The sequence below is a fragment of the Nocardia sp. Tas62D01 genome (genome assembly GCF_055232035.1).
The window spans coordinates 6,109,742-6,571,114 of record NZ_JBUYUZ010000001.1 but is presented as its reverse complement, the minus strand read 5'-3'; the positions used below and the strand labels follow the sequence as shown (position 1 = coordinate 6,571,114).

General features: G+C 65.2%; 403 protein-coding genes, 3 rRNA genes and 31 pseudogenes (2 of these 437 only partly in view). 201 read left to right on the top strand and 236 right to left on the bottom strand.

The features are described 5' to 3' along the window. Positions 1–18,813: the 5' portion of a non-ribosomal peptide synthetase gene (locus ACV7NQ_RS31270; protein WP_463362870.1), read on the bottom strand. It extends 1,503 nt beyond the left edge of the window; the window shows 18,813 of its 20,316 coding nt (coding positions 1–18,813); the start codon lies at positions 18,811–18,813; its stop codon lies beyond the left edge, outside the window. 657 nt (positions 18,814–19,470) lie between these two features. Between ACV7NQ_RS31270 and ACV7NQ_RS31265 the strand changes: the two are divergent. Beyond that, positions 19,471–20,815 (top strand): annotated as a pseudogene (locus tag ACV7NQ_RS31265) (IS110 family RNA-guided transposase). A 247-nt stretch (positions 20,816–21,062) separates the two neighbouring features. On the opposite strand, the gene ACV7NQ_RS31260 reads toward ACV7NQ_RS31265, so the two are convergent. From ACV7NQ_RS31260 to ACV7NQ_RS31225, 8 genes and pseudogenes are all read right to left on the bottom strand, one after another. Continuing rightward, the gene (locus ACV7NQ_RS31260; protein ID WP_463365886.1) at positions 21,063–21,461 is read right to left on the bottom strand and encodes a tyrosine-type recombinase/integrase; all 399 of its coding nucleotides are present in this window, start codon (positions 21,459–21,461) and stop codon (positions 21,063–21,065) included. Between the two features lie 11 nt (positions 21,462–21,472). Continuing rightward, positions 21,473–22,051 (bottom strand): tyrosine-type recombinase/integrase, encoded by a 579-nt coding sequence (locus ACV7NQ_RS31255; protein WP_463362869.1) that lies wholly within the window; start codon positions 22,049–22,051, stop codon positions 21,473–21,475. Continuing rightward, positions 22,048–22,974: a tyrosine-type recombinase/integrase gene (locus ACV7NQ_RS31250; protein ID WP_463362868.1), complete on the bottom strand. Its 927-nt coding sequence runs from the start codon at positions 22,972–22,974 to the stop codon at positions 22,048–22,050. Before ACV7NQ_RS31250 ends, ACV7NQ_RS31255 begins: the two co-directional genes overlap by 4 nt. Continuing rightward, complete coding sequence (locus ACV7NQ_RS31245) at positions 22,971–24,281, bottom strand: tyrosine-type recombinase/integrase (RefSeq protein WP_463362867.1); 1,311 nt, start codon at positions 24,279–24,281, stop codon at positions 22,971–22,973. The genes ACV7NQ_RS31250 and ACV7NQ_RS31245 overlap by 4 nt, the downstream gene beginning before the upstream one ends. Before the next feature lie 562 nt (positions 24,282–24,843). Further along, positions 24,844–25,272 (bottom strand): annotated as a pseudogene (locus ACV7NQ_RS31240) (group II intron maturase-specific domain-containing protein); the annotation flags it as partial. Positions 25,273–25,507: 235 nt separating this feature from the next. After that, entirely contained in the window at positions 25,508–25,966 is a 459-nt protein-coding gene (locus ACV7NQ_RS31235) for a DUF6262 family protein (RefSeq protein ID WP_463362866.1), read from the bottom strand. Next, on the bottom strand, positions 25,956–27,461 hold the full coding sequence (locus tag ACV7NQ_RS31230) for a tyrosine-type recombinase/integrase (RefSeq protein WP_463362865.1): 1,506 nt from the start codon (positions 27,459–27,461) through the stop codon (positions 25,956–25,958). Before ACV7NQ_RS31230 ends, ACV7NQ_RS31235 begins: the two co-directional genes overlap by 11 nt. Then, positions 27,458–28,563 (bottom strand): annotated as a pseudogene (locus ACV7NQ_RS31225) (site-specific integrase). Before ACV7NQ_RS31225 ends, ACV7NQ_RS31230 begins: the two are co-directional and overlap by 4 nt. Positions 28,564–28,786: 223 nt before the next feature. On the opposite strand from ACV7NQ_RS31225, the gene ACV7NQ_RS31220 reads away from it, so the two are divergent. After that, positions 28,787–29,011, top strand: coding sequence for an ASCH domain-containing protein (locus ACV7NQ_RS31220; RefSeq protein ID WP_463362864.1), 225 nt, complete (start codon positions 28,787–28,789; stop codon positions 29,009–29,011). A 170-nt stretch (positions 29,012–29,181) separates the two neighbouring features. Here the strand turns inward: ACV7NQ_RS31220 and ACV7NQ_RS31215 are convergent, their stop codons facing one another. Together ACV7NQ_RS31215 and ACV7NQ_RS31210 are read right to left on the bottom strand one after the other, a co-directional pair. Next, positions 29,182–29,328, bottom strand: a complete 147-nt coding sequence (locus tag ACV7NQ_RS31215) for a hypothetical protein (protein ID WP_463362863.1) — start codon at positions 29,326–29,328, stop codon at positions 29,182–29,184. Positions 29,329–29,358: 30 nt separating this feature from the next. Next, entirely contained in the window at positions 29,359–30,150 is a 792-nt protein-coding gene (locus tag ACV7NQ_RS31210; protein ID WP_463362862.1) for a YoaK family protein, read from the bottom strand. Positions 30,151–30,347: 197 nt separating this feature from the next. On the opposite strand from ACV7NQ_RS31210, the gene ACV7NQ_RS31205 reads away from it, so the two are divergent. The 4 genes from ACV7NQ_RS31205 to ACV7NQ_RS31190 all read left to right on the top strand — a co-directional run bounded on the left by ACV7NQ_RS31205 (position 30,348) and on the right by ACV7NQ_RS31190 (position 33,578). Beyond that, positions 30,348–31,241 (top strand): LysR family transcriptional regulator, encoded by an 894-nt coding sequence (locus tag ACV7NQ_RS31205; RefSeq protein WP_463362861.1) that lies wholly within the window; start codon positions 30,348–30,350, stop codon positions 31,239–31,241. A gap of 338 nt (positions 31,242–31,579) precedes the next feature. Continuing rightward, the gene (locus ACV7NQ_RS31200; RefSeq protein ID WP_463365473.1) at positions 31,580–32,809 is read left to right on the top strand and encodes an IS110 family RNA-guided transposase; all 1,230 of its coding nucleotides are present in this window, start codon (positions 31,580–31,582) and stop codon (positions 32,807–32,809) included. Between the two features lie 111 nt (positions 32,810–32,920). Further along, entirely contained in the window at positions 32,921–33,184 is a 264-nt protein-coding gene (locus ACV7NQ_RS31195; RefSeq protein WP_463362860.1) for a hypothetical protein, read from the top strand. 4 nt (positions 33,185–33,188) lie between these two features. Continuing rightward, the gene (locus ACV7NQ_RS31190; RefSeq protein ID WP_463362859.1) at positions 33,189–33,578 is read left to right on the top strand and encodes a hypothetical protein; all 390 of its coding nucleotides are present in this window, start codon (positions 33,189–33,191) and stop codon (positions 33,576–33,578) included. Between the two features lie 479 nt (positions 33,579–34,057). Here ACV7NQ_RS31190 and ACV7NQ_RS31185 read toward each other — a convergent pair whose 3' ends face one another. Further along, complete coding sequence (locus ACV7NQ_RS31185; protein ID WP_463362858.1) at positions 34,058–35,017, bottom strand: serine/threonine-protein kinase; 960 nt, start codon at positions 35,015–35,017, stop codon at positions 34,058–34,060. 302 nt (positions 35,018–35,319) lie between these two features. On the opposite strand from ACV7NQ_RS31185, the gene ACV7NQ_RS31180 reads away from it, so the two are divergent. Both ACV7NQ_RS31180 and ACV7NQ_RS31175 read left to right on the top strand, forming a co-directional pair. Next, positions 35,320–35,703 (top strand): recombinase family protein, encoded by a 384-nt coding sequence (locus ACV7NQ_RS31180; protein WP_463362857.1) that lies wholly within the window; start codon positions 35,320–35,322, stop codon positions 35,701–35,703. Beyond that, positions 35,591–35,944, top strand: coding sequence for a helix-turn-helix domain-containing protein (locus tag ACV7NQ_RS31175; protein ID WP_463362856.1), 354 nt, complete (start codon positions 35,591–35,593; stop codon positions 35,942–35,944). The genes ACV7NQ_RS31180 and ACV7NQ_RS31175 overlap by 113 nt, the downstream gene beginning before the upstream one ends. Here ACV7NQ_RS31175 and ACV7NQ_RS31170 read toward each other — a convergent pair. The 5 genes from ACV7NQ_RS31170 to ACV7NQ_RS31150 all read right to left on the bottom strand — a co-directional run bounded on the left by ACV7NQ_RS31170 (position 35,889) and on the right by ACV7NQ_RS31150 (position 39,995). Next, positions 35,889–36,572, bottom strand: coding sequence for a DUF1275 family protein (locus ACV7NQ_RS31170; RefSeq protein ID WP_463365885.1), 684 nt, complete (start codon positions 36,570–36,572; stop codon positions 35,889–35,891). The two genes, ACV7NQ_RS31175 and ACV7NQ_RS31170, sit on opposite strands and share 56 nt — an antisense overlap. Before the next feature lie 324 nt (positions 36,573–36,896). Continuing rightward, entirely contained in the window at positions 36,897–37,871 is a 975-nt protein-coding gene (locus tag ACV7NQ_RS31165) for an NmrA/HSCARG family protein (protein WP_463362855.1), read from the bottom strand. A gap of 1,017 nt (positions 37,872–38,888) precedes the next feature. Beyond that, positions 38,889–39,371 carry a YflT domain-containing protein gene (locus tag ACV7NQ_RS31160; protein ID WP_463362854.1) on the bottom strand — a complete coding sequence of 161 codons (483 nt, stop codon included), beginning with the start codon at positions 39,369–39,371 and terminating at the stop codon, positions 38,889–38,891. A gap of 97 nt (positions 39,372–39,468) precedes the next feature. Then, on the bottom strand, positions 39,469–39,741 hold the full coding sequence (locus ACV7NQ_RS31155; RefSeq protein WP_463362853.1) for a PucR family transcriptional regulator: 273 nt from the start codon (positions 39,739–39,741) through the stop codon (positions 39,469–39,471). Positions 39,742–39,812: 71 nt separating this feature from the next. Then, positions 39,813–39,995: a hypothetical protein gene (locus ACV7NQ_RS31150; protein WP_463362852.1), complete on the bottom strand. Its 183-nt coding sequence runs from the start codon at positions 39,993–39,995 to the stop codon at positions 39,813–39,815. A 74-nt stretch (positions 39,996–40,069) separates the two neighbouring features. On the opposite strand from ACV7NQ_RS31150, the pseudogene ACV7NQ_RS31145 reads away from it, so the two are divergent. Then, positions 40,070–40,690, top strand: a pseudogene (locus ACV7NQ_RS31145) (transposase); the annotation flags it as partial. A 123-nt stretch (positions 40,691–40,813) separates the two neighbouring features. Here ACV7NQ_RS31145 and ACV7NQ_RS31140 read toward each other — a convergent pair. The 4 genes from ACV7NQ_RS31140 to ACV7NQ_RS31125 all read right to left on the bottom strand — a co-directional run bounded on the left by ACV7NQ_RS31140 (position 40,814) and on the right by ACV7NQ_RS31125 (position 46,112). After that, complete coding sequence (locus ACV7NQ_RS31140; RefSeq protein WP_463362851.1) at positions 40,814–41,362, bottom strand: DUF3455 domain-containing protein; 549 nt, start codon at positions 41,360–41,362, stop codon at positions 40,814–40,816. 373 nt (positions 41,363–41,735) lie between these two features. Next, positions 41,736–42,731 carry an alpha/beta hydrolase gene (locus ACV7NQ_RS31135; RefSeq protein WP_463362850.1) on the bottom strand — a complete coding sequence of 332 codons (996 nt, stop codon included), beginning with the start codon at positions 42,729–42,731 and terminating at the stop codon, positions 41,736–41,738. 852 nt (positions 42,732–43,583) lie between these two features. Continuing rightward, positions 43,584–44,777: a DUF1501 domain-containing protein gene (locus ACV7NQ_RS31130; protein ID WP_463362849.1), complete on the bottom strand. Its 1,194-nt coding sequence runs from the start codon at positions 44,775–44,777 to the stop codon at positions 43,584–43,586. A gap of 18 nt (positions 44,778–44,795) precedes the next feature. Then, positions 44,796–46,112, bottom strand: a complete 1,317-nt coding sequence (locus ACV7NQ_RS31125) for a DUF1800 domain-containing protein (RefSeq protein ID WP_463362848.1) — start codon at positions 46,110–46,112, stop codon at positions 44,796–44,798. 82 nt (positions 46,113–46,194) lie between these two features. On the opposite strand from ACV7NQ_RS31125, the gene ACV7NQ_RS31120 reads away from it, so the two are divergent. The 3 genes from ACV7NQ_RS31120 (at position 46,195) to ACV7NQ_RS31110 (ending at position 48,625) form a co-directional block, all read left to right on the top strand. After that, entirely contained in the window at positions 46,195–46,878 is a 684-nt protein-coding gene (locus ACV7NQ_RS31120; RefSeq protein WP_463362847.1) for a response regulator transcription factor, read from the top strand. A gap of 17 nt (positions 46,879–46,895) precedes the next feature. Then, positions 46,896–48,218: a sensor histidine kinase gene (locus tag ACV7NQ_RS31115; protein ID WP_463362846.1), complete on the top strand. Its 1,323-nt coding sequence runs from the start codon at positions 46,896–46,898 to the stop codon at positions 48,216–48,218. A gap of 83 nt (positions 48,219–48,301) precedes the next feature. Continuing rightward, positions 48,302–48,625 carry a hemophore-related protein gene (locus ACV7NQ_RS31110; RefSeq protein ID WP_463362845.1) on the top strand — a complete coding sequence of 108 codons (324 nt, stop codon included), beginning with the start codon at positions 48,302–48,304 and terminating at the stop codon, positions 48,623–48,625. Positions 48,626–48,867: 242 nt separating this feature from the next. Here the strand turns inward: ACV7NQ_RS31110 and ACV7NQ_RS31105 are convergent. From ACV7NQ_RS31105 to ACV7NQ_RS31030, 16 genes and pseudogenes are all read right to left on the bottom strand, one after another. Beyond that, a pseudogene (locus tag ACV7NQ_RS31105) lies at positions 48,868–48,951 on the bottom strand (multicopper oxidase domain-containing protein); the annotation flags it as partial. A gap of 2 nt (positions 48,952–48,953) precedes the next feature. After that, positions 48,954–49,904, bottom strand: a complete 951-nt coding sequence (locus ACV7NQ_RS31100; protein ID WP_463365884.1) for a LysR family transcriptional regulator — start codon at positions 49,902–49,904, stop codon at positions 48,954–48,956. Between the two features lie 72 nt (positions 49,905–49,976). Beyond that, a complete protein-coding gene (locus ACV7NQ_RS31095; protein WP_463362844.1) occupies positions 49,977–51,224 on the bottom strand; it encodes an IS110 family RNA-guided transposase in 1,248 nt (415 codons plus the stop codon). Between the two features lie 161 nt (positions 51,225–51,385). After that, positions 51,386–52,815: pseudogene (locus ACV7NQ_RS31090) on the bottom strand (IS110 family RNA-guided transposase). A 256-nt stretch (positions 52,816–53,071) separates the two neighbouring features. Beyond that, positions 53,072–53,491, bottom strand: a complete 420-nt coding sequence (locus ACV7NQ_RS31085; RefSeq protein WP_463362843.1) for a hypothetical protein — start codon at positions 53,489–53,491, stop codon at positions 53,072–53,074. Between the two features lie 23 nt (positions 53,492–53,514). After that, positions 53,515–54,954, bottom strand: coding sequence for an NF041680 family putative transposase (locus ACV7NQ_RS31080; protein ID WP_463358523.1), 1,440 nt, complete (start codon positions 54,952–54,954; stop codon positions 53,515–53,517). A 173-nt stretch (positions 54,955–55,127) separates the two neighbouring features. Next, entirely contained in the window at positions 55,128–55,610 is a 483-nt protein-coding gene (locus ACV7NQ_RS31075; protein ID WP_463362842.1) for a transposase family protein, read from the bottom strand. Positions 55,611–55,783: 173 nt separating this feature from the next. Next, positions 55,784–57,112: a (Fe-S)-binding protein gene (locus ACV7NQ_RS31070; protein ID WP_463362841.1), complete on the bottom strand. Its 1,329-nt coding sequence runs from the start codon at positions 57,110–57,112 to the stop codon at positions 55,784–55,786. Then, positions 57,109–58,356, bottom strand: coding sequence for an FAD-binding oxidoreductase (locus ACV7NQ_RS31065; RefSeq protein ID WP_463362840.1), 1,248 nt, complete (start codon positions 58,354–58,356; stop codon positions 57,109–57,111). Before ACV7NQ_RS31065 ends, ACV7NQ_RS31070 begins: the two co-directional genes overlap by 4 nt. A gap of 2 nt (positions 58,357–58,358) precedes the next feature. Beyond that, the gene (locus ACV7NQ_RS31060) at positions 58,359–59,810 is read right to left on the bottom strand and encodes an FAD-linked oxidase C-terminal domain-containing protein (RefSeq protein WP_463362839.1); all 1,452 of its coding nucleotides are present in this window, start codon (positions 59,808–59,810) and stop codon (positions 58,359–58,361) included. A 329-nt stretch (positions 59,811–60,139) separates the two neighbouring features. Beyond that, positions 60,140–60,844, bottom strand: coding sequence for a GntR family transcriptional regulator (locus ACV7NQ_RS31055; RefSeq protein WP_463362838.1), 705 nt, complete (start codon positions 60,842–60,844; stop codon positions 60,140–60,142). Between the two features lie 123 nt (positions 60,845–60,967). Then, complete coding sequence (locus tag ACV7NQ_RS31050) at positions 60,968–61,300, bottom strand: DUF202 domain-containing protein (RefSeq protein WP_463362837.1); 333 nt, start codon at positions 61,298–61,300, stop codon at positions 60,968–60,970. Next, positions 61,297–61,686 carry a YidH family protein gene (locus ACV7NQ_RS31045; protein ID WP_463362836.1) on the bottom strand — a complete coding sequence of 130 codons (390 nt, stop codon included), beginning with the start codon at positions 61,684–61,686 and terminating at the stop codon, positions 61,297–61,299. Before ACV7NQ_RS31045 ends, ACV7NQ_RS31050 begins: the two co-directional genes overlap by 4 nt. 89 nt (positions 61,687–61,775) lie before the next feature. Next, entirely contained in the window at positions 61,776–63,047 is a 1,272-nt protein-coding gene (locus ACV7NQ_RS31040) for an SLC13 family permease (protein ID WP_463362835.1), read from the bottom strand. 386 nt (positions 63,048–63,433) lie between these two features. Further along, positions 63,434–63,847 (bottom strand): aconitase X swivel domain-containing protein, encoded by a 414-nt coding sequence (locus ACV7NQ_RS31035; protein WP_429414339.1) that lies wholly within the window; start codon positions 63,845–63,847, stop codon positions 63,434–63,436. After that, complete coding sequence (locus tag ACV7NQ_RS31030) at positions 63,844–65,091, bottom strand: aconitase X (RefSeq protein ID WP_463362834.1); 1,248 nt, start codon at positions 65,089–65,091, stop codon at positions 63,844–63,846. The genes ACV7NQ_RS31035 and ACV7NQ_RS31030 overlap by 4 nt, the downstream gene beginning before the upstream one ends. 76 nt (positions 65,092–65,167) lie before the next feature. On the opposite strand from ACV7NQ_RS31030, the gene ACV7NQ_RS31025 reads away from it, so the two are divergent. The 3 genes and pseudogenes from ACV7NQ_RS31025 to ACV7NQ_RS31015 form a co-directional block, all read left to right on the top strand. After that, positions 65,168–65,968 (top strand): GntR family transcriptional regulator, encoded by an 801-nt coding sequence (locus tag ACV7NQ_RS31025; RefSeq protein ID WP_463362833.1) that lies wholly within the window; start codon positions 65,168–65,170, stop codon positions 65,966–65,968. A 62-nt stretch (positions 65,969–66,030) separates the two neighbouring features. Then, positions 66,031–66,924, top strand: a complete 894-nt coding sequence (locus ACV7NQ_RS31020) for an IS982 family transposase (protein ID WP_463362832.1) — start codon at positions 66,031–66,033, stop codon at positions 66,922–66,924. A 274-nt stretch (positions 66,925–67,198) separates the two neighbouring features. Further along, positions 67,199–67,702, top strand: a pseudogene (locus tag ACV7NQ_RS31015) (TSUP family transporter); the annotation flags it as partial. A gap of 95 nt (positions 67,703–67,797) precedes the next feature. Here ACV7NQ_RS31015 and ACV7NQ_RS31010 read toward each other — a convergent pair. After that, positions 67,798–68,538 carry an SDR family oxidoreductase gene (locus ACV7NQ_RS31010; RefSeq protein ID WP_463362831.1) on the bottom strand — a complete coding sequence of 247 codons (741 nt, stop codon included), beginning with the start codon at positions 68,536–68,538 and terminating at the stop codon, positions 67,798–67,800. Positions 68,539–68,765: 227 nt separating this feature from the next. Between ACV7NQ_RS31010 and ACV7NQ_RS31005 the strand changes: the two genes are divergently transcribed. Next, entirely contained in the window at positions 68,766–69,605 is an 840-nt protein-coding gene (locus ACV7NQ_RS31005; RefSeq protein ID WP_463362830.1) for a tetratricopeptide repeat protein, read from the top strand. 362 nt (positions 69,606–69,967) lie between these two features. On the opposite strand, the gene ACV7NQ_RS31000 is transcribed toward ACV7NQ_RS31005, so the two are convergent. The 9 genes from ACV7NQ_RS31000 to ACV7NQ_RS30960 all read right to left on the bottom strand — a co-directional run bounded on the left by ACV7NQ_RS31000 (position 69,968) and on the right by ACV7NQ_RS30960 (position 80,227). Further along, positions 69,968–71,305, bottom strand: coding sequence for an amidase (locus ACV7NQ_RS31000; protein ID WP_463362829.1), 1,338 nt, complete (start codon positions 71,303–71,305; stop codon positions 69,968–69,970). 5 nt (positions 71,306–71,310) lie between these two features. After that, complete coding sequence (locus ACV7NQ_RS30995; RefSeq protein ID WP_463362828.1) at positions 71,311–72,459, bottom strand: tartrate dehydrogenase; 1,149 nt, start codon at positions 72,457–72,459, stop codon at positions 71,311–71,313. Between the two features lie 114 nt (positions 72,460–72,573). Beyond that, a complete protein-coding gene (locus ACV7NQ_RS30990) occupies positions 72,574–73,887 on the bottom strand; it encodes an MmgE/PrpD family protein (RefSeq protein ID WP_463365883.1) in 1,314 nt (437 codons plus the stop codon). Between the two features lie 86 nt (positions 73,888–73,973). Continuing rightward, positions 73,974–74,810 (bottom strand): tripartite tricarboxylate transporter substrate binding protein, encoded by an 837-nt coding sequence (locus ACV7NQ_RS30985; RefSeq protein WP_463362827.1) that lies wholly within the window; start codon positions 74,808–74,810, stop codon positions 73,974–73,976. Positions 74,811–74,997: 187 nt separating this feature from the next. After that, a complete protein-coding gene (locus ACV7NQ_RS30980; RefSeq protein WP_463362826.1) occupies positions 74,998–76,536 on the bottom strand; it encodes a tripartite tricarboxylate transporter permease in 1,539 nt (512 codons plus the stop codon). Between the two features lie 12 nt (positions 76,537–76,548). Further along, entirely contained in the window at positions 76,549–76,995 is a 447-nt protein-coding gene (locus ACV7NQ_RS30975) for a tripartite tricarboxylate transporter TctB family protein (protein WP_463362825.1), read from the bottom strand. Beyond that, the gene (locus ACV7NQ_RS30970) at positions 76,992–77,735 is read right to left on the bottom strand and encodes a maleate cis-trans isomerase family protein (RefSeq protein WP_463362824.1); all 744 of its coding nucleotides are present in this window, start codon (positions 77,733–77,735) and stop codon (positions 76,992–76,994) included. The genes ACV7NQ_RS30975 and ACV7NQ_RS30970 overlap by 4 nt, the downstream gene beginning before the upstream one ends. Before the next feature lie 17 nt (positions 77,736–77,752). After that, positions 77,753–79,324 (bottom strand): amidase family protein, encoded by a 1,572-nt coding sequence (locus ACV7NQ_RS30965; protein ID WP_463362823.1) that lies wholly within the window; start codon positions 79,322–79,324, stop codon positions 77,753–77,755. A gap of 18 nt (positions 79,325–79,342) precedes the next feature. Then, a complete protein-coding gene (locus ACV7NQ_RS30960) occupies positions 79,343–80,227 on the bottom strand; it encodes a polysaccharide deacetylase family protein (RefSeq protein WP_463362822.1) in 885 nt (294 codons plus the stop codon). 326 nt (positions 80,228–80,553) lie between these two features. On the opposite strand from ACV7NQ_RS30960, the gene ACV7NQ_RS30955 reads away from it, so the two are divergent. Then, on the top strand, positions 80,554–81,249 hold the full coding sequence (locus ACV7NQ_RS30955) for a GntR family transcriptional regulator (protein WP_463362821.1): 696 nt from the start codon (positions 80,554–80,556) through the stop codon (positions 81,247–81,249). 215 nt (positions 81,250–81,464) lie between these two features. On the opposite strand, the pseudogene ACV7NQ_RS30950 reads toward ACV7NQ_RS30955, so the two are convergent. The 3 genes and pseudogenes from ACV7NQ_RS30950 to ACV7NQ_RS30940 form a co-directional block, all read right to left on the bottom strand. Then, positions 81,465–81,635: pseudogene (locus ACV7NQ_RS30950) on the bottom strand (IS701 family transposase); the annotation flags it as partial. 303 nt (positions 81,636–81,938) lie between these two features. Continuing rightward, positions 81,939–82,121: a LysE family transporter gene (locus tag ACV7NQ_RS30945; RefSeq protein ID WP_463362820.1), complete on the bottom strand. Its 183-nt coding sequence runs from the start codon at positions 82,119–82,121 to the stop codon at positions 81,939–81,941. A 304-nt stretch (positions 82,122–82,425) separates the two neighbouring features. Next, on the bottom strand, positions 82,426–83,061 hold the full coding sequence (locus ACV7NQ_RS30940) for a DJ-1/PfpI family protein (RefSeq protein WP_463362819.1): 636 nt from the start codon (positions 83,059–83,061) through the stop codon (positions 82,426–82,428). Between the two features lie 35 nt (positions 83,062–83,096). Between ACV7NQ_RS30940 and ACV7NQ_RS30935 the strand changes: the two genes are divergently transcribed. After that, on the top strand, positions 83,097–84,485 hold the full coding sequence (locus ACV7NQ_RS30935; protein WP_463362818.1) for an aminotransferase-like domain-containing protein: 1,389 nt from the start codon (positions 83,097–83,099) through the stop codon (positions 84,483–84,485). A gap of 246 nt (positions 84,486–84,731) precedes the next feature. Here the strand turns inward: ACV7NQ_RS30935 and ACV7NQ_RS30930 are convergent, their stop codons facing one another. From ACV7NQ_RS30930 to ACV7NQ_RS30920, 3 genes are all read right to left on the bottom strand, one after another. Further along, positions 84,732–87,131 carry a CaiB/BaiF CoA transferase family protein gene (locus ACV7NQ_RS30930; protein WP_463362817.1) on the bottom strand — a complete coding sequence of 800 codons (2,400 nt, stop codon included), beginning with the start codon at positions 87,129–87,131 and terminating at the stop codon, positions 84,732–84,734. A gap of 45 nt (positions 87,132–87,176) precedes the next feature. Then, a complete protein-coding gene (locus tag ACV7NQ_RS30925) occupies positions 87,177–88,628 on the bottom strand; it encodes an aldehyde dehydrogenase (RefSeq protein WP_463362816.1) in 1,452 nt (483 codons plus the stop codon). Positions 88,629–88,753: 125 nt separating this feature from the next. Beyond that, positions 88,754–90,232 carry an acetyl-CoA acetyltransferase gene (locus tag ACV7NQ_RS30920; RefSeq protein WP_463362815.1) on the bottom strand — a complete coding sequence of 493 codons (1,479 nt, stop codon included), beginning with the start codon at positions 90,230–90,232 and terminating at the stop codon, positions 88,754–88,756. Between the two features lie 313 nt (positions 90,233–90,545). Here ACV7NQ_RS30920 and ACV7NQ_RS30915 point away from each other — a divergent pair, with 313 nt between their 5' ends. Further along, positions 90,546–91,751, top strand: a complete 1,206-nt coding sequence (locus ACV7NQ_RS30915; RefSeq protein ID WP_463362814.1) for an acyl-CoA dehydrogenase family protein — start codon at positions 90,546–90,548, stop codon at positions 91,749–91,751. Further along, positions 91,748–92,773, top strand: coding sequence for a phosphotransferase family protein (locus ACV7NQ_RS30910; protein ID WP_463362813.1), 1,026 nt, complete (start codon positions 91,748–91,750; stop codon positions 92,771–92,773). Before ACV7NQ_RS30915 ends, ACV7NQ_RS30910 begins: the two co-directional genes overlap by 4 nt. A gap of 69 nt (positions 92,774–92,842) precedes the next feature. Here the strand turns inward: ACV7NQ_RS30910 and ACV7NQ_RS30905 are convergent. The 3 genes and pseudogenes from ACV7NQ_RS30905 to ACV7NQ_RS30895 all read right to left on the bottom strand — a co-directional run. Continuing rightward, positions 92,843–93,057: pseudogene (locus tag ACV7NQ_RS30905) on the bottom strand (ferredoxin); the annotation flags it as partial. A 184-nt stretch (positions 93,058–93,241) separates the two neighbouring features. Further along, positions 93,242–94,255: an NAD(P)-dependent alcohol dehydrogenase gene (locus ACV7NQ_RS30900; RefSeq protein ID WP_463365882.1), complete on the bottom strand. Its 1,014-nt coding sequence runs from the start codon at positions 94,253–94,255 to the stop codon at positions 93,242–93,244. Between the two features lie 594 nt (positions 94,256–94,849). Next, a complete protein-coding gene (locus tag ACV7NQ_RS30895; RefSeq protein ID WP_463362812.1) occupies positions 94,850–95,470 on the bottom strand; it encodes a TetR/AcrR family transcriptional regulator in 621 nt (206 codons plus the stop codon). A gap of 143 nt (positions 95,471–95,613) precedes the next feature. Here ACV7NQ_RS30895 and ACV7NQ_RS30890 point away from each other — a divergent pair, with 143 nt between their 5' ends. From ACV7NQ_RS30890 to ACV7NQ_RS30845, 10 genes are all read left to right on the top strand, one after another. After that, on the top strand, positions 95,614–97,095 hold the full coding sequence (locus ACV7NQ_RS30890; RefSeq protein WP_463362811.1) for an aldehyde dehydrogenase family protein: 1,482 nt from the start codon (positions 95,614–95,616) through the stop codon (positions 97,093–97,095). A gap of 34 nt (positions 97,096–97,129) precedes the next feature. Further along, a complete protein-coding gene (locus tag ACV7NQ_RS30885; RefSeq protein ID WP_463362810.1) occupies positions 97,130–98,368 on the top strand; it encodes an acyl-CoA dehydrogenase family protein in 1,239 nt (412 codons plus the stop codon). A 10-nt stretch (positions 98,369–98,378) separates the two neighbouring features. Continuing rightward, positions 98,379–99,170: an enoyl-CoA hydratase/isomerase family protein gene (locus ACV7NQ_RS30880; RefSeq protein WP_463362809.1), complete on the top strand. Its 792-nt coding sequence runs from the start codon at positions 98,379–98,381 to the stop codon at positions 99,168–99,170. 127 nt (positions 99,171–99,297) lie between these two features. Continuing rightward, positions 99,298–100,827, top strand: coding sequence for a class I adenylate-forming enzyme family protein (locus tag ACV7NQ_RS30875; protein ID WP_463362808.1), 1,530 nt, complete (start codon positions 99,298–99,300; stop codon positions 100,825–100,827). A gap of 145 nt (positions 100,828–100,972) precedes the next feature. Beyond that, a complete protein-coding gene (locus tag ACV7NQ_RS30870; protein WP_463365881.1) occupies positions 100,973–101,968 on the top strand; it encodes a phosphotransferase family protein in 996 nt (331 codons plus the stop codon). A 1-nt stretch (position 101,969) separates the two neighbouring features. Continuing rightward, on the top strand, positions 101,970–102,728 hold the full coding sequence (locus ACV7NQ_RS30865; RefSeq protein ID WP_463362807.1) for an SDR family NAD(P)-dependent oxidoreductase: 759 nt from the start codon (positions 101,970–101,972) through the stop codon (positions 102,726–102,728). 59 nt (positions 102,729–102,787) lie between these two features. After that, on the top strand, positions 102,788–103,954 hold the full coding sequence (locus ACV7NQ_RS30860; protein WP_463362806.1) for an aromatic ring-hydroxylating oxygenase subunit alpha: 1,167 nt from the start codon (positions 102,788–102,790) through the stop codon (positions 103,952–103,954). A gap of 12 nt (positions 103,955–103,966) precedes the next feature. Next, positions 103,967–104,164 carry a ferredoxin gene (locus tag ACV7NQ_RS30855; protein ID WP_463362805.1) on the top strand — a complete coding sequence of 66 codons (198 nt, stop codon included), beginning with the start codon at positions 103,967–103,969 and terminating at the stop codon, positions 104,162–104,164. A gap of 34 nt (positions 104,165–104,198) precedes the next feature. Next, a complete protein-coding gene (locus ACV7NQ_RS30850; protein ID WP_463362804.1) occupies positions 104,199–105,395 on the top strand; it encodes an NAD(P)/FAD-dependent oxidoreductase in 1,197 nt (398 codons plus the stop codon). Between the two features lie 52 nt (positions 105,396–105,447). Then, on the top strand, positions 105,448–106,119 hold the full coding sequence (locus tag ACV7NQ_RS30845; protein ID WP_463362803.1) for an O-methyltransferase: 672 nt from the start codon (positions 105,448–105,450) through the stop codon (positions 106,117–106,119). A gap of 91 nt (positions 106,120–106,210) precedes the next feature. Here the strand turns inward: ACV7NQ_RS30845 and ACV7NQ_RS30840 are convergent, their stop codons facing one another. The 4 genes from ACV7NQ_RS30840 to ACV7NQ_RS30825 all read right to left on the bottom strand — a co-directional run bounded on the left by ACV7NQ_RS30840 (position 106,211) and on the right by ACV7NQ_RS30825 (position 110,757). Next, the gene (locus ACV7NQ_RS30840; protein WP_463362802.1) at positions 106,211–106,858 is read right to left on the bottom strand and encodes a TetR/AcrR family transcriptional regulator; all 648 of its coding nucleotides are present in this window, start codon (positions 106,856–106,858) and stop codon (positions 106,211–106,213) included. Positions 106,859–106,982: 124 nt separating this feature from the next. Then, positions 106,983–108,008 carry an ABC transporter permease gene (locus tag ACV7NQ_RS30835; RefSeq protein WP_463362801.1) on the bottom strand — a complete coding sequence of 342 codons (1,026 nt, stop codon included), beginning with the start codon at positions 108,006–108,008 and terminating at the stop codon, positions 106,983–106,985. Between the two features lie 38 nt (positions 108,009–108,046). Further along, entirely contained in the window at positions 108,047–109,591 is a 1,545-nt protein-coding gene (locus ACV7NQ_RS30830) for a sugar ABC transporter ATP-binding protein (protein WP_463362800.1), read from the bottom strand. Further along, the gene (locus ACV7NQ_RS30825) at positions 109,588–110,757 is read right to left on the bottom strand and encodes a sugar ABC transporter substrate-binding protein (protein WP_463362799.1); all 1,170 of its coding nucleotides are present in this window, start codon (positions 110,755–110,757) and stop codon (positions 109,588–109,590) included. Before ACV7NQ_RS30825 ends, ACV7NQ_RS30830 begins: the two co-directional genes overlap by 4 nt. A gap of 224 nt (positions 110,758–110,981) precedes the next feature. Between ACV7NQ_RS30825 and ACV7NQ_RS30820 the strand changes: the two genes are divergently transcribed. The 4 genes from ACV7NQ_RS30820 to ACV7NQ_RS30805 all read left to right on the top strand — a co-directional run bounded on the left by ACV7NQ_RS30820 (position 110,982) and on the right by ACV7NQ_RS30805 (position 114,966). Further along, positions 110,982–112,196, top strand: coding sequence for a cytochrome P450 (locus ACV7NQ_RS30820; RefSeq protein WP_463362798.1), 1,215 nt, complete (start codon positions 110,982–110,984; stop codon positions 112,194–112,196). Next, a complete protein-coding gene (locus ACV7NQ_RS30815; protein WP_463362797.1) occupies positions 112,196–112,390 on the top strand; it encodes a ferredoxin in 195 nt (64 codons plus the stop codon). Before ACV7NQ_RS30820 ends, ACV7NQ_RS30815 begins: the two co-directional genes overlap by 1 nt. 109 nt (positions 112,391–112,499) lie before the next feature. Further along, positions 112,500–113,333, top strand: coding sequence for a mycofactocin-coupled SDR family oxidoreductase (locus ACV7NQ_RS30810; protein WP_463362796.1), 834 nt, complete (start codon positions 112,500–112,502; stop codon positions 113,331–113,333). Between the two features lie 538 nt (positions 113,334–113,871). Beyond that, positions 113,872–114,966: a CaiB/BaiF CoA transferase family protein gene (locus ACV7NQ_RS30805; protein WP_463362795.1), complete on the top strand. Its 1,095-nt coding sequence runs from the start codon at positions 113,872–113,874 to the stop codon at positions 114,964–114,966. A gap of 231 nt (positions 114,967–115,197) precedes the next feature. Here the strand turns inward: ACV7NQ_RS30805 and ACV7NQ_RS30800 are convergent, their stop codons facing one another. Together ACV7NQ_RS30800 and ACV7NQ_RS30795 are read right to left on the bottom strand one after the other, a co-directional pair. Next, the gene (locus ACV7NQ_RS30800; protein ID WP_463358528.1) at positions 115,198–116,034 is read right to left on the bottom strand and encodes a transposase family protein; all 837 of its coding nucleotides are present in this window, start codon (positions 116,032–116,034) and stop codon (positions 115,198–115,200) included. A gap of 234 nt (positions 116,035–116,268) precedes the next feature. Next, positions 116,269–117,033, bottom strand: a complete 765-nt coding sequence (locus tag ACV7NQ_RS30795; RefSeq protein ID WP_463362794.1) for a crotonase/enoyl-CoA hydratase family protein — start codon at positions 117,031–117,033, stop codon at positions 116,269–116,271. Positions 117,034–117,346: 313 nt separating this feature from the next. Here ACV7NQ_RS30795 and ACV7NQ_RS30790 point away from each other — a divergent pair, with 313 nt between their 5' ends. The 5 genes from ACV7NQ_RS30790 to ACV7NQ_RS30770 all read left to right on the top strand — a co-directional run bounded on the left by ACV7NQ_RS30790 (position 117,347) and on the right by ACV7NQ_RS30770 (position 122,308). Further along, the gene (locus tag ACV7NQ_RS30790; RefSeq protein ID WP_463362793.1) at positions 117,347–118,576 is read left to right on the top strand and encodes an ISAs1 family transposase; all 1,230 of its coding nucleotides are present in this window, start codon (positions 117,347–117,349) and stop codon (positions 118,574–118,576) included. Between the two features lie 547 nt (positions 118,577–119,123). After that, positions 119,124–120,305: a thiolase family protein gene (locus tag ACV7NQ_RS30785; RefSeq protein ID WP_463362792.1), complete on the top strand. Its 1,182-nt coding sequence runs from the start codon at positions 119,124–119,126 to the stop codon at positions 120,303–120,305. Between the two features lie 95 nt (positions 120,306–120,400). Continuing rightward, positions 120,401–121,162, top strand: coding sequence for a 3-hydroxyacyl-CoA dehydrogenase (locus ACV7NQ_RS30780; RefSeq protein WP_463362791.1), 762 nt, complete (start codon positions 120,401–120,403; stop codon positions 121,160–121,162). 46 nt (positions 121,163–121,208) lie between these two features. Further along, on the top strand, positions 121,209–121,829 hold the full coding sequence (locus tag ACV7NQ_RS30775; protein ID WP_463362790.1) for a TetR/AcrR family transcriptional regulator: 621 nt from the start codon (positions 121,209–121,211) through the stop codon (positions 121,827–121,829). Between the two features lie 164 nt (positions 121,830–121,993). Next, positions 121,994–122,308 (top strand): hypothetical protein, encoded by a 315-nt coding sequence (locus tag ACV7NQ_RS30770; protein WP_463362789.1) that lies wholly within the window; start codon positions 121,994–121,996, stop codon positions 122,306–122,308. Positions 122,309–122,648: 340 nt separating this feature from the next. Here ACV7NQ_RS30770 and ACV7NQ_RS30765 read toward each other — a convergent pair whose 3' ends face one another. The 3 genes from ACV7NQ_RS30765 to ACV7NQ_RS30755 form a co-directional block, all read right to left on the bottom strand. Continuing rightward, the gene (locus ACV7NQ_RS30765; RefSeq protein WP_463362788.1) at positions 122,649–123,935 is read right to left on the bottom strand and encodes an IS4 family transposase; all 1,287 of its coding nucleotides are present in this window, start codon (positions 123,933–123,935) and stop codon (positions 122,649–122,651) included. Between the two features lie 403 nt (positions 123,936–124,338). Continuing rightward, a complete protein-coding gene (locus ACV7NQ_RS30760; RefSeq protein WP_463362787.1) occupies positions 124,339–124,896 on the bottom strand; it encodes a hypothetical protein in 558 nt (185 codons plus the stop codon). Then, complete coding sequence (locus ACV7NQ_RS30755) at positions 124,856–125,311, bottom strand: transposase (RefSeq protein WP_463362786.1); 456 nt, start codon at positions 125,309–125,311, stop codon at positions 124,856–124,858. Before ACV7NQ_RS30755 ends, ACV7NQ_RS30760 begins: the two co-directional genes overlap by 41 nt. Positions 125,312–125,407: 96 nt before the next feature. On the opposite strand from ACV7NQ_RS30755, the gene ACV7NQ_RS30750 reads away from it, so the two are divergent. Further along, the gene (locus ACV7NQ_RS30750; protein ID WP_463362785.1) at positions 125,408–125,692 is read left to right on the top strand and encodes a hypothetical protein; all 285 of its coding nucleotides are present in this window, start codon (positions 125,408–125,410) and stop codon (positions 125,690–125,692) included. 354 nt (positions 125,693–126,046) lie between these two features. On the opposite strand, the gene ACV7NQ_RS30745 is transcribed toward ACV7NQ_RS30750, so the two are convergent. Beyond that, a complete protein-coding gene (locus ACV7NQ_RS30745; protein ID WP_463362784.1) occupies positions 126,047–127,534 on the bottom strand; it encodes an AAA family ATPase in 1,488 nt (495 codons plus the stop codon). 407 nt (positions 127,535–127,941) lie between these two features. Here ACV7NQ_RS30745 and ACV7NQ_RS30740 point away from each other — a divergent pair, with 407 nt between their 5' ends. After that, positions 127,942–128,430: a recombinase family protein gene (locus ACV7NQ_RS30740; protein ID WP_463365880.1), complete on the top strand. Its 489-nt coding sequence runs from the start codon at positions 127,942–127,944 to the stop codon at positions 128,428–128,430. Here ACV7NQ_RS30740 and ACV7NQ_RS30735 read toward each other — a convergent pair. The 3 genes from ACV7NQ_RS30735 to ACV7NQ_RS30725 all read right to left on the bottom strand — a co-directional run bounded on the left by ACV7NQ_RS30735 (position 128,417) and on the right by ACV7NQ_RS30725 (position 130,276). Next, complete coding sequence (locus tag ACV7NQ_RS30735) at positions 128,417–129,562, bottom strand: LLM class flavin-dependent oxidoreductase (protein WP_463362783.1); 1,146 nt, start codon at positions 129,560–129,562, stop codon at positions 128,417–128,419. The two genes, ACV7NQ_RS30740 and ACV7NQ_RS30735, sit on opposite strands and share 14 nt — an antisense overlap. 298 nt (positions 129,563–129,860) lie before the next feature. Further along, complete coding sequence (locus tag ACV7NQ_RS30730; protein WP_463362782.1) at positions 129,861–129,983, bottom strand: hypothetical protein; 123 nt, start codon at positions 129,981–129,983, stop codon at positions 129,861–129,863. Between the two features lie 137 nt (positions 129,984–130,120). Then, entirely contained in the window at positions 130,121–130,276 is a 156-nt protein-coding gene (locus ACV7NQ_RS30725; RefSeq protein WP_463362781.1) for a hypothetical protein, read from the bottom strand. A 194-nt stretch (positions 130,277–130,470) separates the two neighbouring features. Here ACV7NQ_RS30725 and ACV7NQ_RS30720 point away from each other — a divergent pair, with 194 nt between their 5' ends. Beyond that, the gene (locus ACV7NQ_RS30720; RefSeq protein ID WP_463362780.1) at positions 130,471–130,596 is read left to right on the top strand and encodes a hypothetical protein; all 126 of its coding nucleotides are present in this window, start codon (positions 130,471–130,473) and stop codon (positions 130,594–130,596) included. Between the two features lie 316 nt (positions 130,597–130,912). Continuing rightward, positions 130,913–131,797 (top strand): NAD(P)-dependent oxidoreductase, encoded by an 885-nt coding sequence (locus ACV7NQ_RS30715; RefSeq protein ID WP_463362779.1) that lies wholly within the window; start codon positions 130,913–130,915, stop codon positions 131,795–131,797. 736 nt (positions 131,798–132,533) lie between these two features. Here ACV7NQ_RS30715 and ACV7NQ_RS30710 read toward each other — a convergent pair. Then, on the bottom strand, positions 132,534–132,722 hold the full coding sequence (locus ACV7NQ_RS30710) for a hypothetical protein (protein WP_463362778.1): 189 nt from the start codon (positions 132,720–132,722) through the stop codon (positions 132,534–132,536). Positions 132,723–132,988: 266 nt separating this feature from the next. Here ACV7NQ_RS30710 and ACV7NQ_RS30705 point away from each other — a divergent pair, with 266 nt between their 5' ends. Next, positions 132,989–133,171 (top strand): hypothetical protein, encoded by a 183-nt coding sequence (locus ACV7NQ_RS30705; RefSeq protein WP_463362777.1) that lies wholly within the window; start codon positions 132,989–132,991, stop codon positions 133,169–133,171. Between the two features lie 62 nt (positions 133,172–133,233). Here the strand turns inward: ACV7NQ_RS30705 and ACV7NQ_RS30700 are convergent, their stop codons facing one another. The 6 genes and pseudogenes from ACV7NQ_RS30700 to ACV7NQ_RS30675 all read right to left on the bottom strand — a co-directional run bounded on the left by ACV7NQ_RS30700 (position 133,234) and on the right by ACV7NQ_RS30675 (position 141,477). Then, a complete protein-coding gene (locus tag ACV7NQ_RS30700; protein WP_463362776.1) occupies positions 133,234–133,716 on the bottom strand; it encodes a Dps family protein in 483 nt (160 codons plus the stop codon). Between the two features lie 479 nt (positions 133,717–134,195). Continuing rightward, positions 134,196–136,389 (bottom strand): annotated as a pseudogene (locus ACV7NQ_RS30695) (AMP-binding protein); the annotation flags it as partial. A 516-nt stretch (positions 136,390–136,905) separates the two neighbouring features. Beyond that, positions 136,906–137,769 (bottom strand): alpha/beta fold hydrolase, encoded by an 864-nt coding sequence (locus ACV7NQ_RS30690; RefSeq protein WP_463362775.1) that lies wholly within the window; start codon positions 137,767–137,769, stop codon positions 136,906–136,908. Positions 137,770–138,603: 834 nt separating this feature from the next. Continuing rightward, positions 138,604–139,542 (bottom strand): annotated as a pseudogene (locus tag ACV7NQ_RS30685) (cupin domain-containing protein); the annotation flags it as partial. A 69-nt stretch (positions 139,543–139,611) separates the two neighbouring features. Beyond that, the gene (tnpC, locus tag ACV7NQ_RS30680) at positions 139,612–141,102 is read right to left on the bottom strand and encodes an IS66 family transposase (protein WP_463365536.1); all 1,491 of its coding nucleotides are present in this window, start codon (positions 141,100–141,102) and stop codon (positions 139,612–139,614) included. Positions 141,103–141,216: 114 nt separating this feature from the next. Beyond that, positions 141,217–141,477: a hypothetical protein gene (locus tag ACV7NQ_RS30675; RefSeq protein ID WP_463362774.1), complete on the bottom strand. Its 261-nt coding sequence runs from the start codon at positions 141,475–141,477 to the stop codon at positions 141,217–141,219. Positions 141,478–142,229: 752 nt separating this feature from the next. On the opposite strand from ACV7NQ_RS30675, the gene ACV7NQ_RS30670 reads away from it, so the two are divergent. Then, positions 142,230–142,559, top strand: coding sequence for a hypothetical protein (locus ACV7NQ_RS30670; protein WP_463362773.1), 330 nt, complete (start codon positions 142,230–142,232; stop codon positions 142,557–142,559). Positions 142,560–142,702: 143 nt separating this feature from the next. Here ACV7NQ_RS30670 and ACV7NQ_RS30665 read toward each other — a convergent pair whose 3' ends face one another. Together ACV7NQ_RS30665 and ACV7NQ_RS30660 are read right to left on the bottom strand one after the other, a co-directional pair. Beyond that, on the bottom strand, positions 142,703–143,566 hold the full coding sequence (locus ACV7NQ_RS30665; RefSeq protein WP_463362772.1) for a COG4705 family protein: 864 nt from the start codon (positions 143,564–143,566) through the stop codon (positions 142,703–142,705). Between the two features lie 113 nt (positions 143,567–143,679). Further along, positions 143,680–144,049, bottom strand: a pseudogene (locus tag ACV7NQ_RS30660) (winged helix-turn-helix domain-containing protein); the annotation flags it as partial. A gap of 27 nt (positions 144,050–144,076) precedes the next feature. Between ACV7NQ_RS30660 and ACV7NQ_RS30655 the strand changes: the two are divergent. Then, positions 144,077–144,154 (top strand): annotated as a pseudogene (locus tag ACV7NQ_RS30655) (chemical-damaging agent resistance protein C); the annotation flags it as partial. Positions 144,155–144,307: 153 nt separating this feature from the next. Here ACV7NQ_RS30655 and ACV7NQ_RS30650 read toward each other — a convergent pair. The 5 genes from ACV7NQ_RS30650 to ACV7NQ_RS30630 form a co-directional block, all read right to left on the bottom strand. Then, positions 144,308–144,634 (bottom strand): DUF4190 domain-containing protein, encoded by a 327-nt coding sequence (locus tag ACV7NQ_RS30650; protein ID WP_463362771.1) that lies wholly within the window; start codon positions 144,632–144,634, stop codon positions 144,308–144,310. Positions 144,635–145,121: 487 nt separating this feature from the next. Further along, positions 145,122–147,686: an Hsp70 family protein gene (locus ACV7NQ_RS30645; protein WP_463362770.1), complete on the bottom strand. Its 2,565-nt coding sequence runs from the start codon at positions 147,684–147,686 to the stop codon at positions 145,122–145,124. A 14-nt stretch (positions 147,687–147,700) separates the two neighbouring features. Beyond that, a complete protein-coding gene (locus tag ACV7NQ_RS30640; protein ID WP_463362769.1) occupies positions 147,701–148,168 on the bottom strand; it encodes a hypothetical protein in 468 nt (155 codons plus the stop codon). Positions 148,169–148,187: 19 nt separating this feature from the next. Then, on the bottom strand, positions 148,188–150,638 hold the full coding sequence (locus ACV7NQ_RS30635) for a hypothetical protein (RefSeq protein ID WP_463362768.1): 2,451 nt from the start codon (positions 150,636–150,638) through the stop codon (positions 148,188–148,190). A 976-nt stretch (positions 150,639–151,614) separates the two neighbouring features. Beyond that, the gene (locus tag ACV7NQ_RS30630) at positions 151,615–152,229 is read right to left on the bottom strand and encodes a TetR/AcrR family transcriptional regulator (RefSeq protein ID WP_463362767.1); all 615 of its coding nucleotides are present in this window, start codon (positions 152,227–152,229) and stop codon (positions 151,615–151,617) included. A gap of 193 nt (positions 152,230–152,422) precedes the next feature. On the opposite strand from ACV7NQ_RS30630, the gene ACV7NQ_RS30625 reads away from it, so the two are divergent. From ACV7NQ_RS30625 to ACV7NQ_RS30600, 6 genes are all read left to right on the top strand, one after another. Beyond that, the gene (locus ACV7NQ_RS30625) at positions 152,423–153,178 is read left to right on the top strand and encodes an oxygenase MpaB family protein (protein WP_463362766.1); all 756 of its coding nucleotides are present in this window, start codon (positions 152,423–152,425) and stop codon (positions 153,176–153,178) included. A gap of 205 nt (positions 153,179–153,383) precedes the next feature. Further along, positions 153,384–154,856 (top strand): IS21 family transposase, encoded by a 1,473-nt coding sequence (gene istA / locus ACV7NQ_RS30620; RefSeq protein ID WP_463365817.1) that lies wholly within the window; start codon positions 153,384–153,386, stop codon positions 154,854–154,856. After that, complete coding sequence (locus ACV7NQ_RS30615) at positions 154,853–155,614, top strand: ATP-binding protein (RefSeq protein WP_463361311.1); 762 nt, start codon at positions 154,853–154,855, stop codon at positions 155,612–155,614. Before istA ends, ACV7NQ_RS30615 begins: the two co-directional genes overlap by 4 nt. Positions 155,615–155,751: 137 nt before the next feature. After that, positions 155,752–156,873 (top strand): tyrosine-type recombinase/integrase, encoded by a 1,122-nt coding sequence (locus ACV7NQ_RS30610; protein ID WP_463358548.1) that lies wholly within the window; start codon positions 155,752–155,754, stop codon positions 156,871–156,873. Continuing rightward, entirely contained in the window at positions 156,870–157,199 is a 330-nt protein-coding gene (locus ACV7NQ_RS30605) for a helix-turn-helix domain-containing protein (RefSeq protein ID WP_463358547.1), read from the top strand. The genes ACV7NQ_RS30610 and ACV7NQ_RS30605 overlap by 4 nt, the downstream gene beginning before the upstream one ends. A gap of 189 nt (positions 157,200–157,388) precedes the next feature. Beyond that, on the top strand, positions 157,389–158,855 hold the full coding sequence (locus ACV7NQ_RS30600) for a hypothetical protein (protein WP_463361385.1): 1,467 nt from the start codon (positions 157,389–157,391) through the stop codon (positions 158,853–158,855). A 241-nt stretch (positions 158,856–159,096) separates the two neighbouring features. On the opposite strand, the gene ACV7NQ_RS30595 is transcribed toward ACV7NQ_RS30600, so the two are convergent. Next, positions 159,097–159,324 (bottom strand): hypothetical protein, encoded by a 228-nt coding sequence (locus ACV7NQ_RS30595; RefSeq protein ID WP_463358545.1) that lies wholly within the window; start codon positions 159,322–159,324, stop codon positions 159,097–159,099. A 149-nt stretch (positions 159,325–159,473) separates the two neighbouring features. Between ACV7NQ_RS30595 and ACV7NQ_RS30590 the strand changes: the two genes are divergently transcribed. Then, the gene (locus ACV7NQ_RS30590; RefSeq protein ID WP_463362765.1) at positions 159,474–159,863 is read left to right on the top strand and encodes a squalene/phytoene synthase family protein; all 390 of its coding nucleotides are present in this window, start codon (positions 159,474–159,476) and stop codon (positions 159,861–159,863) included. 806 nt (positions 159,864–160,669) lie between these two features. On the opposite strand, the gene ACV7NQ_RS30585 is transcribed toward ACV7NQ_RS30590, so the two are convergent. From ACV7NQ_RS30585 to ACV7NQ_RS30565, 5 genes are read right to left on the bottom strand one after another with little or no spacing between them, the layout of a single operon-like run. Continuing rightward, positions 160,670–161,281 (bottom strand): alkaline phosphatase family protein, encoded by a 612-nt coding sequence (locus ACV7NQ_RS30585; protein ID WP_463362764.1) that lies wholly within the window; start codon positions 161,279–161,281, stop codon positions 160,670–160,672. 18 nt (positions 161,282–161,299) lie between these two features. Further along, entirely contained in the window at positions 161,300–161,470 is a 171-nt protein-coding gene (locus tag ACV7NQ_RS30580; RefSeq protein ID WP_463362763.1) for a hypothetical protein, read from the bottom strand. Positions 161,471–161,503: 33 nt separating this feature from the next. Further along, a complete protein-coding gene (locus ACV7NQ_RS30575) occupies positions 161,504–161,755 on the bottom strand; it encodes an alkaline phosphatase family protein (RefSeq protein WP_463362762.1) in 252 nt (83 codons plus the stop codon). A 36-nt stretch (positions 161,756–161,791) separates the two neighbouring features. Further along, positions 161,792–163,603, bottom strand: a complete 1,812-nt coding sequence (locus ACV7NQ_RS30570; RefSeq protein WP_463362761.1) for an ABC transporter permease — start codon at positions 163,601–163,603, stop codon at positions 161,792–161,794. 7 nt (positions 163,604–163,610) lie between these two features. Then, positions 163,611–164,621 carry an ABC transporter substrate-binding protein gene (locus ACV7NQ_RS30565; RefSeq protein WP_463362760.1) on the bottom strand — a complete coding sequence of 337 codons (1,011 nt, stop codon included), beginning with the start codon at positions 164,619–164,621 and terminating at the stop codon, positions 163,611–163,613. 223 nt (positions 164,622–164,844) lie between these two features. Between ACV7NQ_RS30565 and ACV7NQ_RS30560 the strand changes: the two genes are divergently transcribed. From ACV7NQ_RS30560 to ACV7NQ_RS30545, 4 genes are all read left to right on the top strand, one after another. Next, positions 164,845–165,555, top strand: a complete 711-nt coding sequence (locus ACV7NQ_RS30560) for a GntR family transcriptional regulator (RefSeq protein WP_463362759.1) — start codon at positions 164,845–164,847, stop codon at positions 165,553–165,555. 221 nt (positions 165,556–165,776) lie between these two features. Further along, positions 165,777–166,919 carry an ABC transporter ATP-binding protein gene (locus ACV7NQ_RS30555; RefSeq protein WP_463362758.1) on the top strand — a complete coding sequence of 381 codons (1,143 nt, stop codon included), beginning with the start codon at positions 165,777–165,779 and terminating at the stop codon, positions 166,917–166,919. 46 nt (positions 166,920–166,965) lie between these two features. Continuing rightward, positions 166,966–167,733 carry a COG4280 domain-containing protein gene (locus ACV7NQ_RS30550; RefSeq protein WP_463362757.1) on the top strand — a complete coding sequence of 256 codons (768 nt, stop codon included), beginning with the start codon at positions 166,966–166,968 and terminating at the stop codon, positions 167,731–167,733. Next, positions 167,733–167,933, top strand: a complete 201-nt coding sequence (locus tag ACV7NQ_RS30545) for a hypothetical protein (protein WP_463365879.1) — start codon at positions 167,733–167,735, stop codon at positions 167,931–167,933. Before ACV7NQ_RS30550 ends, ACV7NQ_RS30545 begins: the two co-directional genes overlap by 1 nt. Positions 167,934–167,963: 30 nt before the next feature. Here ACV7NQ_RS30545 and ACV7NQ_RS30540 read toward each other — a convergent pair whose 3' ends face one another. Together ACV7NQ_RS30540 and ACV7NQ_RS30535 are read right to left on the bottom strand one after the other, a co-directional pair. Continuing rightward, the gene (locus ACV7NQ_RS30540; protein WP_463362756.1) at positions 167,964–168,542 is read right to left on the bottom strand and encodes a Chromate resistance protein ChrB; all 579 of its coding nucleotides are present in this window, start codon (positions 168,540–168,542) and stop codon (positions 167,964–167,966) included. A 379-nt stretch (positions 168,543–168,921) separates the two neighbouring features. Continuing rightward, positions 168,922–169,152 (bottom strand): TolB family protein, encoded by a 231-nt coding sequence (locus tag ACV7NQ_RS30535; protein WP_463362755.1) that lies wholly within the window; start codon positions 169,150–169,152, stop codon positions 168,922–168,924. Between the two features lie 598 nt (positions 169,153–169,750). Between ACV7NQ_RS30535 and ACV7NQ_RS30530 the strand changes: the two genes are divergently transcribed. Next, positions 169,751–170,659: a class I SAM-dependent methyltransferase gene (locus ACV7NQ_RS30530; RefSeq protein ID WP_463365878.1), complete on the top strand. Its 909-nt coding sequence runs from the start codon at positions 169,751–169,753 to the stop codon at positions 170,657–170,659. A gap of 232 nt (positions 170,660–170,891) precedes the next feature. On the opposite strand, the gene ACV7NQ_RS30525 is transcribed toward ACV7NQ_RS30530, so the two are convergent. Together ACV7NQ_RS30525 and ACV7NQ_RS30520 are read right to left on the bottom strand one after the other, a co-directional pair. Further along, positions 170,892–171,557, bottom strand: a complete 666-nt coding sequence (locus ACV7NQ_RS30525; protein WP_463362754.1) for a hypothetical protein — start codon at positions 171,555–171,557, stop codon at positions 170,892–170,894. A 593-nt stretch (positions 171,558–172,150) separates the two neighbouring features. Beyond that, positions 172,151–172,990 (bottom strand): LLM class F420-dependent oxidoreductase, encoded by an 840-nt coding sequence (locus ACV7NQ_RS30520; protein ID WP_463362753.1) that lies wholly within the window; start codon positions 172,988–172,990, stop codon positions 172,151–172,153. 109 nt (positions 172,991–173,099) lie between these two features. Between ACV7NQ_RS30520 and ACV7NQ_RS30515 the strand changes: the two genes are divergently transcribed. The 6 genes from ACV7NQ_RS30515 (at position 173,100) to ACV7NQ_RS30490 (ending at position 178,008) form a co-directional block, all read left to right on the top strand. Beyond that, positions 173,100–173,240 carry a hypothetical protein gene (locus ACV7NQ_RS30515; protein ID WP_463362752.1) on the top strand — a complete coding sequence of 47 codons (141 nt, stop codon included), beginning with the start codon at positions 173,100–173,102 and terminating at the stop codon, positions 173,238–173,240. A gap of 157 nt (positions 173,241–173,397) precedes the next feature. Continuing rightward, complete coding sequence (locus tag ACV7NQ_RS30510) at positions 173,398–173,550, top strand: hypothetical protein (RefSeq protein WP_463362751.1); 153 nt, start codon at positions 173,398–173,400, stop codon at positions 173,548–173,550. A gap of 729 nt (positions 173,551–174,279) precedes the next feature. After that, the gene (locus tag ACV7NQ_RS30505; protein ID WP_463362750.1) at positions 174,280–176,466 is read left to right on the top strand and encodes an MMPL family transporter; all 2,187 of its coding nucleotides are present in this window, start codon (positions 174,280–174,282) and stop codon (positions 176,464–176,466) included. A 76-nt stretch (positions 176,467–176,542) separates the two neighbouring features. After that, a complete protein-coding gene (locus ACV7NQ_RS30500) occupies positions 176,543–176,743 on the top strand; it encodes an acyl-CoA dehydrogenase family protein (RefSeq protein WP_463362749.1) in 201 nt (66 codons plus the stop codon). Positions 176,744–177,094: 351 nt separating this feature from the next. Continuing rightward, complete coding sequence (locus tag ACV7NQ_RS30495; protein WP_463362748.1) at positions 177,095–177,781, top strand: TetR/AcrR family transcriptional regulator; 687 nt, start codon at positions 177,095–177,097, stop codon at positions 177,779–177,781. A 95-nt stretch (positions 177,782–177,876) separates the two neighbouring features. Next, a complete protein-coding gene (locus ACV7NQ_RS30490) occupies positions 177,877–178,008 on the top strand; it encodes a hypothetical protein (protein WP_463362747.1) in 132 nt (43 codons plus the stop codon). A gap of 90 nt (positions 178,009–178,098) precedes the next feature. Here the strand turns inward: ACV7NQ_RS30490 and ACV7NQ_RS30485 are convergent, their stop codons facing one another. Beyond that, complete coding sequence (locus ACV7NQ_RS30485) at positions 178,099–178,473, bottom strand: DoxX family protein (protein ID WP_463362746.1); 375 nt, start codon at positions 178,471–178,473, stop codon at positions 178,099–178,101. Positions 178,474–178,713: 240 nt separating this feature from the next. Between ACV7NQ_RS30485 and ACV7NQ_RS30480 the strand changes: the two genes are divergently transcribed. From ACV7NQ_RS30480 to ACV7NQ_RS30465, 4 genes and pseudogenes are all read left to right on the top strand, one after another. Next, positions 178,714–179,205 (top strand): MarR family winged helix-turn-helix transcriptional regulator, encoded by a 492-nt coding sequence (locus tag ACV7NQ_RS30480; protein WP_463362745.1) that lies wholly within the window; start codon positions 178,714–178,716, stop codon positions 179,203–179,205. 490 nt (positions 179,206–179,695) lie between these two features. Next, positions 179,696–180,616, top strand: a pseudogene (locus ACV7NQ_RS30475) (oxygenase MpaB family protein); the annotation flags it as partial. 105 nt (positions 180,617–180,721) lie between these two features. Next, on the top strand, positions 180,722–182,098 hold the full coding sequence (locus tag ACV7NQ_RS30470; RefSeq protein ID WP_463365877.1) for a cytochrome P450: 1,377 nt from the start codon (positions 180,722–180,724) through the stop codon (positions 182,096–182,098). Beyond that, positions 182,095–182,268, top strand: a pseudogene (locus tag ACV7NQ_RS30465) (hypothetical protein); the annotation flags it as partial. The gene ACV7NQ_RS30470 and the pseudogene ACV7NQ_RS30465, both read left to right, overlap by 4 nt. Before the next feature lie 351 nt (positions 182,269–182,619). On the opposite strand, the gene ACV7NQ_RS30460 reads toward ACV7NQ_RS30465, so the two are convergent. Genes ACV7NQ_RS30460 through ACV7NQ_RS30445 form a run of 4 tightly spaced genes read right to left on the bottom strand, consistent with a single transcriptional unit; the run spans position 182,620 to position 188,079 of the window. Further along, the gene (locus ACV7NQ_RS30460) at positions 182,620–183,945 is read right to left on the bottom strand and encodes a pyridoxal-phosphate dependent enzyme (RefSeq protein ID WP_463362744.1); all 1,326 of its coding nucleotides are present in this window, start codon (positions 183,943–183,945) and stop codon (positions 182,620–182,622) included. Beyond that, on the bottom strand, positions 183,945–185,513 hold the full coding sequence (locus ACV7NQ_RS30455; protein ID WP_463362743.1) for a type III PLP-dependent enzyme domain-containing protein: 1,569 nt from the start codon (positions 185,511–185,513) through the stop codon (positions 183,945–183,947). Before ACV7NQ_RS30455 ends, ACV7NQ_RS30460 begins: the two co-directional genes overlap by 1 nt. After that, entirely contained in the window at positions 185,510–186,796 is a 1,287-nt protein-coding gene (locus ACV7NQ_RS30450; RefSeq protein ID WP_463362742.1) for a heavy-metal-associated domain-containing protein, read from the bottom strand. Before ACV7NQ_RS30450 ends, ACV7NQ_RS30455 begins: the two co-directional genes overlap by 4 nt. After that, positions 186,793–188,079: an aminotransferase class V-fold PLP-dependent enzyme gene (locus ACV7NQ_RS30445; RefSeq protein WP_463362741.1), complete on the bottom strand. Its 1,287-nt coding sequence runs from the start codon at positions 188,077–188,079 to the stop codon at positions 186,793–186,795. The genes ACV7NQ_RS30450 and ACV7NQ_RS30445 overlap by 4 nt, the downstream gene beginning before the upstream one ends. Positions 188,080–188,759: 680 nt before the next feature. Between ACV7NQ_RS30445 and ACV7NQ_RS30440 the strand changes: the two genes are divergently transcribed. Together ACV7NQ_RS30440 and phoU are read left to right on the top strand one after the other, a co-directional pair. Beyond that, entirely contained in the window at positions 188,760–188,996 is a 237-nt protein-coding gene (locus tag ACV7NQ_RS30440) for a hypothetical protein (RefSeq protein WP_463362740.1), read from the top strand. A gap of 334 nt (positions 188,997–189,330) precedes the next feature. Then, the gene (gene phoU, locus ACV7NQ_RS30435; RefSeq protein WP_463362739.1) at positions 189,331–190,005 is read left to right on the top strand and encodes a phosphate signaling complex protein PhoU; all 675 of its coding nucleotides are present in this window, start codon (positions 189,331–189,333) and stop codon (positions 190,003–190,005) included. 414 nt (positions 190,006–190,419) lie between these two features. Here phoU and ACV7NQ_RS30430 read toward each other — a convergent pair whose 3' ends face one another. The 3 genes from ACV7NQ_RS30430 to ACV7NQ_RS30420 form a co-directional block, all read right to left on the bottom strand. Continuing rightward, positions 190,420–191,076: a DUF1775 domain-containing protein gene (locus tag ACV7NQ_RS30430; RefSeq protein ID WP_463362738.1), complete on the bottom strand. Its 657-nt coding sequence runs from the start codon at positions 191,074–191,076 to the stop codon at positions 190,420–190,422. Positions 191,077–191,279: 203 nt separating this feature from the next. Further along, the gene (locus ACV7NQ_RS30425) at positions 191,280–191,420 is read right to left on the bottom strand and encodes a hypothetical protein (RefSeq protein ID WP_463362737.1); all 141 of its coding nucleotides are present in this window, start codon (positions 191,418–191,420) and stop codon (positions 191,280–191,282) included. Between the two features lie 334 nt (positions 191,421–191,754). After that, positions 191,755–191,940: a hypothetical protein gene (locus ACV7NQ_RS30420; protein WP_463362736.1), complete on the bottom strand. Its 186-nt coding sequence runs from the start codon at positions 191,938–191,940 to the stop codon at positions 191,755–191,757. A gap of 329 nt (positions 191,941–192,269) precedes the next feature. Here ACV7NQ_RS30420 and ACV7NQ_RS30415 point away from each other — a divergent pair, with 329 nt between their 5' ends. The 4 genes from ACV7NQ_RS30415 (at position 192,270) to ACV7NQ_RS30400 (ending at position 197,353) form a co-directional block, all read left to right on the top strand. Beyond that, the gene (locus tag ACV7NQ_RS30415) at positions 192,270–193,661 is read left to right on the top strand and encodes a PepSY-associated TM helix domain-containing protein (RefSeq protein WP_463362735.1); all 1,392 of its coding nucleotides are present in this window, start codon (positions 192,270–192,272) and stop codon (positions 193,659–193,661) included. Then, positions 193,658–194,263: a DUF5134 domain-containing protein gene (locus ACV7NQ_RS30410; protein ID WP_463362734.1), complete on the top strand. Its 606-nt coding sequence runs from the start codon at positions 193,658–193,660 to the stop codon at positions 194,261–194,263. Before ACV7NQ_RS30415 ends, ACV7NQ_RS30410 begins: the two co-directional genes overlap by 4 nt. A gap of 672 nt (positions 194,264–194,935) precedes the next feature. Continuing rightward, positions 194,936–195,352, top strand: coding sequence for a hypothetical protein (locus ACV7NQ_RS30405; RefSeq protein WP_463362733.1), 417 nt, complete (start codon positions 194,936–194,938; stop codon positions 195,350–195,352). Positions 195,353–195,355: 3 nt separating this feature from the next. Next, complete coding sequence (locus ACV7NQ_RS30400; protein ID WP_463362732.1) at positions 195,356–197,353, top strand: cytochrome c oxidase assembly protein; 1,998 nt, start codon at positions 195,356–195,358, stop codon at positions 197,351–197,353. On the opposite strand, the gene ACV7NQ_RS30395 is transcribed toward ACV7NQ_RS30400, so the two are convergent. Both ACV7NQ_RS30395 and ACV7NQ_RS30390 read right to left on the bottom strand, forming a co-directional pair. Then, positions 197,350–199,599 (bottom strand): heavy metal translocating P-type ATPase, encoded by a 2,250-nt coding sequence (locus tag ACV7NQ_RS30395; RefSeq protein WP_463362731.1) that lies wholly within the window; start codon positions 199,597–199,599, stop codon positions 197,350–197,352. The two genes, ACV7NQ_RS30400 and ACV7NQ_RS30395, sit on opposite strands and share 4 nt — an antisense overlap. A gap of 121 nt (positions 199,600–199,720) precedes the next feature. Then, positions 199,721–200,266 (bottom strand): sigma-70 family RNA polymerase sigma factor, encoded by a 546-nt coding sequence (locus tag ACV7NQ_RS30390; protein ID WP_463362730.1) that lies wholly within the window; start codon positions 200,264–200,266, stop codon positions 199,721–199,723. Between the two features lie 90 nt (positions 200,267–200,356). On the opposite strand from ACV7NQ_RS30390, the gene ACV7NQ_RS30385 reads away from it, so the two are divergent. Then, positions 200,357–201,082, top strand: coding sequence for a zf-HC2 domain-containing protein (locus ACV7NQ_RS30385; RefSeq protein WP_463362729.1), 726 nt, complete (start codon positions 200,357–200,359; stop codon positions 201,080–201,082). A 340-nt stretch (positions 201,083–201,422) separates the two neighbouring features. Here ACV7NQ_RS30385 and ACV7NQ_RS30380 read toward each other — a convergent pair whose 3' ends face one another. Beyond that, on the bottom strand, positions 201,423–202,118 hold the full coding sequence (locus ACV7NQ_RS30380) for a GbsR/MarR family transcriptional regulator (RefSeq protein WP_463362728.1): 696 nt from the start codon (positions 202,116–202,118) through the stop codon (positions 201,423–201,425). Positions 202,119–202,343: 225 nt separating this feature from the next. On the opposite strand from ACV7NQ_RS30380, the gene ACV7NQ_RS30375 reads away from it, so the two are divergent. The 3 genes from ACV7NQ_RS30375 to ACV7NQ_RS30365 all read left to right on the top strand — a co-directional run bounded on the left by ACV7NQ_RS30375 (position 202,344) and on the right by ACV7NQ_RS30365 (position 205,143). After that, positions 202,344–203,549 carry a cytochrome P450 gene (locus ACV7NQ_RS30375; RefSeq protein WP_463362727.1) on the top strand — a complete coding sequence of 402 codons (1,206 nt, stop codon included), beginning with the start codon at positions 202,344–202,346 and terminating at the stop codon, positions 203,547–203,549. A 190-nt stretch (positions 203,550–203,739) separates the two neighbouring features. Beyond that, positions 203,740–204,048 carry a hypothetical protein gene (locus ACV7NQ_RS30370; RefSeq protein WP_463362726.1) on the top strand — a complete coding sequence of 103 codons (309 nt, stop codon included), beginning with the start codon at positions 203,740–203,742 and terminating at the stop codon, positions 204,046–204,048. A gap of 9 nt (positions 204,049–204,057) precedes the next feature. Next, entirely contained in the window at positions 204,058–205,143 is a 1,086-nt protein-coding gene (locus ACV7NQ_RS30365) for an NAD-dependent epimerase/dehydratase family protein (protein ID WP_463362725.1), read from the top strand. A gap of 555 nt (positions 205,144–205,698) precedes the next feature. Here ACV7NQ_RS30365 and ACV7NQ_RS30360 read toward each other — a convergent pair. Next, positions 205,699–205,863 (bottom strand): hypothetical protein, encoded by a 165-nt coding sequence (locus ACV7NQ_RS30360; protein ID WP_463362724.1) that lies wholly within the window; start codon positions 205,861–205,863, stop codon positions 205,699–205,701. 63 nt (positions 205,864–205,926) lie between these two features. Between ACV7NQ_RS30360 and ACV7NQ_RS30355 the strand changes: the two genes are divergently transcribed. The 7 genes from ACV7NQ_RS30355 to ACV7NQ_RS30325 all read left to right on the top strand — a co-directional run bounded on the left by ACV7NQ_RS30355 (position 205,927) and on the right by ACV7NQ_RS30325 (position 212,975). Further along, positions 205,927–206,718, top strand: coding sequence for an IclR family transcriptional regulator (locus ACV7NQ_RS30355; protein ID WP_463362723.1), 792 nt, complete (start codon positions 205,927–205,929; stop codon positions 206,716–206,718). Next, positions 206,715–208,073 (top strand): acyclic terpene utilization AtuA family protein, encoded by a 1,359-nt coding sequence (locus ACV7NQ_RS30350; protein WP_463362722.1) that lies wholly within the window; start codon positions 206,715–206,717, stop codon positions 208,071–208,073. The genes ACV7NQ_RS30355 and ACV7NQ_RS30350 overlap by 4 nt, the downstream gene beginning before the upstream one ends. An 11-nt stretch (positions 208,074–208,084) precedes the next feature. Then, the gene (locus tag ACV7NQ_RS30345; protein WP_463362721.1) at positions 208,085–208,393 is read left to right on the top strand and encodes a DUF4387 domain-containing protein; all 309 of its coding nucleotides are present in this window, start codon (positions 208,085–208,087) and stop codon (positions 208,391–208,393) included. A gap of 100 nt (positions 208,394–208,493) precedes the next feature. Beyond that, positions 208,494–209,090, top strand: a complete 597-nt coding sequence (locus tag ACV7NQ_RS30340) for an HD domain-containing protein (RefSeq protein ID WP_463362720.1) — start codon at positions 208,494–208,496, stop codon at positions 209,088–209,090. Beyond that, positions 209,087–210,001: an isocitrate lyase/PEP mutase family protein gene (locus tag ACV7NQ_RS30335; RefSeq protein ID WP_463362719.1), complete on the top strand. Its 915-nt coding sequence runs from the start codon at positions 209,087–209,089 to the stop codon at positions 209,999–210,001. Before ACV7NQ_RS30340 ends, ACV7NQ_RS30335 begins: the two co-directional genes overlap by 4 nt. A 92-nt stretch (positions 210,002–210,093) precedes the next feature. After that, entirely contained in the window at positions 210,094–211,485 is a 1,392-nt protein-coding gene (locus tag ACV7NQ_RS30330) for an MFS transporter (protein ID WP_463362718.1), read from the top strand. Positions 211,486–211,910: 425 nt separating this feature from the next. Next, the gene (locus tag ACV7NQ_RS30325; RefSeq protein ID WP_463362717.1) at positions 211,911–212,975 is read left to right on the top strand and encodes an alpha/beta hydrolase; all 1,065 of its coding nucleotides are present in this window, start codon (positions 211,911–211,913) and stop codon (positions 212,973–212,975) included. Positions 212,976–213,025: 50 nt separating this feature from the next. Here the strand turns inward: ACV7NQ_RS30325 and ACV7NQ_RS30320 are convergent, their stop codons facing one another. The 4 genes from ACV7NQ_RS30320 to ACV7NQ_RS30305 form a co-directional block, all read right to left on the bottom strand. Beyond that, complete coding sequence (locus ACV7NQ_RS30320; RefSeq protein ID WP_463362716.1) at positions 213,026–213,268, bottom strand: hypothetical protein; 243 nt, start codon at positions 213,266–213,268, stop codon at positions 213,026–213,028. 689 nt (positions 213,269–213,957) lie between these two features. After that, entirely contained in the window at positions 213,958–214,494 is a 537-nt protein-coding gene (locus ACV7NQ_RS30315) for a hypothetical protein (protein ID WP_463362715.1), read from the bottom strand. A gap of 215 nt (positions 214,495–214,709) precedes the next feature. Continuing rightward, entirely contained in the window at positions 214,710–215,027 is a 318-nt protein-coding gene (gene fdxA / locus ACV7NQ_RS30310; RefSeq protein ID WP_463365876.1) for a ferredoxin, read from the bottom strand. Positions 215,028–215,514: 487 nt separating this feature from the next. Continuing rightward, the gene (locus tag ACV7NQ_RS30305; RefSeq protein WP_463362714.1) at positions 215,515–216,045 is read right to left on the bottom strand and encodes a TetR/AcrR family transcriptional regulator; all 531 of its coding nucleotides are present in this window, start codon (positions 216,043–216,045) and stop codon (positions 215,515–215,517) included. 447 nt (positions 216,046–216,492) lie between these two features. Here ACV7NQ_RS30305 and ACV7NQ_RS30300 point away from each other — a divergent pair, with 447 nt between their 5' ends. Next, on the top strand, positions 216,493–218,055 hold the full coding sequence (locus tag ACV7NQ_RS30300) for a phytoene desaturase family protein (protein WP_463362713.1): 1,563 nt from the start codon (positions 216,493–216,495) through the stop codon (positions 218,053–218,055). A gap of 102 nt (positions 218,056–218,157) precedes the next feature. Further along, on the top strand, positions 218,158–218,538 hold the full coding sequence (locus tag ACV7NQ_RS30295) for a Tn3 family transposase (protein ID WP_463362712.1): 381 nt from the start codon (positions 218,158–218,160) through the stop codon (positions 218,536–218,538). Positions 218,539–218,550: 12 nt separating this feature from the next. On the opposite strand, the gene ACV7NQ_RS30290 is transcribed toward ACV7NQ_RS30295, so the two are convergent. Continuing rightward, complete coding sequence (locus ACV7NQ_RS30290; RefSeq protein ID WP_463362711.1) at positions 218,551–219,849, bottom strand: hypothetical protein; 1,299 nt, start codon at positions 219,847–219,849, stop codon at positions 218,551–218,553. A 374-nt stretch (positions 219,850–220,223) separates the two neighbouring features. Between ACV7NQ_RS30290 and ACV7NQ_RS30285 the strand changes: the two genes are divergently transcribed. The 5 genes from ACV7NQ_RS30285 (at position 220,224) to ACV7NQ_RS30265 (ending at position 223,439) form a co-directional block, all read left to right on the top strand. Continuing rightward, positions 220,224–220,388, top strand: coding sequence for a hypothetical protein (locus ACV7NQ_RS30285; RefSeq protein WP_463362710.1), 165 nt, complete (start codon positions 220,224–220,226; stop codon positions 220,386–220,388). A gap of 39 nt (positions 220,389–220,427) precedes the next feature. Further along, entirely contained in the window at positions 220,428–220,805 is a 378-nt protein-coding gene (locus ACV7NQ_RS30280; protein WP_463365875.1) for a TOTE conflict system archaeo-eukaryotic primase domain-containing protein, read from the top strand. Between the two features lie 102 nt (positions 220,806–220,907). Continuing rightward, positions 220,908–221,903: an Acg family FMN-binding oxidoreductase gene (locus ACV7NQ_RS30275; protein ID WP_463362709.1), complete on the top strand. Its 996-nt coding sequence runs from the start codon at positions 220,908–220,910 to the stop codon at positions 221,901–221,903. 34 nt (positions 221,904–221,937) lie between these two features. Then, on the top strand, positions 221,938–222,435 hold the full coding sequence (locus tag ACV7NQ_RS30270; protein WP_463362708.1) for a hypothetical protein: 498 nt from the start codon (positions 221,938–221,940) through the stop codon (positions 222,433–222,435). Beyond that, positions 222,432–223,439, top strand: a complete 1,008-nt coding sequence (locus tag ACV7NQ_RS30265; RefSeq protein WP_463362707.1) for an Acg family FMN-binding oxidoreductase — start codon at positions 222,432–222,434, stop codon at positions 223,437–223,439. The genes ACV7NQ_RS30270 and ACV7NQ_RS30265 overlap by 4 nt, the downstream gene beginning before the upstream one ends. Positions 223,440–223,870: 431 nt before the next feature. Here ACV7NQ_RS30265 and ACV7NQ_RS30260 read toward each other — a convergent pair whose 3' ends face one another. After that, positions 223,871–225,220, bottom strand: coding sequence for a wax ester/triacylglycerol synthase family O-acyltransferase (locus ACV7NQ_RS30260; RefSeq protein ID WP_463362706.1), 1,350 nt, complete (start codon positions 225,218–225,220; stop codon positions 223,871–223,873). A gap of 225 nt (positions 225,221–225,445) precedes the next feature. On the opposite strand from ACV7NQ_RS30260, the gene ACV7NQ_RS30255 reads away from it, so the two are divergent. Further along, positions 225,446–226,444 (top strand): Acg family FMN-binding oxidoreductase, encoded by a 999-nt coding sequence (locus ACV7NQ_RS30255; protein ID WP_463362705.1) that lies wholly within the window; start codon positions 225,446–225,448, stop codon positions 226,442–226,444. Positions 226,445–226,480: 36 nt separating this feature from the next. Here the strand turns inward: ACV7NQ_RS30255 and ACV7NQ_RS30250 are convergent, their stop codons facing one another. Then, positions 226,481–228,811, bottom strand: a complete 2,331-nt coding sequence (locus tag ACV7NQ_RS30250; protein WP_463362704.1) for a heavy metal translocating P-type ATPase — start codon at positions 228,809–228,811, stop codon at positions 226,481–226,483. A 557-nt stretch (positions 228,812–229,368) separates the two neighbouring features. Here ACV7NQ_RS30250 and ACV7NQ_RS30245 point away from each other — a divergent pair. Then, a complete protein-coding gene (locus ACV7NQ_RS30245; RefSeq protein ID WP_463362703.1) occupies positions 229,369–229,821 on the top strand; it encodes a CBS domain-containing protein in 453 nt (150 codons plus the stop codon). A gap of 174 nt (positions 229,822–229,995) precedes the next feature. Here the strand turns inward: ACV7NQ_RS30245 and ACV7NQ_RS30240 are convergent, their stop codons facing one another. Beyond that, positions 229,996–230,322: a SulP family inorganic anion transporter gene (locus ACV7NQ_RS30240; protein WP_463362702.1), complete on the bottom strand. Its 327-nt coding sequence runs from the start codon at positions 230,320–230,322 to the stop codon at positions 229,996–229,998. A gap of 269 nt (positions 230,323–230,591) precedes the next feature. Between ACV7NQ_RS30240 and ACV7NQ_RS30235 the strand changes: the two genes are divergently transcribed. Beyond that, a complete protein-coding gene (locus ACV7NQ_RS30235; protein WP_463362701.1) occupies positions 230,592–230,768 on the top strand; it encodes a hypothetical protein in 177 nt (58 codons plus the stop codon). Between the two features lie 212 nt (positions 230,769–230,980). Here ACV7NQ_RS30235 and ACV7NQ_RS30230 read toward each other — a convergent pair whose 3' ends face one another. The 3 genes from ACV7NQ_RS30230 to ACV7NQ_RS30220 form a co-directional block, all read right to left on the bottom strand. Then, a complete protein-coding gene (locus ACV7NQ_RS30230) occupies positions 230,981–231,265 on the bottom strand; it encodes a hypothetical protein (protein WP_463362700.1) in 285 nt (94 codons plus the stop codon). 63 nt (positions 231,266–231,328) lie between these two features. Further along, positions 231,329–232,318: an Acg family FMN-binding oxidoreductase gene (locus ACV7NQ_RS30225; protein ID WP_463362699.1), complete on the bottom strand. Its 990-nt coding sequence runs from the start codon at positions 232,316–232,318 to the stop codon at positions 231,329–231,331. 89 nt (positions 232,319–232,407) lie between these two features. After that, entirely contained in the window at positions 232,408–232,806 is a 399-nt protein-coding gene (locus ACV7NQ_RS30220) for a hypothetical protein (protein WP_463362698.1), read from the bottom strand. Positions 232,807–233,542: 736 nt separating this feature from the next. Between ACV7NQ_RS30220 and ACV7NQ_RS30215 the strand changes: the two genes are divergently transcribed. The 6 genes from ACV7NQ_RS30215 to ACV7NQ_RS30190 are packed head-to-tail and all read left to right on the top strand — an operon-like array spanning position 233,543 to position 238,488. Further along, on the top strand, positions 233,543–234,670 hold the full coding sequence (locus ACV7NQ_RS30215) for a 4Fe-4S dicluster domain-containing protein (protein ID WP_463362697.1): 1,128 nt from the start codon (positions 233,543–233,545) through the stop codon (positions 234,668–234,670). Beyond that, positions 234,663–235,133 (top strand): Crp/Fnr family transcriptional regulator, encoded by a 471-nt coding sequence (locus tag ACV7NQ_RS30210; RefSeq protein ID WP_463362696.1) that lies wholly within the window; start codon positions 234,663–234,665, stop codon positions 235,131–235,133. The genes ACV7NQ_RS30215 and ACV7NQ_RS30210 overlap by 8 nt, the downstream gene beginning before the upstream one ends. Beyond that, entirely contained in the window at positions 235,130–235,954 is an 825-nt protein-coding gene (locus ACV7NQ_RS30205; RefSeq protein ID WP_463362695.1) for an FAD/NAD(P)-binding protein, read from the top strand. The genes ACV7NQ_RS30210 and ACV7NQ_RS30205 overlap by 4 nt, the downstream gene beginning before the upstream one ends. Beyond that, the gene (locus ACV7NQ_RS30200) at positions 235,954–236,730 is read left to right on the top strand and encodes an NADH-quinone oxidoreductase subunit B family protein (RefSeq protein WP_463362694.1); all 777 of its coding nucleotides are present in this window, start codon (positions 235,954–235,956) and stop codon (positions 236,728–236,730) included. The genes ACV7NQ_RS30205 and ACV7NQ_RS30200 overlap by 1 nt, the downstream gene beginning before the upstream one ends. Continuing rightward, positions 236,714–238,006 carry a Ni/Fe hydrogenase subunit alpha gene (locus ACV7NQ_RS30195; RefSeq protein WP_463362693.1) on the top strand — a complete coding sequence of 431 codons (1,293 nt, stop codon included), beginning with the start codon at positions 236,714–236,716 and terminating at the stop codon, positions 238,004–238,006. Before ACV7NQ_RS30200 ends, ACV7NQ_RS30195 begins: the two co-directional genes overlap by 17 nt. Next, positions 238,003–238,488, top strand: coding sequence for a hydrogenase maturation protease (locus ACV7NQ_RS30190; protein ID WP_463362692.1), 486 nt, complete (start codon positions 238,003–238,005; stop codon positions 238,486–238,488). The genes ACV7NQ_RS30195 and ACV7NQ_RS30190 overlap by 4 nt, the downstream gene beginning before the upstream one ends. Positions 238,489–238,713: 225 nt before the next feature. Here the strand turns inward: ACV7NQ_RS30190 and ppsA are convergent, their stop codons facing one another. Further along, the gene (ppsA, locus tag ACV7NQ_RS30185; protein WP_463362691.1) at positions 238,714–241,044 is read right to left on the bottom strand and encodes a phosphoenolpyruvate synthase; all 2,331 of its coding nucleotides are present in this window, start codon (positions 241,042–241,044) and stop codon (positions 238,714–238,716) included. Between the two features lie 660 nt (positions 241,045–241,704). Between ppsA and ACV7NQ_RS30180 the strand changes: the two genes are divergently transcribed. The 9 genes from ACV7NQ_RS30180 to ACV7NQ_RS30140 are packed head-to-tail and all read left to right on the top strand — an operon-like array spanning position 241,705 to position 249,486. Then, complete coding sequence (locus tag ACV7NQ_RS30180; RefSeq protein ID WP_463362690.1) at positions 241,705–242,169, top strand: hypothetical protein; 465 nt, start codon at positions 241,705–241,707, stop codon at positions 242,167–242,169. Further along, on the top strand, positions 242,166–243,089 hold the full coding sequence (locus tag ACV7NQ_RS30175; protein ID WP_463362689.1) for a hypothetical protein: 924 nt from the start codon (positions 242,166–242,168) through the stop codon (positions 243,087–243,089). Before ACV7NQ_RS30180 ends, ACV7NQ_RS30175 begins: the two co-directional genes overlap by 4 nt. Then, positions 243,076–244,461 carry a V-type ATPase 116kDa subunit family protein gene (locus ACV7NQ_RS30170; RefSeq protein WP_463362688.1) on the top strand — a complete coding sequence of 462 codons (1,386 nt, stop codon included), beginning with the start codon at positions 243,076–243,078 and terminating at the stop codon, positions 244,459–244,461. Before ACV7NQ_RS30175 ends, ACV7NQ_RS30170 begins: the two co-directional genes overlap by 14 nt. Beyond that, entirely contained in the window at positions 244,455–244,877 is a 423-nt protein-coding gene (locus ACV7NQ_RS30165) for an ATP synthase subunit C (protein ID WP_463362687.1), read from the top strand. The genes ACV7NQ_RS30170 and ACV7NQ_RS30165 overlap by 7 nt, the downstream gene beginning before the upstream one ends. A 1-nt stretch (position 244,878) precedes the next feature. Then, positions 244,879–245,097, top strand: a complete 219-nt coding sequence (locus tag ACV7NQ_RS30160; protein WP_463362686.1) for a hypothetical protein — start codon at positions 244,879–244,881, stop codon at positions 245,095–245,097. Next, positions 245,094–245,621 (top strand): hypothetical protein, encoded by a 528-nt coding sequence (locus ACV7NQ_RS30155; RefSeq protein ID WP_463362685.1) that lies wholly within the window; start codon positions 245,094–245,096, stop codon positions 245,619–245,621. The genes ACV7NQ_RS30160 and ACV7NQ_RS30155 overlap by 4 nt, the downstream gene beginning before the upstream one ends. After that, complete coding sequence (locus tag ACV7NQ_RS30150; RefSeq protein WP_463362684.1) at positions 245,618–247,450, top strand: V-type ATP synthase subunit A; 1,833 nt, start codon at positions 245,618–245,620, stop codon at positions 247,448–247,450. Before ACV7NQ_RS30155 ends, ACV7NQ_RS30150 begins: the two co-directional genes overlap by 4 nt. Further along, positions 247,447–248,853, top strand: a complete 1,407-nt coding sequence (locus ACV7NQ_RS30145) for a V-type ATP synthase subunit B (protein ID WP_463362683.1) — start codon at positions 247,447–247,449, stop codon at positions 248,851–248,853. The genes ACV7NQ_RS30150 and ACV7NQ_RS30145 overlap by 4 nt, the downstream gene beginning before the upstream one ends. 3 nt (positions 248,854–248,856) lie before the next feature. Next, positions 248,857–249,486 (top strand): V-type ATP synthase subunit D, encoded by a 630-nt coding sequence (locus ACV7NQ_RS30140; RefSeq protein WP_463362682.1) that lies wholly within the window; start codon positions 248,857–248,859, stop codon positions 249,484–249,486. Here the strand turns inward: ACV7NQ_RS30140 and ACV7NQ_RS30135 are convergent. From ACV7NQ_RS30135 to ACV7NQ_RS30095, 9 genes and pseudogenes are all read right to left on the bottom strand, one after another. After that, entirely contained in the window at positions 249,437–249,880 is a 444-nt protein-coding gene (locus ACV7NQ_RS30135; RefSeq protein ID WP_463362681.1) for a VOC family protein, read from the bottom strand. The genes ACV7NQ_RS30140 and ACV7NQ_RS30135 overlap by 50 nt on opposite strands. Before the next feature lie 245 nt (positions 249,881–250,125). Next, positions 250,126–251,214, bottom strand: a complete 1,089-nt coding sequence (locus ACV7NQ_RS30130) for a 1-phosphofructokinase family hexose kinase (RefSeq protein ID WP_463362680.1) — start codon at positions 251,212–251,214, stop codon at positions 250,126–250,128. Positions 251,215–251,499: 285 nt separating this feature from the next. Continuing rightward, on the bottom strand, positions 251,500–252,402 hold the full coding sequence (locus ACV7NQ_RS30125) for a universal stress protein (RefSeq protein WP_463362679.1): 903 nt from the start codon (positions 252,400–252,402) through the stop codon (positions 251,500–251,502). Positions 252,403–252,468: 66 nt separating this feature from the next. Further along, on the bottom strand, positions 252,469–252,744 hold the full coding sequence (locus tag ACV7NQ_RS30120; RefSeq protein WP_463362678.1) for a nitroreductase family protein: 276 nt from the start codon (positions 252,742–252,744) through the stop codon (positions 252,469–252,471). Beyond that, on the bottom strand, positions 252,738–253,430 hold the full coding sequence (locus ACV7NQ_RS30115; protein WP_463362677.1) for a hypothetical protein: 693 nt from the start codon (positions 253,428–253,430) through the stop codon (positions 252,738–252,740). Before ACV7NQ_RS30115 ends, ACV7NQ_RS30120 begins: the two co-directional genes overlap by 7 nt. Before the next feature lie 307 nt (positions 253,431–253,737). Then, on the bottom strand, positions 253,738–254,640 hold the full coding sequence (locus ACV7NQ_RS30110; protein ID WP_463362676.1) for a universal stress protein: 903 nt from the start codon (positions 254,638–254,640) through the stop codon (positions 253,738–253,740). A gap of 22 nt (positions 254,641–254,662) precedes the next feature. Then, positions 254,663–254,959 (bottom strand): hypothetical protein, encoded by a 297-nt coding sequence (locus tag ACV7NQ_RS30105; protein WP_463362675.1) that lies wholly within the window; start codon positions 254,957–254,959, stop codon positions 254,663–254,665. Continuing rightward, on the bottom strand, positions 254,956–255,558 hold the full coding sequence (locus ACV7NQ_RS30100) for an Rv1733c family protein (RefSeq protein WP_463362674.1): 603 nt from the start codon (positions 255,556–255,558) through the stop codon (positions 254,956–254,958). Before ACV7NQ_RS30100 ends, ACV7NQ_RS30105 begins: the two co-directional genes overlap by 4 nt. 78 nt (positions 255,559–255,636) lie before the next feature. Continuing rightward, positions 255,637–256,235: pseudogene (locus ACV7NQ_RS30095) on the bottom strand (STAS domain-containing protein); the annotation flags it as partial. A gap of 101 nt (positions 256,236–256,336) precedes the next feature. On the opposite strand from ACV7NQ_RS30095, the gene ACV7NQ_RS30090 reads away from it, so the two are divergent. The 10 genes from ACV7NQ_RS30090 to ACV7NQ_RS30045 all read left to right on the top strand — a co-directional run bounded on the left by ACV7NQ_RS30090 (position 256,337) and on the right by ACV7NQ_RS30045 (position 265,046). After that, positions 256,337–256,648 (top strand): hypothetical protein, encoded by a 312-nt coding sequence (locus tag ACV7NQ_RS30090; protein ID WP_463362673.1) that lies wholly within the window; start codon positions 256,337–256,339, stop codon positions 256,646–256,648. 133 nt (positions 256,649–256,781) lie between these two features. Further along, entirely contained in the window at positions 256,782–257,309 is a 528-nt protein-coding gene (locus ACV7NQ_RS30085) for a flavodoxin family protein (protein ID WP_463362672.1), read from the top strand. Between the two features lie 5 nt (positions 257,310–257,314). Next, positions 257,315–258,187: a DUF302 domain-containing protein gene (locus ACV7NQ_RS30080; protein ID WP_463362671.1), complete on the top strand. Its 873-nt coding sequence runs from the start codon at positions 257,315–257,317 to the stop codon at positions 258,185–258,187. Between the two features lie 378 nt (positions 258,188–258,565). Then, positions 258,566–259,327, top strand: a complete 762-nt coding sequence (locus ACV7NQ_RS30075) for an SDR family NAD(P)-dependent oxidoreductase (protein ID WP_463362670.1) — start codon at positions 258,566–258,568, stop codon at positions 259,325–259,327. Continuing rightward, positions 259,324–260,883, top strand: a complete 1,560-nt coding sequence (locus ACV7NQ_RS30070; protein WP_463362669.1) for a bifunctional aminoglycoside phosphotransferase/ATP-binding protein — start codon at positions 259,324–259,326, stop codon at positions 260,881–260,883. Before ACV7NQ_RS30075 ends, ACV7NQ_RS30070 begins: the two co-directional genes overlap by 4 nt. A gap of 31 nt (positions 260,884–260,914) precedes the next feature. Beyond that, entirely contained in the window at positions 260,915–261,562 is a 648-nt protein-coding gene (locus tag ACV7NQ_RS30065) for a response regulator (RefSeq protein WP_463362668.1), read from the top strand. Between the two features lie 75 nt (positions 261,563–261,637). Then, complete coding sequence (locus ACV7NQ_RS30060; protein WP_463362667.1) at positions 261,638–263,383, top strand: GAF domain-containing sensor histidine kinase; 1,746 nt, start codon at positions 261,638–261,640, stop codon at positions 263,381–263,383. Between the two features lie 102 nt (positions 263,384–263,485). Further along, a complete protein-coding gene (locus ACV7NQ_RS30055) occupies positions 263,486–263,629 on the top strand; it encodes a hypothetical protein (protein WP_463362666.1) in 144 nt (47 codons plus the stop codon). A gap of 7 nt (positions 263,630–263,636) precedes the next feature. Continuing rightward, positions 263,637–263,813, top strand: a complete 177-nt coding sequence (locus tag ACV7NQ_RS30050) for a hypothetical protein (RefSeq protein ID WP_463362665.1) — start codon at positions 263,637–263,639, stop codon at positions 263,811–263,813. 600 nt (positions 263,814–264,413) lie between these two features. After that, positions 264,414–265,046, top strand: coding sequence for a CBS domain-containing protein (locus ACV7NQ_RS30045; RefSeq protein WP_463362664.1), 633 nt, complete (start codon positions 264,414–264,416; stop codon positions 265,044–265,046). Between the two features lie 372 nt (positions 265,047–265,418). Here the strand turns inward: ACV7NQ_RS30045 and otsB are convergent, their stop codons facing one another. Continuing rightward, positions 265,419–269,480, bottom strand: a complete 4,062-nt coding sequence (gene otsB / locus ACV7NQ_RS30040) for a trehalose-phosphatase (protein WP_463362663.1) — start codon at positions 269,478–269,480, stop codon at positions 265,419–265,421. Between the two features lie 312 nt (positions 269,481–269,792). Here otsB and ACV7NQ_RS30035 point away from each other — a divergent pair. Then, positions 269,793–270,180: pseudogene (locus ACV7NQ_RS30035) on the top strand (acyl-CoA dehydrogenase family protein); the annotation flags it as partial. Between the two features lie 42 nt (positions 270,181–270,222). Here ACV7NQ_RS30035 and ACV7NQ_RS30030 read toward each other — a convergent pair. Continuing rightward, positions 270,223–270,543, bottom strand: coding sequence for a GYD domain-containing protein (locus ACV7NQ_RS30030; protein WP_463362662.1), 321 nt, complete (start codon positions 270,541–270,543; stop codon positions 270,223–270,225). Positions 270,544–271,666: 1,123 nt separating this feature from the next. Between ACV7NQ_RS30030 and ACV7NQ_RS30025 the strand changes: the two genes are divergently transcribed. Then, entirely contained in the window at positions 271,667–272,098 is a 432-nt protein-coding gene (locus ACV7NQ_RS30025; RefSeq protein ID WP_463362661.1) for an SgcJ/EcaC family oxidoreductase, read from the top strand. Positions 272,099–272,159: 61 nt separating this feature from the next. Here ACV7NQ_RS30025 and ACV7NQ_RS30020 read toward each other — a convergent pair whose 3' ends face one another. Beyond that, a complete protein-coding gene (locus ACV7NQ_RS30020; RefSeq protein WP_463366123.1) occupies positions 272,160–273,053 on the bottom strand; it encodes a hypothetical protein in 894 nt (297 codons plus the stop codon). A 230-nt stretch (positions 273,054–273,283) separates the two neighbouring features. Beyond that, a complete protein-coding gene (locus ACV7NQ_RS30015) occupies positions 273,284–274,306 on the bottom strand; it encodes a DUF6492 family protein (RefSeq protein WP_463362660.1) in 1,023 nt (340 codons plus the stop codon). Positions 274,307–274,914: 608 nt separating this feature from the next. Between ACV7NQ_RS30015 and ACV7NQ_RS30010 the strand changes: the two genes are divergently transcribed. Beyond that, positions 274,915–275,298 (top strand): VOC family protein, encoded by a 384-nt coding sequence (locus ACV7NQ_RS30010; RefSeq protein ID WP_463362659.1) that lies wholly within the window; start codon positions 274,915–274,917, stop codon positions 275,296–275,298. A gap of 608 nt (positions 275,299–275,906) precedes the next feature. Continuing rightward, positions 275,907–276,809, top strand: coding sequence for a hypothetical protein (locus tag ACV7NQ_RS30005; RefSeq protein ID WP_463362658.1), 903 nt, complete (start codon positions 275,907–275,909; stop codon positions 276,807–276,809). Positions 276,810–276,813: 4 nt separating this feature from the next. On the opposite strand, the gene ACV7NQ_RS30000 is transcribed toward ACV7NQ_RS30005, so the two are convergent. Beyond that, the gene (locus ACV7NQ_RS30000) at positions 276,814–278,043 is read right to left on the bottom strand and encodes an IS110 family RNA-guided transposase (protein WP_463365473.1); all 1,230 of its coding nucleotides are present in this window, start codon (positions 278,041–278,043) and stop codon (positions 276,814–276,816) included. Between the two features lie 386 nt (positions 278,044–278,429). Here ACV7NQ_RS30000 and ACV7NQ_RS29995 point away from each other — a divergent pair, with 386 nt between their 5' ends. The 3 genes and pseudogenes from ACV7NQ_RS29995 to ACV7NQ_RS29985 all read left to right on the top strand — a co-directional run. Beyond that, positions 278,430–279,365 carry a hypothetical protein gene (locus ACV7NQ_RS29995; RefSeq protein WP_463362657.1) on the top strand — a complete coding sequence of 312 codons (936 nt, stop codon included), beginning with the start codon at positions 278,430–278,432 and terminating at the stop codon, positions 279,363–279,365. Positions 279,366–279,876: 511 nt separating this feature from the next. Further along, on the top strand, positions 279,877–281,193 hold the full coding sequence (locus ACV7NQ_RS29990) for an IS256 family transposase (protein WP_463358454.1): 1,317 nt from the start codon (positions 279,877–279,879) through the stop codon (positions 281,191–281,193). Positions 281,194–281,228: 35 nt separating this feature from the next. Then, positions 281,229–281,429, top strand: a pseudogene (locus ACV7NQ_RS29985) (transposase); the annotation flags it as partial. A gap of 137 nt (positions 281,430–281,566) precedes the next feature. On the opposite strand, the gene ACV7NQ_RS29980 reads toward ACV7NQ_RS29985, so the two are convergent. Further along, on the bottom strand, positions 281,567–283,138 hold the full coding sequence (locus tag ACV7NQ_RS29980) for an MDR family MFS transporter (RefSeq protein ID WP_463362656.1): 1,572 nt from the start codon (positions 283,136–283,138) through the stop codon (positions 281,567–281,569). Between the two features lie 73 nt (positions 283,139–283,211). Between ACV7NQ_RS29980 and ACV7NQ_RS29975 the strand changes: the two genes are divergently transcribed. Next, a complete protein-coding gene (locus tag ACV7NQ_RS29975; RefSeq protein WP_463362655.1) occupies positions 283,212–283,832 on the top strand; it encodes a TetR/AcrR family transcriptional regulator in 621 nt (206 codons plus the stop codon). Between the two features lie 37 nt (positions 283,833–283,869). Here the strand turns inward: ACV7NQ_RS29975 and ACV7NQ_RS29970 are convergent, their stop codons facing one another. The 3 genes and pseudogenes from ACV7NQ_RS29970 to ACV7NQ_RS29960 form a co-directional block, all read right to left on the bottom strand. Beyond that, the gene (locus ACV7NQ_RS29970; protein ID WP_463362654.1) at positions 283,870–284,220 is read right to left on the bottom strand and encodes a DoxX family protein; all 351 of its coding nucleotides are present in this window, start codon (positions 284,218–284,220) and stop codon (positions 283,870–283,872) included. A 340-nt stretch (positions 284,221–284,560) separates the two neighbouring features. After that, positions 284,561–285,193 (bottom strand): NAD(P)-dependent oxidoreductase, encoded by a 633-nt coding sequence (locus ACV7NQ_RS29965; RefSeq protein ID WP_463362653.1) that lies wholly within the window; start codon positions 285,191–285,193, stop codon positions 284,561–284,563. 58 nt (positions 285,194–285,251) lie between these two features. Next, positions 285,252–285,558, bottom strand: a pseudogene (locus ACV7NQ_RS29960) (DoxX family protein). A gap of 186 nt (positions 285,559–285,744) precedes the next feature. Here ACV7NQ_RS29960 and ACV7NQ_RS29955 point away from each other — a divergent pair. Beyond that, complete coding sequence (locus ACV7NQ_RS29955; protein WP_463362652.1) at positions 285,745–286,377, top strand: TetR/AcrR family transcriptional regulator; 633 nt, start codon at positions 285,745–285,747, stop codon at positions 286,375–286,377. 404 nt (positions 286,378–286,781) lie between these two features. Here the strand turns inward: ACV7NQ_RS29955 and ACV7NQ_RS29950 are convergent, their stop codons facing one another. Further along, positions 286,782–287,654, bottom strand: a complete 873-nt coding sequence (locus tag ACV7NQ_RS29950; protein ID WP_463362651.1) for a DUF4241 domain-containing protein — start codon at positions 287,652–287,654, stop codon at positions 286,782–286,784. A 94-nt stretch (positions 287,655–287,748) separates the two neighbouring features. Here ACV7NQ_RS29950 and ACV7NQ_RS29945 point away from each other — a divergent pair. After that, a pseudogene (locus ACV7NQ_RS29945) lies at positions 287,749–287,987 on the top strand (ISKra4 family transposase); the annotation flags it as partial. Positions 287,988–288,031: 44 nt separating this feature from the next. Here the strand turns inward: ACV7NQ_RS29945 and ACV7NQ_RS29940 are convergent. Together ACV7NQ_RS29940 and ACV7NQ_RS29935 are read right to left on the bottom strand one after the other, a co-directional pair. Next, a pseudogene (locus ACV7NQ_RS29940) lies at positions 288,032–288,271 on the bottom strand (transposase); the annotation flags it as partial. 634 nt (positions 288,272–288,905) lie between these two features. After that, positions 288,906–289,559, bottom strand: coding sequence for a LysE family translocator (locus ACV7NQ_RS29935; protein ID WP_463362650.1), 654 nt, complete (start codon positions 289,557–289,559; stop codon positions 288,906–288,908). A gap of 726 nt (positions 289,560–290,285) precedes the next feature. On the opposite strand from ACV7NQ_RS29935, the gene ACV7NQ_RS29930 reads away from it, so the two are divergent. Both ACV7NQ_RS29930 and ACV7NQ_RS29925 read left to right on the top strand, forming a co-directional pair. Next, positions 290,286–290,642 carry a hypothetical protein gene (locus ACV7NQ_RS29930; RefSeq protein WP_463362649.1) on the top strand — a complete coding sequence of 119 codons (357 nt, stop codon included), beginning with the start codon at positions 290,286–290,288 and terminating at the stop codon, positions 290,640–290,642. A 436-nt stretch (positions 290,643–291,078) separates the two neighbouring features. Continuing rightward, positions 291,079–292,602 carry an FAD-binding oxidoreductase gene (locus ACV7NQ_RS29925; protein WP_463362648.1) on the top strand — a complete coding sequence of 508 codons (1,524 nt, stop codon included), beginning with the start codon at positions 291,079–291,081 and terminating at the stop codon, positions 292,600–292,602. A 224-nt stretch (positions 292,603–292,826) separates the two neighbouring features. Here ACV7NQ_RS29925 and ACV7NQ_RS29920 read toward each other — a convergent pair whose 3' ends face one another. Together ACV7NQ_RS29920 and ACV7NQ_RS29915 are read right to left on the bottom strand one after the other, a co-directional pair. Beyond that, entirely contained in the window at positions 292,827–293,600 is a 774-nt protein-coding gene (locus ACV7NQ_RS29920) for a transposase (protein ID WP_463362647.1), read from the bottom strand. 120 nt (positions 293,601–293,720) lie between these two features. Continuing rightward, positions 293,721–294,371, bottom strand: coding sequence for a transglycosylase SLT domain-containing protein (locus ACV7NQ_RS29915; RefSeq protein ID WP_463362646.1), 651 nt, complete (start codon positions 294,369–294,371; stop codon positions 293,721–293,723). 1,081 nt (positions 294,372–295,452) lie between these two features. Between ACV7NQ_RS29915 and ACV7NQ_RS29910 the strand changes: the two genes are divergently transcribed. Continuing rightward, a complete protein-coding gene (locus ACV7NQ_RS29910) occupies positions 295,453–295,701 on the top strand; it encodes a hypothetical protein (protein ID WP_463362645.1) in 249 nt (82 codons plus the stop codon). Positions 295,702–295,844: 143 nt separating this feature from the next. Here the strand turns inward: ACV7NQ_RS29910 and ACV7NQ_RS29905 are convergent, their stop codons facing one another. Continuing rightward, positions 295,845–296,432 (bottom strand): IS3 family transposase, encoded by a 588-nt coding sequence (locus tag ACV7NQ_RS29905; RefSeq protein WP_463362644.1) that lies wholly within the window; start codon positions 296,430–296,432, stop codon positions 295,845–295,847. A 241-nt stretch (positions 296,433–296,673) separates the two neighbouring features. On the opposite strand from ACV7NQ_RS29905, the gene ACV7NQ_RS29900 reads away from it, so the two are divergent. Next, positions 296,674–297,168 (top strand): YbaB/EbfC family nucleoid-associated protein, encoded by a 495-nt coding sequence (locus tag ACV7NQ_RS29900; RefSeq protein WP_463362643.1) that lies wholly within the window; start codon positions 296,674–296,676, stop codon positions 297,166–297,168. A gap of 40 nt (positions 297,169–297,208) precedes the next feature. On the opposite strand, the gene ACV7NQ_RS29895 is transcribed toward ACV7NQ_RS29900, so the two are convergent. Then, a complete protein-coding gene (locus tag ACV7NQ_RS29895) occupies positions 297,209–297,433 on the bottom strand; it encodes a DUF4926 domain-containing protein (RefSeq protein WP_463358941.1) in 225 nt (74 codons plus the stop codon). A gap of 7 nt (positions 297,434–297,440) precedes the next feature. Next, positions 297,441–297,581 (bottom strand): hypothetical protein, encoded by a 141-nt coding sequence (locus ACV7NQ_RS29890; RefSeq protein ID WP_463362642.1) that lies wholly within the window; start codon positions 297,579–297,581, stop codon positions 297,441–297,443. Between the two features lie 221 nt (positions 297,582–297,802). Here ACV7NQ_RS29890 and ACV7NQ_RS29885 point away from each other — a divergent pair. Beyond that, a pseudogene (locus tag ACV7NQ_RS29885) lies at positions 297,803–297,982 on the top strand (GTP-binding protein); the annotation flags it as partial. Between the two features lie 139 nt (positions 297,983–298,121). Here ACV7NQ_RS29885 and ACV7NQ_RS29880 read toward each other — a convergent pair. Further along, a complete protein-coding gene (locus ACV7NQ_RS29880) occupies positions 298,122–298,787 on the bottom strand; it encodes a transposase (protein WP_463362641.1) in 666 nt (221 codons plus the stop codon). Positions 298,788–298,981: 194 nt separating this feature from the next. After that, positions 298,982–299,293, bottom strand: a complete 312-nt coding sequence (locus ACV7NQ_RS29875; protein WP_463362640.1) for a DUF1330 domain-containing protein — start codon at positions 299,291–299,293, stop codon at positions 298,982–298,984. A 41-nt stretch (positions 299,294–299,334) separates the two neighbouring features. Here ACV7NQ_RS29875 and ACV7NQ_RS29870 point away from each other — a divergent pair, with 41 nt between their 5' ends. Continuing rightward, entirely contained in the window at positions 299,335–299,883 is a 549-nt protein-coding gene (locus tag ACV7NQ_RS29870; protein WP_463362639.1) for a MarR family winged helix-turn-helix transcriptional regulator, read from the top strand. A gap of 30 nt (positions 299,884–299,913) precedes the next feature. Here ACV7NQ_RS29870 and ACV7NQ_RS29865 read toward each other — a convergent pair whose 3' ends face one another. The 7 genes from ACV7NQ_RS29865 to ACV7NQ_RS29835 all read right to left on the bottom strand — a co-directional run bounded on the left by ACV7NQ_RS29865 (position 299,914) and on the right by ACV7NQ_RS29835 (position 306,462). After that, the gene (locus tag ACV7NQ_RS29865; RefSeq protein ID WP_463362638.1) at positions 299,914–300,810 is read right to left on the bottom strand and encodes an ISL3 family transposase; all 897 of its coding nucleotides are present in this window, start codon (positions 300,808–300,810) and stop codon (positions 299,914–299,916) included. 225 nt (positions 300,811–301,035) lie between these two features. Beyond that, on the bottom strand, positions 301,036–303,051 hold the full coding sequence (locus ACV7NQ_RS29860; RefSeq protein WP_463362637.1) for a hypothetical protein: 2,016 nt from the start codon (positions 303,049–303,051) through the stop codon (positions 301,036–301,038). Further along, entirely contained in the window at positions 303,048–303,377 is a 330-nt protein-coding gene (locus ACV7NQ_RS29855) for a helix-turn-helix domain-containing protein (RefSeq protein WP_463362636.1), read from the bottom strand. Before ACV7NQ_RS29855 ends, ACV7NQ_RS29860 begins: the two co-directional genes overlap by 4 nt. Then, positions 303,377–303,760, bottom strand: a complete 384-nt coding sequence (locus ACV7NQ_RS29850; RefSeq protein WP_463362635.1) for a tyrosine-type recombinase/integrase — start codon at positions 303,758–303,760, stop codon at positions 303,377–303,379. Before ACV7NQ_RS29850 ends, ACV7NQ_RS29855 begins: the two co-directional genes overlap by 1 nt. After that, complete coding sequence (locus tag ACV7NQ_RS29845; protein ID WP_463362634.1) at positions 303,733–304,497, bottom strand: hypothetical protein; 765 nt, start codon at positions 304,495–304,497, stop codon at positions 303,733–303,735. The genes ACV7NQ_RS29850 and ACV7NQ_RS29845 overlap by 28 nt, the downstream gene beginning before the upstream one ends. 124 nt (positions 304,498–304,621) lie before the next feature. After that, the gene (locus ACV7NQ_RS29840) at positions 304,622–305,299 is read right to left on the bottom strand and encodes an ISL3 family transposase (RefSeq protein ID WP_463362633.1); all 678 of its coding nucleotides are present in this window, start codon (positions 305,297–305,299) and stop codon (positions 304,622–304,624) included. 236 nt (positions 305,300–305,535) lie between these two features. Continuing rightward, the gene (locus ACV7NQ_RS29835) at positions 305,536–306,462 is read right to left on the bottom strand and encodes an SDR family NAD(P)-dependent oxidoreductase (RefSeq protein WP_463362632.1); all 927 of its coding nucleotides are present in this window, start codon (positions 306,460–306,462) and stop codon (positions 305,536–305,538) included. A 131-nt stretch (positions 306,463–306,593) separates the two neighbouring features. Between ACV7NQ_RS29835 and ACV7NQ_RS29830 the strand changes: the two genes are divergently transcribed. The 5 genes from ACV7NQ_RS29830 to ACV7NQ_RS29810 all read left to right on the top strand — a co-directional run bounded on the left by ACV7NQ_RS29830 (position 306,594) and on the right by ACV7NQ_RS29810 (position 311,012). After that, positions 306,594–307,166 carry a TetR/AcrR family transcriptional regulator gene (locus ACV7NQ_RS29830; RefSeq protein ID WP_463362631.1) on the top strand — a complete coding sequence of 191 codons (573 nt, stop codon included), beginning with the start codon at positions 306,594–306,596 and terminating at the stop codon, positions 307,164–307,166. An 897-nt stretch (positions 307,167–308,063) separates the two neighbouring features. Further along, positions 308,064–309,023, top strand: coding sequence for a hypothetical protein (locus ACV7NQ_RS29825; protein WP_463362630.1), 960 nt, complete (start codon positions 308,064–308,066; stop codon positions 309,021–309,023). A gap of 125 nt (positions 309,024–309,148) precedes the next feature. Beyond that, positions 309,149–309,472, top strand: coding sequence for a D-arabinono-1,4-lactone oxidase (locus ACV7NQ_RS29820; protein WP_463365874.1), 324 nt, complete (start codon positions 309,149–309,151; stop codon positions 309,470–309,472). A 466-nt stretch (positions 309,473–309,938) separates the two neighbouring features. Then, entirely contained in the window at positions 309,939–310,094 is a 156-nt protein-coding gene (locus ACV7NQ_RS29815; RefSeq protein ID WP_463362629.1) for a hypothetical protein, read from the top strand. A 6-nt stretch (positions 310,095–310,100) separates the two neighbouring features. After that, complete coding sequence (locus tag ACV7NQ_RS29810; protein WP_463362628.1) at positions 310,101–311,012, top strand: hypothetical protein; 912 nt, start codon at positions 310,101–310,103, stop codon at positions 311,010–311,012. Between the two features lie 279 nt (positions 311,013–311,291). On the opposite strand, the gene ACV7NQ_RS29805 is transcribed toward ACV7NQ_RS29810, so the two are convergent. Both ACV7NQ_RS29805 and ACV7NQ_RS29800 read right to left on the bottom strand, forming a co-directional pair. After that, on the bottom strand, positions 311,292–311,471 hold the full coding sequence (locus ACV7NQ_RS29805) for a chitin binding peritrophin-A domain-containing protein (RefSeq protein ID WP_463362627.1): 180 nt from the start codon (positions 311,469–311,471) through the stop codon (positions 311,292–311,294). A gap of 444 nt (positions 311,472–311,915) precedes the next feature. Beyond that, a complete protein-coding gene (locus tag ACV7NQ_RS29800; protein ID WP_463362626.1) occupies positions 311,916–312,335 on the bottom strand; it encodes a DUF2000 family protein in 420 nt (139 codons plus the stop codon). 50 nt (positions 312,336–312,385) lie between these two features. Between ACV7NQ_RS29800 and ACV7NQ_RS29795 the strand changes: the two genes are divergently transcribed. The 4 genes from ACV7NQ_RS29795 (at position 312,386) to ACV7NQ_RS29780 (ending at position 317,951) form a co-directional block, all read left to right on the top strand. Further along, complete coding sequence (locus tag ACV7NQ_RS29795; RefSeq protein ID WP_463362625.1) at positions 312,386–313,222, top strand: AraC family transcriptional regulator; 837 nt, start codon at positions 312,386–312,388, stop codon at positions 313,220–313,222. A 692-nt stretch (positions 313,223–313,914) separates the two neighbouring features. Further along, a complete protein-coding gene (locus ACV7NQ_RS29790) occupies positions 313,915–314,880 on the top strand; it encodes a DUF1152 domain-containing protein (RefSeq protein WP_463362624.1) in 966 nt (321 codons plus the stop codon). An 840-nt stretch (positions 314,881–315,720) separates the two neighbouring features. Beyond that, entirely contained in the window at positions 315,721–317,793 is a 2,073-nt protein-coding gene (locus ACV7NQ_RS29785; RefSeq protein WP_463362623.1) for a recombinase family protein, read from the top strand. Between the two features lie 5 nt (positions 317,794–317,798). Continuing rightward, positions 317,799–317,951, top strand: coding sequence for a hypothetical protein (locus tag ACV7NQ_RS29780; protein ID WP_463362622.1), 153 nt, complete (start codon positions 317,799–317,801; stop codon positions 317,949–317,951). Between the two features lie 659 nt (positions 317,952–318,610). On the opposite strand, the gene ACV7NQ_RS29775 is transcribed toward ACV7NQ_RS29780, so the two are convergent. Then, on the bottom strand, positions 318,611–319,183 hold the full coding sequence (locus tag ACV7NQ_RS29775; RefSeq protein WP_463362621.1) for a TetR/AcrR family transcriptional regulator: 573 nt from the start codon (positions 319,181–319,183) through the stop codon (positions 318,611–318,613). Between the two features lie 85 nt (positions 319,184–319,268). On the opposite strand from ACV7NQ_RS29775, the gene ACV7NQ_RS29770 reads away from it, so the two are divergent. Then, positions 319,269–320,150: an SDR family oxidoreductase gene (locus tag ACV7NQ_RS29770; RefSeq protein ID WP_463362620.1), complete on the top strand. Its 882-nt coding sequence runs from the start codon at positions 319,269–319,271 to the stop codon at positions 320,148–320,150. A gap of 516 nt (positions 320,151–320,666) precedes the next feature. On the opposite strand, the gene ACV7NQ_RS29765 is transcribed toward ACV7NQ_RS29770, so the two are convergent. Then, positions 320,667–321,653 (bottom strand): AsnC family transcriptional regulator, encoded by a 987-nt coding sequence (locus tag ACV7NQ_RS29765; RefSeq protein ID WP_463362619.1) that lies wholly within the window; start codon positions 321,651–321,653, stop codon positions 320,667–320,669. A 164-nt stretch (positions 321,654–321,817) separates the two neighbouring features. On the opposite strand from ACV7NQ_RS29765, the gene ACV7NQ_RS29760 reads away from it, so the two are divergent. Next, a complete protein-coding gene (locus ACV7NQ_RS29760; RefSeq protein WP_463362618.1) occupies positions 321,818–323,389 on the top strand; it encodes a cytochrome P450 in 1,572 nt (523 codons plus the stop codon). A gap of 1,117 nt (positions 323,390–324,506) precedes the next feature. On the opposite strand, the gene ACV7NQ_RS29755 is transcribed toward ACV7NQ_RS29760, so the two are convergent. From ACV7NQ_RS29755 to ACV7NQ_RS29745, 3 genes are all read right to left on the bottom strand, one after another. Continuing rightward, on the bottom strand, positions 324,507–324,839 hold the full coding sequence (locus ACV7NQ_RS29755) for a DDE-type integrase/transposase/recombinase (RefSeq protein WP_463362617.1): 333 nt from the start codon (positions 324,837–324,839) through the stop codon (positions 324,507–324,509). A gap of 82 nt (positions 324,840–324,921) precedes the next feature. Then, entirely contained in the window at positions 324,922–327,153 is a 2,232-nt protein-coding gene (katG, locus tag ACV7NQ_RS29750) for a catalase/peroxidase HPI (protein WP_463362616.1), read from the bottom strand. A gap of 37 nt (positions 327,154–327,190) precedes the next feature. After that, entirely contained in the window at positions 327,191–327,607 is a 417-nt protein-coding gene (locus ACV7NQ_RS29745; RefSeq protein ID WP_463365873.1) for a Fur family transcriptional regulator, read from the bottom strand. Positions 327,608–327,861: 254 nt separating this feature from the next. On the opposite strand from ACV7NQ_RS29745, the gene ACV7NQ_RS29740 reads away from it, so the two are divergent. After that, positions 327,862–328,119 carry a hypothetical protein gene (locus tag ACV7NQ_RS29740; RefSeq protein WP_463362615.1) on the top strand — a complete coding sequence of 86 codons (258 nt, stop codon included), beginning with the start codon at positions 327,862–327,864 and terminating at the stop codon, positions 328,117–328,119. Between the two features lie 408 nt (positions 328,120–328,527). Here ACV7NQ_RS29740 and ACV7NQ_RS29735 read toward each other — a convergent pair whose 3' ends face one another. Continuing rightward, positions 328,528–328,701, bottom strand: a complete 174-nt coding sequence (locus ACV7NQ_RS29735) for a hypothetical protein (protein WP_463362614.1) — start codon at positions 328,699–328,701, stop codon at positions 328,528–328,530. A gap of 878 nt (positions 328,702–329,579) precedes the next feature. On the opposite strand from ACV7NQ_RS29735, the gene ACV7NQ_RS29730 reads away from it, so the two are divergent. Further along, positions 329,580–330,278, top strand: coding sequence for a response regulator transcription factor (locus ACV7NQ_RS29730; RefSeq protein ID WP_463362613.1), 699 nt, complete (start codon positions 329,580–329,582; stop codon positions 330,276–330,278). Positions 330,279–330,409: 131 nt separating this feature from the next. Continuing rightward, positions 330,410–330,909: pseudogene (locus ACV7NQ_RS29725) on the top strand (aminotransferase class I/II-fold pyridoxal phosphate-dependent enzyme); the annotation flags it as partial. A 139-nt stretch (positions 330,910–331,048) separates the two neighbouring features. On the opposite strand, the pseudogene ACV7NQ_RS29720 reads toward ACV7NQ_RS29725, so the two are convergent. From ACV7NQ_RS29720 to ACV7NQ_RS29675, 10 genes and pseudogenes are all read right to left on the bottom strand, one after another. Then, a pseudogene (locus ACV7NQ_RS29720) lies at positions 331,049–331,162 on the bottom strand (IS5/IS1182 family transposase); the annotation flags it as partial. Between the two features lie 15 nt (positions 331,163–331,177). Then, on the bottom strand, positions 331,178–332,272 hold the full coding sequence (locus ACV7NQ_RS29715) for a zinc-binding dehydrogenase (protein WP_463362612.1): 1,095 nt from the start codon (positions 332,270–332,272) through the stop codon (positions 331,178–331,180). A 261-nt stretch (positions 332,273–332,533) separates the two neighbouring features. Next, a complete protein-coding gene (locus ACV7NQ_RS29710; protein ID WP_463365872.1) occupies positions 332,534–332,920 on the bottom strand; it encodes a GNAT family N-acetyltransferase in 387 nt (128 codons plus the stop codon). Continuing rightward, positions 332,917–334,233: an IS256 family transposase gene (locus tag ACV7NQ_RS29705; RefSeq protein ID WP_463358454.1), complete on the bottom strand. Its 1,317-nt coding sequence runs from the start codon at positions 334,231–334,233 to the stop codon at positions 332,917–332,919. The genes ACV7NQ_RS29710 and ACV7NQ_RS29705 overlap by 4 nt, the downstream gene beginning before the upstream one ends. A gap of 126 nt (positions 334,234–334,359) precedes the next feature. Then, positions 334,360–334,575, bottom strand: coding sequence for a hypothetical protein (locus ACV7NQ_RS29700; RefSeq protein WP_463362611.1), 216 nt, complete (start codon positions 334,573–334,575; stop codon positions 334,360–334,362). Positions 334,576–334,770: 195 nt separating this feature from the next. Next, positions 334,771–335,244, bottom strand: a complete 474-nt coding sequence (locus ACV7NQ_RS29695; RefSeq protein WP_463362610.1) for a DUF4231 domain-containing protein — start codon at positions 335,242–335,244, stop codon at positions 334,771–334,773. Positions 335,245–335,866: 622 nt separating this feature from the next. After that, positions 335,867–335,983 (bottom strand): 5S ribosomal RNA (rrf, locus tag ACV7NQ_RS29690). Between the two features lie 114 nt (positions 335,984–336,097). Then, positions 336,098–339,231: ribosomal RNA gene (locus ACV7NQ_RS29685) — 23S ribosomal RNA — on the bottom strand. 333 nt (positions 339,232–339,564) lie between these two features. Then, a 16S ribosomal RNA gene (locus ACV7NQ_RS29680) occupies positions 339,565–341,083 on the bottom strand. The 16S, 23S and 5S rRNA genes sit together here, the layout of an rRNA operon. 1,159 nt (positions 341,084–342,242) lie before the next feature. Continuing rightward, entirely contained in the window at positions 342,243–343,301 is a 1,059-nt protein-coding gene (locus ACV7NQ_RS29675; RefSeq protein ID WP_463362609.1) for an AraC family transcriptional regulator, read from the bottom strand. 35 nt (positions 343,302–343,336) lie between these two features. Here ACV7NQ_RS29675 and ACV7NQ_RS29670 point away from each other — a divergent pair, with 35 nt between their 5' ends. Together ACV7NQ_RS29670 and ACV7NQ_RS29665 are read left to right on the top strand one after the other, a co-directional pair. Further along, complete coding sequence (locus ACV7NQ_RS29670; RefSeq protein WP_463362608.1) at positions 343,337–343,768, top strand: hypothetical protein; 432 nt, start codon at positions 343,337–343,339, stop codon at positions 343,766–343,768. A 325-nt stretch (positions 343,769–344,093) separates the two neighbouring features. Then, a pseudogene (locus ACV7NQ_RS29665) lies at positions 344,094–344,485 on the top strand (VOC family protein). Positions 344,486–344,553: 68 nt separating this feature from the next. Here ACV7NQ_RS29665 and ACV7NQ_RS29660 read toward each other — a convergent pair. Continuing rightward, a complete protein-coding gene (locus ACV7NQ_RS29660; protein WP_463362607.1) occupies positions 344,554–345,177 on the bottom strand; it encodes a histone deacetylase in 624 nt (207 codons plus the stop codon). A gap of 139 nt (positions 345,178–345,316) precedes the next feature. Then, complete coding sequence (locus ACV7NQ_RS29655) at positions 345,317–345,457, bottom strand: hypothetical protein (protein ID WP_463362606.1); 141 nt, start codon at positions 345,455–345,457, stop codon at positions 345,317–345,319. A 76-nt stretch (positions 345,458–345,533) separates the two neighbouring features. Between ACV7NQ_RS29655 and ACV7NQ_RS29650 the strand changes: the two genes are divergently transcribed. Further along, positions 345,534–346,007, top strand: a complete 474-nt coding sequence (locus ACV7NQ_RS29650; RefSeq protein ID WP_463362605.1) for a hypothetical protein — start codon at positions 345,534–345,536, stop codon at positions 346,005–346,007. 325 nt (positions 346,008–346,332) lie between these two features. On the opposite strand, the gene ACV7NQ_RS29645 is transcribed toward ACV7NQ_RS29650, so the two are convergent. From ACV7NQ_RS29645 to ACV7NQ_RS29620, 6 genes and pseudogenes are all read right to left on the bottom strand, one after another. Beyond that, on the bottom strand, positions 346,333–347,070 hold the full coding sequence (locus ACV7NQ_RS29645) for a sulfite exporter TauE/SafE family protein (RefSeq protein ID WP_463362604.1): 738 nt from the start codon (positions 347,068–347,070) through the stop codon (positions 346,333–346,335). A gap of 16 nt (positions 347,071–347,086) precedes the next feature. Next, a pseudogene (locus ACV7NQ_RS29640) lies at positions 347,087–347,633 on the bottom strand (NAD(P)H-dependent flavin oxidoreductase); the annotation flags it as partial. Positions 347,634–347,756: 123 nt separating this feature from the next. Then, positions 347,757–348,905: an acyl-CoA dehydrogenase family protein gene (locus ACV7NQ_RS29635; protein ID WP_463362603.1), complete on the bottom strand. Its 1,149-nt coding sequence runs from the start codon at positions 348,903–348,905 to the stop codon at positions 347,757–347,759. Positions 348,906–348,972: 67 nt separating this feature from the next. Further along, on the bottom strand, positions 348,973–350,160 hold the full coding sequence (locus tag ACV7NQ_RS29630; RefSeq protein ID WP_463362602.1) for a CaiB/BaiF CoA transferase family protein: 1,188 nt from the start codon (positions 350,158–350,160) through the stop codon (positions 348,973–348,975). Positions 350,161–350,208: 48 nt separating this feature from the next. Next, the gene (locus ACV7NQ_RS29625; protein ID WP_463362601.1) at positions 350,209–351,003 is read right to left on the bottom strand and encodes an enoyl-CoA hydratase/isomerase family protein; all 795 of its coding nucleotides are present in this window, start codon (positions 351,001–351,003) and stop codon (positions 350,209–350,211) included. 164 nt (positions 351,004–351,167) lie between these two features. Continuing rightward, on the bottom strand, positions 351,168–352,229 hold the full coding sequence (locus tag ACV7NQ_RS29620; protein WP_463362600.1) for a LysR family transcriptional regulator: 1,062 nt from the start codon (positions 352,227–352,229) through the stop codon (positions 351,168–351,170). Positions 352,230–352,422: 193 nt separating this feature from the next. Here ACV7NQ_RS29620 and ACV7NQ_RS29615 point away from each other — a divergent pair, with 193 nt between their 5' ends. The 18 genes and pseudogenes from ACV7NQ_RS29615 to ACV7NQ_RS29530 all read left to right on the top strand — a co-directional run. Next, on the top strand, positions 352,423–353,844 hold the full coding sequence (locus tag ACV7NQ_RS29615) for an MFS transporter (protein WP_463362599.1): 1,422 nt from the start codon (positions 352,423–352,425) through the stop codon (positions 353,842–353,844). Between the two features lie 466 nt (positions 353,845–354,310). After that, on the top strand, positions 354,311–354,871 hold the full coding sequence (locus ACV7NQ_RS29610) for a hypothetical protein (protein ID WP_463362598.1): 561 nt from the start codon (positions 354,311–354,313) through the stop codon (positions 354,869–354,871). Positions 354,872–354,962: 91 nt separating this feature from the next. Continuing rightward, positions 354,963–356,177 (top strand): CaiB/BaiF CoA transferase family protein, encoded by a 1,215-nt coding sequence (locus ACV7NQ_RS29605; RefSeq protein ID WP_463362597.1) that lies wholly within the window; start codon positions 354,963–354,965, stop codon positions 356,175–356,177. Next, positions 356,174–357,385, top strand: a complete 1,212-nt coding sequence (locus tag ACV7NQ_RS29600; protein WP_463362596.1) for an acyl-CoA dehydrogenase family protein — start codon at positions 356,174–356,176, stop codon at positions 357,383–357,385. Before ACV7NQ_RS29605 ends, ACV7NQ_RS29600 begins: the two co-directional genes overlap by 4 nt. A 16-nt stretch (positions 357,386–357,401) precedes the next feature. After that, positions 357,402–358,418: a LysR family transcriptional regulator gene (locus ACV7NQ_RS29595; protein ID WP_463362595.1), complete on the top strand. Its 1,017-nt coding sequence runs from the start codon at positions 357,402–357,404 to the stop codon at positions 358,416–358,418. Between the two features lie 4 nt (positions 358,419–358,422). Next, complete coding sequence (locus ACV7NQ_RS29590; protein ID WP_463362594.1) at positions 358,423–358,752, top strand: YidH family protein; 330 nt, start codon at positions 358,423–358,425, stop codon at positions 358,750–358,752. After that, complete coding sequence (locus ACV7NQ_RS29585) at positions 358,749–359,069, top strand: DUF202 domain-containing protein (protein ID WP_463362593.1); 321 nt, start codon at positions 358,749–358,751, stop codon at positions 359,067–359,069. The genes ACV7NQ_RS29590 and ACV7NQ_RS29585 overlap by 4 nt, the downstream gene beginning before the upstream one ends. A gap of 348 nt (positions 359,070–359,417) precedes the next feature. Then, the gene (locus ACV7NQ_RS29580; protein ID WP_463362592.1) at positions 359,418–360,242 is read left to right on the top strand and encodes a TetR family transcriptional regulator; all 825 of its coding nucleotides are present in this window, start codon (positions 359,418–359,420) and stop codon (positions 360,240–360,242) included. Positions 360,243–360,518: 276 nt separating this feature from the next. Next, positions 360,519–361,622, top strand: a complete 1,104-nt coding sequence (locus tag ACV7NQ_RS29575) for an acyl-CoA dehydrogenase family protein (RefSeq protein WP_463362591.1) — start codon at positions 360,519–360,521, stop codon at positions 361,620–361,622. Between the two features lie 4 nt (positions 361,623–361,626). Beyond that, positions 361,627–362,829 carry an acyl-CoA dehydrogenase family protein gene (locus tag ACV7NQ_RS29570; protein ID WP_463362590.1) on the top strand — a complete coding sequence of 401 codons (1,203 nt, stop codon included), beginning with the start codon at positions 361,627–361,629 and terminating at the stop codon, positions 362,827–362,829. 132 nt (positions 362,830–362,961) lie between these two features. Then, entirely contained in the window at positions 362,962–363,285 is a 324-nt protein-coding gene (locus tag ACV7NQ_RS29565) for a transposase (RefSeq protein ID WP_463361686.1), read from the top strand. Next, complete coding sequence (locus tag ACV7NQ_RS29560) at positions 363,285–363,779, top strand: IS3 family transposase (RefSeq protein ID WP_463359981.1); 495 nt, start codon at positions 363,285–363,287, stop codon at positions 363,777–363,779. Before ACV7NQ_RS29565 ends, ACV7NQ_RS29560 begins: the two co-directional genes overlap by 1 nt. 101 nt (positions 363,780–363,880) lie before the next feature. Beyond that, positions 363,881–364,945, top strand: coding sequence for a tyrosine-type recombinase/integrase (locus ACV7NQ_RS29555; RefSeq protein WP_463361685.1), 1,065 nt, complete (start codon positions 363,881–363,883; stop codon positions 364,943–364,945). After that, positions 364,942–367,272: a tyrosine-type recombinase/integrase gene (locus ACV7NQ_RS29550; protein WP_463359983.1), complete on the top strand. Its 2,331-nt coding sequence runs from the start codon at positions 364,942–364,944 to the stop codon at positions 367,270–367,272. Before ACV7NQ_RS29555 ends, ACV7NQ_RS29550 begins: the two co-directional genes overlap by 4 nt. Positions 367,273–367,293: 21 nt before the next feature. Beyond that, positions 367,294–367,740: pseudogene (locus ACV7NQ_RS29545) on the top strand (transposase); the annotation flags it as partial. Between the two features lie 33 nt (positions 367,741–367,773). Next, positions 367,774–367,968, top strand: coding sequence for an SDR family NAD(P)-dependent oxidoreductase (locus ACV7NQ_RS29540; RefSeq protein WP_463365871.1), 195 nt, complete (start codon positions 367,774–367,776; stop codon positions 367,966–367,968). 60 nt (positions 367,969–368,028) lie between these two features. Then, positions 368,029–369,303, top strand: a complete 1,275-nt coding sequence (locus ACV7NQ_RS29535; protein ID WP_463365544.1) for an IS4 family transposase — start codon at positions 368,029–368,031, stop codon at positions 369,301–369,303. Positions 369,304–369,592: 289 nt separating this feature from the next. Further along, positions 369,593–369,832, top strand: a pseudogene (locus tag ACV7NQ_RS29530) (aconitate hydratase); the annotation flags it as partial. 18 nt (positions 369,833–369,850) lie between these two features. On the opposite strand, the gene ACV7NQ_RS29525 reads toward ACV7NQ_RS29530, so the two are convergent. The 7 genes from ACV7NQ_RS29525 to ACV7NQ_RS29495 all read right to left on the bottom strand — a co-directional run bounded on the left by ACV7NQ_RS29525 (position 369,851) and on the right by ACV7NQ_RS29495 (position 376,664). Beyond that, a complete protein-coding gene (locus ACV7NQ_RS29525; RefSeq protein WP_463366122.1) occupies positions 369,851–370,069 on the bottom strand; it encodes a hypothetical protein in 219 nt (72 codons plus the stop codon). Next, entirely contained in the window at positions 370,066–370,695 is a 630-nt protein-coding gene (locus ACV7NQ_RS29520) for an Imm21 family immunity protein (protein ID WP_463365870.1), read from the bottom strand. The genes ACV7NQ_RS29525 and ACV7NQ_RS29520 overlap by 4 nt, the downstream gene beginning before the upstream one ends. Positions 370,696–370,878: 183 nt before the next feature. Then, the gene (locus ACV7NQ_RS29515) at positions 370,879–371,820 is read right to left on the bottom strand and encodes a beta/alpha barrel domain-containing protein (protein ID WP_463362589.1); all 942 of its coding nucleotides are present in this window, start codon (positions 371,818–371,820) and stop codon (positions 370,879–370,881) included. Beyond that, positions 371,817–373,091, bottom strand: coding sequence for a CaiB/BaiF CoA transferase family protein (locus tag ACV7NQ_RS29510; RefSeq protein ID WP_463362588.1), 1,275 nt, complete (start codon positions 373,089–373,091; stop codon positions 371,817–371,819). The genes ACV7NQ_RS29515 and ACV7NQ_RS29510 overlap by 4 nt, the downstream gene beginning before the upstream one ends. 119 nt (positions 373,092–373,210) lie before the next feature. Next, complete coding sequence (locus ACV7NQ_RS29505; RefSeq protein ID WP_463362587.1) at positions 373,211–373,597, bottom strand: RidA family protein; 387 nt, start codon at positions 373,595–373,597, stop codon at positions 373,211–373,213. A gap of 156 nt (positions 373,598–373,753) precedes the next feature. Then, positions 373,754–375,715 carry an oxidoreductase gene (locus ACV7NQ_RS29500; RefSeq protein WP_463362586.1) on the bottom strand — a complete coding sequence of 654 codons (1,962 nt, stop codon included), beginning with the start codon at positions 375,713–375,715 and terminating at the stop codon, positions 373,754–373,756. Between the two features lie 37 nt (positions 375,716–375,752). Continuing rightward, positions 375,753–376,664, bottom strand: coding sequence for an LLM class F420-dependent oxidoreductase (locus tag ACV7NQ_RS29495; RefSeq protein ID WP_463362585.1), 912 nt, complete (start codon positions 376,662–376,664; stop codon positions 375,753–375,755). 542 nt (positions 376,665–377,206) lie between these two features. On the opposite strand from ACV7NQ_RS29495, the gene ACV7NQ_RS29490 reads away from it, so the two are divergent. From ACV7NQ_RS29490 to ACV7NQ_RS29455, 8 genes and pseudogenes are all read left to right on the top strand, one after another. After that, positions 377,207–377,356 carry a hypothetical protein gene (locus tag ACV7NQ_RS29490; protein ID WP_463362584.1) on the top strand — a complete coding sequence of 50 codons (150 nt, stop codon included), beginning with the start codon at positions 377,207–377,209 and terminating at the stop codon, positions 377,354–377,356. Next, a complete protein-coding gene (locus ACV7NQ_RS29485; protein WP_463362583.1) occupies positions 377,353–377,679 on the top strand; it encodes a type II toxin-antitoxin system PemK/MazF family toxin in 327 nt (108 codons plus the stop codon). The genes ACV7NQ_RS29490 and ACV7NQ_RS29485 overlap by 4 nt, the downstream gene beginning before the upstream one ends. Positions 377,680–378,406: 727 nt before the next feature. Beyond that, entirely contained in the window at positions 378,407–379,624 is a 1,218-nt protein-coding gene (locus tag ACV7NQ_RS29480; protein ID WP_463362582.1) for a cytochrome P450, read from the top strand. Positions 379,625–379,668: 44 nt separating this feature from the next. After that, positions 379,669–380,466 carry an SDR family NAD(P)-dependent oxidoreductase gene (locus tag ACV7NQ_RS29475; RefSeq protein WP_463362581.1) on the top strand — a complete coding sequence of 266 codons (798 nt, stop codon included), beginning with the start codon at positions 379,669–379,671 and terminating at the stop codon, positions 380,464–380,466. A 388-nt stretch (positions 380,467–380,854) separates the two neighbouring features. Further along, positions 380,855–381,304, top strand: coding sequence for an SRPBCC family protein (locus ACV7NQ_RS29470; RefSeq protein ID WP_463362580.1), 450 nt, complete (start codon positions 380,855–380,857; stop codon positions 381,302–381,304). Between the two features lie 26 nt (positions 381,305–381,330). After that, a complete protein-coding gene (locus ACV7NQ_RS29465; protein WP_463362579.1) occupies positions 381,331–381,798 on the top strand; it encodes a nuclear transport factor 2 family protein in 468 nt (155 codons plus the stop codon). A gap of 331 nt (positions 381,799–382,129) precedes the next feature. Then, entirely contained in the window at positions 382,130–383,299 is a 1,170-nt protein-coding gene (locus ACV7NQ_RS29460) for a CaiB/BaiF CoA transferase family protein (RefSeq protein WP_463362578.1), read from the top strand. A gap of 82 nt (positions 383,300–383,381) precedes the next feature. Then, positions 383,382–383,519: pseudogene (locus tag ACV7NQ_RS29455) on the top strand (ATP-binding protein); the annotation flags it as partial. Between the two features lie 289 nt (positions 383,520–383,808). On the opposite strand, the gene ACV7NQ_RS29450 reads toward ACV7NQ_RS29455, so the two are convergent. Beyond that, a complete protein-coding gene (locus ACV7NQ_RS29450; RefSeq protein WP_463362577.1) occupies positions 383,809–384,003 on the bottom strand; it encodes a ferredoxin in 195 nt (64 codons plus the stop codon). Positions 384,004–384,176: 173 nt separating this feature from the next. Between ACV7NQ_RS29450 and ACV7NQ_RS29445 the strand changes: the two genes are divergently transcribed. Beyond that, positions 384,177–384,314 (top strand): hypothetical protein, encoded by a 138-nt coding sequence (locus ACV7NQ_RS29445; RefSeq protein WP_463362576.1) that lies wholly within the window; start codon positions 384,177–384,179, stop codon positions 384,312–384,314. 127 nt (positions 384,315–384,441) lie between these two features. Here the strand turns inward: ACV7NQ_RS29445 and ACV7NQ_RS29440 are convergent, their stop codons facing one another. The 5 genes from ACV7NQ_RS29440 to ACV7NQ_RS29420 form a co-directional block, all read right to left on the bottom strand. After that, positions 384,442–385,281: an MBL fold metallo-hydrolase gene (locus ACV7NQ_RS29440; RefSeq protein ID WP_463362575.1), complete on the bottom strand. Its 840-nt coding sequence runs from the start codon at positions 385,279–385,281 to the stop codon at positions 384,442–384,444. Positions 385,282–385,595: 314 nt separating this feature from the next. Next, the gene (locus tag ACV7NQ_RS29435) at positions 385,596–386,705 is read right to left on the bottom strand and encodes an NDMA-dependent alcohol dehydrogenase (RefSeq protein WP_463362574.1); all 1,110 of its coding nucleotides are present in this window, start codon (positions 386,703–386,705) and stop codon (positions 385,596–385,598) included. Beyond that, positions 386,695–387,057: a cytochrome P450 gene (locus ACV7NQ_RS29430; protein WP_463365869.1), complete on the bottom strand. Its 363-nt coding sequence runs from the start codon at positions 387,055–387,057 to the stop codon at positions 386,695–386,697. The genes ACV7NQ_RS29435 and ACV7NQ_RS29430 overlap by 11 nt, the downstream gene beginning before the upstream one ends. 48 nt (positions 387,058–387,105) lie before the next feature. Continuing rightward, positions 387,106–388,506: an aldehyde dehydrogenase family protein gene (locus ACV7NQ_RS29425; RefSeq protein WP_463362573.1), complete on the bottom strand. Its 1,401-nt coding sequence runs from the start codon at positions 388,504–388,506 to the stop codon at positions 387,106–387,108. A 256-nt stretch (positions 388,507–388,762) separates the two neighbouring features. Beyond that, a complete protein-coding gene (locus tag ACV7NQ_RS29420) occupies positions 388,763–388,948 on the bottom strand; it encodes a hypothetical protein (RefSeq protein ID WP_463362572.1) in 186 nt (61 codons plus the stop codon). Positions 388,949–389,047: 99 nt separating this feature from the next. Between ACV7NQ_RS29420 and ACV7NQ_RS29415 the strand changes: the two genes are divergently transcribed. After that, on the top strand, positions 389,048–390,505 hold the full coding sequence (locus ACV7NQ_RS29415) for a phosphotransferase family protein (RefSeq protein WP_463362571.1): 1,458 nt from the start codon (positions 389,048–389,050) through the stop codon (positions 390,503–390,505). A 282-nt stretch (positions 390,506–390,787) separates the two neighbouring features. Here ACV7NQ_RS29415 and ACV7NQ_RS29410 read toward each other — a convergent pair whose 3' ends face one another. Continuing rightward, the gene (locus ACV7NQ_RS29410) at positions 390,788–391,378 is read right to left on the bottom strand and encodes a VOC family protein (protein WP_463362570.1); all 591 of its coding nucleotides are present in this window, start codon (positions 391,376–391,378) and stop codon (positions 390,788–390,790) included. Positions 391,379–391,431: 53 nt separating this feature from the next. Next, positions 391,432–392,337 (bottom strand): acyl-CoA thioesterase, encoded by a 906-nt coding sequence (locus ACV7NQ_RS29405; RefSeq protein WP_463362569.1) that lies wholly within the window; start codon positions 392,335–392,337, stop codon positions 391,432–391,434. A 394-nt stretch (positions 392,338–392,731) separates the two neighbouring features. Between ACV7NQ_RS29405 and ACV7NQ_RS29400 the strand changes: the two genes are divergently transcribed. Next, positions 392,732–394,264 carry an AMP-binding protein gene (locus tag ACV7NQ_RS29400; RefSeq protein WP_463362568.1) on the top strand — a complete coding sequence of 511 codons (1,533 nt, stop codon included), beginning with the start codon at positions 392,732–392,734 and terminating at the stop codon, positions 394,262–394,264. A 568-nt stretch (positions 394,265–394,832) separates the two neighbouring features. Next, positions 394,833–395,549, top strand: a complete 717-nt coding sequence (locus ACV7NQ_RS29395) for a 3,4-dihydroxy-2-butanone-4-phosphate synthase (RefSeq protein WP_463365868.1) — start codon at positions 394,833–394,835, stop codon at positions 395,547–395,549. 526 nt (positions 395,550–396,075) lie between these two features. On the opposite strand, the gene ACV7NQ_RS29390 is transcribed toward ACV7NQ_RS29395, so the two are convergent. From ACV7NQ_RS29390 to ACV7NQ_RS29365, 6 genes are all read right to left on the bottom strand, one after another. Then, on the bottom strand, positions 396,076–397,209 hold the full coding sequence (locus tag ACV7NQ_RS29390) for an alpha/beta hydrolase (protein WP_463362567.1): 1,134 nt from the start codon (positions 397,207–397,209) through the stop codon (positions 396,076–396,078). A 93-nt stretch (positions 397,210–397,302) separates the two neighbouring features. Next, positions 397,303–398,853, bottom strand: coding sequence for a class I adenylate-forming enzyme family protein (locus tag ACV7NQ_RS29385; protein ID WP_463362566.1), 1,551 nt, complete (start codon positions 398,851–398,853; stop codon positions 397,303–397,305). Positions 398,854–399,016: 163 nt separating this feature from the next. Then, positions 399,017–399,958: an acyl-CoA thioesterase gene (locus ACV7NQ_RS29380; RefSeq protein ID WP_463362565.1), complete on the bottom strand. Its 942-nt coding sequence runs from the start codon at positions 399,956–399,958 to the stop codon at positions 399,017–399,019. Positions 399,959–400,038: 80 nt separating this feature from the next. Then, on the bottom strand, positions 400,039–400,284 hold the full coding sequence (locus tag ACV7NQ_RS29375; RefSeq protein ID WP_463362564.1) for a hypothetical protein: 246 nt from the start codon (positions 400,282–400,284) through the stop codon (positions 400,039–400,041). 74 nt (positions 400,285–400,358) lie between these two features. Then, the gene (locus tag ACV7NQ_RS29370; protein ID WP_463362563.1) at positions 400,359–401,462 is read right to left on the bottom strand and encodes a CaiB/BaiF CoA transferase family protein; all 1,104 of its coding nucleotides are present in this window, start codon (positions 401,460–401,462) and stop codon (positions 400,359–400,361) included. A gap of 450 nt (positions 401,463–401,912) precedes the next feature. After that, positions 401,913–402,947 (bottom strand): LLM class flavin-dependent oxidoreductase, encoded by a 1,035-nt coding sequence (locus ACV7NQ_RS29365; RefSeq protein ID WP_463362562.1) that lies wholly within the window; start codon positions 402,945–402,947, stop codon positions 401,913–401,915. A 924-nt stretch (positions 402,948–403,871) separates the two neighbouring features. On the opposite strand from ACV7NQ_RS29365, the gene ACV7NQ_RS29360 reads away from it, so the two are divergent. Continuing rightward, on the top strand, positions 403,872–404,612 hold the full coding sequence (locus ACV7NQ_RS29360) for an enoyl-CoA hydratase-related protein (RefSeq protein ID WP_463362561.1): 741 nt from the start codon (positions 403,872–403,874) through the stop codon (positions 404,610–404,612). Beyond that, the gene (locus tag ACV7NQ_RS29355; RefSeq protein WP_463362560.1) at positions 404,612–406,660 is read left to right on the top strand and encodes an oxidoreductase; all 2,049 of its coding nucleotides are present in this window, start codon (positions 404,612–404,614) and stop codon (positions 406,658–406,660) included. Before ACV7NQ_RS29360 ends, ACV7NQ_RS29355 begins: the two co-directional genes overlap by 1 nt. 435 nt (positions 406,661–407,095) lie before the next feature. Here ACV7NQ_RS29355 and ACV7NQ_RS29350 read toward each other — a convergent pair whose 3' ends face one another. From ACV7NQ_RS29350 to ACV7NQ_RS29315, 8 genes are all read right to left on the bottom strand, one after another. After that, entirely contained in the window at positions 407,096–407,482 is a 387-nt protein-coding gene (locus ACV7NQ_RS29350) for a hypothetical protein (RefSeq protein ID WP_463362559.1), read from the bottom strand. Between the two features lie 218 nt (positions 407,483–407,700). Continuing rightward, the gene (locus tag ACV7NQ_RS29345) at positions 407,701–408,459 is read right to left on the bottom strand and encodes an enoyl-CoA hydratase-related protein (protein ID WP_463362558.1); all 759 of its coding nucleotides are present in this window, start codon (positions 408,457–408,459) and stop codon (positions 407,701–407,703) included. Between the two features lie 59 nt (positions 408,460–408,518). Beyond that, a complete protein-coding gene (locus tag ACV7NQ_RS29340; protein ID WP_463362557.1) occupies positions 408,519–410,201 on the bottom strand; it encodes an FAD-dependent oxidoreductase in 1,683 nt (560 codons plus the stop codon). Positions 410,202–410,426: 225 nt separating this feature from the next. Further along, positions 410,427–411,986, bottom strand: coding sequence for a flavin reductase (locus ACV7NQ_RS29335; RefSeq protein ID WP_463362556.1), 1,560 nt, complete (start codon positions 411,984–411,986; stop codon positions 410,427–410,429). Positions 411,987–412,009: 23 nt separating this feature from the next. Then, a complete protein-coding gene (locus tag ACV7NQ_RS29330) occupies positions 412,010–412,774 on the bottom strand; it encodes an SDR family NAD(P)-dependent oxidoreductase (protein WP_463362555.1) in 765 nt (254 codons plus the stop codon). 164 nt (positions 412,775–412,938) lie between these two features. Beyond that, a complete protein-coding gene (locus ACV7NQ_RS29325; protein ID WP_463362554.1) occupies positions 412,939–414,966 on the bottom strand; it encodes an oxidoreductase in 2,028 nt (675 codons plus the stop codon). Between the two features lie 161 nt (positions 414,967–415,127). Further along, positions 415,128–415,898 (bottom strand): SDR family NAD(P)-dependent oxidoreductase, encoded by a 771-nt coding sequence (locus ACV7NQ_RS29320; protein ID WP_463362553.1) that lies wholly within the window; start codon positions 415,896–415,898, stop codon positions 415,128–415,130. Continuing rightward, the gene (locus tag ACV7NQ_RS29315) at positions 415,892–416,200 is read right to left on the bottom strand and encodes a hypothetical protein (RefSeq protein ID WP_463362552.1); all 309 of its coding nucleotides are present in this window, start codon (positions 416,198–416,200) and stop codon (positions 415,892–415,894) included. The genes ACV7NQ_RS29320 and ACV7NQ_RS29315 overlap by 7 nt, the downstream gene beginning before the upstream one ends. Positions 416,201–416,620: 420 nt before the next feature. Here ACV7NQ_RS29315 and ACV7NQ_RS29310 point away from each other — a divergent pair, with 420 nt between their 5' ends. From ACV7NQ_RS29310 to ACV7NQ_RS29300, 3 genes and pseudogenes are all read left to right on the top strand, one after another. Next, a complete protein-coding gene (locus tag ACV7NQ_RS29310; protein WP_463365867.1) occupies positions 416,621–417,739 on the top strand; it encodes an NDMA-dependent alcohol dehydrogenase in 1,119 nt (372 codons plus the stop codon). Positions 417,740–417,772: 33 nt separating this feature from the next. Beyond that, positions 417,773–418,138: a hypothetical protein gene (locus ACV7NQ_RS29305; protein WP_463362551.1), complete on the top strand. Its 366-nt coding sequence runs from the start codon at positions 417,773–417,775 to the stop codon at positions 418,136–418,138. A 497-nt stretch (positions 418,139–418,635) separates the two neighbouring features. Continuing rightward, positions 418,636–418,814, top strand: a pseudogene (locus tag ACV7NQ_RS29300) (IS3 family transposase); the annotation flags it as partial. A 343-nt stretch (positions 418,815–419,157) separates the two neighbouring features. Here ACV7NQ_RS29300 and ACV7NQ_RS29295 read toward each other — a convergent pair. Continuing rightward, the gene (locus ACV7NQ_RS29295; protein ID WP_463362550.1) at positions 419,158–420,219 is read right to left on the bottom strand and encodes an NADP-dependent oxidoreductase; all 1,062 of its coding nucleotides are present in this window, start codon (positions 420,217–420,219) and stop codon (positions 419,158–419,160) included. A gap of 599 nt (positions 420,220–420,818) precedes the next feature. Here ACV7NQ_RS29295 and ACV7NQ_RS29290 point away from each other — a divergent pair. Together ACV7NQ_RS29290 and ACV7NQ_RS29285 are read left to right on the top strand one after the other, a co-directional pair. Then, the gene (locus ACV7NQ_RS29290; protein WP_463362549.1) at positions 420,819–422,021 is read left to right on the top strand and encodes an alpha/beta hydrolase family protein; all 1,203 of its coding nucleotides are present in this window, start codon (positions 420,819–420,821) and stop codon (positions 422,019–422,021) included. A 627-nt stretch (positions 422,022–422,648) separates the two neighbouring features. Next, positions 422,649–423,737 (top strand): alpha/beta hydrolase, encoded by a 1,089-nt coding sequence (locus ACV7NQ_RS29285; RefSeq protein WP_463362548.1) that lies wholly within the window; start codon positions 422,649–422,651, stop codon positions 423,735–423,737. A gap of 274 nt (positions 423,738–424,011) precedes the next feature. On the opposite strand, the gene ACV7NQ_RS29280 is transcribed toward ACV7NQ_RS29285, so the two are convergent. The 3 genes from ACV7NQ_RS29280 to ACV7NQ_RS29270 are packed head-to-tail and all read right to left on the bottom strand — an operon-like array spanning position 424,012 to position 426,669. Further along, positions 424,012–424,800 carry an FAD:protein FMN transferase gene (locus tag ACV7NQ_RS29280; protein ID WP_463362547.1) on the bottom strand — a complete coding sequence of 263 codons (789 nt, stop codon included), beginning with the start codon at positions 424,798–424,800 and terminating at the stop codon, positions 424,012–424,014. After that, positions 424,797–425,240: an FMN-binding protein gene (locus ACV7NQ_RS29275; protein ID WP_463362546.1), complete on the bottom strand. Its 444-nt coding sequence runs from the start codon at positions 425,238–425,240 to the stop codon at positions 424,797–424,799. The genes ACV7NQ_RS29280 and ACV7NQ_RS29275 overlap by 4 nt, the downstream gene beginning before the upstream one ends. 28 nt (positions 425,241–425,268) lie before the next feature. Beyond that, complete coding sequence (locus ACV7NQ_RS29270) at positions 425,269–426,669, bottom strand: ferredoxin reductase family protein (RefSeq protein ID WP_463362545.1); 1,401 nt, start codon at positions 426,667–426,669, stop codon at positions 425,269–425,271. A gap of 233 nt (positions 426,670–426,902) precedes the next feature. On the opposite strand from ACV7NQ_RS29270, the gene ACV7NQ_RS29265 reads away from it, so the two are divergent. Next, positions 426,903–427,244 carry a GntR family transcriptional regulator gene (locus ACV7NQ_RS29265; RefSeq protein ID WP_463362544.1) on the top strand — a complete coding sequence of 114 codons (342 nt, stop codon included), beginning with the start codon at positions 426,903–426,905 and terminating at the stop codon, positions 427,242–427,244. Further along, positions 427,223–427,606, top strand: a complete 384-nt coding sequence (locus ACV7NQ_RS29260) for an FCD domain-containing protein (RefSeq protein ID WP_463362543.1) — start codon at positions 427,223–427,225, stop codon at positions 427,604–427,606. Before ACV7NQ_RS29265 ends, ACV7NQ_RS29260 begins: the two co-directional genes overlap by 22 nt. Positions 427,607–427,624: 18 nt before the next feature. Here the strand turns inward: ACV7NQ_RS29260 and ACV7NQ_RS29255 are convergent, their stop codons facing one another. Then, positions 427,625–429,124 (bottom strand): WS/DGAT/MGAT family O-acyltransferase, encoded by a 1,500-nt coding sequence (locus ACV7NQ_RS29255; protein WP_463362542.1) that lies wholly within the window; start codon positions 429,122–429,124, stop codon positions 427,625–427,627. A 379-nt stretch (positions 429,125–429,503) separates the two neighbouring features. Between ACV7NQ_RS29255 and mftA the strand changes: the two genes are divergently transcribed. After that, positions 429,504–429,617 (top strand): mycofactocin precursor MftA, encoded by a 114-nt coding sequence (gene mftA, locus ACV7NQ_RS29250; protein ID WP_463362541.1) that lies wholly within the window; start codon positions 429,504–429,506, stop codon positions 429,615–429,617. A 159-nt stretch (positions 429,618–429,776) separates the two neighbouring features. Beyond that, positions 429,777–431,102, top strand: coding sequence for a mycofactocin biosynthesis glycosyltransferase MftF (mftF, locus tag ACV7NQ_RS29245; protein ID WP_463362540.1), 1,326 nt, complete (start codon positions 429,777–429,779; stop codon positions 431,100–431,102). Positions 431,103–431,406: 304 nt separating this feature from the next. Here mftF and ACV7NQ_RS29240 read toward each other — a convergent pair whose 3' ends face one another. From ACV7NQ_RS29240 to ACV7NQ_RS29210, 7 genes and pseudogenes are all read right to left on the bottom strand, one after another. After that, positions 431,407–432,552 (bottom strand): acyl-CoA dehydrogenase family protein, encoded by a 1,146-nt coding sequence (locus tag ACV7NQ_RS29240; protein WP_463362539.1) that lies wholly within the window; start codon positions 432,550–432,552, stop codon positions 431,407–431,409. Positions 432,553–432,720: 168 nt separating this feature from the next. Continuing rightward, positions 432,721–433,740: an alpha/beta hydrolase gene (locus ACV7NQ_RS29235; protein ID WP_463365866.1), complete on the bottom strand. Its 1,020-nt coding sequence runs from the start codon at positions 433,738–433,740 to the stop codon at positions 432,721–432,723. A gap of 285 nt (positions 433,741–434,025) precedes the next feature. Further along, positions 434,026–435,438: pseudogene (hflX, locus tag ACV7NQ_RS29230) on the bottom strand (GTPase HflX); the annotation flags it as partial. A gap of 210 nt (positions 435,439–435,648) precedes the next feature. Continuing rightward, positions 435,649–436,530 carry a diaminopimelate epimerase gene (dapF, locus tag ACV7NQ_RS29225; RefSeq protein ID WP_463365865.1) on the bottom strand — a complete coding sequence of 294 codons (882 nt, stop codon included), beginning with the start codon at positions 436,528–436,530 and terminating at the stop codon, positions 435,649–435,651. 58 nt (positions 436,531–436,588) lie between these two features. Then, positions 436,589–437,428, bottom strand: coding sequence for a TrmH family RNA methyltransferase (locus tag ACV7NQ_RS29220; RefSeq protein ID WP_463362538.1), 840 nt, complete (start codon positions 437,426–437,428; stop codon positions 436,589–436,591). Beyond that, positions 437,425–438,354 (bottom strand): tRNA (adenosine(37)-N6)-dimethylallyltransferase MiaA, encoded by a 930-nt coding sequence (gene miaA / locus ACV7NQ_RS29215; RefSeq protein ID WP_463362537.1) that lies wholly within the window; start codon positions 438,352–438,354, stop codon positions 437,425–437,427. The genes ACV7NQ_RS29220 and miaA overlap by 4 nt, the downstream gene beginning before the upstream one ends. Then, positions 438,351–439,130 carry a class III extradiol ring-cleavage dioxygenase family protein gene (locus ACV7NQ_RS29210; protein WP_463362536.1) on the bottom strand — a complete coding sequence of 260 codons (780 nt, stop codon included), beginning with the start codon at positions 439,128–439,130 and terminating at the stop codon, positions 438,351–438,353. The genes miaA and ACV7NQ_RS29210 overlap by 4 nt, the downstream gene beginning before the upstream one ends. Before the next feature lie 278 nt (positions 439,131–439,408). Here ACV7NQ_RS29210 and ACV7NQ_RS29205 point away from each other — a divergent pair, with 278 nt between their 5' ends. After that, positions 439,409–440,800: a DUF349 domain-containing protein gene (locus ACV7NQ_RS29205; protein ID WP_463362535.1), complete on the top strand. Its 1,392-nt coding sequence runs from the start codon at positions 439,409–439,411 to the stop codon at positions 440,798–440,800. 77 nt (positions 440,801–440,877) lie between these two features. On the opposite strand, the gene ACV7NQ_RS29200 is transcribed toward ACV7NQ_RS29205, so the two are convergent. The 3 genes from ACV7NQ_RS29200 to ACV7NQ_RS29190 form a co-directional block, all read right to left on the bottom strand. After that, positions 440,878–441,474: an Rv2732c family membrane protein gene (locus ACV7NQ_RS29200; protein ID WP_463365864.1), complete on the bottom strand. Its 597-nt coding sequence runs from the start codon at positions 441,472–441,474 to the stop codon at positions 440,878–440,880. 350 nt (positions 441,475–441,824) lie between these two features. Continuing rightward, positions 441,825–443,360, bottom strand: coding sequence for a tRNA (N6-isopentenyl adenosine(37)-C2)-methylthiotransferase MiaB (gene miaB / locus ACV7NQ_RS29195; RefSeq protein WP_463362534.1), 1,536 nt, complete (start codon positions 443,358–443,360; stop codon positions 441,825–441,827). Positions 443,361–443,435: 75 nt separating this feature from the next. After that, positions 443,436–444,431 (bottom strand): GlxA family transcriptional regulator, encoded by a 996-nt coding sequence (locus tag ACV7NQ_RS29190; protein ID WP_463362533.1) that lies wholly within the window; start codon positions 444,429–444,431, stop codon positions 443,436–443,438. A 118-nt stretch (positions 444,432–444,549) separates the two neighbouring features. Here ACV7NQ_RS29190 and ACV7NQ_RS29185 point away from each other — a divergent pair, with 118 nt between their 5' ends. The 5 genes from ACV7NQ_RS29185 (at position 444,550) to ACV7NQ_RS29165 (ending at position 448,969) form a co-directional block, all read left to right on the top strand. After that, positions 444,550–445,188 (top strand): HD domain-containing protein, encoded by a 639-nt coding sequence (locus ACV7NQ_RS29185; protein WP_463365863.1) that lies wholly within the window; start codon positions 444,550–444,552, stop codon positions 445,186–445,188. A 502-nt stretch (positions 445,189–445,690) separates the two neighbouring features. Next, on the top strand, positions 445,691–446,419 hold the full coding sequence (locus ACV7NQ_RS29180; RefSeq protein WP_463365862.1) for an amino acid ABC transporter ATP-binding protein: 729 nt from the start codon (positions 445,691–445,693) through the stop codon (positions 446,417–446,419). Positions 446,420–446,468: 49 nt separating this feature from the next. After that, entirely contained in the window at positions 446,469–447,305 is an 837-nt protein-coding gene (locus ACV7NQ_RS29175; protein WP_463362532.1) for a glutamate ABC transporter substrate-binding protein, read from the top strand. Positions 447,306–447,395: 90 nt separating this feature from the next. Next, the gene (locus tag ACV7NQ_RS29170; protein ID WP_463362531.1) at positions 447,396–448,076 is read left to right on the top strand and encodes an amino acid ABC transporter permease; all 681 of its coding nucleotides are present in this window, start codon (positions 447,396–447,398) and stop codon (positions 448,074–448,076) included. After that, positions 448,073–448,969: an amino acid ABC transporter permease gene (locus ACV7NQ_RS29165; protein ID WP_463362530.1), complete on the top strand. Its 897-nt coding sequence runs from the start codon at positions 448,073–448,075 to the stop codon at positions 448,967–448,969. Before ACV7NQ_RS29170 ends, ACV7NQ_RS29165 begins: the two co-directional genes overlap by 4 nt. Before the next feature lie 254 nt (positions 448,970–449,223). Here ACV7NQ_RS29165 and ACV7NQ_RS29160 read toward each other — a convergent pair whose 3' ends face one another. The 7 genes from ACV7NQ_RS29160 to ACV7NQ_RS29130 all read right to left on the bottom strand — a co-directional run bounded on the left by ACV7NQ_RS29160 (position 449,224) and on the right by ACV7NQ_RS29130 (position 455,807). Next, complete coding sequence (locus tag ACV7NQ_RS29160) at positions 449,224–449,838, bottom strand: phosphatase PAP2 family protein (protein ID WP_463362529.1); 615 nt, start codon at positions 449,836–449,838, stop codon at positions 449,224–449,226. Positions 449,839–449,860: 22 nt separating this feature from the next. After that, positions 449,861–451,060 carry an MFS transporter gene (locus tag ACV7NQ_RS29155; RefSeq protein ID WP_463362528.1) on the bottom strand — a complete coding sequence of 400 codons (1,200 nt, stop codon included), beginning with the start codon at positions 451,058–451,060 and terminating at the stop codon, positions 449,861–449,863. Next, entirely contained in the window at positions 451,057–451,635 is a 579-nt protein-coding gene (locus tag ACV7NQ_RS29150; protein ID WP_463362527.1) for a Chromate resistance protein ChrB, read from the bottom strand. The genes ACV7NQ_RS29155 and ACV7NQ_RS29150 overlap by 4 nt, the downstream gene beginning before the upstream one ends. A 160-nt stretch (positions 451,636–451,795) precedes the next feature. After that, positions 451,796–452,380, bottom strand: a complete 585-nt coding sequence (recX, locus tag ACV7NQ_RS29145; protein ID WP_463362526.1) for a recombination regulator RecX — start codon at positions 452,378–452,380, stop codon at positions 451,796–451,798. A gap of 280 nt (positions 452,381–452,660) precedes the next feature. Then, positions 452,661–453,707 carry a recombinase RecA gene (recA, locus tag ACV7NQ_RS29140; RefSeq protein WP_463362525.1) on the bottom strand — a complete coding sequence of 349 codons (1,047 nt, stop codon included), beginning with the start codon at positions 453,705–453,707 and terminating at the stop codon, positions 452,661–452,663. Between the two features lie 452 nt (positions 453,708–454,159). Then, the gene (locus ACV7NQ_RS29135; protein WP_463365861.1) at positions 454,160–454,354 is read right to left on the bottom strand and encodes a DUF3046 domain-containing protein; all 195 of its coding nucleotides are present in this window, start codon (positions 454,352–454,354) and stop codon (positions 454,160–454,162) included. A 289-nt stretch (positions 454,355–454,643) separates the two neighbouring features. Next, positions 454,644–455,807 (bottom strand): glycosyltransferase, encoded by a 1,164-nt coding sequence (locus tag ACV7NQ_RS29130; protein WP_463362524.1) that lies wholly within the window; start codon positions 455,805–455,807, stop codon positions 454,644–454,646. Between the two features lie 172 nt (positions 455,808–455,979). On the opposite strand from ACV7NQ_RS29130, the gene ACV7NQ_RS29125 reads away from it, so the two are divergent. Next, positions 455,980–456,537, top strand: a complete 558-nt coding sequence (locus ACV7NQ_RS29125) for an HD domain-containing protein (protein WP_463362523.1) — start codon at positions 455,980–455,982, stop codon at positions 456,535–456,537. 69 nt (positions 456,538–456,606) lie between these two features. Here ACV7NQ_RS29125 and ACV7NQ_RS29120 read toward each other — a convergent pair whose 3' ends face one another. The 7 genes from ACV7NQ_RS29120 to pgsA form a co-directional block, all read right to left on the bottom strand. Then, positions 456,607–457,317: a PIG-L deacetylase family protein gene (locus tag ACV7NQ_RS29120; protein WP_463362522.1), complete on the bottom strand. Its 711-nt coding sequence runs from the start codon at positions 457,315–457,317 to the stop codon at positions 456,607–456,609. Positions 457,318–457,453: 136 nt separating this feature from the next. Then, positions 457,454–457,627, bottom strand: a complete 174-nt coding sequence (locus ACV7NQ_RS29115) for a hypothetical protein (RefSeq protein WP_463362521.1) — start codon at positions 457,625–457,627, stop codon at positions 457,454–457,456. Positions 457,628–457,929: 302 nt separating this feature from the next. Then, a complete protein-coding gene (gene pspM / locus ACV7NQ_RS29110; RefSeq protein WP_463362520.1) occupies positions 457,930–458,856 on the bottom strand; it encodes a phage shock envelope stress response protein PspM in 927 nt (308 codons plus the stop codon). 131 nt (positions 458,857–458,987) lie between these two features. Continuing rightward, positions 458,988–459,812 carry a PspA/IM30 family protein gene (locus tag ACV7NQ_RS29105; RefSeq protein ID WP_463362519.1) on the bottom strand — a complete coding sequence of 275 codons (825 nt, stop codon included), beginning with the start codon at positions 459,810–459,812 and terminating at the stop codon, positions 458,988–458,990. A 198-nt stretch (positions 459,813–460,010) separates the two neighbouring features. Beyond that, complete coding sequence (locus ACV7NQ_RS29100; RefSeq protein ID WP_463362518.1) at positions 460,011–460,472, bottom strand: helix-turn-helix domain-containing protein; 462 nt, start codon at positions 460,470–460,472, stop codon at positions 460,011–460,013. 116 nt (positions 460,473–460,588) lie between these two features. Then, positions 460,589–461,080, bottom strand: a complete 492-nt coding sequence (locus tag ACV7NQ_RS29095; protein WP_463362517.1) for a CinA family protein — start codon at positions 461,078–461,080, stop codon at positions 460,589–460,591. A 27-nt stretch (positions 461,081–461,107) separates the two neighbouring features. Then, positions 461,108–461,373, bottom strand: partial view of a CDP-diacylglycerol--glycerol-3-phosphate 3-phosphatidyltransferase gene (pgsA, locus tag ACV7NQ_RS29090; protein WP_463362516.1) — the 3' portion only. The gene runs 394 nt beyond the window's last position; only the last 266 of its 660 coding nucleotides appear in the window; its start codon lies off the right edge, out of view; it ends in the stop codon at positions 461,108–461,110.

The window sequence follows — 461,373 nt, the reverse complement described above, 5'->3', positions numbered from 1 at the left end:
CAACGCCGGCGCACCGAGGTAGCCGCGCGCCAATTGCACACCGGCAACGTACAGTTCGCCGGTCGCGCCGACCGGCACCTGCCGCAGCTGGCGGTCGAGCACGAATACCCGGGTGTTGGCCGCCGGGGCACCGATCGGCACCGCGCCGCGGATTTCGCCACGGCGGGTCGGAGACGACGGAGTGGGAGCCGGCACCGCGGCGGCGGTCACCACGGTTGCCTCGGCGGGGCCATACCAGTTGTACAGCTCGCCGGACAGCCGTTCGCCGAACGCGGCCGCGGTGGTGGCGGCCAGCGCCTCACCCGCTGCAAAAACCCGGCGCGGCACGGCATTCGGGAGCTGCTCCAGTTCCAGATATGCGTCCAGCATCGACGGCACGAAGTGCACCGTGCCGACGGACTCCTTCTCGATCACCTCGGCCAGGTACCGCGGATCACGGTGCCCGTCCGGTTCGGCGACCACGATACGAGCGCCGGTCTGCAACGGCCAGAACAACTCCCACGTCGAGATGTCGAAGGTGATCGGGGTCTTGTGCAGCACCACATCGCCGGTGGTGTGCGGGTATTCGCGCTGGGCCCAGCGGAACTGGTTCACCATCTGCCGGTGCGTGATCATCACGCCCTTCGGGCGTCCGGTGGAGCCCGAGGTGTAGATGACGTAGGCGGTGTTGTCCGGCCGTGTTTCCGAATCACCCGGACGCGACTCCCTCGGCTCGGAGATCCACTCCGCAGCGGTCGCGATATTCGCCTCCGGCGCTGTGAACCCGATATTCGCCCCTCGCGAAGCGGCTTCGAGCTGCTCGATATCGAGAACCGTTGCCGCGGTGCCGGTTTCGAACCCGTCCTTGACCGTGGTGAGCACGCACAGCGGCGCCGAACCGGTGAGCACGTAGTCGTTGCGTTCCACCGGATGATCCGGGTCGACCGGCACATAGGCCGCGCCGGTTTCCAGCACCGCGTAGATCGCTACTACCAGCTCCAGCGAACGCCGCGTCGCCACCGCGATCCGGGTCTCCGGGCCGGCACCGCGCCGGACAAGTTCTCCGGCAAGGTGACTCGCGCGCGACCGGAGCTCTGCATAGGTCAGCGTCTCGTCGCCGAACGTTACCGCGGGCGCGTCGGGAGTGCGCCCGCACTGGGCGTGGAACAACGAGACCAGTGTCGCGTCGTCCACGAATTCCGGTGCCGTGGTGTCGTTCACCGCGTCCAGCGCCGCCTGCTCGGCATCGAGCAGCAGGTTGGTCGCCGCCAGCGTGTGCTGCGGACCGGCGACGAATTCGCCGATCAGCATCCGCATCCGGTCGGTGACAGCCTGTGCGGCCGCACCGTCTACGGTGTTGCGCTGGTAGATCACCTTCACCGTCAGCTGTGCGGTCAGTTCCACCAGCACCGTCAGCGGGTAGTGGCTGAAGTTGACGCTCTGCAGACCCGTGATGGCCATGCCATCGATCGAACTCGCCTGCTGCTGCAGCCCTTCGGTGTCGATCGGATAGGACTCGTACGCCAGCAGCGAATCAAACAGTCCGTCCACACCCAGGGCGTGCTGGATATCGGCCAGCCCCAGGTAGTGCCGGTCCAGCAGAGCTGCCTGCTCGGACTGCAAGCGGCCCAGCAATTCTCGCACGGTCCATCGCGGATCGAACTGAACGCGAACGGGGATGGTGTTCACGAACAGACCGATCATGTCGTCGATGCCGTCGAGCTGCGGCGGCCGACCAGACACCGCGGCGCCGAACACCACATCATCGCGATCGGTTCCGGCCGCGATCACCAGGCCCCAGGCCGCCTGCACCACCGTGTTGACGGTGACGCCGGCCTCGGCGGCGAAGGCCGCCAGCGCCGAGGTCTGCTGCGGCGACAGGTCGAACGCCAGCGTCTCGACACCCGGCTCCGGTGCCGCGGGCCGCGCCAGCGCGGGCGCGAGCGGGGTCGCCTCCAGCCCGTCGAGCGCCTTCGCCCACGCCCGCAGCGCCGCATCGCGATCCTGACGCGACAGCCACGCCAGGTAGTCGCGGTACGGCCGCACCCGCGGCAGCAGCGACGAATCACCGTGCGTCGCATACAGGACCAGCAGATCCTTCATCAGCAACGGCATGGACCAGCCGTCGAGCAGGATGTGGTGGGTGGTCAGCACCAGGTGGGTGCGTCCGGACTCGGTGCGGTACACCGCGAATCGCACCAGCGGCGCCACCGCCGGATCGAACCGATGCCGCAGATCGGCTTCGAGAATCGCCGGCAGCTCGGCATCGTGCGCATCGTCCACGATCTGCCATGGCACCTCGACGGCGTCCACCACCTGTTGTACGGGGGTGCCGTCGGCGGTGGCGACGAAGGCGGTCCGCAGGTTCGCGTGCCGATCCACAACCGCCTGCGCGGCGCGGCGCAGCCGGTCGATATCGGCATCGCCGGACAGCTCCACCGCGAACTGCATGATGTAGTCGTCCACTGGGGACACTTCGGCGAGGAACAGCAGTCCCGCCTGCAGCGGCGATAGCGGCAGCACATCGGACAGACCCGGCCGCGTCTGCTGCCAGGTGTCCAGCTCGGCCTGGGTGACCTGCACCAGCGGCACATCCGACGGGGTGAGCCCGCCGGCCGCCGGATCCTGGGTGTGGCGGGCGAGCGCGGTGAGTGCCGACACCCATTCGTCGGCCAGCTCGCGGACGTCCGCTTCGCCGATGATCTCGGCGGCGTAGGCGAACGACACATCCATCTGCGGACCCGCGGCGGTCTCGTTGACGATCGCGTTGATGTCGATCACCGCGGGCGTCGGCATCGCCGGATCCTGTTCGCCCGCAACGGCTCCCAGATCGACGGTCGGCAGCCAGCCCAAATCGGCCAGGCCCTCGGGCACTCCACCTGCCGAGACGCGGCCGAGATAGTTGAAGCTGATCTGCCCGAGGTCACCGGTGAGTTCGCCGGCAGTGGCCGCATTGAGGTAGCGCAGCATGCCGTAACCGATGCCCTTGTCCGGCACCGCAAGCAACTGCTCCTTCACCGACTTCAGGACCGCCGCAGCCGCTTTGCCGCCGACCAGGGCTGCCTCGGTGTCGATGCCGGACAGATCCAGGGCCACCGGGTAGATGCTGGTGAACCAGCCGATGGTACGGGTCAGGTCGGCGCCGGGCACGGTGCCCTCCTCGCGGCCGTGGCCCTCGAGCTTCACCCGGGTGGCGGGTGCGTCGATGCCGCGTCGCGCCCGCCAGGTGCGCACCGCCACTGCGAGTGCGGCCAGCAGACCGTCGTTGACACCGCCGCGGTACAGCGCCGGAACCTTGATCAGGACAGCGTCGGTGACCTCGGCCGGCACCTGGATGCCGATCTGCCCGCGCGTCACATAGGTGTCCACCGCGGCATCCAGGGCGCGGGTACCGAGCAACGGATCCGGCGTGGCCATCACCTGCTGCCAGTAGCCGACCTCGCCGGTACGGTCCGCTGCCGTGGCCGCCGCGTCCAGGCCGTATGCCCAGCGCCGGAACGAGGTGCCGACGGCGGGCAGCGTGACCCCCTGCCCCGCCGCTCGCTGCGCCGAAGCCACCGCGAGGTCCGGGATCAGGATGCGCCACGACACACCGTCGATGACGAAGTGATGGGCCGCGACGGTGACAGCGTCGCGTGCATCGGGGCGACGCAGCCAAGTGAAGGCGAGCATCTTGCCTGCGGCCGGATCCAGCGTCGCGAGCGCGGAATCCATCGCCGCGTTGGCGATCCGGTTCAGCTCCGTCTCGTCGACACCGGTCGGCACGTCGACCTCGGAGATCAGCGTGTTCACGTCCACGCCACCGAGCGGCAGCGCCTCGAAATGCCACTGCCCGTCGACGTGCCGCACTCGCGAGCGCAGCACATCGTGGTGGTCGAGGACGGCGGCGATGGTGGCGACCAGTCCGGCGCGATCGATTCCGTCCGGCAGGCCCAGCACCATGCTCTGCGAGAAGCGGTTGTAGACACCCTCTTCGAGATATGCGGCAAGCACCGGCGTCAGCGGGATCTCGCCGACGCCGCCGCCGGGCAGTTCGGCCAGCTCGATCGGCGTGGCTTCACCCGCCATGACCGCGACCCGGGCAAGCCCGGCAACGGTCTTCTGCTCGAACACATCTCGCGGAGTGAACACGATGCCCGCGGCCTTGGCCCGCGACACCAGCTGGATCGACATGATGCTGTCGCCGCCGACGCCGAAGAACGAATCGTCCACGCCGATCTGCTCCAGGCCGAGAACCTGGGCGAACAGCTTCGCGAGGCGGGCCTCGGTGTCACTGATCGGCGCACGCGACACCGTCGTGGCGAAGGTAGGCGCGGGCAGTGCGCGGCGGTCGAGTTTTCCATTGGCGGTCAACGGAATCGCGTCCACCACGACGAATGCCGACGGGACCATGTACTCGGGCAGTAGTTGCGCCGCGCCCGCGCGCCAGCGGTCGGCTGTGTGAGATCCCGCCCTACTCCCGCCCGAGTTGCCTTCGGCGGGTTGCGCATTCGCATCCACCGCCACCACGTAGGCGGTGATCCGCGGATCACGAGGCCGGTCCTCGCGCACGATCACCGCGGCGTGGGCGACACCGGGTTGCGCCAGCACGGCGGCCTCGATCTCGCCCAGTTCGATGCGGAAGCCGCGCACCTTCACCTGCTCGTCGGCGCGACCCAAGTACTCCAGGTCGCCGGCCGCGTTCCACCGGGCGAGGTCACCGGAGCGGTAGAGCCGGGAACCGGGCTCGCCGAACGGATTCGCCACGAACCGGCCGGAGGTAAGCGCCGGTTGCCCGAGGTAACCGCGAGCCAATTGGGCTCCGGCCACATAGATTTCACCGCGGACACCGACCGGCACCGGGCGCAGGCGCGCGTCGAGCACATAGGTGCGCAGGCCGGGAACCGCCCGACCGATCACACTGCCGTTGGCGGCCCCGGCCGCCGCAGCGTCCAGGGCCCGGTAGGTGACGTGCACCGTGGTCTCGGTGATGCCGTACATGTTCACCAGGCGAGGCATGGCCTCGTCGTGGCGGGCGTACCAGTCGGCGAGGCGGCGCAGTTCGAGCGCCTCACCGCCGTAGACGATGTAGCGCAGCGACAGCGGTTGGTCCGAGCCTGCGACCCGATCCGCTTCTGCCAGTTGGTAGAACGCCGATGGCGTCTGGTTGAGCACCGTAACCCGTTCGCGGCGCAGCAGTTCCAGGAACTGCTCCGGCGACCGCGACGTGTAGTAGTCGACAACCACCAGGGTGCTGCCGTAGAGCAGCGGGCCCCACAGCTCCCACACCGAGAAGTCGAAGGCATAGGAGTGGAACATCGTCCACACATCGGATTCGTCGAATCCGAACTGCGCCTGGGTGTTCGCGAACAGCTTCACCACCGTGCGGTGCGGAATCTGCACGCCCTTCGGACGTCCGGTCGAACCCGAGGTGTAGATGACGTAGGCGATGTTGTCCGGAGTCAGCACACTGCTGCGGTCGGCGTCGGTGACCGGCCCGGCAGCCGCACCGGACAGATCCAGTCGATCCAGCTCCAGCACCGGCAGCGCATCCGGCAGCTCGATCTCGCGATCGAAGATGGTGATCGCGCAGACCGGGCGAGCGTCGGCGAGCATGTACGCGATGCGGTCGGCCGGGTAGGTCGGATCCACCGGCAGGTAGCCCGCACCGGCCCGCACCGTCGCCAGCAGCGCGACCACGAGCTCCAGCGACCGGGGCAACGCCACCGCCACCAGGGTCTCCGGACCAGCGCCGGCCTCGATCAGCTTGCGCGCCAACCGGTTCGCGCGCTCGTCCAGCTCCCGGTAGGTGAGCCGATCCTGCCCGGACACCACAGCGGTGCGGTCGCTGTGCTCGCGTGCCGTGGCATCCAACAGCTCGACCAGGGTGGCCACCCGTCCGGTGTCCGGACCGGCCGTGGTCCACGCCCCGAGTACATCCGCGCGTTCGTCGTCGGTCACCAGATCGATATCGCCGATCGGGGCGCTCGGGTCGGCGACGACGGCACCCAGGATCCGCCGGTAGCGGTCGGCGAAGGTGTGGACCGTCGACTCGTCGAAAAGGTCGCTTGCGTAGGTGAACCGGCCCATCAGGCCTATCGAGCCGTCCACCGCGGGTGCCTCGAACAGGGTCACCGACAGGTCGAACTTCTCGATGGCGGCATCGAAATCGACCAGGCTCGCCCGCAATCCGGGCAGCTCGAACGATCCCGAGGGCAGGTTCTGGAATGCCAGCGACACCTGGAACAGCGGCGACCGCATCGTCGAGCGTTCCGGGGCCAGCACATCCACCAGGCGCTCGAACGGAACATCGGCGTGCGCGAAGGCGGACAGGTCGGTTTCCCGTTGCTGGGCAAGCAGATCCAGGAACGACGCACCAGGTGCGACCGTACTGCGCAGCACCACGGTGTTGACGAACATACCGATCAGGTCGTCCAGTGATGCGTCGCCGCGACCGGCGACCGGGGTGCCGATCGCCACATCGTCGCTGCCGGACATGCGGGCCAGCAGCACCGCCAGCGCCGCGTGCACAACCATGAACAGTGTCGCGTTCTCGCCGCGCGCGAGCTCAGCCAGACCCTGCCGGATCTCCGGATCGATCACGAAATCGACTGCGCCGCCGCGGAAGCTCGGCGCGGTCCGCCGCGGCCGATCGGCCGGCAGCGTCGACTCCTCCGGCAACCCGGACAGTGTCCGCCGCCAATAACCGATCTGCTGCGCCGCGAGCGACTCCGGAACGGCCTCGTCGCCGAGCATCTCGCGCTGCCAGAGGGCATAATCGGCGTACTGCACCGGCAGTGGCGCCCAGCCCGGCGTGGCGCTCTGGGTACGCGAGGCATAGGCCGCCATGACGTCACGGGTGAGCGGGCCCATCGACCAGCCGTCACCGGCGATGTGATGCACCACGAACACCACGACCCATTCGTCGGAGCCGGACGTGACGGCGATCCGGAACAGCGCCACCCGCAGCGGCACCTCGTTGGCGACATCGAAGCCGGTGGTGACGATCTCGATGATCCGGTCCGCCAGATCGGATTCGGCCACGTTCATCGGCAGCAGCTGCGGAGTCGCCTGCGTGGCAGGCTCGACCACCTGGACCGGGCCCTGCGGCGTCTGTGGGTAGAAGGTCCGCAGAATCTCGTGCCGCGCAACCACATCCGCGATCGCACGGCGCAGCGCGGGCACATCCAGCGCACCGGTGAGCCGGACCGCGATCGGAATGTTGTACGCCGCCGAGTCGGTGTCGAACTGGTTGAGGAACCACATCCGCTGCTGCGCCGGCGACAGCGGCAGCTGCTCCGTGGTCTCGCCTGCCGGCGAAGTTCCCTGCACCGCGCGAGATCGGGCGGCGAGTGCCGGTCGGGCCGCCTCGCCGGTGTGCGCTTCGACCCGCACTGCCAGACCTTCCACCATCGATGCCTCGAACAGCAGTCGCACCGGCACCTGGATATCCAGCGCAGCGCCCAGCCGGGCGGCCACCCGGGTCGCGCTGAGCGAGTTTCCGCCCAGGGCGAAGAAGTCGTCGTCCAGGCCGACTCGCTCGACGCCGAGCACGTCGGCGAACACCCCGGCGACGGCCTGTTCGGTCGTGGTGACCGGCGCCCGGAACTCGGTGGTCTCGAAGACCGGTGCAGGCAGGGCCTTCCGATCCAGCTTGCCGGAGGTGTTCAACGGGAACGCGTCCAGCACCATCACCGTCGCGGGCACCGTGTACGGCGGCAGCACCTCGGTGAGCGCCGCACGCAGTTGAGCTGTGTCGGGTGAATATCCCGGTGCGGCAACGACATAGCCCACCAGCTGATCACCGGTCGGCCCCGCCGCGACCACCGCGGCGGCCTGACTGACCGGCGGCTGCGCCAGCAGCGCCGTCTCGATCTCGCCGAGCTCGATGCGCTGGCCGCGGAACTTCACCTGGAAGTCGATGCGGCCCAGGTAATCCAGGACCGGCTCGCCCCTCTCGGCGCAACCCCACACCACCAGGTCGCCGGTGCGGTACATCCGCGCGCCCGGCGTGCCGAACGGATTGGCCACGAACCGATCCGCCGTCAGGTCCGGGCGGCGCAGGTATCCGCGGGCCAGTTGGTCACCGGCCAGGTACAGCTCACCGACGACGCCCTCGGGCACCGGCCGCAACCGCGAATCCAGCACGTACACCTGGGTGTTCCATTGCGGGACACCGATCGGCACCGGGTCCGTCCCAGAGGCGGCCGGCCAGTAGGTGACCGACACCGCCGCCTCGGTCGGTCCGTACAGGTTGTGCAGCCCAGCATCCGACACCTCGGCGAAGCCCGTCACCGTCTCGGGTGCCAGCGCCTCACCGATGACGAACACGTGCCGCAGTGCGGCCAGCAGTTCGGCGCGTGCGTGCGCGGCGAACACCGTCAGCATCGACGGCACGAAGTCGGTGACCGTGACACGCTGCGCCGCAATGGTTTGCGCGACGTACTCCGGGTCGCGATGACCGTCGGGGGTCGCCACCACCAGGGTGGCGCCGGCTCGCAGCGGCATGAAGAAGCCCCACAGCGACACGTCGAACGTGGTCGCCGTCTTCTGCAGGTACACGTCCTCGGCGCCAAGCGGGTATTCGGCGAGCATCCACGCTATCTGGTTGTGGATCGCGCCGTGCGAGATCGCCACACCCTTCGGGCGGCCGGTCGAACCGGACGTGAAGATCACGTATGCGGTGTTGTGCGGGCGCAGCGGCACCCCGCGTTCGGCCTCGGTGACAGGCTCTGCGCCGTAGGCAGACACATCGACCGTGTCGATCTCGATGGCGGGAACCTCACCCGGCACCACGAAACCGTCACGCGCCGTGGTCAATACACATACCGGCTGCGCCACGTCCAGCACATAGCCGATGCGCTCGGCCGGGTGATCCGGATCCAGCGGCACGTACGCACCGCCCGCCGTCAGCACGGCGTACATGCCGGCAACGAGGTCGACGGACCGGCGAATCGCCAAGCCCACTAACGACTCCGGCCCCATTCCCTGCGCGATCAACAGTCGCGCCAAGCGGTTCACCCGGGCATCGAACTCGGCGTAGGTCAGCCGCTCGCCCTCGTACACGACGGCACACGAATCCGGATGCGCCGCCACGGCACGCCGGTATCCGTCCAGCAGCAGTTCCGGTGCCACCGGGTGCGCGGTGTCGTTTCGGCTGTGCAGCAGTACATCCTGCTCGGCGGCGGCCAGCAGCTCCACATCACCGATCGCGATCTCCGGGTCACCGGCGACCGCGTCGAGCAAGCGCACGAACCGCTCGGCGAACCCGGCGACCGTCGATTCATCGAACAGGTCGGCTGCATACGTGAACAGGGCGGGCATCGCTTTGGCCTCGTCGACCGGCGAAACCGTCAGCTGCAGATCAAATTTCGCGACAGCGCCGTCGAATCCGACTTCCTCGACCCCGATTCCGGGCAGGGCCAGCCGGGCCCGGTCCATGTTCTGGAAGAACAGTGCGACCTGGAACAGCGGGTGATGCGACTGCGCGCGAACCGGATCGAGCACCTCCACCAGCCGTTCGAACGGCAGCTCCGCGTGCGAGAACGCCGCCAGATCCGATTCCCGGGTCCGGTCCAGCAGCTCCGCGAAACTGTCGCCCGGTTCGACAACCGTCCGCAGCACCAGGGTGTTCACGAACATGCCGACGAGGTCGTCCAATTCGACCTCGCCACGGCCGGCGACCGGAGAGCCGATCGCCACATCGCCGCTGCCCGACAGTCGCGCCAGCAGCGCGGCGAACGCGGCATGCACGACCATGAACATCGAGGCGTTGCGCTCGCGCGCCAATCGTGCCAGTCCGGTGTGGGTGGTGGCCGGGATATCGAACGACAGCATCCGCCCGACACCCGAGGCGGTCTGGGGCCGCAGCCGGTCGGCAGGCAGGTCGATCCGCTCCGGCACACCCGCCAGCTCCGACTTCCAGAACCCGATCTGCTCCGCAGCCAACGACTCCGGATCGGACTCCTCACCCAGCAGCTCCCGCTGCCACAACGCGTAATCCGCATATTGCACCGGCAACGGCGCCCAACCCGGCGCGGCGCCGGAGACGTTGGCCAGGTACGCGGTCATCAGGTCGCGCACCAAGGGCGCCACCGACGCACCGTCGGCCGCAATGTGGTGCACCACAACCGCAATGACATGAACGGAGTCCGAGGCAGTGCTGGATGGTCGCTCCGCAGGCTCCGCGACTGCGAGCACCGCGATCCGCAGTGGCACCTCGGCAGCCACATCAAAACCACGCAAAGCGAATTCGGTGACCCATCCAGCCACTTCGGCTTCCGGTACCGAGACCACGTTCAGTTGCGGCACCGTCGAGGACGGCAGCACCGACTGGTACCCGACACCGTCGATCGCCGGGTAGACCGTCCGCAGCACCTCGTGCCGCGCAACGACAGCGGCGACAGCGGCCCGCAGTGCGGCAATATCGAGCGCTCCGGTCAGCCGGACCGCAAACGGAATGTTGTTCGCCGGCGAGGCCGTGTCGAACTGGTTGAGGAACCACATCCGCTGCTGCGCCAGCGACAACGGCACTCGCTCGGGACGCGGACCCGCGACCAGCGCCGGACGATGCGCCGACGACGACTGCGATTCCAGCCGGGCCGCGAGGGTTGCCACCGTCGGCGCCTCGAAGACCACCTTGACCGGCACCCGGGCATCCAATGCGGCGCCCAGACGCGCAGTGACGCGAATTGCGTTGAGCGAGTTGCCACCCAGGGCGAAGAAATCGTCGTCGCGACCGATCCGCTCGATACCGAGTACATCGCCGAACGCCCCCGCCACCAGTTCTTCGATCGGCGTGGCGGGCGCGGTGAACGTCCTGGTTTCGAAAACCGGTGCCGGCAGGGCCTTTCGATTCAGCTTGCCGGAGATGTTCAGGGGGAAGGCGTCGAGCACCATCACCGTCGAGGGCACCATGTACGGCGGCAGCACCTCGGCCACCGCATCGCGTAGTCGTGCCGGATCCGGCGCCTGCCCGGGCGCGGGAACGACGTAGCCGACCAGCTGATCACCGATGGGACCCGTCGCGACCACCGCGACAGCCTGGCTGACCGCCGGCTGCGCCAGCAGCGCCGTCTCGATCTCGCCGAACTCGATGCGCTGGCCGCGGAACTTCACCTGGAAGTCGATGCGGCCCAGGTAGACAATCGCCGACGCGTCGGCGTCGGTGCGCCGCCACACCACCAGGTCACCGGTGCGGTACATACGGGCGCCGGGCACTCCGAAGGGGTTGGCCACAAACCGATCCGATGTCAGTTCCGGCCGCCGCAGGTAGCCACGGGCCAGCTGGTCACCGGCCAGATACAGCTCGCCGGCCACGCCCTCGGGCACCGGCCGCAGGCGCGAATCCAGGACATACACCTGGGTGTTGGCTTCCGGCACACCGATCGGCACGTATCCGGCGACGCCGTCGTCGGCGGTCCAGTGGGTGACCGTGACCGCGGCCTCGGTCGGGCCGTACAGGTTGTGCACTCCCGCCGTCGACAGCGCCGCGAACGCGCTCACCGTCTCGGGCGGCAGCGCCTCGCCGGCCACGAACAGGTGCCGCAGCGACGTCAGCTGCTCGGCACGGGCGTGCGCGGTCATCACCGTCAGCATCGAGGGCACGAAGTCCGTGACCGTGATCCGCTGTGCCGCAATAGTTTCGGCGAGGTACTCGGGGTCGCGGTGACCATCCGGGGTCGCCACAACCAGCGTCGCGCCGACGCGCAGTGGCATGAAGTAGCCCCACAGTGAGACGTCGAACGTGGTCGCGGTCTTCTGCAGGTACACGTCGCCGGCGGTGAACCCATACTGGTCCAGCATCCACGTGATCTGGTTGTGAATCGCACCGTGCGACACCGCGACACCCTTCGGACGGCCGGTGGAACCAGACGTGAAGAGCACATAGGCGGTGTTGTGCGGACGCAGCGGTGCCAGGCGTTCGGCCTCGCGCACCGGCTCGGCACCGAATCCCGACAGATCGACGGTATCGATCTCGACCACGGCCGCGCCCTCTGGCGCGACGAAACCGTCACGCGCGGTGGTCAATACGCACAACGGCTGCGCCACATCGAGCACATAACCGATGCGCCCCACCGGGTGATCCGGATCCAGCGGAACATAGGCGCCACCCGCGGCGAGCACCGCGTAGATGCCCACCACCAGATCGACGGACCGGCCAATCGCCACTCCCACAGCCGATTCCGGTCCCGCACCCTGCGCGATCAGCAGTCGCGCCAAGCGGTTCACCCGGGCATCGAACTCGGCGTAGGTCAGCCGCTCGCCCTCGTACACGACGGCGACAGCATCCGGATGCGCCGCGACCGCACGCCGGTATCCGTCCAGCAGCAGTTCCGGCGACACCTCGTAGGACGTCGAATTCCGGCCCGCCAGCAGCAGTTTCCGCTCGGCCGGAGCCAGCAGTTCGACATCACCGACCGCGACCTCCGGATCGCGGGTCACCGCATCGAGCAGCCGCACGAACCGCTCCGCGAACCCGGCGACTGTGGCTTCCTCGAACAGATCCAGCGCGTAGGTGAACGCGACCGGTACCGCCTCGGTCTCCTCGACCGGCGAAACCGCCAGCTGCAGATCGAATTTCGCGAACACACCGTCGAACTCGACCTCGTCGACGATCAGGCCCGGCAACTCGAGCCGCGCCCGGTCCATGTTCTGGAACACCAGCGCGACCTGGAACAGCGGATGATGCGAGGGCGCCCGGACCGGGTCGAGCACCTCGACGAGCCGCTCGAACGGCAGCTCCGCATGCGAGAACGCCGCCAGATCCGATTCGCGGACCCGATCGAGCAGATCGGTGAACTGCGCCCCCGGTTCCACCGCGGTCCGCAGCACCAGAGTGTTCACGAACATGCCGACCAGGTCGTCCAGCGCGGCCTCGCCACGACCCGCGATCGGAGAACCGATCGCCACGTCACCGCTACCCGATAGCCGCGACACCAGCGCCGCGAACGCGGCATGCACGACCATGAACTCCGAGGCCTCGTGTTCGCGCGCCAGTTCCACGATCGCCCGGTGCGTCTGCGCCGGGATGCTGAACGTGTAGAGCCCGGCCGCGCCGGTAGCGGTCTGCGGGCGAGGCCGATCGGCGGGCAGATCGATCCGCTCCGGCAGGCCGGCCAGCTCCGACTTCCAGAAGCCGATCTGCTCCGCAGCCAACGACTCCGGATCGGACTCGGCACCCAGCAGCTCCCGCTGCCACAGCGTGTAATCCGCGTACTGCACCGGCAAGGGCACCCAATTCGGCGCGGCGCCTTCACTTTCGGCGACATACGCCATCATCAGATCGCGCACCAGCGGCGCCACCGACGCACCGTCACCGGCGATGTGGTGCACCACAACGGCAACCACATGCACGTCGCCGGAAACCTCTAGCACCGCGATCCGCAACGGCACCTCGACGGACACATCGAAACCACGCACAGCGAATTCGGTGACCCACCCGGCGACGGCATCCTCGGCGATCGGCACCACCGGCAGCTCCGGCACCGCCGTCGCCGGCAGCACCGACTGATAGCCCACGCCATCCACGGCCGGATACACCGTACGCAGCGATTCGTGCCGTTCCACCACATCAGCGACGGCGCGCCGCAGTGCCGCGACATCCAGCGCCCCGGTCAACCTCACCGCGAACGGGATGTTGTTGACCGGCGAGGCCGTATCGAACTGGTTGAGGAACCACATCCGCTGCTGCGCCAGCGACAGCGGCACCCGCTCCGGACGCGGCCGGGCGGTCAGCTCCGGACGGCCGCCACTCGCCGCCGCTGTCTCCGCACGCGCGGCCAACTCGGCAACCGACGGCGCTTCGAACAGATCCCGCACGCCCAGCGTGGCGTCGAGCGCGGCGTTGACCCGCGCGATGACCCGAGTCGCGACGAGCGAATTACCGCCCAGCGCAAAGAAATCATCGCCCAAGCCGACCCGCTCGGCACCGAGCACATCGGCGAACACGCCCGCGACGGCCTCTTCCACCGGGTTGGTCGGCGCCCGGAACTCCCGCTCGGTGAACACCCGCGGGGCGGGCAGCGCCCTGCGGTCGAGCTTGCCGTTCGGGGTGAGCGGCAGCACGTCGAGCACCACGATCGCGTCGGGAACCATGTAGCCGGTGAGGAATTCGGCCACGGCACCGCGCAGCGCCACCGGATCCAGCTCCGAACCCGTCTCCGCGACGACGTAACCCACCAGCCGGTCGCCGACGTGCTCGTCGGCGCGCACCAGGACCACGGCCTGGCTCACGCCCAGGCAGCGCAGCAGCGCCGACTCGATCTCGCCGAGCTCGATGCGGAAACCGCGCAGCTGCACCTGCTGGTCGCTGCGGCCGGCGTATTCGAGGTTTACCCGCCCGCCGAAACCGGCCCAGCGGCCGATGTCGCCGGTGCGATACATGCGAGAACCGGGCGCGCCGAACGGATTCGCGACGAACCGGGTCGCGGCGAGCCCGGGCCTGCCCAGGTAACCGCGGGACAGCTGCGCGCCCGCGACGTACATCTCCCCCGCCACCCCGACCGGCGCCGGATGCAGCCGGTCGTCGAGCACATAGGTCTCCAGACCCGGCAGCGCCCGGCCGATGATGCTAGCTGCGTTGTCGGCCAGCCCCTCGTCCAGAGCCAGGAACGACACGTGCACCGTGGTCTCGGTGATGCCGTACATGTTGACCAAGTGCGGCGCGTTGTCACCCACACCATCCTGCCCCCGACCACCATGGCGGTCGTACCACCGCTCCAGCTGGCGCAGATCCAGCGCCTCACCGCCGAATACGACGTAGCGCAGCGCAAACTTGCGATCGTCCGCCTCATGCGCGGCGCGGTCGGCCTCGACCAGCTGGTAGAACGCCGACGGCGTCTGGTTGAGCACCGTCACCTGTTCGCGAATCAGCAACTCGCGGAACTGTTCCGGTGATCGCGAGGTCAGGTAGTCGACGACCACCACGGCACCGCCGTTGGCGAGCGCACACCACAGTTCCCACACCGAGAAGTCGAAGGCGAACGAGTGGAACAGCGTCCACACATCGGCCTCGTCGAAGTCGAACAGCAGCTGCGTATTCGCGAACAGCTCCACCACATTCCGGTGCGCCACCCCGACGCCCTTGGGCACACCGGTGGAGCCCGAGGTGTAGATGACGTAGGCGAGATGGTCGGCACGCAGCGGTGCGACGCGATCGGCGTCGGTGACCGGTGCATCGTCGAACGACTCCGCCTCGTCGAGCAGGAGGACGGGAATATCGCCGACGGGCAGCGCATCCCGCTCACCGGCGGTGGTGAGGACACAGGTCGGTGCGGCGTCGGAGAGCATGAACTCCAGACGCTGTGCCGGATACGTGGTGTCGATCGGCAGGTAGCCGGCGCCTGTGGTGAGCACCGCGAGCAGCGCCACCGGCAACTCCTCGCTCCGCGCAACCGCCACGGCCACCAGCGATTCCGGTCCGGCCCCCTGTGCGATCAGCGCCCGTGCCACCCGGTTGGCGCGCCGCTGCAGCTCTCCGAAGGTGAGCGTGGTGTCGCCGAAGCGGATCGCGACCGCGTCCGGGCGCCGCCGCGCCTGCGCGGCAATCAGATCGACGAGGGTGACGTCCGGAACGTGCGCCCCGGCCGTATTCCATTCGTGCAGTACGAGTTCGCGCTCGCCCGGGGCGAGCACGTCGATATCGCCGATCACCGTGTCGGAGTCGGCGGCCACCGCGGCCAGAATGCGGTGGAACCGGTCGGCGTAGTCCTGCACGGTCGACGCATCGAACAGGTCGGTGGCATAGGTGAAGGCGGCGGCCAGGCCCTGCGGCGTACCGTCCGGATCGATCCGCTCCAGCAGCGCGAGCTGCAGATCGAATTTGGCCAGTGGCACAGCCAGATCCACACCCGACACCCCCAGCCCGGGCAGTTCGAGGTGGCTCGGCGCCATGTTCTGGAAGGTCAGCATTACCTGGAACAGCGGATGCCGCGCCGCCGACCGCACCGGGTCCAGCAGTTCCACCAGTCGCTCGAACGGCACATCGGCATGTCCGAATGCCGCGATGTCGCTGGGGCGCACCTCGCGCAGCAACTCGTCGAAGGTGGCGCCCGGATCGACCTCGGTGCGCAACACCAGGGTGTTGACGAACATGCCGATCAGGTCGTCTAGCGCGGCCTCACCACGGCCGGCGATCGGGGTGCCGATAGCGATGTCACGGGTGCCGGACAGCCTGGCCAGCAGCGTCGCCAGCACGGCGTGTACCACCATGAACACCGTCGAATTGTGGCTGTGCGCCAGCCGGCGCAGCGCCGCATGCACATCGGCGCCGATCTCGAACTCGATGGTGGCGCCACGGTTGGATGCCACCGCGGACCGCGGCCGATCGGCGGGCAGATCTAATTGCTCCGGCAACGCGACCAGTTCGTCGCGCCAGAACGCGATCTGCTGGGACAGCACCGATTCCGGATCGTCCTCGGTGCCGAGGCTGTCGCGCTGCCACAGCGCGTAATCGGCGTACTGCACCTCCAGCGGCGCCCATTCCGGCTGTCCGCCGCGGATGCGGTCCAGATAGGCGGCCATCAGATCGCGGGTCAGCGGGCCCATCGAGAAACCATCGCCGGCAATGTGATGGACCACGCACACCAGTACGTGATCGGTTTCGCTCAACTGCAGCAGTCGCACCCGGATCGGTGGCGCCGCCAGCACGTCGAATCCGGTGATCGCCGCCTCCGCGACGAGTCCGGGCACCTCCGCCTCGGTGGTCGCGATCACCGGAAGCCCCGGCACCGCACGGGCATCCGAGACCGGCAGCACCAGCTGATAGCCCTCGCCGTCGAACTCCGGGTATACGGTGCGCAGCACCTCGTGGCGCTCCACCAGATTCCGCACGGCGGCGCGCAGCACGTCCACATCGAGCTTGCCGGACAGCCGCACCGCTACCGGAATGTTGTTGACACCGCTGGCCGTATCGAACCGGTTGAGGAACCACATCCGCTGCTGCGCATACGACAGCGGAATCCGCTCGGGCCGCGGCATCGGCCGCAAGGTCTGCCCCATGGCCGGACCGGTATGCTGCTCAACCCGTTGCGCGAGCGCCGCGACCGTGGTCGCCTCGAACAGCAACTGCACCGGCACCCGCACGTCGAGCGCGGACCCGATGCGGGCGGCGGCCTGAGCGGCGAGCAGCGAGTTGCCGCCGAGTTCGAAGAAATCGTCGTCGGCACCCACGCGGCCCGGATTGTCACCATCACCGGGCACCAGCAGCGCCGCGAACACGTCGGCGACGATCTCCTCCACCGGCGTCGATGGTGCGCGGAACTCCTTGGCCTCGAAGACCGGTTCGGGCAGCGCGGCCCGGTCGAGCTTGCCGATCGGGGTCAGCGGGATCTTGTCCAGCACGATGATCGACGAAGGAATCATGTACGCGGGCAACGACTCCCCGATGAAGTCGGCGAGCACGCCGGTATCCACGGTCGTTCCCGAGGTCGGCAACACGTACGACACCAACATGGTCGTGCCGTTCGGCGGCCGCTTACCCAGCGTCACAGCGAAGTCGATATCGCAGTGGCGGCTCAGCGCGTCATCGATCTCGCCGAGCTCGACACGGAAGCCACGGACCTTCACCTGGAAGTCGGAGCGCCCGAGGATCTCGATGCCCCCGCCCTCGGCGTCCAGGCGCCGCGCCAGGTCACCGGTCCGGTACAGCCGCGACCCCGCAGTACCGCCGTCGCCGAACGGGTTGGCCACGAACCGCGCCGCGGTCAGGCCGGGCCGGTTCAGGTAGCCCTGTGCCAGCGCCGGACCGCCCAGATACAGTTCGCCGGTAACCCCGTCGGGTACCGGGCGCAGCCGTGAATCCAGCACGAACAGACCGAATCCGGGAATGGCGTTGCCTATGGTGACGGTTTCACCGGGCGTCAGCGGCGTACTGCTGGCCGCGAGGACGGTGGCCTCGGTCGGGCCGTATCCGTTGAGCAGGGCGCGCCCGTCCCGGGCCCAGCGGGTCACCAGGTCGGGGCCGAACCTGTCGCCCGCGACCACCACGGCCTGCAGATCGTCCAGCCCCGAGGAATCGACGGACTCCAGCGCGCCGGGCGTGATCAGCATGTGCGTGACCCGCTCGCGGCGCAGCAGATCAGCGAGTTCGAACCCGCCGAACACCGTCGGCGGCGCCACCACCAGGGTCGAGCCCGTGGCGAAGGCAACCAGATACTCCAGCACCGATACGTCGAAGTTCGGGGAGCAGATATGCATCACCCGGGAGATGTCGGTGACGCCGTAGCGCTCCCGTTCCGACGCCACCATCGCGCCCAGGCCCGAATGCGTGACCACGACACCCTTGGGGCGCCCGGTCGAGCCGGAGGTGAAGATGACGTAGGCGGGATGCTGCTCGGTGAGCGTCCGCACCCGGTCGGCATAGGAGATCGGATGTGCGGCCCGCGCCTCGATCCGCGCCTGGTGCACCGAATCGTCGAGCTCGATCCAATAGACGGAGGTGCCAAGCGCCGAGCGATACGCCGAGGTGGTCAGGCCGAGGACCACCCCGGAATCGGCGAGCATGTACTCGATCCGCTCCGGCGGGTAGGTCGGGTCGACCGGCACGTAAGCGGCACCGGCCTTCGCGATCGCCCATACCGACAGCAGCGAATCGACGGAGCGCCGAATGCCGATGGCCACCACGTCGCCGGGACCCACCCCCCGCTCGATCAGCTCCCGCGCCAGGCGCGAAGATGCCTCGTCGAGCTCGCGATAGGTGAGTTCGCGCTGATCGTCGGGTTCACCCGTCGGGTTGAACCGGATCGCCACCGAATCGGCCGCGGATTCCACAGCGGCCGTGAGTAGCTGCCCGAAGAAGGGGCCACCCGACCTTCGACGACGGCTTCCACGAGCGGAACGGCGGGCAGTATCCATTCGAGTGCATTCACCTCTCGCGTCCAGCGGGTCCGCACAGCCCAAGCATGGTGGGCTTGCCCAACAGTCGAGATTGTGTCGTCGGGAGGTCCGGCGCGGTCCGAGCAATCATATAGGGGGCGCGCAGGGCGGCGATGACCGCTCGAGCGCACCTTCTACTCATCGGTGCGAGGGTGCCCGGATCAGGCCACCGATCATTGCGCCAGAGCCACCTCAACTTGGCCATTGACACGCGTTCCGGGGGGGCTCGTGTTTGTCTGTTGGGTGTGATGTCGAAGTTGGTTCGGGGTCGACGACAAGAATTATTGGGCACCAATACTTTCGACACGTTTTACGACACTGCACAGGTTTGGGTGACCCGGAGCTACCGCTGGTCGGGTAGCGGGAGTCCATCGCTGAACCCCCGCCCCCTCAGTCATCCTGCCCCGGGGGACGCCGCGAGGCGTGAAAATGGGTGTCGGTCGCCTGCCGACGCCGAACGGTTCCTGGGTTTAGAGCCCGTCCCTCAGTCTGGTGTCGGGGCCTCGACCTGGAAGGGTCGCGCACTGTTGCCTCGAGCACGCCGGTCGGATTTTCGGTTTCTTCGACCGCGGCCCCCGGGTGGCCTCTCGATGGTGTCGACTGCTGGAGGTAGCGAGGGTGAGGAAGAAGAAACCGGTGGCGGCGACCGCGGAAGTGATCGTAGACGCCGATCATGAGCTGGTCCTGCGGCGGGTGTGCGGGATCGACGTGGGCAAGGCGTTGGCGTCGGTGTGTGTCTGGGTTCCGCCGGCTGATGGCGGTAAGCGCCGGTCGAGTGAGGTCCGGGAGGTGCCCGCGACGATGAACGCCGTGATGGAGCTGTCGGAGTCGTTGGTGGCGAAGGGGATTGAGAAGGTCACCCTCGAATCCACGGGCGATTATTGGCGGATCTGGTTTTATCTGCTGGAGGCGGCGGGGTTGTCGGTGCAGTTGGTCAACGCCCGCGACGTGAAGAACGTGCCGGGCCGGCCGAAGACCGACAAGCTAGATTCGGTGTGCCTGGCGAAACTCACCGAACGTGGCATGCTGCGCCCCAGTTTCGTACCACCGCCGGCGATCCGGGAGTTGCGGGACTACACCCGGATGCGGGCCGATCTCGTGCACGACCGGACCCGGTACTGGCAGCGGCTGGAGAAGCTGCTCGAGGACGCGTTGATCAAGATCTCGTCGGTGGCGTCGTCGTTGAACACTATGTCGTGCCGCGACATGATCGAAGCGCTGATCGCGGGTGAACGCGACCCATACAAGCTCGCGGGTCTGGCGCGATCGACGATGCGGCTCAAGCACGACGCCCTGGTGGAGGCCCTCATGGGGCGCTTCGACGCCCATCATGGCGAGTTGGCGCGGATGCTGCTCGACCAGATCGACGCGTTGAGCGCCCAGATCGACACGATCACCGCCCGGGTCGAGAAACTGTTGAGCGAGATCGACATCGAGTTTACCGAGAACGACGACCCGGACGGCCCCAAGACACAGGCCACCGCGACGCTGCTGGCTGCGCGGCTGGACGAAATCACCGGCATCGGGCCGCTCAACGCCCAGATCATCCTCGCCGAAATCGGGGTGGACATGAGCGTGTTCCTCACCGCCGGCCATCTCGCGTCGTGGGCGAAACTTCTCGCCCACGACCGTGCAGTCCGGTGCAAAACACCACGGCGGCAGAACCGGCAAGGGCAACCCGTATCTGAAGGCCGCGCTCGGCGACGCCGCCGCCGCGGCCGCCCGCACCAACACCTTCCTCGGCGAGAAATACCGGCGGATCGTCAAACGCCGAGGCAAAGGCAAGGCCCTGGTCGCGGTGGCGCGGTCGATCCTGGTCATCGTCTGGCATCTGGTCGCCGATCCCGGCCTCCGATTCAACGACCTCGGGCCCGGCTACCACGCGAGCCGCATCGACACCGGCCGCAAAGTCCGCAACCTGTCCGCCCAACTCGCCGCGCTGGGATACACCGTCACCCTGGAGGCCACCAGCGCCGCGTGAACGAACGGCCCACAACTGAACAGTTCAAAGACCACCCGACGGCTCGCTTCGCATCGCCGGGCGGCTTCGCCGTGTCTGGTCACCATTGGGTCATTTACCGGTCAGAACCGGCCATGCGAGATTTCCCGTCTATGCCGAGTTCGGCATAGCGGGGAATATCCCGAGCCCCGGATTATGCCGAGTGGACCGTAGCTGCTCGGCATAGTCGCAGGTCACTGTGATGGTGGTGGTCGCGGGCTCGGCATATTCAGAGTGCTTCGAGGAAGGCGAGCAGGGTGTCGTTGGGCCGATAGCGTCCGGGTGGTGTTGAGGGCGGGGCGATCCGGGCGAGAGCTTTCTCCTTCAGGGCAAGGTCGGCGTGCAGGTAGATCTGGGTGGTCTCGACGCTTTCGTGACCGAGCCAGAGCGCGATGACGGAGGTGTCGACGCCGCTGTGGAGCAGCTGCATGGCAGCGGTGTGGCGCAGGGTGTGGGGTGTGACATGTTTGACGTGCAGTGATGGGCATTGCTGGGCCGCGGTGGCGGTGTGTTTGGTCAGCAGCGAGGCGACCGCGTCGGTGCTCAGGGGGTGCCCGCGGCGGGTGGGGAAGACGGGATCGGTGGGACCACAGTCGTTTTCGTGAAGCCAGTTGGTGAGTGCGGTGATGGTGTGGCTGGTCAGGGGTGTGGCGCGTTCTTTGCGTCCTTGCCGTGGCAGCGGACGTGAGCGCCGCCGCCGAGGTGAAGATCGGTGCGGACGAGTCGGGTTATTTCCGAGACCCGTATGCCGGTCTGGACCGCCAGCGTGAGCAGGGCCTGGTCTCGCCGGCCGAACCAGGTGTCGGTGCCGGGAGCTGCCAGCAGCGCGTCGATCTCGTCTCGGGCCAGGTAGCAGACGATTTTCTGGTCGTGGCGTTTGGCGGGGATGGCCAGCACTCGCTGGATCTGTTCGGCATGTTCGGGATGCTGCAGTGCGGCGTAGCGGAACAGGGAGTGGATGGCGGTGAGCCGGGCGTTGCGGGTGGAGATGCTGTTGCCGCGTTCGGTTTCCAGGTGCGTGAGGAACGCGGCGACCAGGGGCGCGTCGATGTCAGCGACGTCGAGCACCGATGGCTGTTTGCCGGTGTGGTCGCGGGCGAAGACAAGCAGCAGCCGCAGGGTATCGCGGTAGGCGGTGATGGTGTGCGGGCTGGCGTCACGTTGAACCGTCAGCCGGTGAGTGAAGAACGCTTCGAGGGTGGGTGCCAGGGCGGTCATGGCCGTTGTCCTCGATGCTGTTGGAGCCATTGCCCGGCCACCGCCAGCAGCTCCGGGGTGGCCTGCAGATACCAGTAGGTCGACGACGGTCCGACGTGACCGAGGTAGGCCGACAGCGACGGCATCCGGGCGGCGACGTCCGCGTCGTCGCGATACCAGTCGATCAACGTTGCGACGGTGAAGCTGTGCCGCAGGTCGTGGACGCGGGGCAGTGCCCCGTTGTGGGGCGCCAGCCCGGCCGCGGCGACGATGCGGGCGAACATCGCATTAGCCCGGCGGGTGGTGATCCGCCCGGCACGGCTGGACACGAAGAAGCACCGCGCTGCCGGACGCGGACACAAGCGTCGACGCACCTGCGTGTAATCGCGCAGTGCCGCAACGGTTGTGGCGTGCACCGGGATGCGCCGCTGCTTGCGATACTTGGTCTGGCGGATCGTGATCACCGCAGCGTCGAGATCGACATCATCGATGTCCAACCCCACGGCTTCGCCCACCCGCATGCCGGTCACGGCCAGCAGCCCGAACAACGTGTAGTAGGTCGCCGCGCTCAACAGCCGGGGCCGCCTAGCCGCCGCGTCCAGAAGGGCAGTGATGTCGTCGGCCGACATCACATACGGTGTCGGGCGCCGGCGCCGATAGGCCAGCAGATCACGCGGCGGCACCGGCACCGCCGGGTCGATACCGTGCAGCCAGCGCAGGAAACCACGCACGACGGTCAGCCGCTGTTTCCAGCGAAACGGTTGAACCCCTTGGGGTCCGGTGGCCCAATCCAATGCAGCCTCAACGGTCGGCATGGACGCGCCGGTGCGTTCGAGATGAGTGATGAACGCCGGCAGCAGACGGGCGTGGTCGTCGAGTTTGAACCCCAGCCCCCGCCGGATCCGCAGGTATTCATCGACGCGGGCATGCAGTTCGGGACTCATTTCCGGCTCCCAGGCCATGAGCGGGCGACCACTCGCAACGCGGTCATGTCCTCACGGGCGTAGAGCATGGTGGTGGCCGTGTTCCGGTGCCGAAGCACCTGCCCGATTTCCAGCAGCGGTGCGCCGGCGGCACGCATCTCGGTGGCCGCCGTGTGACGCAACCGATGCGCGCCGACAACCGGTAACCCGGCGCGGGTGCAGGCGCGGGCCACGATCTGGCTGACACCGCTGGGCGACAACGGCTCCCACGGCGCCAGCGAGCCCAGGAACAGGCTGCGGGAGCCACCGCCTCGTCTGCCGTCACGGCAGTAATCGGCGATCGCTTCGCCGACATCGACCGGCACCGGCAGCGCTTCACGCCGGTTACCCTTGCCCGTTACCATCAATTCCCCGGCGCGCCAGCGAATATCGTCCACGGTCAGGCCGGCCACTTCCGACCGCCGCAAACCCAGCCTTGCAAGTACCTCGAGGACGGCGTAGTCCCGCAGCCCGACGCGGGTTCGCCGATCACAACAGGAGAGCATCCCGGCGACATGGTCGGCGGGCACGGCACGCACCACACCCTGATCACGCCAGCTCGGCGCGACCGGGACCGCGTCCACCAGCAGGGCGGACGTATGCGCGTGGAGATACAGGAATCTCAGCAACGCCCGCAATCCGGTGGTCACCGTGTTCAACGATCCCCTGTTGCGCCGGGAAGCCTCACCCAGCACGAAAGCGTTCACCGACCCACCCGACAGGAACGCCGGATCACCCGGCTCCCAATGACATTCGCCCAGGAACCGCTCGGCGACCTTGCGGTAGTTACCGACAGTCGACGCCGCCAACCCGCGCTCGGCGACCAGATAGGCAACGAACTGCTCGATCACCAGGTCCCGCCCACCACAAAGGCGCTGCACCGGCTCCGCCGCAGGCACGACACCGACGCCGCGCAAATGATCGAGCAGCGGCTGCATCCCCTTCACCGTCAACGTCCGGTCGACCCAACTACGGTCCATACGAACCTCCAGGAATCGCTCGACCTGCGGCATCACCAATTCCTCAGGCGGCAAACCGATCTCGGCCAGCCAACTGCTCAGGTGAGCCATCCGCAGCAGGTGCTCAGCACACGACCGCTCCGAATACCCCAGCTCGAGCAGGTCCGTACGGAACCCCGCGACATACACCTGCAGCGGCCCCGACACACCCACCCGCCACGGTGACGGCCTGTTCATGATCCACGCCTCCTTCACCGGGACACCCTGTTCCGGTGAAACCAGCATCAACCCGATCAGCCGACCGGAATATGCCGAACCGCGACCCAGCATTCAGGCCATCACCAGCAGGAATGATCATCCACTCGGCATAATCCGGGGCTCGGGATATTCCCCGCAACCGGCTCAAGCAGGCCGCTGGGGCGTGCTGGCTTTGCCGAAACTGTTTGTGCCCGTGCTGGTATCGGCTGGTTGTCGACGCTGGCAATGGGCGTGTATGAGGCGGTAGTACTCGTTCGGCTGACCGTTCGTTCCGGCGACGATGAGTTGACGTTTTATCGCCGTGCGGATCGTGGTGAACCATTGTTCCCACTGGCTGGGGGATTGTGGTTCGTGGTCGGCGAACAGCAGGTAGTCCCGCGCAGAGAGGGCATCGTCCGTGCTGCGCCTTGATGCGGAGCATGGTGGACGGTGCCAGCGGTGGGGGTTGCCGCTTGCGGCGCCGTTCGGTCCAGTACTGGACCAGAGCCGGGTCGTCCGGAGATGCCCAGCCGGTGACCATCACGTGCCGAACGATCTTTGTCCAGGCGAACCGATGGAGATAGACGCCGCTGATGCGGTCGCCGAACACCCACCGATCTTTCCTGGATTTGTCGAATCGACCGTAATACCGGGAGGCAATCCACCGCTGCGACTTCAGCGGATGGCGACGCAGCGCCCACCGATATGTGAGTGGCCATAGGTGGTTGTCCAGCTTGGCGAAAGCCTCACTGGCCACGACCGGCCGGTGATAAGCGGTCCAACCCCGGATGATCGGGTTGAGCCGCCTAGCGATGTCCGCCGGACCGGCCCCGCGCAGGGACCGCATCTCGACGGTCAGTCGCCGCTGCATCTTGGTGCTCGACTCCTTGCTCGGTTTGATGAGCAGCTTGCCGCCGCGCTGCGTGTGATAGCGGCGGACGTTGTATCCCAGGAAGTCGAAGCCGTCCGAGGCGTGAACGATACGTGTCTTTGCCTCGTTGAACGTCAAACCCCTTGGGGCAAACCACTGTTCGAGCCGTTGCCGGATCTGTTCCGCCTGCTCTCGACTGTGACACATAGCCACGAAATCATCTGCTTATTTCGCATGACCGCGGAGCGTATCGGTAACCCCCGACAGGTTGACGCTGCCGCGTACACGGCAATCTTTACGCTCCGCTCCCGCGGAAACATCCTGCCGTGCAATGTGTCTCGTGAACGATCGTTATCTAGAGCCTTCTGCGGTCGTGGACTGCTGACCTGGCTCTGTTCGTCGGAGACGGTGTCTCCGACGAACAGATGCCAGGCGTGAAGAGGGTTGGTCAGCAGGGCCTGATCGTTATGGAAGTGCGATGTCGGCTGCGGGTCGGTGGGGGCGCGGTGGCTTCCGGGACGGGGCGAATGCCCGCATGCCGTAGTTGCCCAAGAGCCTGGGCGAGTTGTCGGCGTAGCCGCTGGTTGTCCTCGGCCAGTTCCCGGTTGCGGGCGTTGGCGACTTCCAGGCGGCGGATTAGCGAGGAATCGCTGCTGCGGTGATGCGCTGGCACCGATGTGGCCGGTGCGCGGCGATTCAGCTCACGAAGGCGTTGGACTTCGGTTCGGATATCGGGCTGGGAGTAGAGCCAGGACCGTGACACCTCGGCTGCGGCGGCAACGGTCTGAAACGTCACGGCCGCTCCAGCGGCGTCGAGTTCACGGATGGCTCGGATCGCCTTGCTGCGGGCCAGTTCGTGCCGGTGGCGGGCGGCGGCGAGAAGGTGACGGGTGTTGTCAGCTCGCATTCGGCGTTCCCTGCGCTGCTGGGTCGGGTTCAGTTTCAAGCGTGGTGATGATGTTGGTCAGGTTGCCCAGCACCTGCCGGTTCATCTCGGCGAGGCGCTGTTGACCGCGCGCCTCGGCCGATGAGATCAGCTCGATGACCTGCTGCTGTTGGTGCCGGTGCTGGGGAAGGAACTCGGCGGTCGTGACGAACATCGGACACGTCAAACAAGCGTTGGCGTGCGGACAGGTCTTCACCAGCGGCAATGAGCAATATCCGTTGGGAAGAGCCTGGGTTGCTCGTCCGACGCGTTGTTTGGCCCAGGCCGCTTCGGCGAGTGGGCCGTCGGGGTCGAGAGTGACTGTCTCGCCGGTGATTCCGACCTTGCGGGCGGCTTCCCAGTGCCGGCGGATGGTGGTGTCGGACAGCCGCGCATAGCGGGCGGTCATCATGTGGGAGTCGTGATCGAGGATCCGCCGGACAACCTCTTGCGGAACGTCACGGTTGATCAGCTGCGTCCCCAGGGTGTGCCGCCATTGGTGGGGCGTGATCCGAATTCGCTGACCGTGCTCGTCTTGAATGGCGCAGCTGGCCAGCCAGCGCTGCAGGGCGCGGCGGTATGCCGACCCGTCCATCGGCAGTCGGCCGTCGGGGTTGTTCCGAGGTTTCGGGAACAACCTCGAAACGCCCTGCGGCCATTGGGTTTTCAACTGTTGCAGGTGTCCGGTGATGGACTGCTCCAGTTCGTCGTCGATCGGCACCAGCGCTTCACGGCGCATCTTGTGGTTGAAATACCGCAGGTAGGGTGCGCCGTCGCTGCCGCGGACCACGCAGTCGACGGTCAGTCCGAGTGCGTCGATGACCCGGAGTCCGCAGCGCATGAGGATCAGGGTCACCAGCCGATAGGCGGGGATGTTCCAGCGGTCGAGGTTGTCGGGGCGCTCCAGCTGCGCCATGACATGGTCGCTGAGCGCGCGGGGCAGCCATTCACCTTCTTTGGGATAGTCCTCGGGGAAGAACATGGCGTTGACCGGGAGTGTTGTGTCCCAGCCGTGTTGACGGATCGCGGTCAGGAACTGATTGAGCTGACCGATCAGGTGCCGGTGCATGACGCGCCCGCCGCAGGTCGCGTGCAGAAAGGCCAGATAGCGCTCGAGAAGGGGCCGGTCGACATCGGCCAAGCAGTCGACCGGAGTCGGTTGCGAGGCGAGGAACACGGCGAATTGCGTGACAGCGTTGGTTCCCAATGCTGCTGTCGCTGCGGTCTTCCCAGTCGATATTCGCCACCGAGCCCAGCGCTTGGCCAGCTCTTTCAGCCAGGGCTGGGGAATCACGTCGAAATGGAGGTAAGACTGGTGGCTGGGTTGGCGGCGGGCTCCGAGGCGACGCAGATCCCAGATATCGCGGCTGTATTCATCCACCCAGGGGTCATCGTGCTGGCGGCCGGTACCGGCCAGCGGGGTTCGCCGTGCCCCGCTGGCCACGGTGATGCTGGTGACCTCGGCGACGGGATTCACAGCTTCACCTCGTTTCCGGTGAACCAGCCAGCCTGTTCCAGAACTCGCCGAGCGTCTTCGATGGTGAGGTGCCCGTAAACGGTCGAGGTGACGGTCAGATCAGCGTGACCGAGGATCTTGGAGACGACCTCGATCGGCACTCCGTCGCGCAGCATCCGGGTGGCAGCGGTGTGTCGACACCAATGCGGATCGAAGTCGATGCCGGTCCGCCGGCGCAGTCGACGAACCAGGTCGTAGACCGCTGGATACGACCAAGGGTGTCCGTGCGGTGCGGCCCAGAGGTTGACGAACACATAGTCCGAGTCCAGGTCTCCATATTCGGTGTGCAGGTAGTCGGCGTAGAGGCGGATCAGCTCGGCGCTGACCGGAATGGACCGTCGCCGTTGCGATTTGGTTCGTGCGCCGTTGTCGTTGTCTCGCGGCACCACCACGACCTCCCGTTCGGCGGCGGCCAGTCCTCATGGCGCAGGCCGAGAGCTTCACCGACCCGCATGCCGGTCTCGTGCAGCAGGGCAAACAGGAACCGGTCCCGCAACCGGTCACACGCGTCGAGAATCGCCTGAATCTCGTTGACGGTCAGCACCCGTGGAAGCTTCCGCGGAGCCTTCAGTGCGATCGCCCGCCGTGCGTGCGGCTCGCCTTTGGTGATGTGGTGCAGAAACGGCTTCCAGCCGGTTCCGCGCCGCCCGCCCGGTTGCCACGTCACCATCAATTCGCCCAGGTCCACACCGTTTCGGGCGGCGTGCTGGTAGAAAGCGCTCACCGCCGACAGCTTCCTGTTCACTGTCGATTCCGCGCAGTGATGCTCCACCGACGGCAGCACGGCCACCGCCCCGTCCCGGGCCAGTGGCGGGCGACGCAGCCAGGACACGAATTCCGCGACGTCCTCCAGATGGACCGCCTGCCAGTCCAGCTCACGTCGACCGAGGAAGACGAACCAGTCCTTCAGATCATGCGCATACGCCTTGACGGTGTTCGGCGATCGCTCGATATCGGCCAAATACGCCAGATACCGCTCGACCGGAGCCACCGGCCCGTCGTCGCCGAGGACCGTCCACGACTCACGCCGCGAGATCGGGGACAGCACACGCACCACATGCATCGCTCCTCCAAAGCAATCCGCGAGATGGACGAGCTGTAGGTAACCACGTCCACCACACGAATCCAGGGAGCCGAGACCCTCGTGCTCAACACCAACGACACAGCCCTGAAGGCTCTAGATAACGATCGTTTTTGTCCCATCGCACCGCGCGGTCAGCGGGCTATGAGCGGATGACCTGAGGCGCAGTGGATCTCTGTGCCGCAAGGTCATGGGCCGCCGGGCCGTGGACCCGCTGGTACGCATCGTCGACGTCGAAGTCCTCGACGTCCGTCGTGAACGCCTGAACGCCATCACCCCCGACGAGGTCCAGGCCGAGGGCTTCCCGGACATGACACCGGAGAAGTTCGTGGAGTTCTTCTGCAGAACCCACAAAGGCTGCACACCCGAGGCCACCGTCACCCGAATCAGGTCGCGGTACCTCGATGTGCCGGACGCTTCGCAGTCCTGAACCTGTCGCACCATAAACCGCCTCACCTCGCCGGGGGGCGGTGCGCGGTGGCAGCTTCGCGCCTGCCCGCTTCCGAGAGTCTTTCGTGAAGCCTCCAAGCCCTGGGCTACCACGTAACCCTCGACCGCGTCGGCTGACTCCAACTACCCGCCACGAGAGGAATCTTCGCGTCAGAGGTTGGCGAGGGTGGATAGGATCTCCTCAGCCGACGGGGGCGCCGTCGGCGGAGCGGCATGGGCGGTGGTGATGCCGACGCCGATCGTGCCCGCCGCGAGCGCCGCGGTGAAGGCTGCGATGATCTTGTTCCGTTTGTTCATCGGTGGTGCCTTTTCTTGGGTTCTCAGCCGCTATGGCGCTGACGGTTCCCACCGTGCTCGCAGATTGCGGGTCCGAGGTGTGGTGCTGGTCGAGACGTCTGCCCGCGTTACGGCGTCGGTTCCCGACGTTCCCGAGGCCGGCGACCGCCCGGTCGCGAAGGCGCCGGAGACCAGCGCGACCAAGACCGCGGCGAGGGCGACGACTGACGTGGCCGACTCCTGGAGCAGGGTTGCTCCGACCGCGGCGCCGCCGAGCATCGCAGCGACCGAGCCGAGCCGGCGGTGGGCCTTCGCCCCGGACCCCCCGCCGAGGGCACTGTCGGCGGTCAGCCCGGTGAGGGTCAACGTCAGCACGGACGTGTTGAGGTCGCGTACACCGAAGTGGCGGACCGTGCTGTTCTGGAGCCCGGCCGCCAGAGCGAGCAATGCGATGGATGCGTACGCGCCGCGCCCGCCGGGTGTGGCCTGCCCACCGCCGGTGAGCAGTGCGACGAGGGCGAGTATGACCGCTTCGGCGGCCAGGGCCGCGACCAGCCAGCGGCGCGGCCGGCGGGACAGGTGGGCGGCGATACGACCGCCGGTGAGCGATCCCAGGACGAACCCGGCGAGGGCGGTGGCCGAGGCGGCCACCGCCGCGGCCACCTCCGGATGGGCGCCCGGTCGCAGGCCGGCGCCGAGAAAGATGACGTTGCCGGTCATAAAGGCGACGAAGACGTGTCCGAGTTGGAGATAGCTGAAGGTGTCGATGAGTCCGGTCACCGCGGTCAGCACCAGCATCGCGGCCACCGTCGGGCGGCTGTTGAGGGGGGAGGAGACGGCCATGGCGGCTTTCTTTTTGACGGGCCGGGGGTGGAGGGGCGGGGCAGCGGTCGAGGCCGGGGCGAGGCGGCGGGCCACCTGCTCCGCCTACGCCCCGTCGGATGGCGTCTCAAGCGTCCGCCACGCCTCCTCATCATGTCCAACGATCACAAGTGCTGGACCTCATCGATTTTATCGATGACGCGCCCTAGACTCCGGCCATGGAGATCCGCGAACTCGAGTACTTCCTCGCCTGCTGCGAGACCGGGAGCTTCACCGCCGCGGCCCGCAAGGCGCACATCGTGCAGTCCGCGATGTCCAGCGCGATCGCCCGGCTGGAGCGGGACTTGGGCGTACCGCTGTTCGACCGCTCGGTCACGCCCGTCGCCCTGACCGAGCACGGGGACGCCCTCCGTACCGCCGCCCAGCGCGTGCTGAACGCCGTACGGAGCGCGCGGGACGAAGTCCACGCCGCCTCGGGCCGGGTACGGGGGACGGTCGTGCTCGGCAGTACGTTCAGCACAGGACCGCTCGACCTCGCCACGGTGCTTACCGACCTACGGACCCGCCATCCGGAGGTCGTTGTCCAGCTCCGCCAGTCATCGGCCGGCTCCACGGGTAACCTGCGGGCGATCCTGGACGGTTCGCTGGACATCGCGCTGACGGCCAGCAGCGAGCGGCAGCCCGACGGGATCATGTTCAGGCCGCTGATCGAGGAACCGCTGGTGTTCACCTGCCGCGCGGACCACCCACTGGCCGGACGTGCCACGATCACGCTGCCCGACCTGTCGGCCGAGCCGATCCTGCGTTTCCCACCGGGCTGGGGAATGCGGGACACCGTGGACCGGGTGCTCGGCCCGGCGCAGTCAGCGACCGAAGTCGCCGACTACGGGCTGATGACCAAGCTCGTCGGCGCCGGCTTCGGCACGACTCTGCTGCCCGCCTCGGTGGCGACCGGCGGCGACGGCCTGCTCGTGATCCCTCTCGACGCACCGGGTCTGACATGGCAACTGTCCGTGGCCGTCAGCGCCCGCCGCCGCCCCACGGCGGCCACCGAAGCTCTCCTCGACGCCCTCACCGCCACGGCGAACAATGCCGCTGGCTCCCGTACCTAGACCTGGCACGAGAAGCAAGACCTCAACCGCAACCACCAACACCGCTACCAGGACAACCTCATACCCACAGCCTGAACAACAGCACCCTAATGAGATGTAGCGGGTCGGTCGATCGGGCAGACTCGCTACTGGTAGCGGCTGGTAGGTGAGCACTGATTGGCCCCGGACTTCGAGTCCTGCTTTGAGATCGTGCCCCTGCCGGTCGGCCGGGAGAAATGGATCGCTGATGGGATGTCGTGCCTGCCGCATGACGGCGTGAGCACCGATTCATTAGGTCGCCGACGTTCTCCCGCACGCTGCCGGATTTGGTGTCCGACAACGATGAAGAGGGAACAGCTGTGCTGCTGGTCGGTGATGACTGGGCCGAGGACCACCACGATGTCGAGCTGATGGATGAGGCCGGGAAACGGCTGGCCAAGGCTCGATTACCGGAAGGGATCGCCGGGATCACCCGGCTGCACGCCATGATCGGTGAACACCTCGGCGACGACGCCGATGCCGCGCAGGTACGGATCGGGATCGAAACCGATCGTGGCCCGTGGGTCGCGGCGTTGATCGCGGCCGGCTACACGGTGTACGCGGTGAACCCGTTGCAGGCGGCCCGGTTCCGGGAACGCCGCAGCGTTTCGGGTGCGAAGAGCGATGCCGCCGACGCGCATACCCTTGCCGACATGGTCCGTACCGACGCGCACCAGTTGCGTCCGGTCGCCGGGGACAGTCCCGCCGCAGAAGCGGTGAAAGTTGTTGCGCGAGCACATAAAACGTTGATCTGGGAACGCACCCGCCACACGCAGCGGTTACGGTACGCGTTGCGGGAGTACTTCCCCGCCGCTTTGGAAGCGTTCGACGACCTCGACGCTCCCGACGCCCTGGAGCTGCTCGGCAAGGCACCCGACCCGGCCGCCGCGGCGCGGTTGTCGCTCAACCAGATCCGGGCCGCGCTGAAGCGGGCCGGCCGCCGCGGCGACCTCGACGCTAGAGCCGCCCGTATCCAGGCAATCCTGCGCAGCGAGCAGCTGGGCCGCAACCAGGTCATCGCGGCGGCCTACGCGGCAGGGACCCGCGCCGCGGTCGCGGTCCTGGCCACCCTCGACGAGCAGGTGAAAGTCCTGCAAGGGGAGGTCGAGGCCCATTTTGGCCGGCACCCGGCCGCTGAGATCATCTTGTCCCAGCCAGGACTGGGCAAGATCCTCGGCGCCCGGGTGCTCGCCGAGTTCGGGGACGACCCCACCCGCTACGCCAGCGCCAAGGCCCGCAAGAACTATGCCGCGACCAGCCCCATCACCCGCGCCTCGGGGAAAATGAAGGTCGTCGCGGCCCGGTTCGTGCACCAGGACCGGCTCGTCGACGCGCTGATGGCCCAAGCATTCAGTGCGCTCAACGTATCGCCGGGAGCCCGCGCCTACTACGACAAGCAACGCGCCCGCGGCCTAGCCCACCGTGCCGCCCTGCGTCAGGTCGCCAACCGGCTCGTGGGCATCCTCCACGGCTGCCTCAAATCCGGAACCCTCTACAACGAGACCACCGCCTGGACACACCACACCCAAGATCAACAAGCCGCAGCTTGACAAGCTAAGCCCTGGGATGTCTCAAAAGATGGCGGCGGTGGCGGTGGTCGGCGATTGTGGGGCGAGTACAGCTCAGCTCTCGGCGGCGCCGGATCTGGCGGCGTCCGGGCAGTGGCGCGAGCTGACGCGCTGGCCGGGTCCTATCTGACGGTGGCCCGGGTGGGCCGCACCGTCACCGTGCTAGGGGACTTGGCCGGACTGCACCCGCTCTACTATCGCCACGGCGCCGGACAGGTCGTGTGGTCCACGTCCGCAACCGCCCTGGCCGCCGCTGGCGGTGATGGCCCTGATCCGGAGAAGGTCGCCGCTGCGATGGTCATAAAGCTGGCAAGCGACACATTCGCGGCCCTGAGCGCGGCCTCTGCTTCAGACTGAAGTGTTGGCGCTGGAGTTGGAGGCTATCGCGTCGGAGCTGAGCGAGGTCGGTGTGCCGGAGGAAGTCAAGGCCGCAGCGCGGACAGTGATCAGCAATTACTGTACGACTTCAGTGGCGCCCCTGTTCACCGGCGCGAACAAACTCTTCGCCCAGATCCACCGCATCATGAAGATCAACGAACTCCACACCATCACCGCCGACGTCGTCGAAACCGCCCGCAGCACCCTCGTCATCGGCGCCACCGCGAAAACACCGCCACATAACGCTGCGAGTCAGAGCTTCCGCACACACGCGTCTCGGGCGGAGCGGTGTCGGAGAAACGATCGATCCTCGACACTCACGGCAGGTGAACAGGATCGGTGGTCAGACGCCCGTCGAGCGACGAACGCGTAACCGACTGCAGCACACAACCTGCAAAGGAAGCACAACGCCACTGAGCAAGGGAGGGCCCGGAGTTGGCCAAGACCGTCTTCAGACTTCGAGCTCGACAACGGAGACCATGACCTCCTGGCGACTGCTCGTCGTCGGTGGCAGCTACCGGGATACAGGAGCGAATTGATGCTGACCGCGAGGACCTTGGCCGAGGCGCAGACCTACCTGAGCCTGATGGCCGCGGCCGATGACGCGCCCGAGGCGGCCCAGCCCGGCCCACCCGAGACCTCACTGACCGAAGGCGAGGAAGCGTGGACGGTCCACTCGGAGCTCGCTGACATCGCGGTGCCGTACTTGTCCGAGCACGCCAGCCGGAACATGGGCGTCATGTTCGGCCTCGGCGTTTCTCAGCTCGTCGACGCCGGCCACTGGATCCTGGTGGCCAGCACGTATGCGCGCCGCGCAATCGACGCGGACCTGGCCTACACCGGCCAGCCTGGTCAGGACCGCACCAAGGTGGACGCCTCCCCTTCTTTCCGTCTGAATGTGGCATTCAGCAGATGCGATCGGGTGAATGCCACTTTCAGACGGTTCAGTAAGGGGGCGAGAGGGCGGGGATCGATATCGTGGAGTGCCTCGGTGAGCAGGCGGATGGGTTCGGTGCACGAGTCGTAGCGGGCACTGGGGTCTTTTGCGAGCGACCGTTGCAGGATCGCGTCGACCTCGGGCGGGATCCAGTGTTGGCGCTCGGAGACCTCGGAGGGTGGGTCATGCAGTTGGGCCTGTGCGGTGGCCATGAGGTTCGCGCGGGGGAACGGCGGGCGGCCGGTGAGCAACTCGATGGCCGAGCAGGCCAGCGCATACTGGTCCGTCGCCGGGGACACCGTGCCCGCCTGAAGCAGTTCCGGCGCGGCATACGGTACCGACACGACGACGAAACCGTTGGTGGCCAGGGGCGGTTCGGGCCGGTGCAGCCACCGGGCCGAATCGAAGTCCGAGATTTTCACAGTCGCGGGCTCGTCCGCGCCGACCAACACATTCGCCGGTTTCACGTCGAGATGGACCACACCGTTGGCGTGCGCGAAATCCAATCCTGCTGCGACATGAATCAGCACGTGAAGCACCCGCTGCAGATCCGGGTGCTGGTGCGGCATCCGCACCAACGTCAACGCCGTCGCGCCTGCCACGTACTCGTGTGCCGACCACAGCCTGCCGTCGGTTTCACCGTGCGTGTACATCCGCACGATGTTGGGGTGCCGCAGCGCGGACAGGATGTCGAACTCGTGCACAAATCGCGCACGCGCCTCGGGTGACCGGCTGTCGTCCGGCCCCAGAATCTTCAGTGACACAGGCCGCGACTGTTCCGGATCCTCGGCCAGATACACCTCGCTGCTGCCGCCATGACCCAGCCGGGCCTTCACAACGAATCCCGCAAACTGGTTACCTGGCTCGAGTGCCACCGCCTCACCATAACGCGCCGGCGTCCGCCTGCATGCCGGGGTTTGCCCAATCTCATACACTCCGGCCATGGCCAGCAAGACGCGCTCCCTCGACATCCCGGATCCGCTCGTGCTCGACGGCAACGCACGCGACCCGATCGGCGGCGGTGGTGCCCTGGTCGGCTACGGCCGGTCGACCATCGGCCAGCTGCTCGACCGCCAGACCCATGCGCTCAATGAAGCAGGATGCCAGAAGATCTTCACCGACAAGAAGTCCGGCAAGGGACACAGAGCGCGAAGAGTTCTGGAAGTGCCTGGAGTACATGCGATCTGGCGACACCCTGGCGGTGCCGTCGCTGGACCGGCTCGGCCGGTCCCTGCAAGACCTGATCTCGATCGTGTCCGGACTTCGGAAGCGCGGCATAGGATTCCGATCCCTGCATGAAGCGATCGACACCACCACCCTCGGCGGGCGCCTGGTCTTCCACGTGTTCGCTGCCCTCGCCGAGTTCATCCGTGAGCTCATCGTGCAGGGCACCAACGAGGGCCTGGCCGTTGCCCGCGCGCGGGCAACGCCTCGGCCGGCCACCAGCCATGACCGCCGAGCAGATCCGCCAGGCCCGCGCCATCCTCGCCCAACCGGAGGAAACGGTGTCCTCGGTTGCCCGGCTGCTCGGTGTCTCGCGCAGCACGATCTACAAAAATGATTTCGTCCGCGACCGTCACCGACATCGCAGCGCTGCCCGACGTGATCCCGACGACGATGCAGGTCCATCCGATGCGGTTCGAGCATGCGGTTGCCAGACCAGTCGAAGGGCTGTCTGCAGAGGGATGAGCGGGGAAGGGCGGCTCCACTCGGGGGGAGCGCCCGTAATACCAGCACCGTTGCTCGTCATTCCGTCGACAACGGTCCGTACAAGTAGGCATGCAAGCGCGCGAAACCGGTGACCAATGCAGAGACGACCGTCGCTACCACCAGCATCATCGGGCCACCCAGCCAGCTACCGATGACTCCGCCGATCGCGGCGCCTCCGGCGAATCCTGCGTAGAGGAGTGCGTAGCCGAGCCAGTCGGCGGCGCTCCCGCCGCTGATGTGCCGAGCGATCCCCTGTCCCAGCTTGACCATGGTTCCGGTCACGTAGCTCAACGGCACCGAAACCTCGCCGTTCTTCACGAACGACGTATTCAAAGCACCTATTCCGAACGCAACCATCAGGATCGGGCCCAGGTGAACCTCCTGGGTGTCCCATCCGGTGAGGACGATATCGGTCGCAGCTGCCACGGCCAGGCTAACCGTGGTGAGCACGGTGACATCATGCGGGTGATTGGTCCAGAAATACTTGCGGCACAGCGATGCTACGACGACTCCAGCCAGGAAGGCCGCCAACAGCAAGGTTGCCGCCAGCGCGGTCGCAGTGTCGTTCGCGAAGTGGCTCAGCACCGCGCGCTCGGTGTTCCCAGTCATGAACGTGACGAAGTAGCCAGAGGTATGCAAGAACGCCGCTGCCCCGACAAGACCGGCCAAGGCAGCCAGCACCCACGACAGTCGCGCCTCGTGGTCGACAATCCGGCGCATACTGCTCGTCTGTGCTGTCAAGGTTCGACGACCTCTACGATCGGCTCCTGAAAGCTTCGGGCGTGCGGACTATAGCGAAACATTCGCTGTATCCCGATTCAGCCGCGCCGTGATCGTTTCTTACGCTGTCTCGACTCCAAGCCGACGGCTACGTTCCCAGTAGAACGACGGCGGCGATCAGGGCGGGACATCTTGTGCATCATGAGCATGTCGCTGCTGGCTACTCGTCAGTCTTCGCCCCAGTAACTCATCATTGACCTCCACGATTCGCGCCGCGCACGGCGCGAATCGTGCCGGAATCAGTTCGGTGAGTTGGGAGGGCATTCAGTCGAGCGGGATCTCGTTCTTGTGCTGGGTTAGCCAGCTGTCGAGGGTTTGGAGTTCGGGGTTGAGTTCGCGCACCAGGTCGAGGTTGCGTACTCCGGTGAAGTATTCGGACGCATCGGAATAGAACTGGAACATGTTGGCGAATTCCAGGACGGCGGGCTGCCCTGCCGCCCGCATCGCGTCGGTGGTGAGCGGTCGGTACACGACCTTCTCGCCCAGCGCCGCGCTGAACGTCGCGGCGAGTTCCTCTCCGGTGGCGTGGGTGCCTGCGATGCTGACGGTCTTGCCGATGAATTCATCACCGCGACGAAAGACACCGAGCGCGGTCTTCCCGATGTCCTCGGACGCGATGAGCGCCAGCTTCTTGTCGGCCATCGGGAGGGAAAGGACCAGCTCGCCGTTGTCGTTACGGTGAGGGCCTTGCCCTTGGAGGAACGCCTCGTAGTAGAAGGTGGTCTGCAGGAATGTGGTCGGCACTCCGAGCTCGGTGAAGAACGCGTTCGCTTCACCCTTGGCGTCGAAATGCGGGACCTTGTAGCTGCCCAGTGCGTTCGGGACGTCAATGCCCAGGCGCTCGAAGTGCGGCCGGGTGTCCTCGAGGGTGGACCACACTACGTGCTGTAGTTGGGCGTGCTTGGCGGCCCTGGCCGCTGCGGCGGCCTGGTCGAGTTCCATCTGGGCGCGGGTGCGGGCCTTTTCCTGTTCCGGTGTCCGCTGCACCCAGAAGTTGGTGACCACATAGGCGCCGTAGGCGCCGTCGAAGGCCTTGCGCAGGCTGGTCTCGTCATCGAGGTCAGCCTCGATGAGCTCAACCCCTTGCGAGGCGAGGTCACGCGCCCGGTCCGAGTCGGCGTTCGTGGTTAGAGCGCGCGCGGTGAAAGGACCCTCCGGGTCGGCGACGATGGCCCTGACCAGGCCGCCGCCCTGCGAGCCGGTCGCGCCTACTACCGCAATGATTTTCTTGTCGATCATCATCTACTCCTCGGTTTGATGGGTAGTTGCTTCGACGAATCGCAGTCCTGGTCTCGCCTAGGCCAGCAGGTCTGGGGGTCGCGACGCCGCCCCGCAGGTTCGGTGCGGGGCGCTTTCTGTGCCGTTGCCCGCTCTGGGAGTTGGGAGCCTTCTTCTGCGCGGTGCTTGTGTGCTCGAGCGCTCCCGGGCCGTGCGAACTTGGGGCGCCTTCCCGGGAACCGATGATCCGGCCCAGCAGATCGGTCAGGTGGGTGTCGAACTGCTGTGGTGGCCAGCCCCGGATCCAGGAGGTGGTGGACTTCGGGGCCATCCAGGGCGAAGACGAGGTCGGTGGCTTCCTCCCGGCTACCGCCACTTCGACATCTCGCACTTCTTCCTTCTCGACCCCCGCGACCAAGCATTCCACCGGGCCACCTTGCTGTGAAGGTGTCATGGTTACGTTAGTTCCTGACCACCTTGCCGCAGGGCGACAAGAAGATCCTGCGCCCCTACGTCAGCTGGCACACCACGCCGAGGCTGCGGACGAAGGCCATCCAAGTACGGATGACAGTCCACATTGGGGCGAACACCCGCACACACCTGCGCGGACTCTCCCACTTCCTGGCAACCTCCCGCGACACCACAACTAGATGCCACCCGGCAGCAGACGGTCGAGACATATCTCGTCGAATTCCCAAAGGCGGTCCGTCATCTCCCGCAGTTCTTCGGCTGGGCCCGCGACCGGGGAATGTGGGTAATCAACAGTCGATGAGTTCCTGAGTTCTCCTACTCTCTCGGTCTCCCCGCTTCCTGCCTGGACCAGGCGCTATCACCGTTCCCCCACGCTGTCACCCAACCTCATTCCGGCCGATTGGGTTGCGGCTGTGCTGACAGATCTTCACTGACGTGGCACTACGGGTGTCCGCCGTAGGCGTCTTCCAGCACATGCGCGGATAGGTGCGCCGACGCAGCTTCACACCGTCAACTCATGGGTGACCGCAGATTTGACGTATCGGGTCGTGAAATGGACATTCCCATTCATCGGGGTCTGTGGGGCAGTGACTGCAGGAGTTCGCGGGCCCGTTCGGCGTGTTCGGGGCTGACGGCGAGCTCGTAGTGTTCGGCGACGATCTGGCTGGCGGATATGAAATCCCTGCGTCTGCCGGTCACGGCGTAGGAAACGAGGCCGAACACTGCCCCGGCTATCGCGCCGGCGACGACCGCCCAGATGATGATGGCCAACCAGGACGCGGTGTTGGTGGCGAACAGCGACAACAGCAGGCCGATCAGCAGGCCGATCCACGCGCCGGTTGCGGCTCCGTAACCGGTTGCCCGCCAATAATCGAGGCGGCCGAGGACGTTTTCCACGCTGCGGAGCCCGACACCGACGATGGTTGTCTGTTCTACCGGAAATTCCTGGTCGGAGAGGTAGTCGACGGCGCGCTCGGCGTCCTCGTACAGCTCATAGGTAGCTACCGGGACTCGTGACTGTACCTCGGACCTTTTGCTGGTCTTCGTCATGCTTGTCTCCTTCACTGTGATCGAGGTAGATACGGCGAGGCGGGAGGATGTCGACAGCGTTGTCGGCAATCCCGTGCCAATGCGCCGCGACTGCGAGTTACCCGCTGTCACCGAGCCCATGCAGGCAGACGGTGCGTGGGTCACGAACCCACCGACGCCATGGGTGCGTGGCGCACCACGGAGATGAATTGCCAGGCGGGCGGGTGGCGGCTTGGAGGTTGAAACGGGTGGTGACATCGCGCAGGTCGTAGCCGGTGATCTCACGGATACGGCCGAGGCAGTAGCGCAGAGTGTCGCGGTGGATGTGTAGGGCGGCGGCGGATTCGTCGTAGTTGCCGCCGCATTCGAGATATCGGCTCGAGGTGTACACCAGATCGTGATCGGCGTGACGAGTAGCGACCCGACCGCGCCGGGCACACTGCTCAGGATTAAGACCCGGCCTCACTGGCCGTCGGGCACCTCGATGCTGCCGTCGCTGTCGAGTGCATGGATCTGCGCGTCGAGGTCGGGTCGCGCGTGCTGCAGATAGCGCAGGTATTGCCCGTCGACGATGCGATAGCTCGCGAGTGCGCGGCAGCAGCCGAGTGAGGGCACCGCTTCGGCGGCGAGGCGCAGGATGTCCAAGTCCCGGTGTCGGCGAAGAGCACCGTCGAGATCACGCACAGGGCGTGCAGCGCCGGTAGCTGGGCGCGGGCAATTGGCGGCGCCGGTTGGCGGGCTCGGATCGGCCGAACCGGATCTTCGACTCGGTGCGTGCCGTCGTTTCCGAAACCGTTGTGCTGCAAGGTAAGTCGCGATGCGCATTGGATTCGGTGGTGCTCGACGATGCGGTCGACCGACCCCGAGGCACGGCACGTGCACAAGACCGTTCACCACCGCCGCGACGGTTACAAGGCTCACCTAGCCGTGGAACCCGACACCGGAATCTTCACCGCCGGTGTCCGCGCCAAAGCTTCCGGGGACGACAACCACGAAGCCGTCATCGGGCTGCGGCTGCTCGACAGTGACGACGGTGCGCGAGAAGTGCTGGGCGACAGCGCGTACGGCACCGGTAACTTGCGCGCCGAACTCGCCGCACATGGCCACATCGCCATTATCAAGCCGGCACCGCTGCGTCCAGCCGTCGAAAACGGTTTCACCCTCGACGATTTCATCATCGACGAAGCGGCTGGCACAGCGACCTGCCCGAACGGCATCATCCGCCGCATCACCGCAACCCGTGCTGTCACCTTCGGCAAAGCCTGCGCCAACTGCCCGGGCAATGCACCACCAGCAAAAACGGCCGCGTTCTGCATCTGCACCCGCATGCCGCACGCCGCCTCCCATAAGGCCGCTCATGCTCATCGCCTATGTGTAGCGGAAGTGTGCAATGGCGGGCCGCGCCGCGATGTCCAGCACGCACCCGCTAGTTGGCCGACCCGCCCGTATTGGTCGGCGACCGGTCAGCCTGCAGACCAGAACCGATATAGCGCGGAGTACTGGATCGAGCGCTGCGCCCCGTCGGTGCACGATCCGGACGGCGCCACACCGCCATGGGTCTGCAAACGCTGAACGTAGGTCACAGTGGCGAAGGTGCCCTGTCCTTGATGCTCATTCGCCTTCAGCAATAGCTCCGGTATGGCGCCGTCGCGGGCGAGCGTGGCCACCGATGCCGCACCGACCTCGCTGCCATCGATGGTGGACACCCAGATCGGTCCCTTGAAGTGCAGACCGACCGGCTTGGCGTTCTCGCTCAACGTCGCGGCGGGCTCCAGCAACGACCACGCGCCCTTGGAGCACTGATAGATTTGCACGCCCGAACCATCGAGGGTCGAGGTGAGCGCATTGCCCGCAGGAACCCGCAGCGGTGCCGACACCGCGGACTCGTCCACCGCCTGATGCGCGACCGATGTCGTCTGCGGCGTCCCTGATCGGACCGCCGACGAGCATGCGGCCACCGCCGTCGCGGCTGTGATCGACGCGACCGCCAGCACCAACATCCTGCGATTCATGTGTGATCTCCCATCTCGGCGCAGTACGAGCAGGATACGGCCGTCATGCGCGAGGTGGTTCACCGCTGTGACACACCACACGCGGCTTCGTCGGTGGGATAGCTGCGCCGGGCGACGGCAATTTTGGTCGGCGCGCCGTCGCGCGATACGGACCACGCGGACCACGAGTCCGGCGATGGTGGCGGGGTTAGTCGGCGGAGGCATGAGATCCTCCTCGAATACCCGGACACCATCGACGACGCCGACACCGCCGTACACACCGGTCTCGAACGCATCGGCACCAGCTACGACCTGTGCCGCAGCTCCTCGACCGACCACGACTGCCCCTGTGAACCTCACCCAGAAACCGAAACCTCTTTAGTGACAGGTTGCGTCAGTGCGCGCCGAGCGCATCGAGGATCATCGGACGCGCCGTCGCGAGCGCTTGCTGCCAGTAGGGCCAGGTGTGCGTCCCGTTGACGATGTCGACGCGAGCGGCAATTCCGAACGCCGCGATTCGATCACCGAACATCTGGGCGGCAGCCATCGTCATCGCCTCGAGGCCCATCCCGTTCACCGTGTTGCCGATCCCATACGGCAGGTCGAGCGGACCAGGCAGGCCATTGCCCGTCGAGACGTATATCGGCAGTCCGCGCAGCAATTCTGCCTGCACAGTGGCATCGTTGCGGCTCCAGGCTGGGTCCCCAGCCGGACCCCACATGTCGTCCACATTGAAGTTACCCTCGTCCCACATGGCAGCGCGCATCGCTTCGCTCCAGAGCGGAAACGCCGGGTGCACGAATCCTGAAAAGGATCCGGCGAACTTGAACTGGTCGCGATGGTGGCCGGCCAGCATCAGGGCGGCGTTGCCCCCCATGGAGGCCCCGACGATGGCGTTGTTGGTTCGCGACACCCCGTACCGTTCCAGGAAGGCAGGCAGTTCCTGGGTGAGGAAGGTCTCCCATTTGTACGTCGTCGCCTGACGGTTGGTACTACTCGGTCGGTACCAGTCGGTGTAGAAGCTCGAGCGACCACCAACCGGGAACACCAACGTGACATTGTCGCCTGCGAACTGGCGCAGCGCGTCGGTATCGGTCGTCCACTGACTGTGGTCGGCCGGCGCACGGAGACCGTCGAGCACGTAGAGGGCCGCGCTCCCGCCGCGGGCCGCCCACTGCACCTGGACTTTGATCGGCCCCATGCTGGACGGCACGAAGAGCTCCTCGTAACCGCCTACCGGTGCGCGCAATATCGGTGCGTGGATCGGTGCGGCGGTAGCCACCGCCGCACCGATCGACGACACCAGCACAGCTGTTGCTATGACAGCGCCAGTCTTCCTCAGCCAACCACGAATTACCCACTGGTCCCCAGATCGCGCTGCCGCGTCCACCCCGCATACCTCCTACCTTCTTCCCCGGTCAGTGACCGAGGAGACCCGAATGTGGCTGCGCTCAGGCCAAGTCGCTTCCTGTGCGCTTGCGGCCCCGCCGCGCCCGGGATCAGAAAGACCATCATAGATTGTGCCGCAATCGCTCTCGAGCCGATCGATCTGGCGGATCGGAAACAGATGGTAGTGGTGGCCGATCACGACTCGAAAGTGTTGGCTCGTAAGATGTTCCGATGCCGCGCCTGGGATCTCGGGGCCGCATTGGACTGGGCCGCCAGCGGGCGGTCGCCGCAGGTTTCACCCGGGGTGACGGCGGCGTGTGAGCCGACCGGGCATCGGTGGCGGGTGCTGGGTCAGCTGGCATCCGATCGGGGGATGGCATTCGGCCATACAAGCGATCACGAGACGATCGCCGAGGAACGTCAGTCGGTGGTCGGTGCCCTGGTCCGGCGCATGTGCTCGGTCTCTCCCACCCGTGAAATCTCCCTGTCGCACATCTCGATCCTCAAACGCCTCGACCGCGAAGGCCGGCAACCGTCGCCGACCTCGCCCGAGCCGACAAGATTCGCCACCAATCGATTGCCACCGCCGTCGCCGCCCTCGTCGACCGCGGCCTTTCGCCGCACCGCCGACGAGCACGACCTACGCCGCAAGCTGCTCGTGATCACCGACGAAGGCCGCCAACTGCTCACCGAACGCCGTGCGGCCGGCTACGAACATCTAGCCGATCTGATCACCGATCGCATGAACAACGCTGAGCAAAAACACCTTTCGAAATCACTGACGCTGCTGCGCCGACTGATCGACTGCACTACCGGAGGTCCATTGATTCGCGGCGCACGGGCAAAGGCGCACTCAGGCAATCAATCCCAAGTCGTGGCGGCCGGTGCCGACAGCGGGACCGGGGTCGGCCGCGACGACTCGGTGCATCAACTCCGAATAGACGTCGCGAAAGTCGACTGTGGTTTTCAGGTCGCCGTTGTCGAGGTCGGTGAGGCTGGGCTCGTCGCCGTAGAAACCGCCCTTGACCGGTGCCCCGGCGACGAACACCGGTCCGGCGGTGCCGTGGTCGGTGCCCTGGGAGGCGTTGGCGGCGACGCGGCGGCCGAATTCGCTGTAGGCCATGAGAACTACGTCGCGGCCGCGAGGATGCCCTGCCATATCTGTCAGGAACGCCGATACCGCCTCGTCGAATCGACCGAGCAATTGCTGCTGGGTTCGGCGTTCGTCGGCGTGTGTGTCGAAGCCGTCCAGGCTGACCGAATAGACCCGCGTGGGCACTCCCGCCTTGATGCACTTTCCGACGAGTTCGAGCTGGGCGGTCAGCGGATTGCCGCCGGGCTTGGCCGGATTCCGGCCGATCGAGGAAAACGTCTGTGTCACAGTCTGTTCAGCGTGATAGCCCGCGCAGACGAGCGCCTGGGCAGGACTGTCGTGCGGGTCGGTGGCGGCAAGTCCGCTCAGCGCCGTGGACAATTCGGGCGACAGTGGCGCCGAGGTGGGATCCAGTGCTGACGCCGTGTGCTTCGCCCCCATCGCCAGTTGGGGCAGCACCGGGCCGATATTGACGGCGCGCACCGGATCGTCACCGGTCGCGTCGAGCCAGCGGCCGATCCATCCCGTATTGACCGGGCTGTCCGGAGCAGCCGTCTGCCAGATATCCATCGACCGGAAGTGACTGTGATCCGGGTGCGGGTAACCGACCCCGCGGACGATCGCGAGGTTGCGTTTGCTCCACAAGTCTGCGAATCCCTTCATCGCCGGATTCAGTCCGAGTTGTCCGTCGAGGTGCAGCACCTCCCCCGGCTGGTACGACAACTCCGGTCTCGCATCGTGATAAGCGTTGTCGGCGTAGGGAATCACGGTGTTGATGCCGTCGTTACCGCCGTACATCGTCAACAGGACCAGAATTCCGGCGCCCTGCGGCAGCGACGAGGTGGCCGCTCGTTGATGTAGTTCGTCCCAGGTGAACAACGAGCCCCCGGCCAGACCGAGCGCACCGAGTACGCTGCTGCCGACGAGAAGCTGTCTGCGACTGAATTGAGCCATGGTTCGGTGACTTTCGGGTCAGCTGGTCAGGTACTCGGGAGTGTTCAACGCGATCGCGGTCAGCCTGGCGGGATCGTCGCGCACCGACGCGAGCACGGCAGCACTTCGGGCCGACCACGCGCCGATGCCGAGCTGGTATCCGACCGCGTCGAGGCGATCGCCCGGCGCGGCGGCCGAAATCCGGCCCAGATCCGCCTTTTTTACGAGACCGGACGCCGCCGTGAGCCGAAGCTGTGCGGCGGCCGTCGACATCCACGCCTGACCGTGCGGCCAGCCGCCGACGGACGGCGGGTAGAACGGCAACTGTCCGAGGTTGCGCAGCACACCCGTCAGTTTCCCGACATCGGCGTCGTTGTCCATGGGCACCGCCAGCGCGCGAACCGCGCCGATCAACCATTCGACCGGGCCATGTACGACAGTGTCACGTGCGGTGGCGAATTCGTCGTCGGTGAGGATCGCGGCCACCATGCGCGCGGCATCGCGGTTCGGTCCGTAGGCCGCCGCGGCACGGTCGATCGCCGGTTGCGAGGGTGCCGCGTCGGAGCCGAGCTGCTGCCACATCCGCCCGGCCACATAGCGTGCCGATTCGGGGCGGCCGAGCACGATATCGCAGAATTCACGGGCGCCGAGCGAACCCGTCACGCCGAGTACGGTTTTCGTGCCGGGATCGTGCCGTTTGAGATTCAGTGTGGTGGCGCCGTTTCCGTCGATCGTCCACCCCGTCAGGGCACGCGCGCCTTCGCGCACATCGGTCTCGGTGTATCCGCTGCCGTGACCGAGTGCGAATAGCTCCATGAACTCGCGAGCCAGGTTCTCATTGGGCGCCTTCGCCGAATTGCTGGTGCCGTCGAGCCATTTGAGCATGGCCGCGTCGGTGAGCATGGCGTAGGCCAGCGTGCCGAAGTCACCGGTGCCGAGGGTGCGCAGTTTCTGGTTCTGCGCGGCCAGGGCGGCGGCATCGCGGACCTTGGCCGCCGACGTCGCGAAGTGGTTGTGCCACAACATGGCCAGCTTCTCGTGGATCGGCTGGTGTACCGCGACCATCCGCCGCAGCCACCACGCGGTCAAGGTGGCGAGTTGATCGCTTCGTTCGGCGTTGTACCGGCGACGGACGTCGAGCGACGCGTTCTTCCCCGGGGCGGCATGCGTGGTGAACACCGGTAGCGGAGTCGCCCGCGCTCCGGGATCCGCGTCCGGGTCGGCGGTCAACGCCGAACGCAGATAGTCGGCCGGCTGCTGCGCTTGCACGGCGTCGATCTCGGCCCCGGTCGCACCGAAGCCGGCGCGGCGAAGCATGCGCGCGGTGTGCATCCACTGCGCCGATTGCGTGCCCATGATCCGAGTATCCGGCCGTGCCCGCCGTTGCCAGCTCGTTCACCGCCAGCTTTCAGGCAACCTTCAGCCGAGAGGCGGAACAATGACACATGTGCAGCCGGGACGAATACTTGTCATCGAGGACGCCGAGGCCATCAGAGCCGCGGTCGAATCGGGGCTGACCGCGGCCGGACACCACGTGTTCAGCCGGGAGCACGGTCAGCAGCTGGAGCGCGATCTCGCGCAGTTCCGGCCGGATGTGGTCGTGCTCGACATCATGCTGCCCGGCCGCGACGGATTCACCCTGCTGGAGGCCATGCGCGCGAGATCCGTCGCGGGCGTGGTCATCCTGACCGCCCGGGACGGTATCGAGGACCGGTTGCGCGGTCTGCGGGCAGGCTCGGACGACTACCTGGTCAAACCGTTCGACCTGGCCGAACTGGTGGCCCGGGTCGAGGCGCTGCTGCGGCGGATGGGCCGGCTGCAGCACAAGACCACGATCGGCGATCTCGTCATCGACGTGGAATCCGGCGTTGTGCAACGCGGCAGCGAGACCATCGCACTGACCGCCACCGAATTCAAGGTCCTCGCCTATCTCGCCGCGCACCGCGACCGCCTCGTCACCAAAACCCAAATCCTCACCGCCATATGGGGATACGACGACTATGACCCGAACCTGGTCGAGGTGTATATCAGCGCGGTCCGACGCAAGCTGGAGGGACACGGACCACGTTTACTGCACACCGTCCGTGGCCTCGGCTACACCCTGCGGGTCGGCGACCAGTGAACTCGCGCCGGTGGACGATGAAGACCGTGTCGCTGCGGCGGCGCGTCACGTTCACCGCGGCGGTGGTACTCGGTGCGGTGCTGATCATCGTCTCGCTGGTGGTGCACGGATTGTTCGCGGTGGCGGTGAATCGCAGCCAGAACGCGGTGCTTGCCGACCGCGTTCAGCTGGCACACCAACTCGCCAAGCAGGGCACCTCGCCCACCGACCTGATGACCCGGATCGACGCGCGATCGGTGCGGGCGCGGCTCGTCCTCGCCGATGGCCGCACCTTCGGCAGCCTGACCGCGCAGCGCGAGGAACAACCCACGGTAAAGACCAAGCACGTCCTGCTCAACGGCCAGGGCGACCTGAACCACGCGCGACTGACCCTGCAACTCGACACCAAGCTGTTGGCGGGTGCCCAGTCGAAGCTGGTGTGGGTGCTCGCGGGCACCACCGCCGCGGCACTTCTCGTGATCGTCATCGGGTTGCCATTCGGTGTCCGGCGCGCCCTGGCGCCACTGGATTCGATGACGCTGCTGGCTCGCGAGATCGCGCGCGGACGGCGCGGCCGAAGGTTGTCGCCGTCCCGAACCGATACCGAACTCGGCCGCACCGCAATGGCTTTCGATGAAATGGTGGACGCACTCGAGGGCGCCGAGGCACGGGCGCAGGCCTCCGAGGAACAGATCCGCACTTTCGTCGCCGATGCGGCGCACGAGTTACGCACCCCGATCACCGGGATCCGCGCGATCGCCCAAGCAGTCATCCAGCAGCCTCCCGACGCCGATCCCGATACCCGTCAGCAGATGCATCTGCTGCTGGTCCGAGAGGCCCAGCGCGCCGGTCGGCTGGTCGACGATCTCGTCGACTTGGCGCGCATCGACGCCGGACTGCAGCTGGATCACACCCCCACCGATCTGTACGACCTCGCCGACGCGCAGCTGAACCGAATGCGGTTGCTGCATTCCGATATCGAGTTCGAGCTCACCGGCGATCACGTAGTCGCGGCCGTCGCCCCGGAACGGATCAACCAAGTCCTGCTGAACCTGCTCGAGAACGCATGCCACGCCATGCCGGGCAACGGCGCGGTCACCGCACGGGTGGCCGTCACCGGAATGCTGGCCGAGGTGACCGTCAGTGACACCGGCCCGGGGGTGCCGCCCGCCGAACGCGAGCGGATCTTCGACCGGCTGGTGCGCCTCGACCAGGCGCGCGATCGCCGTGCGGACGGCTCTGGCCTCGGTCTTGCCATCGCCCGCGGCATCGCCAGAGCCCATGGCGGCGACCTGATCTGCGCCGATCCTCCGGCCGGACGGCCCGGTGCCGTTTTCCAGCTGCGGCTGAAGATCGCCTGAAGATAGTGACCCGAATAGGGCGCGGTTCAGATTGTGTCGGCAGATTCGGTGGGGACATATCCGTCCGATCACTGGAGTAAGCAATGAAGCGCAGCCTCGTCGCAGCCACCCTGACCGCCCTCGCCGGCCTGGCCATCGCCCTGCCCGCGACCGCCTCCGCCGACCCGGGCCCGCAATGCAACCCCCAGGCCGCGGCCCAGGCGAAGGCGGACAGCGCACCGAAGGTCGCGGCATTCCTGGCGAGCCACCCGGACTTCGCCGCCGAGGTGGCGAAGGTGAAGGCCCTGCCCAAGGATCAGCGCAAGGCGGAGCGGACGTCCTACCGCCAGGCGCACCCGCAGGACGCACAGGACTTCAAGACCGCCCGTGCGGCCATTCACGACTACCGCCAGGCTTGCCACAAGTAGCCATCGAGCTCGGCCACTCGCATCCAGCGACGGGTGTCAATTCAACATCCTGTTCGGCCGACTCCCGGTGACACCCGTCGGCGCAGCACGTAGGCGGCTATTGGTTGAACGAGCACAACGCACCCGGCTTCGACACACCTGACCGCGACACCAGCCACGACGCACATCGCGAACTCGGCTGCCTGACATCGACCCCACGACCGGCGGTGCCCCAGCTCGGCAGACCGCCGGTGCCAGTGGTGTCAGCGGATGTAGGACGGCACCGTCATCATTCCGGCTTCGCCGTGATAGGCGTTGTGGCAATGCATCATCCACTGGCCGGGATGCTTCAGTGTCTGCTGTGGGCGCTCGGCTCAGAGAGTGCCGCGTGACGCAGGTGTTCGGCAAGCGCCGCGGCGGCGGTCGACGAAGTCTTGGCCTTTGCGCCCCAGGCCAGCAAATGGTGGCGGCGTGACCAGGGATCCTGTAGGTCACACACGTCGAGTAGTTGGTCGGGGTCGATAGCGCGACGCGGCACGACGGCGAGCCCGACGCCGGCGGCCGCGAGGGCGACGAGGATGTTGAGGTCGGCGACGCTGGTGCGGTATCGCACTACCGGAGCATGCGGACCGAGATTCTTCTCGATCCAGCGTCGCAGCGAGGAGTCGGCGTCGAGCCCAACGAGAGGGTGCTCGGCGACCTCGCTGTAGGTCAGCGCGGTTCGCCCAGCGAGAATCCCGCCGGCTTGGCCGACCACAACGAGAGAGTCGTCGCCGAGGGGTTCCATGTCGAGGCCGCAGTCGCGGGCCTCGTCGTCGAGAACGACCCCGAGGTCTGCCTTGCCGTCGGCGAGCATCCGCACGGTCTGCGGGGTGCGGCTTTCGGAAACAGTGACGTCAATGTCTGGGTGCGCACGGAGGAACGAGACCAGGGCTTGCGGTACGAGTCGATGCCTCGCAGAGCCGCCGCCCAGCAGGGTCAGTGGAGCAGTTGGGGACCGGGTATAGCTCGCGACGGCGCCTTCGAGCCGCGCGGTCTGGGCGAGAACCTCGCCTGCGTGGCGGGCCAGTGTCGTCCCCGCTGGGGTGGGTCGCACTCCCCGCCGACCGCGGATCAGCAGTGCCACGCCGGCGTGGTGCTCGAGCGAGCGCACCCTGGCGCTCGCCGAAGGCAGGCTCAGGTGCATCCGGCGAGCGCCCGCCGTGATAGAACCCTCCGCCACGATGTCAAGGAAGAGCCGCAGGTCCTCTGACCCGAAAATAAACCCATGGTGAGTGGCTGTGGGCGGGTGAGCGGGCACGTGACAGTTCCCGGCGATGCGTAGCGAGCCGGGATGGGTCGTCACGTTTGGTGTGGTTGCAGGTCTTATTGATTAGGCGGCTTGGATGGGGTCGAAACGGACGGCGTATCCGAGGGCGTTGGCTTGGCGCACGATGCGTCGCATGGCGCGTTCGGGATCCAGGCGCGCGAAGTAGTCGCCGCCGAGATCCTGGTAGTCGACGTCGTCGGTGAGCATGTGCCAGACCGCTGCCAGGGTCGAGTGTTGCAGGGCGACAAGGGCTTTCTGCTTGCCTATTCGTGGCGCGAGCCGACGGTATTTCGCGCCGAGATAGGTGCCGTCGCGGGTGCGGGCGGCGGCCAGTGCCGCGGTGCCCAACGCACCGGTCAGCCACCGGTCGCCGTGGCGGGTTTTGCCCGATCGGCGTTTGCCGGCGGATTCGTGGTGTCCGGGGCATACCCCAGCCCATGAGGCGAGGTGTCCGGCGGTGGGGAATCGGCTCATGTCGGCGCCGGTCTCGGCGATGATGACCTCGGCCACCCTCCGACCGACTCCGGGGATGGTCACCAACTGGTCAATCGTGCGGGAGAAAGGGCGCATCTGCTCCTCGATCCGTGTCGAGAGTTCCTCGATCGTCGCAGACAACTGATCGATTCGTTCCAGATGCAGCCGGCACAGGAAGGCGTGGTGTTCACCGAAGTTGCCGGTCAACGCCTCGACCAGTTGTGGGATCTTCGGGCGCATCCGCGCTTTGGCCATGTCGGCCAGCACCTGTGCGTCCTGCTCGCCGGCGATCAACGCGGCCAGCATCTGGCGGCCGGAGCGGCCCAGGATGTCGGTGGCCACGCTGGACAGTTTGATCCCGGCGTCCTCCAACTCCTTCTCCAGCCGCTGCGCCTCCCGGGTGCGTTCGGCCGTCAGCGTGGTCCGGTAGCGGGTCAGATCCCTCAGGTGCCGGATCGGTTCGGGTGGCACGAACGAGGCCCGCAACAGGCCACACTCACCCATCTGACACAGCCACGCCGCATCGGAGACGTCGGTTTTGCGGCCGGGCAGACCCTTGGCGTGGGAGGCGTTGACCAGGATCACGTTCAAACAGTCCTCCAGCAAGTAGAACGCCGCCCGCCAGTAATCCCCGGTCGCTTCCATCACCACCAGGGTCACCTCCTGCTCGACCAGCCAGTCCCGCAACTCCAGCAGGGCGTTGGTGGTCGTGGCGAACATGCGGATCTCCTGGTTGCGCGAGCGCTTACGTTTGCTCACGCTCGGTGTCCGCACGCACGCCTTGAGATCCTTCTTGCCGATGTCCAACGCGGCGCACCGCTCATGCAACAACTCCACGAACATTCCTCCGGAAACCGTGTCCTGCCAGGGGCGTCCGCCCGGAGGAGCCACAGGGATCTGAAGACTCTGATCCGCGTGCTCATGGCAACAATCGACAACTCCTGTCGGTGGCTCCCGAACCGCCATGCTGACCGACGAACTCGAGGCATCAAGGAAAATTACGGGGTTCCGGGACGAACGCGCACCCATTTTCCCGCCTCCACGGCGGGCCAGCGAAGCGGCCCGGGATGCTGACCGGAAAATAACCAAGGTGACCGGGCACGCGACAGCACCCGGCGGTTAGCTGTCGGCGGAGCCGACATGGTTGTTGTTGCTGGTCGTGCTAGGCGGCTGGGGTGAGGGTGACGGTGTAGCCGAGGGCTTCGAGCTGGCGGATGTGGTTGCGTTTCTTGGTGTTCGGGTTGTGGCGACTGAAATGATCGGCGCGGAGGTCGTGGAATCGGGTGTCGGGGTTGTGTAGCAGGTGCCAGATGATGACGAGGATGGAGCGGCCGGTAGCGACGATGGCGCGTTTTTTTGCCTCGTCGTCTGGCGATGCGCCGGTAGCGTTCGCCGAGGAAGGTTTTGGTGTGCCCGGCGACGACGGCGGCTTCGCCGAGGATGCGGGCGAGGTAGCGGTTGCCGTGTCCAGTCGAGCCGTTGCCTTTGGGTCTGCCCGCGGAGGTGCTGATGCCGGGAGAGAATTTCGCCCACGAGCACAGGTGCCCTGGGGTGGGGAATCTGGACATGTCCACGCCGATCTCGGCGGTGATGATGGCTGCGGCGACGGGCCCGATGCCGGGGATCTCATCCAGGCGCGCCGCCGCCGCTTCGAAAGGGGCCAAATGTGCCTCGATTTCGGCGTCGAGGGCGGCGATGTCGGCGTCGATACCGTCGATCCGGTCCAGCATCTTGGCCAGCAGGAACCGGTGGTGGTTGTCGAAGTGCCCGTTGAACGCCTCCTCGAGCCGGTCGATCTTGGTACGCATCCTCGACTTCGCCATCTGCGCCAGCACTTTCGGGTTGCGTTCACCGGCGATCAACGCGGCCATCATCGCCCGCCCCGACACCCCGAAAATGTCGGACGCGACGACCGAAAGTTTGATGCAGGCGTCTTCGAGGAGCTTCTCGACCCGGTTCTTTTCCGCGGTCCGCGCACCGACGAGATCGATGCGGTAGCGGGTCAGGTCCCGTAACCGTCGGATCGGCCACGGCGGAACGAAACTGGAGCGCAGCATTTGCCGTTCGGCGACCTTGCACAACCAGACCGCGTCGAGCACATCGGTTTCGGTCGGCCTGGTAGATGTTTGACGTCGCGGGCGTTGACCAGCCACGGATCCAAACCGTGCGCCTCGAACAGGTAGAACACCGGCTTCCAGTAATCGGATGTCACTTCCATCACCACCCGCTCGACACCCAACTCGACCAGCCGATTGGATAACTCGATCAACGACCGGGTCATCGTCGAATGCGTGGACACCTCCTGCAACCGTTTACTCGCGCTGTCTTGCGCGGGAACCCGCACACAGCACACCAATTCGGCCTTGCCGATATCCAGGGCAGCGACCCTGACGATGATCTGTTCCTCGTCATGGGATTCGGCCAGCATCTCCCACCACCTCCTTCAACACGCCACCCGACAGGTTCTGGGTGGTCGCCCCGTGGGATCACAACGAAGGAACAGAATCTAATCCTCGTGCTCAACGAAACGGCAACAATGAAGGGCCCACAGCATGATCCCAACGCCCGGCTAAACGACGGCCTCGAAGGACCATAGGGATAACGGCGTCGCGAGGCGACCACCACACCATTTTCAGCCCGGAACGGGCGTCCCACCAGGGACAAATTGGCTAGACGAGTGATTCCTAATGGTCGTAGGCGATGAGGGATCGTTTGACGGGTGCGCTGATGGTTGTGTTGTGCCAGATCACGGCGGCCAGGGCGAGTAGTCGCTGGGCGACTCGGGCGTAGAGTCCGGCGTCGGTGCGGGCGCCGTGGGCTTCCAGGGAGAGCTGTCCTTTGCAGGTGTCGTAGACCGACTCGATGAGTTGGCGGATGCCGCCGAGGTTGCCGATTCGGCGGGGTTCACCCTTTCGGTCGGGGCGCACGAACTTCACGTCCTCGAGTGCTGCGAGACGTTGAAATTCCTTGCCCGAGACGCCTTTGTCACCGATCAGGACACAGCGCCGAGGCAGCATCGCCCGGTCGCGGGCATGCCCGATCAACTCGATCGCGACCTCTCGTTCACCGATCTTGGGGTCGGCCAGGCACCAGGCCACCGGCATCCCCTCAGCTTGATTTTTAACCTCTAACTGGCAGCCGTGGTGGTCTTACCGACCGCCTGGTGTGGTGCGCGTCGGATGTTTTTTGCGCCGGGCGGGCGTCCGGGACCCGGCCGTGAGGGTTTCGGCGCGCGGGCCGGAAGAGCGGTTGTCGGGCGGAGGTGGCGAAATCCCCTGCGGACGCGGGCTGGGGTGAGGCGGCTGGGGCTGGTTGGTTTTCTCTCCCAGGGGTGGCGGAGGTCTTCGGTGAGTCCTCGGGCGAGGCGGAGTTGGGTGTGTGCGGCGATGATGAGCCAGGTCCAGCGGTCGGCGGCGGCGGAGTCGCGGATACGCGGCTTGGTCCACCCGAGGGTCTGTTTCAGGAACCGGAAGGTGTGCTCGATATCGAAGCGCCGCAGGAAGGTTCGCCAGATTCGGTCGATAATGGCGGGGTCGGCGATGTCGGGTTGCGAACACCATAGCCACAGTGGTTTCGGGTTGCGGTCGCCGGGTAGCCGGTCCACCCGAAGCCCGATGACGACGCCCTCGATGATCGGCAGTTCCCCGTCGTGGTAGGCCCAGGATCCTCGGCGGGCGAGTTTGGGGTGCAGACGGTTCCATGCCGTCGCACGCACGGCGCCGTAGCGGTCGGTGTCGGTGGTGGTGACGACAGCGGGCTCGGGATGGGTCCCGGTGTCGGACAACGCGAAGTCGGGGCCGTGCTTGGCGGGACGGCCCCTCTTGCCCGCACGGGGTTCGGCGGGGAAGGCCAGGACGCGGTCGGAGCGTATTCGCCCGATCAGGACCACGGGCAGATCCGCGAGCTCGTATGCCAGGCATGTGATGTCGTAGCCCGCATCGAACACGATCTTGATGTGCGGGTCGCCGGGAACATGGAGGTCGGCGGCTTGCAGGCGTTGCACGACTTCCCGGATCTGGGCGGCGGTGACCTCGGTCGCGTCGTCGTCGGGGTGCAGCCGTATCGCGTCGAGGATCGTGGTCCAAGAGGTCCGGCCGGGCTCCAGCGCGGCGACGTAGGAGAACAGCCAGCCCGGGATCATCTGCGCTTGCCCCCTGCCACGGCCATAGACATGGCAGAACGATCGATCGGGGCTGGTCGCCGCGTCGGGACGCAGCCACGGACTGGCATCGACGGCCAGCATGATCGCACCTTCGTCGTCTCGCCCGACCGTGGTCGTGGCGGTGATCGCGCGCCGGAGCCGGGCGATGTCGATACTTCCGGCGTTCAGACCGTCGTAGAGGGCGCCGTGGCCGCGTCGATATTCCCCGGTCAGACACAGTCCGACCAGCGTGGTGACCGGTCCGTCGTCGCACAGCACCGCGTCGGTGAGTTCGAACAGCGCGTCGGCGCGCGCGGTCAGGCTTTCATAGAACGAATTGCGGAACGCGGCAAGCGATTCCGGTCCCGACGGGCGCGCCGACTCGACCGGACGAAATACTTCGGGCACACTGACAGGCACGGCCACCACAACTTCTCATCAGGCTCTTTAGCGGGAACCCGACGATGATGATGCGGTGGCCGCTCCATGTCACGGCGACACGCCGAAATTCGTCCCTAAATCAACACGGCAGCAACACGTTTCGATGATCGAACCGCTCCAACACCGACCCGGACGGTCGGCGGGCAGTGACCCGGAGGTTAAAAATCAAGCTCAGCGGTGGTGATCAGATAAAGCTTCACCCCCCAGTACCACCGCGACAGCGCCGCGCAGTACCCGTAGTTGGCGAACCCGGCCAGCTCGGACCGTTTACGGGTAGGCACCGAAGTCCCGCACGGGACCGGTGTGGCGTCCAGGAACCGGAATTCGTCGGTCTCGGTCGACACCAGTGCCGCCAACCGGTCGACGGTGTCGGTGATCAGCGGCCCCGCGGCGTTGATGCGCTTGTTGTAGCCGGGCTGGTTGGGCAGGTACCCGAACATCGCACCCAGCCTGCCACGGCAGAACCGCAGCCAGTGATGCTGGGATGGAAAGCCCAGCAGGACTTGGGCAACCGCCAGGCAGATCAACTCGGCGTCGGTCAACTTCTTCGGCCGGCCAGGCCGTCGCAGGCGCGCCCCGATCACGTGATCATCAACGAAAACGTAGAGTGCGGTCAGGAGGGTATCGAGGTCTGTCTTCACAAACTGACACCGATACCCTCCGCCGCGTCAAAACTCGAGTCGAGGCGACTCAGGGTTAGGAATCACTCGTCTACTAGACGGCGTCGAAGCCGGCGGCACGCGCGGCGGCGGGGGGCGTTCCAGTATGGGCAACTCGGTGAAGATGATCGAGCAGTTGACGAGGTAGCGGATGGTCACGCTGTTTCTTCCTTCAGCAGGTCGACACCCCTGATGGAGGCGTCGAGCAGTTGGATCGGATGGACGACGGGCACGCCGGCGTCGAGGAACCGGCGAATCTGCAGAAGGCAGCCGGCGTTGGCGGTGGCGACGACGTCCGGTTGGACGGCTTGGAGATTCGCTGCTTTCCGCTTGCCGAGTTCTTCGGCCTTCTCCGGCTGCACCATGTTGTAGATGCCGGCCGAGCCGCAGCAGAGGTCGGCCTCGGCGATGTCGGACACCTCGAGCCCGGGGATCGCCCGGAGGATCTCGCGGGGCTGGCTGCGGATGCCCTGTGCATTGGCCAGGTGGCATGCGTCGTGGTAGGCGACCTTGGTCACGATGGGATTGCGCGGTGCCTGCTGCGGCAGCTCGGCGACCAGCTCGTTCACATCCCGGACCCGGGCAGCGAACGCCTTGGCGCGCTCGGCGTATTCTGGGTCGTCGCGGAGCAGTTCGCCGTACTCCTTGAGCGTCGAGCCACAGCCGGCGACGTTCGCGACAACGACGTCGAGGTCATAACGCTCGAAGAGGTCGATCGTCTCCCGCGCCCGCGCCAAGCCGTCTTCCTCCTGGCCCGCGTGGACCGAAAGCGCGCCGCAGCATTGGCGCTCCTGCGGCACGTACACGTCGCAGCCCTCGGCGGCGAGCACGCGGACGGTCGCCGCGTTGACGTCACCGAAGAAGACTCGGTTGGCGCAGCCGGCCAGCAGGCCCACACGCAGGCTGGACTTGCCGGCCGAAGGCGTGAACGGGGCGGTGCGGGTGAAGAGCTTCCGCACGGTGGTCTTGGGCAGCAGCGCCTCCATCGCGCGCAGCCGGGGTGGCAACGCGGCGATCACACCGAGCTGGTGCAGCAGTGCGCGGATGCCGAGGCGCTGATAGGCGATCCCACCCAGCGCGGCGAGCCGAAGCCGGCGTGGGTACGGGAACACCATGAAGATCAGCTTGCGGAACAGCTTGTCGGCGAACGTGCGGGGCACGTGCCGCTCGACCTGAGGCCGCACAGCCTCGATCAATTTGTTGTACTGCACGCCGGAGGGACAGGTGGTGACGCAGGCCAGGCAGCCCAGGCATGAGTCGATCCGGTTCCCGAACGCCTCGTCCAGGCTCACCTCGCCACGGGCGGCGAGGTCCATCAGGTAGATACGGCCGCGGGGAGATTCCATCTCTTCGCCGGTAACCGCGTAGGTGGGACAGGTCGGCAGACAGAAGCCGCAATGCACGCAGTCATCGAGCAGCTCACGTCGGGGAGGGTGGTGCTCGTCGAACGAGCCTGAGGTACCGGCATCTGCGATCTCGGTCATGACGTCTTCTTCTCTCGAGGTCCGGGGGTGGTGAGCCAGGGTGCGAAGCGCCCGTTGCCAAAGCGCCCCTGCGGGTCGAACTGCTGCTTGACCGCACGCATCAGCGGGGCAGTGGGCGGCGGGGCAACCCAAGACGAGGTGTCCGGGCCGAGCCCGTCCCGCCGATGCACGGTGCACGCGGCACCGACCACGGGGCCCAGCGCTCCGAGCACCTGGTCATGTGCTCCCCGATCGCCTCCGCGCAGCCGCACCGTGTGCACGCCGGCAGCGATCGTGCTGCTCAGAGCGACGTCGACCTTCGACTCCGCGGCGACGGCCGCGATCAGGCCGACCAGCCTGGGCCCTTCCGACGGAAGCGAGCCGATCCGCAGCACGGTGTCGCCATCGGTGCCGTCGGCCACAGCTGCGACCGACCGCCAAGCGGCGTCCGCCGCGTCGGCCTCGAGCGTCCGCGCGCGGCCGTCGGCGAGCGCGGTAGCGGCTGCGACACGCTCGGTCACACCGTCAGGAGTGCCTTCCAACCGGACCAGCATTCGGCCACCGGCGTCATCGTCGTGCACCCACTCCAGGGCCGCGGCATCCAGCGCCGATCCGATGATCCGCCCAGCGGAGGCGAAAGCCTCCTCGGCGGTGCCCGGGACCTCGACGGTCGCCTCGGTACGGGGATACGGATGCAGGCGCAGGACGACCTCGGCGACGACACCGAGCGTCCCGAACGACCCGTGGAAGAGCTTGGCCAGGTCGTAGCCGGCGACGTTCTTGATGACATGCCCGCCGGACCGCGCGACGGTACCGTCCGCGAGCACCACGGTCACGCCGATGACCAGGTCGCGCAGGATTCCGAAGCACTGGCGGGAGGGCCCCCCGTCAGCCGTGGCGAGCAGCCCTCCGAGGGTCGCGCCCCGGGCGACGCGCGCGGCGTCGAAGGCCACTCGTTGTCCGCTCTTCGACAGCTCTTCCTGGACGACGGCGAGCGGTGTCCCGGCACGGACCGCCATCGTCATGTCGGCGGGGTTGTAGACGAGCACGCCCGACAGCCCGGTGACATCGACCGACGCGTCCGCCGGCTCGGGGCGTCCGCCCCAGTCGGCCGCGGTGCCATTGGCGGCGATCAACAGCCTGGGGTGTGTGCGAGCCGTGTCGGCGAGGGCCGTGTGCAGCTCGTCGAGTGAAGTCGGGCGAAGCGTCATTCCGGGTGTCGCGTTCAGCGAACCAGCGCCCGCCCCGATTGGGGTCGCCTGCACAGTCACATCCGTTCGATCAGACCCGCGGATTCAAGCGGGTGCGGGTGGTGTGGCCCGGGGCGTTCGCCGCACAACCGTGGTGTGGGCAGGAGCTTTCCGGGATTGCAAATACCGGCCGGGTCATAGGCGGTTCGCAGCAGCGCCATCGTGGCCAGATCGGACTCGGTGAACTGGCGCGGCATGGAGCACGCCTTGTCCATGCCGATCCCGTGCTCGCCGGACAGCGACCCGCCGAGGTCGACGCACAGCTCGGCGATCGACGTCGACAGGTGCTCCGCCCGCTCGTGCTCGCCGTTGGCCTCGCTGTAGAGAACCAGCGGATGCAGGTTCCCGTCCCCGGCGTGGAACACGTTCGCGACCCGCAGGCCCGCCTCGTCGGCAAGGGTGCCGATCCGGGTCAGCGCCTCGGCCAGCCGGGTTCGCGGGACCACGCCGTCCTGGACGAAGTAGTTCGGGCTGATCCGGCCGACGGCGGCGAACGCCGCCTTCCGGCCCTTCCATATCTTGGCCCGCTCGTCGGCGGAGGCCGCCAGATTCAGGGCGGTGGTGCCATTGTCGCGGCACAACTTCTGCACCTCTTCGAGATGGACCGCGACCTCGTCGGCCGGGCCGTCGAGCTCGACGATCAGCGCCGCTACGGCTCCGAGCGTGTAGCCCGCGCTCACCGCCTCCTCGACGGCCTCGATGGCCAAGGTGTCCATCATCTCCACCGCCGCCGGGATAATGCCCGCTGCGATGATGGCGGTGACGGTGTCACCGGCCTGCTCGACCGACGGGAAGTCGGCGACCAGGGTCTGCACCGATGCCGGACGGGGCAGCAGCTTGACCGTGATCCGGGTGACCACGCCAAGGGTGCCCTCGGAGCCGATGAACGCTCCGAGCAGGTCGTAACCCGGCTGGTGCGGCGAGTCTCCGCCGAGCGTGGTGATCGACCCATCGGGCAGTACCACCTCGATCTCGTGGATGTGGTGCACCGTGAACCCGTACTTCAGGCAGTGCGCGCCCCCGGAGTTCTCGGCGACGTTGCCACCGATCGTGCAGACCTGCTGGCTCGACGGATCCGGCGCGAAGTAGAGGCCGTGCGGTGCCGCGGCTCGAGTGATGTCGAGGTTGGTGACCCCGGGCTCGACGATCGCCCGCCGGTTCACCGGGTCGACCTCGATGATCGACCTCAATCGCTGCAACGAGATCACGATTCCATCAGCGACCGGAAGGGCACCACCGGACAGGCCGGTTCCGGCCCCTCTCGCGACGAACGGCACCCCCTCCCGAGCGCAGATCCGCACTGCCGCCGCGACAGCCGCCGCGTCGCGCGGCAACAAAACCAGAGAGGGAATGACCCGGTAACCCGTCAGCCCGTCACATTCGTAGGTGCGAAGCTCTAGGGGGTCGTCCACCACGCCGTCGGCTCCCACTGCCTTGATGAACTCAGTACGTAGCCGCAAGGGCGTCATCGCCCACCTCCTCGGTCGTCGACCGCCTTGGTCAACTGAATACAACTCAGATACTGAACCATATACAACTGAGATACAACTCATCAGCCATCGGCACCTTAGCTCGAAGGTCCCGGCTCGGTCAAGACCGGCCAGCGACCCTTCTCATCGAGCTCGGTGTCGCGTGAGCTGGCAGCGGTGGACTACGCGGGCTGAAGGCCGAGTCGCTGGCCGAGGCGGGCCAGTGCTGGCCACCCATCCCGCCACCCCTCAGGACGCAGCGCGGTCGATGCCGTCACACAGCTGCGCCACCTGCGCCGCCGCCGTGCTGCGGGCCGCCGTCAGGCACGTCAGGGTACCGAGGGCCAGGTGACGGAAGTGACCGACTCCGGCGCGAGCCCCAAGGCCAGCACCGTGCCGGTCAAGTGGGCACGCATGGCGGTAACGGTCCGGACGGCATCGCCGTCACGCACCGCTTCGGCGATGCTCGCGTGTTCGCTGAGAATTGTCTCGATTCGCCGAGGATCACGGAGAGCCGACTCGCCGATCATGCGTAGCTGCCGGTCCCGGAGCGACGCGTAGACACCTCCGAGGATGGAGTTGTCGGCGTTGTCGAGGAAGATCGTGTGAAACGCCCTGTCCGCGTCGAGGAACTCCGGCAGTTCGGATTCGGCACCGGCCCGTCGCTGCCGCTCGATCTCGGCGGCGAGGGCGTCGGCTATCGCACCGCAGGATCCAGGGCCGCGGCGGATGATCTTCTCGACAGCGAACTGCTCTAGAACCAGCCGAGCCTCAATCACCGCCCGGACTTCCTCCGGCGAGACAGGGATCACCAGAGCCCCGCGCTGGGGGTAGAGCCGTAACAGTCCCTCGGCCTCGAGCCTGAGAAAGGCCTCACGTACCGGCGTCCGGGACATCCCCAGAGCTTCGGCGACCTCGCCCTCGCTGATCAGGTCTCCACCGCGGAAGGCTCCGGTCAGAACCCGGCCCTTGACGAAGTCGAGCGCTCTCGCCTTGGCTCCGCTCCGAGCGCTCGCGGTCGCCTTAGCCGCCACGACGACCTCCGCTTCACTCCCAAAGGTATGCAAGTTGTCATCCTGACCGTACACGGCGGCACCTGCCCGACAGGGACGAGCACCACGTGAGAGGACGTCTCAACGCTTCATAGTGAGGAGCCATCAAACCGGCAGGGCGACGGCCGTCGCGAGGATCAAGACGAGTATTGCGACTCCGATCCCCTGGATGTGGCGACGTGCGGTGATGACCGCGGGCAGCGGTCGTTGGCGCAACGTTCGTTGCCGCCGCCTACCGACGGCATACGTAACCAGGGCGACGACGACGGCCATCAGGGCGGGCAGCAGCCGTAGCGGCCCGGTGAACGGGTACAGGTCCCGGAGAAGAAGCAGAACACCGTTCGCGAGCACAGCGAACGACGTGCGGCTCCACGCCAGCGACGTGCGTTCAGCCTGCAGGCCGTCGTCCGGGGGCTTACGCGGGATCCGTTCGCTCACCCCGACACCGCGCCGCTCATCACCAACGCGAACCCGAGCACCGAGACAAGTAGCAGCCCGGCCGCGAGCAACACCGGCATCCGATGCCGGGGCAACGGCAGGCCTCGCCGCATGGCGGCGTCGACCTTTCCCCACCGGTACAGCCCGGCCCCGGTCGTGAAGATGGCGAGCGCGACCAGTACGCCTCCGACGAGATGCCGTGCGACGGGAGCGAACAGCTCCGGCACGACGTGCACGATGACGACCGCGGCGGCCAACAGGGCAAGCGATGTCCGCAGCCACGCCAAGAAGGTGCGCTCGTTGGCCAGCGTGAAGCGGTAGTCGGGCTCGAACTCCTCGACAGCGGTGTCCGGCTCGTCGCCGGTCGTCCTTCGGTCATTTGCCATGCGGCGCTTCCTCGTAGTGGGCTGGAGGACGGGCGGACCAGATCGAGCTCTCGTCCACCAGCCCAGACAGCGATGCCTGACCGCCAGGTTCACCCGGAGGCGACGAAGGGGATGGTCCAGCCGATCAGTGGGATGACTACTGCTACGCCGAACGACCACACCAGCAGCTGCCGGAACAGCCGCGGTTGTACGGCCTCGGGGCTGCTGACCAGCACGAGGCCGCCGCAGAGGTGGTACGGACTGGTGCTGATCGTCACGATCGCCCAGCACACCGCGCACAGGATGAGCAGCAATCCCGCATTGGTCGCGCCGTGTGTGACCTGCAGCGCTACCGGGATCACGATGCCCAGGACAGCGACCGACGATGACTCGAAGGACGCGAAGAGTGAACCGACGAAAGCCAGCGCCAGGATGGTGAGGCTCAGACTGTTGATGCCCTGGAGGTGATGCGCGATGGCGTCGAACGTGCCGAGCTTCTCGAGCAGCCCGACGTAGAGCAGGACGCCGCTGACGATCAGCACCACCGACCAGGGCAGGTCACGGATGATCTCCCTCTCGGCCGGCCGGAACACCAGCTGCAGGATCAGCCCGACGACGAATGCCGTCAGCCCGACGTCGACGGGGAGCACCAGGACCGCACCGGCAAAGACGACGAGCCCGACTAGCGAACCGATCTGGGAGCGCGTGAAGCTGCCCCCCTGCTCGGATGAGGCGGGCGGTCCCTCTGACGGCCCCAGCTCAGTCGTGGTTTTGCGCCGCATCAGGCCAACGCCGCCGAAGATGATGAATGCGGCTACCGCCACCAGCAGATTGAGACCGAATTCGATGACGAACAGTCCAATCGAGGACTCCGAACGGCCGGCATGGGTAACGAGAGTGCCGACCAGCTGACCCCAGACACTGATCGGCGAGAAACCGCCGGCCAGAGCGCCCATAGTGGTCACAACGCCCATCAACATCAAATTGATGTCACGCAGCAGGGCGGTACGAATGGCGATGGGGATGACAATTGCGAGCGCAGCCGTCGGAAGGGCTCCGATCCCGCTGAGCAGCGCAGCGACCGCGAACATAATCCACGGCAGGAGCCAGTCCCGCCTCCCGGTGGCGCGTTCGGCGATGCCGATCAGTCGGTCGATGGCACCGTTTCGCAGAACATGCCCGAACAGATACGTGACTCCGACAATGAGGATCACCAGGCTGCCGGGGAAATATTTGAAGTATGTCCCGACAGGAACACCTGCCACCGTGGCGAGAATAAAGCCGGCCGGAATGGTCACCAGACCAACATTGATATGCCGCCAGATCGCGAGGGCGAAAGCAGCGATAAGAAGGACGAGGGAGAATACTTGGAGTAGCGACATCTTTGTCCCTAATTATTTAATTAATTATTTAATTATCCAGTCGTGATTTCCCGATGTAAGCGCTGCATCCTTTCCTCGATGGAGAGGACAGGTCGGGCAGATCGCGGAGCTAGTGGCCACCGAGGATCAACGACGGACGCACGGCAGTGACTGCCAGGCCCTGCTGACCGAGGCCGCGGTGTTGTGAGTCAGCCAGGCGTCCGGGTGAGAGGGGCGCAGACATCGACAGCTGGGAGCTGTCGACCGACCACGTTGACGAACAGACTTTGACGACGTCGTCAGTCGGCACTGCCCAGATGCCATTGACCCGAACGCATGGCCCACAACGACATCCACCACGGCACTCGACCGCCAGGTCCCCCGAGCGGGCCGAGTTCGGGCGCCTGCTAGTTCCGAAGGATGGTGACCTCGTGGGCCGCTGGATCGAGCCGGATCGTGTCACCGTGTGACACGTTGTCGAAGAACGCAGGGTCGACGCCAGCAGCGATCGTGAGGCCGGCGGTGACCGCGCCTTGAACCATGACCGGGTTCGTCGCGCCGAAGAGCATCCCACGCGGCCCGACACCGAGACCGCGCATGGCCAAAAAGGCCCAGCCCGCCGCGACTCCGCCCTGCACCCCGCGCGCGATCAAGATCTTGCCCTTGACCGACTCTCCGCGCAGCGGGTGGTCCTCGCGGGAGATCACGCCGGTGGTTCGATCGAGGTCGTAGCGAGCACTGAACGGCACCGGACTGACGACGGCCGGGGCCTCGACGAGCGGGCCGGTCGCCTGCGCGACGTGGAAGACCAGATCACTCATCGCCCGGCCACCTTTCCGGTCAGTGCGGCGTCGATACATTCGTCGGTGCGACGCAAAGCCGGTCGATAGCCATGGGCCCGGATGATGTTCACCAGCTTGGCCGAATTGGTGGCCAGACTGCGCCAGCCGAAGTGCTCGCGCTGCGCCGCCGGGTCCATCACGTACCAGCAGGTTCCGCGCAGCACGATGCCGCCGGCCGCGACGATGGCGTCCAGGTGCCCCTCCTCGCGCAAGGCCTCGCAGGTCAAGCTGTTGGTCGTGATGATCAGACGGACGGAGTCGGCAACCTTGCGTCCCTCGAGTCGCTCGGCGATCCGCTTCATCTCGAAGAAGGACAGCTGTGGCGCGGTGAACACCACCAGATCGACATCGCCACCGTCGGCGAGGTCCCGGGCGAACACGGCGTCGATGTCGTCCTGCGTCACCTCGAACTCGTCGATCAGTTCGCGGCCACTGTTGGCCTCGGCGAAGGTCGAGGCCTCCGGAGTGGTGCCTACGATGTGGTACATCGCCATCGAGCCGAAGCTGGCCAGGCTCGCGCCGAAGTGCTTGAGCTCGTCGGACACCGGTCCTTCCCGGTTCACGAGCTCCACGGCCGGAACATTCCAATAGCCGCGGCACCGCTCGCCGATGACAGCGCCGAGCGCGCCCCAGTCCGCCAGGTCAGGGAGCGCGGCGGTGACCCGCACGCGGACGTTGGCCCGCCGGTGAACGTCCAGGTGGAACCCGTACTCCGGGGTACGCCCGGTCAAGGCCGCCGCGAGACCGGCCGCGCCAGACTCGTAGTTCGTGCGGGCACCCAGCACCGAGTTCGCGTATGCGACCGTGCCAGTGTCACCCCACGCCACGTGCTCACCCAGCCTCGGCTGGTACACGCTCTGGTAGCCGATGCAGGTGTTCACCGTGGATACCCCGAGGCGCCGCAGCAAAACCCGAGTCTCCTTCTCCCCGTCGACCAACTCGGGAGACTGGGCGAACAGGTGCGCCTGCTCGAAGTCGACCGACTGCGCGTTGCGCGTGGTAGGCACCGTGACCGTGACCTCGGCCGAGGCCAACCGCTGCAGATAGTTGGTGCCTGCCTGACCGAACACCTCACGGTCACCCATGAAGTGGGCGTTGGTGATCTCCACAAACCGCTCTGCGCCGAAGAACTCTCCGACACTGACCTGCTCACGCAGGATGTCGGCGAGCGCGTCACCGTGACGGCCATCCAACATGTCGCGTTCCAACGAAGTTAGCTGCATTACCCCTCCACATTGACTGGTATGCTGATATCCGAGAGACTAACATACAATAGGATACAAGTCGAGGGTGGGTTTGATGTCAATCAAGGACAATTCTGGCCTGACCGGGGGTAGCGCGAGCATACATAAGCAACTGGCCGAGCGGTTGCGCGCGCAGGTGTCGCAGATGACACCGGACAGCCAGATGCCGACCGAGAAAGAGCTGGTCAACCGCTACGGGGTCAGCCGGACGACGGTGCGCCGGGCACTGAGCGGGCTCGTCGAGGAGGGACTACTGGTAAGCCGGCAGGGGGCCGGGACATTCGTGGCACCTCGGCGCATCGTGCACCCGCTGGACCAGCTCAGGCCGTTCATTTCGATCTTCGCCAGCGTCGGGAAGCATCCTGAAGGACAGATACTGCGCTTCGAATGGGTTAGCGAACCGCCACAAATGACTCACCCAGTGGACGGAGCGCTGATGATACGGCGGCTCTATACGATCGACGGGGCGCCTCAAGCCGTAGCGGACATCGCAGTGCCCGATCCGTTCGGTCAGCGGATCTCCCGCGCCGACATCACGGAACACCCCATCTACCAGGTGCTCCAGGACAACTTGGGGCTAGCTCTCAGCTATGCACGAATAACGCTGACCAGTCAAAGTGCGCCGGAAGACCTGGCGCACCCGCTGGGCGTCGCAACCGGGCACCCGCTGCTGGTCATGCAACGAGAAACGATGGATGCGGACGACCGGCTTCTGGAGCACGCCACGTACTACCTGCTACCCGATCGGTTCGAACTTCGACTCACCGTAGAAGCCACGGAACTCGAGAAGGTCTCGTACTCCTTCAGCCGACCGGGCCCAGAGTTAGTAATGCGTAACCCCGGCCTAGACGAGTGATTCCTAACCCTGAGTCGCCTCGACTCGAGTTTTGACGCGGCGGAGGGTATCGGTGTCAGTTTGTGAAGACAGACCTCGATACCCTCCTGACCGCACTCTACGTTTTCGTTGATGATCACGTGATCGGGGCGCGCCTGCGACGGCCTGGCCGGCCGAAGAAGTTGACCGACGCCGAGTTGATCTGCCTGGCGGTTGCCCAAGTCCTGCTGGGCTTTCCATCCCAGCATCACTGGCTGCGGTTCTGCCGTGGCAGGCTGGGTGCGATGTTCGGGTACCTGCCCAACCAGCCCGGCTACAACAAGCGCATCAACGCCGCGGGGCCGCTGATCACCGACACCGTCGACCGGTTGGCGGCACTGGTGTCGACCGAGACCGACGAATTCCGGTTCCTGGACGCCACACCGGTCCCGTGCGGGACTTCGGTGCCTACCCGTAAACGGTCCGAGCTGGCCGGGTTCGCCAACTACGGGTACTGCGCGGCGCTGTCGCGGTGGTACTGGGGGGTGAAGCTTTATCTGATCACCACCGCTGAGGGGATGCCGGTGGCCTGGTGCCTGGCCGACCCCAAGATCGGTGAACGAGAGGTCGCGATCGAGTTGATCGGGCATGCCCGCGACCGGGCGATGCTGCCTCGGCGCTGTGTCCTGATCGGTGACAAAGGCGTCTCGGGCAAGGAATTTCAACGTCTCGCAGCACTCGAGGACGTGAAGTTCGTGCGCCCCGACCGAAAGGGTGAACCCCGCCGAATCGGCAACCTCGGCGGCATCCGCCAACTCATCGAGTCGGTCTACGACACCTGCAAAGGACAGCTCTCCCTGGAAGCCCACGGCGCCCGCACCGACGCCGGACTCTACGCCCGAGTCGCCCAGCGACTACTCGCCCTGGCCGCCGTGATCTGGCACAACACAACCATCAGCGCACCCGTCAAACGATCCCTCATCGCCTACGACCATTAGGAATCACTCGGATTAGGTCATAACGCACCGCATCAGCCTATGGCGCAGCCTGATGCCGAGTACGCCGATCACGCATTGTGGGCCCACGGGCCACGGGTGATGCTCGGCAGGTGTCCGAGATGTTGGTTGTCCTGCTGGCCGGTACTGCCGCCGGAGCGTTGAACGCCATCGGTGGTGGGGGCACGTTCGTGGCGCTGCCCGCTCTGGTGGCAGACACCGCGGTCGGGGCGACGTCTACGACGGCGCTGACAGCGATCAGTGTGGCGGCGGACTCGGTGCCGGCCTGCTGCTGGCGCTGCCGGCAGTCTCGTTCAACGCCGCGGTGCCGTGGCTGCTCGCTTCCGCCACGGTGATCCTCGCCTTCGGGCGCCGCGTCTCCCGCGCGTTGAGCACCGCGATGGGCCGCTCAGTCGGCATGAGCTCCCGAACTGTCCTGACCGCCCAGCTCCTCCTCGCCGTGTACGGCGGATACTTCGGCGGCGCCGTAGGCATCATGATGCTGGCCCTGTGGAGCATCGGCCTCGGCCTAGACACCGCGGTCGGCAACCCGATGCGGATCGCCCAGCTCGCGGCCATCAATCTCAGCGCCAGCGCGGTGTTCCTCATCGCTTCAGACGCACCGGGCGCTCCGCTTCTCCTCATCACCATGCTGGCCGGTGCGATAGCCGGAGGCTTCGCCGGTGCCCACCTCGCACGCAGGCTCCCCGCTGGACTTATGCGGAACATCGTCCTGACCACCGCCGTGGCCATGACCGTCCTTTACTTCCTACACAGCTGACCTCACAACCGACGAGTCCCTCGAAATCGACGGCCATGAAGGCCAAGACGGCGATCGCGGCATTTGCCTGAAGCGGGGACCGGTCGTCCCCCGGTTCAGTGGGCCTGCTGGATCCAGTCCTGATAATGCGTGGGTGCCAGGTGTGCGTCCGGTCCTGCGATGAGTACGTCGCCGGTGACGGCTGCGAACATGCCGGCCTTGTCATCGGTGATGACGGTCCGGGCGTCGTGCTGCGCGGCCAGGGTGACCCTGCCGAGTTCGTCGAGGCGAAAGACGTCCGGGCCGGCGATGCTACGGATGCCTCCCAGCGGCGGGTTGGTGGAGACATCGACGACCGCGTCGACGATGTCCGCGACGGCGATTGGCTGGAGTGGGGTGGGGGGAAGGCGGACGGTGCTGTCGTCTGAGGTCCAGGACAGGATCGCGTCCACGAACTCGAAGAACTGGGTGGCGCGCACGATGGAGTACGGCGTGGGCCCCTGCCGGAGCAGCTCTTCCTGGAGGGTCTTGGCCCGGTAGTAGTCCAGCTGGGGCACCTGGTCCACTCCGACGATCGAGAGGATCACCTGATGCCGGACGCCTGCCCTCTCTCCCGCGGCCAGCAGGTTGTTCATGGAGGTGCGGAAGAAGTCCAGGGATGCCTCGTCGAAGGTCGGCGAGTTCGCCAGGTTGATCACGACCTCGGCGCCCTCCAGTGCTTGGTCCAGGCCCTTCCCCGTGATCAGGTCGACGCCGGTGGAAGGTGCCGCGGGGACGGCCTCGTGTCCGGCGGCGGTCAGCTTCCGGACCACCCGCGAACCGATCAGTCCGGTACCGCCGATGACTGCGAGCTTCATGGTTCTCACCTTTCACGGCGCGCACCGGGCACGTCTGGGCTTCTTCGAGGACGCATTCTCAACTCGGATACTTCTTGTCTGAGACAAGTAATCGGATGGCATTCATCCGAGTCAACCGGACACGCGAAGCAAGGGCATAACGATGAAGCACCTCGAACTCTGATGCTCTACTACGTCCCGGCCGCACACGGATAGTCGCGACCCTGCGGGCCGAGGCCCGTGACCGGTTGCGCCGCGGCGCTGGTGAATTCCAGCGCGACACCCGCCGACTGCTGGAACGCGCGAGCACCATCGACCTGGCCTCCACCAGCGACGACCCCTACGAGCAGGCCGCCGCCCGCGCCTATCCCGGCCAGAACCTCGGTGTCCACGGGCTGGCCGAGATCCTGGCCGGGGCACCCGAGCTCCTGAAACAATACGACGATGCGCGCGCCGCCGATCCGTTGCGGCACATGGTGATCCAGGTGGTCACCGACTGGGCTCGGGTCGGACGAGGCGACCCGATACCCGAACCGACACTCGCCGAGTTCGCGGTAGCAGCACTGCGGGCGGCACGATCAGAAATCGACACCACCCCCAAGCAGGTGCGCGACGCTATCACCGCCGCCCGTACACCACCACAGGGGTTAGGGCGAGTAGCGGCGCTGCTCGACGAACAGACCCGCGGCTATCGCCCGTTCGACTACCTCGCCGCCGCCGACGACGGACAAGACAACCGGAAACCACGCCCCATACCGAACGCGTTCTGGCACAAAGCGATCCACAACGCCGACCCCGACACCCTTCTGGCGGTCGGGGTCAGCGCCTACCAACGCGACAACGCACCCGAAGCAGCCTCGATATTCCGCAAAGCCGCCGCCACCGACAACCCCGAGGCGATGTTCAGCCTCGGTGTCCTGCTCGCCGAGCGTGGTGAGACCGGCGAGGCGGAGTCCTGGTACCGCAAAGCCACCGACGGCGGCCACACCAAGGCGATGACCAACCTCGGTAACCTGCTCGTCGAGCGTGGTAAGACCGGCGAGGCGGAGTCCTGGTACCGCAAAGCTGGCGAGGGTGACAAGTCGTGAGCGCTTTCTCGCCACCACCGCGATTGCAGACCAGGATCCAATGATGAATCGCTCTGGTCCCCGACCGCTAGGCCGACTCCAATATCAGATAGATAGATGCGCATGTGTCAGGCGAAGGCGAGTTGTCCGGCGTCGCGACGCAGGTGCACACCCGTCTCCCCCCGAGACACAGGAGACGGGTGTGCAGGCGAACCCCCTTCACCCCCGCCCGAAACCCCTTCACCCCCTGACTCGATCACCTCGGTCACACCCGGCGAAAAACACTGATACGCAGGACAATCCACATCCACAAATGGGAATTGCAACCTCCCGGTAAGTGCTGGGAGAGTCGGGGTGATGCGCCGGGCGTCGCCGCGCGGCGCTCACGGCGCCGGGATCTCGGCGTACCGGGTATGCCAATCGGTGGCCTCCTGGTAGGCGGTCGCGATCTGGAAGAGGACGGCCTCATCGAAACGCGCCGCGCTGATCGCGATGCCGACGGGGTTCCCGCTGCGTGGGTGGAAGCCGATCGGCAGACTGAGCGTCGGGCCTTCGTGCAGGGCCCAGGGGTAGGTGATCCGGCCCAGCGCCGCGGTCTGTGCGCGGGAGTCGAGGCTGTCCACCAGCGGCACGTCGACCGGCACGACCGGGCTGACGATGACGTCCACGTCGCCGAAGATCGCGGAGAGCCTCCGCCGGTACCGCGTGCGGAACTCCAGCGACCGGGCGAGCTCCACGGCCGGGACGTCGAGTCCGGCAGAGAGCCTGCCCCGCACGTCGACCGAGAAGTCCTCAGGGCTGCGCAGCAGCCGGTCCTGGTGGTACGCCGCCCCCTCGCACTGGGCAATGCGGGTCCAGTGCTCGGCCGCGTCGGCGGCGCCGAAGTCGGGGACACCCAGCGTCCGCGTGCCCTGGTCGGCGAGCCAACCGAGGAACGTCTCGACGACCTCACCGACGCCGTCGTCGAGCTCGTCGAAGAAGAAGTCGCGGGCCACGCCTACCCCGAGGCTGTCAAGCGGCTTCCCGATCGCCGACGTCGCCGGTGCGCCTGTGCTGGCGACCGAGAACGGATCCTCCGCGTCGAAGCCGACGAGCGCCTCGGTCAGGTGGGCGGCATCGAGGGCCCGCCGGGCCATCGGTCCGACGGTGTCCTGGGTGTATGCGCCGGGGACGATGCCCTTGATCGAGATCGTACCGACGCTTGGCCGCAGCCCGACGACGCCGTTGAGAGCGGACGGGACGCGGACCGACGCGCCGGTGTCGGTGCCTAGGGCGAGGTCGCAGTACCCGGCGGCGATCGCCGCGCCGGGTCCACCGCTCGAGCCGCCCGGGATGCGGTCGAGGTCCCACGGGTTGCGGCAGGAACCGTAGGTGGCGTTCTGGGTGGTCATACCCCAGGCCAGCTCGGCCATGTTCAGCTTGGCGTGTACGACCGCGCCCTGACGGCGCAGGAGCCGGATGACGGTGGCGTCGGACCTCGGCACGTTCCCAGCGAGGAACGAAGCGCCCGCGGTTGTCGGTACGCCCGCGACGTCGATGTTGTCCTTGAGGCCGATGAGAACTCCGTCGAGCGGGCCCAGGGGCATCCCGGCGTCTCGGCGGCGGTCGCTGGCCTCCGCGTCGCGCCGGGACTCGTCGATCCATCTGATGACGGCGTGGACGCGGTCGTCGTTGACGAAGTACCGGGCCCTTGCAGCGTCCCACGCCGCTGTGGCGCTCATCGCCATCATGCCCGAGATGTCGCAGGAGCGGGACGAGCTCCGGTTGTCACGGCGCTGCTCGGCGCGGACTGCAGCGCCGCGATGTTCGCGAGAATGGCGTCGGTGACTTGCCTCGTGTCGAGTGTGCCGCCGAGGTCTGCCGTGACATTGCCATCGCTGACCGCTTGTTCGATTGCCCGGTGCGCCAACGCGGCTTCGTCAACCAGGCCGAAGTGCTCGAGCATAAGGACGCCACTGGATATGGCACCGATCGGATTCGCGACCCCATTGCCGGCAATGTCGGGCGCCGAACCGTGAACGGGTTCGAACATGCTGGGGAAACGCCCCTCTGGATTGAGGTTGGCGCTGGCGGCGATACCCAGGCTTCCCGCGAGCGCGCTGCCCAGATCGGAGAGGATGTCGATGATCAGGTTCGATCCGACCACGACCTCGAGGGTGTCCGGCCGCTGCACAAAACGAGCCGCCAGCGCATCGACGAGCCAACGCTCCACCTCGACGTCCGGGTAGTCCTTGCTCACCCGATCGAACACCTCGTCCCACAGCACCATGCCGTATTGCTGCGCATTGCTCTTCGTGGCGCTTGTGACCTTCTTGCGTGAGCGTGTGCGCGCAACCTCGAAGGCGTGGCGAATGATGCGTTCGCATCCCTCTTCCGTGAACACGGCAGACTGGACCGCGATTTCCTTGCCATCGCCGCGACCTGAGAAGTTCCGCCCTCCGAACCCGGAGTACTCCCCCTCCGAGTTCTCACGAATCAGGACCCAATCCAGCGACTCGAGGTCGTGGTAGTTCAGTGCACTCTTCACGCCGGAGTAAAAGTGCACGGGACGGATGTTTGCCCACTGGTCGAAGTTCTGGGTGATGGCCAGTCGCAAACCCCAGAGGCTGACATGGTCCGGGACGTTCTCCCAACCGACCGCGCCGAAGTAGATGGCATCGAATTTCTTCAGCTGCTCGAGGCCGTCTTCAGCCATCATGCGACCGTGCTTGGCGTAGTAGTCGGAACCCCAGGGGAAAGATTCGAACTCGAACTCGAACTTTCCCGCGGACAGCTCGGCTAGGTACTCGAGAACACGCTGCCCTTCGGGGATGACCTCGTTGCCGACACCGTCCCCAGGAATGTTCGCAATTGTGTACTTTCGCGACTCACTCATCACAGATCCTTTAGGTCTTCGCCGTGCAGAGATCTTCATGCAGGCCTTGTGCGGATTATTCGCGAGTTCGGCCGCGCACGAGGGCGTACGCAGGCCTAGCTCGCGTTCGATTTATTATTTGCCGACGGTATTCGCAACCAACTGATGAATTGTGTCGAGGGATTCGAAGCGCAACACATCCTCGATCAGGGCGTCGACCTCGTCCCGTCCGAGTGAGGCATGCGCGAGCTTCCGGAACTTTGCGATGAGCGCTTCATCGGACATCGGGTTGTCGATGCTGCCGGTCGCATGCTTCACACGCGACTCGATCAACCTGCCATCCGTCGTGGTCAGTCGGACGGCGGTCTCGTCTTCCTGCATGGATTCGTCCACCACGATCGACACCCGATCCACTAGGGCCACGATCTCCGGGGCGAACGCACGAGCATCCGTGAACTGCTCGACGGATGCGTCACCGTCGTGGAACGCGAGGGCGGCAACGTACCGGACGCTGTACTTTGCCTCTAGTCCGCTGCTCGGGTTGGGCTTGTCCGTCAGGGTGATCACGTAGGGGTTCACGGTGATCACCAGGGTGCCGACCTCGGAGTCCGGCACCTTTCGGCCCAGCTCGATACACGCGTCGATGATCGGGTGAAGCACGATGCCACAGGCATACGGCTTGAAGGCGATCTTCGACAACTCCCAGCTCGATCCCCACTCGTGACTGACGAGGCTGAGATCGGACTCGCTGGCGTAGAGGCGAGCGAAGCCCCGGTCGGATTCTAAGATCCGGCGGGAGCTCTCGATTCCACGCGACGCGAGCATGGCAGCCCACAGCCCGTTCTGCCCGGCCTTGCCGGGGTGGAACAACTTGGTCATCGTGCCCAGCATCTCCATCAGGCCCGATGCCTGGGTCCCCGCGATGCCGAGCGCATAGATCAACTCGTCCTCGTCCAAGCCGAGAAGGATGCCGGCGGCGATAGCTGCCCCGAACACGCCTGTCGTGCTCGTGATGTGCCAACCCGAGTCCAAATGACTCGGCGACACCGAGTTACCGATCCTCAGGTCCGCCTCCATCCCCAAGATGAAGGCATGCAGGATGGCCTCGCCAGAGAGGTTCAGATGCTCACCCAGGGCGAAGACCACGGGCGCGATGACGCTCGTCGGGTGATTCAACGTTTCGAGGTGAGTGTCGTCGAAGTCGTGAACATGCGAGCTCGTGCCATTGATGAGCGTTGCCCAGAGCAGGTCTGCCCGCTCTGGCCTACCGAGGATGGCCACTTGGGCGGAGGTGCCCAGTTCGTCCTTCATGCTGATGAATGCCTCGACGGACGCGTGACGGCTTCCGCCGATCGCCACACTCATCCAGTTGAGGATGCACCTCTTCGAGTGCTCGACCACGTCCCGGGGGATCGAGTCAAAAGGAGTGTCCAGGCAGTTCTGGACCAACCGTTGTGTTATCAATTCGCCTCTTCGATATCTTTATCTTTGCGATTCATCTTTGCGATCCGGGCCTGCCCGGCCTTCCGGAGCTACTAGCCGAGGTTGTACTGCTTCACGAGCTGCGTATAGGTCGTGAGGTTGTTATTGACCAATGCGGTGAACTCGGTCGAGTTCAGGTACTTGCCCTGGGCATTGAGCGTCTCGAGCTTCGTCAGGAACGCCGGGTCCTTCAGCATGCTGTCCAAAGCGGATCCCCATTTGTCAGCAACGCTCTTGGGCGCCCCGCTGGGAAGTGCGATCCCGCTCCAGAACGAGCTGACGACACCCTGCACACCGGCCTGCGCCAACGTCGGGACGGTGGGGAACAGGGGGCTTGGATCGGTCGACGTCACGGCGAGGGGCGTCAGTTGTCCGGCTTTGACCAGGCTCGCTGCACCGGTGACATCCTGCACACCGAGAACGACGTGGCCGCCGGCAATCTGGGGCAGCAGGTCGCTTGCGCCGTTGCTCGGCACCAAGTGCACCTTCGAGTAGTCCACGCCGATCGACTGCAGCCACTCGATGATTGTGTATGTCTGCACTGAGGAGACGCCCGTGGTGCCGAAGGTCAGCTGGCCAGGATTGGCCTTGACCCACTCATCCAGGTCCTGCATGTTCTTGAATGGGGAACCGGACTTCACGAGGAACACGAAGGGCTGGTCGACGACGGTTCCCACGAGGTTGAGATCCTTCAGCGTGAAGGGCGGCTTGTTCGCACCGGCAAGCAGCGCCTCGGTGCTCGAGCCGTTGTCCGCGAGCACCGTGTAGCCGTCCGGCGCTGCCGTCAATGCGGATTGGGTTCCGGTTGCACCTCCGGCACCCGGCTTGTTGACCACGTTGATGGGCTTGCCCCACTTCTGCCCAAGGTATTCCGCGACGGCGCGGGACACGAGGTCGGTTCCGCCACCGGGTGCGAAGGGCACGACGAGCTGGATCGGCCTCGTCGGGTATACGGATGCCCCGTTCGTGCTCGAGCCGGTGGTCCCGGCGCCACTGCAACCGGCGAGCGCCAGGACAGCGGCCGCAGCCACTACCAACGAACTGTATAACTTCTTGCTGCGCATGACTTTTCCTTGCTTAATTTGTGTGTGTATTCAGATGGGGAGAATCGGCACGATTCACCTCGAGCGACAAGGCGCGCTTGCGTGAGCGCCTCATCAGGAACACCGAGACTCCGAAGAGTGCCACCGCCACGATGAGGATGACGAACGCAATCCGGCTCGTGAAGAAGATGCTCAGACTTCCGTTCGAGATGGACATCGACTGCACAAATGAGAGCTCGGTGAGCGGGCCCAACATGAAGCAGAGGATGAACGGGACGAGTGGCCAGTGATACTTCCGCAGGAAGTACCCGATCACGCCGAAGACGAGGGCAACGAGAACATCGAACGTGCTGTTGCGCACGGTGTAGACGCCAACCACGCACAGGATCAGGATGATCGGCTTGAGCACCTTGAGCGGGATCTGGGTCAGCTTCACCCAGATGCCGACCATTGGAAGGTGCAGGACAACCAGCATGACGTTCCCGATGAACATGCTCGCGATGACCGCCCAGACAAAGCTTCCGCTCTGGTTGAAGAGGTTGGGTCCCGGCTGCAACCCATAGATCATCAGCCCGGCGAGCAGGATCGCCAGGGGAGGTGAGCTCGGAATGCCGAGGGTGAAGAGCGGGATGAATCCGGACGAGGCCGTCGCGTTTCCCGCGGCTTCCGGTGCCGCCACACCCCGGAGCGCGCCCTTTCCAAAGAGGCCAGGGTTTTTGGACATCCTCTTCTCGACGTCGTAAGAGAGAAAGGCGGACACGGCCGGCGACGCTCCAGGCAACAGGCCGAGGAAGAACCCGATAAGGCCGCTGCGCACCATGGTCGGGGCAGTCTGCTTCAGGTCCGACCGACTCGGGTAGACACTGCCGATCTTCTCCGCTGCCGTGACGGGCGTGCGCGAACCCATCCCGATGATGACCTCGGAAATCGCGAACAGGCCGATGATCACGCTCACCATTTCGATTCCGGCCGACATGGGCGCAAGGCCGAACGTGAATCGCGCGTGCCCGCTGGATGGGCCGACTCCGACCAGCGAGACGAAGTAGCCGGCCATGCCCATGACCAGTCCCTTGGTGACCGAGGCACCGGAGAGGTTCACGATTACCGTGAGCGTGAGAATCATGAGCGCGAAATACTCTGGCGGCCCGAACTTGAGCGCCTGGTCGGCAAGCAGCGGAGCGAAGAAGATCAGCCCGAGCACTCCGAGCAGGCCCGCGACGAACGACGAGATCGCCGCGATGCCGAGCGCCGGTCCGCCCTTGCCCTGCTTCGCAAGCGGATAACCGTCCAGCGTGACGGGAACCGCCTGGAGCTCCGCCGGGATTCCCAGCAGGATGGCGGTAGTGGATCCGCCATAGATCGCGCCGTAGTAGATGCCGGCCAGCATGATGATCCCCTGCACGGGACCAAGCGCGGTCGTGAACGGCATCAGGATTGCGATGGCCGGGGTGGGACCGATGCCAGGGATCATTCCCGCAAGCGAACCGATCAGCACCCCGACGAGTGCCATCAGCAGGTTGGCTGGCGTCAGCGCGTTCGCGAAGCCGCCAAGCAGCAGGTCAAGAGAGTTCATGTCGTCCTTTCGTCAGACATTGAAGATCCCGGTCGGGAGTGCAATGTTCAGGAGCTGGATCAAAACCACGTACAGCACGAGCGTGACGATGCCCGCGTAAGCCGTCGTCCGGATCCAGCCGTATTCGCCGACGACTTTGAACAGGCAGAGCGAGGCCAGGAGGGTGGCGATGGTGTAGCCGAGCTCGCTCATCGCATACCAATACGCGAAGAGGATGACGACGGTGCCGAGCATCTGGAGCCCGGCCCGGCGATCGGGTCGCTCGATTTCGTACGGGGGAGTCTTGACCACGAAGACCAGCAGAAGCCCCAGGACAACAAGAAGCACACCAACGACGCCCGGCATGACGAAGTCGCCGGAGACGGAGTTCAGACGATACGGATACAGAGTGTTCGCCTCGAACAGGGAGCCGGCGCCGACCGCAATGCTGACGAGGCCGCCGATCTTGTCCTGCTTCATGCCGACTGCTCCAGTTGGAACAATCGGCCCCAGCCACGCACAGCCTGGGGATCCACGCCCGCGAGTTTTAGCGATTTCCACATGACCGCGGCGATCGAGTCGCAGATGACGACTCCGTATTTGCTCTCCAGGTATTCGATGTTCTCGATCACTGGGAAATTGGTGCATGGCACGCTGATCACATCAGCAGGTGCATCGCTGACTCGCGCGAACATCGACTCGATCGTTTCCAGGCTGACCGACCCGATGTCCCTGTTGATGGTCAGGGCGCAGCCCTCGACGTTGACCGCCGTGATGCCGGTATCGCGGTACTGGCCAACGATCAGGTCGTTCATCTCCGGAAGGTACGGTGTGACGAGGTGACAGGTCGCGGCATCCATCGCCTCGAACGCGTCCAGCATGGCGAGCGTTGCCGTCGTCGCCGCGATGCCCATGTTGGCGGTGACCAGCTCGCAGAACTCGCGGTCGATATCTGGGCCCAACCAACTTCCCGATGCACCGTTCCACGCGATGACATCCACTTCCGCGTCGGCCAACAGCTCGGCCGCACGCAGCATCGGGTCGAAATCGAATTGCCTCAGGGAGCTCTGTTCGAGCGAGATATGCGTCACGGGCAATCGTGAGAAATAGCAGTCGGCTTCGCTGACCCCGTTCAGCATCTTCGACGAGACCGGCTCGAGGAGCGTGTTGGAAGACGGGGTGAGCATTCCGAGTCGTTTGGGCGCGTTCTTGCTGTTCAATTCCTCTGACCTTTGGGCTAACCGAGCGAGGTCGTCGTGCCGACGCCGTCGGGAATAATGACGAATCCACTGGATTCCTGGAAGGCATAGGCAGCACGCAGAACGACGTCGTCTTCGAAGTGCCTGCCCACGATCTGCATCCCCACCGGCATGCCGTCCACTGCGGCGCACGGGACGCTGATCGCGGGGTGACCGGTGTAGTTGAAGGGCGCGGTGTTGCGCGAGAATGCCGCGTTCCCCGCCTCGCCGCGCGAGAGGAAGTACTCCATCTCTTCCACGTAGGTCGTGGGCTCGACGTAGCGAGGCGCGGTGGTCGGCTTGGTGGGGCAGATCAGGAGATCCACCTCGGCGAGGGCGGAGTCGTATGCGCGCCTGATCGCACCCCGCACATTCTGGGCTTTCGCGTAGAACCGCCCGTGGTACCGGGTATGCACGTACTCGGCGAACGTCGCATTGAGCTTTGCGCTCAGTGGCAACTCGTATCCCGCCGCCTGCTTGAACCGCCCGAAGGCCGTGATAAGCGAGATTGGGTAATACGTGTCGGCACTTGTGCCGCCCAGGTTGGAGTCGAACAGGTACCGCGTGCCTTCAGCCATGATGATCGATGCCGGAATATAGGCATCGGTGTGAGCCGGAACGGAGATCCTCGCCACCTTGGCCCCAGCCCCTCGCAGCACATCGGTAGCAACCAGGACCGCATCGCTCACGTCGCCGTCCATGCCCACGTAGCCGAAACCCTCGTCGAGAATTCCGATCCTTAATCCTTCGACACCGCGGTCGAGCAACGACGAGTAGTCGGGAATGTCTGGCATCAACCTTTGGCGCGGGTCGCTGCCATCGGGACCTGCGATGCACTGCAGGGTCAGCGCCGTGTCTTCCACGCGGCGCGTCATCGGGCCGAGATAGTCCAGGCTCGGATCGGCTCCTATCGCTCCGGTATGCGGAACGAGCCCGAAGGTCGGCTTCAACCCCACAATGCCGCAGTAGCTCGCCGGGTTACGGATCGAGCCACCCTGATCGCCGCCAATTGCGATGTCGACATACCCGCCGGCCACGGCCGCACCCGCACCCGAGGACGAACCGCCGGTGACGAATCCGGTGCCGTGCGGGTTCAGGGTCCGACCGAAGTTGCCTGCTCCGAGCAGTCCCCCGCCGCTCGCTAAGTCGTCCATGTTCAGCTTGCCGATCACGGTCGCGCCGTGGTCGAGCAGGCGCGTGACAACAGTTGCGTCGATATCCGCGATATACCCGTCCATGAAGTGCGAACCAAGCGTGAGCGGAACCCCGGCGACCGAAATGTGGTCCTTGAGCGCCACGGTCTTTCCCGCGAGCGGTCCGGATTCCGCGCCTTCGATTCGAAACTTGCTGATAAAGGCGTTCAGCGGATCCTCTTCGACCGATGGCCGATAACTAGCTCCCCTGGGGCGCTGCTCGTGTTCTCCGTGGAAGTGCGCCTCGTAGAACTGGTCGACCTCCTTGAGCTTGACCACCATGCGTTCCCTGACGATCTCGGCTTCGGGCATCGTGAAATCAAGTCCGAGCTTCTCGCCCAGCGCTCGGATCTCCTCCGAGTCCGGAACCCTCAACATGCGATTGTCTCCATCAGGCTATTGGTTGGCGAACGGATGACGCCGACGGAAATCCTCGGCCGCCTCTTCCATCGTGATGAAGCGGACGCCCTCGTGACCGCGCCAGTAGTCGATGAGGCGCTCGAGCATCAGCAGCACCTGCGGGCGGCCGGACACGTCCGGGTGCAGGGTTACCGGGAAGGCCGCGTAGTCCATCTTGCGATAGACCCAGTCGAACTGGTCGCGCCACAACTGCTCGATGTCACGCGGGTTGACGAAACCGTGGCTGTTCGCGGACTGCTTGATGAACATCATCGGCGGCAGGTCGTCTATGTACCAGTTGGCACAGAACTCCACCAGATCCACTTCACGGCCGCGCACGAGCGGCTTCATCCACTCCTGCGCCGTCTTGCTGTAGTCGATATTCGTCCAGGAGTCATCCACCCTGGCGTAGAACGGGGTGAAGTCGTTGTAGTTCTGCGAGTGGTCGTAGCTGAATCCGTTCTCCACCAACAAGGACGCGGTTTGCCCGCTCAGCTCCCACCACGGTGCCACATAGCCTCGGGGTCGCCGTCCGGAAAGCTTCTCGATCAGTTCGATGCTCTTGGCCAGCACGTCCTGTTCCTGCTGGGGCGTCATCGCGATCGGGTTCTCGTGCGAATAGCCGTGTGCGCCGATCTCATGCCCGGCGTCGGCGACGGCCTGCATCTGCGCGGGGAAGGTCTCGATCGAATGTCCCGGAACGAACCAGCTGGTGCGCAGTTCGTGTTCCTCGAAGAGGTCGAGCAGTCGCGGTACTCCGACTTCACCCGCGAACATGCCCCTCTGAATATCGCTGGGTGAGTCTTGGCCGCCGTAGGAACCGAGCCAGCCGGCGACAGCATCGACGTCAACCCCGAAGCAAATTTGAATGTCCTTGGCCATCCCGCGTGGTCCTCCTTGTATCTGGTAATCACTTCCAGCGGACCCGCGTAGGCCTGCCGGTTGCCGCGGGGGATGAGCCATCGCCTGGTCGATCAGTAGCCGCCCTGGGCCTGCTCTGCCATCCCTGAAAGTCCCTTTTGAGCAGTTTGGTATCCCAAAACGGCTACGCAGATACTCACCCTAAGGGACCGTCGCGGTCAAGACCAAGATGCAAATTCCAGGTAACCATCGTGTAACTGTCGATCTTGGTTCTCCTGTGCGGAGAGCGGTATCCTCTCAGGAAACTCACGCGGCGAGACGGAGTAGCAAGGGTGAACAGTGAGCAGGTGCGGCCGCCGCTCGCGGCCGTGCGGGAGCGGGTGCGCGAGCAGCTCCGCGAGCGGATCGTGACCGGTGTGCTGCGCCCGGGTGACCGGCTGGTCGAACGTGATCTCGCCGAAGACCTCGGCGTTTCCCGGGTGCCAGTGCGCGAAGCGATACGCAGCCTCGAGGCGGACGGCTTCGTGGTGGTGCAATCCCCGCGGCGGGTGGTGGTCCGGCAACTGTCCAGGATTGACGTCGAGGAGCTGTTCGACGTGCGGGAGGCACTGGAAGTGCTCGCCGCCGGGCTGGCCTGCCAGCGCGTGGACCCGCCGGCACTGCGCCGCCTGAAGCGCTCGGTCACCGAAGCTGCGCGAGCCCTCGCGGCCGGGAACATCACCCAGGTGGCGGAAGCCAATGTCCGGTTCCACCAGGAGATCGTCAAGCTGGCCGGCAACCGGCTGCTCTTGTCGATGCTGCACCAGATCGAAGATCGGCTGCGCTGGCTGTTCCAGCAGAACGAGGACTGGGACCGGCTGCTGCAGGAGCACCGGCGCCTGTACGAGGCCATCGCATCCGGGGAGCCCGAACGGGCGCGGGCCTGCTCGGCCGAGCACGTTCGGGACAACCGCGCGCTGGCACTGGGGCTGCTATTCCCGGACGAGTCCGACACTGGCGACGAAAAGGCGGGCAAGCCACCGGCTGCGCTCGCCGCGACTTGATCAACTACCGTCTGCTCGCCATCTGAATCGACATCTCGAAACGCGGCTGGGCACGGTCGGCTGCGGCCCTGCCACCACACCTGCGCTAACGAGGCAGTTGTATTTCGTTGTGTCACAGTCGTTGTCGACGATATCGGGTTTGTCGGACGCGGGTTTGGTGGTGTCGCCTCCAGTGGGCGGCGGCGGCGTGGGTGCGGGTGCGGGCGGGTGGAGCACTATCGCCGGGAGACGGCGGATTTCGACGACTGTGATTGGGCCCAGCCCGCGTGGGCTTTTGGGTCGGTGGCTGCGGTGACGGCGAGGAAGGCGTGGGCGAGCATCGCGAGGGTGATGTGCCGGTACCAGGGTACTTGGTAGTGGTCGAGGCCGCATTGACCTGTGGCGCTGATACGCCCGCGCCCACCGTCGCGGCTCCACCCGCCCGAACACCTCATCGAAACCGGACGGACACGGCGAAACATCCTCGGCAACAACATCATTCAGCAGGCGTAAAAATACTATGTAACGAACCAGACTGCAGCACAACGAAATGCAACTGTCGTGCTAACCCCTACTCATGTCCCGGGATATGCGTCCGGAGTGTTCTTCCCGCCGAAGCTGATTCGAGCTGTATACCTTCTGGCTTATTTTCGATGACCTTCCGGTCTGCTCCGTGATGTCGATAGACAATTGTTTAACGACGCAGGTGTTCAGCTGGTTTTGGCGACAAGTCGCACGCCGAGGCCGATCAGTACTGCACCGGTCACGCGCTCGAGCCGACGGTGCACTGTCGCTTTCCGCAACCAGCCGGTGCCACGGGCAACCATCCACGCGACGCAGGCGAGCCAGACACCGGTTTCGGCGACGAACCATAGCCCGAGAATCTGCGACAACTCCGTGGTCGCAGGCGACTCGTCTGTAGCAGCACGGTCAGCCCCAGGGCGGCGCTGATCTGAGCCAGCAGATCAGTCCCAGTTTTGGCCTTGCCTATTCTGTTGGCTTGGCGGTCGCTGTCGGCCCAACATGCTGTGCGGAGTTCGCGTTTGGGGATCTTCCCCGCACCCGAGACCGGAATGGCGTCGATGAGTTCGATGCTGTGTGGCGCCTCTTATAGCCTGCGACGTGGCGTGTCCCGCGGTCACGACATCGGGCCGACCGAAGCCGCCGCACACGCTCGACGGAAATGTTGAGCCGCGGTCAGTTGTTGCGTCCCGCTGGCACTTTGGCCAGTTCCTCGTGCAGGTAAGGGGTGATGTTGCGCATCGCGCGTGCTACGTAGTCTTCCTTCTCTCCGACCGGAGCGACGTAATGCAGAGCGCTTTCGGCCGCTTCGACACTTTCCAGGCGGGCGATCATCCAGGCCGCAAGGTAGTGCGATGCGAGACAGCCGCCGGCCGTGGCGACGTTGCCCTTGGCGAAGATGGGTTGGTTGAGCACGTCGACGCCGGCTTCCTGGACCCAGGGTTTGGTCGTCAGATCGGTGCATGCGGGAACACCGTCGAGCAATCCGAGCTTGGCCAACACCAACGTCCCGGAACATTGTCCTGCCAGCAGCTGCCGAGACGGGTCGAGCTGCAACTGCGCCATGAGCGCCTGGTCGGCGACAACTTCGCGGGTCTGCATGCCGCTGCCCACGATGACCGCGTCCGCGGTGTTGGCTTCTTCAAGGGTGGCCATCGACTCGATGACCACACCGTTCATCGAACGGACTCGCTGCGTAGGACTGGCAATCGACACACGCCAGTCTGTCTTCTTGACCCGGTTGAGAACGCCGAGCGCGATGAGGGAGTCGAGTTCGTTGTAGCCCTCGAAGGTAAGGATGGCGATATGCATGGCGGTTGCCTTTCACAGTTGTTACCAGGCACCGTATGACCCCCAACCCGATACAATCAAACAATTGTCATGCATACAATCGGAGCGTGGCGTTCTCGCGATACAAAGGGGTGGTGGCCACGTTGGCGTCCGACATCCGTGCGGGTCGGTTGCCGGCGGGGACACGGTTGCCGACCCATCGCCAACTCGCGGCCAGCGAAGGGCTGGCTTTGGTGACCGCGTCGCGGGTCTATGCCGAGCTCGAAGCCATGGGCCTGGTCAGTGGGGAACCCGGCCGGGGCACCTTCGTTCGCGAGACCGCGCTGCCGCCCAGCCATGGCATCGACCAGCAGGCGGCTGCAGCGGACATGGTGGATCTCAACTTCAACTATCCCTCGCTACCTGGTCAGGCCGACATGCTGCGTCAGGCATTGCGTCAGCTCGCGTCCTCAGGTGACCTGGAGGCCCTGTTGCGCTACCAGCCCCATAGTGGGCGCCCACATGAGCGGGCCACAGTGGCTCGCCATCTGAAGCAGCGCGGGTTGCCGGTCAGCGCCGATCAGGTACTGATCGTCAACGGCGCTCAGCACGGATTGGCCGCCACGGTCATGGCGACGCTGCAGCCCGGAGACGTCGTAGCGGCCGATGCCTTGACCTATCCGGGCTTCAAGGCGCTTGCCCACGCGCTCCGCTTGGAACTGGCACCGCTTCCCGCGGCGGGCCACGCGTCCGATCTCGACGCCCTCGAGCAGCTGTGCGCGACGCGGCGGGTCCGTGCTGTGTACACGATGCCGACGCTGCACAACCCGTTGGGATGGGTCACGACGGCGCACCACCGCGAGCAGTTGGTCAAGATTGCGCGCCGATACGGACTCCTCTTCATCGAAGATGCCGCATACGCCTTCCTGGCCGAGCAGCCACCACCCCCGCTGGCGGCGCTCGCACCGGAAAGGACCATATACGTTTCTGGGCTTTCCAAGAGCGTCGCGACCGGCCTGCGCTTCGGATTCGTCGCGGCCCCAGCCCCGTTAGTGCCTGCAATCGAGCGCACGATCCGCGCCACCACCTGGAACACCCCTGCGGTGATGACAGCGATCGCGTGCCGGTGGCTCGATGACGGCACCGTCACCCGGCTGGAGACGCAAAAGCGCAACGATGCCAGGATCAGGCAGTCAATGGCCTGCGACGTCCTAACGGGGCTACCCCAGGTCAGCCATCCGTCGTCGTACTTCCTCTGGCTCCCCCTGCCCGAGGATGTACGAGCCGACCAGATTGCGGCAGCGCTCATGCGCGAACACGTATCGGTGTCCACGGCGGAACCGTTCGCCACGTCTGCGCACGTGCCACACGCGCTCCGGCTGGCTCTCGGCTCGACAGACCTGGACACCCTGCGCGAAGCGCTGGACAAGGTAAAACGGGTCGTTGACGCACACACCTACCGCTGAGCCATCACACCCGAGCCGATTCCAATGCCGCATCGACCATTTCGAACGGCAGACCTGGGTCAACTCGCCCAGATGCCCTGGCGCGAACACCCCGCCGCTACCACCGACATACAACCTGCAGCGCAACAAAATACAACTGTCGTGCTAAGAAGAAGAACTAGGGAATCCCGCCGACTCATCAGGCCGGGCGCAGGCCACCAGGCCGCCGAAAACGTGCCGAAAACGTAAGGGCGCAGCCTCCGACACTCAGTTCGGCCGGGGTTCGACCGATGGCACCTGCAACACGCCTTTCCGGAGCAGATCGTCGATCTCGACATCGGTCATTCCCAACACGTTGCGGCAGATGTCACGGGTCTGTTCTCCGGCGAGCGGCGCCTGCCGCATCGGAGGATCCGTGATCGAGCTGAAATGGCCTACCCTCGTCGTTGCCGGCAGGTTCGCCGCCAAGAAGTTGTGTTTCAGATCACTGAAGGCGCCGCGTGCGAGCAGATGTGGATCGATGAGCAACTCTGGCAGTCGCAGCATCGCACCGGCCGGAACCCCGGCGGACTGAAGAGCCCGCATCGCGGCGATCGGTGACCTGTCCCGCAACCAATCGATAAGCACCCGATCTGCACACTCCCGGTTACGGATCCGTTCGTCCGCGGTCGCAAACATCGGGTCGGTCGCAAGATGTCGCTGCCCTATCGCCTCGCACAGCCGCACCCAATCGTCATCGTGCCGCACTGACACCACACACCATTCATCCCCACCCGCGCATGGGAACACTCCGGTCGGCGCTGAGTAAGGATCGGAGTTGCCAGTGGCTGTGACCGTCCCGGGACGCATCGACTCGGTGGCCACCTGAGTGCCCAGCTGAACCAGTGCCGTATCGGCCTGGGCAAGTTCGACGGCCGCCCCGCGTCCCGTGCGTAGACGGCCTATCAGCGCTGCCAGGACCGCGATGGCGCTGGTATGCGCTGCGACATGATCGGGATAGACAGTCATACCGTCACAAAGCTGCTCCGCGTCGTCGGGGTAACGCCACAACGCCGACACGCCACAGGATGCGCGCACCAGCGGCCCGTAGCCCAAGCGGATATCCCACGGGCCGACGCTACCGAAAGCGCTACTCTCCGAAACGATCACACCAGGGTTGAGCGACGACAGTTCCGGGTAGGAAACCCCCATCGAGGCGAGCGTTCCCGGCTTGAAGTTCGCCAGCACCACATCCGCGCCGACGACCAGTTCCCGGAAGATTTGCAGTCCTTCGGCACTGCGCAGGTCCACGCCCAGGCTGCGCTTGTTGCGATGCCCCCAAGCCACCGACGCAGACAGCGCCGCGCCTCGCTTGGTCTGGCGCAACCCATCGGGAAACGCCGTATTCTCGATCTTGATTACGTCCGCACCGTAGTCCGCGAACTGCCGGCTGAGCTCGGCGCCGAAGACGATGACACCGAGATCGAGCACACGCAGCCCGGCCAGGGGCCCGGTTGGCACCGCTTCCTCTGTGGCCGGCGCCGGACGATCCGCTGAATGAGCCCCGAGATCGTGGTTGTTCGCGCCGAGTTCGGGAGCTGGCGTTCGGATCCCTGCGCGGCGGCCGTTGAATGTGACGTATCCAGAGGGGACACGGGCCCGCACACCGGGGGCGAGCTCCGCGTCGATCAACGAGCCCGATGCCGCGAAGTGTTCGGCGGTGAGCACTTCGGCCACGTCATGGACTCCGCCCACCGGCACCCCGCGCGCTGCTCCCTCCGCGACCAATTCCTCTCGTGTCCGCGCCGCGAAAAGACGCGCGATCAGTGGATGGAGTCGGTCGGCCGCATCGAACCGGGCTGCGATGGTGTCGTACTTCGGATGGGCGAATTCCTCTGGTGCACCGAGCCATTCGAACATTGCACGCCATTGACGTCTTGCCAGCAGGCAAATCCTGACGTAGCCGTCGGCGCAGGGGAACACCGGATAGAAATTCGCGGCATGCGGGCGACCCCGGGGGAAGTCCTCGGAGCGTCCCGCCGCCGCCGAGCCCTGGGTGCCGAATCCGGGGTCGAATCCGTGTACAACAGCCTCGAACGCGGACAGGTCGATGATCTCCCCCCGGCCCGAACGGAGCCGCTGATAGTAGGCCAGTAGCGCGGACCATGCGGCATGCATGCCCACGGTCCCCTCGACCAGGCCCGCAGGAGGCAGCAGTGGCTCGGCGCCAGGGGTGCCCGACCGCGACAACACACCGCTGAGCGCGTAAAGAACTTGCTCGGTCGCCTCCCAGCTCCGGTACGGCCCAGTCTGTCCGAAACCGGTGATCGACAGCCACACCAACGTCTTGTTCTCGCCCACGAGTTCCGTTGCGCCCAAGCCGCGTTTACTGAGCCAGCCGGGTGCAAACGATTCGATCAGGATGTCGGCATCGGCCACGAGCCCGCGAAGCCGGGCGCGACCCGCGGGATCATCGAAGTCCACCGTCACTGAGAGCTTGTTGGCGTTGTGTAGCGCGAACGGAATGCTGACGCCGTCTATCACCGGTTCGGCGTTGCGTGAGCGAGACCCTCCAGGCGGCTCCACTCGGATAACTTGCGCGCCCAGATCGGCCAGATACCGGCCACACGATTCACCGAGACCGTCGGTGAGATCGAGAATCCGGACACCGTCCAAAGGAAATGTCATCGACGACTCCAAGTTGATCGACGGATATACGAATGCGAAAGCGCGTCAACGCGTGCCGAAGTAGACCGATTTCGTCTGGTAGTACGGGGACATACCCTCGGGACCGAGCTCGCGGCCGAGACCTGAGGCCTTCACTCCACCGAAAGGTGCGGCCAGATCGAGGGCGTAGTAATTGACACCGACTGTGCCACTGTGGATTCGTGCCGCCAGCGCCAGTCCGCGTTCCTCGTCGCGGGTCCAGACAGTGCCGGCGAGCCCGTACTCCGAATCGTTGGCGATCGCGATCGCCTCGTCCTCCCCGTCATACGGTGTGATTGTCAGGACGGGGCCGAAGATCTCCTCCTGGGCGATAAGTGCCGAGTTGTCCACGTCGACGAACACCGTCGGCTCGACAAACCAGCCGAGGGGGTTCGCTGCCGGCACACCTCCACCGACAGTGACCTGATAGCCAGCCCGCCGTCCGGCCTCGATATATCCGAGCACGCGAGCCCGTTGAGCAGAACTGACCAGCGGGCCGATCGCGGTAGTCCGGTCCAGCGGATCACCGACCCGCAAACCGCGCACGGTCTCCGTCACGGCTTCGACGACCTCGGCATAGCGTGACCGGGGCGCCAGAATACGGGTGCTGGCGTGGCAGGTCTGCCCGTTGTTCACCAGTGATACTTCGGCGAGGTTGGCTGCAAAGACATCCAGGTCGGCGTCGGCGGCGACGATGGCCGCAGATTTGCCGCCCAGTTCGAGGGTGACCGGCCGCAACAGCCGCCCGCACAGCTCCCCGATCGCCCGCCCGGCCGCGGTGGACCCGGTGAATGCCACCTTGTCCACTCCGGGGTGTGCGACGAGGTATTCGCTCACCTCGCGGTCGGCCGGCACCACGTTGAGGACCCCCGGCGGCAAACCCGCCTCCGCCGCGGCGTCGGCGAAAACGAAAGCGTCCAACGCGGTTTCGGGTGCCGGTTTGAGCACGACGGTGCAGCCGGCCGCGAGCGCCGGGGCAACTTTCATCGCAGCCAACGGCTGTGGGTAATTCCATGGGATCACCGCGGCGACCACACCAACCGGTTCGCGACGCACCACCGTGCGACCGCCGAGCATGCTCGGGCGCAGATCCTCGGTTGGTGACTGCCGCAGCAACTGCGCGTAGTAGCCGAACATTGCGGCAGGCCCGTATCCATTGACGGCGGCCGACAATGTGATGGGCATTCCGTTCTCTCGACTGACCAGCTTGGCAGTGGTCTTGCCCCGCGATTTCAGCGCTGCCGCGAGCCTTTCCAGCACCTCCGCACGCTCGTTGCGAGTGAACGCACCCCATTGCCCGTCCAGGGCTGTGCGCGCTGCGGTGACAGCGGCGTCGATGTCGCCGTTCGATGCGAGCGCGGCTCGACCGAGCACTGTCTCGGTCGCAGCTTCGACTATGTCGACCGTTGCGCCCTGGCGCGGCACGACCAAGCGGCCGTCGATGTAGAGGGCGGTGCGATCTAGGACAGTGTCATCCATGTCGGTCCTTCGGGGGATTCAGCCCGATGGGCTTCACATCGGGTACAGGTTGGTGGAGCTGTCACGGATCTGCCGGACTCACTCGAAGAGCGGTTGCCGTACGTCTTTCGATTCATTTCGACGGATCACTCGAGCACGCACCGCCCGTCCGCGGAGATCGCTACCGGGTCGCCTGCGACGTCGGCGGCGACGAACCGCGCCAGATCGCCCGGCTCGCTGGTCGTTGCCAGAGTTCGCTCCCCAGAGGCGGTTCGTGCGGTGACGAAGCTCCGTTCGGGCTGTGCGTCGCGGTCGTACACCACGGTCCACGCCTCGATCGTCGCCGGACCGTCATATGCAGTCAGGGCGGTCGTGGTCGGTTCTGCGTCGACTTCGGGCTGCACGTCTTCCCGCCGGAAGCCGTCCGGCGGCGGATCGGTGCTATACACGCCGAACGCATGCTTGGTGAGGTAGCCGCTGTTCGCGGTGATCAACCCGTAGCTACCGGGGGATTCACGCAGTCGACCAGTGAGAGTCGCGATCGCGTGGGTGCTGTAGTTGTTCCACGGTCCGCCAGCGAAGGTCAAGCCGCCGGTCAATGTCAGCGGACGGCCCGGGTCGTCGAGAGCCAAGCCGAGTTCGGCCGCCGCGACCTGCACTGCCGACGGAAAGCACGAGTACACGTCGATATAGGCGACATCGTCGAGGCCGATACCGGCTAGTTCCAGGGCGCGTGCGCCAGCAATGCGGATCGCCGGTGACCGATGCAGCGCGCCGCGCTCGGCGATCGCATACGTGTCGTGTGCCTCCGTGCCCGATTGCGGAAATATCCACCGATCACGCGGGATACCCAGTTGCGCAGCAGATTCTACCGAGCACAACAGCAGCGCCGCGCCCTGTTCGACCATGTTGTTGGAGTTCAGCAGCTTGGTGTAGGGCCAGCTGATCCACCGGTTATCCGCCGAGGGAGTCAAAATCTCGGCGGCGCTGTATTCACGCTGAGTCCACGCGTGCGGATTGGTCGCCGAGACCTTACTGAACCTAGACCACAGCGCGCCGATCAGGTCGCGATGCTCCTCGATCGACCGCCCGGCGGCGATCCGCACCGCCTGTTCGAACAGGGGGTACACATACGCTGGTCGGTCCAGGCCGATCCGCCGTTCGGACTCAGACGCCATGGGCACATCGGGCACCAGACACGGTGCCGCCGGCGTGTCATCCTGTGTCGACCAGTCAGGTCGAGTTCCTTGCGAACGCAGCCGCATTCGGGTGCGCCAGGCTTCTGCCCCGCCGATGAGCACGACGTCGGCGCGACCGGCTGCGATGTCCTGCGCTGCGCCGTTGACCAGCGCCTGTGGTGTGCTGCCGCCGTTGCCGGTGTAGCCGGTGTCTCGAGGGGACGCGCCGATGCGCTCACCGACCAGCGCACCGGGGTCGCGATATTTCCAGGAGAGCAAGCCGACTACTCGCACCGAATCCACCCGTGCCAGCAGACGCGGCGCGCCGGCGTCGGCAGCGGCAAGGCGTGCCGCGTCCGCGATCAGGTCCACCGGTTCGATGCCGCCGACACGTTCGTTGACCTGCCCAGCTCCGACCAGGATCGGAGTTCTGGGATCGGGGTTCACAGCGGGCTCCCCGGGATTCGCGTGGCCGGTCCGGCCGTGCGCCGACTGTTCACAGGGTCCTCATCCATTGTGCTGGCTACCTCCATCGATCCGGCCCCTCCGCGAGGGCGGCAGCGGCCGAGGAAAGCGCTTTACATGTTACGTTCTTCGTTACATGTTATACGCTCGGTGGAACATACCGTGCAACCAGACGGAAGACGTGCATCACTTCATTCCAGACGTGAAGCCCGGCCTCGACCAGGGCCTTGACAGCCGGAACCGACTCGGGTTCGCTACTTAGCGACCGTTAGATATCCCTACTTTGAGAGGTGCCGTGCCGATCCAATTCGACCTCGATGCCCGCACTGTGCATGTTGTGGAGCGCACCATGGAACTCATCCACGAGGTAGTCCTCCCGGTGGAGCAGCGCTACGGCGGCAATGCTCACGCGTTGCCCGAGGAGGTCCGCCGCGAGTTGCAGAACACGGCAAGGAAGAAAGAGGTGTTTGCACCGCACGTAGGCGCGCAGTATGGCGGGCTCGGCCTCGACATGCGCGAACGTGCGCCGGTGTTCGAGGCTGCCGGATACTCCCTGTTCGGTCCGCTGGCACTCAACTGCGCCGCGCCGGATGAGGGCAATATGCATCTCATCGAGAAGGTGGGCACCCCCGAGCAGAAACTGCGCTACTTGCTGCCATTGGCTAGCGGCGACGTCCGGTCGTGCTTTGCGATGACCGAGCCGGCCCCCGGTGCCGGGTCGGATCCGACGGGGTTGGCCACCACGGCGCGGCGCACCTCCAGCGGTTGGGTGATCAACGGCCGCAAATGGTTCATTACCGGCGCTGACGGTGCCGGGTTCGCCATCGTAATGGCCCGAACCAGCGGGGAGCAGGGTTCCGCGGGCGGCGCGACAATGTTTCTCGTCGATGCCGATACCCCGGGCTTCGAGCATGTGCGTGCCATCGACACCCTCGATGAGAGCATGTTCGGCGGCCACTCGGAACTGGTCTTCGACGATGTCGAGGTCCCTTCGCATGCGGTACTCGGCGCTGTCGATCAGGGCTTCACCTATGCACAGGTCCGGCTCGGCCCGGCTCGAACCACCCATTGCATGCGCTGGCTCGGCACCGCCCGGCGAGCGGCGGATCTGGCCGCGGAACGTGCCAATGAACGTCACGTATTCGGTAGCAAGCTGGGCGAACTCGGCATGGTTCAACAGCTGATCGCAGATAACGAGATCGACATCGAGGCTTCCCGTGGACTGATTCTCAAGGCCTGCTGGGACATAGACATGGGTGAGCCCGCGGGCCGGATTACCTCGATCGCCAAGACTTTCGTCGCCGAGGCCGTCAACCGGGTGGTCGACCGTTCCCTGCAGATCCATGGAGCACTCGGCATTTCCGGCGACGCACCCCTGTCGAGGTTCTACCGCGAGGTTCGCGCCTTCCGCATCTACGACGGTCCCTCCGAAACTCACCGATGGTCGATCGCGCGCCGCGCGCTGCGCGCTGCGCAAGCCCGTCAAGATGCCGGTCGATGAACCCGCCAGGGTTGGATCTGCCCGCACTGCAACGATTCTTCGCCGACTCGGTGCCCCACGCGGCAGGTCCAGTGCAGGCTCGACTCATCACCGGCGGCAAGTCCAATCTGACCTATCTGATCAGCGATGGGGCCAATCGGTGGGTGCTGCGCCGGCCGCCCCTTGGGCCGTTGACACCGAGCGCCCACGACATGGCCCGGGAGTATCGCGTCGTGCGGGCACTACACGACACCGAGGTACCCGTAGCCGCGGCAGTCGTCTTGTGTGAAGACCCGGATGTCATCGGTGCTCCGTTCAGCGTCGTGTCCTATGTCGAAGGCCGCACACTGCAGGACGGCGCGGACGCCGCAGCACTTACGGCCGACGAGGCACGCAACTGTTCGAACGCCCTCGTCGACGCGTTGGTGGCGCTGCATGCCGTGCCTTACGCCGACGTCGGTCTGGCCGAATTCGGTCGTCCGGACGGATATCTGACACGCCAGGTCCGACGCTGGCGAGACCAATGGGACCGAGTGGCCACCCGCGAGCTGGCCGACCTGGATCGCCTACATAGCGCGCTAGCTGCCTCGGTGCCCGAACACAGCGGTTCCAGCATTGTCCACGGCGACTACCGTCTGGACAACACGATCCTCGACCGCGCAGACATCGGCCGCGTGGCCGCCATCGTGGACTGGGAAATGGCCACGCTGGGCGATCCGCTCGCCGATGTCGGACTGTTGCAGGTCTATTGGGATCCGATCAGCGAACCGGTACTCGGCGTCAGGCATGCGCCCTCCGCCAACCGCGGCTTCGCTACTGCCGATCAGCTCGCAGACCGGTATGCCACCGCAACCGGGGCAGACCTCGACAGGCTGCCGTTTTACCGCGCGCTCGGCTACTTCAAGGTCGCGGTAATTGCGGAAGGAATTCACCAGCGCCACCTGGCTGGAAAGACCGTCGGCCCAGGTTTCGACACCGTCGGAGACGCTGTCGCCATCCTGCTCGATGGGGGTCTGCGCACGCTGGGAGCAGCCACGCGATGAGCACGAAGACCCGCCCTGATCGCGCGGGCGTCGCGTCTGCTTCGGCCACCCGAGTCCTGGCTACATCGTCCGGGTCGACGAAGCTCGAAGTCCGAGGGCATAATCGGCGATATCGCTTCGGCGGAGCCTTTCGATGTCACTGAGGAGGACTCGGGTGCCATCGAGCGCGACGTTTCCATTGCCGACGATCACTGCTCGCCTGGAGTCCAGCGGAAACTAACATCGGCGAAATCCGGATGACCGTTGTACCGGGCGACGAATTCGGTCGCGGAGTGTTCTGATGGTCAGGGGCGACTCCGTACCAGACAGCCCCGTGTCTCCATCGTGAGCGCGTACTCCGGACTGATCGCGTCGACCGGACAGACAGGCTCATCCGGCCCCGGATAGATGCACTGGGAAGGGCACACTAGCCGACAATCGGCAGTTCAGCGCGGTCGTCGACTTGCATGACCTCACCTCGAGCAGCAGCTAGTCGATTTCGATCAGTGCGCGGCTGCGCAGCGCCCCTGTGCGAAGCTTCTCATATGCCTTCTCCACATCGGCAAGGGCGAAGTTTTCCGTCTCGATGTGGAGTTTTCCCTGCTCAGCTAGCGCAACCACCTCACGCAGGTCCGCGAGCGTATTGCCGAGCGAAACAACGAATTCGCATCCACCCGGTATTGCACCCCAGCCGACTGATGCGCGACCTCCGTTGGCACCACAGACTGTGATCCGGCCGAGCGGCGCCGATACTTCGAGACCCATGGTGAGCGTGCTGTCGACTCCCACGAAGTCGAACACCGCGTCTACCCCTTTCCCGCCGGTGAGAGTGTTGATTTTCTGCGCCGCAGCCTCGTCGGAAAATACCGTCTCATCAGCGCCGAGTTCTTTGGCGAAGTCGAGACGGCTGGGCAACACATCAACTGCGATGATCCGAGCAGCACTGAGGAGTCGCAGATACTGGATGGCGAACCCACCGAGCCCACCTGGCCCGATGACGACAGCGGTGCTGCCAGGAGCCAATCGGGGAAGGGCCTGACGCACAGCGTGATACGAGGTCGCCCCGGCGTCGGCGAGAATGGCGGCCTGTTGTGGAGAGAGGTTGGTAAGCGGAACGATTTCACGGGCCGGAACTACCATATGTGAGGCCAAACCACCATCAAGCCCCACACCTCGCGTGGTGTATTTCGTCGACCACCAGCAATAGTTGTCACGACCCTGGAGGCACTGCGCGCAGACTCCGCACGAGCGGACACAGGATACGAGCACGGGTGTTCCGATCTGAACCGAGTCGACCTCGGCGCCGACCTCGTCTATCCAGCCTGCGTTTTCGTGCCCGAGTGTGAACGGAGGGTCGAACGGCCAGGCACCGGCCGGAGAATCCTGAATCAGGATGTCGCTGTGGCAGAGTCCCACGGCACCGATCTTGACGAGAACCTCGTTCGGACCCGGCTTAGGTCGCTCGATGTCAACGAATTCGGGCTTACGTCCCCACTCGAGCATTCGGTACGCGGTCATAGTTGACATCGTTGTCTCGGTCTCCGTTCAAAATCGGGTGCAGCGAGTGGCGCGCTCCGCAACACCACGGTGTGACATGTAACTAATTTCGTCACATGTTATACAGGTTGCCGAATCGGAGTCAACGTCCTCGGGCAACCTCTCAGATATCCGAGCCGAGCCGGCGGGCGCAGGCGGCGCGGTGGTCAACATCTAGGCGTCATCCACCCCGACCTGCACGATCCACCGTTGTTGCGACGACCGGTTCACCACCCGCACCGATACGCTGGTTGCCGGGTGCCTGCGCGGTCGTGGCAGGGCTGTCGGTCGGCGCTGGCGCTCATAAGCCCCGTGCGTACAACCGGGTGCGCAAGCCAATCGACGGGAGCTGGACCAGCGGGCGCGGACACCGACTGCGAGCCCAACGGTCGATCGATGGTCCGGCCGAGATCGCCTACTACAGCCTGTTACTGGCAGCCCGATCCCGGCTGATCGACCGGACCGGATCGCCGGACCCCGCTGGCACGTCGACGAGGCCTTCCAGCAGGCCGAAGGAGAAGCCCGGAGTGGGTGGGACAGCCAGCGCGTTGCCCGCCCGCCTCACCGGGACCCTTGCAGCTTGAACGCAGGCACGACAAAGGTGCGAACCAGATCTCGGTAGTACGCAGGATCAGCTCCCGGCCTGTCGAACCAGGCGATCATCATGAAGTTCACCGACGTCAGCCAGATATAGGCCGGCTCACGGTTGAAGTCGGCAGCCAGCTCGCCGGACTCGACGGCCTGATCGAAGACCGGATTCCAGACGGCAGAGGCAAACGCGACGCCGCTTCCATTCTCGTTGAAGAGGATCTTGTTGGTGAAGTCGAAGGTCTCCGAACGCAGCAACATGCCGATGAACTGATCGTTGCGGCCACTCTCGGCGAGAAAGATCATGCCCTCCACCAGCCTGTCCTCGAAACTGGCCTGCTGATCCAAAACGGCCCGCACCTTACCCACGAACCTTGCCGAACGAGAGGCGACGATCGCCGAGACCAATGCGTCTCGATCGTCGAAGTACCGATAGAGAGTCATGCGGGAGACCCCGGCAGCAGTCGCAATATCGTCCATGGTGGTGCGCTGAAGCCCCCACTGATCGAAGCATTTCTCGGCCGCCTTCAACAGCATCCGTCGCGTCGTCTCCGGATTGGTCGTAAGGGATCGAGCCCGCCGTTTGCCCGTCAAGACTTCTCCTCATCGTCCCTGTGTCCGCTGACTAGTAGATCGCGTCGGCCGACCTATGCTCAAATCCGCTCTTGTCCTGAGCGTACCGCGAAGGTATACATGTTACAGATACCGCCACATGTCACAGCTCAGGAGGACGACAGATGACCGAGGGCAGCAACATCATTGGTGGGCGAGCCCTGCCCGCCATTGCCGGTGCCACGATCGACGTGATCGATCCGTCGACCGGGCAAGTCATCGGCACCGTGCCCGACAGCGCGGCGGCTGACGTCGATAGCGCAGTCGCTGCTGCCCGCGCGGCTCAGCCAGCGTGGGCTGCGCTCGCCGCCGCCGAGCGCGCGGCGATCGTCAAACGCGGAGTCGACCAGTTCGTCAACGAGGAAGGTCTCCTCGACCTGATCATCGCCGATACCGGTCATCCCCGCCGGCTGGCGGAGTTGTTCCACCGGCAGGGCCCATCGATGTGGGCTGCCGAGCTCGCCGAAAGCGCTGCGGCGCTTCAGGAACGCGACCTGGGGCAGACCACCGCACCCGCTGGCAATGGGGTCGTGCAGTACGTGCCGTTCGGCGTGGTGGCCGCACTCACCCCGTTCAACGCACCCACTCCACTGACCGTGTGGAAGGCAGTTCCCGCTCTGGTGCTGGGGAATACGATCGTGGCCAAACCATCACCACTCGCCCCGTTCGCGGTCGATCGCTTCTACAGGGCGCTGGTCGAAGCCGGTATCCCTGACGGTGTCGTCAACCTGATCCACGGTGATGTCGAGCCTGCGGCGCACCTTGTCTCTCACAAGGACGTCGACAAGGTCAGCTTTACGGGTAGCACCACCGCGGGTTCAGCGGTGATGGCCGAAGCTGCGCGGTCTTTGACCCCCGTCGTGCTCGAGCTGGGAGGCAAGTCCCCGGCCATCGTTCTTCCTGATGTCGATCTCGAGCTGGCCGCGCAGGCTGTCGCATCAAGCTGCTTCACGCTCTCAGGTCAGATCTGTGGCGCGCTCACCCGACTGCTTGTCCCCCGCGACCAGGTCGATGCCTACACCGAGCGGCTGGCACAGCTCGCCGAGTCGATCGTGGTAGGGGACCCGCAGGACCCCGCGGTCGACAATGGGCCGGTGATCAGCCAGGCACAGCTGAATCGGATCGAGCGGCTCGTACAGAACGCACTCGCCGAGGGCGCCGAGCTGGTGACCGGTGGACAGCGTTCTGCGGACCATCCCACCGGATACTTCTTCGAGCCGACAGTTCTCCGCAGCGTCGACAACAATTCCACGATTGCGAGGACCGAGGTCTTCGGCCCGGTTCTGTCGGTGATCGCCTACGACGATGTCGAAGAAGCAATCCGACTGGCAAACGATTCTGAGTTCGGCTTGGCGGCAGCAGTGTTCAGCGCGAACACCTCCGCTGCCCAGGCGGTTGCGGCCCGCCTCGAAGCGGGGACGGTGTGGATCAATGATTCCAGTGCCACCTTCTGCTCCGCCCCATTCGGCGGAATGAAGAACAGCGGAATGGGGCGCGAACTCGGAGAGGAAGGGCTGCTCGAGTTCGTCCAGCCACGGCATGTGTTCACCGCCCAGGGGCTCGACCTGGCGACCCGGATGTACGGCCTCATCGGGTCGAAATGGTAGCTCGCCCACACGCACCCCAGGGATCGGATCGTTAATGGATTTCAGAATCAGCCCGAAGGCCGAGGAGCTCGTCGGCGAGCTACAGGACTTCATGCACCATCATGTGTATCCCGCCGAGTCGATCTACCGACAGCAAATCCGGGACAGTGGCGACCCTCACTTGCATCCGCCCGTCATGGAAGAGCTGAAGATCGAGGCTCGCCGGCGCAACCTGTGGAATCTCTTCCTGCCGCACAAAACGGAATGGTCTGAGGGTCTTTCGAATCTGGATTATGCGAGCCTCGCCGAGATCACCGGTCGTTCGCCGGGTCTCGCCGCCGAGGCGCTGAACTGCTCGGCGCCCGATACCGGGAACATGGAACTGCTGGCGATGTTCGGCACCCGAGACCAGCAGCAGCAATGGCTCAAACCGCTTCTCGACGGTGAGATCCGGTCGGCGTTCGCCATGACGGAGCCGGCGGTGGCGTCCAGCGATGCGACGAACGTCGAAGCGACGATCGCTCGAGACGGCGACGATTATGTCATCAACGGCCGCAAGTGGTGGATCTCGGGTGCGGCTAGCCCGCGCTGCCGCATCCTCATCGTGATGGGTAAGACCGATCCGGATGCCGGCCGTCACATCCAGCAGTCCATGGTGCTGGTGCCCATCGACACCCATGGGGTCACCATCGAGCGCGACCTCACCATCTTCGGCTACACAGACGTCGGTGGTCATCCCGAGGTCACCTTCGATGATGTCCGGGTTCCGGTCACCAATCTGTTGGGTGAGGAGGGCGGCGGCTTCGCTATGTCCCAGGCCCGCCTCGGGCCCGGGCGTATCCACCACGCCATGCGATGCGTCGGCGCCGCGGAACGCGCCCTCGAGCTCATGTGTCGACGTACCCTCCAGCGCACCGCGTTCGGGCGAAAGTTGGCGGACCAAGGCGTAATTCAGCAGTGGATCGCGGACAGTCGGATCGAAATCGAGCAGGTTCGCTTGCTCACATTGAAGACGGCCTGGCTGATGGACACCGTAGGAAATGCGGGAGCCCGCACCGAGATCTCGGCGATCAAAGTCGCAGCCACCGAGGTTGCCTCCAAGGTCGTCGACCGCGCAATTCAGGCGCATGGGGCGGCAGGAGTCGGCCAAGACTTCCCGCTTGCTGCGATGGCCGCACAGATGCGAATCCTGCGGTTGGCAGACGGCCCCAACGAGGTACACCGCATGCAGGTCGCCCGCCGCGAGCTTCGCACCTACCAGGGTCAGCAAATCGCCACCACCGCACAGAGATGACCGAACGAACATGAACCTCGCGGAATTGGTCTTGTGCGATGAGCCTCTCGAGCACATTCGTGTCCTGACAATAAACCGGCCTGCAGTCCGAAACGCAACCAATAGAGAAGTTGGGCAATTACTCGATAGCCAGTTGAGCGTCGCGGAACGCGACGGGGTCCGCTGCCTGATCCTGACCGGCGTGGGAAACCAAGCCTTCTGCGCAGGAAACGACATAAAAGAACTCCAGCGGCTCTCCCGCGAGGAAGTGGCGGCACTCAATACGGAGCGGGAACAGTGGACATGGCACTGGGCCACGTCATCGGTGCCGACCATTGCCGCTCTGAACGGACTGGCCTACGGCAACGGGGCGATCCTCGCGATGGCATCGGACCTGCGTGTGGGCGGCCCGAACTGCTCCATGCGGATCACAGCAACAGGATTCGGCGGGGCGAACGACACCTGGCTACTTCCGCAGCTAGTCGGATGGTCACACGCCAAGGACATGCTGTTGACCGGCCGGGCCGCGCCGGCGGAAGAGCTGTACCACATGGGATTGCTCAACCGCCTCGTAGTCGACGACGACCTGGTCCTGGCCGAGGCGCTGTCGGTTGCATCCCTCATCGCAGGGAACCCTCCGAGCGGTCCGCAGGACGCGAAAAGACTGGTGCAGGCAGGACCGGGACTCGGCTTGCGTGAACGCTTCATCGCAGAGGCCAGACTTCAAGCCGATCGACTACAAGAAGCCTCGATGTCCGAGGTATTCGACGCACACAGCCCACCTTCGGTGGGGTCGAGTCAGATAGGCGACACCAATCTATGAATCGACTCTCTCCCACCGATACAGACCCGCACCGCGGACGGCTCAACCTACTCCATCTGCCGGCCCGGCTCCGCTACAGCGACATCCCTCTGCAGACAAACATCATCCAACATCGGATCGGAGAAGCATGAACCTCGAACAGCCCATCCGCTTCTGGGCACGGTGGCGGCCAGACGCCGCCGCGATCGTCACAGCGGACGACCAGATTACTTGGCAAGCGCTCGACGAGCGAACCGACTCCATCGCGGCAGGACTCCAGAAACTTGGATTCGTCAAAGGCGACCGCTTGGCCATCCTGGCCATCAACCGACTCGATTGGTGTGTCGTCACGATCGCTGCCATCAAAGCCGGAATATTCGTGGTACCCATCAATGATCGTCTTGCCCCTCCCGAGATCGCCGAGCTACTCCGCGACGCTGACGTCGCGGCGGTGGTGACCGACTCCGAACTCGGACCCAAGCTGGGTCCCGCAATCGATGCCCTCGAATTCACCGTGATCGACTTCGATCTCGACGCCGACCGAGATGGCCGCCTGGCTTTCCCGTCGCTGGCCGCGTCTGGCGCCGGCTTCACGCCTGTCGAGCTCAGCGAAGACGACACGGCGATAATCGCCTATACGTCGGGAACCACAGGCCTCCCCAAGGGGGTCATGCTCTCACACCGCAATATTCTTGCCCAGGCCCTGGACCGCAGCACGGTCCTGGGATGGTCACCTGACACTCTCCGGACACTATTGTGCGTGCCGCTATCCATCACGGGCGGCATCGTCACCAATTTCCTCCTCACCTACGTTTCGGGCGGTGCGCTCTACCTCGAGCGCGGATACAACGCCGAGCGCATCCTCAAATTGATCGTCGAAGAACGCATCACGTGCATGATGGGAGCCTCCATCATGTGGGAACTGCTAACCAAGGTCGACGGCTTCGCCGACGCCGACATCACCTCACTCACCACAGCGCTCGGTGGCGGCCAGCCCCCACCGCCGATCGAGACCTTCCGAGCGAAGGGTGTGCTGTTCCATCAGGTCTACGGATGCTCCGAAGCGACCGCCTTGGTCACCGACCTGCCGCCTCGTCTCCTTTCCGACAAGCCCGCATCCATTGGCATGCCGAGCATGCAAACCCAAGTGCGGCTTGTCGACGACGCAGGTGATGACGTGTCGGTGGGAGAAGTCGGCGAGATCATCGTCAAAGGACCGACAGTCATGAGCGGGTACTGGCGAAACCCGCAAGCGACGGCCGAAACCGTTGTCGACGGCTGGCTGCACACCGGCGATCTCGGGGTGCAGGACGCCGACGGCATGTTCGAGTGGATCGACCGCAAGAAAGACATGTATCGCTCCGGCGGATTGAATGTCTACCCGGCCGAAGTAGAGCGAGTCCTGTCCGACTATCCCGGAGTGATCGAATGCACCGTGATAGCGGTATCCCACGAAAGATGGAATGAAGTGGGTGCCGCGATCATCTACAGCAATGAACAAATTGATCCGCAAGTTGTCGCCAATTATTGCAAACAGCGACTCGCTGGGTACAAGGTGCCCAAGTATATCGTCACAACCGATTCCGCGTTGCCGCGCAACGCATCGGGAAAGGTCCTTCGACGTCTGCTTCGCACCGAGTACGCGGATCTGCCCAAACAGCAGATTCCGATCACCTGACAGTCGTACCCAGGCAAATCAAACCCACCCCGCGAGATGTGGAATGCATAGCGTGGAAACATGAGGAGGCGAACACGTGACCAATACCTTCGCTCTCGCGGGCGTCGACGAGTCCATCCTCGATAGCGACGCACTGGCTTTGTGGATGGATTCCGTCGGGCTCCCCGGAGGCGAGTTCGAGAAAATAGCTCTGCTCGCTGGTGGGACACAGAACATACTCATCCGGTTCACCCGCGGCGGTGCCGAGTACGTGCTGCGCCGGCCACCACGCCACCTCCGTCCGAAAAGCAATGACGCACTGCGGCGTGAGGTTCGGATACTCACGGCACTTTGTGACACCGATGTACCCGCACCTCGCCTTATTGCGGCTTGCCTCGACGAGACAGTGCTCGACGGTGCTGTCTTCTATTTGATGACTCCGGTCGACGGTTTCAATCCCGTGATGGCGCTGCCGGAACTGCATGCCGGCAGCGCCCCTATTCGACACGAAATGGGTCTGGAAGCCGCGCGTGGAATCGCTCGCCTCAGTACGGTCGACCACGTGAGTGTCGGCCTCGGGGACTTGGATCGGTCGACGGGATTCCTCGACCGACAGGTAGGTCGTTGGCTACGAGAGCTCGACAGTTATCGGGCGGTCGCCGGATATGCCGGTGATAATCTTCCAGGCATCGAGGAGTCTGCTCGATGGCTCGACAAGTATCGGCCACAGAGCTGGCGTGCGGGAATTCTGCACGGCGATTACCACCTTGCGAACCTGATGTTCTCTCCCGAAGGACCGAATCTCGCGGCGATCGTCGATTGGGAGATGTGGACCATCGGTGATCCCCTGCTCGACCTCGGCTGGCTGATTGCTACCTGGCCGACACGCCCGGGGCCGAGTGCTGTCGGCGGCGCACTGGCCGAGGCAGGCGGCCTGGGACCCGCCACCGACTTGGTCGATGCTTACTCCCAACTCTCCGACCGTGATCTGAGCTCGATCACGTGGTATATCGTCCTCGCTTCCTTCAAGCTCGGCATTCTGCTCGAAGGTACCTATGCCCGATCATGTGCCGGGCTTGCATCGGAGGAGATAGGCCGAACTATGCATCTCCGGGCCCTGGATCTGTTCGCCCAAGCCACCATGTGGATCAAGGAGTCCTGATATGACCGATGAACTCTTCGACCTCAGCGGGCGAACGGCACTCGTGACCGGCGGCAGTCGTGGTCTCGGAAAAGCGATGGTAACCGCCTTCGCCGCATGCGGCGCCGACGTTATCATCGCGAGCCGTAAAATCGATAACTGTCGCGCTCTGGCGGAGGAGATCACTGGCAAGTTCTCCGTCCGCGCCATACCCATTGCAGCCAACGTCAGCGACTGGGAGCAATGCACGACCCTCGCCGAGAATGCCTACCGACAAGCACCGCGAATCGACATCCTGGTCAACAACGCTGGCATGGCGCCGGTCTATCCCAGTCTCGACGAGGTGACCGAACAGCTGTGGGACAAAGTTCAGGGGGTCAATCTCAAAGGCCCGTTCAGGCTGGGTGCTCTGGTCGGTACTCGTATGGCTGAAGAGGGCGCAGGCACCATCATCAATATCTCCTCCGTGGCATCGATCCGGCCGAGCGCAGCTACCGTCCCCTACGCGGCGGCCAAGGCCGGCCTCAACGCTCTCACGGAAGGATTCGCACGAGCCTTCGCACCCAAGGTCCGCGTCAATGCAATCCTGTGCGGCCCGTTCCTGACCGACGTTGCGAACGCGTGGGACATCGACGCCTTCCGCGAACGCGCCCGAACGCAACTCATGCTACAGCGCGGCGGCGATCCCGACGAAATAGTCGGCGCCGCATTGTATTTCGCCTCGAATGCCTCCTCATTCTGCACTGGTTCACTACTCCATGTCGACGGCGGGTTGCGATGACCACCAACCAACACGCGAAGCAGACAGAAGCATAAGGACCCGAACCCGAAGGTAACCTCATGAACAAGGACGCAGTCCGAGAAGCGATCAAACGATTGCTCGAGCACGTCGACAATCGAACCGCCGACTACGCCGATTCGGTCATGACAGTGGACTCCGCTGTTTACGCTGACCCCGAAATCGCCGAACGGGAACGAACTCACGTCTTCAGACGATCTCCCACCGTCGTCGGCCACGTCAGCGAAATTCCGGAACCGGGCCATTTCTTGACGGTCGACATCATCGACGCGCCGATTTTGGTCATACGTCAGGACGACGGCTCCATCCAAGCGTTCAGCAATATCTGCCGCCACCGCGGAGCAAGAGTCGAAAGTCAGCCGACCGGCCGCCGAAAAATGTTCGCATGCCCGTATCACAAATGGTGCTACAACCGCGATGGCAAGATACGTTCGATGCCTTTCGAAGACGGATTTGCAGAGCTCGATCGCTCCGACCGTGGCCTTCAACCACTACCGACCGCCGTCCGGTTCGGGCTGATATGGGTGGCCCCATTCCCGGATCCGAGCCTGGATCTCGGAGAGACCATGGACAGCGACTTCGGTCCCGATCTCATCAGCCAGCTCAAAGAATACGACATCAGCGGGTCATGGCTGTTTCGACAGAAGACCTTCGATGTTCCGATCAACTGGAAGATCGTACTAGAAGGATTTCTCGATGCCTACCACCTGCAGTTCGTTCACCCCGAGACTGTCGGCCCGTTCTTCCATACGAATATCTACACCTTCGAGCCGCACAACAAGAACAGTCGAATCCTCGTTGCACGGCGACAGATCGAGGAGGTGCGCGACAAAGATCCCGACACGTTCAACTACCGACGCTACGTCGCAACTAACTACACAATCTACCCATCGACCGTAATCGTACCAGCGCCCGAGCATTACGAGATCTGGACTATTTTGCCCCACGAATCAGACCCTTCGAGATGCACAGTTTTCCTTCGGATCCTCGCGCCTCACACAACCGAAGAGGAAAAGCAGCTTCGCTATCTGGAGCGGAACTGGGAAATGCTCTGCTATGCACTCGAGGAAGAGGATTGGAAGGTTTCCGGGACGATCATGCGTGGTGTTAGCTCCGGACACGTCCCCGAACTGGTCCTTGGCCGAAACGAAGCCGTCATCCAGCATTTTCATTCATCGCTCTCCGCTGATATCAGCACAGACGCGTGAGAGAAGAATCCAATGATCATAGAAGCTGATCAAGATCGCTGCTGCGCATCTGGACAATGCGTGATGCTCGCACCTGCTGTCTTCGACCAAGACGAGGAAGGCCTGGTCATTGTGCGTCAACCCCTCCCGCGAGCTGCCGATCTGACTGCCGCTGAGAACGCGGTGCGACAGTGCCCGACCAGGGCTCTACGCATCGGTGACGCGCGATGATTCATGTTTCGGGCGAAATCACGAGGGTCTCGTGATGAGCCGCTCTGGGCACGTGGCAATCATAGGTGGTTCGCTCGGTGGCTGGTCGGTCACCGAGGCATTGCGTTCAGCGGGACACGACGGCCCGATAACCATCGTGAGCGCTGAACAGCATCTGCCATATGACCGTCCACCGCTGTCGAAACAAGTTCTAGCCGGAAGCTGGGAGTTCGAGCGCACCCAATTGTGCGCGCCGAGTCGTCTTCGTGAGCTGGAAGTAAATTTCCGGCCGGCAACCGCGGCTACGTCGCTCGACGTTGCTGCACGCAAGGTCGGCCTCGCAGACGGCGACAGCATTTCATTCGATTCTCTGGTCATCGCCACCGGACTCACTCCGAAAACTTTCGGTCTAGCGAGGCCAGGTGCAAATGTGCACGTTCTGCGCACGCTCGATGACGCCGCCCGGCTGTCTACCGCTCTACGATCCCGATCATCCGTCGTAGTTGTGGGCGCGGGTTTTCTCGGCCTCGAAATTGCCTCGACCGCAGCTCAGCTCGGTTGCGCCGTTACCGTTGCGGAGCCGCAGTCCGGTCCCCTCGCCGCCACCGTCGACCGCAGAGTTTCCGAGCGGGTTCGAGCCATGCACACCGCCGCTGGCGTACGCCTCGAGTTCGGTCGTGGCGTGCGCCGACTGGTGCCCGCAGGTGGCGGGGCGCCTGAGGAGGTGACCGGTGTCGAACTGTCCGATGGCACGGTGCTGTCCAGTGAAGTGGTCGTTCTCGCGGTGGGCGCAGAACCAGTGACGGGCTGGCTCGAGAACAGCGGCCTGAAGATCGGCAACGGTGTCGAGTGCGACCAGTACTGCCACGCCGCTGAGGCGATTTTTGCAGTCGGGGACGTCGCGAGTTGGATCGATCGTTCCACCGGCGAGCGGATTCGGCTCGAGCATCGGATGAACGCCGCGGAGCAAGCATTGACCGTGGCCCACAACATAATCCACGATCCAGATCATTGGCGTCCGCATACACCGGTGCCCTACGTGTGGTCGGATCAGCTAGGCCACCTGATCCAGATGTTTGGGCGACCACGGGCAACGGACGATACCCGGGTTGTGTACTCCGACGCCGAGGCCGGGCGACTAGTGGTGCTGCACGGGCGCCACGGACGCGTGAGCGGGGCCGTCGGGCTCGATAGCGCTCGCGAGATACACAAGGTATTACCCCAAGTCAGCGAGGGGGCCGCGTGGACGTGAGGTCAGCGTGGGCTGCGCGGAGGATGTCTACATGTGAACAGAAAGGTCTATTGTGTCCAGCGTTGTTGCGGTGAATCGTATCCTGGCCGGCACGGCACATCTCTTGTGCGATGAACGGATCGAGCTCGTTCTCGAGCGAATCTATACGGATGCCCAGGTTGCGTCGGACCGGTCGAACGCCGCGTGGACACCGGCAGACGGCCTGTCGGACGATGTCGTCGGGGATTTCGGTTTCTCGCTGCGACCTGCGCAGGGGGAGCTCATGTACTTACTGTGTCGGAGCATGGGGGCGAGCACAGTTCTTGACTTCGCCACATCCGCCGGAGCATCGGCAATTTATCTCGCCGCAGCTGTGCGCGATAACGGCGGGGGTCGTGTGATCAGTGCTGACTGGCGGCCGGAGCGCGTCGCTGCAGCCACGGCCAACATCGAGGCGGCAGGACTCTCCGACTTCGTCGAGATTCGCTGTGGCGATCCTGCCGACGTACTCGCGGAGGTTCCAGCTCCGGTCGACTTCGTGTGGGTCGACGGCTGGCCTCAGCTCAGCGCGCCTTCGCGCGCACTGGCAGTGTTGGAGCGGATTGCACCAGTACTGCGACCGGGAGCGATGCTCCTCAATGATGCCCGGGAACCGGACTACATCACCTACACCAGGGATAACACGCACGGATTTCGGACGTCGCTGCTCGACATCGGCGTGCTCTCGGTCCGCCTCGAAAGCTGACAGTCATCGCGTAGGCAAACCCGAGGGCGGCGCGGGTCGGAACCGATCAAACCCGTCGCCGCTCTCATCCGCTCTGTGAGAATGATAATTGTCAGGACGGTCGCCCTGCGACACCGTACTGCAAGAGAGCAACCATCTCATCGATGATTCGCCGGCGACTGGGGCGACGCTGGCCTCGCGGGTACAGCCAGTCATCGAGTACGGCCATCGCGATGATCATCGATACGCTTGCGCGAGTAGTCACCGGGATATCCAGTCCGGAGAGGTCTCGTGGGCTTACCTCGGCGGCGATCAGACGTTCGTGCTCTGCGAGAAGATCTCCGAGCCCGAAGTCCATACCTCCCAAAGACTCCGAGTCGAACTGATTCGCTTCGATCAGGGCGAGAACAAGGTCGCGGCGCTGGCGCAGGAAGTCGTAGAAACCCTCGGCGAATATGCGGATCAGTTCTTCTGTACTGACCGGGGAGTTCTGCTGCTGTTCCCACTTGCGCCGATAGTCGACGAAGTATTCGGTGAACGGCGCGAGTATCGCGGCACGAAAGAGGTCGGCCTTATTGGTGAAGTGCCGGAAAAGTTGAGAGTCCGCGACACCTGCTGCGGCCGCGATGTCGCGGGTGGTCGTCCGCGCATACCCGTTCTTCGCGAACAACTGGGTCGCCGCGCTCACTATCACCTCACGGACCTCACCAGGACGGCGCCGCCGACCAGAAGTGCTCGATCCGACAGCGCTGCTGGTCATCTGATACGCAGTCCTTTCAACCGGGGCCATCGGCACACAGGATGGTCGCCTGCGACCTGACGGTTTTCGGGTTCCCTTGTACTGCTGCGCTTCCTGAACAGCACGCCCAGAAAGCGCAGCAGGCTCAGGATACCGTGACGATCGGACTGGATTCTTGTTCGGGGCTGCGGTTGTCGGCTGGATCGGCTGCGGTGCCGCCCTTCGTGCCAGTCCGGGCCGAGCCCTTGTTGCGACTTCGCATCCCTCGACCACGGTGGGTTTGCCGCCACACAGCGAAGGCAACCGCGAAGATCAACGCCGTGCCGTTGAACATGTCGTTGAGCCATTGCACACCGGTGACCAGTTGCATTCCCTTCACTCCGGTAGCAAGAACGTAGACGGCCAGGACAGTCCCCCATGCATTAGGCCGGCCCGGCTTGATCTGCGTCGATCCGAGGAAGGCGGCCGCGAAGGCGGGCAGCAACAGCCCTGGACCATACGTCAAGGACGGTCCGGTCAACGACGCATACAAGACACCCGCAACACCGGCGATGGTCGACGATGCGATCATCGTCAGCCAACGCCACCGGCCTACGGGAATGCCGGAAAGACGCGAAGCTTCTTCGTTGCCGCCGATGGCGTAGATGTAACGCCCGGCTGGCGTGTGCTCGAGTGCCCACCACACAAGAATTGCAAGGATGAGCAGATACACGACAACGATCTGGAAACCGAAAACGGTGGACTGGGTCAGGTTCCTCCACGCCGGCGACAATGGGGAGAGCGGTTGGCTGCCACCAGAAACGATGGTCTGAAACGCCCCGATGATCGTAGCCGTACCCAGGGTGGCAATAAAAGCGTTCACACGCAGTTTGACCACGATGAAACCGTTGATCACCCCAACTGCAGCCGCGACACCCACCGCGAAGGCGATTGAGCTCCACATACCCCAGTCGCTGCCGGTCTGCAATTTCACCACGATAATAGTGGATAGATTGGCAAGCGCGCCGACCGAGAGATCATAGGAACCCGCGGCCATCGGAATGACGATCGCAAGCGCCAGCATCGCGCTGATCGCTTGATTCGAGGCTACCGAGTGAAGTGTGCCGGAGGTGAGGAAAAGGTTCGGTGTCCACATTCCGAACACGAACAGGAAGAGAACCCATAAATACATCCCGCTGAAGCGATCGAGTCCTAACGGGGGAAGCCTCATTACGTCGTTACCTCTTGTATAGATGCCAGCGTCTGTTTCGAAATATTAGTGACGGTCAGATCGCCACCGCTCAGCGTGGTCGCCACACGGCCCCCGCGAAGCACGAGAATCCGATGACACAGCGCCACGAGTTCGTCGATGTCAGACGAACTGATCACCACTGCCGCGCCCTGCCGGGCGGAGTCGAGCAACTCCTGGTGGATCTTCGCGCGCGCGCCGATGTCGACTCCTTGAGTTGGTTCGTCGACGAGCAGCACCCGCGGTGCGCGACTGAGCCACTTCGCGAGTAGGACTTTCTGTTGGTTGCCACCGCTGAATGCCGACAGTGGCATGTCCATGCCGGTGACCGGCCGTACGGCAAGGCGCTCGAACCAATACCTGGTTTGTCTACGTTCCAGCGAGCGGCGCAGGAACGGAAACCGCCACAACTTGCCGAGGTCGCCGAGACTGAGATTCTCCTGTGCCGACAGTCCGAACACCCCTCCTCGGCTGCGCCGTTCGGCTGGCAGGAAGGACAATCCTGCGCGTATGGATGCCGCGGGCCGAGTTGGCGGCACTTCCTGGTCGTCTAGTGTGACGGTGCCGGCATCACGTTCGACAGCCCCGAAGATCGCTCCTAACGCCACGTCGCGTCCCGAGCCGGTGATCCCAGCGATTCCCACGAGATCGCCCGGCCGGAGCTCGAGGCTGAAATGGGTCAGCGGTCCGCTGGTAATACCACGCGCCGTGAAAAAAGCCGGGTCATGGCTGTCCGGTAATTCCTGCGAAACCGAGTGTGCGTCCTCGAGTTCACTCCCGACGAGCATTTCGACCAGCTGTGGACGATCCCATCCGGATACAGCCCGGGAGGCGACTCGCCGGCCGTCACGTAGCACTGTGACTTCATCGGCGACGCGGAGCACCTCCTCGAGCCGGTGCGTGACGAAGATGACTGCAACTCGATGGGTACTGACCGTCCGCATCGTCTCCAGCAGTTGGTCCACGTCGTCGTGTGGAAGCGCAGCTGTCGGCTCGTCCAGCACGAGCAGGCTCACCTGGTCGCCATCGGTCGAACCGAGCGCTCGGGCCACCGCTACGCCGGTCTTTTCCGCCGGCGACAGTTGGCCCACCAGAGTGTGAGGATCAATCTTGATTCCGAGCCTCGCCAGGCTCTCAACTGCTCGATCGCGGGTTTCACGTTCCCGAACGGTGGCGAAACGATGCGGAAAACCTCGTCCGAACATGAGGTTGTCAAGCACCGATGAACTATCGATCAGCCCCAAGTCCTGGTGCACGAAGCGGCACCCGAGACTTCGTGCGGATTCGGGTGATCCGAATGTCAGTTCCTGCCCGGAAATCAGCACTTTGCCACCGGGATCCGGTTTGTGGTACCCGGAGAGGATCTTGATAAATGTCGACTTTCCGGATCCGTTTCCGCCGAGCAAGGCATGGACCTGGCCGGCCTCGACCGCGAGGTCGAGGCCGGCCAGAGCCAGCTGGCCGGCGAAGGACTTGGACAGCCCAGACACCTGGATCTTCGCCGGACCGGCGTGAGTTCCGATCACGAGCTCAGCTTCCACAGTGTCTTGAACTTGTCACGGAAGTTGGCAGGTCCCTCGTATTGGCTGAATGCTTTCGTCGTGTTCGCTTTCGTGAACAATTGCAGCGGTGTCTGCCCGTAATCTGCGGGGAACGCGAGGTTGGCATCGTGCCGCAGAGCGGCGTCGACGACGAGCCAGCCAGAATAGTGAGAGTTGAAAGGCACGATCGCGGTCTCGGTCCCTGCCATGACGTTGTTCAGGTCCTCCTGTGACCCGCCCGGGCCCAGGATCTTGATGTCCGAGAGGCCCGCAGTCTTCAGCGCTGTCGGCAGTCCCTGAGCGAACTCGACAGCGGGCAGGATCACGTATTTCAAGCTGGGGTCTCGCTGCAGGGACGAGACAACAACACTGTTGAACTGGCCGCCGGCGACCTGCGCAAGGCTTGCGTCGACAGTGCTCACTTTGCAGCTCGCGCACGAGCCGAAGGCGTTCTGTACGCCCTGGTTGTAAGCGTTGAGCGTCACCAGGTCGGGCACCTTCACCAGCAGTGCTTTGGCGGACCCGTCCGAGTCGGCCACGGCGTAGTTCCCGAGGATTTCGCCTTGGGTGCGTTGACTGGCATCCGGGAAGATGTTGGCCGGAACGGTCGCATTCGTCGTAACCGGCCCGACAACTGCCGGGACCAGCATGACGTTCGCCCTCTGATAGGCCGGGACAACGCTCGACCAGACCGCTTCGGGAAGCGCGGCGAAGCCGACAGCAGACGGCGAGAAGTCCAAAGCTTGATTCAACGCAGCCACCAGCGAAGACGGGTCAGCGTTCTTGAAGCTCAGTGTCTTGAAGTTCCAGCCCGCAGCTTCTGTCGCCTCCTTGACTCCGGCTCCGATATCGGTGCAGGTCGCGGCGTCGCACGAGATCCATACAAAGGTCTTGCCCTTCGCAGGCGGGGCCGGAAGCGGCTCGGTCACTGTGATGGCAGTGGGCGACTGGAGGTAAGGGGATACAAACTGTTGTGCCTTGACGCCTACGTCAGATGACGGCCCTGCGGCGGCCTTGCCACTGTCTGCCACCGACGAGGAGTTATCGCTACATGCGGTGATCGACATACCTGCCATCACCACGGCAAGCAGCGCCAACGCCGGGCGGGCTCCCATCCGCATCCCTCGATGCTCCGACCTCATGATCGACATGTGTTTCTCCTCACGATCCGTGCTGGATGTGATCCGGAGCATACGTACGGCCACCGGATGCGTCAATGGCCGAAGGTAGTGAGCGCCCGCCTACTTGACGATGCAATCTGCTTGGCAATAAACATGATTCGGGAAGTCCAGATTTGGACCCCCTTGTGATCGGTTTCGTGCGCGGGTATAACAAAGAACACACCGTGTCACATGTCTCAAAGAAGGGCCTTGTCATGAGCCAATCGGCTACCGATGGATCCGTTTCAGCCACCCCTCCCCCTGGCTCCACAGTCATCGACTTCGATCATTTCGACCCTGCGGTCATCGAAGATCCCACTCCGACCTGGGCTTCGATGCGGGCGGCCACGGGGGTCTGGAGTCCGCGCTACGGCGGGTTCCATGTGCTCAGCCGGTACGCCGATGTCCTGGCCGGCGCGGGAGATCCGACGACATTGAGTTCCGCGCAGGGCGTCAATATCCCTGCCCTACCTTTCCCTCCGTTCATCCCACTCGAGGTTGACCCGCCCGACCACCGCGAGTACCGGAAAATCCTCAATGTCCGCATGTCACCGGAGGTCGTGGAAGAACACCTGCCATCGATCAGGGCCCTGGCTGTCGAGTTGCTCGACAAGATCAGCGGCCTGCCCGAGGTCGACCTCATGAAGGCATTTGCTGCACCGTTCCCGAAGACGGTCGCACTGCGGTTGGTGGGGTATCCCGACGAGGATCTCGCCAAGATCGACAACTGGGTCGAGCACATCGTCGGTGAGCACAAGGAGCGCGAAGGCGCCGCGGAGATGGCTGGAGAATTCTTCGCGTATCTCCAGGCTTTCGTCGAGCAACGACGCGCTGCGCCCGCACGCCCGGACCTCATGACCGCGCTCCTCGAGGGCACTCTCAATGAGGAACCACTGACGGATAGCACGATCATTCCAATGCTGTTGCTGCTCACCTTTGGTGGGCTGCACACGACCACCTCGGCGATCGGCGGCATGTTGCTGTGGTTGGCCGACAACCCTGAAGGCCGGCAAGAACTCCGTGACCATCCGCACTTGATCCCTACAGCTGTTGACGAGTTCCTGCGGTACACCACACCGGTGAACCAGATGGCCCGAACCGCAACCCGGGATAGCTCTCTCGGCGGATGCCCGATGCATGCCGGCGACAAGGTCCTCTTGGCATTCGGTGCGGCTAACCGAGACCCGGAGATGTTCTCCGACGCCGACAAAGTCGTGCTTGATCGGTCCCCCAACCGGCATCTGTCTTTCGGAGCAGGTCCACACCGGTGCGTCGGCTCGCACTACGCCCGCGCGATGGTTCAGGTGGCTTTGGAGGAAGGCCTGAACCGGCTGGGCGAGTTCGAAGTCACCGATCGCAGCAAACTGATCTGGACCGGCGGCGAAGCTCGCGGCCTCCGTGCACTACCCGTTGCACTGAAGGGCCGTTGATGCGTATTCAACTGGATCGAACCCTGTGCCAGGGGCATGGCAACTGTTACAACCATCATCCGAAGCTCTTCGCCCCCGACGAGGAAGCCTTCGCTGAGTTGTCCGTCACCGGCGGGCTCGATGCCGATCGACTCGAGTCGGCACGGACAGCCGTTGCCGGCTGCCCGGAGCGCGCGATTTCGATAGTGCCGTGACCTGACGTGGCGGGTCGACGGCGTCGCGACCCTCCAGACCCCTAAGACGCTACGAGGGCGCGGGCTTCTCCGGCCGGCGCCACAATTTCGAATCGAAGGAATCTCTGAAATGTCTGATCTACGAGGCAAGACCGCCATCATCAGCGGCGCCGCCCGCGGGCAAGGTCGATCGCACGCGGTGAACCTCGCTCGGGCCGGTGTCGATGTCGCACTCTTCGACGTGTGCGAACAGATGGGCACCGCCTACGAGGGAGCCACCAAAGACGACCTGCAAGAAACACGACGCCTCGCCGAAGCTGAAGGCGTGCGAGTTATCACCGACACAGTCGACGTCCGCGACTACGACCGGGTCCAGTCCTTCGTCGACCGGACCATCAACGAACTCGGCAAGGTAGATATCCTGCTCGCCAACGCCGGAATCCAGACAATGGCGCCCGCGCAAGAACTCGCACCGGCGCAGTGGAAAGAAACCATCGACATCGACCTGACCGGAGTCTTCAACACTGTGCGTGCGGTGCTCCCGCATATGGTCGAGCGGCGTTACGGACGTGTCGTCGCGACCTCCTCGATGGGTGGGCGGCAGGCCTACGGCAACTGCGCTCACTATATCGCCGCAAAATTCGGCGTCATCGGATTCGTCAAAGGCACAGCCATCGATGTCGGACCGTTCGGTGTTACCGTCAACGCAATCTGTCCGACCAGTGTCGACACCCATCTGATCAAGCATCAGCAAGTGTATGACCTGTTCGGACCCGATCTGGAGAATCCGACACTCGAGGACATCAAACCACGGATGAACCAAATGCATCCCCAGAACGTGCCATGGATCGAATGCCAGGACGTCTCCGACGCAATCATGTTCCTCGTCTCGGACAAGGCCAAGTTCATTACCGGCGAAGCCATGACCGTCAGTGCGGGCTTGATCGCGTCCAACAGTGCGTAGTCCCAACAAGCGATAGATGGGGTCTCGGAACGGGTTTCGCTTCGGGACAAGTGGATGCTGTCGACCACGGCTGCCCGCTGTTCACGGCAATCTACCCGTAGATTGCCGTGAAGCGCGAACCCGCAGCCCGTTACTCCGACTCGGGAGCAGCCGAACTCACAACCCCAGCGCAATTAAAAGAATGCGGTGCATTCTCTGTCGCCGCACGGGGTGGAGACACGGAATGCACAGCGCCGCAGGTCTCTCCCCGCCGACCTGCGAGGACGTCGACGTCTGGATTTGACGGACGGCCCGTCAGACACGTTGAGACCCTCGCATGTAGTTCCGAAGCGTCGCAGGAGAGGCGCGGCGCGATTGCAGATCGGCGGCAATGTCTGTGGCGGTGTCAGCGTCCAAGATGCGGATCCACTGTAGATCCGCGACCGCTCCACCTTTTACCCAGAAGATCTACCGTCTGGTCGCAACCGGAACGACCGCTCCTCGTGTCGCAAATCATGGTCGATTCGACAGGTGTCTCATATCGAAATGAGGAATTCACGTGTCTGATCCAGCTCCAAAGAAGGGCCCGCTCGCGGGCATTCGCGTTATCGAATTCGCAGGCCTCGGACCGTGCCCTCATGCCGCTGCGTTACTGGCCGATCTCGGCGCCGACGTCGTGTGTGTCCAGCGTCCCGGAATGATTCCGCATGAGGGCCCGCACGACCAGATCCAACGCGGTCGCCGCGTGGTCGAGACCAACCTGAAGGACCCCGCGCAGGTCCAGAAGGTGCTAGCGCTGATCGAACGCGCCGACGTCGTCCTCGAGGGCTTCCGCCCCGGGGTGACCGAGCGTATCGGCCTGGGACCTGATGTCTGCCTCGCACGCAACGACCGCTTGGTCTACGGCCGGATGAGCGGCTGGGGCCAGGAAGGCCCACTGGCCGGCGCCGCCGGCCATGACATCAACTACATCTCTCTAACGGGTGTCCTCCATGCCATCGGCCGAAAGGGCGAGCGTCCCGTACCGCCGCTGAACATGGTCGGCGACTTCGGCGGCGGTTCGATGTTCCTGGTCTTCGGGATCCTCTCTGCGTTGGTGGAGCGCCAAAAGTCCGGCAAAGGCCAGGTCGTGGACGCCGCAATGGTCGACGGCACACTGGCACTGGCCCACATGATATGGGCATTCCGCGGCCGGGGCGTCTGGTCCGACGAGCGAGGCGTAAACATCTTGGACACCGGTGCGCCGTTCTACGACACCTACGAGACGTCCGACGGCAATTACATGGCGGTAGGTGCGATCGAGCCGCAGTTCTACGCGCTTCTGCTACGGGGACTCGAACTCGACCCCGCCGAACTGCCGCGGCAAATGGATATCTCCTCCTGGGCGCAATTGAAGAAAATCTTCACCGACAAGTTCCTCTCCAAGACCCGCGAGGAGTGGTCGGCCATCTTCCTCGGCACCGACGCCTGCGTATCGCCTGTCCTGACGTTCGCGGAGGCATCCGCCAACGAGCACATCGCCGCTCGCGGGTCGCTGATCGAGCTCGACGGCGTCACCCAGCATGCCCCGGCGCCTCGGTTCTCCCGCACCCCCGCCGATCCACCCACCCCGCCAGCGCGCAAGAGCGTCGACATCGATACCGTTTGGATCTGACGAACAGCCCGGTCAGAACACGAGAAGCCGGCTCCCAATCCCGGTCGTCCGCACAACATAGCGGCTCGACTTCGGGTAGCCCGCTGACATCGGAATGTGGAACAAGTCGGAGTGGCACCGATAAAGCACCCCGAGAGGTCCCCGCGATAGGCACGCAGTCCTCTGCCTCGGCCGTTACACGCGACGGCCGAGGCTGTTCGAGTAACACCGAGTTCACGCCAACCTGGAGCGTTATTCATAAGCCTCCGCGAAAAAGTGCAGTGCGACTATCGTTTTCAGGGCAGAGGGGAATTTGTGGACTGGCGCGCGGTAGCGGCCGCCTTCCTCGCTGAGCATGCGCCAGGTCTTCAGGTGAGCGACGGCTCGCTCCACCGCGGCCCGGATTCCGGAGAGTGCGGTATTGAACGCGGCCTGGCTCTCGTGCAGTTCGCGGCCCGGAGGTTTCTTGTAGGGCACCAGATCGATTCCGTCGACACCGACGTAACCGGAATCGGCGACAGTGTCGATCTCGGCGAGAAGGTCGGCGAGTCCGGAGGCGGCGTATGCGTGCGCGTCGTGTCGGGCGCCGTGCACGATCGTCATGCCGACCGCGACGAGCCTGCCGTCGAGGTCGGCGGCGATCTGGATGTTGAACCCCGGATACTGGGTTTTTCCGGAGAACAGGTCCGGGATCGCCGACCAGTCCCAGGTCGGGCAGATTGTGCCGTCCACCAGCACGGACCCGACTCCGATGACGTCGCGGGGGTTGGGAACGAACTCTTCGAGTACGTCAGCGATCACCGGTCGCAGCAGATCCCAGCGGCGGCTCACCGTGGACTGACTGATCCCGAAGAACGCGCCCGCGACATCCTGGACGAGGTTTCTGCGCATCAACGACACCACCAAAGCGACAGACCTGAACAAGCTCAACGCGTAAGGGCGACCGGCCGACTCGAACCCGCCGACGGTCTCGTGTACCCGGGCAGTCAGTTCCGTCAGTTGCCCATCGGTCAGCCCCGTAATAGCCTTGTACCGCAACGGCCCTCGTTCTCGCTCGTAGACTTCGTAACTCCACGAACTGAGATACATGAGGGCCGTTGCCAATTCGGCTGCGACGCGCCGACGTATCAAGCAGTGCGATCACCGTCTCACCGGCCACACAGGCCACGAGAGTTGCTATGCCACAGCCGATTGCGGGACAGGCTTATGAATAAGCCTCCTGGTCGGTGGTCGACAATCGATCGCGACAAAGTGAATCAGCTGAATATGCCGACGACGACCAGTTCAGTGAAATCAACCATAGGGAATATGTCGGATACCGACCTACTCGCCTCGCCAGACAGGAGCGCGCTTCTCGGTAAATGCTTTTGCGCCTTCTCGCGCATCTTTGGAACGGACCACCTGCTTGACAAGCTCAGCTTGCGCTGCAAACGCGCCGCCATCGGTCCATCGAACGGCACCCGCGACAATCTGCTTGGTCGCCTGTACAGCCAACGGCGCATTCGCTGCGATGCGGGCAGCGAGCTCGCGCGCCGCGGCCAACGCCCCGCCCGGCTCGGTAAGCATACTTACCAGTCCGTGCCGATGCGCAACCTCGGCACTGAGCGGATCCCCCGTCAACGCGATCTCCATCGCCAGCTGATACGGCAGCGCTTTCGGCAGCCGCAATAGTCCTCCCGCCGCAGCGACCAGCCCCCGTTTAACCTCGGGGATTCCGAATACAGCCTCCCGCGAGGCAACCACGATGTCTGCGCTCAAAGCCAGTTCAAAACCGCCCGCCAATGCCCAGCCCTCCACCGCAGCGATCAGCGGCTTGGTCGGCGGCATCTCGGTGATCCCACCGAAACCTCGCCCACGTACCACTGGACTCTCGCCTTGCACGAACGCCTTGAGATCCATGCCCGCGCAAAACGTGCCGCCAGCCCCGGTCAGGATGCCTACCACCAGGTCTGATCGCGCCTCGAGTTCGTCGACCGCAGCGGCGATACCTTCGGCGGTCGCGCGGTCGATCGCATTGCGAACATCGGGCCGATTGATTGTGATCGTCGCGATTCTGTCGCCGAACTCAGTCAGAACGTTGTCGGTCATTTCCTGCTCCTCGTTCCTTATGCGTGGGGCCGCCTACAAACCGGGTCGTAAAGGCAGGTCCAGTGATCCGGCCACAGACTATCTACTTATCGATCGCTAAGTAAATACTTGCAAGTGCGACAGCGTCGCGGCTTCGATATCTGCTCTCGTCAGATATCCACCCCCTCCCCCACAGGGCTCCGGCGTTGTCGGGGTCTAGGTCATGAGCTGCGGAAACCGGTTGCGCGACACGCCGGTTCGGGATGCGAGGCGGACACGGGCTTCTCGGTGACGATGAAGGTTCCTACGCCTGAATCGATTTCCGGAGTCGCCCGTGTCCGCTGGTCCAGTATCGCTTGCCGAGCCCGTGGTGGAGGTGTTGACCCGTCGGCGCGTCGAACCGGCACCGTCGCCGCTACCGCAGGACCGGGTGATCGCGCCGTGTTTGCTACAGATGTTGGGGACGGTGCCCGACCCCCGCGATCCACGCGGGGTCCGCTACCCGTTGACCGCGTTGTTGGCGATCATGATCCTGGCCACCGCGGCCGGGATGCGGTCGGTGGCCGGGATCGCCTGTTGGACCCGTACCGCGCCGACGGAAGTGTTGACGCAGTTGGGCATCCGGGTCCGACGCCCGAGCGAGAAGACGTTGCGCACGATTATGGCCCGCCTCGACGCCGCCGACCTGGACCAACGGTTGGGCGACTACTTCGCCGGCATAGCCGCCACGGTCGACACCACTACGGAGCTGATGGCCGTCGCGCTGGACGGCAAGACCGTGAGAGGTGCACGGTTGGGTGGTGGCCGGGCACCGCACCTGGTGTCGATGTTCGCCCACCACACCCGCCTGGTCCTGGGCCAGTTGGCGGTCGCCTCGAAGACCAATGAGATCCCAACGGTCCGGAAATTACTGCAATTATTCAGTCGCACAACGCTTTTGGTGACCATCGATGCTATGCACACGCAGACCGCGACGGCGAAGCTGATCTGCGGAAAGCTGAAATCGCACTACCTGATGACCGTAAAATCCAACCAGCCCGGCCTGCTGACCCGCATCAAAGCCCAGCCCTGGGCCGCGGTGCCGGTGGTGTGCACCGACAGCGACGACAAGCCACGCCACGGCCGTATCGAGACCCGCACCTTCAAAGTCCTCACCGTGACACGAGGACTCGGGTTCCCCCACGCCCGCCAGATCATCGAAGTCACCCGTGAACGCGTCCTGGTCAGCACCGGCAAGCGGACCTTCGAGACCGTCTACGCCGTGTGCAGTCTGCCCTTCGAACACGCCACACCCAGGAAGATAGCCGAATGGTTGCGCCTACACTGGGGAATCGAGAATTCGGTCCACTGGGTCCGTGATGTCACCTACGGCGAAGACCTCAGCACTCTGCGCACCGGCCATGCTCCCCAAGTCGCGGCCACGCTCAGAAACACCGCGATGAACCTCCACCGTCTCGACGGAGCCACCAACATCGCCGAGGCCTGCCGCACCACCGCGTTCAGCCCAGATAGAGGCATACACCTGCTAATGAAACCAAAAAACAGCTGGTCAGAAGCAGCTTAAGCGACAACGCCGGAGCCCTGCCCCCTCCCCCCGAGAGCAGTCGTCGTATACCCACCGTCTCGCAGCGCCCGCTCAGAGCGTGACCGTCCGGCGCGCCTCCACCCCTCGGCCAGCATCACTCGATTGGCCACACAGGCGCGCCGACGGTCACAGTCCTGCGGCAATGCGCACATGCCCGTCCAGCCCCTTGACAACCAGACCGGCCTCAAGGTCTTCTCTACTTAGCGATCGATAGATAAATTGGTTCGAAGGAGGTGCCGTGCAGATCGAGTTCGACCCCAACATCACGGCCGCTGTGCAGCCCAGCGAGGAACGGACCCGCGCAACGGTGCTCCCGGTAGTGCAGCAGTACAGCAGCAATGCGCATGCGCCGACCGCCAGGGTGCGCCCGGTATTGGGATCCGGTGGGCGAACCGGTGCTCGACGCCCGGCGTGCGCATTTGGCTCCTCAGCAGCGCCGAGTCCGGCAAGGTCGGCCGCCACACACCCGACAAGTTCGTGCGCGCCAGGCCAAGGCTAACGAGCTGATCAGAAAGGAAACACAGATATGACAACCGCGGTGATTGTGGATGCGATCCGTAGCCCATCCGGCAAGGGCAAGCCCGGCGGTCAGTTGTTCGGCGTCCATCCCGCCGACCTACTGTCGCGTGTGCTCAGCGGTCTGGTCGAGCGCACCGGCCTCGACCCCGCGTTGCTCGACGATGTGATCGGCGGTTGTGTCGGCCAGTCGGGTGAACAAGCCCTCAACATCACCCGCAGCGCCGTACTCGGCGCTGGCTTCCCCGAAGCGATTCCAGCCACCACGATCGACCGCCAATGCGGCTCCAGCCAGCAGGCCGCGCACTTCGCCGCCCAAGGCGTCATGGCGGGCGTCTACGACATCGTGATCGCGTGCGGGGTGGAGTCGATGAGCCGGGTCCCGATGGGGACCGCACCTATGGGCAAAGACGCATTCGGTCCCGCAGTGGCGACCCGCTACCCTGAGGGTCTGGTCGGCCAGGGCATCTCAGCCGAGATCATCTCCGCCAAGTGGAAGCTCGACCGCACCACCCTGGACGAGTTCTCCGCCCGCTCCCACACCCTCGCTGCGGCAAGCGATTTCAGTGGCGAGATCCTGCCGATCACGGTTGACGAGCCGGACGGGACACAGCGCACCCTCACCATCGACGAGACGGTGCGAGCCGGCACCAGCGTCGAGAGCCTGGCCGGACTGAGGCCGTCCTTCTACAACGAGGAACTGGCCCGCCGCTTCCCGGAGATCGACTGGAAAATCACGCCCGGCAACTCCTCACCGCTCACCGACGGGGCGTCGGCAGTGCTGATCATGAGCGAGAAAAGTGCCGCGGCGCTCGGGCTGCGGCCGCGAGCCCGGTTCCACAGCTTCGCCGTCACCGGCAGCGATCCCCTGCTCATGCTCACCGGTGTCGTCCCGGCCACGCAAAAAATCCTCGCCCGGTCCGCGCTGTCGATCGATGACATCGACGCCTACGAAGTCAACGAGGCCTTCTCGCCGGTACCGTTGGTCTGGCAGCAGGAACTCGGTGCCGACCCCGAGCGGCTCAACCCCCGCGGCGGCGCGATCGCGTTGGGCCACCCCCTGGGTGGGTCCGGCACCCGCCTGCTGACCACACTGCTGAATCAGCTCGAGGCGACCGGCGGCCGGTACGGCCTGCAGACCATGTGCGAGGGCGGCGGCATGGCCAACGCCACCATCATCGAACGGCTGTAGCGGCGCTGTCGGTCCGGCCGCTGAGGCCGCAGAACTCATCAACGGCCGCCTCGCGGCCGTCGTCCGATAGCAATGCATCAGGAGAGGGAACTCATATGGAGATCGACAACACCGTCGCGGTGGTGACCGGCGGCGCATCGGGACTCGGGCTGGCCACCGTGCGGGAACTGCACGGCAAGGGTGCCAAAGTGGTGATCGTCGACCTGCCGTCATCGCCAGGTGAAACCGTCGCCAAGGAACTCGGCGACGGAGTGGTCTTCGCTGCCGCCGACGTGACCGACGAAGCTCAGATCGAGGCCGCGCTGGACGCCGCTGAGGAGCTGGGTACGCTGCGGATCGCGGTGAACTGCGCGGGGATCGGCAACGCGGTCAAGACCGTCGGCAAGAATGGCGTATTCCCGCTGGACAGTTTCACGAAGGTCGTGAGCGTCAACCTGATCGGCACCTTCAACGTGATCCGTCTTGCGGCCGAACGCATCTCGAAGACCGACCCGGTCGGCGAGGAACGCGGCGTCATCATCAACACCGCCTCGGTCGCCGCGTTCGACGGCCAGATCGGCCAGGCTGCCTACTCCGCCTCCAAGGGCGGCATCGTCGGTATGACCCTACCCATCGCCCGGGACCTGGCGAGCTTGAAGGTCCGAGTGGTCACCATCGCGCCCGGCCTGTTCCATACTCCGCTGTTCGCCACCCTGCCCGAGGAGGCCGTTGCCTCGCTCGGTGCTCAGGTTCCGCACCCCTCGCGACTCGGTGACCCTGCCGAGTACGCTGCACTAGCCCGGCACATCGTAGAAAACCCCATGCTCAACGGCGAAACCATCCGTCTCGACGGTGCCATCCGGATGGCACCGCGCTGACCCCGGTATCGTCACGCTGTCCGGCAGCATGTTCGATAGGTGGTCAATGGGTCAGAGCAGTGGCGGTGCCGTCGACGCCGATTGGCGGCATGTCCAAAAACTCGAGCTCACCCCCATTCTGGAGGTGGCGCTCGACGCCTTCTACGAGCACGGCTTCCACGGCACCACAGTGCGCGACATCGCCCGTCGCGTCGGGCAGACCGTACCTGCGCTGTACTACCACCATGAGAACAAGGAAGGGGTTCTGGTCGCCCTGCTCGAGTTGAGCACCGGCGACCTGAGCCGACGGGTCCGGGCCGCCACCGCGGCAGCCGACCCCCGCCCCCGGTCGCGGCTGGTCAACGTAATTGAAGCGATCGTGCTGCATATGACACACCGCAACCGCCTAGCGGCGCTGGACTCGGAAACGCGACATCTGTCCCCCGGCAACCGCGCCCGCTATGCGGCCCGCCGCAAGGAGATCGAGAACCTGATGTTCCAGATCGTCGACGACGGAGTCCGCGACGGTGTGTTCACCGCGACCGAACCCGTGGAAACAGCGCGAGCGCTGCTCGGCATGTGCCAATCCATCGGCCGCTGGTACCACTCTGACGGCGCGCTGAGCCCACCCGAGGTCGCCAACCGATATGTCGATATCGCCCTGTTGACCGTAGGCGCAACAAGTTGACCGTGCACGCCGATCTCACGTCGCCGTGACCGCCGAGCGGGCGCGCGGCGCGGCTTGTTCCGGTCGCCCACAACGTGGGCCGCACGACTCTCACACCCTGGATCAACTCAGATATCCGAGTCAGCGGGGCCTGTGGCTGTGCGTTTCTGGATGTGTTTGGTCTGATGGTTGGCACCGAGTTCCGGGGAGTAAGACATGCGAAGGTAGCCGCAGAGGACGTCGATACATTGCCGGCGGCGCAGGCCGGTGGCTTCGTCGGTGACGCCGACCATCGCGTAGACGCCGGCGATACGGACCGCGACCTGGCTGGACCCGAGTTGCGCGGGGGCCGCGCCGAAGCGTTCGTCGAAGCGGCCTTGTCCGATGTCGCGTTGGCGGTAGTAGGCGACGACAGGACGACAACGGCGCCTACGCCATCAGCGACAGTGAGTGCGAGTTTGGTGATGTCGATCGGGTTGGCCGGAGTGGTGCTGGTGTAGATCAGACCGCGCAGGATCCAGATCGCCAGCAGGGCGGTGCCAGCGCCTCCGGTCACCGCAAAACAAACCGCGGGCAGCAGCGGTAACGGCAACTGAGATTCGCTGCCGAGTCGAACGAGCAATCGCCAATTTCAAGACCTGGCGAATCATGCACGCAATGCCACTAAGACTGTGCGCCTTGGGATTTCGGTAGGTTGACGAGGTCGATGGTAGGTGGTGCGTGGCGGGTACCGGTGTGGTGGGGTTGCTTGACGGGTAGTGGTTGTGGCGGGCGCGTTTGATGACACGGGGGTATTTGCGGGGGCGGCGGACGGGGTTGAGGTTGCGGGGCCTGGTGATACTACGTTTCACCTGGTTGAGGAGGGTTTTCTGGCGTCGAGGGGGAAAAAGCCGCCGGATCGTTGATGCGGCGGCGGATGATGCGCAGCGTGCGTGTGAACTTGAGCCGGTCGGGGTCGGTGTCGGTTTCGGTGGCTGCCCGGCAGATCAGGGCGGCGATGGCGTAGTGCGCCAACAGGTATCCATAGATTTCCTGGCGGACCATGTCGGGGCTTTTCGATCGCAGCACCCGGCCGGGGCCGCGCAGGCTCGTCTTGATCTCGGCGTTGACCGCTTCATGTTCCCACCGCTGATGGTAGCTATCGGCCAGCAAGCCTGCGGGGGCGTCGTCGGGATCGACGATATTGGTGATCAGGCAGACCAGTTCGGGCACCTCGTCGGTGTCGGTGCCGGCGTCGACCTGGTATTCCACGACCCGCACCAGCCGGGCGGTGGCCGCCGCGTCGGTGAGGTCGTCGCCGGCGCGGGCACGGTCGGCCAGCACGGCACGGACCTTCGCCGAAGTGCGGGGGGCGTACACGATCGAGGTGTATGAGCCGTCGGTGTGCGGGCCGGCGATGATCGGCAGTTTCATGATGTCGCCGATGCGCCACAACACGTCCGCGCCCGTAGCCAGAGCCGCGCACAGGCCGGCGAAACTATAGAAACCGGCATCGCCGAGCAATATCCAGCCAGGCCGCAGCAGCGGAAACAACGCGCGGGCGGCGCTGCGTTCCCCGGTGCCCTTGCCCACCACCGGTCCCAGATGAGCACCCAGGTCCACATGCGAGCCGCACTCGACCAATGTCACCGCCCGCACCCGCGGAAACGCACCCCCGGACGGGCGGCCGAACACGGCGTCGTTGGCGGCGGTATCGGGGACGTCGAACACGGTGCCATCGATGGACACCATCCGGCGCCCGGCGCAGAACGCGCCGCGGGTCAGCACATCAGCGACGGGCTCGGCGATCTGCTCGAACACCTCGGCCACCGGCTCGTATCCCAACCGCTGCCGCGCCTGGGTGATCGCACTCGACGACGCCGGCTCCCACCGCTGTTCCCATCCACCCCAAACAGTCAGCGGCTCAACCATATTCGACAACACCCCCTCGTAGTCGTCGTCGGCGAACAGTGCCATGGCCATCGCGAAGTTCACCATCACATGCGGCGGCAACGCCCCATCCGACCGCTTGGCCTGCTTGCCGTGCGCCGCGACCGCGTCATCGATCACATCCCGCGGAACCGAACTACTCAGCAACCCAACAGAAACCAGATTCATCAACCGGGCAGGCAACACACTCGACACCACCCCCACACGCTAACCGCCGACGGCCCAACCACCCCCACCGACACACCAAAACCCACTCCTACCAGCAGGATTCATCACACGCTTAGTGGCATTGATCATGCACGTCGACTACCGACTACCCCTCGACACCTTCACACAAACCATTTCCGCGGTCATCGGCCTGCACTTCTATCAACTGGCCTGTGAATAAGCCCCCTGCTTCTCGTCGTTTTCGTCGCACTCGCCCCGGCAGGATGGACGGCCACCACCGGCGGTCGCCGTGCCACTGTTCTCTCCGGAATACAAGGATGAAGCGGTTCGGATGGTGATTCGCTCAGGAATATCGGTGAGCGACAGACACGAATTCATCGGCGGCGAGAGGGCCAGCTATCCGGTCGTGAAGATAGTGACTTGACTTTCGCAGTTACGCGGCCGCTTCAAGCCAGGCTGCCTGGACTTCCATGATTTCCTGGGTTGTCGCTGGTCGGGGTGATCCCGGGTTAAATCGAGTGGCGATGATCTGGCGTCGGAGCTTGGTGAGCTTGTCCAGGGTCGAGGGTTCGGTTTTGGTCCGGTACCAGGGTGCGGCATCGCGTCGTTGGGCGGCGTCGTCCTGGTGGTGGCCGGCCACGGCGTACCAGAGGATGAGGATGCTGTGGCATAGCAGCCCGAAGGGAACGGTCCGGGTGACCGCGGCCTGGACACGGTTGCTTGCTTGTCCGACACCGAGGATGTTTTTGACGTCGAAGAACGTGACCTCGATGGCCCAGCGGGCCGCGTAGCGGGCGATGATCTCCTCCGCGGTGGAGGTGAGGTCGGTGGTGATCAGCGCGATATCATACCCATGGGCGGCAATGGTTTTCGTGGTGCGTCCGGTGTTGCCTACAAGGATGACCCGGACCGGATCGGTGCGCCATGTCCCGAACCACAGACACACCAGTTCAGCGACTTTCACGGTGCTGGTGGTGCCGTAACGCGACACCGGTCACCGACTTCCAGATCACGGTCTTCGCGATGTCTGCCGGTGTGCCGATCCTGTTGCCTTTCAACGCCGGTCGGCCCCGCCTCCCCGTCCGGGGTGGGGCAGGCTGATAGAACACGGCGTTGACCTTGGCTCGGGTGGTGATCGTCATACCGTCACCGAGACCGGCGAACGCGCAGCACCCGTAGGCGGAATCGCCCACGAGGTGAACCGTGCGATCAGCGAACCGTTCAGCCAACAACTCGAGCATGTCGCGGGCCAGATCCGGTTTCGCTGGGCCGCCTTTGACCGCCAACGCGGCCAGGACCGGCAGCGCGACCGGCCGCGAACGCAACGGCAGCGTGACCACGATGGCCAGGACCACCCAGTTGTTGGGCGAACCCCAGCTTGACCTGCCCCGCCGCGGAGCCGTCATGGAACCAGCCCACCGCGTGCACGCGCTTGCCGCGACGTCGGAACACCGGTGTCATCGACGGCGACCGTGATCGCCGCGCCAGGCGAAAGTAGCTGGTTGACAATCAGTTCCGCCAGAATCAAGCCGACCTGCCGGGGTTCCATCGCGCCGTGGAGAAGAATCGGTGAGCCCGGCTGTGGTGGGCAGATCCGGGCCAACCCCGCACCGGTGAGCATCCCGCACACCGTCCGCGCCGCCGGTTGTGCGAACAAACCCGCCACCATCATCGTGAACGTCTCGAACGTCGGCGCGGTGAAACACGGCCGCAAGGAGGCCAGGACACGCGTGAGCGAGCCCGGTAAGGTTGGCACCTGGAGCATCGGCGGAACACTCTTCGTTTAGCGACGGGGGTTGTTACAAGCACCGCCGATGCTCCACCATCAAGCCCAAACCGCTTGCGCGACACGCCGTTACGTCAGGACGTCCTCACGCGGGCACCGCCGAGGCCCCGAGCCGGACTGCCTCGAAAGTGCGAAAGTCGAGGGCTTGATCCCGTGTCCATAATTCCGGGAACACTCCACTAGTCGAGCCGCCAGGCGAAAGGAGCTCAGGCACAAGCATCGCTCGATTGGCCAGAAGCAATCCCGTGAACAGTTCGGTGCACCGGTGATAGTCGGGAACCGTGACGATCAACTGGCTGCCCGAGGAATCAGTGCTCGAAGATCTGCTCGACGACTTCGGGTAGCCATGTAGTGTCTACCAAACCTGCGAATACACTGTGTTGAGATCGATCAGCATCGGGGCATCGCTGCGGTCCGGTCGCTGGCCGAGTTCGGCTCCCAATTCGCGGAGGTTCTCGTCGAATCCCGCCCCGCCGTAACAGGCAAGCACAGTCTGGCTCGTGTCGTATCCCTTGGCCGACAACAACTCCCGCGCACGACGTAACCGGTCCACGTGCCCGATCGTCATAGTACGGTCCCATTTAACCTCACCCAGCGATAGGATTCGCCGCGGCTGGTTGGTTTCCTCTGGAGCCACGACAGCGACATCGATCTGGATCTGCTTCTTGTCCCGCGGGTCGTTGACCGTCGCGGCAGCAACCTGCCCCGGCAGATCACCGAACACCTCGGCTCCGACCGACATCGCCCACTCCCTGCAGATCCCCTCGAAATGCGGGCCTACCACCTGTGACAAGAACGTCGCCCGCGAATTACGCCACGCCGCTTCGGGATTCCCACGCTCCAACCGAGTCCACTCACGCCGCATGATCGCCTCGTAGAACACGATCAGCGGCTCGGCCACCCGATACACCGACTTGCCCCGATTGAACGGGTCCGCCTCACGAGTGATCAACTGTGAGTCCTCCAGCACCGACAACGGATGTCCGATATCAGTGGAACCGCGCCCAATGGTGTTCGCGATCCCGCCACGGGTCGTGTGCCCGCCCGCGATAGCGCCCAGCACCGCGTGATACAGCGCCGCATCCCGGATCTCGGTCTCCTCCGCCAACAGATACCGCGCCTCCCGGAACAACGGCACCTGCGGGTTCAACACCGTGCGCAGCACCCAGGAATCGAAATCGTCCAGCGACTCCGGCGCATCACCCGCGACGAACTCACGCCGATACGCCGGCGTGCCACCGACGATCGCATGCACCAACACCGCCAATCGCGGATCATCGATCCCCCAGAACCGAGCCGACTCCCGATAACCGAGCGGTCTGAGGACCAACTCCATACTGGCTCGCCCACGCAGTGGAGCACTACCCGCCAGCAACCGCCCCATCACCGTCATCGCCGACCCACATAACAACAAGCGCGAACCCGCCCGCCGCGCATACCCACGCGGATCCAACGCCCGCTGCAACACCGACGGCAACGACGGACTCGCCTTGCTCAGATACGGAAACTCGTCGATCACAACCAGCCCATCCCCCACCACCGCGAACAACCGCTCCAGGGCCTCGTCCCAGTTCCGGAACGCATATCTGCCACCTCCCGCAAGTGCGGCGACCGCTTCCCCAAATCCCTCCAATGCCTCGACCTCCGTGGCATCGGTCGCGGTGAAGAAGAATCCGCCCACCACATCGGCGAGCGCGTCCAAGAGAAAGGTCTTCCCCTGCCGTCGCCGCCCGCTAACGATCCCCAACCGCACATCCGGGCTCGGCGAGGTCGCGAACCGCACCAGCCCCTCCCACTCGCGGTCGCGGTCGAACACCCAACCGGGCTTCATCAATGCTGTCATTCATATAACTATACTTCTAATAAATACACTTCTACAGTCGCTTCAATCGTCCTGCCAACGCATGTCGACTTCTATGGTCAGACCGTGCCCTGCCGGTGGCCGGGAGCAGTACAGCCAATGGGATGTCGTGCCCGCCAAGATGTTTGGTGTGAGCACTGGTCCATTGACCACACTGCAAGCACAAGCGATCCGGGAGGTACTGCAATGGTCAACCCAACACGCTCAAACGGACCCGACGGCGATACCACCCGGCCCCAATCGGCGGTGACCATCGAGGAGCCTATCGCCCGCCTCACCCCCGCAAACCCAGACCAAATCGCACCCATCATCCGAGCAGCCTTCGTCGGTAGGACCTCCACCGACGACAACCAAGACCCCACCCTGTCCATCCCCCGCCAAGTCACCACCTGCCAGGCCAAACTCGCCGGACTCCCGGTCCAAGTTGTCATCGTCGCCTACTACTGGGACATCGAAACCGGGCGCATGGATCTCGACAGCGCGGACACGGCACCGGCCACGAAAAATTCAACATCCCGGTCCCTCGTGACGGTGGCATCACCGACCTCCTCACCGCCGCGGCATCCCCGCAGCCCGCCTTCGATGTCGTCATCGCCGAACAAATCTCGCGCACCGCCCGCGACACCCACGCGTCGATGGAATTCGAACACCGGCTCAAACAGTGCGACGTCCAACTGTGGTTCGCCAACGAGCCCATCGAAATCACCACCGGAGATCCCCCCGCCACCACCATGCTGGTGCGTGGCATGAACCGCGCCACCGCCAACTGGTACGTCCGCAACCTCCTCGAACAATCCCGCGGCGGCACCGAACAACACATCACTGACGGTGAGTGCTCGACCCGTTGTCCGAGGTGGCGTCCAGCTAGAGTTTCTTGATCGCGCGGACGGCCTTGAGAAAGGGGACGGTCGCCGCTAAGCCTTTGCGCAGGCTTGGCTGTAGAAGGCTGACGTTCGCCAGGACCATGTAGCGCACGCCGCAGTCGCGCCACTGCGCCGCCTGCTCGACTATCTCGTTTGGAGTCCCGTTCAACACTATTTCCCGAATCAGTGACGGTGGGACTTGGCTGGCGTGAGTCAACGCCGTCTGCTCGTCCAAGGTGTACGGCAGGATGTCTTGGGCGCCTGCGAAATTGGCTCCCAAAGGATGTTCGGCACCGTGGCGGTTGAATACCTCCGCGGAGGCAGTGAGTGCCCACGCCTTGGCGGGCGTGGAGTCGAGTGCGGCGTCGACGTCGTCGCGATTGCTGCCGGTGATGACCGAGAACCACACCGCGGGAGTGATGGACATCGGGTCGCGCCCGGCGTCGGAGGCCGCCACTCGAATGACGTCGAGACGCTGCGCGTAATCCTGTGGCTGCTGCGGGAAGCCTGGGAGCCATCCGTCGGCATAGCGTCCGGCCGTCCGCAGCATTCGAGGGCCGTGGGCGGCGATCCAGATCTCCGGCCATTTCCCGCGATACGAGGGCAGATCGAACAGCGCATTGTGTAGGGGGAAGAACGGGGAGTCCCGGTTGACCAACTCGCCGCCAGAATCCCAGAGTGCCCGTATGGTCGCGACACCCTCCTCAAAGCGTGCGACCGGCTTGGACCAGTCCACTCCGTAGGGCTCGTTGCCCTCGCGTTCACCGGGACCGATGCCGAGTATCGCGCGGCCGCGGGTCAACAAGTGCAGCGTCGCGGCGGCCTGCGCGGTGACAGCGGGGTTCCGTCGTCCGGTGTCGGTCACTCCCACACCCAAGCGCAGGCGGCCGATTCGGTTCCGGGCGGCGAGGTGTCCGAGCATGGTCCACGGTTCGAGGTATGCGTCGCTTGTGGGGACGAGCTTCGTCGCGCCGCAATACTGCGGCCTCCATAGTGATCGCGGGAGCAGTCCGTTGATGTGGTCGGGGACCCAGAACGAGTCGGCAAGACTGGCGAGAGCACCGAGGTAACTGGCTCGGGTGAACCTGTCAGCTGTTGGGCGAGCGGCGACGATCGTATCCATGACGCCTACACGGAAACCGGACATCCGTCGAGCCTCTCGTCGAGTAGTTGGTAAGCGGAAAGGGTGTGGCTGTTGCCGGGTATGTTCGGGTGAGGAAGTCTTGGTTGGCGCGTGAGGCACTCGCGGCGGCGTAAACCCACACCGGCGTCGGGGAGCAGGTCCAGTATGCGGGCCGGGCCGCAACAGACTCATCAGGTTGCGTACTTTGAGCAGGGTTGTGCAGCGATCTCGGCGTGCCTCTGGGCGACTTGGTAGCTGTAGCCGAAGAGTTCAGCGGTCACGGCTTGCGCAACCCCAACCCTCGGAGTCCGATTGGGGTACTTCAGAATGAAAGGTTCTCGACACGCCGGTTGAACACGACGGCGATCAGGAATCCGGCCGCCGTCAACACAGCGGTGCTGGCATTGCCAACCACGACGAGCGCAACTGTCGCGATGATGATCAACACGAGGGCAGCGAGGTCCAGCAATCGACCCGCAGATGCCGGCGAGTCTGATTCACGACGTTCAGGCACTGTGGCCGCCGTCGTTGCAGGCTGGCGCGGGTGGCCGGTGACGATCGGCTTACGGACACCAGATCCGCTCATCGGTGCCGTCGGAGCGCGCTGAAGTCGGTCGCGTGGATGGTGAAGCCTTGCCGAGCGAAGTGCAGGGAATCGCGACCGTGGCCTGCTCCCAGTTCCAGCACCTTCTTGGCTCCGGCCGCCAGGAAGGTCTTGGCGGAATGCGCCGCTGGCACGGAGGCTGGTTGACACTGAGATCAGCGGCCGAATTCTCGTTCCGGACGCACGTTCGAACCCGCTCAGGGCAGGCATCGGCCGCCCCACCGTGCGCAGGCCGGGCCGTGTCAGCCGACGTTTCACTTTCAGCGAATGGCGCGCAACAGGACTCGGCGCACCCACCGACATCGACCACCTCCAGCAACGTATCACCATGCTCGAACAACAGGTCATCGACCTGCGACTGCAACTCGAGGAACGAGACCAAGACCTCGCCGGCACCCGCGCCGCAAACCGCGAATTGATGACCCAGCTCAACGCTTCACGACAAGCCAGCTGACACGCCCACCGAATCACTTGCACAACACCTGTTGCACACCATATTCTTCAGAAATCAGCCACAGGACCTGCAGAAATGCAAAAGATCCAAGGCTCTATCGGCCCGGGAATCCCAGAGAACCACCGCCACTCGGGACTCGACTACCGGACACCACTGGAAGTCCATGACGATTACCTGAACCGGCAGCAAGCGGCATAGAAATCAGCCATTGAGCGACTGTCCGGCAACCGCGGGGCCCCTCGAGGGCGTGCGGGCGATGTTCAATACACGGTGAACGAGCTCAGTCCATACCAACGATAACAACGAGGAGTGTGTGATGGCTGGAATGACAGTCGGTTTCGTGGGTCTCGGCGCGATGGGGCAGGGCATGGCTGCCAGCCTGCTGCGGGCGGGCCATCGGGTCCGGGTCTGGAACCGCTCCCCGCAGCCGGTCGCCACGCTGGTCGCCCAGGGCGCCTCGGCAGCCGACAGCCTCGCTGACGCGTTCGCCGCCGAGGCGGTCGTCTCCATGCTGGCCAACGACCAAGCGGTCGAGCAGTTGCTGCTGGACCCGGCGCTGCTGGCCGGCGCGAAGGCCGCCGTGCACGTCAACATGGCGACGGTCTCGATCTCGCTTGCCGAACGGGCCCAAGCCCTGCACACCGAGCACGGCATCGGGTACGTCGCCGCGCCCGTCCTCGGCCGACCCCAAGTGGCCGCAACCGGCGAACTGAACATTCTCGCCGCCGGCGACGCCACAGTCTTGGCGAAGGCGGCACCACTGCTGTCCGCGATCGGCCGCCACACTTGGCATTTCGGCGCCCAAGCGAGCCATGCAAACACCGCCAAGATCAGCACCAACTTCCTGATCGCCTGTGCCATCGAGTCGATGGCCGAGGCGTGCACCATGGCCGAGGCCAACGGCGTTCCGCCCGCCGACCTGATCGAGATGCTCACCGGCACACTCTTTCCCGGGCCGATCTACTCCGGCTATGGCGCGATGGTCGCCGAACGCCGCTACGAACCAGTCGGCTTCCGACTGCCGCTCGGCCTCAAAGACGTCAACCTCGCCCTCACCACCGGCGCCGCGGCGAACGTCCCGCTGCCGTTCGGCAGTGTGCTGCGCGACGCCTTCCTCGACGCCCTCGCACACGGCGACAACCACAAGGACTGGGCCGCCGTCGCCGCCGTGGCTCGCCGCCGGGCGGGGCTGCCCGAGTAGCTCTCACGAGCTCGTCACCCAGTTGTGTTCCTCGGCTATGTGCTCGACCAGCTCCGCGACGCTGATCACGGGCCTTCAAGCTCCCATTTCTCAATCAACGATGCGCTCAGGTGACCGCGGGCCGCAAGCTGGGCGCGCGATAGGCCGGCGCGCTCGCGGATTTCTCGTAAAACAACGGCTGCGGCCGCTCTTGGCCTTGCGCCGGCGATGGGTCTGCACAGCTCGTCCAACCACCACGACAACCGGAAAGCAGCGCGATGCACTGCGCAGAGATCGGCTACGAGTATGGGTTGTGACCAGCGAAAAATGGTCCTTCGAGACCGATCCGCGCGCGGGACACCGACGAATGCGCCTACGAGGTCGAGGTGTACCAGGCCGATGACGGGTCGATCATCGACATGTGGGGCGGCGCCCTGATCCGCGAACCCACGGCCCCCCCGACCCGGAATGAGGCCAGACACCACCGCAGTTCCGGGCGATGAGCCACGCGGAGGTCACCCAGTTGCTCGATACGCAATGGTGTCCGCGCAGGAACCCGACGCCGCTGGTACAGCTGTTCGCCCAGGGCTACCGACGATGAGTGGGGCTGAGGTCGTAGGCAGGTGGGCTGATGGTGGGCCGCACTCCTGAGCATCGGGATACCCAGTGTTCTGGATGCGTGATGCTGTTCGGCCGGAGTGCGCAACCGCTATCCGCTTCCGGTTGTCCGACACGATCCCCGTCTAGAAGTCACTGATCATGCAGTGATCATTCCTCGGTGGCGGGTTTGTTTGCCGGTGGCGGTGAGGTGGTAGCGGCCGTCGATCTTGTGGGACCGGTAATGGATCGCGGGGTCGGTCACGACGGCCCGGTCGAGTGGGCTTGCCAGGATGCTGTCGTTCAAGATCTGCATCAGGCGGAAGATCAGCGCCGGCGGGAACTTCACCCTCGACACAGCCGGTTGCCGCACTATCGGCCGACCGGCGTCGTCGACACCCGGGTCGGTCGGCAGGTACACGAGGAAGTCCAGAGTGAAGTCGGTCCGGTTGTACCAGCAGGTGAACCCGTTGGCTCAACGCCTCCGGCACGATCACCTCGACATCGGCCTGCGGCCCATGCGGTTCGCTCATCCGCGACCACCTTTCACCGGTCGACGAAAGGGGACACCACCCACATCGTGTTTCGCCTGGGGAGAAACCGCACCGCAGGCGGATGGCCGAACTGGTCGGCGTCTACGACGCTGTCGCGGTGCCCCGCACCGCCTCCGACGTCATCGCCCGCCCCGGCGCAGACGGCTACCAGCAGCGGGCACGCGGCTCGGAAGCGGCCGGTAAGTGGCTGACCGCCTCGATCGCCGAGGACGCCGCGACGGTGATCGCCGCCGGATCTCGATAGCGACCCCGTGTCGGTATCAGCCTCGGCGGCCTGCTACACACACCGACCCGGCGCGGACGATGTCATCGCGAGACATGGACGCGGTTTTCCGCGCTCAACATCCAGGCCTGCTTCTCGAGCTGGTCGATGATGGTGTGCAGCAGGTCGGAGGTGGAGGGGTCCTCGGCGTCGACCTCGTCGTGAACCTCCCGCAGGACTCCGGCGGTGTGACGCAGTTGCGCGGTAACCACGTCGACGATGACGCTGGTGTCCAGTTCGCCTGGGTCGATCGCGGGCTGGTCGGCAGCGGCAACGGTCCGGGGGCGTCCATCCGGCACGGTGTCGAGTGCACGCATGCGTTCGGCGATGGTGTCGCTTGCTCCGCGGGCGTCATCGACGATCTCGTCGAGCTGCAGGTGCAGGTCGCGGAAGTTGTGGCCGACGACATTCCAGTGCGCTTGCTTCGCATTCAGGTGAAGCGCGATGAGGTTGACCAGAACGCGCTGCAGGTGTGTGGCGAGGGTAGTGGAGGCGCGGAAGCCATTGGTTGAGTCGAAGCTGGACATGATGTTCTCCCTTCGGTGCGAGAGCGGACTATTCGAGCCACAGGTTCGAGGCCGACTTCGACGGAAGTGGTCAGAGGCCTAGACATATCAGCGGTGACGAGCGCGGCGTTGACGGTGCTGCGGCGACAGCATATCGACGCCGTAGATCGAGGGCGATACCTCCGACCAAACAGAGTCTAGGCCGGTAGCGGGAGTCCCGAACCCGACACGGTCTCCGATATGGAATCGCGACACTTCCCCCAACCAGTGTGCCCATGTGGCCGAAAGATTATGCGGTGTGATCAAACCTTTACCGATCAGTATCTTGGCAGCAACTGTCGCCTATCGGTCGAAGTAAGGAAATCCGAAATACAACGTTACGTCGAGATCGCTTCCGCACTCCGCGTTCCACACCCACCACGCTGCGGCACGTGGGGCCCACTTTCGAGAAAAGTCACGTTAAACGGTTTCACTATGACCGAACAGGTATCTGGAGCGGGCTGTCGCTGCGCCTGGATGTAGTCGGCGATGCCCTGCAGGTCGGTGGCCGGGCTGATGATGACGCCCACCGGGACGTCGATGTCGAAGATCTCGTGCAGCAGGTTGGCGAAGGTCAACGCGGACAACGAGTCCCCGCCCAGATCGCTGAACTGCGCATCAGGACGCAGATCGCCGGCCGCCGCGCCGAGCAGCGCCGCCGCAGCCCGGCTGACCCTCTGCAGCACCGGCTGGTCGGCGCCAGCGCGGCGCAGTCGGCGTAGCTCGTTGTCCTGACCGTGGGCCAGATCGGCATACAGCTGCTCCAAACTCGGGCCGTAGTGTTGCTCGAGCTTCGGGCGCGCCAACTTGCGCGTGCCGGTGGTCAGCAGGCCGTTTTCCTGGCTGAAAGGCGTCGTCTCGATGATGAAGTCGCGGGAGATTTCGTAGGACCGCAACCCGGCCTCTTTCGCGAGGTCCTGCAACGACTCGCTGATCCGTGACTCCAGCGATTCGGTGTCATAGCCGGCCAGTGCCTCCTCGGTGGGCACGATCACCGCCAACAAGTAGGGGCGTGCACTGTTGCCGTAGAAGTAGATCTGCCGCACCAGCGGGCTGTCAGCGAACACTGCCTCCAGCTTGGAGACCGCGACAAACTCGCCCTGAGACAACTTGAGCACATTGTTGCGCCGAGCGAGATAAAGGAGCTGGTCGGGACCGGTCTCGGCCAGGATGTCGCCGCTGCGGTAGTAGCCATCGGCATCGAACACCTCGGCGGTGACGTCCGGCCGTCGGTAATAGCCGGCGAACATCTCCTCGGATTTGACCAGCAGCTCGCCGCGGGGGTGGGGCTGGTCGGTGTGGAAGTACCCCAGATCCGGGACGTCGACCAGCTTGTAGTCGATCACCGGCGGACGCTGCACACGGCCGTCGATGTACACGAATCCGTCCTCGGTGGAGCCGTAGCCTTCCCACACGTGCAGGTCGAGGAACTGTTCGACCCACGCCGCGAGCTCCGGTGAGAGGGGCTCGGAGCCCGTCATCGCCGATACGACCCGTCCGCCGAGCAGGTTCTGCCGCAGCTCCGCCACCACCTCGGCTTCCACTGCCGCCTGGTCGGCGCCGGCGACAGACCGCCGGTCCAATTCGCGTTGGTACTCACCGAACAGCATCTCCCAGATTCTCGGCACGAACATCAAGTCGGTCGGGCGCATCAGTGCCAAGTCCTCCAACCGCCAAGTCCTCCAACAGGGTCGACAGGTCGCTCTTGGCGGCGAAATAGGCCGTGCCGCCGCAGCCGAGCGATGCATACACGATCTGCCGGCCCATGGCGTGGCTCATCGGCGTGAAGTTGAGCGAGATGGACGCAGCGCCATCAGGCCAGGGCGATCCGCGCGACCGGCGCCAGAAGTCGGCGACCAGCCGTTCGGGATACATCGCACCCTTGGGTGCGCCGGTACTACCGGAGGTGTAGACCAGCAACCACACCGGGTCGTCCTCGACGGAAACGAACACCGGCGCGGCGGGAAGCCGTGCACCGCGCGCGACGACATCGGCCAGCGTCTCCACAACCACTGGGCTGGCCGCTTCGGCCAGCCGGGCACGAGCGGCTTCCACCGCCGCGCGGTGGTCGTCCACCTCGGGCCGATGATCGAACACGACCAGCCGAGCGGGAGCGTGGCCGGTCAACACCAGGTCGACGGCAGTGGACAGGTAGTCGATGCTGCAGGCGATCACGGCCGGCTCGGTCTCGGCGACAATGAGCCACAGCGTCGCCACCGGCGCCGGTCTGCAGCGGAACCGACACCGCCCCCAGGCGCATCAACGCCATATCGACCGTTGTGTAGTCCACGCTGGTGAAACCCAGGACACACACGCGATCACCGGGCCGCACCGGGTCATTCGACCAGGCGGCGGCGATCGCGCCGACGCGGTCCCACACCAGCGCGTAGGTGATGGTCTCGAATCGGGGCGGCAACTCAGCCCAGGTGCGGCCGGTGGCCGGGTCCGCAACCAACCGCACCGCACGCGCTCCGAGCGCGGGCCGGTCGGCGTAGCCCTCCATCACAGTCTGCACAAGCTGCGGCAGCCGCAGCCCGGGCCGCCGGATCGCCGCGGAGATCGCCTCCTCCGGGCGGGCATCGGCGAACTGCGTGTCGGTAGCAGACAAGCTCTGAATGCGGCGCGCGAGCCCTCCTTACCAGTACCGGTAGACATCGAAACCTCCTCTTCGAACGAAATTTTCGGAGGCCGACGGCGTTGTCGGTCACAGGCGCAGCAGTGACCGAGCCGATTCGAGAAAGCCAGCCGGGCTACGAACCCGGATCGAACTCGATCACGTGGTCAGCGAAGCGGGGGCGCGCTGCGACTGCGGATTTCGGTGACGCCGGTGATGCCGATGCCGTCGTTCAAGGTGACGACCGACCGACTCTCGCCCCTGGTCAGATCCGTGCGGGCCTTGTGCCCGTACGGCGCTCATGACGCCGAGCGTGACGTCACCGTGCCGACGAACGGCGACCCAACCATGCGGCGTGATGGCTGATCGGCATATTCAGCGACGCGCAACACGCAATGACGCAACAGATTGTGCGACGGCAACTTTGGCCGTGTGGGTATCGTGCATCGAGTTGACCATCACAAAGTCGTGGATGATTCCCCCGTACGCCGACGGGGACCAGCTTGTCGTTGACGTCGACTATCGCGCGATCCACCGTGCCCAGAGGTCGTTACCGGCTACTGGACTCCGAGACCGGCCCGGAGGAATTGGTCGAGTACACGGAAGAACAGTAGTGGTTCGTCGAGTTGGGGAAAGTGGCCGGCGTTGGGAAAGATCTCGATGCGACTGTGGGGTACTTCACGGCGGAGGTTGTCGGCATGTGAGGCGGGAATCGTTCTGTCCCTGCCACCCCAGACCAACAGCGACGGAATCGTTTCGAATTTCGAGAGATGATGTTTGGCGCTGACCGTCTGTCCGCGCAATCCCACGACTGCACGGGTGGATGCCAGAAACGCTGCTCTCGAAGACTTGTCCGACATAGTCTCGAGCCGTCGCCACGTTTCGGTAGCGCCGCGACTCGGTTGCACTGAAAACCCGAGACGTCCCAGTCGTCTGAGTGCCGTCTCGGTGTTGCGCCGGACCCAGTCGGAGGCCAGGATCGGCAGCACCACTTCACTTCCAGGCAAGGTGGCCGCCTTGAGGAACAAGCTCACCTCGGGCCCGAGGCCCCCGCTGCTCACCAGACACAGCCGATCGACTCGCTCGGGAAAGAGGTATGACAGTTGCATCACGATTCCGCCGCCGAGGGAATGCCCCACAAACGCTGCTGTGGGAATCTGCAGATGATCCATCAAGTCGCGGAGAGTGGCGGCGTGGGAGCTCAGTGAGTAGTCACCAGCGGGTTTGTCCGACTGTCCATGTCCGAACAGGTCGGGTGCGATTACTCGATGCTTCTTGGCGAGCTTTGCGATCTGCGGCATCCAGGACTCGTGCGAGCCGAGCAGACCGTGCACCAACACTGCCGCGGGTCCGTCACCGACGTCGACGAACTTGAGGACGTCGTTGTGCAGGACCACGGACTCGAGTTCGTAAGGCGACATCGTGCCCTCTTCCGTCGCTGTGTTCGACCAACAGAGCGTCCGGATCGGCCTGCGCCGCTGCCCCGGCTGCAGCTTCGACTGCAAGACACCACTCGCCCTAGTGGGAAGCGGAGTGCAGAGCGACGGCCGAACACCACACCCATCCATCTAGACCTGCTTATCTTCTCACGTGCGTGCGGTAGTCACCGCAACAGTTCGCCGACCCCGACATACTGCTCAGCCCCAACAGCCGAGCTCAATTCCGACTCGTCACCGACACACTCACCCCCTTGCCGCCGGAGCGGACCAGATATTTGCGCCGATAACGTCGCTTTGGGGTAGACCACAAAATGACACTCAAAGTGGCCAACCGACACCATTTCCGGCTCTTTCTCCCGTAAACGTTCAGTTGTTTGGCCGGGACGTCGTGGCTGCGGCGGCGAGGGCGTCTTCATCGACGCGCCAGTTTTCGTAGCCGCGTTCGTGGTCGGGGAGCGTGTCCAGCAGTCCGGCGTGACGCCGTCGGTGAACTGCCGTGGGTTCGTGCGAGCCTAGCGGTTCGGGCTGCTCTGCCGGTCCGGCTGCTGCTCGAGTTCGTCTGCTCGAGTTCGTCGCTGAGCGGGTGCTCGGCGACGGTGGCGTAGCGCAGTGCGGTGGAGGGCTCGATGTAAAACACCAGCGACAGGTGCAGCGGGTCGGGCCGGTGAGGTCGCGGATGCGCTCGCCGCGAAGCCGAACAACAGTGTGAGCGCCCCAGCGGCCCGGCGAGAACCCGGAACGCGACAGTGGCACCGCGCAGCGGCCGGTACGTAACCTGGGGCCCGGTCGCGGACGCGGACGGGCCCAGCCGCCGTGTTATGCCATGACGGAACGTTTGTCCTTCGGCAGTGCCTCGATCATCGATCGTGGAAGGTTCAGTGTGTCGGCGCTGACCTGTGATGGTGTATTGGCCATCCACTGGGTGGCCGAGATGTCCTTGAACAACGGGTTGCGAAACATTTCCAGGAATTTCAGTGGCTCGTCTCCGAGGTTCTCGATGTAGTGGCCGTAGGCGAAGGGGACGTAGCCGACGTCGCCAGCTTGGAAGTCGAATGTCCGATTCAGTCCAGAGCTGGCGAAGACTCCCATGCGTCCGAAGCCGGAGATGTAGTACTGCCATTCGTCGTCGGTGGGGTGCCAGTGCAACTCGCGTAGGCCGCCGGATTCGATCTCGACCAGTGCGGCGGCGATGGTGGTCGCAGCGAAGTTGGAGTGGTCGGCGATGCGGACGCGGCCGCCGGGGAACTCCAGGGGTCGTTGGGTAAGCAGGTTGTGCTTGAACGTGCGTGGTACGTCGCCGGTCGGGCTGAACACTCGGTCCGCTGTCAACTGGCGTGGGACTTGGCCTTGAAAGATGTACTTCTCCTTCTCCGGCAGGTGGTCCAGTTGCTCGGGTCGCCAGCCGAAGTTCTTGGCCAGCACGTTCTTCGGCGTGTGCGCGAAGAAGTCGCTGATCATGAACGTAGAGTTCTCGGAGAACTCACCGTCGTCGAAGACGAGTAGGAATTCCACACCCTCGGCTAGGGCCTGGATGTGGTGCGGGACGCCCTTGGGGAAGAACCACAGGTCACCTTGTTCCACATCTTCGAGAAAGTTGCGGCCCTCGTGGTCCACCGCGCCGATGCGGCAGCTGCCCTGCAGTACGTAGCCCCATTCGGACTGTTTGTGCCAGTGCATTTCGCGGTAGGCGCCCGGGTTCAGCTTCATGTCGACGCCGGCCAGAGTGGTCGCGACCGGCAGTTCGCGCTGGGTGACCTCCCGTGTCCGTAGCTATTCACCTGGGGTGGTGAGGTTTTCGGTGGTCGGTGTGGTATGCGTGCGTGGTTATGGGGCGGCTGCGGGTGTGAGGGCAGGCGGTAGCCACGGACCGGTGGTGAACAGTTGGGTGAGGGCGTCGAGTTTGTCGAGGCCCCATTTATGGGCGGTGTCGAGGTAGGAAGTGACGATCGCGAAGTCGGTGATTCCCTGCAAGGTTCGCCATGCTCCACCACTGGTTCGTTGCTGTATTTTGACTGGTCGGAGCGTTCTTTCGGCTTCGTTGTTCGAAAACGGGACGGTCAGGTCGGTCGCGAACCGCAAGATCATGTCTTCGTAGCGGGTGAACCGGGCCACCAGCTTGCGGGCGTCGGCGGCCAAGGTAGTTTTCCGGTCACGGTTGTCGTCGCGGCCCAGCCCGATCGCACCGGCGTAGGCGCGGCGGATCCCGGTGAGGGTGTCGGCGTCGAGAGCCGATGCCTCAGCGGCGCGGGCCCGGCCAGCGGCGGTGTGGGCGTCGAGCAGGCAGTCGATCATCGCTTTCGCCCATACCTGCCCGGCTGGATCGGCATCGTGGATCGACCGCAAGTCGCGCAGCAGGTGCGCACCGCACCACGCGTGGGCCGCTTTGAGGTGCGCGTACCCGGCGTAGCCGTCGCGGACCAGTACCCCGGTGAACTCGCCGAGCACACCACCGGCATCAATATCGTCGGCGGAGCGGCCACCGACGTGCATCAACGTCAGATAGTCGGTGCAGGCGACGTGCACGTACTTCAACTCCGCGGCGGCGCGGCCGGTGGTTTCGTCGGCATGCAACACCGGCGCGGTGGCCAGCAGAGTTCGCATGTGGACGGAGAACTGTCGTTCCAGCAGCCGCGCGGCGCGGCCACGCACCCCTGCCAGCCAGCCAGTCGAAATATCGAGGCCGCACAGTGCGACGAACAGATCCCGGCTCCGCCCGATCGGTAGGTAATGCCCGCAGGTCAGCAACGCCGCCCGGGCCAGAGCCACCGGCCCGATCCGCACCGGCGACCCCGCCGCCGCGATCACCGCGACATGCTCGGGTGCCGCATCGGCCCAGTCACCGGCAGTCACTGTCCCGCACCCGCATTCGCGGGCGATACGCCGATACTCGGTGATCACCGGCGCCGCCGCCGGTGCCGTGTCCACGACCTGGCGGCGTTCGCAGGCGACCTCGGCGGCACCGTCGAGCGAACACGAACACCCCTGGCAGCGGGGCGGTTCCAACCGGATCGTGTGGTTCGGGTCATCGTGCAGTGGCCGCGACGTGCCTGCCGAGCCTTTCTGCTTACCCGCCGACCGCCCCGACCGGGTCCGCGACGACCGCTTCTTGGCCGGTTTCTTGTCATAGGGCGAGTCCGACCCCGACGACCACCCCGAGTTCGACGAATCCGCAGCCAACCGCCGCTCCAGCACTGCGATCCGATCCGCCTGCGCCGCAGCCTGTTCGGACTGCGACCCCACCAGCGCCTTCAACTCTGTGTTCTCCGAACCCAACTCCACATTCGCGGCCCGCAACTCCGCATTCGCGGCCCGCAACTCCGCGTTCTCGGCCAGCACCACCCTCACCTGCGCCGTCAACTCGGCCACCCGCTCAACGAGCTGCTCAACCGACGACGCTCCAGACACCCCGCCACTATGCCCGACAGGCCATCACAATCCAACCGACACGCCATCAAACCCCAAGGGGGACAGCTGAATAGCTACCCGTGTCCAGCCGCCCTCCTCGATGCGGGTGTGTGCCATGGAGAATGAGAACTTCATGTTCGGCAGCGTTCCGCTGTCGGTCTCCGGCGGGGTGATCAGGTCGGGGTTCTGCCGGTCGAGTTCGATGTTTCGTGGACCGGTGTCAATGCCGCCCTTGCCGTTGCGCTGGGGCTGAGGAATTCCATCGTGAATGCGGTCTGTCTCCATGTGAGCCCATCCCTTCGCCGGACCAGAGGCCCATGACCGGCCGGTCGCGGTAGAAACCGATGAGCAGAAAGACCGCAACGGGCACGCCGAGTTTATCGAGTTTGTATTGCCCGAGTTTGTATTGCCCGAAATTGCATCTCCCACAGCGGGCGTCCGTGGTCTACTTGCCTAGAACAACAGCCAGTCGCTGGTCGCGAATCCTGCGCTGGTTCCGGCACCGACGCCAAGCAAGGCCGCACAAATAGCGAAACCGCGCACTCCGACGATCCACCTAAGGGTATTCATCCCAGGCAGGTATTCAACGATCACGGCAGGTGTCGGAGGATCCATATCGCGCTCCCGGTGCGGCCCATGTCCAGCTGCTCGACCGTGCGGTGTGTTCACACATAACAGCGACATCGGGCTGGGAGCGGGACAGAACGAACCAACCAACTCCGAGCCAAACCACGCACCGTAACCAAATAACGGGAAGTGAACGATGTCCAGGTCGTCTGGCGCATGCGGCTGGAGGCCAGGCGCGGGTAGGGTGCCGGACATGAGGGCACTGCTCACCGGGTTCGGCTTGGCCGCAACACTTTTCGCCACCGCTTGCCCTGCTTCGGCAGCCATCCCATCGGTCCGGGGCCGTCGGGGAACTATCGGGTGGAGCCGCAGCCGCAGGGCTGTCACTATGTGGTCGCCGCCGACGGTGCGACGCTCCCCGATCCGGCTGCACGCCGGGCGCACTGAATCCGCTTGTCACCCAAGATACGTTGGCGACTACGATCTGCAAATCCGGTTACACCAAGTCGATTCGCCCGCCGGAATCCATCACCGATCAGGAGAAGAAGGACAGCGCGCGAGGGTACGGCTACACCGGGTCACTAGCTGATGCCGAATTCGACCATCTCGTCCCGCTCGAACTCGGCGGCGACCCCAACGACCCACGGAATCTGTGGATCGAACCCGGCCGCTCGACCAATCCGAAAGACCGCGTCCAGGACACACTGAACGAGCGCGTTTGTTCCAGCGCGGTAGCGCTGGCGACGGCGCAGGACGCAATCGCCACCGATTGGACCACCGCGCTGGATGTCACACGGTGATCACGATCCCGCGCTGGTGACGACCCATCCCGCGCGGAACCCAGTCGCCGAACATCAGACACGCACTCGCTCCCCAGCGCGGGGTTCTAGCTCATGTGTGACACGTCGACCCGGTTTGGTCGTCGTCCGCGGGTGGCTGCCGACTATCGAGTTCCCAGTGGATCGGGCGCGGTGTCGGTGGCATCTTCGATCGCGGTCTCAACGGTGGTCCCCTCGATCATGGCCACGCGACGCTTGTTTCGGTAGTTGTAGGCGATGCCGATGATCAGGATCGCCAGGAGTGCGGCTGAGGTGCCGTAGGTGCCCAGTGCGAGTCCGCCGCTGGCGTGGGGTTTGGACAGCCAGTCGCCCACGGTCGCGCCGAGCGGACGGGTGAGGACGAACGCCATCCAGAACAGCAGTACGCCAGAGATATTGGTGAGGTAGTGGGCGGTGAGGATCAGCGCCATGACGACGGCGATCAGGAAGCCGCTGCCCCAGTAGCCGAGGCCTGAGCTGTCGGACAGGTAGTCGCCGAGGGAGGTGCCGAGAGTATTGGACAGCAGGATCGCGGCCCAGTAGAGCAGTTCACCACGGAAGGTGGTGATGTTGGCGACGTCGAAGCTCTGCATGCTGAACTTCCAGATCGTGAAGACCAGAGCCAGCCCGGAAATGAGCAGCACCGCGCCCGCGCCGTAGCCGAGGCCGCCCTCGGTAGAGGTGTCCGAGCCCGGTCCGCGGTTGATGAGATCGGACATGGTCGTGCCCGCCGTGCTGGTGGCCGCGATGACCGTCCAGTAGAGCGCGGGGTGGAATCGGCGGACCCGTAACTGGGTCAGCACACTGACCGCGAAGATGACCAGGAACACCAGCGATGCCTGCGCGTAGCCGAGTTTCAGTGTCTGCGCCAGCAGATCACCGCCGGTCTCGCCCAAGGTGGTCGCGGCGATCTTGAGTACCCAGAACATGACCGTGATCTGGGGAAGTTTGTAATCGACGAGCAGACTCCGAGCCGCATGTTTCACCATCGGTGCTCTCTTTCTCCGGTGCCGACACCCTTGGGCGCGGAGTCTGTCGAAGAGCCGCTGAGAGCACGCTGAAAGTGTGTGGCCGCTCACGGCGGAAGAGCACCACCAGCTGGTCAGGTGACGTCGAGGAGCCGGTATCCGACGCCGCGGATGGTTTTCGATGCTGGCCAGTCCGAACGGGGCATCAATTTTGCGACGGAGGTAGCCGATGTAGACCTCGACGACGTTATCGGCGCCTTCGTAGTTGGCATCCCAGACCGAGCGCAGCATGTCGAACTTGGTGACGACGTCGCCCTTGTGGCGCAGCAGGTATTCCAGTACGCCGAATTCGCGCGGGGTCAGCGACAGTTCGTGTCCTGCGCGGCTGACACTTCGCCGCGCCGGATCCAGGGCGAGGCTGCCCGCAGTAAGTACCGCGGGTCGCTCCGAAGCGCCGCGGCGCACCAACCCGCGCAGTCGGGCGATGAGGATGATGAAGGAGAAGGATTGGTGAGGAGGGTGGCGTCGCGGCAATCCTTCGGACAGGTCCGCAACGCCTACATCCGAGTGGTTAATCGCGCCAATGGCGCCGAGCTGGCCTGCACCGACAACGAAGACTTCCTCTACACCGTCTCCATAGGTTGGTTCTGCTGGTCTATAGGTGTTCACACATCGCACCGCCCATCGGGCACAAAGGCACCAGACCAGAACAGCCGCGCCCCCGCACAGTCGGCCACCCGGCGGGTCGAGATCCTCGCCTTATCAGGCTTGGCCTCCGATGAGTATCTGTGTGAACACCACTGCTTGGACGATCATCGCGGCTGTGCCGACGATGCCGAGGACGAGTCCGACCATAACTTGCGCACGGCCGCTCAGGACGCCGCCGGATCGGTTGATGTCGATGAGGGCTTGTCGGCTCATCGCCCAGGCGATCGGTGCGCAGATTCCACAACAGGCCAGTCCGAGCACGCCCAGAATCAGAGCAGTCGAAGCACGTGGATGCTCGATCGGTCCGCCGATGGGCTTTCCGTACGCGTCGATCGAGACCCCGAGCATGCTTCCCGCTTGGAACCCATAGGGATCCATCATTCCTCGACGCTATAACGCGGTATCCTCCCCGCACTGTTGCCCGCATCCCCGGCGAGACCTTCAAGCTGCCGCAGGCGTCAACAGTGCTGGAATGCCGCGCACCTGAAAACACAGCCGCTAACTCGCGGCACACGGCTGGTCACGACCCAAAACATCCGAACCTGCCCGGCGACGACCTGCATACTCAGGTTGGGTCCGATGTCCGCCGCGGAGATCCGCGAACTCCTCACCCGCTCTGTTCGACATCCGGCCCGGGCCCGCCCGGAACGCCGACCGGAGCCAGAGTCGATCTAGGCCGAGCACCTCCAGGGTCGCGAAGGTGCCCGAAATTTGCGGTGGCGCATCTCAGCCTTCCGCCCAGACCGTCGCAATCGCCGATCGACGACGTACCGGGTCGCGCCACTACATTTTGGCGCGTACGCGGACACTGGCTGCCCTAGTTCACGCCTTGGGGCGGCGGCATGCCAGGCTGTGATCACCAACGCGGTTACTGCGATGTGTGAATCCCGGTTTCCTGGCCCCAACGGTTGATGCGTGCTTCGAGAGGTTGCAGGCGACCGCTGTAGATGTTGTGCAGCTGTTCGCGTGCGGCGGGTCGTGCGAGATCGATGTCGTCGACCGTCATGGCGATCATCTGAAGTTCGCTGAGGAATTGGTCTCGCTGGTGCGGAAGGCTCGCCTTCTCCGCCGGTGCGAGGCGGGGGTCGTGCAGCAGGTCTTCGTGCTTGCGACGGATCAGCTCGTCGGTCGTGTCGATCTCCTCACGCAGCCACCTCCAGTACTCGTTCGGAGTATTCCCGACGGTCAGGATTTCGCGAATCACCGGAACCTGCACTACTTCCCGGATCAGATCGTTGAGCTTCTCGTTGGCCCTTCGCCAGGCGACAAAATCGCCGGTGCTGCAGGCGGCCAGTGCCTCCGTTCGAATATTGTCCTGGCGGAATCGGAACGGTTGCCCATCGGCCGGTCGATCGCGTTCGAGCAGGATGACGAGCTGGGTGAGCGAGGCCATCCGGTCCTCGAATTCCGCCAGCGGCGGTTCCAGGTAGGCTTCGGGGCCCTCGCTTTCCTGCAGCGTTTGCAGGATGGTCTCGGCCTCGAGCAGCATATGGTGTGCCTTCGCCTGATCCTGGGTGCGAACGATCAACCCCTCGAGAGCGGTCAACCGCTGCTCGAGTTCAGGTGCGGCCTTGGCAGATTCGACCTCGTGCACCTCCGGGCGCACCTGCCGCCAGGCAGCGTGGGCCCGGGCGGTCCGTGCCTGGATCTCCTCCCACTCGGCGACCTGCCGGACGGGGATCTCGATCACCGCGGTCGCGGTCCGGTCCAGGTGCGGCAGCCGGACCGAGGCGTGGATCGCCCAGCCCGGGGCGAATTCGAGGGTGAGCTCGACCGCGGTCCCGGGTGGGACGTCGTCGGGGAGGTCGTGGATCTGCACCGACCCGATCGGGATCCGTCCCTCGTAGAGACGCACCCGCAAGGCTGAGCCGGCGCGCGCGGTTTCCAGGCGGTGGTACGCGCGATGCGGAATCTTCGTGCCCGCCTTGACCACTCGGTCCAGCCGCCCGTCCACCAGCTCGACCGAGAAGTCGTGGGCGAGTACGTCTCCAGCCAGGTCGGGCACCGCTGGCGGGCTGTCCGGTCGCGCTGTGAGGTGGCCGGTGTCGACTTCGCGGCCGTCGACGAGAACTCGTACGGTGAACGAGCTTTCGCCGTCGGCGGCCAGTGGCACGTCGATGAACAGGAAAGCACCGTCGTCGCCGGTGATCTGCTGCTCGAGGGGTGCACCGTCGGACGGTTCCACGACGACGGAGATCTGCTGTCCAGCGGTGACCGGTAGCAGTACGTGCCCGGCGATGTCGACCGAAGCCCCTTGGGGCACTAAGTTTTCCAGCTCCAGCATGGTGCTTCGGGTGCCCTGGCTCGTGGCCTTCAGTGCCGCACCCACCGCGATCACCAGTTCGGGATGGAACAACCGTGGTGCGGTACCGAAGCGCTGCTCCAGCAGCCGCCCGACGAGCGGAATCCGGGACGACCCGCCGACCAGGACGATCTCGTTGAGATCGGTGTCGGTGACCCGGGCCTTGGACAGCGCCTCGGTGCAGTGGTCGAGCGTGCCGCGCAGGAAGTCCTCGATCATCCGGTCGAAATCGTGCCGGCCGAGGGGGAGATTGATGTTCATCGGCAGCCCGGAACGATCCACCAAATCCTGGCTGATGATCTCGGTCTCGGTCTCCCGCGACAGCTCGTGCTTCGCGGTCTCAGCCAGGCTGAGCAGCCGGGCCAGCAGCTCGGCGTCACGTGGTTCGTTCGGCCGGAAGCCGAGGTCGTAGCCGGGCAACTGGGCGATCATCCAGTCGACGATCGCCTGATCGAAGTCGTATCCGCCGAGATACCGGTTGCCGTCGAAGGAGCGGCTGCTGAAGCCTCCTGCGGGATCCCAGGTCACCACCGACGTGTCGAAGGTGCCGCCGCCGAGGTCATAGATGAGAAACCGGCTCGCCTCGGACTCCGGCTGGCGGTATTCGTGCATGTGCGCCAGTGCCGCGGCCACCGGCTCCATGAGCGTCTCGACCACCTCGAGGCCGGCTTCCGCGCCGGCCTGTGTGGTCTGGGTCTTGGCGCTGGTTTCGAAGTAGGCGGGCACGGTGATGACCGCCCGGTCGATCGGCATGCCGATCGCATCCTGCGCCACCGTCTTCAGATGGCGCAGCAGATGCACCGAAGCTTGGAGCGGGGTGATCGTCGCGTGCCCGGCGGTGACCGGTTGATCGGTGCCCATATTGCGCTTGAAGAACATGGCAGGCGGCGAACCAGGAAGCCGCGCTTTACGTTTGGCGAGCGCTCCAACCTGTGGGGTGCCGTCGGGGGAGATCCACACCGCCGACGGAGTCGTCAGCGACAGGTCGGGATTGGTGACGATGAGGGCCCCGCCGAGAGGTCGCAACCGGCGGCGGTCGATCAGCGCCTGCTTGTTCGGGATGTCGGCGTCAGCGGGTACGGCGACACAGCAGTTCGTGGTGCCGAGGTCGATTCCGGCCACAATGGTCATTCGGCGTCTCCTGTTCAGCGCAGGGCGTTGAGGTCTGGTCCGAGCGCGGACGGCAGCAGCCGCGGCAGGACTGTGTAGTCGAGCGGTATCGTGTTCTCCGGCATCGGCTCGTCGGTGTTGTCGGCTGCGGACTCCGCACGGTCTTGTGCTACTGCGGATTCCAGCGATTCCGCGAGCGCGAGCAGCTCGGACAGGTCGGCGATGTCGGGGCCGGCCGGCACCGGCCGGTGGGTGAGTAGCTCCGCGGTCAGACGCGTCCCGGGGGTGCTGAGCTGTTCCTCGGCCGCGTTGATCTGTGCGGCGGTGAGAAGTTCGCCGAACAGTGGAAATCGCTTGGCGTCGAAGGATATTCGCTTGCGACGGGCGGCGACTCGAGTGCGGGCCGTCGCTGGATCGGCCGTGGGCTCGAGATCGAGGATCTGAAAGGCCGTGGCATGGTACGGGTTACGATCACGCCATTCCCAAGGATTCAGTGCTGCCATTGTTCCTGTTCCGATTTCGCTATTGGTATCCGAAGCCGTGCAGACGCACCTGGCCCAACATTTCTGCCTTGGACGCGAGTTCGTGTGCCGAGTCGTAGGGCGGTATTTCGGGCAGCCCCAGCCGAATGGCTCGCTGCAGATGTTCGGCGGCCTCGCGGCCCCCGCTGACGTGAGCTGATTTCATCAGCCGGTCATAGGCGATGAACAAAAGGCAAGTGCCCAGCCAGAATTCGTGCCGGGCCAGTTTCGCGGCGAAGGCCGCACGATCGGTTTCCGACACTCCGGTCGGCGACGTTCCGGCGGGTTGGCCGACCCGGAGGTAGGTGAGTCCGAGGCCCGCGACAATCGGCGCCACCATCTTCGAAATTCGTTCCAGCAACAGCCGGGACGGGTACATCGAATCCTGAGCGCTCTGCCGGGCCTCGACATGTTCGATACCGACATCGATCGCTGTTTCCCCGATCTGCACGTTGTCCGGGTCGATGTTCAGCCAAGCTGCGGCCATGTCCAGCGCGGGCCCGTGGTGGCCTTCGCGCGCCAGACGCCGCATCGGGACTTCGATATCGTGGGTCACTTTGGACCGTGCCCGGGCATTGGCCGCCGCGGGAAGCGGGGACATTCGAATTAGTCTCACGTGCTCGCGTGCGCGCGGAGGATGGTCCCTCCACAGCGCCCGGATCCGCGTCACATGGGGTTCGAGCAGACGCTCCGGCAGTTCCGCACGGACCTCCTCGATCGCGCGGACCACCTCGTCCGGCGTGGCATCGGCCATCACCGTGTCGAGATGTTCGCGCATCGACCGCCAGAAACCGGGGTCGCCGTACAGCCGTGCCCAATGATGCAGAGCCCGCTCCCAATGCGCGAAGGCGGCATTCTTGCCGTCGAGTTCCAGCTGGTAGGCCCGGGCGTGTTCGGCGATCGCCTGATGGTGCACGGTGATCGGATCGTTGTCGTCGGCACCGTGCTCGTCCCACAGTCGCATCGCCTGCGGTGTCCACGGGTGGGTCACGCCGTCCACTTGCAGTGCCGCCACGGCCAGCCGGGTGAATTGTGGCTGCGGGGACGAGCGGTCCATCCGTGCGGTGATCTCGCCGATGCGGGCGGCCGACTCCCGCAGATCCGCTGCCTGGTCGCCGCGCGCGTTGTCGAGCAGTTTCCGGACGTACGCGAGCAGGGCGTCTGCCTCCTCGATGCGGGCGTGCAGGGCCGCTTGTGCGGCCTTCGCGAGACTCGCGTGCGCGATCCCGCGATGGAAGGCGCTGAGTTCGGCTCCGGACTCGGCAGGTCCGCCTGGGTGTTCGTCTGCGGGGACCGACGCCGCTGACTCCTCGGCGGCGGCCTCGGCCATCGCGAACCAGATGGCCTTCGGATCGACCATTGACCGGGTGACCCAGCGGTCCTGGTATCGGTCCATCAACGCCTGCGTGCCGACCGCGAGCAGTCGGCTGTCTTTGTCGAGGAACCCGAGGATGAGATGGGCGTTCGCGATCATGTCGCGGTCGGCGTCGAATTCGGCCGGAGTGCTGAGAACCCGTCGCAGCTCGGCTCGGGCCTTCGGCAGGTTGTTCTCGCGCAGCCGAGACAAGGCAGTGATGAACGTGACCGCGACGCGGAGAGGGCGGTCCGGTAGCTGCTCTGAGGCGTCCGCCAAACGTGCGGCGGCCGACCGGCCGTGCATCACATCCGAAGCAGCCAGCACCACCTGGCGGTTGACATCGACATAGCCGGTCAGCTTGGGCAGGCTCGATGCCGGGGGCCTACTGGGAGCCGGCGGGGGTGGTCGCCGGGTGGTGTCGGACCCGACGAGCGGTTTCCGTGGGGACGTCGGACGGTCTGCCGGCGGCTTCGGCCCGGATGTGGCCTGGTTGGCCGGTAGCGTACCGCTCGGTTTCGGCTGCGGCCGTTTTTCCTTGGTGGAGTCACCGCCGAATCGCTCCGCGAGTTCGTAGCGGCGGGCCGCGGACCTTTTGTCGCCTCGCTCGGCAGCGCGATCGCCCAGCAAGCGATACCACTCCGCTCGGGTGTCCGGTCCCAGCGCGTACATGACCTGCCACGTCACCGAGGACCGCCCGCTGAACGCGTAGTCCTCGAAGTGCGTGTCGACGAACTCGGTGAGGTAGGCAGTGGCGATTATCCGGAACTCCGGTGACACGTCGGAATCCTTGGCCCGCAGGGTGTTGCCGAACCAAACGCAGAGCGTCGAGGGCCCCGACTCTCCCACACCCGACTTCATCAGCTCGGCGGCAAGGGCCCACGACTGGGCGAACGAGCCCGGATCCGGTGTGCGCAGCCAGGCGCGGAACACTGCCTGTACGGCAGCCTCGCTCGCGCCGCAGCGCTTCTTGAAGCCGGGGAGCAGCCGCATCGCCGCATCCGGGAGGACCGCGGCGGCCTCGACGAGATCGGATTGCAGCTGCTGCGTGTCCGGCGGTATCCCGGCGTCGGCTTGCTCCAGGAACTCGTCGATCATCGAAAGCCGCCGCCGCGCCCGGTCGGCGGGGCTCAGCTCGGGATCGGGCTGAGACCGACGTGCTGCGCGGTTCGGCGGCTGGTGTTGTTCGCGACGCGGCGGCCGACGCTGTTCGAGGCTCGGTGGCTGGTGCTGTACCGGGCCCGGCGGGGGGCGTTGTCCCTCGTCGTGCCGCCCGTCATCGCGCGACGACCATGGCCACTTCACTACGCCGCCACCACCATCCGAAACAATTGCCGCCCAACCTGTCTCGGCGCGAATACCGTCGGCTCCAGGTCATCGTGTGCCATCAGTCGAGACAAATTCCCCCCTCGCACACGAACTCTCACCATCCCTCCGACGCCGGGCAGCCTGGAAGCCGCCCCGAAACCGTTGGGACAGCCTATCTTCGAGACCAACGATAGCCGCATGTGAGCAGCGTTCGTCAAGACCGAAAAAGCCAGGCTCGGTCGCGGGTCTTATGAGGTTGCTGTGCCGGGCGGAGCCGGACCTGATCGACCTGCTGCGGGCCTGGGCGCCTCCGGCTGTGACCTGTGAGATGCGACGCGGCCCCGGCCCACGGGGACCGGGGTGGGGCGTCGGTAGCCGGTGAACCATACGGCATTATGCAACGCCGCTGCGGCCTCATGGAGCACATCGACATCTCCACTGCGTTGGTGGTGCTCGATCAGCGCGATCGCAAGCTGGTTTCCCGAACGGGCGTTGACCACGATATCTCCCCCTCCGAAAATGCTTGCACACTCAGCTTTCCCCACGGTAGTGAAATTGGTTGTGCAGCAGGGCTATATCCATCTGGGGAGGCCCGGATCCCCGGCCGCTCACCGCAGCCGCGTTGTCCTTCCGCGTGGACAACTGCTCAGGACAGCGGCGGGCAAGTCTGTGAGGCCGCCTGAGGCGCCGAGTCGACCGGCGTGCTGGATCTACCAACCAGCCACTGGGTTGCGGGTCATCGTCCGCGCTGAACGTCCAACGGGACTCAGCGGGAGATGATGGGCGTCAAGTACTTTCGCGCAAATGCGTTGAGTTCTTCGGTGGTGTCGAGTGCGATGGATCCGTGCGGTTGCAGGATGAGTGAGTGCACGAGGCGGCAGATGATTTCGGCGCGGGTGAGTAGGTCTGGGGCGTTCGGCAGCAGCCCGTTCTCGACGCTTGCTGCAGCGCGGCTGCTGTCGCCGCTACCGACATGGTGAAGGTGGATCCGCCTTCGGTGGTGAGTTGTGGCAGGACCCGCTCGGGTTCCAGGGCGAGCATCCGGTTGACCAGGGCGTGGGTGCGCCATCGGGTGACGACCGTGACGAAGATGTCGGCGACGAGGTCGTCGAGGTTGTGGTGGCGTTTCGGGGATCTCGGCCAGTTCGGCGAGCACCCGCGCGACCTCGCGGGTGGTGACGATTTGCACGACGTCGTCGCAGGAGCCGACACGACGGTAAACGGTGAAGCGGTCGACGCCGGCTTGGCGCGCGATTTCCTCGATGGTCGTCTTTTGATGCCGACCTTTTCGAACGATCAGCGCGGCATCGAGGATGCGCGATTCGATGGATTCGGCGGTAGCGCTGCAACGATATCCACGCCTTGCTCGCTGATGGCGCAAGGATCAGAGCCATCGGTATTCGGCTCGGCCTGGCCCGAGGGACCGTACGCGCTTCGCCCGCGCCAGCACGGCCGAGGAGCTGCTGGTCAACAACGGCACCGGCCGACGCCCCAGCCTGCTCGACGAGTGCAAGCCCTACCTCCAATAGCGCGTCAACGACGGATGCCAAGGGCGGGCGCTGTTCGAGCAGGCGTTGGAAGAGGGCCTCGGTGCGCTGACCGATCCGCCCGCCGAACTGGTGCGCCTGTTCAACAGGCTGGACAATCCGCCTGCCCGGTTCGCTGCCGAACGAGTCGAGGCCGGAAGGCGGGTATGGGTGTCGCTGTCGCCGATCGGGAGGATGACGGAGTTGACCGGCAACCTCGTCATGGCACCCGACGTCGCCGCCGCGGTCGGCGCGACCGGCCGGTTTGCCCGTGATGCGGTGCGCAGGAACCTGGAAACCCTTGCGTTCTTCGAAGCGGTCACGGTTGCGGGCGGCTTGAACCGCCATGCCGCCGGATTCAAAGACATCGTGCAGGTCGGGCTCATGCACGCCCAGGTCAGCGCAGCGCTGCGCAAGAAATGGGGCAACGACGCATTCGGCGCATTCGGCGCACCGATCTCGGTGTCATCGCTGGCACAAGGCTATCTGTCATTCGGGATCGTGCCTGTGCTGCACGACCACGCACTCGGCAATCAATGCACCATCGCCAAATTGGAAGCCGTCAGCGACTACTGGGGCTATATCACCTATCTCTTCGGCGCACCGAAGCATCAGATCCCCGCCATCGCGGAGCAGATGCTCGACTTCAGCGACTGGGTCGCAGCGCACGTCGGCGCCCCGTCTCCATGGACATCCGAGATTGCTCCGATCCTTCTCGACGCCCTGGGCGAGCAACTGATGCAGGACATCGCAGCGGACAGACGACCTCACCGACTTGTTCGAGGACCTGCGGGACGGTGCTAGCGGACACGTAATAATCCGGTTGGGCGGACATTTGGCTCCGGGTCGGCGGACATGATTTCTCCGGGTGGGCGGACATCCGAGGTCTGCGGGACACGCCTGAGCAAATGCGAAACGGGATCCCTTCGAGCGAGTTGAGTTTTGGTTGCTGAGCCAAACCAACTGACGCGTCGAAGGGATCCCGTTGACCAAGTCTGACAGGGAGATCATGGAGATTCTGGAAGCGTTCGACTTAACACGCTGCGCGCATTCGGCCGCGGAGCTGGCGGGTGTGGACGAGAAGACGGTGGCCCGGTATGTCGCGGTCCGCGACTCGGGCCACGACCCGCTGGCAAAGCTGCGGCGACCGCGGGCGATAGACCCGTTCATGGGAAAGATCGAGGAATGGGTGGACAAGTCCGGGGGCCGGGTGCGTGCGGATGTGGTGCATCAGCGGCTGACGGCGATGGGGTTCACCGGCACCGACCGCAGCACGCGGCGCGCGGTCGCAAGGGCGAAAGCGGCGTTCAAGACCGGGCACCGCAGAAAATACCGGCCGTGGCTGCCGGAGCCGGGGATGTGGTTGCAGTTCGACTGGGGTGAGGGCCCGCGGGTGGCGGGTCGGCGCACGCAGTTGTTCTGCGCGTGGCTGGCGTGGTCACGATTCCGGGTGGTGATCCCGTCGTGGGATCAAACCCTGGGTTCGTTGGTGCTAGGTGTGGACGTGACGTTGCGCCGGATCGGTGGTGCGCCAACGTATTTGCTGACCGACAACCCGAGAACCGTGACGGTGGACCGGATCGCGGGGATTCCGGTGCGGCATCCCGAAATCATTGCTGCCGGAAGACATTACGGCTGCAAGGTAGAGACGTGTGAGCCGTTCGACCCGGAATCCAAGGGCGGGGCGGAACACACGGTGAAGATCGCCAAGGCCGATCTGGTGCCGACCACGGCGAACCTGTTGGCGGAGTATGCGACGTTCACCGATCTGGCCGACGCGTGCTGGGCGTGGTGCGAGCGGATCAACGCCCGCCCGCACCGCGAGACCGGCGTGGCGCCGGTGATCCGGCTGGGGATCGAACGTGAGCATCTGCATGTGCTGCCCGCCGAGCCGCATGCGATGGCGCTCGGTGAGGAACGCCTGGTCACCGACGATCAAACGATCCGATGGGGGTCGGTGCGGTATTCGACCCCGGACGGGCACCAAGGCAGGAAAGTCTGGTGCCGGGTTGCCGGTGAGGAGTTGGTGATCACCGGGCCGACCCCGGCCGGGTTGGCTGAGATCGCGCGGCACCGGCTCTCGACGCCAGGGAACCCGCGCATCCTCGATGAGCACTATCCGCACCACGTCGGCGGTGATCTGCCGCGGGTGCGGAAACTACGGCCCCGCACCGTCGAGGAGATCGCGTTCCTCGAACTCGGCGAGGGCGCGCACCGCTGGCTGGTCGAGGCTTCAGCCTCCGGGGTGTCGAGGATCCGCGCGAAAATGACCCGCGCCCTCGAGTTGGCCGCCCTCACTAGCTCAGAGGCGGTCGAGGAAGCACTCGGGGTAGCTGCGGTCGCGGGCCGCTTCGACGACGGCGACCTGGCCGCGATCCTCGATCACCTCGCGAAGTTCTCTCGCCTCACCGACGAGACGCGCGCCGACGAGACGCACTCGGCGCAGCCGGGCACCAGTAACTGGGAAAGGTTCGGCGCATGAGCCACCCGAGGCCACCGGCGCTGCCGGAAGAGCTGGACAAGATCTGCCGCCGGATGCGCCTGCCCTATCTGCGCAAGGCCGCACCCGACGTGCTCGCCACCGCCCGCGCCCAACGCTGGGACCCCGCCGAAGTGCTGCGGGTGCTACTCGCCGAAGAGGTCACCGGCCGCGACTCGGCGACCCGGCGGATGCGACGCAAGACGGCGAATTTCCCAACTGGCAAGACATTTTCGTCCTGGCGGCCGGAGGAGTCCACTATCACCGAGGCCACTCAGAACGCGCTTGCTACCCTGGAATGGGTTGGGCGACAAGAGAATTTAGCTGTCGCTGGACCATCGGGTACTGGAAAGAGTCACTTCGTCGAAGCGCTCGCGCATTCGGCGATCGAGAACGATCTGAGGGTGTCGTGGTTCACCCTCGAGTCGCTGACCGCCACGATCGGCAAAGCCAAGGTCGACGGGTCGATCGCTCGCGCGGTCGCCCGCATCTGCAGCTGTGATCTGATCGTGGTCGATGACATCGGCATGCTGCCGGTCGGCGCCGACGCCGCCGAAGCGTTCTACCGGGTGATCGATGCAGCATACGAGCGGCGGTCTATCGCGGTAACAAGCAATATTCATCCGTCCGGTTTCGACACCATCATGCCCAAGACCCTGGCCACAGCCACTGTCGATAACCGGAGTAGGTGCGGGTTCCTTCAACCGGATTTCGCTGGTGTCAACGCATCTCAGCAGCTCTCGGCCCGTTCGATGGCCTGATCAGACATATCCGGCAATCTGCGAGTTATTACAGGAATCCTGGAGCAGCTGCTGTAATCTGCGACACCATGCCGGATTCCGGGACACGCCCACTGTCGCTCGTTCCGGCGGCCACGCCCGATGGCGATGAAACGTCTGTGGAACCGATCCTCGAGCCGGGGCTAGCAGATGTTGTCACGCTCCAGCGGCGCAAGGCCGCCGAGGTTACTGCCGACGACGAGCAGAGTTTCTTCCTGGATACAGTCGCTGAGTATCAATGGGCCAGGGACACAGCGGGTTTGGCTGCTGCCACGCTGGATGGGCTGACCAAGCCGATCATCGAGATCTGCCAGTACTACGGTTTGGTGCCGTGGCAACTGACCCCACGCCAAGTCGACAAGTACTTCGCGGGTGTCGGCAAGCGGGCACGCTCGACGGTGCGCCGCAAGATGACCCTGATCGACAGCTACTTCGCCTTCCTCGAGCAGCGGTATGCCGGTGAGATCGCCCGCAACTACGGCGTCGGCGTGGAGTCGCCGATCGACCCGTTCAACCGGCCGACCCATCGCGGCGACTTCGGGCTGCGGATACCGCCGTCCCAGCGGGCGACACGCGAATTCTTCGGCCGCTGGCGGGAATCGCTGCCGCAGTCGCGCAAGCCGGCGATCGCCCGCCGCGACTACGTCATGGGCAAGCTCACCTACATCTCCGGCGTTCGCGCCGCCGAGCTGTGCTCGGTGAGGATCGGCGACGTTCACTGGGAGTCCGGTCAATGGGGCCGATTCCTGGTGCACGGCAAGGGAGCTCGCGGATCCGGGCCTCGCCAACGCGAGGCTTATCTGTTCGAGGAAGGCCGGGCGCTGTTGTGGTGGTATATCGAGGAAGTCCGCGCCGAATTCTGCGACGACCCAGACGATTCCGAAGCCCCACTGTTCCCGTCCGAGCGGATCCCGCAGGCCGTCGCCGCGTTGAATCTGGCCACCCCCGGCATCGCGGTCACCCCGTCGACGTTCCGGCGGGCACTGAAAGCCGTCGGCCGCCGGTTTCTCACCGGCCCAGTGACCGAGCTGCATCCACATCTACTCCGACATGCCTGCGCAACCCACAACTACGAGCGGGGAATGTCGCTCTGGGAAGTACAGAAATTATTGGGACACGATCGCCCGACCACCACTGTTTCCTACCTGGCCACCGCACACGCCGACCCGGAAACCGCGAGCCTGGCAGCAGCCGGGAGAGCGGTGCAACGACTCGTCATGGACAAAGGAACCCTGCGATGAAATGGAACCTGCGCTGGGCCGCGGCCAAACGCGACATCTGGCGGCCCAGCGAGCTGATGACCGTATTCGCCGAGGTCGGCTTCACGCCATCGCTGAGCAAAGTCGCCGCCCTCTGGAGCAACAAACCCACCACGGTCAGGCTCGATGACCTGGACAAGATATGCGCCGCACTGCAGTGCACGGTCGCCGATCTCCTGGAAGCCGAGCCCCTCACGACCGCCAATGAGCAAGAGCGGCAAACCAATCGGGCCGTCGGTGGGACGGATGAACCCGTGCGACCGACCGCCCGCCGCGGCGGGACCAAACGATCAATGCCGCCGAACTGACCCGTGACAGCGACACCGAGGAACTGGCCGATCGGGCAGTGCCCGGTCTGCCTGGGCTGGGGCGAGAGACGGCAATACACCACCTGCGCCCCCTGCGGGAAATGGCGCCGCGCCTTCCCAGAATGCAAGCCGTGCTTGCGATGTCGGCATCGCAACCATGTCAGCGACGAGGGACTCTGCCGCTCGTGCTTGCAAGTCCTGCGTGTCGACGATCCCGGATGGCTGCTCGATCCCGTGCCCGGCCGCCCGACGCAACTCACGCTGATCCTGCCGGAACTGCGCTCGTTTCGGGCCACCCCGATCGTTCTGCCCGCGAAGTGGAAAAACCCAAGTGCCGCAACGGGAAAACCCTTCCCCGACCTGGTGCCGACCCCGCAGCAACGACGGCGGCTGACCCCACGGCCTCCCGCGCCATCGATATCACCTCACCTGCTCGACCCCACGCAGATCATGCTGTTCGACGCCCGTCGAGACTGGAGTCGCTTCACCGTCGGTTCCCCCAATGCCCTGCCTGAGCTGACACCGGCAGCCACAGCCCTGCTCGAGGAGTTCCAGCAGCACGCACGAAACCACGGGTGGGGTCCGATGCCCCGCAACGCCGGGGCGATGACCTTGCGGGTCCTGCTGGGCTGGCTCGGCGCAGCCGCCCCCATCCCCGAAGCCGACATCCGTGCGGTCGCCGACCACCGCCCCAATTCCGCCATCCGACGCGTCCTGCAGTTCCTCGACGCTCACGGCATGGTCATCGCCGACCCCGCCCGCCAAGGCGACACCATCGAACGGGCCATCCAGCAGCGCATCGACACCCTTCCCGATGCCCTCGCCGATGAAATCGGTTGCTGGATAAGTGTTCTGCGTGGCGAAGGACGCCGACCACACCCACAATTCCCCTTCGCCACGATCCGCTCCTACCTGAACTGCCTGCGGCCGACGCTGGCCATCTGGACCGAGTCCGTCACCAGCCTGCGTGAGATCACCGGTCCCGACATCCAATCCGCCCTCGACCGGCAACCACCCGTCACAGCCCGCAACCTGCTCTCGGCCCTGCACAGCCTGTTCCGCGCCCTCAAACAAGAACGACGCATCTTCCGCGATCCCACCCGCGGGATCACCCTGACCGCGATGCGTCGCCTGCCCGTCCCGATTCCCACCGACCGCCTGCACGGTCTCATCGACCGCACCGAAGGGCAGATGGCCAAACTCGTCGTCGCCCTCATCGCCATCCACGGCCTGGGCAAACAAGAAACCACCCACCTGCAACTGAACGATCTCGACCTATCCGCCGGACGGCTGCTGGTTCGACGACAAACCCGACACCACACCGTCTACCTCGACGAACTCACCCACACCCTCGCGCTCGACTGGCTACACCAGCGGCGGCGCCTCTGGAGCCGAACCTCCAACCCCCACCTGCTGGTCAGCCAGGTGACCGCAGCCGATGCCACGCGCCCACCCGTCTCCCACCGGGTCATCGACATCATCTTCGAGCGGCTCGGTCTCACCCCATCCCAACTCCGCCGCGACCGCATCCTCGACGAAGCCGCACACACCGCCGACCCCGTCCACCTCATGCGCGTCTTCGGCATAACCGCCAAGACCGCCATCACCTACGTCCAAGCAGCCCACCCCGAACGCCGCTCCACCACACCCCGGTAACAACCCGCCGACGACCGCCCACATCCGCGAACCCGACCCGCTTCGACCACACACCACCCGACCACGCACGGGTTCATCGCATACCACCACCGAGAATCGGCGAACCCGCGCGCTTTCGCCTGCTCCACCACGCGCATCTCGTGCTCACCACAGGTGATTCCCACCGCTTGGCCGAAGCGCTCGCCGGCAAGGGGGTGGTCGCCTTGGCCTGACCCAGCACCTCCAGCGCCGCGGCCCGCGGCTAGAACGGCTCACCGTCGAACATCGGCTCGCCGCGGCTGCCGCCGAACAGGAACGCGAACCGGCCCAGATCGACGCGCAACAGCTCGATCGAGTAGGTATCGGACCCGACGACCCCGGCCAGCGATTCCGCAACGGCCGGACCAGCATTCGCCAGCCAATCATCGAGAAACATCAGCATCTCGGCGAGTTCGACGGCATCGGCAGTTGCCAGGCGGATGTCAGACACGACCACCACAATGCACCACCTCACACAACGCGGAAACCCCGGACCGCCGACGGCCACCCACCCGGACAACCAATGGCCGCCGATCCGGAGAACTAATGTCCACCAGCCCGGACGCTAGCTGTCCACCCACCCGGTTTTCCCGGTGACCGTTGACAGACGGGCGGCTGTGCCTGCCGGTCTCCGACCTCGACCGACACGGCGTGACGCGTGCGGACCTGGAGCAGGGACGGGATACCCCTGAAGTGAGGGCTTTGATATCGGCCACGGCGAGTTCCGCGCGTGCCTCACTCGTGGAGGGTGAACGGTTCCTCGGTGAAATCGCCCCTGAATACCGCCCGATGCTTCGTTTTGTGAACGGCGTGTTCCATAAGCGTCTGGACGACGTCGGGACTCGGGGAGTCGCCGTCATCCGCCGCCCCTATCACGACGGGCGGGTGGCGTGCCTGTCCCTGATGGTCCGTTCTCGTCGTATGGGTGCATCGACGAAAGCCCGGCCTGGTCACGCGGGACCGGGCACCCCGGCAGTGCGGCCGTCCTGAGCTGCCGGTAACCGCGGCTGCTCCGTCCTCACCTGGGCTGAGGAAAAGGGGCCGCTGCGGCCGGGTTGCTTTCATGATCCCGGCGGGTTCATCGCCGAGGCGTTGGCGTGGCTGCCTTCGCCCCGGCCGGGCGCTGGCGGTGATGCTGCTGCGCCAGATACATTGCTGGTCTGATGCGTACGTGGCGGTCGAACGGATCCGCTGCGAGGAGTTGTATCTGGTCCGGGACTACCTGGCCACCTTCGGCGATCCTCGAGCGCACACCGCATGCCTGCGCGCAGCACCGCCCCGACGCGGTCGCCGTCGTCACCCCGCTTACCGGCGGCCAGACGCTGGGGATAACGACTATCTGGACGTCCGCAACTCGGCAGATGGGGACGTTCTGGCGTCCGCACGCCTAGCGGCTACTTGTCACTTCGTTCGCGTCGTGCACAGGTGTTTCGGCCATCGGCAGTCGGGTTCGCGGTGCTCGAGACAGCCCGTTCCCCCGTACTCCTTCTTTTCGTAGGTGCGCTGATGCGCTGGGTGCTTACCGAAAGTGCGAACGAACACGAGATGCGGAGCGGTCGAGCGGCAGACGCGGTCTTATCCGCCCGTGGAATCGACTGACCCCGGCGGTTCATGCGATCGCGCACCTCGCGGACTCTGTCGACGGCTGGACTCGGTGGATGAGCCGCCGAGCGCGGCGAAGCGGCCGAACCGGCTGGTCAGGCCGGTCAGCCGCAACGCACTCGGTGGCGATTCGGCGACATCGGGCGACGGCACCGGTGCTGGGTGGGAACCCGGCACCGGGCGCGTGGCCTTCATCAGTGGGTGTGATCGTCTGCGACGGGGCGGAGCAGGTGCCAGTTCATCGAGATCTCCTCACCGGGCTTCGGGCTGCCGACGCCCCAACGGAGCAGTGGGACCTCGCGTTCGTAGAGCGAGCCGTGGGAGCGGTAGCCGGGGGCGAGGTCCTCCGTCTCGGTCTCCAGGTCACCGAAGACCGACCGGCGGTCCGCGAAGACCGCGAGGTCGCCCATCCGCGTCGGGTCGAGCGTGAACTTCGCTGCGGTTTCGGTTCGCGACAGCACCTGATCGACCCCCTCGAGCGAGGCGAGGATTTCCGTGGCCCGGTCCCGCTGCGCCTCGTCCACCCACACCCAGGCGCTGCCGCCGAGGTCACGGTGATGTCCCACGTAGCCGTCCTTCTCGATGGACAGCGCCCGCACACCGGTGACACCTCGTGCGGTGAGGATCCGCCCCAGGTCAAGTGCCCGGTCCTTGGCGTTCATCCCGTGGTCGGCGGTGAGCAGAACCTCCGCATTCGGCACCGCGTCGACGACCACGCGGATGGCGGCGTCCAGCTGGCGCAGGTGCTCGTGGGAGCCGTCCTCACCCGGTGCCCACATGTGCATCGGGTAATCCGTGGTGTGCACGTAGAAGGTGTCGAGTTCCTACCGGTTGGCGATCAGCCACTGCAGGCAGCACACCAGCCAGATGTTGACGTCGATGGTGTAGATGTCGGGCGGCGCGCCCACCGCCTCGACCATTTCTGCGGGCGCGTCCTGGCTGGTCACCACGTACTCCAGCCCCCGGCCGAGCAGCCGCCCGGACTTGCCCTTCACGGTGAGCAGACAGCACCGCCGCCCTGCGCCCGATCAGGTCTCCAGGAGCGTCGGTACGTTGAGCATCTGCGCGGAGTCCATGTGCCGGTCCACGCCCGTGGCGGGATCGAGGAACGAGTTCCCGGTGATCCCGGTGACCGCGGGCGGGGCGGCACAGGCGATGGCGACGTTGTTCACGTTGGTGACAGTCGGCCACAGGCCCTCGACCGCCGTGCCGCCCTCGGCGTATAGGCGCGACAGGAACGGCGTCGCCCCACTGTTAGTCGCTGCCGAGCCCGTCGACAATGAAGATCAGGCGGGGAGAGCGAGATCCGTTTCCAGTCATGGTGTTCCCTTCGATGGTGAACGTGGTACTCCCACGGGTGTGGGCACGATGAGCGATTCGACGGCCGCTGCCTGACGGGCGCGGCGCCGGCGGTCCAGCGCCCCGACCGTCCACACGAGCCCGTTGACGGCGCCGAGCACCGCGATCATCACGACGATGGCGACGACCGTGAGCGCGGTGCCGGTCGCGACCTCCGACTTGAACTTCACGGCGACCGCGACGGCGAGCGGGGCCTGGCTCGGCGCTTGGAGGACTTCCGACAGCGGCAGCTCGAACATGATGACCGCGACCAGGAACAGCCACACCGACACGAACGAGCGCCAGACGAGCGGCAGCACCGCCCTCGACCACGCCCGGACTGCCACGAAGCCGTGGACCCGGCCCGCGTCGTAGAGAGTGCGGCCGGCCTGGGTCAACGGGCCCTGCAGCATCCGGACGGCGATGGGCGCGAAGCCGACGACGTAACCGATCAGCAGCAGCCATTGCGTGTCGTAGATCGGCAGAACGTCGTACACCGCTGGCAGGTTGTAGAAGAAGACGAACCCCGCGGCGAGGACGATGGACGGCAGCCCGATCACCGCCACCAGGCCGATGTCGATCAGCGCCGAGGTGCCGGCCTTGCCCCGGTACTGGTTCCACAGGGTGATCACGAGCCCGACCGCGACGGCCACGCTCGCGCCGGCGAGGCCGAGGCCGAGCGAGAGCCACACGGGACTGAGCGAGCCCGGCGTGCTGAACAATGCCTGGTACGCCGCGAAAGTGAGCCCTGAGGACTCGGCTGCCGCGACGGCCCCGCCCGAGGACGTCGTCCCGCCGAGCAGCGAGGACACGACGATCCCGATCGCGGGTCCGATCAGCACGACGGTGAAGAACGCGCCGGTGACGAGCGCGGCGACCCGATGTCCTCCCGTCGACGACGTCCGCGACACTGGCGGCCGGGGTGTGCTGCCGCGCCGGGAAAAGCCGCGTTTGCCGAGGATGTACCGCTGCCACAGCAACACCGCGGCGAACACGGCGATCAGGCTCCACGAAACTGCGGCGGCCGCTGGGAAGTTGATCGGCACCGCACCGGTGAACGTGAAGATCACGTAGGTGATGACGGGGAAATGCGCGTCGGCGGCCAAGGTGGACGCGACGCCGAAGTCGCTCACGGTTTCCGCGAACACCAGCACAAACGCGGCCAGCAGGGCCGGCGCGACACTGCTCACCTGAACCAGGATCGTGCGCCCGCGGGACAGCCCGTGCACCCGCCCCGCGTCGGACAGGTCGGTGCCCATGGAGCGCACGACACCGGCGACAGCGAAGTAGGCGAACGCGACGCCCCGGAGGCTCAGCACGAACACCACGCCGCCGGGCCCGACGAGCAGGTGGTCCAGCGTGGCCGGGTACCAGCCCGTCGCGGAGGCGATGACTCCGTGCGGTGCAAGGAGGTCCTCGAAACCGAGCGCACTGAGGTAGGTCGGGACGAGCAGCAACAGCCATACCCCGAGCCGCCACGCACCCGCACCGGCGATCCGGGTCCGCTCGCACAACCAGGCGAGCCCGACAGCGAGCGCCACCGCCGCGGCGCTCGCCGCCAGCCCGACCCACAGCGAGTTGACCAGAGCCGTCACCACATACCCCTGGTAGGCATCGCGGAACGCGGCAAAGCCCACCCCGCCCATGTCCTGCCCGAAGACGGGGCCCAGGAAGGGCAGGAGCAGGAAGCAGGCCGTCGGGATCAGCAGCAGGGCGACCAGCAAGCCATACGGAATCGACGCCACCAGGTTCCGCACCCGCCGGCCGGAAAGAGATCGGTGTCCGGTCATCGCCGGATCAGCCCGCGATGTGTGAGGTGAACCACTGGCTGATCGAGTTCTCCTGGGCGCCCCAGACGTAGGGGTCGACGGTCTTGGTCGGGATCGTCTCGGATGAGGGGACCTCGGGCAGGGGCGCCACACCGTTGATGACCGGCCAGTAGAGCGAGTCGCCGTGGGCGTCGCCGGCCTGCATCGCCTGCTGTCCCTGGGCGCTCAGCACGAACTCGACGAACTGCTTCGCTTCCGCCTGGACGGCCGCCGGTGCCTTGGCGGCGACGCCGAGGAGGCTGGGCATCGGCGTGACGAACTGCGGATAGGCGAGCTTCAGGTCGGGTTGCGTCTCGCCGACACCGATCCCGTAACTGCTCTGCGCGAAGGCAACATCGATGCTGCCCTGCTTGATGGCGTTGAGCTCGTCATCGGGCGAGGAGAAGACCTTGGCGCCATTCCCAACCAGCGCGGTCACGTACGACTCCAGCTGCGGGACGCCCCCGAACTGGGCGGCCCACCCCGCCATCATCGGGTACGCCGACCCGGCGATCGCGGGGTTCAGGATGCCGACCTTGCCCTTGTACGAAGCACCGAGCAGATCGTTCCAGCCGCTCGGTGCCTGCGGCATGGCCTTGCTGTTGTAGAGGATCGTCGCCGCGATCGTGTAGCCGCTCGGGACATAGCTCTGGTCTTTCGGCAGGAACTCGAGTCCTCGTGCGTTCCACGCGACAGCGGGCGCGTAGCCCTTGAGGAGAAGTCCTTGCTGGTCAAGGGATGCCATCGCCATGTCACCGTCGAACCAGGTCACTCCCCAGCGCGGGTTGTTCTTCTCCTGTTCGATCTTGGACACGACGAGGCCGGTGTGGGCGTCGTAGACCGAGGTCGGGATCCCGGTCGCCGCCTGGAAAGCCTTCACCACCGCGCTGTCGTACCCTTCCGCTGCATAGACGACGAGAGGGACTTTCCCGGAGGTGGACGCACCCGTGGTACCGGACGATCCGCATGCACTGGCGAGCAGGGCGACCGCGGTGGCCACGACCGGAGCCGCCCATCGGAGCCGGCGGGATCTCCTGCCGGTGGCGGAACTGAGCTTGGTGTCTCCGTGCTGCTGACGGACACAGAACATGGTTCTTCCCTTCGTGCGGAGGCGCCCCACAGAGGAACCTTGCTGCATGTATACACATCTAGATGCCACGCCGAGGAGACGGCAGAGTGAACAACGTACGGTAAGGCGCTGAACTCCAGTGGAGGGGAAATCCGTGATTGATTCCGTCGCGAATCAACCGCAGGACACGCGGCCGGGGCCGATCTACCCCCTGCGCCGGATCGCGGGAACGGCTGTGTGGCAACAACTCCGGGCCGACCTGTCCTCCCGGATCGAAGGCGGCACGCTGGCCCCGGGCGATCCGCTGCCTGCGGAGTCGGCCCTGGCAGAGGCGTACGGGGTCAACCGGTTGACGGTGCGGCGGGCACTCGCCGACCTCGCCCGGGCCGGCGTTGTGCGCACCGAGCACGGCGTCGGCAGTTTCGTGGCCTCCCAGCCGGTGCGGCACCGCATCGACGACGGGCAGGTCAGTCTCCTGGAAGCCATGGCGAAGGACGGGCGCGCGGTGCGCCAGCCCGTCATCGATTCCCGGCGCATCGACCCTGCGGGCACGGGCGAGCTGCCGTGGTCGGTGTCGTTCGCCGCCGTCCCCGCCGCGCTCGCTCCCCGCAGCTGGGACGGGACCACCAGCCTCTTCGCCGCGATGTCGGCCGCTCACGACCTGAGGATCCGGCGCGACGAACGCTGTTTCTCGGCGGTGCCGGCCAACCCGGAGGACGCCACCTGGCTGGACGTGCAGGTCGGCACGCCACTGCTGCTGCTGCTGCGGGGAACCAACAGCGACGAGCAGGGCCGCGCCGTGGCCCAGATCGTCCACCGCATCCGTGGCGACCGGGCCGAGTACGCCGTGCGCGTCCCCCGCTAACAGCACTGAAAGCACTGCAAGCCCGGCGTTGACCACACTCCTGAATCACCACGGGTGAGCGCATGGACGCTGTCGGCGACCAGGTCAAGGGTGTCCGCTCAACCGTGGTTTCGAGTTCACGTCCGAGCCATCCACGACTCCCCTGTTGGTTGAACGCGTCACGGACTGTTCGTAACAACGGTTAGAGATGGTGCATAACAGTCCAAAACGAGGAGGCAAGCATGGGCATGACCACCGGAACGCCGGTGCGCGTTCGCGGGGCGGTGAAGCGTTACGGCGCCGCCGCCGCGCTCGCGGGCGTCGATCTGGACGTGTCCGAGGGACAGTTCGCCGTCCTGCTGGGACCGTCGGGCTCGGGCAAGTCCACGCTGGCGCGGGTACTGGCCGGCATCGAGCGGGTCGACTCCGGCACGGTCCACCTCGACGACCACCTGGTCGACGACGGCCGGGCGCACCTGCCGCCGGAACGCCGCAATCTGGCCATGGTCTTCCAGGACTACGCGCTGTGGCCGCACCTGACCGTCGCCGGGAACGTGCGCTACGCGCTGCGCCGCAGGCGGGTGTCGGCACAGGAAGAACGGCACCGGACCGGCGAGGCGCTGGAACGGGTCGGGCTGTCCGGAAAGGCCGACCGCTATCCGCACCAGCTCTCTGGTGGCGAGCAGCAACGCGTCGCGCTGGCCCGTGCGGTGGTGGCCCGCCCGGGGTTGCTGCTGTTCGACGAGCCACTGTCCAATCTGGACGCCGACCTGCGCGAGCGGCTGCGGGTCGAGATCTCGACCGTGGTGCGCGACACCGGCGCCACGGCTGTCTATATCACGCACGATCAGGCCGAGGCGTTCGCGCTGGCTGATGTGATCGGCGTGCTCGATCACGGCGGGGTGGCCCAGTGGGGCCATCCCGAGGAGATCTACCGCAGGCCGGCGACCCCGTTCGTGGCCCGATTCACCGGGCTGGCAGGGGAATTCACCGGCCGCGTCACGTGGACCGACGGCGAGTTCCTCGGCGTCGACGTCGAGGGCAGGCCGCTGCGGGCCCGGGTGATCGGGACCGCGGCGACCGGGGACACCGCGCGGCTGCTGGTCCGTCCTGCCGCGACCCGGTTCCTGGCCGCCCACACCGGACAGACCCAGAACTCAGTGACCGGCACGGTCACCGACGTGGCCTACCGCGGGCGCGGGTACGACCACGTGGTGACCACGGCCTCGGGCACCCTCGCCGGCGTCTTCGACCAGCACGCGTGGCCCAGGGGAACGGAGGTGCAGGTCGCGCTGGACCCGGACGGCTGCACCGCGCACACCACCGACCAGCCCGCCGAGGTTAGTTATGCCACAGATCTAACAGTCGTTAGTAATGAAAGCTAGGCTGGGGAAGATCCGCGCGGTGATGCCGGACAAAAGGAGGTGACAGGTGTACGACGGAGCATTATTCCTAGCAGTGTTCCTCGCCTGTGTGGTCGAGGCGGTGGAGGCCGTGACCATCGTGCTGGCGGCGGGAACCGCCCGCGACTGGCGCTCGGCGGGCTCGGGCGTGATCGCCGGACTGGCGGTGCTGGTCCTGATCGTGGGCGCGCTCGGTCCCGCGCTAACGGCAATTCCGATGGCGGGCTTGCGCCTGGTGGTCGGCGGACTGCTGCTGGTGTTCGGCCTGCAGTGGCTGCGCAAGGCTGTGCTGCGCGCCAGCGGGCACAAGGCGCTGCACGACGAAACGCAGATCTTCGCCACCGAGTTTGCGGCCGCCCAGTCGGCTCCGGCTCAGCGCAACGGCATGGTCAAGGACTGGTACGCGTTCACCCTGTCGTTCAAGGGGGTGCTCCTGGAAGGACTCGAGGTCGCGTTCATCGCGTTGACCTTCGGCGCCAACCAGCACAACGTGCCACTGGCCGCGATCGCGGCGCTGTGCGCGATCGTCCTGGTCACCGCGGCCGGCTTCGCGCTCAAAGCGCCCCTGGCACGAGTGCCGGAGAACACCCTGAAGTTCGTCGTCGGGATCATGCTGACCTCGTTCGGCATCTTCTGGGGCGCCGAAGGCGCGGGCGCGCAGTGGCCGGGTTCCGACGCGGCACTGCTGGTGCTGGTGCCCGTGGTGGCGCTGTTCGCGCTGGGCCTGGTCGCGGCGATGCGGCGCATCGGCGCCACAACCACCATGGCGGCATCGACGGAAGTGGGGGCATCGTGATGAAACGGCTGCGTCAGTTCGGCGCATTTTGGTACGACTTCGTCGTCGGCGACGACTGGCGGGTCGCGGTGGCGGTCGTCGTGGCGCTGGCCCTGACGTTCGCGGTCAGCACCGCCGGCCTGGCCGCGTGGTGGATTCTCCCGCTCGCAGTGGCGCTGGTGCTGCCGCTGAGCCTGCGCCGCGCAGCACGCCGAAGCTGAATCACCGTCGAGGAGGGGGAAAGCCGCTGGTCAGCGGCTCTCCCCCTCTTCGGCGTAGACGCGGGTGGCGTACGCTTCCAGCGCCTCCTCGCAGGTCTGCAACGCGGCCACCGTCGCCGGTTTTCCCGGAGCTTCGAACACATCCCGGTCGGCGACCTTCGCGAACCAGTTGCGCAGCTTGATCAGATCCTCTTCGTTCTCCTCGAGCTCGGCGTAGGAGAAGTGCTCGGCCTTGTATTCCTTGTCCAGCTGCGCCATGAAGTCGTGGCACTTGTCGATGATTTCCTCGTACTCGTCGTCGCGGGCCGTCTGAAACGCGGCCAGGACATCCTGTTCCCCGGCCAGCGCCGTGCAGGACAACAGAACCGCGGTGCCCGACATCTCCAGGATCTCGTGGCGCAGTTTGCGCAGCGCGCGCTCGCTGGACGGACTGGCGGGCAGCGTCGCGGCCGAGTTCTGCAGGTAGATCGCTCCCAGCCCCTTCAACCGCCGCCACACCGCCGCGCGCAGCCGGGTGGGTTCGGAGGGAACCCGGTAAACCAGCAGCAACCAGCCTGCGCTGTCCGGGGACGGTTCGACGTCCTTGCCGGGGTTCTCGACCTGTGCCACAACCCCATTCTGCCCTGTCGCAGTGCTCGTCACGGCAAAGGCAGTCCGGCTGGCGGTGCGACCATGAGATTCTACGTCGGCACGCACCAAACCTCCTGACTGGCCCGCGACCTCGGGTATCTCTGACAGACACCCCTGGGAATTAGCTGATCGTCGACAGACACCGCAACCTATACCCGGACAGAACACCTATTGTCCGTTCCGCACGAACGTGGGGAGCGCTCGCGCTGGCAAGCTGTGGTTCGCCAAGTAAGTCTGGACGCGCCAAGTAAGTCTGGACGCACTGAGCTCCGACTGTCCAGAGATAGGTGGCGGCGTCCGTGCCCGGTTGCGATATCGGTGATCTCTGACCCACTTGTCAATGGATTTTCATCTCGAGTCACGAATCGGTTCCTCTGCCCCAACTGGGAGCCTGCGCAGTTTGTTTCGGATCAGTGAGGCGGCGCGGGTTGCTGCCGTCGCTGTTCATCACCCAGATCTCGGCTCCTATTTTGGACGCTGGATCACCGGTGAAACGGGTGTAGACGATCTTCGTGCCGTCCGGCGAGAACGACGGGTATCCCATGTCGTCGTCGGTGAGCGGTCGGATGTGCTCACCATCGAGGTCCATCACATAGATCCCGGACCGGCCATTCCGACCGCAAGTGCTGGCGAAAACAACCCCGGCCCGGGGCAAACGGAACAACCACCAGTGGTTGTCATCCAGCGCCACCGCAAACGCGGAACCAGCAAAACGCCCAGCAGTTCGGCGAGCGCGTCGATCGCGGCCAACAATCCCGGCCTCGGTGGCCTGCACTCCGGGTGCTGCGTCGGATCAGCAGCGGAATACCGATCAGCTCCCGGTCTTCGCTGGCTCGCCACCATCCGCCAGCGGCCCCTGACACACGGTGGCGTCCCGGGCCGACTTTCACCGACCGGCCCCCGCGCGGATCGACAGATTCAACACCGAACACCAAGGCCGCCGCGATGCCGGCGGCCCGCGGTGGGGCCTCGAGTCGATCTGCGCCCTGTTCACCGAGCTCGGCGTAAAGGCTGATTGGGGTAGCGGCGTATGAAAACATAAGGAAGTCGCGTCCCCGGCTTGCGCCGTGTCGTGCGCGGTTCCGCACACTGAATATGGCATCCAGCAAATAGTTGGCGTACTGTCGGTATCAGTTCGTTACATTGACAAAGTATCGGTTTCGGCTCACTGCAGGGAAGGGCGGAACATGGTGCGCACAGACAACGACACCTGGGACCTGGCGACCAGCGTGGGGGCGACCGCGACGATGGTCGCTGCGGCTCGGGCGATGGCCAGCAGCGCTGAGGACCCGCTCATCGATGATCCGTTCGCCGAGCCGCTCGTTCGCGCCGTGGGTGTCGATTTCTTCACGCGGTGGGCCACCGGAGAGCTCGCCGCCGCCGACGTCGACGATGCAGACGCGGCTTGGGGCCTGCAACGGATGTCCGATGCGATGGCGGCCCGCACCCGGTATTTTGACGCGTTCTTCCTCGACGCGACGAAGGCGGGCATCCGTCAGGCAGTGATTCTGGCTTCCGGTTTGGACGCACGCGCCTATCGACTGTCGTGGCCGCTGGCCATGACGGTGTTCGAGATCGACCAACCGCAAGTCATCAAGTTCAAGACCGCAACGTTGGCCGGTCTGGGTGCTGAACCGACAGCAGACCTGCGAGCGGTGCCGATCGATCTGCGACACGATTGGCCTGCCGCGCTGCGTGCGGCGGGCTTTGACGTTGACCGGCCCACCGCATGGATCGCCGAAGGCCTGCTTGCCTTCCTGCCGCCGGATGCACAGGACCGCTTGCTGGACAACATCACCGCGTTCAGTGCCGGCGGCAGCCGGTTGGCAACTGAGAGCTTCCCAACGCAACTCGGCGTCGCCCAAATGCGAAACGCCACCCTGCACTGGCGTGAGCACGGTTTCGACCTCGAGATTGAGGATTTGGTATTTCAAGGCGAGCGCCATAATGTCGCGACGTACCTGGGCAGCCGCGGCTGGCACACGGTCGCCACGACCACGAGGGAGTTGTTGGCCGCCAACGGACTACCCGAGATACCGCAAAACAACGACGAAACGTTCTGCGCCGACTACTACACCTCGATCTTGACCAAATAGCATCGGCAGTCGGTGACACAGGAGGTCGTAGAGGGGTGATTTCGCCGCCGGAAGCTCGGTGATGTCCAACCTCGGCATCTCAACCCGGCCCACCTCGAAACTTCCCCGATGACAGGCGAATCGCCCACAAATGATCACGCACGCGCCACGTCCGGTAATGGCGCTGATCGCGCGTCCGCTCGGCGTCCCGCCGGTGGTACGGCGCAAGGCTTGAACTAATGCCCGTACCTGCTCAAACCAGGGCGGCACGGCCTCGTGCGTACGCGATGAGGTTCTCTGCGCAGGCCGACGCGTCCCGCTCCGCGAGGCACGCCCGGAATTGGATGATTGCGTCGTCCAGTTGCGGTCCTGGTCTGCGGTCTGCGAGCAGGACGACGATCGCCTCCCAGGTCGCGATCTGCGGGTCCGGGTCGGCCAACAGTTCGTCGAGGTACCGGTCCGGTTCCAGCAGCCGCAGCGCCCGGCGCGCGTAGGCGTGCACGCGCCGGGGCAGCTCGGCGCGGATGGTGTCGATGTCTGCCTGCAGTGCGTTCCGGCCTGGTTGTGTCGGGTCGAGCTGCAGGGACCACAACTCGGTGAGGTCATCCGGCATGCCGTGGTCGTCGATCAGGCCGGGGCCGGTCGCCTGCTCGAGCGGCGTGGGCGGGAGACCCAGCTGCGCATTGCGCCAGTTACGGAATTCCCACCAGGCGGTCGGTGTAGCGCTCAGGCACAGGCCGAATCTGAGTACCTGCTGCCCGCCGGTCCAGGTGCGCAGTGTCCGGGTGCGCCCGACCGACGCCACACCACCCGGCACGACTCGCACCCACATAGCTTCCGAGTCGTGAAAGCCATACGGCTGCAGCAGCTTCCCTGCCTCGCGCATCAGTCGGCGCAGCGCCGAGTCGAGTCCGACCATGCCAGCAGACTAGCGGCATGCACCGACACAAGCGGATCAGCAAGCATCCCACCATGTTTCGGCCAATGCAGGCTCCGTCCTGCCGGTCTGTGCTCGGTCCGCCTCCGACAAGTCTGAGAACGCATCCGGAAACTCGGCCGTGAGCCACAGTTCCCTATGCGTGGCCTGAGGACACGCGAGGTGAGTGCGTAGCACACCCCGATGTCCTGCGCACGCACATGCTCTGAACTGGGTAGATTCAAAACGCAAGCGACGGCGGCGAAAACTTCGGTGGCATCGGCGTGTGATGCAAGAGATCGGGGGGCTCCCGGGTAGGACTGGTGGTTGCGAATCCGTCCAGTTCTTCCGAAAGCCCCAGTGTCAGTGTCGCTTACATGCTCGTGTTCGTCATGCCCGACCCACGGCGAGTCGTCCACTCCGTCGAAATGCCCGTTCCCGCCTGGACAGCTGGCGGAACGCCCCACCCCTGGACCGAACCCGGACCAGCCACCTGACTCGTCTCGATCACGCTCTCGCCGCCTGACGAAATTCAGCAGCAGGGTCGGTGACCGCGCCAAACGCAGCCACACCGATGTCCATTGGTTCTTGCCGCGTCAGGCCAGAGGAGCTAGCGCATGGGCCAAGGGAGCGAGCACGGCCGCCCTGTGCGGCACCGGGAGATAGACGATCGCAAGGTCGAGACCCTGTTCGCCAAGAGCTGCGATCTGGTCGACGACCGGCGCTGGATCGCCGTCTGCGCCGAGCCGGACGTGGCTGGACAGCGTGATCTCCCTCGGGTCCCGGCCGATGTCGGCGCAGTGGGCGTGCAGCACATCGCGTTTGCGGGCGAACTCTTCGGGCGTGCCGCCGACGAAGTTCCAGTGCTGCGCGAAACGCGCTGTGGTGCGCAGAGTCCGTTTCTCGCCGCTTCCGCCGATGCAGATCGGCGGATGCGGTCGTTGGGGCCCCTTCGGTTCGTTGCGAGCCTCGGTCAGTCGATAATGCTTGCCAGCGAACGTCGTGGTCTCCTGCGACAGCAGGCCGACCAATATCTCGCAGGCCTCTTCGAAACGGTCGCTGCGCTCACGCAGGTTGCCGAGCTCGATGCCGTAGGCGCCGGATTCCTCCTCGTTCCAGCCCGCGCCGATGCCGAGTTCCAGCCGCCCGCCAGAGATGATGTCCAGCGTCGACACCATATTCGCGAGCACCGCTGGATGGCGATAATGGATGCCGGTGACCAAGGTTCCCATGCGCAGCCGACGCGTCGCCTGCGCCAACGCTGTCAGGACCGTCCACCCCTCCATGCACGGCCCGGTCGAATCGGCGAAAATCGGATAAAAATGGTCGAAGACCCAACCCGACTCGAACAGGTCGATGTCGTCCGCCTCCTGCCAGATGGCCAGTATCTCCGACCACGTCGTGTCCTGCTGAGAGGTTTTGAACCCGAAGCGCATGCTGTTGATCCTAGCCTCGGTGATCCGGATACCGACGACGCAGCCAACCGGGCAAGGCCGCTGGTCGACACGATCAGCACCTTTGCCTCGCTGCGGTGGACTGCGTGCGATGAACACGGCCTCGCTGACCGCGATCCCCAGAGCGGTAGATCACCGAGTTCGGCAAGACGTAACAGCCCGTGCCGACCGGATCGTCGACTTCGTCCTCACCGGCGCCCACTACCGCCCAGCCGACGGCAATCCGCAGTAGCCCGGTCCGACAGTCCCGCCGCCTCGCGCCGGGTGACGACGACCGGCTCAGGCCGCCCGGAGCACGAGGACTTTGAACGTGTCACGCTATATACCCCTGTGGAGAGCAACAGCGTCCCCGAATCGGTCCTGCAGCGCGCCTTTCGAATACCGGCGTAATGTCGACAAGGATCCGAGCCGACGAACTCTTTTTCGATCCCGACGCGATGTTCCACGCCGGGGACATGATGATGCAGGGTTACGTATGGCACCGCCATCTCATCGACCATGAAGACGAAGGCATGATGTCTCGCTACTGCCTGCCCGCCTGACAACCGCGAACGAACTCCCCGTGGTTGACCCGGACGATCTCGCCGATCGCTACTGGGATATCTTCACCAAGCGCGATCGGGTCGAAGAGATCTATCCGCCACTCGCCGAGAATGCCCACGGGGATAAGAGTTGACAGCGGGCCAATCAGCGCGACACCGCCGCAACAGCATTCGGAAGCTGATCGACAGAATCCTCGAGCGCGGGCTCGCGGGTCGAGCCGCTGATTTCACGACTCCGATGCAGGCCGCCGCCGGACCAGTGGTCTGACAGAGCTCAAAGCCACCACAAGCTCGTGGTCTTGACTGCCTGCTCTGCCGCTGGATTGAGTGCCGGACCGCCACAGGTGATGGACTTCATCGGTGCCGCTGGGCCGGACCGCCACTCGGTGGCCGAAGTACATCAGCTCCCAGACGGCGGTCGGGCTCGAGTACTCCTCGGCCAGATTGCCGCCGCGGTAGACCCGGACCGTGGCCGTGCCAGTGAAGCGGTGGTACGCGCCAGGAGGGACGGCGGTCACAACCCGCGAGAAAGCGCCCACCAGGCGACGGGCGACCAGCTACCGCAAGCTCAAAGACTTCGGTATCGGCAGAGCAGCGTTCTCCCGGCGGCCCAGAGTGTCGTCGGGTCCGTCGACATTCTGCTTGCTACGTTGTTGCGTCGACACCAGGTCACGGTCCTGAAAAGCCGATGGCACCGGGACTTGCGGCGGCTCGGAGAAAAGGACCATCATGTCCCGTTATCTGCATGCTCTCGGTCGGTCCATCGTACAGCGGCGCTGGTGGGTGCTCGCCGTCTGGCTTGTCCTGCTCGCGGTGTCCATCTCCTTCGCGGTCGGCGCCGACGGCAAGACCAACGACAACTTCACGGTGCCGGGCACCGAATCCCAGGATGCCGTCACGTTGCTGCAGCAGCGCCTACCGACTTTCGGCGGAGCCCAGATGCAGGTCGTGTTCGCGCCCCGCGGGACGGCGAAGGTCACCGACCCCGGTCTCAGCGCAGGCATCGCGGCCGCAATGGCGAACCTCGAGACTGTGCCGCAGGTAGCCACCGCCATCGATCCGTTCCAGGCGAAGACAGTGTCACCGGACGAGCACGTCGCCCTGGGGACCGTTCAGTTCTCCGTCGGTGCGGGCGAAGTCGAAACGTCCACGCTCGACGACGTCGAGCGGGCTGCGCAACCCGCCCGCGACGCGGGGCTGGAGGTCGAGTACGCCGGTGCCGTCTATCCTGGGTTCTCGATGAGCATCCCGGAGACGCCCGAACTCTTCGGCGTGGCGGCGGCACTCATCATTCTCCTGATCACCTTCGGTGCAGTCGTCGCCGCCGGACTCCCCATCGTCACCGCGCTCATCGGCGTGGCCATCGGAGTCACCGGGATCACGGGCATCGCCGCCTTCGTCGACGTGCCCTCCGCGGCAACGTCTCTCGGGTTGATGCTGGGTTTGTCGTGCGGCATCGACTACGCGCTGTTCATCCTGTCCCGGCACCGCAACAACATCATGCGCGGACTCGCGTCGGAGGATTCGATACCGCTGGCGGTCGGAACCGCGGGCAGCTCCGTGGTTTTCGCGGCGATCACGGTGATCATCGCGCTGTGCGGTCTGTCGATCGTCGGGCTCCCGTTCCTGACGGTGATGGGGTTGACCGCGGCGGGCGTGGTGCTGGTGGCGATGCTGGTCGCGCTCACGCTGCTACCCGCGCTGCTCGGCTTCGCCGGCACCACCGTCGCCCGATTCGTCGCCACCCCGCTGCGGCCCGGACACCACGAAAAGGTGGCCCGGACAGCGGCGCTGGAACCCGAGCAGACCGGCGGGCACGCCTGGGGAAGGTTCGTCACCCGCTTCCGAATTCCGTTGCTGGTCATCGGGATTGCGGCGCTCGCGGTGCTGGCCGCGCCGGTCACAAAGATGGAGCTAGGACTGCCCAGCGGTGGATCGCTGCCCACCTCCAGCACCGCACGCAAGGCATACGATCTGATCAGCAACTCGTTCGGCCCCGGATTCAACGGACCGCTGCTCGCGGTCGTCGACGTCTCGCAGGCCACCGACCCCAACGCCGTCGCCACCCTCGCCGCCGGGCTGCAGGCCGAGCCGGACGTGGCCACGGTGCTGCCGTCGGTCAACCAGAACGGCGTCGCGCTGCTGCAAGTCGTGCCGAAAACCGGACCCAACGATACCGAGACCACCGATCTGGTCAACCGGATCCGCGACGACCGCACTCGTATCGAGGCGAACACCGGCACCACTTATCTCATCGGCGGCACCACCGCCGCCAACATTGACACCTCCAAGCGGCTCGGCCAAGCCCTGCCGTTGTTCCTGGTCGTCGTCATCGGGCTGGCGCTGATCCTGCTGACCATCGCATTCCGCACGATCCTGGTACCGATCAGCTCCATCATCGGTTTCGTCGGATCGGTGTTCGCTGCCCTCGGCGCGCAGGTCGCGGTGTTCCAATGGGGTTGGGGCGCAGATCAACTCGGCGTCGTCCCCGGAGAGACACTGAGCTTCCTGCCGATCATCGTGCTGGCCATCATCTTCGGGCTGTCCAGCGACTATCAGATTTTCGTGGTCTCCCGGATCAAGGAGGAACACACCAGGACGGCCGACGCCCGCGCGTCGGTGGAAAACGGTGTGGCCCATGCTGCCCGGGTGGTGACCGCCGCCGCACTCATCATGTTCGCGGTCTTCGCCGCATTCATCACCGTTGACAACCCGATCATCAAGTCACTCGCCTTCAGCTTGGCCGTCGGCGTTCTGCTCGACGCCTTCCTGGTGCGCTTGACATTGATCCCCGCGATCATGGCCATCGTCGGCAACCGGATGTGGTTTCACCCGCGCTGGTTCGCCCGGTACGTCCCCGACCTCGACATCGAGGGCGCCACCCTCGACGCAGAACTCATCGGCGCAGCGCCATAGGTTTTCGGCACACCGGCGCTGCCAGCAATTCGACACCGCTTTCTGACCAGCTCTAACCTCCGCGCAAGAACTACCGGTGGCTGCGGCCGCCGCCCGGGCCCGAGCCGCGCAGAGCTACCTGACCATCGCGACGAACACGGTCCTGCTGCACGGCGGCATCGGCTACACCTGGGAGCACGACGCCCATCTCTTCTACCGCAACGCAATCGCGGGCAAGTCCCTCGCGGGCGGACTCGACTACCAACTCGACCGCCTGGCGGACAAGCTGGCCATCTAACGGCACACCGAACGGCACCTGCAGATCTGCCTGCCACGCCGCACTTTTCCTTCGATTGAACGAGTTTCAGCACCCCGGCGCAGAGGGAAGCGGCGGCGAGTACACCCGCAATGATCCACAACAGGACGTCCATGGCTCCGAGCCTTTCGGATCACATCAACCCGGCGGCGCCAACAATAAGCGCCGACCGCGATGCAGATGATCATCTGTGTAGCGCGCGGCGTCATATTTCGCGCATCGAGCCCAGAGACACCTATCCTGGCTGCGCAACCCCGGTGAGGTGGTCCCTGGTCCGGCGGTCGAGCGACCGGCCGTGGGAAAATGCGGAGGTGATACTAGAGGGGTGCTCGCGTGGCTGATGCCCGAACCGAACGCTGGGTTGACCATCGGGCCAAGGTCCGTAAGCAGCTCGTCGAATCGGCCATGCGCGCGGTCGACGCCATCGGACCGCAGGTCAGCATGCGGGAGATTGCCGCGGAGGCGAAGATACCGAAGCCGACGCTGTATCGCTTCTTTACCGATAAGTCCGAGCTGGCCACCGCGATCGGCGACCGCATACGGGATGACATCACGGAACGGATTACCAATGGTCCGACCGAGGCCGACGCGACCCTGGGGACGTTCCTGCGCTCGGGCATCATCACGTACCTGAAATTGGCTGATGAGCATCCGAACATTTTTCGATTCGTGGTGCTCACCATGTCGGAATCGACGGAGTCCGCCAATGCGAGCCTGGACCGAGGTTCGAATGCGTCCGAGGACCTGGCGGCCGTCCTGCGCACGATCATGCTGGCACTGGGCGGTGCCGACACCGATGTCGGCCTCTCCGCGTACATGCTGGTCGGCAGCACCATGAGCGCCGGGCAGTGGTGGATCGACCATCCCGCGCGCGATATCGGCCTGTCCCACCTCATCGACAAGGTCGACCAGAATGCGCGGTCGCTGATTCAGGCCACCGCGCATGCCAACGGCATCCACATCGATTTCGACGCGCCGATCGCGGGCTATTTCACCACCCCGGCCGCGGCGGCCAACTGATTCAGTTCACCCCTTCGCGAGGGACGGCCACTCGAGCCGCTCCCCCAGAGCAAGGTCCCCGCGCGGCACCGGTTCGTGCACTCGAAGCCCGTGCGATGTACAGCTCTGACGCCCTCACCGACCGGCTCTTCGGCCCGGCCCGGCTCACCCCTGACCGTCTCGAGGAACACGCCCAGGCGGTCGCCGACCTGCTGATGGACGGCCTTCGACCGGTACCGCAGACCTGACGCCGCAACTCGCTTCGCTCGGGCTCAGCTCCGATTCTCGACAACAGGCTGCCGGGTCATGTCGCAGTCTCGCTGATGTGATCGCTGGAGCTAGCTGATGGAGTAGGGGCCGAAGCGGCCCCATGCGACGAGCACCGCCAGTGCGAACAGGACTACGTTGGCGCTGATCGAGCTGTACTCGTTGCGGCGGATGTGTACGACCGCTGCGAGAACCATGGTCAAAGCAAGCCCGCAGGCCGCCAGCGGGGTGAGCACGACGGCGATTCCAGTGGCCGCAGGCAGGATCAACCCGAGCGCCCCGGCCAACTCGGTCACACCGATCAGGCGCAGCGTGCCGGTGGAGACGTCGTCCACCCACGGCATGTTCTTTCGCAGCTTCTCTTTGGGTTGGGTGCCTTTCATCAAGCCCGCAAGCCCGAAGGCCACGGCCAGCACGCTTTGGATAATCCACAGTGTAACGTTCACGAGTTCGTTCCTTATCGGTGATGTCGACGACAATCGCGCCGCGGTTCTAACCTGCGGCGATGACTGCCAAACCGCTGGCGGTACGCGCGGGCGCCAGCACGCGTCGTTGTTCTCCGGTCGAGCGGATCAACTATTCTTCCAGTCAGTTAAACAGTTAAGTGAACACTAGACCCTCATCACTCAAACTTGCAAGCGATGGAGAGCGCTGGATCACTCCATCATTCAAGTTAAAATGGGACTATGGGAACCGCGGAACAGCCACGCTGGCTCGATGACGAAGAGCAACAGGCATGGATCGCGCTGGTTAGCATGCTGATCCGGCTCCCCGCGGCCCTTGATGCGCAACTACAGGACGATGCCGAGATCAGCCACTTCGAGTACCAAGTGCTGTCCGGGCTGTCCATGTCGCCCGAACGGACACTGCGCATGAGTGTGCTGGCGACGCTGACCGACGGCTCGCTGGCTCGGCTTTCTCAGGCGGTGCGCCGCCTCGAGAAACGCAACTGGGTGCGTCGCGCACCCGACCCCGCCGACGGCCGCTACACCCTGGCCACCCTCACCGACGAGGGCTGGGCCAAAGTCGTCGCCACCGCACCCGGACACGTCGGAGCAGTCCGACGGTATGTGTTCGACGCGCTCACCAAAGCACAGGTCAGTCAGTTGGCGCGGATCGGTCACCGCATCATGCACGCCATCGACCCGGCCCAGATTTGCGCCGAACAGCCCAACTAGCGCGTGATGCGACAGGAGAACATCGCCAGCTGGTCGGGTGAACGTCACTCGGATGACCATGCAGCGAGCTCGGCAGAATTACTGCAGCACCGCGACCGCCTGGATCTGAAGGTGCAGTGGGCAATCCGAGCTGTGATCTCATTGCTGACCGTGCCATCCGACGGCCCGAAACAGCGCAGTTCGGCCGCACATCGACCCCGCACAGAAACCTCGCTTCCATCGGTATCTGATACCGATGGCTGTGAGTGTCCAATGAGTCACATACCTCGGTCAAGAGCTCGGCGTCGATTCGACAAATTAGCGGTCGGCGACCTTAGGGTCGCCATTCACAACCTTGACGACACCTACCGACGAGTGCAAGCTTGGACCATCGGTATCAGATACCGGCAGAATCTGCGGTGCGGGGACCTGGTCTCGCCGTGCCGTTCGGCGCTGTCCGTGGCGACACACATACATAGATTTGTTCCATTGCTTCACGAGAGATGGCGCCATGACCGCGTTCGACGGATCCAAATTCGACACCGACATACGCGAAGCGGTGCCCATGCCGGTGGAGGACGAGGTCTTGGATGCCTCGCCGCGGCTGGGACCCGAGAGCCTGGTATGGAAATTCTTCGGTGACGTCCGCAGCTTCATCGGCTTCCAGCGCCTGGCCGGCACGGAGAACTGCATCGAGCAGTTGGGGAAGGCGGTGGAGGATCACTCGCAGTTCTTCGCCGACACCCTCGGCCGCGGCCGCCGCACCGGTCCACCGATCCAGAAGACCGTCTATTCCGCGGACTCCCACCACTGGGGCCGGACCATCCGCGACTTCCACAAGCCGGTCAAGGGCACCATCAGCGACGGATCGCGCTACCACGCCATGAATCCCGAGCTGTTCTATTGGGCGCACGCCACCTTCGTCGACCAGACCCTCTACATCACCGACACCTTCATCCGGCGGCTGTCGTACGAGGAGAAAGTGCAGATCTTCGAGGAGAGCAAGGTCTGGTTCCAGCTGTACGGGATCAGCAACCGCGGCGAGCCGCAGACGTATGAGGAATTCCTCTCGTACTGGGACGGGATGCTGGACAAATTCGTGCCGACCAAGACGATCCGCTACGCCACCGGCTACATCCGCAAGGGCATTCCCCGTCCGGAACGGATACCGGAGCCCGTGTGGAACCTGGTCCTGGCTCCCGCGCTGAACGGATTCGTACGCAATATCGTCGTCGGGACGCTGCCGCAGCAGATGCGCGACGTGTGCAGCCTGGAGTGGGATGAGAAGAAGGAGAAGCGTTATCAGCGGTTCGCTGCCGGCATGCGAGCGTTGAACCCGCTGTTCAACCGACTTCCGGTACGCGGGCTCTATACCTCGTTCGCGGCCGAGGCGTGGGAACGGACCGGCGTGGATCCGCGAGCGCTCCACAACGGCGAACCGACCCGGCTGGATCGCATTCTCGCGGTCGTACCGCAGGGCACCGGCCGAAAACTGAATGACAGCACCAAAACTGGAGCCCGGCGCGTGCGCGCGGCCCTGCCGGGCGGCGGCAAGCCGAAGACCGTACGCCGTCAGCTGCTGGCCGCTCCGCCGCCGGGTAGCGATCTGAAGCCGATCTATGGCACCGGCTACTCCGCCATCGCCGAGGGAATTCAGTTCCGCCGCAATCCATTACGGTCGGTCGCACAGCGACGAGAACAGTTCGGCGACATCAGCTTCATGAAAGGCCTAGGCAACACGCTCGTGGGCCCGCTCTCCCCGGACGGGATCGAGGCGGTGGCGATGAATCGCCAGAAGGCATTTGCCTCGGAGCCCGGATGGGGCTTCATGATCGGCAGGTTCTTCCGTCGCGGCCTGCTGCTGATGGACTTCGAGGAGCACCGCTATCACCGGCTGGTGCTGCAGCAGGCATTCACCACGGCGCGCCTGAAGGGCTACATGCAGCAGATGGAGCCGATGATCCGCGCGCGGGTGGCCGAACTCCCCGACGGCGACAACATTCGCCTGCTGCACGAGTTCAAGCAACTCACGCTGGACGTGGCGCTGGAGATCTTCCTCGGCCTCGAACTGCCGCGTGCGGAGGCCGCCCGGATCAACAAGGCATTTATCGACTGCGTCGATGCCGGGATGTCGCTGGTGCGCTTCGACCTGCCGGGCACGAGATGGTCGCGGGGAATTGCCGGGCGAAAGGTGCTGGAGGAGTTCATGTATCAACACCTGCCCGCCAAGCGGGCCCAGCAGACACCGGACCTGTTCTCCACGCTGTGCCACATCGCCTCCGACGAGGGCCACACCTTCACCGACGAGGACGTGGTCAACCACATAATCTTCTTGCTGATGGCCGCGCACGACACCTCGACCATCACCATGACGACCATGGCCTACTACCTGGCCCAAAACCTCGAATGGCAGAGCAAGGCGCGCGCGCAATCACGAGAACTGCCCGCCGAAATCAGCTATGACACGCTGCCGCAGTTCACGGTGCTGGACGCGGTCATGAAGGAATCGCTGCGCTTGAACGCCCCGGTACCCGGCCTGGTGCGCGAGGCCGTCGCCGACACCGAGATCGACGGCTATTTCGTGCCGAAGGGGACACAGATCGCCGCAATGGCCATGGCCAGCCACTACAACCCCGCCCTGTGGACCGACCCCGAAAAGTTCGACCCGGATCGGTTTTCGCCGGAGCGAGCGGAGGACAAGTCGCATCGTTACGCCTGGATGCCCTTCGGCGGCGGCGTCCACAAGTGCATCGGCCTTTATTTCGGACAGCTGGAAATCAAGACCATCATGCACAACCTGCTGCTCACCAGCCAGTGGACAGTGCCGGCCGGATACCAGTGGAAGCTCGACTATTCCACGCTGCCCATCCCCAAGGACGGCCTGCCGGTTCGACTGCAGAAGTACGACAAATGAGCGGCCGCAACCACAATGGCGTGGGTCGAGCGCAGATCGATATCCCCGGCAGCCATGCCGAACGGCACCGGGACCGCCACCTCGGAACAGGCGATACTCGCGGCGGCGCGCGCGCGGAATTCGAACGCTACGGGGTGCGTCGGACCGCCATGGACGACATCGCGCGCCGTGCGGGAATCAGCCGCAGCACGCTCTACCGCCGATCCCGCGCCAAGGAAGCGCTGTTCGAGGTGTTCGAGGTCGCCGGGTCACTGCGGCGCAGCGGGGTGACCATGATCGCATCAGGTGTTCGGGCCACGGCATCTGTGAAGCCCTCTCCGACATCTTCGAGGTCGACGCCGACGGCACCTAGCGAGCCTGCTCGCGGCCGTCTTCCTGGCGGCCGGTTCGATGAAGCTCTCCCAGCCGGTGGACAAATTGGTCGTATCGGACCGATCAGGCGTGGAAGCGCACGCAGCGCGAGCACAGCGCCGTACGAGAGGAGATCCGTAACCTCGGGCGGGCGCGCCGAGTGGCGGAGTTCAGCCGCGCTCCAGGGGCAGGCCCGCGTCGCGCCACGCTACGATGCCGCCGTCGAGGCTGGCGGCGTCGTATCCCGCCCGACGGGCTCGGGCGGCGAATCGCAGCGACAACTCACCCACCGGGCAGACGAAGACCACCGGGCGCGACCGTGGGAACGGGATGCCGTGGGTGAACATGTCATCGAGCTGGTCGTCGCGGATGTTCAGCGCGCCGGGCACGTGGCCGATGCGGTAGGCCATCGCGCCACGGGTGTCGACGATGGTCGGTCGGCCGGTCCGGTCCAGCTCGGCGAGCTGCTCGGGCGACAGCGCCGGTGTGGCGGTCAGATCGGCCGGCGTCGGCGCCGGTTCGCGGTCGGCGCGGTCGAACAGGTCGGGCCTGCGCTTCTTGATATACGACAGGTAGGGCTCGAGCCGATCGCAGACGATGAACACCGCGACGATCGGCCCGTTCGAGTCGTTCGCCGAATGATCGAGTGCGCCAAGTGTTTCCAGCGCCGCAGCATAGCTCGCACCGCTGGTCGGCCCGGCGAGCACCCCGTACCCCGTTGCGAGCCGCAGCGTCGCGTCCACCGCGTCGCCTGCCGCCACGGTGACGATCCGATCGTAGAAATCGGGTTGGAACAGCCCGACATCCCACATCTCATTCTCCGACCGGATGCCCGGAATGAAGTCCGACCGCTCGGACACCACAGCGACGGTGCGCAATTCGGGATTGTGCTTGCGCAGGTAGGTGGCGGCGCCCCGGGTGGACCCGGTGGTGCCGAGCCCGCCGATCAGATAGTCGACCCTGGTGATGCCGTCGGCGGCGAGGTCCTCGTGGATTTCCCGGCCGGTGCCGTGATGGTGCACCTCGACGTTCTTCTCGTTGGTGTACTGCGACAGGTGGCGGTACACGCCGGGGTGTTGCGCCATGGTCGCCCCGATGACCGAGTAGACGTCGTTCGGCGTGGTCGGGTCCGGGCATTCGGACAGCCCGGGCAGTTCCACGATCTCGGTGCCGAACAGGTGCAGCAGATCGCGGACCTCGGCCACCTTGATCCGGTTGGTGACCGCGCGCAACCCAATGCCGTGCATCGCGCCGAGGACGCGCAGCGCCTTGGCCGTGTTTCCGCTGGAGGCCTCGATGAGAGTCTGCCCGCCCGCGCGGATCTCGTCCAGATCGTCGCGGAGCATGCCCCAGGCGACCCGGTCCTTGACCGAACCGAACGGGTTGTGCGACTCGAGCTTCGCGTAAAGCTCGACATTTGCCAGACCGTGCACCGCGGGATCGAGGCGCAGCAGGGGCGTGTTGCCGATGAGTTCGGTGATGTGTTCGTAGCGCATCAGGGAGCCTCGGCGGGTCGGACCGGCCTCGTGGGACGGTGGGGACCGCGCGGCACGGCACGGCGTGGCGGCAGCGGATCTACGGACACGGCTGGTTCGTAGTCGGCGTCGCGGACGACATGAAAACTGCCCGCGCGGTGCGCGACGGCGAGTTTCGTTGTCGGTGGATGCATCGACGCCGACGCCGCGGACAGATCCATGTGGTAGGCGGCGGTGTTCGGGAACACGACCGGATCGCCCGGCCGCGGCCGGGCGGGCAGCCACACCTTGTGATTGGTGATCAGGTCTCGCTCCAGGCACAGCCGCCCGGCGAAGTACACGCCGACCGGACCAGGGGCGGTGTCGCCCGCCGCCGCGGCGTCCACCGTCGCGCCGTCGGCCGGAGCGGGTCCGGTGGCCGCGGGCCGATCCGCCGCACCGGCCAGGATGATCGGATCGACCATGACCTCCTGGTCGGCGGGGGTCACCGAATCGCGGCTGAGGTCCACGTTCACCAGCACCGTGCCGTCGGCCAGCTCCTTGACGAACTCGACCATGGCCACCGTGACGCCCGCGTGGTCGACCAGTGCCTTACCAGGCTCGAGCCACAGGTCGAGCAGGTTGTCGCCCACGACCTGCGCCACGGTGCGCCCGCCGTGGCGCTCCAGCGGCGCGTCGAGCAGATCCGCGAGCATCCCGCTCGCGGGCACGGTGTTGGCGTACTTGTGGAACACCGGTGTTCCGTGCACGGCGCCGCCCGCGATCTGGTAGCCGAAGGTGTTGCTGCCCCAGCTCATCGGCTCCCCGCGGCCGAGCAGCGATTCGCGCAGCGCGAGCACGTACGCGTCGAACCGCTCGACGTCGGCGGTGAACACCTGACGGAATCCACCGCCGATGTCGAGCACCGACGGTGCGAGCCCGCGGTCATAGGCCTGCTCGATCAAAGCGAGGCAGGCGTCGATCGCGCGGACCCGCTCGCCGAGGTCACCGGAGTCGAGGTGGAAGGCGAAGCCGAGGAACGCGATGCGGTCGCGCTGCGCCGACAGCAGGTCGAACGCCTGCCCGATGTGCGCGAGCGGCACACCGAACCGGCTCACCTGGCTTGCGTCGAAACCGGAGACCCGAAGCAGCACAGGAACGTTCGCGTTTTTCCCGGCCAACTCGGCGATCCGGCGCAGCTCCCACAGGTTGTCCACGTTGATGGTCGCCCCGCAGTCGATGAGGTCGCGCAGGAAGGCTTCGCCCTTCGGTCCGGTCACCTCGATGCGCGCCGGATCGAACCCGGCGCCCACAGCGCTGGCCAGCTCGTACGGCGAGGCCACGTCGACGGCGATGCCCGCGTGCTCGGCCGTGCGGACCAACGCCCGGGACTGGTTCACCTTGTGCGCGTAGCAGATCCGGTGCCGGGGCAGCCGCGGGTCGAGCACTGTACGCAGACTCGTGAGGTTCTCCGTGTACACCTGCGGGAACACCAGGTGTGCGGGGGAGCCGAATCGCGCCAGCGTCTCCGCCACAGCACCCGGTGTGTCGAGGAAGGCGCGCACCAGCGGATGAAGCTTCGCGGGTAGCGCCGGCAGCGGCGCCGTCATACCGCGGTTTCCGACGGCTCCGCGGCGGATTCCCGCGCCGCGGTCTCCGGCTGCTCGGCAACCGGGTTGTAGCCGCCGTCGCGGATGGCTTCGAACGCCCGCGCCCGGTTGCGCGGGCTGCGGAACTCCGCGACCACCCGCTTGCTGATCAGGTCGATGTCGACAACGCGGATGTCCATCGACTCCAGCACCCCGCCGATCGTTCGGACGCAGTGCTTGCAGGTCATGTCCGGCACGTAGAACACCTGGTCCTCGGCGGTGGCAGCGCGGTCGGCGGTCGCCTCATCGAGATCGGCGCTTACCTCGACGATCTCGCAGCGCTCGGCGATCTCGGTGAACGTCGCGACGAACCGGTCGACCACCACGGGCAGGAGGCTGTAGTGCTCGCCGCTGCGCTGGTGCGGCATGGCGGCGAGGCAGCCGGGGCGGGTGCCGGAGGGCAGCAGCGCGTACTGGCGGGAGATCAGGTCGAGATCGTCATGGTACTTGGCGATCGCGTCCGGGACCGACAGCGCCTCGACGGTGGTGGCGCGGCGCATCACGGTGTGCGCGTCGGCGATGGTGGCGTCCTTCATCGCGCGCAGCGTCGCCACCGTCTCCGCCGAGTAGCGGACCGTTCCGTCGGGCTGAGCGACGAGCGTCACCGGGATCATGCCGCGCCGATAAGTAGAGGCCTGCAACTCCCAGTACCAACGGGTGGCCACGGCGGCGAACAGGCCGGAATCGTGGATGCCCCTGGCGAATTCGGCGGCGCTGCGATACGGGGCCTGCCTGGCCAGCAGCGCGTGCTGCGCCAGCGCACGGCCGGCGGCCTCGATGCCCACCCGGAAGATGTCGAGCGGGTCATGATCGGTGGTCGTGCCGTCCAACACCGCGTGTTCGCGCGGTCCGAGGACCGAAACCCGCTCGGCGAAACCGGAATCCGCATCCAGCGCGTGCCACAGCGCCAGGACGGTCTCGCGCATCGCGATCGGCACCAGCGGTCCGAGCCCGTCGGCGCGGAAATGTCCCGTGTTCGGGATGCCGTCGCTGTCGGTCCATGCGATCCGGTGGGTGGCGCTGGTCACCTGGTCCGCGCGGCACGGCCGCATGAATCGCTCCAGATACAGCCGCTGCGAGTAGGTGAGATGGCTGTTTGGCTCGAGATGCAGTGCAGCGCAGGTGAAGTCGAACCGGCGCGGCTCGGGCGGCTGAACCGGTGCGGTGAACAGCCTCGGCTGCGCCAGCCCGGCCAGCACCCGGGACGCGGCCCTCCGGTCGTAACGCGGGGTGTCGATCGTCACGTGACCTCCTTGGCAATTGTCTTGACGCACGTGGTGAATCGGTCGATCTCGTCGGGGGTGTTGTAGACGTGCGTGCTGACCCGCACCGAGTCGGCGTCGGCGCCCGCGGCGGGGGTGCAGTGCGCGCCGGTGCGCACGAGAAATCCCAGCTCGCTCAACACGAATCCCAGGTCGGTCGACGAGATGCCGTTCAGCGTGAACGAGACGATCCCGTAGCCGACCGCGCAGGCGGCGTACGCAGGGCCGGGCAGGAACTCCAGCCCCGGAATCGGTCGCAGGCCGTCGATCAGGCGCAGCGTCAAGTCACGGTTGTGCGCGGCGATCGCACCGACGTCGAACGATTCCAGCACCTCCAGCGCGCTGCCGAACGCGAGGATGCCGGGGATGTTGTGCGTCCCGCCCTCCAGCAACTCGGGCATCGCCGCCGGTGTCAGCCCGGCCGCGCCGAGACGCACCCCGGAGTTGCCTCCGGGCAGGAACGGCACGAGGCTGTCGTGAACGCGCCTGCGGCAGTACAACACTCCGGTTCCTGGCGCGCCGAACATTTTGTGCGCGGCGAAGATCGCGAAATCCGCGTCGAGCTCGGTCACGTCGATCGGAAGGTGCCCGCCGCTCTGCGAGCAGTCGAAGCACAGCAGGATGGCGGGATCGATCCGCCCGCGCAATTCCTCCAGCGTGGTGAGGCCGCCGAAGACGTGGTGCAGATGGCTGGTCGTGATCAGCCGGGTCCGCGGCGTGACCTTGGTCAGGATGTCGTCGGTGTCCGCCTCGCCCGCGCCGGTCACCCGATAGGGGACCAGCGAGACGCGGCGCCCGAACCGCGCCAGCAGCCCACGCAGGTGATGCCATGGGTACACGTTCGACGCGTGATCGCTTTCGTTGTAGAGGATTTCGTCGCCGTCCGCGAGAGCCGCCAGCCCCCACGACAGCGCAACGGCGTTGAGCGCGGCAGTGGCGCCGCCGGTGAACACCACCTCGTCGGGGTGCTCGGCGCCGATGAACGCGGCGGTGTGCTCCCGGACGCGGGCGATCCGTGCGGACAGGCCCGTCGCCCACGGGTAGGTGCCGCGTCCCGCGTTGGCGGTGCGGGAGCTGTAATAGCGGTGGATGGTCTCGATGACCGGCAACGGTTTCTGCGTGGTGGCGGCGCTGTCGAGGTAGACCTCGGTGGCATCGGCCAACGCGGGGAACAGCGCGCGCACCGCGGTGGGCGCGAGCGTCGGCACTTCCGGTAGCCGCGCGGCCTTCGGCCGAGCGAACTGCGACCTCGAGGCAGGGGACATCAACGTGACGCTCCCTTCACCCGAAACGCTGGCACCACCCACGATACATTTTTGGTACGGACTTCGAAGTTTTCTCGTGGACAACGGCTTTCAGAGCTAGCCTGGCGCCATGCCGCTGACCTCGGATCTGCGGCCGGAGCACTGGCTCACGGCCGACCTGGGCAACCTGAGCGAGCTCTAGCTACTTGCCCCTGAAAGAGTCGGTGTGAGTGAGGCCGGTGTGGTCGGGCGGTTCGTCCGATGGGTGGGCGCTGGCCGTCGTACCAACTTGTGAGGCTTCTACGACGAAGTCGAGGCGAGCATCTGTGGAGAGCGAAGCCATCGACTGGCTCCGGTCCGCCCCCGGGGGCGGGTGACGCCTTTTCAGACCTCCAACTGCCGCCACTTCCACACCCTCACCTATTGTCCGATCCGTCTCATGACCGCAAGCGATGCAGAGTGTGTGCGGCGCATCGCCACTTGGTTCCGGACACTGTGTAACTGCGTTATCCGCAACTATATGACGAATCGCCGGTGCTGCCGACACGCTCGGCCGGGAGACAGCACCTATCGTTAGGGCCTGCACATGGAGCCGGCGGGACGTCGGTCCGGGACGACAGACATCTTCAGCACACAGCTCGATCACCCGGACGAGAGACCAACGCAAGCTGTACACGACTGCGATTCGAAGGAGGACACCCGTGCGATTCGTCAAAGCAGGTGCTATCGCCCTGGCACTCGCCTGTTCAACCATCATTGGAGCCGGTGCGGCACACGCCGACCAAACCATCCCCGCCACCGCACAACTACTGGACTGCTCCCTCCGATCCCGGGTGGGCTTGGATCTGGTCGGGGTGGTGTTCGTCGGTCCTGGCGGCACGATCACTGTCTCCGATCAGCTGTACGCCCGCCTCAAGGCTGCTGGCTGCTTGCTCTGAGATCAGTTATCCAGGAGAGACTAGGTGGGCCCGGCCGAGCCGGTGGCCGGGCACTACCGCACTACCTCAACGCAACGTCCTGTAGTACCAAAGCCTCTCGCCACCTATCCCCGGAACTTCGCCACCCACTCGCCACGTATCCCTGTGTCCGTTCCGGACGAGCTTTGCGGGTTGCCGAGTTCGTGACCTGCGATCCGAAGTGTGGTTCGCATTCTTCTACGCTGTGTTTGTTCGGACCTAGGTTGCGGATTGTTGGGTCGGGCGGATCGCTCGTGGACTCGACCCCATGATGGTGTTTGTGCTTGGCGCGGCCGCTGGTGGGCGAAGATGAGGGATGCGGACCCGCTTCCACGAGAACCTCGATCAGCTCACTGCCCAGCTGCAGGCGATGTGTCTGCGTGACCGCACCGCCATCGCCACCGCCACCAACGCTCTGCTGGGCGCCGATCTGGAGTTGGCCGAGCAGGCCATCGACATCTGTCGCGAGATCGACACCATGCGAGACGACTGCGAACATGCGGCGATGACACTGCTGGCGTTGCAGGCGCCGGTCGCCAGCGAGCTGCGGCGAGTGGTCACCGTTATCCAGCTTGTCGGCGACCTCCTCCGGATGGGTGCGCTGTCGGAGCACATCGCCAACATCGCGCGCCGCCGCCACCCCGCGTACGCGGTCCCCGAGTCCGCGCAACCGATCGTGGCCCGCATGGGTGCGGCCGCCATCGCCATAGCCACCAGCGCCGTCGCGGTGCTGCGCTCCGGCGACCCGCACGACGCCGCCCAGCTCGATGACCAGGACGACACGGTGGACCGGCTGCATCGCGACCTGCTGGCCGCAGTGCTCGGCGACGACTGGACCGGCGGAATGACCGCTGCCGTCGATCTCACCCTGCTGGGCCGCTATTACGAGCGGTTCGCCGACCACGCTGTCCAGGTCGGCCGCCGCACTGTCTTCATGGCGACCGGCGAATCGCCCGACAACCGGCCATCACCCGATTCCACTGGCGAATGACCGGCACCCATCGACCCGGGCTTGTATTCATCGGAATCTGAACTGCCGCCGTCGGCGGGGGCTGGGCATGAAATACGGGCGTTCGCTGACCGACCAAGGCCGAGGGTTCGGGTACGGCCCCGATTCGGGGCGTTGCGGCCAGGGGACGGGTTCGACCGCGGTGTCGCCTACATCCTCAGAACCCGAAACTTATGTCCGAACTCCGCAACCACCCCCGAAAACTAACCCCGAACACCGAAACCTCTACCCGAACAGGACACCAACTGCCGCCGCTTCCACGCCGGCGGGTAAACCGGACCGGGCCGCGGTGCGAATGCGATTCACAAGGACGGTCGGCTGAAAACGACTGCAGGGCAGACGCCCCTTGATCCGACGCTTACCGCCACGGATCGCAACCAAGGGCGGATGTTGCGGTCATTGCTTGCGCCGCAACACCGTAAGGCCGATACCGGTAAGAAGACCGAGCACGCCGAGCACGATGCCGACGACGCCGAGCCAGCGAGCAGTGCTGTCACTCGCGGATCCGCTGCCGGTCGACATCGCCGGGATGGCGCCGTGGTTTTCGGCGCCCCCGGCTTGTTTCGCGGCCAAAGACAAGGACGGGACAGGATATTCGGGTTCGGAACCCTTGTCCGTGGACTGCTGATCCCACTTGACGACCTGCCCGTCGGCGTAGGTCTGCACCGCGGGCATCCTCAGCGTGCCGGTATCGGGCAATCCGTTGGCCAGCACCGAGAACTGCCCGAACTGCCCCGGCCCGATCCCGCCACCGGGATCAGCGGTCCAGGTGATGGCGGTGACGTTGCCATCCTTGTGCGCCACCACTTTCCAGCCCGGCACCGCCTCGGTATCGGCAGCGGTCACACCGGGAATCTGCACCGCCAGCTCGACAGTCGCACTATTGGTCGCCGATTCGTTCGGCACCCGGAACACCAACACCGCCGAACCGCCACGCGACGCATCCGGCGCCGACACCGTGACATGAGCGAATGCGGGGGCCGCCGCGACCACCACCGCGATGGTCGCAGCCGCGCAGGTGAATGCAGTACGCGAAATCCAAGAAGTATTCATCGCCGAGATCTCTCCTTCACAGTGAGGAATCGAACGCAACCGATGCTCTGCGATGACGATAGTCTCGCGCGGGCCCCCGGCCCGCGATATCTGCACATCCGTCCACCGGTCGGGCGGTACCGGAATTGTTCCGAACGCCTATTTTGAGCGCTCCGTGGAATTTCGACCGGAATTTGTCAAGCTGAATGGGACCGTTGGGTGTGTTATGCGGCTGTCGTGTCGGTCTCCTGGGTGGTGTCGTCGGCGGGCCGGTTGATCCAGACGGTGTCGGGTAGTGCGAGGATCTTCGGCGGTGTCGTGGTGGCGAAGCGGTGCGGGTGCCGTGCGCGGGCCGCATCGAGCACACCGTGGCGGTCGGCTGCCTTGGCGGTGGCGAGCCCGTAGCGATCGCTGGCGCAGCTGACCGATCGGGGCTACTGCGGCTACCGGCTCGTCGACGACCGGCCACCGGGGCCCGGTCCCCGGTGATGTGGCGGTGCCCAGTCGAATTCGTTGAATACGAATTCTCCCGTTTGCTCAGACATCTGGTCTTGGGGCGGATGGCGGTCGCTGTGAGTGCGCCGGTGTATCAGGTGCAGCAGCACGACCGGCAGGCGGGGAGGCGAGACGAGCAAGGGTCACCTCGCCGCGACACCGAGAACCGGCCGGTGGTTCGTTGTTGATCCTGTGCCCGAAAAGCTATCTCCCGGAATGGATATGCCCATGGTCGGATCCCACGGTCGGGGAAGTCGACGATCCGTGCGGTGAGCCGGATGCGAGGGAGCCGACCTGCCATGCCGCACAGAAGACGACGACCAACGCGATCAGAAATCCGACGATCTTCGCCAGCCGTCCGAGCTCCGGCTGTGGGGTGATTTCGGTCATGCTCGTTACCTGCGCATCTGGTTGCGGTCGAACGACTTCCCCGATCAGCGTAGCCATGCCACACCGAATCGGCGAACGTCAGAGAGTCATCGCCGAATTTGCCAGTCCACGCAACAGGCGCCGTGCCTTCGATGCGCTGCGCGACGGTGGATACAACCCGACCACCTGGCGTCGATCGCCGCACCGCGACGATGGAGAGAACTGCGGAGTACCGCCGGGGGACGCTGCCGAACGGAAATGGGGTGTCACGCCGGAACTTTCGAAGGTCCCGGCCCGACTGTCTCACCCGAGGGCAGGTGAAGCGTGCCCGGAGAGTGAGGAACCCGCGGATGGTCGATCAGGTTTTGAAGGCGTCGAACGGGCGCGACGCGAAGGAGCCGCCGGCGCGCGGTACGTGGGCGCGGTGGCGGCCGCTGCTGATGCGGCTGCACTTCTACGGCGGCATGCTCGCCGGGCCGTTCATCCTGGTCGCGGCGGTGACGGGGCTCCTGTACACGCTCACGCCACAGCTGGACGGGATCGTGTTCCGGCACGAGGTGACCGTCGACGGGTACGCGCCGCAGGTGCGCAGCCTCGCCGACCAGATAGCGGCCGCGCGCACGGTGTACCCCGATGCCCCGATCAGCAGCGTGAAACCGCCGACGGTGCCCAGCGAGACGACGCAGATCGCGTTCGCGGCGCCGGAGGTGCCGCAGGACTACACCCGCACCGTGTTCGTCAACCCCTACACCGCGCACGTGCAGGGGACGTTGACCACGTACGGGCAGTGGCTGCCGATCCGGGCCTGGTTCGATGAGATGCATCGGACTCTGCACCTCGGGGTGGTCGGCCGGTACTACAGCGAGATCGCGGCGAGCTGGCTGTGGGTGATCGCGCTCGGCGGCCTCGCACTGTGGATCGGTCACGCGCGGCGGCGTGGGGCGAAGCGGTTCGTCACCCCGGATCGCGCAGGCGCGCCGAAAGGGTCGCGGAAGCGGACATTGAGTTGGCATGGCGCGGTCGGAGTATGGATCGTGATCGGCGTGTTGGGGTTGTCGGTGACCGGTCTGACGTGGTCGCGGTTCGCCGGTGACCACGTCGAGCAACTGCGGACCCAGCTGAGCTGGACCACGCCGTCGGTGTCGACGATGTTGCCGGGCACCGACGCCGGTACCGGCGCGTGGAACGATCCAGTGGCGGGCGCCGATACGGTCTTGCGCACCGCGCAAGCCGCGGGCCTGCAGCCGCCGATGTGGATGAAACCGCCGGCGAGCGCCAGCGAGGCGTGGCAGGTGTACGAGCGGAAGCGCGATTTCCCGACGCGATTCGATGCGGTCGCGGTCGACGCCCGGACCGGCGCCATCGCCGACGAGATCAGGTTCGCGGATTGGCCGCTCATCGCCAAGCTGACCAATTGGGCGATCGACACCCATATGGGTTTGCTGTTCGGGCTTCCGAACCAGATCGCGTTGGCCCTGCTCGTCGTGTGTCTGATCTCGGTGGTCGTCCGCGGCTACGCGATGTGGTGGAAGCGGCGTCCCACTCGGGGCGGGTGGCCGACGGCGCCGCGGCGAGGCGCACTCCTGGGCCTGCACCCGATCGAGGCAGTGATCGTGGTCGCCGCTCTCGTGGGCATCGGCTGGCTGGCTCCATTGTTCGGCGCGACGCTAGGGTTGTTCGTCCTCGGCGACGTCGTCGCCGGTGAGCTGTCCCGGCGGGGACGGGAGCACACCGCAGCGTGATCACCGATCCTTTCCTGAAGTGGGCCGTCACTGTCGCGTTCGTGGTGACGGCGGTGTTCTGGGCGGTGCGGGCCGGTGAACGGTCCGCGATGATCCCGGGCCGCATCACCGGGGTCCTGCACGTCGTGATGTCGCTGGCGATGCTGGCGATGGTGTGGCCCCGCCTGCCGAGCGTGTCGACGGTCGCGGGCATGACAGTGTTCGCCGTGGCGTCGGCGACATTCCTGGTGCTGCTCGCCGCACGGCGCCAGCACCACGAGAATGGCTATCACGCGCTGATGATGGCGACAATGGTGTGGATGTACGCCGTGATGGACCCATCTATCGTCGGCGGCACCCAGACGTCCTCCGCCGGTAGCTCGATGGACATGGGCGGCGGCACCACGATGCCCATGCCGACGACGATGACGATGCGGCTGCCGTCCTGGGCCGGATACCTGGACCTGACGATCGGACTCGTCTACGTCGCGATGGCGGCCGCCTGGGTCGCCTACACCTATCGGCGGGCACTCGCTGACGACGAGGCCCGCCGCCGGACCGGCGCGATGCAAGCAGTGATGGCGATGGCCATGGCGGTGATGTTCCTGTTCTACACCGGCTGATCGAGAACAACCCACATGACCACAGCCACGCGTGCCGCGCACCGCGGCCAGGCGGCCGTTGCCAGGCCAGCTCACGAACGACGCACCCAGACCCTGCACCGGTCTGGCAGGAGACCTTCCAACAGTCCTGTCTTAAGCAGATCGGCGAGACCCATATCCCGACGGTTAGTCGAAACCGATCCTGCCGCTCACCTGCCCATCCTCGCAGACTCCCTCTCGGCGTTAGCGGGAGTTTCCACGGGAACCGAAGCCCAAGTGCGTGAGGGATTGGCCGCAGCCTGCTCGCCAGCACACTGCTGTCACCGGACTCCCCGTACATCGGCAGCGTGTTGCGGCGAGTGCCCGCGACCTGAACGCCGATGGGCAGGTAACAGCGGCCGGGCGCCGGGCATCGCTGGCCGGACCGGTGTCACGTGCAGTGAGCTGCGGACCTTACCGAGGCGGGAACCGGAGGGGTGCCCGAGCCGACTTATGGAGTGATGCGTAACTCCGATGGATCCGGGATTCCGGATATGAGCCCCATGCACCACACCGTGGGGTCGATGACGTCGATGCTGCCGGGGCGGGTGCGGCTGGTGTGGGTAGTCGCCCTTGCTGGTCGCGGTGTTGCATGTCTGGCATGCGAGATCGCTGGCCGGACAACCACGATGGTGGCACGGGATCCATGTCTCGATGGCGGTGGGCATGATCGCGATGTATGCCGCGGACCCGATGGGACAGACCGGGCTGGATCGGTTGCTGCTCACGGCATTCGGAGCTGGTGCGGTCGTGGTCGCCGCAGCGGTGGTCGCGCGCCGCGAGAGCATGCCGAATCCATTGTGGGCGTTGACGGTCGTAAATACGGCGGCGATGGCCTATATGGCGGCGGTGATGCTGTGGCCGCACGCGATACCGCACGTCGTGTCGTGGGTCGTGGTCGGGTATCTCGGGGTGGACGCGGCCGGATGGTTGTCGGGTGTGTGGGATCGGCGCCCAGTGCTGCGGCGTGAGGCGGTCGGGCTGGCGGGACACGATTCGGTCGATGTACGAATCAGTCTGGCGGTCATGGCCGTGAGCATGGCGTACATGGTGACGGCGATGGTGGTGTAGCAGGTGGGGCCAATACGAACCGAACCGGAAAACGGTCACGCACACCATCAGCGGTTCTGGGCGGCGGCTGTCTTGATCGGCGGGACAGCGATCGGCATCGGCGCGGCGCTGGCGGCGATGACCGCGCTGCGGACAGAGCCCTATGCTGCGCAAGGAATCTCCTATCCCGGAGCGGTCGCTGTCGCGGTATACACACTGCTGCGGGTGGTCGCCGCGCTGGCCGGTGGTTTCACCCTGGGTGCCCTGGCTTACGCGCTGTTCTGCGCGCCCGCCTCGGAGCGGGGTCGGCTGGATGCGACCGGGTATCGCGGTGTGCGGGTGGCCGAGTCGGCGTCGCTGCTGTGGCTGGTGGCCGCGGTGGCGCTGGTGCCGATGTCGGCCGCCGATTCCGCAGGCATGTCGGTCGGTGCGGTGTTGCGGGACGGTGGGATGCCGGCGTTGATCGCGGCGGCGGAGAAGCCCAAGGCGTGGTTGGTGGCGGTGGCGTGTGTGACGCTGATCGCGGTGGGTGTGCGGTTCGCGTTGTCGTGGAACAGCCTGTTCGGTCTGGCGGTCATTGCCGGGATCGCGGTGATCGCGCCGGCGGTAGTGGGCAATGCCGGTGAGGGGCCGGATCACGATTACGCGACGGGTGCGGTGATCCCGTTCACGCTCGCGATGTCGGCGTTGGTCGGTCTGACCTGGTGCGTGCTCGGTCAGCGCACCGATCGCGGACCGGACGAGAGCGCGATCGTGCTGCGGCGCTATCGGCGGGTGGTGGCGCTGTGCGTGCTGGTGATGATGCCGACCGCCGTGATCCTGGTACTGATTCTGGCGCCCCCGTCGACGTTCGGCGGCTGGTATGGCTGGCTGGGGGTGGTATCGGCCGGTGTGCTTGCCGCACACGGGATTCTGGTGTGGGCGCTGGGGCGGGTCCGGAGCGAGTCGCCGCGGCTGGTTCGGCTGCTGCGCACCGCGGTCGCCGCCGAGGTGGTGTGGCTGGGCGTGTCGGTGACGATGGCGATGCAGCCCGCGCCGGCGTTCGGGCGGCGACCGTTCACCGCACAGGAGGTGTTCCTCGGGTTCGATCTGCCGAATCCACCGAATGCGTGGCGGTTGCTGACGGTATGGCGGTTCGATGTGGTGCTGGGGACGGCGTCGATCGTGCTCGCGGCCTTATACGTTGCCGCCCTGGTGCGGTTGCGCCGCCGCGGGGATGCGTGGCCGCGGTGGCGGCTGGTGTCGTGGATATCCGGCTGCGCCGGATTGCTTCTGGCGACCTCGTCGGGGATCGGCGCGTACAGCTACGGGATGTTCAGCGTGCACATGGCGGTTCATATGGCGTTGAACATGTTCCTGCCCGAGTTGCTGGTACTGGGGGCGCCGGTGACGCTGCTGCTGCGGGCGGTGGAGCCAGCAGGCCGGGGCGCGCCGCCGGGGCCGCGGGAATGGGTGCTGTGGCTGATGCATTCGCGGTTCACCCGTCTGTTGAGTCATCCCGGGGTGGCGCTGGCGGTGTTCGTGGTATCGCTGTACGGGCTGTACTTCACGCCGCTGTTCGATCAGCTGATCCGGTTCCACTGGGGGCATCTGCTGATGAACATCCATTTCCTGCTCACCGGGTACCTGTTCTACTGGGCGATCATCGGCATCGATCCGGGTCCGCGGCGGCTGCCGCATCTGGGCCGGTTGGGAATGCTGTTCGCGGTCATGCCGTTTCACGCATTCTTCGGGGTGGCGGTGATGTCGATGGATACGTTGATCGGCGGCGTCTTCTACCCGGAGCTGCGGTTGCCGTGGATGACCGATCTGTTGCACGACCAGTGGCTGGGCGGAACCCTGGCCTGGATATCGGGTGAGGTTCCGGTGCTGCTGGTGGTGGGTGCGCTGCTGTCGCAATGGTCCAAACAGGACCGGCGCGAAGCCGCGCGCGGTGACCGGCATCAGGAGCGCTTCCCCGAGGACGACGAACTGACCGCCTACAACGCGATGCTCGAGCAGTTGCAACGGTCCCGGCGTTAGGTCCGGAAATCGCGCAGCCGCAGGCTGTTCCAGACGACGAAGAACGACGAGAACGCCATCGCCGCCCCGGCCAGCAGGGGGTTCAGCAGCCCGGCCACAGCCAGCGGCAGCGCGGCCAGGTTGTAACCGAACGCCCACGCCATATTGCCGCGGATCGTGCGCAGAGTGGCGTGCGCGAGGGCGATCGCGTCGGGAACCGCGACCGGGTCCTCGCGTACCAGGATGATGTCGGCCGCGCCGATGGCCACGTCGGTCCCCTGCCCGATGGCCAGCCCGAGATCGGCCGCGGCCAGCGCGGGACCGTCGTTGATGCCGTCGCCGACCATCGCCACGCACCGCCCGTCGGCCTGCAGGCGGCGGATCACCGCGACCTTCTCGGCCGGGAGCACCTCCGCGACGACCTCGCCGATGCCGATCTCCTCGGCCACGGTCCGTGCGGCGTCGGGATTGTCGCCAGTGAGCAGCATCGTCCGCAGGCCGAGCCGGTGCAGCCGGGCGATCGCCTCGGTCGCGCGGGGACGCACGGTGTCGGCGACGGCGATCACCGCCACCGCGCGGCCGTCGAGGCAGAAGTAGACCGCGGTGCGGCCGCGCCGCTGTTCGTCATCGAGCGCGTGCCGCAGTTCGGCGGGCACATCGATACGTTCGGAATCGATCAGCGCCGGTCGGCCGATCAGCGCCCGGCGACCGTCGACCGTGCCGCGGGCCCCGAGTCCCGCCAGCGCCTCGAAGTCGGTCACCGCGGGTAACCGCGAAGCGATGCTCCGGGCGTGCGCGGTGATCGCGGTGGCGACCGCATGTTCGGACGCGGATTCCACACCGCCTGCCAGACACAGGATTTCGGTGTCATCGGCGCCGATGGTGTGCACTGCGACGACGGCCATCGCACCGACGGTGACGGTGCCGGTCTTGTCGAACACCACCGTATCGATCCGGCGACTGGTCTCGAGGGCCTGCTGCCCCTTGAGGAAGATGCCGAGTTGGGCGCCTCGCCCGGAGGCGACCATCAGGGCGGTGGGGGTGGCCAGTCCGAGCGCGCAGGGGCAGGCGATCACCAGCACCGCCAGGCCGGCACCGACAGCCCGGTCGACGCCCGCGCCCGATGCCAGCCAGCCCGCCAGGGTGAGCATCGCGAGCGCGAGCACAGCGGGTACGAACACCCCGGCCAGCCGGTCGGCCAGCCGCTGCAACCCGGCCTTACCCGCTTGCGCTTCCTCGACCAGCCGGATCATTCCGGCCAGCCGGCTGTCCGCACCGACCGCCGTCGCCTCGACCACCAGGCGTCCCGTCAACGCCACTGTGCCGCCGCTGACCTCCGCACCCGGGACGGTCTCGACGGGGGTGGACTCACCGGTCATCGCGGCGGCATCGACGCTGGAACGGCCCTCGACTACCAGGCCGTCGGTGGCGATGGTCTCGCCCGGCCGAACCACGAATCGGCGGCCGACGGTGAGTTCACCGACGGGAACGACGACTTCCCGGCCGTCCCCAGTCAGCACGGTGACGTCCTTGGCTCCCAGCGCCGCCAATGCCCGCAGCGCGCCTCCGGCCCGGCGCCGGGCCCTGGCCTCGAAATACCGTCCGGCCAGCACGAATACGGTCACGCCGCCAGCGACCTCGAGATAGATCGAATCCGCGCCCAGCACCGCCGCCCACACGCCGTGCCGCGCGGGCACGGAAGCCGGTCTGGCGAACAGGGTGACGATCGACCACAGCGTGGCAGCACAGATACCGATGGACACCAGGGTTTCCATGCTGGTGGCGCCGGTTCGCAGCCCGGCTAGGGCGCGTCGGTGCAGCGGCGCCGCCGACCACACCACGATCGGCAGCGCCAGCCCCAGCAGAACCACCTGCCAGCCCGGGAACCGTGTGCTGGGCACCGTAGCGAACATGATCGACAGATCCGCCAGCGGGAAAAACAGCAGCAGCGCGACCACCAGACGGCGGAACAGGTCCGCGGCCGCGCGGTCCTCGGGTCCGGTATCGATCGCGACACTGCTGTCGGTGAGCGGTTCGGCCTGGTAGCCGGCATCGATCACGGTGTCGCGCAACCCCTGCGGCGCCATTGCCGCGGGCGCGTCGACGGTCGCGACGCCGGTGGCGAAATTGACGCTCGCGCTCACACCCTCGACCCGGTTCAGCGCACGCTCGACCCGGGCCGAACACGCGGCACAGGTCATGCCGGTGACCGCCAGACGAATGCGTTGCGTGGCCGGACGTTCCGCGATCGCGGAACTACTCGTCATCTCGATGGCACCCCATCCCACTCTTGCCGGCTGTGTCATGAGACAGGTCGGATGCCGCAGAGGCGAAGTTCCCGGCGGAGACGTGAATCACGCCGCCCAGTACGAGCCAGGCGGCGGTTTGTCAGCCCACGCCGCCGTCGCGCTGCTCGGCCGCCGCCAGCAGGTCCTGTCGTGCCCGGGCGATCCGCGACCGCACCGTGCCGACCGGCACGCCGCACACGTCGGCGGCCTCTTGGTACGACAACCCCAAGACCTGGGTCAGCACCAGCGCCTCCCGGCGCTCGGGATCCAGGCCATCGAGCAACATCTGGATCTCGACCAGATCCTCGAACGTCCGCCCCGAACGCCGCTGCACGACCCGCTGCTCGGCCACCGCCTCCCAGGAATCGCCGGTGTCCTGGATCCGCGGCCGCGCCATCGCCGACCGGATCGAATCGACCACCACTCGACGTGCGATCGACAACAGCCACGCTCGCGAGGTCGACCGCCCAGCGAATTGGGGCAGGCTGGCGAAGGCGCGAACGAAGGTCTCCTGGGTGAGATCGTCGGCGGCGCCCAGCCCGGCGCGGTACGCGTGGAACCGCCACACATCGGCCTGCAGTGCCCGCACCCATCGCTCGAACGCCCGCCGATCACCGCGACCTGCAACTATCGCAAGTGCGGTCAATTCGTCGTCGTTGTCACCTCCGCGCACAGCGCCCGAGGCTACTACACCCCGTCGTGGAACTCGCTGCGCACTCTGGGCGACCATGGGAACATGAAGTGCGAAACGGTCCGCGAAGCACTGTCCGCGCGTATCGACGGCGAACAGGAACCGATCCCGGCAGAAGCGACCGATCGGCACCTCGCGGGCTGCCCGGCCTGCCAGGGCTGGTACCGGCGCGCGGAAACCCTGCGCCGCGCCACGATCCTGCACTCCGCACCCGCTGTCCCCGACCTCACGGCCGAGATCATGGCGCAACTCACGGCGGATCGTCGCGCACGCCCCTACCTGCGAGTCGCGCTGGCCGTGGTGGCGATCGCGCAAACGGCCCTGGCCCTGGCCCAGCTGTTCGGCGCCGACACCGGCATGGGGCACGAACACGGCGTATTCATGGTGGGGCATATGAGCCACGAGAGCGCGGCCTGGAACGTCGCCATCGGAATCGGGCTCGGATGGGCCGCCCTGCACACCCGCACCGCGGCCGGGCAGCTACCTATGCTCACAGTGTTCGTGGGCGTGCTCACCGCAGCCTCGCTGCTCGACCTCGCCGACGGTGATGTCACCCTGGCCCGGCTGCTGTCGCACGTCCCTGTGGTCGTCGGTGTCGCCCTGCTGTACCTGGTCTACCGCGAGCACCGCGACGACGATCACCCACGGCACGGCCAGACCCTCACCCCCGCCGACGAGCACCTGATCGACCACGGCGAACCGCCGCTGCCACAGCACAACCCGCCGACGACACCCGGTTACCGACGCCCGGCAAGCCACCACGCGGCCTGACCGCTGCCACAGACGCCCAGCCGCCACTGCCCTGCCATTCAACCCGCCGCCGGTTCGCCACCAAATTCACACCCAGTGCAATTGTTGCTCTGCGCAATAGTTTTTGGTGATGAGGGTTTGACATGGCACAAGTCCGGGAACCCGTCCGCCGCCGCAAGCCGCCGGATCACCGCCTGTCCGGACTCCTCGCCCGCCACGTTCACATACCCGCCGCGGCGGCAGCCCCCGACCGGGACAGCCCAGTCGTGCCCAACCCACACCGCCCCGTTAGAAGGCCGACATCGACCAGCCTCACGGCGTACATCAAAATCGTCGATGCCCTGCGGCCAGCGGAACTCGCTCACGAGAGGTGCCAGCGTTCGACGACCAGGACCATCTGCCGGCCGAGGTAGTCGAGGTATCGGCTTATCTCGTTCAGTCGGGCGCCCGCGGGCGTTGTCGCACCGAGGAGTTCGGCCCCGTGGCGGGCCGCCTGGACCCGTACTTCGGCGGCGCGGGCGAGGTTCAGCGTGGTGCGGTACCAGGTGTCGTCGTCGATGCAGTATCGGTCGCGGCGTCGCGAATCACGTTCCCGGCGAATGAGATCCCGTTTTTCCAGCGCGCCGACGGCCGTGGAGATGGAGGCCGGGCTCACCTCGAGCCTGCGCACCAGTTCGGCGGCGGTGAGACTGCCGGAGTCGGTGAGATGCAGGCAAGTCATCACCCGTGCTTGCATCCGGGGCATGCCGTCGTTCACGAATAACTCGGTGAAGTGTGTCGCGAAATCGCGCACCGCATCGTTGTCGACCATGAATCCCACTGGGGCCGAGTCTGATTGCTGCGCTGTGGCCGCTCTGCTTCGTCGCGCCCGCACCGCGGTGGCCCGGTGGGCCCGATCGGCGCGATAACGACCGGGTCCGCCGTTGCGGGTCACCTCCCGGCTGATCGTCGAGGCGGGCCGTTCGAGCTGGCGCGCGATCTCGGTGTATCCCAACCCATCGACCAGTCCCGCCGCAATGCATTCCCGCTCATGCAGTGTGAGCCTGCCTCCTGGCATCGGTGCGGTTCTCCTTCGGCTTCGTCGTGCGGTGTCAGTATGCGTTCAGCGACATCTCATTGCATGTCGGGTGCCCGATGTTGCGTTTGATGCCAAGGTCATTGCACGGACAAAACCGAATATACCTGCAGTTATCAAGAATCGTTGCGCGGGCTCTGTTGAGCAATCTCTGAACGCAACCTAGCGTTCGGTTCATACTGAAACTCGCGCGCCAGGAGGAATCCAATGACCGAGCCGCTGACCACCGTTGTCTCGTTGCCTACCACCCGTCCCGCGGGCTGCCCCTTCGATCCACCCATCGAACTGGCGCAGCGTCGTGAGCGAAATCCGCTGACCCGCATGGTCTTTCCGGACGGCCACCAAGGTTGGCTGGCGACCGGGCATGCCACTGTGCGCGCAATCCTGGCCGATCCGCGCTTCAGTGCGCGAACCGAGCTCATGCGCTCTGCGCTGGCGGATCTCGGCCCACTGCCCCAGGCCCCGCCCGGCCACTTCCTCAACCTCGACGCACCCGAGCACACCCGCTACCGAAAGCTGTTGACCGGCAAGTTCACCGTCCGGCGGATGCGACTGCTCACCGAGCGGGTGGGACAGATCAGCACCGAATACCTGGACGCCATGGAACGAGCCGGTGGTCCGGTGGATCTGGTGAAGTCGTTCGCCTATCCGGTTCCGGCGCTGATGATCTGTGAACTGCTCGGTGTGCCCGAAGTTGATCGGGATCGGTTCCAGCACCTGGTAGCCAACCTGGTCGCCAATTTCAACGATCCGGATGTGCCCCTCGAACAGGGCATCGCGGCCTTCGAGGAGACACGGGAATATATGCGGCAGCTGGTCGCCGCCAAACGAACCGAACCGACCGACGACCTGCTCAGCGATCTGACCCGCACCGATCTCGCGGAAGACGAACTCACCGGAATGGCTGTGCTGCTGCTGATCGGCGGATTCGACACCACCGCGAATATGTTGGCACTCGGCACTTTCGCGCTGCTGCGCCACCCCGAACAGCTAGCCGCGCTACGCGCCGATCCCGATCTCGCCGATCGGGCGGTCGAGGAGCTGATGCGCTACCTGACCATCGCCCACACCTTCACCCGTTCCGCCCTGGCGGATGTCGAACTGGCCGGACAGGTGATTAAAGCCGGTGAGACGGTGGCGCTTTCGGTGCAGGCCGCCAATCGCGATCCGGCCAGATTCGACCATCCGAACAGTCTCGACCTGCGGCGCAATGCGACGGGACACCTGGGATTCGGACATGGCATCCATCAGTGCCTTGGCCAGCAGCTGGCCCGGGTCGAAATGCGAACCGCACTGCCCGCCTTGATAACCCGGTTTCCGACCCTGCGGCTCGCGACGGCGGCGGACGAGGTCCGGATGCGCCCGGATGGTATCGGTGTCTATGGTGTGCAACGGCTTCCGGTCACCTGGTAGGAGAGCCGATCACCGGCTGCCTACATCCCGATCGCGTACAGCAGCCATCCGATGACGACGTCCTGTGGTGCGCATGCTTCCCAATCCGTAACTGGTCAGGTGGTTGCGGTTCCGGTCTGATGGCGGGAGTCGCTGGGGTTTGACGGCGGGTCCTTTGTGATCTGGACTGTTGGTGGCCAATGATGTTGTGGTGTCCAGTGATCCGCGTCCCTCGTATGAGGAGTTGGCCGCGCTTGTGGCGCGGCAGGCGGATCTGCTGGCCCGCCAGGATGTGGTGATCGTGCAGCTCGAGGCCGAGGTTCGGGAGTTGAAGCGGGGGCGTTGTCCGGTCGATGACCGCGGGGTGGGCTCGCCCGTGACTGCGGGCAGTCGCGGGCTCGCTGTGCCACCACCGAATACCGCGGCAGATATCGACCTACCGCTGTCGGCCATGCAGATGAGGCGAATTCTGATGGCGCTGACGCCCGCCGGAGGAACGGTGCCGTCGGTTTTCTCTTAGGCTCGTGTGATGCCTGATGCCCTCATCCTGGGTGGGACCGGTGTGGTCGGACGTGCGATAGCGGCACACTTAGCGGCCACAAACTGGCGGGTGGAGGTAACTGGGCGCAACCCCGCCAATATGCCTGCCGAACTCCGCACGGCTGGAGTCGATTTCATCGTGGCAGACCGCGCCGATGCTGGTCGACTGCGCCCCATCGTGGGCGACGGGGTAGACCTGCTGGTCGACTGCGTCTGCTACACCGCAACGGACGCGCACTCACTGGTGGAGTTGGCCGCCGACGCTGGATCGACAGTACTCATTTCGAGCAAGGCGGTATACGTCGACGCCGAAGGCAATCATGCGAACTCAGAGGTCGAGCCGCGATTCGATGGCCCGATCAGCGAGTCGGCACCCACCCTGGCTGCGAGCAATATTGATTACCGGTCCCGCGAGGGTTACGGGCCGAACAAGGTTGCGGCAGAGCAGGTCTCGCTCGACAGTGGGCTGGCGATCAGCGTGTTGCGGCCATCGAGGGTCCATGGGGTCGGCGGGGGCCGCCCACGCGAATGGGTGTTCGTAAAGCGCATCCTGGACCGGCGCACCACCGTGCTACTCGCCCAGCGTGGCGCTGGGATGGTCCACACCACCGCCGCGGCCAACATCGCCGCGTTAGTCGAAGCCATCGCCCACACACCAGGTGCACGAATCCTCAATATCGCTGATCCCGATTCACCGAGCGCTCTCGACATCTCCCGCACGATCGCCAAGCACCTCGATCATCAGTGGAACGAGGTGCTCCTCGACGATCAGGCGGATGACCGGCTCGGTGTGACACCGTGGGATTCAGCCCACCCCGTTGTGCTCGACACCTCTGCAGCTATCGCGCTCGGCTATCGGCCGGCCGGTGACTACGCGACAACGGTTGCCGCACAGATCGACTGGCTTATCGACACAGCCAAAGCCGGAGACCAGGCGCGGGTCCTTCCGGCTGCCGAGGATCCGTACTTCCGCCACTTCTTCGACTACACGGCCGAAGACCGATTCCTGGCGCAGCTGTGCATGGAATCGACGCATTCCGCGCAAGCGCGGCCGCCAGGCTTGTCCAGCGGGTAGTGCAATGCGGATAGAAGTCGGCGCAAAGCGACAATGCAGCTAAGCAAGAACAACCCCGGTCAGAGCCCTGCTCCACTGAAATCTACCGTGGCGATGATCAAGTCCCGGGAAGCCGAGCAATAGTGCACGGTCGGAATATCTCCCCTCCACCAGTGAGCTGATGCGTCCGCTCGTGGAGGCCGTAGTCGCTTCGTTCGCCGACTCGTCACACCACATCCCGCCTGCATGTCACGGTCGCCGGAAGGGTCGAGTCCCATGAGCATCCCGAACTTGCCGAGCAACTCGACGACCTGTTCCAGCGTCATCTCACCGGCGTACGGATGCCGGTCCCGATCAACCACGTATGAACCCCTGTCATTTTCAGGATCGTCTGCACAAGACCCCCTTACAAGAACAATTCTCGACGTCCGCAGTACGTGAACACGATCGGCGGTCAGATGGCCGCGTCGAACCACTCGCCTTGTGAGCGAGAGGTCGACGGTCACCATCGCCGACCTCGCGAACTGCCCCAGCTCGAAGCAGGATTGAACCGCTGAACGGCCACGTCCGCCAAGATCAGCCGTCACGGCCAGGCGCTCGACGTCGGCGGCAAGGCGGTGCCAGGCCATGGGCGCGGACGGCGTCGATGCCTGCGTGTCGGACGACGTTGCGGAGCACGGCGGTGCCGATGATGGCGTCGTCGGCGTAGCCCAGGACGGGGATGAAGACAATCGTTGACATCAGCGGACAGCCGGAGCTAGCGTCGACCACGTGACCCATCCATTGGAAGATGAGTTTCAACCAATGAAACTCAATGATCCCAAGGAGAACTCGACCACACGGACGCTTTCCCGCGGACTGGCTGTGCTCTCGGAGATCCTCGGCGCTGATACCCCACCCAACCTCACCGAACTCGCACTGTGCACGGGACTGGCGAAGGCGACCGTTTCACGACTACTGGCCACCCTGGTCGAATCGGGATTCGCTTCCCAGCAGCCCGGTGGTCAGACCTACTTCGCCGGTCCGTCGATCGCCCGCTGGCTGCGCACAAGTCCGCTCGAAGCACTGCTCGCCGAACAGGCGGCCCCCCTGCTGGACACCCTGCGGGATCTGTCCGGGGAGACTGCCGTGCTGTGCGTGCCCACCTGGCCGGACCGAGTCTGCATCGTCTGTAGCCTCTCTGATTCACCCATCCGTGCGCAGAAGAGCATCGGCGAGAGCGCGCCGCTGAGCCGCGGTTGCAGCGGACGGGCGTTCCTGGCCTTCGCTAAGGAGACGTACGTGCACGCGGCCCTGCAAGCCCGGCCGTTGTACCGGAGCACCAAGGCATCGATCGCCGACAACGGCGAACTCTTCGCCCGGCTCGAGGTCGAGCGCGAACAGGGCTACTCGATGTCGGTCGAGGGCACCTTCCCGGATATGAACGGCATCGCCGTCCCAGTCTTCGCTTCCACCTCCGCGATGCCCATCGCGATCATCAACATCAGCGGCCCCTCCTCCCGGTGGACGCGCACCAAGATGGAGGCCTTCGCACCCACCTTGAAGGAGCACGCCGCACAACTCACCAGCTATTTCACTTCGGAGACGACTTCATGATCAAGGCAGTGGCGGCGACAGGACAGCTCGGCACCGGATTCAAAGCTCACACCCTCGCCGAGGCGGCCGTAGGGGCGGATTTCATCGGCTGCGACGCCGGATCCTCCGATCCCGGTCCCTATTACCTCGGCTCGGGCATGACCCAGTCGTCCAACGCTGCAGTCTCCCGCGATCTCGAGCTGATGATCGGCGAGGGCCTGAAGAACGGCATCCCGGTGCTGATCGGCTCAGCCGGCACAGCCGGAGCCCGGCCGCACCTGAAGCACACGGTGGAGATCATCCGGCAGCTCGCGGCCAAGAACGACTGGCATTTCACGCTCGGCATCGTGGACAGCGAGGTATCCGCGGACCAAGTCGTCGAGGCCTACCGCGCCCAACGCCTCACCCCACTGAACGGCGCACCCGAGATCGACGAGGACTCCATTCGCGCGGCGTCGCATATCGTCGCGATGCAAGGTCCGGAATGCTTCATCGAGGCCCTGGAGAAGGGCGCCCAGGTCGTCATCGCCGGGAGATCGAGCGATACCTCGATCTTCGCCGCCGTACCGATGATGAACGGCATCCCGGAGGGCATCGCCTTCCACGCCGCCAAGATCCTGGAGTGCGGCGCCGCCTCGGTGGTCGAGCGGATCTACCCCGATTCGATGGTGGCCTATCTCGACGAGGACGCCTTCACCGTCGAGCCGCCGAATCCGCTCATGCTCTGCACGCCGCAGAGCGTCGCTTCCCACAGCTTCTACGAGACCGCGGACCCGTTCCGGCTGGCCGAACCGAACGGCACGCTGATAACGACGGATTCGGTGTACACCGCGACCTCCGACCGGGCAGTGCGAGTCACCGGCAGCAGATTCGAACTCACCGACGACTACACGACCAAACTCGAAGCGGCCACACTCACCGGCTACCGGACCGTCGTCTTCGCCGGGGTCCGCGACCCGTTACTGGTCGACCAGATCGAGGGGTTCGTGGACAAGACGGACGGTGTCATCCGCGGCAAGATCGCCGACAGCCTCGGCGTCAGCCCCGACGAATACACGATGCGCTGGAACATCTACGGCAAGAACGGCACGCTCGGCCCCTTCGAACCGGAGAGCCACGTGACCGGCCACGAGGTCGCGCTCATGATCGACATCATCGCGAAGACCCAGGAAACCGCTCAGGCCATCGGCTCGGTCGCCTGGCACACGGCGCTGCACCAGCCGATACCCGAATACAGCGGCCTGGTGAGCAACCTGGCCTTCCCGATCTCGCCTCCGGCAATCGCCGCCGGAGCGGTCTACGAATTCTCGATCAACCACGTAATGCACGTCGACAAGCCGGGCGACACCTACACCCTGACCGTCGAAGAGACATAGGAGACCCCGCCATGACGCAACTCCACGAACTGGCGCGCCTGATCAGGAGCAAAAACGCCGGACCGTTCGAATTGACGATCGATATCATGTTCGAGAACCAGGAATCCTACGACCGAGTGCGCAAGTCCGGGATGCTCAGCACCGACCGGATCGCGAAGCTCTACTCCGTCGATCCGTCCGTGGTCCAGTCGTTCGAGGCGGACACGGCGCTCGCGATCAAGATCTCGCTGCCCCGACCGATGTCATCGGGCAGTCGCACCGATACCGACATCTTCGGCGGCCAGTTCCACAGCCCGATCGTCCGGTTAGAGATCCCGTAGCCGCTCGCGCAGCGGCTCACGGACCCGACGATCAACCACGACGACGCACCCCCATTACCCGCGGCCACGGCCGCCCATCCGAGAAGAGCCAGGTAGGACAATGACGCGCAAAACCGACAACGCGCACCAGAACCTCGAATCCATCCGGGAATTGCTCCCGGAGATCGCGCAGATCGGCGACGACACGCTCCGCGGGATCGTCGAGGAGATCTGGGATCAGGTCTGGCAGGAGAGCGACTGGGAGGATCTCGCCGATATCCCGAAGAACCCCTCCTCGCCCGCGGCGCCCGCCCGGGTGCCGAACGCTTGGACCCTGGTGACGCATACCCGCGCGGTCGCCCAGCTCGCGATCACCTCGGCGGAAACCATCCGGACCTTGCACGGGATCGACTACGACCATGATTCACTGCTCGCGCTGGCTCTGCTACACGACGTCAGCAAAGTCGTCGAGTACGAGGGCACGAAGGACGCGATCGAGAAGGGCCGGATGGGCAACCTCATCCAGCACGGCGTCTACGGCGCATTCCTCATGTGGAAGCACGGACTTTCCCACGAGATGGTGCACGGGGTGATCTCGCATACGCCGTCGTCCAGGGTGCTGCCGCAGACTCACGAGGCGTTGATCGTGCGGTACGTCGACTTCCTCGACACCGACGCGATGCTGCTGGACGCCGGCGAAAAGCTGTACCTGAAATGACCGCGAATCAGTCCGGTATGCCGTCCGAAGCCGTCTCGCTCTCCCAGGGCGCGAAATACCGCCGCCTGCTGGTCGGGCCCGATATCGTCATCCAGCCCTCGCTGCCCGACCCGCTGTCGGCACGGATCGCCCAGGACGTCGGCATCCCCGCTGTGAGCCTCGGCGGATATGCGATGGGGGCGCATCGCTCCACCACGGAGCCTCTGCTCTCCCTCGAGGACGTCGCCGCCATGATGCGCAATATCCGTGCCGTCGCGGATCTGCCGGTCATGGTCGACGCGGGCGCCGGCTGGGGCGAGCCGATGCACGTCATGCACACGGTCCGGACCCTCGAGCTGGCCGGCGCCGCCGCAGTCCACATCGAGGACCAGGCCTTCCCCAAACGAGCGCATTACCACAAAGGCGTCGAACACGTCGTCTCCCTCGAGGAACTCGTCCAAAAGATCCGCGCCGCCATCGCTGCCCGGACCGATCCAGACTTCGTCATCTGCGCGCGTACCGATGCAATGCGCACGGACGGATACACCGAGGGGATCCGGAGGGCGAGAGCCTGCATGGACGCCGGGGCCGACGCCGTCATGATGTTCCCCAACAACGACGAGGAAACCGAAGCCGCACCGAAGGACCTTCCCGGGGTCCCGCTGGTGTACGTCAACAGCACCGGGAACGACCAGGGGCGGGGCGTCTATCCCGCATCGGTACTACAGCAATGGGGCTGGAAGGTTGCCTATGACTCCATCAGCGTCACCAATGTGATGTTCTCCGCGGTCAAGGAATTCTTGACGAGGCTCGAGAACACCGGTGATCCAGGGTTCGACCAGGCCGCGGTCCAGCAGATCCGCAAGGACGTGGAGCGCACCATCGGCCTCAACGAGCTCTATGAGCTGGAAGCCCGCACCGTAGAGAAATAACGCCAGAAACACTCTTCCCAAAACAGGCGTTCGGTCACCGCACCGAAGCCGCGATGAAGCACGTCGCGACACAGAAAAACGAGAACCATCCCATGACCACACATACCAACGATCCAGGAATCGTCGAAAGCTCCGCGCAACGACGCCGCACCATCACCGCCGCCGCAGCCGGGAACTTCGTCGAGTGGTACGACGCCGGGATCTACGGGATTACCGCTGTCATGCTCTCCAAGGAGCTGTTCCCCAGCAATATGCCGCCGTCGATCAGCCTGCTCAACACCTATGCGCTGTTCGCGATCTCCTACCTGCTCCGCCCGTTCGGCGGCGTCATCTTCGGGCATATCGCGGACAAGCTCAGCCGTAAGCGTGCACTGTCGGTGACCATCATCCTCACGAGTCTCACGACCGGATTGATCGGCCTGATCCCGACGTATCACGCCATCGGTTGGCTGGCCCCGATCCTTCTGCTGCTCTTCCGGCTGGTCCAGTCGATGGGCACCGGCGGCGAATACACCACGGCGGTCAGCTTCGTGTACGAACACGGACCGAAGGGCAAGAAGGCCACCTCCGTCGGCGCGCTCACCTCGCTCACGTTCATGGGCTTCCTCATCGGCTCGCTGTTCTCCACCATTCTGAACGGGGTGCTGCCGACCGGTGGTTACCAGAGCTACGGCTGGCGGATCCTGTTCCTGATCGCGATCCCGATGGGGCTCATCGGTCTCTATCTGCGGCGCCGGACAGAAGAGGGACCCGAGTTCAAAGCCATCCAGAAGGCACGAGAGGCGACGAGTGGACAGGCGGTCCCAATCGTAGAGGCCTTCCGTCTGCACTGGAAGCGGATCCTGCTCTTCACCGGATTCATGGGCGCCTGGGCGACGTCGGCCACGCTGCTGACGAACTACCTGCCCACCTTCCTCCGCGCGAACAAGGACCTAACGCCGACGCTGGCGAATGCGGCGAACACCCTGGCGAGCGTCTTCGTGGTGATCCTCGTGCTGGTCTTCAGCCCGGTCGCGGACCGGGTCGGGCTGCGCAAGGCGATGATCATCGGATCGATTGTCATCACCGTCGGCGTGTTCCCAGGCTACGCCCTGGCCGGGACCGGACTGGTCGGCGGATTCCTTGGCGCTGCACTGCTGGGAGCCTGCAAGGGCATCCTCGCCGTGCCGGTGCTGCTCGCCGTCAGCCAGATCTTCCCGGCCGGCGTCCGGGTCACCGCCGGCGGCCTCTCCTACAACGTCGCGACCTCACTGCTCGGCGGCACCGCACCATTCGTCGCGGTCTGGCTGACCGATCTGACGCACAGCTCGCTGTCGATCTCCGCCTACCTGATGTTCTGGGGGATCGTCACGCTGGTCATCACGCTGGTCTGCGCGAATAAGTGGATCGCGGAATCGGAGAGCCATTCGGGCGATGCGGCCCTCACCCGCAAGCCGGCCCGGCAGAGCCGGATCAGCCGTTGCCAGCAAGAGATCGCAAACTAGTGCGAGAGCAAAGTGGCAGGGCGGCCATCGCGGCCGGTTCGATCCAGTCGAGGTAGCAGCTCGCGTCCTAAGAGAACCATCCGGTCGGTGTAGCCGCGACGCACCCTTTCGATGAGGTGTCGCGCGGGCCTCGAAGGTGGTGTCCAGGTTGATGCCGAAGCGGTCCATGCCAAGGACAAAGCCGTCGAAGGACCGGGTAGTGAGGACGAATGGCCATCTGTGATAGAACTGTGATAGAACTATCACAGAACTGTGATAGACGACCTTGCGAAGGAGGTCGTCGTATCGAAAGCTCAATTGGACCGGAGCGCGGATATGTCCGGATGTGCCAGCATAGTATCGACTTTCAGGCAATACGACTTGATCGATGAGTATCGGCCGGTAATCAACCCCGTCGAAATTACGGTCGAAGCGGTCGGCGAACGATGACAGCGAGTAGGGTCGACGAACCCGGAGGGCCGGAGGAGACACAATCGCGAAGCGCTGCTGCGGCCCGACCGGGTGCGGATGTCCCGCAGAACGCAAGCATCGTGGTGAATCCGGATGGACCGAGCGCAGCAGCGCGGGTTCTGTGGGCGACCTGCCTCGGGGTGGTGCGGCCGATCCTGCGCACCGTGCCGATCACGCCGGCGACCATTCCGATCGGCGCGGCCGCGATCGATGGGCTGGCGCGGTTGCGGCCGCGGCCGCAGGGCATTGATCGGGAACGGGTGACGCTGGACGGTTTCGGCATGGAGATCATCCGTCCGTCCGGCGCCGCGAGGGCGTTGCGCCACGGCGCGGTGCTCTACATGCACGGTGGCGGATTCGCGGTCTGTGGGCTCGACACGCATCGTCCTGTCGCGGCGAGTCTGGCCCGGAGCACCGGGCTGCCGGTGGTCAATGTCGGCTACCGCCAGCTGCCGGGACGCCGCATTTCGGAGTCGGTCGAGGACTGCCTGAACGCCTATTGCTGGCTGTTGCGGCACGGAGCGGATCCAGCGCGAATCGTTTTGGCGGGCGATTCAGCGGGCGGCTACTTGGCCTTCGCCACCGCGTTGCGCGCCATCGACGCCGGACTGCCCGTTCCAGCGGGGCTGGTCGGGCTCAGCCCGCTGCTCGATCTGGACTACGCCGCCAAGCGCGATTACGTGAACATCGAACGGGATCCTTTTATCCCGCTGTCGGCGCTCGAGGCGGTGGTCCGGATCGGCGCCGAGGTCGATGGCACGCTCGATCCGATGCTGTCGCCGGTCAACGGCGAGCTGGCGGGCCTGCCGCCCGCGCTGCTGATCGCCGCCGAGGACGAGATCCTGCGCTACGACTGCGAACTCATGGCGCGCCGGCTCACCGCGGCCGGGGTGTCGAACTCACTGGAGCTGTGGCGCGGCCAGGTGCACGCGTTCATGAGCATCCTCCCCGATCTGCCCGAGGGCAGGGCGGCACTCGGACGAGTCGCGCGTTTCGTCCGTGCCCGCCTCGACCTACCCGAACGGGCTCGGACGGCCTGACCTGGATCGGCCGGACGAGTCGACCCCGCCCCGGCAACACCGGGGCGGGGTCACTTTTTTGGGAAGTGCCAGCGCGGCTCGAGCGCGCCGACCAGCAGCGCCGAGGCGGCCGCGAATCTCCTCCGCAGTACCTGGTATTCGAGCTGCAATGGAGTCGCGAACAGCCCGATATCGTCGCGTCCTCGGAAGTCGACATCCGCGATCCGCAAACCGGTGTCCCGGTCCTGATCCTGAATACTGCCCCTCTGGTTCAAGAAGCCAACGACGCCCACCTCGAACGCATGAATCAACACGGTTGGAACAACCAATCTTCACGACGCGCGAGGACGCCAGGATCAATGGCTTGCGGCCGGTCGCCGCAGGCCGTCTGGCGGCGAAACTTGCAGACTCGCCTCCACCGCACCCGAGACGCGGGGGTCGGGAGTGCTTCGAAACCCCCTTCACCCCATACCCGAATCCCCCTTCACCCCTCAACCCGACCACACCGGTCGTATCCTCTAAAACCACCTCCATGCAGCGGAAACCATACACGCAAACTGAAAAGGGAGCACTCCCCCAGAGAGAACGCTGACACCCCCGTCAACACCGAGACACGTCAACACACATCCGCGTCAACATCCCGGTCAACAAATCCTGTTGACGAAAAAAGCCGCAAACCAGAGAAAACACCCTTTGACCTGCGGCTTTCATCTACTACACCTGTGGGCGAAGGGGGACTTGAAGCACTTCCGGTTCCCCGTGCTCGCACGTGCATTTCGGTGCAATATCCTGCGGTCCAAGTGATTTCGGCACGCTGACAATCGCTACCGTAACGCCGAGGTGTTGACCCGGTCAACATCCCCCGCCGGGGGATCACCCTCGGCGAGTCACCCCAAGCGCAAGCCCGCCACTGACGTCCACGAGCGCCTATTGGGTCCATCGAAACAGTCAATTCAGGTGGCCCGGTCGGCCGAAATCCGATCGGCCAACCGGGCTCCGTCACTTACGTCGTCGGACCGGGCAGGTTCTTCAGTCGCGGAATCTTCGCGGCAAGAACCTGCGCCGCCGCAGCGCTGGCAGTGCGGTCGAGATGCCCATACCGCTCGTCAGTCGCGTCGTAGGAGTCGTGGCCGGCATCACGGGACACCACGAACATCGGCACACCACTCAACAGGCGCCAGCTGATCCCGGTGTGCCGCAACGTATATGGGATCGGACGTTTACCGCCCAGCCGATCGAACACGTTGCCCCGGTCGTCGACCTCGATCAGCTCACGCAACGCGGGCAGGAACGCTTCTTGATATTCGGCAGGTTCGAAGAACACCATCTCCGGTACGTCATGGCGCGGCAACCGGGTACCGATACACGGGTTGTAGCCGATCAACGGCTTCGGCCGCATCCCCGCCGCCACGGCCATCGCCGAAGCGAAGAAACCCTGCTTGTTCGCGATGGTCTTGCCGCTGTTGCCCTTCTCCTCCAGCCACAACACCCATGCAGCGTCGGTGAACTGGGTGACCGCCTCCAACGGGAGGTGTCCCATGAACGGGGCGATGTCGTTGACGATGTAGGCGCGGTACTTGCGTTTCGTGTACGGCTCGACATTAGTCAGGGTCTACGATGTCAGCCGCGGCCACCACCAATTCAGTTGTGTCCCACACAAACACGACATGATCACGCGGCGGCCGCCCTACTACCAGCAGCTCCCACGACCGCCGCTGCCGTCACCGCGGGGAGATCCAAAGTCCGGCTGGAGTACTAACTTCTCTCAGGCAAGCTTTTGATGAGTGGCGGATCATGGGCAATTCTGCCGATCTTGCCTGCACCGCCCGGCGACCCGAGACTTTCGAAGAAGTCCACGTTCGCGATGACGTACCGCGTCCATTCTTCGGGGATATCATCTTGATAAAATATCGCCTCGACGGGACAGACCGGCTCGCACGCGGCGCAATCGACACATTCGTCGGGCTGAATGTACATCGATCGCTCGCCTTCGTAAATGCAGTCTACCGGACACTCTTGCACACAGGCCTTGTCCAATATATCGACACACGGTTCGGCAATTACATACGTCATGCGAATATCCTTGTTCTGCGTGGTCGAATCCTGCGTTCCGCCGAAGCAAACCGAAGACTTCACCTGCGTGAGCTTGTACGGGTTCGGAGGCAGCAAGCATTTTCGCGCTGGCAACGATTCCCGGATCGAGCGGCCGACTCGACGGGGTGTTCGAAGGGATCCGCACCTCTTTGCGCCCCAGAGGGGCAGGACCGCTACTCATCTCCCCGTCTCCTGCACAAGGAGTATCGCGAGCCATCAGGAGAATGTCAACTATGAAACAACTATGTCAGTCCTGACATAGTTGTTGTGGACTGCCTCGCGCCGCACCCGGTCGACCCGGGGTCGCCGCGCCGATCCAGCGGCGGGGAGCGACTGGCGGAGATCCACACAAGCGCAGGTCAATCAGTCATGGACCTGCGGCATTGCCGAACAGTCGTCGATGATGCAGCTTCGGGCGACAGGGTGGCGATCAAGTCGCTTTCGCTGTACCGAGAACCGCGACGCCTCACATCGTCACTACGAGTCCTGACTTCATGAACTCCATGGATCGGTTGACGAGAGTACCCAAGTCCTCGGCGCAGCCGCCTTGGCCCCAGACTTCGACGGCGGTTACGAGACCGGCCGCAACCGCCCCTCCTGCCACGCGAGCGAACAACTCGATATCCGCATGGTCGGCATGTCGACTCTTTATGAAATCGGTGATCACGCTGCCGAACGACGCCTGGACAACTCTGAGATGGCTCACGATCTTGTCGCCGTTGATCAGACTTGCGCGCAGCAGTGCCGCTTGCCGGACGATCTCCGCATCATGCGGAAAGGCTTGTACGCTCGCCAGGATCGAGTCGAATATATCCTCGGTCCGCGGCCTCATCGCAAGCGCCGTCGACAACCAATCAAGGTGATTTTCATAATCCTGGAAGAGTACCGACTCCTTGGTCGGAAAGTGACGATAGAACGTACGCTCGGTCACCCCCGCTGCCTTCGCCAAGGCTGCCACAGTGACTGCGTCATAACCCTGTTGGGTGAATTGTTCCAAAGCAACTCTTCGGAGCGACTCACGTGTATCGAGCCGCCGGAGTTCATGGCGATTGGTCGTCGGTGGCACGTACCGAGCCTACATGTGAAGGACGCAGGCGACGCCGATAGCCGGTCGGCTATCCTGCCTGGCCCTCGTGGCAGGCACCGTCCGAGGCGCGAGCTGCCGTGACCGCCCGCCGGACATGTTTCCCCTGGAACGAGCGCGTTGCCATGTCCACCAACCTGGAATTGTGGTCGACAGACGACCATCGCAAGACGTGTCAGCTCTGACTCAATAATGTCATCATTGACATGCCGGGCGCGCAGCTGCGATGCTTACGGCGCCGCGGTCGGCCGATCAGGAAGTCACCCCGATCGGCATCGCCTGATGTTTCACGTTTCGGAAAGGTGCGGAGCCGAGCGCCGCCGATAATTCGTGGCATCTTGCCGGTTTGAAAGGGACAGAATGACTGAGTACGACGCAATAATTATTGGAGCAGGACACAACGGACTTGCCGCAGCTGCAATCCTTGCACGAGCCGGCCGCCGCACGTTGTGCCTGGAGGCGAATACTTACAGTGGCGGAATGGCAGCGACTGTTGAACTGATCGATGGGTTTCAATTCGAAATCGCGGGGTCAGTCCAATTTCCGTTGTCGAGTGCCATCGTCAAAGACTTGGGGCTCGATGCGCTCAGCACGATTGAGCCCGAGGTGATGTCGGTCAACCTTGGTGGGGTGGACGACGAGCCGATGATCTTCTACCGCGATCCCATGCGATTGATGAATCACCTCAACGACAAGCACGGACAGGCCGCCGTCGCAGGAATGGCCGAGTTATTGGCGTGGAGCTCCGCTCCGGCCCGCGCCCTCGGCCGGTTCGACGTGCGACAACCGCCGAAGAGCTACGACGAAATGTTTGCATGCGCGACCAACGAAGCGGAGCGGGCAGCGATCAACGACATACTCTTCGGATCCGCGGCAGACGTCCTCGACAGATACTTCCCGGACAAGAAGAAGCATGCTGTAGTGCGGGCAATGCTCGCATTTCTCGCCGTCAACTCGACATATCGAGGTCCGCAGACCCCCGGAAGTGCGACTTGCCTCGCCTTCGCGTTGGCGCTGCCAGCCGACGGCGCAGCCATGATGACCAAATACAAAGGCGGTGTGGGAGCTTTGTCCCAACACCTGCGCCAACTCTACGAGTCACACGGGGGCGAGATCCGATTCCGACGCAAAGTCAACAAGGTCCTTGTGGAATCCGGCAACGTCGCTGGCGTCCAGTTGACCGATGGCTCGATCATCAGGTCGCCGGTCGTGATCTCGAATCTGGACCCGGGCGTCACCCTCACCCGTATCGTTGAACCGGGCCTGATGCCGCCGGACCTCGTGACTCGCCTGTCCACCGTCGACCATCGAGCGGCGTACATCCAAATGCATTTTGCGCTGGACGGATTGCCGGAGTACATCTCGAAGTACGATTTCCTCAACGAGCCGGGGATGCAAGGATCGGTCAGTATGTTCTGCTCCGCTGAAGAGTTGCAGGATCAATGGGCGGACTGTCAAAAGGGGGTCATTCCCGAAAATCCGGCGGTGGGTATGCAGATTCCGACTGTTCACGACCCGGAGATGGCCCCCAACGGCAAGCACGCTGCCAGCGCATTCGCCTTCTGCTTTCCGGTCGAGTCGGATCGGACGAAACAGGGAAAACTCAAGGAAGACATGGCCGAGAGGGTGATCGAGCGGATCAGTCGCTACGCACCCAACTTCAGAGATATCGAGCGCCGTCATATTACATTCGCCTCCTACCACATGGAGTCGATGTTCGGCTGCCCGGGCGGAGATTTCTGCCACGGTCTGCTGCACCCCGATCAAATGGGCCGCAACCGTCCTGGACCACGAGGGTACGTAGATTTACCGATTCCAGTAGGCGGACTCTACCTTGCGAGCACCGGCTGTCACGGCGGCCCTGGGATCACCGTCATCCCCGGCTACAACGCGGGTTACCAAGCACTGGAGGACACCGAATAACGGCCGGCTGCAATACGATCGGCGGTCGGTATCGATCAGCGGGCACCGCCCGGTACGTCGCTCAATCCCGGAAGAACGGTGACGAGCCGAAACAGGGGCACGGTGACGGAGCAGGTGCCCGATGAGGCCGCGATCAACACGCAGCTCAACCTGACCGAGGCCCGCCATGCCATGGCCCGGCGGATCTTCTTCGGCAACCTCGGTGAGTTGCGGCAGCGCTACGTGACCGGCATGGAGGACCAATTGGGGGCGTTGGGTTTGAGCCTCAACTGTGTGGTGTGGTGGAACTCGCTGTATATCGACGCTGCCGTCCGTCGGCTGGAGGCCGACGGCATGGTGATCCCATCCGAGGTCAAAGCGCGGATCCACCCGCTGATGTTCGACCACATCAACTTCAATGGCCGCTACCCCATCGCCCGGCCCGACCTGGGCAGCAACCTACGGCCCCTGCGCGAGCCCGGGACCGACGAGGACGACGGCTGACCGACTGTCAGATCACGCGCGGACACCCTCGGCATCGGCGTTCACGACCATGATCCCGCCCAGCAACTCACCGGCCAGGTCCGCGGCCGTGGGGGATACCCCGGCCACCCGGCACATCAGCTCCAAGCCGTAAAGCCTGGCCCAGGTGACCGCGTTCCAGGAGCCCATGTCGGCCAGCGCCGCGGCCACCTCAGGCAGCTTGACGCCTTTACGGCGCGACGGTTTCTCGCGCAGCTGAGTGACGAGGGTCCCGTTGCGGTGCACGACGAAGTCCGACTCCATGTCATCGCGGCGACTGGGGCCATCGTCGCGAACGCGGGTGATGTGACAGTGGGTCACGGCCAGCGTCCCTGCTGAGAGCTCCGGCCCGGGCGGGCCAGCCCGCCAGTCACCGGCCAGCAGCAACGTGTGCGGCCCCAGCGCAGCAGCAGCCACGGTAACCGCGTCGTCACCGGCTGGATGTCGGTCACGCCGGTCAGCCAGCTGGGCCCAGGTCCCGCGGGTGACCGCGTCCTCAGTCAGGCCCAGCCGGCCCAGCGCCTCGATGGGTTCGAGATCCCGCACGACCGTTCCGCAGTAGCCCCGCTCACCCGTCAGGGAGTCAACCCACGCTTCCAACTGGTGCTGGCACGGGACCTGGGGCAGCTGTGGCGGCGCGGCTTCGGACAAGCCGCCACGGGCCGTGGTCCACACCACTGTGCCGTCGGCGTCGCGCAGCAACGCCCGGTCCCGGACCACGACCAGCTCCTGCCCCGGACCAGCGATCTCGCTGACCACCGCGCCGTCGGGGTAGCGCATCCGCAGCATCCCGTCCTCGTCGAGCACGAGGTACATCCGGGCCTGAGCATCGGCATCCCGCGGGTGAACCACCCCGCGCTCATCCATCACGTTGAGCTGGCCGAGCTCGTAGGCGTGGTTCCATTTCAGCTCGCAATACGTATCGAGCACCGCTACCCACGAGCCATGGGCAACCAGAACGGTGCTGCCATCGTCACTGGTCAGACTCTGGTGCCGCAGCCTTTCGCCTCGCCGCAGCACCGCCCCTCGCCCCGGCTGCGGGGCGGCCGTCGGCATGATCGACGTTCCGGTGGTCCACACCACCCGGCCTGCGCCATCCACCAGCACGGCCTCGCCGCTGTCTCGAACCTCCAGCCGCTGTGCCCCGGAGGCGGCTGTACCGCTCGCCCATACCGGCCGCCGAGTGCCGTCCCAGGCCACCAGGTCACCGTCTAACCCCAGAGCCAGGTTCGAGGACCATCCGACCGGAATGGACCATATCGGCCAGCCCGACGTGTTCTCGTACAGAGCCACCGAGCCTGTCCCGTCACCTTGGGGACGAACCGTATGGAGCAGGGTGCAACCGCCCGACGGCGAGGTGAGCGACTGATACCTCAGCACCCCGCCTCGCGCCAGCCAAGAACCACCATGTCCCAGATGTCCCAGCGCCAACTCCGCATCCGAATCAACCGCCACGGTATGTGGATCCCCTCTCGCTCCAACGCCGTTCCACCCTACGCACGCCGACTCAAACGGTGGGATCCACCTCATGAACGGTGTCCACTCACAGGACATCTCAGAGCGCATCTGAGAACTCGGTAGCTGTTCGGCGTGTGATGCCAGATATGTAGAGGGACTCCCGGTACGACTGAGGTTTCCATACCAAAACGTCGTCACCGAGAGTCCCTGTGCCAGTGTCGCTTACCTGCTCGTGTTCGTTGTGCCCGGCCCACGGCGAGTCCCCGATCACCTCGCCGGAATGCCCGTTCTACCCATCCTCGTCGCTGACCGACCCCGAGTGGGCGCTGCTCGAGCCGCTGCTGCCACCCCCGGGCAACCGCGGCGGCAAATGATCCCAATCCCTCGACCAGTATGAATGCGCTTAGCGTTCAATCCTGGCCGTTTTCTACCCGGACCCCGACACCTGCTGGTGGATCGCTGCCGACTTCGACAAAGACACCGCCATGCCGGATGCATTGGCGTACCTAAAAGCCGCCCGCGCCAGGGACATTCCGGCCGCGCTCGAAGTATCCCAGTCCGGTCGGATCTTCTTCGCCCAAGCCACACCCGCGGCGTCGGCCCGGCGCATCGCCACAGCCTTGCTCGCCGAGGCAATCGGGTTGCGTGGCCGCATGAGCCTGTCCAGCTACGACCGGCTGTTCCCGTCTCAGGACACCCACACTGGACGCGGGGTCGGCAACCTCATTGCCGCGCGCACGATCCGATCTTGTCGACAAGGTCCCGAGAACATCGGGCCAACCAGGTCCTGAACCCCCGACACAAGCGTAGGCGCCCGACATGGGGACCACGAGCGCCGAGATGGGGACCAACGACTCCTCCGGCACCGGAGTCCAGCACCTACCGTCAGTGATATGAATCAGCTACCGACCGGTGAAACCATCGAGAAGGCCGTACTGCTCGCGGGCCGGGCGCCGTCGCTGCACAACAGCCAGCCCTGGCACTGGACATTCGACGGCCGAGCGCTACGCCTGTTCGCCGTGCCCGAGCGTAGGCTCCCGGCGACGGACACCTCCGGCAGGCAGATGCTGATCAGCTGCGGTATCGCCTTGAATCATCTGCACGCAGCCATGGCCGCGGCAGGCTGGCGGATCCTCGTCACCCGCTTCCCTGACCCCAACCGCCGCGATCACCTGGCCAACATCACCTTCCAACCGGCCCAGATCGTGACCCATGGCGACCGCGCTCGCGCCGACGCCATTCTGCGGCGGCACACCGACCGGCTGCCATTCGCGGCGCCGGCCTACTGGTCCGACTTCGAATCCGTGCTGCGGACCACCTTCGATCCGGCCGACGCCGCCCTCGACGTCTTGCGGGACGACAGCCGACCCGCGCTGGCCCGCGCCTCAGAGATGACCGCGTCCTTACGCCGCTACGACTCCGAGTACCACGCCGAATTGCAGTGGTGGACGGGGCACACCGTCGCCGACACCGGTGTCCCCAGGGAAGCCCTGATCTCCCCAGAGGAACGGCAGCGAGTGACCGTAGGCCGCCAGTTCCCCACGACCACCGGGGAACCCCGACGCAGCGAGATCACCGACGACCACTCGGTGATTCTCGTCCTGTCCACCGACAGCGATACACCGGACGACCTGGTGCGCTGCGGCGAGGTGCTGTCCACCGTGCTGCTCGAATGCACGCTCGCCGGGTTCGCGACATGTCCCCTGACCCATCTGACCGAAATACCGCGCAGCCGCGCCGCCGTCCGCGAGCTGACCGGGCACTCCAGCCTGCCACAGGCCCTGATCCGGGTCGGCATCGCGCCCGAATCGGAGCAGAACGGTCCGGCTACACCACGCCGGCCGCTCACCGAGATCCTCGACATGCCCGAAGCCACCGGACAGACGTAGTGATCCCAGCGGAACTGGGTCTTTCGCCCCGCCCTTGCAAGCATTAATACCCTCGCTCGTATTCGGCGGCGCGAGCCTGGTGTACCCCGCCACTGTCGTCTTCATCGTTCTCGCGATCCGGCTGCCGTGGTGGGGTATCGCGCTCCTACCGCCTCCGCACGGTGAACCTGGAACAGGAGTAGGACGTCATCAGGGCATCGCGGTTGTCGAGCCCGAACGTGCCTTGGTTTTCGCTTCCGAGGACGTCCGCTGGGTATGGGCGTTCGGCCTGTCCCCGATGGGTAGAGCCAGCCGGCTGGCGAGCCGCAATCGCATCGCGCTCACGAACGCGTCGGCGCTCGCTTGCCTATTCAACCCGCTCATGATCGAACCGGGCAGTCTGCTGATGGAACGGAAGATGCTGCTCGACACCAAGCGGCGAACCGAGCGGGTCGTTCTGCAGCACCGGCCACCCGGGGTGACCAAGGACCCCGCCCCGCGGACGGAAGTCCCGTATCCGCAGCTCCCCGCACCGAGAAGACTTGAAGTATGACCGCCAACGACAACGCACCTGCCGTTTCGGTACCCGATCACCCGACGATCCTGGCGGCGCTGCGGCTCGCTGCCCGAGCGCCGTCGCTGCACAACACACAGCCGTGGCGCTGGGTGTTCGACGGCACTCGCCTGCACCTGTACACCGATGCCGACCGGCTGCTGCCCTCGACCGACCCTCTCGGCCGCCAGCTGGTTATCAGCTGTGGCGCCGTACTGCACCATGTACGGACCGTGTTCGCCGTTCGGGGCTGGCACACTGACACCACCCGCGCGCCCGATTCGCAACGACCCGATCATCTGGCGGCGATCGAATTCCGGCCGTGGCCGGACCCGCCCGCCGATGTCCGCACCCGTGCGCTCGCCATCGACCAGCGGCGCACCGACCGGCTGCCGATGGCCGAACCGGAGGGCTTCGCCGACATCCTGCCCCGGCTACGCATGCTCAGCGAGCCGCACGAGGTGGAACTCAGTGCGCTCGACGAGAGTGCCCGGCCGCGGCTTGCGGCCGCATCGGCGCAGGCCGGCGCCCTGCGCCACGACGACCTGCTTTATCAGACCGAATTGGAGTGGTGGGCCGGGCATCCCGAGACTCCTGAGGGGGTGCCGCCGACCGCGCTGGTGTCCGACGCGGAATTCGCGCGAGTCGGTGTCGGACGTGTCTTCCCTTCCAGCCCGCATTCGACGCGCCGCGCGCAGCTCGAAGACCGCTCACGGCTGCTTGTGCTGAGCACCGACGGCGACTCGGTGACACGCTGGCTGCATACTGGCGAGGCACTGTCGGCCGTACTGCTGGAATGCACCGTGGCCGGTCTGGCGACCTGTGCGCTGACCCATATCACCGAACTCCCGACGGGCCGGAAACTGCTCACCAGCCTGATCCCCCGCTCGGGAACGCCGCAAGTGCTGATCCGTGTCGGGACCGCACCCGATGACGGCGACATGATCCCGCCCACTCCTCGCAGACCGGTCATGGACATCTTCACCGTCGTGAAGTCCCGCTGATCCCGATGGGACCGACAACGCGGTCAGGGTAAGCGATCGCCAGACCGGCCATGGCTACCGCGGTGATGACGAGTATCGGTGCGGCGGTGACGGTTTGGAGCCGCGCCTTCGGAATGTGCGCAGCGGTGCCTCGCATGGGGCGCCGTCCCTGACGAGTGCCCGGCGACAATGCTGCCTGCACCCGACATCGTGGCCACCAGGGCAGTCACCATCGACACCGGCGGCCGCACGATTGTCGAACAGGGAGCGCCCGGCGCCGTTGATCGCTGTCCAGTCGGCGTTGATCGCCGGGCAGAGTGCAGGGGGAGCAAATTGCTACCCAAGCCGAGTTGATCAAGTTGCCGCGCGCGACCCGTCACGTGAGGGCGATCGTCCTCGACGCATGGGATCGAGTCCGCAGTGAGCCGGTCACTCGACATGCGGCGGTTGGTTCATGGCCGGCTCCCCGTCGCACGGGCGTGGTCGAGGAGTCGGTCGATGGCCTGCTCGATCTCCTCGGCAAGCACGGCGATATCGGGTGTGGTGTCGAAATCGCCGGTGATCCCGAATGTCAGCTGGTCGCTGTAGCTCAGAATGGCGATGCCGGTGCGTAGCCGCATCGCGATCGGAACATAGGCCAGGATTTCCAGCACCTCCCGGCCGTACAGATACAACCGACGCCGGGGCCCAGGCACGTTCGTCGCCAAGGCGGCGATGCCGTGCTGCGGGAATCGAGACACCAGCCGGAAAGTCCACGCGATCGGCGCGAAGGGCAGCCGATCGGCCAGCGCAAGTATCGTGCTCGCCGCCGACGCCTCACCGTCGGCCTTGTGCTTGGACATCCGCTCGTGTATCGCGATCAGCTGCCCGACCGGGTCGCTCATTTCGATCGGGAGTACCGGCAGTATGAGCGAAATCCGGTTGTCCAGCAGGAATTTTGCGTGCGATGAACGTACCGAAACCGGGGCCAGGATCCGCACCTTGTCCGCGGTGGGTTCCTCGCCGCGCCGCAACAATGTCAACCGGAAGGCCGATGTCACGGCGGCCAAGGCCACATCGTTGACGGTCGCGCCGAATACCGCGCCGATCTCCCGGACCGCCGACAGCGACGTCCGTGCCACGGCGTACCGACGTTGCCGTCCGATGGGGCCGTTCAAGGACGACACAGGGGCGGGCCGCACGGCGGAAAGTGCCAGCGGAACAACGGCGCGCACGGTGTGGGCCACGATCCGTGGCGCATCCACCGGAAGCCGCAGCGTATTCACCACCAGAGCGCGCCAGTCGAACGAACTGTCGGCCGGGGCCGTGCGGGGCGCCGTGGCGTTGCCAGGACATGGATCGCACAGACGTTCGAACAGGGAGATTCCCGAGACCCCATCAACCATGCTGTGGTGGGCTTTCACGATCATCGCCCAGCGATCTCCGGCAAGCTGCTCGACGACCACGCATTGCCATAGTGGGTGGTCGCGGTCGAGTCGTTCCTCCATTACCTCCGCGATCAGCTCACATAGTGCCGTCTCGTCGCCGGGTTCCGGCAATGCCATCCATCGGAGATGGTGCGCCAGATCGAATTTCGGGTCGTCCACCCAGACGGGTGCGGAGAGGTCCCACGGGGTGGTCCGTACCTTCTGCCGGAGCCTGGCATCCACCGCCAGCCGTTTCGCCAACCCCGCCGCGAACTCCGCGCGGGGTGGCGGTGGTGATCCGGCGACGATCGCCACCGCACCGATCCCGACACTCACATGCCGATCGGTGTCCTCCAACTCCATGAATCCGGAGTCCAATGGGTTCAGTTCGGTCATCGCGGATCTTCCATCTCGACGTCGTGGACGCCGGTGCCTGGTCGGCCACGGCCGCTACCTCCCATTCTCGATCGGCCATGGACGCGGCGACAGGTGCGAAGGCACTCGGTCCGCGGGACGTTGGGCCTGTGGTTCCGGACGCCGCGAGAACAGGGCCGGAGGTCCCGCCAGAACGTGCGCAATGGCTGTTTCGGAGCTGCCACCACGCCGACGACACTGACTGATATGACCGCCAGAGACACCTCCGCCGTCACAGAGGTGCCGGACCATCCGACGATGCTGGCAGCGATGCGACTCGCCTGCCGCGCGCCGTCGGTGCACAACACCCAGCCGTGGCGCTGGGTGTTCGACGGCGCCCGGTTGCACCTCTACAGCGATACCGACCGGCAATTGTCGATGGACCCGCACGGGCGCCAGCTCATGATCAGCTGTGGGGCCGTGCTGCATCACGTGCGAACCGTCTTCGCCGCCTACAACTGGCATACCGACACCGTGCACCTGCCTGATCTCGGGCAACCGCGGCACCTAGCGGCCATTGAGTTCCGTCCGTGGCCTGACCCGCCTGCGGGGGTGCGCGCTCGCGCCGGCGCGATCGACCACCGCTACACCGACCGGCTTCCGATGCTCCAACCTGACGGCTGGGACGATCTCGTGCCCGCATTGCGAGGACTGGTGTCGCCACACGACATCGAACTCGACGTCCTCGACGAGAGCGTCAGGTCCCGGCTGGTGACCGCCTCGGAGCAGTCCACGGCCTTGCGCCGCTACGACATGCTGTATCAGTCCGAATTGCATTGGTGGACAGGGCATGCCGGTATGCCGGAGGGAATTCCTCCGTCGTCGCTGATCTCCGAGGCCGAATTCGCCCGGGTCGGCGTCGGACGTACGTTCCCGTCGGTGCCGCACTCGATGCGGCGCGACCATATCCAGGACCGCGCCCGCATCGCGCTCTTGAGCTCGAACGGCGATTCCCCGCAGCAGTGGGTGCACACGGGAGAAGCGTTGTCGGCTGTCCTGCTCGAGTGCACCGCCGCCGGCCTGGCCACCTGTGCGCTCACCCACATCACCGAGGTGCCCTCGGGCCGCAAGCTGCTGGCCAACTTGGTCCCGCGCGTCGGACTCCCGCAGGTGCTTCTGCGCGTCGGTACGGCGCCGGACGCCGACGAACCTACGCCGACCCCACGCAGGCCGCTGGTCGACGTGTTCACCGAACACCGGGAGTAGGCCCGCTGCCCTCCCTGCCGACAACGCGGCGCGCGATCACTCGCGCGGCGCGGCGTTGGCGTGTGCCAAGGTGAACAAGGCCTCGTCCTCCTGGGCGAAGTGCAGCGTGAGAATGGCGTCGAGTCCGTATAGCGTCGCGCGCAGGTCCGGCACCTGATCGGCGGCGATGCCGTGCGGGGCGTCGTCGAGATGGCGGCGGAGCCGGTCGACCAGACGCTCGATCTCGGTGTGCTCCCGGCTCATCGTGACCATCGCTTCGGGATCCTCCAGGTAGTCCGATAGGGCGGGATACAGCTCGGCTTCCTCGGCGTGCTCGTGAGGCGCGACGTGCTCGGTGAGCAGATCGAACGCTCCGCGGACCGCGGCGTCGGCGATCGGTCCCGGCCCGTCTCCCAACGCGTCGGCCGCATCGCGTACCGACGCTCGTGCGGCATACAGCCCCTCGTGCTCGCGCGCGAAACGGGCCACGAGCGGGTCGATCGATGCGGTATCCCGACCTCGCCCCACCCGTAACGCCCGCAACGCGTTCAAGATCACCGCGACGTCGATGCCCTCCTGGACCAACGCGCCCACTGCCGGCACCAGCAAGCCGAAGGCCGCCGCGACCATGGCGCACAGCGACAGCACCATTCCGGCCACAGCGCTCTGCACCGCCAACCGGTGCGCACGCTGGGCGATGTCGACGGCATCGGCGAGCCGATCGATCCGGTCGTCGACGATCACCGCGTCGGCGGCCTGCACCGCAGCGGTCGACCCGCGCGAGCCCAGCGCGATACCGACGTCTGCCGCAGCCAGCGCGGGAGCGTCGTTCACGCCGTCGCCGACCATCACCGTCACACCGCTGCGACGTTCGGTGTGGATGGCCGCGATCTTGTCGGCCGGGTCGGCGTCGGCGAGCACCTCGGTGAGACCGAGCATGCGTGCCACCTCTGTCGCGTTGTCGACCCGGTCACCGGTGAGCATGAGCAGCCTGTGCAGGCCCGCGGCACGCAACCTCCGCATGGTGCGGGCGGCGTCCGTGCGAATGCGATCTCGCACCAGCAGGGCAGCGACAGGCTCGTCGTCGACCGACACCCAGATCACGCTCGCCAGGTCCAAACGGGCGCGGCGCAACGCGACATCGGCCCACGGGGAAGGCTCGGCGTTCTCCGGCAATCGGCCCACACTCACCCAGCGGCCCTCGACTCGGCCCCTGGTTCCCCGGCCGGGTCGCTCCGAAACACTTTCCGCGACATCGGGTTCCAGCCCGCGCGTCGCCGCCGCAGCAATAACTGCCGCGGCCAGCACATGCGCCGAGTACTGTTCGACACCGGCGGCCTGCCGCAACGCGGCGGCCACGTCGGCGTCCGGCGCGGCGACGACATCGATCACCTCGGGTCGGCCGACGGTCACGGTGCCGGTCTTGTCCATCGCGAGACAGACCGCGCGGCCGAGCGTTTCGAGCGCGGCGCCGTTTTTCAGGACCACCCCAGCCCGCGCCGACCGCGACATCCCGGCGGTGATCGCTACCGGGACAGCCAGCAGCAGCGGGCACGGAGTCGCGGTGACCACCACCGCGACCGCACGGACGGCGTCGCCTGTGATGACCCATGCCGCGCCCGCAACGGCCAGCGCGACGGGCAGGAACCACACCGCGACCCGATCGGCAAGCCGCACCACCGGGGCCGCCGCCGCGGCCGCCTGCCCCGCCAACGTCACGATCCCGGCGTAGGTGCTCTCGGCAGCGCTGGCTCGAGCCCGGATATCGACCGCACCACCCGCGTTCACCACACCACTGCGAACATCCGTACCGGCCTTGCGAACCACGGGCACCGGCTCTCCTGTCAATGCCGACTCGTCGAACACACCCTCCATGACGAGAACGCCATCGACGGGAACGGTTTCACCGGACAGGACGACCACCGTGTCACCGGTTGACACCACCGCCGCCGCAACCGTCTCGATGCCACCGGCCCGCTGTAGATGCGCCTGGACGGGTGCTCGCCGCAACAGCTCCGTGAGGTCGTGACCGGCCCGGCGGCCCGCGTAGGCTTCCAGCACTCGCCCCGTCGCGACCATCAGAGCGATCAGCGCGCCCGCGAAGTATTCGCCGACGGAGGCCGCCCCGACGAGGGCCACCAGTGCAAGCAGATCGGCGCCGTATCGTCCTCTACGCAGATCCGCCGCCACCCACATCAGGGCAGGAACCACGGCGACGGCCACGGCCGCAAGCCACAGCAGATCGGCTGCCCGCCAGCCGAGCAACCACGCAGCCAGTCCCCCGGCGACAAGCACGGCGATAATCGACGCCAGTACCACCTCCTGGTAGGAGCGCCATCGCATACCCCAGCGCTTCGCCGCCTCGATCGACTCGATGACAAATCCCATGACTCAGCACCTCACTCCGCGTGCGGGGCGTCAATTCGACCGATCATGGCCGCCCTCTCCGACCGACGGCTTTCCCAGGTCATGGACTTCATGGTTCCGCCGGTGCGCCGGGCGTCACAGAAGACAAAGCCCTCACCCCGGCAGCCATTCGGCACCGCTCGTCGTATGTGCTGGAATCGTTCACGGTCGGACTTCCGCGGACCTACCGCCGGCCCCGCTCTCTGCGGGCAGCACGTCAGCCAGATCACCGTCGTGGCGTCGGCACAGCAGATGCCCCGCCCACCTCGGAGATCGGCAAAGCACCTAGCTGGATTCTGTACGGCGCAACCTGAAACCTGGTATTCGCCTGTGCCGAGAGCAGCCCGCTGGCGCACTGCGGAGCCGAGAGCACACGTGTGCCGCTGTGGCGATGAGATAGCGGCGCAGCACTGACCACCGCCGTCCCCGGGCCCCACGCGAAGATCCCGAGACGCGGTGACCTTCTCCCCTGTCGTCGCCGCAGGAGTTCGTCGAATGATGGTCGAGCAGCAACCGGCCGTCCACTGAGGAGACTCACTATGACCACTGCGGAAACCATCATGCGCCCCGATGTCGAGTGCATCGGCGTGCGTGACACCATGGACTTCGCCGCCCAGCGTATGCGCCAGCTCGGTATTGGCGCGCTTCCCGTCTGTGACGGCGAAGGGCATCCCGTCGGCATCGTGACCGACCGCGACATCGCGGTGAAGGTCGTCGGCGTCGGGTTGAATCCCACAACGACCACCGCGGGCGAACTCACCCAGGGTGCAGATCAACTGCACACCGTCGACGTCAGCACCGATATCGGCGACGTTCTCGCGCACATGACCGAGTTCCAGATTCGGCGACTCCCCGTGACCGCTAAGGGTCTGCTCGCCGGGATCATCACCGAGGCCGATCTCGCGCGCCACCTACCCGAGCAGCAGGTCGGCGAGTTCGTGGAAGCCGTTTGCGCCCCGAATCTTCCGACGCCCGGCCACACCGCCTCCTAGCGCCGCCGCTCCGGTATCAGTTCGCTGCGCGCCGGAATCGGGTGATCCGCCGGAACTCGCTCACCTCGATCAGGCGCAGAGCGGCGTAGATGACCAGCGCACCCAGCGGCTGCCGCGGGAAAGGCCGCGAGCACACCACGGGCGCCGACTAGCACCAGCAGAACCCACCCAGCATCACAACGAAATACAACTGTGTACGCGCCCCATGGCATCCGCGATCGTCGTCTGACTGCTGCTGCAGCTGACCGGGAATCCGTGCAGTATCCCGGCTGTCGCATTCGTAGCGCCGAGCGCGGTGAGTTCGGTGTTGGCCTCGGCGTGCTCGCCGTGGCGCACCGCGAAAGCCCTTGTGGTGAGGACATTGCCGGAGAAGCAGACAAGCGCGATACCGACCGCGGGCAGGATCAGCTTCGCGACATCGTCCGCGGCAACGAGAACACCGCCACCACGCCGGTGGCATAAGCAGCACCGCCAGCAGCGGTCCTGGGACGCGCGGCACACGTCAGGCCCGCAGCAGCAGTCCGACCAGCACCGCTGCGGCGAGCGCACTCGTCGCCCAGTGCCACACGGTGCAACTGGCGGTGATCGGGGAGACCAGTTGACCTGCAACCGATCTGCGTGCTGTTCGGGGTGGCGGTGCTATTGCTCGGCGCCGCGCTCCTGCGGCATGGCCATTTCGCTGATCCACCGCGCGGCGGACCGGAGGACGAAGGTCTCGCCGCCCACGTCGGTTCGGCACTGTTCGGTGCGCGCGCCCGAACGTAGCATCGATGCTCACAGAGTTTCCGCAGGTAGACGGCATGGAGGAGACCGAGATGCGGGCGCGGATCGTCTACGAATCGATGTTCGGTAACACCGCCGCCGTCGCCGAGGCCATCGCGCGGGGGCTGCGTGAGCACTCCACGGTGGAGCTGCTGAATGTCGCTGCCGCGGCGGAAGTACCCTAGCCGTCGGTGGATCTGCTCGTGGTCGGCGGACCGACCCACGCCTTCGGGCTGAGCAGGAAACGGACCCGCCACGACGCCGCCGAGCGGACCGTTACGCCGATCGCGGTCGACGTCGGCATCCGGGAGTGGCTCGACGCAGCGCTCCCGGTTCCCGAGGGCAGCAGAGCCGTAGCGTTCGGCACCAGGTCGGCAGACCGCCCTGGCTGCCCGGATCAGCGGCGCACGCGGCCGGAAAACGCCTGCGGCACCTGGGTTATCAGCTCGTCGACGATCCGGCGGATTTCCTGGTCGATGGCATGACCGGGCCGGTCACTGCGGGTGAGCTGGACCGCGCCCGTGCCTGGGCCGAACGCCTCGCACACACCGAACTCGACCGCATCGCGCACCGGGTCTGTACCGAAGAAGCACCGGGTCTGATACCGAAGAAGTAGGTCAACCACGGAATCCGAGCCGCCTACCGCGCGCTCGACGAGTTGCTTCGCGACTCGATGTTCCATCCGGTGGGCCGTGGCGGCCGCGGCCCTGTGCGCCCGGCCTGGGGCGAGTCGGGGATCCGTATGTCAGTGTCGATGTGCCGGCTCGAACGGATCCACCAAGTCCTCGATCGCACGGCGAGGGGTGGCCGGCAGCGGCGGCGCGCTGGTCGGCGCCCAACCTATCCGGATGACTACTTGGGGGTAGGCGTTGTCGTCGAGCACGCCGAGGCGGACCTTGCGACGCACCTCCGGGATCTCCAGCGGCTCGGTCAGCGGGCAGGTCGCCAGGCCGACATTGGTGGCGGTCAACAACACCGCGCTCATTGCCTCGCCCGCGCGCAGCCGTGACATTTGGTCGTCGGCCGACGTGCCGAGCACGAGCAGTTCGGCGTAGTCGGGCTCCTGCGCAGTATCGGTGAGCTGCGGCGCGGCGAAGACCCGGGCAGGCAGTTCGTCCTCCGCGCGCGGGCTGGGGGTGTTCCTGGCCGGGACACCGTCCGCGGTGCTGTGCCTGCCACTCCAGTTGGCCAGCTCGAACTGGTAGTCCGGATCCGTCGCATGCCTGGCCGCCGCGTCACGTATCGCCTCGACCAGGTGATCGCGCGAGAGATCAGCGGCCTGGCGCACGATTGTGCCCAATGCGGCCGCGCGCTCGGTCACCAGCCCGAGGTATCCGGGCGGGATAGGCCACGAGCTGTAGTGTCTGCGGTCGGTACGCCGCTGCGATATCGCTGCGCTCAGGGCGACGTCCAGCGGAGTCGGCCGATGCGGCACGAGCTCGATCGCGGCCAGGTGATTCGGGTCTGCGGGATTCGGCAGCCGATGCACCACCGCCGACCAGCCGAGCGCCGCGAAGGCGGCGCACAGATGATGCAGTTCGGCACCACAGCTGAGCACCAGATCGCGTTGATCGGGATCGGTGTACGGCAGTGCTCGAGTCGGATCCAGGTCGAGATGCACGGATCGGTCAGCGATCCGCCACCGCCAGGGCTGGACATTGTGCACCGAAGGCGCCCGCACCGCGAGCGCCAGCGCTGTTTTGACGGTGTTATCGTCGGGCAGTCCGTGGTCCATGTCGTCCTCCGTTCGTTTGACTTCACACTCTCACCGGCGCACCGCATCGGTAAGGGCAAGACGGCCTCTACCGGCGGGACTTCGGGCGTCTACGGCCAACCAGGCCCGACCCGCAGATCGAAGCGGAAGGCCCTGCGGATCATGACCTTCGGCCATCCCCGATGCGGCGTCGGTGCGGAAGCCGGAGAGCACCAACCTCGAAGGATCTGGTCACCATGTCCGATCTCCCTGGGTGTGATCTCCATGGGCACAGCGCCGTCGTCACGGACGCGGCCCGCGGCGTCGGAGCGGCGATAGCGTGCACGCTCGCCAAATCCGGCGCCGGCGTCGTGGTAACCGACATCCTCGATCAACAAGGTGAATCCCGCGCGGCGGCGCTTGGCCTCCGGCGCCTCGACGTGACCGACGGAGCCTAGTGGCGGCGCGTACTCGACGATGCCGAAGCCGCGTTCGGGCCATTGGCCGTCGCGATCAACAACGCGTGGCATCGTCGATTTCGGCGACATGGAGAGCGAGTCGCCTGCGATGTTCCGGCACGTTGTCCAAATGGCCACCGCCGCCGTACGAACGTGCAGTCCTTTGCCGCGGTGATGAAGTCCGACGAGCACTGTGTTCGGACTCGGAATTCATATCAACACAATGCGCCGGTCGACTACCCGATCGATAGCGCCTGTTGTCCTCGAAAGGAGAAGACCTTCGTCCTTCCCGACACCCGGTCGTTCAAGGCCGGGTACGACAGAACGCCACCGGTGATACCACCTGCAAATACGGACTCGAGGTTGCGAGTCAGGGCTACGATGTGAATTAGCCGTGCGGCCGAGTTCAGGTACCGATAGGTCCCATTTCGTGCACCTCGGCAAGGTTTGGCCGTCGGAAATCGTGCTGTAGGTAGCTCTACCATCTGGTCGAACTGCCGGGAACGTACCGCCTCGGAGTCCATCCGTTCCCTTCGACCTTTGGCTCGTAACCAAATGTCAATAGGACGGGTCGGCGTATGGCTTTCGACTCTTGAAACAGGTCGATAAAACGACAAAGGTGGCAGTTGTGTGATGACCACACAAAGAGCCCAGTGGTGGTACGGCCGAACGACCAGCGGGAAATGCCACAGTCGGCAGGCGAGGATATCGGTACACGGCGTCGTGGCGGGCGTCGATTTTCCGTTCGTCGTCAACATGCTTGGTCTGCGAGCAGCTGCCGCGGATCTGTCGAGGGAAGTAGGCAACCATGACACCTGATACGGCCCTGGTGCTCGATCGCGCGGGTCTGGACCGCCTGATCGAGGTGCTCATCGACGACGGTTACCGGGTAATCGGCCCGACCCTACGCGACAACGCGATCGTGCTCGCCGAACTGGCCTCGGGCCGCGAACTGCCCGCGGGGTGGGGGGTGGATTCCGCGCCGGGCCGATACCGATTGCGCCGTCGCGATGACGCCGCGGTGTTCGGACACTCCGCCGGACCTCAGTCCTGGAAACAATTCCTGCATCCGCCGCAGCGCACGGTGTGGACCAGCGACCCCGACGTCCGCGTACAGCCCGCCGACGAACCTCCGACCCGGGACGCGTTCCTCGGGGTGCGCGGCTGCGACCTGGCGTCCATCGCGATCCTGGATCGGGTGCTCGGAGCGGGGGCGCATCCGGACAGCTCCTTCGCCCGAAAACGCCAGGGCCTGTTCGTGGTCGCGGCGAACTGCACCGAGCCGGGCGAGGTGTGTTTCTGCGTCTCCATGGGTACCGGCCCGCAGGTGGGACCGGGATACGACATCGCACTCACCGAGCGCATCGACGAGCAGGGCCACCGGTTTTTGGTCGAGGTGGGCAGTGCGGCCGGTGAGCGTGTCATGGCGCTGGTGACGGCTCGCACCGCCACCGAAGCCGAGGTGACCGACGCCCGGGCGGCCGTGGCCGAGGCCGCTAACAGGATGTATCGCGCGATGCCTGAGGTCGACCTGCCGACGCTGCTGCGCGAATCGCGTGAGTCGCCGCATTGGGAGGATGTGGCGAGTCGGTGCTTGACCTGTGGCAACTGCACGATGGTCTGCCCCACCTGCTATTGCACCACCACCGAGGACGTGACCGACCTGACCGGCGAGCACGCCGAGCGGCGACAACGGTGGGTGTCGTGTTTCGAATTGGACTACTCCTACGTGCATGGCGGCAGCGTGCGGAAATCCGGCGAGAGTCGGTATCGCCAGTGGATCAGCCACAAACTGGGTACGTGGCACGACCAGTTCGGCAGCTCCGGATGCGTCGGCTGCGGTCGGTGTATCGCGTGGTGCCCGGTCGGCATCGACATCACCGCCGAAATGTCCCGGCTCGCCGAACTTGCCGAGGGAGGCGCCGAGGATGACTGACGTCGACGAGCTGTCGACCTTTCCCCGACTCGCCGGGCTGAGCCGCGATGAACTGACCGCGTTAGCACGCATCGGCACAGGCGTGACCTTCCCTGCCGGGGAGCGGCTGTTCACCGAACATGCGCACGCCGACCGCTGTTGGTTGATCTGCGACGGTCTGGTCCAGCTGGACGCGCAGATACCGGGGCGCGGCGAGGAAGTGGTGCAGACACTCGGGCGCGGCGACCTGCTCGGATGGTCCTGGCGGGTAGCGCCGTACCGGTGGCATTTCGGGGCGCGGTGTATCGACGCGGTGACCGCAATCGAGTTCGATGCGCGGCAGTTGTCCGAATTGGTCGATCAAGACCCGAAATTCGGGCGGGCGTTGACCACCGTGCTGTTCGAGACCGTGCTGGAACGGCTGCAAGCCACTCGGGCCCGACTGCTCGATCTCTACCGCAACCCCGGCAAGGCCCGGACGTGAACGCCAACTTCCCGGTCGCATATCGCGTAAGCGACCGCGTCCAGCAGACGACGGACACCGTGACGTTGCGGCTGCGCCCGGTCGACGCCATGTTGCCGCCGTTTCTTCCGGGCCAATTCATGATGCTCTATGCATTCGGCGTCGGCGAAGTCCCGATTTCCATCAGCGGCGACCCCAACGACCAGCACGGCACCCTGGAGCACACCATCCGTGCGGTGGGACCGGTCAGCCGGGCGTTGCACGACACTCCGCTGGGCGGAGTGATCGGTGTGCGCGGGCCATTCGGTACCGACTGGGGCCTGGAAACCACGACGGGCCGAGATCTGATCATCGTGGCGGGCGGCCTCGGGTTGGCTCCGCTGCGTCCGGTGGTGCTCGCCGCGATGGCGGCGGGAAACCGCTTCGGCCGGGTCAGCCTGGTCACCGGCGCCCGCACGTCCTCCGACATGTTGTTCCGCGACGAACAGGAAAAATGGATGGCCGACGGAGCGCTGGAGGTCCACCAGACCGTCGATCGCCCGACGGCGGGGTGGCGCGGCCGAGTCGGGTTCGTTACCGAACCTATGGCCCACCTGGCTGTCGCGCCGGACCGTACCACCGCGTTCCTGTGTGGACCGGAGCCGATGATGCTGTTCTGCGCGCAAACATTGCTCCGCAAATCCGTGTCGGCCCGCGACATTCGAATGTCCCTGGAACGCAACATGCAATGCGGTACCGGGCTGTGCGGTCACTGCCAGCTCGGCCCGCTGCTGCTGTGCCGGGACGGACCGATCGTCGACTACGCGAGCGCCGATCCCCTGCTCACGGTAAGGGAGTTGTGATGAGTACACCGACATTGGCGGTCTGGAAGTTCGCGTCGTGCGACGGCTGCCAACTCACCGTGCTGGATTGCGAAGACGAACTGCTCACGCTTGCGGACCGAATCCGGGTTGTGCACTTCCTCGAGGCCTCTCGCGCGGTGGTGGCCGGTCCCTACGATCTGTCGCTGGTGGAGGGTTCCATCACCACCCCCGACGATCTGCGGCGGATCCGCGAGGTGCGGGAACAGTCCAGATTCCTGGTGACGATCGGAGCTTGCGCGACTCACGGAGGTATCCAGGCACTGCGCAACTTCGCTGACGTCGCCGAATTCACTTCGGTGGTGTACGCCAGCCCGGAATACATCGACACACTGGCCACCTCCACCCCGATCTCGGCGCACGTGCCGGTGGACTTCGAGCTGCGTGGCTGCCCCATCGACCGCCGCCAACTGCTCGAGGTGCTGAATGCGTTCCTGGCCGGGCGGGCCCCGGACATCCCGAATACCAGTGTGTGTACCGAGTGCAAACGCCGCGGCCTGACCTGTGTGACGGTCGCCGAGGGAATCCCGTGTCTGGGGCCGGTCACCCATGCCGGATGCGGTGCGCTGTGCCCGGGCGTGCATCGCGGCTGCTACGGCTGCTTCGGGCCGATGGCGAAGCCGAACCTGGGCGCGCTACTGCCACAGCTGGCCGAAAACGGTATGTCCGACGGCGAAATCAACCGGATTTTCAGCACTTTCGCAGTCAACGCACCAGAATTCGCGCAGAGGAACTCCGAGCATGAGCCACCGCACTAGGCAACTGAAGGTCAGTTCACTGGCCAGGGTGGAGGGCGAGGGCGCACTACGCGTTGTCGTCCGAGACGGCGAGGTCGAGGCAGCGGAGCTGAACATCTACGAGCCGCCCCGGTTCTTCGAAGCATTTCTGCGCGGCCGCGCCTACACCGAACCGCCGGACATCACCGCACGGATCTGCGGGATCTGCCCCGTGGCTTACCAGACCAGCGCCTGCAACGCGCTGGAACAGGCGTGCGGGGTGGAACTCGATCCACCGCTTGCCGCATTGCGCAGACTCTTGTACTGCGGCGAATGGATCTCGAGCCACGCCCTGCATATCTATTTGCTGCACGTGCCCGACTTCCTCGGCTATCCGGATGCGATCACCCTGGCCCGCGACCACCGCCACATCGTCGAAAAGGGTCTGGCACTGAAGAAGTCGGGCAACGCGCTGCTCGAGTTCATCGGCGGCCGCGCCATCCACCCGGTAAACGTCCGAGTCGGCGGTTTCTACTCGGTGCCGACGGCCGCCGGGCTGGCACCGCTGGCCGAGCAACTGCGCCGCGCCCTCGACTACGCGATAGAGACCGCCGGGTGGGTGGCGGGATTCGAGTTCCCCGAGCTGGAACTGACCCACGACCTGCTGGCCGCATCCGACCTCCACCGATATCCGATCGACCGCGGCGATATCCGCACCAGTACCGGCGCTACCTTCCCAGCCGCGGAATTCTCCGCGCATGTCGTCGAGCACCAGGTACCGCACTCCACCGCGCTGCACGCCCAGCTCGACGGCCGTCGATACCTCACCGGACCACTCGCGCGATACTCGCTGAACTCCCAACTCCTGTCGCCGACCGCGCGGCAAGTCGCCAGCGCCGCCGGCCTCGGTTCGCAGTGCCGCAATCCCTTTCGCAGCATCGTCGTTCGCGCGGTCGAGGTGGTCTACGCGATCGACGAGGCGTTGCGGCTGATCGAGGAATACCAACGCCCAGACCGCCCGGCAGTGCCGATGACGCCGGCCGCGGGCGTCGGACACGGAGTCAGCGAGGCACCACGCGGACTGCTCTATCACCGATACGAACTGGACGCCGACGGCATCATTCTCGACGCCACCATCGTGCCGCCGACCTCGCAGAACCAGCCCGCCATCGAAGACGACCTCCGACGGGTCGTCTCGGCGAACCTGGACCTCGACGATGCCACGCTCACCTCGCTGTGCGAACGCACCATCCGTAACTACGATCCCTGCATCTCCTGTTCCGCTCATTTCCTCGATATCGAGAGGGTACGGCTGTGACCCCGCCACACCCCAGCGCCGTGGTGATCGGCATAGGCAATCAGTACCGCAGCGACGACGCCGTCGGTCCCGCGGTGGTGTCGGAACTCCAGCGCCACCGGCTGCCCAACGTGGAGCTGACCCTCTGCGACGGCGAACCCGTCGGTCTACTCGAGGCATGGAGTGGTGTCGATCTCGCCATCCTGGTGGACGCTGTCTTGTGTGAACCATCCGATCCGGGGCGCATCTGGCGCTCGACCGTGGACAACCTGCATAAGGTGACCCACAGCGCGAGTTCGCATTCCCTCGGTGTCCCCGAAGCCCTGCTGTTGGGCCGCGCGCTCGACCGCGTCCCCAGCAAATTGATCGTCGTCGCTGTCGAAGCCGCCAACCTCGATCTCGGCCTGGGTTTGTCGGCTCCGGTCGAAGCCGCCGTACCGCGGGTTGTCGAAACCGTCCTGGACGAGTTGGCTGCCATGAAGATCGACTCGATCCGGCCATAGCCATCCGGTCACCGAGTTGATCCATCACCATCGCGCATACCGAGTGCGGGCCAGGTGGGTCGCGGCCACCTGCTGTCGGTTGGCGGCCCGACAACGTAGTCGGGCCTGGACGACATGCACTCGTCGAACGTCTGCCTTGCTGTCGAAGCTGTATCGAATACCTTCGAGATCGGAGAGTCGGGCACCGGCATCGGCCGAAGACCCAGCGGCCGCCCCGGCGGTCTCTTACGGCCGATGCAATCGGGTCAGAGAAGCGTCCAAAAGGATTCGCTGCTCGGCAGCGGCGACAGCGCGGCGAACGTGGCCCGCAGCGTCGGGGTTGACCGAGATCGAGGTGATGCCCATGCCCACGAGGCTCGCGGCGTATCCGGGGCGGGTGGAGGGCGCCTGGCCGCACAGCGATGACGTGAGGTCGTGGTCGCGGGCGATGCCCACGATGTGGGCAATCGTATCGAGCACGGCAGGGTCCGACTCGTCGAACACTTCCGCGCACGGCTGTGAGTCACGGTCGACGCCGAGCACGAGCTGGGTGAGGTCGTTGCTGCCGATGGACACGCCATCGATGCCGAGGCCGGCGTATTCGGGGAGCCAGTACACCACCGACGGGACCTCGGCCATCACCCACCGGTGCAGTCCGCGGCTGTGCCCGAGCGGGCTGGCGTCGATGAGATCCAGGCACTGCTCCAGCTCCCACCGGGTGCGGACGAACGGGAGCATCAGATGGATATTCGGGGTCAGTTCGCGTGCTCGGGCCAATGCCGCGAGTTCCAGGGCGAACATGTCGGGTTCGTGGATGTAGCGGAAGCAGCCCCGGTAGCCGATCATCGGGTTGTCCTCGACCGGCTCGTAGTCCGCTCCACCCGTCAGGCCGCGGAACTCATTGCTGCGCAAGTCGGTTGTCCGATAGATCACCGGCCGCGGCGCAAACGCCACGGCAATGCGCTGCACCGATTCCGACATCGCGGTGACGAACTGTTCCTGCTCGCCCCGGGCGATCAGGTCGCGCGGGTGCCGCCCGCCGAGCGCCTGGGTCAGCATGAATTCCGCCCGCAGCAGCCCGACGCCGTCCACGTTCTGGGCCGCCACGGTTTCCGCGGCATCCGGCATCGCCAGATTGACATAGATCTTCGTTGCCGTGACGACCGGCGCCTCGGCTTCGGCAAGGTGCGGCTCTGCCACCTGGACGGGCTGCGCCACCGGATGGCTGCCGGAGAACACCCGGCCCGCTCCCCCGTCGACGGTGACGATCTGGCCATCAGCGAGAACTGTTGTGGCAGCGCGTGTCCCGACGACGCAAGGCACGCCGAGTTCACGCGAGACGATCGCGGCGTGGCAGGTGGTGCCACCACTGTCGGTGACCAGCGCGGCGGCCCTGCGGATCGTCGGAACCCAGTCCGGCGTAGTCATCGCGGCAACCAAGACCTCCCCGTCACGCAGGCGGGATCCCTCGGCAGGACGCGACAGAATGCGCACCGCTCCACTGGCGATACCAGGCGAGGCGGCCAGCCCCGCCGCCAGCTGCGCACCCGCCGGGACCGGCGTCGTCGCTGCCGCGGGCCGGTCGATCGTGGTGATCGGGCGCGCCTGCACCAGCCAGACCCGGCCACCGTCATCGATGACCCACTCCACGTCCTGCGGTCTGCCGTAGTGCTTCTCCCCGGCGATCGCCAGCCGGGCGATGGCTTGGAGCTCGTCGTCCGTGAGGACCGGGCGATATTCCCCGGCTCCGGCGAGTGCGATCGACCGATCGCCGCCGCTATCCCCGCGGACGATCTCGAATGCCTGACTTCCCCGATGCGCCTGCAGAATCCGCAGATCATCCTTGACCAACACATAATGGTCCGGTTCGACCGCACCGGAGACTACGACCTCGCCCTGCCCACGCGCCGCCTCGATCACCACCCGGTCCCGCTCACCCGTGCTCGGGTCGGCGGTGAACGCCACGCCGCTTCGTTCGGCGGCCAGCATGATCTGCACCGCCACCGCCATCGCGGGCTCACCGGTGAAACTCCGCTCGGCCCGGTAAGTTTCGGCCCTCGGGCTGAACAGTGAGGCCCAACAGCGCTGCACCGCGTCAAGCAACGCGGCGGCACCGGAGATATTCGTGAAGGTCGCGTTCATGCCCGCGAACGACGCCGATGCGCTGTCCTCGCCGGTCGCCGACGACCGGACCGCGACCATCGCCTCGGCGGTGTCGGTACCGAGTCGCTGATAGGCCTGCGTGATCCGGTCCGCAAGATCGGGTGGCATGCCAGCCTTGGCCACCAGCGCACGCATCTGCTCGCAGTGCCGCGCGAGTGCTTGGTCGTCACCGATCGCAGCCAGCGCCCGGCGATGCTCCGCGGCCAGCTCGTCCGCCACGCCACCGCGGCGCATCGCATCCAGATAACCGTCGCGGAGAATGACGAAACCGGCGGGCACCGGTAGCCCGGCCGCCGTGAGCTCACCGAGATTGGCTCCCTTGCCACCCGCCTCGAATTCGTCCGACAGCCGGATAGCGGAAAGGTCACGGACAACCTCTCCGGTTCGCTCCGCATCCTGCGCTGCCGTATTCATGGGTCGCTCCGCCGGCTCCGCTATGTCCATAGGTCGACTATGGTTCGCCCTGCCACCGCGGATCCAGAGGCCAACGCCGATGGATGACGGGCACACCGTCGGTCACCGCGAGGACCAATGGCCCTGCACAGCGGCATGGCTTCCGAACTGACGAAAGTCACCGATCGTCCCCCATTCCGGCTCTGTCCGCTGCAGTTGTCCGGGCTCTAGCCCACGGTGCCCGAACAGACCAACAGGGAGGATGTGCTGCGGCGTTACCGTGCACTGATAAAGCTGATCGGCAATGCCGACGCGGAACAGCCCCACAGCGAAGCGAGCCGATGACCACCTCGGCACGGCGGGCCCGTCACTGCTAGCCGTTGCGCCAGGGGCGGGGAGGTAGCAAATCCCCGCCGCAGCCCGTCGCGAGGTGGTGTCATTGCCCAACCGTTCGCATCGGCGTCCGAAACGGCTGGTGTTCGCAGAATGCGCCCGGGTGGGGTATTCCGGGTGGGTATTCCGGGTGGGTATTCCGGCCGTCACCGAATGGCCCTCCGCACCTGACGATGCGTGACGGGGACCAAAGTCCCGGGTATCGGATACCTGGTTCTCTACCTCGCCGCCCGATCTCGGCTCGACGATGACAGCAACGCTTGATCGAGACGAGGAAAGGAGTGCCGGATGCCGCAGTGGCGGGATTTTCTCGAACGCTTTCGTCCGGCGGGTGCTCCCGGATCGGCGATGCCGCGGGGCGTACCCGCGGATCGGGTCGCGGACGCCGCCGCCGAACTCGCTCCGCTGCTGTCACTGCTCGATGAGGTCTATGCCGAGGCCGAGCTGATCCGTGGCGCCGCCGCCGAGCAGGCGGATCGCCTGCGGCGCGATGGCGGCAGACAGGGCGCCGCTGTTGTCGACCGGGCCCAGGCCGGTAGAGGAGTGCTAGAGGCCGAATCGTTTGCGCAGGCCCGGTCTCGGTTCGGTACACGACAAGGCGATGCCGACGCCGCCCACGCGCTGAAGATCGAACAGCTGCGAGCGCGCATTGCCGCTGGGATACCCGGATACGTCGATTGCGTTGCGGCGCAGGCGCGCACGCTCGTCGCGGAACTGAGCGAGCCGTCCGTGGACCGGGTGGACGGCAGATGAGCGCGAAATGGGTCGCCGGGAACGTGCGGGCCATAGCGTTGCTGAACCGGCGTGTCGGCGCGGCGCGGGCGCGCGAGCTCGCGGCGGCCGGTCGACTGCGCGAGGCACAGCGGTTTCTGGCCGAAAGTTCTTATCGCCGAGAGGTATTCGTCGGCCAGACGCTTGCGGATTCCGAGTACGGTGTAGCCGCAACGCTGCTGTGGCACATGCGGGTGCTTGCGGGCTGGCAACCGCGTGCAGGCGCTGCGGCGATCCGGTTGCTGGCAGGCGGTTTCGAGGTGGCGAATGTGTGCGCCCAAGCCAGGAGGTTGGCGGGGGCCGCCCCGGAGCGGCTGTTCGAGTTGGGGGCGCTCGGCGTCGGCTGGTCAGGGCTGCGTGCCACGACCTCGCTGCTGGAGCTTCGGCGGGCGCTCGCCCGGTCGACGTGGGGCGATCCGGGCGGTGATTCGCCTGCCGATATCGCGGTCGGCGCGCAACTCGGCTGGGCGCACCGGGTCGCGGTCGGCGTCCCGGAAGCGGCCAATTGGGCGGTTGGTGGCGCGGCACTGCTGGTGGCGCGCCGCCAGCTGCTGGAGGGCCGTCGCTTGACGGATGTCGCAGGCAGGCGTGCGACGAGGCTTCTCGGCGCCACGTGCCTGGCTGCCCGCGACATGTCGGCCTTCGTGGCTGGTCTGCCGGTGCGGGCCCGGTGGGTGCTGTCGGGCGTCGGATCGATCGATGATCTCTGGCGCGCCGAGTTCGGTTGGTGGTCGCGGGTCGATCGGGATGGGCTGGCCCTGCTGCACCGTCCGCGATTCGGCGCTGCGGCGCCGGTCGGCACCACCGCCCTGTTGGCTGCCGACGCCTGGCGCTGCCGCGCGGCTCTGCAGCTCGCCGCGGGCGGCGGTGCGCCCTTGGAGGTCTACGATGCGCTGGTTTGAGTCGATGACACCGGTTCGGATGCAACGCATTGCGCTGCTCGCCCCTACGGCCGCGCTGCGCGAGATGTTGGTGGCCGTCGCAGCTGCGGGCGTGGTGCAACCCGACGACATCGCGCCGGAAGGTCGGTCGGCCCCGCAATCGGGAACCACGGCGGGCCCGCCGGCGCTGGCGACGGTCGAACCCGACGTCCAGGCGCTCGAACGCGCGGGTCGTGACGATCTGCTCGCCGGCGAGACCCAGCTGCGGGGCTACGCGGCGGCCGCACAGCGTCGACACGATGTCGCCGCGGTGACCGGCTGGTGTCCGGCCACCGAATTGGACTCGCTGGCGATCCGATTGGCGAGCATAGGGGCGGCTGTGGTGCCGCTACCGCCGCCACCCGGGGTCGATCCGCCGAGCCTACTGGGCGAGCACAACGGGTTGGAGCGTGCGTTCCTTCCGTTGGTGCGCACCTACGGGGTGGTGCCGTATCGCGATATCGACCCGACGATCCCCGCCGGTATCGCGTATGTGGTGATGTTCGGAATGATGTTCGGCGACGCCGGGCACGGCGTGCTGCTCCTGGCGGCAGCCGTGCTGCTGCGGCTCGGCTGGATCCGGCGGGTTGCCGCGCTGCGGAAGTTGTGGCCGTTCGTCGCGGGCGCGGGTGCTGCGGCGACCTGCTTCGGGGTGCTCTTCGGCGAGTTCTTCGGCCCGACCGGCGTGCTCCCGGTGATATGGCTGGCGCCGCTCGACGATCCGCTGCGGTTGATCGCCGCCGCCCTCGCCGTGGGCGCGGTATTGCTCGCGGTCGCCTATGGGATCGGGATTGTCAACCGCTGGCGCGAGGGCGGCATCCGGGTGGCGCTGTACGCATCGTCCGGAATCGCCGGAGCAACGGTCTTTCTGGGCATCGGCGTGGTGGTCGGCGGGATGCTGCTCGGCGCGACGGCGCCGGTGCTTGCCGGTGCGGTGGTGATCGGGGTGGGTCTGTCGCTCGCAGTGTCCGGGCTGTTCGCCGAATCCGGCGGCAGCGCGGCGGGGATAGCGCAGACCGGCGTCGGCACGTTCGATCTGCTGGTACGGCTCGGCTCCAACCTCGTCTCGTTCGCCCGGCTCGCCGCGTTCGGGATGACTCACGCCGCGCTCGGCTGGGTGGTCTGGCACGCCACAACGGCGTCGGCCGGTCTCGGCGCGCTCGGAATCGTGGCCGCCGTAGCTGTTTTCGTCCTCGGCAATATGTTCACTTTCGCGCTGGAGGCGTTGGTCGCCGGAGTGCAGGCCATGCGCCTCGAGTTCTATGAACTGTTCTCCAGGGTCTTCGTGGACGAGGGGCGTCCGTTTCGACCGTGGCGAGTTCCGACCATCACCTGGGAGGTTGCATCGTGTTGACCTGGCTTGTGACTCTGCCCGCGCTGGCCGCCGGATTCGCGGTGAGCATCCTGCTACTGCGCGGTCGTGGCCGGCTCGCGCGGCGGCTGTTCTACACCGTCAACGCGGTGCTGGTGCTCGGCGCGGCCGCCGTACTGATTCTCGCCTCGCCTGCCGGGCCTGCCTCCGCGGATGCCCACGCCGCCGGAGCGAGCGGTTCCGGCGGCAACTGGGCCGCGCTGCTCGGTGCGGCGATAGCGGTGGCCGGTTCCTCGATCGGCGCCGCCATCGCCGTCGCCTACACCGGTGCCGCCGCATTGGCGGCGCTCAGCGAACGACCGGAACTGTTCGGCCGAGCCATGGTGATCGTCGGCTTGGCCGAAGGCATCGCCATCTACGGTCTGATCGTCTCGGTCATCCTGATCGGAAGAGCGTGACATGGGGGCCGTCGCGGTCATCGGTGCATCCGCCCTGATCGAGGGATATGCCTTGGCCGGCGCCACCGTGCTCGTGGCCGAGGACGCGCCCGCCGCCCGCGCGGCGTGGAACTCGCTCACGACGCACACCACTCTGGTCATCCTCACCGCTGCCGCCGCGGCATCCCTTGGCGAAGAACTCGATTCAGGTGCCCGGATGACAGCGGTGATGCCGTCATGACCGCGCTGGACATCGACCGGGCCCGCACCGCGCTGGCACCGCTGACCTCCGAGCTGTTGCGGAGCGCCGCAGCGCAGGCCGACCGCACGGTCGCCACCGCCCAGGCGGAAATCCGGACGACACTGGAACGAGCCGAGGCCGAAGCATGCGATGTTGCGGCCCGCGCCCGCACGGCCGGCGAAGCGCATGCGCAGGCCGAACTTGCCGCCGACCGGGCCCGCCTCCGGCAGACACGCCGCGGCCAGATCCTCGCCGTGCAACATGACGCCTACCAGCAACTACGAACCGCCGCGATCGCCGCCGTCCAACGCCTGCGAGACGATCCCGACTATCCCGAGCTGCGCGACAGATTGCGAAGTGCGGCCACCGATCTGCTCGGCCCGGAGGCGACGATCACCGAGGATTCCGCCGGGGGGATCCTCGCGGTGGCCGGGGATCGCCTGCTCGATCTCCGGCTGGCCACGATCGCGGTTCGAGCCATGCAGCGATGCGAGCCGGAAATCGAAAAGCTATGGGCCCCATGATCGAGCGCAGCGCAGGCGCGGCGCCCTCGGACCGGACGGCACCGAGTACCGGCACGGTGCCGTCGCACGCCGACAGCGCCGATGGGGCGAGCCGCGTGGACACGGTCGCGGTCGTGCGCGTGTCCGGGCCACTCGTCGAGGTCGAGAGCTTCGACGGGGCGGCAATGAACGATCTGGTCGCCCTCGGTGCGCAGGCAACACCGGGTGAAGTGGTCGCGATCCGCGACGACACGCTCACCGTCCAGGCCTACGAGTACACCGGTGGCCTCGCACCCGGAGACCCGGCAGTTCCGCTGCGCACGCCGCTGTCCGCGCCGCTGGGACCGGGTCTGCTCGGCAACGTCTACGACGGACTGCTGCGACCGATGGCGAACGCGGCGACCTGGCTGACTTCCGGCGCCTACCGACCGTCTGCCGCGCGCCGATGGCGATTCCGTCCGGTCATCGCGGTCGGCGCCGAGGTCGATGCGGGAACGGTGCTGGGCGTGATCACTGATGCCGGTCCGGTCGAGCACCGGGTCCTCGTGCCGCCAACGGCCGGTGGCCGCGTCGACATGATTGTCGCCGAAGGCGACTACCCGAGCGACGCCGTCGTGGCCACGGTCGCCGCCGCACCGGTGGTCCTGACGGCGAACTGGCCGGTTCGGGTGGCGCGCCCCTACGCCCACCGCCGCGGCGGCATCGAACCACTGCAAACCGGTCAACGGGTGCTCGACCTGCTGTTCCCGGTGGCCAAGGGAGGCACGGCCGGGGTGCCCGGCGGGTTCGGTACCGGCAAGACCGTGCTGTTGCAACAGCTCGCGAAGTGGTGTGCCGCGGACGTGATCGTCTACGTCGGCTGCGGCGAGCGCGGCAACGAGATGGCCGAGATCGTCGCGGAGCTGTCCACCCTGCCCGACCCGCGCACCGGCGGACGACTCACCGACCGCGCCGTGATCATCGCCAATACCTCGAACATGCCGATGATGGCCCGGGAAGCCAGCATCTACACCGGCGTCACCGTCGCCGAGTACTTCCGCGACATGGGTTACGACGCGGTGGTCATCGCGGACTCGACGTCCAGATGGGCGGAAGCGTTGCGGGAGTTCGCCTCCCGAACCGGGGCACTCCCGGCCGAGGAGGGCTATCCCGCCAACCTGGCCTCGGCGCTGGCGGCGTTCTACGAGCGCGCCGGATCGGTCACCACGCTCGGCGGCCTGCCCGGATCGGTCACGGTGATCGGGGCGGTGTCGCCGCCGGGCGGAGACCTTTCCGAACCGGTCACAGCCCACACCGAACGATTCGTCCGGTGCCGGTGGACGTTGGATCGCGACCTCGCCTATGCCCGACACTATCCCGCGGTCTCCTGGTCCGGATCGTTCTCCCGAGATGCCGATGCACTGGGGGCGGCGCAGGCGGCAGGCGGCGACTCCGGATGGCTCGAGCGCCGCGCCCGCGTCGTCGGATTGCTCGCCGAGTCCGACCGGCTCGCGGCGCTGGTGGAACTAATCGGTATCGAGGCACTGCCCGGATACCAGCGGATCATCATGCTCGGCGGTCAACTCTTGCGCGAAGCTGTGCTGCAACAAAGCGCACTGTCGGACACCGATGCCTACTGCTCATCGGAAAAGACCACGGCACTGGTGGACTCGGTGCTCACGGTGCTCGACCGGTGTCAGGAACTGGTCGCCGCCGGGGTCACCGCGCAGCAGATTGAAGAACGAGACTTCGGCCCGCTGATCCGGGCGCGCGAGGCAGCTGGGCCAGACGATACCGGCGCTGCTCGATGCTGCCAGGACAAGATCCTCGCCGGGCTCGACGAATTGGCACGCCCCGCAGGTGCGACATGACCAGCAGGATCGGCAGGAGCTGGATCGACTACACCCATATCCGCGAACTGCGTGGACCGCTGATGGTGGTGGCCGGTGTAGCGGGAGTCGGCTGGGACGAATTCGTGGTGATCACCCTGGCCGACAGCACCGTGCGACACGGGTTGGTGCTCGAGGTGGATCGCGACTTGGCGGTCATCCAGGTGCTGGAGGGAACTGCAGGCATGACCGCGACATCGGTGCACGGTGCAGCCCGCACCCGGGTCGAGTTCACCGGGCAGCCATTGCGGATCCCGATCGGCGAGGGCTGGTTGGGCCGAACCTGCAACGGCCGTGGCGAACCTGTCGACGGTGGCCCCCCGGTCGCCGGGACACGGCGTACGCCGGTCTTCGGCACCCCGCTCAACCCGATCCGCCGCGACCCGCCCGCCGACCCGGTGCTCACCGGCGTCTCGGTCATCGACGCGCTCACCACTCTGGTGCGTGGACAGAAACTCCCAGTATTCTCGGTGCCGGGCCTGCCCCATCTCGAGCTGGCGTGCCAGATCGCGGCACAAGCCACAGCGGGCGGGGACCCGTTCTGTGTCGTGTTCGCAGGTGTGGGACTCACCTACGCCGACGCCGCGTACGCGCGGGCTGTGCTCGACGACCGGAGCGCAGCAGGCGAATTGGTGCTGCTGCTCAACATGGCCGACGACCCGGTGATCGAGCGGCTGGTGACACCGCCACTGGCGTTGACGATCGCTGAGCATCTCGCTTTCGACGGCGGACGGCACGTGCTGGTCGTGCTGACGGACATGACCAGTTACGCGGAGGCGTTGCGCGAAGTGTCGGCCGCGCGTGGCGAGATCCCGGCTCGCCGAGCATATCCCGGGTATCTCTACAGCGACCTGGCGTCGATATACGAACGCTGCGGACGGATCAAAGGACTGCCTGGATCGGTCACGATCGTGCCCGTGCTGACCATGCCCGGCGGCGATATCACCCATCCGGTGCCCGACCTCACCGGCTACATCACCGAGGGCCAGATCATCCTCTCCGCCGAAATGCACGCGCGCGGAACGTATCCGCCGGTCGACGCGCTGTCCTCGCTGTCGCGGCTGATGCGCCGGGGAGCCGGGCCGGGCCGGACGCGCGACGACCATCTAACGGTGGCCGCGCAACTGCTGGCCGCCCTCGCCAAGGCCAGACAGGTACGGGAACTCGCCGAGCTGATCGGCACCGACACCCTGAGCCGCACGGAACGTGCCTATCTGGACCTCGACGACGCGTTCGCGCGTGAACTCGTGCAGCAGCGCAGCGACGAAACGCGTGACCTCGATTCGACCCTCGACCGGGTATGGCGCGTGCTGCGCCGACTCCCGCGCAGTGCCTTGACGATGCTTCCCGAGGAGATGCTCGACGTTCAGGAAGCGAAGGAGTAGCCGATGCGTGTGCCCCCGGGGCGGGCTGGACGACAGTGGTTGCGCGGTCGGCTCGAGATTGCCGAGCACGGGCTGTCGCTGCTGGAGACGAAGCTGAGCATGCTGGAACAGGAACGCAACCGCCTGGCCCTGCTCGCCGCTGCGACCCGCACCGACTGGGAAGCTGCCTGCCTGCGCGCACGGGTCTGGCAGTTACGGGCAGCGTTGCTCGGTGGGCAACGCTCGATCCGGATGGCCGCCGCCGGCCGCCCGGCCGGGGTCACCATGCACTGGGCGACGACCGCCGGTGTCCGCTACCCTATCGACGCCGAATGCCAACTGCCACAAGACTGCACCGATGCCATCGCGGGCAGCGCCGCGATCGTGCATGCCCGGACCGCGCACCGTGCCGCGATCGCCGTCGCCGCGCGGCACGCCGCCGTAGCCGCCGCGGTCCGCGCCGTCGAAGGTGAGTGCACGGCCACCCGAATCCGCGCCCAGGGCCTGCGCCGCCGCCATATCCCCAGCCTGCGAGGGGAACTGGCGCGGGTCGAACTCGCACTCGAAGAACAAGAACGCGCCGAGGGCATCCGCCTCCGACGAGCTATTGCGGCCGCGACCAACTCCGCACCGGTTCGGCGTCTTCGCCGCTGAGCCCCTCATTGGTGCGCAACTGGAGTCGCACACCGTCGGGCCCCGCGATGGTCAATGCCCAGCCCAGATGTGCCCGATGCACACTGCTGTGCTCGATATCCAGCGCGCTGAGACGGTCGGCCCAGTCCAGCAGCGCGGTGTGATCCGCGACCGTTAAACCGAACTCGCTCGACGCCGCGGGCTCGTGCCCGGACGACCGGCGCAGCAGCAGCCGAGCCCCACTCGGGTGTTGCAGCAACACGGCTGTCACCCCGTCTTCCCGCTCCTCGATGAGGACGCAGACGAACCCGAACACGGTCGCATACCAATCACCGACCACAGTGGGATCGCTGCTGGGCACAGCCAGGTGATGTATGCCCGTGATCGCCGGGGGTATCACGTGATTCTCGTCCATGCCGAGCAACCGCCCTTCGCTGCCAGTCCGGATGTCTTCTCGACGATGCGTTCCTCGGGCTGCGCCAAACGCCGAGGTGATCCATGCTATGCGGCGGCTTGTGCGCGGCTTCGACGACGGTGACGCGGGATCGTCGCGCACAGCCTCGATTCAGGTCCGCAACGAGCATCCCGCCGCATCGGCCGTGCTGCTCGTCATCCCGGCCCCCTCTTTCCCGCGAGCTTGATTCATCACCGGTGCCTTCCTCACGAGAGCCCGCGTCGTGCATCCCGCGCCCGGCGGCCTACTCGTGGCGGGAAGACGCCAGGCTGGTGCGGGTCACCGAGCCAGTCGTCGGGGGCGAGCTCTCCCTTCTCGGGTTGGCCGTCGATGTTCCGTGGCTCATAGTCAGATGCCCGATGGTCGGCGCTCGGGCTGATGGACCGGTAAAGTTCGGCGATGCGCTCGGGGCGGCCTGGCCTGGTTCCGGGAGTAACCAGGGCCGCGCTGGCGGCGGCGATGCCGAGGCGGACCGCGTCGTCGAGGGCGAGACCGCGATCGAGGCCGACCGTGATGCCGGCGACCATCGCGTCGCCCGCACCGATGCCACTGCGCACCGGAACGTCGATCGCGTCGAACCACTCCTGCGTGTCCCTGGTCACCGCGAGCGCACCCTCGGCACCCAGCGACAGCACCACGATCTCGCTCACACCCGAGGTCACCAACTGCCGGGCCGCAGCGGCTTGCTCGGCGCGGCCGGGTAGCGGGCGGCCGACGCACTCGGCGAGCTCCCGCACACTCGGCTTGAGCACATGGACACCGTTGCGTATATGCCGTAAGGCGGTGCCCGAGGCATCGAGCACCAGTCGGACCCCGAGACCGCCGACAAGGTCTGCGAGCTCCTGGTAGAAGTCCGCGGGCAAGCCGGGCGGCAGACTGCCGCTTGCCACCAGGTACCGCCCGCCGCGTACGAACTGGTCTACTGCGGCCAGGCAGCGGTGCTGTTCGGGCGCGGTGAGCCGCGGCCCGGGAAAGACGAACCGGAACTGCTGTCCCGAGCCGATATCGGTGACCGAGAGGCTCTCCCTGGTCGGTTCGGCCACCGCGACCGGATGCGTCGGCACACCAGCGTCACGCACCAGTTGTTCGAGCAGCACGCCTGAGGGGCCGCCCGACGGAAACACTGCCATCGCCGCACTGCCGAGCGCCGCGATGGTGCGGGCGACATTGATGCCACCGCCACCAGGATCGAATCGCGGTGATTCGCAGCGCATCTTGTCGGTCGGCACGACGCGGTCGGTGCGCGTCGCCATGTCGATTGCTGGATTCATCGTGAGTGTGACGATCGGAGTCACCAGTCACCTCCTCGAGTGGGCTCGTGAAATCATGTGGCCCCGATAGCGAGCCGGCCCGGCCTGGCGGCCCGGGCGGGCTCCAGGTCTTGCGTCACTCGGCCGACTTGACCTCCACCTGCTCGGCGACTGTCTCGGGTTTCTTCAGCGGAACGCTGCTCGCCGTTGGGCCCCAGGTAACCCAAGACAACTCCGGCGGGGACATGCAACGTCACATCAACGAGGGCGGGCTGGTCGCCGTAGTACTTGGTCGGCCCGTTCATCCGAATCATCGGCAGTACCTCCGGTTCAGCGACCGTGCACGACGGTGATCGGGCACTCCACCGAATGCAGCAGCGCCGTACTCGTCGAACCGAGCAGCATGCCCGCAAATCCGCCCCGACCGTGGCTGCCCACCACCACCAATTGGGCGTTCTCGGATTCCTCTAACAGGGAGCGAACAGGCTTGTCGTACACTAGAACCCGGCGAACCGAGACATCGGGATACCGCTCCGCCCAGCCGGCCAGGCTTTCGGCGAACAGTGCGTCCTCCGAATCCCGTATCCCATCCCAGCCGACCGAAGGTAGAGCCAGTCCGCTGGTGTCGCTCCAGGCGTGCAGGGCGATGAGACTCACCTTGCGCCGGGATGCCTCTTCGAAGGCTATCTCGATGGCCGCCGTGCTGTTGCGGCTGCCGTCGACACCGACGAGCACCGGCTTGCATGCCGACACCGAATCGGTCGCGGAGGTCGTGTGGACCACCGTGACCGGGCAGTGCGCGTGCCGCGAGACCGCGGTACCGACCGAGCCGAGCAGGGCGCGGCGGATGGCTCCGAGCCCCCGGCCGCCGACGACCAGCATCCGTGCCTGCTTCGACCGCTCGATCAGCGCGGGGATGATCGGATGGTCTAGCAGTTCGGCGGAGATACCGAGTGCCTCACCGGGCGCCGCGGCCCGCGCCACCCGGGTGGCCTCGCCGAGCACCCGCTCGGCGTCGGTGCGCAAACAGTCCAGATCGTCTTGCGTCAGAGTCACACTCGGCCCGTATCCGACCGGGATCGCGTACGAGGTCACGATTTGCAGGCGGCACCGATGCAGTGCGGCGTCGACCGCCGCCCACGCCGCCGCGTGATAGGAAACGGCTGAACCGTCGACGGCGACGACGATCGGCGCATTGATCGGCGCCGCGTGCGATGGGGTGGTGTCGGACATCATGATTCCTTTTGTCTCCGATGTCAGGGGCGGACGTCGGGCCGGGTGGAGGGCGGCGCCGACCGGTTACAGCGGGTGCAAGACATCGGCCAGCGGGCGTCGTGGGGTTTGCGGCTCCTGCGCGGCGCTCGTGGCCGCCCATCCCAGCCGGACGATGAGCTGCGGATACCCGCTGTCGTCCAGGACGTCGGTGCGGATGAGATCCCGGGTCTCGTGGATCTCGAGCGGCTCGGTGAGCGGGCAGGTGGCCAGGCCGAGGGTTGTGGCGGCCAGCAGTACCGCACTTGTGGCCTCACCGGCGCGCAGCCGGGAGAGCGGGTCGTCGGCTCTGGTGCTCAGCACGAGCAGCCCGACCCGCCCATCGATGTCGTGTACGACGGCCTCGGGCAGGCTGGGACTGGCGCAGGTCCGGATGGTCGGGTCATCGACGGTGACAACGGCATTACGTGCGGGCACCCCTGCGGCGCGGGGTGCCTACCACTGCACTGGGCAAGTTCGGTGGTGTACGCGAGGTCCTGCGCGTGCTGCCGGGCCGCCAGCTCGAAAGCGCGCAGCAGCCGGATCCTCGCGGGTCCGGAGCCTATCTCTCCCTCCGCGGCGGCTGCGGCGACCACGGTCGCGATGTGTCCGGGTGGAAGCTGCCATGAGGTGAACCTGCGCCGGTCGGTGCGTCGCCGGCGGATCGCTCGCGCCAAGTGCAGCGACTCACCGGTCGGTGTTGCGGCGGTGAACTCGACCGCAGCCAGATGGTCCACAACGGCCGGATCGGGGAAGCGGTGCACCATCGTTTCCCAGCCCGAGGCGTGGATCGCCACCCGGAAGTGATGCAGGACGGCACCACAACTGAGCATCAGATCGCGGCGGTCCGGGTCCGCGGACCTCAGATGGCGGCTGTCGTCGGCAAAGAGATGCACGGATCTGTCGCCGATGCGCCACTGCCAAGGCTGGGTGTTGTGTACCGACGGCGCCCGCACCGCGAGTGCGAGCGCGGCGCGGACGGTATCGCGGTCGGGGTGTCGAGTCGGCATCGGAAGTCCTAGGCGTCGTCGGGTGTGATTGCCACGCTCGCACTCGGGCGATTCCCCAGGAAGGGCCGAAAGACCCGACCATTGCGCCGACTGGCACTGCCAAGCGGGTCGGCGCCGAAGTCGGGCTGAAAGATGTCCAACACGCGCCCGACCTGCCCCGCTTGGGCACCGTGGTCCTGGGCAGCGCGGTGCACAATTGGATTGCCTGCCGCCGGGGCCTATATCCAGACTCACCCCGAAGAACTGGGGAAGTCCGAGGTCTTGGCGCGGGTGACGAGTTCTCGGTCACCCGCGCCGGGCGGTGCAGTCAACGCTTGCGGACGACGATCATCGGGACTTCCACCGAATGCAGCAGGGCGTTGCTGGTGGAACCGAGGACCATGCTGGCGAATCCGCCGCGGCCGTGGCTGCCGACGACGACCAGTTGGGCGTTCGCCGACTCATCGAGCAACGAGCGAACGGGCCTGTCGGCCACCATGATTCGGCGCACCGCAACGTCGGGGTAGCGGTCGCTGAAGCCCGCGAGGCTCTCTGCCAGGACTGCCTCCGCCGATTTCTGCGCAGCGTCCCAACCAGCGATGGGCAGGTCGAGGCTGCTGGTGTCACTCCAGGCGTGTAGGGCCACCAGACTCACCTTCCGGTGGGATGCCTCCTCGAACGCGAGTTCGACGGCAGGCACGCTGTTGTCAGTACCGTCGACACCGACGAGGACGGGTTGGCTTGCCGAGACGGTGTCGATCGCCGGGATCCCGTGGATGACCGCGACCGGGCAGTGTGCGTGGTGCGTGGTCGCGGTGCTGACCGAACCGAGCAGTCCGCGCTGGAACGCGCCGATTCCGCGGCTGCCTACCACCAGCATCCGCGCGTGCGCCGAGCGTTCGATCAAGGTGGGGATGACCAGCTCGAAAGTCACTTCGGTGGTGATGACCGGATCCTCGCCGGGCGCGGCCGTCCGCGCGACACGTGTGGCCTCGGTGAGAATTCGCTCCCCGTCCTTGCGCAGCCATTCCAGGTCTGCTTCGGCCAGCGACATGCCAGGCCCGAATCCGGTCTGGATCGCCATCGAGGTGAGAATGTGCAGTCTGCGGTGATGCAGCGCGGCTTCGACGGCCGCCCAGGCGACTGCCTGATACGAGCTGGCCGAGCCGTCGACGGCGGCGAGGATCGGTGGGTTGAGTTGTGTGGAGTGCGAAGAAGTTTCGCCTGCCATGGTCTTTCCTTTCGCGCCGAGGTCACTGCTGCGCTGGGAGGTGGGTAGCCGGTTTCGATTGCGCGACGCCGGAATCGGGGTGCAGTACCGAAAGGTGATGCAGGTACTCGGATTCGTCGACATCGCCATTGGCGAAATGCTCGGCCAGCAGGGCTTCCGGTGAGAGCCGCGTGGGTTCGCCTGGCGTCTTCTTGCCGGTGCGGTCGGGCCGGTTCACCGCGATGATCGCTATGGCGACCGCGATCAGTAGTGGGATGACGAACAACATGGTGAGGGCGATCATCCACCACTGTGGGCTGTCCTTGTACCAATACATCATTGCCTGTCCTCCCTGATCGGACGACTGATCTCTCGCCACTCTCGGTCCCATCGGGCGCTACGGCGGCGGTCCAACAGCCATCCCGTGCCCTCGACCACGCACCAGCCACAGAACCAGGTGCTGACGAGCACGACGACGGCCACGCCGATCCCGGTCATCGCGGCGGCATCCGGGCTGTGCGGTTCGGTGGTCGGCGCGCCGCCGGATCCGAGCCATACCGCGACCCGGTCGCCGGGCTGCGCGTCTGGGCGCACCGGCACGGTGGCGGTCCCGGATCGGCCGTTCTCGTTCCACTGCACGCGTGCCTCGAAACGGTGGGCTGTCGTTTGCGTCGGCTCGTCTGTGATCACCGCGCCGACAACGGATTTCGTCGCGTCGTCGCGCTGGATCCGGGCAGCGCTGTCGGTGTAGGCCGCCGTCCCGAGCGCACCTGCGACGGGTACCGCGATCAGCACCGCTGCCACCGCGACGATCCGCAGCGCGGCTTCGAGGCGATCCGATAGCCGCATCAGCGGATTCGGATTCCAAGGTTGCGTCGACCACAGGCGGATCAGCCGGGTCCACCACCCATGGATCGGAATGGTTGCGCTCTCGGACATCGCCGGTCACCCCTTTCGACGGCATTGCCATCGACATCGAGCATCTCGCTTGGCCCGGGGCGCGGGCAGAGAAGAAGGTCACCCGCTGGGTGGGCCGAGTGGCCCCGGATTTCGGTCTGCCTGATAGGCCGCGACCGCGGTCGGCAGCGTCGGATAGAGGTGTTGCTCACCTATCCTGGCGGTCAGCCTGGAGGCGTCCACATCGTCGCGCCGGTGTTGCTCGACCCGCGCTATGGCGAAGACGATGCCCCGGGTTGCCAGGTCCGAACCGAAGCTGTTCGACCACGTCGACGGCGGTGATGTCAACCTCCACATTGGCCTCGGCGTTGAGCACGAACCAGCGCACCGGCACCCCACCGTGCTCGGTCCACGACTCGACCGCCGCCAGCGCGCTGCGCCGGAAGTCCTCGGCGTTGGCAAAGCACAAGGGTGCGTCGTAGCGGTAGATCACCAGTCCCGGAAAAGGTTTCGCGGCCGGATAGTCGTCCGCGTCGTGCCGGCCAGCGAGCCCTGCGACGAATCCGAGAATCGCGTCGCGGGCGCGCGCGATCCGGCGCAGCAGGTCCAAGATCGACAGTACGATCGCGACCAGGACCCCATAGGCACGCCCCAGCGCACCGCCGCGACCGTGCCGAGCGCCAGAGGACCAGCTCGCTGCGCCGGAATCGCGCTGCACGGTAGGGCGAGACAGCCAAAAGTCACCAATCGCGACTTCCGGCCCGGCTACCGAGGCCATCAGGCCCTCCCGCGTGCGTCGCGACGAGGGGACAGTCGAGTCATGGTGCTCACAACACATATGCAGGGAATCGGCGCACGACAGGCCGTGCTGTGGCTGGTGTCGGGCGTGGCGGCGACGTGGGCCCTCGCCGGGGCATTCGGCCTTGTTACCGGCGGGATCGAGTTCGGCAGCACGATCGAGGGCCGACTCCCGCTCCACAGTCCAATTTTCGCCGGTCTAATGCTCGCACTGATCGTCGCGGCGCCGATGACGGCGACGGCGGTGCTTGCCGTGCACGACGACGACCGGACGCCGACCGTGGCTATCGCCGCCTGTTGCTCGTCGGCTGGATCGCCGTGCAACTGCCGGTGATCCGCACGTTCAGCTGGCTGCAGCCGATATGCGCGCTGCTCGGACTCGCCGTGCTCGTCTTGGGCATAGCACTCCGTCGCCGGAACACACCCCACCGGAAGCTATAACCGATATCCCGCAGAGAGAGACCGCTATGCGTGCACGAATTGTCTACGAATCAATGTTCGGCAACACCGCCGCCGTCGCCGAAGCCATCGCGGAGGGGCTCGGCGAACACTTCGAGGTGGAATCTGTGAACGTGGCCTGTGCCGCGGAGCTGTCCGAGCGGGCGGTCGACCTGCTCGTGGTCGGCGGCCCGACCCACGCATTGGGACTCAGCAGACCGCGAACGCGACGCGACGCCGCCGTGCGGACCGAGGCACCGGTGGCGACCGAGGTGGGTATCCGGGAATGGCTCGCTGGGGCGAGCACACCGGCGCCGAGTGCCAGGGCCGCGGCATTCGGCACCCGCGCTGCCCACCCATCCTGGATGCCGGGATCGGCCGCCCGTGGCGCAGGGAAGCGCCTGCGCCGCTTGGGATATCAGCTCCCCACCGATCCAGCGGACTTCCTGGTCGACGGCATCCTCGGACCCGTCACCGAGGGCGAACTCGAGCGCGCCCGAGCCTGGGCCGAGCGACTGGCCCGCGCCGAAATCGAACGCAAATCACACCGGGTCTGAACGACATGCGATACCCGGTCACGGTCGTCGAATCGACCCCGCACACCGTGCTCGAATTGCGGCGCTACGTGCGCGCCGACCATGCCGGCGACGATATCGGCGCCGGCATGCAGGCCCTCTACGAACTGGCCGCCCGGATCGGACTCGCACCGTGCGGGCCGCCGTCGACGACCTACCGCGGCACGTTCGGTCCGGGGACCTCGACCGAGGTCGACTTCGGTCTGCCGGTCGACCCCGAGCCGCTCGGCAGCGCTGCCGAGATCACGGTGCGCCGGACCGAGCCCGAACTGTTCGCACACACCACCCATCACGGCGACTACCACCGAATCGGTGAGGCGTACCGGGCGCTGGACGACTGGCTCCGCTGCTCCACATTTCAGCCGGTGGGCCCGCCGACCGAGGTGTATCTGGTCGCGCCGAACGAAGCGGTACAGGCACATGATCTGGTCACTGAGATTCGTATCCCCGTCGCTGCCGCCCAACTCGTTGCGCGGGTGCCCGCGCCGTTCGCCGTCACCGTCTCCTTGGTTCGGCAGGCGCTGGCCGAGCAGGGTTTCGGCGTCCTGACCGAGATCGACATGCGCGCGACAATGCGAGCGAAGCTCGGCGTGGCGATGGAAGACTACGTAATCCTCGGTGCCTGCAACCCGCATCTCGCGCACCAGGCGCTGGAGATCGACCGACAGGTCGGGCTGCTGCTCCCCTGCAATGTAGCGGTGCGCGCGGACGGCGACGCCACCATCGTCGAGGCCGTGGATCCGGATCTACTGATGCGGCAGACAGGGCGACCCGCGTTGCATTCGATCGCACAGGAAGCACGCGCAGGCTTGGCCAGCGCTCTCGACGCCGTCGTAAAGCGCTCGTCCGGATCGGATTAGAGTCCCGGGTGAAACCCGGGACTCTCCGAACCTGATCGGCCCGGGCTCATCCATGGTCATCTCACCCCGGGCCCATCCATCGCCGCCCGGACCTGATCCAGGACCCAGGCGCTTTCCCCGACGCTGGGTGCCAGCCGAGCTCACGGCATGAACCTTCGCACGTATCAACGCCACACGTATCAACTCATGGCCACCACTAGCGGCCGACAGCCCATGTCGGCACATCCAGCGACCGAATACAGCGGCGATTCGCGCGACACAGCCCAGCGCAGAGAACGAACCGGAAGCCCCGGGGATCAAGGACCTTCGGCCATCACTTCGCACCGTGCCGGTGCGGAAGTCTGAAGGTACCCATCACAACGAAAGGATTTCGTCACCATGTCCGATCTCCATGGCCGAAGCGCCATCGTCACCGGCGGCGCCCACGGCATCGGTGCGGCCATCGCACGCGCGCTCGTCAAGTCCGGGCTCGGCGTTGTCGTGGCCGACATCCTCGAGCACGAAGGCGAAGCCACCGCCTCGGCACTCGAGAATGCGGTATTCCGCTGCCTCGATGTCACCGACAGCGACCAGTGGCGGCTGGTGCTCGGCGACGCCGAAGAAAACTTCGGGCCCTTGGAGGTCCTGGTCAATAATGCGGGCATTCGCGACTTCGGCAGCCTCGAGCGCGAGTCGCCCGCAATGTTCCGGCACGTCGTCGACGTCAACCTGTTCGGCGCCTGGCTCGGCATGCATCTGGCCGCGCCGCGGCTGCGCGCCGCCGGGAATGGTGTGATCGTCAACATCTCCTCGACCGCAGGGCTGATCGGCTACTCCGGGATCGCGGGATATGTCGCCAGCAAGTGGGGTCTGCGCGGGCTGACCAAGGCCGCTGCGATCGAGCTCGGCACGGCAGGCGTGCGGGTCTGCTCGGTGCTCCCCGGCCCGATCGACACGCCGATGACAGCTGGTCTCGACGCGAGCATCGCAGCGGGGCAGCCACTTCCACGCTTCGGCGAGCCGGAGGAGGTCGCCGCGATGGTCGGATTCATCGTGACCGAGGCGACCTTCTCGACCGGGTCGGAGTTCGTCATCGACGGCGGCGCCATCGCCGGTATGGCGCTGATCGGACCCTCCACGACGACACGGACGTGCTCATGACCGAATTCGGATCGCCCGCCCAGCTGCGGGAAACCCACACCGGGATCGTCATGCTGTGTGGGGACCGCGCGTACAAGGTGAAGAAGCCAATCACCACCGACTTCCTCGACTTCAGCACACCGCAACTGCGCGAGCGAGCCTGCGCGCGCGAACTCGAGCTCAATCGCCGCATGACACCGGATGTGTACCTCGGCGTCGACCACATGAGCGACCCCACCGGCGGCCCCAGTGAACCGGTGCTCGTCATGCGCCGGATGCCGGAGAACCGCAGGCTGTCCAACGTCCTGGCCGACCCGACAGTGAGCGGGTCGGAACTGTCGGCGCTGGTCCAAGTGCTGGCCCTGTTTCACCACACGGCCCGCCGCGGCCCCGGCATCGATCAGGCCGGGACCCCGCAAGCGCTGCGCGGCCGGTGGCAGGCACTGCTGGCCAGTCTCCGGGAACAGCCGGCCGACCTCGTCGACCCGCAGCAACTCGCGCAGATCGAGGATAGGGCAATGCGCTACATCGACGGCCGGAAACCGTTGTTGGCGAAGAGGATCAGGGAACGCCGCATCGTCGACGGCCACGGTGACCTGCTCGCCGAAGACATCTTCGATCTCGCCGACGGCTTCCGGGTGCTGGATTGCCTGGACTTCGACGACCAGCTGCGCTACGTCGACTGCCTCGACGACATCGCATTTCTAGCGATGGATCTCGAATTCCTCGGCCACCACGATCTGGGCGATCGCCTGCTGGACGACTACCTGCAGGCCACCGCAGACCCGGCGCCCGCGTCGCTGCGCGACCACTACGTCGCCTACCGCGCCCTCGTCCGCGCAAAGGTCGACGTCATCCGCTTCGGACAAGGCGAGACAGCGGCACGAGAGCACGCACACCGGCACCTGGAGATCGCAGAACACCATCTGGAACGGGCCTCGGTGCTCCTCACACTGGTCGGCGGCCTGCCGGGAACCGGGAAATCGACTGTCGCCGCGCACCTTTCGGCGGCCAACGGTGCAGTCGTGCTCTCCAGCGACCACATACGCAAGGAAATGGCCGCTACCGGAGAGGTGACCGGTCAGATCGGCAGCTATGGCGTCGGAAGGTACTCGCCAACGGGCAAGGCCCGCGTCTACGCAGAGATGCTTGCCAGGGCCGGTTCGCTGCTCGAGTCCGGGATGTCGGTGATTCTCGACGCGAGCTGGACCGACGCGACCGAACGGCGCCGTGCCGCCGTACTCGCCGCCGACGCAGGCGCCGACCTGGTGCAACTGCAATGCGTCTGTCCCCGAACGCTGGCGGACCGCCGGATCCGGCAGCGCTTGGCCTGCGAGTCCGACGCGTCACCCGACATCGCCGACGCCATGTCCGCATCGGAATCGCCCTGGCTCGACGCGATCCTCCTCGACACCAGTCGGCCCCTCGACGACACCGTGGCCGAGGCCTACCGAGCCTGGCGATCACCGGAGAATGGACACACCAACCCTCGCGGCGGGCCGAGCCAGACGCGTCAAGGGACACTCGTCACCCAAGCAGGGTCCAACTCCGGCGCGCCCAGCCCGATCGCTCCGTAGGCTGAGGTAATTCCATGAGTGAGGTGCACCCATGATCAAGGTATTCTTGGTCGACGACCACGAAATCGTGCGGCGCGGTGTCGGCGACCTCATCGGCCTCGAACCCGACCTCCACGTCGTGGGCGAAGCGGGCAGTGTCTCCCACGCCCTCGCCCGGATCCCCGCGCTGGCGCCCGACGTCGTGGTCTTGGACGTGCGACTACCCGACGGCAACGGCATCGAGTTGTGCCGCGAACTGCTCTCAGCGAACCCCGACCTGCGCTGCCTGATCCTCACCTCGTTCACCGACGAGCAGGCCATGCTCAACGCCATCCTCGCCGGGGCCAGCGGCTACGTCATCAAGGACATCAAAAGCCTCGAGCTGATCGACGCGATCCGCGACGTCGGCACCGGCAAATCCCTGCTCGACAACCGTGCCGCCGCCGCCCTGATGGCCAAACTCCGCGCCGAAGCCGACACCAAGACCGGGCCGCTGGCCACTTTGACCGAGCAGGAACGAAAATTGCTAGCGCTGCTCGGTGAAGGGCTGACCAACCGGCAGATCGCCGCCCGAATGTTCCTGGCCGAGAAGACGGTGAAAAACTATGTCTCGCGACTGTTGACCAAGCTCGGAGTCGAGCGGCGCACACAGGCCGCCGTGATGGCCTCCAAGCTCAACTCACCAGAGACGCAGGAGTGAGACAAACCTCCAGTCGACCCCGCGTAGTTACCGCCTCGGCCTGGGATAACGGTCTGATCGTGAGAGAATGTCGACATGGCAAGCCAGTCGTCCGTGGCAGGCTCGAGCGGTCAAACACCGGTGACCGAAACGCTGTCTCAGTTGAGACTGCGTGAGCTGCTCATCGAAGTCCAGGACCGCATCGCGCAGATCGTCGATGTGCGTGACCGGATGGACCGGCTCATCGAGGCCATGCTGGTGATCACCGCCGGGCTGGACCTCGACAACACTCTCCGCACCATCGTGCACGCCGCCATCGAACTGGTCGACGCCGAGTACGGTGCACTCGGCGTCCGCGAAACCGACAAGACAAGCAACCAGCTCGCCGAGTTCGTTTATGAAGGCATCGACGACCGGACCCGCGTCATGATCGGCGACCTGCCCCGCGGCCACGGCGTACTCGGCCTGCTGATCGAACAACCGAAACCCATTCGACTGGCCAACCTCTCCGACCACACCTCCTCAGTCGGCTTCCCCGACCACCACCCGCCGATGCACACCTTCCTCGGCGTTCCGGTCAAGGTCCGTGACGAAGTGTTCGGCAACCTCTACCTGACCGAGAAGGCAGGCGGCCAGGAGTTCACCGAAGACGACGAGGTCGTGGTGCAGGCATTGGCGGCGGCCGCGGGTATCGCCATCGAGAACGCGCGGCTCTACCAGCAGTCCCGGCAGCGGCAGCAATGGCTGGAAGCAACCCGAGACGTGGCCACCGAGCTGCTCGCAAGCGGGGAACCGAACGAGGTACTACATCTGGTTGCCGAACGGGCTTTGACGCTCACCGAGTCGGCATGCACGTTCCTCGCCCTGCCCGAGGACCCAGACGTCCCGCACGACGAGGTGACCGAGTTGGTGGTGGTTGTGGCCGCGGGGACCGGTGCCGAGACGCTCACCGGCCAACGAATACCCGTGGACGAATCCCATTCCGGTGAGGCGTTTCGCTCCGGGCGCGCTGTCGCGGTCGACGAGCTGTCCCACAATCCGCCCTTCGACTCCGCTGCCGAGTTCGGTCCGGCGCTGATCCTGCCGTTGCGGGCAGGGAAGGCCGTCATCGGCGTGCTCACCACCCTGCGGCCCGCCGACACGCCGCCCCTGGATACCGCGGCGCAGTCGATGATGGCGGCCATCGCCGGCCAGGCGGCGCTGGCGCTGCAACTGGCCGATACACAGCGGCGGATGCGGGAACTCGACGTGCTGTCCGACCGTGACCGCATCGCCCGCGGTCTACACGATCACGTCATCCAGCGACTGTTCGCGGTGGGCCTGTCACTGCAGGGCACGATGCAGCGCGCGAGAGCACCGGAAGTAAGGTCCCGGCTCACCGAGACCATCGACGATGTGCAGGCGATCGTGCAGGATATTCGCGATTCGATCTTCGATCTGCAAAGCAACACCACGGCAGATTCCTCCAAGTACCGAAAACACCTGCACGGCATCGTGGTCGACATGACCGCCGACAGCGGATTGCGCACAACCGTACGGCTGGCCGGACCGGTGGCGGTGCTGGCGCCACCACTGTCCGATGATGTCGAAGCGGTGCTGCGGGAGGCGGTGAGCAACGTGGTACGACACGCGTCCGCCACCACGGTGTCGATCGAACTGAAGGTGCGTGACGACGTCACCATCGAGGTGACCGATAACGGTATCGGGGTTCCCGACGACATCGCGCGGTGTAGTGGCTTGGCCAATCTGGCGGCGCGAGCCGAGCAGGCAGGCGGCAGCTTCAGCATCGAGAACAATCCAGCCGAAGGCACCGTACTGCGCTGGTCTGCGCCCTTGCCCTAGGGCCTCGACTCGCTTGCCGGGACGAGGCAGAGGACGAAGGGCCTCGGTAAAAGGGTCTTCGTGATCGGTCGCCGTCGGCCGGGACCCAGCAGACTTACCGGTATGGATACCGCCCAGCATGTCGGCCCCCGGGCCCGCGAGATCGAGCGCAGGCTGCTCAGCGTGGGATGCGATACCTGTTGGTCGCCGCGGGATTCGTCCGCGTTCAGCGTCGAGTTCCCCGATCTGAAGTGCGCCGACGCCTAGTCGTCGCGTGGACGGTTTGGAAGACGTCGCGATCAACGCGGACACCGCCGCGATCCCGGACCTCGCGACCCTGACCGAATGTCTCGGCACGGGTTTCGCCACCGTGCTCCGCCTCGGCGGCGAGCGCGCACCGGAAGCCCGTGCCGACGTGCCGGCCGAAGCATCGCCATCCACACCGATGTGACGGTGTCCCCCGAGTGATCAGACCGGACGGCCCTCGACCGCTGTGGCGACCTCCGGCGGGATGGCAACGGTGCGGTCACTGCGCCCTGTCGGACCGCCGAATGATCCCACCGCCGCACACCACCGTTGCCCAACGGATGATCCCCAAGGGGCTTTCGCCACTATCTGCGACGGGAACCGTGGAGTGAGATGGCAGAAAGGAGGCTGGTTATGACACACAACGTCACTGAGCGGATTGGGCGCGGCGATCCTCGGTGGCGCACTCAACGCCGTCCGCTGGCACCGCCACACCTGCGGCTTCGCCCCTTCACCCGACAACTGCGGTGCGAGCGGCCGGTCCGGCTGTTCGGTATCGGTCCGCTCGACCCCTCGCTCGATCAGCCCGATACCGAGAGGATTGCCGAAGCCAATGCGGTTCCCAAGGCCGACCGGTTCGAACCGGACGTGCGCAGCTTCCCGACTTCCGCAATGGCCACGAATTCCGCCGACGACTACCGCGATCCCGAGCACATCCGTGCTTGGTTGACCGGCATCGCCACTCGGCTCACCCATCAGGTTCGCCGACCACTCGGCACCTGGCTCTTTCCTGGAGGTGAATCCCGTGTATGCCCGCGACATTTTCAGCCGACCGGTTGTCACGGTCCGACCCGACACGCCGCTACCGGAGGCTATTTCGCTGCTGACCGAAGGCGGATTCGGTGCACTACCGGTCGTCGACGAAAAGGACCACGTGATCGGCATACTGTCCGAAGCCGATGCGCTGGCCGCCCGCGTCGCCCGCCAGACCGCGAACGTAGAGACAGCGATGACGGTCCCGGCCGAGGTGGTCGCGCCCGGTACGGCCGTCTCCACCATCGCCTCCCGGATGATTACCGGAAACCTGCGGTCCATGCCGGTGGTCGAGGCGGGCGTGCTCGTCGGCATCGTCGCTCGCCGCGACCTTCTGCGCGCCCTCGTCCGCGACACGGCAGCTGCGGCGGCCGACGTCCGCGCCCTGCTCGACAACTACGCCGGCAGCAGACGGCAATGGTCGGTCGAGGTGGCCGAGGGCCGGGCAATCATTCGGGGCCGCTTCGCCGACACGGACGAGCAGCGCACCGTCTCGGAGCTCGTGCTCACCGTCAACGGCATCGACGACGTCGAGATCGCGGCCGACCCGGCACCCTCGACGCGACCGCCGACGATGCCGCTGACGGAATGGCTGCAGCAGCGGGCCGACGAATCGATCGTGTAGCCGAAGCCACCACGTTGGTATCCGGCGCACTCGATCGAGTTGCCGGCCACAAACCATCCCGCCGGCTCAGCACGTTCGGGCGAATCGATCAAGTACAGCGTGTCTCCGGCTCGCATGAGGAACTCCGCCGTATCGCCGCCGCGACCCGGGGGCGGAGCCGCACACGAACGGCGTCTTCGCACCCAGCGCCCGTAAGGCAAGGCGACCACCAGCTTTGGCTTGGTTGCGAACTCTGCATCCCGTCCATCCACGCCTCATCGGCCCCGCCCGTCGGCGTCCACCGTTCTTGCGCTCCAACCCGGATACGGAATCGCATCCCCCTGAGCCTGCTGCTGGGCAGCTCAGCGCAGCCCACCCGTGGCGGCGCCCAACCTACGATTCGATCGAAAATCTCCTGTGGCCGAGAGCAGCCGTCGACCGACCAGTGTCGAGATAGTCCGGGTCAGGAGAGAGAGCAGCGGGACTCGGGCGCGCGGGCAACCGCACCGTGCCGCCTGGCTCGAGTCGATAACGTTCATTGCGGCACTCGATCTCGACCGCCTGCGCGTGGTCCGGGTCGGAGGCGACTTCTACGATGTCTGCGTCGATATGGACAGTGAGCCGGTGACCGCGGTAGACGATCGGGAAACTCAGTGTTCCCAGGCTCTGCGGCCACTGTGGGTTGAGGATCAATCGACCGCCGCGAATCTCGAGGCCGGTGAAGCAGCGCTGCAACAGGTCGACGCTGCCTGCCATGGCAGCCAAGTGGATGCCTTCGGCCGTCGTGCCGCCCTGGATGTCTGCGATATCGGATTCCAGCACGGTAGCGAAGAAATCCATGGCACGGTCGCGGTTGGCGCGCGCCAGTACCCATGAATGCACGACAGCGCTGAGTGTCGAGCCGTGCGAGGTGCGAGCCCGGTAATAGTCGACGGTGCGGGGGATCATCTCGCCCGGCAGCTCATATCCCATCCGTCCCAGCAGTTCTCGCAGTTCGTCCGCGGACAGCAGGTAGAACAGCATAACCACGTCGGCTTGCTTGGCGACGCGGTAGCGGTTGACGTCGTCCCCCTCGGCGTCGAGGATGCGGTCCAGACGTCCGATATCGCCGTAACGGCGTCGATAGACGTCCCAATCGAGCTCGGCCAGTTCGTCATAACCGGCGAATTGGCTGATCACACCGTCGTGGAAAGGCACGAACATCCGGTCGGCGACCTCGGCCCAGTGCGCCGGCTCCGACGGCGGGATCTGTAGCGACTCCAGCAGTTCGGCCCGGACACGCGGCGCCAGTTGCTGCAACGCATCGTGGGCCCGGCGAATCACCCATGCTGACATGACATTGGTGTAGGCGTTGTCGTCGACTCCGTCGTCGGGTGCATGCGGATATCCGGAGTGGAACTCGTCGGGGCCGATCACGCCGCGAATGTGGTATCGGTCGTCGCCGCGATCGTAGGTGGCGCTGCTTGCGCAGCATCGCGCGATCTCCACCAGTAGTTCGGCACCGGATTCGGCGAGAAAGTAAGTATCACCGGTCACCTGGTAGTACTGCCAGACATTGAAGGCGACCGCGACACCGGCGTGGTGGGCGCGGCTACTCGGGTCCGGATTCCAGCGCCCGGAGCGCGGATTCAGGTGCAACTGCTGACTTTCCTCGCGGCCATCGCTGCCGGACTGCCACGGGAACAGCGCACCCAGGCGCCCGAGCGCGCGGGCACTACGCCGGGCCTCCGGCAGCCGACGGTAGCGGTAGCGCAGCAGTGACCGGGTCAGAGCCGGGAAGTGAATGTTCAGCACCGGCAGCACGAACAGTTCGTCCCAGAACACGTGGCCGCGATAGGCCTCGCCGTGCAAGCCGCGTGCTGGAACGCCGACGTCGAGGTCGATGGTGTGCGGAGACAAGGTCTGCACCAGGTGTAACAGGTGTAGCCGGACGGTGCGCGCGGCAGCGGCGCTGCCGTCGAGGTCGATACGCATGCGCGCCCAGAGGTGTTCCCAGGCAGCAGTGTGGCCGGCCAGCAGTTCGTCGAAACCACCGAGGTCGTCAAGTGTCCGCAGGGCCTGTTCGCCAGGTGCCGATACCGCATGATCGCGGCCAGTACAGATCGTGACGACCTTCTCGAGGGTAACCGTCTGCCCGAGATCCAGATCGATACCGAAATCGTGTCCGACCAGTCCGGCACTGTCGACGTTATGCGTTGTCGCGGACACGATTTCGCCGTCCATGCACAGAGCGCTCCGAGCGGCTGCGGCGATCTCGATGTGGGACTGGCTGGTCTCGACAACGGCCAGTACCGTGCGCGGAGATGGTCGCGTGAGAGCGACCGGTGCGAGGTGGTCGCTGGACAGGTCGCGGTAGCGCTCCACGAGCGTGTTACCCACGGCGGTGCCGACAGCGGAGCGGAGCGTTATCCGACCGTGCCAGTTCTCGGCGGTGATGGTGGTCTGCAACGCGCAGATGTGGGGGGCGTGCATGGCCGCGAAGCGCCGTTGCACGACCGCGGTGACGCGGCCGGCGTTGTCACGACATCGGAATTCCCGGGTGAGCACAGCGCGTCGCAGGTCGAGCTGCTGGCGGTAGAACTGCAGATTGGTGGCGTCGATGTCGAACCAGTCGCCGTCATCGATGCGCCATGTCACCGGCAGCCAGTTCGGCAGGTTGACCAGGCTCTCGTTGTCGACGGTATGTCCGGCGATCTCGTCACGCAGCCGGTTGTAGACGCCGGCGACATACGTCCCCGGGTAATGCACTGTCCCCGCTCGGCATTCGGGCGCGGCACCGCGGGTCGCGAGGTAGCCGTTGCCGACGGTGCACAGTGCTTCACGCAACTTTTCCGTTGGGGGGTCGTAGCCGTCGAAGTTCAGCGTCCAGGATTCGGAGGCGGTGGAGGTGACCTCGCAAGACAGGAACTCGGCGAGCCGGCGCAGCAGATCTCCGACCCGCGCAGGGCTGTCGACCGCATAGTGCGCGCCGGTAGGGCGATCACGGCTTTCGGTGTCGCGCACCACAATCGGGATGCCGTCGCCGGCGATCGCGTCGAACGCATCCTCGTCGGTGAGGTCGTCGCCGACGTAGATCGGTAGTGCCGGGATGCCGAGGCGGTCCAGTATCCAGTCCACGGCACGGCCTTTGTCCCAGTCGAGGTCGGGGCGCAGCTCGGTGACCTTGCGTCCGTTGCAGACGCGCAGGCCGGCGTCTCGGCCGACCTCGTGGGCGGCGGCGATCACCGCCGCGATCTGCTGTCCTGCGACGTTGCGATGGTGCACGGCGACGGCGAATCGCTTGTGTTCCACCAGGACTCCGGGGGTGTCGCGCAAGCGGTGGCCCAGTTCCCGGGCGGCACGGGTGATAGCGGGCTCGGCCGACAAACCGCAGTCGTGAACGTGCCGGCTCCCGTCGGGCGCGAGAAGTTCGAAGCCGTGGCCACCTGCATACCAGATTCCCGGAAGGTTTACGCGGCTTCGCAGATCGTCGAGATCGCGGCCGCTGATGATTGCGACGGGGCACTGTCGGACCAGTTTCGTGAGAGTCGCCTCCATGCCGTCGACGAGGGCTGCGGTAGCCGGGTCGGCGACGATGTCGGCGAGGGTTCCGTCGAAGTCCAGCAGCACCGCGCTCTTGCCGACGTCGAGCAGATCGTCGATTCGCAGCCAGTGCGTGAAGGCGTCGGGGATCTCGGACATCCTCCTGAAACCGGCGCATACCGCGACCTGCGCCACGTCGGTGACGATGGCATCCGCCCCGCAGGCCCGCAAGCGGTCGGCGTGGCCGACTCGGTCGACGCCGATGACGAGCCCGAAGCCACCACGACGACCGGCGGTTACACCGGCTTCCGCGTCCTCGACGACCACTGTGCGTTCAGGAGCACAGTCGAGTCGGCGTGTGGCCTCCAGCAACGTCGCGGGGTCGGGTTTTCCTGGGAGAGCGAAGCTCTCGGCGAGCAGACCGTCGACGCGAACCGGAAACAGGTCCTCGATACCGGCCGCGGTGAGCACCTGGGCGCAGTTGCGGCTGGCGGAGAAGACCGCGGTGCGGATGCCTGCCGCGCGTAGTCGGCGGACCAGAGCTACGGTCGAGGCGAAAGCGGGTACTCCGTCGCGGGAGATCCGCCGCAGGAACAGCTGGTCTTTGCGGTTGCCCAGACCGCACACGGTCGCCGCGTCCACCGGATCCGTCGGCATTCCCCGAGACAGCGCGATCCCACGAGAGGCCAGAAAGTCGGCGACTCCGTCGTAGCGCGGCTTACCATCGACAAACCGCTGGTAGTCGGACCGGGAGAACGGGGACAGGTCCGCCCCCACAGTCGGAGCCTGGGCGGTGAGGAAGGTGTCGAACAGCTCCCCCCACGCGTCCGCATGGATGGCGGCGCTGTCGGTGACCACGCCATCCATGTCGAAGACAACCGCATCGTAGCGGCGTGAATCGATCAGCGGGCCCGCCGTTTGCCTGACTTGCACCCTCCAAGCCTGTCTTGCTACACCGCCGCGGGATAGGGGCTCTGGTCCCCACCCGGCACCACGCCATCGAGTACAGCGGGCGCCCGAATCGAGGACCAATGGCCCTGCACACGCTGCCGGGACTTCCGCGCCGACATGCTCGACGATTCGTGCTGCGGTGTCGTCGGCCCGATGCCGTTGGTGAGGTGTCGACGGTCTGCGTGACGATGTGCATCGGCCTTGGACAGCCCAGCGTCTCAGGCGACAGCTGCACTGCAGCTATTGGTCCTGGTCAGCAGCCTGACGCTGGCCGCTTGTTTGCAGTTCGTCTGCATCGGTCGTTTCGCGGTCGAGTGCGGCGCCGCCTATGCGCACCAGATCGGTGTGGGGAACGGCCATCGGCGACTACCAAGGGATTTCGCATCCGCTGGCCAAGGCCAAAATCGAGGTCGACCTCGCGGCGCTGATGACCGCGAAGGCGGCATGGCTGTACGAGAACGGCGTACCCGCCGGTGAAGCTTCCAACATCGCGAAGTACGCGGCCGCCGAAGCCGCCGTCGCCGCCGTCGACCAGGCAATCCAGATCCACGGCGGAAACGGTCTGAGCGCCGAGTACGCCCAGTGGGGACTGGCCCGCTTGCTTCGCATCGCCCCGGTCAGCCGAGAGATGATCCTCAACTACGTCACCCAGCACAGCCTGCGACTGCCCAAGTCGTACTGAACCTCACCGATGTGGATACGAACCGGACCGCCCCATCCTCAGCTATTTGCCCGGTGGCCGGTACTCCGCAGTGCGGTGCACCGCTTCATCCACCTGTTCCGGCGTCAGCAACGGCACGGACTGCGATCGCGCCGCACCGGAAGCGGCCGTCTGAATCGCAAGCACCGCAGCCGCTTCCTCATCGGGAACCGTCCCGATCACGAACAAATCCCGCGCACCCAGCGCGAAATAGCATGATTCGACGGTCCCGCCGATACTTTCGACCATTCGAGTTATCGCGTCGCGCCGGGCAGAACCACCCTCCGCCAACAGCCCGCCCGCGCCCGCGGACGAATAGGTGACCTCCCACAGAAACCTCGGCATATCACCCTCCATACATAGACGAAGACGATGTCCGGCAATCGTTCTCCTACGACAGCACAGATGCAAGGCACCACCCCGCCCAGCGGCGGCGGAAGCCTCCGCCGTGACAGAAGGCCCGCCGTAAAGCGGTGATCAGCCCATTTTCCCCGAACTACAGGTGCTGTGCACTCTTCAGTCGAAAGGCTCGCTCTCCCGCCACTAGGCAAGCTGGAGGGTTCGAAATGCCGGACAGAGGGCGGGAAAACCGCCTCTGATCTTGTCGGGACGACAGGATTTGAACCTGCGACCACCTGACACAGGTTCCAATCTCATCGACATGCCTCAGCAGACTCCATCACACCTGGTCACAGCCGATATCTATACGCCGGCACCCGCCCGTCATGTCCCATCAGATCTGGGCAGATCCCATCAAAAATGTGAGATTTTGGTGGGACGGATCGAATGACGAGATTGGCCATCACCGATGACTCCGACCCGATGCGTGCAAGTCTCCAGTCTCTGTCTTATGTGTTCCGCCTGCGCTCCAACCACATCGGCGTGTCAGAATCCAACACGCCGAACAATGTCCGAATCGGCAACATATGAGCAAATAGAGGGTGGGTCGTCGATCGCGGCGATAGGCAGGACCGATTGAAGCTGACTCGATACGAATCACCGGACTGGGTATGAGACGTCAGGGTTTGTGGCGGTAGATCAGCATGGTCGTCAGGGCGCGTTCAGCGGTGTCGGCGGCAGCTGATCGAGTGCGGCGAGGGTGTCTGTCCCGCTCGCCGGATCCCCACCAGCTGGCAGTGCTGGCACGCCCCAGCTTTGTTAGGGCCGCTTGCCGCTCTCCCCGTCACCAACTGAGCGGGCGGCCCTCAGCTCAACCGTCCTGCTGCGACAGGATCAGCGACGAAAGTCCGCCACCTCGCACTGGATTGGCCGCAACGGGACAAACACGTCGGCACACCGGTTCGCTGTCGGTCTCCTATTACCCGGCGACTGCCGCCGCATCCGAACGCGCCAAGTCATGAACCCGCGACGACGTTCCGTTCGGGTTGTCGATTCGAGGGGTGGTCGCGCGTCGGGATAGCTGAATGGTCCGAACGGTGGGCCGTGCCAACAAAACGGAGGAAATCCCATGAACATGACCCGAACGGACGACTCGGCGGCCATCAAGCAGGTCTTGGCCGACCAGTACAAAGCATGGGCAGCCGGTGACGCGGACACTTTTGTCGCGGACTACACCGAGGACGCCACCGTGATCATGCCCGGGGCCTACCGACGGAACAGGAAGGAAGTCCGGCAGAGCATGGCTGCAAGTTTCGCTACCTTCCTTGAGAACTCGACCGTGACCGACGAGATCCAAGACATCCGGTTCCTCGGTCAAGACTACGCAATCGTCGTCAGCAAGGCCGGCATCCTGTTCGTCGGCGAAACCGAAGTGCCTGCCGACCGGCTCGTCAATGCGACCTGGGTCCTCCAGAGGCGTGACGACAGGTGGTTGGTCGCCGCCTACCACAACAGCCCCGGCGACCCGACCCATCCTGGACCACGGCGACCGATGCCGTAGACGAGGCCGTTCGACAGCGCAGGCCGCCCGGCGCGCATGCCTCCATGCGGTCGGAAAGCGATCAGCCGAACCCGCGGCGGTCGAGCGCGCTGCCCCACCAGCTTTTGCGCCGTCCGCCTTGCGAGAGCGCGACGATCACCGAACCAGGCGACAGCCGGTCGTCTTCAATGCCTTTCAGCGCAACGGCTTCGATGAACCCGACGTCTCCGACTGCCGACTGTGTCGTGCTCCGATCGTGTTCGCGCCATTGCTCGAGATCCTCAATCGCGGAATGTTCGAACACGGGCACGGCTGGTGGGCGGGCGATGTCGAGGACTGTGGGAAGGACCTCGAGATCACCGAAGATGTTGTCCAGATCCTTCCCCGCACCGGTTTCCAGGTAGAACACCGTGATACCGAGCGATGGCATCAGCGGCGTCATCCACGGATGCCTGCTCATCAGCTCCGCCAGCCTCGCCCGTGTTCGCTGTTTGAAAACTGAAGACTCACCCGCCCGCGTCGGCAGCGGGCCCAAATCGACGGCGAGGCCATGCTTCAGCAGCCGATGCAGTGCGTCGGTTGTAGCGGATAGCCCGACACCGCCGCAGGCCCGTTTGTCGGCGTAGGCGAACACCACATCCGAGGCCAGCTTGTCTGTCGCCGCCAAAATCCTGAGCTGGGGCCGGTGCCGCTGCCGGGCGAGGTCACGCAGCACCCGCTCGCCGATGGCAGCCTCATCCACACCAACAGCCCGCAGATAGTCCGCCGGCACGTCATCGAAGTAGCCGTCGAGATCGAGGTAGTCGTCGTCGAGACCGTGCCAACGGTACTCAGGGTTGGCCTCGGCGATGGTCCACGACTCGTCGAGCCCGGCGACCCTGCGCAGCCCTGCGTGCACCTCCGCGACCGTCTGTGCTCTGACCCACACCGAGGGTTCGTCGGCTGGCCGATCCAGGCGGGCGAACAGCATCTTCACTTGACGATCGTCGTGATTGCAGCACTTGTCGATACGGGCTGGATCGCGCAGGCTTGTCCGCATCAGGCGGGGGTAGGGCGGGACAGCAACCGAAAATACCTGCGAGTGCGGTTCGTGAACTCAGGCCGATGGTTCGGCCGTTGACGTCGCGCTGCGCCTCGCCGCGGCGTAGCCCTCGCCAGGAGGGGTGTCGGGGGCGGCCGTCACTGGTCCACTCGGCGAACGACACTTCACCCACGACCTGGGGGTCGCCCCAGACGCTCGGCGCGACCCAGGGGTGGGGTCGCGGGGGCGATGTGGAGGGCACCTTGGTTGAGGTCGAGCATCAGCGCCCCGGGGGTTGTTTGCAGCTGGCTGCGTAACTGGTCGGGTATGTAGTCCATGGTGGCAATCCGGTTGCGGTAGTTGAGGAAACTATGGCATCCGATAGCCTTGACTCCCGCCCGGCGGACGCTGGTGACAGCGTCGGTCAATGTCCACACAGCGTTTTCGGCGGGCTGGATGATGTCGATGGCGTCGAGGTGTCGTGACCGGATCTGTTCAGGGAAGAACTTCGCTGCGAAGTGGCGGTAGAGCACATACTCCGAAGCACCGGTCCATTTGGCGTGTTCTATCGTCGCCAGGAATGCCTCCCATAACGGTCGCTCGTGCTGATCCTCGACTCGCCGCGTCAGGTCCGCGAGGATTTGTCTGTCGAACACCATGTGATGCTGCATCCCGCTGTATGGGTCGACCGGCCGCCACCCGGCAAGCAGCCGGGTCGCTGCGGTGATCGCGGAGTGGCGGGCGGGGATCGCGTGCTGGCGGGTGTTGAGGCGCCATTGCAGCGGATAGCCAAGTGCCAGATAAGATCTGCCATCGTCTTCGACGAACACGACATCGTCGACCAGCGCGTAGTCCGCGTCGAGCACCAGGAGGTGCTCGACCGTACTCGGCAGGATGCGGAAGCAGTTCAGTTTGATCAACTGCTGGAAATACCAGGACGAATTGTGGTGATCGCCGCCCGCTGTGCGCAGGGTCGCCTCGATGGAGGCCGGTGTCGGCGAGACCGCTTCCTCATCGATCCACTGCACCACGTGCCCGGTCCGCACCTGTGCGCACAGTCGCGCGGACCCGACGATATTCACCGATCGGATCGGATTACGGCAGTGTGCCCTCAGGCCGGTGATACAGACGTCGAGGCTGGGTAGGTCCTTGGCTGCTACCGGGATCATGACGTCGATCGCCGGTAGGCGCGCAGTTTCGGTGGTCACGTTCACGCTCCCCGTCGGCTGATCGTCGCCGGTAACCATAGCCAGGGTTCGTGGCTCGAAAAGCGTTGGGCCCTTAGCATTTCATCACTGGCAGTCAGCGAGTGCCGTTTGCCCCGGACCGAGCCAGGCTTGGCTAGGGGTGCTGCTCGCGCGTCACGTCACATGGCGCCTTGTCGGGGCGTAGCCCTCGCCAGGATGGGTGTCGGAGGCGGTCGTCGCCGGTCCAAACCGGTGGAGGGTAGGTATTCCAGTCGTGCACTATTCCCCCGGGCATGATCGACTGTAACCCCAATCGGGATGGCGCATCGCAACGATTCCATCAGCCGTCGGAAGTGACTGCGCTGGCGAAAAGTACGGCCCGGTCGGGCAACCGGTTGAGAGCGGGCATCGACGAACGCGCGATATGCGGCATTACCGTGCGTCCGGTTGGTCACATCGGTCCGATACCGCAGCGACCATGAACATCTCGACCCCGCCCGCTACATCGTGACCGCTATCGACAACGCCGATGCCCGGAACTTCGTTCTGCGACAACACTATCTGCGTACCTAACCCTCCGGCACACGGCCGACTATCGACTCTCGGGTTGTCTACCTACACTGACGGGCATGGCATGCCGCATCAGTGAGCTGGTCATCGACGCCGCCGACCCCGACCGGCTCGCAGCATTCTGGAGCAAGGTCCTCGGCTACGTCGAACTCGGCCGGGAGGACGACGGAAGCATCGAGATCGGGCCGCCCGACGCCGGCTTCGGCGGCCCGCAGCCCACCCTCATCCTCATCCCCAGCAGCGACCCGCGGACCGGGAAGCTCCGACTGCACATCGACGTCAACCCCACCGACCGCGACCAGGACGCCGAGCTGGAGCGGCTGCTCGCTCTCGGCGCCAGGCCCGTCGACGTCGGCCAGACCGGCACCGACAGCTGGCACGTCCTGGCCGACCCAGAAGGCAACGAATTCTGCCTCCTGCACGCCCGGCTCCAGCCCCTCTGACCGCGTGCGTCCTGGCGCCAAGCCGCTCGGCCGTTCGAGTGAGGCCGGGGGTTTGCTCGTCGTCGCGGGAATCGGTGGCGGGTGCACGATAATCGGCAGGGTGCGTTCTCATGCGCACTGCCTGTCAGTCCGAACACCGATAGAACCTCCATACCGGCCGAGCAGAGTTCGACTGTCCTGCAACCGCTTTGACTGGTGCAGGGCGATATTCCGTTCGTGCGCTATTCCTCGAGGCTGTTCATCAACGCTGCCACCAGAATTCCGGACAGCACCGTCGTCCCCCTGCGGGGCCACCTGCGAGCAGGGGAGGTGGGCATGGGCCACCTCGCCGACGTGTACCGGACCGGCCTCAACGTTCAAGGACCGACCTACTGCGCACGGGAGCCGACGAGAGTGCGGGCCTTCCATGTGCACATTGGTCGGTGGTGTTCCGTGGCCCCTTGTCGTTGTAGATGTTGAAGTAGACGGCTTGGTCTGCGACGTCGCCGAAGATGCCGCCGCCGCTACGACGGCTACCTCGGCCTTGATTGCACCCGAACTACTACGATCAGGGTCCGAGTCGACGGTTTGGCGGGGAGGCCCGTTCGAGACCGGAGGGGCCTATACGCATGACCGATTCCCAGCACGAACCCGGCGATAACCCGAACCCGGGCACCCCCGAACCCGCACCGCCGCCATTCAACCCACCCGGCGGCCAGGATAGTCCCACTGCAGGCGCAGACCTTGTGTTCTTCGGTCCCGCTGCGGCGGGCCCGGCTGCCGACTCGCCCTGGTACGGCCAACCCGGTCAGGGGTACCGGCCGCCACCGCCGTATCCGCCACCGCCGACCGGTAGCGGCAAAACGGGTCTGATCGTCGCCGGCGTTCTCGGGCTGGTGGTGGTGCTGGGTATCGGTGTGGCGATCGGTATCTTCGTCGGCGGCGACGGTGGCAGTGAGTCCGCCGGTGCCTCGGCCACTGCCCGGCAGGGATCGGGGCCGGGGACCTATTCGATGAACGGGATCACCGATGCGTGTGACCTGGTCGACCCCACACCGTTGACCAGGTGGTCGTCCACGCCGAAAGGCGCTCCCAACCATCGGGAAACCCGGCCGTCCACCCACGACAGCGGCAGCCTGAAGCGCGATGTCGGCTACACCAGCTCGACCACCGACGAGTTCTCCATGAACAGAGCCGGAATGAGCGTCGAGGCCGAGTTCACCGACGGGACGGCTCCACCCTTCTACGACCATTGGAAACACGCCGACACCGCCTCCGCCGGACCGGGGTCGGTCTCCGGCGAGGTCACCGGAATCGGCAGCCAGGGCTACTGGCATTCCGAAGTGACCGGCAACCTCGTCGCGGAAATGGCCTACGTCGTGTGCGTGCAGGACGGCAATGTCTCGGTGCGGGTAAAGATCGCCCTTACACGTGAGAAGGGTTCTCCTGCGGTGAGCCGGGACGAACTCGATTCGATCGCCAGGCCCCAAGTCCGCAGGGCGCTGGACGGTTTGAGACATCCCAGGGCTTAGCTTGTCAAGCTGCGGCTTGTTGATCTTGGGTGTGGTGTGTCCAGGCGGTGGTCTCGTTGTAGAGGGTTCCGGATTTGAGGCAGCCGTGGAGGATGCCCACGAGCCGGTTGGCGACCTGACGCAGGGCGGCACGGTGGGCTAGGCCGCGGGCGCGTTGCTTGTCGTAGTAGGCGCGGGCTCCCGGCGATACGTTGAGCGCACTGAATGCTTGGGCCATCAGCGCGTCGACGAGCCGGTCCTGGTGCACGAACCGGGCCGCGACGACCTTCATTTTCCCCGAGGCGCGGGTGATGGGGCTGGTCGCGGCATAGTTCTTGCGGGCCTTGGCGCTGGCGTAGCGGGTGGGGTCGTCCCCGAACTCGGCGAGCACCCGGGCGCCGAGGATCTTGCCCAGTCCTGGCTGGGACAAGATGATCTCAGCGGCCGGGTGCCGGCCAAAATGGGCCTCGACCTCCCCTTGCAGGACTTTCACCTGCTCGTCGAGGGTGGCCAGGACCGCGACCGCGGCGCGGGTCCCTGCCGCGTAGGCCGCCGCGATGACCTGGTTGCGGCCCAGCTGCTCGCTGCGCAGGATTGCCTGGATACGGGCGGCTCTAGCGTCGAGGTCGCCGCGGCGGCCGGCCCGCTTCAGCGCGGCCCGGATCTGGTTGAGCGACAACCGCGCCGCGGCGGCCGGGTCGGGTGCCTTGCCGAGCAGCTCCAGGGCGTCGGGAGCGTCGAGGTCGTCGAACGCTTCCAAAGCGGCGGGGAAGTACTCCCGCAACGCGTACCGTAACCGCTGCGTGTGGCGGGTGCGTTCCCAGATCAACGTTTTATGTGCTCGCGCAACAACTTTCACCGCTTCTGCGGCGGGACTGTCCCCGGCGACCGGACGCAACTGGTGCGCGTCGGTACGGACCATGTCGGCAAGGGTATGCGCGTCGGCGGCATCGCTCTTCGCACCCGAAACGCTGCGGCGTTCCCGGAACCGGGCCGCCTGCAACGGGTTCACCGCGTACACCGTGTAGCCGGCCGCGATCAACGCCGCGACCCACGGGCCACGATCGGTTTCGATCCCGATCCGTACCTGCGCGGCATCGGCGTCGTCGCCGAGGTGTTCACCGATCATGGCGTGCAGCCGGGTGATCCCGGCGATCCCTTCCGGTAATCGAGCCTTGGCCAGCCGTTTCCCGGCCTCATCCATCAGCTCGACATCGTGGTGGTCCTCGGCCCAGTCATCACCGACCAGCAGCACAGCTGTTCCCTCTTCATCGTTGTCGGACACCAAATCCGGCAGCGTGCGGGAGAACGTCGGCGACCTAATGAATCGGTGCTCACGCCGTCATGCGGCAGGCACGACATCCCATCAGCGATCCATTTCTCCCGGCCGACCGGCAGGGGCACGATCTCAAAGCAGGACTCGAAGTCCGGGGCCAATCAGTGCTCACCTACCAGCCGCTACCAGTAGCGAGTCTGCCCGATCGACCGACCCGCTACATCTCATTAGGGAGAAGTAGAGGCCGTCGACTCGAGCAGGCCGGTGGGGACGGTGCGGATGACTGCTCGACAGCAGGAATACGATCGGTTCGGAGTTGATGGTTGACGGGGGAACCCCGTTGCAGAACCGGAGGGGCTACGGGGATGACCTACTCTCAGCGCGGACCTGACGATCAGCCGACGCCGGGCAGCGCCGATCCTACTGTGCGGCAACACAATCCGCCCGTGGGCGGCCGGCGTGACCCCGACTCGGGCACCTACACGTCAGTGCCTCCGCCTGCGTTTGCTCCCGGTCAGCCTGTTATCGGCTACGGCCAACCTGGTCAGGGGTCCGGGCCGCCACCGCCGTCGACCGGTAGCGGCAAAACGGGTCTGATCATCGCCGGCGTTCTCGGGCTGGTGGTGGTGCTGGGTATCGGTGTGGCGATCGGCATCTTCGTCGGCGGCGGCGACAGTGGCGGCAATTCCGCCGCTGCCCCGGCCTCGTCCAGCGCCCCGGCCCCTTCTAGCGCGGCCCCGGCCACGACGACGTCGCGCCGGGAAGCCGCGCCGGGGATCTATTCGATGAGCGCGATCACCAATGCCTGCGACCTTGTCGATCCCACGCCGTTGCACAGGTGGTCGTCCACGCCCAGGGAAGACCCCCAGCATCAGGAATTCCCGCCGAATACCTCCGACGGCGGCAACCTGTACTGCGCCATCCGCTATACCAGCCCCTCGACCGTCGACGACGACGCCACCGTCGACGAAGCCGGAATCAGCCTCCAGGCCCAGTTCACCGGCGCCGAGGCCGCCCCCGCCTACGACCGTTGGAAACAGACCGACACCGCCGCCACCGGAGCGGGGCTGGCCTCCGGCGAGGTCACTGGAATCGGCGCCCAGGGCTACTGGCACACCGCGACCACCGACACCAGCAATGGAATGACCTACATCGTGGGCGTGCACGACAGCAACATCTCGGTGCGAGTAGAAGTCGCCGTCCTGCGCGCAAAAGGCGAACCCCCGGTGAATCGGGACGAGCTCGACACGATCGCCAAAAACCAAGCCCAGCAAGCTCTGAATGGACTAAAGAAGGAATAAGCGCCACCAGCCATGCGCGACGGTGTCCAATAGTCGATAGTGTCACCGACAACTGGGTCGTCACGTTCGGATCCCGATGGTCACTCCTGCACGGTGGGTTGTCGAAGAGACGTATCGAGATGTACGACGCTCCTGCGGGCAGCCGCGCCCGACCGAAAATCCAGAAATGCCGCTTATCGAGAGGTTTTGAAGGCAGGTTAGTTTCTCAGCGAGTGCTTCGATGTGGCATCGGCCTACCAGGGGTCGATGCCACATCGCGTGCGACTCTGCTCACTTACCTGGCGGACGGTTGTTATTCGATTACTGCACTATTCCCACTCCATCGCCTAAGACGTTGTCTCACGTCGTTGAAGTCGATGAGTGCGCGCTCGCGGCATCGGTGTCCGGATCGCCCGCAAGAGAAATGATCAGGACCTGTGGATGGCCGGGAAGCGTACCTTCCCGGATGATCTACGAAGCCATAGGTATTTGATCAAGTCCAGCGCGCCAACGCTGGCGGGAAGGTACGCCGGTGCTCAAGGTAGTTCACGATGCGGCGGAGTCCAACGATCCCGGTGTGTCCTGCGCCCGGTCGTTGCTCGATGAGATTGTTCGCGACGGTGCCCGCAAGATGCTCGCCGCAGCGTTGCAGGCCGAGGTCGCGGCCTATATCGAGCGGTTCGCCGACCAGGTCGACGACGAAGGCCGGCGGCTGGTGGTCCGCAACGGCTACCACGTCGAGCGGGAGGTCCTGACCGCCGCGGGTGCGGTGACGGTGAAGGCACCGCGTGTCAACGACAAGCGTGTCGACCCCGAATCCGGTGAGCGGCAGCGGTTTTCCTCGGCGATCCTGCCCGCGTGGGCACGAAAATCGCCGCAGATGACGGAGGTTCTGCCGTTGTTGTACCTGCATGGGCTGTCCAGCGGCGATTTCGGGCCGGCGTTGGAGCAGTTCCTCGGCACGGGCGCGGGCCTGTCGGCGGCCTCGATCACCCGGCTCACGACGCAGTGGCAGGACGAAGCCCGCACCTTCGCCGCCCGCGACCTCTCAGGCACCGACTACGTGTACCTGTGGGTCGACGGCATCCACCTCAAAATCCGGCTCGACCAGCAGAAACTATGCCTGCTGGTGATGATCGGGGTTCGCGCCGACGGCCGCAAGGAGCTCGTCGCATTGACCGACGGCTATCGCGAGTCGACCGAGTCGTGGGCCGATCTGCTGCGTGACTGCCGCCGCCGCGGCATGACCGCGCCGGTGCTCGCCGTCGGTGACGGCGCGCTCGGATTCTGGAAGGCGCTGCGTGAGGTATTCCCCCTGACCCGAGAGCAGCGTTGCTGGTTCCACAAATCCGCGAATGTCCTTGCAGCGCTGCCGAAGTCGGCGCATCCTGGCGCGTTGGCGGCGATGAAGGAAATCTACATGGCCGAGGACATTGACAAGGCACAAGTCGCGATCAAGGCCTTCGAGATCGACTACGGCGCGAAATACCCGAAAGCGGTCGCCAAGATCGTCGATGACGCCGACGTGCTGCTCGAGTTCTACAAATACCCGGCCGAACACTGGATCCACCTACGCACCACAAACCCGATCGAAAGTACTTTCGCCACAGTGCGTTTGAGGACGAAGGTCACCAAGGGGCCGGGTTCCCGCGCGGCCGGGCTCGCCATGGCCTTCAAGCTGATCGAGGCCGCTCAAACGCGCTGGCGGGCCGTCAACGCCCCACACCTAGTCGCACTCGTCCGGGCCGGGGCCGTATTCCACAAGGGCAAACTCCTGGAACGGCCCGCCGACATCACCCCGAACACACCGACCAGCCCGTCATCAGCCGAGGCGGAGGAGGTCGCCTGAAACTTGCTGATCCACAGGTCTTGACAATATCTCCCCGCAAGGGCGTCGAGTCCAGCGACCGTCTGGGCCGACACCGCTGGGTCATCGAGCGCACCATTTCCTGGTTGACCGGCGCTCACCGCCTCAACATCCGCTACGACCGAAAAGCCACCCACTACCTGGCCTTCCTCACCCTGGCCGCAGCACTGACCGGCTACACGAAACTCACGAAGGCGCGAGTGAAATCATCCACATGAGACACGGTCTAAGGGTTATGGCTTTCTGATAACCGCTTAGGCAGGCAGCAGCGAGGCCGTCCTGGGTCTCCACGAGTTCGTCCGGTCGCGGGTGGGGACGTTGCGCGGGCGAGCTGATCCAGCCCGGCGTTAGGTTGCTAACCGGCAGTGGTGCTCTCGGCCGGCTCGGCTTTCGGCGCATCGGCGAATCCGACCAGCTTCACGTCGCGGATGAAGAACGACACGATCAGGCCGATGACGCCGGCGGCGGCACCCGCCCAGAACACCCCGACGATGCCGTGGGTGACCGCGGCGTGCAACGCGTCCTGCAGGGGCTGGGGAAGCGTGTGCAGCATTGCGGGTGGCAACTGTGCGCCGCCGGACACCAGCTTCGAACCCGCGTCGCCGGCCCTGGCGGTGAGTTCGTTCGTGAGACGGGTCGTGTAGACGGTGCCCAGCACTGCGGTACCGAGCGACATGCCCATGGTCCGCAGGAATGTGCTCGCGCCCATGGCCGCGCCCATGTCCCGCAGGCCGACGCTGTTCTGCGCGATCAGCATCGACGGCTGCATGAGGCAGCCGACACCCAGGCCGAGGACCGACATGAACAGGCCCAGCATGAGTTTGGTTGTGTCCGTGTGCACCTGGGCCAGCAGGACCATTCCGCCGATGAGTACAACCGAGCCGATGATCGGGAAGATGCGGACCTTGCCGGTCTTCGATGTGATCTGCCCGATGGCCACGCTCGCGAACATCATCGGAAACATCATGGGCAGCAACAGCAATCCGCTGTTGGTGGCGGAAGCTCCCTGGACGAGCTGCTGGAACTGCGGCAGGTAGGCCGCCGAACCCATCATGGCGAGACCGATGATGAACGCGAGCGCGCCCGCCAGCGAGAAGTTGCGGTTTGTGAAGACGTGCAACGGCATGATCGGCTCGGCGACCCGTCGCTCGATGGCGACGAATGCCGCGAACCCGCCGATCGCGATCACGATGATCGCGATGATCTGCCATGAGCCCCAGGCGTATTGCGATCCGGCCCAGCTGCCGAGCAGTACCATCGCGCTCGCCCACACTGCCAGCGTTCCCGCGCCCCACCAGTCGATCGACACCTTGCCGGTGGTACGTCGCGGCGCGTGCAGCGTGAACCAGACAGTGACCAGCGCGATGGCTCCTAGGGGCAGGTTCACGTAGAACGCCCACCGCCACGACACATTGTCGGTGATCCACCCGCCGATGAGCGGGCCGCCGAGCATAGCCAGCGGCATGACGGCCATGAACAGCCCCTGGTACCGTCCGCGTTCCGCCGGCGGAATCAACTCGCCGAGGATCGACATGACGCCGACGATGAGTCCGCCGGCGCCCAGCCCTTGCAGGCCGCGAAACAGGATGAGCTCCATCATGTTCTGCGACATTCCGGTGAGAGCCGAGCCCGCGAGGAAGACGACGATCGAGGCGAGGAACGTCGACTTGCGGCCGAACAGGTCGCCGAGTTTGCCCCACAGTGGCGTGGAGACCGCCGTGGCCAAGGTGTAGGCGGTCAGTACCCACGCCAGGTGCTTCAATCCGCCGAGATCGCCGACGATGGTCGGCAGCGCCGGGCCGACGATGGTGTTGTCGAGCATCGCGAGGAGCATTGTGATCATCAGACCGCTCATCACGGTAATGATTTCGCGGTGGCTTCGCCGTTGGAATCCCTCGGTCTCGAGCGCAGTCGATTGATCTACCATGTCCCACTCACCTACTTGCCGACCAGTCAGCTACGTACCTGCCGTATAGTAATCTCCTGACCGGGGTTGTCAATTGACGGACAACGAACAGGAGCGTGAACGGATGCCACCCGCCGACGGCAGCATGCGAGAGAAGATCCGTCAGGTCGCCTTGGAATTGTTCACCGAGCGTGGCTACGACGGCACTTCGCTGCGCGAGATCGCCGAACGGCTCGATGTCACGAAAGCCGCGCTCTACTACCACTTCAAGTCCAAGGACACGATCCTGCTCAGCCTGATCGTCGAACTGCTCGACGCGATGAACGCGTTGGTCGACTGGGGCCGTGAACAAAGCTTCTCACCGGATTTCCAGCACGAGATGCTCGACCGTGTCGCCGACCTGTTCTTCGGCGACGCCAACCGCGTGGTGCGGCTCATCCAACAGAATCAGCCCGTCCTCAGATCACTGGCAGCCGACGCCACGAACCGGCAGGTGCGCGATGCCGGCGAACTCAAGGCGCTGATCGGCGAGGTCATCACCTTGATGACGCCGAGTGAGGGTGATCTGCACACACGCATCCGAATCCGCACCGCGGTGGCGGCGATCATCTTTGGGCCGATCACGGGTGAGCAGCTCGGCGACATGATCGACGCGAGCCCCGACGAGCAGAAGAAGATCTCCGTGGCCATCGCGCGGGAGCTGCTGGCGATATAGGCGCCCGGCGATCGCGGCTGCCGTGCGGCGACGCTGATCAGAGCGTGACAAGCCGCAAGACCAGCGCGGCTACCGCGATCAGGGCGATCACCGCCGGTGTGGATGCATGCCCGGCATCGTGGAAGCGGAAATGCGCGCCTACGGCGAGCAGGAAGTACAGGATCAGTCCGATCGCCGCGGCGATGCCGATCGGCGCCCAGAACAGGCCGACGATCAGCCCCGCCGCTCCGGCCAGCAAGATCACCGCCAAATAGTTGATCTTATCCTCGGGGACGCCGACGGCTCGGTAGGTCTGTACGACCTGCTCTCGGTGGGAGAACTTGAGCGCGGCGGACATGGTCAGCATCGCGGCCAACACGACTGAAACGACGACGGTGGCAATGAACATCTTCTGACTCCCTTCACGCGGACGCAGCAGGTACTACTCGACGAACCGAGGGGCTGCATCAAATGTAGCGCCGGCGCCGCAACAGGGCCCGATTTCTCGTCCCGAAAGTCGGAGCGCAACTGTGGGTTCAGCGGGAACGGCCGCGGGTTTGTCGAGTGCGCTCATCCGTCGTCGTGTAGTCGGCAGTAGCGTGCGTTCCGCCGGCAGTCGTGCGGTTGCCCGAGATGATCTCGGCCCGTTGATCTTCGGCGTGCCGCGTGACCGCTTCGAACCGCACGGGAAGCGGCATGTGAGTGTGTTTCAACAGGTACTGCCTCCCCCGGCAGCACCCACCCGTGGATCAGTTGCTGATCGCTGGTGCGGCGCGCAGGTACGCGCTGTTCGTGAGTTGAGCGGCGGTGAAGGCGGCGATGTCGGCGCGGGTGATTTTCCAGCCGATGCGATCGATGCCGAAGAAGCCGTGGTGCGCAACACCTTTGGCGGGTCCGTCGGTGGGGGCGATGAAGCGGATGATGGTCCAGTCCAGCCCGGAGTTCATGATCAGTTCGCTCATGCCGAGCAGTTCGCGGTAGGCGCGTGGTAGCGGGCTGCGGCCCATGAGGCCGACCAGTCGAGCCTGGAAGGTCTTCTTGTCCCGGGGGTCCAGCACGCTCGGGGTGGCGTGGCCGATGAATCGGCGGACGTTGTGCCGGTGCATCGAGGTGAGGATGTGGCCGGTGCCTTCGACCAGGGGCAGGCCGGTGGCCTTGCGGTCCATGCTCGGGCCCAACGCGCTGATGACCGCGTCCGCACCGGCCACAGCGGTACCGATCGCGGCCGCGTCGGTGATCTCACCGAGCACGACCTGGACCCGATCACCCCACCCGCCGGGGGTCTTGGCGGGGTTGCGGGCGTAGGCGCGGACGGTGTGACCGGCGTCGAGCAGGTTCTGCACGGTCAGCGCACCGATCGCGCCGAACACGGTGACATTCATGCGGTTTCCTTCCTCGGCCGGTCCGCCGGGTCCGGATCGGTGGTGTGGGTTCGACGGGTCAGAAGGCGTACGGGCCGAATCGGCCCCAGGCCACCACGACCAGGGCGATCAACAGCACGGCGTTGAACGCGATGCCGCTGGGTTCCTTGCGGCGGGCGTGGGTGATCGCGGCCAGCACCATCACCACCGCCAGCGCGGTCGCGGCGATCGGGGTCAGGATCGGGGCGATACCGGTCAGTGCCGGCAGTACCAGGCCCAGCTCCGAGCAACTCGGAGACACCGATCAACCGCAGGATCGGGTCGGAGACGTCTTCGACCCACGGCAGCTTCTCGCGCAGTTTCTCGCTTGGCTGCGTGGACTTCATCACTCCCGCGGCCAGGAACATGAACCCGAGCACGATCTGCAGAATCCATAGGAATACGTGCATTGCCAACGCCTCCAGCCAGCTTCGATCCAAGAGTGGAGGACTGCCTCCAGTTCGTGTCTCCAGTCATACCACGCAAGTGGAGGTCCTCCTCCACTTGGTGTGTTCGGCTGGTAGAAAAGAAGCATGTCCACCGACAACACGGGTCTGCGCGCCGATGCCGAACGCCGCCGCATCGCGGTCCTGCGGGCCGCGCAAAAGCTGTTCGCCCGCGAGGGATGCTCGGCCTCGCTCGAGGACATCGCTCGCGAAGCCGGTGTCGGTATCGCCACCCTCTACCGGCGCTTCCCCAACCGTGAGGCACTGGTGGAGGCGGTCTTCGCGCAACCGCTCACCGAGTTCGCCGACCAGGCCGACCTCGCCGCGGACCGGGCGCTCACCGAACCCGCCGACGCGTTCGGCGACTACCTGACACTGCTGCTGGCGCGCCAGGGCACCGACCCGGCCTTCGCGGAGGTACTCACCACCCCGATGACCGAATCGCCGATCCTGACGGCGCAACACAAGCGCATCCTCGCCGCCACCATCCGCTTGATCGAGCACGCGAAGGCAGCCGGTGTCGTGCGCGCCGACCTGCACCACAGCGACCTGTTCCTGGCCACCGTGACCAACGCCGGCCTGCTGCACACTGTGGGAACTGCGGGACCCGCAGCCTCGCAACGCTTTACCGCGCACCTGCTCACCGCCTTCACCACTGTGACGAGCGACCCGCTTCCGCCCGTGCCGAGCACCTGGCGACTCGGATCCGAACCGGTGTGAACGAGCCGGAACAGCTGCTGGAATCGGTTGCCGGACATTCTCATCGGGACTCTCGATGCAAACAGGCGATCTCGGAGACGTCCTCAACTCGGCATTTCCGGACGTTCGGCCGCCGTCGCCATGATAGGTCCGCATAGCGGATCTGGAACATGTTCTCTCAGCGGACCACCTGCTGTCGGTGGTCCTACGACTGGCAACGTGGTGGTCCCACAACGGGGTTCTGGCGCAGGAACCGTGATCATTTCATTGGCGGATGCTGATCGACGGTGGGTGCAGCTCGGAAGCAGTGACTGTGGATCATGCTGGGGCGTGCGGGACAGACCCGCACGCCCCCGGGGAAATGCCGTGCACGCGTCTCACAGTTCAGGATGTGATCCGACGTCGCAACCCCTCACGACGAGGTTTCATGTTTCATCACTGCTCGGGAGTGGCGTGCTCGGACGGCTCGGAGTCGCCGGTTTGGCAATCCCGGTGGCGGGTCGCCTTGGAGACTGTTGCACCGGGGACAGCGGCTGCGGCACGGCCGCATAGAGCGGGCGTGGTGACGTGGTCGGGTCCGGCGAGACGTTTGTCGGACCGCCGCCCGAGGGCGGCTCGTCATTCGCGCTGTCGCCGTTCTCGGTCAGGACGCAAAAGTCGGTGAGGAAGCAGGCCACCTCGCCGCTGGCGGTGTGCCCGACCCAGGTCGGGAAGTGCCCGTCTCCGTTACCGGAGGGGAACGCCACCACCAGGGGCCGGTCCTGGTCGTCGGCGAACGTGGCAGGCGCGGTGGGATCGGTCTCGTTGAGGATATAGATGTCCAGATTGGATAGCATCTGGTCGCTGTAGTCATCGTTCTCGCTCAGCGTCGCGATATTCGCCGCGTCCACGAAGCCGCCGACACCGCCATCGACTGGGTAGCCGAAGTACTCGTCGTCGCCCAGCTCGGCGGCGTCCTGGCCCGTGCGTAGCGCCATCTCCCAGGAGACTGCGGGCTCGTCCCGGATCACCAGGCGGGCCGCCGCGACCCTCTCGTGCGTATCCTGCTCGCCCGGTTCGCCGAACGCGGCGAGTATCAGCGCCAACGGATACCGACCCGGTGACACCTGTTGGACAAACCAATTCTCCGAATCGGCCATCGACAAGAGCATGGACGGCTCGCCGGCAACAACCCGCCCGGATGGCAACCACAGGGAGGCGTCTCGCCGCAAGCGGACGGTAGCAGCCCTGCCGCCGGGCAGTGTGTGACGCGTTCCGGGCGCAAACAGCCGTTCGAAGTTGGGGGCTGGCAGCGGCATCGATGTTCCTTTGGGTCGAGGAGCTTCTCACGACGGTGCCTTCGTCGAGCGCCGGGACTACGCATGATGCCTTGCGCCAGAGTCGGCGTCAACATACGACAAAGCCCTCGACCACGGCTGGCCGATCGCGACCGTCATCATCGAAGGAGCAGTACGCCATCTCGTTGCCGACCGCTTCGAACTCGGCGGTGCCAGATGGGGATTGGATGGCGCCGAAGCAATCCTGCGGCTACGCGCCGTCATCAGATCAACGACCTGGACCGATACTGGCAATTCCACCTCGAACACGAACACCAACGCCGCTACCCTGAAACCGCCCAACCCGCAGCATGATCAACAGTCACTGTATCCGAGCTGCACCCATCGACGGTCGCGTGGCTGAGCAGCAATCGTTTGCGCAGGTCCAGTTTGGCCCGGCCGAAGCACTGGCGTTTTTGGTGCTTGAGTTTATTAACGGTGCCTTCAACAGGGCCGTTGCTCCACGGAAGCGTAAGCCCGGCGGTGACCGCGGCGAGGTCGTGTTCGAGCCCGGTGACGAAGGAGTGCAGCGCTGGCAGGTTATCGGCGCGGACTTGCGCCATCCACTCGGGAAGGCGATCACCGCGCAGGTCGCGCATCATGACAGCGAACGCGCCGACGTGGCCGCGGGTAGCCTCCAGTTCCGGGCAGCCGGCCAGAATCCCGGCGAGCTGCTGAGCGCCATCGCTGGCGAGGATGTCCGGATCTCGCATGATCCACGCGGTCACGGCGCGGACCTTCGGCACTGCCGCCGGGACTGCGGCTGTCCGGGTCTTGTTCCGGCCCGCGCGGTAGGGCTGCAGGTAGCGGTAGACGGTGCGCTGGCTGCCCCGGTAGCCGAGCTCGCGCTGTTCGGTGATCAGGGCGGCGATATTGGTGCATCCCGCGTTCCATCTCGTGAGCAGGTGCGGAACGAAGTCGTCCAGCAGCACCGCCCGCGACGTGGCAGCGGCGATCACGTCTTCCGGATCAGACGCGGTAGCGAACCGCCGAGCTGTTTTCCGGTCGATGCCAAGCTCTTTCGCGATCGTGCGCAGACCCATGCCCTGACCGCGCAAACGCTGCACCATGTCGTAACGCTCGATGGTGCGGACCCGCAACTGCGCGAACCGATCCGGGGCCTGGCAGAGGTCGATCTTCGCCATCGCATCGGCGGCATCGACGCTGTCCGGTCGGGCAGGGTAAGGTTGGCAGCGGGAATGTGTTGTTGCGGTGAATGATTCGCGCACACAATCACGGTGCGCGATGACTGTCTTCTCCACCACCCGGCCGAGGTTCTGCCAGATATGCCAGCGATCGGCACACTGAATCGCCTGCGGCGCACCGCGTCTGGCTCCCTCCAATGGCTCCGGCACGGTCTCGGGTAATGATCTCGACTCCTGGATGCGCCGACAGCCACGCCGCCAAGGTGTCGGCCTGCCGATCGTCGGGGATATCGATCGGGCGATGCGTGGCCATATCCAGCAGCACGGTCCCGTACCTGCGGCCGCGTCTGACAGCGAAATCGTCGACACCCAGGACTTTCACCACGCCGACCGGCGGATCGGGCATTCCACGGACCAGCCGTAGCAGAGTGTCGCGGCTGGCCGACAACCCGAGCCTCCGCGATCGTATTCTTCGGCGCCGTCCTGCCACAGTTTGCGCGGCCCCAACAACTTTCACGATCAGGAACAACATCGCTGAGGCCATCAATACCGCACCCAGGCCGAACGACACAGCGACCAACGGCACGAACGATCCGGTGACACCGCCTGCGACCGACAGGACCGCGGACCGGCGCCCAAGGGACAGTGCTCGGCCGATGGCGAACAGCACGTTGGGGCCTGGAATGACGATGATGGCCAAGGCGGCGACGGCGAAGGCCGCGGCATGTGAAAGCGGGACCATCTCTCGGAGCATAGCTGCTGTTGACCGTACTCTGTGGCGGAATTGCGTGAGGCTGAATAGTGTTGTCGGACTGAATGATCAGCCCCAGTCCCACATCCGACTCGTGGTGCGGTCTGCCGCGGGGGGTACTCCAACGTCCGGAAGCCGGCTATCGCGCGGTCGCGGGCGGCATCGCCATGATCAGTCCGCATAACGGATCTGGAACAAGTTCTCTCCGCGGATCATCTGCTATCCGCAGGGGTGGGCCACGGCTGGCAACGTGGTGGTCCCAGAACGGGGTAGCAAACGACAGCCGACTGTGTAGGCAACCGCCAAGAACAGCTGGGAACTACCGCCAACAACACCCAGGAGCCGGCACGATCAGGTCTGGTCGGCCGCCCACCGGCCGCCATCTATGGCTGGGAGTCGCAGCTTGATTTGTGATTTCGAAACAGGTTGGAGAGCAACAGGTTACGGTGTGCCGGTGCGTTCGGACCTGTGTCGGGTGGATGATCTGACCGTCGTCGCCGAAATGCCGGATTCGGTGCAACAGCGGCTGGGATCCACGGCCGCCGCGGAGTGAAGATCTCCGGCCAGCCCTCGACCCGCGGCGGAAAACACAAGGGCAAGTGGCTGATCCCACGTTCGCGCCGGTGGCGACCGTGGGTTGGTCCTGGCGGCGGTGCGTGATCTGCGGAGTACCGGACCCCGACGACGGCCGAGGAGCTTGCCGACTTCGAGACCGACGTGCTGGCCGGGTTCGTGCTGGCGCGGGCCTCGGCCGGGCTGACCGACTCGACGATCCGCAACGACACCAACCACCTCGAGCTGATCCGGGACTGGTTCGGGCATCCGTTGTGGGAGATGCAGCCCACCGACGCCGACAGCTACTTCGGCAAGGTGCTGCGCGACGCGCGGCCGTCGACCCGCAGCGGCCGGGCGGCGGCGCTGACGGTGTACTTCCGGTACCTGGAGCTGCGGCACAAGGTCGAGCTGCACAACCTCACCGGCCGCGGGCCTCGGTGGATGTGCAGCTGCGCATCCAGCCGACGGTACTGGACCACTCTGGCGCCGCTGGTCGAACTGATCAACATCGACCCCTAAACAGCGCGAAAGCCGGGCTCCCGATTCGTAGTGCATCCCCGCGTCGCGCAGCGCGTCTCCACGCCCGGACCACCCAGTCACCCCGTCAGCCGACACGAACCCCGCCTATGATAGAGGAAACCAGGTCCTCGGGAACGTCCGAGGGCGGCGATAAGTAGCCAACGAAGCTTCTTGCGCGGTGCGGGTGTTGTTGACGCTCCTCAAGAAGCTTCACTGGGTCACGTCCCCCGACGATTGTCCAAACCGGTTATGACGGGATCCGCTGAGTTACTCCTTCAGGCTGTCGTCATCGTCCTCGATTGGCGTGTCGGGAAACACCGCCACGTCACCCCGTTACCGTGCGGGGGTCGACCACAAAGGACTGCCCGGCGGCTGGCGGGTAAGGGTTCCCTTAGCAGCCGGGTACTGGCGTAGCCCGATTGAGAGGATCTGGACCTTGAGCGATCTTTCTCGCCGTGACCTGCTCAGGGCGTCGGCGGCCGCTGGCGTCGGGGCGGTCGTTGTTCCGGGCCTTACGGCCGCAGGCACGCCGGATATTGCGGACGCGAGCGCCCCGGGAATTGTGGCCGCGAGCGACCCGAGTAAAAGCTCGGGATGCCCGCCCGCGACGCTAACCGGCCACATCGTCCGCCCCAGTGACGCGTCGTACACGGATGCGCGACTCGGCTGGGACCAGCTCTTCTCTCACTATCCGCTGGTCATCGTCTTCGCACAGGAAACCCAGGACGTGGTGAACGCCCTCACGTGGGCGCGGCAGCACAACGTCGCGCTGCGGGTGCGGAGCGGCCGCCACGCCCTCGAGGGCTGGTCGAACGTCGACAACGGCATCGTGATCGACGTCAGCCAGCTGAAGTCGGTCCAGATCGACCCTGGCGCTCGTATCGCGACGGTCGGCGCCGGGCTGAACCAGTTGGAAGCGGTGACGACGCTCGCGAAGCAGAACCTTGCGGTCACGACCGGAAGTGAGGGCAGCGTAGGTTTGTCCGGTGCGACGCTCGGCGGTGGCCTCGGGCCCCTCAACCGCTGGCTCGGCATGGCCTGCGACAGCCTGATGGCGGCCGAGGTCGTCGTCCCGTCGGGTCACGACTGCGCCAAGGTGATCAACGCGGACTTGCAGCACCACTCGGACCTGCTCTGGGCGCTCCGCGGGGCGGGAAACGGCAACTTCGGGATCGTCACACAACTCACCTATAAGGTGTATCCACTCAAGCGTCTCGCCTGTGTGCAGGCGACATGGGATGGACTTGGGGACCTGTACGGGGTCTTCGAGGCATGGCAGCGTACGGTACCGTTCGCCGACAACCGTCTCGGATCCGAGCTCGAGATCCACAAGTCCCAGATCCTGCTGTCCGCGTGGCTCGCAGAGGGGTCGGCGGCACAGGCCAAAGAGATGCTGGCTCCGATCCTGTCGGTCGGCACGCCCGATGTCACGGTGCAGGTCGGTAACTGGGGCGACATCTTTGCGGGAGCCCAGCTCCCGCTCGCGCAAGAGCCCGCGAACTCGAAGTTCTTCTCGGAGTTCGTCAAGGAGCTGTTCCCGAAGAAGGCGATCGACATCATCGGCTACTTCGTGCGAAACGCTCCCACAGAGGAGAGCAACTACTTCGTCGATGCCTTCGGTGGGGCGATTAAGAGGGAGCCCCGCGGCGGCACGGCGCTCGTGCATCGCGACGCGCTTTTCTACGGCGAGATCGGCGCAGCCTGGGGGACTCGTTCAACACAACCAGGCGTCTGCGACCCGCTCACCTCGCAGGCCCAGGCCTGGACCGCCGAGTTCAGCCAGGCGCTGCGGCCCTACGCGGACGGCGCCTACGTCAACGTGCCGAACGTCGGAATGCAAGAGTGGGAGACCGCCTACTGGGGGAGACAGCACTTCGAGCGGCTGCGCAGGATCAAGGCGAAGTACGACCCCCACAACGTCTTCCGGTACGAGCAGAGCATCCCGCCCGCGTCACACTGATCGACAGTTCGCCGTCGGGACCCCGCCCCGGTCAGGCTCGGCCTTTCACGCAGAATGGCCCGCCGCAGTCGAAGGGTTGGTCAACAGTATGCCTCTCGACGACCGGATCATGGGGCGACCAGACCCGGCACGCCACGGTGAGTCAGTTTGGGGTGCAACCGATCCCAGGAACGGGCAACCGCGGTGCCGTACCTGCTGGTGTCGGTGGTCGTGGCGTGGTCGGGTTACGGCCAGGTCGCCGGGTCCTTGAACTTCATCTCGGCTCCGTGTCGTTTGCCGCGTCCGAGGACGCCCTTCACGCGTGGCGGCGCGGGCAGGGCCATCACCCGGTCCGACCGCACCCGGACCAGCACCTGCACGGGCAGATCGGCCAACTCGAACGCCAGTCGGGGGCCGTCGTAGCCGCTGTCGCCGACGATCCACATCCGCGGGTCCCCGTCGTGCCAGTGCCCGGCCGCGATCAACCGTTCCACGACCGCACGCAGTTGCGCGGCGGCCACAGCGGTGTCCTCGTCGCAGGGGCCCAATCGCTGGGCATCCAGGATCGCCGTCCACGACGTGCGCCCCGATTCCAGTGCCGCGACGAACGAGTACGGCCACCCCGGAATCATCTGGGCTTGGCCCTTGCCGCGTCCATAGGTGTGGCAGAACAGCCGGTCCGGGCTGGTCACCGCATCGGGCCGCAACCAGTTGCTGACATCGATGGCCAACACGATACGGCCATCCGCACATCTGGGAATCGATTGGGAGACAACACTTTCGCTGAGCTTACCAATGTCGATCCCACCGTTGTTCAGACTGTCGTAGAGCGCGCCGTGGCCGCGTCGATGCTCAACGGCCATCGACAACTCGACCAGCGAGGTAACCGGGCCATCCGCACACAGCACGGCCTCGGTCAATTCGAACAACCCGTCCGCACGGCCGGTCAAGCTGTCGTAGAACGCCCGACGGAACCCCGACAGCTCCCCGAGCGAACCCGCCGCCACACCATCCTGCACACTTATCACCGCAGCCCTTGTTTTTTGATCTTCTTCCTTCGCAAGAAGCATGATCAACCAAGGGCTGCTTCACTTTTCAACCGGGGTGCCCGACCACCGCATGCAGCTTAAAACTCAAGTTCAGTATGCGCCGTAGACGTTGTCCATCGAGCCGTAGCGGTGCTTCGCGTAGTTGCAGGCGGCGACGATGTTGGCGACGGGATCATAGATATCCCAGGCGGTGCCCGCAACGTGGTATGAGGAGAAAGTCGGGTCGATCACCTGCAGCAGGCCCTTGGACGGGATGCCCTTGGCGGCGTTCGAGTCCCACAGGTTGATGGCATGGGGGTTGCCGGCGGACTCGCGCATGATGTTGCGGTGCAGGCCCGCGTAGGTGCCCGGGATGTTGTTCGCTTGCATGATGTCGAGTGCCTGGCGGATCCAGCCCTCCAGGTTGTTCCCGTAGAACGCCGGTGCAGAGATCGGCATCGGTGCCGAGATCGGCTTCGGTGCGGAGCCTGGCGTGGGTGCCGGGGCTGGCATGGGTGCGGGGATCGTCTCCGCGATGGGTGCGGGGGCTGGCATAGGTGCGGGGATCGTCTCCGCGATGGGCGCGGCGGCAGCGGGCTGCTGCTCGACCTCCATTGCGATCCGAGACGGGACGCGGTCGTCGGCTACGGACACCGCGGAGGAGGTGGCCATGACCGCGACACTCGCGATGGCGAAGGCAATGGAGATGCCTTCGCGCAGTGACGGGCGATGGATGGACGAAGGGCGTCGGTGGCGAGCCATTGCGCATCTGTTCCTTGATTTGGGACTGTCTCGATCCGGCCGCGCGTTCGGGCAGCACGGATCCTCCGGCGTACGCTGGTGGCGCTCACCGATATGGCCATGTGCTTTTGTGTGGTTGAGTTGTGGGGAACGTCAGTTCCCCGGGAACGCGACGTGCTTCGTGCGTGCATTCCCGGCTCGCTCTCGCGGGCCGCGGTGTCGCGCGGGTCTCCGCATCCTCGGTGCGGAGAGACGGGCGGAAGAATGGGGGATCGTGGGTCCTTGCCGGATTCCGCTCCGTGACCGCGTGGCCGGCAGGTGCCGTTCGTGCGGTCGTTTACCGAATCGGTGTCAGCAACTTCTCGGACTAACCAAACTTCAGGTCGCTTTGTGACCTGCATTGCAGAATGGTCACGCTTGGTTAACAAACGGTGAACGAAAAATGAATGAATTGGGCCCGATGATCTTGGAAAGCCCAAGGTATAGTTGCCGAATCGTTATCTACGCTGGAAGTTTGCCGCTAACCCTTGTGTGATGGGAGTCACAAAACATTCCGGCTAGCAGGCATGGATTCCGGTGGCCTGGTGGGCGTAAAGGTGTCCGAATTGAGACCCATGGTTCACCTGGGAAGAGCCCAGGTCGCGCGATGGTCACGGGAATTCTGACCACTCGGGGCGAAGAAAAGACCGTGCCCTCGCCATCTGATGACTGGTAAGCGCGACCGGATCCTGCAGACGCAGCGCTTCGATGATGCGCCGGTGATCGGCGATCGAGTCCTCCGGCCACCCCGCGAAGGTCGGAAACATATTCTCGGGCGCATAGCGGGTGATGCTCGACATCGCTTGGCGAGTTTCGGTGACCCGGCCGCGATGTTGACCGCCCGATGGAACTCGTAGCTCAACCGTGTCGCCGCCTCGGCGTCGCCCCGCTGGTGTGCCTGCTCGAAAGCGTGTCAGAGTGGGCTCTATTCTCTGTCGCTATATGGTAGCTGGCGGAGTTGGGTAGCGACGTATTGTTCTGTATTCCGTTGGGATGCAGTCGGTTTCGTGTTTGATCTCGTGGATAGCTGAGTTGTGAGGTGGGGGCCCGAAGATAGGCCGCTATGAGTATGTACCAACGGCTGGATCCAATCGAGCGGAACGAAGCGATCGCGCTGCTCGAATCAAATGAGAGTCAGGTGGCGGCCGAAACCATTCTGCGTTTGGCGCATCACGATCCGGATGCCGCATGGGTGACCGATCGTGCTCTGGCCCTCCTCGAAAGTTCTGATTACGGCGTGCGCGCCAGCGCGGCAACCGCCCTCGGTCACATTGCGCGTATCCATCGGAGCGTTCAGTTATCGGCCGGGTGAACACGCCGATCAGCGGGCGGCGTTTCGGGTGGCGCGACCGTTGATGGATCCCCGATTCGCCGAGCGCGCAGAGGCCGAGGCCCTGGTGTGGGCTCCGGTGAGCGCGACGCTGTGGCGGCAGTGGCGCACCGACGCGGTCACGGTCACGGCGGTTGCCCGCGTGGCCAGTGACGACCACCCCGCCGACACCGCCACCAGCGCGAGCCGAGTCCTGGCCGTGGGAACATGTCGCCTTCCCCGCATGTCAAATACGTGATATCCGTAAGCCACACCGCATCCAGGCGGCCCTGATCGAATCGGCGCTCGACCAGGTCCGACGGGAACGACGCGGTGGGGTCGACCACCGTCGTTTTCACCTTGAACGTGCGCGGGCTGACGCCCTCCAGCCCGATCGAGGCCATGATCTTGGCCACGGTTTTCTCGTTGACCACCTCACCCTGATCACGCAGTTCGGCGGTGATCCGCGGCGACCCGTAGGTGCCGCGCGAGTCGGTGTGCACCTGGGTGATCTTCACCTCGAGATCGGCGCGACGCTGCTGACGCGGCGTCAAAACCATTGCCGCCCTATGTTTCACGTGCTGGTAGTAGCCGGAGGTGGATACCTTCAGCAGACATGCCATCCGGGTGATGGAGAATCGTTGTCCCTCGGGCATGGTGGTGCCGGCTGTTTCGGCGATGTCGTCGGGGCCAGACCCATTGATGTGCCAGTGGTTCGGCTGTGGGTTCGTCACTGCTGGGGGCCGTCGCACGAGTTCCCACTTGGACGAGAGGCGATACGATTTTGTCAGCGCTCCCACCTGCGGTTACGACAGTGGCGAGTTCGAGGACGTATTCGTCGTGGCGTGCGCCTCGTGGGCCGGGGTCCTCACCCGTGACGCCACCCAACTCCCCAGCTAAACTGCGAATAGAATTCGGCGACAACCGAACCCGGATCTCCGGGTGGTGCCGTGCACAGTGGAGGGGGCTGACACGATGGACAAACAATCCGACGCACGGCTGGCGGACCTGCTCGACGACGCCCGCGAGCAGATGCGCATCGCCACCTTGCTGGTCGCCGAGCGCGCCGAACTCATGGCCACCGCCACCGCGCGCGGCAAACGAGTCACCGTAACCGTCAACGCCGACAACACCATCATCGAAACCAAATTCGGCCCAGGCGCCGAAGATCTCCCCCTCCCCGAACTCGCCGCCGCCGTCACCGAAGCAGCCCAACAAGCCTCCGCCGACCTAGCCCGCAAAACCCAGGAACTACTCGCCCCCTTACAACTTCGAAGCGCCCGACTGCCAACCCTGACCGACCTCGCCGAAGAAATCCCCGACCTCCCCATCCCCAAACCCATCCCAGCCTCCACCGCACCCCCGCATTCCCCTGAGCGCCGCAAAGTTTCGCCCACCGACCCCGACCCCCACTTCACCGACACCTACAATCCCGACCCACGCGACTCAGTAACCGATTCCGCCTGGTAGCCGGGTAGGGTCGAACCCGGTTCCCTGATCGAATGGCCCGCTATGGCACCGACTCCAAGTCCGAGTCGGTCAGCGTCAACAATCCCAGGGTCATGCCGTCCTCGGCGACGAACTCGACCTCATACGCCTCGCCATCGCCGAGGACCATGACGACGGTACCCACCGAACCGGCAACGAGGGCCGTGGACGGGATGCCCGGCCAGCGCGTCGAACTGTCCGTGGCCACCCCGCGAACCAACCTGACGACGTCGTTTTCCTGAAACATGTGGTCCTTACTTCTTGGTCGGGATCGCCGTGACCAACCTGACGATTCCGTCGTTGTTCCGTATCCACGCGAACGAAACGTCGATGGTCTTTCCATTGGCACCCACGATACTGATGACCTGGTTGTACTTCGTACCGTACTGCGTCACACCGGTTTCTACGGCAGTCGCCGGATTGAAGACGATCTGAGATCCGAGCTTGCTCGCATTTCCACGGTTGCGGTGCGGTGTCGATGCCGAATACCGGGCCCATATCCAGCTCGGCGCTGATATCGACGGTCGGCGCGATCCAGATGCGGGCCCGGGTCAGCGGCCCACGCTGTCGAAGAACTTGGCGACATCGAGATCGATGACCCAGTCCTTGCGCCAGATTGGCGGGCGGGCATACGCCCGAGACCGAGGAGTACGGCATCCGCAGCTGCACCTATCGCGCCGACCGTCCGTTCCACCCGGCCCGGCTCGAGCAGGTACTCAACGGCCTGCGAGGTGTATTGCGCAGCAAGGGTTTCTGCTGGATCGCGACTCGTCCCGAGATCGCGGCGATCGCTTCCACGCGGCCCGCCTGGGTGTCGACATCGATTCGCTCGCGCGAATCGCTCCGGGCCGCACCGAATCTCACCGACGCCGCCGAACGCGGCAGGACCCGATCGGGCTGGCGCTCGCCGCCCTCGGCGCCTGCCAGATCGTCACCTATTTCTCGGTGATCGGCGTCCGATCCGTTGGTAACACGCCGTCGAAGAACACCCACGCCGCCTCGAACCCGGCGATGACGTCGTTGAGGGTCTCCCGATAGGTCGGATAGACGAACATGTGCCGCGAATACACCGCGGTGAAAATCAGGCCCTTCACCACCCGCCGCCGGCCCTCGACCTCGGTCAGCAAGCCCAGCCGGCCGAAATCGACCTGCACCTCAGCGCCGGGTTCGCAGTCGTCCACCCGCACCGTGGTGCGCCGCTTCCCGAACCCCAATTCTGTTGTTGCGTAACGGTTCAACGTCCGATACGACACCATCACACCCCGCCGGCCGAGCAGAATATGGATCTTGGTCAAGGTCAGGCCCTGATCCAGCCACTCTTTTATCTGATCCCGTTGCGCGGCAACGGTTTCCCATGCATCGCTCTTGCCATTGGGGCGCTTGCGCCGCACCCCGGCGATCACCATCGTCAGCAACTCATCGCTCAGCTGCTCGACACCACCAGTGCGGTCCAGCCCGCACGACTGCGCCATCTCCACATACCGGCGCGCAGTCTTGCGGTCGGTGCCCGATAACCGGGCCACCTCCCGCAACCCTCGACCCTGCAGCCACAGCAGCAGCATCTCCCTGATCTCGATCACCGAAACCTCCCGGTAGCTCATTTGGCCAATACAGCGGCCGAGCGACCGGAAGCCCCGAAGCCACGCCGGGTGGTCCCATAACTGGCAAAACCGCTAGTCAGGTGGTCCCATCAGTGGCAAACAGGGTGGTCCCATGCTCATGGCAAAAACGGCTCCGAGGTGGTCCCTTTCTCCGGTTCTGACGCAGTTAGCGTGAAGAGGACGGGCCTTCGCATTCAGATCCCGGTCGGCGTGTCGGCTACCCCTTCCATGAACAGAAGCCGACGCTCGAGTGCGTCGGGGCGTACCGCGAGTGCTTCGGCGTAGTCGGAAGAGCGGTACCAGGTTCGGAGGTCGGCCATCGATGGGAACTCCACGACGACTGCGCGTTCTTCGTCGTCCCAACGCCCCTCCGCTGCGACGGGGCGAGCGCCGCGCACGAGGTATCGGCCGCCGTGCCGGGCGATCGAGGCGGCGGCGAGCGTGCGATAGCGCTGCATCAGTTCCGGATCGCGTGCCCGGACCTCGCTGATTACGTAAGCTGGCATAGCAACAACCTTACTAGAAACCTTTCCAGTAAGATATATGCATGATCGACCGGACCGAGCACATCCTCTCGGCATGGCATCGTGAGCTGCCCGAAGCGCTCACTCCAACCTCCGAGCTGGGTAAGCGAGTGCTCGACCTCGCTCACGCGCTGACCGCGGCAATCCATACGGCCCTCAGTCCGTTGGAGCTCACCATGGCCGAATACGACATTCTCGCTGCCCTGCGCCGGGTGGGTGACCCGTACCGACTATCGCCGACCAACCTCGGCTCGGAGCTCATTCTCTCCAGCGGCGGAGTAACCAAAACTCTGCACGGCCTGGATGCTCGCGGTCTGATCGAGCGGCAACCCGACCCTTTCGACAAGCGACGCAACCACGTCCAGCTCACCTCCGCCGGCTTCGAACTTGCGGAGCGGGCCGTCCTCGCAAGCACTGCGGCCCAGCACCGGGTGTTCGAACTCGTTACTCCAACGAGCGCGGCAACCGCTACCGAAGCGCTACGCCGGGTGGCGACCGAACGAGCCAACAGCAACGACACAACCACGTCCGGACGTGCCGCATTGCGGAATACCGCGCCTCCGGATGTATGACCTTCACGTACCCATAGAATATGGGCATCGTCAATCCTCGTGTTCGCTCGCAACGTCGCCAGCACCCGTCAAGGGGTTCCAGGTGATCCGGAATCGGGTTTCGATAGCGTAATCATCCCTGGAAGTGACTTTTTCCGCTGTCGCGCTAAAATCGTTGTGGCTGTGCAGTATTCGCTTCCGGAGCAGGTCCAGGTTCGATCTTCCAAAGCACTGCCGTTTGAGGGCCTTGATCTTGTTAACGGTGCCTTCAGTTGGACCATTGCTCCAGGGCAGGGTGAGCCCGGCGGTGACGGCGGCGAGGTCGTGCTCGAGGCCGGTCACGAACGAATGTAGCGCGGGAAGGTCGTCGGCGCGTACCTGGTCCATCCATTCAGGCAGCCGGTCACCGCGCCGGTCGCGCATGATGACCGCGAACGCGCCGACATGGCGGCGGGTGGCCGCGAGTTCCGTGCAGCGGGCCAGGATCTGGTTCAGTTGTTCACTGTCGCCGGTGGCGAGGGTGTCGGGGTCGCGCATGATCCACGCTGTCACGGTGCGGATCTTCGGCACCGTAGGCGGGATCGCGACGGGCCGGACCGGTATGCGCCCGCAGCGGTGGGTTTGCAGGTAGCGGTAGACGGTGCGTTGGCTGCCGCGGTAGCCGAGCTGGTGCAGTTCGGCTGTGAGCGCGGTGACGTCGGTGATCCCGGCGTTCCACCGCTCGAGCAAGTGCGGCACGAACTCATCCAGCACCGCCACCCGTGAGGTGGCAGCGGCGATCACCTCATCCGGTGAGGTGGCAGTGACGAAGCGCCGCACTGTTTTCCGATCGAGACCGAGTTCCTTGGCGATCGTTCTCAAGCCCATGCCCTGCTTCCGCAGCCGGTGGACGGCATCGAAGCGTTCGCGGGTTCGTGCCCGCAGCTGCGTGTGCTTGTCGTCGGCCACGGGCGCTGCGACCGGCGCCGGTGCGGCGGGACTGGCGCCGGTCGTCGCGACCGCCGGGCGGCGTGCGGGTTCTGTTGCTGCAGAACATGGTTCGCCGAGGCAGCTGCGGTGGGCGATGACGGTCTTGTCCACGGCTTGTCCGAGGTTGTGCCATAGGTGCCAGCGGTCTGCGCATTGGGTGGCCTGGGGTGCGCCGCGGCGCGCTGCCTCCTATGGTGAGATCAGCTATTCGAACTGTTGGAATGCGGTATCGGGCTCTGCATTTCGTTGACTGACTTCGGCGGCATAGGTGGCCCAGTCTCCGGCGGACAGCTTCTGCCATTGGATCGCGGACTTGATGTGGATCCCGAGCATCTTGGCCAGGATCGCGGCCGGGATTTCGGCGGCGAGCGCGAACAGTGCGGTCTTCCGGCCCTGAGCGGGACGTATTCCGAGAGTTCGTAGGCGGCGGGCGAGCGACTCCTCGCTGAGGGGTTGTCTCGGCCATCGGCCCGGGAACAGCCAGTCAGAGGGAACCTTGACCAATACGCTGCCCGGCGGCCTGCGCGTGGCCACCAGCTTGCCGACCAGGCTGTCTATCGGTGGCGGTAGCACGATGGGACGTGCGCCGAGGAACAAGAGCGTGTGATCTTCCTCGTGACGGACGTGCTGGGTCGTCAATGCGGTGATGGCGCTGAGTTTTTGGGCGTAGAGGAGAATCAGCAGCCCTGCCACTCGGTCAGCGACCGGGTAGGTGTCGTCCTGCAAGAGCTGTCGTGCGTCGGCCCACCGGCGATCCTGGTCGAGTGCCTCGGTGGGGCCGGTCCAGCGCGTCGCCGGAGCGACCAGGCGGGATGCGTGGCGGTGGGTCACGGCCCATCGCACGAAGCTCGCGGTTCGGTCTGCCCGGTGAGGTTCGGACCCGAGCCATTGGTCGAGGTCGCCTTGAGTGCATGTGGTCAGGGACAGTTCCCGGGAGTCGAGCCAGTCCAGGAAGGCCGCGGTGTCGGTGACATGGTGACGGACGTTTCTCACCTGCAGGGTGCTGGCAGGCTGGCCGTCGAGGCGCCCGCGCAGCCGACGCAGGTGGTGCCAGACGGCATATCCACGCAAAACACGTTGATGCTCAACGGATTTGCGTTCGATGATGGCCTGGTCGATCCAGCGTTCGAGGGCGGTCAGACGCTGGTCGCGGGGCGTCAGTGCCCCGGCCGCCACGAACATTGATCGCAGGTGTTCGACGGTGCCGCTCGGCGGCATCGCGTCGAGGGTCTCGTGGGAGATGGTGTGGTGAGCGGCGACGGCTCGGAGGGTGTCGCGGACGCCGGTCTTGTTCAACCAGTCCAGTGCGTGGTCCGGGCGGTCGACTTGAACGAGAGTTTCGCGGAGTTGGTCCAGTTGCTGCGCAACGGCATCGCCATCAGCGGTGAGGATCTGTCGGAGCTTGCGGTCCAAGCTGCAGCGTGCGCACTCGGTCGTGGTGAGTTGCCAGGTGATCCTGCAGGTGCCGCAGCGGTTCCAGAACGCCGGATCAGGGTTGACGCATCGGGCGCATAACGGTTCCTGCCGCGTGCCACCTTGCAGTGGGGCGCTGGTGCCGCAGCCCGAACACACGACCCAGGGTTCGCGGCAGCGGACGCATATCGGCTGACCGGTCGCGCGCGAGACGCTGCCTCGCCCGGTGCGCCCGCAGATGCCGCAGACGATATCGGAGCGCGGGCGGCAGCGTGTGCAGACCGGCCCGGCATCGGTGAGCGCGGCGACGCGACGGAGGTCGCCGCAGTTCACGCACTGCTGCCAACTCCTCGGGTCGCGCCACCAGCAGTTCTGGCAGATGACGTGGCCGTTGTCGTTGCGGCGGGCCGGGGGTTTGACCTTGCCGCAGCGGCCGCAGGGCATAGCCGCCGCCTTTCTGGTGCAGCCGGCGCATAGCCGTAAGCCGTTGAACGGACAGCCGAGCTTGCGCTGTCTGCCGCAGTGAGGGCAGGTCGGCTCAATCACCGTGGTGGCGCCGGCGTGGACCAGAGCGTGGATGAATCGGAGGACACCCGGCGACGCTGCCGAAGCTCCTCCGCCGGTGAGCAGTTCGGGTCGCTCTGCCACTTCTTCAGCGATCCGGCGCTGGCCCGCGGGATGTGCCGCGGCCTCGCGGAGAGCTGCGACGATCGTGTCCGGAACCAGTGTGGGCTCCATCCCGGCGAGCAGCATCAGCAGCGGGCCGACCTGCTCGGCAAGTCGTGACCGGTCGATCCTCTTGGTCACCGGGTGATCCTGGCGCGCTTCGGGCGCAGATCCCCCAAACCGTCTGCCGCGGCACCGCCCGCCACCTTCTTCGGTCGACTCGCCGCGCTCTGTGTGGTGACGGGTTCGATCAGGTCGTCCATCGAACAGTCGAGGATGTCCATCAACGCCATGAGGATCTTCAGACTCAGTCGCTCGGGCCGCTCGGTGACCAGCCGGTAGACCTGGCTGGACGACAGGATGATCTCTCGCTCGGCCAGCGGGCCGATCAAGTCCGTGGTCTGGAACATGCCACGGTCGGCCATGATCCGACGCAGGTGCCAGCGGTAGTCCAGCTTCCGGGGCATCAGTGGTCCTTCCCGTTCGGTGCGGCCGGCTCCAATGCCGGTGCGAGCGCCTTGCGCAGCGCGGTGTTCATGAAGTCGTCGGACACGTGCGTGTAGATCGCTGTCGAACTGTCGCACTCGTGGCCAACCTGGACCTGGATGAATCTCCGGTCCACACCATCCTCTGTGTTGTGCGTCACCCAAGAATGTCGAAGGCTATGGGGCACAAGGGTTTTTGGTAGTCCCAGAGCATCGCGGTAGGACACGAACCGTGCGTTGATCTCCGGGGGTCGGACGCGGCCGCCGCGCTCGGTCACCCATAACGCCGGATGCTCGGGGCAGCCGAACTTCGGCCGGACGTTCTCCACGTAGTCGGCTACCGCCTCCACTGCCCAGCCGAACACCGACAGCACGTTCCGGCGGCGAGGCGGCTGACCGGTTTGGCCTTGCCGTAGCGGACATGCAGCGTCCCGTACCGACCGAACTGCGGCGCCTCCGGATTGCGTCCCCAGTCCACGACATCCAGCCGCGAGGTCTCGGTCCTGCGCAGTCCCCAGCCATACATCACTTTGAACAAGGTCGCGTCTCGATACGCCGCTAAGGCCCCCTTGCGCTTCGCACGCACAGCGCGGTCGACCTGGTCATCCGCATAATCCAGGAACCGCTGCAACTCCTCACGGGTGAACGGCCGCGCCTCCGGGTCACCCTCGTAGGACTGCAGATGAGCGATCGAATTCCACTCGTGCACGATCATCACCGGGTGCTCGCCGGGCCCGAACTCGGCCTCACACGCCAACGCCCAGCCGTACCGGCCATCGCAGAGATACTCGTTGAACAGGCGCAAAGTCCCTTGATAGGCACGGATAGTGGACGGAGCCAGATGCCGTTCACCGGTCAAGGACAGCGACCACTCATCCACATGCGATGGCATCCACCGCCACGGGTAGTCGTTGGTGAACTCCACGAACTGACGCACCAGCCGCTCCCGCTCGGCGATCGTCTCCAGCCGCAATCCGCGAGCTGTCTGCTGCGCGCGCCAGCCCCGCATCATCGCCTCGACCATCGCGTCCTCCGGGCGCAACTGCACCACACCCGACACCAGCTCCAGGTGCGCCGCACCCGCCAGATCGACCTGCCGCAACCCACCTCCAAGACTCGCCCGGATAGCGGGATGATCATGCATCAAACGGGAGACACACAACAAATCGGCAGGTCAAAGGCGCATAACTCGATGACGGCGCGCTAGCATCAAACCTTGAAATCCATCAGGGAATTGGGACGTCCTCGCCCGTTTGATGCAATTCCTGAGGGTTGGCATAGGCGCCGGCCCGGTCACGGGTGATGATCTCGATCTCCGGGTGCTGCGACAGCCATGCCGCCAACGGATCGGCCTCACGCCCGTCGAGGACGTCCACGGGCCGGTGTGTGGCCATGTCCAGCAGGATCGTGGCGTACCTGCGGGAGCGTTTGACGGCGAAATCGTCGACCCCGAGCACGGTGATCGCATCGACCGGCGGGTCCGGCAGTGCGCGGACCAGCCGCAGCAGCGTATCCCGGCTGCCCGACAACCCCAGCTGGGCTGCCAGCCGAGCCCCGGCGCGTCCCGCCAGCGCCACCGCGATCCTGGTGAGCATCGCGTTCAGCTGATCGGTGCGACGTGACCGTTTCACCGTGAGCCCGTCGACCTGTTCAGCGAAAGTCTTTGCCCGGCAGTCGGCATTCACGCAGAAGAACCGTCGCACGATCAGCCGCAGGACCATCCGCCGCCCGGCGACAGCAGCGTCGGCAAGCCGACGGCGATAACGGGAATGCACGCGACTGGAAGCGACTCCGCATCCGGTACACCGGGCTATCGAGGTAGCGACAGCAGCGTCGATGACCACGGCATCGGCCTCAGCTCGGACCTCCCGGATCAGCAGATCGCTCAAGTGCGGCAACAACATTCGAACAAGATCAATGCGCGCCTGCCACCTTCACCCATACCAGGCCGGATCCTGCGGCGACGCGCCGACCAGCGCGATCACGCTATCTACGCCAGAACCGGAAGAAGGGACCACTTCGGAGCCGTTTTTGCCATGACGGTGGCAAACGACATTCGGTGGGAGCGTGAGGCGGGAGTGCCCGGTCGGCTCTACGTCGCCCGTTCCGTGATCAATCACCCCTGAGCCTGTCGTGGCGCTCAGGCGGTGGCGCCGCCGGTCCGTACTCGTTCGGCGAAGTCCCAGAGTGCGAGTTCGCGTTCGGTGTCGTATGACTCGTCAGACGAGGGCACTGCCCGTTTGCGGTCGATGTACGAACCGGAGGGCGCGGCGGTTCCGCCGAGGATGGCGTCAGCGAGTTTGCGTCCGGCCGTGGGGACGGTGTCGACGATCGGTGTGACGGCCAGCGCGGGAAGGACCCACCGGTTGAGGAAGCGATCGACCGGGCCGGCCGCGCGGGCCAGCCCTGTGCCCGGGACGAGGCTGGGGTTGTACGAGATGATGTCGATACCGGGCGGCAAGCGCCTGGCCCACTCGTGGACCAGATAGATGGCGGCGAGTTTGCTGGTCGAGTAGGCGGTTCGGCCTGCGGCGACGGTGGTGGGTTTCGGGAAGGTGCCCGGCTGCGCGAGGGTCTCCGGGGCGGACCAGCGCGGTGCCGGAACGATTCCGCCGGTGTGTTTGAAGTCGCCGAAGTGGGTGTCGCTGACAGTGATCACGATCCGTGCCGGGATACGGAACTGGTGCTCGAAAGCCCGGAGTAGCAAGTGGTTTGCCAGCACGTTCAAGGCGAAGGTGGTCTCGTACCCGTCCGGAGTGGCATGCAGGGCATCGACGAATTGGATACCGGCATTGCCGGCGAACCCGTGGAGCTCGGGGACGATGCCCCGGTCGAGCATCTGATTCACCGTCGTGGCCGCCGACCGGATGCTGTCGACGCTGGCCAGGTCGGTGGGCACGAGTGTGACGTTGTCGGAGATGGTGTGCAGCTCGGCGAGGGTTTCCTGGCCGGACTTCCCTCCGCGGGCGAGCAGGACCAAGTGCGTTTCCTTGTCGTCGCGCACGATATTCGCGGCTGCGGCTCGCCCGATCCCGCCCGTTGCGCCCGTCATGATCAGAGTGTGCATTTTCTGGTTCCGTTCGTATGCGGGCGCACTTGTCGTCGGATTTCGTGCGGCTGATGTTTCCCGAACGCCCTAAGTTGACAGCGTCCACTGAAACATTTCTCAGTGGACGCTGTCAACTGTATGGTGAGGGTGTGCCAATTCGTGCAGAGACCGCAGCGATGACCCGGCAAGCCCTCCTCGACGCCGCGTCGAGCCTGCTGGACAGCGGCGGAGTAGGCGCGGTGACCCTTCGGAATGTCGGAAGCCGTGCCGGCGTCTCGCGCACAGCCGCCTACCGCCACTTCTGCGACAAGGATGATCTGCTCATGGCCGTGGCGGCGGAGGCGTGGAACGCGCTCGCGGCCCGGTTGAACGCGATTTCAGACGACGCATCGCGGAGCCCGGATGCCGCCCTCCGAGACGCCCTGCACACATTGATGGATATCGGACGAGCACGCCCTCACCTGTATCGCCTGATGTTCGCACAACCGGCGGGCAATTCCACGTCCGCTATCCAGGCGGCATCGACTGCGCAGGAGTACTTTCTCGCCATCGTCGGACGCAAGGTCGGACGCGAACGCGCCCATCCCGTCGCGGGCCTGCTGCTGTCCGCCGCACACGGCATCACCGACCTCGAACTGGGCGGACATCTGGCGGCGGAGAAATGGCGCGCCGACGGCAAGCAGCTGATCGACCTGCTCGCCGAGATCATTCCCGCTCAGTGAAGAGCCTTTCACAGCCCTGCAATGGGTGCGGATACGCGAGCGGGATGCGACTGTGGGAGTGGGTGGGGCGCACTCCAGTCGAGCTGATCGCTGAAAGGATTAGGGGGGTATAGACGGTGGCGTCACAGGTCCGGCAGGCGTGGAGACGATGCCCGCGGCCGTTGACCTGTCGGCAGGCGAGCCAGCCGACCAGTGTCCGGCCGGCCTCGAGGAGATAACGTTCGGGCAGGTGATCGGCGCGGGTTCTTCCCAGCGGCCGTTGCGTCGCTGATATAACGCTGCGGGATCTCGACGTCCAGCATCTGGCATTCGACTAGGTCGCGTTGCTGGAGCGCACGGACACTTCGTCGGGTGCTGGCGCGGCCGGGTCGATGTGGCGGGCCGAATGGCACGCTGTCCTCGTCGCGCACATCCAGCGATGCAGCGAGGATCCATATCTCGCCGCCGTCCGGGTCCGCGAACAATCGCCATCCTGCGTGAGGGCCGAGGATGTCGGCCAACCGCGTCTGGCTGTAGAGGTCTCTCAGCACACGGATTTGTCGACTACCGAGGCCCCGAGACACCTCGCAAGCGTAAGTGCATCCTTCCCCGATTTTGGCGTGATCGGCCCGTGGGGTCCAAGTCCGCCGGATTCGGCGCTAGCGTGATCAGCAACGTCCTGACCAGCAGGTTTCCCGGTGGCCAGCCCATTTCTGCGAAAACCGGCGCTAAGCGGTTACCGCGCATAGGTACCGACTATGTGCGGTAACTCTTATGCCGACCTGGGGAAACGCCCCTTCCCCGGGTGCGACGACTCCGGAAACTATGTGCGGTAAGGCTTGCCGCCAGTTCTGACGGACTTGGACCCCACGGGCCGAAGCGAACTCGTGGAGCGTTCATGACGCGAAAGCCGAACAGGTGCGCCAGAACCTGGCCGCAGGGCTGCGCGACCGCTGGAACATCGACGTCGACGAACTCTCCCGCCGCGCCGACCCCGACGCGATCGAGCGGGTGGTGCACAACGCCTACTCCGACGGCGCAAGCCTGGATCGAGCCCGGCTGGCGCAGAAGTACGCGATCAACGCCACCGCCGAAATCGGCAGCCTCAGCGACGACCAGCGCAAAGCCGTCTACGCCGCGATCGAGGAATACACGCACGCGGCGGCGAAATCCCTGGGGATGCAGCGCAGCTCGACACCACCATCGCCAGGTGTGGAAGCCACCCAGGAAGCGGCGCGGGCCCGGGTGCGGTTCCTGCTCGCCGAGGCCGACGAGCCCGCCCAGGACAAGGTGCTGTTCGCCCTGGACTACCTGACCACCGACCCGCGTGCGGCGATCAGGCAAGCCAACTGGGGTGCCGACGCCGACACCCGCGCGAAGATGGACCTCGCGCTGCGCGACTACCAGGCCCGCCTGGCGCGTGGCGCCGACACCAGCCAGATCGTCTCGCAGCTCACCCGTCTGGTCGCCGACCTGCCCGAAGCCGACCGCGACAACGCCCGCGCCCGCGGGAAGGCGATCAAAGCCGCGCCCGCCCAGGAGTTCAGCCGTTGTGGCCGGGCGCGGTCGACAAGGACGCGCTGGGGCAGAAGATCACCGACTACGTGCGCGCGGCCCGCTCCCAGATCGAGACCGATCAGGCCAAGGCCGCGAAGCTGCGCGAGGAGATCGAGGCCGCCACCAAGGCGAAGGGCTCCGGCCTGGCCCCGATCGAACGCGACGCGATCAACCTCGCGCTGGCCGACGCCGACGCACCCGGCACCGGCCCGGAACCGAAAACCGTATGGGCAGACAAGGAATCGGCCTACCGCGCCCGCCGCAACGAGGCACGCCAAGAGGCTGAGCGCCGCGCCGAGGCGACCCGCGCGGCAGTCGTGACCGTGCTCGCGGGCGGCGGGCCGAGTTCAAGCCGGTCATCGACGAATGGCTGCGCGCGGACCTGACCGCGCCGAAGAAGCAGCGCCACACCGTGCGGCGGATCTTCACACCGATCGTTCTTGAACGTGTTCAAGCGCATGGGCCCGAGCAGCCGCGCCCCGCTGTCGTGGCCGCATCCGGGGTTCATGCTGAGCCTGGACTTCCCCCTCAAGCCGGGACTGAACGAGTTCTGCGCCGAACTTGATCAGCGGGTGCTGACCGCCGGTGGTCGCCTCTACTTCGCCAAAGAGTCGCGCACCACGCCGGAAATGGTTCGAGCAATGTATCCGCGGTTAGAGGAGTGGCGACGGATCCGTGATGATGCTGATCCGGAGCGGGTGTTCGTCTCCGACCTGGCTCGTCGGCTCCGGCTGGTTGATGATGATGAGCTGGTCACTGCGCGCCAATAGCCGCGCGGGTTGGTCGGCGCTAGCGCGGACTCCGCGCCTTTTCAATCAGGTTGTGCGTCCGCTGGGTAGGATTGCACGTTCTGGAACCCTGTTGTCAGACAAGCGGTTACGGTGTCGTGCGTTCGGATCGGTGCAGCCTGGATGATCTGATGGTCGCTGCTGAGCCGCTGGATTCGGTGCGCGAGCGGCTGCGGCTCGGGGCGGCATGGTCGTCTCGGTGGACAGCGTCATGGCGATACAGCGGAGACGCAATCGTCTGCGCGGTACGCGATTTGGCGGCCATGCCGTCCACGGCATCGGAGCCTGTTCGTCGGTTCTGATCTTTCCGATCGACCGCCGCTGGCTGGTGTCGCGTACCTGTCGAAGACCGGCGGAATCGCGGAGGTGATGGTCAGCCCAGCCGGAGTATTGTCAGCGATCCAGGCGATCTCCGCGTCGGTTCCGATTCGCCAGGAACCGCCGTCTGATGACCTCCGGTGGCCTGCCCGGGTTCGGTCCCGGCCGGGCGGACGAGGAATCGTTCGGCTGCCCCGACCGCGCCTGTGATCACGTGGCCACGACCCTGCCCGCCGGGTCGGCGCCGCGCTGCGTGCTCACCAACACCCCGATGCGGCGACAGTAGACATCGGTGGGCACTTTTTTCCAGGAACTGGCCAAGAAACTTGCCGAACGATGGATCACCCTGCTGGTCATCCCCGGCGCCCTCTTCCTCGCCACCGCCGGAATCGGTGTCCGGTTGGGCCACCAGCATGCCCTCGACTACACCCAGCTGCGCACGATCGCCGCCGCTGTCACCGCATGGATAGCACGGCAGGCCGCCGGTAGCCAAGCCGTGACGGTGATCGCGGTGCTGCTGGCCACCGCAGGCGTCGGGCTGATGGTGCAGGGGTTGGCCGGGGCGACCCGGATGGTGTGGCTGGGCCCGTGGCCCCGCCCGCTGGCACCGCTTCTGCGCTGGCGGGTCGAAAGCCGTCGCCGACGCTGGCACGCGCGCGTGAACCAGCGGCGTACGCTGCAACAAACTTATCCGCAAGCGTCCCGCACCCCCGACCAGCAGCGCGAAATCGATAGTGCGGCCGAGCGGGTCAACCGGCTGGCCTTGGCCGAACCCGGTCGACCCACCTGGATGGGTGACCGTATTCACGCTCTCGAAGCCATCGCCGCCAACCGCTACGGGCTCGACCTGACCTTCGCCTGGCCACGCCTGTGGCTCGTGTCGCCCGACACCACCCGCACCGAGATCACCACGGCGAACGCTGCTTTCGCCGCCGCGACGGCCACCGGCACCTGGGCTTGGCCTTACCTTCTCCTAGGCACCCTGTGGTGGCCGGCGGCACTGATAGGCGTCGGTATCGGGACAACCGGATGGGTTCAAGCCCGTGCCGCCGTTGCTGACCTGACCATTCTGTCCAAAACCGCCCTCGACCTGCACGGCCGCGACCTCGCCACCGCCCTCGGTGTCGCCGAACCCAACCGCACCGGCCCACTCACCCTCAGCGAAGGCCAACAACTCACCACCCTCATCCGCAAAGGACGCTAACCCCACCAAACCAGCCCATCCCACACCTCCGAACGCAGCGCCTCCGATCACCGCCGTCAACCACGAGGATGTAATGCGCGGTAATGCTGCTCTCCGGACGTTGTGATGTCACCGTTCTCAGAGTTCCCAGATCGGACGTCGGTCGTTGCAGGTGCGGACCAATCGAGCGCGTCCAAGAGGGCCGGGCAGTCAACTCCTGGACACAGCCCCTGCCCGCGTCGCTGTCCAACACGTGTGTCGACCTACCGCCCCGGGGATGTTCGAGCCATACAGGGGGCCTTATACGCATTGCCCCTGTTCAGGATCGAAATGCGTGCCTGGCGGGCAATTGCGCTCGTAGGCGTATGAGTGGGCGACGCACGACATGAACTTGGTGGTGTCGCCGTCCGGATGCGGGTAATTGCCGTCCTCCTTGCCCGAACAGTCGTACCAGTCGACCAAACGATCCTCATCAGGCATGGTAGGTGTCCCTTCTCAGTGCTGGTGTGGGGTCACTCCATCAGAGCACGCAAACAGCCTTCGGTGTCGGGCTTCTACGTGAATTACCCTCTCCAAGTTACGGTTACGATCGACCGACCACGCTACAGGTAGCCAATGCAGCTGGATGCGGGTTCGCGACTGCACCTTCTGCGATCCGCGGGGCCACCTGATCCCCATACAGGAGCTGCGCTGAACCGACTCCCGACCGGGATCCAGCGCGGGCGTGACGGCCAAGCGCCAGCCGCAAACGTCGAGCCAGGAACAAACGTCCTGACATGCCGCGATCCGCGCGTTCGGCCGCGCACAGCCATTGGCCAGCAGTCGATCTCGGGAACGTCCGCATCTGCCGATGTGCGGTAGCCCGTCGCCGACGGTCTCGAGCGGGCGCTTCGGCCGCTGCCCGGTCGGGCTACGGCGTTCGGTTCACGGATGCATTCGTGAACCTTTGAGTATCTTGTCCACGACGTTGCGCGGTCCGTACACGGCGATGCCGACGAGGTCCAGGCCGTCGGTGCCGACCGCCCGCACCGCGGCCCGGTTGTCCCGGTCGTTTCCGGTGGTGAACAGATCGGAGGTGAACACCGCCGTCCGCAGCCCCTGCGCCAGTGCCCTGCCGTGCGCGCCGCGCAGCACCTCCTTGGTGCCCTCGAAGACGAGCACCGGCTGCCGGAACATCGGAAGGTAGATCGTTGCGTCCGCGTCCTCGTACGGTTCCCCGATCACCTCCGGCTGTGCCGTGCCCAGACCACTGACCAGAAATGCCGTCACATTCAGCCGCTGCCAGGTCTGTAGGTCCGCGCGCAGCAGTACCGCGAGCTTGGTGTCGAATCGCACGTTCTCCATGCCGATGACTCTCCCGCCATCCGGCCCGCCGAGGCTTGTACGATCCTGGCATGGTTGCCGGCGGCGCAGTCGAGCAGGTCAGGGCCTGGCAGCCGGGGGTGCCAGGTATCGTCGAAGTCTTTCATGCCCGTTTCATCGGGCACGTCTACCCGATGCACGCCCACAATTCCTGGACGCTGCTGATCGTCGACGATGGGGCGGTCCGCTACGACCTCGACCGTCACGAACACGGGGTCCTCGGCTCCGTGGTCTCGCTGCTTCCGCCGCATGTTCCGCACAACGGCCAGGCCGCGACCGCGCACGGGTTCCGCAAGCGTGTTCTGTACCTCGACCATGCCCATCTCCCCGAGGCGATGATCGGTTGCGCCGTCGACACTCCCACCTTCACCGACCCACTGCTGCACCGCCGCATCCGCCAGCTGCACGCGGCACTCACCCACCTCGGCGAGGAACTAGAGGCCGCCAGCCGCCTCGCTCTCATCCACGACCGGCTCCGCGACCTGCTGCGCGGCACCGATCCGCCGTCTCGGCGCGCCGATCCTGGGTTGGCCCACCGCCTGCGAGAACTGCTCGATTCCCGTACCACCGAAGGCATTTCCCTCACCGAGGCCGCGGTCGTATTGCACGCCGATCCCACCCACCTCATTCGCGCGTTCAGCCGCGAGTTCGGGATGCCACCGCACCAGTATCTGATCTCCCGCCGGGTTGATCTTGCCCGCCCGCTGTTGCTGGGCGGCATGCCCGCGCGAGACGTGGCCGCCGCCACTGGTTTTCATGACCAACCGCACCTAATCCGACACTTCAAACGCATTCTGGGCACGACGCCCGGGCAATATGCACGCAGCGCTGACGACCCCCACGCCCGGATGAACCTGCCGCACCAGTAGCGCGCCGGGCGTTCCGCCGAATATCCGCATCTGCCGCATACCGCGCTGATCGAACCGGTCGGAGCGGGGCAGGCGACCTGCAGGTGGCTGTATCGATTCGAGGCCGACCGAACGCACCGCGCCATGACGATGACCGCGCAGCGGCCCTTGCTCGGAGACCGACTCGGCTTCTCTGCGGATTTTTAGGTGCTCGATTGTGTAATGAGCCATCACCCAGGCGTTTCGAGGTCGTCGGCAGTCGTCTCGTCGAGAGAACCACGTCCGGGATCCCGGTCGCCGGCTGGCCCGGCGGGCTGTGCACGCTGCAGCACGGAAATGGTTCGGATAACTGCAGAAACACAACAAAACCACAGGCCGTTGACCTGTGGTTTTGCCATTTTGTGGGCCTAACCCTAATCAATCCGAACCACCCGACGGCCGAAGGGCCGACGCTCCGGATCAAGCCAGTAGGCGCACGCAGGGTGACATTGAAGGCATGACCTGCGGTTTTGGCGGTTCGCTGGTTATCAGCGCTCTTCGTGCACCCGCATGATCGGCGGCGCCGAAACACCCGACTCGATATGTCTCCCGGTTGTTACCAGCGGAAAACACTCGATAAGCGGCATGAGCGTGCGACGTGTGAGTTCGGAGCAACGGCAGGCCGGGATAAAAGACTTCTGGCGCCATGTTGTCGCCGTGGCCATGATGGCGAGGTGACTTCGTATCACTTGGCCGAGCCGCCGCTGTTCACTCGCCTGCGCGACGCCTCGAGCGTGCTGATCGCTGGGGCGGGCGGCGGATTCGATGTGTACGGTGGTCTGCCGCTCGCCGTGGCACTGGAAGGGCTGGGCAAAAAGGTGTATCTGGCGAACCTGTCGTTCAGCGACCTGCGCCGGACCCCGCTTGAAGACTGGCTGGTGCCGGGAGTCGCCGCCGTTAATCCCGAGACCATCGGCAATGATGATTACTTCCCCGAACGCAGCCTGGCGCGATGGCTGGCAATCACTGGTCGCGAGCCGGTCGTGTACGCGTTCCCCAAATCCGGTGTCCGGCCCTTACGCGCGGCCTATACCGCGCTTGTTGAGCAGCTCGACGTGGACGCCCTCGTGCTGGTGGATGGTGGCACAGACATCCTGTTGCGCGGCGACGAGACCGGCCTGGGCACTCCGCAGGAGGACATGACCAGCCTCGCGGCCGTGGCAGGGCTGGACAGCATCGCCCGATTGGTGGTGTCGGTCGGTTTCGGCGTTGACGCCTATCACGGCGTCTGTCACGCACATGTGCTCGAGAATCTCGCGGCGCTGCAACGGCAGAACGCGTTCCTCGGAGCACTCTCCATACCGCTGGACAGCCCGGAAGGCGCGGCCTATCTCGCCGCAGTCGCCCACTCATTGGCCGAAACACCTTTGCGCCCAAGCATTGTCCACTCCCAGATCACCAGCGCGTTGCGCGGGGAATTCGGCGATGTCCAAGCCACCGACCGCACCCGCGGCACAGAACTGTTCGTGAACCCGCTCATGGCGATGTACTTGGCCGTCGATCTCCCGGCACTGGCGCGCACGGTCGAATACCTACCATTCCTCGAGCTGACCGATCACGCCTACCAGGTGGCGCAGGTAATCGAAGCCCACCTAACGTCGCGGCCCGGGCCCCGCCCTTCCAGACTCATTCCACACTGACCGGATCGATGACGGCAAAACCCGGCCGGAGTCGCCCTTCCCACCGGACACGTCCTGTCATCGGCATTACCGGGCATTCGGCTACTGTCGCCATGATCGATTCGCAGAACCGATCTGGAACATGTTCTCTCAGCGGTTCACCTGCCGTCGGTGGTCCCACGACTGGCAACCGGGTGGTCCCACAACGGGGGTGGCAAATGACAACCGACCACATCGGTGGCGCTCACCAAAACCCACTGCCATACAGGGGAAACCACGCACGGCAAACCGAAAGGGGACCCATCCCCGGGGAGAACACTGACACCCACGTCAACACCAAGACACGTCGACCCACGTCTACGTCAACACCCCAGTCAACAAAACCCGTTGACGAAAAAGCCACAGATCCGCGAAAACACACACTGACCTGCGACTTTACCTCATTACATCTGTGGGCGAAGGGGGACTTCAACACCCACCCCGCGAAGGCTGGGATTGATTTCTGTTCCCATGTTCGTAGCGCCCCGCCGAGGGCGCGACAACCTCGAGAAGGCCACGGTCGGCATCCAGAAAACCGACAAGTCGGCAGCCCTTGAACAGCTCATCAACACAATGTTGATCGCGGGAACCGTCCCCGATGACGATAATGCGCAACCCGCCCACACGATCGACACCGCTGCCGTCTCGCGTTTCATGCGGCATGGACAACGAACCCTCAGCGAACTCACCATGGTCGATCGGCCGTCGACAGCCTGCTACACATCGACACCTATCGGCCACCTTCGACATCATCCACATCGCAGGTGAGCAAGGACGACGCCTGAACATCCTGCAAGCACAAGCCATCCGGGAGGCACTGCAATGGTCGACCCAACAAACCCCATCCAACCCCACCGCGATACCGCCCGACCCGACACCCAGCCCACGCAGGACGACAACCCCGCCGCCGGTGAGCGGGAACTGATCGGTGACCCACAGTCCACGGTGACCATCGAAGACCTGATCGCCCGACTCACCCCCACCAACCCAAACCAGATCGCACCCATCATCCGCGCCGCCTTCGTCGGCAGGACCTCCACCGACGACAACCAAGACCCCACCCTCTCCATCCCCCGCCAAGTCACCACCTGCCAAGCCAAACTCGCAGGGTTGCCGATCCAAGTGGTGATCGTCGCCTACTACTGGGACATCGAAACCGGCCGCCTCGACCTCGACCAACGCGGACACGGCACCAGCCACGAAAAGTTCAACGTCCCCGTCCCGCGTGACGGCGGCATCACCGACCTCCTCACCGCCGCGGCCGCCGCACAGCCCGCCTTCGATGTCGTTATCGCCGAACAAATCTCACGCACCGCCCGCGACACCCGAGCATCCATCGAATTCGAACACCGGCTCAAACAGTGCGACATCCAACTCTGGTGCGCCAACGAACCCATCGACATCACTACCGGCGACCCCGCCGCCACCACCACCCTCGTACGCGGCATGAACCGCGCCATCGCCGACTGGTACGTCCGCAACCTCCTCGAACAATCCCGCGGCGGCACCGAACAACACATCAAAGCCGGCTACAACATCGGCAAAATCCCCCACGGCTACCAACCCCACCACATCCCACACCCAGTACCCGCCAAACGATCCCGAGGACTCCACAAAACCATCCTCATGATCGATGAGGACACCGCACCCACCATCCGCCAGATCTACACCTGGCGCATCACCGAACGACTCGGCTACACCCGCATCTGCGACCGACTCAACCAAGACATGGACCGCTACCCATCGCCTAACGGCGGACCCTGGTCCACCAGCACCATCTCCCACATCCTGCACAACCCCAAATACACCGGCTACCAGGTCTACAACCGCACCCGCAACAAAACCACACTCCACAAAAGCAAAACCAAACCCGCCAACCAATGGATCTGGTCACCCCAACCCGCACACCCCCCCATCATCACCATCGACCAATTCCACGCCGCCCAACACATCGCACCCGGCCGCGAACGCTCCCGCAGCGACCGAACACCCGGCGACCCCAACCCCCACCGCCAAACCAAACACGTCTACCCCCGGCTGCGCTCCTACATCACCTGTGTCCACTGCAAACACCGCATGTGCGGCAAAGCCGACGGCGGCGCCCGCACCTACTACTTCTGCCAACCCCGCACCAAAGCCTCACGACCCCCCGGACACCCCACCGGGATCTACCTCCCCGAACCCGAAATCCTCGCCGCCATCACCGAATTCTTCAACACCCACGTCCTCGGACCCCACCGCCGCGAACTACTCCTGACCTCACTCCAGACCACCGACACCGCACAAGCCGAAGAACACCAAACCCAAATCGACACCACCCAACGAACCCTCACCCGCATCGACAACACCCGGACACGACTCATCCGCAACCTCGGCATCTTCGACTACGACACCGACCGACACGTCATCGAAGACATCCGACAACAACTCCGCGACCTCGAAATCCAACACCACACCAAGGTGGCCGACCTCACCGAACTCACCAAAACCCAACCACCACAACCCCAACCAGCACTCGACCTCATCAACCAACTCCCCCAAACACAACTCGACCTCACCGAACTCCCCACACCACTCCTACGACAACTCCTCGACGCCTACGCCTTCACCACCACCTACAACCACCAAACCCACCACGCACACTTCACCATCCACATCACCGCACCAACCCTCGACCACATCAACCACCTCACCACCCACGCAGCCGACCCCACAACACCCGCAACCACACAAAACCCGCATCCCGCAAACTTGAGTTCTGTGCCGAATCCCGGACCTATACCGAAGATGTGGTGTGGCACGAGCCGGACCGAATTGCGAAGGGGCGCAAGGACCTCGAACGGCGCGCCGAAGAGTTGCGCGCCGAAAACCCGGACTGGGTCTTCCGACCCGTAGGCCCCGTGTCGGAGCTCGATGACATCGGCCACCTCGGCTTCCAGTACGGCCCTGCCGGCCAACCGCCGGTGGTCAGTGGTATGGACATCGCTCGTACCAAAGATGGCGTCATCATCGAGCTCTACACCATCGTCACCGAGATCCGTCAGCCGTCCTAGCTTGATGCCGAGGTGGCCAGACGAGACTTCTGCGGAGTGCACGAGTCGATGATCGCGACAACATCCACCGATGGACGCTCCTCGAGATTGCTTCGAACGCACCATAATAGCCGCTTATCGAGCGATCACCCGGCGGAGGTTGGCCGGCCAGCGGTGTGGCGCGGTTCGCGGCGCGATGTCGTGACCACGGACGAAGCATGAGGAAATGCCACCGAATGGAGACTGGCAACGCCCGCCACGACGTGAGACAAACCGGAAACGGCCAGGTCAGTCAGCTGGCGGTCCGCCGCGACTTTCAAGACCCTACACAAGAAACTATAGGGTTTCAAAATCGTGGCCAAATCTCACAATGTGTCCTGTGTCAGTGAATCTTGCTCTGTGTCAATGAATCTTGCTCATGTGGCCGGTTCTGCCAGTGCGGTTTGCTTGTTGTCTTGATCGTATCGGGCGGGATGGTGGCCGATGGTGCTGTCGGGCGGGCTCGACGAAGATGACCCAATCAACAGGCGGCGCCGCGGGCCGCGGGCAGTCTGTACTCGATGCATTGCGTCACCGGGCATCGGCCGCGACTGCGCTGCCGACCCTGCTGTGCTGTCGCGACGACCGTCGAAGTCACGCCATCCGGCACTGCGGCCGAGGGTGTCGCAACGGGGATCTGCTCAGGTGAGGGACTGGCTCGCTGCCCGTAGGTCTTCGAGGGCCGCCAGGGTGTACGGCGCCAGTGCGGCGTCATGGCGGGCTTGCAGCCACTGGGCGTAGCCCCGTTTAAACGCGAGGACGCCCAGCTCGCCCGCGAGGTGCGCGGTCGGGTCCGGCACCCCGCGGGCGCGGAGAGCGTCGGTCATGGCCGCCGCCAGACCCACGCTCTTGAGAGCATCACGCTCCTGGAGTTCACTGTTGGCGGCGATTGCAGCCTTCAGGCGTGGGCCGAGTTCACGGTTCATCGGGCCCATCGCGCTCGATGCGCGCTCGAGGCCGGCCGCGACCGCTTCGAGTGGGGTAGCGCTCTCGGGCGCCTCAGCGATCCCCTCGGCCAGCAGCTGGCTCAGCGTCTGTTGTCCGGCCGCCAGCAGGTCGCGCTTGTCGGGGAAGTACCGAAAGAAGGTGCTCTTCGTGACTCCGGCGCGTTCGGCGATCTGCGCAACCGTCGTGGCGTCATATCCCAGCTCGGTGAACAGGTCCACAGCAGCCACGACGAGCCGTTCGCGTGCCCCAGGTTCCCATCGCGCCATCAGACCATAATAGGTGATGGGACTGTTGTCTCATCCCTCTGCTACAGTGATGAGACACTAGTCCCATCACTTTCGAGGGAGAAACATGCACGTCTTCATCACCGGCGGCACCGGCCTGATCGGCTCGGCTGTCGTTGCCGAACTGCTCGGCAACGGCCACACCGTCCTCGCGCTCGCCCGCTCCGACTCCTCCGCGGCGGCCCTCGAGACCGCCGGCGCCGAGCCGATTCGTGGCGACCTCGCCGATCTGCGCACGCTCCGCGCCGGTGCCGCCCGGGCCGACGGTGTGATCCACCTGGCCTTCAGCAACGACTTCAGTAGCCCGGCCGCTCTCGCGGAGGGAGTCGCCGAGGAGAGCGCCGCTCTTGTGGCCCTGGGCGAGGAGTTCGTCGACAGCGACCGTCCATTCATCACGGTCTCGGGCACGCCGTGGGTGCCGGGCCGCGTCTCCACCGAGGCCGACCCGCTGCCGACCGACGGACCCGTCGGCGGTCGCAGCCGCTCTGTCATGTCGGTCCTGGACCTGGCCTCGCGCGGCGTCCGGAGCGCGGCCGTACGCATGCCGCGCACGGTGCACAACGAGGGCAAGGGCGGATTCGCCGGCGTGCTGACCGACGCCGCGCGCCGCAATGGAGTGTCCGGCTACCCGAGCGACGGCACCCAGCGCTGGCCGGCCGTGCATGCGCTCGACGCGGCCGCACTCTTCCGGCTGGTCCTCGAGAAGGCGCCGGCCGGGACCGCGTGGCACGCCGTGGCCGACCAGGGCGACGCCGTGCGTGACATCGCGGCGGTCATCGGTCGCAGGCTCGGGGTTGCGGTGGAAGCCGTGCCGCAACAGATGTTCGGCCCTCTCGGCCCGATCTTCGCGACCGATCAGCCCTCGTCGAGTGCCCACACCCGACAGACGCTCGGCTGGCAGCCCAGGCACCCGAGCCTTCTCGAAGACCTGGAGAACATCCAGCCCTGATCGGCCGGTAGCAGCCCGGCGCTCGGAGTGGGCAAGAAAGCACTCTCCAGACCATCAACCAGCGCCGGACATCGGCACCGACCACGACGCCTACACACGCGCAGCGAAATACCCCGACGCCATCGTGCTCGTTCCAGGGATCCTCAACGCCGCGAAATCGAGCAAGATCCAATGGCGAAATCACCCGATCCCAGAGCACCCCCGCAACCTTGACCAGCACCCGGTTCGCCACTCAAAATTCCTCACCGCAGGACGCCCACCTCGAGGACAATTCGCTGGCACAGGACACAATGATTGGCCACGACTTGGCCAGTTGGCCATGATTTTGAGATTCCGTTCCGTCCGCGGGCCCCATTGGAGGATTATTTTCGCTAGTTGCGGTCCAGGGCAGGAGGATTCGCGTTGACGAATGCGTGACGTCGCGAGTACCGAAGTCTTTGCGGTCCGTCACCAGCGATGATGTGCAGTTGGCGTTCCGCCGCGCCGCGCCGGCTATCAGCGTGAGCCACCCGCAGTCTATGCCGGGTCGATAAGCCGTCCGTCGACGACCAGTCCTCCGGACTGTTTAACGATGCGCGCGAACGGCACGACCTCCATCGAGACGATGCCCTCGAGTGCGCCCGCGCGTCCGGTCGTGAACTCGTAGAGATGGGAGAGATCGCGGCAGGCCACCGACGCCATCAGGTTGTCGCGTCCCGACATCGCGGCGACGAACCCCACCTCTGGCAGCCGGGCAAGCGCCTCGCCGACCTCCCGCAAGCGTGCCGGGGTGACGGCGAAATGGATCTGGGCCCAGGCGGTATAGCCGAAAACCTCATGCACAAGATCCACGTCGATGACGAGAGTCCGAGTCCGTATCAGACTGGCGAGACGCCGGGCGGCCCGCCCCTCGCTGATCCCGGCGGCCTCCGCCAGCCGCGCCGTGGTGGCGCGACCGTCGGCTGCCAGGACGTCGAAGAGTGCGGAGTCGTACGGCTGGAACGGAACGGGGGCCACACCCGCCCCGGGCACATCGTCGTCGGCGAGCTGCGCGACCTCCTCGGATGTCAGTAGCCCGTCGAGTTCGGACCAGCCCCTGGGACTGAGCCCCAGGAAGACATGGAGTACGACGCTGGCGTCGATGCCGAGCACATGGGCCGATCGCGGCAGGCTGCGCGTGAGCAGCAGGTCACGCCGCTCCGCAGACAGCGACCGGACCGAGAACGAGACCTCCGAACCAGCAGCCGTCACACCTACCCAGGCAATGTCGTCGCGGGCCGCGAGCGCCATCGCCAACGACTCCGACGCGTCCGGTCGACAGCGGACCCTCACCTGCCAGAACTGATACCCGACCGCCATCGGGTTGACCATGCCGAAGATCCGCAGGATCCCCGCCCGGCGCAGCCTGCGATAGCGCCGGGCGGCGGTCCTCTCGTGGGTCCCGACCACGTCGGCGAGCGTGGCGAAGCTGGCCCGAGGCGCCAGTTGTAGGGCACGGACGAGTCGTAGATCGTCGACCTCCATCGTTCCCCTTCGTGTCGGATTCAGCTATCGGTATCCGCATCTTGTGACAGAAAACCACACCCATGCCCGTCTCAGCGCATCCGACGAGTCACAGACCACCTACAACGGTCATAACCCCGGCGACAGCCTGGGAAATCCGCACCGAACTCCGAAGGAACATCGTCGTGACCGTCCAGCTCAACCACACCATCGTCCGCTGTTCCGACAAGCACGCATCGTCCCGGTTCTACGCCGACATCCTCGGGCTGCCGGCCCCCGTGAGCGTCGGGCCGTTCGTCGTCGTCCAGGTCGACAACGACGTCTCACTCGACTTCGCCGACGGTCGCGGGACCCCGCATCCGCAGCACTACGCCTTCCTGGTCCCCGATGCGGAGTTCGATGCCATCCACGCCCGCATCCGCGAACGCGGTCTCACCTGGTGGGCCGACCCGCGGCACACCGTCGAGGACGAGATCAACACCAACGACGGTGGCCGCGGGCTGTATTGGGACGACCCCGACGGGCACGGCCTGGAGATCATTACGGTGCCCTACGGGAGCCGAGTCGAGCAGGTCGGCGACGACTTCTTCGCCGACCCGCACGCGTATTACCGCCGCTGGCGAGAACACGGTCCGGCCCATCGGATCCGGTTCCGCCGGGGAGTTCCCAGTTGGGTGATCATCGGCTACGCCGAAGGGCGGGCCGCGCTCGCAGACCCCCGGCTGCGTAAAAGCTACGAGAGCATCAGGGAGATATTCCGCACCAAGGATCCGCAGGCGCTACAAGATCAGAACTCACCGGCACTGATGGGCCACATGCTCAACACCGATCCGCCCGACCACACTCGACTGCGTAAGTTGGTGAACAAGGCGTTCACTCCGCGCCGGTTGGCAGCTTTGCGCCCGCGTATCGAAGAAATCACCACCGCGCTGATCGATGCCATGGCCGGCCGCGACGAGGCCGATCTGATCCAGGATTTCGCGCAACCGCTGCCGGTGATGGTGATCTGCGAGCTGCTCGGCGTGCCATTCAGCGATCGGGAGGCGTTCCAGTCCTGGGCGAAGATACTGATCGGCGACGGGGCCGAGATGGATGAACACACCCGGGCGAGCGCCGAGATGTCGCTGTACCTGCAGGGCCTGGTGACAGCGAAACGCGAACAGCCCGGCGAGGATCTGCTCTCCGGCCTGGTTCAGGCGCGCGACGACGGCGACGAGCTCAACGACCGCGAGCTGGTGTCGATGGCGTTCCTGCTACTGGTCGCCGGGCACGAGACCACCGTCAACCTCATCGGCAACGGCACCTATGCATTGCTGCGTAACAAGTCTCAGTTCGACGCCCTGCGCGAAGATCGGTCCGCGATACCGGCCGCGGTCGAAGAGTTCCTCCGCTTCGACGGCCCGGTGGGGTGGGCGACGCCTCGCTACACCGACGAACCGGTCCGCATCGGTGACACCGACATCCCCGCCGGGGAGATCGTCTACATCGCCCTGGCCGCCGCCAATCACGATCCGGCCCGCTATCGCGGCGCAGACGACCTGGACATCACCACGGATGCCTCCAGGCACTTGGCATTCGGACACGGCATCCACTTCTGCGTCGGCGCCCCGCTGGCACGCTTGGAGGCCCAAATCGCGTTCGCCGCGCTGCTGGACCGCTTCCCGCACCTGTCACTTGCCGACGCGGGCTTCACGCCCGACTGGCAGATCAGCACCATCATCCGCGGCCTCGCCGAACTGCCGGTCCGGTTGCGGTAGACGAGATTCGATCGTGCGCCGATCTCCGTCGTTGGGCATCGGCTGCGATCCTCGCGCGGGCGTCAAGGTCATGCACCGACCGGGAGAGAGCGCAGACGATGACGCGCGGGCTCGCCCACGCCAAGCAGGTGCTCTCTCGAGCAGCCGGATCGAACCGAAGAAATGCCATCGAACTGAGACAAGCACCGCTGGCCACTGCGTGAGACAAACCAGAAAAGGCCAGGTCAATCAGCTGGCGGCCCGCCACGACTTTCGAGATCCTACAAGGGATGTAGGGTCTCGGAAGTCGTGGCCACGGTCTCGAGCCCGTGGCCACTGGGCGGTCAATTGGACCATCCAGCCTGAGATTTCGCAGGTCAACGCGGCGGCTATCAGCCGAATGACCGTGTGCAGCCCGAGGATTGGCCATCGAAGTGAGACGGACGGCCGTGGCCAGGCCGTGAGACAGCGCTGAAGTACCAGGTCAGCGCAGTGGCAGTGACCATCGGTGACGACACCCTACAAGGGAGGTTGCCAAGCCCGGCCCGATTTTTCGGACCGGGCTTGATTCATCTCTGGATGTCACAGGCTGGGCCCGGTGGCTTGGATCCACTAGCGATGATCGCGAAGTGGCGGTTGAGGTCCGGTGAAGTCGGTGGAACCGATCGCCGGCTCCGCGCGTCAAAGTATCAGTGAATAGGGAAAAAGACCTTGGCGTCCCATCGCCGTCATTGCCGGCCTGAGGCGCCTGGCTACCTCGGGGCAATCTTCACATAAGCGCCGTAGAGGCGTTTCCGTCACCTGCGTCTTTCGGTTGTCGTTGGCCGCCAACGTCTATTCTTTGACGAATCCCGCTGGGCGAAGCAGGAATTCGCCGATGCGACTCAGTCGATCCGGGACCGCCATCAACGTGCCGTCAGCCCATCGGCCCGACCGATCCCAATACTCCCTTCTACAGGGTTCTGGCGAGTCCCCGATATCGAGTCCGCTCGGTATTCGAGCAGGGTCGGGGTGGTGGGTGTGGCTGCAGCGGGCAGCGCTCTGGGCCGGCGTCAGATAACGAGTGGCGGTGTTGTGGTTGTGCTCGTTCTTGAAGTCGCCGATGACGACGCGGGCTTCCAGCAGGCTCGTCCAGTGGTTACGGTTGAAACACTGCGGCCCGCAGCCGCCGATTGAACGATTCGATGTAACCGTTGTTCCACGGCGTGCCCGGCGAAATGTAGGACAACCCCACGCGGTTGGCGCAGAACTGTTGCAGCGCTTGGGAAATCAGTTCAGGACCGTTGTGCATGCGCAGTGCCATCGGCGGACTGCCGCAGGCGGCGAACACTTTCTCCAACTCGGCGACGAGTCGTTCGGCGGTGATCGAGCGCTCCACGATGTCCAGCAGCGACTCGCGGGTGTGCTCATCGATCATCGAGGCGATCTTCACCGCCTTGCCGTCGACGAAGACGTGCAAGGAGAAATGCACGGCATCCCGCGAGCCGTGTCAGTTCGCGGGATGCCGTACGAGGTGTGGACGACCGGCCCGCGGGCCGGTCATCGCGCCCTGATCAGGCCAGGTCGAACCGGTCGAGGTTCATCACCTTGTCCCACGCAGCGATGAAGTCCCGGACGAACTTCTGCTTCGAGTCGTCGGTGGCATAGACCTCCGCGAGAGCGCGCAGCTGCGAGTTCGACCCGAAGACCAGGTCGACACGGCTGCCGGTCCACGTGACCTCTCCGGTGGTGCGATCCTTGCCTGCGTAGGTCCCGTCGTCGGCCGACGACGGCTCCCACTTCGTGCCCATGTCGAGCAGGTTCACGAAGAAGTCGTTGGTCAACGACTCGGGTGTCGAGGTGAACACGCCCAGCGACGACTGCTTGTGGTTCGCGCCCAGCACGCGCAAGCCACCAACGAGGACCGTCATCTCGGGAGCGCTCAGAGCCAGCAGGTTCGCCTTGTCGATCAGCAGGAACTCGGCCGGGAGCCGGCTGCCCTTCCCGAGGTAGTTGCGGAAACCGTCAGCATTCGGCTCGAGTGCGGAGAAGGACTCCACATCGGTCTGCTCCTGCGTGGTGTCCGTGCGTCCCGGCGTGAACGGCACCTCGACGTCGTGCCCGGCGTTCTTGGCGGCCTGCTCGACTGCCGCACATCCGCCCAGCACAACGAGATCCGCGAACGACACCCTCGTGTCCCCGGTCTGGGCGGAGTTGAAGGACTCCTGGATCCCCTCCAGGGTGCGCACCACCTGCGCGAGCTCGTCGGGGTTGTTGACCTCCCACCCGCTTTGCGGCTCGAGGCGAATACGCCCACCGTTGGCACCGCCACGCTTGTCGCTGCCGCGGAACGACGACGCCGCTGCCCACGCAGTGGAGACAAGCTGCGGCACGGTCAGACCCGACGACAGGATCCGGCTCTTGAGGGTGGCGATGTCGTCTGCCCCGATGAGCTCGTACGTCACCGCAGGGACGGGGTCCTGCCAGAGCAGCGTCTCCTGCGGGACCAGCGGCCCGAGGTAGCGGACGATGGGCCCCATGTCGCGGTGGGTCAGCTTGTACCACGCCTTGGCGAACTCGTCCGCGAATTCGTCAGGGTGGTCGAGCCAGCGACGGGTGATCTGCTCATAGACGGGGTCGACTCGCAGCGAGAGGTCCGTTGTCAGCATCACCGGGGTGTGGGTCTTAGACAGGTCGTGGGCGTCAGGCACTGTGCCCGCCCCGGCGCCGTCCTCGGGGACCCACTGCCACGCCCCAGCGGGACTCTTGGTCTTCTCCCACTCGTAGCCATACAGGGTCTCCAGGAAGCTGTTGTCCCACGACCGCGGGGTGGGCGTCCAGGCACCCTCGAGGCCGCTCGTGATCGCGTCCTGGCCCACGCCACTGCCGAAGGAACTCTTCCAGCCGAGGCCCTGCTCCTCCAGCGGGGCGGCCTCGGGCTCGGGGCCGACGTGGTCGGCTGGGCCGGCGCCGTGAGTCTTGCCGAAGGTGTGGCCGCCGGCGATCAGCGCCGCTGTCTCGACGTCGTTCATGGCCATGCGGCGGAACGTCTCACGGATGTCGGTGGCCGCCGCGAGGGGGTCCGGGTTGCCGTTGGGCCCCTCCGGGTTCACGTAGATCAGACCCATCTGGACCGCGGCCAGGGGGTTCTCGAGGTCCCGGTCGCCGGTGTATCGCTCGTCGCCGAGCCACGTGTGCTCCGGACCCCAATAGACGTCCTCCTCGGGCTCCCACTGATCGACGCGGCCGCCCCCGAAGCCGAAGGTTTTGAAGCCCATCGACTCCAGCGCGCAGTTGCCCGCGAAGACGATCAGGTCGGCCCACGAGAGCTTCTTCCCGTACTTCTTCTTGACCGGCCACAGCAGGCGGCGAGCCTTGTCGAGGCTAGCGTTATCGGGCCAGCTGTTGAGCGGCGCGAACCGCTGCATGCCGGCCCCGGCACCGCCGCGGCCGTCGTTGATGCGGTAGGTGCCCGCGGCATGCCAGGCCATCCGGATGAAGAACGGTCCGTAGTGGCCGTAGTCGGCGGGCCACCACTCCTGCGAGGTCGTCATCACGTCCTCGATGTCCCGCTTCACCGCATCCAGAGCAAGGGTCTTGAATTCTGCGGCGTAGTCGAAGTCCTCGCCCATGGGATTGGCCACGGCGGGGTTCTTCTGGAGGATCTTCAGGTTGATCTGGTTCGGCCACCAGTCACGGTTACCTCCACCCTCAGCCGGGTACTTGAGGCGACCGGACGCAACGGGGCAACCGCTTTCCCCGGGTTCCGTGTTGGCCTCTCCGATGGGCGGGTGTTCCTCGGGCACGGCATTTCCTTTCGGCAGTGAGTGAATCGCGCTGTGATCACGGGTGTGATAGCGACGTGTGTGGTGTCGAGCAATCGGGGCACAGACCCCAATAGATGACCTCGGCCTCATCGAGGACGAAGCCGTTGTCGTCCGATGCGGTCAGGCAGGGTGCCTCGCCGACGGCACAGTCGACGTCGGCGATGACGCCGCACGACCGGCACACGAGGTGGTGGTGGTTGTCCCCGACCCGCGTTTCGTAGCGCGCCACGGAGCCCATCGGCTGGATGCGCCGGAGCAGACCCGCGGAAGTCAGTGCGCGCAGCACGTCGTACACGGCTTGATGGGACACCGCACCGAGAGTCTCGCGCACGAGACCGAGGATAGAGTCCGTATCGAAGTGAGGATGGTCATGCACCGCGGTCAGCACCGCTATCCGCGGTGCCGTCACACGCAGAGCAGCCCCGCGCAGCATGCGCTCGAAATCCGAAGGTGTGGACACATTCCGAAGTATGACTCATTCAAGTATCTGCCAGGCGCGATTCGGCGAAACCTTGTTCCTGCATCGCGTCGGAGTCGGGCAAACAGGACCCGGCTGCTGCATGCTGGCGGGTACGCACGGATTCCAGCTAGCGGAGAGCGATGATGGGTATCAGCGGCAATGACATGGGGTTCGCTCGAGCGCAATGCTGGAAGGCATTCAGATAGAGCCATCGAAAGAGAGCCACCATGCGAATCAGACTGACCTCCATCACAGCCGCATTGGCGGCGGGCGCTGCCGCGTTAGCTGTCGCTATCGCTCCGACTGCCGCGGCCGCTCCCCTTCCGGCGCCACCGGCAGTGAGCGCCGCCGCGCCGACGGCCGTGGCCGGCCATTTCGACCAGGTCCGTTTCGGCGGCTGGGGCCATCACGGCGGCTGGGGCGGGCGCGGGGGCTGGGGCTGGGGCGGGGACCGGGGCTGGGGCTGGGGCACCGGTAGCGCGTAAATGACCGCAGTCGCCTACGCGAAGTTGTGACAACTCGTGACATCGAGGCGGTCTAATGTTGGTATGAGATAGGCCCCTGATCGCGAGAGTGCTGATCAGGGGTTTTCTTCGTGCGAGCCCCCGGCAGGAATCGAACCGGCGGCCTTCTGCTCCGGAGACAGGGCCCCCGCTGGTTCTCGGAGTTTCCGGGTGGTTGTCCCGGTCTGGCGACCTGGCGACTCGGTCCGGCTGTGTGGTGATCGAATGCCGTCGACACCGAAGCGAGAAGTCGGAGCGTCGCATACCGAATAGGATCTCGGTGCTGGTGTTGAATCATGGTCAGCCTGCGGGGTCTGAAGTGCGGTGCGAGGCTCATAGCTGACAAAGAGGGCATCACGGAGATCAGACTTGCTGACTTTCTGCTGCTGGCTACTTGCTGGAGCCTTCCCGCTCGACGGTCTGCCAGTGCCCAGGTGCGAAGACAGCCACGGACTTCTTCTGGTTGTCGAGGATCTCCAGATGTCCGTCATGCAATTTGAGGTAATCCCCACTCTCATAGGTGCGCCGAGGTATGCCGGTTCCCACGGTGACTGTGTATGCCATAGGTGCAAGCGTTGCAGATGCGTTGCTGTCTCGCGGACAGATTGCCGATCCCGGTCGCCGCGTGCGGGAGCAGGATTTCCGCCAGCATGGGGTCGGCAGTTACGAGCGGCAGCGCCAGATCGGCCTTGCGGAAGGTGAGTTGGTCTGTGGGAGCGCCGAAATCGACCCGGCTGGACCCGAACGCCTCGACGAAGTGGCGGGCCCTCGAGGCGCGTTCTCACGCCGGCGCATCTGCACCGGATTGACCGCTGTACCCGTTTGCCAACCGGGCGCGCGCAGGCAAGCCGGCAAGTCCGACCTGTATTGACAGATCCCTGCCACGTCCTTCATCGCGGAGCGACCGCATATCGAAAGTCACTTCCTCTTCGGACTCCTCGGCAAGCGCGAAGGTGAAGTTGGTGGTAAGCGCGTTCAGGTACGCACGGGCGAACCCCTCACCCAACGTGGCGCCGTCAGGAACAGATGGGCGCGCAGACCCAGGCTCCGGGGTCGTGCGTCAGCCCAACTCGCAGTGCGATATACGGGTCGTTCACTTCGTGCTCGACAAGTTCCCACATCCGCATGCTGCGGTCACTGGGCACAGCAGCCCTGCTGCTGGACAACATTCAGTCGGGTATCTCGGCTTCCAGGGCAAGCTGACGCTGCACCGGTTCGGCCAGACCTGCGTTGTCGAGGGCAAGCCTCGGCATCAGGACCGAATCCACCGCCTCCATACAAGCAATCCTGACTTGGAGACATTGGCGCATTCAGAGCGCACTTCGGCGCATTCGGTCCTTCTTCTCAACGCTCGCGGCGAGAATCATTTTGCAGACCCAGTGATCTTCGGCAACCCTACAGACCGCTGGTCTTCGGCGTGACGGTCAGGAAGGTGAGACGTTATGCGGCTGATCATGATCGACGATGACGCCGACAGCGGCGCTGCCTTGGCGCAGGGGCTCGAACTCTGCGGTCACCAGGTGGATCGCAAGCGTCGAGGCGCGGACCTACTCATCAGGCACCACGGCTATCACGCGGTCATACTCGACCTCAGCCTGCCGGATATGGATGGGCTTCAAGTGCTCCGCAAGCTACGTGAAGTCAGCTCGGTACCGGTCGTGATCCTTGCCGCGCACGCCGACGAACGATCGATCGTGCTCGGACTACGCAGCGGCGCCGACGACTACCTTGTGAAACCCGCACGCATCGCCGAGCTGGCAGCCCGGCTGGAAGCGGTCACGCGCCGTCGTACCGTCGCCACGGCCGCACCGGACAAGACCGTCGTAGCAGGCGATGTTCGAGTGGACCTGGCGGCACGGCGGGTCGAGGTGGCCGAACAACCGGTCCAGCTCACACGGCTGGAATTCGAGCTGTTGCGGATCCTGGTCGAGCGTCCGGGAATCGCAGTCAGCCATGAGCAATTGATGGACTGCGTCTGGGGCGACGCGTTCCTCGCGCTGTCGCCGACGTTATATGTCCACATGGCCTCGCTGCGCACCAAACTGAAGCGCCCCGGATTGATCACCAACATCCGCGGCTACGGCTACCGATGGGGACCAGATCCTTACGAGACTGGGACGAAGATGCTACGAGCGGGATAGGCGGTGACGTCGCCTGCGCTCGTCCAAGCGCACGAGACTGTGCCATGACATCGAATGATGTGGTCGGTGCACCGCTCGGTTACGGGGTCGAGCGGGGCCGGCTTTGCCGCTGCGGGAACCGGGCACACCCGTACAAGAGCACCCAACTGACCGTGCCGGTGCGGCTGAATACGAATGAGAACCCGTACCGGCCCGTCGCGGGCATTGATCGACGACATAGCCGAATCCGTTCGCGTCGAGGCCGCCGATCTGCACCGGGATGCAACCGCGTTGCGTACCGATCTGGCCGAATATCTGACGCGCCGAACAGGATTCGTCGTGGATCCCACCAATGTGTGGGCGGCCAACGAGCTCCAACGAGCTTCTGCAGCAATTACTTCAGGCGTTCGGCGGCCCCGGTCACCGCGCGCTCAATTTGCGCCGTCGTACTCGATGTACGAGATCATCGCCAAAGGCCTCGACACCCGAATGGGTGGAAGACCAACGCAAGGCGGACTTCTCCCTGGACATCGACTACTCCGCGGCAATGATCGCCGAACACCGCCCCGGCATCGTGTTCGTGACGAACCCACACAGCCCGACCGGCCACAGCCTGGGAATCGCCGAGTTGGAAGGCATCCTGAGTGCCGCACGGGAATCCTGGGGTGCGCCGTCGCCAGCCGACAGCCGCCGGGCGTGATCGGGTGGCAATCAGCTTGTCGATGCGCCGGATCCCCGCCAGTGAGTTCGCTTCCGGCCTCAGCGCAAGGTGGCCGGCAGCGGGTCCCTCACCGTCCACGGAAGGGCACCCGCACCCAGATCCCCTTGTCCGCCCAGCAGTTGACGCCGCTCGCGGCCAGCGCGTCGTTCACGCCGCGGGTGTGGGCGGCGCGGATGTCATGGACCGTACGGCCGCTGGATCAGGGCACGATGAGTGCCTTAACCACACGCTGAGCTGCGACGTCCTCCAGCGCGACCTGTGCCTCGTCGAGGCTGTACTCCCTGCTGATGAGGTCGGTCCACGGAAAGATCCGCTTGTATCGGGCCATGACTTGGACCGCCCGGTACAAGTGACCCACGTCGCTGCCCCAGCAACCGCGAATGTCCAGGTGCTTCTGATTCAGGTCCAGATGCGGGTTAAAGGTCGTCTCACCGGCGTCGGTGTACTGACCGACGATCACGTACCGCCCCGAGTCCCGAGTGAGCCGCATGCCCTCGGGCACCGCCGAAGGCACTCCGGTCGCCTCGACCGTAACGTCGGCGCCGCGTCCTCCGCTCGCCTCCCGGACAGCCGCGATCCGCTCGTCGGGAGTCGTCGTGCCGATATCGATGACGGTGTCGGCACCGAACCGGGTCGCCGCGTCCAGTCTGACCTCCGGCCCCCCGACAACGATCACCGATCCGGCGCCGCGCAGCTGGGCGAGGACGGCGGCGCACAGGCCGACAGGGCCTGAGCCCTGGACTACGACGGTGTCGCCGAAGGCGATCTCGCCGAGCGTCACGGCGTGCAGGGCGGTCGGCATGCCGCAGCCTCCGGAGAGGAACTCGCGCCAGTCCAGTTCATCGGGCAGCGGAATCACGTGGACGCCCGGCTTCAGATAGATGTACTCCGCCCAACCGCCCAGCAGTCCGTCATCGGCCGAGAGCGTGACCCCGTACACCTTCCGCTCCGGGCAGCGGGTGGTTGCATGGCCGACGGTGCAGTACCAGCAACGCCCGCACGTCCCGTACACGTCGAGAAACGTCACGATCTGCCCGACCCGCAGCGGGGTTCCGGACACGTCCCGCGCGACCTCACCCGGGCCCAGCGCACTGATCCGTCCCGCGCTGACATGGCCGGGAACGATCGGGTACGGCACGCCCGCAAGCTGCCCCCTCCACAGGTGCGCGTCCGTGCCGCACACCTCGCTTCCGAGGGTTTGCAGCAGGATCGCACCCGGCTCCAGTTCGGGGCGGGCGAACGAGCGGAGTTCTAGCGGTGCGTTGGGTTCGGGCATGACAACGGCGGAGATCACGGCGATTCCTGTTCATTGACGCCCCCGCTGTCCCCGCGCGGGCGCACAACCTGAGGCTGGAGCTATCCTTCGGGACACCCATCCATCCTTCCGACACGTGAAACCTGAGCACCAGCTCATCTTGATGCTCAGAACTGCTCAGCCGCCAGATACGGTCACTTCGTCTGCAGGCTACGCTGCACGGCGACCGACGGCACGCGTGCCCGATGGTCACTCTTTCCCGCCGCTCACCACACAGGACATCCACCCAGCCCGACCGGGCTACAAGCGGAGATCCTTGTGGTAGATCACGAAGTCGCAGGGTGTGATCAGGTGAGGTGCCAGCTCCGGGTACGACTCCTCGATCGATCCCGTGCGCACCACCCCATAGCCGATGCGCCGGTACCACTGGGCCAGGAATTCCTTGGACGGATGCGACCACTCACGCGGCAGCAGCAACTCCAGTTGCATAACGCCCAGGCCGGAGTCCCGGCCGTGCTGTTCGGCGAACCACACCAGTTCCCGCCCGACGCCCGTGCTACGTCGTTGGGGTGCGGCGGCCAGCATGCCGAACTCGCAGACCCCGGTGCCGAGCTGTTGAACGCGAACACACCCGACGATCTCCTCATCTAGAGATATTGTCAAGACCTGTGGATCAGCAAGTTTCAGGCGACCTCCTCCGCCTCGGCTGATGACGGGCTGGTCGGTGTGTTCGGGGTGATGTCGGCGGGCCGTTCCAGGAGTTTGCCCTTGTGGAATACGGCCCCGGCCCGGACGAGTGCGACTAGGTGTGGGGCGTTGACGGCCCGCCAGCGCGTTTGAGCGGCCTCGATCAGCTTGAAGGCCATGGCGAGCCCGGCCGCGCGGGAACCCGGCCCCTTGGTGACCTTCGTCCTCAAACGCACTGTGGCGAAAGTACTTTCGATCGGGTTTGTGGTGCGTAGGTGGATCCAGTGTTCGGCCGGGTATTTGTAGAACTCGAGCAGCACGTCGGCGTCATCGACGATCTTGGCGACCGCTTTCGGGTATTTCGCGCCGTAGTCGATCTCGAAGGCCTTGATCGCGACTTGTGCCTTGTCAATGTCCTCGGCCATGTAGATTTCCTTCATCGCCGCCAACGCGCCAGGATGCGCCGACTTCGGCAGCGCTGCAAGGACATTCGCGGATTTGTGGAACCAGCAACGCTGCTCTCGGGTCAGGGGGAATACCTCACGCAGCGCCTTCCAGAATCCGAGCGCGCCGTCACCGACGGCGAGCACCGGCGCGGTCATGCCGCGGCGGCGGCAGTCACGCAGCAGATCGGCCCACGACTCGGTCGACTCGCGATAGCCGTCGGTCAATGCGACGAGCTCCTTGCGGCCGTCGGCGCGAACCCCGATCATCACCAGCAGGCATAGTTTCTGCTGGTCGAGCCGGATTTTGAGGTGGATGCCGTCGACCCACAGGTACACGTAGTCGGTGCCTGAGAGGTCGCGGGCGGCGAAGGTGCGGGCTTCGTCCTGCCACTGCGTCGTGAGCCGGGTGATCGAGGCCGCCGACAGGCCCGCGCCCGTGCCGAGGAACTGCTCCAACGCCGGCCCGAAATCGCCGCTGGACAGCCCATGCAGGTACAACAACGGCAGAACCTCCGTCATCTGCGGCGATTTTCGTGCCCACGCGGGCAGGATCGCCGAGGAAAACCGCTGCCGCTCACCGGATTCGGGGTCGACACGCTTGTCGTTGACACGCGGTGCCTTCACCGTCACCGCACCCGCGGCGGTCAGGACCTCCCGCTCGACGTGGTAGCCGTTGCGGACCACCAGCCGCCGGCCTTCGTCGTCGACCTGGTCGGCGAACCGCTCGATATAGGCCGCGACCTCGGCCTGCAACGCTGCGGCGAGCATCTTGCGGGCACCGTCGCGAACAATCTCATCGAGCAACGACCGGGCGCAGGACACACCGGGATCGTTGGACTCCGCCGCATCGTGAACTACCTTGAGCACCGGCGTACCTTCCCGCCAGCGTTGGCGCGCTGGACTTGATCAAATACCTATGGCTTCGTAGATCATCCGGGAAGGTACGCTTCCCGGCCATCCACAGGTCCTGATCATTTCTCCGTCGTCGCGCGCCTAGACCTCATCTAGGCGCGCGACGACGATCTTCCCAGCCCTGGTCAGTGCGGCGACCTCCTGCGCGGTGGTCCGCGTGGTGCCAGCGACCCACAGCCCCGACTCGGACACTTCGTAGACCTCATTGACCAGCGCCGTCACCGCACACATGAGGTCGAAGTTCTCAGCCTGGTCCGGGGACAGAGGTCCGATATGCAGAGTGGTGTCGCTGCTCATGACTATGTCTTTCGTTGAGGGCCCTCGGTGGCGAGGAAGTGACGCGCGCAAGAGTCCGGCGGTCGGCCTATCTTCTCGCAGGCCATTTGCCGCTCGCCCGGTGCTCACTTCCGTCCGGCCGATATTCGTCACGTCGGCTACGGTGGGTGGCAACTTGCGACTATGGCCGGATCGCGGCTTCCGATGCTGCGCCAGTTAGTCCGGCGACTGACTTTGGGTGGTTTGGTCCTGATCATGTGGTCCGCGTGCAGTGGTCCATTTGGTGTTCTCTTGCGAGACAAGACTTTCGACGCGTTCAGCCAGCACCAATCTACGATTCGAGCCGCTGTAGGGACCACTGCCGGCGAGGTAGAGGAACTTCTCATGTTTGAGCGATTCGGCAGTCGAACGATAAAGCAACCAGTTGGTGTGCCACTGGAACAGCTGTTGGGCGCCTTCGGCAACCACTACGACAGCAGCCAAGATCGCTGTAACGGCAGCCGGAGCGGCTAGAGCCGCGATGACAGGAACCGCTGCACCGACGGCGATTTGCGCGATCTTGACCCGCTTGTAAGCCTGTTGGGCGGCAATGCTTCTCGTGCTGTACCAATTCAGCTGGTCCGTCAGCCGCACCCATACCGGGTCCGCCTCGTCAGGGTTGCCGGCATTCCTCTCCGCCACCGCGACCATCTCCCTTTGCATCTGAACGCAAAGTGTAAGCAGCCAAGCGAGTGGCGGGGGTGGAGCCAGGGTCGGGGATGGGTTGGTGCCGGCGTCGCTCGAGTTCCTCGTTGACCTCGGACAGCTTGGCCCGCATCCGTTTCGTGATGGTCATGCGCTTCACCCAGAACCGCCCCTTCCGCGACAGACCACACATGTGTGTTAAGCCGAGGAAATCGAACGTCTCGGTTCTCCCAACGCCCCGGACTCGCCGGTGCCGAGCGGCGTGCCGCCCGAACTCGATGAGCCGCGTCTTCTCCGGATGCAGTTCCAACCCGAACTTCGCGAACCGTTCGCAAAGCTCGATCAGGAACCGCTGCGCGTCCTGCTCATACTCGAAACCCATGGGAAGTCGTCAGCGAAACGCACGGCGATCACGTCGCCCTGCGCGAAATGACTTCTCCACCACTGGACCCACAGGTCGAAGCATAATGCAGGTACACGTTCGCGAGCAACGGCGATACTACAAATGCTTCTCATCGAGGACAATATCGACGCACGGTGGCTGATCAGCGACGCCAAAATGCGCTGACAGTCGGGGCTAGATACGACGAAAGCCCCCAGCTTCAGCTGGGGGCTTTCGTGAATGATGTTCCGGCGGTGTCCTACTCTCCCACACCCTGTCGAGTGCAGTACCATCGGCGCTGGCAGGCTTAGCTTCCGGGTTCGGAATGGGACCGGGCGTTTCCCTGCCGCTATGGCCGCCGTAACTCTATGAAACTGTACACAGAGAGCACACACTCGAACTCCGGAGAGTGTCGCTGTGGTGCATCTGTATCTGTGTGTTGTTTCAGATACCGCACAGTGGACGCGTAGCTTCTTTGTTGGTAAGTCCTCGGCCGATTAGTACCAGTCACCTACACCCGTTACCGGGCTTCCAATTCTGGCCTATCAACCCCATGGTCTGTGGGGGGCCTTAACCACTCGAAGGTGGTGAGAAACCTCATCTTGGAACAGGCTTCCCGCTTAGATGCTTTCAGCGGTTATCCCTTCCGAACGTAGCTAACCAGCAGTGCTCCTGGCGGAACAACTGGCACACCAGAGGTTCGTCCGTCCCGGTCCTCTCGTACTAGGGACAGCCTTCCTCAAGTTTCTGACGCGCGCGGCGGATAGAGACCGAACTGTCTCACGACGTTCTAAACCCAGCTCGCGTGCCGCTTTAATGGGCGAACAGCCCAACCCTTGGGACCTACTCCAGCCCCAGGATGCGACGAGCCGACATCGAGGTGCCAAACCATCCCGTCGATATGGACTCTTGGGGAAGATCAGCCTGTTATCCCCGGGGTACCTTTTATCCGTTGAGCGACACCGCTTCCACTTGCCGGTGCCGGATCACTAGTCCCGACTTTCGTCCCTGCTCGACCTGTCAGTCTCACAGTCAAGCTCCCTTGTGCACTTGCACTCGACACCTGATTGCCAACCAGGCTGAGGGAACCTTTGGGCGCCTCCGTTACATTTTAGGAGGCAACCGCCCCAGTTAAACTACCCACCAGGCACTGTCCCTGAACCAGATCATGGTCCGAGGTTAGAGGTCCAATACGATCAGAGTGGTATTTCAACGATGACTCCACAAACACTGGCGTGTCCGCTTCACAGTCTCCCACCTATCCTACACAAACCGTACCGAACACCAATACCAAGCTATAGTGAAGGTCCCGGGGTCTTTTCGTCCTGCCGCGCGTAACGAGCATCTTTACTCGTAATGCAATTTCGCCGAGTCTGTGGTTGAGACAGCTGAGAAGTCGTTACGCCATTCGTGCAGGTCGGAACTTACCCGACAAGGAATTTCGCTACCTTAGGATGGTTATAGTTACCACCGCCGTTTACCGGGGCTTAAATTCTCAGCTTCGCGCCGAAGCGCTAACCGGTCCTCTTAACCTTCCGGCACCGGGCAGGCGTCAGTCCGTATACATCGTCTTACGACTTCGCACGGACCTGTGTTTTTAGTAAACAGTCGCTTCTCACTGGTCTCTGCGACCACCACCAGCTCACGGAGTAAATCCGGTCACCAGCGTTGGTCCCCCTTCTCCCGAAGTTACGGGGGCATTTTGCCGAGTTCCTTAACCACAGTTCTCTCGATCGCCTTAGTATTCTCTACCTGACCACCTGTGTCGGTTTGGGGTACGGGCCGTGTACCAACTCACTAGAGGCTTTTCTCGGCAGCATAGGATCACTGAATTCGCCTCAATCGGCTACGCATCACCTCTCAGGCTCATGCAACACGGATTTACCTATGTCACGCCCTACAGGCTTACACCAGTACAACCACTGACTGGCCCAGCTACCTTCCTGCGTCACCCCATCGCTTGACTACTACCAGCCGGGGTCTCGTGCAGCCCCTCACCCGAGACCCGAAGGTCTTCTCGGAGGTTTTGGACAATTAGCACAACTGATTCATCATGGGCGCGGATACACGGGTACGGGAATATCAACCCGTTGTCCATCGACTACGCCTGTCGGCCTCGCCTTAGGTCCCGACTCACCCTGGGCGGATTAACCTGGCCCAGGAACCCTTGGTCATTCGGCGGACGAGTTTCTCACTCGTCTTTCGCTACTCATGCCTGCATTCTCACTCCCACAGCCTCCACCACTGGATCACTCCGTGGCTTCCCTGGCTGCAGGACGCTCCCCTACCCATCCACACCACTGCACCACCCCCCGCAGGGAATGGCGGATGTATTGTGTGAATGCCGCGGCTTCGGCGGTGTACTTGAGCCCCGCTACATTGTCGGCGCAGGATCACTTGACCAGTGAGCTATTACGCACTCTTTCAAGGGTGGCTGCTTCTAAGCCAACCTCCTGGTTGTCTTCGCGACCCCACATCCTTTTCCACTTAGTACACGCTTAGGGGCCTTAGCCGGCGATCTGGGCTGTTTCCCTCTCGACTACGAAGCTTATCCCCCGCAGTCTCACTGCCGCGCTCTCACACACCGGCATTCGGAGTTTGGCTGATTTCGGTAAGCTTGTAGGCCCCCTAGACCATCCAGTAGCTCTACCTCCGGTGTGAAACACGCGACGCTGCACCTAAATGCATTTCGGGGAGAACCAGCTATCACGGAGTTTGATTGGCCTTTCACCCCTACCCACAGCTCATCCCCTCAGTTTTCAACCTAAGTGGGTTCGGGCCTCCACGACGTCTTACCGTCGCTTCACCCTGGCCATGGGTAGATCACTCCGCTTCGGGTCTAGAACACGCGACTGGAAACGCCCTATTCGGACTCGCTTTCGCTACGGCTACCCCACACGGGTTAACCTCGCCACATGCCACTAACTCGCAGGCTCATTCTTCAAAAGGCACGCCATCACCCACAACACACCAAAGTGCTCGCAGGCCCTGACGGATTGTAAGCGCACGGTTTCAGGTACTATTTCACTCCCCTCCCGGGGTACTTTTCACCTTTCCCTCACGGTACTAGTCCGCTATCGGTCACCAGGGAGTATTCAGGCTTACCGGGTGGTCCCGGCAGATTCACAGCAGATTTCACGGGCCCGCTGCTACTCGGGCATCATCCACGAGAGCCGTTGAGTTTTCGCCTACGGGATTCTCACCCTCTACGACAGGCCGTTCCAGACCCTTCGACTAACACAACGGTTTATGACTCCCGCCCAGACCGGCAGATCTGAGAAGAATGACCCCACTACCCCGTATAGACAACCCCTGCCGGGTATCACATCTACACGGTTTAGCCTCATCCGCTTTCGCTCGCCACTACTCACGGAATCACTATTGTTTTCTCTTCCTGTGGGTACTGAGATGTTTCACTTCCCCACGTTCCCTCCACACACCCTATATATTCAGATGCGGGTAACACGACATCACTCGTGCTGGGTTTCCCCATTCGGAAATCCTCGGATCTCAGCTCGGTTGACAGCTCCCCGAGGCTTATCGCAGCCTCCTACGTCCTTCATCGGCTCCTGGTGCCAAGGCATCCACCGTACGCTCTTAAACACTTACAAACAAAGATGCTCGCGTCCACTGTGCAGTTCTCAAACAACACACAAAACTGAACCTGACGCAACACCAGCCAGAACAACTGCCCTGCGGTATGACTGCGAATCCAGCCTTGTCGTTATCTTGCCTAAGAGGAAACACTCGCGTGTTCTCTCAGGACCCAACAGTGTGTCGATATATCCACCGCGATCGAAGACTCAGCTCCGACCACCCGCGATGAAACCTGCCAGCGTTCCACCCATGAGCATCCGCCGGACAACGTATGCGCCCGAAACGGTCTCTGCCACAGACGTTTACCCTCCCACCACCGTGGGTGTCCGTGGAGAAGTACTCCTTAGAAAGGAGGTGATCCAGCCGCACCTTCCGGTACGGCTACCTTGTTACGACTTCGTCCCAATCGCCAATCCCACCTTCGACGGCTCCCTCCCACAAGGGGTTAGGCCACCGGCTTCGGGTGTTACCGACTTTCATGACGTGACGGGCGGTGTGTACAAGGCCCGGGAACGTATTCACCGCAGCGTTGCTGATCTGCGATTACTAGCGACTCCAACTTCACGGGGTCGAGTTGCAGACCCCGATCCGAACTGAGACCAGCTTTAAGGGATTCGCTCCACCTCACGGTATCGCAGCCCTCTGTACCGGCCATTGTAGCATGTGTGAAGCCCTGGACATAAGGGGCATGATGACTTGACGTCGTCCCCACCTTCCTCCGAGTTGACCCCGGCAGTCTCTCACGAGTCCCCGCCATAACGCGCTGGCAACATAAGATAAGGGTTGCGCTCGTTGCGGGACTTAACCCAACATCTCACGACACGAGCTGACGACAGCCATGCACCACCTGTACACCGACCACAAGGGGGCCTACATCTCTGCAGGTTTCCGGTGTATGTCAAACCCAGGTAAGGTTCTTCGCGTTGCATCGAATTAATCCACATGCTCCGCCGCTTGTGCGGGCCCCCGTCAATTCCTTTGAGTTTTAGCCTTGCGGCCGTACTCCCCAGGCGGGGTACTTAATGCGTTAGCTACGGCACGGATCCCGTGGAAGGAAACCCACACCTAGTACCCACCGTTTACGGCGTGGACTACCAGGGTATCTAATCCTGTTCGCTACCCACGCTTTCGCTTCTCAGCGTCAGTTACTTCCCAGAGACCCGCCTTCGCCACCGGTGTTCCTCCTGATATCTGCGCATTTCACCGCTACACCAGGAATTCCAGTCTCCCCTGAAGTACTCAAGTCTGCCCGTATCGCCTGCAAGCTCACAGTTGAGCTGTGAGTTTTCACAGACGACGCGACAAACCGCCTACAAGCTCTTTACGCCCAGTAATTCCGGACAACGCTCGCACCCTACGTATTACCGCGGCTGCTGGCACGTAGTTGGCCGGTGCTTCTTCTACTCCTACCGTCACTCACGCTTCGTCGGAGTCGAAAGAGGTTTACAACCCGAAGGCCGTCATCCCTCACGCGGCGTCGCTGCATCAGGCTTTCGCCCATTGTGCAATATTCCCCACTGCTGCCTCCCGTAGGAGTCTGGGCCGTGTCTCAGTCCCAGTGTGGCCGGTCACCCTCTCAGGTCGGCTACCCGTCGTCGCCTTGGTAGGCCATTACCCCACCAACAAGCTGATAGGCCGCGGGCCCATCTCACACCGATAAATCTTTCCACCACCAGACATGCATCCAATGGTCATATCCGGTATTAGACCCAGTTTCCCAGGCTTATCCCGAAGTGCAAGGCAGATCACCCACGTGTTACTCACCCGTTCGCCGCTCGTGTACCCCGAAAGGCCTTACCGCTCGACTTGCATGTGTTAAGCACGCCGCCAGCGTTCGTCCTGAGCCAGGATCAAACTCTCCGTTGAAGACTCTCAACCACACCCCAAAAAGGATGCAATCAGAAATACCTAAACAAGAGTCCGAAAACCCAGCAAAACAAAACGCCAACAAAAAAAATTGCTGACAAAAATCCAACCTCACCAACCGGGGGGTATGAGAGGCCGGAACCAAAAAATATTTGGCACTGACATTCATCGACACACTATTGAGTTCTCAAAGAACACACGCACACACCACCAAACAAGTTTCACCCTGATTGATTCAGTGAGGCAACTTAACAAGCTTAGCCCAGCCCCGAACCCCGACGCAAACCAGGACCCCGACCGAACCAGTGTGACCGCCAGGCGCTCCTCGTACGACCTCGTTTCCCTCGCCTCTCGCTCAGCGTTTCCGCTTCGCTTCTCAGCTCCAGGTCGGTGTCCGTGTCGCTCTGACTCGAAGAACATTACGTGACGCTTCCGTGAATATGCAAATCGCCTGATTACCGGGGGTTTTGCATCTATTCCCGTTCGCGGAGCACAGCTGCAGGTGTCTGCCGAAACCTTTCCGGCACGCCGGGCTCCCGCCAAGCTCGCCCATCAGTCCTGCGGCCTCGATCAGACTCGACACTGAACAACCGCGCACCCGGTCCCGGAGGTGCGTTTCCGACTCAGCGCGCCAGTCCGCGAGATCGGCCCACTGTGGGTGCTTATAGAAGTGGACGCCCTATGGCTAGCACATCGTGCTCGCGCAGACGAGCCTGACCGCGACGTCGGACAGAACCGTCGCGTCCTTAATACCGTGCCAACCCGCTTGATCCCGTGCAGCGACAGTGCAGGCAGCCACAGGTATCTCCGCAGTTGCGGCGCTTGTCGCGAAGTCCTCCTCACCGAATCACCGCCCCTGCTCCGAGCACCCGCCTCAATACCTCTTCTCGGACAACCGGAGTGCGCACACACTCGTGCCGAATCCACTGCCGGCCACGATCCAGTCGTAGGTCCAACTCCCAGGGACCGATGCCCCGGCCCCGATAGGACCCCGCACGATGCATCCTCCACCCTTGCCGTTTCGGACGCTACGCGCGCGAGCCACGGCACCGCCATGCTCGAGGGCAAACGGGCCGTCGACGCCGTTGGCGCCTTCAAACAGGTGACCGCCGACCGGAACATCCTGGCGCACGGCGCGGCATGACCGCACTCTGACGAATCAGCCTGCCGCGCCGACCAATTCGTTCCGGTGCATCGCCCGTGTTGCCGCGCCGCGCGCCCGGAACTCCTGTGGCGGACAGCCTTTCCACCGCCGGAACGCACGGATGAACGACGCCGCCTCGGCGTAGCCCAGCCGCGCCGCTACCTGTTCGGTGGTCATATCGGTGTGGGTGAGCAGCTCTTCGGACATCATCAGCCGCACCTCGTCGACCAGGATTCGGAACGAGGTGCCCTCCTCCCGCAAGCGGCGCGAGAGCGTACGCGGACTCATGAAAAGCCTGGTGGCTATAGCCAATTGGTCGGAAATCTCGCCGGGGTTGCGCACCAGCAGGTCGCGGACCGAACCGGCGACCCCGGTCCGGGCGTGACGCGTGGTCAGCAGGTCACGGCAGAGTCGCTCGCAGGTGCCGCGCGCCAAGTCGTTGACTTGGGGCAGCGGGGCGTCGAGATAGGCGCTGTCGAAGGCGAGTTCGTTGAGCTCCGCATGGAATTCCGGTTCCAGGCCGAAGATCTCACGGTAGTGAGCAGTATCCGTCGGCGCGCCGTGCCGAAACCTGATGCTGCTCATGGGAATTCCTGCCGAGAACATGTCCTGGCAGATGGTGTTGATGCAGGTCATGATCCGCTCGGCGAGGAAGGCGCGCATATCCACCGGGATTTCCGAGTCGTCGAAGCACAAGCAAGCCCGACCACCCATTTCGTGGAAGGTGAGCTGGCCGAACACGAAAGTCAGGTCGGCATAGCGCAAGGCCACGTCGACCGCGTCACGCAGGGTCCGACTGCTGATCAGCGCGAGCCCCCACGCGCCATACAGCGACAGGTGGTGGCGACGGCCCGCCTCGACGCCCAGCCCTGGCTCGTCACCGAATCGAGCGAGCAGGTTGCGTAGCACCCGCAACTCCTCGCGTGCGGAAATCTCGGCACTAGGGTCGATTACCGCTTCGGGTAGCAGCGTCGTCCCCTCCAGACAGTCCGCGGCGGACATTCCGCGCTCCCCTGCCAATTGCACCAGCACATGCGCACTGGAGGTGCTGCGAAGTAGATCCCAATCGAACACGTGAACTGCACCCTCATCGAAGCAAGCTGTCTCAGTTGGCGAAACCTATCAATCCCCTCGTGGTCTCGTGGGCAAAACTGCCAAAGATTCCCGCGACGAAGGAATCGACACCGCGCACCACATTTTCCGGCACTCCCGAACGCGCCGCCAAGATCTTCGCCGACATCATCGACGTCGATCACCTGCTGCTCATGCAGATGATCCGCACCGTGGCCGCCGACCCGCGCCGCTACGACCTGACGGCGCTGGTGCGCGGTGGACCGGTTCGAGTTGCTCGTCAGCGCTGGGCGCGCCGGGGTCAGCGAGATCATGGTGGCCGAATTGCACGTGCTGCGTGTCGGTTCGCCGCGGTCGGGCAGAGCGCGTTTCTCAACCTGTTCAACTCGGTCGGCGACACCGGTCACTGCTGTCAGCCTGAAAGAGGGTCGATCGCAGCTGATGAACGTGACCATCGCCTTCCCGCGTAACCCGATCCACCTGGCCAACGACCTACAGCTACTCACTTCCGGGCGGTTCTTGCGCGAGCGGGTTATGCCGACGGTGCGGGACGGGCCGGCCGCCGCGAACCTCGACCCGGCCGAGTTCGCGGTGCTACCCGAAGCCATTGTCGCGGTGGGCAGTACCGACGAGGAACAGGAAGCAGCCGACGCGGCAACCCGCCGCCTGCTCGGATTCTACGGTTCCACCGCGTCGTACCGACCCGTGCTGGAACATCATGGCCGGGGCGATCTCCAACCCGAGCTGAACACCCTGTCGAAACAAGGGCGGTGGGCGGAAATGGGCGTGCTCATGATGATCCGCATCAACCTGAGCAATGTTTACGTCGACGATCAGGACAAAGCCCTGCGCTTCTACACCGAAGTGCTCGGCTTCGTAAAGAAGACGGAAATCCCACTCGGCGAAGCCAGCTGGCTGACCGTCGCCTCGCCACACGACCCGGACGGTGTCGAACTCGTGCTCGAACCCGATACCCATCCCGCGGTCGGCCGGTTCAAGAAAGCCCTTGTCGAGGACGGCATTCCGTACACGTCGTTCGCTGTCGACGATGTGCGCGCCGAGTACGACCGGCTGCACGCGCTCGGCGTTCGCTTCACCCAAGGGCCCTGGATAATGGGCCTGTCATTGTCGCGGTCCTCGATGACACCTGCGGCAACCTCATCCAGATCGCCCAGCAGACCACCTGAGCACCGGACGCTCGGTTGCGGCAGCGAAGGCTTCCCAAAGCGTCTCAGACGATCTGATCTGGGCGCAGTCACTTCGCGAGCCGCAGTAGCGCGGTGACGGAGGCGACCGTCCAGCCGATGTTCGCACCCGGCCGCGCCGCCAGATAGATGGCAATCCGCTCCACGTCCCAGCCGTGCGAATCGGCCAGGCCCGCGGCCAGGTGGCATAGATAAGCGGCGGATGGTGGGTTGCCGGGCAGGTCGGCACAGTGCCACGGGGCGGTGAATGTCAGGATCGGGTAGCCGTCATGGGTGCCTGCGCACACCAGCGTTTCGTAGCGACCGGGACCGAGGGCGGCGCGACCGGAGGTGATGGCCTCGGTGAGGTCCAGGTCGGTGCCGGGTTCGCGGTACATCTCCTGGGCTGCGATGTCGGAGAACTGATCGGTGGTGAGTAGATGGCCGCGGGCGGCGATTTCGCCGCGGGTGTCCGGGTCGTAGAAGGCGCGGCCGCCGGTCCACACCAGGGATTCCGTCGCGAAATACAGTTGGCCGGGGAGCGTGAGCGGGACCGACCGCACCGGGTCGGCGGGATTGCGGCAGCCGGGGAGGACAAGGGTGCCGCCTTCGGGGGTGCCGCCGAGGAGGTAGCACCGCAGCCGGGCCAGATGCATGTTCGACCCGTAGGCCGCATACCAGACCAGGTCGGTCATCGAGCCAGCCCAGTTATCGGGATCGGCCGCAGCGCTGGAACTATCGTCGTCGCTCGCACCCTCCCGACCATAGGCAGTCACCGTTCGCTTCGAGATCGGCGCGCGGTGCGATGGGCCCAGTCGTCGATCCGGTGCGGTGTCAGGCGCGACGAGCGACCGTCAGCACGTCCGCTACCAGCGCGGGCGGAACCAGCCCGCGGCGCACTGGGTGCTGTTCGGTGATGGTGAAGCCCGCGGCCACCAACTCGGCTTCTCCGCCAGCGGCCAGCGCGATGGCCACCGCCCCAATTTCAGCCTCGCGTCCAACGCCCGAGCAATCTGACCGAAATCCAGAACTCCAACCGCGAGTTGCGCGCGTGGCAACGCAGTGTCGGCACCACCAGCGAATCCCCGTCCACTACCAGTACACCGTCGAGGGACCGGCTCCCGTCGAGGGCGCCGCCGCCATCGAGACCGAACTCAACGGCGACCTGCAGACCCTGCTCTCCGGGCCGACCTGGGCGCCCTCCAGGCCCTTCGAGGTCTACGAATTCGGCGGCGTCAACCAATTCGCCCAAGCCCTCCGCATCGTCGACCCCTCCCTCGACAACGGCGAACAATCCTTCACCAACCGCTCCTCCGAAGGCATGTTCATCCGCCTGACCACTCTGGCCGCCGCCAACCGCCTCACCCTCCTAAGACCCGCCGCCACCGCTCCCTACCTCAACACCGAGGCACCGAGGGAGCAGCTGCCCAGCCCCGAAGGGCCAGCCGGGGGCGACCACTCCGTCGGCACCTCCGTCAGGTTCACGCTCTACTCACCCCGCATCGAAAAGTTGTTCCGGTGGTGAAGCTGTTGTCGGCCAGCACCTCCTTGAAGTCGGAAATCTTCCAAACCCGGTTGGCGACGAATCCGTGAAAAGGCGGCTCGACTACCGTTACAAGGTCCACTCCCATTGCCGAATGTTCGGATCGGCGCCGGGTGCTGTCGCCTGCCCACTCACCTTCGATCTTCGGATCAGCGGCGTGCGCACGCCGCGCATCTCGTGTCGAGGCGCTGAAGGTAGAGCGTGAGGGGTCTGTCCAGGTCGAAAGTGGGACAGAGCCGGAGAAATTTACAGACCCTTATATCCCGAGATATCGACGATGGAGACGTCCGAAATTCACCGGGGCATGTCATCGGTTGAGCAGGGCGCTGAGAGTTGTGAGAGCACCGGCCACGATCACCATGGCGATGACTACCGACCGGAACCGGGACGCGTCCATCCGGCGGGCCAGCCACAGTCCGGCGAGGTTTCCGACGACAGCGGCGCCGACGAACAGCGGCAGCCATGACCAGGGCATATCGCGGGGGATTCCGGCGCCGAACCACAGGATGGCCAGCGACAGGGTGTTGATGACGATGAAGTATCCGGCGAGATTCGCCATGAACGGCATCGGGGGTTGCCGTGCGCGCGTGAGCAGAAGTACGGGTGGCGGGCCGTTCAAAGACGTTGTCGTGCTGAGAAATCCGCCGATGGCTCCGGTCATCGCAAAGGCAGTGTCCGTCAGCGGGCGCGGAGCCGTCCGCGTCGGCACGGCCAGCCACAAACCGCACACCACGACCACCACACCGGCAGCGGGCTCCAGATAGTCGAGTGGAAGCATATTGATCGTCGCCGCGCCCAAACAGGCGCCCGGCATGCCTCCCACACCCAACAGGGCTACCTGCCGCCACGCCACATGCTCGCGCAATCGCACGGCTACAGTGACGCGGGTCAACAGACCGGCTACCAAGTTGATGACAACGACCACAGGCATATTCATCCCGGTCAGCAGCATCAGGGGCGTCGCGATCAAGGCCGTACCGAACCCGGTGGCGCCGCCGATCACGGAGCCGACAGCCAGACACACGACAGCTGTACCGATCACCATGCAGAATCTCCCTCGTCTCGTCGGCCCCAAGTGAACGCGGAGCCCAATACGCCAGGTCGGCCCCGGCGGCCTGGGCAGCCGACACCGACCGGCCGGGCACGATCGAGCCGGACGGCAGCAGCGGACCGTCGAACCATTCGCGAATCTCCTGGATCAGCGCGAACGGCGAATGGGTTCCCGCATGCCCGCCGGCTCCGGCGGCAACAGCGATGAGCCCGTCGCGGCTCGGGCGCCCAGCGAGGTGATCATGACAGGCACCTCGAATTCGGCGATCGTGGCAGGATCCTTGTCCAAGCGGTCGTTGCTCTTGTGGACGATCAGGTTGACCGCGTACGGCGCGGACGGGCGATCAGGTGATCGGCGTCGTGCTTGACCAGTTCGTCCGTAATGCGCGTGAGCCATTCGCACAGCACCGGCTGGGGGCGAGCGTTCAGAGATGGGAATGAGCCGACGATGCCGGAGGTGCACTGCGCGATGACGAGGTCGGGGCAGGACACGGTGAACATCGGTGATGCCACGATGGGCAGCCGTAGCCGGTCTTTCAGGATCGGCGGCACAGCCACAGTTCTCTCCTCGAATACTTGTTCGGCGCCATGGCCAGTGGCCGGTTGGCAGTGATCTGCCAATCGACAACCAACCGACAAGAATGCTTCTTCCCGAGAGCCGGATGGGGTCGGGCGCCACGCTCACACCCCCAGCGACCGCGAGATCACGCTCTTCATGACTTCACTTGTGCCGCCGAAGATTCGGGTAACGCGCGCGTCGGCGTACAGCCGGGAGATCGGGTACTCGCGCATGTAGCCGTAACCACCGTGTAGTTGGAGGCAGCGATCGATCACCCGCGCCTGGGTTTCGGTGCAGAACAGTTTCACTTTGGCCGCGTCGGCCGCGGTCAAGGTGCCGGCATCGACGGCGATGAGGGCTCGGTCGACGAGGGCCTGCGCCGCCTCGAGTTCGGTAGCGCATTCAGCGAGAACAAATTTGGTGTTCTGGAAGTCGGCGACCCGCTGACCGAAGACCTTGCGTTCCTTGACGTAGGCGATGGCAAGGTTGAGTGCCGCTGTGGCTGTAGCCTGCGCCGTTATCGCGATCGTCAGTCGTTCCCGGGGCAGGTTGTGGGTGAGCATCGAGAAGGCGGCGCCCTCCTCGCCGAGCAGATTGCGCGCGGGAACCCGCACGTTGTCGAACAGCAGCTCGGCTGTGTCCTGGGCTTTCAAGCCGAGCTTGTCGAGGTTCCGGCCGCGGGTAAAGCCCTCCATATCGGCTTCGACAACGAGCAGAGACAACCCGTCGCGGCGGTTGGCCGCGACCCGGGAGGTGCGTGCGACGACCACGATCAGATCGGCATTGATGCCGCCGGTGATGAAGGTCTTCGTGCCGTTGAGGATCCAGTCGTCGCCGTCGCGCACGGCCGTGGTGGCCATGCCGGCGAGATCCGATCCGGTGCCGGGTTCGGTCATGGCGATCGAGGACACCAGCGTGCCGTCGGCGAAACCGGGGAACCAGCGGTTGCGCTGCTCCTCGTTGGCATAGTCGAAGAAGTACGGCAGAACGGTGCTGAGGTGCACCTGCAGACCGCCGAGTGTGGCCGCCGCGTAGCCGGTCTCCTCGATGACGATGGCGTTGAACAGAAAACTGTCGACGCCGCCTCCGCCGAAGTCTTCGGGGATCTGCAGTCCGTTGATACCGATTTCGGCGGTCTTGACGAAAAGCTCGCGAGGTACGAGTCCGTCGGCTTCCCACTCGGGAATATTCGGAATCACCTCCTTGCCGATGAACTGGCGCACGGTGTCACGGAACGCTTCGTGGTCGGAGGTAAACAGATCGCGGTACATAAGAGTCCTTACCGGATTGTCGGAAAGCGGAGCCCGAAAAGCTCAGCCGCCGAATGTGTTCGAATGATCAGCGGGACGAGTAGACGACACCCGCCGTGGTGAGCTCGCCGACAGCGGTGGCGGGGTAGCCGAGTTCGGTGAGCAGTTCGACCGTGTGCTGCCCGAGAGCCGCAGCGGCGATATTCGAAGACTTGGGGATGCTCCCCAGCCGCCATGGGGAGCCCAGAGCGGTGTGCTCGACGCCCGTCACATCGGTGACGTGGATGAAAATGCCGGTCGCCGCGACATCCGGATTCTTGCGGACCTCGCCATAAGAGCTGATCCGCCCGGCCACGATGCCGTTCGAGGTCAGGAGCTCCATCGCTTTGTCACTGGTCATTTCGGCGAACGCGGCGCGGAGCTCGACCAGGAGCGCAGGACGGTTGCAGACCCGGAGGTCGTTGGTTTCGAAGCGGGGATCGTCGGCGAGGTCCCCTCGGCCCAGCAGGTGGCAGAGCCGATCGAAATGTGCTGCGGAGTAGGCGGATACGACAATGGCCCCATCGCGAGTGGACATGACGTCCGCTGCGGGGGCAACGGTCGGCTGACCATTGCCCTTTCGCATCGGTTCGCGGCCGGTCAGGAGATACTCGCCCCAATTCGGGCCTTGTAGGTGCACCGCGACTTCCAGCAGGGAGGTTTCGACAGTGTCACCTTCCCCGCTCCGCAAGCGCCGAATGTAGGCGCCGAGGATGGCTTGGGCGAACACATGCGCGGCGGCGGCGTCGACGACCGGAAATCCGACTCGTTGCGGTTCGCCGTCGGCTTCGCCGGTGACCCACATGATCCCGCTTTCGGCCTGGGCCGCGATATCCAGGCCCGCCCTGTTCTTCGAGGGACCGTTGAGCCCGAATCCACTGACGGTGGCGTAGATGCAGCCCGGATGTGCGGCGCGGACGGCATCGGCGCCAAGACCGAATGATTCCATTACGCCGGGTCGCAGATTCTGCACGACGATATCCGCTCGGGAGATAAGGTCCCAGGCAATCCGCTGTCCGCGTTTATCTTTCAGGTTTACGGCGATGCAGCGCTTGCCGCGGTTGTAGTTGCGCAGGATCGCTTCGCCGTACGCACCGATCAGCCGGCACGACTCACCATGTAGGGGTTCGACCTTGATGACCTCGGCGCCGAGGTCGACCAGAATCTGGGTGGCGGCCGGCGCCGCGATGTACTGTCCGAAATCGACGACGCAAACGCCGTCCAATGGTGCGGTCATGCAGCATTCTCCTGTTGACGCCTATGCAGAGATCGGCGGCTGATGGACTCAGTGCCCCGTAAAGGCGGGTGCACGCTTCTCCAAGAAGGCGGCAGTCGCCTCGTGTGCATCGCTCGAATGGAAACACCGCACCATCCGGTCCACCTCCGCGGGCAGGTAGTCCCGCAGCGTGGTGACCGGTGATTGCAGCAGGTTTTCCTTCATCGCCCGCAGCGCCAGCGGGGCCGAGGTGGCGAGGCGGTGTGCGAGCGCTTGCGTCGAATCGTGCAAAGACCGGTCCGGAGCAACGGAATTGATCAGCCCGATCTCGTATGCCCTTGTCGCCGTGATCTTTCCGGGCGTCAGGAACAGTTCGCGCGCGCGGCCCGCACCGAGCATGTTCGTCAGTAGCCACACGCCACCGAGATCGCCGGACAAGCCCGCGTTGACGAATGCGGTATTGAAAACCGCACGGTCAGAAGCGATCCGGAGATCCGCCGCGGCCGCCAGAGACAGGCCCGCACCCGCGCAAGCTCCGTCGATTGCCGCGATCGTCACCTGTGGCAAGTGGTACAGGTCGAGGAGGGTGTCGCAGACTTGACGCAGCCGAGCGGTATCCTCCGCAACCGAATCCCCTCGCAGTGTCTTCGACCCGGGCGGCGCCGACAGATCCGCGCCGACGCTGAAGTCGGAGCCCTCGCCCTTCAGGATCACTACCTGAATCTCCGCTGAGCGAGACAGCGTTGAGACGACAGAGCGCAAGCTCTCGAAGACGTCGAAGGACACCGCGTTGCGTCGACCAGGATTATCGATGACTACGGTCGCCGTGGCACCCTCGACGGTGAGATGAACTTGGCCGGGCATACGTCCTCCTCGACTGGCTGTGTAACCCGATGACAGGCCACAGAGCAATTGAAGGATCACTGAACGTATAAATCAAAGACCAAATTCCAACCGGATCGACCGCAATTTCCTATAGGTCGGTGTAGTGGCACGCCTTCGAGGATGGTCGGCACAAGGAAAAGTCCCTACGTATCGTCCTGCGCGGATTCCGACCGGCGGGTGCGCTTGCCCGAAGTGGAGGTTTCCGACGTCGGCGGCACCAGCGGCACGGCGTTTCGGGCATATGCGGCGACGATGCGATCATCGGTCGCCATCGCGATCTCCATCAGTGAACGCTCGGGGCTACGTCGCTTGTCCACCGTGGCGTACCACAGTCGCAGGTTCTTTTCGCCGATCTCGACGAAGGCTCGGGCGGCCGGTGACAGGGCGCTGTCGCGATGCAGCAGGACCAAAGGCCGCGACAATGCGGGAGTGGTCGTGCGGACAGTGGCGCCGCGCCGACGTGCCTCGATCGCCAGCCGGACCGGCAAAAGGGCGGCCCCCGCACCGGAAATGACCAGTGGCACGAGGGGCGTGTCGTCGTTGACCTCGACGACTACGGTGGGACGTAAACCATGGTCGGCAAGTTGATCGATGATGTCGCCCTGTCTGCCGCTGCGCGGCCGGACCACCACCAGCGGGATCCGTGTCAGCTCCTCGAGTGGCATCGGTTCGGGCAGGTCGGCCCCCGTTCCTGGCGGCAGCGCGACCGCAATGAGTTGATCGGCCAGGTGGCGCGACTGCAAACCTTCCCGCGAGATCATCGAGCCGCTGAAGCCCAGCTCGTAGTCGCCGGCTCGTGCTCGTTCGGCGATGGTCGTCGAATCCTCGAGCAAGTCGAGTCGCACGCTTACGCCAGGATTCGATCGTCGCAGAGCCCCGATCCATTCCGGCAGGAAGTCCCGGGCCATCCACGGGACGCACGCGATATCCAGACGGCCCCCGCTGAATCCATGGGCGATATCGCGTAGCAGCGATAGATCGCGCATCGCCTGGCGCGCCGGCCCCACGAGCGCTTCGCCTGCCGAGGTGAGGACCAACCCGCGGCCGACCCGGTGAAACAACTCGGTCCCCAGATCCTTCTCCAGCTTGCGGATCGTCTGAGACAGCGATGGCTGAGCCAGATGCAGCACGGCCGCTGCCCGTGTCACGGTGCCGTAGTCGACTACGGCCAGAAAACACTCCAGCTGCTGTTGCCGCAAGTTCATGCGAGCAGGGTATCCAGCGAATCATTGGAAATCGCACTGGATCCGATAAAAAATTGATCCTTGACCTATAGACCACTCCGGATCGTTAATAGCAGGGTCGCCTGTGAGATCCAGCTCACAAGGTGGCGCTCTGTAATCTTCCAAGCCTCGAGCGGGTTCCCAATCGCGAATGCGTGAGGTCGGGAAGCACTCAATGACCCTGACGATGGGAGCGATAGTGAAGCCCGAATTGCGCCGAACGGCGATGGGCATCTCGACACTGAAGGACAACCGCGATGCCCTCGACGAGCCGATGATCGTGGTGCCGCCGAAACCCGGTACCGCAGCAGGTAAACAAACAGGTCGGCGCCGGGTGCGGCCGTGGGTGATCACCGGCATGTTGCTGTTGTTCATGCTCGTCAATTTCGGCGACAAGGCCGTCCTCGGCCTGGCCGGTACGCACATCACCCACGACCTCGGTCTGTCGGCTAGCCAATTCGGGTTGATCTCGAGTTCGTTCTTCTTTCTGTTCAGCATTGCCGCGCTCGGCACGGGCTTCCTCGTCGATCGGGTCCCCACCACATGGGTGCTGCTGGCGATGGCGCTGATCTGGACGGTGACGCAGGTCCCGATGATCGGGACGGTCGGCTTCGGTGTGCTGATAGCAAGCCGCGTCGTGCTCGGCGCCGCGGAGGGCCCGGCATTTCCCGTGGCGAACCATGCCGCGCACAAGTGGTTTCCGAATACGGAGCGCAACCTGCCGACCGCACTGATCCTGACGGGGGCGCCGCTCGGCGTTATCGTCGGTGGCCCGGCATTGACCTGGGTGATCATGCATTACAGCTGGCATGCAGCGTTCGCCGTGCTGGCTCTGCTCGGGGTCGTGTGGTCTGCGGCATGGCTGATCATCGGCCGCGAGGGACCCGAGGCCGACACAGTTGCCGGCTCGACCGAACCCACTGCCAGCTCTGCCGAGCCCGGGGAGTCGGCGCGGCTGCCGTACTGGCGAATCATGTCCACCGGCACCTGGCTCGCCAGCGTGGTCGCCGGGTTCGCCGTGTACTGGAGCACGGCCATGCTGGTCTCCTGGCTGCCGCAGTATCTGGAGAAGGAACTCGGTTACAGCGCCACAACGACGGGGTTCCTCATCGTCCTGCCGTGGACCGCCGGGGCCCTGGGGCAGTTGAGTCAGGGCATGATCACCACCCGCCTGATGCGGAACGGGATATCCAGCCGCGTTGCCCGCGGAATTCTCGGCGGCGCATGCATTCTCGTAGCCGGCGTCGCGATGCTCGGATTCATTTTCGTGTCGGCCGGATGGCTGAAGATCGTGTGCATGACGATCGCCTTCAATTTCGGTGCGGTGATCTTCGGGGTATCGCAAACCGTGTGCGCGGAAATCTCCCCGGCGCGCCAGCGCGGCGGGGTGCTGGGTGCCTACGCGGCCGTGTACGCCACCTCGGGAATTATCGCTCCCTATTTGACAGGCAAGTTGATCGACGCCGCCGGCGCGCATACGGGCTTCACCGTGTCATTCCTGATCAGCGCGGTTCTGCTGCTGATCGGCGGGGTCATCGCCGTGCTGTTCATCCGTCCCGAACGCGACGGGCGCCTTCGGGACGCTGCGGCTCGGTAACGAAATTCCATGAAAACACTCCGCCTTCGTCTGAAATACGCTGCCTCATCGGCGCTGCGGTCCTCGCTCCGCTTGGCATCCTCGCCGGAGCCATCTTCGTCGGCGCCCCATCGCCATGGCGGCAGCGATCCAGTACTCCACGACCATCAACCCCCCATTTCCGAAGAAATGATATGAACTACGGCAACTGTCCGGCATCCAAGCAGCGATCGACCGTTGCGGGCGCTCCCGACGGCCGGGGCTCGAGCCGGCCTCCATGCGGTTCGACCTTCGATTCATCAACTCAACAGAGGGGGTGGCGTATACGGTCCTCGTGGACAGCGGCTATACCGATAGGTAGAACCGAATGGTCCGACCGAGTTTTGATCGTTGATTCCGACCACCCCCTCGGTGTGATCTAGACCATGTCGGATGTGCAGCGGATGCCCGCACTCGCCATCCGGACATCAGCACTGAGGAGAGCAGTATGGTGGCTTCCGTCCAACTGGCCAACATCGGCAGAGAGCCGGACAAGAAACAGCAAACTACGGCCAAGGCCTGGGGGCTGGTGCTGTTCCTGTTCTTCACGCTCTACTCGGAGAGTGTGGTCGGCGCCCTGTCGTCGATCCCGTATGCGGCCGCGGTCGTCGTGCTGCTGTCGGCGGGAGTGCTGTCGGGCCGGCTGCTGCGCAAGGGCCACAGTTCCCGGTTCGCCCGGGGCGGCGTCAGCGGTCTCTATCTGCTCGGTGGCGGCGTGGCGATGATCGCATTCACCCAGCTCGGCGCAGGTGTGCCGCAGTTGGTGTTGGTCACGCTGGCCTTCTCGGTGAACAGTGTCGCCTTCTCGGTCGCGTTCACCGGCGCCTCCGACTTCCTGCCGGCCCGGCAGCGAGTGGCGTTTTCTGCTGCATCATCGCCGCCTACAGCGTGGCCGGCATCATCGCACCGTATGCGCTGGGACTGCTGGTCGACCGTGCACCGATCCCGGCACAGGGGTACTCCACCGGATTTTTGGTTGTCGGGATCTTGGTCTGCGTGCTGGGCGTGATCGGTGCACTGATGCTGAACCCCGAGAAAGCGCGCGCCGACCTGGAACGACTCAGCGCCGCCATCGCGGCCCGGAAGGAACAGTGATATCGATGCATGGACCGTTGCACGGAATTCGGGTATTGGACTTCGGCCAGTACATCGCCGGCCCCAGCGCCGGCCAGACGCTGGGGGATCTGGGTGCCGACGTAGTGAAGGTGGAGCCCCTGCGGGGTGATCAGGCCCGCGCTGTGGGAACCTTCGGCCAGGCGATGGTGAATGCCTACAACCGCGACAAGCGCAGCCTCGCAATCGATCTGACTCGGCCGGAAGGTAAGGCGGTGCTGTACCGAATGCTCGCGCATACCGATGTGCTGATCCAGAACTTTCGCGCCGGCTCGGCCGAACGAATGGGCCTGGGCGTCGAGACGCTGCGCGCGATGTATCCACGGTTGATCTACGCCGGCGTCACCGGGTTCGGCGCCCACGGGCCTTCCCGGGAACGTCCGGGCCTGGACATCGCGGCGCAAGCTGAGTTCGGACTGATGCACGCCACCGGTCCCGCGGACGGCGGCCCGCAGCGTATCGGTTTCGCGGTAGCCGATGTCTCCGCGGCGAACGCGCTGGCCATGGGCATCCTGGCCGCGCTGTACGAGCGGCGTGAAACCGGGCGTGGTGCGCATGTGGAAACCTCGCTGATGGAGGCGGTGTTGGCGCTGCAGGCTGCGACGTGGGGCGAATATCAGCTCACGGGGGTTCCGTTGCGGCGCACGGGCAATGGACAGGCCAACGCGGCCCCCGCCGCCGACCTTATCGAGCTGGTCGACGGTGCCATCGTGCTGTCGGCATATACCGCCGACAAATGGGCGGCGTTGTGCACCTTGATCGAGCGGCCGGACATGATCGATGATCCGCGCTTCGCCGACAATCCGGCCCGGGTTCGCCATCGCGGCGAACTGCTCGCGGCGTTGAACGAAGCGTTCGCCAGTATGACCCGGGCCCAGGCGACCGGCCTGTTGCAGTCGGCCGGCATCGTTTGCGGCGCCGTCCGCGGTTTCGACGAGATCGCCGCGGACGCGGACGTGGCGGCCGCGGGTGTACTGGTGGATGTTACCGGCTCGGACGGCACCGAAATAACCGTTCCCGGAAGCGCTTTCACTATCGACGGCCATCGGCGAACCGAGTCGCGGGCCGCACCCACGGTAGGTGAGGACAGCGTGCGGATTCTGCGGGAAGTCGGCTACCACGACGAAGACATCACCGATCTGGTCAATCGCGGCGTGATCGCGGCACCGGCTCACGAACTATTGGAAAGGCAGCGCGCATGATCGACCCATCCGTCCGGAATCTGGATTTCGACGGCTATCTCGAGCGGATCGCCGAATTCACCGACGCCGAACTCATCCCTACCGAACCGGAGATGGTCGCGAAAGGGGCTGTGCCGCAGCACATCGTCGAACGGATGGCGCAGCTCGGGTTGTTCGGCATCTCCATTCCGCGCCGCTTCGGCGGGCTGGAGTGGTCGATGAGCCAGCAGGTCCGGCTGACGTTCGAATTCACGCGCGCCTCATGCGTGTACCGCTCGCGCTTCTCCACGGTGATCGGTTTGTGCTCGCAGGCCATCCTGGACCACGGCACCGAGGACCAGCGGCTGCGTCTGCTGCCGTCGATGGCCGCCGGTGAGCTGGTCACCGCCTTCGCTCTCACCGAGGAGGAGGCCGGATCCGACGCCGCACATCTGCACACCACCGCTACTCGACAGGGTGAGAATTACCTGATCGACGGCGCCAAGCGCTACATCACGAATGCCGCCTGGGCCGATGCGTTCCTGGTATTCGCCCGGACCGACCCGGACGAACCTGGCGCTCGCGGGATTTCGGCGTTGATCGTCGATGCGCAGGCACCGGGCGTGCACACCGCGCAGCCGGAGATGATGAACGGTCACGCCGAGGCGCCGGTGGGCGAGATCTCCTTCCGATCCACGCCGACACCCGCCGACAACCTGCTGGGCGGCGTAGTGGGCCGGGGCCTCACCCAGGCCCTGCGTGGCATCAACCACGCCCGCCTGCATGTGGCGGCCACGTGCGTCGGCCAGGCCACCCGGATGCTCGAGGAGACCACCGCCTATCTCAACGACCGCCACCAATTCGGCGGGCCCCTGTCAGAGCTGGGTGCGGTGCAGGCCGAACTCGGTCGCAGCTTCGCCGAACTGGAGGCCGGACGGTCGATGGTGCTCGACTGCGCGCACGCTTTCGACGCCGGCACCATTCCTCGCCATCGCATCGCTGCCGCGAAGTTGTACTGCTCGGAGATGGCGAGCCGGGTCGCGGACCGCTGCGTTCAACTGCTCGGCGGCGCGGGTATCGTCGGGCCGCATCCTGTGCCGCGGATGTGGCGCGACGTGCGTGCTCTGCGGATCTACGAGGGCTCCTCGCCGGTGCATGAGCGCAATCTCGCGAAGGCGATGATCAAGCAGGTTGGGGTCGATGGCACGCTGCCCGACACGTTCCGGGTGACGCGGCGGGATTCGGTGTAGCCGAACGGGAGCGAGAATGGAATTTCGGCAGCTCGAGTACTTCCTCGCAGTGGTCGATCAGCACGGAGTCAACCGCGCGGCGCAGCATCTGCATATTGCACAGGCATCGCTGTCGCAGAGCATCCGGCAGCTCGAACGTGAACTCGGAGTGTCGCTGTTTCACCGCACCGGGCGCAATCTCGTGCTCAGCCCCGCTGGGCAGCTGCTGGTGGAGCCGGCGCGCACCGTACTCGCGGACGCGCTGGCGGCGCGCGACATCATGCGTTCTGCGCGTGAACTCCAGGTTGGCGCCATCACGATCGGGACGATGCCGGAGATGTCGAGCGAGGCGGTGGCTGCGTGGAGTTGGTCGTTCACCCGTTTGCATCCCGGCATCCGACTGGACCTGCTGGAATTCGCCGACGCCGCGCAACTGTGCGACGAAGTGGCGGCGGGCAATTACGAACTGGGATTCACCACCTTCCCGGTGCCCGGCGGGAGCGTGAACGCTGTCGAACTCGCGGTGCAGCGGCTGCTGCTGGTGCTTCCGCCGGGCACCGACGTCGACCCCAGCGAGTCGTTCCCGCTCGCCAGGCTCGACGATGTCGCTTTGATTGCCAGCAGTTCGGCGCAGCGAGAGAACAGCATCGTCGCCACCACACTGCGGCGGGAGACGGCCGTGCCGCGGATCGTCGCCCAGGTGCCCAATCGCCATGCCGAGTTGACGCTGGTCCTCGACGGTGTCGGCGGCGCATTTCTGCCGTTGCGGATGGCGACGGGTGCGGCTCGCTCGGGTGCGGTGGTAGTGGAGACACGGCCCGAGCTCCGCACGCCGTTCGGGATCATCCATCGCCCCGAAGCGTTGAGCCCGGCCGCGCAGAGTTTCGCCATCGAAACCAAGGCGACGCTCGATCGGTGGAACAACCGCATCGCGGTACTACGCAAAGACGGCGCACCGCTGTTGGAAGCGGCGCTGCAAGCCGACGACGAACTACACGATCACCGCCGCACGGCAGCGCCGGCGCCGGCGATCGTGCCCACGACTACGGAGTGAGAAGTTGATCGACCAGGAACCCGACTATCGTTTCACCCTCGCCAACGAACGAACCTTGCTGGCCTGGGTCCGAACGGCGTTGGCATTACTCGCCGGTGGGGTCGCGGTCGGGCAGTTGTTCTCCCTCGGATTCTCCGAATCTGCGCGGCAGGTACTGGCTTTGACATGTGTCACACTGGCCGCGGTGATCGCGGTCGGCGCGTTGCTGCGGTGGCGACAAGTGCAGGCCGCGATGCGGCGCCACGCCCCCTTGCCGAGTTCGCCGCTGGTGCCGATACTCGTGGGCGGCGTCGTCGCGGCCGCGGTGATCTGCGCGATTTCCGGCTCGGCATGACCGATGCCGGCTCGCGGGATCCAGGCCTGCAACCCGAACGCACGATCCTGGCATGGCGCCGCACCGCGCTGACCGCGGTCGGCGTCGCGGTAGCGGTACTGAAACTGCACGATGGCGGGCACCGATGGCTATTCGTTGCCACAGTCACCGCACTCGCGGGCGTGATCGCCGCCACCGGTATGGGATTGTCCTTGCGCCGCACCAGATACCGCGACAATCCACGCCATGAGCACCCCGCGCCGACATTGCTGGCTGTGTGTATCTGCCTGGGGATCGCGATCGCCGCACTCTTCTGCGCGATCGACATAGCGACGTAACGCTGAACTCGAGCCGGGTCGGTAACGAAACGTTACGCCACCATTCCCTGCCGTGCTTGCTGGGTCGACCTGCCATGAATGCGGCGCAACGATGACATACGTAAAAGCATCGCTATACGGAATAGTCGAAACCCTATCCGCGATGACCGGCAAACCCCACCCCTCTGCTGCTGACATCACGAGCATCTAGGCGACGACGACGCAGCAGACTCTCGACGGCTTCGCCCAGCTAAAGGACCAGGTGGTTCCTGCTCGGGCTCGGGATCGGCCGTGCGACACTGGCCGACCATCCGGCGGCGAGCGAAACAGGAGCGTGGACGTGCCCAGCACAGGTACGACGCGCGAGGCATGCACCTGGTAGAACGGTGTTCGGTTATCCTATTCAGACCGTGTTCGTTCAAGAAGCGAGGTTATGATCAGGTGGCTAGACCCAAAGAACCGTTGATATCTCGGCGACGTTCGCTCGAAGCTGCGCTGGCCATCATCGACAACGAGGGCCTCGCGGCACTCAGCATTCGTAAACTGGCTGACGTACTCGGTGTCAACGGTGCGTCTTTGTACCACCACTTTACGAACAAAGACGCGATTGTCTCCGGGGCTGCTCAACTCGCACTCGCCGACGTTCGTACGCCGAATGAGCCCTCGGAGAGTTGGCGAGAGTGGCTTCCTCGGAACGCGTATGCCCTGCGCTCGGCGCTCCTCGAGCACCCGGAGCTGATACCTGTCATCGTTAGGCGCAGGAGCCTCGGATTCGGCGCGAAGGAACTCGACGCATCTGCCAGACGACTCATGTCCGAGGGCGTACCGAGCGCCGCAGTGATGCCGTTGATCGACGCGTTGGAGTTGATGGCGATCGGCAGCGCATTACACGAGTCACAGGCCACCGGTGCCGACGACGAACTGGACGACACTCTGGACCAGGATGCATACCCGTCCTTGACGATGGCGATTGACCACAGAGGACTCAGCGCAGACGAAGTCTTCAAGGTCGTTGTCTCGAGCATCGTCGATTCCATCGAACGCGCATGCGAAGAACGCCGGGCGCGTTGGATGCCACCGAGCCCACCAGACGAAGCAAAGCCTGCGGCGCAACCGCGCCCGACTGCTCCACGCCGAAAGAAGTCACCGCCGGCAAAGAGTGCATCAAGGGAGTCCAGAACGTCGACTGCTTAAATCAATCATCGTTCACGTCGCCCTCGCCACGTCGGCCACTCTCTTGCTCCCTTGTCGGTGGCCAGTCATGAGCGAACCTGAAGCAGCACCCGAAGCCCGACCGACACTCCCAGATGGGGAGGACTTGCGTGATCCCCGGCAACCAAAGGCATTGTCCTCGACGGACCGCGGCACCTCTCTGCGATGGCAGATCAAGAACCCAACCTGTAAAACCTAACAGCATATGGTTATGCTGTCGGGTGCAACAGTCGCCACATCGCGAGAGTAGGACCGCCAGTGAACTACACCCCCGGAGAGGACGCCGAGGAACTGCGGACGGTAGTGCGAGGCTTCCTCGCGAAGCGTTCCCCCGAGTCCGAAGTCCGTCGCCTCATGGACTCCGAGGATGATTTCGATGCGGACGTGTGGCAGATCGCAGCCACCGAACTCGGACTCAACGGAATCGCGATACCTGAACAATACGGCGGCAGTGGCGCCGGGATGGTCGAGCTAGGTGTTGTCCTGGAAGAGACCGGCCGAGCACTACTGTGCGCGCCGCTGTTCGCAACTGTCGGACTCGCATCCTGGATGCTGCTCGAGAGTGCAGATCCGCAAGCAAAGAACGCCTACCTACCCGGCATTGCCGCGGGTGATATTCGGTCCACCGTGGGCTGGTGTGGACAACATCCGCTCGGCAGCACGGTCCGCGCCACCACGAGTGGTGCCGCTTGGACACTGAGTGGCCGCGCGGATAATGTCATATCCGGGTCCGTAGCTGATCTCTTGCTCATCATCGCAGCTACAGCAGATGGTCCGGCGCTATTTGCGGTGGACGCTGACTCCGGCGTCTCTCGCACGCCTTTGACGGTCCTCGACCCGACCCGACCGCTTGCAAACATCGATTTTCACGAAACACCCGCACACAGAATCGAATCCGACCCGGATGGCCTGCAGCGTGGCATAGATCGTGGCACTTTGCTGTTGGCAGCCGAACAGTTGGGAGGCGCCGCCTTTGCGCTCGAGATGTCCGTGATGTACGCAAAGGAGCGGGTCCAGTTCGGTCGTCGAATCGGATCGTTCCAGGTGATCAAACATCGCTGCGCCGATCTATTGGTCGACGTCGAGTCCGCGCGCTCCGTAGTGTGGCATGGATTGTGGAGCGTCGACCAGGACACCAATCAGCTAGCAATTGCTGCGAGCCTTGCCAGGTCCATCTGCTCTGAAACATATGTCCGGGTTGCGTCGGAGAACATTCAAATACACGGCGGGATCGGGTTTACCTGGGAGCATCCCGCGCACCTCTACCTCAAGCGGGCCAAGAGTTCTCAGCTGCTCCTGGGTTCCAGCACATATCATCGAGCACGCCTTGCCGATCTACTCGCCATTCCGAAAGCAGGCTGATCAGATGACCTCACCTGGTCTCGAAAATCAGCGCGCGACGCTCCGCGAGGCATTGGCTCGCTTCTTTGATATGCACGACGTTTCCGCCACAGAAGACCTCGCGATCCGGAGTGCGAGATTCGACGCCGGCCTCGCATTCGTGAGCTTCGCCGAGGGTCACGGCGGACTCGGCCTCGACCCCTCGCTACAGGCAGACGCCGAGTCGGCTTTCCTCGATGCCGGCTCACCCGACTGGACGGCCAGGAATGTGATCGGGCTCGGAATGGCCGCACCCACCATCTACGCTCATGGATCCGAGCAGCAGAAGGCGACGCACTTGAAGCCGCTGTTCACAGGTGAGCACATCTGGTGTCAGCTCTTCAGTGAACCCGGCGCAGGCTCCGACTTGGCCTCGCTCGCCACGAAAGCAGTACGCAACGGAGACCACTGGATCGTGAACGGCCAGAAAGTATGGACGTCACTCGGTCACGTTGCACGCTGGGGGCTCCTTGTCGCACGAACGGATCCTTCTGTGCCGAAGCACCGGGGCCTGACATATTTCCTGCTCGATATGACGACCCCCGGTGTCGAGGTGCGTCCGCTGCGCCAGCTGACGGGAGAGTCTGAATTCAATGAGGTCTACCTCAACGACGTTGAGATCCCGGATGAACACCGGCTCAGCGAAATCGGTGACGGATGGCGCACCGCGTTGACAACGTTGAGCAACGAGCGGGTATCGCTAGGCGGCCGACCGTCGCTTCGGGGACAGGGCCCCATCGGGCAAGCCATAGCAGCCTTCTCCGTAGCTGCCGCAAGAGATGCGGTCACGTCCGTAGAGCGCGATCGATTGATGCAACTGTGGACCCGGGTGGAGGCAGCGCGTCTCACGAACCTGCGCGCGGCTGCAACTTCATCAGGCCCGGGGCCTGAAGGCTCAATTGCCAAATTGCAGATGGCGGAACTGAACAAAGCCGTCTACGAATTCTGTGTCGATCTGCAGGATCAGGAATCGTTGCTCGTCGACTCCTACGTGGAAACTCAGCCAGATTTCGCAGCTGTCCACGGCGGCGATGTACCGGTCAAGGCGTATCTCCGCTCGTTGGCGAACTCTATCGAGGGTGGGACATCAGAAGTGCAGCGAAACATTCTTGGTGAGCGGGTGCTTGGCCTGCCTGCCGAACACCGAACAGATAAGGATGTCCCGTGGAACAAGATCCCCCGCTCGTGATCGAGAACCGTCAGGCGTCAACACTCAAAAATCTCACACTCGATTTCACTGGCCGCACGGTGGTCTGAGGTTCCCCCCGGAAAGTGGACACCTGATTCGCAGGACTAACGGTCCTGCTGGAAGGATGTCCATATGCCTCCTCGCAAGCGTCGGTCGTTTACGGCCGAGTACAAGGTCGAGGCTGCGCATCGGGTGATCGATTCCGGTCGCACGATCGCTGAGGTCGCCCGCGAGTTGGGACTCAACGACGGCCTGCTGAGCAATTGGGTTAAAGCCGAACGCCGCCGGATGGGTGCGGCGACAGCACGCGGTGATACCGCGCTGGATCCGGCTGAGCGAGCCGAGCTGCTGGCCTTGCGAAAGCGAGTTGCCGAGCAGGACAAGGACATTCAATTCCTTAAAAAAGCTTCGGCGTACTTTGCCGCGATGCAGCACCCGCGCAGCGGTTCGAGCTGATGGGAAAGTACGCCGCCCCCGACAACGCCGAGGTCGCCGAGACTGCCGGCACCCCCGCCGCGCTGACGCCGCGGTTCGACCTCACCCGCATGGCGCGCCTGCTGGAGGTCTCCACTTCCGGCTATCACCAGTGGCGAAAACGGCGCACGGCAACAGAACTCACTCCACAGGCGCAGCGGCGGGCGGATCTGACGGTGAAGATCCTCGACGTGCACGCCGACTCCGACGGCACCTACGGGTCGCCACGAATCACCACCGAGCTGCGCGAACGCGGTGAGCGGGTGACCGAGAAGACCGTCGCCAAGATCATGGCCGGGATCGGGATCGAGGGCATCAGCCCGCGCACCTTCAAGGTAAGAACGACCGTGGTCGACCCGACCGCGTCGTTCCCGCCGGATCTGGTGCAACGCGACTTCGATCGGGGTCGGCTCGATGCCGTCTGGCTGACCGACATCACCTACCTGAACTGCGGTGAAGGCGACATGTACCTATAAGTTACGTGGAATCTGACCGTGTGTCGGTCAGCGGGGTCCGGGCCTGGGCTCAGTAACGTCGCGGCGAACTTTCGAACTCGACGGACAGACGGGGCTGGTGCATGCCGGAGACGGTGGAGGCGAAGTGGCCGGTTCTCGGTCGGCACGTGCGGGCGGCGGAGTGGTTGCGGATCTGGACCGATCTGGGGCGTGCGCCGCGAACGATCGATGCGTATGCGCGGGGTTTGGGTGAGTATCTGCTGGTCTGTGAGCGGGAGGGTTTCGATCCGCTGACCGCGACTCGCGCTCAGGTGGCGGTGTTCGTGCGGGAGTTGACGTCGCGGCCGAGTCGGCGAGGGGCGAATGTGGTGGCGTTGGATTCGGGGTCGGGGCTGGCGAACGCGACCATGCAGCAGCGTCTGGTGCCGGTGCGGCTGTTCTATGATTTCTTGGTTGAGGAGGGGGTGCGGGACTCGAATCCTGTTGGCCGGGGCCGGTATACGCCTGGCCGGGTGGTCAGCGGTCGGGCGCGGTCGCTGGTGCCTCGCATGGTGAAGCTGCCGTGGATTCCCAGCGAGGAGGAGTGGCTGCGGCTGCTGGGGGTGTTCGCCGAGGAGCCGATCCGTAATCGGCTGATGCTGGCGCTGGCCTACGACGCGGCGTTGCGGCGGGAGGAGTTGTGCTCGTTGCGCAGCGACGATATCGATCCGGCGCACCGCACGGTGCGGGTGCGGGCGGAGACGACCAAGACCCGCCGGGAACGTGTGGTGCCGTATTCGGCGCCGACCGGGGTGCTGCTGTCGGAGTATTTGCAGCACCGGGCCACCCTGAGCAGGGCTCGCGGCGCGCTGTTTCTGTCGGAGTCACGCCGTAATCGCGCGGAGCCGCTGACGTTGTGGACGTGGTCGAAGGTGGTGCGGCGCATTGCGTTGGCGGCTGATGTTTCTCGGTTCTCCACCCATACCACCCGGCATCTGTGTTTGACGGATCTGGCCCGGATGGGGTGGGAGCTGCACGCGATCGCCAGTTTCGCTGGGCATCGCAGCACCGATTCCACACTGCAGTACATCCACCTGTCCGGGCGGGAGTTGTCGGCAAAACTGAATTCCTCGATGACGCACGTCCACGCATGGCGGATCGGAATGCTCACCGGAACCGGTGACGGCCGACAGGACGGGCCGGCGTGACGGCGGCCGAGGCGGTGTCGTCGGCGGCAAGCGGTGTCGCCGCGCTGCCGCGCCGCCGCCGCGGCTGGGACCGCCGTGGTGTGTTGCTCGACGGTGAGGCTGCGGCGGTGCTGGCGTTGGGGCCCGCGGGGCTGCGGCGCAAACGGTCCACCGGTGTCCCGCGGCGGACGGCGCGGCACTGGAATGCGGTGACCCGCTTGGTCGTTCCGCTCGATGAGACTCTGGCCGGGCTGCATCATGGTGAGGATGTCCGGTTCCGGCGGGCTGGCTTGCACGCCGCGGCGATCGTGCTGGCGCACTGCGCGGACACTGGCCGGTCGTATTGGGGGTGGACACCGTGGGAGTGGGCCAGGGTGTGTGGCGGCAGCGCGCGGGAGTTCGAAACCGCCCAGCCGCTGCCGACCGAGTCGACGGTCAGGCCGTTCGTCGTGGCGCTGGCTTACTTGCTCGGCGGGTTCACCGACTTCCACCGGTTGGGCACGTTCAACCGTTTTCGGTTGGCCTGCTTGATTTTCGGTGAATCCGACGTAGAGCAGTCCCTGCGAACTACCGGCGAGACGCTGCAACGGTGGGGCTACTGCGACGTCATGGACGCCAAGCATCGGATGCGGGGCGGGGTCAGTCAAGCCCTGCTGCTCAACGGCAGTCCCCGCCTCGACGAGTTGAGCACCACGGCGTTCGCGGCCCTGCGAGCGCATCCGGCAACTGAGGGGCATCAGGGGTCGATGCTGTTCGCGCTGCAACGCGTCGTGGCGGAACTGGGGCACTGTGAGGCGCCGGTGCGCAGCGGATACAACCCTGTCCTCGGCATCGAAGAAACCGATCCTGAGTGGGCGCCGTGGGTCGAACGATGGTATGCCACATCAACTTTGACCCCGAAAGTCCGCGCCTCAGTCCGCAATATCATGGCCAAAGCCGGCCGCTGGCTGGCCGCCGAGCACCCCGAGATCACCGAACCGGGCCACTGGACCAGGGCGACCTGCGCAGCCTGGGTCGCCGTGGTCGACCGGATGAGTGTCGGTGACTGGGTTCAGCGCCACGACGCCCTCGGCGACCGCGCTGGCACTCCGATCTCACCACGCACCAAGGCCCAGAACCTCAATGCCACCCGCACGTTCTTCCGGGACTGCCAGGAATGGGAGTGGATCGATCGCCGGTTCGACCCGAACCGGGCGCTGGCCGTCCCCCGCAGCGTCGCCGCGCTGATCGGCCCCAACCCCCGCGTGATCGCCGACGAGGTCTGGGCCAAACTGCTGTGGGCCGGGCTCAACCTGGAACCCCCCGACCTGCCCGGCACTTCCGGCGATACCGCCTATCCGATGGAGCTGGTCCGCGCCATCACGGTGACGTGGCTGTTCTCCGGGCTGCGCAGCGACGAGCTCTCCCGCCTGCGGGTGGGCTGCATCCGCTGGCAACACGCCGGACTGCCCATCCCCGGTGACTCCGACGACGTCCTCGCCGAGGACGCGGTCTGCCTGCTCGACGTTCCCGTCCACAAGACCGGCACCGCGTTCACCAAACCGGTCGACCCGATCGTCGGACAAGCCATCGAAGCCTGGCAGAAAATACGGCCGCACCAGCCGAAACGGCTCGACCGCAAGACCAATGAACATGTCGACATGCTGTTCTCGGTCCGCGCCCAGCCCGTCGCCAAGTACTACATCAACCGCACCGTCATCCCGGCGCTCTGCGCCAAAGCCGGTGTCCCCACCACCGACGTCCGCGGCAACATCACCAGCCACCGCGCCCGGTCCACGATCGCGAGCCAGCTCTACAACGCCAAGGAACCGATGACCCTGTTCGAGCTGCAGGCATGGCTCGGACATCGCACCCCCAACACCACCCAGCACTACGCCAAAATCACCCCGAACACCCTGTCCAAGGCGTATTCCGAGGCCGGGTACTTCGCCCGCAACATCCGCACCATCGAGGTCCTCGTCGACCGAGACGCTGTCACCTCCGGCGCAGCCGCCGCCGGAGAACCCTGGCAGCACTACGACCTCGGTCACGGCTTCTGCACCTACACCTTCTTCGAACAATGCCCGCACCGAATGGCCTGCGCTCGTTGCGATTTCTACACCCCCAAGAACTCCAGCAAGGGGCAACTCCTGGAGGCCAAAGAGAACCTGCAGCGGATGCTGGCCAACATCCCGCTCACCGACGAGGAACGGGTCGCCGTCGACGAGGGACAAAGCGCCCTCGATCAGCTCCTCGAACGACTGATCGATGTCCCCGCCCCAACTGGCGCCACGCCCCGCGAGATCGGCGTCCCGCCCACCGCCACCCTGTTGCCCATAACCCCTGCAGACCCAAGCAAATCCATATAAACCGGACAATTCAGATTCCACAGAATGTGTGCGATCCGGGACGGGCACTCCCGCCGCGTGCTCGGGCATGTCGTGGCCGACCACATCGGCGCCGACATGGTCTGTGAGGCCATCGATGCGGCCGTGGCCACCCGCGGCGGCCGATGCGAGGACACCGTGCTGCATTCCGATCGTGGTGGCGAGTTCACCGCTGGTCTGACGGCGAAATCCTGTGCCAGACACCGGCTTCGGCGGTCGATGGGCGAAACCGGAATATGCTGGGACAACAGTCCCGCCGAATCGTTCTGGTCCACGTTCAAGCACGAGTGTTACTACCGTCACGCCTACGCGACGAAGGCTGAACTTGTTGCCGCCGTTGATGATTGGATAGGATGGTTCAACACCGGTCGCCGTCACTCTGCGATCGGGATGATCAGTCCGCTACGCTACGAGCAGTCCCTGGCGACAGCCGCAGCGGAAGCCGCATAGCCCCCTGTCCACCGTTCGGGGTGAACCTCAGTCATCACCGGAGCAGCACAGGGCATCGGGTACGAGATCGCTAAGGCTTTCCTGAACGCAGGCGCGAACGTAGCACCGCTCGACCGGGATGTGACGGTTCTTCGTGAGGTGTGGGGGGAGAGTTCCTCGACGATACTCCCGATACCTGTGGACGCAATGCCACTTAGCTTGACGTGTTTTCGCAGGTCATCGGCATGATTGCGATGTAGTGCCAGCTGGTTGGTCTGTGAGACTGGTTGGTGTGGAGCGTTTTTGGGCGTGTCGGTGCCGGATCGTGTCGGTGCTGGGGTTAGCGTCGCCGACGTGGTGGATGTGGGTGCGGTGTCGTTGATCGATCAGGTGTCGTTGGGTGTGTTGACCGCTGTGGTGGACCGTGATGCGGTGGAGATGGCGATTTCCGAGCACGGCAAGGCGCCCAAGCGTCGTGGTGGGACGTTGCCGCCGCATTTGGTGATGTATTTCGTGGTCGCGTTGGCGTTGTTCGCAGGTGTGGACTACGAGGGGGTGATGCGGAAACTGGTTGGGCCGCTGCGGCTTTGGCGTTGTTGGGATCCGAAGTGGAGTTTGCCGACCTCGGGTGGGATCACCCAGGCCCGGCAGCGGCTGGGGTTCGAGCCGATGAAAACACTGTTCGAGCGGATCGCGGTGCCGGTGGCGTCGCGGCTGACCCTGGACGCGTTCTACGCGCGACGCAGGCTGGTCTCGATTGATGGCATGGTGTTCGACGTGGCCGACACCGAGGCCAACGCAACGGAATTCGGTAAACCGAGCAAGGGAGTGTTGCCACAGGCACGGGTGGTGACGTTGACCGAATGCGGCTCGCATGTGAGCCTGGGCGCGGTGATCGGGCCGGTCGTGGGCAAGGGCACCGGTGAACGCACCGCCGCGGCCGAACTGATCTGGTTACTCGAACCCGGCATGATGTTGGTGTGTGACCAGGGGTTCTACAGTTTCAAACTGTGGTGCCAGGGCGCCGACACCGACGCCGACCTGTTGTGGCGTCTCGGTGACATTATGGACCTGCCGATCGTGGACCGCCTCGGTGACGGCTCCTATGTGACACTGCTTTTCGCGCCCAAAACCCCGGCGAAAATGCGGGCCGAGCTGCTGGAGGCGGCCATAGCCGGGGAGGAGTTGGACTGGGACCGGACTCGTTTCGCCCGCGTCATCGAGTACGAGATCACCGACCGTGGCGAAGGCGGTGAGCTGATCTGCCTGCTCACCACCATCCTCGACCCGCACGAGGCACCCTCGCTGATCCTGGCCGAGGCCTATCACCAACGCTGGGAACACGAAGCCGCGAACAGGCAAATCAAGACGCAGCTCCGCGGCCCCGCCAAAACCCTGCGCTCGCAAACCCCGGACATGGTCCGCCAGGAAATATACGGATTCCTCATCGCCCACTACGCGATCTGCTCGCTGATCTGCCGGGCCGCGGTCGAGACCGGCATCGATCCCGACCGCGTGAAGTTCACCCAGACCGTCCGACTCGCCCGCGACACCATCGCAGGCCCGGACGGTTTTTCCCCCTGACCGCCAACTCGAGCTCCACACCGAACTCGCCGAACAGATCACCGCAAAACGCCACCTCAACCCCCGCCGCCACCGCTCCTACCCCCGCGTCGTCAAACGCGCCAGACACAACAGCTTCCGAGTAAAACGCAAGGCAGACAAGGGAACCCGTCACACCGGACCCGCTACCATCCGGCTGGCCAACCAAAGCTGCATCACGCCGACACAACGACGACCATCCGCAAAACCGCCGGTCACAGCTCTACAGGGGGCGAGCTAAGCGGCATTGGCTCCTGACGGTGCCATTGCTATGTCCGTTTGGTCGAACATCGCAGTTTGTGCCCGATTCATGTTCACTCGACTGGATTCAGGGTTCCATGATCGCGCGATCGAGTGGGGTGGCGGACTGATCATTGCCGGCGACAACTACGGCCAAGGATCGTCGCGCGAGCACGCGGCCCTGATCCCCCTGTACCTTGGCATCAGGGCTGTCGTGGCGCGCAGCTACGCTCGGATCCATCGACGTAATCTGATCGCAGTAGGCATAGTTCCGCTTATTCTTCTCGACTCACATAGTCATTCTGCCGCTGGTGTCGGTGACCATTGGAAGATCCCCGGTATCGCTGAGGCAGTCGCACAGGGCGACACGTCGATATATGCACAGGTTGATGGTGGAGCTCAGGTCACTTTGGGAATTGAACTGACCGAAGGAGAACGTCGCGTCCTTGGAGCCGGTGGCCTGCTCGCACATGTGCGAGTAGGAGGACGGCGTCGGCTCGTCCGTCATCCCGCCAAGATCGGAGCGGCCTCCGACGCTGATGAGCGAAGGCTCGAAATATTGTCAAGACCTGTGCATCGGTGAGTTTCAGTCAACCTCCGTTGGATTGGTGTCGTTGAGGTTGCTTCCCGACCGTTGGCTGGAGCTGAACGAGGATCATCCAGTTGCGCTGCGGGTCCTTGATGTAGGTTGCGCGGGTAGCGACCTGGATCCAGGGCGATGCGGAGCTGGTTGTCGAGTTCGATCTCCGCTCCTGGCCAGGCGGAGTCGAAAAGCATGACGGGCTCTCGTACTTCCCAGACGAGGTCTTCGTCTTCATCCCATGGGATGTGCTTTTGTAGCGCTTGCCGCGCTGCCGCGACGAGTTCTTCTTCGGAGTCGGCCGCTGCCCATCGCAGGAACACCCGCTCGGCCGGGAGGTATGTCGTGGGTGCGGGCTCGTCTCCAAGGACCAGCGCTTGCTGAGAGCCGATGGTGACCAGGCCGATGTATCCCTCGACCGAGCAGGCTCGGCCGTAGTCGCCCCACGTCTCCACGGGTCCGTCCACGCAGGTTGCACCGCCCCAGTGACCAAGTTCTGATTCGGGGGCGACGAGCAGGGGTCCTCCGGTGGACTCGACCCAGGTGTGAAGCATCGCGGCTCTCTCTTGTTCGTTGTCTGTCGGATTGAGTTGAGCGCGCTGGAGATACTTGCGCGAAGCACCGGTGAGGCGCGAAACCTCTCGTAGCTCCACCGGGCCGACTGTCCACAGAAGATTTAGAATACGAAATCGCCAGGCTGCTCGAGTCAACCGCCCAACAACTTCAAACGCGGAGCGTTAGGAACATCGGCCGCCGATAACCCACTCGAAGGCTTTGGCGTTGGAGCGTGCGCCCTCCGCGGACTTGGACCGGTTGGCTTCGCCGAGTTCGGCGAGGGTCTTCTCGGACAACTCGACCAGGGATCCGAAGGTCGCGGGGGTCAGCCAGTCAGGGCGGATCGCGAAGAGCAGGTCTTCGCTTGCCGTGTTTCCACTGGCACCGGGTGCGAACGGGCAGCCACCGAGGCCACCGAGGGCGCCGTCGACGGTCCTCGCGCCGGCCGCGACCGCCGCGAGGCTGTTCGCCACTCCCAAGCCCCAGGTGTCGTGTCCGTGGAAGACGAGGTTGCGCGGCGGGGTCTCCACTCGCACCCTGGAGATGAGGGAGTTCACCTCGGCGGGGATGGCCTGGCCGAGGGTGTCGCAGATCACGATGTCGACGGCACCGGCCGCGCGCGGATCATTCGCGATGCCGATCACCCGTTCCTGAGGCACCTTCCCCTCGAACGGGCAGGTGAACGACGTGGCGATGCACAGCTGAAGGCTGCCGCCGAGCTGCTTCGCAAGCTCAATCGCCGCGGGCATCGCAACAAGGCTGTCCTCGGTGGACCGTCCGATGTTGGCCTTGTTGTGCGAGTCCGATGCCGAGAGGCAGTACTGGAAATGCTTGGCACCGGCTGCGCCGGCCCTCTCTATCTGCCGCGGAGTGGCCACCCACACCCAGCAGTGGTCGAGTTCGTCGTCGGTGAGTTCACTGATCACCTCGAGGGTGTTGGCCATCGGCGGTACCAGATCGGCGCGGGCCATCGACCCGATTTCGACGGCGGGGACGCCGAGCTCGAGCAGTTTCCGCGCGATTTCGAGCTTGCGGCCCGTGGGCAGTATCTTGCCGGTCAGCTGCAGACCGTCGCGCAGGGTGACATCGCGCAGCAGGGTGCGTGATTCGAAGGTCTGAGTCATCGCGTGCCGCCCACTGTGTCGTTGATGATGATGTCGATCTGTTCCGGGGTTTTGCCGAGCAGGTACTCGAGAACCTCGCGGGTGTGCTCACCGAGGTCGGGTCCGAGGGTCCGGATGGGCAGCGACTGTTCTCCGATGACAGGGACAATGCCGGGGAACCCCACCACTTTCGGTTGTGCCTCACCGGTGTCGACGGTGAACTGCTGGATCATGTTGCGGGCCGCATACTGCTCGTCGCTGCAGATATCGGCGGCGGTGTTGATCGGACCTGACGGCACCCCGGCTTCGTCGAGAATCTTCAGTGCCTCGCTGCGGGAGTGCTGGATCGTCCATTCGCCGATCGCCGCGTCGAGCTCGTTGCGGCGGGCCCACCGTCCGGCGTTGGTCGACAGGTCCGGGTCGGCGCCGAGATCTGGGCGGCCGATGGTGTCCATGTAGCGCTGGTAGATGGCGTCACCATTGCCGGCAATGATGACGCTGTTGCCGTCGTTGCAGGTATAGGCGTTGGAGGGTGCGATGCCCTCCATCCGTCCGCCGACGCGTTCGCGCTTGATGCCGTAGGCGAGGTAGTCGGGGATCAGTGACTCCATCACCGACAGGACTGACTCGTTGAGTGCGACGTCGATGACGCGGTGCGGCAGGGATGGGCCTGCGGTTCCGGCGACCTTCGCGGTCTCGCGTCGGAACAGGGACATAACGGCGCCGAACGCGGCATAGAGGCCGGCAATGGAGTCGCCGATCGACACTCCGACCCGCACCGGCGGACGATCGGGGTCGCCGACGAGTTCACGGAGTCCGCCCGCGGCTTCGGCAACGGCGGCGAATCCGGGTCGTCGCGACATCGGGCCGGTCTGCCCGTACGCCGAGATCCGGGTGATCACCAGCTCGGGGTTGGCCTTGTTGAGCACGTCCGGTCCGATGCCCCATTTCTCGAGGGTGCCCGGCCGGAAGTTCTCGAGCAGGATGTCGCACTTGGCGGCGAGGTCGAGGACGAGTTGGCGACCTTCCGCTGTGCGCAGGTCGAGGACGATCGACTTCTTGTTGCGGTTGATCGTGCGGTACAGCATCGAGGTGTCGCCGGAGTACAGGCGCCAATTGCGCAGCTCGTCGCCGGTCTTCGGGCGCTCCACCTTGATCACCTCGGCCCCGAAATCCGCGAGCATCCGCCCTGCGGTAGGAGCGGCGATGTAGTTACCCAACTCGAGTACCCGCACGCCGTCGAGTGGAAAAATATTGTGGCGAGGCACCGGAGTATCTGCACTGTTCGTCATGAATGTCCCTTGAATCCTCGGAGGGTAGGATATCTCCTGAACCTGCCGCCCGAGACCATTCCGATTCAGCCGATGAGCTGTCCGAGCCGGCCAGATCTCGGGACGATATGGAGTGTCTTTTACGTAGCTATTGCGTCGATCTCGACCAGGAACTGCGGCCGCGCCAGATTTGCAGCCTGAAAGATTGTGTCGGCTGGATAGGGTGGTGTCAGAAGTTCGCAACGAACGCGTACGACGGTCTCCATATCTTCGATATCTCGAAGAATTGTCGTAAATCGAACGACATTCGACAATCCCGATCCAGCCTGTTGCAGGATGGCGTCGATATTCGCGAATGCCTGACGAACCTGCGCTTCGATTCCGCCGTCGCCTGCGATGCGCCCCGACGCATCGACTCCGGGTTGTCCGGACACGAACACGAATCCGCCGGAACGGACCGCCTGAGAGAAACCCACGGATACGGACCAGCCCATATTGCCTTGATATGCTTCACTACTCGTCGTCATGACCTCGCGCTTTCGATGAGACCTGGATGCCGAAGTCGGGGTCCGATCCGATCCTATGCGGAGAGGATTTCGGATTCGTCACCTCGTCACTTGCATCCGCTGTCCATTTAAAATTGTCGCTTCGAATCGATCGAGGGAGCATCCGGTGAACCCCCGTCACAAAGCGAGAGCCGCCTCTGCACCTTCTTTGAAGGCTTGGGCGGATGTTCTCGGAGCTAGCGCATCACCGACGACATGATAAGAGATTCCCATACCTTCGACGACAGATACCAGTTCGATGCTGGGAGTGGGGTCGACGACTAGAACTACGTTGTCAACTTCGAACTCTGCAAGAGTTTCTCCGTCGCTGGGGTGGACTATGAGAACATTTTTTCCGTCGACATCGCCGAGTACGCCGTTGGTGATGATTCTATCCGTGCGCTTGCGCAAGATATCGGGAACTTCCGCGCGATGAAGCGCACCGCCCCAGGGCATCACGGTCTCCGTCGTTGTGGAGTACGTGACTCCAGCGCCTCGCTTGGCGAGAGCTTCTGCCACCAGCGGACCTTCGTTGGCCCCGAGGGTATCGTGCACGAGTATCCGATGGCCTGCTCGTCCGGCGAGAGCTTCCTCGCTGGTCAGCAAGACTCCGTCGGCGGCGTCGGGGAATGAAGCATCGACAATCGGCCGTCCACCAGTAGCGAGAATTACATGGTCGGGTGCCAGCTCCCGAATCAGACCTTCGTCGGCGGTCGTATTTCTGCGGATCGTCACGCCGAGTTCGCCGAGTTCACTGACAAGATAGTCGACGGCACTCATCAGGCCAGATGCGGCGGTGCGCTCGACCGAACGCAGCCGTCCTCCTGGACTGTCTGCTGCGTCGACGACCACAACTCGATGGCCACGCTTGGCAGCGATCTCAGCGGCCTTCAGGCCCGCAGGACCACCGCCGATGACAAGTACGGTCTTTGGTGCATTCGCGATCCTGAGTGGACTCAGTTCGATCTCTCTGAGAACTTCGGGATTGTGAAAGCACGAAATCTCCGGATATCCCTGTAGTTTGCGATTGACGCAAACATTCGCCCCGACGCATGGCCTGATCCGGTGCGTCTGCCCGCTCCGTGTCTTCGAAACCAGGTCCGGATCGGCGATGTGCGCTCGCGTCATCGCAACCATGTCGCAGTGACCTTCGGCGATCAGCTGTTCGGCGACACCAGGTGACAAAATTCGTCCGACTCCGATGATCGGAATGTCGATCTCGATAGCTTCTTTCAGCCGCACCAAGGCGGGCATGTTGGGCGCTTCTCCGTATCGGTAGTTCGGGATCGCGCGGGCGTAGGAAGGCCCTCCATCGCCAATGGTGGTGTTGAGCACATCGATATTGCCGGTCGAAAGGATGGCCTGCACGGACTCCGCTATTCCAGCGAAACCCAGCCCGCCGTCTTCAGGCGAAAGGAGGTCATCGGTGGGCGTACGATAGCCCACGATTCGTTCCGGGCCGACCTGTTCCCGAACCGCCGCAATGAAGCGTCGAGCGAACAGCGTGCGGTCCTGCCCCCAGATGTCTTCGCGCGAATTGAACGATGGCGTGAGCGACTGCTGAACGAGATAACCATGGGCACCGTGGACCTCCACGCCGTCGAACCCGGCAGTTGCGGCAAGCTGAGCTGCCCGTCCGTAACCCTCGAGTACGGCCTCGATCTCTCCGTGAGACATTCGATGAGATATTTCACCAGCAGCCGACATCGTGTTTTCGAACCCGACGAGAGGTGGACGGCGCACATCACCTTCGGAGCGTCCGTAGACGCCAAGATCCGTGATCTGCAGCAAGATCGTTGCGCCCTCGGCGTGAACGGCTTCTGCCAGCCGCGCATGCCTATCGGTAATCTCCGCGGTGGCTGCTCCCAGCGGGCCTGACAGCAGGGGCTGGACGATAATCATCCCTGCACCGCCGGCCGCGCGTCTTCTGAGGTACTCGATGTAGGCGTCTGGGCTCAGCGCGGGATGACGGAATGAATCACTCGCGCCGTGGGCGGTTATGACCACTCGATTCCGGACATCAATCGAACCCAGGCGGATCGGTGACAATAGATGCCGGAAGGTTTCAGCCTCGGAGGTACGCCTGGTCTGTTCGTTCACATGAGCTCCCGAAGGTCGAGCAGTTGGATGGATAGCGTCACTGGAAAGTTGGAGTCGCGCGAGGCGTCACTTCGCTGAGCGCCGGAGCAAGTTCCCGCCAGGCTTCCCACGGAACATCGCGCCGCTCTGCGGTGAGGACCTGAATGCAGACGTGGTCGGCACCGGCATCGACATGCTCCTGCACACGCTTCACGATCGTGTCGGTCGTTCCCCAGGCCACGACTCCGTCGATGAGTCGATCGCTACCGCCACCCGATAAATCTTCTTCGGAATATCCGGTCTTCAAGAGGTTACGTGTGTAGTTCGGGAGCTGCAGGTAGGACTCGAGATGAAGGCGAGCTATCGCACGCGCCTGGCGAGCATCACTCTCGACGACAACTTTGAGTTCGGGTGCCAGCACCGCGGACGGCCCCATTGCCACCCTCGCGACCTGAGTATGTACGGGGTCGACACAGTACGTGTGAGCCCCGATCGAACGTTCGGCCGCCAGTTCCAGCATCTTGGGCCCGAGCGCAGCGAGGATGCGCCGACTGTCAGGTACCGAGGTCGCCGCGGCATCCAAGTCGGACAGATAATTGCGAAGCGCCGACAACGGACGTCTGTAAGTCTGGCCAGTGGTCTCGACGAGCTGCGCGTGGCTGCTTCCCAATCCGAGTAGCACCCGTCCCGGGTGACGCTGCGACGCCGCCGAGTACCAGGCGGCGGTCCCCTCTGCTGGATGCATCCAAATATTCAGAACCCCGGTTGCAACAACCGCGCGGGTAGTGGCGTCCAGGACTGCATCTACGTCGCCGAACAGATCTCCGCCGGCACCCCCAGGCACCCATAGGGTTCCATAACCGAGACCATCGAGTGTCGACGCGATCTCTCTGACACGATCACGATTGCGGCTACGTAGCTGCGCCGACCATACGCCGATGGTCCCGAGTTCCGGCGTGAGTGTTGGCATGATTTCGATGTTCCTCCTCGTTGAGACCCAGTCTAAGCCAAACGTTGTTAGATAATCTAGGGCCCGTCAGACACCTGACGTGAGCCTGTTGACCGGATTCGGGTCGGCGTGTGCGTCTTACGGCCCATGTTGTGGGCGGGAGGGCTCGATTGTGATGACGCCCCGAACGCGGCGCTGCGAGCGGGGCTGAGGGAGCATGCGCGGGCCCATCCGCTCGCGGAGATTCCACCGCGTCTACAACGATGTCCACGGCGAGGGCGGCGGGTCGATCCCGAGAAGATCCAACGCGCGTGGCGCCAAGAGGGCCTGCTGCTGCCGCAACACCGTCACCGTGAACGAGTGGGATGCTCCAAGCACCGCGAACCCGAGCGGATCAAACCCAAGCCGGTACCACCGGGTTGGTTCGACCAGCCAGGCGGTGGCAGGTCCGATTTCCGCATACTCGCCAACTGAGTGTCGGAACAGGAAATAGGCAGGAAATTCGACACGTTGGCCGTGCTCCGCATGCGGGTGCGTGCGGCCATACAACCGAGGCGCAATTCGTGCGGGCCGCGAAGATCGGCGCACTGTGGGAAGACTCGAACCGGCCCGAGCGCCGCGATGATGCCTCAGACCTCGCGCGGGCCGAGGAACTGGCCGCCCTCGATGCGGCGGCCGACGCGGAAGCCCGCGGTCACGGGCACGCTGCGTGAACCACGGAGATATCTACACTTTCGACCGAGACCGACCTGCACGCGAAAACGACGAGCGCACCCCCTATCGAGTCATCGTCACCCCTGGATATCTACTGGGGTCCGGCGACAACTGGGTCATGGTCGCTCCGATTGAGCGATTCGATCCCGACAAGCTCGTCGCGGTCCCCCTCTCGGACGGCGATCCGGTGCAAGGCTGGATTCGCCCCGACCGGGTGACCACGGTCTACCGTCCATGGCTGACCGGTCCAGTTGGCCGACTCAGTGATGAAACGATTGCCGTGTTCGACCAGCGGCTCAAAGCCGCGCAGGGGCTCGACTAGTGCCGCGTCAAGGTGAGTCGTGACGGTAATGGAAATCGGGTTGATCGCGTTGCCGTGGCGGCAGGCGTGCACGCTTTGCGGCACTGATTCCCGAGAGACTGTCTGCGCGTATGCGGCTGCTGCTGAGGTGACATGGAGCTCGACCACCATCGCGCCGACCGCGTTCAGAGAGTGCGTTTGCGGTCGCGGATGCGGTAGCGCAGCTGCCCGGACCTCGGCGGTCTGCGCGGTCTCGATGGCCTCCGCCTGTTCGGCGAGCTGGGCATGTTGGACGCGTACTTGCTCGGCGCGGGTGTCGCGAGTCCCTGCCACGCGGTCGGATCCGGCTGACGGTGCGGCGCAGCGCCCGGATGAGCGAGTCGAGCTCGGCCGTGGAAACGGCGGCGTCGGCGGATGCACCGAACCGCGTCTGGGAGCCGACCACGCTACCGCCCCTCGCCCGAGGCAGATGAACCCACAAGATTCGTCACATATCTCGCCCATGTGACTGAGTTCGCACTGCGACCTTGACCGACGCTGCGCGCGAGGACTACCTTCTGCAAAGGTATCAATCACTGCTTGGTTTGTTGTCGGTCCTCCTGCGGCAACCCGAGAACAACCTCGAGGAGACGATCGAATGAAGGGTCGCCCACCCGCGGGCCCGTACCAGATGTGAGCCTGCCGGGCCCCGAGTTGAGCCGCCATGCGGTCCGAGCTACGCAAGTAGTTCTCAAATTGCTACACAAGATTGCCGGAGATCAACATGACTGAAACGACCGGACGACCGACTGTCGATTTCGACAACGTCAAGCCGGAAGTCAAACAGGACCTGCATAACGTTCTGCGTGACATGCAGAATCGGTGCCCTGTTGCGTGGAGCGAGGCATCAGGCGGATTCTGGACTCTGACGAAATACGACGACGTCGTCGCGGCTTCCAACGACTGGCAGACATTCACCGTCACCAAGGGAATCATGATCCCGCCGACTGGGGCGACCATGCCCGTGATTCCTGGCGAGCTGGATCCGCCCCGGCACACGAAGCTGCGGAAACTTGTGATGGCAGATTTCACGGAGCGGGCACTTCAAAAGTGGATACCGGAAATGAACCAGATCATCGCGTCCGCGTTCGAGCCCGTCCTCGCTCGCGGCAGAGCCGATCTAGCAAGTGAAATCTCACATCCTGTTCCGGTATTGATCATCGCGTTGGTGCTCGGCATCGACTCCGATTGGCGCCGGATCAGTCGATTGGCTTCCGGTTTCATGCAAGCCATCGGTAATCCCGAGCTGGCACGCGCGCGAGCACTCGAACTCGAGAGCTTCCTTGAAGAAGAGATCTCCGCACGCAGAGACAAGCCGGTTGTCGATCTGCTCGGCAAGTTCGTCAACACAACCGTCGATGGGGAGGCCATTTCCCATCGTGAGATTCTCGGACTGGTACAGCTGATGGTAGTGGCAGGTCACGAGACAACTGTCAATGGAATGGCGACGGTTATTCATCGCCTGATCACAGAGCCTGGATTGCGTGAGCGACTGTTGGCCGATCGATCGTTGATGAACGGCGTCATCAATGAGACGCTCAGATTGCATACTCCGGTGTGGAACCTGGCTCGAACTGTCGTTCAAGAGACCGAGATGCGCGGTGTCAACATGTGTCCGGGAGAGAAAGTTATGCTCGCCTACGCCGCTGCGAACCGTGATCCGCAGGAATTCGTCGACCCAGAGCGGTTCGACATCGACCGTGATGGCTTGAATCGACACCTCACGTTCGGCTTCGGCCGACACCGTTGCATCGGAGAGGCACTCGCGAAGCTCGAGATCCGGTTGACACTCGAGTATGTTCTCGACCAGCTACCGGATGTCGAACCAGACGGTCAGCCCGAGTGGAGCACAGGCACCAATACCTTTGGAATACGTTCACTTCCAGTGAAGTTCAGCCCGCGGCCGACAGTCGTCGAGGACAACTAGATGTCAAGCGTGCATACATCTCGGACGAATGCTGGAGTAGTGCGATGACTGACAAACTGGCTGGAGCCGTCGCCCTGGTGACCGGCGCGGGCTCCGGCATCGGCGCAGCAAGTGCTGAGGCGCTCGCTGCGGCGGGGGCGGCGGTAGCAGTGAGCGACCTCGACTTTCCTTCGGCTCAGCTTGTTGCAAATCGGATTGCCGATGCCGGCCACCGCGCAATGGCGGTCGCGCTCGATGTCAGTTCAGAGACACAGTGGTTGACTGCGTTGGATGCCGTGACAGAAACGCTCGGCACGATAACAGTGCTGCACAGCAATGCGGCCCTGACGACACGCGAAGCCTACCACAGAGATCTGGGTGTAATAGATCTTGATCTTGATCTCATTGACAGCGTCCTGAACGTCAACCTCAAGGGAGGCATGCTCGCATGCAAACACGTCGTCCCCGGGATGCTACAAGCTGGTGGCGGGTCGATCATTCTCACTTCTTCGGTCAAGGGTAGTACCGGCAGTTCCTTCCGAACGGCGTACTCGGTGTCAAAGGCGGGTCTGGACAACCTGGCTCGAGTCGTGGCAACCGGATATGGCAAGCGTGGCGTTCGATGCAATGCAGTCGCCCCGGGCATAGTCGCCACGGAAGCGCTTGACTCCGTCCCGCCGGAGCAGTTGTCACAGTTGACCGACGCCCATCTCACACCAACGTTGGGCCGTCCGGTCGACATCGCCAATGCCGTCGTATTCCTTGCCTCAGACGACGCTCGATTCATAACAGGCCAGGTTCTCTATGTTGACGGAGGTCTCACCGCGCATACGCCTGCCCTGTCTCCGACCGGTAGTCGCTGACCATCGGTTGCATCCCTTTGTCCAGAAGTTTTCGCAGACACGGGATCACGGGATGTAGGGTCGACCCCGCGGCGAGGTGCCCGCGCGTGCGGGTCCTTTTCCGCGCGGTCTCCCACCGAACCGGACGTGCGAGGTTACCCGCACATCCGGCTCTCCAGTAGTTACCGCGTGAGTGGCGCAGGCGTGTCCTGATGGATGCTGTCGTGGCAGTTTCGGCAGACCACGAGGGTCTTGCGTCGGCTGCTCACCGCGTCGGGGTCCAGATCCCCACGACCCGGCACCGGCGTGGACACGTCGCCGGCAACCGTTTGAGTAGCTCGCACTGGTGGACGGCGGTCGCATGAGGCAGTATCCAAACAACGTTTGACACCGTTTGGGAGAACTCCTCATGAGCATTGCGTACGTCAGCTCCACGCTCGATTCCGACATCGACACCGTCTGGTCCGTCCTCCGGGACTTCCACGGCATGCCCGCCTGGCTCGGGCGCATCCGGGAGTCCGCCGCGGAGGACGGCGCGGGTCCGGGCGCGGTCGGTTCGATCCGGCGGCTCACCCTCGAACCTGACGGCCGCCAGGTCCGCGAGCGGCTCGTGCAGTACGACGCCCCCGGGCACCGGTACTCCTACGAGTTCGTCGGCGAGAACCCGTATCCGGTCCAGTTCTACCGGGGCACCGTCCATCTACTGCCCATCACGGACCGAGGTGCGACGTTCGTCGAGTGGTACGGCGAGTACGACACCGACGCGGCCCTCGTCGACAAGCTCTGTGGCGCGTTCACGGCCCTGTACACGGTGTTCGTCGACGAGCTGCGCCAACACCTCGCGTCGATCACGGGCTGACGGCCGTCGGACAGGTAGGGACACCCATGCCGCAGAACACCTCAACGTTGAACCTGCAGGACCGTGCCGAGATCGACGACGTGCTGGCCCGCTACGCGTTCGCGCTGGACCTTCGTGAATGGCACGACCTGCGCAGCGTCTTCAGCGAGGACGCCGAGATCGACTACTCGGAGTCGACCCAGTTGCACAGCGGGATCGAGCAGATCGTCGAGTTTTTCCGGTCCACCGCGATCCGAGTCGCCGCCACCCAGCACCTGCTGCACACCTCCCGGGTGTGGCACACCGGCGAGGACACCGCCGAGGGGCTGACCCACGTCACCGCTCACCACGTGGCCTACGGCGTCCCCTGGCCGGTGGCCGAGGAGGCCACCTACACGGTCACCGGCACCTACGCCGACCGCTACATCCGGACTCCGGTCGGCTGGCGTATCGCGTACCGGCGCAACAGCATCCTGACCCGATCCGGCGACATGACCCTACTCCGCCCCCGTTGAACACCGGATCCGTTCCGGGCCATCCCGCACCTGCGGTCGACGACGCACCGCATCGGCACACTGTCGCGTGGCACCGCACGCCCTCCCGGACCCGGTAGACACGACCTTTGCGAGAAAGTTCGGGCCGCCCACGGGCATGGACCGGGCAGTAAGGTGCGCGCTGCCGGTGAGTCGCTCGGCCGAGGACGTCAGGAACGATCCGCCTACGGCGAGCATTCCGGGGACGGCCTGCATACAGTCGAGCAGCCCCTCGTAGGTCGGTACCGAACCCGCGCCGCACAAACCGAACTGTGATTGGTATAGTGCGAGATCCGACACTAGAAAGGGGCACATGGTGACCACCCCGACGCCCGCCCCGGGCGCCGAGCCGGCCGAAGGCCCCCTGCACGGCGTTCGCGTGCTGGACATGAGCGCACTGGGTCCTGGACCGTTCTGCTCGATGCTGCTGTCGGACTTCGGCGCCGACGTCATCGCCGTCGAACGACCCGAGTCGCCGGCGTTCGACCCGGCGAAGTTCTTCGCCCGCGGCAAACGCTCGACGATCGTCGATCTGCGGGCACCGGGGGGCAGCGACGTGGTGGCGCGGCTCGCCGATCATGTCGACGTGCTCCTGGAGAGCAACCGACCGGGCACGATGGAACGGCGCGGTCTCGGCCCAGACATCCTGTGCGCCCGCAACTCCCGCCTGATCTACACCCGCCTCACGGGCTGGGGTCAGGACGGTCCGTACAGCAGCCGGGCCGGGCACGACATCAACTACATCGGCATTTCCGGTGCCCTCAGCGTGATCGGCGGACCCGAGGCGCCAGTTCCGCCGCTGGCGCTGGTGGGCGATATCGCGGGCGGGTCGATGTTTGCCGCGCTGGGCATCATGATGGCGTTGTTCGAGCGCACCGTGACAGGTCGTGGACAGGTTATCGACTCCGCGATCGTCGACGGGTCGGCCTTGCTGAACACACCGCAGCTCGGTGAACTCAACGCGGGTCTCTGGGCCGGCCGCGGCCGGCACATCCTCGCCGGGGCCGCGCCGTTCTACGGGGTGTACCGCTGTTCGGACGAGGGGTGGTTCGCCATCGGTGCGATCGAACCGAAGTTCTACGTCCAGTTCGTCGGAGCGCTCGGGCTCGACGGCGTCGACCTGCATCAACAGATGGACCCGGCCGGATGGTCCGCACTGCGCGAGCGGGTGGCCGAGACCATCGCGGCCAAGCCTCGCTCGCACTGGACCGCCGTGTTCGCCGAGATCGACGGGTGCGGCACGCCGGTGCTCGAGCTCGACGAGATCGCCAACGACGCCCACCTGCGTGAGCGGGGGACGATCGTCGCGGACGGTGAACACCTGGCCGCCGCGCCCGCCCCACGGCTGTCCAGGAGCCCCGGCAGGCTTCGCCCGGCGCCCACCCGGGGCGCCGACACCGCCGCGGTCCTGGCGGAGGCAGGCTTCGACGGTGACGAGATTGCCCGACTCGCCGCGGACGGCACGGTCGTGCTCGGGGAGTGAGCCCAGCCGACTGGCTGGTCGGGGTAATCCGGTCGAGCCATGGTGCGTAGCGGGCGATAATTTTGGTCAGGATCTTGTCGTCGGCAGCCTCGACCTGCTCTGCATCGACGAGCTCCGCTACATGGAACTCGACCGCCGAGGCGCCGAACTGCTGTTCCAGGTGTTGACCGAACGCGAAGAGAAGAACAGCGTCGCCATCGCCTCCAACGACAGCTACTCCAAAGCGCACTTGTTCGCGCGAACGTATGCGTAGTGCCTCCGAAATATCACTGGTTCGGCCGGGCTCAGGTGGGTTCGATGTGTAGATTCGTGTGCCAGGCTGTCCGGAGGGTTTCGAGTTCGGAGCGAGGGAAGTGTTGCGTCCATTTGCCGTGGTATCCGCTCTCGCCGTACTTCGTTGCTACCTCGTCGAAGCAGCGGATTACCGACCGTGCGAAGGTTTCGATGGTCTGCCAGCTTGACCATATCTCGATGCCGGCGTTGTCGTGTGTGTGATGGCCAGGCCGGCGTCACTCCACCAGCGCGATCGCACTCTCGGGGCAGCTCAACACCGCCTCCTGCACATCCGGCAGGTCCGCATCGGACACCGAGTCGACAAGTACCAGGCCCAGCCCGGACTCATCGATGTCGAACGCCTGTGCCGCGATGAGGGCGCAGCGGCCGTGGCCCTGGCACCTGTTGCCGTCGATCGTCACGGTCGTCACGCCGCTGTCCGCCTTCCGTCGCCTGCCGTCCCCGTCGGTCGGGATGTCACCGTCGCGCCGTCGGGGCGCGTAGGTCCGGTGACGATCCACAGTAATCTAACGGCATTTGGTAGATCGGTCAAGCTCCCCGTCCGGTCCGGGGAACGTCGCGGCCAGCGAGAAGGAGATCTTCAGTGAGTTCTTCGACCACAGTCACCCTCGACCCGGAGCTGCGACCGAATCGTCCACCCCGCGTCTTCGACGACGATCCGACCACGGGTATCCCACTCTCCGACCCCACGGGTCTCACAACACTGTTGGCCCTCCTTTGACCGTATTATCCAAGGCCGTTAGTTTTGAGCCTCATCACCGCGGCACTCCTTTCGGACCGGCCGGAGGGGATACCGACACACTGGAGCGGGGAGTCCCGTTGATCCGACTCCGGTGCGTCGGTGATGTTCACACGTTGGGGGTGAATGTGTAGGTTTCGCCGTGAGCGAGGTAGACGAACTCGGTACTCGTGGTCAAGGCCTGGGCGGCCTTCTTGAAGTCGTCGAGTCCCGACAGGAATACCGAGAAATCGTTGTAGTGGATCGGGATAGCGGTGCGAGGTTTGGTGATCTCGACGGCCTTCGCTGCCTGCTCGCCCGTCATCGTGACTACCGTCACGAGAAAGGTCGTGCCGCCCGTGTGAATCAGCGCGAGGTCTATGTAGGGGTAGCGGCGCGGAATGTCCTCGAGGCTATCGATGAGCATCGTGTCCCCGGTTATGTAGAGCCGGTAGAGGTGATCGGAGTTCCGGCTGAAGTCGAGCATGTGCCCATTGACAGGCATTAGCAGCGCGTTAACTGCGTCGTCTGTGGCGTGCTTGGCCGGCATGGCGGTGATCTTCAGCGTCGCGTCGCCTTTTTGCACCACCAGGGATTCCCAGGTGTCGAGGGGATAGCCCTGCTCGAAGCCGAGAGAGCTGAGCTTGCCCACCGCGTCAGCCGTTGAGACGATGGGCAGTTTCTTGTCGAGCTCTTGCGCGGCGACGTTGTCGAAATGATCACCGTGGTAATGCGACAAGATAACCAGATCTATCGGCGGCAGGTCGGCGATCTGGCAGGCTGGCTCGACCTCGCGCCGGGCCCATATGCCATGACCCAGATCGACGTGCTCGCCTTTGTGGAGGAAGGCAGGATCAGTCAGGATCGTCAGTCCGCAGAAACGGATCAATGTGGTGGCGTTACCGATGAAGTAAAGATCGCCCTCATCGAATTTTGCCGTCCCACCGCTGGTCAGCTCCAAGGAAGTCATCGTGCCCTCTCCTTTGGGTGGTGATTCCTTACCGTCGTTGTGTTCTTCTCCGATACAGGCTTGAGATGTCGCAGTTCCAGTCTGGGTCAGATCGTGCGGACGGGCTAGGGGCAGGGCCGCTTCAGTTTGGGTTACCTGCCTGGTTGTCAACCGGGCAGGATGTGCACGCTGATCTGGGTTTTGTAGATGTTGCGGTCGATGTCGCCCGGCCTGACCCCGTCTCCGACCGGAATCAGGCCGGTTCAGGTCGCCTCGAGCGTGGACGACGACTCCCCACCGGCCCACTCGGGCGCTCGGTGGGGCGTCGCACAGCGTCAGAACTTGATCATGCCCCGCATGATCCGACCGCCTAGCAGATCGTCGTAACCCTCGTTGACCTGGTCGAGCGTGTAGGTCTTGGTGACGAGCTCCTCGAGCTTCAGGTCTCCGCTCTTGTAGAGCGAGAGCAGCCGCGGGATGTCGGCGTGCGGGTTACAGCCGCCGAACACGTTTCCGACGATCTCCTTCTGGCTCAGGATCACGTCGACCAGCACGACATCGACGTTGGTGATGCTCGGATTCGCCACCGAGGTCAGGCAGGCGCGGCCGCCCTTGCGGGTCAGCAGCATCAATGGCATCAGCATGTCACTGGTCATCAGGTTGGCGGTCAAGATCGTCTTGTCCGCCATGACGCCCCGGGTGAGCTGGGTGACCAGCGGCATCGCCTCCTCCATCGAGGCGACGGAGTGGGTCGCGCCCAGCATCTCCGCCTGCTCCCTCCGGAACGGGATTGGGTCGACCGCGACGATGTTCTCCGCTCCCGCGATCCTGGAACCCTGGATCGCGCTGGTCCCGAGGCCACCGGTTCCGACGACGACGACCGTGTCGCCCGGGCCCACCTGCGCCCGGTTCACCGCGGCGCCGAATCCGGTCGTCACCCCGCAGCCGACGAGCGACGCGAGCTCGAGCGGGATGTCGTCGTCGATCTTCACGCACGAGTCCTGGTGGACCACGGTGTACGGGCTGAACGTGCCCAGGAGGGACATGCGCCGCAGGCCCTCACCGCGGGCGTGCGTGCGCGGCTTGCCGTCGGTGATGGGCATCCCCTCCATGATGACTGCGCCGTAGTCGCACAGCACGGAGTTCCCGCTCGCGCACCAGCGGCAGTGGCCACAGGCCGGGATGAACGCCAGTACGACGTGGTCGCCCGGCTGGAGACGGGTAACGCCAGCGCCGACCGCCTCGACGACACCGGCTCCCTCGTGCCCACCAATGATCGGGAGCCCGGTGGGCAGGTCGCCCTTCACGGCGTGGTCGTCGGAGTGGCACAGGCCGCTCGAGGCGAGCTTGACCCGCACCTCTCCCGGCTGTGGATCGTCGAGCTCGACCTCCTCGACCTCCCACTGCTTGCCAACCTCCCACAGGATCGCGGCCTCAGTCTTCATCGTTGTCCTTCCTTTGTGGCGGGCTCGGCGACCCTGTCGAACATGAGATGCAGCTCCTCGGGCGCCCCGACGGAGATCCGACGGTCTTGCGGACCTCGGTCCCGGGAGCGACGCGCAGGTTCGTGACCCTGGCGAGAAGCCGGTTGAATGCGATCTCGAGCTGCAGGCGGGCGAAGTGCTGACCCAGGCAGCGGTGGATACCCACCCCGAACGCAACGTGGGGGTTATTGCCGCGGTCGAAGACCAGCTCGTCGGGACTGTCGAACTTGGCCTCGTCCCGATTCCCCGAACGCCAGTGGATGGCGAGCCGGTCGCCCGCCTGCATCGGGCATCCGAGGAGCTCGGTGGGTATCGGTCATGGCGTCATTGCCTCCTCGCGGGATACCGCTGGTAACTGGAATCAGATTCGCGCGGTGTGCACGACCTGCTGCTCGGTGAATGCGAGGAGCCCAGCTACGCCGTTCTCGACCCCGACGCCGCTCCACTTGGAGCCGCTGAACGGCACCGTGGGCAGCAGCGCGGCATGCGTGTTGACGAAGGTGCTGCCACACTCCAGGCGCTCCGCCACCGCGCGGGTGGCCTCCTCGTCGGCGCCCCAGACCGAACCGCACAGCCCGAACATGGTGTCGTTCGCCCGTGCCACGGCGTCGCCGACGTCGGAGTAGCGCAGGATCGGCAGCACCGGGCCGAACTGCTCCTCGTCCACGACTGCGACGCCCTCGGCGACATCGGCGAGGATTGTCGGCTGGAAGAAGAATCCGTCACCGTCGATGGCGGATCCTCCCGCGGCGACCCTGGCGCCGTTCCCGATCGCGTCCGCGGTCAGGCCCTTGACGCGCTCGAACTGCGGACGGGTCGACAGCGGCCCCATCTGTGCCGCCGCGTTGCTCGGCGGGCCGACCTCGATCGCCGCCGCCGCCGCCGCGAACGCGTCCACGGCAGCGTCGTAGAGGGCATCCGGCACGTAGATCCGTTTCGGCAGTGCACACGCCTGGCCCGAGTTGAAAAACGCCGTCCCCAGGATCCGCGGGACAGCCGTATCGAGGTCCACGTCGGGCAGCAGGATCGCCGCGTCGTTGCCGCCGAGCTCCAGGGTGAGCCGCTTCAGGTCCGCCCCGGCACTCACCGCGACGCTCTTGCCGCCGGCGATCGAGCCCGTGAACGTAATCTTCCGGGGAGTCGGGTGCGCGACCAGCGCCCGACCGAGGTCGTCCCCGCCGGAGAGCACGTTGACCACACCGGGAGGCAGCACCTCTCCCATGATCTCGCCCATCCGCAGGGTCGCCAACGGAGTGAACGGCGACGGCTTGACGACGATGGTGTTGCCGGCCAGCAGCGCTGGGGCGATCTTCCACATGGCCAGGCCGAGCGGGAAGTTCCACGGGGTGATCGCCGCGACCACTCCGAGCGGCCGGTGCGCGACCTCGATCAGGGCGGACTCGTCGTCCTGCAGCACCTGTCGCGGGATCTCCATGTTCGCGAAGACCTGCAGCCACGCCGCACAGATCCCGGGCTCGCTCCCTGCCACCGGGCCGGGCTTCCCCGTCTCCAGGGTGAGCGCCGCGGCGAGCTCGTCGGAGGCGGCAGTGATCGCATCGGCGAGGCTCAGCATGGCCTTGCGCCGCTCGTCCTCGTTCGCACGCCAGCCCCGGCCTGCCGCGGCCGCCGCAGCGAGGGCCGCGTCGAGTTGATCGGGCGTGCAGTCCGGCGCCTGTGCCTCGACCCTTCCGGTCGCGGGGTTGACGACGTCGTACTCCGCCCCGGTCTCCACTGACTTGCCGTTGATCGTCATTCGGGCCATGAGTCGCCATCCTCGAGCGGTCGAAGGGGTGCACCTTGCTTGGTACGCAGCACCGGTGGGGGTCCAGCAGTAGACCCGGGCTGTGTTGACAACCGGTCGACGTCGAGGCGAGATCGGCCCGGCAGCAAACGGCCTGCGCAGGTTCTGGCGGGCAGCCCATGTGACCCGAGCCACCCACGAGAGATAAGCTAACATCATTCGGTTTAGATGGCCACACCCGGTTTCCGTCGAGTGGGCGACACCCCGCCGGCGACGCTCAGCGGGGACGACGCGCCCGGGGCCGATCGGTCCTAATGCGGCGCGTCGCCTGCCCGAGCCGGTCGTCCACCATGAGTCCGACCGCGTCGATCTCGAACAGGAACTCCGGGCGGACCAGCGCCGCTGCCTGGGAGACGGTGTCCGCGGGGCACGGCGGCTCCAGGAACTCCCGGCGCACCCGCACCAGCGCATCGAGATCGCCGATGCCCCTCGCTTGCCCAACGCTGTTGGGCTAGCCTAGCCCTGCAGTGCCCGAGAAAGGCACGCATCGAACAACGATCGGATGGGCATGCCCGTGCAGCTCGGCAGCGCGACGACCGACACCGCAGGCCTCGATCCGGCGCAGGCAGCCTGGGTGGAGCAGGTGACCGGGGGCCGGATCGTTGGTGCCAGGAGGATGGACCGGTGGCGGCCCAACTACTTCCTCGACGTCGCGGCCGCTGGTTCGGAGATCCCGTTGGTGCTGAAGGGCCCGCGAGTCCCTCGCAGGGTGGAGACCCGGTCCCGAATGCTCACCGGGTACGGCACACGTCGCGAAGCTGCGGCGCTGGAGGCACTCCAGGACAGCGGGATCGAGGTTCCCGTCTACCATGGATACCTGCCCGACGCCGGGGCGCTGCTGATCGGCCGGGTACCGGGATCGGGGGTGCTCCAGCCCGCGCCGGAAGCCGACCGGGCGTGCCTCATGCGCCAGTACGCGCGGCAGCTCGCCGCCACGCACCGGCTCGACCCGGCTCGGTTCGGCGCGATCGCCGAGCTCGACGGGGAGGCGGACCCTGCAGGACCGGACCGACCCGGGCCGCTCGTGGCCGTGCTCGCGGACTACGACCGCATGCGTCCCAAGCTCGGCAGGCCCGATCCGCTGATCGATCTCGCACTGTGGTGGATGCGTCAGAACGTCCCGGCCGCAGGCGCCACCTGTCTGCTACACGGCGACGCGGGCCCCAACCAGTTCATGTTCTCCGGTGATCGGCTCACGGCACTGCTGGACTGGGAGCTCTGCCACCTCGGCCATCCGATGTCGGACCTGGGCTACACGCGCTACCGTGAGGCGCTCTACCCGAGCGGGGCATACCCGGAGTTCGTCGCCGAGTATGCTGCCGTGTCCGACCACCCGGTGGACCGGGCCGCCGTCGACTACTTCACCGTTGCGGCCGCGCTCGTCATGTTTGCCGGGATCAGCAGCGATGTACAGCGTCCGCACCGCCGCAACCCCGAAGCCCTGCAACGGTTCTGGTGGGACGCCCTGTCCCGGGTCGCGTTGTGCCAGGTGCTCGGGGAGGCCCTCGGCCACCCACCGCTCCAGCTCGCGCCGCAACGGCCCCACACCGGCGAGCTGACCACGCTCGCCACCCTGCTGGCCGACCGCCTCGAAGTCTCGCTCACGGACTCCACCGACGCTCCCGGTGGCACCCAGCACACGCTGCTGCTCGCCCGCACCTTGCTGAGGGCCACCCAGCTCCAGGCCGACGTCGACGGCGCCAACGACACGGCCGAACTCCTCGGGCACCGCTCGCTCGACCCGGACGCCCGGCACGCCGACATCACCGCGCTCGTCGCCGACGGCCCGGGGGACCGGCTCGACGACCTGGTGCGGTATTTCGGCCGTCAGGCCGTCCGCAGAATGGACGCTATGGCGCCACTCGCGGAGACCGACACCTGGGATCGCGCCGACGACGCCGTCGCGGCCGACGATCGACTGCGCGGGACGCTGCTGCCACCGTTCCCGACCGACGTCTAATCCTGGATCGAGCCGGCCTGACCTTGGCGCTCTCTTCGCGGATGAAGCAGTATCGAAACAACGTTAGTCCAGTCGAACGCCGTCGGCGGAACCGGCAGCGATCCGCCCGCTGGATCGGTCTTCGCCAGCGCCTGGGATACGAGCTCGTACCGGCCGCGGGGTCGTGGGGCGCCGTCGGGCACACCCAGGTAGAGGTGCAGGACCGTACATGTCGTCAACCCCGTCGCCTTCCTCGGTGCGCACACGAACGGGGGCGGGCCCCCGTTCGTGCTGAGGGTGGGATCAGATCGCGGCGCCGGCCTCGGCCAGCTCCTGGTCTGCCTTCTTCTCCGCCTCGCGGCGGGCCTTGGCGTTCGGCGACTTGTGCTGCACGCCTTCGTACTCCGGGACCTGGGCCGGGCTGTCATCGGCGAGCAGTTCCTCGGCCTCCCGCTCATCGGCCTCGGTCAGCGGCTGAGTGTCGAAGGTGAACTCGACCAAGGTGCCGTCGGGGTCCCGCGTGTAGATCGAGTGGATGAACTCGTGCTTCACCTCGACCACGTTGTAACCCTTGTCGAGCCAGCGCTGCTTGTGCTCCTCGAGCCCGCCGATGTCCTTGCAATCGAACGCAATGTGGTTGATCCAGTACGGCAGCCCGTTGGCCATGCCACCCTGCCACTGGTCCGGCTCCACGACGACCCCCTCGATACCGCGCAGGTCCCAGATGGCGAAGAGCTCTCCCTCGCCGGTGTCGTAGAAGATGTGCTTGGTCCAGCCGCCCTCGGGCGTCTGCCGCTTCACCACCTTCTTGAGCTTGAAGCCCATCACCTCGGTGTAGAACTTGTGCGACTTCTTGACGTCCTTCGACGCCACCGCCACGTGATGGAAGGGCATGAGACTCCTCTCGATTGACGGCGGCACCGCCTCCGGCGCCGCCGGTGTTCGGACTAGTGAGCGGTTCGGGACGGCGCTCCCGCGGCCTCCGCCACCGCGTGGACACCCGGACCAGCGATGGGCAGCAGTGCGGTCTCCTGCGACACGGACGCGATGAGCCGCCCCATCGAGGAGTAGAAGTGCCCCGTCGAGTACGCCCGGTAGTCCGCGATTGATGGGGAAAGGTGCTCGTGCAGCACCCAGTCGTCGGCGCGGAAGCTGCGATGGAAGCGGACCGAGAGATCGAGCCCGACCGCCCGCAGGCCACTGCCGGTGTCCAGGTCGATCCACTCCCCCGTTCCGGCCGGCGACAGCGCGACGGGTTCCACGAGCAGGATGTCGGCCGCGAGCACGATCGCCGCAGCGTGCAGGAGGATCTCGTCGGGGATCTCCTCGGTGAATCTCATCCACATCCGATTGGCCGCCTCGGGACCGACCGGAGTCTCCCACGGCGCCCGGTCGAGATACCTGACGTCGACCGGGACCCCGGGGCCCACCTCGCGGACCGCCGCCGGCAGCGAGTGCGGGTCCGGCAACTCGCCCGGGTCGTTGTCCTGGTGGGTCGGGCCCAGGCCGCGCCGTGGCGCCAGGAAGCCGACCGTCGCCGTGGCCAGCAGGGACTCGTTCTGGACCACATGAACCAGGCGGGACGCGACGTGACCCGTGTCCCGCAGCCGCTGCACCCGGTATTCCACGTCGTGACCGGGCTCGGGCTCCGCGAGGTGGGTGATGTGGACCGAGTGGACCCACCGCCAGCGGGTGTCGGTCGAACGGCCGGCGGCGATCATCGCTTGAGCCGCCAGCAGGCCCCGCGGGACCTGCTGGTTCGCGTCGCCGATCCGTCCGCGCCAGCGGTCCGGTCCGGACTCGCCCAGCTGCAGCCGCGCGAGGAAGCCGGTCGGGCTGTCGTCGTCGCTCACAATCCCTCTTCCGTGCCGGTCAGGCTTCTCAGGTGCCGGTCGCCGGCGTTCCGCCACCGCGGCACCGTGCACACGCGCGGAGAGCGCCGCGGACAGACCGGCCGCACCCGAACCTAGGACCACGACGTCGGAGGACGCCGGATAGACCCGGCCGGGCACTGGCAACTGCACTATCAGGTCATCCACTCCTCGTCGGCCGAGCTACCGACACCATTAATCTAACAACATTTGGCAAATGCAGCAACGCCTCTCGACCCAATCAGAGAGCGAAGGCGGCGATCTCGCCCTCCCGGAACGCGGCCGGTCGCCGGGTCGTGGACTGACAGCACAACACCGTTGGGCATTTGACCGATCAATGTTAGTTTTAGAGCCTCGACGACGAAGGAGTGGGCGAGTGGTCGATATCACGAAGGACTGGGTGCGGACCAACGCCGATCGCTTCGGCGACGCCCTGGCGTTGGAGAACGTCGAGACGGGTGAGTGCTACACATGGCGAGACCTTGACGGACGGGTCGGCAGGCTGGCTGGGGTGTTCCGGGACCACTTCGGTGTGGGGCGGGGCGACCGGGTCCTGCTCCTCGCCGAGGGCGACACACGGACGTTCGAGGTCCAGTTCGCCTGCATCCGGCTCGGGGCGATCATGGTGCCGCTGAACTGGCGCCTCGCCCTGCCCGAGCTCGTCGACCTGGCCCGCGATGTCGAGCCCACCCTCGTGATCTCCGACGACGTGTGGCAGGCGACGGCGCTGAAGGTCGCCGAGACCGTCGGTACGGAACATCGTCTCGGCTGGCGGTGCGCACCCGGGAGCATGGTGGACTACGACGCCGCGCTGGCCGAGGCTTCTCCCGTCGAACCGAGCGACGATCTGCCGATGGACCTGCCGACGCACATCCTGCACACGTCCGGCACCACCGGGCGGCCGAAGGGCGCGATCACGACGGTCAAGACCCTGACCTGGCAGGTCCTCAACACCGGCGTCGAGCGGGGCCTGCTCGGGCCAGGCTCCAAGCAGCTCAACCCGATGCCGCTGTTCCACGCCGGCGGGCTCACCACGATCGCCACCCCGATGTTGATCACCGGCGGGGCCGTCGCCACCATGCGCCGTTTCGAACCCGCTCCGATCGCGGAGCTGCTCGGGGACCCGGCGAACGGGATCACGCACTTCACCGCACCCCCGGTCATGTGGGCCATGCTCTCCGAGCAGCGCGCCTACACGGACGGGGACTTCAGCTCCCTGCGCCTTGCCGAGGTCGCCGGCGGCGTACCCAGCCTCGCGCTGTTGGATGCCTGGGCCAAGCACGACGTCGTGCTCCAGCAGGCCTACGGCGGGACGGAGCTGGGGCCGGCGGTCACCGGGATGCCTCGCGGAGCCGTCGCCGAGCGGCCCACTTCCTGCGGACGCGCTGTGCCGTTCACCCACGTGCGGCTGGTGACCCCCAACGGGACCAGCGCCGAGACCGGTGAGGTCGGCGAGGTCTGGATCAAAGGGCCCAGCGTCACACCCGGCTACTGGTGCAAGGACGGCACCGTCGACGCCGCTCGCACCGAGGACGGCTGGTTCCGCACGGGCGACGCGGCCTGGCAGGACGAGGCAGGCTTCTACTACCTCGTCGACCGGGTCAAGGAGATGTACAAGTCCGGTGGCGAGAACGTGGCCCCGGCCGAGGTGGAGCAGATCCTGATCCTGCACCCCGATGTCGTCGACGTCGCCGTGGTCGGGATCCCCGACCCGAAGTGGGGCGAGGTCGGGCGGGCATTCGTGGTTGCCTGCCCCGGCGCAGAGCTCACTCTCGAGGCCCTCCGCGAGCACTGCGCCGCGCACATCGCCCGCTACAAGGCACCGCGCAGCCTCGTGATCGTGGAGGAACTGCCGCGCAACAGCACCGGCAAGATCTCGAAGCAGGCCCTGCGTGCCCACCAGCAGTGAAGGACATCCGCGTCTGGATCGACCAGTGGAACCAGAACCCGAAACCGCCGACCTGGACCAAGACCGCCGACGAGATCCTCGAACGACTCGCCTCATATCTTCAACGAATTCCCGGCGCAGACACGAAGCCTGGTCAGTGGTCCCTACCTTCTTTCTCGGGTAGCTCGGGCCAGTCGTAGGGTCTTGGTTCCCAGGGGTGGCGGGTGTGGCGAGGATGCGCTGGGCAACGCGGATGGCACCGCCGGGAGAGTATGTGCCGTGACAGACGGCAGGGATGCAGCATCGCCGCTACGCTGCCGCGGGATCGGACGCTGACCGCGTTTGCCGCCTCGGCCGACTCCGGCGATGAGCTGGACTGGGTAGTGTCGCTCGATCCCACGATCGTGCGTGTGCAACAGCGAGCGCGAAGGCCGCTCACCGCGGCAGGGCACTGCCGAAGGCAGCAGAACCTGGGCTACGCGCCTGCCAACCATGCGATCGGTCGGTCCCGTTGGGAGAACCCCGGTACTCGATCCCCCGGTACGCGCTGAACGGCGTCAGAAATGGACCTCACAGCCGTAACCAAACAATGTTTGATATTATCTTCTCATCGGCACGCACAAAACACGAAGGTGAGCACTCGATGACCGATCAAACACTCCCCGTTTTTTGTGCGATCGACGGCCGGAGGTCGCCAGGGCCGGACGAGGCTCTACCGGATCTCTTGCTCTACGTTCAAGGTGGCCGTGCGTTTGCCCTTGTCGACGACGTGCGACCAGATGGACGAACTGAACTCGTTGTCGCTGCAGGGTTGGTCACCCAGTCGACAATGCATTCCTTGATTCGGCACACGTCGGGTTTCGTCACAGTCGCTTTGCCTCAAGAAAGATGCGATCGTCTGCAGCTTCCTCCCGTCGTCGCGACGTCCACCGAGTCGCATTCCTCGACCTACGCCGTCGCAGTGGATGTCGCTGCGGGTACGACCACCGGCATCTCGGCACACGATCGTGCCAGAACTGCACGCTCCCTGGCGGACCCGTGGGCTGTCCCGAGTGACTTCACCAGGCCTGGCCATGTGGTGCCCGTTCGAGTTCCACCCGATCTCGAATCCCACTGCAGGACCGATCCGGCATTTGTGGGCCTGGGAGTCTGTTCGCGAGCGGGATTCCCGGCAGCGGTAATGGCAGCGCTCGTCGCCGACACCGGCGAGCTCCTGGATGTATACGCGGCGCAACTCTTCGCGGAGCGTCATGGCCTATTTTGTGTCCGAATCAGCGATATGGTCCGATCGCATCGGACAGACTAGTGCCCGTCAAGCAACTCGGGCAGGTAATCCGGTAGTCGTATCTTGCAGTTGACGGCGAAGTCACGTGTGAGTTCGGCGTGCTGGTTGGCGCCAGTGGAATGTAGGCGGCGATGGCGGCGTCCTGTTCGGCGAGCGCGGCGAACAGGATTGGATCCGGTCAGTCAGGACGACTAAGGTCTGGCACCTCGACCACGTCGATGACCTGCCGATCCACTCGTGTTCCTCCCCCGACCTGTGGTTCGGGCGGCGCGGGTCTGCGGTCCGGACGGTGACACGCTGCCCACTTCCATCGCGATGGACAACCCTATCCGTAGTCGTTTCTGGACAGACGCCATCGGTCGCCGACGCGGCGTGAGGTGTGCGATGTACCTGCAGCGGTCACTCCGTAAAGAAGGTCCCACTGCCAGCACTCGACGACCCACGGTTGGGCAGTCGGCCAGGCCACACCGAACTGCTCGACGACCAAGCACAACGTGTCGTCGAGCAGCCCCTCAACCAGCCGGATCGATGTCGACCTTCGGGTCCTTCACCGGGACAGTTGGCCGTCGATCCACGCGAGTGCGGCGCCGAACCATTCCTCCGCGTTCGCCGCCATATTCATGTCGTGCCCCGCATCCGGAAGAACGTAGCCATCGACCGATGGGACGTTCGGGCCGAGGAATTTCCTTTCCGCGTCGACAAACGTGCTGGCCGACGAACAGTCGACGCCGCCGAGCACCGGTACGCTGCCGCAGTTGACCGGGTCTCGTTGCCCGACCGCCAGCAGGACCGGAACGCGGATGTCGAGCTCCGGCAGCGGGGCGTAGGGGTTGGCCTCCAACATGCCCAGGAAGCTGGCGACGGCGGCGACGTCTTTGGTCTGTTCGTCGGTCTGGAGCACGGCGGGGTCGGCCGGTCCGCCTTCGTAGAAGATCCCGCGCGTGCCGGGCCGGGTGGTTATGTACCCGGGGTCCGCGGTTTGCCCGTACAACGCCGCGGGTGCCATCGCGGCCCCCAGGCGTGCCATGGTGTCGAGCCGGACCGTGTGCGTGAAACTGGTAAAGACGGCCGCCGACACGTCGTGGTAGGTGCTGGCCTCCAGCCAGGTGACTATGGTGCCCAAGGAATGACCGAGGGTCACGATCTTCGCCGACGATTTCCCGAGACCCGATATCTGCCCATCGCGGACGGCTTGCACCAGTGAGTGGATGGTCCACGCGTCGGCGTCAGGTGTCACGAGGACACCCGATGGCCGTGAACTGCTCCCGGTGCCGAGACGGTCCATATTGAGCACCGCGTAGCCGCGGTCGGTCGCCGAATCGGTGAAGGAGTAGCGCGAGGTGTGCCGGGCGGTGTCCGGGAAGTTCCAGTAAATCGAGTTGTAGCTGCCGCCGGGGACCGTGATCAGCACGCCCTTGATGTTGCCTCGGGGAAGGCATACTCGCACGCCGAGGTGCTCGCCAGTCGGTTGGCCTGAACCGAGGGAGACCGGAAGCTGCTGTAGTGCGCAGCTGGACCGTGTCGTCGCGGTCGCGGTCGGCGCGTTCGTGCACACCAGCGTCAGGACCCCGGCGGCTGCGAGGACGAGCAGGGAACGGGCCGCACGGCTCATGCGCCTATTCGCGCGGCGGCCCGTGAAGAAGGCCGCTCGCTGGGCGGGTTCGATCATCATGTCTCCCATGGGTTTTCACTGCTTATGGAACTGCCCGCGGTTCGTTCGCGGGGTTTGGATCGGTGCAAATAGGTGGGCGAGCCGCGTGTAGGGCCCGAAAAGTTATTGCGGCGAGCGGACGGACTTCGCTGCCTCGAACTGCTCGCGGATCGTCGCGCGGGAGATCTTCTCGGTGGCACTACGCGGCAGTTGGTCGAGCACGACCAGGTGGACTGGGAGCTTGAAGCGTGCCAGCCGGCCCGCCGCGAACGCGTGCACATCGGCCAGCGTGATGTCGGCCCCTGATGCGGGCACGACCGCGAGAAGCCCGACCTCGCCCCACTTCTCGTCCGCCACGCCGACCACGGCGAACTCTGCGATCCCGGGCATCTCAGCGAACACGGCCTCCACCTCCGCGGGATAGACGTTCTCCCCTCCAGACCGATACATCTCCTTGAGTCGGCCGACTACATAGAGGTGACCGGCGGCGTCCAGCCGGGCGGCGTCACCGGTGCGGAACCACTGCCCGTCGATGCTCTCGCGTCGCGGTTGTCGCCAATATCCCGGGGTGACCCCGGGACCGCGGACCCACAGCTCGCCGATCTCACCGACAGCGGCCTCGGTGCCGTCCGGTCCAACTAGCCGGATCCGGGTGTGTGGAGCTACCGTTCCGGACGACCCGGCTTCGGCTGCCGCGTCGTCGGGCGGGGACAAGATGGTGACGTTGGGTCCCAGCTCACTGGCCCCGTACGACAGCTGGACCTGGATGCCGTGCTTGCCGAAGGCGCGGTAGATCTCGCGCGCGGAGGGACCCCACCCACCGAAGAGCACGGTAGAGAGGGCGGGGAATTCCGCGGCCGCGAACCCGTCGAGACGGACGAGCCACTCATACATCTGCAGCACGCCGCACAGGTGCGTGATGCGCAACCCGGGATCGGTGAGCAGGTCGAGGGTCCGCTGTGGATCGAAGCGTCGCACAGTCGTCACGCGGCCACCCCAGTACAGCATCGGGTTGCTGAAGACGTTGAGCCCGCCCGCGTGGAACAGTGGCACGATGTTGAGGTGGTGACCGCCCCGCTCGGCCATCCTGCTGGTGTGGGCGAGGTTGTAGGCCTGAGTGGTCAGTGTCCGGTTGGTACACACCACACCCTTCGGTCGGCCTGTGGTTCCCGAGGTGTAGATCAGCTGCGTCGCCGCGTCCGGGTCCAGGTCGCCGCCCGGTATCGGCGCGGCCGTCGAAACCGCGTCGTCGTAGTCGGGCACGCCGGCCGGCGAGCCCCACCCTGCGCGGTGCCGCAGCGCTACCTTCGCGGTGAGTTCGTCGGCAAGGCCGCTCCAGCTGCCGTCGTGCACGATCACCGATGCCTCGGCGTCGGTCAGTTGCTGTGCCAGCTCTTCCGCAGTGAGCCGCCAGCTCAGGGGCATCAGGATCGCGCCGATGCGCATGCACGCGAACTGGAGCTCGAACACTCGCAGGTCGTTTTCGGCGAGGATGGCGACGCGATCGCCACGCCCGATGTGCCACTCGTCACGCAGGAACCCGGCCAGTGCGGCAACGCGTGCCTCCAGCTCGGCCCACGTCCGGGTGGTGTCGTCCTCGGCCTGGGCGAGTGCGATCGAATCAGGATGGCAGCCCGCGTTATAGGACACCCAGTCGGCGAGGATCTCGGTCACCACGACTCCTTTGTCGTTTCAAGCGAGTGGTGCGCCTGCTGCGGCTACTGATAGGCAAGCAAGGTCGGCGAAACTCGCGAAATCTCTTCCCCAATAACCCTACAACGTTTGTTTATTGCGACGGAGGAAAACGGCCAAGAGAACCGCGTTGAACCAAATGTCGTTAGCCGCGGGGCTCCACGAAGGCGATCTCCTGCGCTACGGTCGCCACCAACCGTCCGTCGGCCGATCGCAGCTCTGCCCGGCAGAACCCGCGTGCCCGGTCGGCGACGGGTGAGGTCTGGTCCAGCAGAAGCCAGTCGTCGAAGCGTGGTGGGCGGTGGAACCACAGCACGTGGTCCAGGCTCGCGCCGTACACCGCTCGTCCGCTGGTCACCAGTTCCCAGTCGATGCCGTGGGGAAACAGCACCGGTTCGAACATCGGGAGGTCCGTAGCGAAGGTGACCGCGGCGGCATGGACGCCAGGGACCTCGGGCAGGGAGCCATCGGCGCGAAGCCACACCCTGTTGCGCGGCTCCCTGGAGGTGCCGGGACCGATCGGGTCCCACGGCGCCCGGTCCACGTAGCGGGTGTCGACCGGCCAATGGGGCGCGGCCGCGACCGGTACGGCGTCGCCGAACCGCTCCGCGAGCCGTTCGCCGCGGGACGGCATCGTCTCGGGCGCAACCGCCGGGCGGCCGGCGCGCTCGTGACGGAGCTCATGCTCTAGCTCGGCCGCCGTGAGGTCATGGAACGACACGGTCGCGGTAGCGAGCAAGCGGCCGCCCTGCGCGGCACGGACACTGCGTGTCGACAGCGTCCGGGAGTCCCGCAGCCGTTCCACTGTGTACTCCACCGGGGAGCCGGGGTCGCCGCCGCGCAGGTAGGTGGTCTGCACCGAGTTGACCTCGTGAGCCGGGTCGACGGTCGCCGCCGCCGCCGCGACCGCCTGCCCGGCGATCTGGCCCCCGTAGAGCCGGGGAAAGGCGGCGGGTGGGACCGCGCTGACGAAGCGGTCGGCGACCGGTGCGATGCTTGGTACGTCTAGTGCGCCCGATGCGGGCTGCAGCCGAAGCACCGAGTCCCACCATGTCGTGTAGTCGGCGCTGCGCGTCAGGGTCGCCATGTCACCTCCATTGGGGATCCCGCCTTCGGGATAACGTACAGTGATTGGTTCCCGGTGGGCTGAGCACCGGGCGGCGGAGCTCAGCTCATTCGTACCGGCGACAGCGGTTGCGCCGTGATGCTCACTGTGCTGGCGACGTCGAAGGACTCGTGTAGTTGGATCGAACCGTCGATGCAGCCGTTGGTGATGGTCTGCGCGGCGAAGTCCCGAAATGACCATCGGCGGGGCGAGGATCTGCGGCAGGTGGGTTTGTCGTACCAAACGTTGAATGCGGCGTCCCGGCCCGCGACCGCATTGGTGTAGACGAGCAGGTTCGTGGTTTCCATCGGATTCTCCTTGCGCCTCTACGGCTTGCGGCCGGTACCATCACCTGGCACAGCCATCAGGCTGACGGCAGCCGTCAGATGTGAAGGGCCTCCGACGCTATGAATCGGCTGATTTCATCGGGCGATAGTCCACGAGCGGCGAGCAGTCGATGGACATCCGTTGTTAGCGGGGCGCCGCCGTTTGCGAGGACACCTGGAGTTTCGCTCAGACGCGGCGCGGGCTGTGCTGTCGGAATCCCGCGACTCTGAACCACTTGGCCCCGCGCCGCCAGGTGCGCGTCCTTGGTAAGCTCATCCAGGTCCAGGACCGGATAGGCGCACGCATCGCTACGGCTGAAGACTCGGGTCCAATGGTCTCGCGGTTGCGTTGCGAATCTGTCGGCAATGAGCCCGCGCACCTCGATCCAGCGTGCCCTCTCATGTTGTATCCGTAGCAATGCGGGGTCCAGGTCCAGTAGCCGCAGCAACTCGGCGTAGAACTTGCTCTCAATCGAGCCAACCGAAAACCATCGGCCATCCGAGCATTGATAGACCGAATAGAACGGCGCGACCCCTGAAAGAAGGCTCGTACCACGGCCTGCCCATTCGTTGCGGCCTAGTTCTGCAAGCTGTGTCGTCATGAGATAGCTGGCGCCGTCCACCATCGCGGCGTCGATGATCTGCCCACGCCCTGTGCGCTGTCTTGCAAACAGTGCCAGGACGATGCCGAGGACCATGGGCAGCGACCCGCCGGCGAAGTCGCCGAGCAAATTCAGTGCGGGCACCGGAGCCCCGATGCCGACCGCGCCGAGGGGTCCGCCGACGGCGATGTAGTTGATGTCATGGCCGGCCGACTCGGCATAAGGGCCGGATTGCCCCCAGCCGGTGAGCCGTGCGTAGATCAAGGCCGGATTACGTTCACACAGTACGTCGGGACCTAGACCACGGCGTTCCATGGTTCCGGGGCGATAGCCCTCGATGAATACGTCTGCCGTGTCGGTGAGGCGGGTGATCAACTCGGCACCTCCAGGAGCACGCAGATCGATCGTCAGCGTGTGTTTTCCGCGTGAGAACTGGGCAGAAGCGTCCACCTCCTGGCGCCCCGGACGCCGAACCTCTATCACATTCGCGCCGAAGTCCGCCAGGATCATGGATGCGAACGGACCCGGACCCAGTGTGCTCACATCCACCACAGACACACCCGCGAGCGGTCCGTCGACACTTCGGCGGGCAGAAGTGCTCGAGGCCGGCTTCGGTATGCCGGTTGGCGGGTTGTCGGTCAAGACTCTCCTCGGATCGTGGAACACGGATCGAGTGGCGGTTGGACAAACGTTTGATGAGCCACCTCCGGGGTGGCTGCGATTGACATCAGCAGTACTGCGGCACGGTCGGGACACTGGCCCGGAATCAAGCGGGAACCACGGTCGCGATCGATGTCACCGACGCGTGGTCTATGCCTGCGTGCCGCGGACGTCGGCAAGTGTCGGAATTCGCCTTGTGGTCGTCGGATTCGGCGCCCGCGGCGATCATTCGAGGGAGATCGAGATCGCGGTCTCCGGACACGCTTGTCGCGCCGCGACTACCTCGTCGCACAGATCCGAGTGGATCTGCTCCGAAATCAGCACACCGTTGGTGCGTCGGGTTCGTGATCATCGCAGACGAGGAATGACGTCGGATCCGAGCAGTTCGACCATTTCACGAAATTCTCCGGCAGGTTGCCCTCCCATGTCGATGGACAACAAATTTACGTCGGCTGATAGGAGTTCGCTCAGAGTTCCGAGTCGATCGACCACCTCCTCGGGACTGCCGCAGATCGCAGGCCCTTGAGTGCTGAGAAACTCGAAATCGAACGGCTTTTTAATAAAGGGCGGCGGGTTCGGATTGACCCGACCGATGATGGTTGCCATGAGGTCGAAGTAGGCTTTGTAGCGTGGAAGCCATCGCTCCCGTGCCCGCTGACTGGTCTCGTCGACATTCAAGTGCCAGCATGCTCCGATACGAGGCCTGCGCGGGTGTCCGAAGGATTCGTAACGCTCGAGGTAGTTCTCGAGTACGGGCTTGAACATGGCAGGATTGCCAAATGCGCTGGGCAACATCAAATCCAAGCCGAGGCGAGCTGCCAGGTCGAGTGTGGATTCGGATGCACCGCCACCGATCCAAAGCGGGGGGATTTCGGTCGGTGGTGGCTGAAGCTCGAACTCATCGAGTGGCGCACGGTGGCTACCCGTCCAACTGACTGCCTTGCCACTGAAGAGTTCCAGGATAAGTTCGATGTTCTCCTCGAAGAGAACATGCGAATCGTCCGGGTTCTGCCCGAAAGTGGTGTATGTGGACGTGAAAAAATTCCCTCTGCCAGCGACCAACTCGACGCGACCGGGGTTCAGAACTTCGAGTGTCGAGTAGTCCTCTGCAGCCCGGACAGGATCGAGGTTCGCAACGAGAGTAACGGCAGTGCTGAGCTTTATTCGACTCGTCCGCTCCCCGATGGCCGCGAGTATAACGGGCGGAGCGGAGTAAATGTACTCGAGACCATGATGCTCGCCGATGTGTACGCTCTCGAACCCTCCCTCCTCCGCGGCGACTGCCGCATCAACGATGGCGCGGTGACGTTCCGCAGCCGTCTCGCGCTGCCCGGTCACCGGATCGGTTACCTGGTCGCCGAGCGTCATTAAACTCAGTGTCATCGCCTTGCCTCCGATGTTCTGGGACGTGTTTGCGCAAGTCCTTAGGTCGCAATTTAGCAAACAGCGTTTGATTAATCAAACTGCGTACGGTCGGGCTGGGCGAGGCGAGCATGACGTGACGAGCCGCTCACCCGGAGTGTCGGTGGACACGCCGGGTGGCCCGCGCCCTGGAGGTGGGCTGCCGTTTGGCTGGTTCTCCGCTGATGAGGCCGCCTGCCCTCGCCGTTCGAGTTCAGCGCGCGGCGTGCCAGCAGCCAGCGGATCCTGCTGGAGCGCAACGTCGAGAGCGCGCCCCGGTCGGAGGAGACCGGGGGCGAGAAGGCGCTCGGGCGCCAAGAGGCAAAGGGCGTCGGACTGCGGGCTGCGCGTCGAGCGGATTCGTAGCTGGGACCACCGCCGCGTCGACACTGGGCGGGTTGCCAACCCAGGTGACCGAACTTCGATCGGCTACCTGGATTGACAACAGTGTTTGGTTAAGTCGGCATCGATGGCGGAATGTGATGCGGGCTACACCGCAGGCAGGTAGAGGCTCGATGGTCACCCGTTCACCGTGGGGTCGCTTGCGCAGGTCGCGTCCCGGAAAGCTTTGCCGAGGGTCGGCGCGCTCGCCGCGGAGCTGATGGCGGAGCGGAGAGCCAGGCACCCGCCCCGCACCCGCGCCAACCAGTGGCGGACATGCCATGCGCTGAGCCACCGGCCCCCGGGGCGCCACTCCAGCTCCGACGAAGCCGGTAAGGGGTACCGAAGCCATCGCAGCTGCGTCGGGCACCCCTTCCGCAGGAGGTAAAACGAACATCGCTTGGTCCTGTTCGCGCGTGCCCAGAGACCCGTGAGGACGTGCCGCCCGCCGAGACTCTCTGCTGACTGGAGGCCGACCTCGGCGCCAAGGTGCTGAAATATTCCTTAATCAAACGATGACAGGTAATGTCGATGGGCGTGACCGAGGACATCCTGATCGAGACGGTTGGAGCGGTCGCGACTGTCCGGCTGAATCGTGGCGCCAAGCGTAATGCCCTCACGATGGCGATGTACGCCCGCCTCGCCGATGGGCTGGCCGGGCTGAGCGAGGACGCCGACGTGCGGGTAATCGTCCTGACCGGCTCCGCTGGCAGCTTCACCGCGGGCAACGACCTGCGGGACATGGCCGAGGCGGGGGACCTTGACGAGGACTCACCACCCCGGCGCTTCCTCGATGCCCTGGTCGCGCTACCCCAAGTACTGGTGGTCGGGGTCGCGGGCGCGGCGATCGGCATCGGCACCTCGGTGATCCTGCATGCCGATCTCGTCTACGCCAGCTCGTCCAGTATTTTCGCGCTGCCCTTCGTCAACCTGGGGCTCGTGCCCGAAGCGGCCTCGACGCTGCTGCTGCCCGCCGTCACCGGTCATGTCCGTGCGGCGGAACTGCTCTTGCTCGGCGAGCGCTTCGATGCCGAGCAGGCGCTGCGCTGGGGGCTGATCAACGAGATGCTCGACGGCGGCCAGGCCGAGCTCGACAAGCATCTGGCGATGATCGCGGCCAAGCTCGCGGCCCAGCCGGCCGAGTCACTGCTGCAGACGCGACGGCTACTTCGCACCCACCGAACGGAATCGGTCGGTGCGCGACTCCAGGAGGACGGAATGATCATGCGGAAACTCGCTGCGGTTCGCTCGGCGAGGATGTCGTGATGACGGCGACGGCGATCCACACGCCAGGGATCGACACCTACCCGCGGGTCTTCTCGCCATTCGAGATCCGCAATGTCCGGCTGCGCAACCGGATCGTGCGCACGTCCCAGGGCAGCGGGCTGACCGCGGGCGGGCTGGTCACCGAGGACTCGATCGCATGGCACGTTGCCCGTGCTCGCGGTGGGGTCGCGCTGGGCTACAGCGACCCGGGCCAGACGCACTGGAGCTCGCCGGCCTTCATCGACAACACCCGCGACGCCTGCGTCGAGGGCATCCAGAAGCTGACCGACGCCGTGCACGCCGAGGGCATGCAGATGTTCGAGCAGCTCATGCATGGTGGGCCCACGAACATCCCGCTCGATGGCTCGGCGCCGTGGTCGGCCTCGGCGATACCCGACCCAGGGCTGGGGATGGTCTCGCGCCCGATGACGCAGTGGATGATCGACGAGGTCGTCGCCGGCTTCGCCGGCGCGGCCCGGCGGGCTCAGCTCGGGCGCATGGACGGTGTCGAGGTGCACGGCGGACACGGGTACCTGTTCAGCGCGTTCATGTCGAGTGCTACCAACCATCGGACCGACGCCTACGGCGGATCGTTCGAGAACCGGACGCGGCTGCTGCGGGAGGTGCTGGCCGCCATCCGGGCCGAGGTCGGCCCCGACTACGTCGTGGGAGTTCGGCTGTCGGCCGACGGCGCGCCGGGGCACGCGAGCAGCGAAAGCGTCCTCGAGGTAGCGCTGGATCTCGAAGTGCGCGGGCTCATCGATTTCGTCAACCTGTCACTGGGCAGCCACTACGGCCGGGACCTGCTGATGGGCGGGATCCATGAACACCCGGGCTATCAGCTGAAAGTCAATGCCGACATCGCCCGCCGCAACAGCCTGCCGACCATCGTGACCGGACGGATGGCCAGCATCGCCGACGCCGAGCAGGCCCTGGCCGACGGCAGCGCCGACCTGATCGGCATGGTGCGCGCGACCATCGCCGACCCGGAGATCGTGAAGAAGACTGCTGAGGGCCGAACCGCCGAGATCCGGCCCTGCATCGCCTGCAACCAGTCGTGCGCGGGCGGGCTGAACACCCGCGGCCGGGTCAGTTGCACCGTGAATGCGGTCGCCGGGCGCGAGGTGCGGCACGGCGACGACTCGCTGCGCTCGGCGGAGCCCGGACGGCTGGTCGTGGTCGGTGGCGGGCCGTGCGGCGTCGAGGCGGCTCGTGCCGGCACCCTGGCCGGGCATGAGGTCATCTTGCTCGAGTCTGCCGACGAGCTCGGTGGTCAGCTGCGCTTCGTCCGCCAGTCCCCGCGTCGCGGCGAAGTCGCGAAGCTGCTGCCCTACTACGCGACCAGTCTCGCGTCGTTCGACATCGACGTCCGCCTGGGCGTGAGCGCCACTGCGGCCATGATCAGGGAGCTGGCCCCCGATTCGGTCATAGTCGCGACGGGCAGCGTGCCCAGGCGTGACGGCTTCCAGACGCTTCGTCCGTGGGGGCCGCCGGCCGGGTTCGACCCCTCGACCATCCTGACGAGCTGGGACGTGTTGAGCGGCGTCGACACCGGGGATGTCGTCGTCCTGCTCGACGAGGTCGGCCATTACGAAACCCTCGACGTGGCCCAACTGCTGGTGAGCCAGGGCCGCACCGTGCGGTTGGTGACCAGGTTCTCGGCCGTGGCGGCGAACCTGGAGATGCGCTGGGAGATGATCGGCGGCCCGAACGCCCGCATCCTCTTCGAGGGCGACTTCGAGCTGTGCGCCCGGCGGGTGATCACCGAGATCACCCCGACGCAGGTTTGCGTCGCCCGGATCGAGGCACCCCAGCGTCAGGAGCTGATCGACTACGACACGCTCGTCTTCATGTCCGGCAACGTGCCGTCGGCGGACCTGTACGAGGAGCTGCGCGACGGTCCCTGGAAGGTCGTTGTAGCCGGCGATGCCGTCGGGCCGAGGCTGCTGGAGGCGGCGACCTTCGAGGGCAACCTCGCTGTCCGATCGCTCGAAGCGGGCTGGGCGCGCCCCGCCGTGCGGTTCGGCCAGACGGGCAGTGCCATCTGATGATTCTCGATCGAACTCTCGACGGCATCGCATTGCGTGACGTCGGCGCCGCATGCGTTCGGCCGGCCGGCCCAAGGTGATGATCGCCGGTGTCGGCGAACGGATGGTGCACGTGGCGGGCGGGGTCGGCGACGGCCTGTTCATCCATCCGTTCTCGTCCCCGAAGTACGTCCGCCCGCAGATCTCGTCGGCCGACCCCACACCAAGATCGGCGGCCAATCACCCATCAACCGCGTCACCACACAACGTCCCCGGGAAACAGCTGGACGAAGTAGCGCGCGACCAGCGAGAAATCATCGGATCTGCACAGCTCCGGCGGCTAACGCGAAACGCCCATGCCGGCGAGGCGGCATACCAGTTGCGCTGGTCCCATTGCGACGACGCCACCGAGCGCGCACGCGGTCGTTACCGTAGCCCTGACATTACGGATGAAGCTCACACCTCGTAACTGAGATCCTCGCCGCCGCTCACCTCGATCAACCAGTACAGGGTTCCAGTTTCGAAAGGCCAGCCGGTCGTGGCCACCTCGATCCATCCACTGCCGGACTCGCCGACCCCCGCATCCCACCACCACCAGCTGCGGTCATCGCCTCGCCCGTCCTCAGTCGGGTCGAAGTAGTAGAGCCAATCCGAGAGCATCCACGGACCCAGGCACGCAGCCGACTTCTCCTCGGGCGTCATCGCCCGCCACTGCCGTTCCCACGCTTCGATGTCAAAGGAAGGGTCGGGCACACGCTCCGGAGCACATCGCTGCACGAACCACGTCGGCAACACTCCCGGCCAGTCCTCGAACGCAGGCCAGACGCCTGTCCGTTCCACCACTCGCGCCAGTACCGCACGCGCATGCTCGATAACGACCGCAGGCTCCTCAGCAGTGAACCGGATCCGTACGAGGAATACTGCCTCCCGACGGTCGCCGGCTCCGAGCCCAGATCGAAGGCGTCGCAGCTCGCCCTCTACGTTCTCCACAACACAGAAGCATGCAGCACAACCGACGACCTCGCCACACCTCGAAAACCTTGCGATGCGTGGCTGGAGTACTAGGACAAGTAGCCTGTTCTACGCCCTTCGATGAAATCGCCTCGCGCAGACGATGCCTCACCTGACATATTCAGCTCGTAGGTATAACTGAGCTCCTGTCGGTAAAGAGTTCGGATATCGCGCCCGACGCTCCCCGACATGGATAGTTTCAGCCCCCGGATGACGCTGGGGCGCTTGGCGCAGATCGTCTCTGCAACACTCCGTGCCTCAGCAACAAGATCGTTCTCGTCAACCACCTTCAGAATGCTTCCGAACTGGTGCAACTCTTCGGCTGGAACTGGTTCGCAGGTGAACATCGCTGCCCTCAGCCGCTTCTCGGGCATGAGACCGATAGCCTGAACGACACCGCTCGTAGCGCCGTTGTCAGCCTCCGCAAGTACGAACGACGTCGCACGAGAGGCGAGCACGATATCGCAAACTCCTGCGACAAGGACACCGATTCCGATGCAGTAGGCATGAACCGCGGCGACGACAGGTACAGCGCACTCGGCGATAGCTAGTGTCAGTTCGAACGAACCTCTAGCTTGCCCGAGAATTCCTTCGAATCCGGGAAGTCCTTGAACTTCCTTGACATCGCCGCCTCCGCAGAAACCGCGACCCTCCGATCGAAGCAGTACTGCGCGTACTGATTCGTCGGATCCGCACGAATGCAAACGTGATGTCAGTGCATTGATATCAGCGATTGAAAAAGCATTGACCGGCGGGTTTTCGACGACAAACTCTACCAGTCCGCTATTGTGCCGTATTTCCCTGATCACATTGATACACTCCTCGGGTAACGTAGGGCGAGATACGAATCAGTCATCAGGGTGCCGCTTCACTCGGACGCACGGACAACGGCCAGCATGCTGTCGACGTCGATAAACTTCACTCGTGTTCTATTTCGTGCGGTTCCAGCGGCTTTCTCAGCTCTGTCGATCTTCTGCCAGCCAGCGAAATCCACCGTAGCCGGCTGCCGTTCGTGTATCAGATCCATCAATTCGTCTTGACTGTGGGATGGCGTCGCCAGTAGCCCCGTCTCATAGTCGTCCAAGAGATGACCAACAGTCTCGGCGGCGCACCTTTTGTTTGTTCCTATGACACCGGAAGGTCCCCGCTTGATCCACCCTGCTGCGTAGACGCCGACAACCGGCTCAGTGGATGCAGGATCGATGACTCGGCCGTTTCTGTTGGGTATAGTTCCGCGATCGTAATCAAACGGCACTTCGGCCAGGGGTGATCCCTGATACCCGATCGACCTGAGTACCAGGCTTGCCTCGATCGTCTCGACCTTGCCGGTAGGCACGACCGCGACACCACCGTCGTGCGCGGGTACCGGCTGGTTACGAACGACCTTCACCCCAGTAACGGCTTGTTCGCCCACTATCTCTATTGGCGATCCGAAGTACCGGAACACGATTCGTTTGGGTTCGTTACTCGTTCGCCTGGCCGCGAACTGGGCGGCGAGATCAGATTTGATTCGAACAGCAGGTTCGGCATCCTCGTCGTCGATCAGCTTTTGAGTGTATGGGTCGAGGACTGCCTCCCGGGAGTCGATGAGGATGTCCACGTTCGGAAGTTTGCCCAGTCCTAGGAATTCCGCACTCGTGTATGCCGCCTGGGCCGGACCCCGCCGGCCCAGCACGACGACTTCGCGAATATTGCTATGACGTAACGCCGCGACCGCGTGGTCGGCGATATCCGTTTTGTCGAGTTCGTCGACATCGGTGACCAGAATTCTTGCAACATCAAGCGCAACATTTCCGTTTCCTACGATCAGTGCACGTTCTCCGGAGAGGTCGAAGCTTCGGTCGGAGTGGTCTGGGTGACCGTTGTACCAAGCCACAAACTCCATCGCGGCATGCGATCCGGCGAGATCTTCGCCAGGTATTCCCAACTTTCGATCCGCAGCGGCCCCTGTGGCGTAAATGATCGCGTGGTGGTGGGCGAGAAGTTCGGAGTGGCTGACATGTTTGCCGACTTCGACTCCGAGATGAAGTTCGAACTCCGTCCTGGTGCCAGTAGCGCGGAAGACATCGGTGACTGCCTTCGTGCCGACATGGTCGGGTGCAACCCCGGAGCGAATCAGCCCGTACGGTGCCAGCAGGCGATCGAACATGTTAACTCGTACGCCTCGATAGGCCAAAAGTTCTGTTGCAGCGTAGCTCGCAGCAGGTCCGGATCCGATGACCGCTACACGCAGCCCGGAGAAGTCGAAGTCTCGCCTCGCCGGACGCGGCGGCCTGGCGCCGGACGCCTGAAGAGGGTACTTCAGGTAATATGCCGCGTTGATGTCGAGAAAAGGGGTTGCATTCTCGTCGAGGTCGTCGTCGGCAAAGATGGCGCCGACTGGGCACTCGGATACGCATGCGCCGCAGTCGATGCACGTATCGGGATCGATATACAGCATCTCCGTTTTCATGTACGGAGCTTCTTCAGGGGTCGGATGGATGCAATTAACAGGGCACACTTCGACGCAAGAAGCATCATTGCAACAGGGCTGAGTGATAACGAAGGTCATTTCAACCTCGCTTGGAAAGTTCTCGAATCACCGTTCTCATACACACTTCGCTGGGACTTCGCCAGCGTTCGGTTCGAACTCGCCGAGCCAACCCCCGTAAGTCTCGGCCGAATCGGTAGGTGCGAGAAGGCGGATCGTCGAAAAGATGGCGGGTATTCGGAAAGCCCCTCCACGTGGGCTGGTGATGACGAGCGGCGGACGTGCGGTACTGAACGCACATAATCCTCAGTCACCGTTTCCTCCAGCTCGCGCGACGCCGCACTGTTGGCGCAAGCCCGGACCACTGAGCGCCGGACCGCGACCACCGTTCTCGTTTGTCAGCTTCCGGCATATACCCACCAATAGATCCGCGTATCGGCACAAGTCGGCACCATGAATCGGGGATGGCAAGCCCCAAAGACCCACAGTCAATGTCACGCGCCCCAAAGCGTCGAAGATCGGCGCCGACAGCAGCGTTACGTCATACGGGCGATCGGGCTCGATGGTCACTGGTTCGTATTGATCACTCACTGACAGAGTGAGTTCTCGGATGCCATCCTCGAGGTCTTCATCTGTTTGAAAGCCGGTATCTTTTCCGATTGCATCTTCTAGTCTCCGGTGATTGTCACTCGACATAGCGACGGACCATTCGCGGGAACGAATCGTGCGAAGCAGGCGTTCATAATTGTCTCGCTTGTCGTCGATCCCTGCTTTCAACCAAGCTTCGACGTCGTCACGGCCGCACCATGCGAGGAATAGTCCGCCGACAGGCGGCACCAAGGGCATTCGATTGCCCAGGCGCGCCGGCACTCGACGTCCGGCCGGAGAACCCGCGCTACCAAGCACAACCAATTGACCTACGTCCGCACCTACCGCCACGCATTGCACTCCAAGACTGTCTGCGAGGTGTTCCATATCGGTCCGGATCAACTCCGTCAAGCGGATTTGATCGACCATGCGGGACTGACCGGAGACAACGATCGACTCGGGTGCGAACTTCCCGTACCCGCCTCGGAAGAAAATGAGAGGTGACGTCGGATTGGAGACTTCGAGAGAAGTGACTTTTCCGACTGCGATGTAGTGATCGCCAGTTTCGAATATCTGCTCATGAATGCAGTCGATCCACGCAACAGAACCGTCGATGATCGGCGCTCCCGATGGCGCAGGCCGCCACGCTACGCCAGCGAACTTGTCACCACCGCTGACTGCAAATTTTCGGCACAGGTCCTCCTGGTCGAAGCTCAGTATGTTGATGCAGAACGATCTCGCTGCCTTGATTCTCGGAAAGCTACTCGATTTCTTGGTTGGCAGAAATGCGACCATGGGCGGATCGAGCGACACCGAAGTGAACGAACCGACTGCCATTCCGACGGGATCGCCGTCCGGACCAACTGCGGTGACTACAGTTACTCCAGTGGGGTAATTGCCGAGAACGTGGCGAAATTTGTCATCGTCGAACCCGACAGGACTCGTGTCGACTACCGGCTCGACTCTCCGTATGTGTGCCTCGACACATTTACCGTCGTCGGTGCACCAACCCTTTTTCTCCGCGTATCGCAACATCTCTTCGAGCTTCTCGTGGTCCTCATCGCCCGAATCGAGCGCGATATGGGTGCGGATAACCTCGGTGTATAGCCAGACGTGTCCCGGTTTCCCCAGAGTTCCCCACCCAGCCGTGTCGAGAACTGAACCGATTGCGTCATCGCCGAGTGTGGATGGAGCATCGACCCGCAGGGTCGTAAAATCTCCGGCATCTTTGAGAGACACGAGCACTCCCTCGTTTGAATCCAAGATCTCGACGAACACAATCCGCTCCCTAGTCTCTGTTCTCACCGACCGTAGGTGAGGAGTTCTCCACCGTCGATCGGTACGATCACGCCAGTCATATACTTCGCGTCGTCCGTGACGAGATACGCGATCAGTTCGGCGATCTCATGTGGAGTGCCGAGCCGTCGCAACGGGTTGATCTCTGCGTTGTTGTTTGCACTCCATTCAAGAATTGGAGCGACCATTTCGGTATCGACTTTTCCAGGCGCAACGCCGAGAACTCGGATTCCGTATTTTGCCCACTCCAGTGCACACACCTTCGTCAGCATCACGAGACCTGCTTTACTAACATTGTACGGAGCCAGGCCGGCCGAAGGAAAGAACGCCGCAGTACTTGCTACATTGACTATCACTCCTTGACCCGGCGCGTGCATCATCTCTTTCGCGCGGCACGAGAGAAACCATGGGGATGTGAGATTGAGCTCCATCACTGAAGTCCACTCTGCCCGCTCCAGATTTTCCATTCGGCGTGCTTTCGGGAGTTTTCCTGCATTGTTGATCAGGATGTCCAGCCGATCGGTGACCATGCGGATCTCGTCGATCAGATTCCGCGTCGATACCTCGTCGGACAGGTCGGCCGCAAATAACTGAGCGTGCGCCCCGATCCGCTCGAGCTCTCCGACGAGTTCGCTGAAGCTTTCCTTTTTGCGTGCAACCAGCAGGACTCGAGCTCCACGCCGTGCGAGGGCAAGCGCGGTAGCGGCTCCGATACCTCGGCTGGCACCGGTGATCAGCGCGATCCGACCTTCAAGGGTGTGGTCTCTCATGGACTTCTCTCGCGACTCGCGGACAGGTAGCTGTGCTGTGCGTCCATGTAATCAAACAGTGTATGATTTGTCTAGGGCTAGCAGTAAGGGCTCACCGAACCACCACATGGTCCTCCGGGTGGAGCCCAGCACGGGTCTTGACCATTTCCCGCGACCTACCGGCTTCAGTCGATGCTTCGACCGGCAAGATGGCCTTCCCGAATGGCAACTTGAAGGTCACGACCGGAGTGCGCGTCCCCGACAACCCTGACGTCGTCGACTTTTCCCCGGAGGAGGCCAGCCAAGTCGTCGATCGGGACCTTATACGTGACCATGACAACCGTGTCGGCCGGGACAGTCTCGTCGCCCCCTGCACCTGCCGAACGTAAGACTGCCGTCCCGCTCGCGACCGAAACCAGCTGACTACGTGGGACGACTCGGAAAGTCGGACCGATCTTCCCGAACCGCTTAAGCGCCGGGTCTACCCGAAGAGCCAACTCGGCAAGTGGGCTGAACGACGCAAACCGTGTTGCGACAGTGACGTTCAGTCCTCTCTCGAGTAAGTACTCGGCCACAGCGACTGCATCGTACTGACCCATCTCATCGTAGACAAGAGTGTGTTGTCCAAGATTGCGGCCAGGTCTACCGAGCAGGTCGACCGAGGACAAGACGTGCGGCAGGTCGATACCCTCCACCAGTTCACCTGGAGCCGAGATCAGATGTCCGTCAAGGTTGGCCTGGGCGCCGGTCGCTACGATAACGACGTCCGGCGCCCGTGCCGAGATGTCATCTGCATCAAGATATGACGAGGTACTTACTGCAACCCCGAGACGTGCGACCTCCGCCTGAAGCCAATCGAGGATATCGTCCATACCCTGCATGCGCGGCGCAAGACGCGCGAAGTTGAGAGCGCCACCCAACTTGTCCGCAGCCTCGTGCAACACCACTCGGTGTCCGCGCAGACGCGCAGTCCGCGCTGCTTCAAGTCCGGCAGGGCCGCCGCCGATAACCATCACCTGCTTAGGGTTCGTGGTAGTCCCGATACGACTCTCCGACAGAGTCCCCTCTTTGCCGATTGCTGGGTTTACCACACAACCGAGTCGGCTATCCATTCCAGACGTACGCCCCAAGCACCCTTGGTTACAACCGATGCACGGGCGCACCTGCTCGGGATTGCCGTTGCGAGTCTTCACCACGAGAAGTGGATCCGCGATATGAGCGCGAACCATCGACACCAGATCTGCGGTCCCCTCCTTCAATACCTGCTCAGCTTCTTCCAAAGTTCGGAAACGACCAGTGACAAGACGCGGCACGCCCTTGGCCGCAGCAGTGATCTGCGCGCTGGACTCCAACTGGTAGCCAGCCGGACGTTCCATAGCCCCCATGACGTCGGCCAAAGCGTAGTAGTCGCCCATCGACACGTTGAGGTAATCAATCAGGCCGTCAGACACCAACTTCTCCGCAACCAGGGCGAGCTCCGCCTCGGATAAATCACCCGGAACAACGCCGGCGCCAACGCGGATCCCGAGAGCCCTCTCCGGCCCGATAGCCTCCCGAACGGCGATCAACGTCTCGACAAGAAACCGCATTCGATTCTCGAGGGTACCGCCATAGCAGTCAGTTCGCGTATTCGTCGCTGCCGACATGAACTGATGAAATAGATAGCCGTGCGATGCAGCGAGTTCTATGCCTTCGATCCCCGCTGAAACCGATCGCCGAGCGGCGCTCGCGAATGCTTCGACAAAGGTTGGTATCTCCTCTGTGCGGATCGGAACCGGAGGAACCCCACTCACTACGCCCGGGATTCTGGAAACACCGCGCGGTGCAGAGCCGTCCGGCGGGCTGTAGATGTGCCCGCCGTGCCAAAGTTGTTGGAACAGGCGCATCCCGGTTGGGCGTACGGCGTCTACTATCTTGCGGTACCCCTCGATGATCGCATCATCCCATCCGGCCATTCCGAGTACGCTTGAAGGATGAACAGCCGTCGCCTCGAGAATGGTTAGTCCCACGCCTCCTTCACCGCGTGCGACATGATAGTTGATCACATCATCGCTGACCTGGGGCCCGATCGACATCTTCGTCAGGTGCGCCGTGCGTACAATTCGATTCGGGACCGTTATCGGTCCGATTTTCAAAGAACTGAAGACTCGCGTCAGCCCGGGCGGCACCGCACCTTTGTCTACGCTTGGGCGAGCTTCGGATGCGTCTGCCATTGCTTTCCATTTCTGCCGGAAAATTTGTCGGCCGCAGTAAAATATTCAATATTCATTCGACTTCAGGAACGGCCGTGCGATGAACAGCGGATTGTGCGGAACCGACGATCCGTGGCGATGATGGGGCCGCGGGAAGGTCGGCGCCGGCAAATCGCGATGGGTTACTCATGAACGCGGCTGGGCATCGGCAGTCCTGCTGTCAGTCCACCGTCGATGGTGACTTCAGCACCCGTCGTGTACGAACTTTCGTCGGATGCAAGGTGGAGAGCGAGCGCTGCGACCTCTTCCGAGAGGCCTCGCCTCGGGATGGGTAAGAAGCCGAAGGGATTACCATCCGCTGGCCGCTGGATCGACGAAGTCATCGGCGTGTCGATCGAGCCAGGAAGGATCGCGTTCACTCGTATGCCGAATGCCCCCAGCTCCAATGCCGCCGACTTGGTAATCCCACGAACAGCCCACTTCGTCGCGGAGTAGACGATCTGCCCGACTGCCCCCGCCATTCCCACTCCGGACGCAAGGTTGACGATCGATCCACCCCCGCTGACACGCATCGTCGGGGCGGCAGCCTGCATTCCCAACATAGGTCCGAGCTGGTTGATCTCGAACGAGAGCTGAGCATCGTCTACTGTGAAATCCATCAACAAGCTCGGACGCCAAATGCCCGCGTTGTTGATTAGAATGTCGAGCCTGTCGAATCTTTCGACAGCTGCGGAAACAGCGGCATCCCAACTGTCGCGGGAGCGGACGTCATGCCGCATATAGTGCGCCGAACCCGGGAGTTCTGTCGCCACCCGACTGCCATCGTCGGATAGATCAGTCACCAAGACGTTGGCGCCCTCCCCTACGAAACGAGAGGCGATAGCCCAACCGATCCCGCCTAGTCCGCCGGTCACGAGAGCTGTCCGACCCGCGAGCCGCGCCCCGTTCAGCATTTGTCAGATGTCTGCAGCGCGGACAGCCCGAGAGGCACGCCAGGCGCTCTCGATGGTGCACGGTAACTCGAATTGACGTCCGGGCGCTCGGCGGCCCTTACCCCCGCCAGCGCGTGGTAGGAGATGCTGCGGCCCAACTCCGCGCTCAGCAGGTTCATGCCCCGGTACAGGCACATCTCCATGTTGGCGACACTCATTTTGCGATGGTCTCCTCGTGGATACTCGCGGGCAATCGCTTCGACAACAAACCAATCAGCGATAGGTATCTTGGAAAGATAAACCACCTCCTCGCCGTAGGTCAAGGTCACACCGATGTCGAGCCACGCGCTAGGGAGGAGGTTTCAGTTCAGCAGTCCACGGGATTATCGAACATTGTTTCATCGGCTCGTTCAAGTGCGCCATGAGCGCGGGGCAAGGCCTCGTAGCTTGCCGGCCACCGAGGCTCACATCCCCCGACTGCGTCGGTGCGAAGCACGGTAATCGAGCTCATGCCAGGGGCTTCTTACCTCGAAGGCCGTGGTCCCTCCGATGGGGTTGCCGTCGATGGTCGGGCGGCACACCACGCCCTCCGGGCTATGGACACAATTTATGCTTGCCGACTTAACCATGCACTGATAGGTTAAACCCCTGCATCTCGGATGCGTCGGACTTCGCCTTGATCACCCGTCGAATTGACGAGATAGCTGACCGGACTCGTTTACCCGAGGAGTCGATAGATGTCTATAGAAACCCGCGCCGCGATCCTGCGTGGCGCACCAGGCGAATACGAGACCGCCACTCTGCAGCTGGACGAGCCGCGTCGCGGCGAGGTGCTGGTGCGCATGGTGTCGGCCGGGCTGTGCCACTCCGACGACCATATTGCGGCAGGCGACATTCCCTACGCGGTCTACCCGCTCGTCGGCGGCCATGAAGGTGCCGGCGTTGTCGAGCAGGTCGGTGACGGGGTCACCGACCTTGCGGTCGGTGATCACGTCATCTTCTCCTTCCTCGCCGTCTGCGGCCGGTGTCGATGGTGTGCCGCGGGTATGCAGAATCTCTGCGACCAGGGCGCTGCCATGCAGACCGGCGCCCGGCCCGACGACCCGACGAGCTACCGTCTGGCCGAGGGCGGCACACCCGTCGGCCAGATGGGCGGCCTCGGCACCTTCTCGCAGTACAGCACGGTCAGCGCGCAGGCTGCGATCAAGATCGACAAGAGCGTGCCGATGGACAAGGTCTGTCTGCTGGGCTGCGGCGTCTGTACCGGTTGGGGTTCGGCAGTGAACTCGGCGGCAGTCCGGATCGGTGACACGGTGATCGTCATGGGCATCGGCGGGATCGGGATCAGCGCGGTTCAGGGCGCGCTGCACGCCGGGGCCAGCCACGTCGTCGCGGTCGATCCGGTCCCGTTCAAGCGGGATTTCGCGCTTAAGCTCGGGGCGACCCACGCGGTCGAGTCCATTGCCGAGGCGGGCGAAATCGCGCGGGGCCTGACCAACGGGCAGGGCGCCGACTCGGCGATCGTGACCGTCGGCGTGGTTACCGGCCAGCACGTGGCTGACGCGTTCACGACGCTGCGCAAGGCTGGCACGGTGGTCGTCACCGCCGTGAGCAAGGCCGAGGAGGCCGGTATCCCCGTCTCGCTCGCGGAACTGACGTTCTTCCAGAAGCGCATCCAGGGCGCGCTCTTCGGCGCCTCGAACCCGACCTACGACATTCCGAAGATGCTCCGGCTCTACCAGGAGGGCAACTTCGCTCTGGACGACATGATCACCACCAACTACACCCTCGACCAAGTCGCACAGGGCTACCGCGACATGCACGCCGGCAAGAACATCCGCGGCGTCGTCCTGTTCGACTGACCCGCTCGATACCGCTGACACAAGGAGAATCCGATGGAAACCACGAACCTGCTCGTCTACACCAACGCGGTCGCGGGCCAGGACGACGCATTCAACGATTGGTACGACAACACCCACCTGCCGCAGATCCTCGCCCTGCCGATGGTCGTTTCGGCGCAGCGCTTCAGGCTCGGCCCGATAGGTGTCGATGCCAGCGAGGTCGGCGCGGAGGTCGACTCGTCGGCGCCGCTGCCACATGCCTACCTGGCCGTCTACGAAGTGACGGGCGATCCGACTGTCGCCGCGCAGACCATCACCAACGGCTGCATTGACGGCTCGATCCAACTACATGAGTCCTTCGACGTCGCCAGCACATTGAGCATCAAGGCGCAGCCGCTGTCGCCCGTACGAACGAGCTGAGCCGGTCGTCGCGACCTTCTTCGGGCGCGATGCGCGGCTGAGGTAGGCGACGATTACTGGCGGAGGTTATAGAGCCGAAAGACGCGCCACCGGATGGTGACGCCACGTCGGAAGACCCTGTGGGGCCGCGTCGACGGGTATCGGAGATACAGGCACGTTTTACCGTCGAACCGGCGGCCGACCCCGGCGGCCGGTTCGTCGATCTGTTGAACTTCGTGCACGACCCGACGACACTGATCGTGGCGTTCGACCGGTCGCGGGCGACAACGGGCCCGAACTCCCGGCGTCGATGGCATGACCGTCACCGATGTCTAGGAGCAGATCGGGGTTCCGGGATTCCTGGAACTTTGCGGATCTCGTTGAAAGACGGGTTGATTCGGCCGCTGCCGGTGCTGGAACGGAAGATCCCAAGCCGAGCGGATCCGGGCGAAGGTGCGGATATGGTCGGCGAGTGCGGTCAGCGGCGGGCCGACATCGAGTACGGTCTTCGACCTGGCGCCGACAAGATCCCTGCCGCGGTGACCTGCCGGGTGCTCGGGGTCTCCACCCAAGCCGTGTACAAATGGAAGAAAGACCCTGTTTCCCAACGTGATTGGGACGATGCACACTTGATCGACGCGGCGTTGGACATCCATGCCGACGACCCGGGCTTCAGTACCGGTTCCTCGCCATCGAGTTCGAGACGATCAACCAGGCCACACAGCTGGCCTGAACCCTGGGGCAGGTCAACGAGTCAACCAAAGGTCCCCATGCAATGCTCGGGGACGCTGTGAATGTCGATGCGGTCAACTGGGGTTGAGCCGTTGATGCCGGTGTGGGATCGGTGGTGGTTGTAGTGGTGCAGCCACCACCGATAGGTGGCTTCGATGCCGAACCGGCCGCGTTCCCAGCCATGTCACCAGGACGCCGGGCGCGGTCCTTCGTGGTGTTTGCCAACGCACCCTGACGCCCGAAGGACGCGCTAACCGCATCGTCACCGGGGCTGGTCGATCAACCCGCATGATTCGGCGTCAGTGCGGTCAGAACGTGATGACGAGGCGGCCACGCACACCGCCAGCCTCTAGCCGGCGGTGTGCGTCGGCGACACGCGCCGCCGGGTAGGTGTCGGCTACACGCAACGTCAGCAGACCTTCCGCGACTAGTTGAGCCAGCTCAGCGATCCCCGCCCCGTCCTTGAGGTGACGCGCGACAAGTATCGGATGAATCCGAATTCGGCGCTCGGAAGGCCCATCCCAGTAACGCACAGTTGCCAATCCCCCACCGTCACGGACGATAGGTAGTGCATCCGCGTCGAGGACTGCGGCATCGATCAGGCCATCGACGCCATCGGGAACGGCAGCGCGGAAGGCCGCGACTTCCTTGGTGACGTCCTTCGATCGTGTGATCACGACGTCCGCGCCGAGCGTTTCGATAAGGGGCGTGTCATCCGGCGCCGCGTCAGCGACCACCGTGAGCCCGTGCGCCTTGCCGAGTTGAATAGCGTATCCGCCGACCGCACCCGCAGATCCAGTCACCCCCAATGTCGCGCCGACGGGCAGACCCATCGCGTCTAGCGCGGCCCGCGCTGTCAGTCCGTTCATCGGAAGGGTGGCAGCCTCGATGGAGGAGACCCCATCTGGAATGGCGGCTACGGCATCAGCTGACACGACGACATACTGGGCTTGTGCCCCGCCGGCTGGTCGGCGGGGCGCCACGATCGCCATCACCGGACGTCCGATCTCCCACTCGACACCCTCGCCGACAGCGTCGACGGTGCCAGATAACTCCATGCCTGGTATCCAGGGGGCCGCAAGCCTCTCTGAGGCCGGCGGACCATTCTTCCGAAACACGACGTCGGTGGGGTTGACCGCAGCGGCCGCGACCTTGATTCGGATCCTTCCAGGACCGGGTTGCGGGATGGGTAGTTCGATCAGCTCCAAAACCTCTGGACCACCTGCTTGCTGAAAGCCGACGGCGTACACGGGTCTCCGTTTCTTCGGGGATTGCGATGTCGTAGGGAAGCGCTGCGCGCATCCGCGATCAGTGGAACTAATCGCGGGCCGAAGACCCCCTACCTCAGTCCGCCATTGCAGCCGCAACATCTGTGGTGCGCGCTATCGACGTCTGAGCGAATGCTCGCTTCGACGCGACTCGGGGTGCAAACAACCAAAAAGTTGACACACGCACCCATCCGCTTTCGCTGAACCGAACGTAGTTCGATTTGTGGCTTCGAGTCAAGTCCTCTCCAGGGAGTGGTTCGAGATCACACCGCGAACCAGTACGCGAACCGAAGCCCTCCAATGGACGACGCCTCTTTGTGCCAAGAGCGGCTGTGTGCGCCGGATGGGTGGTTGCTGCCGGTGGGTCCGGGAAGTCACTTGTCCGAAGTGCCATGGACGATCGGCAGCCCGACCTCACCTCGACGGCCAGCGGAGCCGGCCTTGCGTCAGTTACCAATCCTTGTTAGATTTTTAGGTACGATCCGTGTTGCCGGGAATAGCACGCGCTCACCACCGGCTCTCATGTTGGAGAGCATGTTCGCGCAGTACTGAGATTCTGGAGTACTTGACATGAGCTCGACCGGGCCGCCGAAGACCGGCTGACTTACCCACATTAACCAATTATCGAGTGGTGCAGCTGCTGAGTTCTTCCCCGCCAGCGTGTCCTTCAGATTCCCCGAGCATCAGACCAGGAAGCGAACGTGAGTACAACATCGAACTTCGACCGCGCGAGTGTTCGGTACAGCCGCACACCGTACCTTGTCGTCTCCCGGGAACAGCACCGACGCAAAGATATATACGGATCTATCGGTGACTCGGTTGTCCGGCATGCGCAGTTGCTGCGCAGCGAGGACCCGTCAGACACCGCGATCGTCGCGATGCACCCCATCGGCTCTCCCGGGTACCTCCCGGCGTTCTCACAACTCGCACGTTGCGGGTTCCATGTCGTTGCGTGTGGAACCCGCTACACCACTGGCGACGCCGCTCTTCAGATGGAGAACATTCTCCTGGACTTGGCGGCCTGCATCCGCGACGCCAAAGAAAGGCTTGGCTATAAACAGGTAATTCTGGTGGGGTGGAGCGGCGGCGGCTCGGTTATGGCCGGCTATCAGGCTGAGGCGGAGCAGCGGACCATCACAACAACAGCGGCGGGAGAGCCGACTCCCCTGGCCGATGCGGACTTGATTCCCGCCGACGGCCTGATTCTCATGGCGGCACACAGGAGCCGGCATGAGCTCATCGCAGACTTTCTGGATCCGTCGATCATAGACGAGGACAAGCCGAAGGAGCGGAATCCGGAGCTCAACCTCTACGACCCCGCAAATCCCAACAAGCCGCCATACTCTCCCGAATACATCGCTCGTTACCGGGCTGCCCAGAGGGCACGCAACCAGCGAATCACGCAGCGAGCATTGGAGGACCTCGCCGAAATGCGCAGGGCGGGCCGCGACGAGGACGAGAGTTGCTTCGTGGTGCAGGGGACGATGGCGGATCCGCGATGGATTGATCCGACGATCGACCCCAATGACCGCAGACCCCGCTGGTCCTACCTGGGCGACCCTCAGGTCGCCAACGATGGTCCCGCAGGGCTCGCTCGATTCTGCACCACACGCGGCTGGTTGTCACAGTGGGCGCTTGGGTATGCCCAGGTCGACGCGGTTGACGCCGCGCCACGTATCTCGGTCCCTACGTTGGTTGTCGCGAATAGTGCGGATGACGCGGTTCCTGCAGCCCACCCTCGGGACTTCTTCAACGCTCTTACCCACGAGGACAAGGCGTTTCATGAGATTCAAGGGGCGAATCATTACTATAGCGGCAAGGGCGATCAGCTTTCCCACCTTGATGAGGCTTCGCTGGTCGTGCGGAAATGGATGGCGAGCCACAACTTTGTCGCCGAAAGCTAGGATACGCCTAGCTCCGTCGCACCCCGATCGACGGCATCGGAGTCCAGTTCAGTCTTAACCGATACATCCGCATCTGCAGTTCAAAATGCAGCATCGCCGCATCGCCTGATACTCGACCGGAATCTACAGGTGTCCGCCAATGGGGATTTGTCATATCTGCGCTTGCTCCGTCGAGCTGACTCGACCGGGCGACGTTGCGGATCATGTTGCGATTGCCGGTGCGGTATCCGGGAGCGGTTAGTTCGCCGTCCGTCCATGAGGAGTCTTCCGCTCGTTTCGATGAGTCGGTCGCAGTCGGAATTCGCCCACCGACGCTCCGGAAACAGCTGCCGTCGGGCGTCTCGACGCGGGTAGCAACTGCATCAAATCGATCATCGTTCAGGCGATCATTGCTACCGTCAGTCCCTTACCCGGCCCTTGTCCGTGGTCACACAAGAGGACTAGACGTAACCCGGCAAACACGTCCCCACCTGGAATTTCCAGTAACCGCTGGTTGGGGGAAGAACGTGACAAACGAAGGCCGCGAGCCGGAAAACGCATGACTTCAACACTCGCTTGACCGAGTTGCCAAACGTCGTTAGATTTGATTCTCATCACATCTCCCGGAGCGAAGGTTAAGGTTCAACAATGCACATCCTCCGCCGATCAGCCCGGCCAGCGGGTGCGGTAGCTGTTATCGCCAGCTTGGCAGTCACTTTTGCGGGCACGACAACATCGGCGTACGCCAGGGCGGACAATGCCGACGTTCCCAAATGCGCGCAGACCCAGATCCCTACAGGTGATCTCGAAATTGCCGGCACACTCTGTTCGCCGACGAATAGTCCAGCTGACACAGTCATGGTGCTCGTTCCGGGCGCGACCTACACCTCCGCCTACTGGGATGTCACGACCGAACCACACGTCTACAACTTCAAGCAGGCTATGAACCGAGGTGGCTACAGTACGTTCATTCTAGATTCTTTGGGCACCGGGGCCAGTTCCAAACCGCTTTCCGCTACACTCACGCTCAGCCGCCAGGCCGACGCCGTCCACAATGTCATTCGCGCCCTCCGTTCCGGAGTCGCCGGAAGTCGCCCGTTTACCAAGGTGTTGGTCGGCGGACATTCGATCGGATCAACGATCGTCATCACTGAAGTAAGCAAGTATCACGATGCCGATGCAGTTCTGCTCACTGGATTCAGCCACTACCCGAACCCCGTCGGCATGACCGCACTCGCTACCACGCTAATGCCGGCGACGCTCGACAAGCGCTTCGCGGGACTCGATCCAGGATATCTGACGACGCGGCCAGAAACCCGGAGCGTTTTCTATGGCCCGTCCGGCGTCACTCCTGAGATCGCCGCATATGACGAAACGAACAAAGATGTCGTGAGCGCCGCCGAGTCACCCGGAGCGGGGGCGGCGACCCTGCCCTTACCCAAGCTGCAGGTAGGTGATCCGGGCGAGACCATCCCGCCGACCGACGGGATTCGGGTTCCGGTGCTATTGGTCAACGGCAACGAAGACCCGCAGTTCTGCACACCCGCCGTCGGGAATTGCGCCGACACCCCCACGTTCGAAGCATCCGAGCGACCGTTCTTCAGCGATGCAAGCACGTTCGAGGCTGGTTTGATCACCGGCGCAGGGCATGCGTTGAATCTGTCACCGACGGCGCCCACCACATACAGCCTCATTCTCGAATGGGCCAAACGAACACTGCCGGCTAATGGCAGGTGAACGAGGTTTCTCTAACTCCTAATCGTTTGGTGGGACGGACTCCCGGCTGTTCCCGGATAGCTCTGCTGCCAGGGTGATGCCAGGCTTCTCCCGGCGCTCGACGCCACGAGAAAGCGCGGCGCTCCCGGCGGCAGAGCTCGTCTGTTGGTGATGAGAATGCCTGCCACAAGGGTCGATTTCCCGAGATGTTTGCTCTGTGTTGCCAATGGGTCGCGGTCGGCCATTGTTTTGCCTGTCTCGGGCGTCCGCGGCGCTGCCGCGCCAGCCTCCCAGTTTATGCCCGGCGAACCATTGAACGGCGGTATCGCGTCGACGAGGATTGTTGTCTGTCCGGCCATACCACCAGGTAGCCGGCGTGCCGGCGGGTGTCGAGCCACTGGGCGGCCTGCGGGCCGTGCGCGAAGGCGGCGGTAGCGTCGATGTCGGCCCAGGTCAGGTTATCGGAGATCACGGTTACCGAGGCCACGCCGGTCGGTGGGTGGCCGGTGCGGGCGTCGGTGATGTGGTGGCCGCGATGTGCGGTTCCCGAGGTGGCCACCGCACCGGTGTGCAAGGGTACGATGTCAACGAGTTGCGTTGTGTCGAAGGGGTTTTCGATGCCGATGCGCCACGGCGGAGCGGCCGGATCGAGGGTGCGGCAGACCATGTCGCCGCCGGCGGACAGGCAGAAGTCGGTGGCGTCCAGGCCGTGCAGCCGGGTGGCGGCGCGGTCCACCGCCCACCCCTTCACGACACCGCTGGGGTCGAACACTTCGCCGTCGGGACCGGGCCGGCGGATCGCGAACGCGCCGTCCGATTCGCGTTCGGCCCGGGCTCCCAGCGCCATGACTTCGGCGACGTCCGGCGGAAGTGGTTCCCCGGGTGTGTCGCCGTGAATCATCCTGGAAATGAACGAATCCGGTCGATAGGTGCTGAAGACGCGGTCGACTTCCCGCAAGGTGGACAACGCCTCGGCCCAGGCCGCGCGGCCGGTATCGTCCGCGGCGTGCCTGCCCCGCATGGCGAGGCTGATCGGCATCCCCATCAGGTGCTCGACGTATCGGGCGGTCGTGCTCGTGTTCACAGCCCCGCCTGGTCGAGTGCGGCCTGCAGCGATTGGATGTAGCCGGAGCTGGTCACGGTGGCGCCACTGACCATGTCGATGTTCGCGCTCTGCGCTTTCACGGTCTCCTGCACCAGAATTGGCAGCGCCCGGGCGTTGATCTGTTTGTCGCGTGAAGTGCCGTTGGGGGATTGCGGGACGGTGACATCGGTGACCTTGCCGCCGCTCACAGTCACCGTCACTTGGACTGGGCCCCAACGTGTTTGGGCGCTGGAGCCGGTGTAGGTCGTCGACAGTGCCGAGGCCGGTGCGGCCGACCCGGATGCGGTCGCGCCGGGTTGAGATGGGGTTGCACCCGGTCGGGGTGTAGACGCGGCCGCCGGGGGTGATGCGGTGTTAATCGGCCCGGATGTGGAGGTGTGGTAACCGAACAGGAGCACCCCGCCGGTGATTGTGCTCATGACCCACCAGACAATGCGTTTCAACGGATTACCACCTGAAGTTCTCGATGTGGAGCTGGGATTCGGGCACACCGGCCGCTCGGGCCGTGCGGCACACCGCGCCCGACCAGTCGACCGGACCGCAGACGTAGACGTCGCGGTCGGCGATATCGGGCACCCAATTCAGCAACGCCGTGCGATCGTCGACCCGGCCGATGCCGTCACCGAGCCAGGATTCGGTGTCGCGGCGATGCCCGGGCAGATGGAGCACGCGCAGGCCGCGCACGCGGGCGAGATCGTCGAATTCGCGGACGAACAACGGTTCGGTCCGGTATCGCTGCAGTGCGATCGCCTCGCCCGGCGCGTAGTCGATTCCTTCGGCCAGTGCCCGCATCGGCGCCATTCCGACGCCCGCGCCGATCAACACCACGCCCCGCCGGGTCCGCGCCCGAGCCGACAGGCGACCGCAGGGGCCCTCGAAAAGTACCGGCGTACCGGGGCGCAGCGCGGGTATGCGCGCGCTGTTGTCGCCCTGCGCCTTGATCGAGATGCGCAAGTACTGTCCGTTCGGCGCCGCCGACAACGAGTAGGGGTTGCCCCGCGTCCAGCCTGCTCGGTTCAGGAACCGCCAGGTGCAGAACTGCCCAGCCAAGGCCGGCAACCGATCCAGTCGCCGCCCGGACATATACACCGACCAGACGTTGTCGCCCTCGGGGACCACCGCGGTGACCTGGAGTCGATGTATCATGTTGCGCCACAACGGAAATAAGAAGCGCCACGTCAGCACGGCCGCTATCACGAGGGCCCACGCGCTCCACCAGTACGCGGTCGCCGCGGGAGAGCTCAGGAACTCCTGTCCGGTCCAGAGCTGATGCGGTAGCGCCAATCCGACACCGAGGTAGGCATACAGATGCAGCAGATGCCATGTCTCGTAACGCAGCCGGTCGCGGAACGGGCGCACACTGGTCACCACGACCAGCATTAGCAGTGCCGTACCCGCCACGGCCAGCAGCATGCCCGGATAGTCGACGGTCAGCTCCCACAGCATCGCCGGGGTGCTAAGCAGCGCGCCGCCGGCGTACCCGCAGGTGATCAGCACGATGTGGCCGATCATCAGCCCGAAGGAGGTGCCGCCGATGAGCCGGTGCAGTCCGATCAGCCGGTCGCGGCCGAATGCGTTCTCCAGAAACGGAATTCGTGCGATCAGTAGCACCTGTGCCAATAGCAGGTCGGAGGCGACCAGCCCGGTGAGTCGCCCCACCGAAGTCAGCCGGTTTTCGGCGGTGCCGAGATCCTGGATGCCGCCACCTGCCGTCCACCAGTACACGACCACCAGCAAGCTCAGCCATAGTGCGACTCCCGCCGCAGTCCGTATCGCCGCGTCTCCCCGCGCGACAGTCGCCGAAAACTGTGTTTTGGCGCGGGTTTCCGCACCTGTCGTGGTGATCATGCGAGCGCCTCACTGCCCGTTCGGGTTCGGTAGCCGACGCGTGCCGCGCCGGCCGTACCTATGTCTGTCATGCACGCTCCTCGAAAACTGCTTTCAGCCTCGGGGAGCGGGCTGCGAGCTCGGGGTGTGCACTCTGTGAAGTCGCTGGGACAATACAGTCGCCACGCCTATTGCCAGGACGGTATCGGTGCCGGAGAGTCACGAGCTCGAACGGGGAACGCAAGGCAAAGCCGTTGCGGTGGAACAACTTCGCCGCGCCATCCGGCAGGGGTGAAGTCGCGCCGGGCCAGCGGCTGGTCGAGGCGGAGCTCGTCGAACAGTTCGGCGTGACGCGGGGCAGTGTGCGGGCCGCGATCGATGAACTGGTCGCCGAGGGGTTGATCGAGCGGATCCACAATCGGGGCGCCCGGGTACGCACGGTTTCCCGCCGGCAGGCCATCGAGATCCTGGAATGCCGCAAGGTGCTGGAGGGGCTCATCGCAGCCAAGGCTGCCGAGCGCGTGGGACCGGCCGACGCCCACTGCGCAGCTACGTCGATCAACTCACGGCGGCGGTGCGCGACGGCGAGCCGTTGAAGTACTCGAGTCTCAACCACGAACTGCACACGGCACTCGCCGACATCGCCGGGCAGCTGACCGCGGCGGATCTGATCGGCAAGCTCAATGCCCAGATCGTGCGGCATCAGTTCCAGCTGTCGCTGCGGGCGGGGCGTCCGGAGGTCTCCCTGGCTGAACACGTCGCGGTGGCGGAGGCGGTGATCACGGGTGATCCGGCCACCGCCGAACAGGCCGTGCGTGCCCACCTCGACAGCGTGATCGCCGGATGCGGGCGTGGGACGGCGACTATACGGTCACCGTGGATACCGATCCGGTCGGGTCCGCGCCGATGCCGTGCTGGCAGCTGTGGATCTGGGACCGACGCGGGCACGGTTGCATAGCCGCTTCCGGGGGAGCGGCTATTGAATGAGTTCGGCGAGGGCGTCTTTCAAGTAGGTGGCGATGTTCCAGACGTCCGGAATTGTGTCGGTGCAGGCGAGGATGCCGAAGTCGAGGTGGCCGTTGTAGGACATGACGGTGATGTTGAGTGGGCCCGATAGGTCGGTGAGCACGGAGATGGGATAGCTCGCGGCTACTCGGGTGCCGCCCGCGTAGAGCGGGATCTGTGGTCCTGGCACGTTGGAAATGACCATATTGGCCAGCGGTAGTGCGGGTGCGGCGGCGCGCAGCAGCATCCGGGTGGCCAGGCCGTGCAGGATCTGCGGTAGGACCGCGGTGGCGTAGTGCAGCAGGGCGGGTGGGGTGGCGTTGAAGCGCTCCTTGGCGGCCAGCATCGCGGCGTGGGTTAGTTTCATCCGGTGCTGTGGATCGGATTCGCCGATAGGTAGTTCGCACAACATGATGGAGAACTGGTTGCCCGCGGTGCCGCACTGCTCCGGGGTGCGCACCGATACGGGTATCGCGGCGACGGCGGGTTCGTCGGCCGATACGTCGTTATCGAGGAGCCAGCGGCGAAATGCGGAGGCGCACAACGTCATAACGACGTCGTTGACGGTACCGCCGAAGCTGTTCTTGACCTGCTTGACGGTGTCAAGAGATAGCGAGACGAAGGCGAAGGACCGGTCGGTGCCGTTGGGGCCGTTACCCGGCAGCGCGGGATTCACCTTGCGCATATCATCGAGCGCGTTCGGCAGCATCGGTCCCACGCGCAACGGCAGGCGCACCCGATCGGCCTGGCGGGTCACCGTGTTCGCGATGCCGCGGCCGAGCATTTCGGCGGGATTGGGAGTTCGTCCCAACCGGACCCCGTCCTGCGGCGGCGGCACCGGCCGGGACTCGGGGACGACATCGAAGACCGCGGCCATGACCTCCGCCCCGGACACGCCGTCGATCAGCGCGTGGTGCACCTTGGTGTAGATGGCCTGGCGGCCCTGCGCCAACCCGGAAATCACGTGGCATTCCCACAGCGGCCGGTTCCGATCGAGCGGCTGCGCGTGCAGGCGGGCGGCGAGGTCGGCCAGCGCCACGTCGGTCGAACCCTCGGGCAGGCGGGTATCGCGCACGTGATACCCGAGGTCGATGGTGTCGCAGTCTTCCCAATAGGGCAGGTCGAGACCCAGCGGAACGGTGCGCAGTCGCCACCGCAGGGGTGCGATCAGGTGGAGGCGGCTCGCGATCAACTCCCGCAATGCGGTGACGGTCAACGCACTGCCCGCGGCGGGTGGCTCCAGCAGGGTGACCGACCCGACGTGCAACAGCATGGTGGGTGATTCGGCGTTGAGCAGCAGGACATCGAGCGAGCTGAGCTGCCGGGACGGCCCCTGATCGCTCGACAGCGGAATCCGTTGTGACGGTGCTGCCGGGGCCGCGGCGTCGGCGGGTGTGCCGCTCGCGAGTTGGCCCGGCGTCACGATGCGGACGTCCAGGTGGCGGGCGGGTTTCAGGTCGGCATGGGTCATGAGGTCTCCGCGGGTGTCGCTGGGGTCAGGACAGACTGCTGACTCGGTTCGATGGGGTGGGGCGTGATGGTGCCGCAACGCATTGACGATCTGTCGGTATCTGCGGGCGCTCAGAACCGTTCGAGCCGCTCCGCTCATCAGGTGACGCCGGTGTCCGTGTCGAAGACGCGTCACCGACTTTAGTTGTCGGCCAGGTGCTATCGGGCACAATCGCGTGCTCAGCAGATTAATTCTGCGCAAACCCCGGATAAGGACGTGTAACTCCCGCAGCCGCTCGTCGAAGTCCTGCGTTCGCTGGGCGGTCATCGCAGCTATTTCGACACTCGGTGACATTATGGTGTCGGGCACAGATCCGCCCTCCGACACCCGGGAGCACATCATGAGCGAAACGGAAACCCACGCGACCGCGACCCACACCGACGCAGACAGCGCTATCGAAACGGACCTGCTGGTGGAGGATGTCTCGATCGACGGCATGTGCGGTGTCTACTGAGACCGCGCCCTTCGACCCGGCCCGCCCGTACACCTGGCGGCGTCGGTGTCGCTGCGGCCGAAGAATCCGGCGCACTGACGAGCTGCAGCGGATGCAGGGCTTCTACGTCGACATCGTCCCGTCGCGGGGCTCCATTAGCCCAGCGGCACAGGACATTTCATGACTGTACGGCTGCGCCTGGACACTCGAGTACGCCTGTTTCAGGGCGGCCGGATCCTGCTCGGAGGCGCACCGATGCGGCTACTCCGCCTCGGCCCGGCCGGGATCGCGCGAGTCGACTCGTGGCTGGCCGGTGCGCCTGTCGGCCACGGGCCGAGCGAGCAGGCATTGGCCCGCCGGATGCTGGACGCCGGAATCATGCACCCCGTCCCGGACAGGGGGACCCTTACGCACAACGAAGTGACCGTTGTCGTTCCGGTGAAGGACAATCAGGCCGGCCTCGACCGGTTGCTGACCGCCACCGCGGACCTGCCCCATCGCATCGTCGTCGACGACGGATCGTCCGTTCGGATTTCGAAAGCAACTGTCCGCCATTATGATTCGTATGGGCCGGCGGCGGCTCGGAATAGCGGATGGCGACGTGCCGAGACACCGCTGATCGCATTTCTGGACTCGGATACCATCCCCGATCCCGGATGGTTGGACGAGGTGCTCCCGCTGTTCGGCGATCCGTCGGTGGCCGCCGTAGCGCCCCGGATCCGGTCGTTGCCCAACGGAATGGCCGGGCGATTCGAGGCCCACCGATCCAGCCTGGATATGGGACGCGATCCGGCCACAGTGCGCCACGACGGGCGGGTCCGCTACGTCCCCACCGCCGCACTCGTCGTCCGCCGCTCGGCCCTGGAGTTCATCGACGGATTCGACGAAAGCCTGCGCTTCGGCGAGGACGTCGACCTGGTGTGGCGACTACTGGCCACCGGAAAAACCGTTCGCTATCAACCATTGTCGATTGTCCGGCACGAACCACGCGCCACCGTGCGCGCATGGCTGCGGCAGCAATTCGACTACGGCACCTCGGCTGCTCCACTGGCAGTCCGGCACCCGGGGCTGCTGGGTTGCGCCTACCTGCCGAAGGTGTTCGCCGTCCAATGCGCGCTGGCGGTCACCGGGCATCCGGTGACCGCAGCGGCGTCGGGACTCGTCACCGCCGGACGGTCGGCGCACCGCCTCCATCGCCGTGGCATTCCAGCGCGGACCGCGGTCACCGTCGCGGTTGCCGGGCAACTCGGGCTCGTACGCCAGGTCGCCGACGCGATGCGGCGGGTGTGGTGGCCGACGGCATTGCCGAGCCGCCGCGGGCGGGCAGTGCTGGCCGCGGCCGTCCTCTCGGCCGTAGCCGCCGACCTCGTCCGCGGACGAAACCCATTGCCGCACATCGCCGGAGACCTCGCCTACGGCTTGGGCGTGTGGACGGGCTGTCTGCGGCATGGCGTCGCCGAACCACTCCTGCCCCGCCGCAACCGATCTCACGATATGACGCGATGACCGGATCCACGCAGTACAAGGCGCGTTCCAATCGAACCCGGCCGGCCTATCCGCGCCGCTGCGCGGCCCGCTCCTGCATACCTGCCGATTCGCCGATCAGCACGTGTATCACCCAGCTGGCGAGCATAAGGTCATGCGCTCTCTTGCAGGCCGCTGTGCCGACCTGGTCCGGGAAGTGCCCGGTACAGGCCGTCGATGATGTCACGAACGGCGACCATGGCCGAAACCACACCGCCGATCTTTTCGACCAGCCTCGACAATATCTTGGAGACCTTTGCCGGCTGGAGTTCGAAACCAGTTGATATCAGGATAGTTTCAGGCTGCGCCCGATGATTTCCTTCATGATTTCGGTGGTGCCGCCGTAGATCGTCTGGACGCGGGCGTCCATGTAGGCCTTGGCGATCGGGTATTCCTTCATGTAGCCGTAGCCGCCATGCAACTGCAGGCAGCGGTTGATGAGGTCGAGTTGTTCTTCGGTGCTCCACCACTTGGCCATGGCGGCGTCTTCTACCGAGAGTTTGCCCGCGTTGAGGTCTTCGATGAAGCGGTCCACCAGGACGCGGACGGCGGTGGTCTTGGTGGCCAGCTCGGCGAGGACAAAGCGGGTGTTCTGCTGGGCGCCGATGGGCTTGCCGAATGCCTTGCGATCGCGGACGTACTGGATGGTCATGTCCAGACAGGCTTCCATCGCGGCGGCGGCCATGACGGCGATGGACATGCGCTCCTGCGGCAGGTTCTGCATCAGGTGGATGAAGCCCATGCCCTCCTCGCCGAGCAGGTTAGCGGCGGGGACGCGCACGTCGGTGAAGCTCAGTTCGGCGGTGTCCTGCGCCTTGAGGCCGATCTTGTCGAGGTTGCGGCCGCGTTCGAAGCCCGCCATGCCGCGCTCGACCACCAGCAGGCTGAAGCCCATGGCGCCCTTCTCGGGATCGGTCTGCGCGACCACGATGACGATGTCGGCATTGATGCCGTTGGTGATGAAGGTCTTGGCGCCGTTGATGACCCAGTCGTCGCCGTCACGGACGGCGCGGGTCTTGATGCCCTGCAAATCGGAGCCGGTGCCTGGCTCGGTCATCGCGATGGCGGTGATGACCTCGCCCGCGCAGAAGCCGGGCAGCCAGCGCTGCTTCTGCTCCTCGTTGGCGAGCTCGAGCAGATAAGGGGCGATCACATCGTTGTGCAGCGCGAAGCCGAGGCCGGAGTACTGGCCCTTGACGGACTCCTCGGTGATGACCGCGTTGTAGCGGAAGTCCTTGACCCCGCCGCCACCGAACTCCTCCGGTACGGCCATGCCGAGGAAGCCCTGCTTACCGGCCTCGAGCCAGACATCCCGATCGACAATGCCCTGCTCTTCCCACTTCGCGTGGTTCGGCGCGGCATGCTGATCGAGAAATTTGCGGAACGACTCCCGGAACAAGTCATGCTCGGGTTCGAAAATTGTGCGCTCCACACCAACCTCCTAGTGACCACACCGGCCGGTCCACGCCGACCCGTCGTTGTCACATACGGTACCCGGAATGAGAATCACAGTTTACTTCGCGTCTGTAAATTGTTGTCTCACCTGGACTGGCGGCGATGATTCGCGGAGCCGAGCGAGATTCCCGGCAAACGCTGGAGGTCAGGCCGGTAGGCCGAGACCCTGCGCGAGGACCGGCCACGACGTCTCCAGCGCGTCCTGCCAGTAGCCCCACGAGTGGGTGCCCACCGACTGGAAATCGTAGGTGGCGGGGATGCCGAGCTGGTTGAGGCGAGTCTGCAGATTGTGCGAGCAGTAGTCGGCTGCGGCCTCGAGGGCGCCGCCGACGGTCACCTGGTTCGCCAGGCCGCCGACACCGGGCAGCGCGTGCGGGCCGTCCAGGGTGTCCCACTGGCCGGGGATGCCGGTGCCGTTGGAGATGAAGAGGTCGACGCCGCGCAACTGGTCGGCGTGCACGTACGGGTCGTTGGCGGCCCACATGGGGTCCTTCGGCGGGCCGTACATGTTCTTGGAGTCGCCGCCGCCCGCCGCGACCACGGTATTGACGAGGTTGTAGCCGATCGGATCGCTGATCTGGGCGCAGCCACTGTAGGCGGCGGCCGACTTGAACAGACCGGGCTTAGCGATAGGGAGCTGCAGCACCGAGGTGCCCGACATCGACAGGCCCGCAATCGCATTGGTCCCGTTCGCGCCAAGCGCGCCGTCGACCACCGGCGGCAACTCCTCGGTGAAGAAGGTCTTCCATTTGTTCACCCCGAGCACCGGGTCGGGTGCGCGCCAGTCGGTGTAGTAGCTCCACGCGCCGCCGACCGGCTGGATGACGTTCACATCCTTGTCGGCTAGGAACTTCAGCACGGAGGTCTGCTTCTGCCACGTCGCACTGTCCTCGCCGCCACCGGCTCCGTCGAGCAGATACAGCGACGGACGCGGCGTCGCGGCGTCGGCGGGGCGCTGCACGTCGACCTCGATGTTCTTGTCCATAGCGGCCGAGTACACCTGCAGCTTGATGTTGCGGTCGTCCTCGATGGTGAAGCTGTCGATCCGGGACCCGTCGGAGGACCGAGGCGAGGCGAGCAGCGATCGGGAGGCGATGATCGGATCCGACGCTGCCGCCGTGGCGCTGGCAATTCCGCCCGATGCGGCGGGAGCCCCCAGAAACATCACTATCGCACTCGCCGCTACCGCAGCTCGCCTCCGTTTCCAACGCATTGGACCACCGTAGCAATCGATTGCTGAGAATTTGCTAATAGCGCATGTTGGAGCCCGCCGTCAACGCAGGAGGAAACCGCCGTCCGCTGACCGGTGGGCCGTACACGCTCACACAACGTTCATAGTGAGCGTGACGTCACACCCGGTGGCGATCAGACCTGTGCCCGACAGTTCCTCTACGGAAGCCCGTTGGTACGGAAGCCCGTTGGTCTCGGGGTCGCCGGACGATCCCGCATGGGCGTATTCCGACAACGCGGCGGCCAGCGCATGCGGCACCCGCGCCCGGACCCGGGTGCCAACCTCTTCGTGGATGGAGGTGGTAATCCGGCCGTCCGCGTGGATGCGGGCGAGCAGATCACCACGGGCGTACGGCAGCAGCACGCTGATCTCGACATCGAGTCCGCCGAGCACGTCGGCCAGCCGCGCTCGCAGCTCATCGATGCCCGCCCCGGTGTGCGCGGACACGTAGGCCGCGTCGGGCAGCATCGCCCGCAACCTGGTGAGCTCCACCGGGTCGACCGCGTCGATCTTGTTGACCACCAGCAGTTCTGGCGGCGCGGCCGAGCCGGATTGCTTGATCACGTCGGTGATCACCTCGCGGACCGCCTTGATCTGTTCGGCGGGCAGCGCATCGGATCCGTCGACCACGTGCAGCAGCAGATCGGCTCCGGTGACCTCCTCGAGGGTGGAGCGGAACGCCTCGACCAGCTGTGTCGGCAGGTGCCGCACGAAACCGACTGTGTCGGTGAATACGACCTCGCGGCCGTCGTCCAAGTCGGCACGGCGGGTGGTCGGGTCCAGGGTGGCGAACAGCGCGTCCTGCACCAGCAGTCCAGCGCCGGTCAGCGCGTTCATCAGGCTGGACTTGCCCGCGTTGGTGTAGCCGACGATCGCCACCGCCGGGATGCCGCTGGAACTGCGGCGGGCCCGCTTGGTGTCGCGAGCAGTCTTCATCTCGCGAATCTCGCGGCGCAGCTTGGCCATTCGCTCACGAATGCGGCGACGGTCGGTTTCGATCTTGGTCTCACCGGGGCCACGCAGACCCACACCGCCGTTGCTGCCCGCGCGGCCACCGGCCTGCCGGGACATGGACTCACCCCAGCCGCGCAGTCGCGGCAGCATGTATTCCATCTGGGCGAGGGCAACCTGCGCCTTGCCCTCGCTGGAGGTGGCGTGCTGGGCGAAGATGTCCAGGATCAGCGCGGTCCGGTCGATCACCTTGACCTTGACGACCTTCTCCAGCGCGGTCAGCTGCGCGGGGGTCAGTTCACCATCGCAAATCACGGTGTCCGCACCCGTCTCCAGCACCACGGCGCGCAGTTCGTCGGCCTTGCCGGAACCAATGTAGGTGGCGGGGTCCGGCTTGTCCCGGCGTTGGATCAGCCCTTCGAGCACCTCAGAGCCCGCGGTCTCGGCGAGTGCGGCCAGTTCGGCCATGCTCGCCTCGACCTGCGCCGTGCTACCCGAGGTCCAGACGCCGACCAGCACGACCCGTTCCAGGCGCAGCTGCCGGTACTCGACCTCGGTGATGTCGGTGAGCTCGGTGGACAGACCCGCGACGCGGCGGAGTGAACTACGTTCGTCGAGCTGCATCTCGCCGACCGTGGGGTCCGCGGACTTCGAGTCCCGGGTCCAGCCCGAACGCGCCATGCGCGCCCGATGCTCGGCTACTACGTCGCCTGTGGTGTCGTCGCCATCGGTGTCGAAAGTCGCCTCATCGGCGGCCTCGAAGTCGTCGTCGGCCGCCAGCGTGAATTCATACGTCTCTTGTTTCGTCATACAACGTCCATGGTCCCACGATGTGGCAACAAGGTGCATTCGGATTATGTGACGCCACGCCGATCGGCGGTCGGCGGAGTCTCAGAGACTGCGCCACCACTCCCCGGCGATGCGGCCCGAGGCGACCAGCACCGAGGGGCCGCGCAGCTCCGCGGAGCCGCCGCGGAGGGTGACGGTGACCTCACCACCGGGGATCCGGACCCGCACTTCGCCGCTGTCGGTAGCTATGGTGAAGCCCGCGTTGGCCAGGGCCGCGGCCGCGGCTGCGACGGTTCCTGTTCCGCAGGAACGGGTTTCGCCGACGCCGCGTTCATAGACGCGCATGTCGACGGAATTGTCGGCGTCCAGCGCGGTGACGATCTCGACGTTCACACCGTGCGGGAACAGGTCGGGGTCGTAGCCCGGTGAGACAGTCAGGTCCAGTTTGGCCAGCCCGTCGGCGGACAGGCCGGGATCGACACACGCGAGATGCGGATTGCCGACATCGATGCCGACTCCGGAAAACGCCCAGCCCGCGATAGTCGCGGTCGAGGCGCCCAGCTCGCGCACCGGACCCATGCCCACGGTGACATCGCCGTTGACCGGATCGGCGGCGTGCACGGTGACCGGGCGCGCGCCGGCCCGGCTGCCGACCGCGAACTCCGTGCGCGATTCCAGCCCACTCGTCGCCAGGTAGTGCGCGAATACCCGGACGCCGTTGCCGCACATCTCCGCGATCGAGCCGTCGGCATTGCGGTAGTCCATGAACCAGTCGGTGGCATCGATGCCCTCGGGAAGCTCCGCCAGCACTCCCGCATCACGGAGCGCACCGGCACGCGCGACCCGGAGGACGCCGTCGGCACCCAGGCCACGCTGACGGTCACAGAGGGCAGCGACCCGGTCCCTGGTCAATTCCAGCCGAACATCCGGATCGGGCAGCACCACGAAGTCGTTCTGGGTGCCATGCCCCTTCGAAAATTCGATGTCCGACACGTTCACGTCTCCCTGCTCTGTGTGTGCTCCCACCCTGCTCTCGCCTGCGTCATCTGACAAACGTCCTGCGCTGGCGGGAAATTTCGTACAGTGCGACCGCCGCGGCCGAGGGCGCCCCGAGCGAGCTGGCGGTACCGCCCATCGGGATGTAGACCATGTCGTCGCATGCCTCTTGCCAAGCCGCGCTCAGGCCGCTGGTCTCGTTGCCGATCACCAGGATGGTGGCCTCGGCGAAATCGTGGTCGAACACCGCGCTCGCGCCATCCTCGTCGGTGCCGACGATGCGGGTGGGGATGCCGCGTCGCACTTGCCGGTCCCGGAATTCGAGCACCTGCGCGGACCCCGCGGCTCGGAACACCGGCATGGCGAACAGCGAGCCGGTGGATGCGCGCACCGCCTGCGGGTCGTACTGGTCGGCGCCGTGGCCTGTCACGATGACGCCGCCGGCTCCGAACGCGTCCGCCGAGCGGATCAGGGTGCCGAGGTTGCCCGGCGAGTTGGGGCGGTCGAAGACCACGACGACCGGCGGTGCGGCGTCACCGGGTTCGCAGGGCTCGAAGGTGTCGAGTTCCGGCTGCCGCGATACCGCGACCGCCACCAATTCGGGTATGCCGGTGGACTTTTCGCCGAGTTCGGCCATCAACTCCGGGACCAGACCGACCTGCGGCACCCCGCTGGTCTCGAGGAGTTCCCGCGCCCATCTCGACAGGTCGGGCGCGCCGAGCCGGTAGAGCATGGTCTCCAGCGGCCAGTCGTTGGCGATCGCCTGGGTGATCGGGCGCACGCCCTGCACCAGGAAGCGGCCGTCGCGGTGGCGCTTGGTGCGGTTGTTCAGGTACGCCTGCCAGACCTGGACCGAAGCGTTGCGGGTACTCACACGTCTCGTCACTGCGGAGTCCGTTCTTTGTCGTCGAGAAACGACAGCGCCGTGCTGACCAACTCCGGGTCGGCGCCATCTACCCAGCGCACCCTGGGATCGCGGCGAAACCACGAGCGCTGCCGCCGGACGTAGCGCCGGGTGCCGATCAGAGTGCGTTCCTGCGCGTGGGTCAGGTCGTATTCGTTGTCCAGGTAGCACAGGACTTGTGCGTAGCCGATGGCACGGCGCGCTGTGACGCCGTCGCGCAGGCCATGATCGATCAGGTCGCGCACCTCATCGACGAGTCCGGAGTCGAACATCAGCGCGGTGCGGTGTTCGATGCGCGAATCCAATTCCGCCGTCTCGCGATCCACACCGATGATCACGGTGTCCCAGCGCGGTGTGCCGATGGCGGGCGCGGACGCGGCGAACGGGCGGCCGGTGAGTTCGACGACCTCGAGTGCGCGCACCATCCGACGGCCGTCGGTGGGCAGGATGGTCGCGGCAGCGGCCGGGTCGGCGGCCCGCAACGCCTCGTGCACCGCGACGAGACCCTGCTCGGCGAGCAGGCTCTCCCAGCGCGCGCGGACCTCCGGATCGGTGGCCGGGAACTCCCAATCATCCAGCAGCGCTTGGACATACATCATCGAGCCGCCGACGATGATCGGGGTGCGCCCGCGGGCCATGATCGCGGTGACGTCGGCGCTGGCAGCAGCCTGGTAGGCGGCGACGGTCGCGGTCGCGGTGACGTCGAGCACGTCGAGCTGGTGGTGCGGGATGCCACGCCGTTCGGCGGGGGCGAGTTTGGCGGTGCCCACATCCATGCCGCGGTAGAGCTGCATCGCGTCGATGTTCACGATTTCGCCGTCGAGCCGTTCGGCGAGGTCAAGACCGAGATCCGATTTGCCGGTGGCGGTGGGGCCGACGACGGCGATCGGGGTGATCGGGTTCGTCACGGCGCGTCACCCAGCCTGGGACGCCACACGCTGACCTGATAGCCGACGCCGAACGGTGCGTCCTGGTAGAGCGTTTCGACGATCGGGTCGGCCGGGTCGTCTGCGAACAGCCCGGCCAGCACCTGATAGGCGGCCCGGCCGGACATCGCGAGTTCGGCGCACAACGCGGCATCGAGGGCCCGCAGGCCCGCACGGTCGCCCGCGGCCAGCGCGCGATCGAGGTCTTCTTGGACGGCGGTGGCTCGCGAATCGAGATACCCGGGTGCGGCGGTGGACAGGGTGGCCGCGCCGTCCGCGATCACCAGCACTCCCAGCGGCTCGGATTCGCTGTCCAGCTCGTTGCGCAAATCGACACCGACCTCGGCGCAGTCCGCGGTCGGCGTATCCGCACCGACTATCCGAGTCGAGGCGACGGCCGTCGGTGCGACCTGTCCCCGTAACCACCCAGCGATCAACGCGGGCAGCGGCAACTCCGGATCCGGCAGGTCGGCGCCGAGCGTTGTCGAGAGGGCTTGATCCGACAGCGCGACCCGCACGTCGGCGCCGAAGCCGCGGAAAGTGCCGAGCGCGTCCGCCGGCAAATGTTGATCGGCCGCGCCGGTACCCACCACGATCCAGCGATGCGCGACCGACAACGCGCTCACCGCCTCCAGTGCGGCCGCACGCAGCATCGCGGGTGCGGCGACCGGATCCGACCCGGTCACGCGCGCAATACCGCCGCAGAGCTCGGGCACCAGGATCGGCGGCGACGGGACCAGGGCCGCAATGGAGAACACGCCGTAACCGTAGTCGTTCGCCGCGGCGGTGGGTCGCGCCCCGGGGTACCGATCCCCCGACCCACCTCACGCCTGGTCGGCTTCGAGTGTCTCTGCCGCAAATTTGGCCGAGATTGATAGTGTTCGAGGTGCTACAACCCAGGTCATCACGGGTTGGATTCCCTGGGAATCCCCCGTGCGAGGACGTCGATCGATGGTTTCTAGGGCTCGAACCGGGTTCAATGGGATGAGCTAGGGCGTAACCAGGCAGCCGTGACGCGCGGCAGGGACGAGGAGCAATGACGGACAGCAACGGAACCGCGAAAGTCACCCCCGGCATGACACCGCGACCCTCGGACGTCCCCAAGCCCGGCGCCCCCAAACCGGGCGCTGCGCAGGCACATCCCAAGCCGCACGCCGTCAAGCCGACGCCCGGCCCGGCCCAGCAGCATCCGCACCCGGTCGCCGTGCCCACCGTGAGTGATCCCAGCGCGTGGGGCCGCGTCGACGACGACGGCACCGCCTGGGTGAAGACCGCCGACGGCGAACGCATCGTCGGCTCCTGGCAGGCCGGTGACGCCGCCGAGGGCTTGGCGCATTTCGGCCGCCGATTCGACGACCTGGCCACCGAAGTCGCGCTACTCGAGGCCCGACTGGCCGCAGGCGCCGATGCCCGCAAGACCAAGGCAGCCGCGGTCACCCTCGCCGAATCGCTGCCCACCGCCGCCGTCATCGGCGACATCGACGGGCTGACGCGCAGGCTGGCGGCCATCGCCGAACACTCCGAAGAGGCGGCCGCGCACGCCAAAGAGGAGAAGGAACGCGCCAGGCACGAGCACACCGAGCGCAAGGAAACGCTCTGCGCCGAGGCGGAGAAGATCGCCACCGAATCCACCCAGTGGAAGGCCGCCGGCGACCGGCTGCGCGAAATCCTCGACGAGTGGAAGTCCATTCGCGGGGTGGATCGCAAGGTCGACGATGCGCTGTGGAAGCGGTACTCCAAGGCGCGCGAGGCATTCAACCGCCGCCGCGGCGCGCACTTCGCCGAGCTCGATCGGGAACGTTCGGCCGCGAAGACCCGCAAGGAAGAACTGTGCGTACGCGCCGAGGAGCTGTCCGGCTCCACCGACTGGGTGGGCATCGCGGGTGTATTTCGTGACCTGCTCGCCGAGTGGAAGGCTGCGGGCCGGGCGCCGCGCGAGGCCGACGAGGCGCTGTGGCGGCGCTTCAAGAGCGCGCAGGACGTGTTCTTCGCCGCGCGCAATTCCGCGGTCTCCGAACGCGACACCGAGTTCGAGCACAACGCCACCGCCAAGGAAGAACTGCTGCGCCACTACGAGCACATCGATCCGGCCAACGGCTTGGACGCCGCCCGCGCTGCGCTGCGCGAGTTGCAGGACAAGTGGGACGCCCTCGGCAAGGTGCCGCGCGAACGCATCCAGGAACTGGAAGGCAAGCTGCGCGCCATCGAAAAGCGGGTCCGCGACGCCGTGGACGCGCAGTGGCGGCGCACCGATCCCGAGGCCATGGCCAGGGCGGCCCAATTCCGTGAGCGCGTAGCGCAATTCGAGGAGCAGGCGGCCAAGGCGACGGCTGCCGGCAACGAGCGCGACGCCGAGAAGGCCATGGAACAGGCCAAACAGTGGCGCGAGTGGGCCGAGGCCGCAGAGGGTGCTGTCAGCAACCTCTGACGCGCTGCCGTCGTTCTCGACCGGAGCCGCGTGCCTCTTGATCCCCAAGCACGGGAGATCAGAAGGTATGCGGCTCTTTAGTTTTCGCCCTTGAAGCGGCGGCGGTCGCGTTCTTCGGCGGCGGCAGCGGCGATGCGGCGCTGTTCCTCGGCGGCGAGCTGCAGGGTGGTGCGACTCCAGACGACGCGAATCCAGTGGAAGGTCAGCACGATGACGGCGATCGCGCCGATGATCAGTCCGATGCCGGGACCCGCGCCGTGGTAGTTGGCGCCGCCCGGGCCGCCCACTCCCGGCGTCTGCCGGTGCCAGATGGAGAAGATGCCGAACACGCTGCCGACGGCGGAACCGGCGGCGGCGATCCAGGCCAGCACCCAGCGGCGGGTCATCAAGGCAAGCAGCGAGAACCCGATGCCGAAGACGACGACGAGCCAGACGAAGACGCGCGAGGGCAGTCCGATGTGTTCGAAGCGCGCGGCGTCGGTGCCGAGCAGCACGTCGAAGCCGCGCGCGGTCCCGGCGTGCGGCAGCACCAGCGACAGCAGCAGCACGAACACCGCACCCGCGACCACCATCGCGCGCACACCGGGATCGATCTCACCGGCCATGCGGCGCTCGACAGCGTCGAGATCGTCATGGAACTGTTCGAAGTCTTTGCTACCCTCGACCGAGTTCATTGAGCCCTCGTTTCGTTCGGCGTCGTCATGGTCGGCATTGCCGGGGTCCACTGTGCCATCGCGACCCGCGGCCCCGGCGACCGACCCACTACGCGAAGTAGTACTTGCGGTCGGATCAAGCCCGGCCGACTTCGATGCCGCATCGTCCGCGGCTTCTCGGTACCCACTCGGATGCGCCGCGCCGTCGCCGTGTTCCGACTGATTCGCGACCCCACCACCGTCGGCGGAGCGCGAGTCACCCTCGGCCGCAGGCGGATCCACGTGCGCTTCGCCCTGTCCATTGCGGCTGGACGCGGGCTCCGCTCCCCCGGCTTCGCGCGCCATATCGCTTCCTTCGCCCGGCCCGCCGGTCATGCGCCGCAGCCGGTCGCGCAGCCCGCGGCGGCCGGTTCCGGAGCCGGCGCGCCAATGCGGGGCAGGCCGAGCCCGACACCGATCGGTTCGGTCTTGGGGGTGATGCCGCGCTCGTGGGCGTCGCCCGCGCGGGTGCGGCGGTGGCTGCAGACCGGGCCGTCGGCGATCAGGTGGTGCGGGGCGGCGCCGGTGATCTCGACGGTGATGACGTCGCCGGGCCGTATGGTATCGGCGCTACCGGATTCCGTGACGGGCGGGCGGAAGTGCACGAGGCGGCCGTCGCGGGCCCGGCCACTCATCCGCGCGGTTGCGGCGTTCTTCTTGCCCGCACCCTCGGCGACGAGCAATTCGACCTCGGTGCCGATCAGCTCACGGTTCGCGTCCAGGCAGACTTCCTCCTGCAGCGCGATGAGCCGGTCGTAGCGTTCCTGGACAACCTCTTTGGGCAGCTGGTCGGGCATATCGGCCGCGGGAGTGCCGGGCCGTTTGGAGTACTGGAAGGTGTAGGCGCTGGTGAAGCGGGCCTGGCGGACCACGTCCAGAGTCTCCTGGAAGTCCTCCTCGGTTTCGCCCGGGAAGCCGACGATGATATCGGTGGTGATCGCCGCGTGTGGCATGGCTGCGCGCACCTTCTCGATGATGCCGAGATAGCGCGCCTTGCGGTAGGAGCGGCGCATCGCCTTGAGCACCCGATCCGAGCCGGACTGCAGCGGCATGTGCAGCTGCGGGCAGATGTTCGGGGTCTCGGCCATGGCCTCGATCACGTCGTCGGTGAACTCGGCCGGATGCGGCGAGGTGAAGCGCACGCGCTCGAGTCCGTCGATCCGTCCGCAGGCGCGCAGCAGCTTGGCGAACGCGCCGCGGTCGCGAGTCTCATCCGGGTCGGCGAAGGAGGCGCCGTAGGAGTTCACGTTCTGCCCGAGCAGCGTCACCTCCAGCACGCCTTGGTCGACCAGCGCCTGCACCTCGGCGAGCACGTCACCGGGGCGACGGTCGACCTCCTTGCCGCGCAACGACGGCACGATGCAGAAGGTGCAGGTGTTGTTGCAGCCCACCGAGATCGACACCCAGCCCGCGTACGCGGATTCCCTCCTGGCCGGCAGCGTCGACGGGAATGCCTCGAGCGACTCCAAGATCTCCACCTGCGCCTCGGCGTTGTGCCGCGCACGCTCCAGCAGCACCGGCAGCGAGCCGAGGTTGTGCGTGCCGAAGACCACATCCACCCAGGGCGCCTTGCGCACCACGACGTCGCGGTCCTTCTGCGCCAGGCAGCCGCCGACCGCGATCTGCATGCCGGGCTGCTCGGCCTTGATCGGCGCCAGGTGACCAAGGGTGCCGTAGAGCTTGTTGTCGGCGTTCTCGCGGACCGCGCAGGTATTGAAAACGACTAGGTCGGCCGTCGCCCCCGCCACGGCCTTCACATAGCCCGCATCCTCCAGCAGACCGGACAAGCGTTCAGAGTCGTGCACATTCATCTGGCAGCCGAAAGTGCGGACCTCGTAACTGCGCACTGCTCCCTCTACCTGGCCCATCGAATTCACCTGTCCAGGGTAAGGCTGTCCGCATCGGCGGCGTTCGGCGCATCCGGGTGAACTTCGTCGCGATACCTAGGAGAGCAGGCTTTCGGCGTCGCTGTCGGAGTAAGCGGTGGTACGGAATCGCGCTCGATACGCCGACGGCGTGATGCCAAGCCGCCGCCCGAATGCCCGCCGCAGCGACTCGTCACTACCGAAACCGCTGCGCAGCGCCGTATCCGTCACCGTCGCGCCGTCCGCGAGCAGTGCCTGCGCCGCTTCGACGCGCACGGACTCGACATATTCCGCGGGTGTCGCACCGAGTTGGTCGCGGAACAGACGGTTCAGGTGCCTGACGCTCAGGCCCGATCTGGTGGCCAGCGCGGATGCCGAATGATCGGCCGACGCATCCGCGGCGATGGCATCCACCACGGAGCGCAGCGGATCGTGCCCCACCGCGGGTGCGCGCAGCGACGCCGAGAATTGCGACTGTCCCCCGGGTCGCTGCATGAACACCACCAGATCGCGGGCCACCTCGCGCGCGAGGTCCGCGCCGATGTCCTCCTCCACCATCGCCAGCGCGAGATCGATGCCCGCGGTCACACCCGCAGACGTCAGCACGTGCCCGTCGCGCACGTGGATGGCGTCCGGTTCGACGCGGACGGCGGGATAGCGGCGAGCCAGCAGGCCGGCTTGTCGCCAGTGCGTCGTCGCCCGGCGTCCGTCCAGCAGACCCGCCCGGGCCAAGGCGAACGCGCCGGTGCACACCGAGGCCACCCGGCGGGCGTGCGGAGCCAATTCGGCGATATCGGTCAGCAGGCCGTCCGGAATTCGGTCGCGGGGAAGATCGGCGGAACCGGGAACCACGACCGTGTCGATCGGTGCGAGCGCGCCGCTGTCGACCCGGCCGTCGACGGCCATGCGGCCCGTCGCGGCCATCACATCCGCACCATCGGTCGAGCACACCGACCAGCGGTACGGCGCGCCCATGTCACAGGCGGTCACGAAGACCTCGAGTGGCCCAGCGATGTCGAGTTGCCGCACGTTTTCGTAGGCCAGGAACACGATGTGGCGCGTCGTGGCGGACATCTCACCAGCCTAGTCGGCACGCATGGCCGGATCCGAGGGATTCCTGTCCCTGCGTACATGGCCCCGCGCATCGACCGCAACAAGACTCGAAGGTGACAACTTCGAACCCGAGAAGGACATCATGAACCGCATCGCCGATATCGTCATCCCCGACAGCCGTCTGGCCACCGCCGCGACCGAACTGGTCCGCGATGTCACCGACGACCTGCTCTATGACCACTCGCGCCGCGTCTACCTCTTCGGCGCGTGGCAAGGCGGTCGCCGCGGCCTCGACTTCGATCCCGAACTGCTCTACATCGGAGCGATGTTCCACGATCTCGGGCTGACCCACAAATACCGCACCACCGACCGCAGATTCGAGATCGATGGCGCCGAGCAGGCCGCGGCGTTCCTGCGCGGACACGACATCCCGGAGGAGTCGGTGCGGCTGGTGTGGACCGCGATCGCGCTGCACACCACCCCCGAGATCCCCTATTGGATGCAGCCAGAGATCGCGTTGGTCACCGCGGGCGTGGAACTCGACGTGTTGGGGATCGGTTATGCCGACCTGCCTGGCGAAACTCGCGACTCCATCGTCGCGGCGCACCCGCGCCCGGACTTCAAGAAGCGGATCCTCGCCGCGTTCACCGACGGCATCGTGGATCGGCCTCAGACCACCTTCGGGAACGTGAAAGCCGACGTGCTGGCACGGTTCGTGCCCGGCTTCGAACGGACGGATTTCGTGGACGTGATCGAGGAGTCCGACTGGCCGGAATAGAATCCGTTCCTGATTGCCATTGGCGCTGCCCAATTCAGCCGGCTCGCCGAGGAACAGGCAGCGCTGCACCGCGCCGCTACGCTGGTCGCCCGCGGACTGCCACCGGCCGAGGTCTTCGCCGCCGTCACAGAAGAGATCGGTCACGTCCTGGCTGCCGAACGCACGGTCATCGTCCGCCTCGATCCCGACGACGCGGCGACTCTCGTCGCCCGCACCGGCGCATACGCCCCGACGTGATGCCGGCGGGGAGCCGCTGGAACCTCGAGCCACCGCCGGCCTTGGCGGGCGCCTTGCACTCCGGTGGGCGCGAGGCTGTGTCGTGGGACACCTGTTGAGGTTACATCCACGTATCGCTTCGGCGCGGCGGGACGGTGTGTCGCTGAAAATCGGGCAAATCCGGAATTTCCGCTTAAGGTCTTTGACCATGACCGACGCCGCTGCCGCGCCCGACACGACCGGGGCCGCCACGACCGGGGATGAGGGCACCACCACCGGTGCGCCGATGATCTCGATGCGCAATGTGGAAAAACACTTCGGTGAGTTGCATGTGCTGCGCGAGATCAACCTCGAAGTCCCCCCGGGACAGGTCGTCATCGTTCTGGGTCCCTCCGGATCCGGAAAGTCGACGCTGTGCCGAACCATCAACCGACTCGAGCCGATCGACTCCGGCGATATCGCCATCGACGGCGTGCCGCTGCCCGCCGAGGGCCGCGCACTGGCCGCGCTGCGCGCCGATGTCGGTATGGTCTTCCAATCGTTCAACCTGTTCGCGCACAAGACGATCGTCGAGAACGTCATGCTCGCGCCGCTCAAGGTTCGCAAGGTGCCCAAGAACGAAGCGCGCACGCGGGCCATGGAACTGCTCGAACGGGTCGGCATCGCCAACCAGGCCGATAAGTACCCGGCGCAACTGTCGGGCGGCCAGCAGCAGCGCGTGGCGATCGCCCGCGCCTTGGCGATGAACCCGAAGGTGATGCTGTTCGACGAGCCGACCTCCGCGCTGGACCCGGAAATGGTCCAGGAGGTACTCGAGGTGATGGTGTCGCTGGCCAAGGAAGGGATGACCATGCTGGTGGTCACCCACGAAATGGGTTTCGCCCGTCGCGCCGGGAACCGGGTGCTGTTCATGGCGGACGGGCAGGTGGTCGAGGATGCCGAGCCGGAAACCTTCTTCACCGCGCCGAAGTCCGCACGCGCCAGGGATTTCCTCGGAAAAATATTGAGCCACTGACCATTTGACAATCACGGCCATCGAAACCATAAATGAGGGAAGGATCTCGATGAGGATCAACCGTGCGCTTCGAGTCGGTGTCGGGGCGATCGCCCTGGCGCTGACCGCCGCGACCGTCGCCGCCTGCGGCGGAGGCGACAGCAAGTCCGCCCTGGATCACGCCAAAGGGGGCAAACTCACCATCGGCATCAAGTTCGACCAGCCGGGCCTGGGCCTGCGCAACAAGGACGGCTCCTACAGCGGTTTCGACGTCGAGGTCGCCAAGTACGTGGCGGACAAGCTGGGCGTCAAGCCCGGGGACATCACCTTCAAGGAGGCCCCGTCCGCGCAGCGCGAGACGCTCATCGAGAACGGACAGGTCGACTACATCGTCGCCACCTACTCGATCAACGATAAGCGCAAGGAGAAGGTCGACTTCGCCGGTCCGTACTACGTCGCGGGCCAGTCGCTGCTGGTGCGCGCCGACAACACCGACACCCACGGCCCGGACGATCTGAAGGGCAAGAAGGTCTGCTCGGTGAAGGGCTCCACCCCTGCCCAGAACATCGAGAAGAACTTCCCCGACACCCAGCTCATGACCAACGACACCTACTCCCTGTGCCTCGAAGGCCTCAAGGGCGGGTCCTGGGACGCGGTGACCACCGACGACATCATCCTGGCCGGCTACGCCGCGCAGAGTGCGGGTGCGTTCAAGGTGACAGGTAAGCCGTTCACCACGGAGAACTATGGCATCGGCCTGAAGAAGGGCGATAAGGAACTCCGCGACAAGGTCAACGACGCGATCGAGGCGATGATCGCCGACGGTTCCTGGAAGAAGGCGTTCGACCAGACGGTCGGCGTATCCGGATACCAGGCCCCGACGCCGCCGACGGTGAATCGGTACTGAGTTCTTCACAGCGGGTGGCCCGGATCTGCCGGATCGGGCCACCCGCCGTTTCCCCTGTAAATCCACACCGATCGGAGGGACGCGTCCGCCGTGTTCGACCTGATCTCTAGGTACCACGACCAAGTCCTCGAGGCATTCTGGGTCACCATCCAGCTGACCGTTGTGTCGGGTATCGCGGCGTTGATTCTCGGTACCATCGTCGCCGCGTTGCGCGTGTCCCCGGTACCGGTTGCCCGCTGGGTCGGCACCGCGTACGTCACTATCTTCCGCAACACCCCGCTGACCCTGATCATCGTTTTCTGCTCTCTCGGTCTGTACACGACCATGGGCTGGCGACTCGCTGGCGAGGGCCCGAATTCGGTGGCACAGAACAACTTCCGATTCGCGATCGCCGGACTCACCATCTACACGGCGGCGTTCGTCTGTGAATCGCTGCGCTCGGGCATCAACACGGTGCCGTTGGGTCAGTCGGAGGCGGGCCGGTCGTTGGGCTTCAGCTTCTCGCAGAATCTGCGACTCGTGGTGCTGCCGCAGGCATTTCGCTCGGTCATCGCCCCGCTCGGCAGCGTGCTCATCGCGCTGACCAAGAACTCGACCATCGCCTCGGCGATCGGCGTTGCCGAGGCCGCCCAGCTGATGGCGGGCATGGTCGAGTCCGAAGCTATGCCGATTGCCATCGGCGCGATCTTCGCGTTCGGCTTCGTGATCCTGACTCTGCCGACTGGCCTGCTGTTCGGCTGGCTCGCCAAACGATACGAGGTGGCCCGATGAGCTCAGGTGCTTCGGTCCTGTTCGACGCGCCGGGCACCCGTGCGCGCATCCGCTACAACATCTACTCGGTGCTGGTGGTCGTCGCCGTCGGCGGTGTGCTCTGGTATCTGTACAGCGGCTTCGCCGACAAGGGACAGTTCACGGCGGAGAAGTGGAAGCCCTTCCTGGAGAAGGACGTCTGGACCACCTATCTCCTGCCGGGCCTGAAGGGCACCGTGGTCGCGGCGCTGCTGTCGATCGTGCTGGCGCTGGTGGTCGGCATGGTCTTCGGCATCCTGCGGCTGTCGGATCATCGGGTGGTGCGATGGGTCGCGGGCGCGGTCGTCGAACTCTCCAGGGCCATCCCGGTGCTGATCCTGATGATCTTCCTGTTCTCGGTCTTCTCCGGCTACAAGCTGTTCCAGGTGGACCAGCTGGCGCTCGCCGCCGTGGTCACCGCGCTGACTATCTACAACGGGTCGGTCATCGCCGAGATCGTACGAGCCGGTATCCATTCGCTGCCGAAGGGACAGACCGAGGCCTCGGTCGCGCTGGGGCTGCGCAAGGGACAGCTGATGCGGCTGATCCTGCTGCCGCAGGCGATCACAGCCATGCTGCCCGCGCTGATCTCGCAAATGGTTGTCGCGTTGAAGGATTCGGCGCTGGGCTACCAGATCACCTACGTCGAAATCGTGCGATCGGGCCAGCAGCTCGGCGCGGCTCAACAGAACACGGTCCCGTCGCTGATGGTCATCGCGCTCGTCATGATCGCGCTCAACAGCGCGCTGACGCTGGTGGCGACCAAGGTGGAGCGGCGGCTGCGCGGGCGAAAGACCAGGGGCGGCAACGTAGTCGCGGCCGATTCGATTCTCACCGACGCCGTACCAGGGATGGATCTCACGAAGAAGTCGTGAGCCTGGATGCGCCCGCGACTCCGGCTCCCTGGCCCGTGTTGGTGTCGGGAGCCGGAGTTGCGGGCGCTCGACGCGGTAATCCGCTCGAGCGCACCGTCATTCGAGCCGGTGCTCAGCGAAGTGGTGGGCACCTGGAGGGCTCGCCACAAAGGTTCTCGAAGCTGACGTTCTCAGCATCGCCAACCGAGAGATCGACCGCCTTTGCAAGGCCTGGCATCTCCGCGGTTTGGGACGGCGCGGGGTCGCATCGAGTGTCAGCCTGCGGTCAACAAGGGACGTAGCCGCCCCTGTGCGAACCGATCCACCAGCGGGGGCGCGTATTTGCGCACGATCAGTGCGGTGGCCGTGCCGGCAATCGCGCCGACGAGCAGGCCGACGAACGCGTCGTGGGGATAGTGGGCGCCGACGTAGACGCGAGAGAAGCCCATGATCGCCGCGGCGGCCGAGGCGAGGACCGCAAGTCGCCGATTGACGAGGAACAGCGCTGCCGCCATCGCCGCGACTACCGCGGCATGGTTGCTCGGGAAGCCGGTATCGGTAATCGGCGGACATTGCTCGAGCAAGTACGCCTGGGGGTACTGATAGCAGGGACGTTGTTCGCCGACAATCCATTTGATGCCGTCGTTGACCAGATAGGCCACGACTGCCGCGACCGGGACGGCCAGCGCGGCGGACATCGTGACCGTGTCCGCACGTCGAGCGATCCACCAGGCGGCGACTATGAACGCCGCGAACAGGACCATCCCAAGACTCGAGTAGTCAACCATCGGTGTGTTGAACCACCGCGTGTTGCGCGCGAACTCGGTGACGTCGGTGAACCAGGACCCGTCGATCTGCGATGCGCTCAAACTCAGTGCCGGTACTGCCATTCCGCCTCCTACTCGTCGTCGGTCACCGTCGACGGCTGGTGGTCGATCGACGGAGCCGCATATTTCCTGTCAACACCGCGGGTGCGGCGAGGGTCAAACCAGCAAGCACCGCATAGCCGACGGTGAGGGTCGCGGCGGCCGCGGCTCCGGCGACCAGCAGTGGGCCGCCCGCGTCACCCAGTTCGCGGCCGAGTTCGGCCGCGCCCATGGTTTGGCCCATGCGGTCCTCCGGTGTCGAGCTCGCCAGGGACGCGAAGGCAAGCGGTGTGATGAGGCCCGTGCCGACGCCGATGCCGGCCGCGGCGAGCAGCACACCCACCAGGCCGGGGAGCATCGCGCAGCCGAGACCGAGACCGGTGACAACCAATCCGACGGCGGCCCCGGTGTTCGCCGAGAGGCGGCCCGCGTCGAGTGCCCGACCGGCTTTCGGCTGCACCAGGGCCGCGCACGCCGCCAGCACCGACACCGCTGCTCCGGTCGCCACCGGGCCGAGTCCGGCGGCGGCGCCGGAGACAGGCAGGAATCCCACGCCGACCGAGAGTGCGGCGGTCGCGAAAGCCAGTGCCGCGGTGGGCCGCAGGAAGGTGCGATCGGAGAGTCGACGTGCCAGGTCGACCAGCGTTTGCCGCGAGCGCGGCAGTGGCGCGATCGTGGGGACCGAGACCGCCGCCCAGACCGCGACCGCCGCGGCGAGCGCCGACAGCACCGCGAACAGCAGCGTGAGGCCGCCGATCCACACGACCACGCCGCCGAGCAGCGGGCCCAGGGTGTAGCCGATGCTCTTGTAGAACCCGTAGGTACCGAATGCCTTGCCGTGCTTGGCTTTCGGATTCATCCGGGCGACCAGTGCGGAGGCCGCGGGTGAGAACGCCGACGCCGCGGCGCCCTGCCCGAGGCGTGCCAGCCACAACCAGCCCGGATCGTCGACGAGCACGAAGACGAGGGAGGCGGCGGCGAATCCGATCAGGCCACCGAGCAATACCGGGCGAGCGCCTATCCGGTCCGCCAGCGTCCCGAACACCGGCTTGAGCACCACTTCCGCGCCGTCGTACAACGCGAGCAGCACGCCGAGATACAGCAGGGAAGTACGCAGATCTCCGGTCTCGGCGCCGAGGTTCGCGGCGATGCCGTGCGCGCCGAACGCGGTGGTGAATCCCGCCGCGTACAGCGGCCACATCTGCCAGCGCGCCGATGGCGGCGGACTCGGGTCAGCGGCGGTCATGACGCGTCGCCGCCCAGACTCGGTTCGGGCGCGTGCAGTGCATCGATGACTTGCTCGGAGTAGTCCTCGAACCGCTGCGCGCAGTGCTGCAATCGCGTGGCGGCTTCGGCGGCGTTCGCGGCACCGAACACATCGCGAGCCTTGAGGTCGCGGTGCCAGCGGCGCAGCCGCTCCAGGCTCTGCTCTTCTTCTTCGAGTTCGGCGAGGGTGAACTTGCCGAGCCGAATCTCCTTGTCCAACTCGGCCTCATACTTGCCGCAATCGGCAAGGAACTCCGCCCAGTCGTCCTCACGAGCCGCGGTGAACATCCCCTCGAACCGGGCGCCATCCGCGGCGCTGGCCCCGGCGGCATGCAGCACGATGACCTCACCGTCGGCCCGCTCGACCAGCACCGAGGCCCGACCGAGGCCAGCGGCGAATGCGGGCACATCCGGCACCGCCCATACCCCCTGCCCCAACGACAGCGCCCCGACCTTTCGCAGCTCCCGCCACACCGCGACCCGGTGCCGCGTCGGCTCCGCGCGCAGCCGCACGATCAGCACAATCCATCGAACCGGCTGAACACCATCATTCACATCAAAGAATGTATCACGTGTTACAAACGGCGAGGATATACTCGTCACCTGCAAGCGAGCAAACCTAACGCTCCGGCCGTTGACCTCCCGATACACGAATCGACCAGACGTATCGGCCGACGCACCCGGGCGATCGGTGTCAGGGCCCTGCCGGGATCCGCTAGTCGATCGAGTCGGGGAGATCCTCGGAGGGTGCGCCGTGGCTCGCCAGTTCCGCCTTAACCACCTGGTAGGCGGTGGACTGGTTGTAGCCGCGGCGAGCGAGCATGCCGACGAGGCGGCGGATTGTCTTGTCGCGGTCCAGGTTTACGGGCATCGAGCGGAGTTTGCGGCGGACGAGTTCGGTGGCGCGGAGCTCTTCGTCGTCGGCGGTGATTGCGTCCAGGGCGGGGGCGGCGTCGGATTGGGCGACGCCCCTGCGGCGAAGTTCTTGGGCCAGTGCCTGTTTGCCTTTGCCGGAGAAGGTGTGGCGGGCGTGCACCCAGTCTTCGGCGAAGGCGGCATCGTTGATGAGGTCCACTTCGGCAAGCCGGTCGAGGGCGTTCTCGGTCACCTCGGGGGTGAAACCCTTGGCCGCTAAGCCTTGTGCGAGTTCGGCCCGGCTTCGGGCGCGGACGGCGAGCAGGCGTAGACATGCGTCCTTGGCCTGCTCGACCGTCCCACCCGGCAGGGGTGGTTCCGACGAGGACCGGCATGCACCGGCCTGTTTCGGCTCCGACTGACCCCACTCGGATCCAGCCGCCACCGGATCCGCCTCCCATCGGCTTCCCAAACGATCAGAATCGCCCGATGGGGTGGTCTTCGATCGACTACGCCTCGATGTGGACCTGGTCGAGCGCGCCCGCTGCGGTTCGAGCGCGCCCGGCCAGGTGCCTCCCATGTCCGGATCGACCGGATCGATGGATCGGCCGGAAGCGGACAGGAGTTCGATCAGCCGACGCCGCGTTTCGTTCACCGGGTCGGACCGCCGCTCCTCGGAAGCGGTCCCATCGGAACGTTGCGGTGCGCGTCGGCCGTTCATCGGATCAGAAATCGGCGGGCACCTCGGCGGCCACATCGGCCGCGGTCACATCGGCGCCGATGCCGAGCTTTTCCTTGATCTTCTTCTCGATCTCGTCGCGGATGTCGGTGTTCTCCAGCAGGAACTTGCGGGCGTTCTCCTTGCCCTGACCCAGCTGATCGCCCTCATAGGTGTACCAGGAGCCGGACTTGCGAACGAAGCCGTGCTCGACACCCATGTCGATGAGCGAGCCTTCCTTGCTGATGCCGAAGCCGTACAGGATGTCGAACTCGGCCTGCTTGAACGGCGGCGACACCTTGTTCTTCACGACCTTGACGCGGGTGCGGTTACCCACCGCATCGCTGCCGTCCTTGAGCGTCTCGATGCGGCGCACGTCCAGGCGAATGGAGGCGTAGAACTTCAACGCCTTACCGCCCGTGGTGGTTTCGGGAGAACCGAACATCACGCCGATCTTCTCGCGCAACTGGTTGATGAAGATCGCGGTGGTGCCCGAGTTGTTCATGGCGCCGGTCATCTTGCGCAGCGCCTGGCTCATCAGGCGGGCCTGCAGACCGACGTGGCTGTCACCCATCTCGCCCTCGATCTCGGCGCGCGGTACCAGTGCGGCCACCGAGTCGATGACGATGATGTCCAGCGCGCCGGAGCGGATCAGCATGTCGGCGATTTCCAGGGCCTGCTCACCGGTGTCCGGCTGGGAGACCAGCAGCGCGTCGGTGTCGACTCCGAGCTTGCGGGCGTATTCGGGATCGAGAGCGTGCTCGGCGTCGATGAACGCCGCGACGCCACCGGCCGCCTGCGCGTTGGCCACCGCATGCAGCGCGACGGTCGTCTTACCCGAGGACTCCGGGCCGTAGATCTCCACGACACGGCCGCGCGGCAGACCGCCGATGCCGAGGGCCACGTCCAGCGCGATGGAACCGGTCGGGATCACCGCGATGGGCTGGCGGGCCTCCTCGCCGAGACGCATGACCGCGCCCTTGCCGAAGCTCTTCTCCACCTGCGCCAGTGCCAGCTCGAGCGCCTTGTCACGGTCATACGCCTGTGGTGCCATGTCCTGATCCCCTTTTCGACGGGTAAGTCTCGTTCTTTGGTTGGCGCCCACATTAGAGGGCGGCACCGACAAGTTCTGGCGCCCACATTAGACGAACAGATGTTCGAGTCAAGCGACGCGCCCGGCAACACGCGAACCGGCTGCCGCGGCCGGAGATAACCGTCGGCTACGACGGCCCCCGCCGCACCGTGTCAGCGAAATCCCATCATCGCACCAATGAAATCCGATCACTGTCCAGCAGCTTCTGCGCCTGCTTGAACACCCGCAACGCCGGCGTCACCTCCACATCGGCGACTCCGTTGTCCGCCATCGAGCCACGCGGCCCGAGTTCGCGTAGCTGTTCGGCGGTGAACAGTAGGCGGTGAAGAATGGCCCAACCGCCGCCGCCCGAGCCGCTAGGCGCTCGCGATCGGCGGGCACCATCCGTAGCCGCTCGTCCAAGCCGAAATCCATTACCAACGGCCTCGTGGCACATCGAAGTCCGCGCAGAGCGCCCGCCAGACATCCCGCGGATCGACGCCCGCCTCGATGGCGGCGGCGCCGGTACGCCCGCCCAGCGACGGGATCACATGATCGGTCAGCAGCGCATCACCGCGAGCCGTCCCGAACTCGGTGTGCAACAGTTCTTGGAACTCGGTCAACCGCACTGTGCTCAAGATACTCGCGCCACTGGACCTGTCGCGTCTGTCCCGGCTACACCCGGCCGCGCGAATCGGCGACTTTCGATTCGAGTCAGTCGAGTGCGGCTACGAAATAGCTGCGTGCACGGCATCGATCCTGCCAGTCGCGGCCCTTCTCGATCGTGCTGTCGTCATGCTCACCGACACAGACCAGCCTGCCCCGCCGCATCCGCCGATCCCCTCCCGCGAACACCTTCAGCTGGCCCGACCGGTTCGAGGCGGAACGACCGCGCGGGAGGTCTTACGGCGCCGGGCCCTACTGCGCTTGCACGCTACTGAGCACGTCGTGGCACAGCCGGATCGGGTCTGAGACCGAAGCGGCGCCCGCGGCGGCGGTTCGAGCGGCGGCGGTGTAGTCGGGGTCAGCGAGCAGGTCGAGGACCGCGGCGCGCACGGCATCGGCGGTGAGGGGGCGCACCAGGATCGAACTGCCTTGGCGGGCAGCGCGATTGGCGAGTTCCCATTGGTCGCCGCCGCCGGGGATGGTTACGATCGGGACGCCCGCGAGCAGGGATTTGGCCAGCAGGCCGTGGCCGCCGCCGCCCACGACCGCCGCGGCGTGGGTGAGCAATTCGTCTTGGCGACCGAGTCCGGCGCTCGCCCAGGACGGCAGGTCGGTAGGCGGGGTGTCCAGCATCGAAATCGCCACCCGCACACCGGCACCGTCGAGCGCCGCGAGCACGGTGTCGACCATGCCTGTCACGCCGGTATGCGCGGTCGACGGCGCGACCATCACCAGCGGTCCGTCGCCGGGCGGCGGTTCGAGAATCGCCGCGGTGGGCTCCCACAACAGCGGGCCGACCAGGTGGGTGCTGTCCGGCCAGTCCGGACGCGGCACCTCGAGTGCGGGCAGGGTGGCGATCAGCCGGGCGGCGGGACCGGGATCGATCGCGGGCAGCCCAACGCTCTCGCGGGCCTGCTCCCGTTGGCGCTGACCGTTGCGGATGGCGCGGGCGGTCATGGTGCGCAGCACGTTGTCGCGCAGCCTGCCGCGCATGCCCTCCCCCGGCGCGAGTCCACTGCCGATGGGCGGCAATGCTTTCGACGGCAAGTACAGCGGATGCGGGGACAATTCGACCCACGGCACGCCGAGTCGCTCGGCGGCCATGCCGCCGCCGGCGGTGAGCACATCCGACACCACCAGTTCGGGCAGCATCGCACTCAGATCCGGCAGGATCTCCGTCGAAATGTGTGCGGCCCGTTCATGAATCCGCTGACCCGCGTCTCCGTCGTCGTCGACCGCGCGCGGCGCCAGGCCCTTGAGTCTGCGCACCGGGATGCTCGCGTCCCGAGCGGCGTCGAACCACCGTGGACCGGTGAACAGCACCGGCTCATCACCGGCCGCCAGAAACCGCTCGCACAGCGCCAACGCCGGAAACGCATGCCCTGGATCCGGCCCAGCTACTACGGCAACACGCATTCGCCCAGACTGCCACACCATCGATTGCGCCGAGCGGACCTGTCGCGCATGCGCTCGTCCCTTCGCACAGACCTCTTGCCACGCGGTGTTCACGCAGTGGACGGTCGCGGGACACTGCATCGCACAGCATCGACTGCCATGATGGTCTAGACCATTGATACCGTACTGGAGGATGAAGGTGTCCGTCTCCACCGTGGACGAACTGATGAGCATGCTGACCGGCTGCCACGACATCTGGGATATGCCGGACCGCAGCGGCGACCCCGTCGACATCCTCGATCACGACCTGCAATGCGCGCAACTGCTGCGGCAGGCCTACCCCGCCGACGAGGAACTGCAGGTGGCCGGACTGCTGCACGATATCGGTCACATACTCGTGCCCGGCGACGACGCGGGCCACGGCAGGCACGGCGCGCAGGCGGTCCGCCCGCTGCTCGGCGACCGGGTGGCCCGGCTGGTGGAACTCCACGTCGTCGCCAAGCGATACCTCGCCGCGACCGACGCCGTGCACGCCGAGGGGTTGTCGCCGTCAAGTCGACGCACGCTGGTCGCCCAGGGTGGGCCGATGAATGCGGCGGAAGTCGCTGCGTTCCAAGCGGATCCGGACTTCAGCGCCGCCATCGCGCTCCGGCGCGCCGACGATGCGGGCAAAGTTGTCGGGCTCGAGGTCGCGCCGCTGGAGTCGTGGCGCGCAGTTATCGAGCGAGTTGCCGGGGTCGGCTCGGCCTGAGCGGACAGCATTCGCTCCTGCTCACAGGATTCCGCGTTTCGGGTCGGGAAGTGTCCGCTCAGGCCGGACCTAGCCCCCGAAAAAGTACAGCTCAAAGCCAACCGCATGCGCCGCAGCGAACCCCTCCTTCGGCCCGGTCGCCCTCTCGACGACAGCCCGGACCTGGTCGGCGACCGGCTCGGGGCTGAGGATCTCCAGGTAGCGGCGATGCTCGGCGAGCGACGCGGCGGCCTGGTCGAGAGTATCGGTGACGTCCACGGCGTGGGTGGCGGCGGGGCCCACCACGGCGGCCCAGCGCGGCGACCACGGTGTCAGGTCGGCGATTTCGGGGAAGATCCACTCGTTGCCCGCGTCGGAGATGGCGTCCAAGGCGGCGCGGCCGACCGCACGATGGTCGGCGCTATTGGCATAGCCGGGAGCCCAGGTGTCGCCGAAGCTGAACAGCACCACCAACTCTGGTTGATGACGCCGGATCGCGGCCGCGAGATCCCGGCGCAACGCCAGGTTCGCTTCCACTCGACCATCGGGGTAACCGAGGAATTCCACCTCGTGCACACCGACCGCCTTGGCCGACGCGATTTCCTCGGCCTCACGCAACGGACCGGCCTCCGCGGGCGGCACCCCGGCCAATCCGGCCTCACCGGAGGTCACCAAGACGTATCGAATATCTTTCCCCTGCCGGGTCCACCGCGCCACGGCCGCGGCCGCCCCGTACTCGATGTCGTCGGGGTGCGCGACGATAACCAGCCCGCGTTGCCAATCCTCAGGAAGGTGCTCCACCGAACCATTCAAGCAGCTCCCCCCACTTTTGCCGAGAGGTGCCCGCCTCGGAGCACACGCAAGGGCGCGCACCGAATCCGGTTGCGCGCCCTGATCACCGACCCCACGCCGCCTCGGCCGAGGCATCCGCGGTACGCTACAGCTTCGTGACGGAGGACTTGTCCGAGCCCGACACCGCCTTGTACAGCAGGTACAGGCCGAACACAATGGCGCTGATCACCAGGATGGGGAACAGTCCCTTGATCAGTGCACCGATGATGGCGAGCGCGATCCAGACGACCGCGACCACACCGATAATCTTCCACAACATGCCAGCCTCCAGAAGGTCTCGGGCGAACCGCCATGCGACGATCCGACTTCTCCATCGTGGCAGGCCGCAGCACACAAATCACCAGGTCAAGCCGGATATCCGGGAAAGATCAGGGTTCACCCTGACACCGGGAGCAGCCTACGGCCGCCGCGGCGGTGAGCATGCGGACCGCGACTCGCAGGTCGCGGCGCGCACAGCGGCTATTGATCTCCGCCATGCAGATCTCCGAGACCATGGCAGTGATCGAAAGACGGTGTAGGCACCGAACCGGTCGGGTGGCCGTAAGCCGGGCGAAACGCCGCTCAGCGTAGCCCGTGCGGCGCCAGCGGGGCCGCGACCTGATAGTCGGCCACCTCGGCGAGGGCCTGTGCCCAGCCGTCCAGACGGTCGGCGGCGTGGCGCAGGTCGGAGACGATCATGTCGAAATCGTGGCGCAGCACAATGGTTTCGGGCACTGCGAGAATCCGTCCGGCGGCCGCGACCACCTGCTCGTATTCCGCGACACCCGATTCGAGGCGCGCGAGCGCCAGTTGCACATTGCCCGAAAGGGCAGCTGCCGCATCGGAATTCGTGCCGCCCATCATGTTGATGGCCCGCTCCATCACGGCCACGTCGGCGGCGAGCGCGTGCAGAGCGGCGGCGCCGGATGCCGCGGTCTCCAACATGTCGCCCAGCTCGTCATCGGGCAGCCGGTTGGATCGGTCGATCTGCGCGGCCAAACCGTGCAGGGCCCGCTCCGCGCGGACCAACCTGCCGATCGGCGCCCGCGCTGCGGACCACATCGGCGGTTGCTTGCGCGGCACGAACGCGGCCTGCGGCAGTGGTGCGTTGCGCAGCCGCAGATAGCGGCGCGCACTCAGCGCGGTCCCGGTCACCAGGGCGACCGCTCCCCCGCCCACCACGACGACGGCCCAGGCCGGTGCGGCGACGATGACGAGACCGACGGTGCCCGCGGTGGTGAGTCCGGATACCGTGCCGAGTTGGAAGCTGCGGCGGCGGGCCCGGCGACGCTTGCGTAATTCCCGTTCCCTCGGATCCGCCCAGCGACGCACGGCGACCAGCGCGTGCTGGCCGACTTCGCGCAGGCTGTCCGGGAGACTGCCCGGCTGCGGCACGATCGCCGACTGTGCGATCGCGGATTGTGCTGCGCGAACGACAGCCCGGCGCCCCGACCGCACAACGGCGGGTTCCTCCCGGAACTGCGGCTCGCGATTTCGCTTGCGGCTCACGGTTTCCCTCCCACCGGTCGGGCGGGTGCGGGCCGGGCACACACGGCGAAGGGCCCGAGGGTTACCCGAGCGCTGGCCTCCATCGAACGCGCCTTCACCGAACCAGTCCTCGCCGAGCGTCCATCCGACAGCTACTGCTGCGCGGCCTGGCCCTTGTTCATCTGCGGCTGTGCCGGATTCGTCTGTGTCTGCGCGGGATTGATAGCGGCGGCGCCGCCCGCGGGCAGCTGATCGCCGCGCATCGAGGCGCGGATCTGCTCCAGCTTGCTGTGCCCGGCCATCTGGATACTGGCCTGCTGCACCTCCAGCATGCGACCCTGCACCGTGTTCTGCGCGAGCTCCGCGGAACCGAGCGCGTTGGCGTAGCGACGCTCGATCTTCTCGCGCACCGCGTCCAGGCTCGGGGTGCTGCCCGGCGCAGACAGCGTGGAGTCCATCTGCTGCAGCGAGGCGGAGACCTGCTCCTGCATCTTGGCCTGCTCGAGCTGGCTGAGCAGCTTGGTGCGCTCGGCGACCTTCTGCTGCAACAGCATCGCGTTCTGCTCGACGGCCTTCTTGGCCTGCGCGGCCGCGTGCAGAGACTGGTCGTGCAGCACCTTCAGGTCCTCGACGGACTGTTCGGCGGTGACCAGCTGCGCGGCGAAAGCCTCGGCCGCGTTGGTGTACTGGATCGCCTTCTCGGTGTCGTTGGCGGTGGCGGCCTGGTCGGCGAGCATGACCGCCTGGCGCGCATTGGCGTTGAGCTTCTCCACCTCGTCGAGCTGACGGTTGAGCTTCATCTCCAGCTGACGCTGATTGCCGATGACCGACGCGGCCTGCTGCGAAAGAGACTGATGCTGGCGCTGAGCTTCCTCGATAGCCTGCTGAATCTGGACCTTCGGATCCGCATGCTCCTCGATCTTCGAATCGAAGAGGGCCATCAGGTATTTCCAGGCCTTCACGAACGGATTAGCCATCGATTGATCCCGCCTCCATCTGATGCGCCGCGCTTACCGCGACTCTAGTGCGCGACCGTCACGCACCCGATATGTGCCTATCCTCCACCATGTGGCACCCGACCGGGCGAACCCAGCCGTTCCGACGCCTAGGGAGAATCTATCCGCTCTCGGCACCGGTCCGCAGCGTTGCCCGGGGCTGCCACCACTCGTTCTGCGTCACATGCTCTTCACCAGGACCAGGATGTCGGATTTCGGCGCCGGAATGACGATCCGCGTGTCCTCGGCGATATGCGGACGCGAACCGGCGCCGGCCACCGACATAGTGGCGGTCGCGGACGTCAGCGCGGGCTCCGCTGCGGCATCGGCCGCGGCGGGTGCGGCCGCGGCGGTCTGCTCCGCCTCGGGCGCGGGTGTGGCGGCGGTCTGTGCGGGGGTCGGCGGCCCGTCGGAGCCCGCCATGATAGTGCTCACATCCCATAGCACCCCGGACAGCGGCACGTCCAAGGCTGCGCAGATGGCGGCCAGCAGCTCGCTGGATGCCTCCTTGCGGCCGCGTTCGACCTCGGAGAGATATCCCAGGCTCACGCGCGCCGAGGTGGACACCTCACGCAGGGTCCGACTCTGGGCGAGACGAGCACGCCGCAGACTGTCCCCGATCGCCTCTCGCAGCAGCGTCATCTCGTTCTCCTTCGCTCACTGACAGCGGGCCACGCGCGGTACCTACCATCACTGCGCATGCCGTTCTTTCTGGCACAACGTCAGGCACGGTCCGGTTGGTTCCCGCGGAGCGAAGTTCAATTGCCCTGTACGTACCGCAGTAACTCCCGGATGGCGGTGTGCGTCGCGCCGATTCTGATGGTCCACCGATCACCGAGGAGTTTCAACCGGACCACCTCGGTATGCCCTGGACCGGCCAGTCCGAGGAAGACGGTGCCGACCGCGTGCCCGTCCTGTTCGTCCGGTCCCGCGACGCCGGTCAGCCCGACACCCCAGTCCGCGCCGCAGCGGATCCGAGCGCCGACTGCCATCTGCTCGGCCGTGCCGGCCGCCACCGGACCTTCCGCCGCTATTACTTCGTCGCTGACGCCGGCGAGGCTGTGTTTGAGATCCGTGGCGTACACCACCAACCCGCCGCGCAGCACCACACTCGCGCCTGGCACCCCGGCGATGGTCGCCGCGAGCAGGCCCGCGGTGAGGGATTCCGCGGTGGCGACGGTCTGTCCGGCGGCCGCGAGCGCCCGCACCAGATCGCCGGCGGGCACATCGGCGATCAGCGGATCACTCATGACCACGCCTCGCCGATGCCCGGCTCGTCATGCTCCGCGCGACCGGCCCGACGCGCCCGCGAACCAGACCCGGGCCGCCTGCCCCACGTAGTCGAGCCCGGTGAGCACCGTCAGCGCAACGGCCACGTACATCAAAGCCATTCCCGCGGTGGCGAATCCGCCCGCCAGCGGCAGCAGCAGCACCGCGATGGCGATCGACTGCACGAGCGTCTTCAGCTTGCCGCCGCGTCCGGCCGGGATGACGCCGCGGCGCACCACCGCTAGTCGCAACAGGGTGATGCCGATCTCGCGGC

What these genes read in the sequence shown, in the direction of transcription:
- ACV7NQ_RS31255 (WP_463362869.1), bottom strand. Translation starts at nt 22,051, where the DNA reads ATGACCGCCCTGGCACCCACCCTCGAAGCGTTCTTCACTCACCGGCTG.
- ACV7NQ_RS31250 (WP_463362868.1), bottom strand. Translation starts at nt 22,974, where the DNA reads ATGAGTCCCGAACTGCATGCCCGCGTCGATGAATACCTGCGGATCCGG.
- ACV7NQ_RS31245 (WP_463362867.1), bottom strand. Translation starts at nt 24,281, where the DNA reads ATGCTGGGTCGCGGTTCGGCATATTCCGGTCGGCTGATCGGGTTGATG.
- ACV7NQ_RS31235 (WP_463362866.1), bottom strand. Translation starts at nt 25,966, where the DNA reads ATGCGAGCTGACAACACCCGTCACCTTCTCGCCGCCGCCCGCCACCGG.
- ACV7NQ_RS31215 (WP_463362863.1), bottom strand. Translation starts at nt 29,328, where the DNA reads ATGAACAAACGGAACAAGATCATCGCAGCCTTCACCGCGGCGCTCGCG.
- ACV7NQ_RS31210 (WP_463362862.1), bottom strand. Translation starts at nt 30,150, where the DNA reads ATGGCCGTCTCCTCCCCCCTCAACAGCCGCCCGACGGTGGCCGCGATG.
- ACV7NQ_RS31205 (WP_463362861.1), top strand. Translation starts at nt 30,348, where the DNA reads ATGGAGATCCGCGAACTCGAGTACTTCCTCGCCTGCTGCGAGACCGGG.
- ACV7NQ_RS31180 (WP_463362857.1), top strand. Translation starts at nt 35,320, where the DNA reads ATGCGATCTGGCGACACCCTGGCGGTGCCGTCGCTGGACCGGCTCGGC.
- ACV7NQ_RS31175 (WP_463362856.1), top strand. Translation starts at nt 35,591, where the DNA reads ATGACCGCCGAGCAGATCCGCCAGGCCCGCGCCATCCTCGCCCAACCG.
- ACV7NQ_RS31170 (WP_463365885.1), bottom strand. Translation starts at nt 36,572, where the DNA reads ATGCGCCGGATTGTCGACCACGAGGCGCGACTGTCGTGGGTGCTGGCT.
- ACV7NQ_RS31165 (WP_463362855.1), bottom strand. Translation starts at nt 37,871, where the DNA reads ATGATCGACAAGAAAATCATTGCGGTAGTAGGCGCGACCGGCTCGCAG.
- ACV7NQ_RS31160 (WP_463362854.1), bottom strand. Translation starts at nt 39,371, where the DNA reads ATGACGAAGACCAGCAAAAGGTCCGAGGTACAGTCACGAGTCCCGGTA.
- ACV7NQ_RS31140 (WP_463362851.1), bottom strand. Translation starts at nt 41,362, where the DNA reads ATGAATCGCAGGATGTTGGTGCTGGCGGTCGCGTCGATCACAGCCGCG.
- ACV7NQ_RS31130 (WP_463362849.1), bottom strand. Translation starts at nt 44,777, where the DNA reads ATGGCTCAATTCAGTCGCAGACAGCTTCTCGTCGGCAGCAGCGTACTC.
- ACV7NQ_RS31125 (WP_463362848.1), bottom strand. Translation starts at nt 46,112, where the DNA reads ATGGGCACGCAATCGGCGCAGTGGATGCACACCGCGCGCATGCTTCGC.
- ACV7NQ_RS31120 (WP_463362847.1), top strand. Translation starts at nt 46,195, where the DNA reads ATGACACATGTGCAGCCGGGACGAATACTTGTCATCGAGGACGCCGAG.
- ACV7NQ_RS31115 (WP_463362846.1), top strand. Translation starts at nt 46,896, where the DNA reads ATGAAGACCGTGTCGCTGCGGCGGCGCGTCACGTTCACCGCGGCGGTG.
- ACV7NQ_RS31110 (WP_463362845.1), top strand. Translation starts at nt 48,302, where the DNA reads ATGAAGCGCAGCCTCGTCGCAGCCACCCTGACCGCCCTCGCCGGCCTG.
- ACV7NQ_RS31085 (WP_463362843.1), bottom strand. Translation starts at nt 53,491, where the DNA reads ATGCCGGTGGCCTGGTGCCTGGCCGACCCCAAGATCGGTGAACGAGAG.
- ACV7NQ_RS31070 (WP_463362841.1), bottom strand. Translation starts at nt 57,112, where the DNA reads ATGACCGAGATCGCAGATGCCGGTACCTCAGGCTCGTTCGACGAGCAC.
- ACV7NQ_RS31060 (WP_463362839.1), bottom strand. Translation starts at nt 59,810, where the DNA reads ATGACGCCCTTGCGGCTACGTACTGAGTTCATCAAGGCAGTGGGAGCC.
- ACV7NQ_RS31045 (WP_463362836.1), bottom strand. Translation starts at nt 61,686, where the DNA reads ATGGCAAATGACCGAAGGACGACCGGCGACGAGCCGGACACCGCTGTC.
- ACV7NQ_RS31040 (WP_463362835.1), bottom strand. Translation starts at nt 63,047, where the DNA reads ATGTCGCTACTCCAAGTATTCTCCCTCGTCCTTCTTATCGCTGCTTTC.
- ACV7NQ_RS31035 (WP_429414339.1), bottom strand. Translation starts at nt 63,847, where the DNA reads ATGAGTGATCTGGTCTTCCACGTCGCGCAGGCGACCGGCCCGCTCGTC.
- ACV7NQ_RS31030 (WP_463362834.1), bottom strand. Translation starts at nt 65,091, where the DNA reads ATGCAGCTAACTTCGTTGGAACGCGACATGTTGGATGGCCGTCACGGT.
- ACV7NQ_RS31025 (WP_463362833.1), top strand. Translation starts at nt 65,168, where the DNA reads ATGTCAATCAAGGACAATTCTGGCCTGACCGGGGGTAGCGCGAGCATA.
- ACV7NQ_RS31010 (WP_463362831.1), bottom strand. Translation starts at nt 68,538, where the DNA reads ATGAAGCTCGCAGTCATCGGCGGTACCGGACTGATCGGTTCGCGGGTG.
- ACV7NQ_RS31000 (WP_463362829.1), bottom strand. Translation starts at nt 71,305, where the DNA reads ATGAGCGCCACAGCGGCGTGGGACGCTGCAAGGGCCCGGTACTTCGTC.
- ACV7NQ_RS30995 (WP_463362828.1), bottom strand. Translation starts at nt 72,459, where the DNA reads ATGAGTGAGTCGCGAAAGTACACAATTGCGAACATTCCTGGGGACGGT.
- ACV7NQ_RS30980 (WP_463362826.1), bottom strand. Translation starts at nt 76,536, where the DNA reads ATGAACTCTCTTGACCTGCTGCTTGGCGGCTTCGCGAACGCGCTGACG.
- ACV7NQ_RS30975 (WP_463362825.1), bottom strand. Translation starts at nt 76,995, where the DNA reads ATGAAGCAGGACAAGATCGGCGGCCTCGTCAGCATTGCGGTCGGCGCC.
- ACV7NQ_RS30965 (WP_463362823.1), bottom strand. Translation starts at nt 79,324, where the DNA reads ATGTTGAGGGTTCCGGACTCGGAGGAGATCCGAGCGCTGGGCGAGAAG.
- ACV7NQ_RS30960 (WP_463362822.1), bottom strand. Translation starts at nt 80,227, where the DNA reads ATGGCCAAGGACATTCAAATTTGCTTCGGGGTTGACGTCGATGCTGTC.
- ACV7NQ_RS30940 (WP_463362819.1), bottom strand. Translation starts at nt 83,061, where the DNA reads ATGCATATCGCCATCCTTACCTTCGAGGGCTACAACGAACTCGACTCC.
- ACV7NQ_RS30935 (WP_463362818.1), top strand. Translation starts at nt 83,097, where the DNA reads ATGACCCCCAACCCGATACAATCAAACAATTGTCATGCATACAATCGG.
- ACV7NQ_RS30930 (WP_463362817.1), bottom strand. Translation starts at nt 87,131, where the DNA reads ATGACATTTCCTTTGGACGGTGTCCGGATTCTCGATCTCACCGACGGT.
- ACV7NQ_RS30925 (WP_463362816.1), bottom strand. Translation starts at nt 88,628, where the DNA reads ATGGATGACACTGTCCTAGATCGCACCGCCCTCTACATCGACGGCCGC.
- ACV7NQ_RS30910 (WP_463362813.1), top strand. Translation starts at nt 91,748, where the DNA reads ATGAACCCGCCAGGGTTGGATCTGCCCGCACTGCAACGATTCTTCGCC.
- ACV7NQ_RS30900 (WP_463365882.1), bottom strand. Translation starts at nt 94,255, where the DNA reads ATGCTCGAGTGGGGACGTAAGCCCGAATTCGTTGACATCGAGCGACCT.
- ACV7NQ_RS30890 (WP_463362811.1), top strand. Translation starts at nt 95,614, where the DNA reads ATGACCGAGGGCAGCAACATCATTGGTGGGCGAGCCCTGCCCGCCATT.
- ACV7NQ_RS30885 (WP_463362810.1), top strand. Translation starts at nt 97,130, where the DNA reads ATGGATTTCAGAATCAGCCCGAAGGCCGAGGAGCTCGTCGGCGAGCTA.
- ACV7NQ_RS30880 (WP_463362809.1), top strand. Translation starts at nt 98,379, where the DNA reads ATGAACCTCGCGGAATTGGTCTTGTGCGATGAGCCTCTCGAGCACATT.
- ACV7NQ_RS30875 (WP_463362808.1), top strand. Translation starts at nt 99,298, where the DNA reads ATGAACCTCGAACAGCCCATCCGCTTCTGGGCACGGTGGCGGCCAGAC.
- ACV7NQ_RS30870 (WP_463365881.1), top strand. Translation starts at nt 100,973, where the DNA reads ATGGATTCCGTCGGGCTCCCCGGAGGCGAGTTCGAGAAAATAGCTCTG.
- ACV7NQ_RS30865 (WP_463362807.1), top strand. Translation starts at nt 101,970, where the DNA reads ATGACCGATGAACTCTTCGACCTCAGCGGGCGAACGGCACTCGTGACC.
- ACV7NQ_RS30860 (WP_463362806.1), top strand. Translation starts at nt 102,788, where the DNA reads ATGAACAAGGACGCAGTCCGAGAAGCGATCAAACGATTGCTCGAGCAC.
- ACV7NQ_RS30855 (WP_463362805.1), top strand. Translation starts at nt 103,967, where the DNA reads ATGATCATAGAAGCTGATCAAGATCGCTGCTGCGCATCTGGACAATGC.
- ACV7NQ_RS30850 (WP_463362804.1), top strand. Translation starts at nt 104,199, where the DNA reads ATGAGCCGCTCTGGGCACGTGGCAATCATAGGTGGTTCGCTCGGTGGC.
- ACV7NQ_RS30840 (WP_463362802.1), bottom strand. Translation starts at nt 106,858, where the DNA reads ATGACCAGCAGCGCTGTCGGATCGAGCACTTCTGGTCGGCGGCGCCGT.
- ACV7NQ_RS30835 (WP_463362801.1), bottom strand. Translation starts at nt 108,008, where the DNA reads ATGTATTTATGGGTTCTCTTCCTGTTCGTGTTCGGAATGTGGACACCG.
- ACV7NQ_RS30825 (WP_463362799.1), bottom strand. Translation starts at nt 110,757, where the DNA reads ATGTCGATCATGAGGTCGGAGCATCGAGGGATGCGGATGGGAGCCCGC.
- ACV7NQ_RS30820 (WP_463362798.1), top strand. Translation starts at nt 110,982, where the DNA reads ATGAGCCAATCGGCTACCGATGGATCCGTTTCAGCCACCCCTCCCCCT.
- ACV7NQ_RS30815 (WP_463362797.1), top strand. Translation starts at nt 112,196, where the DNA reads ATGCGTATTCAACTGGATCGAACCCTGTGCCAGGGGCATGGCAACTGT.
- ACV7NQ_RS30810 (WP_463362796.1), top strand. Translation starts at nt 112,500, where the DNA reads ATGTCTGATCTACGAGGCAAGACCGCCATCATCAGCGGCGCCGCCCGC.
- ACV7NQ_RS30800 (WP_463358528.1), bottom strand. Translation starts at nt 116,034, where the DNA reads ATGTATCTCAGTTCGTGGAGTTACGAAGTCTACGAGCGAGAACGAGGG.
- ACV7NQ_RS30795 (WP_463362794.1), bottom strand. Translation starts at nt 117,033, where the DNA reads ATGACCGACAACGTTCTGACTGAGTTCGGCGACAGAATCGCGACGATC.
- ACV7NQ_RS30785 (WP_463362792.1), top strand. Translation starts at nt 119,124, where the DNA reads ATGACAACCGCGGTGATTGTGGATGCGATCCGTAGCCCATCCGGCAAG.
- ACV7NQ_RS30780 (WP_463362791.1), top strand. Translation starts at nt 120,401, where the DNA reads ATGGAGATCGACAACACCGTCGCGGTGGTGACCGGCGGCGCATCGGGA.
- ACV7NQ_RS30775 (WP_463362790.1), top strand. Translation starts at nt 121,209, where the DNA reads ATGGGTCAGAGCAGTGGCGGTGCCGTCGACGCCGATTGGCGGCATGTC.
- ACV7NQ_RS30770 (WP_463362789.1), top strand. Translation starts at nt 121,994, where the DNA reads ATGGTTGGCACCGAGTTCCGGGGAGTAAGACATGCGAAGGTAGCCGCA.
- ACV7NQ_RS30755 (WP_463362786.1), bottom strand. Translation starts at nt 125,311, where the DNA reads ATGACGGCTCCGCGGCGGGGCAGGTCAAGCTGGGGTTCGCCCAACAAC.
- ACV7NQ_RS30745 (WP_463362784.1), bottom strand. Translation starts at nt 127,534, where the DNA reads ATGACAGCATTGATGAAGCCCGGTTGGGTGTTCGACCGCGACCGCGAG.
- ACV7NQ_RS30735 (WP_463362783.1), bottom strand. Translation starts at nt 129,562, where the DNA reads ATGTCCGGTTTCCGTGTAGGCGTCATGGATACGATCGTCGCCGCTCGC.
- ACV7NQ_RS30720 (WP_463362780.1), top strand. Translation starts at nt 130,471, where the DNA reads ATGCTCGAACAACAGGTCATCGACCTGCGACTGCAACTCGAGGAACGA.
- ACV7NQ_RS30715 (WP_463362779.1), top strand. Translation starts at nt 130,913, where the DNA reads ATGGCTGGAATGACAGTCGGTTTCGTGGGTCTCGGCGCGATGGGGCAG.
- ACV7NQ_RS30705 (WP_463362777.1), top strand. Translation starts at nt 132,989, where the DNA reads ATGGCCGAACTGGTCGGCGTCTACGACGCTGTCGCGGTGCCCCGCACC.
- ACV7NQ_RS30700 (WP_463362776.1), bottom strand. Translation starts at nt 133,716, where the DNA reads ATGTCCAGCTTCGACTCAACCAATGGCTTCCGCGCCTCCACTACCCTC.
- ACV7NQ_RS30690 (WP_463362775.1), bottom strand. Translation starts at nt 137,769, where the DNA reads ATGTCGCCTTACGAACTCGAGTCCGTGGTCCTGCACAACGACGTCCTC.
- ACV7NQ_RS30675 (WP_463362774.1), bottom strand. Translation starts at nt 141,477, where the DNA reads ATGGAGACAGACCGCATTCACGATGGAATTCCTCAGCCCCAGCGCAAC.
- ACV7NQ_RS30665 (WP_463362772.1), bottom strand. Translation starts at nt 143,566, where the DNA reads ATGGTGAAACATGCGGCTCGGAGTCTGCTCGTCGATTACAAACTTCCC.
- ACV7NQ_RS30650 (WP_463362771.1), bottom strand. Translation starts at nt 144,634, where the DNA reads ATGATGGATCCCTATGGGTTCCAAGCGGGAAGCATGCTCGGGGTCTCG.
- ACV7NQ_RS30645 (WP_463362770.1), bottom strand. Translation starts at nt 147,686, where the DNA reads ATGACCATTGTGGCCGGAATCGACCTCGGCACCACGAACTGCTGTGTC.
- ACV7NQ_RS30640 (WP_463362769.1), bottom strand. Translation starts at nt 148,168, where the DNA reads ATGGCAGCACTGAATCCTTGGGAATGGCGTGATCGTAACCCGTACCAT.
- ACV7NQ_RS30635 (WP_463362768.1), bottom strand. Translation starts at nt 150,638, where the DNA reads ATGATCGACGAGTTCCTGGAGCAAGCCGACGCCGGGATACCGCCGGAC.
- istA (WP_463365817.1), top strand. Translation starts at nt 153,384, where the DNA reads ATGGAGATTCTGGAAGCGTTCGACTTAACACGCTGCGCGCATTCGGCC.
- ACV7NQ_RS30615 (WP_463361311.1), top strand. Translation starts at nt 154,853, where the DNA reads ATGAGCCACCCGAGGCCACCGGCGCTGCCGGAAGAGCTGGACAAGATC.
- ACV7NQ_RS30605 (WP_463358547.1), top strand. Translation starts at nt 156,870, where the DNA reads ATGAAATGGAACCTGCGCTGGGCCGCGGCCAAACGCGACATCTGGCGG.
- ACV7NQ_RS30570 (WP_463362761.1), bottom strand. Translation starts at nt 163,603, where the DNA reads ATGACCGGACACCGATCTCTTTCCGGCCGGCGGGTGCGGAACCTGGTG.
- ACV7NQ_RS30555 (WP_463362758.1), top strand. Translation starts at nt 165,777, where the DNA reads ATGGGCATGACCACCGGAACGCCGGTGCGCGTTCGCGGGGCGGTGAAG.
- ACV7NQ_RS30545 (WP_463365879.1), top strand. Translation starts at nt 167,733, where the DNA reads ATGAAACGGCTGCGTCAGTTCGGCGCATTTTGGTACGACTTCGTCGTC.
- ACV7NQ_RS30535 (WP_463362755.1), bottom strand. Translation starts at nt 169,152, where the DNA reads ATGGACCTCGATGGTGAGCACATCCGACCGCTCACCGACGACGACATG.
- ACV7NQ_RS30530 (WP_463365878.1), top strand. Translation starts at nt 169,751, where the DNA reads ATGGTGCGCACAGACAACGACACCTGGGACCTGGCGACCAGCGTGGGG.
- ACV7NQ_RS30525 (WP_463362754.1), bottom strand. Translation starts at nt 171,557, where the DNA reads ATGGTCGGACTCGACTCGGCGCTGCGCCGACTGATGCGCGAGGCAGGG.
- ACV7NQ_RS30520 (WP_463362753.1), bottom strand. Translation starts at nt 172,990, where the DNA reads ATGCGCTTCGGGTTCAAAACCTCTCAGCAGGACACGACGTGGTCGGAG.
- ACV7NQ_RS30515 (WP_463362752.1), top strand. Translation starts at nt 173,100, where the DNA reads ATGAACACGGCCTCGCTGACCGCGATCCCCAGAGCGGTAGATCACCGA.
- ACV7NQ_RS30510 (WP_463362751.1), top strand. Translation starts at nt 173,398, where the DNA reads ATGTCGACAAGGATCCGAGCCGACGAACTCTTTTTCGATCCCGACGCG.
- ACV7NQ_RS30505 (WP_463362750.1), top strand. Translation starts at nt 174,280, where the DNA reads ATGTCCCGTTATCTGCATGCTCTCGGTCGGTCCATCGTACAGCGGCGC.
- ACV7NQ_RS30490 (WP_463362747.1), top strand. Translation starts at nt 177,877, where the DNA reads ATGTACAGCTCTGACGCCCTCACCGACCGGCTCTTCGGCCCGGCCCGG.
- ACV7NQ_RS30480 (WP_463362745.1), top strand. Translation starts at nt 178,714, where the DNA reads ATGGGAACCGCGGAACAGCCACGCTGGCTCGATGACGAAGAGCAACAG.
- ACV7NQ_RS30460 (WP_463362744.1), bottom strand. Translation starts at nt 183,945, where the DNA reads ATGCGCTACGAACACATCACCGAACTCATCGGCAACACGCCCCTGCTG.
- ACV7NQ_RS30455 (WP_463362743.1), bottom strand. Translation starts at nt 185,513, where the DNA reads ATGACGGCGCCGCTGCCGGCGCTACCCGCGAAGCTTCATCCGCTGGTG.
- ACV7NQ_RS30445 (WP_463362741.1), bottom strand. Translation starts at nt 188,079, where the DNA reads ATGTCCCCTGCCTCGAGGTCGCAGTTCGCTCGGCCGAAGGCCGCGCGG.
- phoU (WP_463362739.1), top strand. Translation starts at nt 189,331, where the DNA reads ATGCGGACCCGCTTCCACGAGAACCTCGATCAGCTCACTGCCCAGCTG.
- ACV7NQ_RS30430 (WP_463362738.1), bottom strand. Translation starts at nt 191,076, where the DNA reads ATGAATACTTCTTGGATTTCGCGTACTGCATTCACCTGCGCGGCTGCG.
- ACV7NQ_RS30420 (WP_463362736.1), bottom strand. Translation starts at nt 191,940, where the DNA reads ATGACCGAAATCACCCCACAGCCGGAGCTCGGACGGCTGGCGAAGATC.
- ACV7NQ_RS30415 (WP_463362735.1), top strand. Translation starts at nt 192,270, where the DNA reads ATGGTCGATCAGGTTTTGAAGGCGTCGAACGGGCGCGACGCGAAGGAG.
- ACV7NQ_RS30405 (WP_463362733.1), top strand. Translation starts at nt 194,936, where the DNA reads ATGGCGGTGGGCATGATCGCGATGTATGCCGCGGACCCGATGGGACAG.
- ACV7NQ_RS30395 (WP_463362731.1), bottom strand. Translation starts at nt 199,599, where the DNA reads ATGACGAGTAGTTCCGCGATCGCGGAACGTCCGGCCACGCAACGCATT.
- ACV7NQ_RS30385 (WP_463362729.1), top strand. Translation starts at nt 200,357, where the DNA reads ATGAAGTGCGAAACGGTCCGCGAAGCACTGTCCGCGCGTATCGACGGC.
- ACV7NQ_RS30380 (WP_463362728.1), bottom strand. Translation starts at nt 202,118, where the DNA reads ATGCCAGGAGGCAGGCTCACACTGCATGAGCGGGAATGCATTGCGGCG.
- ACV7NQ_RS30375 (WP_463362727.1), top strand. Translation starts at nt 202,344, where the DNA reads ATGACCGAGCCGCTGACCACCGTTGTCTCGTTGCCTACCACCCGTCCC.
- ACV7NQ_RS30365 (WP_463362725.1), top strand. Translation starts at nt 204,058, where the DNA reads ATGCCTGATGCCCTCATCCTGGGTGGGACCGGTGTGGTCGGACGTGCG.
- ACV7NQ_RS30360 (WP_463362724.1), bottom strand. Translation starts at nt 205,863, where the DNA reads ATGTCAACGATTGTCTTCATCCCCGTCCTGGGCTACGCCGACGACGCC.
- ACV7NQ_RS30355 (WP_463362723.1), top strand. Translation starts at nt 205,927, where the DNA reads ATGAAACTCAATGATCCCAAGGAGAACTCGACCACACGGACGCTTTCC.
- ACV7NQ_RS30350 (WP_463362722.1), top strand. Translation starts at nt 206,715, where the DNA reads ATGATCAAGGCAGTGGCGGCGACAGGACAGCTCGGCACCGGATTCAAA.
- ACV7NQ_RS30345 (WP_463362721.1), top strand. Translation starts at nt 208,085, where the DNA reads ATGACGCAACTCCACGAACTGGCGCGCCTGATCAGGAGCAAAAACGCC.
- ACV7NQ_RS30340 (WP_463362720.1), top strand. Translation starts at nt 208,494, where the DNA reads ATGACGCGCAAAACCGACAACGCGCACCAGAACCTCGAATCCATCCGG.
- ACV7NQ_RS30335 (WP_463362719.1), top strand. Translation starts at nt 209,087, where the DNA reads ATGACCGCGAATCAGTCCGGTATGCCGTCCGAAGCCGTCTCGCTCTCC.
- ACV7NQ_RS30330 (WP_463362718.1), top strand. Translation starts at nt 210,094, where the DNA reads ATGACCACACATACCAACGATCCAGGAATCGTCGAAAGCTCCGCGCAA.
- ACV7NQ_RS30325 (WP_463362717.1), top strand. Translation starts at nt 211,911, where the DNA reads ATGACAGCGAGTAGGGTCGACGAACCCGGAGGGCCGGAGGAGACACAA.
- ACV7NQ_RS30315 (WP_463362715.1), bottom strand. Translation starts at nt 214,494, where the DNA reads ATGGGACACCTCCCGTTGGAGGCGGTCACCCAGTTCACCGACGCTGCA.
- fdxA (WP_463365876.1), bottom strand. Translation starts at nt 215,027, where the DNA reads ATGACGTATGTAATTGCCGAACCGTGTGTCGATATATTGGACAAGGCC.
- ACV7NQ_RS30300 (WP_463362713.1), top strand. Translation starts at nt 216,493, where the DNA reads ATGACTGAGTACGACGCAATAATTATTGGAGCAGGACACAACGGACTT.
- ACV7NQ_RS30275 (WP_463362709.1), top strand. Translation starts at nt 220,908, where the DNA reads ATGAATCAGCTACCGACCGGTGAAACCATCGAGAAGGCCGTACTGCTC.
- ACV7NQ_RS30265 (WP_463362707.1), top strand. Translation starts at nt 222,432, where the DNA reads ATGACCGCCAACGACAACGCACCTGCCGTTTCGGTACCCGATCACCCG.
- ACV7NQ_RS30260 (WP_463362706.1), bottom strand. Translation starts at nt 225,220, where the DNA reads ATGACCGAACTGAACCCATTGGACTCCGGATTCATGGAGTTGGAGGAC.
- ACV7NQ_RS30255 (WP_463362705.1), top strand. Translation starts at nt 225,446, where the DNA reads ATGACCGCCAGAGACACCTCCGCCGTCACAGAGGTGCCGGACCATCCG.
- ACV7NQ_RS30250 (WP_463362704.1), bottom strand. Translation starts at nt 228,811, where the DNA reads ATGGGATTTGTCATCGAGTCGATCGAGGCGGCGAAGCGCTGGGGTATG.
- ACV7NQ_RS30245 (WP_463362703.1), top strand. Translation starts at nt 229,369, where the DNA reads ATGACCACTGCGGAAACCATCATGCGCCCCGATGTCGAGTGCATCGGC.
- ACV7NQ_RS30235 (WP_463362701.1), top strand. Translation starts at nt 230,592, where the DNA reads ATGCTCACAGAGTTTCCGCAGGTAGACGGCATGGAGGAGACCGAGATG.
- ACV7NQ_RS30230 (WP_463362700.1), bottom strand. Translation starts at nt 231,265, where the DNA reads ATGGAACATCGAGTCGCGAAGCAACTCGTCGAGCGCGCGGTAGGCGGC.
- ACV7NQ_RS30225 (WP_463362699.1), bottom strand. Translation starts at nt 232,318, where the DNA reads ATGGACCACGGACTGCCCGACGATAACACCGTCAAAACAGCGCTGGCG.
- ACV7NQ_RS30220 (WP_463362698.1), bottom strand. Translation starts at nt 232,806, where the DNA reads ATGCCACGCGTTGTTGATCGCGACGGCCAATGGCCCGAACGCGGCTTC.
- ACV7NQ_RS30215 (WP_463362697.1), top strand. Translation starts at nt 233,543, where the DNA reads ATGACACCTGATACGGCCCTGGTGCTCGATCGCGCGGGTCTGGACCGC.
- ACV7NQ_RS30210 (WP_463362696.1), top strand. Translation starts at nt 234,663, where the DNA reads ATGACTGACGTCGACGAGCTGTCGACCTTTCCCCGACTCGCCGGGCTG.
- ACV7NQ_RS30200 (WP_463362694.1), top strand. Translation starts at nt 235,954, where the DNA reads ATGAGTACACCGACATTGGCGGTCTGGAAGTTCGCGTCGTGCGACGGC.
- ACV7NQ_RS30195 (WP_463362693.1), top strand. Translation starts at nt 236,714, where the DNA reads ATGAGCCACCGCACTAGGCAACTGAAGGTCAGTTCACTGGCCAGGGTG.
- ppsA (WP_463362691.1), bottom strand. Translation starts at nt 241,044, where the DNA reads ATGAATACGGCAGCGCAGGATGCGGAGCGAACCGGAGAGGTTGTCCGT.
- ACV7NQ_RS30180 (WP_463362690.1), top strand. Translation starts at nt 241,705, where the DNA reads ATGCCGCAGTGGCGGGATTTTCTCGAACGCTTTCGTCCGGCGGGTGCT.
- ACV7NQ_RS30175 (WP_463362689.1), top strand. Translation starts at nt 242,166, where the DNA reads ATGAGCGCGAAATGGGTCGCCGGGAACGTGCGGGCCATAGCGTTGCTG.
- ACV7NQ_RS30170 (WP_463362688.1), top strand. Translation starts at nt 243,076, where the DNA reads ATGCGCTGGTTTGAGTCGATGACACCGGTTCGGATGCAACGCATTGCG.
- ACV7NQ_RS30160 (WP_463362686.1), top strand. Translation starts at nt 244,879, where the DNA reads ATGGGGGCCGTCGCGGTCATCGGTGCATCCGCCCTGATCGAGGGATAT.
- ACV7NQ_RS30155 (WP_463362685.1), top strand. Translation starts at nt 245,094, where the DNA reads ATGACCGCGCTGGACATCGACCGGGCCCGCACCGCGCTGGCACCGCTG.
- ACV7NQ_RS30150 (WP_463362684.1), top strand. Translation starts at nt 245,618, where the DNA reads ATGATCGAGCGCAGCGCAGGCGCGGCGCCCTCGGACCGGACGGCACCG.
- ACV7NQ_RS30145 (WP_463362683.1), top strand. Translation starts at nt 247,447, where the DNA reads ATGACCAGCAGGATCGGCAGGAGCTGGATCGACTACACCCATATCCGC.
- ACV7NQ_RS30140 (WP_463362682.1), top strand. Translation starts at nt 248,857, where the DNA reads ATGCGTGTGCCCCCGGGGCGGGCTGGACGACAGTGGTTGCGCGGTCGG.
- ACV7NQ_RS30135 (WP_463362681.1), bottom strand. Translation starts at nt 249,880, where the DNA reads ATGGACGAGAATCACGTGATACCCCCGGCGATCACGGGCATACATCAC.
- ACV7NQ_RS30125 (WP_463362679.1), bottom strand. Translation starts at nt 252,402, where the DNA reads ATGTCCGACACCACCCCATCGCACGCGGCGCCGATCAATGCGCCGATC.
- ACV7NQ_RS30115 (WP_463362677.1), bottom strand. Translation starts at nt 253,430, where the DNA reads ATGCCGACTCGACACCCCGACCGCGATACCGTCCGCGCCGCGCTCGCA.
- ACV7NQ_RS30110 (WP_463362676.1), bottom strand. Translation starts at nt 254,640, where the DNA reads ATGGCAGGCGAAACTTCTTCGCACTCCACACAACTCAACCCACCGATC.
- ACV7NQ_RS30105 (WP_463362675.1), bottom strand. Translation starts at nt 254,959, where the DNA reads ATGATGTATTGGTACAAGGACAGCCCACAGTGGTGGATGATCGCCCTC.
- ACV7NQ_RS30100 (WP_463362674.1), bottom strand. Translation starts at nt 255,558, where the DNA reads ATGTCCGAGAGCGCAACCATTCCGATCCATGGGTGGTGGACCCGGCTG.
- ACV7NQ_RS30090 (WP_463362673.1), top strand. Translation starts at nt 256,337, where the DNA reads ATGGTGCTCACAACACATATGCAGGGAATCGGCGCACGACAGGCCGTG.
- ACV7NQ_RS30085 (WP_463362672.1), top strand. Translation starts at nt 256,782, where the DNA reads ATGCGTGCACGAATTGTCTACGAATCAATGTTCGGCAACACCGCCGCC.
- ACV7NQ_RS30080 (WP_463362671.1), top strand. Translation starts at nt 257,315, where the DNA reads ATGCGATACCCGGTCACGGTCGTCGAATCGACCCCGCACACCGTGCTC.
- ACV7NQ_RS30075 (WP_463362670.1), top strand. Translation starts at nt 258,566, where the DNA reads ATGTCCGATCTCCATGGCCGAAGCGCCATCGTCACCGGCGGCGCCCAC.
- ACV7NQ_RS30070 (WP_463362669.1), top strand. Translation starts at nt 259,324, where the DNA reads ATGACCGAATTCGGATCGCCCGCCCAGCTGCGGGAAACCCACACCGGG.
- ACV7NQ_RS30065 (WP_463362668.1), top strand. Translation starts at nt 260,915, where the DNA reads ATGATCAAGGTATTCTTGGTCGACGACCACGAAATCGTGCGGCGCGGT.
- ACV7NQ_RS30060 (WP_463362667.1), top strand. Translation starts at nt 261,638, where the DNA reads ATGGCAAGCCAGTCGTCCGTGGCAGGCTCGAGCGGTCAAACACCGGTG.
- ACV7NQ_RS30055 (WP_463362666.1), top strand. Translation starts at nt 263,486, where the DNA reads ATGGATACCGCCCAGCATGTCGGCCCCCGGGCCCGCGAGATCGAGCGC.
- ACV7NQ_RS30030 (WP_463362662.1), bottom strand. Translation starts at nt 270,543, where the DNA reads ATGCCGAGGTTTCTGTGGGAGGTCACCTATTCGTCCGCGGGCGCGGGC.
- ACV7NQ_RS30025 (WP_463362661.1), top strand. Translation starts at nt 271,667, where the DNA reads ATGAACATGACCCGAACGGACGACTCGGCGGCCATCAAGCAGGTCTTG.
- ACV7NQ_RS30010 (WP_463362659.1), top strand. Translation starts at nt 274,915, where the DNA reads ATGGCATGCCGCATCAGTGAGCTGGTCATCGACGCCGCCGACCCCGAC.
- ACV7NQ_RS30005 (WP_463362658.1), top strand. Translation starts at nt 275,907, where the DNA reads ATGACCGATTCCCAGCACGAACCCGGCGATAACCCGAACCCGGGCACC.
- ACV7NQ_RS29995 (WP_463362657.1), top strand. Translation starts at nt 278,430, where the DNA reads ATGACCTACTCTCAGCGCGGACCTGACGATCAGCCGACGCCGGGCAGC.
- ACV7NQ_RS29980 (WP_463362656.1), bottom strand. Translation starts at nt 283,138, where the DNA reads ATGGTAGATCAATCGACTGCGCTCGAGACCGAGGGATTCCAACGGCGA.
- ACV7NQ_RS29970 (WP_463362654.1), bottom strand. Translation starts at nt 284,220, where the DNA reads ATGTTCATTGCCACCGTCGTCGTTTCAGTCGTGTTGGCCGCGATGCTG.
- ACV7NQ_RS29965 (WP_463362653.1), bottom strand. Translation starts at nt 285,193, where the DNA reads ATGAATGTCACCGTGTTCGGCGCGATCGGTGCGCTGACCGTGCAGAAC.
- ACV7NQ_RS29955 (WP_463362652.1), top strand. Translation starts at nt 285,745, where the DNA reads ATGTCCACCGACAACACGGGTCTGCGCGCCGATGCCGAACGCCGCCGC.
- ACV7NQ_RS29950 (WP_463362651.1), bottom strand. Translation starts at nt 287,654, where the DNA reads ATGCCGCTGCCAGCCCCCAACTTCGAACGGCTGTTTGCGCCCGGAACG.
- ACV7NQ_RS29935 (WP_463362650.1), bottom strand. Translation starts at nt 289,559, where the DNA reads ATGGTCCCGCTTTCACATGCCGCGGCCTTCGCCGTCGCCGCCTTGGCC.
- ACV7NQ_RS29915 (WP_463362646.1), bottom strand. Translation starts at nt 294,371, where the DNA reads ATGGCTCGCCACCGACGCCCTTCGTCCATCCATCGCCCGTCACTGCGC.
- ACV7NQ_RS29910 (WP_463362645.1), top strand. Translation starts at nt 295,453, where the DNA reads ATGAGTATGTACCAACGGCTGGATCCAATCGAGCGGAACGAAGCGATC.
- ACV7NQ_RS29900 (WP_463362643.1), top strand. Translation starts at nt 296,674, where the DNA reads ATGGACAAACAATCCGACGCACGGCTGGCGGACCTGCTCGACGACGCC.
- ACV7NQ_RS29895 (WP_463358941.1), bottom strand. Translation starts at nt 297,433, where the DNA reads ATGTTTCAGGAAAACGACGTCGTCAGGTTGGTTCGCGGGGTGGCCACG.
- ACV7NQ_RS29880 (WP_463362641.1), bottom strand. Translation starts at nt 298,787, where the DNA reads ATGAGCTACCGGGAGGTTTCGGTGATCGAGATCAGGGAGATGCTGCTG.
- ACV7NQ_RS29875 (WP_463362640.1), bottom strand. Translation starts at nt 299,293, where the DNA reads ATGCCAGCTTACGTAATCAGCGAGGTCCGGGCACGCGATCCGGAACTG.
- ACV7NQ_RS29870 (WP_463362639.1), top strand. Translation starts at nt 299,335, where the DNA reads ATGATCGACCGGACCGAGCACATCCTCTCGGCATGGCATCGTGAGCTG.
- ACV7NQ_RS29855 (WP_463362636.1), bottom strand. Translation starts at nt 303,377, where the DNA reads ATGCCCCGGAAGCTGGACTACCGCTGGCACCTGCGTCGGATCATGGCC.
- ACV7NQ_RS29840 (WP_463362633.1), bottom strand. Translation starts at nt 305,299, where the DNA reads ATGTTGTTGCCGCACTTGAGCGATCTGCTGATCCGGGAGGTCCGAGCT.
- ACV7NQ_RS29835 (WP_463362632.1), bottom strand. Translation starts at nt 306,462, where the DNA reads ATGCACACTCTGATCATGACGGGCGCAACGGGCGGGATCGGGCGAGCC.
- ACV7NQ_RS29815 (WP_463362629.1), top strand. Translation starts at nt 309,939, where the DNA reads ATGACCTCCGGTGGCCTGCCCGGGTTCGGTCCCGGCCGGGCGGACGAG.
- ACV7NQ_RS29805 (WP_463362627.1), bottom strand. Translation starts at nt 311,471, where the DNA reads ATGCCTGATGAGGATCGTTTGGTCGACTGGTACGACTGTTCGGGCAAG.
- ACV7NQ_RS29800 (WP_463362626.1), bottom strand. Translation starts at nt 312,335, where the DNA reads ATGGAGAACGTGCGATTCGACACCAAGCTCGCGGTACTGCTGCGCGCG.
- ACV7NQ_RS29795 (WP_463362625.1), top strand. Translation starts at nt 312,386, where the DNA reads ATGGTTGCCGGCGGCGCAGTCGAGCAGGTCAGGGCCTGGCAGCCGGGG.
- ACV7NQ_RS29785 (WP_463362623.1), top strand. Translation starts at nt 315,721, where the DNA reads ATGGTCGACCCAACAAACCCCATCCAACCCCACCGCGATACCGCCCGA.
- ACV7NQ_RS29775 (WP_463362621.1), bottom strand. Translation starts at nt 319,183, where the DNA reads ATGGCGCGATGGGAACCTGGGGCACGCGAACGGCTCGTCGTGGCTGCT.
- ACV7NQ_RS29770 (WP_463362620.1), top strand. Translation starts at nt 319,269, where the DNA reads ATGCACGTCTTCATCACCGGCGGCACCGGCCTGATCGGCTCGGCTGTC.
- ACV7NQ_RS29765 (WP_463362619.1), bottom strand. Translation starts at nt 321,653, where the DNA reads ATGGAGGTCGACGATCTACGACTCGTCCGTGCCCTACAACTGGCGCCT.
- ACV7NQ_RS29745 (WP_463365873.1), bottom strand. Translation starts at nt 327,607, where the DNA reads ATGCTGCGCGGGGCTGCTCTGCGTGTGACGGCACCGCGGATAGCGGTG.
- ACV7NQ_RS29740 (WP_463362615.1), top strand. Translation starts at nt 327,862, where the DNA reads ATGCGAATCAGACTGACCTCCATCACAGCCGCATTGGCGGCGGGCGCT.
- ACV7NQ_RS29735 (WP_463362614.1), bottom strand. Translation starts at nt 328,701, where the DNA reads ATGGCATACACAGTCACCGTGGGAACCGGCATACCTCGGCGCACCTAT.
- ACV7NQ_RS29730 (WP_463362613.1), top strand. Translation starts at nt 329,580, where the DNA reads ATGCGGCTGATCATGATCGACGATGACGCCGACAGCGGCGCTGCCTTG.
- ACV7NQ_RS29700 (WP_463362611.1), bottom strand. Translation starts at nt 334,575, where the DNA reads ATGAGCAGCGACACCACTCTGCATATCGGACCTCTGTCCCCGGACCAG.
- ACV7NQ_RS29695 (WP_463362610.1), bottom strand. Translation starts at nt 335,244, where the DNA reads ATGGTCGCGGTGGCGGAGAGGAATGCCGGCAACCCTGACGAGGCGGAC.
- ACV7NQ_RS29660 (WP_463362607.1), bottom strand. Translation starts at nt 345,177, where the DNA reads ATGACCGACCTGGTCTGGTATGCGGCCTACGGGTCGAACATGCATCTG.
- ACV7NQ_RS29645 (WP_463362604.1), bottom strand. Translation starts at nt 347,070, where the DNA reads ATGGTGATCGGTACAGCTGTCGTGTGTCTGGCTGTCGGCTCCGTGATC.
- ACV7NQ_RS29635 (WP_463362603.1), bottom strand. Translation starts at nt 348,905, where the DNA reads ATGTACCGCGATCTGTTTACCTCCGACCACGAAGCGTTCCGTGACACC.
- ACV7NQ_RS29630 (WP_463362602.1), bottom strand. Translation starts at nt 350,160, where the DNA reads ATGACCGCACCATTGGACGGCGTTTGCGTCGTCGATTTCGGACAGTAC.
- ACV7NQ_RS29625 (WP_463362601.1), bottom strand. Translation starts at nt 351,003, where the DNA reads ATGCCCGGCCAAGTTCATCTCACCGTCGAGGGTGCCACGGCGACCGTA.
- ACV7NQ_RS29620 (WP_463362600.1), bottom strand. Translation starts at nt 352,229, where the DNA reads ATGAACTTGCGGCAACAGCAGCTGGAGTGTTTTCTGGCCGTAGTCGAC.
- ACV7NQ_RS29615 (WP_463362599.1), top strand. Translation starts at nt 352,423, where the DNA reads ATGACCCTGACGATGGGAGCGATAGTGAAGCCCGAATTGCGCCGAACG.
- ACV7NQ_RS29610 (WP_463362598.1), top strand. Translation starts at nt 354,311, where the DNA reads ATGGTGGCTTCCGTCCAACTGGCCAACATCGGCAGAGAGCCGGACAAG.
- ACV7NQ_RS29605 (WP_463362597.1), top strand. Translation starts at nt 354,963, where the DNA reads ATGCATGGACCGTTGCACGGAATTCGGGTATTGGACTTCGGCCAGTAC.
- ACV7NQ_RS29600 (WP_463362596.1), top strand. Translation starts at nt 356,174, where the DNA reads ATGATCGACCCATCCGTCCGGAATCTGGATTTCGACGGCTATCTCGAG.
- ACV7NQ_RS29595 (WP_463362595.1), top strand. Translation starts at nt 357,402, where the DNA reads ATGGAATTTCGGCAGCTCGAGTACTTCCTCGCAGTGGTCGATCAGCAC.
- ACV7NQ_RS29585 (WP_463362593.1), top strand. Translation starts at nt 358,749, where the DNA reads ATGACCGATGCCGGCTCGCGGGATCCAGGCCTGCAACCCGAACGCACG.
- ACV7NQ_RS29580 (WP_463362592.1), top strand. Translation starts at nt 359,418, where the DNA reads ATGCACCTGGTAGAACGGTGTTCGGTTATCCTATTCAGACCGTGTTCG.
- ACV7NQ_RS29570 (WP_463362590.1), top strand. Translation starts at nt 361,627, where the DNA reads ATGACCTCACCTGGTCTCGAAAATCAGCGCGCGACGCTCCGCGAGGCA.
- ACV7NQ_RS29565 (WP_463361686.1), top strand. Translation starts at nt 362,962, where the DNA reads ATGCCTCCTCGCAAGCGTCGGTCGTTTACGGCCGAGTACAAGGTCGAG.
- ACV7NQ_RS29560 (WP_463359981.1), top strand. Translation starts at nt 363,285, where the DNA reads ATGGGAAAGTACGCCGCCCCCGACAACGCCGAGGTCGCCGAGACTGCC.
- ACV7NQ_RS29555 (WP_463361685.1), top strand. Translation starts at nt 363,881, where the DNA reads ATGCCGGAGACGGTGGAGGCGAAGTGGCCGGTTCTCGGTCGGCACGTG.
- ACV7NQ_RS29525 (WP_463366122.1), bottom strand. Translation starts at nt 370,069, where the DNA reads ATGACGGACGAGCCGACGCCGTCCTCCTACTCGCACATGTGCGAGCAG.
- ACV7NQ_RS29520 (WP_463365870.1), bottom strand. Translation starts at nt 370,695, where the DNA reads ATGCTTCACACCTGGGTCGAGTCCACCGGAGGACCCCTGCTCGTCGCC.
- ACV7NQ_RS29515 (WP_463362589.1), bottom strand. Translation starts at nt 371,820, where the DNA reads ATGACTCAGACCTTCGAATCACGCACCCTGCTGCGCGATGTCACCCTG.
- ACV7NQ_RS29510 (WP_463362588.1), bottom strand. Translation starts at nt 373,091, where the DNA reads ATGACGAACAGTGCAGATACTCCGGTGCCTCGCCACAATATTTTTCCA.
- ACV7NQ_RS29505 (WP_463362587.1), bottom strand. Translation starts at nt 373,597, where the DNA reads ATGACGACGAGTAGTGAAGCATATCAAGGCAATATGGGCTGGTCCGTA.
- ACV7NQ_RS29495 (WP_463362585.1), bottom strand. Translation starts at nt 376,664, where the DNA reads ATGCCAACACTCACGCCGGAACTCGGGACCATCGGCGTATGGTCGGCG.
- ACV7NQ_RS29475 (WP_463362581.1), top strand. Translation starts at nt 379,669, where the DNA reads ATGACTGACAAACTGGCTGGAGCCGTCGCCCTGGTGACCGGCGCGGGC.
- ACV7NQ_RS29470 (WP_463362580.1), top strand. Translation starts at nt 380,855, where the DNA reads ATGAGCATTGCGTACGTCAGCTCCACGCTCGATTCCGACATCGACACC.
- ACV7NQ_RS29465 (WP_463362579.1), top strand. Translation starts at nt 381,331, where the DNA reads ATGCCGCAGAACACCTCAACGTTGAACCTGCAGGACCGTGCCGAGATC.
- ACV7NQ_RS29460 (WP_463362578.1), top strand. Translation starts at nt 382,130, where the DNA reads ATGGTGACCACCCCGACGCCCGCCCCGGGCGCCGAGCCGGCCGAAGGC.
- ACV7NQ_RS29440 (WP_463362575.1), bottom strand. Translation starts at nt 385,281, where the DNA reads ATGACTTCCTTGGAGCTGACCAGCGGTGGGACGGCAAAATTCGATGAG.
- ACV7NQ_RS29435 (WP_463362574.1), bottom strand. Translation starts at nt 386,705, where the DNA reads ATGAAGACTGAGGCCGCGATCCTGTGGGAGGTTGGCAAGCAGTGGGAG.
- ACV7NQ_RS29425 (WP_463362573.1), bottom strand. Translation starts at nt 388,506, where the DNA reads ATGGCCCGAATGACGATCAACGGCAAGTCAGTGGAGACCGGGGCGGAG.
- ACV7NQ_RS29415 (WP_463362571.1), top strand. Translation starts at nt 389,048, where the DNA reads ATGGGCATGCCCGTGCAGCTCGGCAGCGCGACGACCGACACCGCAGGC.
- ACV7NQ_RS29410 (WP_463362570.1), bottom strand. Translation starts at nt 391,378, where the DNA reads ATGCCCTTCCATCACGTGGCGGTGGCGTCGAAGGACGTCAAGAAGTCG.
- ACV7NQ_RS29395 (WP_463365868.1), top strand. Translation starts at nt 394,833, where the DNA reads ATGTTTGATATTATCTTCTCATCGGCACGCACAAAACACGAAGGTGAG.
- ACV7NQ_RS29390 (WP_463362567.1), bottom strand. Translation starts at nt 397,209, where the DNA reads ATGGGAGACATGATGATCGAACCCGCCCAGCGAGCGGCCTTCTTCACG.
- ACV7NQ_RS29380 (WP_463362565.1), bottom strand. Translation starts at nt 399,958, where the DNA reads ATGGCGACCCTGACGCGCAGCGCCGACTACACGACATGGTGGGACTCG.
- ACV7NQ_RS29375 (WP_463362564.1), bottom strand. Translation starts at nt 400,284, where the DNA reads ATGGAAACCACGAACCTGCTCGTCTACACCAATGCGGTCGCGGGCCGG.
- ACV7NQ_RS29365 (WP_463362562.1), bottom strand. Translation starts at nt 402,947, where the DNA reads ATGACACTGAGTTTAATGACGCTCGGCGACCAGGTAACCGATCCGGTG.
- ACV7NQ_RS29360 (WP_463362561.1), top strand. Translation starts at nt 403,872, where the DNA reads ATGTCGATGGGCGTGACCGAGGACATCCTGATCGAGACGGTTGGAGCG.
- ACV7NQ_RS29355 (WP_463362560.1), top strand. Translation starts at nt 404,612, where the DNA reads ATGACGGCGACGGCGATCCACACGCCAGGGATCGACACCTACCCGCGG.
- ACV7NQ_RS29340 (WP_463362557.1), bottom strand. Translation starts at nt 410,201, where the DNA reads ATGACCTTCGTTATCACTCAGCCCTGTTGCAATGATGCTTCTTGCGTC.
- ACV7NQ_RS29330 (WP_463362555.1), bottom strand. Translation starts at nt 412,774, where the DNA reads ATGAGAGACCACACCCTTGAAGGTCGGATCGCGCTGATCACCGGTGCC.
- ACV7NQ_RS29325 (WP_463362554.1), bottom strand. Translation starts at nt 414,966, where the DNA reads ATGGCAGACGCATCCGAAGCTCGCCCAAGCGTAGACAAAGGTGCGGTG.
- ACV7NQ_RS29320 (WP_463362553.1), bottom strand. Translation starts at nt 415,898, where the DNA reads ATGCTGAACGGGGCGCGGCTCGCGGGTCGGACAGCTCTCGTGACCGGC.
- ACV7NQ_RS29305 (WP_463362551.1), top strand. Translation starts at nt 417,773, where the DNA reads ATGGAAACCACGAACCTGCTCGTCTACACCAACGCGGTCGCGGGCCAG.
- ACV7NQ_RS29295 (WP_463362550.1), bottom strand. Translation starts at nt 420,219, where the DNA reads ATGTTGCGGCTGCAATGGCGGACTGAGGTAGGGGGTCTTCGGCCCGCG.
- ACV7NQ_RS29285 (WP_463362548.1), top strand. Translation starts at nt 422,649, where the DNA reads ATGCACATCCTCCGCCGATCAGCCCGGCCAGCGGGTGCGGTAGCTGTT.
- ACV7NQ_RS29275 (WP_463362546.1), bottom strand. Translation starts at nt 425,240, where the DNA reads ATGAGCACAATCACCGGCGGGGTGCTCCTGTTCGGTTACCACACCTCC.
- ACV7NQ_RS29270 (WP_463362545.1), bottom strand. Translation starts at nt 426,669, where the DNA reads ATGATCACCACGACAGGTGCGGAAACCCGCGCCAAAACACAGTTTTCG.
- ACV7NQ_RS29255 (WP_463362542.1), bottom strand. Translation starts at nt 429,124, where the DNA reads ATGACCCATGCCGACCTGAAACCCGCCCGCCACCTGGACGTCCGCATC.
- mftA (WP_463362541.1), top strand. Translation starts at nt 429,504, where the DNA reads ATGAGCGAAACGGAAACCCACGCGACCGCGACCCACACCGACGCAGAC.
- mftF (WP_463362540.1), top strand. Translation starts at nt 429,777, where the DNA reads ATGACTGTACGGCTGCGCCTGGACACTCGAGTACGCCTGTTTCAGGGC.
- ACV7NQ_RS29235 (WP_463365866.1), bottom strand. Translation starts at nt 433,740, where the DNA reads ATGTTTCTGGGGGCTCCCGCCGCATCGGGCGGAATTGCCAGCGCCACG.
- ACV7NQ_RS29205 (WP_463362535.1), top strand. Translation starts at nt 439,409, where the DNA reads ATGACGGACAGCAACGGAACCGCGAAAGTCACCCCCGGCATGACACCG.
- ACV7NQ_RS29200 (WP_463365864.1), bottom strand. Translation starts at nt 441,474, where the DNA reads ATGAACTCGGTCGAGGGTAGCAAAGACTTCGAACAGTTCCATGACGAT.
- miaB (WP_463362534.1), bottom strand. Translation starts at nt 443,360, where the DNA reads ATGGGCCAGGTAGAGGGAGCAGTGCGCAGTTACGAGGTCCGCACTTTC.
- ACV7NQ_RS29190 (WP_463362533.1), bottom strand. Translation starts at nt 444,431, where the DNA reads ATGTCCGCCACGACGCGCCACATCGTGTTCCTGGCCTACGAAAACGTG.
- ACV7NQ_RS29180 (WP_463365862.1), top strand. Translation starts at nt 445,691, where the DNA reads ATGATCTCGATGCGCAATGTGGAAAAACACTTCGGTGAGTTGCATGTG.
- ACV7NQ_RS29175 (WP_463362532.1), top strand. Translation starts at nt 446,469, where the DNA reads ATGAGGATCAACCGTGCGCTTCGAGTCGGTGTCGGGGCGATCGCCCTG.
- ACV7NQ_RS29165 (WP_463362530.1), top strand. Translation starts at nt 448,073, where the DNA reads ATGAGCTCAGGTGCTTCGGTCCTGTTCGACGCGCCGGGCACCCGTGCG.
- ACV7NQ_RS29160 (WP_463362529.1), bottom strand. Translation starts at nt 449,838, where the DNA reads ATGGCAGTACCGGCACTGAGTTTGAGCGCATCGCAGATCGACGGGTCC.
- ACV7NQ_RS29155 (WP_463362528.1), bottom strand. Translation starts at nt 451,060, where the DNA reads ATGACCGCCGCTGACCCGAGTCCGCCGCCATCGGCGCGCTGGCAGATG.
- recA (WP_463362525.1), bottom strand. Translation starts at nt 453,707, where the DNA reads ATGGCACCACAGGCGTATGACCGTGACAAGGCGCTCGAGCTGGCACTG.
- ACV7NQ_RS29130 (WP_463362524.1), bottom strand. Translation starts at nt 455,807, where the DNA reads ATGCGTGTTGCCGTAGTAGCTGGGCCGGATCCAGGGCATGCGTTTCCG.
- ACV7NQ_RS29125 (WP_463362523.1), top strand. Translation starts at nt 455,980, where the DNA reads ATGAAGGTGTCCGTCTCCACCGTGGACGAACTGATGAGCATGCTGACC.
- ACV7NQ_RS29115 (WP_463362521.1), bottom strand. Translation starts at nt 457,627, where the DNA reads ATGTTGTGGAAGATTATCGGTGTGGTCGCGGTCGTCTGGATCGCGCTC.
- ACV7NQ_RS29105 (WP_463362519.1), bottom strand. Translation starts at nt 459,812, where the DNA reads ATGGCTAATCCGTTCGTGAAGGCCTGGAAATACCTGATGGCCCTCTTC.
- ACV7NQ_RS29100 (WP_463362518.1), bottom strand. Translation starts at nt 460,472, where the DNA reads ATGACGCTGCTGCGAGAGGCGATCGGGGACAGTCTGCGGCGTGCTCGT.
- ACV7NQ_RS29095 (WP_463362517.1), bottom strand. Translation starts at nt 461,080, where the DNA reads ATGAGTGATCCGCTGATCGCCGATGTGCCCGCCGGCGATCTGGTGCGG.